The sequence below is a fragment of the Acidipila sp. EB88 genome (assembly GCF_003858395.1).
Taxonomy (GTDB): Bacteria; Acidobacteriota; Terriglobia; order Terriglobales; family Acidobacteriaceae; genus EB88.
Genome location: NZ_QWEV01000005.1, coordinates 2,939,519 through 3,400,891, shown reverse-complemented (window position 1 = coordinate 3,400,891; position 461,373 = coordinate 2,939,519). Strand labels below are relative to the sequence as shown.

The window sequence follows — 461,373 nt, the reverse complement described above, 5'->3', positions numbered from 1 at the left end:
CGTATCATCGCCTGCAACGCAGCTGGTGCGTTGAAGTCGTGACCGCCGAAGGCGTACACGCTGGCGAGGATACCGTCGGATGGGTCGCCGACCATGCAGCTGCTCTCATCGTTCCCCACAGGCCAGATAGGCAATCCGCCGCCTTCTTCAGCATCCGCGACAAGCGATTGCGCGATGTCGCTGCCGACCTTGGGGAAAAACATGGTGATGAGCTGTACCTGGCTTCGGTAGATATCCCACCCTGAGTAGTTCGCGTACTGCTGCCGCCCCTTGGCTACGTGAACCTTCTCGTCGAACCCCAGGTACTCGCCGTTGGTGTCGCTGAAGATAGTGGGGTGAAGCAGGGAGTGGTACATGGCAGTGTAGAAAACCTTGCGTTCATCCGCGCTGCCCCCGGAGACGACCGCGTGCGAAAGCGCGTCGGCCCAGGTGGAACGGGCTGCCTGCCTGACCTTCTCAAGGTCCCAGCCGGGGATCTCCTGCGCCAGGTTGGCTTCGGCATTGGCGGCACTCACAAAAGAGAGGCCGACCTTGAAGTGCACAATGGCGGTGGCCGGAGAGAAGGAAAGATAACCGCCGGCACGGGGTCCTTGCGCTGCTTTTGCAGCCTGGTCGTACCTACGCTCATCGAAGGTGCCTACGTGCGCAGGTGTCTCTTCGGCTCGCAGGGAGAAGTACATGCGGTAGTGATTCTGCAGGCCGCAAAAACCGCCGCTAGCCACCGACCCCGAAACATGCGTTCCGTCGATCTGGATGCTGGCGTCACTCACGTGCGTGAGATTGCGGCTGAGATCGAGCAGCAGTGTGTGCTCGTCGCCGCCAGCAGGGTAGCGCACCTCGCTGATACCCGAGTGAAGGCCAGCGGCCATGCTGATGTCGACTCCCGAGTCGAGCTTTACAGAGTAGTAGCCTGGTTGCGCGACCTCATCTTCATGGCGAAACCTTGCCTGGTACGGTAAGGGCAGTGCTGGAGGAGGCTGCGCGGGCAAGCCGAGCATCGGAAAGATGGGCACGTCACCGTACACGCCACAGCCCGGGCCGCTCAGGTGCATGAGGCTGAAACCCCTTGTCACTGGCTGCTCGTAGCGGTAGATCCCTTCGATCGGGTCGGGGCTCCAGTAGAGCATGCCGAACGGAAGCGTCGCGCCGGGTACGGTGTTGCCATTGTCCTTGAGCGCGCTGGTTTGCGTGCCGATGAAAGGATCCACTTGCGAGACCGGATCCATGGAAGTCTGGGCCAAGACCTGGCCAAGGGCGGAGGTGATCAAAAGAAGACTGGCGCAAAGGATTCGTGGCATGCGTGCTCCGCAGGTATAAGACCAAGGGACGCAATGACTTGTCTATTGCGACGGTGTCGATTCGAAAGAGCCAGGTAGAAGCGTCAGGGCTGTGACGACCCAGTGGCTGCGGCCGCTGTCCTCGAGGTTTGTCGTGGAGGAACTATTTGATCCCGCAGCGCTAGTACCGTGATTCCGGCCTCGAGACTACCGACCCCTGCCAGTAGATGGCCCGTCATGGATTTAGTCGAACTGACCGCCAAAGTCTTTGAAACCGTCCGAAGGTATCCATAATTGCCTGAGCTTCTGCGAAGTCTCCTAGCGGTGTTGAGGTGGCATGCGCATTGAGGTACTGAATACCTTCGGATCGAAGCTCAGCGCGCTTGATGGCAAGCTGCATAACGCGACCCACGCCTCTGCCGTCCTCCGGCGGGGCATTGGTATGGAATGCGTCAGAGTTTGCGGCATATCCGACCAGTTCGGCCAGAATCTTCGCACCCCGGCTTTGCGCATGTTCCAGCAACTCCAAGATCAATATTCCGGCACCTTCACCCACCACAAAACCGTCACGGCTCTTATCCCACGGACGTGAGGCTGTCTGAGGGCGGTCGTTTCGCGTCCAGAGCGCTCGCATAGCGGCGAAACCCGCAACGGAAAGCGGAGTAACTGCCGCTTCGCTGCCGCCGCAGATCATTGCATCAGCATCACCTCGGCGAATTACATGCCACGCTTCACCAATGGCATGTGCACCCGTTGTACAAGCGGTGGAGCACGTCAGGTTTGGTCCGCTGGCCCCATATTGAATCGAGATCTGTCCCGATGCCAGATTGACGATGGACGCATTGATGAAGAACGGCGACACACGTCCGGTCCCCTTGACAGCAGCTTCTCCTGTTCTCGCTCGATTACCTCAAAAGCACCAATCCCGCTACCGACATAAACGCCGACTCGTTCCGCATCCTCCTCAGCCATCTTCAGCCCAGAGTCAGTCATAGCAAACTGGGTCGCGGCGAGCGCGAACTGAATGAAACGGCCCATCTTCTTCACATCCTTGCGTTCGATGAAGACCTCAGGGTCGAAGTCTTTGACTTCACCAGCAAAGCGGCAAGGAAATGCGGAAGCATCAAAAAGCTGGATGGGAGCGATCCCGGATCGACCCTCACGCAGTGCCGTCCATGTCTGCTCTATTCCGATACCCACGGGGCTAACGAGCCCCACGCCTGTAACAACAACACGACCCTCGTTCCTCATCCCTTCAAACTTTTATAATGACTTGCCACCACACGATGGCGAACTTCTAGCTATTGATGACCCGTTGTAGCAGGTCGTCCTGCTACGGAGCAGGAGTTGAACTTCGCGTCTCCAAGTTCGCTTGCAGAGTGATGCTGTACAGCCTTCCACCTCGGTTGCGCCTTATCGAGTACACCCCGACCGGCCGGCCCGGACTCAAACGCCCATGAGCGCGCAGGTCATTCCCTGCACTCACCGGTGAGCAAACCTCTTTCTAAGGTGAGCTGGGTCCACAAAAGCATTTCAGTCAATTCCCTGAAAGTTATTGCACCGACTGTGGCCTCCCTTTAATCAGATGCACAAGAGACCACACGGTCGCTTATTGAAAGGGGTTTATGGCGACTACCACCGGCTTGATGCCTCACGAAGCGGTTCGGCAATCCGGCATCAACCCATGGGTTGTGGCACTCACCGTGACGATCGCAACCTTCATGGAGTTGCTCGACACCTCGATCGCAAACGTCTCCCTACCCTATATCGCGGGTGGCCTCGGCCGTTCATACGACGAAGTGACCTGGATCCTCACCACATATCTTGTTGCCAATGCAGTCGTTCTTCCCATGTCGGCGTGGCTTTCTCGAGTCTTTGGACGCAAGAACTACTACATGTCCTGCGTCGCTCTTTTCACGATTACGTCCTTCTTTTGTGGCATCGCGCCAAGCCTCAACATCATGCTGCTTGCGCGAGTTCTGCAAGGGATTGGCGGTGGCGGTCTGGCTCCAGTAGAGCAGGCTATCCTGGTTGATAGCTTTCCGCCGGCTAAGCGCGCTTCCGCCTTTGCTCTCTACACCATTGCTATTGTCACGGCGCCTGCGATCGGCCCTGTACTGGGTGGATGGATTACGGACAATTACAACTGGCGCTGGATCTTTTTCATCAATATCCCGGTCGGTCTCGTCTCCTTGTTTCTGACAAATCGCTTCGTGCATGACCCACCTTCGTTCGCAGCGGAACGAAGCACTGCGAGAAAAGAAGGGAAGCTGCAGATCGATGGTGTCGGTATCGCCTTGATAGCGCTAGGCTCAGCGGCACTCGAGATCCTGCTCGATCGCGGGCAGATCGACGACTGGTTCGGTTCGGCATTCATCCTTTGGATGTTTGTCATCGGCGTCAGCTGCATTACTGCCGCTATCTTCTGGGAGCTCCATCATCCTGATCCGGTGATCGATTTCAGAATGCTGAAGGTCCGCAACTTCGCCATTGCAAACGTCTTCTACTTCGTTTTCGGTGTTGGCCTCTTTGCTTCGACGACAATGATTCCGCAGATCCTGCAGACCCTCTATGGATATCGCGCCATCGATGCTGGGCTGGTACTTGGCCCGGGTGCTTTCGTCATCACGCTGCTCGCACCTGTGGGAGCCCAGCTCGTGCAGCGTGGCATCATTCATCCACGCATCCTGCTCTTCGGTGCCTTGATCGTCGTCGGCTTGTCATTTCTGCATTACAGCCGCTTTACCCTGCAGACAGACTACAGCCACTACGCATGGGCACGTGCTTTGCAGGGCCTTGGCTACGCCTTCTTCTTCGTTCCCCTGAGTGTAATCGCCTATTCGCAACTCAGCCCTGCACAGAACAACAAAGCGTCATCGCTCACGAACTTCTTTCGCAACTGGGGTGGCAGCTTTGGGATTGCGTTGATCACCACCGTCAGCGAACGCCGGCAGAGCTTTCATCAGGCGCGAGTCGGCAATAATCTGCCCGCATCCTCAGGGATGCTTCAGGACACCATCCAACAAACAGCGGCATACCTGCAGACGCATGGCTTTTCGCATACCGACGCATTGACAGCTGCCTATGCCCGAGTGAATCAACAACTCCACGACCAGACCTTGATGCTTGCGTTTATGGATTGCTTCGTTATTCTCGGAATGGTGACACTGGTCGCTGCGCCTCTTGTGCTGCTGACCAAGCAGTTCAAGGTCGGTGGAAAGGCACCAGCAAACCACTGAGCGGCCGGGTGGTTGGGATTACGGCTACTCTCCCTCAGAGACTGCATAACCGAAGGGAGGAGAGAACAAGCTCAAGCATGTTCTGAACCCGGCGCAAAGGCGCTCGCCCGCGCTCTAATCTGCTGAGGACGAGAGCCCCTTCCAGGCTCGCGACAATGAAGTCCGCGACTTCATCGGCCTGGACATCCGGCTTTAACTCGCCGCTACGTACGCCTGCCTCTACCACTTCGGCTAAGCTGCGGCGCCAATCCGCGAAGGCCCGCTTCGCCAGAAGTCGGAGCGCCGAGTTGCCATTGTCCGAGTCTACGGCAGCATTGAGCAGCGGGCATCCGCCGCGTACCGGCGAAGGGCGCTCGACGAAGTGACCGATGACATGACGCAACTTGCCAATGGCACTTGGAATGTCACTTAGTTCTGTGCTCCGCATAATGGAAGCTTGGCGCACGGAATACTTCAGGACCTCCACGGCGAGGGCTTCTTTCGAATCGAAGTGCCTGTATATGCCGCCCTTTTCAAGCCCAGTGGCTTCCATCACATCGGCCATAGAGCATCCGGCAAAGCCTCGTTCGTTGAAGAGGGGCGCAGCGATCTCCACGATGCGCTGACGTGTGTCCTCACCCTTGCTCATAGACTCCTCCTAAGAGCCAAAACTAGACGCATCTCGCGGCCGTTCATTATCATCAGATGCGAAAGGAACCATTCGGTCTCAGAGAGGTTCAAGGTGCTGTTCTGCTCAACGATCGCTCTGTCAACAGCTTTTAGTGCATCAAGGAAACACAAAGGAACTTGCTTTATTAACCGCCTAGAGATACCGACCGATTGTCTGCGGATTGGTCATGGCTTCTCATCTTTGCTGCCGATATGACGCTGAGTGTCGTACTGCTGACGTTGGGTTTGCTGCGCTGCAAGGTCAGGCACCTCAAGCTGGCGGCGAAGAGCATCTGGGATCAGGACTCGATTGTAAGGGTCTTGCGCTGTGGGTTTCCCATCAGGCGTGATGAATTGAGTGCCATATATTTGGGGCTGTTTAATGGATTGCAAGTAGCGGTCCAGCGTTGCGGATGCGATCCAGGTCGCATCGCTGTATCCTTTCCGAACCGCGACGATTGCCAAGGTGTGCGCTAGCAAGAAGTCGTCCGGGCCGGAACCGTGCTGAAAGATATGGGCAGCCCAGGTGAAGTCCTCTCCGGAATGGAGCGCACCATCCGTAAGAAGCTTCATGGTTTCAGTGCGTCGTATCGCGTCGGACTTGTTGACCGATGGCCAGTCGATATTCGGGTAGGACAGTCGAACTCGCTGGTCTTCATCGAAGATCTTCTTCATTGCCGGATTCGACGGGGCGTCATCGTCCGGGGAATACCTTTGGCCCGAATGCCAATCCTGCGATACAGTCGCATCCCCTTGCGGTCTCACGAATGTGAGCGGAGGCAGGGGAACACCTTCAATTCTTAACTGAACGTCATCTTTGTCCTTAGGAGTCAATCTGTAGATTGTTTTGTCGCTAGCGTCCTTCGGGTTCTGCGTTGTGAAGGACAGCACGTTCCCTTCCCAACGCGAAGCCACGATCCGATCCACCTCCGTCGGGCCTTGAACATCCGAGAACGAAACAGCATCCGCAGTGGTGAAGTGTGCCGGTCGTGACATGCTGCCCGTAATAGGTCCTGCTTGCCCGTTCGAAGGCTCCAAAACTAATACGAAGAGTGTGCGCCTCCCAAGCTGGAGCATCCACTGACCTGTGACGTCTTGCGGAACCTGCGCGGTAGAAGAGCCTTGCGGGGTGACAACCAGAACAGCCAGCACTATGAAGGAGAGAAAACGCGGAAGACGCCTCATGCTTACCCACAATACCGTTCAACATTGACTTTAGGGTAGGGAACGAGAAACGCCGCTGTGAGAAGTCGGGCCAGGGCGGCTGTGGTCCCTCCGCCTATCCACCGCGTAGAACACTTCTCGACAAGCGCGAACCGCCTTGGTTTCCTATGTTGTACAAAAGGAAACACTTACGTCTGACACCGTTGATTCTGTATCGTGGATCACCACCATCGTTATCGACATTTAAGACGCATTCGTCGGTTCCCGGCCCTAGGTTACTTCCCACGGTGCGACTTCGCGGTCCCGACGATAGCCAGCTGGAGGAGCCGACGAGTGTCTTAGATTGTTGGTGCGGTGTGAACCTGACCCGCGAAGCGGTCCTTCAGTCGCAGCAGGGGTTTCTCAAGCAACCTGTAGCTGAGCGTCGCGATGAGCAGAGTCGCCGCAAACGCGATCAGAATTGTTAGCGGATACGCATATTGAACTGAGATCCGATGCGCCCAGTCGGAGTACAGATCGTGCAGAAGGTCATGGTAGACGTAGAAGCCGTAGCTAACGATCCCCAGCGCACGGAGCGGCTTCCAGCTCAGAAGCGTTCCAAGCAGGCTGCCAGGATGAATACATTCGAGGATCATCGCAGCAGCGAAGACATCTATCAACGTGAACCCGAACACACCGATCCAACTTGAAGCCGAACCTTCCAGCGGTAGGGCAAGCACCTTCGTGGATACGAGGTAGAGCGCAACGAACAGTGCGCTTGAGACCGCCAGCAGTGGGCGGCGGAGCCGACGCAAAACAACTTCCTCTTGCCCTCTCAATAGAAGAGCGACGAGCCCACCAATAAGCAAGGCGTCAAGCCGAGTGGGGAGGCTCCGGTAGAACAGCTCCATTCCGAGAAGCTTGCGCGGGAGGGCTACGCTTAGAGCGCCTCTCACGATGGGGCTGAGGATGATCACTGCCATGCAGATCTTGATCAGCGTTTGCCGTCTACGTACCTGGTACACGACAAAGGGCCAGATCAAATAGAACTGTTCTTCAACACACAGCGACCAGAAGTGCCCGATGTATAGATGGAATGGATAACCGAACCAGGAACTGACCGGTGCACCAAAGGTCAGTTTGTCGAAACGGTACGGATCGCCGGGTTGATGAAGAAAGAAGAACCGAGCGTAGTTGCCAAGGTAAGCAGGCCAGAGCGCCCAGCGGATGTTCCATTGCCAATGAGCGAGCGGCGCCAGGAGGAGGACCACAGCCCAAACGAAGTAGTAGAGCGGAAAGATTCGGAGGGTACGCCGGATATAGAAATCTCGGTATCGACGGCTCTTCGCTTGGCTGTCATAGAGAATTCCCGTTATGAGGAAGCCGGACAGCACGAAGAAGATGTCGACCCCAGTCCATCCCCAACCGAAGATGAAAGCGTGACCAGCACCATAGTGCTGGAAGAACACCATGATCACTGCAAGTGCGCGCAGGCCATCTAGCGCCACATAATAGGCCGATTTCGGCACCCCGGGAGAGGTCACGGTCATGTTCACCCAAATATACGGGCCGCAGAGGGATCGTAGCTACCCGTAAACGCCGCTCACACCAGTCAGCGGGCAGCGATCTCGGAAATGGCGTCTGCGCGGCAACCTTCCGCCTGTGCGACCTACATTACCAATCGACGCTTGAACTATCGTGGCCCTTTTCGATAAGTGGTTCACCCTCAGAAGCGAACCATTCGTCGAAGGCGGAGATTGTCTGCGTCATCAGTTCGCCACCTCTCACCCGAACCTTTAACTCCGAATTCCGTATGGATTCCCTCAGATCGCTGCCCTCCGTGATCGCTAGAGCCACGTCCGAAGCGTCGAGCATGGCAAGGTTAACGCCGACACCTAGAGGCGGCATGAGGTGCGCAGCATCTCCGACCAGAGTGATTGAATCCTGTTGCGGCCATCCGAAGCCGAGAGGCAGGTGGTTGATGGATCGAGGTACAAACTTCCGACAGGCGGAGATCAGGCTACGTAAGGGAGCAGCCCAATCCTGAAAGGCCTCTTCCACCACCACATTTGCGCTGTCTCTCTCAAGTCGTCGCCGAAGTAAGTCTTTCGGCTGCTTCAGCGCAGCATAAACACAAATACGGCCCCTGCCGTTCTTCTGGGCGACAAGCACTTGTGAGGGCCCGAATGAAAACATGGATCCATTTCCCACTAATCCAGCTTGCTCAGGTGTAGGGTCTTCAATCCAGCCTTCCATGAAGGTAACCCCGGTGTAGATGGGCTCAGCCGCGGTCAGGTACTGTCGAACGACCGACCAAGCCCCGTCTGCTCCGATCACAACATCGGCGACATGGGACAGCCTATCGCGGAAGTACAACGTGAAAGAACCGTCTTCATTCTGTTCGACGCTTGTGAGCGCACTGTTCCATTCCATAAGCTCCTCGGGCAGTGCCCGCAGAAGCATACCTCGCAGAACCCCACGGTCGATTTCAGGTCGATCAGCACCGGAGTCGTCCCGTGGCACAGCTGGTAGTGTACTGCCCGTCTGCCAGTTGATGGATCGGGTCCCCTGATCCTCATGGCGAGCGATGCTTCGGAACTCATGAAGAAGTCCTGCACGCTCAAGAGCAACTTGACCTGAATCCGCATGCAGATCCAGAGTCCCTCCCTGAGATCGCGCATGTTCTGAGGCGTCGGCCTCAAAGACTCGGACGTTCCATCCGGCTTTATGCAGAATGACAGCGGCAGTCAGACCTCCAGGGCCCCCACCGATAATGGCGATATTTGGGCTAGGTTTCATCCTCGGTCTCCTGCGTTTCAAGATTGGTGATGAACCTCTGAAGCAAAGTCCGTAAGGTATTGGTTTCTATGCTGCTGAAGCCACGCAACGCGCGCTGGACGGTTCCCAGAACAATGGCTTTGCTCTCGGGGACACGCGCCTTTCCCTCATCGGAGAGGTCAACGATTACAGCTCGTCCATCGCGCGGGCTGGGAGAGCGCACGATAAACCCCGCCTTTTCCATTCGGCCCAAGAGTAGCGTCATTGTTGATTGATCGACATGGGCGATCTCCGCAAGTTCTTTTTGGGTGCGAGGCCCTAGATTTGCGATAGCGGCGAGTACCGGTATGTAGGCCACTCCAATCTGGAGCGGACGCAAGCCCTCCTCGTTTCTCTGCGCCAACAGGCGGAAAGCCAGATTGACCTGATATGCAACAGATGAGGACGGATCCCAGCGAATCTTCATACAGACATTGTATACTTGGCATATCAAGTATATCTATAAGCTTCCCACGAGGGCGTGGCCAGACCGGTGCCGAGAAACGTCCTCACCACTTAAGACTCGCTTTTGATATGCCGACTCATCGTTATTTACGAGACGTAGGACGGTGGGGCAATACGTCAAAATTCAATAACGATCTTCCCATCGGTGAGTCTCGAAACATAGTCTTCCCACCCTTGAGCTGCTTCCGAAAATGTATAGGCTCGGCCGATGTACGGTTTGATCTTGCCGGACTCTGCCATCTCCCGAAGGTAGATCAAACTGGAGGTCTGACTTTCCGTCCTCACGAGAACAGCGCGGACTCCACGTTGCAGCGCTTTTTCCTGCGATGGTGGATGTACGAGTGCTACGAGCGTGCCATTCGGTTTCAAGGTAGACATCGTTCTCGTTTCGAATTCGCCGCCGAGAGTATCGAGGGCAGCATCGACTCCCTGTGTCACCGATTCGAATGAAACAGCATCACCATCAATCACTGTGTCTGCGTTCAGACGGCGAACGCGGTCTACGCTCCGGCTACGGCAGACCGCAATTACATTTGCTCCGCGTGCTTTTGCCAGTTGAACGGCGGCACTTCCTACCGATCCCGCCGCACCGAGAACGAGTATGGTTTGTCCCGCCTGAATGGCTGCCGCATCCATCGCTAGGGCTGCAGTCTGTCCTGACACTGCGATTGCTGCTGCTTCGGCATGGGTGAGGTTCGCAGGCTTCTGTCCAATGGCATTTACCTCCACTGCGACGTACTCAGCATAGGCGCCCCCGAGTCCTCGGTAGCCGAAGACTTCATCGCCACTTTTGAAATCCCTTACGCCATCTCCAACCTCGACGACGAGCCCGGATATGGAAGCCCCGGCAATCCAAGGGAACTTAAGTTCTGGCGTGAACGCCCGCATCTGACCCATGGCACGTTTCACGTTGCCGGGGTCTACTGTGGAGGCGCAAAGGCGAATGAGAACCTCGCCAGCGCGGGGTTGTGGTTGATCCAGTTCTTCAAATTGAAAGCCGCCTGGGCCTCCGTAGCTATGCAAAGTGATTGCTCTCATGTCGGTTCCTTTTCGTAACTTCGTCTCATTATGTGCAGAGATCAGTTATTGTGGAAGACGGCAGTTTTTCCCGCCCAAGGCACATGAAGGTAACCGTCAAAACCGCTGAAGACCATCCTTGCCCTGTTCGAGGCATCCTGAGCCAGGTCGGAGATAAATGGTCTGTGCTGGTCATTTTGGAGCTTGCAAAACAGAGCCCTTCGAGATTCTCAGAGTTGAAGCGAGCTGTGCGCAGTATCAGCCAGCGCATGCTGACGGAAACGCTTCGTGACCTGGAGCGTAATGGAGCAGTGACACGGACTCTCTATCCCACGATTCCGCCGAAGGTGGAATATGCGCTGACGAGTCTGGGGGTTTCGCTCGTCAAGCCGATACGAGCGCTAGTGACTTGGGCAGAAGATCATCGAACAGAGATAACGGTCGCGCGAAACGCGTTCGATTCACGTCGGCCTTAATAGGCACCGAGCCGGTAAGTACCGTAAAAGGCCGTTCCGGAAAGTTGGCATAGCTGACGATAATGCGACTTGTCGGGACAAACGCGATTCGGCTTGAACAAATACCGCATTCATGACGTACTCCGTAGGAATGACTTCCGGAGGAGTAGTCCATGTCTTTCCGCCAACTGGCTTTGTTGTTTTGCTTGATCGCGGGTATCGGGCAGCATGCATTTGCCCAGGCTTATGAGGTAGATTTCCACGTGAAGCCCGGGCCGCACGCGGTTGGTTTGAGAATCGTAGAGCAATATGATCGTGAACGCAGCTTCGGCTCCACACGCGCAACGGCGGGATTTCGCCCACTGCAGACGCTGGTTTGGTACCCTGCGAAGCCCAGCAAACAGCCAGCGATGACGATGGGCGACTATCTTGAGCTGATGTCTACAGAGGTGAGCTTCGGCAGGCCTCAGAAGACACGCGATGGTGAGTTGCTCAAGACCTGGCTGCAGTCCTCCCTAAAACAGAGCCTCTCGGCCATACGTGATGCTCAGCCCGAAGGCGGTCGGCTTCCGGTAGTGATTTATGCTCCAAGTTTCAGCTCGACACCTTGGGAGAACGCTGACCTCTGTGAATACCTAGCGAGTTATGGCTACATCGTTCTTGCGAGCCCCGGTATGGGAAGGGATTCGAGTGAGTCCACTCCTGACTTGGCGGGAGTGAAAGCCCAAGCTCAGGATGTGGAATTTCTGGTGAACTATGCAGCCTCGTTGCCGGATACGGATATGACGAAGGTGGCTGCTTTAGGCTTCAGCTGGGGAGGGCTATCAAATCTCTTTGCGGCTTCGGCAGACCCTCGAATCAAAGCGCTAGTGTCTTTGGATGGTAGCGAACGCTACTTCCCAGGTTAGGTCGAAGACGCAGGTACTGTTCACCCGGATCAGATGCGTATTCCGTTCCTCTATTTTGAAGAGGGAGATCAATCCTTGGATGCTCAGGACAGGCTTGATCAACGGTTCCATTCCCAGGGACCGAACGTCCTCAACCGATGGGCTCATGGCGACTTAATCACGGTTCGCATGCTTGGACTTTTCCACCCAGAATTCTGCTCTATCGCTTATCGAAACTCAGAGCTATGGGAGCAGGAACTTTCCAATCTCCAGGTCGCAGACTATGACCGCGAAGATGGGGTTGAGGGGTATGCCTGGATGATGCGTTACACAAAAGCCTTTCTCGACTTCTATTTGAAGCAGGACTCTGAGGCCGGTGCTTTTCTGAAGAGACCGCCAGCCACAAATGGCGTTCCAAAGCACACCATGTCCATCAAGTTCAAGCAGGCCGTCCCCGTCGGAAGCACAGCTTCCTAAGAACAAGGGTCAGCAGGTACGTCCTCATAAAACGCCGTTTTGGGAAGCTGGAAGATTAACGAAACCACCACTAGGTCCGGCTGCCACTAGAGGTTTCGTCTTTGAAGAGCGGGACGAGCTTCTCCGCAGGCTTCTTCGAGCTAAAATCTAGCTGCTTTTGTTCGTGGCCTTCAGGATGCTGCTCACGCCATAGTTGCAGAAGGAGCGGCGGCACAACCGAAAGAACCGCCTTTGTGCGGTGGATTTTGGCGTGACAGCCAGGGCAAAGAGAAAGCATCAGGTTCATGACCGACTTGCCGGGTACCCGGTGGTGAACGATGATCGACCGCTTGTCGCGACCGGAGGCATCACACACGCGGCATCGGTAGCCGTCACGTTCTAAAACAGCTTCACGCAACCCACCAAAATACTCCTCATCCTGCCGCTTCAGCGTGTAGCAGGTTGAGCACAGGCCCAAGGCCAGGACCTTCGGATTCCCACACGGACAATGCATCACCCTTTGAACGAGGCGTGTCACTTCCCCGCCCTTTCAGCTTTTGCCTTTGCCCGTCCGATGTAGCGGTAAACCGTCGTCCGATCTAATTTGAACTCACGTGCCAGAGCGGCTTTGCTTTCTCCCTCGCCCAGGCGACGGGTCAGCTCAGCCGCCCGATCCGGTGTCAGCAGACGCTTGCGGCCTTTGTAGACCCCATCCCGCTTTGCAAGCTCGATTCCCTCTCGCTGGCGTTCCCGGCTCCACGCCACTTCGAACTCCGCGAACGAGCCCATCATATTAAGGAGCAGCGTTGCCATCGGCGAGTCGTCGCCGGTCAGCGTCAGGTTCTCTTTAATGAAGCGGACGCCGATCTTGCGCGAAGTCAGCTCCCCAACCGTCTTTCGGAGATCCACGAGATTGCGGCCGAGGCGATCCATCGAGTGACAAACAACTGTGTCGCCTTCCCGAACGAACTTCATCAGGGCTTCGAGTTGCGGGCGTTGAATGTTCTTGCCCGAGGCTTTATCCAGGAACACGCGATCCAGTGTCAGCCCTTCGAGCTGCCGACTCTCGTTCTGTTCGAAGCTGCTCACCCGCACGTACCCCACCGTCTGTCCCTTCGGCGGGTGATGTGTCGCAATAGGCTTTACTACCTTCGGCATTCCCTGTAGCATAAACCAGAAAATAACCCTATGCCACGGTATTTCCGTGGGGTCCTGCAACGTGGCGATACGGTATACCCAATTGCAATACCTCAGTCGATCCCTCTTCACTGTTCCCTTGGAACCATTACGCTACGGGGCTACGGCGCGTCGAATGTGGCGAGCAACAGGTATCATAAGAACTGAATACCACCAATGGTGGAGGACGACACGCGACAGCGATATCGCTGTCGCTGAGTGAGACAAATGTCTAAGCACCCCGCCGCAGGATTGGGACGAAAACGGCCATTGCTGAACGTTCCGATTGGTCATCTACATCTCGACCCCGACAATCCACGCCTCCCTGAAGAGGTCCAGGGAAAGCCTGAGGATGTTCTGCTTCAGCACCTCTTCAGCCATTTCGACCTCGATGAGATTGCAACTCCGATGGGCCAGAATGGCTACTTTGACGAGGAACCGTTGGTCGCGATCCCGCAAGGTGATCTAGCACGGTTAGCGCCTTCAGCAGGACAGCCCCCGAGCAAGGAATACATAGCCTTTATTCAACATCCGAATACCCGTTTCACTGTTGTTGAAGGAAACAGGAGACTGGCGACGGCGCGTATTCTGAGAGATCAGGTCACTAGGCAAAAACTGCGGATTCGTACCTGGCCAGAGATCAGCGCGAAAGTGCGTGAAGACCTCGACGAACTCCCGGTGATCATCTATCCCACTAGGAAAGAGGTCCTTCCCTATCTTGGTGTTCGCCACATCACTGGCAATAAGAAGTGGGATAGCTACGCCAAGGCTCGATATATATCGGCGATGCTCGACGAGGACTATACGATCGAGGACATCGAGCGCGAGGTGGGAGACCGGTCCCAAGGAGTTCTAAAGAACGCTATTTCTTATAAAGTTCTTGAGCAGGCGCGGCTCGAACTCGACCTCGACATATCTAGAGCTAAAGAAGATTTCTCGTACATGCTGTTGGCCATAGGCCAACGGAATGTGAAGCTGTTCCTCGGTTGGTCAAAGCCAACTCCCCGCTCAGACGATCGCAAGATTCTGCCTCTCAGCGAAGTTCCACTAGATCACCCGATCCCCGACACTCATTTATCAAACCTGCAGGATTTCCTTTCGTGGATTTATGGTGAGGGATCTAAGACCTTACCGGTTATTAAGGAATCTCGTGACATCACCAACTATCTCTCTCATGTAGTGGCCAGTCCCAGCGCAATTGCATACCTGAGGAAGACCCGTGACCTCCGTGAGGCTTATGAATTGACGGATGGCGAAGAGTCGATGATCCGGAGCCTTTTGGGTACTGCAAACACAAAGCTAGAAAAAGCTTTGGGTGTTGCGCATCGCCACAAGACAGCCGATGTGATCGCGGAAGCGGAGAAGTGCGCAGCAACGGCGTCCCAGGTCTACAAAACGGTGAAGGAGTGATCGATGCTGTCATTGGACGATGCAGATGACTCTTCTCGGGTGGCAGATTGGGTCGAATTAGAGCTAAGTCTCGGAGAGGCCTCTTTTTCACGATCGAGAGTGACCTCCATTGTCCGAGATTCAAGCGGGACTGAACCAGGCGAGGCCTTCGTATCGGATGTCTGGAGGCATCTTCGTGCGCGGCACCAGATGTATGTCTTGAAGTTCTTTGAATTTGAAGGTGATCTTGTCGCACGAAACGATCTCGTCACTGACGCTCGACTGGAGTATGAAGTTTGCCTGCTGTTTTCTCTATATGGGGCCTCAAATCAGACTGGCAGCAAGCCCAAGCTTTTCGAGCGAATGACCGCAGAGGCAATCAGCCAGCATATTGGCGGTCCTTTCTTTGTCTTTGGCTGGCCAGTTCTCGATGATGTTGAGACCGCGATTGCAGAACGCGTCAAACAAGTAGCTGATCTGTTGCGGGAACGGTTTGCTGAAGCTCCATCTGCTCGGTACAAGGACCGCGGTGTCGACATCATATGTTGGAAGCCGTTTGCGGAGCCTGATTTCGACGGCCGCCGCTCAGGACAACTAGTCGTCTTGTCTCAGTGTGCAGCCGGCCATGACTGGCGAAAGAAGACAAGGGAGTTGCCTATGAGTTCGTGGAGGCAATACATCCACTGGGCAAACGATCCAGTACCCGCGTTCGCAGTGCCGTGCGTGATCTTAGACGATCTATGGCACGACATCAATCGCGAGGTGGAAGGTCTAGTCTTTGATCGAGTCCGACTGATCAACCATTTATCGGTCGGGGTGCAGGAGGCTGAACTCCGTGAAGCTTTAGAGGAGTGGCGATCTGAACAGGCAGAGGAACACCGAGCCTAGAGAAACGGTTCCACCATGGAAGTTTGTAGACTTCAACCAAGAATCAATACCGTGCCGAGAACGCCGCGAGTTCTGGAGCCTCTTGTATTAAAACATTGAGTTCAGAAGTCAAGGCTTGTGTGAAATCACTCCTAAAGTGAATGTCACTTACTCCCATCGGTGACTCACCACGAATGGCAGGAACGTCAACTGCTTTAAAAAACCGCAAGCTATCGGTTGTCAACTGCACATCGAACTTGGCAGCTAAAGCAGTGTGCAGGGTGGCACCGAGGGTCGCCGCGAGTTGCTCCTGTAGCCTGAAGATCTGTTCCGGCTCGGAGGACAATCGTTCCTCCAAATCCTCGATTAAATCCCCCAGAGAAGTGCCGCTATTTACTTGTTCGACAAAAAGCGACGCAAAGATCCCAATGGTGTCAGCGGGAGGATTGGTCTGCTCAAAAGAGAGAACATGACTTCGGTGGTGACTGGATGTTGTTTTGACATCCAGCCGAAGCCTCTCCCCTACGAAGTCGAACCTGGCCTCCTCTGTCAATCTCCACAAACGGATCGCCGACAACGGATTGACGCTCTGCCAGATAATAAAGATCTCCCCGAAGAGACCATCTAGAGAGCGCTTGGGGGCCCTCAGCAGCTTCTGGAACAAAGAGGCAATGCGGTTGACCGATGCCCAGAGATCATCTGACGTCGGATTGTCACCTAGCAAGCTCACGAGCGTCGCGCAAATCGAGAAGAAGAATCGAATCGTTTCGTCGTCGGAGACGGGACATTGAATGATGCTAAGTCGCGTGGACGTGGGCTCTTGACCGGAAGTCTGTAATGAACAGCGCAAGCCGAAATAAGCCTCCACTGCTTGAAGCTTGATGGCAGGGAGATTGACCTTGTGGGCGCCGGCAACGAGCAACGCACCGCGGCCCCTGCCATCTTTTCCGACCATGAACGAAGTGAAACCCTCAACGGGCGCGACCGAGAAAGTGGCGATCGGCAGGCCCGGTTCATCAGGCGATTCTAACGCTTGAAACAGGGCAAGCAAGTTCATGCTAGCCCCCCGCCTGCACAAGCCAGCCCTTAGCAAGTCTTGCTGGTATCCAGGTCGCGAGAACCCGTACGTCCGATGCAACACGAAGTCTTATGCCATCGTTCTCTTGAAAGAGATCCAGTTGATGAATCTGTACGGTGACAATATCAGGAAAGCAGACGGACTGATCACCTCTGTAGATGCTGCCCCTCACAGCCGGAGGATTCACCGGGTACGCACCTTGATAGAGGTTTGTTACCTCCCCTTCTTCGTTCACGCCACGCGTTCTTCGCTCTCCGGGGCTCATGAGCACCACTCGGCAAAGCTCCTCAGGATTCTCCTCTAGTGCCTTATCGATTTGGAGGAGCATTCCAGTAAACTCCTGTGAGTCTATGGAGTTGACCACGCGATATAGAGTCAACAAATCCTCCAAGACCTGTTTCAGCGAAAATGCTGGACTCACTCTGTGCCTCTGTACAGCGGTCCTTCGTGGATCACCTTCCATATCGGAGAACGTTCCAAGCTTGCTAATGAACGCATCGACAATTTGGCGGTTCTCTTGAAGGACAGTTTCAACCGCGAGCACTACTTCAGGCGCAAACCATTTGTCGGCTAGTTCGCCACGCATGTATGGAAGGGCCAATACACTTTGACGACACGGCCTTAGATCACGATCGAGGATGAACGCGCGCTTCCATTGTCCAAGATCTCGTCCCTGTTCTTGGAACTTCTTCAACTGCTGCCGAATATCTTCCTCATGCTCAACATATGCGTCGAAGGCATCGATGGTGGCCTGCCCCAAGTAGACGCGGCAAAAACCTATGTACGATCGCTTATAGCCAAAAAAACGGGCTCGTTGCTGAACGGTATCTGCATTCCCTACCCCCTTACCTCGGGGCATATACGTGACCGTCAGACCTTCGACCGTGAAGCCCCGGTCCATGGCTTGGCCACCGACAAGGATCCAGCCGTAAGACTGCCCCCAATCAATCCGCGGGGTAGCTCCACCTGAGGCGTTTACCTGCTCATATTGAGTTTGCCGCATGGCTCGCTTAAGGTGCCCCTGAATGGTGTCGAAGCTTCCAAGTGCGTCCCCGGCTGTCGCCTTTAGATCGTCATAGACAGCTCTAAATTCCTCTATGAGTTCGCGTCGCTCAGGATCAGAGTCAGCTAAACCCAGTACCCTTTTCCAGCGTTCAAAGGCATTCTTCACCCAGATAAAGAACTCTTGATGCTGCACGGTCAATTGAGAAGGATGAACCAACATCGATCGATTTCCAGTTCCGCCATTCGTCTCTAGACCGGCCGCCACACCCAACAGGAAGATACGCAAAGCGTCGAGTAGGCTCTCAGGAGGACCGTTCAGCGGGTTATCCCTTGAAGGGATATCTTGAGGGGGTATCAATCTCACATAATGCTTCTCATCGTCGAAAAAGTCCTTTCCTCCAACGTAAGCCGCACCCGGATTTATGACTCGTACAAAAGTTGGCGAGAGGGCGTCGATTAAGCTGATCAAGAGCGGGGCCTGGGGCGTCGCGGTGTATTGCAGGTAGGTGTGGTTCGGCAGAGCGGCTTTGAGCTGCATCAATGACGCGTACGTTGAACTCTCCGATGCTTTCGAAACGTTCGTGTTCAGACTTGCCTGGTCCGCTTCGTCGTCGATAATCAGCGTTGGAACGCCATCGGTCCCAACCTTTCTCAAGAGTGTCGTAAGACTTGCAAGCCGCTGGTGGTGTTTCAAGACAGTAATCAGGACCGTCTTGCGGCTGAATGCCGGGATGTCTCCTTCCTTCCACTCTTCGAGAACGTTTCGAATCTTTTGCCTGTTAGCATCGCTGTCATCCGGGTTTGTGAGTTGAAGCCAGCGTCGAGATCTTGAGGCGTCATCCAAGCCGAGATCGCGCCGCAAGCGATCAGTAGATTGATTGAGCAACGGATTCGAGGTACCAGCAACAACGATCACAACCTGGTATGCATTGTCCCTAGCAAGAGCGGTTACGGCTTCAAATGACATCGTTTTGCCGCTCTGGACATACCCAATCACCAAGCCTGTTTCAGAACCAATGGGTTCTGTAGACGGCACTGCTTTGCGCAAAATTGCTATGCAATCACTCCGCACAGAGTCGCGGCTGTCAGCTGGAACTATCCGGTCGAAGAAGTCCATGGTTTCTGGGCCGATCACAACCGTAGAGCCATTTTCCGAGGGGTCTCCCAAAGTAACAAAGCTGTTGCTCGCCACGCCTTCTCCTTAAATTTCTGACAGCACTTCCGAGAGAATCTCGTTGAGATTCCGTCTCACAGTTCCTGCGCCTTTAACACCCGCCTCGCGCGCGGTGACCTCGGCTAAGGCTAAAGCGGCGCCCATACGCAGAAAGGCCTCCACGTCCTCGCTATCGCCCTGTGCGTAGCGCACCATGAAGGGATGAATGATTGACATCTGAATCTGCAACTCTCGTGGACCGCCTGGGCTTCGAACGCCGTTCCTGACAACGAGCCATTGGCTCTCGGCTGCGTCGTCACTGACCTCAACGACGATGCACCACTCCTCATCGCGAAACTTTAGGTTGAACTTGCGTTGTGCAAGCGGTTTAGCCACTTCGTCGATTACTGGACCCGTTTCGGTAGGTGGTTCGCCTGCCACCTGAGGAAGAACCGATTCGAGCCGCGATTCCATCGCGGCGGCGGTGTTGGTTACTGCATGCTGGGCGCTCCTGAGAAGTTGTTGCTTGGATTCGCGCACTCGATAATTTTCCGCCTGCTTGAGAAGCGGCAGTTCGTCACTATCCAGATGCTCTCTGAGTAAATCGAGGAACGGCTCTTCATTCTCGTCCCATCGGAAACCGTCCTTCGTGTGACTTACGTCAAACCCATGAAGGTTCAGTTCCCCAAAGAGCCTCTGATAGCGATAGCTGTTTGAATTTCCAAACACCTGGTGGGGTCGGTAGCCTTCGTCGCCGCTTCCCTCAATCACTCGATTACGACGAAACAACGCGAAACCGGCTTTCGCGACATTGGCGGTCGCCCTAAGCGCGGCAAATCCGTCCACACGCATGCCGTGGCCGAGATCAAATTGAATCTGTTTTCGCCAAAGAAGGGGCTCCCCATTCTTTTCCTTATAGGAAGGCGCTTGGAGAACTTTCGGCTCCTCGTATCGGAGCGTTTCTCCGTTAAAGCAAAGCTCCAACTCACCATTGCGTAAAAAGACTCTGTAGATGTCGGCCAGGTGTTCTTTGAGCTTTCCAACTGTTCGTCCAACGGGCATCTGGAAGACGTCGTCCAAAACTATTTCCGTATAGTGCCGCTCCGGACGTTCAGGTATTTGTTTGATCGTCAATTCGGAAATATCATCACGCACTATCGTAGCGATGTCGAACGCTACGGTCTTTGCTACGGATTCTCCGAGCGCTGAAGTCCTGACGCTCCATCGTGGTGCAAACCAACACGCAGCGCTCTTCATCCCCATTCCAAACTCAGAGAGGCCACTGCGATCGTCTGGTATGGCAGCCGGTCGGAAAGCTCGACTGTACGCTACGGCTGCAATACCTGCACCGTTGTCCCGTACACGAATTTGGGGGTGATTGGGATGAGGATCTAAATCGATTGAGACTTTGAGTCGAACACTGCTCCCGTCCACCTGCTCAATCGCTGTGCGGTTCGAGAGGAAGCTCTGAACAGAATTGTCGACGAATTCTCCAAGCGCATACCAAGGTTTGTAGTTGAGATATCGAAGGATTCCTAAGACGCTGACCCCGGGCCGTATGTCTACTTTGTCTTCGATCACAGCCCCCTATGCGTGAAGCACTGCCCTTTCAGAGGTCGCCTGCATCAATGCTCCAATCATCTGTTCAACAACGTGGGAATTCACTGCATTGCCGAGCGCCTTATAAGCGCGCCCCTGAGCACTAGGTAGGTGTTTCAAAGATCCTAGACTTTGCAGACGAGCACACTCGCGCGTGGTCATATAACGCTTCTCCCAACCGATCACAGGGACTTGAGTGGTCGTGAAAGCGACTAAAGAAGGCGCGCTCGTTGCCCTCTTGATCCGAACACCGGAAGCGCGAAACTGAATCACATGTTTCCAGAGGTTCCGTACCTCGCCCTTGCAATTCCACTCAAATTTTTGAAGGCTTGGAGAGTACTCGAGGATCTTTGGAAGCCATGGGTCTACCCACTTTTTGTTCGTGCGATAGAACTCACGATTCTGACGAATGAAGTCGACCTTCCATTTTGGAAACACTTGAACTTCTTCAAGTGCATAGGAGGGTAAAGCAGCCAAAATCGCCTCTTCGTTTAGGCCCGACAAGAGTTGGCCATGAGAGCCTTTGAACGACCTCAGCTTCCGCCATGAAGTAGAGAAAGGAGTAGTTTCCTCGAACGGATAGGTAGCTCCAAACTCCATTGTCCAAATTGGAAACGAGGGCAGTTCCCTGTCCTTAGGAGAGGCATCTAGGAACTGCTGCCAGACCTTCAGATTTTCTAAATGATGTAGGGGGACTGGACGCGCTTCCTTTGGAGCCGAATCCAAAATTGACTGTAACGACACCGGCACCGGCGCAGAAGGTCTCGGGGATTGAAAGGCGACGATGGGAGACCGCGAACCTACGATAAAGATTCGCTCACGAATCTGCGGCACTCCAAAGTGGTGTGGAGATAGATAAGCGTAATCAGTTGCATATCCAGCCGCCTCTAGTTCCTTGCGGAGGAATGTAAAGGTAGAGCCGTTCGCATGCTTGCCGAGGTTCGGTACGTTCTCCAAAATGAAGAACTGCGGCTTGCGGTACTTCAAGATCTTGATTACATAATCGAGGAGATCGCCCCACTTCGGGCATTCTCGTCCAGGCTGTGCACCTGCCTTTGAAAAGGGTTGGCATGGTGAACCCGCGCATAGTATGTCGTGTTGGGGAATGGACGAAAGCTTGACGTCGCGGATATCGCCCTTCGGTTGCACTCCGAAGTTCTTCTCATATAAATCCCGCAGTTCTGGGTCGAGTTCGCTCGCAAACACGCATTCGTGGCCTGCGTTGGCCATGGCTACATGAAAGCCCCCTAGCCCCGCGAATAAATCAATAAAGCGCATTATGCGGTCTCATATCCTGATGAAACGTGAAAACTTTCGCACCAAAAGATGTGCGTATCAGAGGATATCGCAGAGGACATCTATGCCGCAGCGGAAAGCCGTTCTTTGGCATAACGTTCAGCACTAGGCCAGTCGGGGGATACATAAAGGCTTGCCGTGTGGCTATCTGCCGTTTCATTCACGATGAAGAACGAACTCACGCGCGGAACTGCACGTGGATCTTCGAGGGCCTGATCGACAAGTTCGTCCCAAAGGAAGGCGCCTGCTTCATCGTTTACATCCTCGGAATCATTGAGCTTTGGCAGCCCTGCCGAGTCATAAGTTTCCTCTGGCCTGAGAGCAGCCCAAAGATGCTCCCGTGCTTCTTCGTTCATATTGTCGAACGCTTCGCGTGCGTACGCTTCATCGTAAGACTTCAGCACTTCGATTCGAGTCCCCGCGACCGTTTCTTCGAAGAAAATGTCCTGCTTCGGCATGATCTTTTCCCTCCGCCTACTTCTTCCCGAGCTCTTCGAGCACCATCTTCACTTGCGCCCATGTCGAAGATTTCTGCCATGAGGCGATCGGACAATCCGTCCCGTTGAAGTAGAACGCCATAGCGGCCTCAGCTGCTGGCTTCCAATTGGGGTTCTTCAACAAGCGTTCGATTCGAGGATCTTCCCGGAGCGTGCTTTCGGTCAGCTTCATGGACGAAAGCTAGCACAGAGGAAGAGAGAGAGCAAGAGAGAGAGAAAGCAAGAGAGAGAGAAAGCAAGAGAGAGGCTATCGCGCCAAGACTTTTGGAACTTCCTCCCATCGCGTAGTCCACCGAGGTGACCTATACTCCGCCCTAAGCTTCCAGAGGGCATCCTTAGGGCCAGCTCCAAGAATCCTGACGGTACCCCGTCCAAGTGTTGCGTTGAGCTTGTCCATGGTTCTCCAGACCCGTTCCCGACGCTCCCGGTCCAGTTCTCCCCACAGTGCCGGCTGCCGGACTGACTCCGGCAGCAGTTCTGTAATCATCACGCCACACTTCGCGTAGCGGAAGCCATCCCGCCAAAGCCGCTGGCCCAGGTGCACGGACAGGGCGACGACCTCCCCGGTGTCGTTTGTCGTTTCTGCAAAGCGAGCCGACGCCCCATTCGAGTAGAACGGATCGTTGTTGAAGGTGTTCGTGTGCATGAAGACGAAGATGTTCTCTGCCGCCACCTTGTAGCGGCGCATCTTCTCCGCCGCTCGCGTGGCGTAGCTTGCGATCGCTTCCCTCATCTGCTGCCAGGATGTCACCGGCGCCCCGAAGCTGCGTGTCACGGCGATTCCCTTCCTTGGGAGGCTTTCCTTCCTTCGGCCACTCGTAGAAAAACGAGGCGGGAATCAGGCAGCGCCGTTTCTTGAAAGGTTCACGCCACGTCGGAGCTTTGGTGATCGTTTCCGATCTCGCGTTGATCGTCGAGAGACCTTTGACGTCGTTCAGATCCTTTGTGAAGAACGGCACTAGGCCCCAGCGGGCCAGAGTCATTTCCCGCTCACCCGTCTCGCGACTCTGCCGAATGATGGGCTGATGAGTTGTCGGCGCGATGTTGTAGTCGGCATCAGGCATTGGCAGCTCAGCCGGTGAAGGCTTCGCGCGAAAGTGTTCCGCGATCTTCTGTTTGTCGCTGCGACGACCGTAACGTCCACACATCAGCTCCACCTTAGCTTCAAGGTACCTAGCGGTGGGTTTCCGTGTATACGGTCCAGCGTTTCAGAGTGTTAGCGTTTTAGTTGTCTAGCGCTTCAAAGCCCTGATCGATCAAGCCGGTTAATAGGAAGCATCTCTGATGCAGGTCGGGCGAGGTATTCGGGTTAGCTGCCCCGCTGGCCTCCGCCACTGGTGTGAGCAGGAGAACGCTCTGCAGGCTGCACATCGATGCGAGCGAACGCTTCCTCTGTATCGGGGTTCCAGAAAACATGCAGTGTACTAGGAGCTACGTCCACACTCTCTCCGGCGGCCCCAGTCTTCGCCACCCCATTCAAGGGTGTAAGCGAGGCATCCCTTCACCACGCGAAACTGTTCGCGGATCTCGGGATGCTAATGCCGCCCGGTCATTCCACCGTTCGGTCGAAGGTACAAGTCCAGCACGAGACGCTTCCCTGCCCTCTCGTCCGTCGCATTCGAATGCACGGACGAGGGCTTCAGCGCGGCGAAGAAGACGCTGAAAGGATTAACGGGATGGCCGGAAAGCAGGCCCTCCTGAAAGCTGAGTAGATGATAAGATTCCGCGCAATATGCGAACTCTCACCGTCAAGAGCATCGTTCTTGCGTCGATACTGCTCTCTCTCCTTCCGGTTTTCTTCTATGCGGCATGGTTTCACCCTTTGCCCGTAGGGCAGACGCCCACGGAATGGGGAGCTTTCGCCAGCTACGTGAGCGGGTTGGCATCGCCCCTGCTGTCCATCGTCAGTCTGGGTTTAGTTGCGCACATCGCCATTAACATCCAGCAAGCGACCCAATCGAAGCAGGAACATTACGAGAAGACGAAGCGCCTGTTCGAGATGCACCGCGAATGGACCGATCCCCTCTACGAGGCCCGGACCGACGCAAACATGTTGTTGCTGAAGTTCCCGTACGAGACCGCGGTAGGCATCGAGATGAGGCATCCGGAAGAGTCCAAATCGCTCTGGCGCGTCGTGGGCTTCTTCCAGGCGATGGAGTTTGCCGTCTCGAAGGAGCTCATTGATGAAAGAGAGGCCGTGGATCTGTTCGGTCAGATATTCATCTGGTGGCAGGTCGTCGGCATCAAGGGCGATTACCCGAGTGAGTGGGACAGTTTTATGCGCATCACGAGTTTCAGGAACCGCGTGAACGGGCTGATGGAGCCCACCACGCTCGCAAATTGGGTCAAGTATGCCGACGACGACCTGAAAGCAAGGCAAGCCGCCGGCGGCTCCAAGGGATAACTGATCAGAACGGTGCGATGCGGACGCTCACCCCTATGGTGCGGCCGTTCATGGTTGAAGATCTGCCGGAAGCGATCAAACTTCTTCTGCTGTAGCCGTAAAGTCAGAGCCGGTGGCTTCGTTGTGTCTTCCTTGAGCGTGCGGTGCATGCGCTCGTGACGACCATTCTGCTGTGGCCTGCCTGGCTGAATGCGCTCGTGCACGATACCCAGCTTCGTCCAGCTGATCGACAGTTTCGATAGGCCCAGAAGCCCATTTCCGGCGAACGGAGCACCGTTGTCAGTACGGATCCTGGCAGGCATTCCGTACTCATTCATAGCGGCTTCGCAGACCGCGGCAACCTGACTTAGGTCCATGCGCAAGACTGTCTGGCAGCGGATGAGATAGCGGCTGTAAGCGTCGGTGATGGTGAAAGGATCGCAGCGTGCGCCGTCGCCCGTACTGAAGTAGCCCTTGAAATCCATACACCACAGCTGGTTCGCTGCCGTGACCGTGGAGAAGGGTTCAGAGTACAGCGTGGTGCGCCGCTTCTTCTGCTTTGGGTTCGTGAGACCGGCCCTGCTGAGTATGTTGCCAAAGGTGCTGGCTGCTGGCCAGATGACTTTTGGCTGCAGCGTTTCCAATCTCGCCTTGAGCTTCCGGGCTCCCCAGCTCGGGTGCTTATTCCGCAGTGCCAGGATCGCGTTCTCAACAACTTCCGACGTCGCATGAGAGCACCCGTGCGGCTTACGACTTAGATCGAGTAGTCCTTCAGGCCCGACCTCCTTGTAGCGGTTGATCCATCGATACCCAGTCGGTCGAGAGACTCCAAACTCACGGCAAAGGTCCGACAGCGACATCTCCTCCTTTTGGTAACTCGACAGGAACTGCAGGCGCTGATCCACGATACGACTCTCTTTCCAAGGCATACCGCATCATCGTGCGCCGACCAAAGCTCAGGAACCATGAGGGTTCGCGCGTGCTGCACCACATGTCTTTGGTCTGTTTTGTAACGCAAGTGCTAAGTACGCTCAGAGGCTCCGCCTCTCGCGCGCGCAAGGGGCACCTTCATCTTCCGCGCTGCGCTTGTGCAGACCAGCCGGTGGCTGCCCTTCGGGGAAGGAATCCGCCCCTTGCACTTGCTACCTCCGCAGGCGTGGGCCTGGGCCAAGGCGTGTTTGAGAACAAACACAGCCAATCCACTCCAGAGCGAGTTCCCACCCATGCAGAAGCCAGCCAGCAAAAAGACCTCCGCCCCCAAGCTCAACATCTACGAGACCGTCACCGCCCGCATCCTCGCCTCTCTCAAGGCCGGCGTCGTTCCATGGTCCAAGCCTTGGCAGGGCAACAGCAAAGGCACAGCATTCCCGTCCAACTACCGCACCGGCGCACCCTACCGCGGCATCAACGTGCTTCTGCTTTGGGGCTCGCCATATGCCTCCAACTCCTGGCTGACCTTCAAGCAGGCGCAGGAGCTGGGAGGCACGGTGCGCAAAGGGGAGAAAGGCACGCCGATCGTCTTCTGGAAGAAGCTTGCGAAGCAAACGACGGAAGGCGCACCTGCGCCAGTGGCCCCCGGCAGCGAAGACGCAGAAGAACGCGACCGCTTCCTGTGCCGCACGTACACCGTGTTCAACGTCGAGCAATGCAACGGACTCGCCCTGGCAGAGCCCCACATCGATCGCCCCGTGATCGACACCGACGATCTGTGCGAAAGCATCGTCACGGGCTGGGAAGGCCGCCCAACCTTGCATCTGGACGATGAGCACGAAGGCCGCGCCTTCTACCGCCCGAGCACCGACGCGGTACACCTGCCAGCACGGAACCGCTTTGTGGACACGCCACACTACTACGCAACCCTGTTCCACGAGCTGATTCACAGCACCGGCCATGAAAGCCGTCTTGCCCGGACCTTTGGCGCGCACTTTGGGGACGATCAGTACAGCAAAGAAGAGCTGATCGCGGAGACTGGAGCCGCGTTCCTGGCGACGATCGCGGGCATCAGCAGCGAAGACACAGAACGGAACACTGCAGCCTACATCCAGAACTGGATCAAAGCTTTGGAAGGAGATAGCCGCCTGATGATTACGGCCGCTGCTGCCGCCCAGAAAGCGGTAGATTGCATCCTTGGAACGCGCTTCGAAGACGAGCAAAGCGAGCGCACCGGGGATATGGCCAAGGATGCAGAAGTTGCTGACTCCCTCGCGGAGGCACGCACGCAGGCAGCGTGATCAGCCATCGTCCGAAACAAAGCATGCATGCATGGCCAGGGCTTTGTCCTGGCCGTTTCTTTTGTGGTCCGCAAAGAGAGGATCACGCGCCAGCGGGCGCGCAGGGCCTGTCTCCTGCCCTGCACCGACCCTTCCCTTCCCTCTGTTCGCATGCCCCACATGCTGGGGCCGATCTGACGATTCGCTTTCTGAAAGGTCGGTACACGTCACACCGGCTCGGCCCAGCCTTGATGCCGAACTAGGCGGCAGCGCGTAACGTCTTCTTCGCAGCCTTCTTCTGAGCAGCCCAACGTTTGCGCTGTGCTTCTGCAATGCGCGCTCGCCCTTCCTCACTCATCGTGCTCTTCTTGCGTGCGGGCTGCGTGCTGGCCTTCTTCGCGACACCCTTGCTCTGGGTCGTTCCGCCTGTCTTCCGTGCTGTTGACGCAAGCGCCTTGCGGGCTTCTTTGAGAGCTGCTATCGCCTGGTCGATTGTAGAAAGTAGATTTGTCTTTGCCATAGGAGCTTAGAGTAACCCATGCCGAGCAGCCAGACGTGCATAGGCCTTAGGCACTCTGGGCCTTTAACAACCACGGAACGGAATTCTTGAAGGAGCGTACACACTCATGGCACGTGGCCGTGACATAGCAGAGGAACGCAGCGTCCTGCGAAGGTTGAAGGACCTCCCCGCAAGAGAAGCTGAAGCTGCAGTCAGGCGTGCCCTGGAGGACCGCTCAGCTTCCATCGTGGAACGGGCCGCGGAGGTGGCTGCGCACCATGACCTGAAGCAGTTGACCCCAGTTGTGGTCGAAGCGTTCGAGCGCCTTCTGGCAGCCGGCAAAGAAAGTGACCCACAGTGCGCCGGGAAGCTCGCCTTGGCACGAGCTTTGGCCGCATTCGAGTATCAGGATCCGGCACCTTTTCTGGCCGGCATACGGCATGTGCAGCTTGAGGGGTGGTACCCCTTGACCGATACAGCCGCGGGGCTGCGAGGTTGCTGCGCACTTGCACTCGTACAGACCGAGCTCAACGATTTCGAAGTACTGAAGCACATGGTTCAGCTTCTACAAGACCGCGAGCCGGTGGTGCGGACTGCTGCGGCACAAGCCATCGCTAAGGTCGGTACCGAGGCGAGCAGCCTGCTGCTGCGTCTTCGCGCGCAATCGGGCTCCCGTGAGCCTGAGGTGGTTGGCGCCTGCTATGAGGGCGTGCTGAAGATCGAGGGAACCTCCGCACTCGAGTGGGTTCAACAGTTCATGCAGGTCGAAGACGAGCTGGGGATGGAAGCCGCGATGGCGATTTCCGCAACACACACAGTCGAGGGGTTCCGCATGCTCAAAGAGCGCTACAAATTCCAGAAGCTTTCAGAATCCGAAGAGCACTCTGAATCACTCGAGGATCCATGGTTCAGGAAAGGACTGCTTTCGGCCATCGCGCTGACTCGTCGGCAGGAGGCGACCACGTGGCTCTTCGAGTTGGTCGAGCAGAGTCCGCGCGAAGCAGCGTTGGCGCAAGCCGCGCTATGCCTTTCAGCACCCTCAGCTGACACCCTCGCTCGACTTGAGCAGCTTGGTCGTCCCTGCTCGCGATGAGTAGACAGGAGGGCAAGTGAATCAGGCAGTGGAGCCGCTGGCAAGACATGGCGCCAGTGGTAAGCCGGCCTTCAGGCACACTCCACAAGCCGCGTGCATTCTCAGCAATCAGGAAACCCCTGACATCATCGCCCAGGGCAAAGGCTGCCATAGACCGTTCATGCGCGCTAACACTACCCAGGTCCAATTCCCACATAGGCCGCCGCAGTACATGCCGATTTGGGTCATGGCCAGAGTATGCGCCTTGTTGAAGTACACCGCTGTAAAACTGTGCATGCCCGCGGCGCCATCGAACTCCTGTGGCGTGGGCGGCGCTTGCATGACGGTGTCTCGGGGTGGCACGAAGCCTGAGACACGCTTTGTGTACCGCTCCTGACCTTTTTCATCAAGCAACCGGACCGGCAGCTTCAAGTGAAACTTCGATGCGTCGAGGCCGTATCGTTCATGACATCTTCTGTCAAAGTCGGCCAGGACTTCCGCGAATTCTGCCTGCTGTGCCTGAGGCGGCTGAATTGCCTCGTGAGGGTTCATCCCGCCGCTGGTCGCACAAGGAGTGTCAAGAGGCTGTGCCTTGGTTGTTTCCTCCAGCAGCCAAAATGATCGCGGAGCATCGCCCCACTCGATCTCACGGCCGGGTAAAAGTTCCGAGTAGATCTCGTAAGAGTCTGCTGCAAGGTCCGGAGGCATCGGTACCGGGTCTGAAGGCAGTGGAGCAGTGGTCTTCTGCTGGGCCGCGCCCGTCGCAAGTAGGAAGGCGAACGCGAAGCCGATGGCCCAACGAGTCAGAACTCCCAGAGCATCCCCAATCCGCATGCCGCGAATAATAGCAGGATGGGTGATCCTTGCTCTACGGTCGCTTGGAAGACCCCAAAGTCGGCTTCTCGGCAGCTTCAGTCCTGACACTTTCGATGATGCCGTCTTTGTGCATGACCAGTCGCGCAGCTTGAATCAAATGCAAGTGAACACTGGGGTAGTCGTGATGTAGAGCCCCTTGTTTAGCTTAGCATCTTGAGTTCTAGTGCAAGAGTCCTGGTGGGACAGAGCTTCGAAGACCGGTTCTGCCTCCGTCGACGGGCTTTACAGCAGTTGCAGCGACAGCGATCAGACGGTTTCTAGAAAAGCGAGAAGATGCTGGAAGTAGAATGCCTGATCATCCCACATGCAAAGATGGCTACCATTCTCACATATTATTGAACTGGCGTTCCCCATCAGGGTCGCCATTTTTTTCATGTCCTCCGGATCCATCTCATCATAGCGTGCCCCTATCGTGAGTGTTCTTACTTTGATCTCAGGAAGCCGATCCCATCGCTCCCAGTTTCTTAGGTTCCCTGTAACGAGAAACTCGCTCTTGCCTTGCATTTGGAGGTAGATCCTCTCGTTCGCATGCCGGAAGGCCCGCGTAACTGGTTCCGGCCACGGCTTGGTGCGACAGATCATTTGAGGATAAAGATCTTCAGTCATGATCTGCTGGTACTCGGGCGAGTCATAAGCACCCTTTGACTCTAGCATCCTCAGTCTTGCAAGTATGTCTGGTGCGAGTCTGAGCTTCCACTGCGCAGTACGCCTCAAGTATGCAGTAATTCCAGCGGTCATATTGGAGATGACGAGACCGCGCAGATGTCTTGGATGATTCAACGCGTATTCCATCGCAAGTATCCCGCCCCAGGAGTGGCCATAAAGCACAAGATCTTCCAGCCCTAAGCCTCGACGGACCTCTTCGACCTCTTCAAGATAGCGCGGAAGGGTCCACAATGAAGGATCGTCAGGTTGATCGGAATTGTTGCAACCTAGTTGGTCGTAGTAGTACATCTCGATGCCAGCCTGTGGAAGGAACGACTCCATGGCTTCTAAGTACTCGTGACTGAAGCCAGGTCCTCCATGCAGTAGCAATACCTTCACACTGCCACTGCCGATTCGTTTCGTCCACACTTTGTACTTTCCGTTCGCCACCGGCACCATGCGAATCCCAGCAGTAAGAATGTGCGGGGGATTAAGATTATCTTGCGAGCGTGTCTCGACCGTCGTTTGGGTAGTGTTGGATATAGCATCTGCGAAGTTGTTGGACGCCGCAGCAATCGATGCGACCCCTGCTCTCAGAAATCTACGACGATCCATCTTGCTCCTTTTACGTTCTAGTGCGGGGCACCCCCGACTATACGTGAGGTATCATTGCCGGCGGCGCAGATGGCGTGGCCGGAGTTATCACTTGCCTATTTGAAACGCGACGGCGCCGTTTGGTTACAAGCTTCGGCTGATTGCGCGGAATAGTGGCATAACTCTTGAGTAACCCGCTTTGAAAATCGATAAACGCGAGGCTGAGAGCAGTCCTCGGACATGAGGAAGCGAGAACTGCTTCTTGCATTCGCTAACGGGTCACTCAGCAGACGGGTTGGGACATAATGTTCAGAATGTCGGCTGTTCTATCGAGAAGGCCGATGATCGGTGTGTAGCTGCTCTGGACGAGGTGAAGCTCGTTGTTGAGGGTAGCGACGCCGATGATCTGCTCGCCTTCCGTCCCGATAAGCGTTGCCGGGCCCCACACAGCCGTAACGCGCAGTTGGTTTCGTTCTGCGGGAAAGGGGACAGCACCAAGGTTAGAAACCATCATGTGGGCGGCGATGACGGATTCGATGAAGCCGCCCACCTGCGCGGGCTCAGCAGGTGGAGCAGTTAGGTCTGCCACTGCCTTAAATACCTGCTCGACGACATGTGGGATCTTGGCTGGTTCCAGATCCCGAACAGCTTGCCGCGCGACGCTCCAGAACCCCTCGACTCCTTCAATCGGGTAGGTTCCGATGGGAAAGATGATCGAGAGCATGCATTCGTCATTGATTTGCAGCATGGGACGAAGGTTTACGGGGGACATAACGCGAGGCGGTGTACGTTTCCACTGTTCTGATAGTTCACTGCCGGCAAGCGTCAAAGCGGCGACAAGTGTCCCGTGCAGTGTTGTTCCTTCAGCGCGACTTCTTGCTCGAAGCGATTCTGTAAGAATGCCAGGGAGCTTCTTAGATTGGACGGAGATGCGATGGATCGCCGTATTCACGACACTTCTCGATGGCCATGATGGCAATGCCGAAGCAGCGGCTTCTCTTGGAATCTCCACAAGTGGCTTTAGCAGTTTTTCTTGGGATGGCAAAAGAGGCAATGGCTCAAGCTCGCCACCTGCTAGCGCCTTCAGCAGATCACCGAGAGCGTAGATTCCGGCGAGCCCGTCCGCGATGGAATGGTGGAACACCAGTACGACCGTAGTTGTCCCCTCCGGCTGACGAAGCAGTCGTGCGCGAACCAAGGGAGCATTCACGAATGAGAATGGTACTGCAAGTTCATCGGCGACATGCTGTTCCCAGTTGCGCTCATCGCGCCTATCAACGACATGTAGCGGGATCTTGGCACAGGCACCTTCTTCGAAGCGAACATCCCCGTTGTCGTCCCGAACTATACGCGTCCTCATCAAGGGATGCCTAGACTGTAACTGGTCAAGCGCGCTCCGCCACTGTTTGATAGTCGTTACACCCTGTATTTCTGCGGCAAGAACGAAATGCTTTGGAACCCACTGGTCTGCAAGGTAAAAGAAACGCTCGCCGGCGCCTAAGGGACGGCCGTTATGATGCTGCATGATGTCTCCTTCTGCCGCCAATGGTTGATCATTCCCCAGTGGCTTTGCATTAGAGACACTGCCGTGCGAAAAGTTACGCGCCAGCACTGTCGGGCGCTTAGACCATACGAAAGGCGAAGGATGAGGACGCACCTCAACCATGATTCAACCCTTCAACGGAAGAAACATCTCAACCTTTCGAAACGAGAAATGCTAACGGCAGCGACTTCGCGCCAGCTCGACATTTCACAAACACGAGGCGAGTGTAAGCTCATATCTATAAATGGTTTAGGTCCTACAATGACACTTCTGTACAGTGGACCTTTCTTGCCGTCGGCGGATCGTTATTGCGTTCCCACTGACGGTAGTTCGTTCCACCGTGTCGTCCACTGGTAGAACGAAACTCTATCTGGAACGTCCATGTAGCGTCCTTTGGGCCAGCGCTCAGGATGCAGTGTTTTCCAAACACGCTCCCTCCGTTCACGGTCTATGTCTCCCCACAGCGCTGGTCGCCGTATAGCCTAGTGCAGAAGCTTCGTGATCATCACTCCCGCCTTTGCGTAGCGGAAGCCAACTCGCCATAACCGCTCTCTTGAGCGAACAGCTAGGGCTACTATTTCTCAAGTGTCATTCGTTGTCTTGGCAGACCGTTCGAACGGGCGACGGCGCAGCCGTCATTCTTGGATAGAACGATGGGCACGCTGACGCGTGCAGATGCCGAAACCAAGCGTCCTTAAGGGTTCTGCCCGATCGCGCGGCGCAATTGGTCTCCCAAGCCTCTTCCGCGCTGCGCTTATGCAGTTGCACCGGGAATCTGACTAGTTGGCGAAACAGGGTACTTCAGCGGTGTAGATGCCTCGTTTAAGCATGGGGGTTCGGAGCAATTCGTGCTCTGCAAGTCACACCCAACCTGCACCATTGACGGCATTCGGCCGTCGCAGGTTTTGCGCGCCGGCAACGATCTGCCGTTTGTAAGTTGCAAAGAAAGATGGAGAGGATCGCCCTCCCCATCTTACCCGGTCGCTTGCCGTAGAACCACTACTCCTTCTCGAGCACCTGGGCGTCGAACTTGCCCTCGCTTACGAGGAAAACAGTGCAAGGCTCCTTGGATACACACTTCGTCCAGTGAGGTTCGCCGCCCTTCTGATACCAGTACGATCCAGGGCCGAGCTTCACAGCATCGGTCTCCCCCACCCGCGGGTTTTGAATCGTGCCCTTGATAACCACCGCATAGTAATCAAACGTGTGAGTGTGCTCGAGGCTTGACCAGTTAGCGGGGAAGTACAAGAACGTTCCGTGATGCCCGTTCTGCACATCTCCATACGCCGGTCCGATAAGGATCTCACCACCGTGTTGCACGATGCCCGTCTTAACGCGTGGAATTTTCTCATCGGGAATCTGTACCGAACTACCGGTGTTAACTCCATCATGCTTCGCGACGTCCTGCGCGTTGGCTTGATGGGAAAAACAGCAAAATCCAGCCAGGAATATGCTGCATAAAACAAAACGTTGCACCTGCATCGCCATGATCTCCTATCCGCAAACAACAATGAATTGCGTTTCCTGTTAGAGGATGGATTCATTATCGGTGCCTTATTCGTAGCGTCAATCAGGCACTTTGAAGGAACTAGCGCGTGACGTCTTGTTCACAAACAGCTCTTCCTCTAGCTTCTTGCGTCATAAGCCGCATTCGATACGAGGACAGCCGAATGATTCGCCTCTACCCACTGCTTCAAGATCAAAAGTGTTGGGATCAGGTTCTTCACCATCTCGGTTAGCTGGTACTCCACGGCGATGGGCTTCTCGCGAACAGTGTGTCGTAAAACCAATCCATCGCGCTCCAAGCGGCGAAGTGTTTGCGTCAGCATTTTCTGCGTGATCCCTTGAATGTCTCGCCGCAGTTGCCCAAAACGCACAGGTCGATCTTTCAAACGAATCAAAACCAGCATGGTCCATCGTTCGCCGAGGCGTTCCAGGAGGCCACGAGAGGGACAGCTGATTCCGAACACATCCGGTGGGGCGGGATTGTTCAGTTTGTTCGCACTGCTTGGAGCATCCGCCATACCATTCATCCTTTTGACTACAACACCCTTGGATGTGGCCACAGCGAGCTTGGATTCTCGTTGCTGGATGACGGGGGGACGTCTCCTACCTGGTTGCGCCGCGTGGTGTCCTTCACTACCCACCTCAGTAGGCCGTCTCCGCCCGCAACGCCCACCCACAAGTTCTGAGCGCGCACTCGCACACTTAAAGAAGCCAAACCTCGCTAATGGGCTCTGTTCCTAGCGCGCGCAAGAGCCACCTTTATCTTCCGCGTCCCTACGTCGCCTGTGCAGACCGCCCCTGCGGAGAAGCCCTTCGGTAAAGGAATCAGGCTCTTGCACTTGCAACCCTGGCTGGCGTGGGCCAGGGCCAAGGCGTGCCTGTGAGAACAGCCACAGCCAAGAACCTGTCAAACCGGAAACTCACCGATGAGCTACATCGCGACCTGTTCCCCTGTCAGTGCACTAGATCCCGACCCGTGAGGTGATCAATCGTACGGGGAGCATTCCAATCCTTAAAGATGCCAGGAACGAGAGTGAGGTACATGTGGTATTTGCCGCGAACTTCAACGATCTCAGGCGCCCAGAATGTTGAGTCTGGCTTTGCGTTTGGGATCTCAGCTATGCCTTTGTAAGTCCAGTGGGCCCCGTCGGAAGACATGGCGATCTCAATATGAGTTCCATGCAGCCACGAAACATCTGTAGGCGATGCAGGCGTTATGTCGGCCCGACGGTTCGTATAGAACAACCACCACTGCTTAGTGCCATGGTCTCCAGATGATGGTGGGATCCGCGGCTCAATCGTAAATAGGACCGCGGTAAAGGGGCTTGGGGCTTCAGAACCTCGAGCATGCACGCAGGCCGCACAAAGAATGAGAAATAGAAGAACTAGCTTGGCGGGACATTGAACTCCTCCCTATATTAAGAAACAGCCCCAGCAACAACGGCAGGAACGATCTCATCCGCGAGCCTTCATGTTGGCAGGTCATGCACATTCAAGGACATCCTTCACGGGAAACAAGTGTCCGATAATCTACCGTTCACGACAGAACGAGGCACCTCCTTGAAATACGAGTGTGAGTTCCCTCTCTGTGTTCCCAAGACCTCGAGCGCGTTAAAGTCCCGCATACCAGTCATATCCGAGTCGGGTCCAGTAGTCATCGGGCTTGTCACGGGTGTAAGCGATTAACCCAATGCGTTTAATTTGCTTGTATCCGTACTTCGTCGGCATATGAAGCCGCAGCGGAGCGCCATGGAGCTGTGTGAGCGGCGCACCCATCATCTCGGTGACGAGTAGCGTTTGCGGGTGGCGACAAACCTCCAGGTCATAACCAGTGTAGTAGTCGCCATCGGGCGTTTCCATGTAGACATAGCGCGTTCCTGGCACAGGGGGGTATAGCTCAAGGAAATCCATCATGCGGAAGCCTGCCCAATGCACAACCTGGCTCCATCCCTCAACACATTTAAACTGAGTCACGAGTTCGTGACGGGGCAGCTTCTGCAGATCTTGAAGTGTAAGCAGAAGCCCACTTGTGCCGGGGCCGAGCGTACTGCGACTCTCCCCTGCTTCTTCAAGACCCCGGCGTGGCCGGCGTTGCTCAGTTCGTCCTTCTCGAGCCATTGCTTGATCGAGAGCACCTGCAGGGGCCATCCTAGGCGCACTCGCGAGCTTGGGATCGATCTTTGTGTCACGTCCGGGATCCTCGTGCGCTTTCGCATCGCTGTAGAGGTATTCCCATCCGGTTACGTCGGCGCTATACGCAGGATCGCCAAGGCCGCGAGTGGAACCCACTACTTGTAGGCGGTAACTTTCGATGATCAAAGGCCTTTTGACTCCCGCAACCCCGTTCACCCGTAAGGCCTCTGCGCGGCTTAGAGGGTAGGTGGGTGCGAGAACTCGATCGCGAAGCAAGAACCTCGAGAGCGCGGCATTGCTATCAAAGGCTTCTCGAAGAGGTTCTGGCTGCATCTCGCTCTCGCGGGCATGCTGAGACCAATAGTAGAAGCCGTAACCGGCTCCCGCTGCGACGCCCGCGACCAGGAAGGAGCGTCGCGTACGTATTCGGGACTCCTCTGAGACTTGATCGTCCGAGGAATGGCTACGCCCTTCTGCTGAAAGTGGGTTCTCGGCCGTGGCATCTTCTGCCCGGCGGGCTAGTTTCTCTTTCGCTCGGCGAGACTCATCTGAATCTGTGTCTTGCAACTCTCCGAAGCCACCGGGAGACCTATTTTGGTTCTCCTCTGCCATCAGAGATCGACCGTCGCAGAGTCTTTCCTCTGCTTGTGAGACAGCAGAGTCTACTTTTCCACTTTCCGCGTCCGGAACGCTCTTCTCAGAAGAAGATGGCTGCTCGACGATTGGACGCTTCGGATCATAGTTCTCCAGTGTCATGCTCCGCCTCTCCGAATGGCTTCTATCGAGACGGCCTCAACTTCTTGCACTTCGTAGCCGCTTACCATAGAGCGAAAGTTGTTCCAGCCTGCAAGCGCCACCTGCGCGACATGGATGAAGAAAAAGACGAGAAACGACATGGTCAGCCAAAAATGTAGCCACCTCGCCATCTCATAGCCTCCCATCAAGCTGGTAAGCCAATGAAGTTGCGTCGGTTTGTAGATCGCCAGTCCTGTCAAAAGCATGCCTGCGCCCATTACGATGACCGATGAATATGCGATACGTTGAGCGCCGTTATACTTTGTCTGCTCCGGCAGACCTTTCCGCACGTGCAAGTCAACGAGTGTGACCTGAATAGCATCCTTTACGCTCTTACGTTCGGGGATCAGGAAGCGCCACTCTCCCGAGAACCATGTGTAGCCTATGTAGGCCGCGCCATTGAGCGCGAAGAGCCAGCCGAAGAAAAAATGGTCGCCGAGCCCTTTTGTCACGTGGTAGGGCACGTTCAGCCAGCGGTAAAGCCACTCTGGGAAGAACCGAAAGAGAGTGACATTACCAATACCGATACGATAGACCTGATGTGCATAATGGTAGGCATTGTCTGAATCATTCCAGTAAATCAGCAACCCGCTCCACATCATGAGAAACAGGACTGGGAAGTTGATCCAGTGCATCCAGCGAATAGCGAGCAGGTGCTTGCGCTCGAGACGGATGGTAGGCCTGGGGGCGGCCGCGGCGGACGGCTCCGCACGCAGTTCATTGGCATAATTTCGATCATTCAACATGGCCTTCCCTCTCCGCTTCCGCCGGGTAAGCACCCACAGCGCCATACATTCGACGCAGAATTCCCTGATGGGTTACAGGTTAATTTGCAAATCAAGCACGTTGTGCGAAGCGTTTTCCGCCGCGACATGCGTGTAACCTTCTCGCTAGTTTCGACTCCAATGCATACCCACAGAGCTGGAGTGACATAAAGCCGCTGATTGCCCTTGCCTGCTGTGGTGAGCCAGTAAAAGGAGAAGTGTGAACTTTACCATTCGATCTATCGCGACCATCGTTGCTGTTACGGGGGTTTTGGCTCCCATCGCGCTCGCCAAAGCTCCAGTAGCTTCACAGCCAGGTGGCGAGACCCTCTTTGTCATGTCAAATGCCGCCAACAAGAACGAAATCGTAGCCTACCATCAGGTGCTCGGCAGTTACATCGAAGTGAAGCGCTTTGCCACAGGTGGCCGAGGTAGTGGCGGCACAATCGATCCCCTTCAATCTCAAGGCTCTCTCGTTGTTACCCACGACGCCGGTTTTCTCTTGGCAGCCAACGCGGGAAGTGGAACCATCTCGGTATTCCGCGTGAACGAAGGCACGCTCACGCTAACCGATCAAGTTCCATCCGGTGGCAGCGAGCCGCTTTCGATAGCAGAGTTGTCGAACCAGGTTTACGTGCTAAATGGGGCCGGCGCGGGCAACGTCACTACCTTCCAATTGACCGCCGGTGGTCATTTAGAACCATCAGGCGGCGCGCCAAAATATTTGAGCGGCGCGGGTGCAGGTGGATCTTCGATCGCGATCAGTCCGGATGGTAAAGAGTTAGCCGTGACGGAGCGCAACACAAACAGTATCGACATCTTTCCCCTTCAAGGGGGTGTACTGCAGACGCTAGTCACTGTTCCCAGCAAGGATCCGGGCGTGTTCTCTGCAAGATTTACTCCTAACCGGCAGCTCGTTGTGTCCGAGACGGGACCCGCCAACACCACCGGCCAAGCTGCTATCTCCTCCTACGCTGTTTCCCCCAGTGGTTCGCTAGCCCCAATAACCCAGGGTCTTCCCACCTATGGAAGTGCAGACTGCTGGAATGCGATTACACCGAATGGTAAGTGGGTTTACGCCTCCAACGCTGCCTCTTCCACAATCTCTGGCTTTTCTCTTCAGCCTAACGGAGTGTTGTTGCCGATCGGGTCTACGATCGTAGGAAATAACCCTCCAGGCAGCGCAAACCTTGACATAACGACAAGCACAGATGGACGGTACCTGTTTTCTTTGAATGCTGGCACGGGAACAATAAGTGTTTTTGTGATCCAAGGTGACGGAACCTTGCAGCTTGCGGGCGAGCTTGATGGACTGCCTTCTTCAGCAGGCCTGAACGGGATCGCAGCTTTGTAAGCTGGGCTTCGCCGGAGCGTCAGTTTATTCTGTCCTCCGGCAACGCTAACGTCACCTGCGAGCGATCAACGCATGTTACAGCGCCTGAAGTGTAGATACGCTTCGACAGCCACCATCCCAGCTTCATTCCATCGAGTGCAGGCTGTAGGGCCTCGGCTTGGCGCTGTTTTCAAGTGAGAAGTAAAACACGCTAACGTGAAGCGGGACGGCTGCGTAACCTTCTTGCCCGCAACAAGAGCGTGCGCGTAGGAAAGCCCGAGAGCGCGTCCAGAAGAAGCCCACTTAGCAGCCAGGTAATTCGGTGAAGGTTTCCCAGCGTGTCACCAAAACCGACCGTTTCACTAGCGACATCGTTTCCACAACCAGTTGCACTCCCACATTTGCGACGGCAACCGTGCAGGCGCTTTGCTTCAGCGCAGAAAGCAGGCTTCAACCCACGATCACGGTATCGTTGTCCACCGACGCTCTAACTTTGGAGCCCGTTACAAGGTGATTAGGGGTTAATTCTCGCAGATGGCAGGGATCCCCTCACTTCCTAATAGACTTTGCTGGTCTCGATCTGCTTCTAAAGCGCGGACACTACTCGGTGAATGTTGCCAGTAGTTGAACGTGGAGTTTTATATTTGTAACCTTGCCGAGGTTTTAGTAGTCATACAGGCAGAGGGAAGCCGCAAAGGTCGGCCCAGATCTTAAAGTTCACGCGTCAGCACAGGAGTAGCTTGTCAGACCTTCACGCCAAAGATGAGCAAGCGTTGATCGTCGCCATATTGGCCGGGGACACCCGCCTCTTTCACGATCTGATTCGTCCACACGAGCGCCGGGTGTTCTTGGTGGCTATGTCATTGGTTAAGTCACAAGCAGAGGCTGAAGACGTCGCCCAAGAGGCGTTCCTGAAAGCCTTTCGCAATCTGGCGACGTTTCGCGCTGAAGCAACGTTTGCCACTTGGCTGACCGCAATTGCGTTGAATGAGGCGCGCTCTCGATTGCGTAGCCACGTAGGGGTGCGCGTCGATTCGCTTGATAGCCCAGAGGAGGAGGGAGGCGTCTCTCCGGCGCTTCTTCGTGATTGGAGGGAGATTCCATCCGAGGCACTGGAGCGCAAACAGATGAGAGATATTCTTCGTAAAGCAATTGAAGGACTTCCACGGAACTACCGAGACGTTTTTATGCTGCGTGATGTCGAGGGCTTAAATGGTGCAGAGGTAGCGCAAATGCTGGGACTGTCCGGTGCAAACGTGAAAGTAAGGCTCCATCGAGCTCGTCTTATGCTTCAGCGAGAGCTTGCACCTCAACTGAAGACACTTGGATTGCGGAAAAGAAGCTGGTGGCCATGGTCATAGACTGCAAACATGTCTGGAACTTCATATCTGACTATCTGGACGACGGTCTCTCTCCGGAGACTCGCGACCTGGTGCAGCGACACCTAGTTCAATGTGAGATTTGCGCTGCAATCCTCGATAGCACGAGAAACATCATTGTCCTGATGGCGGATGATCGAGTATTTGAACTTCCACTGGGGTTTAGCGAACGGCTGCATAATCGTCTACAAGCGGAAATGAGTACGCCTCCAAATGGCTAAGCGTTGTTTGTAAAAAGTCGAAGTGCAGGAGAGAACCATCTTGGCTACTGAGGACGGGTCGGATGCTTCTTGATGACGCAGTTCAGCGGTGGGACAAAAGATTTTGTGACCGACTGTGATTCTCACGCAGAAGCTTTCCGACTCGATCGCGGTATTCCCGAGGACTGACCACGTGAAGCTGCGTGAAAGCGCGCCGGAGCGCTTGCTCATCTCGAAAGCCCGTGAGGCTCGCAATCATCTTGAGAGGTACGCCTCCGGCTTCCAAATGGGTCCGGGCTGCTTCCACACGGAGTGATTGCACCCATCGTGCAGGCGTCATATGGAAGTGATTTGCAAATTGGCGGGCAAAAGTGCGGGGCGCCATTGCAGCAGCTCTTGCCAGGGTGCTGACATCAAGCCGTTGCGTGATACGTGCTTTCGCCCAAGACGGCAGGTCACGCATGCGTGTCCCTCCAACGTCGGCCTGTTGAGCAAGCATCGTGCTGCACTGAGTTTCTGTCCCCGGACGCCTCATGTAGACGATCAGATCTTTCGCTATGGAGATCGCTTGTGCGTGTCCCAGGTCCTCTTCAATCATGGAAAGCGCCATATCGATACCTGCCATGTGACCGGCAGTCGAATACAGATTTCCGTCCTTCACAAAGATAGTATCTTTATCCACCTTGACACTGGGATGCTTGCGTGCCAAAGCTTCGGCGTAACGCCAATGGGTTGTTATACGCTTTCCGTTTAGGACGCCCGCTGAAGCGAGCGCGAAGCTTGCTGAGCCCACGATCGCAATTCGGCGAGTCAGGGCGAGTCGACTTTCGACCCAGTCGACTGCTGAATGAGGCAATTCCATTACTGAAGTCCCGCCCAGTGCAATAAGGGTGTCGAAGGGACCGGTATGTTCGGAAATCGGCGTGCAGTTGATGAACACCGTGTCTTCGGCGCCTCGGATCGTTCGCTCCACGTTCGGCGACAAAATTGTCGTGACGTAGGCTGTACGACCATTCATCTTGGCAGACGAGAAAACAGAAGAGAGCGCCGTCAAATTGAGAAGATCAACCGGCGGGAGGACGAGGAATGCGACGAGGCGAGGTTGGACGAGAGTTCCATGCGGCACGCTGTATGTCCTCCGTGGAATTGAATCTATATAAATTCTTTCTCATGAAGGTTGCCCTTGAACACTCTGCATATTGGGGCCGATTGCCCCCTATTTTTGATAGGTTTAGGGGTTATGCCTGAATCATTGGGTACCGCAGATAAAATGAAGGGAGGCCACCGTAGGGTTTGCCGCTAGAATTCGGCCTACAGCCTAAGCAGTCCACGTTTCAGAGCGATTGTCACCGCGTGCGCACGGTCGTTCGCTTGAAGCTTTCCCGTCAAATTCTTCAGATGAAAGTTCACCGTCGCTTCGCCGATGCCGAGGCGGTCAGCAATGTGTTTTGTCCGTAGACCATGCTGGACGAGGCTGAGCACCTCAAGCTCCCGCGCGGTTAGATCTTCTTCTGCCACACTGTCGGCGAGAAGTGCTGCAACTTCTGGGGAGACATACTTCTTGCCTGCATGCACCTTTCGTATTGCTTCAAGAAGCTCTGACTGTGGCGTGCTTTTCAATACGTATCCAACGGCCCCTGCTTTCAACGCACGTTGTACATCGCTTTCGAACGTCGTCAACATCATGACCCTTGCCCAAGGAAACTCTTTGACAATCGCGGCAGCAGCAGCTACCCCGTCGTCTTCGCCCAGCCGAACGTCCATAAGCGTCACGTCGGGACGATGAACCCGGAACCCTGCGATGGCTTCATCCGAACTTCGTGCGTGAGCCACCACCGCTAAATCCGGCTCTGAGTTGACGATAAACCGTAATCCTTCCCAAAAGACCGGATGATCCTCGACGCACAGAATTCGTATTGGAGCAGACAGGTTCAAAATGGGGGACCCTGGCAGATTCTAAACGAATAACGACAGATATTGCCCCTTTTATGGCGATCGCGCACTGATCTGGCGTCCAAACCCCGAATTTTCAGAGGTAAATCGCCCCTATTTTTCAGGTTTTGTTCCGCAGCGCCAGAAAGGATGCTTTTGGTATGTACGAAAGTCACAATTAGGGAATGTAGATGGATACGAAAGTCGATCAGCCAGGAGAAGTTGTCATCGTTGACAGTGATGTTTCGACTCGTGAGTCTTTGATGGACACCCTGCACGCGGAGGGTTTCTTGGTGAGAGGATTTGGCTCAGCGGAAGAATTCCTCAAATTTGCTGATGAAAAGCGAGTGATCTGCGTCATTCTCGAGGCTTATCTGCCGGGTCTGGATGGCCTTCAGCTGCAACAACTAATCAAGGCTAAGTGGCCAGCGGTGTCAGTCATGTTCGTTGCCGAAGTCGCAAACATCCCAATGTCAGTCCGCGCGATGAAAGGCGGCGCCATAGAATTCCTTACTAAACCATGTCAGAAGGACTGCGTAGTCAGCGCACTGCACTCCGCGGCTGAGCGCTGCAAAAGAACGCGCTTGATCGAAGCTGAGTTATATTTGCTCCGTGATCGTTATGCTCGTCTGACCCCCAGAGAAAGGGTGATTTTTCCTCTCGTTGCGGCAGGGGTGGCAAACTGGAAGGTCGGGCTACAGCTTGGAATCAGTGAGATGACCGTAAAGGTGCATCGAGGCAACGTGATGCGGAAAATGAACGCGGAGTCACTGGCGGCGCTTATTTTGATGGGTTTCAAACTTCAGTTACCGATACGAACACGATCTGTGCCGCAGGCCGCTCAGAGTTCCACCCCAAGTCCGTCTTCGAACCGCTCATGTGCCGCATCCGTTTAAAGTTCTACGGCAAATGCATTTTCATGAAAGTCAGCTCCCGCTAGACTGAAAGCTGCCCGCAATGAACGCCAGCCTGCAAAACTCGTGGTTGACACAGATCAGAGGACTGACCAGGTTCGTTCTCGCTCTCCTACCATTACTGGCGTTTACAAAGCTCGCCGTTGCCGTCGACCCGCGAACCTCAATTGCACAATACGGTCGTACGACCTGGAGGCTTGAAGACGGTCTTCTCAATTCTGCGCCGCTCGCGCTGGCTCAGGGCAGCGACGGGTATATTTGGATCGGAACAGAAACCGGCTTGCTGCGTTTCGACGGCATCCACTTTCAACAATGGACACCGCCGGGCTGGGGAGCAATCGCGGGCCATCAGATCAACGCGCTTTATACGGCTCATGATGGCACGTTGTGGATCGGCACCCCAACAAATCTGGCCTCCTGGAAAAATGGAGTACTCAGCGTTGTCTCCTCCCCAAAACCCCTTTACGTAAACCAGATCGACGAGGACCGAAACCAGCAAATCTGGTTTACGGTATCTCGACGTCCTGATGCGTCTCTCTGCCGTGTGTCTGGAACGCAGGCAAAATGCTTTGGAAAGAGAGACGGAATTCCACTCATGGTCGGCCAGAGGCTCATCGCAAATCCGGATGGGACCTTCACCCTGGGATCGTCTGGCACACTAATCGTTTGGAGCCCATTGAAGGGGCTCGTCTCTTCGCACACTTTCGTCGGTTTGCCAGTGGGATCGGCAGGCCTCTCTTCCGTGGAGCGTCAGCACGATGGCTCGCTCATCGTCGGCTTTGACACGGCGGGTCCAACCTTAGGCTTGCAACGCTTAGTGGGAGACGAACAGACCTTGTTCTCTTTGCCAGCTTTGGACACTAGAGATCTAAAGGTCCAGACCCTCTACTCCGACTCCAAGGGTTCCTTCTGGATCGGCACACGTGGAGACGGGCTTTATAAGGTGTACAACGGGACTGTGTCCCACATGACCCGGAACCTGGGGCTTTCTGGGAACTCTGTTCGTGACATTCGTGAGGATCGAGAAGGTAATGTTTGGGTAGCGACCGATGGTGGCCTCGACTGCCTCCGCGACCACAAAGCAATCTCGTGGTCGACGGATCAAGGGCTTCCAGCGAGCTACGTACGATCGATTTTGGCCACCCGAAATGGCAATGTTCTTGTCGGCATAGACGATACCGTTAGTGTCCTTCGCGATGGAAAAGTCTCAGCGCTCGCGCTGCCCGCTGAAATGCCCAAGGGAAACATACAGGGAATGTTAGAGGATCAGGGCGGTCGCTACTGGATGGGTGTTGGTAGCGAATTGGTCATTCTCGATCACAACCGGCTCAAGGTGGTAAAACGTCCCAATGGCGACCCAACCGGGCAAGTGTTTAGCCTCGCGCTGGCGCAGGACGGCAGCGTTTGGGCAGTCGTTTACAACAGATCGCTACCTCGACAACTTCTTCACGTTCAGAATGACGAAGTGATCGATGCCATAGGAGACAACAGGATGTTTCTCCGAGTAGCCTCCGATCACAAGGAGGGGGCTTGGATCACTGGCTCAACCTCATTAGCGCACTATGTGAACGGCAAACTTGACTGGATCCCGTTCGATGGAACACCTGCGTACCAGGGCCCTGAGAAGTTTTCCGCCCAAGATGATCTTCTCGTTTCCGCCGACGGCACGGTATTTCGCAGCAGCTACTCGGGCATTTGGGTAGTGAAGAACCGCACAGTCCGGTTGCTGGCTTCGGCAGCCGGACTGCCATGCCAAGACGTCAGCGGTCTCGTCCTCTCTCAACGACAGTCTTTATGGATGCGAACTTCCTGTGGTCTAGTTGAGATCGACCTTGCCGCAATAAACCACTGGTGGGCGGACACCAATACGAGGATCGCTTTTCGTCTTATCGACACGTTTGATGGAGCAAGACTCTCTCGATCGCTCTTCTACCCTCAGATGACCCTCGCCTCGGACGGTCACCTTTGGATTGGCAGTGAGAGCGGCGTTGAGGTCGTTAATCCGGACCACTTGAACTACAACTCGCTGCCACCCCCTGTTCACATCGAAGCTCTGATCGCGAACCATCAGGAATTCCAACCAACGGCCAACCTCGTGATCGGTCCGCAAGTCAGCGATGTCGAGCTTCGCTACACCGCCTTAAGTCTCAGTGTTCCGCAGAAGGTAACTTTCAAGTACATGCTCGAAGGACAGCAGTCGAGTTGGCAGGATCCCGGGACGCGTCGCTCGGCATTCTATACTCACTTGAAGCCTGGTCAGTATCGGTTTCGGGTGATCGCCTCCAATAACGATGGGGTTTGGAACGAAATTGGCGACAGCTTGGCATTCGAGGTCAAGCCAGCCTGGTATCAAACAGGTTGGTTTAAGGCCGCCATTCTTGTTCTTACGATCCTCATAGCTTGGGTCGCCTATCGCCTTCGCGTCAACTACATTGCTGCTGCGATGAAAGCAAGGTTTGATGAACGCTTGAATGAGCGCACCCGTGTGGCGCGTGAACTTCACGATACCGTTTTGCAAACGGTCCAAAGCAGCAAGATGATTGCGGATCGAGCCCTCATGCCCGGAGCTGACGAGATCCGAATGCGCACAGCACTCGAACATCTCTCGTCATGGCTTGGCCGCGCAACCACGGAGGGACGGTCGGCTGTGTTTGCGCTAAGGGCATCCACCCTCGATTATGGCGAACTCGCAGACAGCCTCCACAAACAACTACAAGAAGCATGTGAAGGCCACACAATCTCTGCGGCTTTCACCGTGTTAGGCGATCCACGGCCACTTCATTCGGCTATCCGAGAAGAAATTCGCTCGATTGTTCGAGAGGCTATAACTAATACCTGCAGACACGCCGGCGCTACGGAAGTGGCGCTTGAGATTCGATACGGCACGACACTAGGCGTCGTAGTTCGCGACAACGGAAAGGGCATTTCCGCAAATATCGCGGAAAATGGAAGACGCGGTCACTTCGGTCTTCAGGGGATGAAAGAACGAGCGGCACGCATTGGAGGGAATGTCTCTATTTCTAGTCCGCGCAAGGGCGGGACAGAGATCAGCCTTGTCATTTCAGGAGATACTGCGTTCCGGCATGAGCCGGCCGGCCCCCTTGTGCGTGTGATGTCCTTCTTCGGATGGCACCCATCTCGTTGGCCATTGGGCAACTCCGCTGATGACTCTAGTGAAGTGGGCCGCGTCTGAGTTCTTTACTGCGCCCCTCGTCGCTCCTCCTTGGAGTACAGATCTTCGGGCTAACCGGCCCCTAACCGAGAGACCGTTTTCGGATGGTCACGCGCCAAAGAGCGCATACCGCCCATGCCTCGTTTGCGCAACCTTTCGGTGAGCATCGCCCGAGCACGCAACGTCCTTGACTTGGTAACGGCGACACTCACACCATTTCGTCGAGCAGTTTCGTCCATTGATAGATCTCCGTACACCCTGTCCATCAAAACATCGCGCATCGAAGAAGGAAGTCTCCCAATTCCTTCATACAGCCACTTTCGAGCTTCGTTGGAAATGTATTGCTGCTCGGGTCCGGGCGCAGGGTCCGACACCTCGCGTGGACATAAGTCCTCTTCATCCCAAGGGCCATCTAGCGATGAAAGCTTCGAACGTTTCGATTTACGTAGATGCAGCAGGCTTGTATTGATCGCTATGCGTGTCAACCAGGTCGAAAAGGCAGCTTGTGATTGGAATGTGTGGAGTTTGCAGAACACTTTGAGCGATACCTCTTGAACGATGTCGTCGGCATCATCCGCGTTATTCAGGATTGAGAAGGCAGTCCGCCGCACCATTCCGTGATAACGTGCCATGAGCTCTGCGAACGCGTCTGCCTTGCCTGCACGCGCTTCCATAACCAACTGGTCAATGTCCCGCTGCATAGGTGTTGCCTCCGTAGAAACAGCTCTTCATGCCATCAGCATGGACTGGTTCAGTGCTGGGTCCTGTCTCCAGAACCACCTCGAAGTCGAGGATCCAGCATTACGACAGCGCGGTAGGTTGAATCCGAGCAGTCGGCGTTCGAGAGACCGGGCCATGCCGGGCAAGTGGCTATCCTTCTCCTACTGCAGACGCGTAGCCTGCTCGTCGCTGCAAACGCAGGAGTACTCATCGACCTCCCTCCCCGCGCCGTTACGCGAAGTCTGGCGGATCGGCTCATCTACAACGGGCGGCATTCTCACGTCGCCTTCTCATGCCATCATTCCGCGAAATCAAACGAAGTGAAATTGGCTGATGGTATCGGCCACCACGACGTGACCAAGCAGAACCGAGGCAGTGTTCTGTTCTCCCGCACCATGGCGATGTAAGAACGAGCGCCTTAAGCACGGGGCTCTAGCACTCGCTCTGGACTTGTGAGTGTCATCTGCGCGGTAACGGCAGAGAGGGCTTACTGCTCTCCCCCGTTGAAGATCCCACGCCCACAGCACAATCAGCATCGGATAATAGAGTTGGCAAGCAGGCGGTAAATACAACTAGTACGAGTCTAACGGTGCACGGAACGTCCCGCTGAGGTGGTAGCGGAAGACGCAGAAGCGACTGAAAGAGGGAGGATGGTAATTAGATCACACGACTGGATTCAATCAAGTCCAAGTCCGAGTCAAGTACCAGGATCCCGTCGGCGCAACTAAGAACACGCGCATCAGGAGACGACCTTTGGGTCAAAATTCTCGATAAAGTGATCAATGCCGGTGTTGCGACAGGCTTCAACTCGCAGAACGTTTAACCAGTCTCGGCCTAGAGCACGGTAGGCGAGAGGGAGGCTTGAGGAACTGAGTCCTCAAGCACACCTGTCGAAAGCTGGTCCGCGGGCTCCGACGCCGCGTCGTGGCTACCATCCAACTCCCCGAAGCGTTCCCGGTATTGTTTGGGCGTCACTCCAATTTGCTGAACAAATGCTCGGCGCAATGCCTGTTCATCGCGGAACCCCGTAAGGCGCGCTATCTTCCCGATGGATAACGTCCGGTCTTCAAGATGTTGCATAGCAGCTTCCACACGAATCGACTGAATCCAGCGTGCCGGTGTCATGTCGAATTGGGCTTTGAACTGGCGCATGAACGTCCGCAAGCCCATGGCGGCAGCTTTCGCAAGCTGCGCTACATCGAGTTTCTGATGAAGATGAGCCTTGGCCCAAGCCGGAAGATCGCGCATTCTTTCATTGTCGATGTCCTCTTGTTGCGCGAGCAAACTACTGTATTGGGACTGGCCGCCTGGACGCCGCAAGAAAAGCACCAGAATGCGTGCGATCGACGCTGCCGTAGCGTGGCCCAAGTCCTCTTCGACCAACGCCAGAGAGAGATCTATACCTGCAGTCACGCCTGCCGTGGTGTAGAATTTTCCCTCTTTGATGAAGATTGGGTCACGGTCTACCTTCAAATGCTTGTAGCGCGATTGCAGAAGATCACACCACAACCAATGCGTAGCGACGCGACGACCATTCAGTAGGCCTGCACCCGCAAGGATAAATGCACCAGTGCATATGGATGTAATCCGCCGAATGTAAGGGGCACGCTCTCGAAGCCATTGATACACCTCGGGTGGCTGAGGAGCGACAGCGCCATCGCCTCCAATCGCGATGAGGGTATCGATCGGTCCAGCGTGCTCAGAGAATCTGGCAGCATTACCGATGGCCATTCCGCCTGCAGTTTCGACCGTTCCGGTCAACCCGGTTGAGAGGATCTTGATCGAGTAGTGGCGCTCTCCGCCGACCATGGCACGCTCAAAGACAGACGAAGGGCCTGTCAAATCGAGGATCTCGAATGGAGATGCAACGAGGAAAGCAACTACGGGATGTTGGCGCCCCGGCATGTCAAAAGTATCTCATAATTGGCAGATTGCGCACCGCATTGCATATTTCTGCCACCCGGCGAGTTTACAGATACGCTGAGCCCCTTGCTCACACAAGCGTGTTCGGGCAGGTTGATCGAGCCAACCAGAGTGCCCGCAACACAGCCGAGACGAATCGTAAGGTCACCCATTCGAGGCAATTGACGAAATTCAGCTCTGCGGGGGCATTCACTCCGAGCCGAGACTACCCCCATTGACATCCGACTGCTCTGCTCACTTAAGACGTTGTTCCGGCGAACTGCGCATTGCTCCACGAGGAAAATAGTCCCTCGTGAGCCTCCCAGCCGCAGCTGGTGGGCTCTGGTACACGCGTAGCTGTCGTACCAAGCAAGCGCACGTTCGATGTTCTCGAACTCTGCAAGGACGCCACCGAGTATCGGGCAGCCTTCAAGTTGAATGAGAGGCATGTAAGCGGAACGATATGTGATCCCGTAACCCTCTGCGGTGGCCGGAATCTTTCCCAATACGTTCCGAGTTTGTCTCGTGGGTTACTTTTTGGCCGACTTAAACAAATAAGCCGACATAGCTTCTCCCGGATACGATCACTCATAGGACAGAAACAAAGAGCAACGTCTCCCTTTGATAATGAGCCTCACGATGTAGCCTTGCTAGGATAATCCTCGATCCTACTAGGGAAGGACAGCACATTCCGGGCGGTGGCAGCTGCGGCCGCTACCCTCACCATCACCGCCCCGTAGCTCGCATCTTGCGAACGGTTCTTTTTGATCACCTACCATCGCATCGGGCTGTCGGTGCCGGAGAAGGGATCAAGCTTTCTAGAGACGGCGCGCGCGCAACGGAGAATAATGCAGCGCGAAGGTCTTGCCTTTCGACAAACACGCGTCGGCATGCTTCGCTTCGAGCATGTCTTTCAGACTTGGGGAATTATCGGTGGCTTCCCCCTAGACGGCGACTGAAGGTGCGGATGGTGTGGACGCACTGAATCGCTCCCTATACTCTTTTGGAGTCAACGATAGCTGTTGTAGGAAGGCGCGTCGCAACGATTGCTCATCGCGGAATCCGGTGATTTGTGCGATTTTTTTAAAAGGAAGCTCACCCGCCTCAATGTGTTGTCGGGCGGCTTCGACCCGCACGGATTGTACCCATCGGGCGGGAGTGGTACGGAAATAATGCTCGAATTGTCGGGCGAACGTTCGGGGCGTTAAAGCTACCACTTTGGCTAGTTCATGAACATCCAACTTCTTCTCCAGACGGGAAGTTACCCAGGACGGGAGCTCGCGCATGGGAGTTCCACTCACATCCGCCTGCTGTGCGAGCAAAGAACTGTACTGAGCCTGATTCCCAGGACGGCGTAGAAATAAGACCATCTCACGAGCTATACCCGCGGCGACAGAATGTCCGAGGTCTTCCTCGAGCACCGCCAATGCAAGATCGATTCCCGCACTGGTGCCGGCTGTTGTATAGACTTTCCCATCACGAATGAAGATGGGCTCCCGATCAACTCTCAAATGCTTGTGGCGCGCAACCAACTCGTCAACGTGTTGCCAATGCGTAGTCACGCGCTTTCCATCCAAGACCCCGGCTTCCGCCAAGAGAAAAGCTCCAGTGCAGACCGACGCGATGCGGTTGACATGGTTGAAGCGCCTTCTCAGCCACAGCAAGACCTCCGATTCGGGAGCGACCATTGACCCTTCGCCTCCTACCGCGATTAGGGTATCAATGGGGCCGCTATGATCAGCAAAGTAAGTGACGGGACTCAGCCGAAACCCCGACGTACTTTGTGCTTCAGAGGAACGCACGGTAGATAGAAGTTTGATCGTGTAATACTCCTTCCCGTCAAGCCTCGCCTTGGAGAACACCGACATTGGTCCGGTGAGATTTAGCATCTCGAACGGAGGAGCAACCAAGAATGCAATAACGCGAGTGCGGGTTGGCATGCTTCATCATACCTTGGCAAAGAATAAAGGTTTTGTGACACTTGCCAACTCCGAAGCGTCACTCAAGCCTGGCCGGATCTGCCCTTTTTTTGTCAATCCGACTCACGTACCGCTTCATCTAGAACTCAGCGATTGTCGATATTCGGTTGCCGTGACAGTGGTCTCGCTTGCTGTGACACGATGACGCTGCTGAGTCGAGGCCGCTCATTCCCATAGCGTAGCTATGGAGTGGTCTCAGCATAGTTCCATTCAGGAAACGCAAGACAAGTTCAACTAAGGTGAGAGGAGAAATATGGCCAATATCGCAGAAGTCAGAGATGCCACATTTGCAAGCGAGGTTTTGGCATCGCAAGAACCGGTGCTGGTTGATTTTTGGGCATCGTGGTGTGGTCCATGTCGCGCGGTAGCTCCGATTGTCGAGGAGATAGCCGCCACCTACCAGGGCAAACTGAAGGTAATGAAGATGAACGTGGATCAGAACAACCTAACGCCGGCTCAGTACGGGATCCGAGGAATCCCTGCTCTCCTTATTTTTAAGGAGGGCAAGTTGGCCGAACATATCGTTGGAAATGTGCCGAAAAGCACGATTGATCAAACGGTAAATCGGATTTTAGTCTAGCGCCAAAGCTAACGTCATAGCGGCAGCGAGCACTGCGTTATCCCGCTCGGCACTTCAGAGTGCCGAGCGGGATAACGCTAGGCGCGAACGGACGGCCTTTGCGCGGCCACATCTTCTAGAGCGCCTCCAACAAAGGCTGGTTGTTCATTACTATTCTCCCAAGTTTCTTAGGCGGCTGCTGATTCATTGCGGTCGCGTACCTAATCAGTGTCGAACGATTGAGGAGTTTCGCCAAACATCCATCGCGGTTCAGACTCGAAGTGAGATACATATGAATCAAACCCTTAGTTACAAGTGGACAGCCTCGCCGATCGGGAACTTAAAACTCGTGGCAAGCGACGAAGGACTGGTAGCAGTTTTATGGGAGCAGGAACGGCCCGGACGAGTCGTCTTGACCAACCTAAGAGAAACTCCGACCCAGCCGATCCTTCGTCAGGCGGAAAAAGAGCTTGAAGAATATTTCTCAGGTACCCGCGACGTGTTTACTGTCCCGCTAGATATGCGCGGTACTCCTTTCCAGAAGCAGGTGTGGAAGAGGCTGCTCGCAATTCCTTTTGGTGAAACGAGAACTTACGGACAGCTCGCCGAGCAACTCGGCAATACGAGAGCCACACGTGCGGTGGGAGCCGCAAATGGCCGGAACCCCATCGCTATCTTAGTTCCTTGCCACCGTGTCATTGGAGCTTCTGGAAAGTTGACTGGGTTTGCTGGTGGTCTAAGGGCCAAAGAGCGTCTCCTTCAGCTCGAAGGAATTTGGAACTCTCTTTTCTGCGACTCTGTGCGCACCTAATCTTGCTTAATGTTTGGCTTCGCAGGGCGTTATCACGAGTGCCTTTCATCTGGCGGGATCAGTTATGGTGCGGGTCCCCGTCACTGTAGCTGCCGAAACGCGGTCGGTATCAGCGCTATCTTGGCAACTAGTCAGATAGCGGTGGACATCTGAGATGACTACCGAACCTTCTCCAACCGCTGAAGCAATACGTTTCACAGAGTGCGCGCGGACGTCGCCTACAGCAAAGATGCCAGGCGAGCTAGTCGCATAGGGCGTAGGTTCGAAACCATGCTCCCCACCTGTTACTACGAACCCCTTGTCGTCCAGCTGAACGCTGCCAAATAACCAACCGGTATTCGGCTCGGCACCAATCATCACGAATACCGCTCCTATCTCGCACTCAGTAGATTCCCCGGTGACTCGATCCTTCCACGATACGTGACTGAGGGACGGCGCCCCTCCCAAGCGAACAATCTCGGAATTTGTATGCACCGAGATCTTCTTGGATTTGTCGATGCGAGAAATCAAGTACTGCGACATTGTACTTGCCAGAGAAGGCCCGCGAACGACGTGGTGAACATGCCTCGCGATGCCGGAAAGGAACAATGATGCCTGCCCGGCTGAATTGCCGCCTCCTACAACAATCACTTCGTGGTTTCGACAAAGAACCCCTTCCATCGAAGTAGCAGCGTAAAACAGACCGCGATTCTCATAATCGCGAAAGTTTTTTACGTTTAGGGTTCGATACTGAGCTCCAGTGGCAACGACGACGGCCCGGGCACAAAGGGCTTGTCCCCCGAGAAGGGTCAATCGGTGGATCCTGTTCTTTTTGCTGATCGTCACCACTGGACGAGAGATAGCGAAACGTACCCCGAACTTCAGCGCCTGCATTTGTGCTCGGATAGCCAATTGTTGACCTCCGATTCCGGTGGGAAATCCTAGATAATTCTCAATTTTCGAACTTGTCCCCGCCTGGCCACCGGGTGCGATCCCTTCGATGATCACTGTCGAAAGGCCCTCTGAAGCAGCGTAGACCGCAGACGCCAGACCTGCCGGCCCGGCGCCCACGACGATCACGTCAAATATCGCTTTAGAATCAGGAAGTTCAGTAATCCCTAGCTCATCGGCGAGGTCCGGGATCTCCGGTCTTTCCAGCACCTTTCCATTGGGAAGAGTAACGGTCGGATAACGCGTTTTAACGAGCTCTGGTCCAGTCTCTCCGACCTCGATAATCCGATGAGGATAGATATTTCGCAGGAAGAAACGCCTCAGCAAGATCATCTGCGAATCGTCGGAATGCCCAGTGACGATGGCTCCGCTAACGGCGGCCTCGACGATCTTAATTCGACGCCAAATGCAGGCCTGAACGATCAGGTTTGCTATATCGCCTTCAGCTCGCATAAGGTTCTGCAGATTTCCACGACGGATGCGGAGGAGTACGCTTGGCGCGACCGTCCGAGCCTCCACTACAGCCCCCTGAGAATTTAACAGGTTAAATTCTCCCCCGAAGTTGCCGCTCCTAATCTCGTTGTATACCTTAGTGCCGCCTGCAGCGTCGGGCATAGAGACATCAATACCGCCCTCAAGCACGACAAATAAGTCGATATTGCGATCTCCATGACTGTACAAGCAAACATCAGCGGGAACGACTTCTTCTTGCCCATAGGAGTGCAGCCTATCGATCATGTCGTCGGTAAGTTGTGGGTACGCTAGGTCGGGGCGCCACTGTGTGCCGAGCCAACTCAAGTACTCGGTACCCGGTACATCTTTAGGGTTGTTCCTAGCTTGTGTTCCATTCATGATGCCTTGCTCCATCCTCAGATCCGCTCCTGCTAAAGCGCTATCGATCATCCAGGTCTCTGCCGTCCGATAGAGTCATCCGTGACACGTTTGGACTCAGAAGAAGTGGGGCTGCGAAAGCACCCACGGTCGTCCCCTAATGGTCCCGCAGATGGTCGCCCCTTGCTGGTTGTAACGCTCAGAGTGTCGCAATTTGCCTCTTTTGTGTCCGCCTACTTGATGGGTAAAACACATCAAAAAGGACGCTTGTTATTGGAGGAAGAGATGGATAGGCGGCTCCTCGTGTTGGCTCTCGGGATGTTTGCTCTTGGCACGGATAGTTTTGTCGTTGCAGGCGTGTTGCCAGAAATCTCAAACACGTTCCATGTGAACATCGGGGTAGCAGGCCAACTGACTACCGCATACGCCATTACTTACGCCCTGATGGCACCCATTATTGCTGCAGCAGCTGCGCACGTCCCGCGGAGGCGAATGCTCCTGATTGCTCTGGCGCTTTTCAGTTTTGCCAACCTGTTTACCGCGAGCGCACCGACTTTCCCGATCGCCATCGCAAGTCGTATTCTCGCTGGGATCGGTGCTGCCATGTTTGCTCCCACAGCAACCGGAGCCGCTGCATCAATCGTTGTACCGGAACGTCGTGGGCAAGCGCTATCGATCGTTATCGCTGGATTGACATTTGCGACTGCTTTGGGAGCTCCGATCGGAGCAGTAATCGGGGGCTTAGGAGACTGGCGATGGACAATGGTATTCGTCTCAGCTCTGGCTGCAGTCTCGGCGCTAGGCGTGGGCCTACTCCTGGCGGAAGTGCCGATTCCACCTAAAATTTCTCTCAGGGCACGAATCGCACCCGTGGCAGATCCGCGCGTCGCCCTGACTCTCCTCTGCACTTGGCTTTATCAAAGCGGCCACTTTATGATCTATACCTACTTTACGGTCGTTTTTGATCGAGCAATAGATCACAATACGCTACTAACAGGAGCTCTCTTGGTTCTATGGGGCACGAGTGGTAGCCTCAGCAATCTCGTTGCAGGTCGTCTTTCTGACACCATGGGAAGCCGCAAATTAGTTCTCGGGATGTTGGTCCTTCTTGTGGCATTCCTGCTCACAGTGTCTTGGACGGGAGCTAACCTCTGGATGACCATTCCTGCGTTGGTGATTTATGGCGCAACGAGTTGGGGTCTCTTGGCGCCCCAACAACATCGATTGGTTGCTGTGGCCCCGCAGACCGCCCCTGTCGTACTTGGACTGAACACCTCATGTACCTACCTCGGTGTGACCACGGCAGGTATAGTTGGGGCGGTCGGGATTCGTTCTGTTGGAGCTCATAATCTAGGGTATTTAGGCGCGATCGGCGTACTTGTAGCCCTGATCTTCGCTGAATTAGCGACATGGAAGATCAATGCCTCCAACAACGTCCGCCGATCGGAGGACTTGGCGGCCGCCTGATCCACTTCCTGCTATTCACGCAATGATCACCGGCTCAGAAGTCTCGCTGCCAAATGTAGCGGGGCTTTCAACACGTAAGTTCCGACGTCTGACGTCTTCGTAACGGCGCGGAGGTCCTTGACCTCAATACCATCGCTTAGCGGTGGACCCAAACATGGTTCTTGCCAATCAAGATGAGAATCGACTTGCACTCGAGAGCTAAGATCACTTGCAGACGCAATGCACCAGCGTCGTTGCACGGTGCACAGCAAGTCGGGCGGCCGAGCTAGGTTTGCAGCTGACGGACTTTCTGCTCTCGCATCCTTGGGCGAAGCGCCTCCCAACGTCGTGGTATGCGATCTCGATAAGCCGATGACGAGTTGAGACGATTTCTGTGCGTCGTTAGGGGGAGATTACCCCACATCTTTATTGTGGCACGTAGCGCTTCTTGTTTCGTCGATCCGGTTCCCCAAGGTGTCGCCACAGATGCTTTTCATGCTGAAGGTCCTCGAAGCAAGGTCCGTCATCGCACTTTGCCCCGGCGGTTCAAGATGGTTTCCGGTGTGACCGAACCCCCTCGCCCTTCTGAATGGCTGCAGATCTTCACGACGTTCTTAGAGGCACAAGGGTTCCCGTGCCTGGGCCCTGTTGCGTGCGGAAGGTAGATCGGGCGACGCACAAAGATGCCGTTATCGTGCCCGATTCGTTCACATGAAAGCTGTATCGGAACTGTAGCTGTTCGGTGAAGCACATGTTCTGGTTCCTGTGACGCCATGGCTTGTCTCGTACACCCAGAGAACCGAATAAAATGCAGCTTTACTCGTCGAAGCATACCCTGTCCACTACGAGATTGATTGATCCGGCCTTCTTCATTGCTCTGGCGGTGTCCGGAAGAAAATTGTTGATCCGTGAGCTATGACCTCGCAGTGGGCCTGACCGATCTTATAAAGCGGGCACTGATGGCGAAGAATGAAGGCATAATGGCAGCATTCTGCGGTTCAACTCGCGGAGAATGATCTAAAGAAATCGATGGCGATCGATTTCTATTCATACCAACCAGCAAAAGATCCACGATTAAGACGACAACGCCTCCCCTTGAGAGGTCGAACGGCACATCTCTGCCGACCGGATACAGGCGGAAACAAAGAGCACGTGAATGGGGTCATGATCGGCGGCTCGAGGACGTAAACGGATGTTGACACCCAAGGCAGATGTGTTCATAGTTGACGACGACGTTTCGGTCCGCGAAGCCCTTGCGGCAGTTTTGCTTGACGAAGGGTTTGCCGTGGAAACCTTTGACTCGGCAGAAGAAGTATTGGCCGGTGTGCGCAGGCTTTGTCCCTATTCAGTTGTTTTGGATGTAAACCTGCCAGGCTTGAATGGGTTGGAGCTTCAGGGACTTCTTCACGTTGAGTGCCCATCCCTACCGATCATCTTTATCACCGGCATCGGAAACATCCCAATGTCCGTGAGGGCGATGAAAAATGGGGCTGCTGAGTTCCTTGCCAAACCTTTTTCAGACCGCGCGCTGCTCGAGGCTGTTCGGACAGCAGTCGAGACAGGTAAGCGAAGTCAAGTAGCAGTGGAAGACTTGAAGAGCTTGAGGCTGAGGTATTCGCACCTGACTCCGCGTGAACGCGCCGTATTTCTCTTGGTAGTAGCTGGGCTAGCCAACAAAAACGTTGGCTTCGAGCTAGGCATTAGCGAAATTACGGTGAAAGCGCACCGTGGCAGCGTAATGCGCAAACTACAAGCAGACTCATTAGCGGCTTTGATCCAGATGGCGATCAAACTCAGTGTTCTCCAAGATGGTCCAAGTTCAAGCGCGGTGTAAAGGGGTACTATCAAGCGGGCTTGTGGCAAAGGCGAAGCAATGGAACCGATTCATTATCCTTGAGGAGGCAGGATTGTCTAATGTGGAGATGAGGGTGAATGATGAGGAATCACCCGTAACCATGACCTCGACTTCCAGCGCGACTCGAAAGACAGAAGATCACGCACCTGCTTTAAGTTCGACCGCCGCTGATCTGCAATCCCAAAATGCCTTACTCAGAGCTGAGATCGACGATTTGGCCACACAGCTCCGTATGCGGCACGACGAGAAAGCGGCGGCGAGCGAAGAGGAGGTCAAGCGCATTGTCAATTCCATGCCGATGCTCGTATGGTCGGCACACCCAAATGGAATGGTCGATTTCTCGAGCGAGAAGTGGCTAGACTATACCGGCATGACCGCGGAAACCGCGCTAGGAGCCGGCTGGCTCGCCGCATTTCACCCGGATGATGTTGAGCTAAGCCTTAGACGCTGGCTGGGGCTGATGGCTTCGGGTGCCGTCGAATCGGCGGAGGTTGAGGTGCGAGTTCGGCGATATGATGGCCAATACCGGTGGTTCCTCGTAAGTGCATACGCTTTTAAGAATGGCTCGGGAGTGATTCAGAGGTGGTTTGGCTCTAATATCGATATCCATGATCGAAAGCTAGCCGAAGACGAAGTTCGGCGCAGCGAGATGTGCCTCTCATCAGCTCAACGTATTGGCAACGTCGGAAGTTTTTCATGGTCCGGCGGAGAAGACACCCTCAGATGCTCTGAAGAGTTCTATCGCATTCTCGGACTCGAAGTGGGAACATCAGTGACCTTCGGGCGAATCCTGGAGCGCGTGCATCCTGATGGGCGCTTTCAGGTGATGTCACTGAGGAACCAGAGGTTTGCCAAACCCCACGAGCACGAGAACCGACTAATCATGAAAGATGGTTCTGAGAAATGCGTCCTTGTGAAGATTAGCCGAAGAGAAAGCGTCGGAGGGGCTTTCGCATACCACGGCGCAATAGCTGACATCACCGAGAAACGAAAAAGCGAGGATGCTTTAGCCCAAGCGAGAGCAGATCTAGCCGCAGTCGCGCACGCGGCATCCATGGGGGAGATGGCGGCCTCCATAGCACACGAAGTGAGCCAGCCTCTCTTGGGAATCCTCACGAATGCGGAACTTGCGCTTCGAAAGCTAAGCAGCGAGAACCTTCGGATCGACGAAGCAAGCCAAGCGATCAGGCGCGTGATCCGTGACGCAAACAGAGCCTCCGATGTGATTCGCCGGTTGCGAGACCTCTACAGTCGCCGAGGGTCCGCACACGAAGTGGTCGATTTGAACGACGCGCTGCACGAGGTGCTTGACTTGTCGCGCTCTGAACTGAAACGCGAGAGGATCGCGGTGTCCCGAGAGCCGAGTTTGCGAGCGATCCAAGTTAAGGGTGACCGCATTCAGCTGCAACAAGTAATGCTCAACCTCTTGCGCAATGCAATCGAATCCTTGGCTAGCACGCCAGAAGCAAACCGCACGATTTTGATCCGGACCTATGAGACCGCAGGTCAGGTCACACTGTTGTTAGAAGACTCTGGTAAAGGGTTCACTCCTGAAGATTCACGGAAGCTTTTCGATTCATTCTTTTCGACGAAACCGGGTGGTATGGGCATCGGATTGTCGATTAGCAGGTCCATAATCGAGGCTCACCGAGGTGTCCTTTGGGCCCGCAACAACGATCTTGGCGGCGCGACCTTCGGCTTCGATCTCCGAGCAGCGACCCACACCTTAACTGCAGGCTCCGGGTCATAAGGAAGATGTCAGTTCCTCATATCGGCCATCATGTCGCCAGGGAGACACACTCGAAGAACATGTCGAGCGCGATAAAGCCTTGCTTTAACGGCTGACACTGACATGCCTAATTGACTTGCTATTTCCTCCATTGACAATTCGTCGTCCGCGCGGAGATGCAGAACCTGCTTAGAAATCGGGTCAAGAGACTCGGCTACATTTGCGATCTGGCGCAACTTCTCGTCTGCACAATAGAGATCTTCAGCGGACCAGCTCTTATCCGGAATCTCGTGAAGCTGCTCACTGCCGTCCCAATCGTTCTGTTTCTCAATCGATGCTTCACGCAGGTTGTTGCGCTTCCGGACCCTTACTAACGCCGCATTGATCGCAATTCTGCTGAGCCAAGTGTAAACGTGGCATCGTCTCTCGAACAGAGGCAGTGCTATGTAAGCGTTGCAGAGCGCATCTTGAAGCGCATCTTCAGCATCTTCATGGTGTCGGGTGATGGCGATAATCTGCTTGAATAGCCGTCGAGAGTAAATCTTCTCCAACTCTTCGAACACAAATGGACGGTCCGCCTGATCTAGTGGTTGTCGGACCCCGCTTGGCGACCGACCGTCAGGGGTTTGTTCTGGGAGATCATTGACACAGATCGCATCTTGCATGATTACCTCCTACAAACCGCGACGCGAAACTCCTTTCGAGCTCAGAGACCATGCCTCCTTTCATTTCGCTAAGCTGCTACGAAGGGTCGAGGCACCGGCTTGACTCGCTATGTGTTCGCCACGTCACGGCTACGTGTTGCTCAGGAGGATTACAACAAAGCTGAGACTTCAGCGATATTATCTGATGGTATGGGGTGTGGAGTCTTGGGAGTCCGACACGAGGCTAATGACGAGCTTCTCTTCCCCAGGTTGTGTTTAAGCATTTCGTCGCCCAGACATACCGAGGGCTAGCCCAATTGCTTCTAGAAGTTCTCTGTCATGAAATGGCTTCATTAGGCAAGCTACAGCTCCCTCCTCGATCACCGCCTGGCGGATCGCATCGTTCTGAGTTGCGGTTATGAATATGATCGGGGGCGTGAAGTTCACCCGTCGCAGCATGCGCTGCAGTTCCCAGCCGCTCATTCTTGGCATGGCCATGTCAAGGATGAGGCAGCTCGTACCCAGCACATCAGCCGAAGACAGATATTCTTCTGCCGAAGCGTAGGATCTCGATTGATAGCCGCATTCTTGAATGAGCTCCGGCAAAGATTCTCGTACCGACTGATCGTCATCGACGACAATGATCGTTGCTATCTGATCCATTAAGGTCCTTTCCGGGCTGCGCCGGACAGCTCATGTGAGCTACATATAACAGCCCAGTAGTCTTCTCTTGCAAAGGCGGTAGATGTAGCCGCTAACGCTTCGTCGCACATTTGGACCATCTTGGCTTTAGCTGCTAAACCGTTGGCCTCTAAACTTCTTTAGTCGGCTAGGCCCCAGTGGGAATCCGTTGGACTTTAGTGTCGACTGAACAATGGTTTCACCTGGTTACAGGTGATCGCGTGGTTCCAAGTGTTTCGAACGACATTCACCATCTTCTTTAGAGTCGCCGGCGTAGGGCGTAGTGTCTCCATAGTGCCACTGCTGCGTACCCGCGTAACGGTCGGAGCGCTGAAATCTCCAGATCCTTATTTCGCGTGAGCTCTTGCTTCAGGACATAGTCCGTCGAGGGAAACGCGTCATCGTCTCCAAAACCGCGGAGAGCTGCATATTCAGCTGTCCAGACACCAATGCCCCCGATGTTGCGGAGTGCTCGCTTCAAGCCGACGGTGTCAGCGTTCGCCTCTAAGACTAGCGTTCCTTGATCGATCGCCGCGGCTAAGACAGAGAGGGTGGAACGCCGTTTGGCTGAGGTACGAATCCCCGAAAGGTTCGAGTTGGCAATCTCCCTCGCTGAAGGAAAAAGATAGATTCGTTCGGCGGTTTTGGGATGGACGACGCGACGACCTGCCAAAGTCATCAGTTCTTCGATCAGAATCTTGCCGAAGTTGACAGACACCACTTGACCAAGGACGGCCGCAAAAACAGTCTCAAAACCGCTCCATGTACGCGCCAACCGGATACCGGGGTTACGTTTCCATATTACAGATAAAGGCCGGCTCCTTTGCATGTGAACATCCAGATAAGCAGGGCTGACGTCGAGATCGAACATTTGTCGTACACGAGCGATGATAGAGGCTAACTCTACTTCCGTGCCATTCCAGAGGGAGAGTCGGAGGCCATTGTCTTTCGCACTGTGATCGACACGGAACCACCCGAGGCCGTTGGCGGTCTCCAAGACACGTTCGTATCCGAGATCGTCGACTGCTTCGAGACCTGGAAGAGAGTGATGTCTAAAGAAGCTGAGACAGGACTCCCAATCGTAAGGGGGGTATACGGTAACAGTCTTGAGAATACGGCGGCCTGCGGGGTCATCGGCTTACTCAGCGATACGAGCTGGGGCGATGGGCGACCTCGTCTCGGGAGATCGAGCTAGTCTTTTCCGTTTTCCTCGCTGCGAAAACGCGGCAGGAAGTGCACTCGTAGGAGCAAATGGCCATTTTTTGTGACTGGGGGTGCGGAGTCTTACCGCATCCTTAAGATGCAGGTTTACTAACCAGCATATGCGACACCTCGAATAACGGCGAGCTGTCACTCATCGGAGTGGGCTTCCGGCGAGACGGATGCCTTAAACCTGTTTAAGGGGAGCTTACCTATTCAGTGTCAGGCATCCTAAGGCTACCGAAGCGATCACGGTACTCTTTCGGCGTGAGTTTGAGCTGTTGAATGAATGCGCGGCGCAGGGACTGCTCATCCTTGAATCCGGTGAGCCCCGCGATGATCTTCAGGGGCTGTTCTTTGGTTGCTAGAAGGCTACAAGCGGCTTCGATCCTGAGTGATTGAATCCACCGCGCTGGCGTTGTTCGAAAATGCACCTCGAATTGACGCGCGAAGGTGCGAGGTGTCATCGATACCGAGTTGGCTAAGGCGCTGACATCCAGCTTTTCCGTGAGATTCGCTTTCACCCAGGCTGGCAGATCTCTTAGGGGTGTTCCCCGGACATCCGCCTGTTGAGCAAGCAACCTGCTGTATTGGGTCTCCATGCTGGGACGGCGCAAATAGAGCACGAGTGTATGGGCGATAGTCGCCGCGGCATTGCCCCCTAAATCTTCTTCCACGATCTCGAGCGCGAGATCAATCCCCGCGGTAACCCCAGCTGTCGTATAAACGTTGCCATCCTTGATAAAGACCCTATCTCTGTCGACCTTCAGGTGAGGGTAAAGAGCCGCGAGCTTTGGAGCGTGGTGCCAGTGAGTAGTAACGACCTTGTCATCAAGCAGACCAGTGGGTGCAAGAAGAAATACGCCCACACACACACCGACCAGGCGCTGTACATGTGGCGCCCTCCTCCGTATCCAACGAAGAACCTCGGGTCTGGGCTCCGCAAATGCCGACTCACCGCCAAGGATCACCAGAGTGTCGATTGAGCCCGAGTATTCTGAGTACGGGATGCAATGGCTCAAGACGAGCCCGCCGCGCCCGTGAGCCTCGACTTTCGCATCGGCGCATAAGATTCTTGTTTGATACGCGGGTTTACCCTCGATCTTTGGATAGGAGAACACGGAGGCCATCGCCACCAGACTCAAGAGGTCTCCTGGAGAATCTATCAGAAAGACGATGGTGCGAAGGTGTTTGGGCATAGATAAGCGTGACCAGGGAACCTGCCATCCGCACAGGAATGCGATTCCAGGCTGCTGGAGCTCGACCGCTAAACGGGAGAGCTCGCGTGTAGTCGACCTTTCCGTTCGAGATTTCTCATAAACCGCAAGTACCCGCCAAGACTCGCCGAAATCACCCTGTAATAGACCCCTTGACCTTCTCTCCGTGATCCAATGAGACCGGCTTCAGAGAGAACTCTGAGATGATGCGACACGGTCGACGCCTGCACGGGGGTATCAACACCGACATCCCCGCATCTCATTTCGCCCGCATCGATGATGTGCCTGTAAATCACAAAGCGAGTGGGGTCACCCAGCGCTCTTGCGATTCGCAACGCACGTAGGTCGTCAATCGAATCCATCGCCGTCCCAGCAGACCTCACTCGGTGATTGATTCCTCACCTTCGTCTCTCGTTCCTTTGATAACCGAGACGCAAAGATAGTCACATGATTCCGGTTCGCTCGTCGGCTGACCGCTTTTCCTTCCGATACAAAGCTAGCGCCGCGTACATGAAGGCAAGTGAGAACCGCTTTGATCATGCAAGTCTCTGCAAAGGAACGTGTTAATCGGCATTTAGTGCATCGCAAAGGAACCCGCGGATCGTCGGCAGTTCGATCGAAGATGTTGTGGGACCCCTGTGCAATGGAGAAACCTGTCAGTTTTTGCGCTTTTTTTGGCATATCCAGCTGGTTCAGAACATTGTCAAAGGACGCATCGAGGGCGACTTGCAGTCGCTCCCTCGCTAAGGAGCCCTACAGATGCTTTTCACCCATCGCAATCCGGACATGACACTCGACCACAAGCGTACTGCGCTGGTGTTGGTCGACATGCAAAATGAATTCTTTGAAGAGAGGCCCGGTACTTACTACGAGTTGATCGCGGACGCGCTCAAGGAGCGTAGTGTGATCCAACATACCGAGCAACTGCTGAAGGCGGCGCGGGACCTGGGCTACTACATCCTTCACTCTCCACACTGGTATTACCCCACTGATTTTCAGTGGGTGGTTCCAGGCGGAGCAATTGCGCACTATCTTGGCGGAATCGGGTTCTGCGGACGCAAAGATCCAGTTGACCTCGAGGGCTTTGAAGGCTCCCGGGCCGACTACTACGAGCCTTTCAAAAAGTACCTGCTGGATGGGCACACCTGCAATACCTCACCCCATAAACACTTCGGTTGCGAAGCAAACGACATGATCAAGCAGCTCCGCATGCGCAAAGTGGAAAAGGTCATCATGGCCGGTCCGGCTGCGAACATCTGTCTCGAGTCACATATGCGAGACATTATCGAAGCCGGAATGGAAGTAGCGATGATTCGCGACGCGGTCGCGGCTCCAAAGAATGAAGAGGGCGACGGCTACCAGGCGGCAATGGTGAACTATCGCTTCATGGCCAACGCTCTGTGGACAACGCAAGAAGCCATTCACAAGATGAAAGAAGCGGCGACGGCTTAAGTTTGCCGCCTTATCCTCCCTCCTCCCGCAATAAGCAGGGATAGCGTGTAGCGCCGAGGGTCGCGTAACCTTCAGCGCTAGCGTCGTCGAAAGCAAGCCAAGTACAACCATGAAAGGTACAACCCATGTCGAAGACAATCCTCATCACGGGGGCATCTGGCGGATTCGGAGCCGATTCTGCAAAGACTTTAGCTAAAGCAGGACATCGCGTATTTGCAAGCATGCGAGATCTAAACGCGACGGCGGCGGCCACACTTGTCGCCGAATTCCAGTCGGTGGGAATTGAAACGCTCGAGCTTGACGTCACAAGAGAAACGAGCATTGATGCTGCCGTCAACGCCTTGCTTGCTGAGACTGGTGGTGAACTGGACGTCTTGATTAACAACGCTGGCGTGTTCTTTGCGGGCATATCTGAGACATTCTCGCCTGACCAGCTCAAGAACATGTTCGAGGTCAATGTCTTCGGTGTTCAACGTGTAATTCGGGCTGCGCTGCCGCACATGCGGAAGCGTCACAGCGGGCTCATCATCAACATAGGATCGATCCTAGGTAGACTCACAATTCCCTTTGTCGGCCTCTACGGGGCCTCAAAGCACGCACTTGAGGCGCTCACTGACAGCTACCGTTACGAACTATCCCAGCTCGGAATCGACGTCGTCTTAGTCCAGCCAGGACCGTTTGCAACGAATCTATATGCCGCTCCACAGCAGCCAGCAGATCCCGAGCGTGCAAGCGGATATGCAGACGTCGCGGCGCTTCCCGCAAAGATCGGGGAGGTCCTTGGCGGTTTTTTTCATAGCGGCAATGCGCCCGAGCCACACGAAGTGGCGAAGGAACTCGCGAAGCTAGTTGAGACTCCTGCTGGTAACCGACCCGCTCGGGTAACGGTAGGCGCTGCATTCGGGGCCGATACTGCAAATACTGCCCTTGAGCCCATCCAAGCAGCACTAGTTCACGGCTTCGGTTTCGATCAACTGGCGGCCCTAAAGTAATCGCAGGCGGCTTCTATCCTTCTAAAAGCTATGCCTTGTCATGTCATCGTCGGGTGGCAGCAAGATCGGGAGATCATTCAATGAGCACAGAACGCAAAGTTGTTGTCGTCACCGGTTCGTCCTCTGGGTTGGGCAAAGCCTTTGTCGAGGCCTACCTTGCGCGCGGTTGGCGCGCTGTTGGTAATGCACGGGAGATTGCTCCTTCCAACACTCCGGATTACATCACGATCCCCGGTGATATCGGAGACCCTGTTATAGCTCGAAGAGTGGTACAGACTGCGATCGATACATATGGCCGAGTCGACACCCTCATCAACAACGCTGGCATTTGGCGCCCCGGCAAGGTCGAGGAGATTTCGGAAGATCTCTTTCGTGAAGTGATGAGAACAAACCTTGATAGTGTCTTTTTCGCGACTCAGGTAGCCGTGCCTGCCATGAAGAAGCAGGGAGGTGGTCACATCGTGCAGATTTCAACCAGCCTTGTTGAGCACGCGCTGCAGACCGTTCCCGCGGTTCTTGCATCCCTATCTAAGGGTGCTTGCGTCGCTGCAACGCGTGGCCTGGCGATGGAACTTGCATCTAGCAATATCAGGGTCAATACCATCTCTCTCGGTATCGTTGAAACCCCATTGCACAAGAACTCTAACCCAGATGATCTACGTTGGTTCTCGCCGATGAACCGCAACGGCAAGATCGAGGACGTAGTGCGCGCCATGAACTACCTAGAGGATGCGAATTACGTGACAGGCGAAATTCACTATGTCGATGGTGGTCGCACCGCTGGGCATTGAATGCTGTATAGGCTTTCACTGTGACAACTCTTCTCTTCAAGATCGCTGCCCGCAGTCGTCATACGGGCAGCATTGTTGTCGAGAAAAGCGATGAAGACTTTACGACAAGCATTCGACTAACCGCCTAAGGTGACTCGCATCAGGTTGTGAGGCTCGTCGATGTCGCCGAAGTCGGTTCGCCTAATGCAAATAAGATCGTCATCGGAGTCGAAGCGGTCCTAATGGCGCCATCCGCTTTGTATATGGTCGCCGGGTGGCTACGCACATCGCTCTCGACTGGCGCCTGTATTAGGTATTCAAGCGTGGGCCGGGCATCCGCGATGGGTCAGGGTGTTCACCACCTGAAGGAAGGTGATCGGTCGCTCGTGCCCCGTTTTTCACTTCTTGGACAGAGCGCGTGGAAGTCGATCCCGCATGGTTGCGCCCCCTCCCTGATGCACACCTAAACCAACCCACTGCGGGCTCGATTGGAATGTAAGAGGAAGGAGGCTCACTTTGACTGCCAGGACATCATTACGCAACAACTGGCCTGAGTACCTTATCGAAGGATGTCTCATCGGGGCCTTTATGTTTTTGGTGTGTTTACTAATAGTTGTGCTGGAGTCTCCAACTTCCGTTCTGTTCAGGTCCATTCCAGACGATCGGACGCGCCTTGTGATCCTTGCCGCTGCTATCGGTGTCGTAGTGAGTGTAATAATCCAATCGCCTTGGGGAAAACGATCTGGGGCTCATCTGAATCCTGCAGTCACGATCGCGTTTTTGCGCTTGCGGCGCATTCAGCCGTGGAACGCTTTCTTTTACGTCCTATCGCACTTTGTCGGAGCATTTCTGGGAGTCATGGGCATCCTGCTCACAGTCGGGAGTTCGTTCAGGAATCCTCCGGTTCATTATGCGGTCACTGTCCCCGGACCGAGCGGAGACTTTATGGCATTTCTCGCCGAGACGCTTATCTCGGCGCTCCTCATGGCGCTTATCCTGTTCTTTATCCGGTCTTCTCGGCGGATTGCCTTTACAGGTGTGGCTGTCGGCGCCCTCATCGCGATCCTGATTACCGTTGAATCGCCAATTTCAGGAACGAGCATGAATCCTGCGCGAACACTAGCCACTGCGTTTGCAGGCCGCGTATGGCAACACCTATGGATCTATTTGTTCGGACCGCTCCTGGGGATGTTGATAGCCGCGGAGGTCCACCGCCACTTTTGGCCAGAAGCTCCAGCCCGAGATCCTCTCAGTTGCGCGAAGTTGCTGCACCCGGATACCGTCCGATGCATCCATTGCGGTCATCAGCCGCGCCGAGACTCGGAAGGCAGCAGCCCGACATAGAGAGTCACCATCAGGCTTTGCAACATGATCTGTACTCCATACAAGATCCCTACTCTTGGCAGAAATTGCCCTTTAAATGTCAAATCTTCTTGTTTAGATGAGCGTCCTAAGGATGTTCGTCGAGCTTCACATCCGCTCATCTGCTGATCGGGTATGGGACATAGTCAGCGGCTACGGTTGGCCACGGTGCGCGAGGTCGGCTGCAGAGCGTAGGTTCGATGCTGCGGTGGCCTGGCAGCGCATAACAATGAAGGATAGAGGCGCGGCATGGCTACATTTCGGCTGGTAGTGGAAACATTGGGTTTAATGATATTTTTCGGCTTCCTGACGGTGGCCTGCCTTCCCTCGGCGGCGATCCGGCAGCTTGTGAAGCAAATCACGCGTAAGCCCTAGCACACGGGCCTCTTGGATCGTCAGGAGAGCCGGTAGTGTGAGGTCCACAGATGCGGTGCACCCGACAACGTTTAGGAAGGGTCCGCCAAGGCGCTTGTTGCAGCTGACGCCGCGGCATGAGGAAACAGGTGTGGAGACAAGCATGGGTGTAGACAACGATGCGCGGTTCTCGACAAGTTGAAGAACAGCAAGCAGCATACTCACACGAAGGTGCACGCGTAAAAGGCTGACAATGTCGCCAAGCGGCATCGACATCCAAGCGACCACATTCTGTCATGGTGGCACGAACGGAATCGCGCTTGGAAGTGGCAGCCATAGCGAGCTGAGGACCAGGCGAGACATTTATCGCGCATTACAACTCTTGCAAGCGTTAGTGAAAAGGAGATTCAACGTGGCAGGCTTAACAACGAATATCGTCGGAGACGTTCAGGCTTCAAAAGCTGAAGCCTTCTCAAGGCTTCACGTGCCGGGAGATCCGGTCGTGCTATACAACGTCTGGGACGCAGGGAGCGCACAGACAGTTGCTAAAGCCGGAGCAAAGGCGATTGCAACGAGCAGTTGGGCTGTGGCTAAGGCCCACGGTTCCGAAGATGGTGAACGAATCCCTTATGAGGATGCGATCCGAAATCTCCGAGAAATTGCTGCAGCGGTCGACCTTCCGGTTTCATTCGACCTTGAAAGCGGCTATGGCGAAACACCTGAAGCTGTGAGCCGAAGCATTTCCTTGGCGATCGGCGCTGGTGCCATCGGCTGCAATATCGAAGACAGACTTCCCGGCACTGGCTCTATTCGAGACGCATTGCTTCAAGCTGCGCGAATTCGTAGCGCCCGCCGAGCTGCCTCTGAGAGTAAGGTCTCTTTCTTTATCAACGCCAGGACGGACCTCTTTTTCCAAGGGCCTTCGGTGCCTCACGATGAGGCTCTGTTAGCCAGACTAATTGAGCGGTCTCATGCATACGCTGAGGCTGGCGCCAGCGGCCTCTTCGTCCCAGGGCTTGCTGCGGTGGATCTCATTGCCGAACTAACAAAACAATCTTCCCTTCCCATAAACATCCTCACTGATTCACCAGAGACTGTGCGACTGCTCGCAGACATCGGTGTTGCACGCATCAGCTACGGCGCAGGGCCTTACATCGAATCCCTGCGAGCACTCGAACAAGCTGCGCGAGCCGCACTTAACTAGTGCCGGACGTAGGCAGGTGTCGCGGCGACCAGACATGCGACACCTGTTAAGCCCTTTGACTCGCGTTGGCGCTGAGAATTACGACCGCTTGAAGAATCTTCAGACTGTACCAAACGATACGCACACGGAACGTGCAGGGGAAGACATGGAACACACAATCACGCAGACGACCGGGAACACCGGTGAGCAAGAACCGGCCAAACATGGGCACAAGTCATATTTGGGAATTGGCGCCTTAGTCATGATCGTGATCGCTGCCGTCGTTGTTGGTTCACGGCTGTTTCACGGGGAAGCCGCCACTGCCGCTGCTCCGACACCTACAGTTGTCGTCGGTCAACCAGTCCACAAGCAGCTCCACGGCCGACTACAATTTCTTGGGCAGTTTTCCGCTGTCGATCAAGTCGAACTCCGCGCACAAGTTGGTGGCACTCTCACCTTTATAGGTTTCAAAGACGGAGACATCGTCCGTAAGGGTAGCCTGTTATTTACGATTGATCCCACGCCTTATCAAATCAGGCTTGATCAGGGAAATGCCCAAATCGCCAGTGCTAAGGCCCGTCTCGAACTTGCAGGTACTGAGTTGGACCGGGCCCAAACGCTCCAACAGACAGACGCAGGTACCATTGAGAACGTAGAACAACGCAAGGCGGAGCTACGTTCAGCGCAGGCTGCGCTGAACGAAGCTGAGGCTCTGGTTCGCGACGCCAAATTCGATCTAGACCGCACGCATGTCTTTGCACCGTTCTCGGGCCGCATGGGTACGCACCTTGTTTCGGTTGGAAATCTTGTATCCGGAAACCGGATCGGCGGCAGTTCTACTACTCTTTTGGCTACGATTGTCTCCACCAATCCTATCTATCTCAACTTTGATATGAGTGAAGGGGACTATCTCAGTTTCGGACGTGAGCGCGCAATCCACAAAGACGCACTCCGTAACAAGGTAGACATCGCTCTAAGTGACGAAAGCTCCTTCGCTCGCCAGGGAACGCTCAATTTCCTCGATAACACTCTCGATCGTTCCAGCGGCACGATTCATGCTCGTGCCACCGTTCCCAATGAGGACCTTCTTTTAACACCTGGCGAATTTGGAAGGGTTCGTCTCAACCTTCAGTCCTCGCGCGAAGTATTTCTAGTGCCCGATTCGGTTGTAACTGCGGACCAGACTGATCGAATGATCCTTGTGGTCGCTCCCGATGGGATCGTGAGGACCAAGAAAGTACAAACAGGCGCGTTGCGTTACGGGTTGCGGGTTGTATACAGCGGTCTTTCGGCTTCGGATCGAGTAATCATTGGCGGTCCCCCCGTTCGTCCTGATACCAAAGTGTCGACGAAGGATGGCTCTATCACCGTAGGTTCAGATGATGGGAGCAACTAAGAAAAGCCATGACACTTCCTCATTTTTTCATCGAGCATCCTCGTTTTGCGATTGTCTTGAACGTTTTTATCGTTCTGGCCGGCTTTGCCACCATGGTTTCGCTACCGATTGCGCAGTACCCCAACATCGTTCCACCTACCATCAGGGTAACCACACTCTATCCAGGGGCGTCCGCAGATGTAATCGCACGAACGGTGGCAACTCCCCTCGAGCAGGCCATCAACGGTGTGGAAGGTTCGGAGTACATCACTAGCCAGTCGACAGGCAATGGCCAGCTGACCTTGACGGTAATCTTCAAGATTGGTAGCGACGCTAACACAGACCTACTTCTTACTCAGACACGCGTACAGAACACGTTGTCTCGTCTCCCGCAGGAGGTTCAGCTTCAAGGCGTGCAAACCAAGAAAGCGATCGATGATCTCTTGCTGGGTGTTCACGTCTATTCGCCCGACGGCTCTCGATCTCCTGAGTACCTCTCGAACTACATGATTCACATACGAGACGAAATCGCTAGGCTGCCTGGAGTCTCTGATTTCCAGCTCTTTGGTGACCGTCAGTATGCAATGCGTATCTGGGTTGATCCCGACAAGGCCGCGGCTTACAACATCTCTGCCACCGAGATCCTTGCGGCGCTCAGAGCGCAGAATGCCCAGATTTCCGCTGGCGTGTTGAACCAGCCTCCGGTTGCAACAAGGGGCGCTTACCAGATCAATATCGAAGCTTTAGGAAGACTCACTACCCCTCAACAATTTGAAGATGTCATCGTCAAGAACGATCCGCAAGGACGGATCACGAGGATCCGGGACATCGGTCGCGCAGAACTCGGTGCTGCAGACTATAGTTCACTTGGATACGCAGATCGTCATCCGGGCGCGCCATTCTTTGTAGTCCCGACACCCGATGCAAACGTCGTTCAACTCGAGCATGCCATTTGGGCGAAAATGGCGGATGCCGCAAAGACCTTCCCTTCTGGCGTAGGTTATTTGCATATCTACGATCCTACTACCTTTGTGAGTCAGTCAATTCACGAGGTCATCGTTACCGTCTTCATCGCAATCTTGCTTGTAGTTTTCGTGGTGTACGTGTTCTTACAGAGTTGGCGGGCGACCCTCATTCCGGTTGTTGCCATTCCGGTATCTCTCATTGGCACCTTCACGATCCTGACCATCCTCGGCGGTTCCGTAAACAACCTATCATTGTTTGGACTTGTGCTGGCCGTTGGAATTGTTGTCGACGATGCCATCGTCGTAGTTGAAAACGTGGAACGCAACATGGCTCGTGGTCTGAGTCCATTAGAGGCTGCCCATGAGACCATGAACGAAGTGTCAACGGCTCTTGTTGCGATCGCGTTAACCCTATGTGCCGTGTTCGTGCCTGTAGCCTTTATCTCTGGGATACCAGGGCTCTTTTTTAAACAGTTCGCCATAACCATCGCAGGATCAACAATCATCTCCTGTTTCGTTTCGCTTACTCTCAGCCCGGCGTTGTGCGCTGTGCTTCTGAAGACACACCCAACTGGAACGGAACATGGCGAGCGGACCGGAGTATCTCGTATCACTCGCCCGATATTCTCGCGGTTCAATGCTGCTTTTGAGTGGCTGTCAAAGAGGTATGGCAATCTTACGAGCCGCTTTGTACGGGTGACAGGCGTAGTGTTTGTCGTTTATCTGGCTTTCATTGGGCTGACGGGGCTGCAGATGTCGAGGATGGCCACTGGTTTTATTCCGCAGCAGGATATTGGCTATCTGGCTATCGTGTGTCAGCTCCCGCCCGGATCAAGTTTGGCGCGGACTGACGAAGTCGTGCGCGAAGTGAATGACCTTACCCTCAACACTTATGGCAGCAAGCACACCTCCCCAGTGACCGGCCTGGACGTGACAACGAACACCATCGCTCCGAACGTAGGAACTGTTTTCACGTCTCTACCTTCTTTATATGGTGAGCATCTTGATGGTGTAAACGCAGCGTACATGGTGACCGCCCTTCGAAAGAAATTCGCCGGTTTCAAAGGTGCCAACATCTTGGTGGTGAACCCACCAGCCGTCAAGGGACTTGGCTCAGCCGGCGGCTTCAAGATGATGCTCGAAGATCGTGCGGAGCTTGGACCGCAGGCTTTGGCAGAGGCGACCAACAAACTCGTCAACGCAGCGAATCATGATCCCGCGTTTGCAGGCGTCTTCACTCTCTACAACGCTGGTTCCCCAAGCGTCTATGTCGATATTGATCGCGAGAAAGCGGAGAAACTCGGACTGTCAACATCTGATGTCTTTCCGACGCTCGAACTCTACATGGGCTCACAGTACGTAAACGACTTCAACTTTCTCGGTAGAACCTACCCGGTTTTTGTCGAGGGCGATCAGCAATTTCGACAGACAACGGACGAGATCGGTCGTTTAAAGGTACGCAACGCTAATGGTGACATGGTTCCAATCAGCACTGTCGCATCGTTCAAAGAGAAGACGACCCCCTATCGCGTGCCCCGCTATAACCTTTATCCCGCCTCGGAGGTGATGGGTGAACCCGCGGCGGGCGTCTCGTCGGGCGCTGCCCTGAAACGCATTGAAACGTTGGCAAACGAGAACCTACCACCAGGGATCTCTTTCGAGTGGACGGATCTTGCGTATCAGCAGGCAAAGAAGGGCATCCCAACTGTCGCGATCTTTGGTGCGTCAGCCCTGTTCGTCTTCCTTGTGCTCGCAGCTCAGTACGAGAGTTGGAAGATTCCCCTTGCAATCGTTTTGATCGTGCCGATGTGTCTCCTTGCGGCGACGACCGGACTCCATATCAGGGCGATGCCCATCGACATCCTCGCTCAGATCGGTTTTGTGGTCCTGCTTGGGCTCGCCGCCAAGAACGCAATTCTGATTGTCGAGTTTGCGAAACAGAGGCAAGATCACGATGGTGTGGGCGCGCAGGAAGCTGCAGTTCATTCTGCGCAGGTCCGACTGCGCCCCATCCTTATGACCTCGTTTGCGTTTATCGCCGGCGTATTTCCACTCGCCATCGCAGTGGGGGCAGGTTCTGAGATGCGACGGTCCTTAGGAACTACGGTGTTCTCCGGAATGTTAGGCGTGACCATGTTCGGCCTTCTTTTCACTCCTGCGTTCTATGCACTCGTCCGGAAAAAAGGGGGAAAAGCATGAATCGGTCTGGCTCTTTCGTTGCAACTACCATGCTGAGTGGCTTGGTACTCGCGTTATTTCTCCAAGGCTGTTCGGTGGGGCCGAAGTATAGAGCACCAAAGCCTCCAGGAGCGGAGATGGCGCCCTTCCACAACAGGCTGAACGATACAGATGCCAGAGAGACTTCATCGACGACATTAGACGAATGGTGGTCGGGCTTTAGTGATGCGAAGCTGGTAACGATTGTTCGACGGGCCCTTGCTCAAAACCTCGACCTCGCGGCATCACTTGAACGTGTCAACCAGGCGCGTGCAGCAGCCGGCGGCGCGGCTGCACGCCTCTACCCAACGGGGGAGTTCGATGCTTCCGCCACCATCGAACATCAGAGCTTGGATGGCAATCTCGGTACTATCTCTCGCAGCGTCCCCTCGTTTCGCCGAAACATTCGTGAGTACACCGTCGGTCCTGCCGCCAGTTGGGAACTCGACGTTGCAGGTGGTATACGGCATAACGCAGCCGAGGCGAGGGATGAAGTTCAGGTTGCAGAAGCTAACCGCATCGGCACCCGGATTATCGTCACGGCGGACGCGGCGGACGCGTATTTTCAGGTGCGTGGATATCAGGCCCAAATCGCGCTTACCAGAAGTCAGATCGACACTGATGAGCATTTGCTCAAACTGGTTCACAACCGCTATGACGCAGGTGCTGCCACCAAGCGAGAGATCGCGCAGGCACAAGCGCTTCTGCAACAAGCACACGCGACGCTTCCACCCTTACAACTCGCCCTTGAACGGCAGCTGAATCGTTTGGACGTCTTGATGGGAGCTCAACCTGGAACATATGCGCGTGAATTGGAGGATGTCACTCCGGTGCCTTTGATTCCACGGATGACGAACCAACAACCTGTAGATGTACTACGTCGCCGCCCCGACATCATAGCCGCCGAGCGAAAGCTGGCCGCGACGAACGAACGCATCGGCGTCGCCGTTGCCGAGTACTACCCAAAGGTTTCACTCGCGGGTGTTCTTGGCTTCGATAGCTTAAACTCCGGAAGCCTTTTCACCGCAGCTAGTTTTCAACCGGCCGCGACAGCCGGACTGCGGTGGCGACTCTTTGATTTTGGACGGGTCGGGGCGGAAGTAAAACAGGCGCGCGGCGCTAACGCTGAAGCCCTTCTTACGTATCGGCAAACGGTTCTGAAGGCTGCTGAAGACGTAGAGAACGCAATCGCAGGGCTTGCGGAGACCGAGGCTTTCGATACTGAGGTTCAAGCGGAAGTGCAATCCCTCACGCAAGCTCGCGATCTATCACAGCAGGCCTATCGCGCCGGGTCTATCACACTCACCGACGTTCTTGACGCGGATAGACAGTTGCTGGTTGCGCAAGACCAGCTTGTTGCCAACCGTGCGGATACAGCTAGAGCAGCTGTACTCGTCTTCCGTTCGTTTGGCGGAGGGTGGCAGGCCCCCAAATAACATAAATGAATGGGCGACTTGAATCTCCTTCTCTTGCACCCTGCTAATTACAGCGAGCGGTCCGCAGGCCAGCCTCCCTCACAATCGCTGAAATCTGAAAGGCAATGGGTATGCGAACAGCGCCGGAAGTGAACTCGGAAGTCGATCTCATCAGGGCCTTATTCGGAGGTAAATGGAGGTTCGATGTCGTCCGTAATCTTTGCGTCAGCCCTCAAAGGCTCAGTACCCTCGGCCGGTGTATGCCGAACGCACGTAAAAAGGTGCTCATTGATACCCTGCATGCCCTTGAGGATCTCGGATGGATCCGACGCTCCGACCTCAGCCCTAGAAATAGGTCGGTTGAATACTCGCTCTCTGGGCCATGGAAGGAAAGAATCGAGCTCGCAGTGAGAAGAATCACGAATGAAAGCGATACCAGCCACGGAACCATCGCTGATCAGAAGTTCTCTAAGCCAAGTACTTCCTTGATCGAGTGTCAATTTGGCGAGGGCGCCGTCGGCCACACGGCCATTCCTCCTTAACCATCGCTTCCAGAGCTGATGCCGACGCTCCATCGTGGGACTGGATTCCGATGCTCTGAACGATCGCTTTGAACCAGCTCATCCTGGCCGCGCGGATCACTCTGGACACCGACACCGGCGTATCTTCGTCGCTCGTTGCGAGTGTCCCTAAACAGCCGCTTGGGCGAAAGGTTACAGATGTCAGTTCCTTAACGGTAGCCATCAGGAGAGCTTCAGTACCGGCCCGTACACTCCTAGTGTTCTTGAGGTGATTCCAGAGCAAGTACTCGGAGACTTGCATATACCACTTTACTGCTTCTCTGTATCAGACTTCTTTACTCTCAAAAGCCGCATAAAGGCTAGTAACGCCTATCCCCATCTCTGAGCATAAGGCCGAGACCGAGATTGCGTGAAACCCCTTACGCCAAAATAAGAGCATTGCGCTTTGCCGCGCCTTGTCCCGATCGAATTCTCTTGGGCGTCCAGCAGGCATAATGACGTTCCCCTGCACTAGTGTAGCGCTCGTCGCATATTCCCTGAGTCTGAAAGCTAGGGAGTGTATCCCTTCTGTATCGCCGCTACAGATTAGTTGGCTGTAGAGGGTCACAGAACAAACCTTGCTGGCTGCAGCCAGCACCTACAGAAAGGAATGATCATGTCGAAAACTGTCCTCGTCACCGGAACTTCAAGCGGCTTTGGCAAAGATATAGCCCTCACCCTTGCGCACGCTGGCCACCGTGTCTTTGGGACCATGCGCGGGGTAAACAGCAAACATAGTGGTCCCGCAAAGGAACTCCAAGCTGCAGGCATAGAGGTCATTGAACTCGATGTCACGAAGGACGCAAGTGTCGACAATGCCATAGATTCCCTCTTCAGCAATACCGGTGGCAAGCTGGATGTCGTGATCAACAACGCCGGAGCGTTATTCAATGGGATTTCAGAAACAATTACCTCTGAACAAACCCTACAAATGTTTGATGTCAATGTCGTTGGCATTCAACGCGTACTGCGAGCGGTCCTTCCCAACCTTCGTAAGAACAAAGATGGGCTTGTGATAAATGTGGGCTCGATCCTCGGTCGTGTGACCATCCCGTTCATGGGCCTCTACGGCGCCTCAAAGTTCGCTGTCGAAGCGCTGACGGATAGCTACCGGTATGAGCTCTCACAGCTCGGTGTCGACGTCGTGCTTGTTCAGCCGGGTCCGTATCCCACGAATCTCTACTCCGAGGTCGCAGGTGATGATGCTACCCGCGCCAATGAGTATGGTCCAGTCGCCGAGATCCCTAAAGCATTTGGTGAATTCCTGAGCAATCTGTTCAGCAGCCACGGCGCCCCGGATCCACACGATGTTTCCACAGGTATATTGAGGCTGATCGAAACACCCGCAGGTCACCGTCCTGCTCGCCTCGTTGTGGGGCTTCCATTTGGAGCGGACGCCGCAAATGCGGCAATTGAACCCATTCAAAATCAGTTGATCGAAGGAGTACAGATGGAAGGCCTGAAGGTGCTGAAGACTGCGTAAACGTGAACCAGTGACCGCAGAAGAGGGTGATCGTCAGGTCACCTTCTTCTTCTGGTATTTGCGGCGCTTACCTGCGGTAGAGCGTACCCGCACTTCATCTTGGCAGAGCGGCAAATACTGCCACAATCAACTAGTTCGACACCTTTGGATAATGGCTGCGCAAAGTGGTTTTTGATGTAATGAGCTGTCTGCGGACGGAGGCTATCGATGATGACAACGGATCGGCTCACAATCACAAAAGCTACTCCTGCGTACTGGGCTGTCTCTATCACCAACCCACCAATTAACATCTATGATCCCGAGATGTTTGCGGAGCTCAATGCGCTATTAGACACGCTGGATGCTGACAAGAACGTCAAAGTGATCGTGTTCGAAAGCACGAACCCTGATTTCTTCGTCGCCCACTACGACTTCCTTCGGGCAGACGTGATGCCCAATCAACCAGGGGCCGCTGAGTTCAATGCATGGTCGAGAATGGTGGTTAGGTTTGCACAATCCCGTGTGATAAGTATTGCGAAGATTCGTGGACGTGCACGGGGACAAGGTTCGGAATTGGCACTCGCATGCGACATTCGCTTCGCCTCAAGAGAGAAGGCCATCCTCGGGCAGCCCGAGGTCGGTGTCGGATGCGTGCCTGGAGGCGGAGGTACGGAATGGCTTGCGCAGTTGTGCGGCCGGTCCAGAGCCCTCGAAATTCTCTGTGGAGCTGACGATTTCGATGCGGACACTGCCGAGCGCTATGGATGGATTAACCGCTCAGTTCCTGACGAGGAACTAGATGTCTTTGTGGATCGATTTGCGCGCCGTGTAGCGAGCTTCCTGAAACAGCCACTGGAGCTCGCCAAGAAACTTGTGAATGTAAAAACGGGATTCCCTACAGAGGCTCAACTCTGGAACTCGAACCACGCCTTTCTTGGAACCCAGGTGTGGCCCGAAACTCGGGAGAGATTTGATCGCCTCTTAGCGCTGGGCTTCATGCAGCCCGGTGACATGGAACTGAATATGGGCGAACGGATTGGGCGAGAAGAAGACTTCCGCTAGCTTGCCAAGCTATTCGATTACGATGACGGCGCTTCTAGCGCCGTCATTTTTCTCGTTTCGCTGAGGAGTTGGGAGATGACGTGAATCTGAGCGGGAAGGTTGTGCTCATCGCAGACTGTACTTCGAAGCTTGGCGAAGAGCTTGTGACACAATTATTGGATTCGAGAGCCTGCGTGCTTACTATAGGCAAATCTGACTACGACGAGAGCAAGCGAATTGGTCCTTGCGAGCGTCTGATAGAAACGGGCGTCGACGAACTCACCGTTCGTACCGTGCCGACAGTCGTTGCGTTCGTCGGGGAAGGCGTTGGCAAGCTTGACTCGATTGTCTTCAACAACTACATGGGGCCTACACCTGAAGCCCTTTCTTCTGTTAATGACGCATACTCGTCGTCAATCTTGGATACGCTAAGTTTTCTGCATCCCCTCATAAGGAACGGTGGATCTATCGTCTTCTGTGGCCCACTCGACGCCCACGTCGAAGTGAGGCCCGCTTTTCACACTAAGCTGGCCCTTGCCGTACTTGCAGCTGTAGCCGACCACTGGGCTGCAGTGTTGGGGCCACGCGGGATCCGCGTAAACGTTGTAACGCCCTACCAAGCCGACGATCAACGTCCCCGGGAGGGCTTTCCCCTCCGTGTTCCGCCGAGTCTCAACGAAGAAGATAGCAGTGAGCACGACCGGCTTACCTCTCAGGTAGTTGCTAGAACTGCCGAAAACGTCCTATTTATGGCGTCTGACACGAGCCGGCCTTGGAGCGCGACGCAACTTTTCTCGGATGGTGAACTGCGCGTGATCACGCGAAGGCCTCTTTGAACACCGATCTACCCCTCTTCCATCGGGCCGGAGCAGCCACGGGATTGATGGCATACGAATACAAGCCAAGCGAAACGCTTCGATCGGCGGCTTCTGCGGCGATCACTGAGGACACTTGACAGTCTCCCCGATGCGAATTAGGTTTCGCATCTCTCGTTTTGTGTTTTTATGTCTCCACATCGAGGCCATCCCTGCAAGCACGCCGCGGTCTCGCAATCACAAGGATGGCGCCCACATGATCTCTGGATCCTGGTACCTTAGCGGGTTAAAACACGCAACAATGCCATCACACATGGAAGCATTTGATGCATCATCGCAAGCGACCACAGAGTTATACGGTTTCGCATAGGTCTATGATCCTTCTTTTAGACTGAGGTTGGCATTGCCCGATGGTATGGGGCTATACCATCGAGGATTCGTGATCGCCAGCGTGCTGACACGAGTTCTTCAGTAGGGCAGCAGTGGCACTCACACTGTGCTTAGCCTTGTCACACAACTGCCAAAAGTTAGGCAGACAGTGCCAAGAGTGTTGGCTCATACCAATGGACAATATGCTTTGCCACTCTTTCTTGCTGTAATTGCGCCGGGCCACCCTTCGTTAACGATGCACGAAGGAGAGAGATCTTCCTACCTGACTGTCGTCTCATTCTGGCGGTGAGCGCTGCCTGGCCCAGAGTTGAAAGAGGAAAGGATCCAACAGCATGTCGGCTCTACTCGGGCGAGATAGCAGCCTGCCAACAGCGAATCCATGGCTAATCGCAACTGCTGTAATGCTCGCAACCTTTATGGAAATCCTTGATACGGCGATCGCTTCCGTCGCTTTACCGTACATCGCAGGATCTCTATCAGCCTCAAACGACGAAGCCACTTGGGTATTGACGAGCTATCTAGTCGCAAACGCTGTGATTCTGCCGGCAAGCAACTGGTTTGCGCGCCGCTTCGGGCGGAAACGCTTCCTTGTGACGTGCGTCGCAGTCTTTACGCTCGCCTCGTTCTTATGTGGTTCTGCTCCGACGTTAGCTTTTTTGCTGCTTGCTCGAATTACACAAGGTGCGTCTGGTGGAGCTTTGCAGCCTTTGTCTCAGGCCATTCTTCTTGAGAGCTTTCCGCCTGCGAAGCGTGGGCTCGCAATGGCGTTGTTCGGACTGGGAGTGGTAGTCGCACCGGTCGTTGGCCCCACTCTGGGTGGCTGGCTTACCGACACCTACAGTTGGCGCTACGCGTTCTATATAAACCTGCCAGTGGGGGCACTCGCACTCTTCATGATCGCGCGCTACGTACAAGACCCGCCGCATATCAAGAACGCGATCGCGGGCAGATTCGATGGGCTAGGGTTCGGTCTCCTTACCGTGTGGACCGGTTGCCTTCAAGTCGTTCTTGACAAGGGGCAAGAGGATGGTTGGTTTGGGGCGGTCTGGCTGCGGTGGGCATTGTTGGCATTGACCGTAGCTTTGATCTTGTTTATCGTTCACTGCTTGCATAACCGAAACGCTCTCGTCGATCTGCGGATACTCCAGAATCGGAACTTCGTCGTCGGGTCTCTGTTGATCTTCTCCTTCGGGATAGCACTTTATTCGCTTATCACGACTCTCCCTTTGTTCTTTCAGGAACTGCTCGGCTATACGGCGTTCGACGCTGGAGTAGCTGTTTTCCCACGAGGATTGGGTGCTATTATCGCACTTCCCATCATCACCTATCTGGGAGCGAGGCTTGATACACGTTACCTGTTGACCTTCGGCCTTCTGCTCTTTGGAACGTTAGCTCTTTACTTCGGAAACATTACACTGGACGTTGGCCCGACGACACTGCTGATCCCCATCATTGCGACAGGCTTTGCTTTCTCATTCTGCTTCGTACCCATCAACACTGCTTCGTACGGAACACTCCGTCCGGAGGAGATCGGCAACGCCAGTGGTCTCTACAACCTCATTCGGAACATTGGCGGATCTATTGGTATCTCTCTAGCCCAGACACTACTCATTCGGCGTAGTGCCCTCCATCAAAATGAAATTGTAAATTCTGTCCCCCAAACATCGGACCCGTTTCAGCAGAGGCTGATCGCGCTCGAACAGTATCTCGCGCTGCATGTCAGATCTGAAAACTCATCACAAGCAGCATTGGGACAGTTGTACCTGCAGTTAGGGCACCAAGCCCTTCTATGGTCATTTATCGATTTCTTCCGGTACCTAGCAATTCTTCTATTCGCTTGTATTGCGCTGGTTTGGTGTTTCCAAAAGGTCAAAGGTAATCCGCCTTCCGGAGCACATTGAATGTGCCGGCACTCCGTTAGGTGGATGGGACCACTTCTGGATGACCGCGGGCAATCAGAACAGAAAGCTCAGGATATATAGATGATCACCGAAATTAAGCCCGCTAGCAGTTTCATAGCTCTTCAGGCGGAACAGTTTGTTCGATCGGTTTCGAGCACGATGCTATTCAACCATGTGATGCGATGCTATTGGTTCTCAGAACTGTTCGCGCAGCGTGATGGGAGCGCGGTAGACCAAGAGTTGTTGTTTTTATCTGCAGCTCTGCATGACTTAGGCCTCACCGACTACGTGAGCGGATCAAATCGATTCGAAATCGAAGGCGCGAACGCCGCAAGACTGTTTCTGCTAGGCCGGGGCGTCGCGGATGACCGGGCGTGGCGCGTCTGGGATAATATCGCTCTCCACCAGTGGGACATCAATCTCTACCGCGATGACACCAGTCGACTGCTACAGAAAGGAATCTATTTCGACGTACGCGGAGATGCGGATTCAGGCCTAGATTCGAATGGCGTGCGAGAAATTCTCCGTCGATTTCCGCGCATGGGATTCAAAAACGGGTTCTATTCTCTTCTGGAGAAGGAGATCGCAACCAAGCAGCCCTACAAGCACTCATATGGCCTGTGCACCTGCTTGGCCCACCATCAATCATGGATAACGATGCCAGACCCGAAACGCGTCATTGACGGAGCCCCGTTCGCCGACTGAAACGGAAAATGACCGTGCATCCGAGCGTCAGTTGCGGGGCCGTTTGCAAGAGTTGGTCATAGTGCTTCACTGGCCCGTCAGGAGCTAGCCGAGGTCGCTTCATTCTTTGAACGCTGAGATATTAAATGGGACTTCTTACCTTGCCGTCGCGTGTGAACACGGCGATTTCGGAATCTGTAGACTTCTCCACGGGTGAAAGTCCCAGTGGCTTCTATCGCGTTTCATATACATGGAATCACGAGCATGGAAAGTAGGAGTATGATATGGCCATGAATTTCGCCAATATTTGTGGTCACTATATACACCTCGACGCCATCGCTTATTACGTCGCCCGTGAAGGTGGCGGTGTAAACATTCACTTCGCAGGCGGCATCAAAGAACTCCTTCTGCCAAACGCAAATGTCGGCGATGTATGCGCTGCGATCCAGAAGGCAAAACTCGAGCCGGATTGTGCTGCTGTTCAGAGTTTTCCCGATAGCGGGCGTTACTCGAAGCAATAGGTCCAGCGCGTAGTCTTCGTCGTTTACCTGCACGACGCCATCTACTTTGTGTCCGCTGCAGGCTGGCCAAGGAAGATCGCCTAGGCCGTTGCGCTACACTGGCAACTTCCTTGATGTGCAGTTTACCGAATTATTGGAAAAATGAACTGGATGATCAGAGTTGATTGGCGTGGCGGTCCGATCTCTAACAGAGACAAACCATGTCGAAGTAGGTTCCCTGCCTCGCATAATGCGTCCAACACGCAACTGGCCATCCAAATGCTCCTCCTTTTGAGCTAACCCTCAAACCGGGACTTAGCGGCTAGCGTTGAGGTGCCATGCAGATACGCAACCTTTAGTGGGCTTCTCTGCCGCCGGAGTTGGCCGAACAGACCACATGGCTCAAGGATTTAAACCCTCTAGAGATGCGTTTAGTACAGAGTCCCCGCATTTCTTATTGGGCTAAGTACATCTAGATGATGTAAGTTCGAGAGGCTTCGCCCGCAGTGTGGAGCATGACGCAGTCATTTGGGTGATAAATGCGTCTGTAAAGTCACGACTTTGGAATGCTCGGAGCGCGCGCGAAGACGGCGGAGTGCCCGGTTTTGGACGGCTGTATGAGGCTGCCCCTCGGCCACGAGGATGGGGTTAGCCACTACAAGTCTGCGCAACTGGGTCCGCGCATGGGTGAACGACGTGGAGTCGGAAGGACCAGGCTCAGTTGCGGCCCCCGCAGATTGCAGTCGGGAGTGTGAAGCCGGCCACTTCAGGGTTGAGGTACAACAAACATCCCTAAGTGCCTGAAGCTGCCCTATGCGAAGTGGTCCGCGCTGTTGATGGATGGCGGGCTATTCAGAAGTGACCCCTTCAGATCGGTACTGCTTCCGAGTGGCCAACCAAAGGCCTAGATCCAGTCGACGACTGCATGGGCCTGTTACTGGTTGCTCAATCGCCGGAGAAGAGCTGAGAATTGAAGTGGGCAGTGAGCTCGCGCTCTGCTTCAGCTCCGCGTCCCCGCGCCGTCATGCCCTCGGCCAGCTGACAGGTGGCTCCGTAGATCGCTGGCAGCTCATCGCCCCTTTTGGTGCTTTATGGGATACAGCACTCCAACAATTTGGCAATAGGCTATTGCCAAATTCTCTTGCGGCCAAAATCGCTCGGTCCAGACCGACGTTAGTCCGCATCGGCAGTCCCCGTTTTGTTTTCGGTCTCCGCTCGGAGCTTAAGCACTACCTCCTGTAGGTCCTCCACACTGGGTAGTTCCTCTCGTACGGGAGCAGGCAGTTCCCGTGTCAAACGGTACGTCGACACGCCAATCGGCTGAAGAAGGTTTTGCAGTGAGTACTCGACGATCGGTCCGCTACGGCTCTCACATAGCAGCAGTCCGATAGTTGGAGCATCACCTGCTGTTTTCAATGTTCCGTCGATCGCCGCGATGTAGAAGCTTAGCTTCCCGGCGTACTCTGGCTGAAACTCTCCACTCTTCAACTCGATCGCAAAATAGCAATGAAGCCGGACGTGGTAGAACAGCAGGTCCACATAGAAGGACCGGCCGTCTACCAGCAAAGGAACCTGGCTTCCGACAAATGCAAATCCGCGGCCGAGTTCAAGAAGCAGATCACGCAGGTGCGAAAGCAGCCCCTTTTCCAACTCTCGTTCGGCAAACGGCTTCGTGAGCGTCAGGAAGTCGAAGTTGTAGGGGTCACGCAGAAGCTGATTCGCCATGTCTGATCCAGGCGGCGGGAGGGTTCTCTGAAAGTTCGAGAGGGCCTTCCCTTCCCTTTCGTGAAGTTGGCCAGAGATCATATGCACCAGAATATTCTGGCTCCAACCATTTTCCAGGGCAGCGCGGAGGTACCACTCCCTCGTGGGCCGGTCCTTGACCCGGTCCAGAACGCGCAGATTGTGGCCCCAAGGCAATTTGGCAATAAGCTGTTGCAAGATTGTCGGCTCGGGCCAAGCCTCGGCAAACGTACGCATGTACCGGAGATTCCGCGGACTGAATCCTTCCACACCTGGAAACGCCGCCTGCAAATCCTTGGCTAGGCGCTCGGTGATCTTTGTTCCCCAGCCCTCATCCTCGAACCGTTGGCTCAGGTCCCGGCCGATCGACCAATAGAGCAGCACGAGCTCCTGATTCACTGCTAGAGCAGCCCGGACCTGCGCATTCTGAATCCGGGCCTTGAGCTGTTCCAGGAGCGCGGCATAGCCAAGTGGGAGAGAGGAGAGCTCTGACATAGTAGGTAGGTCCTGGAATTTGCAGCAGCGGCTGCAAAGCTGACGTTATCACGATTACGGATGACAAACGCTACTGTTGTCGTTTGCTACAACGTTCAATACAAACGACTTGGAGTACCAGGCTTGAAGCTGAATAGCTCCGCTGGCGATTGAAGAACGATCCGCGTGCGAGGAAGCCAGTCTCTTCCTGGAACTTCCGCTAAGCCGCAGCGAGAGGCTCTTTCCCGTCTTCGCTTCTGCCATCGGGTACGATCCAGGCGCCATGATCCCGATTGCTTAGTTGTGCCGCCCGGACGCACGAGAAAAACCTCATGGCTTTCCCATGTTTTGCGGAACATCAGAGGTCCCACGCTTTGCTTGGGCCGTTTGTTCATACCCGTTCGGATGCCGGCCTAGAGCCCCAGCTTTCCGGCCGCGGTCTGGCGCAGTTTCTTGCCTTCGCGGATGTAGCGCCGGACCATGGCGAGGGAGCGATGGCCGGTCTGTTGCATGATCTCGAGCTCGGTCGCGCCCTTGAGGTAAGCCTGGGTTGCGAAGCCGGCCCGCAGAGAGTGGCCGCCGTAGTGCTTCGCGGTCAACCCGGCCCGTTTGACCGAGCGCTGCACAATGACCCCGATCGAATCCTTATCAAGCGCTGCACCGACATTGCCGTGGCGGTCGACCCGGCGGAAGACCCGGCCTTCGGTGAGGTTGGCCCGCTCGAGCCAGCTCTTGAGCGCGCGGACCGGGCAGGTCTCCGGATGGAGGCCGAGTGGGATCTCCACTTCCCTGCCCTCGCCCTCCTGATCGGTCTTGGAGCGCTCGAGCCGGATCGTGATGCCGGTTTTGTGCCACTCGAGCTTCTCTATAGATAAGGTTGCCAGTTCGGACCGGCGGAGCCCGCCTGAAAACCCGACCAGTAGCAGCGCCCGGTCGCGCGCGGCAAGCAGTCCGCCCTCGAGATGGTCGAGGACCCGGATCAACTGGGTGACCGACAGTGGCTCTTTTGCTTTCTGCGAGGTCCCGAGCGTCCGGCGGATCCCGTGCAACGTGTCGGCGACCAGGCGATGCGAGAGGTTGGCTGGCGACGGGTAGTCGGCTTCCCCGTGGACGGCCGAGATCGCGGTCAATCGCCGGGTGATGGTGGCAGGTTTGTGGGTGGCTCCGAGCGCGGCCAGGTAGAGGGCGACCGTCGCGGGTTCGGCCGGCAGCGACTGGAGGCCGTGCTCCCCGCACCATGCCGTGAAGTGGCGCCAGTCCGCGGCATAGGCGCGGCGGGTGGCCGGGGATTTGGCGGCCCGCACATACTGGTTGGCCGCCTCGGCCGTGCGCCAGAGGGGATCGTCCGGAGCCAGCTGCGGGAGAGTTGGCTTCGTGCTGACGAGGGCGGACGGTGAAGCACGCTGCGGCGAGGGTCGATCCAGGTCCACTTCGTCCATCCGGCACTCCCTTGCGGTAGGCTCTTTTTGGCCTTCAGAGCGACGATAGCACGCTGACCCCTGAGAAGCATCTCTTATCGTGGGTCAGAGAGGAGCGTCCTTGCATTGCATTACTGGCAGGTCGGCCAACAATAGAGTACCCTCGGTGAGTGCTGTTTAGAGGTAGAAGACATGGCTAGGACCGTGTCCTAGCGGCATCGCGCCGGCGCGATCGCCGAGCGGGTGCGGCATTTTGTGACCGAAAGCTGGACCCGGCGCGATCTCGAGCGGTCTTCGCGGTCCAGCGCGTCACCGCGCAATCGGTCATGCGCGCGATTGGCGAGGTCCAGAACATCGGCGGCACCTACCTGGTCTCCCGCTCTGCCCTGCTCCGCTACCTGGAGGCAGTCGACTCTGCGGACGACCTCACGGCTGCCCACCGCGAACGGCTCCTGTTCGCCGAACCTGTGCCTCGGCCGCGGTCGCTCAAGGTTGACCTCCCCGAGGACCTACACGCAGTGATGCTCCGTGACCTGCCGCCTGAGATCCTCGTTGCAGGGCGTGACAGAAAGCCGTTGCGCAGAAGCAGAGCTCAGAGAGTTTTCCACTGGCCGCGGTCGAACCAAGATCCATGCTGGGTCTTTGCAGTACCTGCTATACACTCCGCCCGAAAGTGGACGCTGGCTAAGCTTCCCAGGGATTGCCAAACCGGAGGGCGCCGATCCCCGCACGACGCCATGCGGTATCTTCGTCCGAGCGTAAATGCCGTTCCCGTCACCTACGATTAATGAAGAGAACGCGTTAACGGGGCTTGGCAAGCAGCATGCCGCGCGTAGGCGCTATTAAGGCCGCCGCGCCAGGCGCGGCCGACGGAAGCCACGCAATCATTTCAGCTGTGACATTCATAGTGTTGTGCATGAGCAGCGGACCCGGCAAACTCCCTGTTCGGACGCGGACCGTCGCGAGCAGGAGCCCCATGCCTAGCGTGTAGGTAAGGGGCAGCACTGCGAAGTGGAACGAGCCGTGATCAAGGGTGACCCGTGTGCAAAGCCAAAGAGCAAAGAAGTGAGGGCGGCTGCCCAGATCCTTCCTGAGGTCTGGCCAAAACAGCAGAGCAAACATCCGCATTCCACCCCTCGAAACGCAAGCTCTTCATCCAGTCCGGGCAGTGTGGCTTGGTACAGCAACGTCTCCCACCCGGGGAACTTCCCCGCGCAGAAAGAACGCGACGTTAAGACGTCTATGCCTCAATGAGGTTCTGACGGTCCGGACGAGACAGCTGAGGTCAAGGGGACGCTCATGGCGTCAGACGAGTTCCCTTCGACCATGAAGATACTGTGGTTTACAGGGGTTCGAACCGAGGATTACACAAAGGTTCGGCTGCTAAACGTTACGGTTGCGTACACCGCCAACAACTCAACTGGAGCAGAGCTTCCTTACACGTTTGTGTGCCTCACCGACTACACCAGGACCATTCAGGAGCATCATCGGATGGGTCGATAGCGCTTGTTCGATGTGGATGTCCCGCTGCAAGACATCGTCAGCGTTGCAAGACAAACGGCATGCAGGTAGGCACATGAGAGCGCACCATACGCGGTGTAAGCGCGGTGCGCGTCCATCTAACTCATTCATTTTAAGCGGATTATAGCGATTGGCGTAACTTCACGCACACGTATGGCGGAGAGAGAGGGATTTGAACCCCCGATACCCGTAAAGGTATGGCTGATTTCGAGTCAGCTGCATTCGACCGGACTCTGCCATCTCTCCGCTAACACAGCAAAGCACTTGCTGCTTCCTCCCTACTGTACCAAAAAGCCCCTGCGTCTCAAAGTGCTCGACCCGCAGCCCTGCCATGCACCCGCTCGCAACGCCAGTCGTCTCTTGCCCGGCCATTCCTGTCAATTCTTGAAAGAGTGTCGCGTCAAGAACAGGCACATTTGGTTTCGGTTGTTACACTTACCGTATGGCCTTACCGGTAGGATGGAATCCCAAGCAGTACCAGAAACAACAGGAGTTTCTCACCCGTCTGCTGTCGGAGCGGCAGGCCTTTGAGGGCAAGGTGAAGGGTTCGCTTTCTGAACATGCCCGCCTTGAGCTGATGGGACTGGATAAGAAGATCCTGTGCATCCGCTCGCTCATCACCGACTACGAGGCCACACACAAGGAAGCAGTTCTCTGACACGGGCCCGCCCAGCCCTGCGTACAAGTCTCGCAGTAAGACCAGCATCCTCGCCATCTTCCTTACAGGTGGGCGATCGTGGCAGATTTGGCGATTGCCGGGTGGAGCAGTTCCGGCCGACCCGGCCACTCCTCCTTTGACAGGATTGAGTGCAGGTCCACGGCGAAGCTGGGATGACTGGACGTTCCACCGACCCGCACCGGAACCCCATTACGCAACACCGCACCCAGCAGCCCGGAGAGTGATCCCGACTTTCCACCCCCGAACAAGGCAGCAAGCCCACCCGCAAGCGGGTTGTTCGCCGGGGCGCCGCTTGTTTCAAGCTTCAACAGCAGATCATAATCAAGCGCTCCCCCGGCATGGACGGTGCCCTGCCCGGTGGCGGTGCCTACCCCTGCGATGTTCAGCGCAAGGTTGTCCGTGCGCAGCGAACCGTTAGCCGCATCGATCACAGCGGTGAGCGACTGGATTGCCGTGCCCTGCCGGGTCGCCGTGCCCAGCTTGCCTCCTGTGAACCGCGCCAATACCTGCAGCTGCGCGCCCAGATCAAAACCAGCAAGCTCCGTGTTTCGCAGCCCGATCGAGCCACGCACGTGCGGGCTCGCCGGGGCGCCGGTGATCGTCAGCTCGGTGGATAACGTACCGCCCCGCAACTGCGAGCCATGGGGCAGTTCAATGCCGAGCGATGGCAGAAACGCCTCCATCGGATCGATGGGCATGGACTGGCCATTTACGCGCAGATCAAGCTCAGTGTCATGTCCTGCAACGGCGTAGGTGCCGTCGATGTGTGCCGTGGCTGCTCCAATCGACACGTCCGCACGATCAATCCGGCCCATCCTTTTTGACCCATCCCTGCTATCGGCAGGGGGCGTCGCACGACTCTCCGCATCCTGGCTGATGGCAAAGCTCAATGTCACGGGCACTGCCGAAGGGGTTCCGTTTCTGGCAAGCCGCAGGGCTGCGATCCTGGCTGTGCCGCTGCAGCGCAGCATGCTTCCTGCCGTCTGCACGTGCACCTCAGCATTCGCCGTGCCTGCAAGGTTCGCACCAGCGCCGGCTCCCGTGGCCGCCAGGTCGAGTTGCTGCACTGCAACCTGCGCGTCCAGCGTGCCGTCGCTCATCGGTGAAGGTACAGCGTCAGGGCTCAGCTGTCCCGACGCAGCCGGCGGTTGGGCAAAATGCCCCCGAATGTTGACGTGGCCGCCGTGTGCCGTGTCGCCGGCGGCAGAAAAATCAGCGACGGCACCACGCGCGAGGTTGGCAATCACAGCCTGAACATGTGCAAACTCCGTGGCATGGCCATCTCGCCCGTTGAAGCGAAGGGAGCTATCCTGGAGCGTCGCCTTGTCGAGCGTCACACTTGAAAACGCAGTACGTGAGCTCGGAACCGGTGAAGTCGCACGAAGCGCATGCGCGGGAAGCGTGGCCACGCTGAGCTGAGCTCCTTGCGCTACAAGTTCGCTGAAACGAAGCTGGTTCCGGACAGACACGGCACGGAAGTGGAGCGCTGCCACGTCTCCGCCCACCCGCCAGGAGCCCTCGTTGAAGCCATCCAGCTCAGGCTTGAAATGCTGCACCTGCACGGCAATCGAAAACGGCGGAATCGCCTGACCGCCCCGGGAACCCGGTTGAACGGCACCCTGCACCTGCACACGCCCGCCGCCGGGAAGCTGCATGGTGGCGCTCAAGGGCGACGCGCCTTGACCATCCAGGTCATCGATCTTGACTGCAAGCCCACGGTACACCCGGCTCGTCGCCGAGGCTCCCGCCCCAGTCATCACGGTGACCTGTCCATCCCGCACTAGGCACTGACGGATCGCCAGGATCGCTCGACCCTCGGCCGTGTGGCCGGGAGTCTGAACACTGCCGGACCCAACCACGAAGCTGGCGTAGTTCCATCGGCCCTGGCCGTCGCGCACCAGCTGTACCTGCGGCGACTCGAGCACAAGCCCCTCCACCTTGACGATGCGCCGCAACAACAGGGGCAGTGACAGACGCAGTCGCAACTCTCTTGCCGTCAGGAAGGGACGCGCGCCCTGCGCTGGCTCATCAGCCACCGAGATGCCCTGAGCAGCGAGACTGCCCTGCCACAAAGAAACAGACAGTTTGTCGATCGAGACGTTGCGTCCGAGCGCATGGGTCAACCGCGCTTCCGCTTCGCGGCGCGCGCTTTCTGTGTTGAGAAACCACGGAATCACCGTCACGGCAACGACCAGCAGCACGGTCAGGGTACCGACAAAAACGGCTGTCACTCGCATCGGTTTGGTCACAGCTTCAAAGGCTCCTGCTCTGGCGATCTACGCGGCGCCGCGGCGGCCACCTGCGCGATGCACGCGGCGGCCCGGTCAGTCACGCATCGGGCGAACACCGCGACCCAGGGCTTCCAGGTCCCGCTCAGCATGGCATTGTCTAAGATACAGGTCCAGCTCCTGGCAGCGGCGACTCATGCCGGCGTCCATGGCCAAGGGGTACGGCCCATAGGCCCGCGGCAAGCGCCGCAGCATATCGGTTGCCGCCTGCTCGACCAAGTGGCGCACCGTCAACGCGCGCACACAGCCGCCAGCATAGTCGCCGGGCATCGCATCGATCTCCTCTCCTGCTCGCTGCAGAAAAGCGCTCAGCGCCCATGCATCGGCATGCATGGCTCCCAGGTGCGCGAGGGTGTGCGCATCTGCCCGACTGTTCCGCAGGGCATAGTCGAGCAGACCGGCCGCGCCGCCGGCCCAGCACGAGGCCGGCCCACACGCACCATGCCAGAAACCCGGCCGGTGAACGTACCAGCCATCATCCCCGAGGACAGCATCTGCCTCGACGCGTACACCGTGAAACTGCACGCGCGCTGTCTGGGTTTCGGCAAAGGCTCCGGTCTTCCAGTCCCCCGTGTTCCACTCCCATTGCCCAGCATTGCTGCGCAGGTCGACCTCTACCAGCAACGAAGCGGGCGAACCTACCGTGACCAGCGCGCGATCCACCAGACCTGCGCCGGTGCAAAAGAGCTTCTGGCCCGTCACGCTGTAGCCGTTTCCCGCACGCTCCAGTCGCAGAGCCATATCCGGCTTTTCCGACGCCCACACTCCGCAAATTGCTCCGGGGGCCGGCTCGCGTCCTGCTTCGGCCAGGATGGCAACCGCGTCCCAATGCGCTTCAGCAAGACGCGCCAGAGACAGGTTCTGGCGTCCCAGCTCCATCAGGCGCTGGTGGCGGAGGGGTGTCTGGCCGCCTGCGGGCAAAGGCAGTGGGTCAGAGAAGCTTGCTCGCAGGCTTTGGCACAACTCGTGCGCGGTCAAGCGATGGACCCGTTATGCGCAGCCAGCGCCTGGGCAAAACCATTCGGAGCTCGCCCGGTAAAGCGGCCGCTGGTGAGGATCCGGGTGCGGCTGGTGGACACGCGCGCACGGCCGGCAAGGGCAAGTCGTTCCCAGAGGTCTTTGTCCTCTGCAGTGGCCAGGCTTCGCCAGCCCCCGGTGGACAGGTAAGCATCGGCGCGCACACCAAGGTTCGCACCATGAATGTGCGGGTGCGAGCCATCTGCCTCGACAAGGTATGTCTCAAGAAAACGCTGCGGCACGCCCGCGTCGTGCTCCGCGAACGAATCCACGCCCACTGTTCCTGCGATTGCATCCATGTGCTCCCCTGCTATCAGCAACTGCCGTTGCAGCCATGTCTCGGGCACATCGCAGTCGGCGTCTGTGTTCGCCAGCCAACACCGATGAAGCGGCCCACTGTAGCGAGACAGGGCGACCCCCGCGGCAATTGCCCGTGCATGGCCAACCACGCCGCAGTCTGTACTGACCACCGCACCCGCGCTGCCAAGGATCTGCTGCGCTATTTGCAGCGTGGCATCGGTAGAGCTGTCAACGACCACAACCACGTCAAACGTTGTGCCGGGTGGAAGAGCTGCGGCCGACCTCAGTACCGAGCGAAGACAGCGAGGCAGCAGCGTCTCCTCGTTGCGTGCGGGAATCAGCACGCTTACATGCCAGGGCTGCAGGCTCATGCGCGCACCCACAGGTCCAGCCGGAACCCGGGACGACGTTCCGAATGCGCGAGGGCAATGCCGGGAACAGCAGCGATCACGTTTGCCAGCACTGCATGCACCGCGTCGCCACTCAGAATGTGGTCGGGAGAGTTGCCGAGCCAGTGCGAGGCGAGCAGTGTGCCACCAGGCTCGAGCCGTTCGAGCACTGTGCTTGCGAGTTCTCGCAAGTGATCTTCGTCGAAGTAGTACCCGATCTCACTCAGGATCAGCAGGTCGAAGGTGCCAGCGGGCAGAGAGTTAGCAACCGTGCCGCAGCGGATTGCTGCCGCCGGCAGATGCCTGCAGCGTTGCTGCGCCTGCGCCACGGCGGTCGGCGAAATATCCATCGCCTCCACCTGCTCACACATCTCTGCAAGACGCCGCGTCAGCATACCGATCGAACAGCCAGGCTCAAAAGCCCTGCGATGGCGCTTTTCGCCCAGGGCAGCCATGATCGCGTCGTAGCGCGCGGTTTCATACGCGCTCGAAGCGAACTGCCAGGGGTCCGGGTATGACGGTATTTCTGCTCGAAAAATTCCTGACTCGTGGGATCCATGACTCTTGTCCTAGGTTCTTCAGGCCATTACAAAAACTTCAAACGGACGCATCGCCGGCTGCAGCAGATACGAAGGAAGAATCGGCGGCTCTCCTGCGTGCGCCAGTTGCGACTGGTGGCAGTGAAGCGCCTTGAGTTTCAACGCAACAAGTTCCGGGGTAAGCGGAAAACGCACAAGCTTCTGTCCGGTCAGCGTTGCCGGTGTGCCGCGATGCCACGTCCAGAAAAGATAGGAGGTAAGCGTCGCACCCTTCTCTTGCACCACTGCAGCCGCGGCTGCGCCGCAAGCTTCGTGGTCGGGATGGAAATCACCGTGCCAGGGCGCGATCACATGGCTGCCAAAAGAAACCAGCGGGCGAAGTGCCTCGACGAGTAAGTGTTTCTGCTCCATAAGTCCGCTGTCCGTGAGTCGCAACCTGTGGATGTGGTCCGATGCCACGCCAAGGCAGTCGAGCGCCCGGCTCTGCTCCTGCTCCCGCACTGCTCCTAAACCGTCATTCTGCTGGTATGCATTCTCTCCATCTGTCACTGCGATGACCGTGACCGGTATCCCTGCACCCCGGCAGGCGGCGAGCAGCCCACCGGCGCCCAGCGTCTCGTCATCCGGATGGGGAGACACCAGGACGATCGGCATGTCTGGAACATGCCAGTCCTCCAGGTCTCTCAGGAAATCAGTCCAGGTATCTTCATGGCAGATCGGGATAATCAAGATTCGGCCTTCGTACTTCGTGACAGATATGCGCTTGGTAGGATGCCCCAATCCACAAAGGGCATGGTCCAACGCACGCCACGGGTAGAAGCAGGCTTCATCTCACAACAAACCGTGCAACACCACGGAGCTTTGTTCTCATGTGTGCCCGGGCAATCTCTCGCAACATGGCAACCAGCGGCAGCAGTGTGGGCAAAAAAACGCGCTCACCATACAACCTTGCACTACGGTTACCCAGGCAACCGCATTCCTTACCTTGAGTCGGCAGATATGTGCTCAACCGGGTAGACTTAATCAGGGTGTTTTACTTAGGAGTTCCCTCCTTCCCTGCTGTTCATCCAGCCGCAACGGCCTTCAGCAGTCATTCAGGACACTTCGCGCCAGCTGGCGCCCCATTTGCATGTTGCTGCCTGCGGCATGCTTCACACGATGGCAATCCCCTTCGCTGCGTGCCCGTGTAGCGGCTGTCCTTACCTGCTGTATTGAAGGATGTGCCTTATGCTCCACCCGGCATCGAACACCCTGCTGAAAGCCCTGTCAGACGACGCGAGAAATGAACTCAGCACCAGTCTTGTTCCTGTCGCGCTGCCACGAAGCATGGTGCTTTACGAAGCCAACCAGATCCCGCACTACGCTTACTTCCCGACCAGTGGCATGGCCTCGGTCGTTGCGAATACGCCAGCGGGGCAATGCGCAGAGGTCGGCCTGATCGGCCGAGAGGGTGTAACCGCCGCGCTGCACCTGCTGGGCTCTGCCCCGGTCGTGAGCCAGTGCTTCGTGCAGGTAGAGGGCTCGGCGCTCCGTGTCCCGTTCACAGCTCTGCGGAAAGCGTTTGATCACTCTGCTTCCGTGCGCGGTGCGGTGCTTGCGTTTGTGCAGGGGCAAAGTGTCGTGCTCGAGCAACTGGGAGCCTGCAACCTGTTCCACCCTGCGGATGCTCGCTTGGCCCGCTGGCTGTTGATGGTGCAGGACCGCGTCAGCACAGACATGGTCGACCTTACGCAGGAGTTTCTTTCGGTGATGCTTGGCTCAGGCCGGCCTACCGTGACCCTGGCCTGCGGAGCCCTGCAAAAAGCAGGAGCCATTGATTATCGCCGCGGCCACATCCAGATCCTGAGTCGGGAAAAGCTTCAGGAGTCGGCATGCGATTGCTATGGGGTAGCCGCAGCGAGCTTTCTCGCAGTCGGCCACTCGATCACGCGAGGCGGCAACATCCGCTACCAGGCCGAGGCTGCAGCGACTTGATGCTGCCCGGCAAACTCTGATGTCCAGTGGCGTGGCCTCGCAGTAGACTCCTTGCAACTATGTGCTGAAGATCCTGCCGCAAAGGAGCGCTGCGTGAACCGATCCGTCCGTCTGCTGCTCAGCCTTGCTTTCTCCGTTGCCTTGCTCCCCGCACTACACGCGCAACAAACGCAGCCTGCAGCAAGCGTCACAGCCGCCATTACAGCCGACCCGGTACGCGATGCCCAGCACCCGGCACAGCTCGTTGAGCTGACGGTGCCCAGCCACGGCGCGGCCATGAATGCAGTCTTTTACCTCGCGGCTGGCCGGGGGCCTCATCCAGTGGTGTTGCTGCTGCATGGCTTCCCGGGCAACGAGCAAAATCTCGATCTGGCCCAGGCTATGCGGCGAGCCGGCTGGAGCGTGCTCACCTTCCACTATCGTGGTGCCTGGGGCTCGCCCGGCGCGTTCTCGTTCACCCATGCGGACGAAGACACCTCAGCCGCCATCGCCTTCCTCCGTGACCCTGCCATCGCCGCAAAGTACGCGCTCGACCCCAGCAGGATCGTGGTCATCGGGCACAGCATGGGCGGCTTCCTGGCCCTGCATGCCGCGGCGAACCGCACGGGTGTCGCAGGCGTCGCTGCACTCAGCGCATGGAACATCGGCGCAGAAGCATCGCATCCGGCGACCGTTGCCAGCGACCGCTCCGGCATCGCCGGTATGCGCGCGGAGAGTGCGCCGCTGCAGGGCTGCACGCCCGAGGGCTTGTGGTCCGAGATCAAGGCCAACGCCGGGCACTGGAACTACATCGCCTACGCGCCGGCGTTGAAGCAGCTCCCGGTGCTCATGGTGGAGTCGGACGATGACAATGCACCAGCCAATCACGCACTCGCCGCTGCGCTGCGAGCGGCTGGCGATACGCGCGTGATGGAGAAGCACTTTGTGACAGATCACAGCTACAGCGATCGCCGCATCGCCCTGGAAACAACAGTATTGCAGTGGCTGGCAACGTTGGCACGTGCGACCACAAACTAGACAGGCAGGAAACGCGCTCGCACAATAGTCAACGCAGCCGCTGTAAGCGTTGCGCCATACAGCAGACGTGGGCCGCTCGAGCCGAGCCTTGCTGCCTAGACTCGTTCCGCCCCGGTTCCATCGACCACAGCCGGCGCGACGTAGTGGCGGACGTCAGCGCCTCGAATCCAAAACACCACATCCTCCGCGATGTTTGTCGCATGGTCGGCAACACGCTCCAGCGAGCGTGCAATCACCAGGGTGTTCAATGCCTGCAGGGTCTGGTGCGGCTGCTCACGCATCACGTTCAACAGCGAGAAGTAGGCGCTGCGATTCAGCTTGTCGACTGCATCGTCCAGTGCCAGGACTTTCTGCGCAGCTTCGGCGTCCCCTTCGATAAACGCCTGGATAGCCCGCCGGACCATGTCCGTGGCGAGCGACGCCATGCGCGGTATATCCACGGGCATATCTACGGGCGCAAAAGCCTGCAGCTCACGCACCCGCTCGATGATGTTGACGGCGGAGTCGCCGACCCGCTCAACATCGGAGTTGATCTTGATCACCGACAGGATGAAGCGAAGATCGATCGCCATGGGTTGTTCCATCGCGAGCAGGTCAAGCGCCATCTGGTCGATCTCGCGCTCATACCGGTTGATCTCTGCTTCGGAGGCATCGATCTGTGCGCAGAGCGAAAGGTCCCGCGTTCGGAACGCTTCCACTGCCCGCTCAATTGACTGCTCGGCCAGCCCGGCCATGACCAACAGCTTCTCTTTCAGATCACCCAAGCTTTGATGAAAACGAACCCGCATATCAGCCAAACCTGCCAGTGATGTAATCCTCGGTGCGTTTGTCACCGGGATTGGTAAAAATCTTGTGCGTTGCGTCGATTTCAACCAGTTTGCCGGAGAGAAAGAAACCCGTACGTTCCGCGACGCGTGCAGCCTGCTGCATATTATGCGTCACGATCACGATTGTGTACTGGCTCTTGAGCTCGAAGATAAGATCTTCGATTTTGGCTGTGGAAACAGGATCGAGCGCAGACGCAGGTTCGTCCATAAGGAGGACTTCCGGGTCCACCGCAAGGGCACGCGCGATGCACAGACGCTGCTGCTGACCGCCGGAAAGGCTCGCGCCTGACTTCTTGCGCAGGTCGTCCTTGACCTCGTCCCACAGTGCGGCGTGCCGCAAAGACTTCTCAACGATTTCGTCCAGCATGCGCCGGTTGCGGAAGCCGTTCAGCTTCAGCCCAGACGCTACGTTGTCATAGATCGACATCGTTGGAAACGGGTTAGGCCGCTGGAACACCATACCTACTCTGCGACGGATCTCCACCGGCGCTGCGTCCCTGTAGATATCCAGGTTGCCGATGCGCACGGTGCCTGCAACGCGACCTGCGGCCGCAGTCTCATGCATGCGGTTGAGGCAGCGCACAAAGGTCGACTTGCCGCAGCCAGAAGGCCCGATCAGCGCGGTCGCCTGGTTGGCGGGCACGTTCAGGTTGATCTTGAACAGAGTCTGGTGCGTGCCATACCACGCATCCAGCTCAGTGACCTCAATACCGACGCCCACTTAGTTTGCCCCTTTCAAAATGCCGCGCGAGGTCACAAAACGCACCAGCGCAACGGCAACCACAATCAGCACAATCAGCACGAGCGAGCCGGCCCACGCCAGCCGGTGCCAGTCATCATAGGGCGAAATCGCGTAGACATAGATCTGCAACGGGAGGGCCGCAATTGGCTGGGTCAGATTGCTGCTCCAGAAGTTGTTACCGAACGCGGTAAACAGCAGCGGCGCTGTTTCGCCCGCGACGCGCGCAAACGCGAGCATGCAGCCGGTGATCACACCTGGAGACGCCGTCTTGAGCGTGATCGACAGCACCGACCGCCAGTTCGGCACACCCAAGCCGAGCGCAGCTTCGCGCACCGAATTGGGCACCATCAGCAACATCTCCTCGGTGGTGCGAGTGATTGTGGGGATCATCATGATCCCGAGAGCAACTCCGCCCGAAAGCGCCGAGAAGTGCTTCTGCGGCAGCACGATCAACGAGTAGACCGAGATGCCCATCACGATCGACGGAACCCCGTTCAGCACGTCGGCAGTGAATCGCACCAGGTTCGCGAAACGGCCACCCCGTCCAAATTCCGCCAGAAAGATGCCGCTGGCAATGCCGACCGGCACACCGACCAGGCTGCCGATGCCGAGCAGGATGGCCGAGCCGTAAATCGCGTTGGCCATGCCGCCGCCCACTTCGCCCACAGGCTTGGGGATCTGTGTGAAGAACGCGAAATTGAGGGAGCTGGCGCCTTTGTAGATCAGGTACACAAAGATGGCCACCAGCGGCGCAACCACCAGCAGCGTGCTGATAATGGCCAGCGCCGTCGCCATGTGGTTCGCCACCGCGCGGCGCATCCGGTTGCCGTTGGACCCGGCATATGGGCTGATTGCAACTTGTTCTGCCATGGATTTTTCCTACACCGCCCGCGCTGGCGCGCCGCGGGTTACCGCCCATACCAGCACCCGCGCCAACGCATTGACCACGATGGTGACAAGGAACAGGGCAAGCCCGATTTCGATCAGCGCGCTCAGGTACAGGTCATCCGAGGCTTCGCTGAACTCGTTCGCAATAACCGACGCCATGCTGTAGCCAGGAGCAAACAGCGACTTCGCAATCTCGGGCCGGTTGCCGATCACCATCGTGACCGCCATGGTCTCGCCCAGCGCGCGGCCAAGGCCAAGGATGATCGAGCCGACGATCCCAATGCGCGCATTGCGCAGCACACCCATCCGGATCATCTCCCAGCGGGTTGCGCCAAGCGCCAGCACCGCTTCGCGCTGCATGTGCGGCACGGCGGACATGACCTCGCGCGTCAGAGACGAGATGATCGGCAGAATCATGATGGCCAGGATCACCCCGGCGGCCAGCATGCCGATGCCGTAGTTGGGGCCTGAGAAGAGAGTGGTCCAGCCAAGTGCCTTGGCCAGCACCGGGTTGACATGCTCGCGCAGCAGCGGAACCAGCACAAACACCGCCCAGAGCCCATACACCACGCTGGGGATGGCCGCCAGCAGCTCGGTAAGAAACGCCAGCGGCGAACGCAGCCAGCGCGGGCACATCTCGGTAAGGAAGATGGCAAGCCCCACGGCCAGCGGTACGGCGATCACGAGGGCAACCAGCGAGGACACCAGCGTGCCGTAGATAAAGGGCCACGCGCCGTAGTTGCCTGCGACCGGATCCCAACCGGAGTGAAAAAAGAAACCGACGCCGAACTTCTTCAGGCTGAGCTCGGAGCGCAGGACCAGTTCCGTGGCGATCAGTCCGACAATGGCGAAAATGCTGAGGGCGCAGGCGACCATGAGGCCGCGGAACCACCGGTCGGCAAAGGCGGAGCTGCCACGCCCGGCCAGGAACTCACGGATCGGCGAAGCCACCACGGGGTCCCGGTTTTCCGGCGCGGTCGCGGAATCGGGGGCCTGCACTGCAGTCTGGGACAAGGATTCAGAAAAGCTGGGTATGCGAGATTGCTGTGTTTTACTATCCACCAGCTTCCACCCTATCGAGCTTTGTTAAATGGCATGTTAAAGTTCGCCGCACCCCACCTGTACTCGCGGCGAACCATAAGCGCCTCATGGTGCAGACGGGGAATACAGACAAGGAGAGGGTAGCACTCCTGCCTGCCCCTCCCATCGCCGGCGATGGCCGAAAGCTCCCGGCAGAGTAACGCGCGGGCGGCGTTCGCGGGACCCCGAAGACCCCGGATGGCCGCCCGCGCCGCATGGGCACTACTTCATCTGCGCGACGGTGGTCCGCACCTTGGCGGCCACGGACGCTGGCAGCGGCGCGTAGTACAGCGACGACGCCTCGGACTCGCCATGCTCCAGCATCCACCCGAGGAAGTCCTTCAGGACCTTTTCCTTGGCAGGATCAAGACCCTGGGTCGGCACCAGCAGCCAGGTAAAGCTCGAGATCGGGTACACGTCCCCGCCCACCTGGTTGGTGATCGACACGCGGTAGTCCGCCGGCATCATCTTCACGGCAGCGGCCGAAGCTGCCACGCCCTCAATGCTGGCCTTGACGAACTTGCCCGACGCATTCTTCACGGCGCCGTAGGGAATCTTGTTCTGCAGGGCGTAAATCAACTCCACATAGCCGATGGAACCCGGCATCTGGCGCACCAGTCCGGCGATCGCCTCGTTGCCCTTGCCGCCCAGTCCCTTTGGCCACGACACAGCCGTGTTGGCGCCCGGCCCGGTCTTCCAGTCGTTGCTCACCTTGCTCAGGTAATCCGTAAAGATAAAGGTCGTACCGCTGCCATCGGAGCGGTGCGTCACGATGATCTCGGTGTTGGGAAGCTTCACGCCGGGATTGTCCTTCTCGATGCGCCCGTCGCTCCAGTTGGTGATCTTGCCCAGGTAGATATCCGCCAGGACCTCGGGCGAAAACTTAAGCTCCTGGTTGATGCCCGGGAGGTTGTAGATCGGAACCACGGCGCCCAAAACAGTGGGGATGTGCTGCACCTTGACCTTGGCGGAAGCCAGCTGCTCGTTGCTCATGGGCCCATCTGTGGCACCGAAGTCGACCGTGCCGGCCGTGACCTGGCGGATCCCACCACCGGAACCGATCGGCTGGTAGTTGATCTCGACGCCCGGGTGCTGTGCGCTGTACTCGCTGAACCACTTGGAATAAATAGGGTTCGGGAAGGTCGCGCCGGCGCCATTCAGCTTCTGCGCATACCCAGCAGAGGCTGTGCACACCAGGAGGGCAGCCGTAAGAATAGATTTCGCTTTCACAAGAGCCTCGCTTTCTACTTCGAGGATTATGGTGGTCGCCTGTTACAAGGGGTTTACATGCAAGCCCAAACTGCACAGGTGGTAACGCTTTTGCAGCTTTTTGGTACCTAAAGTGGTAGGGACGGTGAAACTTGCTGCCGCCTTGCGCCGTCATGACCTGTCGCCGCGGGAGCGGCTGCGAGAGGCAGTGTGAACAGGAACCTGGAACCCGAGCCAAGTTCGCTCTCTGCCCGAATGGTCCCATGGTGGGCGAGGATGATGTGTTTCACGATGGCAAGGCCAAGGCCTGTGCCGCCGGAGTCGCGCGAGCGAGCCTTGTCCACGCGGTAAAAGCGCTCAAAGATCCGTTCAAGATGCTCGGAGGCAATCCCCGGCCCGAAGTCCTGCACGGAAAACTCCACCGCATCCTCGACATTGCGCGCGCTTACACGCACCCGCTTGCCTGCCCGCCCATACTTCATCGCGTTTTCAATCAGGTTGCCGAACACCTGGTTCAACGCATCCAGGTCCGCGAGCACCAGGGTCGGAGGAGCCGCCAGTCGCTCGAGTTCCACGCCCGAATCAATTGCGATGCCGGCCAGCGCGTCCAGCGCGTCGTCGAGCAGTTCATCCGCCGCGATGGGCTGGGGGTGAATGCGATAGTCCCGGGCCTCCACGTTGGCCAGCGTCAACAGGTCGGCAGTCAGCCGGTTCATCCGCGTTGCGTTGCGCAGCACGATGCCGAGAAACTCACGTCCCTGCAACGACAAGCGCTCTTCGCTGTCCAGCACTGTGTCCACATACCCGGAGATGGAGGTCAGCGGGGTGCGCAGCTCATGCGACACGTTGGCGACGAAGTCCCGCCGCATGCGCTCGGTGCGTTCGATCTCGGTCACGTCGTACAACACCACCACCGCGCCGCCGCCGGGCATCGGCGCCGCACTCACCGCGAACGATCGGCTCGGCACAAATGACGTCGCCCGGCCGTAGCCGATCTCCTTGTCCTGCAGTGCGATCGCAACACATCGCAGAACATCCGGGTCGCGCACGCACTCCACCAGCGAGCGCCCCTCGCGCACTGCTGAAGGCGAGATCAACTTCATCTTGCTGTTCGACCAAGTAACCTGCGAGCTGGGCGAGATGCCGATCACCGCTTCCTGCATGCTGTCGAGAAGCACCGCCAGTTCGCGGCGCGAGCCGTCCAGCTCCTTGAAGCTCTCCTCAAGCCGGGCCGCGGTACTATCCAGTGCGTGCGCCACTTCCGAGATCTCGTCCAGCCGACCTTCTTCCACGCGCGCCGACAGCTCGCCGGACGCGATGCGGTTGGCGAAGCGAACGATGCGGGACAGCCTTTGCGCGACCCTGCGCGCCAGAAAGGCAGCCAGAAACGTAGCCAGGCCGAGAGCCAGCAGCGAGGCGATGGTGAAGTCGTGCCAGAGCAGGTGCAGGGTCGAGTCCACACCGGCAAGCGAAAAAGCGAAGTGCACGGTGTACTGACCAGCCGGAACGGACAGGTCGAGCAGGTCGCCGTCGATCGTGCTGCTCACCGGGCCGGCCACAGCAGGTTCGGTGCTGCGCAGGCTCAACGTTTCAGGGGGTGCCTGGGGAGTGATCTCGCCGGATGGTGAGGTGAACCCCTTTGTCGGCGCCTCAGGCTGTAGTCCATTGCCGTCGGCAGCAGACGCGGACGCCACCAGGTGACCGATCGAATCAAACACCGCGACGTTGGCACGGGCACCGAGAGCCTGGGCGCGCACAACGGTCGGCAGGTCGGCAGCGGGAGTCGCCGCGAGCTGCGCGGCCATCCGCGCACCCTTCGCGTTGTAGTACTCCGTGGAGCTCGCATACAGCGAGTGCTGCACGAAGTGGCTCAGCGAGAAGTCCAGGATCACGGTGCCGATGCAAAGAACCAGCATGAAGGAGAGCAGAAGCTTGGTGAATACGCGGCCGGTCACTGTGCCTGCCCTCCTTTGCCATTGCTGCCCCGGCAGCGTGGCAGCTGCCTTTGGCGGCCTTACTTGGTCGCGTGTGCGCGGTTACGCCGGCTTGGGCACTTCAAAGCGATATCCGGCGCCGCGAACGGTCTTGAGATAGCGCGGATTTTCAGGATCCACTTCGATCTTCTCGCGGATTCTGCGCACATACACGTCGACTGAGCGCGGCGTCACGAAGCGTGCATCGCCCCAAACGGCATCCAGCAGGTGATCCCTCGAAAACACGCGTCCAGGGTGCCTGGCCAGGTAGTCGAGAAGCCGGAACTCCGTTGCGGTTGTGGTGGTCATCTCGCCGCGCACACGCAACTGCATGGCGCCTGCATCGATGATCACGTCTTCAAACTGGATGGTCTGGGGGCCGGTTGGACGCTCGAAGCGCCGCAGCACTGCCTTGACGCGCGCCACCAGCTCGCGCGGCGCAAAGGGCTTGGTGACGTAGTCGTCGGCGCCGAGTTCCAGGCCAAGCACCCGGTCGTTCTCCGAAGCCTTGGCAGTCATGAAGATGATGGGAATGCTGGATAGCTGCGGGTTGGCGCGAAGCTTGCGACAGACGTCCAGGCCGTCCCCGCCTGGAACCATGATGTCCAGCAGGAACAACGCGGGGCTTTGCTTCTCAGCCTCCGAGAGGAGGTTCAGCGGCGTGGGGAAAAGGCGTGGGGTATACCCCGCTGCCTGAAGATGATGCTCGACCAATCTGGCGATATCCGTATCGTCTTCCAGAACAAACACAGTGGTGCTCAAGCGGGCCTGCCCTCCTCCGCGCTGCGCGCGGCTCGCCTTAGGCTACTCCCCGGGGCGGCAACGAAGCGAACATCGCATGAATTCCATGGCAAACCGGGCCAAGCATCGCGGAACAGGGGATCTGAGTCCAATAGCTGAAACGCTACAAGGGGATACATGAAACAGGAACAGGCAAAGCGCCGTTTGGGATCGCAAGGGCTCGTCGTGTCGGAGCAGGGACTCGGCTGCATGGGGATGTCCGCTTTCTACGGCGGGCGCGATGACGAGGAATCCGTGCGGACGCTGCAACGCGCCATCGAGCTCGGGATCACCTTTCTGGACACATCGGACATGTACGGTCCGCACACCAACGAGGAGTTGCTTGGCCGCGTCTTCCAAGGACGCCGCAGCGAGGTCACACTGGCAACCAAGTTCGGTATTCAACGAGACAAGGACGATCCGTCGAAGACGAGCGTGAACGGGCGTCCCGCGTATGTGAAGCAGGCCTGCGAGGCCAGCCTGAAGCGGCTCGGGACCGACCATATCGACCTGTACTACCAGCACCGCGTGGACCCGGATGTGCCGATCGAGGAGACGGTGGGCGCCATGGCTGAGCTGGTACAAGCCGGCAAGGTCAAGTACCTCGGGCTCTCCGAGGCAGCACCGGAGACTATCCGCCGCGCGCACAAAACGCATCCGATCAGCGCGCTGCAGACCGAGTACTCGCTGTGGTCGCGCGACCCAGAGGAGGAACTGCTGGAGCTGACGCGCTCTCTCGGTATCGGCTTCGTCGCCTACTCGCCGCTGGGCCGGGGCTTCCTGACCGGGCAGATCAAGAGCGAGAGCGACCTGGAGCCGGGCGACTGGCGACGCAGCAATCCGCGCTTCCAGGGTGAAAACTTCAGGAAAAACCTCGAACTCGTGGGCAAACTCGAAGAGCTCGCCCGGAGCAAGGGCGTGAAAGCGTCCCAGCTTGCGCTCGCCTGGACGCTGCAGCAGGGCGAGCACATTGTGCCCATCCCAGGCACCAAGCGTGTGCAGTATCTGGAGGAGAACGCGGACGCCTCCGCAATCACATTGTCAGCGAGTGAACTTCGTGAGATAGACGAAATAGCCCCGGCCAACGCTGCTGTGGGCAGTCGCTATACCGAGGCGATGATGCACGCATTAAACCGCTGACACTGCGGTTTGCATACCGGTGAGGCCGGGATCGCCACGCACACTGTTACGGCTAGTGCGCGTGGCGATCCTCAGGCAGCCGCATGCGGCAGCACGGTTTTGCCAGCGTCGTGCCGCGCTACCTTGGCGCCTCCGTTCATGAGTGGCCGCTCGACCAGCAGGTAGAAAACCAGCCCCACCCCGAACACAGCCACCGCCAAACTCGGCAGCCAGATACCCCAGATCAGCCAGCGGTTCTCAAGGTGCAGCCGGCTCAGCACGATGTCGGAAACCCCCTGCACCACAGCGATGTGCGTGAGGTAGATCGAGTAGCACATGGTGCCGATCAGCGCGATCCAAGGCAAGCCCAGAACTGCTCGGCTCACGTGCCCATACAGCGCACCCAGGTAGATCATGGACACGATCACCAGACCGGCCAACGGAGAGATGACATTGAGCCAGAAGCCCTGTGGGTGCGCATCGTTGCCGCAAAGCCAGAGCCCGAAGCCTGTAAATGCGACCAGTGCGACGACCATCACCGCGTCGTAGGCGGCGCCGGGTTTGATCCTGTTCAACAGGCAGCCAGGCTTGGAAAGGTCGGCCGTGGCGATGCCGGCCAGAAAGTAGGGTGCATAGGCAAGCAGCCCGATCCGGAAGCGGTGATCCATCGGACCATGCAGATGAAAGCTGGCTACCACGAGAATGGCCGCGGCGCTCACAGCGGCCAGCACAGCCATGCGGGCAGCCTGTCGCTTGAGGCGCAGGTAAGCCAGCATCAAGAACGGCACGATCAGGTAGAACTGGATCTCGATCTCGAGCGACCACATGGGCGGGTTCAGCCGCGACGGTGCGTTGAACCAGAGACTGTGGACATACACCGCCGACGCGGCAAAGCTATGCAGCAGCGGGATGTTCGAGGCAAATGAACCGCCTCCCTCCGGCACGTGATGCGTAAGCCCCAGCACCGCGAAGCAGCCGAGCAGGCTCAGGATGTACGGCGGGTAGATACGCATGAAGCGCTTGGTGTAGAAGTCGCGAAAGCTCCACTTGCTCTTGCGATACAGAAAAGACTGCGCGATGACGAGGCCGCTGATGAAGAAGAACAGGTCTACGCCAATTTCTCCATGCGGAAACCAGCGGTACAGCGTTCCTGAATCGATGCCCTGCTTCTGCAGCCTGTCCGCATAACGGCTGGCCCGCAGCGACGAGTGCCAGACGAACACAACGAAAATCGCCAGGAACCGCAACCCGTCGATCTGTGGGATATACGCCACGCGGCCAACGGGACGCCCCAGTTCGTGGGGCAAACGAGCCAGGGTATGGAACAGGCCCGAAGATTTCAAATCACTCACAGCACTCTCCTGCGGGAAACCTACCATGCACCGCGCCGCGCTCCAAGGGATTCAGCCCTGGAGAGCACCGGCTGCACGGTACCGTCGCGTGCACCGGCACAGGACCTGGGGTGACATCGCTAGATCGATTGCACCGGCACTTGCAGCAGGTCCGCCACCAGCCCAACCTCTTTCTGCACAAACGGCTCGCCAAAACGCACGCCACCCAACAGGCCATAGTGCCTCGCCTCGGCAAAGCAGCGCTCGCGAATCTCCTGCTCCGGCACGAAAAGACCAGAGCCTTCCGGCTGGTCGCCATACTGTGACTGATATGCCATCAGGGCCGCGTGACGCTGCTCGATATGCGGGGTAATGTCAACCACGAATGTGGGACGGACATCGGCATAGAGGCTGGCGTACAGGATTTTAAACGGACGGTGTGGAGCCTGCTCTTTCCCGTCCGCGCCATGCGTCACGACCTTGCGCAGACCGGACACAAAGCATGCTTCGTAGCCCAGCACCGAGCAGGTGCTGTGATCGGGATGACGCGCCGTCCAGTAAGGCAGGATCACCACGCGCGGTCGAAGGGTGCGCACCACAGCGGCCACCTTGAGCCTATTTGGGTACGTGTTTTCCACAGCACCGTCGGGCAGGTCGAGAGCTTCGCGATGCACCACCCCGAGCAACTCCGCCGCCTTCGCCGCCTCGGCAGCACGCTCCTGCGCAGAGCCACGGGTGCCGGCCTCGCCGGCGGTCAGGTCCAGGATGGCGGTTCGCTGCCCCAGTGCCCTGGCGCGCAGCAAGGTTCCACCGCAGGTCTGCTCCACATCATCACGATGGGCCGCGACGGCCAGGATGTCGCATGGTTCCACGTTGCTCTCCTTTATGCAGCAGCAGCACTCGCCCTCTGGCTATGCGCCCGCAAGGAAAAGGCGCGCCGTGTGGGCGCGCCTTATCTGTGTGCTGGTCTGGCTTAGTACCAGGTGTTGTCCGAGTCATCCGGAGCATCCATGTAGGCCACATCGACCACGGTGCCGGCTACCGTCACGTTGGTGTTGTCGAGCGCCGCTCCGGCCGTTGTGCCGTAGATGTACACCTGGCCACCCTCGGCCGTATACACCTTGTGCAGCCCCGTGACCGCGGCAATCCCTGTGCCATCGCCCTTGTACGACTCGATCGTGGTTACAGTGTTGGTATCAGTGTTCACCATGGTCATGCAGCCGTAGGAGTTGGTGCTCCCATTCTGGGCCATCCGGTAGCGCTCCCCGCCCTGGCAGCTCGATGAGCCGATCCAGAGGGTGTCGTCATCGGCCAGCACCATCCGGCTGTGCGTGCCATCCGAGATCGGAATGGGCGCACTCACCGAGTTGTTGGTGATGTTGACCACGGAAAGCATGCCGGTGAACAACTGGTCGGCAGGCACAAGTTGCTGCCCGGCCACGTAGAGCGTGTTGCCGTTGAAGAGCGCATCCGTCGCGCCGCCCGGGACCGGGATAAAGGTTGAGGTTTTAAGCGCGATCCCCGCAGGTCCGGTCGTGCCAGGGTTCAGCGCGGTGCCGGTCAGCGGAATCTGGGTGAGACCCGCAGTCTGGCCGCCACACTCCGGTCCGCAATCGATCACGTACGCGGAGGAGCCATCAGGCGAAAACACGGTGCGGATCGGGCGATCCACCGGTGCGGCCGAGGTGTCCACCGCGAATACGCAGTATTGCGGCAGGTTCTGGGGCTCGCAATCCTCGGCGCCATCATAGAACCGGCCGCCATTCTGCGAGGGTGGCAGTGCGGCAGCAGCCTGCTGCTGCGCGCTGGTCAGGTGGACCACGCTATATACCGTGTCGGAGTTCTGCACAAAGGCGAGCGCAATCGTACCAGCCGGGTTGACCGAGACGCGGTACACACCGGGCAGGTTCAGCAGGAACGTCGTGGGCGCCGTGCTGGCGTCGTACATCTCGATCTCGTGCAATTGTTGCTGCGCGGCCACGATGTACTGTCGGTTGCTGGAAGTAAACACAGAAGAGGCCACCACGTTGGTCGCAGGCGGTGCTAGCAGCGTCGTCGCTGTCTCGGTGGCATAGTTCACGGTAGACAGTGAACCGTCGGAGATGGAGAACACCACACCAACCTGCTCCGCAGGAAGGTTCTGCACCGTGATCGGGAGCGACGTGGCGGTGTAGCCGCTGATCGGGAACGACGCCACCGTGTTGTTGTAGTTGTGGCGCACGTCGTACAGGCCGTCCACCAGGAAGAGCTGACCACGACCGCTGATCTGGCAGGCTAGCAGGACCCTGTTCAGGATGCCGCTTGGCGGCAGGGCGCGACCTGCGAAGTAGTAGTTCTTCCCGCAGGCGGATAGGCCAAGCGAGACCAGCAGGAGGGCGGCGAGGACGGAGCAAAGACGCATGCAGCGCGACGCACGGCTGCTGTGAGGCTGAAGCAGGTTCAACAAACGCAAATGAAAACCCCAGTCCCTCCAAGCAAGACACCCGCGCTTGCGAGGGAAGCCCAAGTATAACAAAGCACCTGCCCTTGCTGGCACCGGCGCGGCCTGTGCCTTAGCATGAGGAATCACTGAGCAGACCATGTCGAATCGATTGCAACAACTTTTTGGGGACCGACCCGTGCTGTGCGATGGCGCCATGGGCACGATCCTGTATGACCGCGGCATCTTCATTAACCGCTGCTATGACGAGCTCAACCTTTCGGATCCAGACCTTGTGCGCTCCATTCACGAGGAGTACCTGCAGGCCGGCGCGGAGCTGATCGAGACTAATACCTTTGGCGCTTCGCGGTTTCGGCTGCAGCGCTTCGGCCTTGAAGACAAGGTCGAAGCCATCAACCAGGCCGGCGTCCGGCTGGCGCGCGATGCCGTGCGGCAGCTCAAGGAAAAGCAGGCCAATGACGCCTGGGTCGCCGGGTCTGTAGGCCCGCTTGGGATCAAGATGGAGCCGCTCGGCAAGATCTCCCGCGAGGAAGCGCGGGCCGCGTACGCGGAACAGATCCGGGCGCTTGCTTCCGGGGGGCCAGGCGTCGGCGTCGACCTGTTGATCGTGGAAACCGTGCTTTCGCTTGCGGAAGCCGAGCAAGCCCTGCTGGCGGCACGCGAAGCCGCACCGGATCTTCCGGTGGTGGTGATGGTCACAGTCGATGAAGAAAGCCTCTGCCTGGACGGTACACAGCCCGAGCTTGCGGCGGCCCGACTTGCCAACTGGGGCGCGGACGGCATCGGGGTGAACTGCTCCACCGGCCCCGCTGCTGTGCTGAGTGCGATCGAGAGCATGGCTGGCGGCACGCACCTGCCCTTGTTCGCGATGCCGAATGCAGGGGTTCCCCGGGCGATCGACGGGCGCAACATCTACCTGTGCTCGCCGGAGTATATGGCGAGCTTCGCGCGCAAGTTTCTCAAGGCGGGCGTGCAGTTTGTGGGCGGCTGCTGCGGCACCACTCCGGCGCATATCCGCGCGATGCGCGCCAATCTTCGAGCCCAGAGCGCGATGAAGGCAGGTGCCCGCGAGGTAGAAGCGACGGAAGCACGTGGCGGGCCCCGGGTCGAGGTGCTGCCCGACGATGCCGTCGAAACGGCGCCACTCGCACAGCGCTCCACCATCGGTCGGCTGATCGCCGAGCGCCAGTTTGTCACCCTGGTCGAGATCGTGCCGCCGCGCGGCATCGACACGCGCAAGGAGCTTGCCGGGGCGCGCCTGCTCGCCGAGCATGGCGTCGACGCGATCAACGTTCCGGACTCCCCCCGCGCGTCTGCCCGCATGAGCGCACAAAGCCTCTGCATCCAGATCCAGCAGAACGCCCCCAAAAACGCGCCCATCGAGACGGTGCTGCATTACACCTGCCGCGACCGCAACGTGCTTTCCATCCAGAGCGACCTGCTAGGCGCCTCGTCGATCGGGCTCAAGAACATTCTCTGCCTCACCGGCGACCCACCCAAGCTCGGCAACTATCCCGACGCAACGGCGGTGTTCGACGTGGACGCGATCGGCCTAGTCAACATCGTGCGGCGGCTGAACCATGGGCTGGACATTGGTGGCAACTCCATCGGCGAGTCGACCGGCTTCACGGTCGCGGTGGCAGCCAATCCGGGCGTGCCGGATATCGAGAACGAGATCCGCCGCTTTGCCTACAAGGTCGAGGCGGGGGCGGAGTACGCCATTACCCAGCCGGTGTTTGATCTGCGCCTGCTCGAAAGCTTCCTGCGCCGGGTCGAACAGTTCCGCATCCCGGTGATCGCGGGCATCTGGCCGCTGACCAGCCTGCGCAACGCCGAGTTCATGAAGAACGATCTGCGCGTTGCTGTCCCGGACGAGATCATGGTCCGCATGGGCGCGGCAGAAGGCCCGGAAGCCTCGCGCGACGAGGGCGTGCGGATTGCGCAGGAGATGCTTGCGACGGCCCGGCCCATGGTGCAAGGTGTTGCCGCCAGCGCTCCATTCGGCCGCTACAACACAGCGATCGAGACGCTTTCGAGCGTGCTGCCCAGCCGTAAATGAGTCCAGCCGCGTACCCTGAAGCATCTTGTACCTGAAGCACCAAACACAGCCTCAGGAGCGACACCATGACCAACCCTGTTTCACTCAAGCCGCCTTTTGACCCGCAGAGTGCCCCGCTGAAAGCGCGGGCGGCTGAAAATGCCTGGAACAGCCGCAACCCGGAGAAGGTGTCGCTGGCGTACACCGAGGATTCGCATTGGCGCAACCGCACGGAGTTCATCACGGGCCGCGCCGAGATCGTCGCCTTTCTCCGGCGCAAGTGGGAGAACGAGCACGAGTACCGGCTGATCAAGGAGCTATGGGGCTTTCGCGAGAACCGCATGGCTGTACGCTTCGCCTACGAGTGGCACGACATGGCCGGACAGTGGTTCCGCTCCTACGGCAACGAGTTGTGGGAGTTTGACGAGGCCGGGCTCATGCGCCGGCGGGTCGCTTCCATCAACGACCTGGCGATCCGGGATGAAGATCGCCTTTTCCACTGGGAACAGGGACCGCGTCCAGACGACCACCCCGGGCTCAGCGAGTTAGGCTTGTAATCACAACCATGGCTACCTTTGAAGAGAACGTGAAACAGCTTGAAACCATCGTGGGGCAACTGGAGCGGGGCGACCTGCCACTTGATGATTCGATCAAGCTGTTTGAAGAAGGCATGCGACTTTCGAGCGCCTGCAAGGAACAGCTGGAAGCAGCCGAGGGTAAGGTGCAGATCCTGATGAAGCAGCGGGATGGGTCGCTTAAGGCCGAGACGTTTCCGCCGCAGAAGTAGCGGCCGGCTAAACTCGACGGGAGCTGTCCCGGCGCTCAGCTAAGCGGCCGCGACGCGCTCCCGGACAAATGCGATCAACTCCGGCGACAGATACGTGGGCGCCTGGACCTTGAAAAGCGGCTTTCCCTTGATCAGCTTCGCCGAGACGCCCTTCCAGTGCGGCTCGAGTGGGCGCTCCACAGTGATCAGCGCATCGGCGCGATCCAGGAACAACCGGGCCGACTCCTTGAAGTCCGCCGTGGCGGCATCGAGCACGCTGAGGTACACGTCGGGCTTCATAAACTGCAGGATTGAATTGGACTCGAGGATGGCGTTGCCCGATACAGCCAGTTCCTTGCGGATGCGTGGCATCGCTGTGGCCAGCATGCCGATGCGCGTGCGTACCCAAAGCGAGCGCTGCGCGCCTGCACGCAGGTAGCGGCCGCTGTCAGTCGAGGCGTCGCCGTCCGGCCGCTCCGCCGTGACAGCGATGGTGTGCTCGTCGGTCTGGCAGTCGCAGGGCGCGCCGTCGGCGGTGCAAAAACCGTGGCCATACTGCGTGATCTTGAAGGCCGTCCAGTGGCACTCGGGCAGAGCCGCGATCAGGCCAGCCACCACCGAGGTCTTGCCGATATTGCGGGAGTGCCCGCCAATCACAACCACTGCCATACCTACTCCCCTGCTTCCCTGCCTGTGGGCTGCTTCGTACGAGTACGCCGCGTGAGCCGGGCGAGCGTCGCGAGCTCTTTCAGGTACTGCTGGATAGGCCGGGCAGGCGTTCCCCAGAACAGCATGCCCGGGCCATTCAGCTGCTTGTTGGAAGGGATGCCGCACTGGGCACCGAGGATGGCGCCTTCGCCGATCGTGACGTGATCGGCGATCCCGACCTGCCCAGCGACGACCGCCCCTTTGCCAAGGGTGCTGGAGCCCGATATGCCGGTTTGCGCGGCGATCACCACGTCCTCGCCTACCTCGACGTTGTGCCCCACGTGCACCAGGTTATCGAGCTTGACGCCTCGACGGATGCGGGTCTGCTCGAGCGCTCCACGGTCGATGGTGGTGTTGGCCCCGATCTCCACGTCATCCTCGATCAGCAGGGTGCCTTGCTGCGGAAACTGCTCGTAGGCGCCGGTTGCGCGGTCGCGCACGTAGCCAAAGCCGTCGGAACCCAGCACTGCGCCGGCATGCACCACCACCCGCCTGCCAAGCGTGACCCCGGGATAAAGCACCACGCGCGGGTAGACCACGCACCCCGCACCCAGATCGCACCCCCTCCCGATCACGGCACCGGCGCCGATCTGTACGCCAGGACCCAGCACCACGCCGTCTTCCACCACTGCGAAGGGTCCAATCGAGACGATGTCGCCGATCGTGGTCCCGGGCGCAACCGACGCCAGCGGGTGAATGTCCGGCTGCGAAAGTGCGGGCCGCAACACGCGGGCTGCCCGGGCGAAGGCGAGCTTGGGCTGGTCGGTGAGCAGGACGGGGCGGTTTTCAGGCACCGTTTCGGCCAAGGCGGCCGTCGTGAGGATGGCGCCGGCAGAGCTCAGGAGGGCTGACTGCAGGGTACGCGCATCCTCGGCGAATACCACAGTGGTCAGGTCGGCGCCGCCATGGCTTGCCACCCCGCGCACTGGCTGCTCACCTGCGCTGACCGGCCGCAGGGTGCAGCTAAGAGACCTGGCCAGTAAACGCAGCGGCATGTTCGGAGGCTGAGGGGTCACGTTGATCCTGTTGGCGGAGCGGAGCGGTCTCGGCTCCTGTGTACGGCTTTGTTCAATGCCTGCGGACAGTGGAAGCAGCCCGGGCACGCCTAGTATATGGGTGCTTCGCCCGCCGGGCGGGTCTTCCAGCGTCGGTGCACCCAGAGCCATTGCTCCGGGTAGGCACGAATCGCTGCTTCGATCGCGGCGGTGCAGCGGGCCGTGTTGCACAGTGCATCCGCCTCGGCGTTTCCGGTGTCGGCCATTTCAATCTCCGGGTAGAAGTGCAACACGTACTTGGACTCGTCCTCATGCCAGAGCAGAAAGCCTGGCAGTACGGCGGCCCCGGTCTTGAGCGCGATGCGCGCCAGGCCTGCCGGGGTACAGGCCAGGTGACCGAAGAACGGCACAAAGACCCCTTGCGGCGGCGTCATGTTGGTGTCCATCAGGATGCCGATTGACCGGCCGGCGCGCGTGGCTGCCAGCAGCCCACGGGCGAAATCATCCTTGTGCAGCACCGAGTTGCCGTGCATGCAGCGGACCCTGTTTACAAAGTGGTCGACGTAGGGGTTATCGAGTCGACGAATCACCATGCTCATGGGGTGGCCCATCAGCGAGTGAAAAAAGCTGGAAAGTTCCCAGGCGCCCAGATGGCCGGTCACGATCAGCACGCCCTTGCCGCGCGCCTCTGCTTGCGCAAAGTGCTCGAACCCCTCATACCGAATAAAGGCGCTGGCCTGCTCCGCAGAGTAGCTCGCCATCTGGCAGAACTCGGCCAGTTGCCAGCCGAGGCTGCGATACACCTTGCGCAGCACCCCCGCGCGCCAGGCAGCGCCGCATTCAGGGTAGGCAAGAACAAGATTCTGCTCGCCCGTGCGCCGCAGCCTTGGGAGCGTTCGCAGCGCGACCCCGCCCAGCACTGCACCACACGTGCGGGCCAGACGGCGCGGCAGAGCTCCCATGGCACCGATCAGGCACCGTACAAACCAGTATTCAAGCCGCTGCCGCAGTACGATCCCTCGCGCCCAGATGATTCTTTTCAAGTGTAACCGTGTTTCCAGCGATGCAAAAAGGGCCGGCCCGCGAGGGCCGGCCCCTGGGTGCAGGGTTTAACTAGGAACGGGCCTTGGCGGTATGGAAGTACTTTGCCACGGTCTTGACGAACGGCATGGCATCATCCGGCGGAAGCACGTTGCCCTTCAGGATCTGCTGGAAGGTGTGCGGCTGGCCATAGAACAGGGTCGTGTCATCCGTGTTCTCGAACACGGCGACACCGTTCAGATCGATGCCGGCGAACAGGCCCTTGGAACGCGACCAGGTGAGAAGCTCGGACTGCAGCTTCCAGTTGGTGGCGGCCTGGGTGTCACGGCCGACTGGGCCGGCGGCGGCAGCAGCGTCGCCGCCAATCTTGAACTTGCTCTTCAGCAGGTCCTGGAAGCCCTTGTCATTCACAGCGACGAGGACCAGGTCCGTGCCCGAACCACCGATCTGGAAGCCGAACGAGCCGCCAGTCATCTTGATGAACGCAGGCGCGCTCCAGCCGTGGCCGGTGCGGCAGCTCACAACACCCTGTCCGTACTCCGCGCCAAACACGAAGGCACCCTTGATGAGACCAGGGATCACGCCTACGCAGGTGGCCTGCGTCAGGATCGAATCCGGAATCGCCTTGTCAGGTACCGCCATGATTTCATTCAGCGTCGCGGTGGCGCTTACCAGCCGTTTGTCCAACGCCGCTTTGTCGCTGGCCATTGCCGGAAGGGTCATACCGACCATGCACAGCATTGCAAGGAACTTCTTCATTTGTTTTCTCCCCGTCCTGATGAATCGCACCAAATACCATGGCTGGCACGTATGTCACGATGGCCTACACCAAGTGCTTTCGACCCAATGAGATGCAGCCGGATCACAGGGAGTGGTACGAGACAGCATCTATTTCGATGGGGACGCGCGGAAAGCACAAGCAGGCAGACCGGAGTCGCAGCAAAAAAAAAGAGGGGCTGGTTTCCCAGCCCCGTTCCCCAGATCTGCGTTGTTACTGATTACTTTGTATGCCGGATCGCGGGCCGATGCAAGTTACTTATGTCACCATTCATGCTTTTTTAAATATGCATGCTGGTCACAGTTTCGGGAGGACGATTCCCTGCTGCGCCTGGTATTTGCCTTTTCGATCCGCGTAGGAAACCTCGCAGGGCTCGTCTGACTGGAAGAACAGGATCTGGCAAAGGCCTTCGTCGGCATAGACCTTGGCCGGCAGCGGCGTGGTATTTGAGATTTCCAGGGTGACGTAGCCTTCCCACTCCGGCTCGAAGGGGGTGACGTTGACGATGATGCCGCAGCGGGCATAGGTGGACTTGCCGACGCATATGGTGAGCACATCGCGCGGGATCTTGAAGTATTCGATGGAGCGCGCCAGGGCGAAGGAGTTGGGCGGGATGATCACAGACGGTGCGTGCACCGTCACAAACGAACGCTCGTCGAAGTGTTTCGGATCGATGATGGCCGAGTTGACGTTGGTGAAGATCTTGAACTCGTCGGCGACCCTCAGGTCGTAGCCATAGGAGGAGAGGCCGTAGGAGATCACGCCTTCCTTGACCTGTTTTTCGCTGAAAGGTGAAATCATGCCGTGCTCGGTGGCCTGTGCACGGATCCAACGATCGCTTTTGATGGACATGGAACTCCGGCCGCGGCATGGTCCGGCCGCTCTGCGCGAGCGGGGAGCGGATTTTCAACACGCCGACTGTTTGTTTCTACTGGATGGTTGGTATACCAGTTTGAATCTGCATCTTACGGGACAGGCATTGCATTCGCAACGACGGGGCACAACGCCTCGCAGATAGGCAAGCATGATCAAGCAGGACATCATCCAGCACGTGGTAGAGCGAACTGGCCTGCCGCGTTCCAAGTCGGAGGCGGCGGTCGACGCTATCTTCGAAAGGCTGAAGCAGGCTTTAGCTTCCGGTGACCGTATCGAACTTCGAGGGTTCGGGGTGTTTAACGTGCGTCCACGCAAGACCGGGATTGGGCGCAATCCGCGCACCGGGACCGAGGTGACGATTACCCCTGGGCGCGCTGTGCGGTTCAAGCCGGGGAAGGAACTGCAGTTGCTCGACTAGTCGGAGTCGGATGCCCCAGCGTCGGCCTCTGAGCGGCCACGTCTCAGAAGCGGCACATGGGGCACCCGGCTTGTTTGTAGTTTCGCTGCGATGGCCGGACCGCAGATCCTTCACTTCGCTCAGGATGACACTGTTTTCTATGTGCCGTTTTCCTGCCGGAGCTATTTTCCTGCCGGCGCTGATTTCCTGCCTACGGCATCTTCCTTCTTTGCCATGTTCCATGCGCTGTCACCGCTCGCGCGGCGGTCCTCTGCCTGTCCCACTCCCGGCAGGCTGAGGCTACATCAGGCTGATAGCATCGACGTCCACGATCAGGTTGCGGCGAGGGATGGCGGAGCGCTCGGCGAAGTCGAGCATGCCGCGCAGGGCGCGGTGCAGCGAGGCACGGTTTTCGGCCTTGACCACGAGGTGGAAGCGGTAGATGCGCTTGACCCGAGAGAGCGGCGCAGAAGCCGGCCCGAGCATGCGGATGCCGGGTAGAGGCGTGTCGCGGAACCACTGCCCCAGCTTCCCTGCCCAGTCGGCCGCCTCCTCGAGGCGGTCGCTTTGCAGCACCAGGTTGGCCAGTACTGCAAAGGGCGGGTAGTGCATATAGCGGCGGAGCTTGAGCTCCTGCGCGACAAAGCCCGCGTAGTCGTGGTGCGAGGCGGTGGCAATGGCGTAGTGCTCGGCGTGGTAGGTCTGCACGATGACCTTGCCGGGCAGGTTGCCGCGCCCGGCGCGGCCTGAGACCTGTGTCAGCAACTGGAAGACACGCTCGGCGGCGCGGAAGTCGGGCAGGCCCAACGCGTGGTCACAGCCGACAACGCCGACCAGCGTGACACCGTGGATGTCGTGGCCTTTGGCGATCATCTGCGTGCCGACCAGCAGGTTGATTTCACCGGAGTGAAGGCGCATGAGCAGGCGCTCCATGTCGAAGCGCCCGCGCACGGTGTCGCGGTCCATGCGGCCGATGCGCGCACCCGGGAAAAGCTCGAGCAGGCGCTCCTCGCCCTGCTGCGAGCCTGCGCCGAGATAGTAGAGGTGCTCGGACTCGCAGTGTGGGCAACGCGAGGGGACGCGGGTGCGGAAGCCGCAGTAGTGGCACTCGAGCCGGTCGCCAACGGTGGCGTGCTCGGACTCGCCGCCGCCGACCACGGCCTTGTGGAGGGTCAGCGCGATGGCGCAGTTGTCGCACTGTAGCTTTTCGCCGCAGGCACGGCACATGGCCACGTAGGAGTAGCCCCGGCGGTTGAGCAGGATGATGCACTGCTCGCCGCGATCGAGCGCAGCCTGGGTCTCCTCGATGAGCTTTCGGGCGAAGAGCTGCTCCTGCCCGGTCTCCTTGAACTCGTTGCGCATGTCCAGGAGCTCGACCTCGGGCAGGGGCCGATTGTTGACGCGCTCGGCCATGGTGAGCAGGGTGTAGCGGCCGCGCTGGGCGTTGTGCCAGCTCTCGAGGGATGGCGTTGCGGAGCCGAGGACCACGGTGGCGCCGAGCAGCTTGGCCCGCATTACGGCGACGTCGCGCGCGTGGTAGCGGGGCATTTCCTCCTGCTTGTAGGAGCCGTCGTGCTCTTCATCGACGATCAGCAGGCCAAGTCCGGCCACGGGCGCGAAGACGGCGGAGCGAGTGCCGACGATGATGCGGGCCTCGCCGCGACGGATGCGGTGCCACTGCTCGGCCCGCTCCTCGGCGGTGAGCGCGGAGTGGAGCAGGGCAACTTCGGTACCGAATGCGGCATGCATCTGCCCGGCCATGGCGGGGGTCAGGCCAATTTCGGGTACGAGCAAAAGGGCGCCCTTGCCGGCGGCGAGCGCACGCTGCATGGCCTGGAGGTAGACGGCGGTTTTGCCTGAGCCGGTAACGCCATGAAGTAACAGCGGCGCAAACTCGGAGCACTCCATGGCGGTGGTGATGGAGGCGAGAGCTTCGAGCTGGCCGGGATTGAGGCGGTGCTCATGAGCGGCGGTTGAGCCCTGCAGCATGCCGGAAACGTGAAAGGTGAGCGGCCGCTCTTCGATCGTGACGAGGCCGCGCTTGACCAGGGTAGCGAGGGTGGAAGTGGAAGGTTTGGCGAGCCCGGCCGGCTGGGCGGTCAAAGCTGGCGGCGCGTCTGCTTCGACGTCGAGGCCACCGCCCGAATCGGGAGCATGCACGGGGCCTGGATCGAGGACGCTGTCGGCAGCGTCGGCCGGTCGGCTGAGTAGCATGCGCAGCTCAGGCACGGGCAAAGCGCCGCCGGCCCCGGCAAGCTCTGCGAGGATGCGCTGCTGGTTGGGGTTGAGTTTGGGCAGGCGGGCGTCGGCCTGCAGCACGGCCCAGCGAACGGTGCGCTCGGCGCGTCTGCCCTCAGCCTCGGTTTCTCGGGCGAGCCACTTCTTACGGAGCATGCCGTCGAGCAGCTCGCGGGTTGCGCCGGTGGCGGAGCGCAGGGTCGCGAGCTTCGCGGGGTCGCCATTTTCGAGGTAGTTGAGCACGGAGTACTCAATGTCCTGCTCAGCGGGGGTGCGGCGGGAGCGGCGCGAGGAGCCCTGGGCGGCGCCGGCGAAGAGGACGGCACGGCCCGCGTCGGTGATGCGCAGAAGCACGCGGTGGCGCACCTCGGCGACGAGCGGGAGCATGGTGCGCAGGACCTCGCCGAGCGGCGACAGGTAGTAGCCAGCGATCCACTCGGCAAGTTGCATGAGGTCAGGGCCGATGGTGGCCTCGGCGTCGAGCACGGCCAGCACGGGCTTGGCGGCTACCGGCGGCGGGTCGTCGTGGAGGCGCACCACGATGCCAGCCATCTTCTCGTTGCGGAAGGGCACAAGCACGCGGGCGCCCACGACCGGAGCGGCGGCCTCGGCGGGCGCGGGGCAGCTGTAGGTCCAGAGGCGGTCGAGCGGGACGGGCAGGGCGACATCGCAGAACAAGGGCACTGGGGCGAGGGTATCAGGTTGGCGCGATGGAATTGGAGCGGGAGCGATGCTGGCGGGTGGCACGTGGTAAGGCACGGGTGGGCATGCAGCGCAGGCAGAGGCGATCTCCACGTCTCAGGGGCGAGACATGGGGCACCCGGCGTTTCCTCTTCCCGAGCGAAGGCAAGTGCGGTGAGGCAGAAACAGGCCGGGGTTCCATCACGCTTGGGAGCGTGGTGGAACCCCGCGGTTGGTGTGGATTGGCTTCTACTTGGCGAAGATGGCCGGGAAGTTCAGGGTGCCCCAGCCGGTGACCGGATCCCAGCCCGAGGTCACGGGCAGGGTGGAGTCCGTCCCGAAGGACAGGGCGAAGTAGGAGCCGCTATTGGGGCTGTGGTACAGGCCCGCAAAGAACGGCGAGGTGCTGGCCGAGTCGATCAGCGAGGCGGTGGAGTAGAAGGTGACTCCCTTGCTGTCGGCTACGCCGCCCTGCACCGAGTACGTGGTGGAGACGGGAAGCACGTCCTTGATATAGGACGTCTTCGCGTAGGCAGCGATGTAGGGAGCGGCCTGGCCAAGGGTTGCGCCGAGCTTCTGCTGGATCAACGCCCACTCGGCCGAAAATACCGGCGCGGCGAGGCTGGTGCCGCCGATGGACTCGTAGTACTGCACCCCATCGACCGTCTCGATGATCTCGACACCGGTGTAAGGATCGGCGATGGCCGACACGTCGGGCACCTGGCGACCAGTACCTCCGATAGCGGATTGGTAGGAAGGCAGCGCGAAGTACTGGCTGGTACCACCGCCGGCGCCGTACAGGAAGCCTTCGACGAGTGGTGGGTCATCGACCGTGGAGGTGGTGGAAAGGCGGGTGATATTGGTACCCCAGCCGGTCTCGACCAGCGAACCGTCGAGCGGCGAGGTGCCGGCGGAGGTGCCGCCGACGCCAGTGGCGTAGGGCGAGTTAGCGGGTGAGCTTACGTCAGCCACGCCTTCGTCGGCGATCAGATCGCCTTCATCGCCGGAGGAGAAGTGGACGCTGATGCCTTCAAACGCAGCGAGTTCGCAGATCTCGTCCCAGGTAGTGACGTCTTCTGTGTCTTCGAAGAGCTCGCCCTGGCCGTAGGAGTTGGAGACGATGTTGGCCAGCTTGTTCTCGATGACGTAGAGCAGGCTGGTTTGTAGGTCGGAGTCCATGGCGCTGGGCGCAGCAATCAGGCGGATGGCGGCGTCGGGAGCAATGGCGTGCGCCCATTCGACGTCAAGGGTGGTTTCGCCAGCCCAGCCGGCATCGGTGCCGGTAACGGCCACAGGGGTGAGGAGCTTGAAGTCAGGTGCGGGCAGGTTGTAGATGCTGTCAAAGGTCTTGAGGTCGGCGGCAATGGTGGGCGAACCATAGGCATCGATGATGGCGATGGTCTGGCCCTTGCCGGTGTAGCCCTGGCTGTAGGCGGCGTTGAGGCCGAAGAGGCTGGTGATGTCCTTGGGCGAGTAGCCGCAGGGTGCCACGGTGCCGGAGGCGGTGTTGGTGACAGGCGCGCCGTAGACAAAGCCGGTGTACTGCGCGGTGGGCAGGCTGCCGGAGTTGAAGGTCACATTGGTGGGGGCATAGAAGCACTGCGACGCGAAGTATGCTCCATCAGGGCTGGCGGTCTTGGGAGCCGCGGTTGCGGCAGACATCGCGACCTTGCCGACCTGGACACCGGTACTGGGATCGACCGGGTGCCGCATGAAGGAATGCATGGGCGCCCCGGTGGCGCCGGAGACCGAGCGCGTGAGGCCGACGGCAACGCCGGCGAGCGCGGGTGCGGTGGACACGGCCGCCATGGAGGTGCCGTTCTTCATGCGCAGGGTGTGCAGGGTGGTGTGGAAGGCTGCTTCGAAGTCAGAGGACTTGCCCTGGAAGTGCACCGCGAAGTTGTTGGTGTCGACCCCGGTAACGGTGAGGTTGTGCGCCGCGAGCTCCTGCTTAACCTTGGCGACGTCGGCTGCGGAAGGCGCGTACTGCTTGAGATCTTCGATGGCGGCGAACTTCTGATAGGTGGGCGCGCCGGGGGTGTACATAGCCTTGACGGCGGCGTCGAGGGCGGCCTTGTTGTGGAGCTGGAGCCAGACGGTGGCGGCAATGGGCGTGGCAGCAGCCTGCGGCTCAACCGAGACGGTGGCGCGGGTCACGGCCTTGGACATCTGCGCCGAAGCTGAGACGGCGAACAAGGCAGATGTGATGGAAGCGATAGCCAGGGAACGGAAACCAGAGCGTATGGGAGCGGCAAAAACTTGCATGCGGCACTTCTCCTCGAAGGGACCTTGGGTTGTTCTGAACAGACTGCACGGCCTGCGATGAGCGGGGCAGGATCGAAGGGAGCTTCACTGGGAAGGATGGAAGAATGCAGTGGCAGAAGGTCCACAACGCGGGATCGCGGCGTTCTGTCTCGCGACAGGTATAGCACAAACGGGGGAGAGAACAAGTAGATTTTGCCCTGTTTCCAGGAATGGGAAAGCCGGGCCGGGGCTAGCGGGAGGGGGTGGTGAGCTCCCGCATCGCGATCTGGAGATCGGCCCAGGCTTCTTTCTTCTGGCGCGGATCGCGCAGCAGGTAGGCCGGGTGGTACGTCACGATAAGGCGCGTGCCAAGGGCCGGATGCACGCGTCCGCGCAGAGCCGAGAGCGGGCTCTTGGCGCCGAGCAGGTAGGTGGCGGCGGTGGACCCGAGCGCGACGATGACGTCGGGGCGGATCACACCGATCTGCTCGAGCAGGAAGGGCGAGCAGGTATTCGCTTCCTCGGGCTCGGGCACGCGGTTGGCCGGGGGGCGACACTTGACGATGTTGGCGATGTAGACGTCTTCGCGGCGCAGGCCCATGGCGGTGATCATGTTGTTGAGCAACTGGCCGGCCTTGCCGATGAACGGGATGCCGGAGGCATCCTCGTCGGCGCCAGGGCCTTCACCCACAAAGAGCAGGCGGGCATTGGGGTCGCCGTCGCCGAAGACGATGGTGTTGCGACCGGCAAACGCGAGGGGGCAGCGGGTGCAATCGCCGATGATGTCGCGGATGTTCTGGAGGGCGGCAGGGCGGCCGGCAGACGGGATCTCGATGCCCGGGAAGACGGCTGGGAGCGGGTTGGGCAGGGCGCGTTTACGGGCGGCGATCTCGTGGTCCTCCGGGGACGGGTCTGGTTCGGGCGTGTGAGGGGTGGGCTGCGGGCGGGGCTCGTTGACTTCCCTGCCCTGGTTGCCGGGGGCTTCGTCGCGAGGGGCCGACGATGGTGTCGTTGCGGGCACCTGGTGCGGAGGTTCCGGCAGGACAGTGACGGCGGGAACGGAGTGGGACGTGGCTGTTGCTGCTGGCTCTGTATTTACAACTACGTGAGTGGCAGATGCGGAGGATGCGGAGGATGCGTATCCGGTCGCGTCGACGGGATGACGATAAAAGTCGTAGATGCCGAGGTCGCGGAGGAAGGCGACCTGGGCGCGGAGAGCGGCGGCGGCTTGTGGCGAGAGGATGCGCGGCATGTCAGCGGGTGTTGCTCGTTTGAGGAGCTTGGTTCTTCGTCGGCTCGGCGAGCGAACTCGTCGCCATGGCTGGGAAAGCTGCGGGAACCATACTGTGAGTTTAAGCCGCTTTGCAGGCGGCGTTGTTGGTGACCCTCGAACAGCAGCGTGGACCGCGGAGAGGCATAGGGTTTGTGGCTCGAGCGACGCGCAACCGGAGGGAGTTCTGGGCTGCGCGGATTCGTCTCTGCCTGCGCTTCAGTGATCAATCCGTGCCGCACGGGAAATATGGGTAGGGGAAGCACAGGGTGTTCGATTCCACGGTTGTGGATTGCGGCGGGTGGAAGGAGGGCTTCTCCTCAGCCCACGTCTCAGAAGCGAGACATGGGGCACCCGTAAGTTGCTGGGGTGAGTCCGCGGTCGCAAGGGTGGCGACGCTTTTACCTTCGCGGCGCGCATGTCGAGAAGTGAAAGCAGCCTTCCGAGACTCGCAAGGCTGAGGCTATGGTCGAGTAGGCAGGATCGAGGGAGTGTGGCTGCCGGTTTCGGCCATAAGACGCTGGGGGCGGCGGAGCTGCATGACCTCACCGAGGATGCGGTCGGCAAGGGCACGTTTGGACATCTCGGGGAGGTCGGCGGCGGTGGAGGCGGTGAGGAAGGTCGCCGCGTTTGAGTCGGAGTCGAAGCCGATACCTTCGCGGGAGACGTCGTTGAGCACGATGGCATCGACGCCCTTGCGCATGAGCTTGGCGCGCCCCGAGGCGAAAACGTCCTGCGTTTCGGCGGCAAAGCCGATCACGAGCATGCCAGGCTCGCGGCGCTGCACGATGGCGGCGAGGATGTCCTCGGTAGGCTCGAGCTCGAGGGTGAGCGGGCCGGAGCGGCGAAGCTTCTGTTCGGCAATGGCGCGCGGCTTGTAGTCGGCAACGGCGGCCGACATGATCACCATGGTGGTGCCGGGCAGGCGGGCAAATACGGCGTCGCGCATCTGGTCTGCCGTGATGACCGGCACGACCTCGCAACCTATGGGCGCTCGTAACGCAGTGGGCGCGGAAACGAGAATGACGCGTGCGCCGCGGCGGCGTGCGGCCTCGGCCAGAGAGTAGCCCATCTTGCCGGAGGAGCGATTACCGAGGAAGCGGACGGGGTCAACTGCCTCGCGGGTGCCGCCCGCAGTGATCAGCACCGTTTCGCCGGCGAGGTCTTCCGAGTGATGGAGCACACCAAGCACGGCTTCCACGATGGCGGAGGGCTCGGCGAGGCGGCCGGTGCCCTGCATGCCGCAGGCAAGCGCGCCGTTGTTGGGGGCGACGATGGTCGCGCCGCGGGCTTCAAGCAGAGCGATGTTTGCCTGCGTTGCCGGGTGCTCCCACATGCGGACGTTCATGGCCGGCGCGATGATGACGGGCGCCAGAGTGGCGAGATAGAGCGAGCCGAGGAAGTCGTCAACGCGGCCCTGCGCGAGGCGGGCCAGCGAGTCAGCGGAGGCGGGCGCGATCACCAGGGCCTCGGTGGACTGGGCCAGCGCAATGTGCTCCATGGCGGGCGTAGCGCCGGAGGCTTCGTCGAGGATTTGTTCATCCCAGAGGCCGGTGATGACGCGGTGGCCGGAAAGCGCGGCAAAGGTGAGGGGCTGCACGAAGCGTTGTGCGCCCTCGGTCATGACCACCTGCACGTCGAGCGCCTTGGTCTGCAGTGCGCGAAGCAGTTCCACTGCCTTGTATGCAGCGATGCCGCCGGTGACTGCCAGGGTGATCTTCATGCGAGGGGGCCTCCGCGATCAGGTTCACCTTATTGTAACGGGCAGGTGGCAGCGGAGTGCGCGTGGAAAAACGGGGTGAGACCCATTGAAGATGCCGCCTGGGCGTGGAGTGGCACGCATAGCGCGCGGACTCCCTTCGAAAGGTGAAGAAATCCGCCGCTTCCCTTTCGCGGGTGGTGGTAGCTCAACGATGATATTGGGGTTCAGCCAAGTCGCACCATTGCGACGCCGGGCGGACACAGGAGGAACAGGAACGATGGCGAACACAGAGAGCTTGCTTCGTGAAGCGTACGCGGCCTTTAACGGGCGGGACGTGGATGCGGCCCTAGCGTTGATGACAGAGGACGTGAGCTGGCCCAAGGCTTCGGAGGGCGGCAAGGTGGTGGGAAAAGCCGAGATTCGCGCGTACTGGACCCGGCAGTGGAGCGAGTTCGATCCGCGGGTTGAGCCTCTGGCGATTACGGAACAGGACGGCGGACGGTGGCAGGTCCGGGTGCACCAGGTGGTTCGGAGCCTGGGCGGTGAACTGCTGGCCGATGCCGAGGTCGCGCACGTATTCACGGTGCAGGATGGCAGGATCGCCGCAATGGACCTTGGAGACGAGACCGGTGCGGCAGATGCTCCGTCAGCAGCGTTTTCTCATCGGTCGTAAGCAGGGCTGAGAAAGCCGGGAAGCGTGCAGCCGCAGGCGCGGTTGGCGCCCGGTTGTGCCGGGTGTTCTAAGGGCCAAGTGTGGGGCGTGAGCCGGCGATGAGGATGTCGACGATACGGCGGGCGCTTGCCTCCCAGCCGGGTACCGCCGTGGTGTGGAAGACGCCGATAAAGGCACGGATGAAGTCGTCGGGGTCGACGTCTCGGCGCAGTGCGCCGGCTTCAACGGCGCGCTCGAACAGGGTGTGGAACACGAGCAGCGTGATGCTGCGGGCGCCCTCGATCAGGCGTGCAGAGCCACCCGGCACAGTGTCCATGGCCGCCAGGATCAGTTTCTTCCCAGCCACGTGGTCGATGAACAGCAGCATCCAGGCGCGCAGGGCATCGAGCGGGGCGCGGGTTGCGGCGAAGCGCTCGCCAGCGGCCGCCAATCTTTCGACCTCGTCCCGATAGACGGCTTCGACCAGGGCGTCACGGGTGGGAAAGTGCCGGTAAAGCGTGCCTGGGCCGAGCTTTGACTCGCGAGCGATGTCGTCGAGTGTGGCGTCGGCACCGTCCCGGGTGAACACGTGCCGGGCGACCTCGAGGATGCGTGCACGGTTGCGTTCAGCGTCGGCACGAGGCTTGCGGGCTGGCGGCGGCAACGGCATATGCCAGTTTCGCAGAATTTTGTGCAACCGGAGACTCTCTCCTGTTCTCCAATAAGCGGAGATTGCCTCCGTTTATGCGGAGGCTGGTCGATCACTTCCGGACTGGCGCGTGTGCGCGGCAAGCCGGCAAACAGCAGGAGGAGAGTCGATGCGAGTATTTGTAACCGGGGCGACAGGGTTTATCGGAACGGAACTGATCAAGGGCCTTCTGGCGGCTGGGCACCAGGTCCGTGGGCTGACGCGAAGCGAGCAGGGTGCCGAACAGCTGCGGGCGGCAGGCGCGGAGGCGCACCACGGAGACCTGACAAACCTGGACAGCCTGCGTACCGGAGCAACCGGGATGGACGCCGTGGTGAACCTTGCGTTTAACCATGACTGGTCGCGCTTTGCGCAAAGCGCCCAGGAGGAGATCGAGGCTATCGGCGTGCTTGGCGGGGCGCTCGAGCCTGGCAAGCTGCTGGTGGTGACCTCGGGGATTGGCATCACGGCAGCCGCTCCAGGCCAGGTGCGCGTGGAGACCGACCCTGCGATCGATCTGCCGTCAATTCCCCGCAAGCCGGAGCATGCGGCGCGCGCAGTGGCAGAGCGGGGCGTGCACGTAGGCATCGTGCGGCTGCCGCAGGTGCACGACACGTGGAAGCAGGGGCTGGTGACGTACCTTATCCAGATTGCCCGCAACAAGGGCGTTGCCGCGTATGTGGGAGACGGCGCGAATCGCTGGGCTGCCGCTCCGCTTGGAGCCGTGGCACGGCTGTACCAGCTTGCGGTGGAGAAGACAGGTGCAGGCGTCGCGACGTATCACGCGGTAGGCGAAGAAGGTGTGTCGCTGCGCGCGATTGCGGAGGCTACCGGCGCAGGGCTGAAGCTGCCGGTTGTGTCGATCGCGCCGGAGAAGGCCGGAGAACATTTCGGGCCGTTCGGGCACTTCGCGACACTGGACATGCCGGCATCCAGTGCGTGGACCCAGCAGGCGCTTGGGTGGGACCCGGCCGGACCGGGCCTGATCGAGGATCTGCGAAACATGCAGTACTGACAGGCAAGTCAGGCTGACGGCTCGCCCCGCGAACGAGGCAGGGGCGAGCACGTCTACCAGTGGAGAGTGCCGGGATCGCCTTTGAAGGGTCCGCGGAGATTGCTGGTGATCCAGCCGCCGTAGAAGTCGCCAGGCTGGGGAACGACGCGCTCGTCGTCGACCCAGCACTGGTCGACGCGGGAGGCGTAGAAGGCGAGGTGGCCGCGCAGGGCGGAGTAGGCGGCGGTGGGAGCCTCGTAGGACCAGGCCAGGTCTGGCGAAGCGTAGCCGGGGATGGTGAGTGACCAATAGGTCGCCAGGCCCTTGAATTCGCAGAAACTCTGCCGGGCACCGGAAGCGGTCAGCAACGACAGGTCGACTGCGGCACGGGGCAGGTAGTAAACGGGCGGGTGGCTGGTTTCAAGGATGCGCAGGGCGGGCTGGACGCTGGTCGCGGTATCAGCGATAGTATGCCCGGCGTGCAGAACGCGGATGCGTTGCGGCGTTGTTTCAAGGCGTGGGGGACGGGGGTAGTCCCATACGGACTCAATGGGTGGCTGGGCCATGGGGGTACCTCGCAATCAAGCTGCAGAGGAAAACCGCCTGCGCGGCTGGCGGCCACTTCATGGCGGTTTCTCGTTCAGAAGCTTTGAAGACATTATTCGCCACGAAGTGGGCGCCAGCCGCGCAGGCGCTTTTGCGTTGCCCTTTGCTAATTGACGTGCGCAGCAGCCTGGTGGTTGAACTTCTCGAAGAAGGCATCGTAGCCTTCGTTCTGGCCGTCGGAGAAGCGCAGCGGCTTGACGCGTTCGACCAGGATCTCGTGGGCGGCGGGCTGGGTCTTGAGCAGCTCGATCGTCTCGGAGATGTAGTCGTTGAGCGGCATGGCATTTGGGTCGGAGGCCTGGTGGGCCCCCATAAGCTCGGTCTGAACGTAGGGCGGCACGAGTTCGATGACCTGGATGGCGGTGTCTTTGAGCTGGTAGCGCAGCGACTGCGAGTAGGAGTGGATGGCGGCCTTGGTGGCGCAGTAGGTCGGCGTGGGCGCCATGGGAAGGAACGCGAGGCCGGAGGAGACGGTAAGGATGGCGGCTCGTGGCTGCTGCAGCAGGTGGGGCAGCAGTGCGGTATTGAGCCGGATAGGGCCGAGCAGGTTGGTGGTGATGATGGACTCGGCGGTGGCGAGATTGCCTGGGCCGGCGGTGAGCTTCTCGGGCTTCATGATGCCGGCGTTGTGGATCACGGCATTAAGGGTTGGGAACTTCCCGGTAAGCGCAGTGGCGAACTGCTGGATCGCCTCGGGGCTCTCGATGTCGAGGGTGAGGGACTGGATGCCGGGGTTTGCGGCGGTGACCTCGTCCAGAACATTTTGACGCCGGCCGGCAATGATGACCTGGTTGCCAAGGGCGTGGAAAGACTCAGCGAGCGCGCGGCCGATGCCGGAGCCGCCGCCGGTGATGAGAATGGTGTTGCCTGTGGTCTGCATGGAGCATGTCTCCTGGGTCTTGAGGTAATTGGATTCTCTACGCAGCCGATGGTTGCTGGACTGTGCCGCACGCGGTGGCTTTTAAGGGATGCGTTTCGGGCGGGTTGCTGGTCCGTGCGAAGCGTGGCTCTGTCTATGCGGCGGCTATTGACGACATCCTTTCTGACGCTCCGGAGACACGTTGTCACCCATGCTCCCTGCGCAAAGCTCCCTGTCTGCATGCAGCTTTGTGATACCCACCATGCGCACGAGGGCGAGCGCATTCGCCTGGCTTGCGACGCCAGGGCGAAGCCTGTAATCGAACTCAAGTGGTCGATCAGCATCCTGATTACCCATGTGTACGAGACCCGCATTGGTTTCCGGGTTTGCGGCGAGCTCGGTCAGGGACAGGTCATGCGTGGACAGAGCCCCGATAGCGCCGGCTGCCAGCAAAGCCTGGATGATGATTTCGGCTGCGGCTCTTCGGTCTTGAGAGTTTGTGCCGCTCACGATTTCATCTATGAGGAAGAGAACAGGCTTGCCATTCGACATTATTTCTACCGTGATCACTGCTTTGGCGAGCTGGTTGGCATTGCGCAAATCGGCATCCTGACCGTCTTAAGACCTGACCATTCATCAAGACTCGCAGAGCGGCCCATTTTGCGAACGCACGCATTGAGACACGATCACTATCGATGATGGGCATTCCCATCCGCCCTGCTTCCGAGATGCGCGCTATAACGAACAGGGTCGTGTTGTAGCCACAAGCCCAACCGATAATGATCGTGTGAGATCCCACACGGACGTTCAAAATTCTGGCTCTTTTCCGGTTGCCCTCGTGACCGGCTCCACTTCTGGCATTGGTGCTGCCATAGCCCGCCGGTTGTCCAACGAAGGGTACGCCATCGTGCTGCACTCGCGCAGTTCTGCAAAAGCAGGGCACGCACTGGCCACCCAGCTTGGAAACGCTATTTACCTTCAGGCCGATCTCGCCGAAGATACTGATCGGATCAGACTGGTAGGGGAGGCGGTTTCTCGTTGGGGCCGCCTTGATGTGCTTGTGAACAACGCAGGCATGAGTCGTGTGATTCCGCATACCAATCTCATGGCAGCTTCGCCCGATCTCTGGCGCGAGCTCTACGAAGTCAACGTGGTCGCCCCGTTTCGCCTTGTGGCGGAAGCTGAAGGTGCTCTGCGCGCCGCAGTCGGCCTCGGTCGAGCGGGATGTGTGGTCAATATCAGCTCCCACGCTGGCGTCCGTCCCAGGGGCGCGTCCATTCCTTACGCCGCGTCCAAAGCAGCGTTGAATCATGTCACCCGCCTACTGGCCCTATCGCTCGCTCCTGACATTCGGGTGAACGCGGTCGCCCCTGGACTGGTGAACACGCCGCTGACCGCCGATTGGACCGCTGCCCAGCAACTTTGGAGAGAGCGTTCACCCATGCGTCGACCAGCCAGTCCGAACGATATCGCGCAGATCGTCATGATGCTGATCGCTTCCGATTATCTAACGGGTGAAATCGTGGTCTCCGACGGAGGTCTGAGCCTGACATAGCGGCTTACAGGGAGCAATCCCTCGAACATCCCTGACTGGTAAGGACAGGCGATGTACTTATCAAGGCAGGCATTGAACGCCCGCAGAGATGAGTCCCGTCAATTGCACCTCTATCAACTGATCCCCTTCTTGGTTTTTTCCTCGAGTCCAGATCTCGGCAACTTGACCAGCCCAGTAAGTCCAATTGAGCCCAGGTTTTGGCAAGCCGGTTAGTAGTTATCGCCAGTGCTGACACCTCGGCTTAGAATGCGGAGACATGGCGCAAGAAGCCTTCGTTGCGGCAGTGTTTACAGGCCAGCCCAGGCTGCTCACTGATGCGCGTGGAACATGGACGTCGTCCATCTTTCGCGAACGCACGGACGAGCCGGTTGCGGTTTCTTTCAGCGGCCTTGCCGGTGACAAGGTGACACAGCCCTACCACGGCGGCGCGGGCGCGGCGCTCTGTGTGCACATGGCTGACCACTACCAGTTCTGGAATGCGCGCTTCCACATGGGCCTCAAAGCTGGCGCCGTTGGCGAAAACATCACGCTTGCGGGCATAACCGAGGACCAGGTGCATGTGGGAGATCACGTACGTCTTGGAACGGCACTCGTACAGGTAAGTGGCCCGCGCGTGCCGTGCGCCAACCTAGCTCGGCGAATCGGGCGGCCTGACTGGGTGAAACAGACTATCCGCGAGAACAGGACAGGGTTTTACCTGCGAGTGCTGCAGCCGGGCACTCTGCAGTGCGGCGACCAATGGTTGCTCGAGAAAAGACTCAACCGGAGTGGCTCCATCCCATCGATCAATCGGTGCATGTACCTGGATTTCGACCCCGACTTTGCCCGGAGCATGCTTGAGATGCCGGGGCTTGAAACCTGGTGGAAGCACCAGGCACGGCAGAAGCTTGAGGCCCGGGACACACATTGGACTGCCACGATGAAGGAGCAGGTTGACGAAGAACAGGATTGAACCCGCTCGTCGCATCGCAACGCCTTGTCAAGCCAGGGAAAGCCGGGTGAGGCAGTTTCAGCCTCGATGGGCTAGCCGGGTATCGGCCAGTTCAGTTGGGTGCGCCAGTGGGAGGGATCGGGGTCGTCGTTGGGATTGAGGCTGTAGACCTCCCAGAACTCGCTGCCGCCGCCGAGACTCTCCGCGTTGATCCATTGCTCGAACTTGCCCCAGGCGTGCGGAAGCCCGGAGTAGTCGCCGTGGTAGATGGTGCGGGCGACGCGCTGTGCGGGCCAGATGCCGGGGTACACGGCCTCATCCCCCGCGCCTGTGGGGACGATGGGCTGCGCCACGGGGAAGCACACCTCGAAATCGAAGTGGTCCACCGGACGGACCAGGTGGTGGGTGAACCAGGGACCGGAGGGTTGGAGCCCCTGCGCCTGCATGGCAGTACTCACCACGGTCAAAGCGGGACCCATGACTGCGGCGATGGCATGGAGCGGAACGATGCGCCGGGTGCATGCGTAGTGAAGGGGCTCGGTCTGGTGGAGCTGCGGTGTGTCGATCATGGTGCGTTCCCAACATGTGCGCGGGCCTGGCCAGCCGAGGGCCGGACCCTCAACTACCTTGGCGGCAAGGGGAGCGATATACCGGCTCCGCTCCTGCTCGATCGTGCCAGCCGCCCACCAAGTGCCCAAGGCGCCGGCCTGGGTAGCCGTCACGCGCACGAGCGGCACCCTGGATTATCCGCGCATCGTGACAATGCGCTACATGCCGCGCGGTCAGACGAAGCGCGGGATTTCGGGAGCGTCGAAGCCAGGCTTGATCACCGGGGTTTCGTGGCGGACATGGGCCACCAGACCGGCCTTGATTTCGTGCTGGGCGATCTTGGATGCCTTGGAGGACGGGGACAGCAGCAGGGGCGTGGAGCCGTTCTGCAACTGACGGGCGCGGCGCGCGGCCACGATGACGTAGCGGAAATTGCTGTCGAAATCCTGCTCAAGCTTCATGAACTGCCTCCGGGAGGTGCGGCTCTGCATGCTTTGATCTAACTGGCTTTTGTCTGGTCTGCTCCCCTACCGGATCGGCTTCGCCGTATCGAATGGTGTTGCGGTGGGCTCTGCCTGTTGCGGTGTTGCGATGCTGCGATCGGGCTGGATCCCGAATGCGGCAAGGACTGGAGCGAGTCGGGAACGAATGCCCTGCTGCCGGCAGCCTGCTGCAAGTGTTTCAAGCCGTGCCAGATCTGAATTTAGTTGCTGCTCGTGGTCGGAGTGGACGGCCGGGGTAGCGCGAACTCGTTCCACCGCCACAATAGCTGAAAGTTCGTCCACCGCGATATCTAAAACGTCATTGAGCAGCACATATCGATAACGATCGTAGTTGCCGATCTCGGAGCGGGCCTTGGCGAGGCGGCGGGCGATCACGGCGTCGTCAAGCAGCCCCTCGGCGCGGGAGCGGTTGCGAAGGCGGGCTTCCAGGATCTCCGGGGTGGGCGGCAGCACAAAGATGGTGACCGCTTCGGGCATGCGCATGCGCACCTGCTCGGCCCCCTGCACGTCGATGTCGAGCAGCAGGTCCTTGCCGTGGGCGGTGGCGTCGGTGAGCGATTTGCGGGCGGTGCCGTAGTAGTTGCCGAAGACGTCGGCGTACTCCATAAATGCGTCTTCGGCAATCATTCGCTCGAACTCGGCAACAGAGATGAAGTGGTATTCGCGGCCGCTCTCTTCAGAACCGCGGGGCGCGCGGGTGGTGTAGGAAACGGAGAACTCGAGGTCGGCGACAAGGGAACGGATCTGCGCGACCAGGGTGGATTTACCGGAGCCGGAGGGGGCCGAGATGATGTAGAGAATGCCTGCCACGTATGTCCTTGCTTTGATGGGATGGGTGGGGATGCGCGGATGGGTTGAGGGCGCCGGATTATTCGAGGTTCTGGACCTGCTCGCGGAGCTTTTCGATCTCGGCCTTCATAGCGAGACCGCACTCCGTGATCCGGGCCGAGCCACCGGTGACGCCGGCGGTTTTGGACAGAAGGGTATTGGCTTCGCGGTTCATCTCCTGCAGGAGAAAGTCGAGCTTCTTGCCGGCTTCGCCGCCGCCCTGGAGCAGCGCGCGGAAGTGGGCGACGTGGGTGCGCATGCGAGCGAGTTCTTCTTCCACATCGCCGCGTTCCGCCAGCAGCGCGGCCTCGGCAAGCACGCGGTCACGGTCAAAGGCGCGGCCGACCAGCGCATCGAGGCGTTCGGAGATGCGGTCGAAGTGCGCCTGCTGGACGGTGTTGCGGAGGCCGGCCACCTCGGTGACATGACCTTCGAGCCGGTCCAGCGCCTCGGACAGGATGGCGGCCAGTGCGGCGCCCTCGCGCAGGCGCATGGTGCGGAGTTGGGCGATGGCCTCGGCGAGCAGCGCAGGGACCTCACGGGCGAGCAGGGCGTCGAGCGTGGCCTGCTCCTCGGCGGCGGTCTCCTCCCTGGGGTCGGGCGCGGAAAGGAGCATGCCAGGCAGGCGCGCGGCCAGGTTGAGATCGGGCTCGGAGGTGAGCTGGAACAGGGCGGCGGCAGCGCGGAAGTTGGCGACGTAGGTGCCGAGCGCGTTGAGGTCGAAGTGCGTGGGAACAGCGCGGCGGTCGCCCTGCTCGCGCCGGGTGGTGCGATCGAGGGTGAGGGTGCACTCGATGTGCCCACGGGCAAGCTGCTGTTTGAGCTCGGCGCGGATGTGGGACTCGGCAGATTCTGCGCCGGTGGGCAGGCGGAGTTGGAGGTCGAGAAAGCGGTGGTTGATGCTCTTGAGCGTGAGTGTGAGTGCGGGGGCGTCGCCGTTGCGGGCCGAGACGCGAGCGTACCCGGTCATGGAAGCGATAGAGGTCGCGCTGGGTGCGGCGATGGGCGTGCGTGGCTGCAAAATATCTGCCGCCGTGGCAGTTTCCGGCACCGGTGCGGAAACTGGCTCGAGATGCATTTCGGGCGCGGCCCCGTGGATTGGCACGGCAGTGGTTTTCGAGTCCGGGTGGGCTGCTTCGGTTGCCTTCACGCGCGCGTCTCCTCGTTAGCGATGGAGCCAGCAGGGGCGCTGGCGAGAGGTGCCGCGAGGTCGCCGAACTGGAGCTCATGCAGGCGCTGGTAGGTGGCGGACTGGTGCATGAGTTCTTCGTGGGTGCCGATAGCGGTGAGCCGTCCCGCTTCCATGACGCCAATGCGGGTGGCGCGGCGCACGGTGGACAGGCGGTGGGCGATGACGATCACGGTGCGGCCGCTCATGAGGTTGCCGAGCGCGGGCTGCACCAGCGACTCGCTTTCGGCGTCGAGCGAGGAGGTGGCTTCGTCGAGGATAAGAATGGGGGCGTCCTTGAGCAGGGCGCGGGCGATCGCGATACGCTGGCGTTCACCGCCGGAAAGCCGGAAGCCTTTTTCGCCGATATGGGTGTTGTAGCCGTCGGGCAGGCGCTCGATGAAGTCATGCGCCAGGGCGCAGCGGGCAGCCTCCCGGACGCGGGCCATGGGTACGTCGGGCAGGCCGTAGGCGATGTTGTTGCGGATCGTGTCGTTGAACAGGATGGTCTCCTGCGTGACGGTGCCGATCTGCTCGCGCAGCGAGCGCAGGGCCACATCGCGAAGGTCGTGTCCGTCGATGAGGATCCGGCCGGAGGTGACGTCGAAGAAGCGCGGGATCAGGTTGGCCAGGGTGGACTTGCCGGCGCCGGACGGGCCCACAAGCGCGATGACCTCGCCCTCGTGGATGGTGAGATTGATGGAGGCGAGGGTGGCCGGGGCCCGGAGGCGGTCGACGTCGGGGCTGGCTTCATCGGATCGATCCAGGTCTGCAACGGCAGCAGGGGCTTCCACAGCAACATGATCGGCAGCGGGTGCCTGGTCGTACTGGAAACCGACATCTTCCAGCTGGATGGCGTGCCGGAAGCCTTTGAGCCGCAGCGCACCGGGCCGCTCGGGCAGCTCGTCCTGATCGTCCATGAAGCGGAAGATCTCGCTGGACGCGCCCAGGGCCTGCTGGAAGTTGTTGTAGTAAAGCGCGAACTTTCGAACCGGGTCGTAGAGCTTGAACAGCGCGACCAGAAAGGCGAAGAACTGGCCGGTAGTCATGCCGGTGTGCTGGATCTGGCCGCGGCCCACCAGCAGCAGCAGCGCGATGGCGACCGCGCCGATCGCGTCCATCAGCGGCGAAGACAGGGCCTGGGCGCGCACCGAACGCAGGTTGGCGCGGAACAGGCGGCGAGCAGCTTCACGAAACCGGCCGAGCTCCCACCGCTCCATGTTGAACGCTTTGACGATGCGGTTGCCGGTGATGGTTTCGTGCAGGATGTTCTGGATCTCGGCGAGCTTATCCTGGCCGCCGCGAGTGGTGGTACGGACGTTGCGGCCGATACGGCGGACCGAGAGGGCCACAACAGGAACGAAGATCAGCAGCAGCCAGGCGAGCTTGCCGCCCAGCATGATGACCACACACAAAGTGAAGATCAGGGTGAACAGTTGCTGCAGGAAGTCCGATAAGACCGAAGACATCGCGAACTGCACCCGCTCGATGTCGTTGATGAGCGTGGAGAGCAGCGTGCCGGTGCTGTGGCGCTGGAAGAAGGAGATGGACCGGCGGAGCATGCTTTCGTACAGGTCGTCGCGCAGGGCGGTGATCATGCCGAAACCGGCGTAGTTGACGAGGTACGTGCCGAAGTAGTCGCAGAGACTCTTGAGCAGGGTCGCGGCGACCAGGGTGAAGGCCACCACGTCCCACTCGTTATGGAGGAAGGGTGGGACCAGTGCATGGAGGTCGAGCTGGATGCGGGAGCCGAAGCGAGCGTTGAAGCCGCCGAGCAGCGGCAGTGCCTGCTGCTGCGCCTGGGTCGCGCCGGGGTGCAGCACGTTGTCAAAGATGGGCTTGATGAGCAGGAGGCGGAACGCTTCGAGCAGGCCGACCATGGCCATGAGCAGCACAGCAGCCAACGTGTGCGGAATGAAGTGCCGGAGGTAGCCGAGCAGGCGGAGAATGCGCTTCATCGGCCTGGCTCCGGGCGGCGGGCCTGTGCGGCTGCCCTGCCCTGCTGGGCGCGGCCGGGGGTGAAGCAGGTACGGTTCGCGGATGGGCGAAGGGACTTTGGCATGCCGGGACTAAACACCCAGTGTAGCGGGCCGGGCGACGCAGCTGCCCGGGATTTGAGGGTCACGGGCACGGCGGAAAGGCGGGGCGAGGCGGACGGGGAGTCGCGACGTGGACGACGCATGCTCAGCGAGGCATGTCGCGATGCGCGATCTTGACGCGGTAATCGTGGGCCGCGAGGCGGCGACTGACCTCTTCGGCGATCATGACGGAGCGATGCTGCCCGCCGGTGCAGCCAAAGGAGATGGTCAGGTAGCTCTTTCCCTCGTGCACGTAGTGCGGCAGCAGGAAGAGCAGCAGGTCGACCGTCTTGTCGAGGAACTCCCGGGTTTGCGGGAAGCCGCCAACATAGTCGATGACCTCGCGATCCTGCCCGGTGAGGGGGCGGAACTCTGGGATGAAGTGGGGATTGGGCAGGAAGCGTACGTCGAGGACGAGGTCGGCGCCAAGCGGGACGCCATTTTTATAACCGAAGCTGTTGACCGAGACCAGGAGGCTCTTGCCCGCGGCAACTCCGGCGTCTGGGCCAAAGCGGGTCTGCAGGTAGGCGCGCAGCTCATGCACGTTGAAGTTGGTGGTTTCAAGCACCACGTCAGCCACGTTGCGCACGGGATCGAGCAGTTCGCGCTCTGCGTCGAGCGACGATTCCACGCTTTCGTCAGCACCAAGCGGGTGTGGGCGACGGGTTTCCGAGTAGCGGCGCAGCAGTGCGGAGCGGGCGGCCTCGAGGTAGACGATGGTGACGGGCAGTGTCTTGCGCATGCGCAGCAGTGTTGCGGGCAGGTCTTCGAGCGCGCGGCCTTCGCGAATATCCACAACAATGGCAGCCTTGCGGAAGGCGGGGCTGTTGGCGATGAGCTCAGCAAACGGCGGTAATAGCTCGATCGGTAGGTTGTCGACGGAATAGTAGCCGAGATCCTCAAAGGCTTTGAGGGCAGAGCCCTTGCCTGATCCGGAAAGCCCGGTGAGAACCACAAGTTCGCGGATTGGGGTCGATTCGCTCACGATAGCTGCTTGGCGCCGCGACCCTCGATCAGGATCAAGGGAACGCGGCGCGTTGCAGCTAGTCTATGACACTTGTGGACACCGTGACCGGGAACGGCTCACCCGGGGTACCTGCTGGGCAGCCTGGTCAGGGCGTGACCAGCCGCTCTTGAAGCGCTTCGGCGTACTTCGACTGCGTGGGAGAGGCGTGAAGGGCGACCATCCTGTCGCCCCCACTGCCATCAGGACCTGCCAATCAGGGCAGTTCGACGAGCTCCAGCGTGCCATCGCGCTTGCAGTGCAGCACGCAGATGTGCCCGGCCTTGTCACGGAAAACGAAGAGCTCGCGATTGCGGGTTTCGAGTTCCTTGATAGCTTCCTCCAGGCTCATGGGGCTAAGGGCCACAGCCTCGATGGTGCGTGTGACGTGGGGCTCGGTTGCGAACTCCGCATGATTCCCATTGCCGTTGGCCGCATGGCCGGACTTTGTGGAGATGGGCTGCACAAGCGTGGGACCCACGCCGTCCGGCGCAAGGCCGAGCACAGCGTCAAGCGGTGAGTCGGCAGAGTTCAGCAGGCTGGTGCGCTTGGCGCGGCCGGGTCGCTCCAGCGACGTTTCGACGACGGACTTCTCATCCTTGGGGAGGCGGCGTTGCGTGTCTCGCTTTTCCTTGAAGCGGATGGCCTGGGCTTCGGCCTTGCCGAGGGCCTGCTGCAGCGTCTGGCGCAGGGCGGCTTCGGAGAGGACGCCGGACTCGCAGAGACCGACGAGATCAGTGGCGCGGGTCTTGATGGTAACTTCCGCGATCTGCCGGTGTTTTTCGGTGGTCAGCACGACGTGTGCGCTGCCCCCACTACCGAGCATTTTCTCCATGCGATCGAGGTAAGGCTCGGTGAGCGAGCGAATTTCTTCAGTGACGACTGCCTGTCTGCCTGTGTACTCAACGTCCATCGGTGCTCCTTCCCCAGCGAGCGCGGGTGCGGGGCGATGGTCAGCCGCGTACGCGCCGTTGGTGTGTACTTGGGATGCGCATATCCTCGCGATACTTTGCCACCGTCCGCCGAGTAACGTCGATCCCTTCTTTCTGCAGCAGCTGGGTGATGTGGTCGTCGGTGAGCGGCTTGCGCGGATCTTCGTCTTCGATCAGCTTTTTGACGCGGCGCTTGAGCAGCAGCAGCGGCGTGCCGGAGCCCTCGGGACCGTTAACACCCTCGGAAAAGAAGAAGCGCAGCTCGAAGACGCCTTGCGGGGTGTGGGCGTACTTGTTGGACACGGCGCGGGAGACGGTGGAAGGGTGCACGCCGATCTCCTCCGCGACGTCCTTGATCATCATGGGCTTAAGAGCCTGTACGCCATGCTCGAGAAACTCCTGCTGGCGGCGCACGATGACCTCGCAAGTGCGCAGGATGGTGTTCTTGCGCTGTTCGATGTTGCGCATGAGCTGCAGCGCGGAGCGGTAGCGCTCCTTGACGTAGTCCTTGACGTCCTTGCCGGCTTCGCCGTTGTGGAGCAGCTTGCGGTAGTCGCGGTTGAGGCGCAGGGTGGGCAGCGACTCGTCTTCCATGACGGCAATGAACACGTCGTCTCGCTTCACAAAGGAGACGTCAGGCTCGATGAGGCGGGCCTCGCTCTGCTGGAACCGCTGTCCGGGGTGTGGATCGAGGGTGCGGATGAACTCGAGCGCCCCGGCAATCTGCTGCGGGGTGGCCTGAGCTGCCTTGCCCAGCTCCCGCAGGTCGCGCTTGTGCAGCAGCGGCAGGCAGGTGTCCACGATGCGGTGGGCGACCGCGAAGGTGTTCATACGCTCCTGCACGCCGGCGGCACCACCTGCCTTTTTCCAGGAGGAATCCTGAAACACGCGCTCGCAGTGAGCAATCTGGAGCAGCAGGCAGTCGCGCAGGTCACTGGCGCCAACGCCGATGGGGTCAAGCGAACGGACGATCTGGAGGGCGCGGGCGAACAGGGCTTCGGCGTCGGGGACGCGGGGGGTGGCCGGGTCTTCTTCCCTGCCGTCGTTCAGGGCTGCGTTCAGGCTCGCGGCGCGGGCGTTGGCGGAGACAGCGGAGGCCACGGCGTCGAACGGGGCCGTGCGTTGGGAAGGGTCGAGCGCCCCGGTAACTGACGGCATACCCGCATGGCCGGGACGGGCGGGGGCCAATGCCGGCTGCAGGTTGGAGCAGAGCTCACGCAACCAGCCCGAGTGCAGATCGTCTTCGCTGGTGATGCAGCGGCCATCCTCATCCAGGTTGCCGAGGATGTAATCGACGGCGGCGCGCAGCAGAGGGTCGAGCGAAAGGGAGCCAACCTGCCATTCGAGATGGTCGATGAGCGAGCCTGGGGTCGAGAGGAAGTTCTCGATGGAGGGCTTTTCGGTCATCTCGAAGCTTTGCGGGGAGCGGAAGCCGGGGTCGAGGTAATCCTGAAAATAGGAGCCGAAGTCGATTTCTTCGAAGGGATCGACCGGGTCGGGGCGCTCGACGTCTTCGGTCGCCGTGACAGGGGCGACCTCGCGGTCGGCTTCGCGGCCTGCGACGTGATCGAGGAGGGGAACGGCTTCTTCGAGCTCCTCGAGGACCGGGTTTTCCACGATTTCGGTCTGGATCATGTCCTTGAGCTCAATCTTGTTGAGCGCCAGGACGCTGACCATCTGCATCAGCCCAGGGGTAAGAATCTGGCGCTGCGAGACACGCAGGTTGAGTTTTGGCTGGAGTGAAACCATGCCCTAGGGAAAGTCCTCAAACGGTACTTTGATTTTGCTTGCGGAGTAGTGGCCTGAGTTTAGCAATGCCGCGCCACCGCACCCAAGCCCCGCTACTCTTCCGTAATGGTGGCTGTTCCGGGACTCCATCCGCAAGGGGCTGCCTGCGTCTGAGACGCGGCAGCTCCGTATTTAGACCAGCAGAAAATTTTCTCCCAGGTAGACGCGGCGGACCTCGGGGTTGGAACCCAGTTCCTGCGGAGTGCCGGTGAAGAAGATACGGCCCTCGTTGATGATGTAGGCACGGTCGGTGACCGAGAGGGTTTCGCGCACGTTGTGATCAGTGATGAGCACGCCGATGCCGCTCTGTTTAAGGCCGAAGATGATCTCCTGCAGGTCGTCGACGGCAAGCGGATCGATGCCGGAGAAGGGCTCGTCGAGCAGGATAAAGGATGGCTTGATGCAGAGGCATCGGGCGATCTCGACCCGGCGACGCTCGCCGCCCGAGAGCGCGTAGCCCTGGGTTTTGCGGATGTGGCCGAGGTTGAGCTGCTCGATCAGAGTCTCGGTGCGGTGGCGACGCTCGGTGCCGGTGATGGACTGTGCCTCGAGCACGGCCAGGATGTTGTCTTCAACAGAGAGCTTGCGGAAGACGGATGGCTCCTGCGGGAGATAGGAGATGCCGTAGTTGCGGGCGCGCAGGTACATGGGGACGCGGGTGATGTCGGCGTCATCGGCGAGGATGCGTCCCGAATCAGGAACGACCAGGCCAACCATCATGTAGAAGGAGGTGGTCTTGCCAGCGCCGTTGGGGCCCAGCAGCCCGACGACCTCACCCTGGCTGACAGTGATGGAGACGCCCCGTACAACCTGACGATTCTTGTAACTCTTGCCGATGTTTTCGGTGGAAAGCGTTTGCATTTACTTCGGGGTCCGGGTGTCCGTCACGGTGCGACGGTTGTTTCCTTCCGCATCAGCATTGAGCACGTCCACACTATTATCGCCGCTACGGAAGAGCAGGGTTGCGCCGGTAACCGCACCTTTTTCGGAATCCGTGGCATGCGGCGGATCCTGCGGGGTGCCGGTGAGGACGTAATTGCCGTCGGCAGCGGTGTAGACCAGTCGCTGGCCCGTGCCCCGGCGGCCGGGCTGCTGGAGCATCGTGTGGCCCGTCGCGACGATGTGGTCGAGCTGCGAAGCCTGCCCTGCGGGCGCCTCGGCAAGGAAGACCTCGGCGTCGTCAGAGTGGAGGGTGCCGCTGGGCTGCTGCGCCACCACGTTGCCATGGAAGTCGCCGCGCCGCGTGGTGTCGGAATAGAAAAGGGTGTCGGCGGTGACGCGGGTGACCGCGGAGCCGGGGTTGCCCGGGGTAGTGCTGCCGGGTCTGCCAGCAAAGGCAGCGCGGACGACCGGGGCATGCGCAGCGGTGCTGCCAGTGGCGTTGTCGGCGGCATGGGCGTTGAGCGAGCCCTGCTGCTTGCCAAGCTCAAGCACCGGCGCCTCGACCGAGTTGGAGCCCTGCCACATGCGGGCCGGGGCGTGGTCCGACCCGTAGAACACGGCGGAGGATGAGGTACGCGTCATGCGGGCGGAGTCGCCAATGACGTGCACGACTCCGGAGCCGCCGAGCCCGGGAGCGGGGTGGTCGGCAGGGCCGGCACTCGCCATGTGCTGTGTCCCGGAACCGGAGCCAGGCGACGCCGGCTTTTGCGTGCCACGGACGGGCTGCTGAAGGTAGGTTGAGCGTACGTCGCCGTGGGCAGTGGCGTCGCCGGTATCGCGCTTGTAGTCGACCGTGGTGGCAGTCAGGGCCAAGGTGTCGTTGTGGACACGTGGCGGCGTTTTGCCGTCGCCGGTGAGGTGGAGGGTCTGCGAGGACGCGAGATAGGTGCTGGTGATGGCCTCAGCGTACAGCGGCTGCTGCGGGGTGCCATCGCTTTGTTTCGCGTCGCGCGCGGGCTGGGTACTCATGGTGACATGGCCCTGCTGCAGAGCGGTTTCGATTTGAGCGCTTTCGCGGGCGGCACTGTTGCCGGGCTTCCCGGCGGCCTTGCCGTACGTCTGGGGCGCGTCCACAAAGGTAGCGTGGAGAGTGTCTCCCTTGCTGGTATCAGTGGCGCCGGTGGGGTCGAAGTTGATGATCGTGGTGCCGCCAGAGCCGTCGAGTTCGTGGATCTCGTGGCCATCAGTGAGCTGGGTGACGAGTTGTTGACCCTGCAGCCGGGAGTGCCTGGCGGGCGCACCGTAGGGCAGGTCATGCAGGTCCACCGTGGCACCGCCCCTGGCGACGGCGGTGCGGGCGAGACTCTTGCCGTCTGGCCCGGGGGTGAAGTCGATATCGAGCAGGGTGGAGGTCATCTCGCGGGTCGCGGAGCCGCGCGGGTCTCCGCCGAGAGACTTCTCCTGCAGCACGAACGAAACGGCATTGTGGAAGTTGGCGTGCTTCAGGATGGCCTTGCCGTCGGGGCCGGTCATGAACTGCATGGTGCCTTCCACAGCATTGCCGTGCATGGACGAATCGGCGTTGCTGGAGAGGAAATTGACGCCGCCGCCGGCTCGGCCGACAAGCGGTTGGCTGTGCTCGTCGAAGTCCGCTGCAGCGGTGGTGGAGTAGAGCTCGGCGCCATCAGCGGTGACCATATGCACGTGGTTTTCCGCGTCAAGATGCTGAATGGAGCCGTCTGGCCGGAAATGCAGGATGGCTTGGTCGGCCGAATTGTGACCGCCCTGGTACTCGGAGCGCGCGTTGAGCAGGTAGGTGACGTGCGAGTCGCGCAGCATCTGCGCGTGCGAGGCGTAGACGACCGAGGGGCTGCCGTTCTGGTCCGCGTGCAGCTCCACTGCCTGGTCAAGCACCAGCACGCCTGTCTTGGCGTTGTAGTCGCCACCGACGGCCTTGCCGCTGGCGCGCGGCAGGATAAAGGACAGAGGCGCGGAGGTCTGCGCGTCGCCGCTCTTCTGGTCAAAGCGCAGGTCGCTCGTCTGCACGTGGATATTGTCGGGCGGGACCACCGCGGAGTCACTGGCAGCAGGCCGAGGGGAGCCGGGTGCCGCGTTCTGCGCGGGCGAGGCCATGTCGATCTCGACGGCGCCCTTGGCGGTGACGACGCCGCTGTTCTTGTCGTACAGAAACTCCTTGCCGGAGATGCGGTCCTGGCGGTGCGAGCCTTCCGGGCCATAAAGGGTAATGGAGACGTCGTGGAGCTCGGACTGTTCCTGCTTGAAGTTGGTGATGCTGGAGGCGTGCAGGGTGAAAAAGGTGTGGCCGCCCTTGGACTGCGAGTAGGTGAAGCCGTCTGCTGTTTGCGTGATGTTGGCACCGAGCTGGCCGGGCAGGTCGAAATGAAGGCCGTGCATCCTGAGCTTTTTGAGGCCCAGGAAACCGAGCAGCACGCAGGCGAGCGCAGCAAAGCAAGCGATGAGAATGGTGCGGATGGTCTGGTTGCGGGTGCCGTCGATTGTGATGCGGGCCATGCGCTTAGTTCACCTGCTGCAGGCGCGCGATCAGCTTCTCGGCCAAGCTCTCGCCGGACTCGGACCAGAGCAGACGCGTTGAGATGCCGCAGTTCTTTTCGATAGAGTGGACCAGGAGTACAAGCTGGGCGACATTTTCCCGAACATGGGCCGAGGCCTGTGCATCAAGGTCTACCTCTTCCTGGAGGAAAGGTGTGTCGATGCCGAAGCCAATACGAATCTGGCCGTTGGTTTCATAGGCCTGCTCGTCGAACTCCGGGCCGAGCCCTACCACTGAGAAACGGGCCGGCGCACGGCGCCAGACCGGATCGAGACCGCCCTGGAGCTGGGGCTGCCAGAGGAGCCACTCCGCTTCGAATTCGTAGGCGAAGTCGTCGTGCTGCGGCTCCATCGCAGCGGGCACGGCCACATGCGGCTGGGCCTGCTCCGTTTCGATGTCGCCGAGCCCCGGCTTGTCGATGTCGTAAATGCGGGTGTAGACGGGGGTTTCCGACCAGGCAAGCGGGTACACGGTGACGGCCCGGATCAGGGGAGTGTCGCCGGTCACCGAGCCAATGAGCGCGAACTGGCGCAGCACGCCGAGCAAGGCGGGCGCGAGGGCGGCAGAGCGGAAGTCGGGATACCAGAGGCTCAGAAAGAGTTGATCGGCCATGTGATTCGTAGATGCTACTGCGCAGAAATCGGCTCGAAGCTTCATTTAGACGACCCGCTGGCCCATAGGTAACATTTCCCGCTTGCATTCTGAAATAGTTCGGGGTAGATTTGATCAAGCTCGTTACTGAGTGGGTTCGTTCTGCACGGTTCTATGAAGTTGCCATGCGTTGCGCCTTGCTCCGATATCAGCGAAATTCGATCTACTAAGGAATACCAGTCACATGGAACAAGGCACAGTTAAGTGGTTTAACGACGCAAAGGGTTTCGGCTTCATCACCCGTGAGAGCAACAACGAAGATGTTTTCGTGCACTTCACCGCGATCTCCGCGAACGGCTTCCGTTCGTTGCAGGAAGGCCAGCGCGTTCAGTTCAACGTCGTGCGTGGTCCCAAGGGCTTCCAGGCCGAGAACGTTCAGGCCGTCTAGTCAAGGCCCCGCATCCGCGGGTAGATGTAAAAAGAGCGGCAGCCTCCGGGCTGCCGCTCTTTTGTTTGTGCCGAGGAGCCCGCGCGTCTGGGGCGGCTTGAGGCAGCTTCGGGTAGCCCGGCCCCTCCCTGCTGATCGTGAGACTTCGCGGGAGCCTTCTACGCAGCACAAGCAGACCGAGGCGTGCCATATCACCGGTGGACAGGTACAGCGCGTACTCCGAATGGACCTCATCCCTGGGCGGCGGCACTTTCACCTGACGTGCCGGTCGAAAATCTGAGAACACAGCCCATAGGGTCCATAGGCTACGGGAAATAGATTTCCTGGAAAGCAATGAAAAAGGATCGCGCTGGGCGACCCTTCATTCGCTGGAGCTGGTTCTGAGCTGTGTGCTACTCGGGCATGGCGGTCGTGTTTTCAGCTCCGCCTTCTTCCAGGGCCTGCGCCTGATCCTCGTTGCGGGCCTCCTGCAGGCGGCGCTCCATGGTGTGAAGGTTGGTGCGAGGGCCCGGAGGAGTGGATAGCGCAGGTGTGGGCTTGCGGTTTTCCGGGTGGAACTGCGAGGGGATGGAGCGTGCCGGGACAAACGAGATGGGGCGCGATTCGAAACCGCCCTTGATCAGGTTGCGCTGACGGAAGGGAGCGAGCATGTCCACCGGCTCGCTCTGCGGCTGCGCAGGCCGGGCCACACCATTGCCCTGCGGCACGAGCATGGGCGTGGGCGGCCTTGGTGGCAGGGTCGGCGACGGGTTAGAGGCGGCCGTCGGGCCGGTCAAAGTTGGGCCGGTAAGCATCGGTCCATTCAGGCTGGCGGCAGCCTGGAGCGGCTCAGGCAAGGCAGAACCGCTGGCCGAGGGACCTGCACCGGACTCGGTAAGGTGCGCGCCGGTGGGATCGAGCGCGTCCATGAGGCTGCCGGGCAGCGTGCCAAGTGAGCCTGGCAAGGCTTCGGCGGTGCTGCTGGAGGAGGTGGCTGCGAGCGCGCCCTGCTGGGTGCCCTGGAGCAGATCGCTTCCCTGCTGGCCACCTCCGCCATTGCCGGAATGATTGGAGCCATTACCCGACCCACCGGCATTGCGCGGCTTGGACGGGATCAGGATGGGCTGGCCATCGGGACCGACGATCTGCATCAGGAAGAGGTAGCGAACCGTGTCTTCCTGGAAGCGAGTCATCATCTGCTCAAACATGTCGAAAGACTCGCGCTTATAGGCGACGAGTGGGTCCTGCTGACCGTAGCCGCGCAGACCGATGCCTTCTTTCAGGTGGTCCATGTTCAGCAGGTGGTCTTTCCACAAGCCGTCGAGCACGGAGAGCATGATGACGCGCTCGTGGTAGCGCATGCCCTGAGAGCCAATGACTTCTTCCTTCGCGGCGTAGCGGTCCCTCAGGTTCTCGAAGATGGTTTCGCCGAGCTGGTTGCGCGAAAGCTCTTCGGGCCGGATGGACTCGGCGTCGAGGTCGAGGCCGAAGTTCTCCTTGAGCTTGGCGCGCAGCGTGGCAGTGTCCCACTGGTCCGGATGGACCTTTTCGGGGGCGGTCTCATCGAGGATGGCAGAGAGAATGTTGGGCACGTAGTCTTCGACGACGAGCTCGCGCTGGTCGAGGGCCTCGGCACCAGCAGCAGCGCCGCCGAGCAGGCCGTGGCGCAGGCCATAGACAGCTTCGCGCTGCTTGTTCATGACATCGTCGTACTCGAGCAGGTGCTTGCGAGACTCAAAGTTCTGCGCTTCCACGGCCTTCTGCGCGGCCTCGATGCGGCGGGAGATCATGCCGGACTCGATGGGTACGCCTTCTTCCATGCCCATGCGCTGCAGCAGGGTGGAGACCCATTCGCGCGCGAAGATGCGCATGAGGTCGTCTTCAAGCGAGAGATAGAAGCGCGAGGCGCCGGGATCGCCCTGACGGCCGGCGCGGCCACGCAGCTGGTTGTCAATGCGGCGGGACTCGTGGCGCTCGGTGCCCAGGATGTGGAGGCCGCCGGCTTCCTTGACGGCAGCCTGCTCGCGCTTGACGTCCTCGGTGTGGTGCTCGATGGCCTCGTGCCAGGCGGCCTCGGTGCACTCGAACTCCTGCCCCTGATAGTAGAAGCGGAACATGCCGTGGTCGGCGATGGCCTGGATAGCGCCCTCGGCAACGGCGACGGGTTTCGCTTTCTTGGTGCGCGCGAGCTGCTGCTTGGCGATGAACTCGGCGTTGCCGCCAAGCAGGATGTCGGTGCCGCGGCCAGCCATGTTGGTGGCAATGGTGACCATGCCGAGACGGCCGGCCTGGGCGACGATCTCGGCTTCGCGCTCATGGAACTTTGCATTGAGCACGACGTGCTCGACACCCTTATGCTGCAGGATCTGCGAGAGCAGCTCGGACTTCTCAATCGACGTGGTGCCGACGAGGCAGGGCTGGCCCTTCTTGTGGAGCTCAGCGATCTCATCCGCGACCGCGTTGTACTTTTCCTTGGCGGTGCGGAAGACGACGTCGGGATTCTCGATGCGCAGCATCTGCCGGTTGGTGGGGATGACGACGATTTCAAGCTTGTAGATCTTGTCGAACTCGACGGCCTCGGTCTCGGCGGTACCGGTCATGCCGGAGAGTTTTTTGTAGAGGCGGAAGTAGTTCTGGAAGGTGATGGTCGCAAGCGTCTGGTCTTCGCGACGGATGTTGACGCCTTCCTTGGCTTCGACGGCCTGGTGCAGCCCGTCGGACCAGCGGCGGCCGGGCATGAGGCGCCCCGTGAACTCGTCGACGATGATGACCTCGCCGTCCTTGACGACGTAGGCGACATCCCGGCGGTAGAGCGAGTGCGCCTTGATGGCGACTTCGACGTGGTGCTTGAGGTCCCAGTTTTCCGGGTCGGCGATGTTGCCGATCTCGAGCAGCCCCTCGATCTTTTCCCAGCCCTCGTCGGTGACGGTGATGGACTTATGCTTTTCATCCACAACATAGTCGCCGGTGAGGATCTTCTCTTCGCCCTTTTCGATCTCCTCGCCTTTTTCAAGCGCGGGGATGATGCGGTTGACGCGGGCGTACTTGTCGGTGGTCTGGTCGGTCGGGCCGGAGATGATCAGCGGGGTGCGGGCTTCGTCGATGAGGATGGAGTCGACTTCATCAACGATGGAGAAGTAGTTGCCGCGCTGCACGCACTCGGAGAGCTCGAACTTCATGTTGTCGCGCAGGTAGTCGAAGCCGAACTCGTTGTTGGTGCCGTAGGTGATATCGGATGCGTAGGCTTCGCGGCGCTGAGCGTCGTCAAGGTCATGGACGATGACGCCGACGGTCAGGCCGAGGAACTCGTAGATCTTGCCCATCCACTCGGCATCGCGCTTGGCGAGGTAGTCGTTGACGGTGATGACGTGGACGCCCTTGCCCGCGAGCGCATTGAGGTAGCAGGGTGCGGTGGCGACGAGCGTCTTGCCTTCACCGGTGCGCATTTCGGCGATCTTGCCCTGGTGCAGCACCATGCCGCCGATCATCTGCACGTCGAAGTGGCGCATGCCGACGATGCGCTTGCCGGCTTCGCGGACGACCGCAAAGGCCTCGGGCAGCAACTCGTCGAGGGCGCGCTTTTCCGCGGCTGCGATGGCGTCTTCCCCATCGTTCTCGACTGCCTTGACGGCGGCGGCAATGCGGGCTTTGAACTCGGTTGTTTTGGCGCGGAGTTCTTCGTCCGAGAGCGGCAGGAGCGAAGGCTCGAAGCCGGCGATTTCGTCCACGACGGGCAGCAGGCGCTTGACGGCGCGCTCGTTGCTGGTCCCGAAAATCTTGGTTAATGTGCCACCGATCAAAGCGAAAAATCCTCGCCTACGAGTGTAAATGGTTTGCCCGGCAGAGGAAGCCCGGGCGTGTGAGCGCTGCAGGTTTCGAGCGACTAGGGCGCGAGCTGCTCCAGGAAGAAGCGCGCCATGGTGGCGTAGGCTTCGCGAGATTCGGAGAGGCTGACATCGTTCCAGAAGGCATGGGGCAGGCCGTCGAACACCACGAGCTTGTTGGGAACCGAGTCGCGGTCCCAGGCGCGCTGCATGTCGGCGGTGCCCGAAAGCAGGACATCGCGGGAGCTGGTGACGAACAGGGTGGGCGCGACGCCGTGGAGGTCGGAGTAGTTGGGCGAGAGCACGGGGTCGTGGGGGTCGTGGGTGGTGGTGTATTCAGGGCTGATGGTCCGGCGGTCGGGGTTGGCGGCGGGGGCGTCGAGATGACCCGAGTAGCCCTCGAGGGTGAACAGCGAGGCCGAATCGCCGACGGCGGTAAGGTCGCCCATGCCGGAGAAGATGCCCAGAGCACCCGGCTGGGGCAGGTGCAACTGCTTGAGGCGCACCGCGACCTCGCCGGTAAGCAGGGCGCCTGCGGAGGTGCCGTAGATGGCGATGTGCGCAGGCTTGTAGCTCTTGAGCAGCGCCTGGTAGACGGCGATGGCGTCTTCAAGGGCGGCCGGGTACGGGTGCTCGGGGGCGAGGCGGTAGAGCACCGAGACGACGCGGGTGCGGGTGAGATTGGCAATGGGGACCGACTCGGTGTAGGAGCCGGAGTCGGAGTTGAAGCCGCCGCCGTGGAGGCAGATGAGGACGCGGTCGGGGCGGTCAGGTGTGCTGTTCGCCGGAACCGGCGCAGCGGCCGGGCCTTGCAGCGTTGAGTAGTGCCATGGGTCGCGGGATGAGGAGCCGGGTCCTGAGGCGGGACCGGGCGTGGTGTCGGGCAGCGGATCGATGATACGAACAGGAACGCCGCCTACCATCTGTCCCTCGGTGATCCTGACCGGGTAGATCGCAGCGGACTGCTTGCCTGCCCGGGTCTGCCAGGTGTCGGTGCCAGCGCGGCGCTCAGCCAGGGTCTGCGGCCTGGCGGCGTCGGAGACCTGTTTCGACCAGCGGGCGCGGGACTCGGTGCTGAGCGTGGCGGGTAACGGAGCGACGCGGGTGATGTGCGCGGTGCCGTCAGCGTCGATGACGCTGGTGTCGGCGGTGGGGCCGGTGGGTGGCGTACCGGCTGTCTGAGCGTGGGCGCCGGCGACGCAGCAAAGGGCGAGGGCGAGGAAACCGATGGATGGTGCGGACCGCTGCTTCTGCATGCGCAGATCACTTCCCTTGCTTCGAAAGATGGGATCACTGTAAAGGCAGAACAGAGCGGGCGGCAAAGGCGCAAGCCGCCTGCGCGGCTGGCGGCCACTTCGCGGCGGGTTTCTGCCTGCGGCGCTCACTGGCAAGCCAGGAAGATGATGGCGAGATATGCAGCCGCACCGCAGGTGCCGCAAGCCGCGCAGGCGGTTTTTTATGCCTAGCGGGCGCGAGGGTGCGTCTGGTCGTACACGGCGGCGACCTGAGTGTTGGTGAGCTGGGTGTAGCGCTGGGTAGTGGCCAGGCGCTCGTGGCCGAGCAGCTCCTGGATGGCGCGGAGGTCGGCACCCTGCTCGAGCAGGTGGGTGCCGAAGGCGTGGCGAAGGGTATGGGGGTGGGTCTCGGCAGGCAGGCCGGCGGCCACCGCAAGCGCCTTGAGGATACGACCAATGGAGCGGGTGGTGAGCCGCGGGATGCCGCGGGCTGTGCGGGCATGGCGCTGCACGGAGACTGGCAGCAGCAGGGGGCCGTGGCTTTGCTGGACTATGGATGGCAACGTCTGTGCGTCTGTGTTCTGCTGCGGCGTCTGCCGTGGAGAGGGGATGTCTGCGGGGGTTGAAGCGGCGGGGCGGGACTCGGGACGGGACTTCGGGCGAGTGGCGCGACGCGGTGCGCTTTCGATGGAAGCCTTCTCCAGGGCGGCGGCGCGGGTAGGCAGGTACAGCGTGAGAGCGAGGGCTGCGGAGCTGCCGAGCGGCACCAGTCGCTCCTTGCGGCCCTTGCCGCGGATGCGCAGCAGGGCGGCAGGGGCGTCGATGGAGGCGAGGTCCAGCGCGGCGAGCTCGGCATTGCGGAGGCCGCAGCCGTAGAGCAGCTCGAGGATCAGGGCGTCGCGGGAGGGCCACGCGGCGACCTCCGCGGCGGAGGCCTGGGCGGCGCTGTTGGCGAGACTGGCGACAGTGCTGGTTGCGGGGGCTCGGCCCGCGCCGGAAGTTGCGCCGGGGGCGGCGTCTTGGCTCTTCACGGAACGTGCGCTGGCTGCCCTGCTGCGGCTGCTTGCACTGGCATTCGCGCTGATTGCGCTGATCACATCCATGGCGTCGTTAAGCTCGCCTGCGGAAGGAACCCGCGGGAGTCGCCGGGGAAGCTTGGGGGTGCCGACGAGCGAGGCGGGGTTCTGCTCAAGTACGCCTTCGCGCGCGAGCCATTTGCACCAGGAGCGCAGGGCGGCCAGGGAGCGGGCGACGGAGGGTTTCGCGAGGCCGCGGTCGTAGAGCACCAGCAGGAAGTCCTGCACGTGTGCGTGGGTGATCAGGGAGGGTGTGGCGAGCCCAGCCGAGAGCGTGCTGTACCGGATGAAATCATGAAGCTCGCGGCGGTAAGCGCGCAGGGTGTGGGTGGAAGCAGCGCGCTGATGCTGGAGCTGGTGCAGGAACCCTGCAAAGGCGGCCTGCCAGGCTTCGGGAAACGCTGGCGGCGAGGCTGCTTCTTCGGCGGTCCTCGCGGGCGGCTGGGCGGGGGCGGCTGAGGTCATGGCTCTCCGGGCCCGGTTGCGAGGAGCCCGGTAAGAGCGACTACCTCCCCGCGACTGGTGTCGCTGGTGGCGGAGCCCCCAACGAGCGGTGTCGCAAGCGGTTGTCGGGCGGCATGGCGCTGTTCGCGGGGGTGGTGGGCGTGATGCACGGCCTGAAGGCGACCCAGGGCCACGTGCGTGTAGATCTGCGTGGTGGTGATGTCAGCGTGGCCGAGCACGGTTTGCACGGAGCGGAGATCGGCGCCGTGGTCGACCATGTGGGTAGCGCAGCTGTGGCGCAGCATGTGGGGGCTGGCTGCGGGGCCGACGCGGTCCTTCACAATCTGCCACACCAGCTGGCGGGTGACCGGCAGACCGCGAGCCGTGAGGAACAGCGCGTTCGATGGGTCGCCGGTGACTTGTTTCTGCAAAGCGGAGCCAAGCCGGGGCCTGTTGAGGACGTTCGGGGCGGCCGGCGAAACGAGTCCGGGACGGGCGGGCGCCTCTGCGCGGGGCCGGGCCCTGCTTTGCGCCCGGGATGACACTGCCTTTTTGCCGGAGTGCGCCTGCTCGCCCCCCGGCTGCGCGAGCACGCGCCGGCCGGCCTGGAGGTAGCGCTCCAGCATCTGGGTGGCCGGGACGCCAATTGGTACCACGCGTTCACGATCGCCCTTTCCGAGTACGCGCAGGCGGCTGCCCTCAAGATCGAGGCTGGCCACGGAGAGCGTGGCAATCTCGGAAGCACGCAGGCCGCCCGCGTAGAGGACCTCGAGCATGGCCGCGTCGCGCAGCGCGAGCGCCTCGGCCAGGTGGGCGTCCGCCGCGAGGGCGGTGGCAGCCGAGAGTGCCGCGCGCGCGGCACGGGGCGACACATGAGCCGGTGCCTCGCCCGGTACGCTGCTCCGTGCGCTGCCTGACGCGCTGTCTGGCGCTCGAAGCGGCGCCTCGTCCCGGCCTGCACTGTTTCGGCCCGCCTGCTTTCCGCCAGCGCCGCTACGGCCAGGGTTACGGCGGGTGGGCTGAACTGCCTGCCGAGCTACGTCCTGATCCATGTCCATGGCTTCAGCCAGATGGTGGGCGGAGTCGATGCGCGCGGAGGCGGCATCCATGGCAGCTGCGAGAGTCGGCTCGGCGATGGCCTTGGGCAGAACCAGCCAGGCGGCCGGCGAGGAGATGTGCAGGGTGGGGTCGGTGGTGATGCGGCCGGAGCGCAGCAGCCAGCGATAGAAACCGCGCAGCGAGGAAAGCTTGCGCGCGGCGGCGCGGCCCGAAATGCCGCGTGCACCCAGCTCCTCGAGAAAGCGGGCAATATCGTGGCGGGTGGCCGCGGCGAGGCTGCTCATGGCGTCTTCGCGGTCTGACCGGAGCATGGTGTGAAACTGCACGAGGTCGCCTTGATAGGCGTCGACAGAGAGCGGCTGCAGCCCACGCTCGACCCGGAGATAGGCAGCATAGCCGCGCAGGAGCGGGTCGGGCGGCGCGGTGGATGCTACAGGGGCCGAGGCCGGGATCTCCATACCGGTAGTATCGGCGCGGTCGGCGAGGATGGGCACCGCGATCTTGGCGTGGATACGGTGACACAAAAGGCACCCCGGAGCGACCCGGGGCGCGGTTTGCCGCAACGGGCCTTGGCTACACTGGAGAAAGATTGCCCGGGCACCGGCTGGTTGGAACGCAGAGCGCGATGCGAGCAGCGCAGGCGGCAGCAACTTGGTGGCGGGCATACGGGTTCAAGGAAAGTGGAGACGCAGATGGCGGTTTTGTACACCACGAGGGTGCGCGCCGAGGGCGGGCGCGAGGGTTCGGTGAGTTCGACCGATGCACTGCTGTCGTTGCGGCTGGCTGCGCCGAGGGCCCTGGGCGGCCGCGAAGACGCGACTAACCCGGAGCAGTTGTTCGGGGCCGGGTACGCGGCATGCTTTGAGAGTTCACTGCTGCACGTGGCGCAGGAGGCAGGCGCATACCTGCAGGGGACGGCTGTGGAGGCGATGGTCAGCATCCACGCGCGCGAGAACGGCGTTTACGGTTTATCGGTGGTGCTGACGGTGGAGGTTGGCGGCCTGTCGCAGAACGACGCCGAGCAGATGGTGATGCAGGCGGATGCGATCTGCCCGTACTCCAACGCGGTACGCGGCAACATCGATGTGCAACTGCACACGATCGTGAGGTAGGGCTATGGCAGCAGCAGGCAGCACATGGAGTACCGAAGAGTGGACCGCGGCGGTGCTTGCCGCAAAGCCGCGCGTCGCGGTGTTTGACTGCGACGGAACGCTGTGGGAGAAGGACTCGGGCTTCGAGTTTATGCGGTGGTCGCTGGAGCAGGGACTGGTGTCGCGGCATGCTTCGGAGTGGCTCTCGGCGCGCTACCGCGAGTACCGTGCGGGCACGGTGGACGAGGCCACGATCTGCGGCGAGATGGTGCAGGTGTACGCAGGGTTGCGGGAAGCCGAACTGCAACAGGCCGCGGCACAGTTCTTTGCGTCGGTGGTGGAGCCGACGATCTTTCCGGCGATGCAGCAGCTGGTCAGCGCGCTGCAGCAGGATGGGTGCGAGATCTGGGCAGTGTCGTCCACGGCGGACTGGGTGGTAGAGGCCGGGGTGGGAGAGCGGTTCAGCATCGGGGCGGAGCGGGTGCTCGCGGCCAGGGTCAAGGCAGTGGATGGCGTGGCGACGGGCACGCTGCTGGCTGTGCCCACGGACGAGGCCAAGGCCGTGGCGCTGCGCGCGGCCGGGATCGCGGAGCCGGATGCGGTGTTTGGCAACTCGGTGCATGACCTGGCGATGCTTGAAATGGCGCGCCGGGCCTACCCGGTGAATCCTTCCGAGGCGCTGCTCGCGGAAGCTGAACAACGCGGGTGGCCGGTGTTTCGCCCGGACCGGGCGCTGGCGGCGGCGCGCCGGTAAGGGAGCATCGACCATGCTGGTGGTTGGCGCTGTTTGTTGTTGCGGTTGCGGGCGGGCAGGCGGGACGAGCCTGTGCGAATTACGGGCTGGACTCAGCGGATCATCGATACGGGTCGGGCGCTTGGGTATCGCCGGGTCTGACATCGCACGCGTAGGCAAGAGCAACAAACGGCGGCCCCGGACAGGCGCGGGAACGTTCCGTTAAAAAGGGTGTGTGAACAAAGCTGACCTTCTCAGCGGATTATGAATCCAACCGAATTATGGATGTGGGACGGGCAGGAAGTACGGGCGCAAACGGCAATGTAGAGGATGAGCGGCAGCCTCCCTCGGCCGGCCAGGAAGCCTTTGCGGCGGGCCGGCCGTTTGCTGCGTCCGGGATCGAGCTGCACGCGGAGTCGAAGACCGAACCCAGCGGCGGGGGCAAGAGTGTGCGGTTCGTGGTGGCGGCGCTGATCCTGCGCGGCGACACGGTGCTGATCTGCCAGCGCCGGGCAGACCAGCCAATGGCGCACAAATGGGAGTTCCCGGGCGGAAAAATGGAGCCGGGCGAGACGGCGGAGCAGGCGCTGGTCCGCGAGCTGCACGAGGAGCTGGACATCCACGCGGAGATTGGAAGCCGCGTGATCCGACTGCGGCATACGTACCGGTCAGGCGGAGCGGTGGACCTGCAGTTCTTCGTGGTGCACCGGTTCCAGGGTGAGCTGCGCAACAACATCTTCCAGGCGATGCGGTGGTGCGAGCTGCGGAACCTGCCGGCCTATGACTTCCTGGCGGCGGACCGATCACTCATTCGTGACCTGGCGGCGGGAAAACTCCTGTGACGCCACGGGTGGTTTGACGTAGACTCGGCTGGACGAGCGCGGACGGGCGCAGCGCTGGCAGGAGAGTGCTTTTGTTCGGATCCAGGGAACACAGCGAGCGCGGCGAGCACAGGATCACGCTCACTCTGGCATCTTCGCTGGCCAGCGTGGACCAGGTGGAGCAGACTGCGGAGCACCTGGCCGCCGAGGCCGGCATCGACGAAGACGCGCGCTTCGGGATCACGATGGCGGTTCGCGAGGCAGCGGCCAACGCGGTGTTTCACGGAAACAAGGGCAACAGCGCGAAACACATCACAGCCAGTTTTGAGAACACAGGCACTTCGCTTATCTTCTGTATTGCGGATGAGGGCGAGGGTCTGGACCCCGATACACTGCCCGACCCCCTGGCGCCTGAAAACCTGATGCGAGGTTCGGGCAGAGGTATCTTTCTGATTCGGTCGTTCATGGATGAGGTGCACTTTCGGCGCCTCGAACCGGGAACGGAAATGACGTTGATCAAGCGTTTCACCCCAGAAGCGAACACAGGCACCAACACAGGAAACCAGGAGACGAAACGATGAGCATGACGCTGCAGACACGCCAGGTGGACGGCATTACCATTCTCGATCTGAGTGGCCGGATTGTTCTCGGCGAAGGATCGGTTCAGCTGCGCGACGCGATCAAGGAGCTGGTCAGCAAGGGACAGAAGCACATTCTGCTGAACCTTGGCGATGTGAACTACATCGACAGCTCTGGTCTGGGCGAACTGGTCAGTGCGTACACGACGGTGAAGAACGCGGGCGGCGAGCTGAAGCTGTTGAACCTGACCAAAAAAGTCCACGACCTCCTGCAGATCACCAAGCTGTACACCGTGTTTGACGTGAAGGATGACGAAGCCACCGCGGTTTCCGCGTTCTCGGCAAAGTAGTGTAGCTGCAGTAAAAAGAAGCGGCCATGTTCCCTGCCGGGAGCGTGGCCGCTTTTTTGCGCTCCGCGGGTCAGTCCTGGAGCAGCAGCGCGGCTACGATGCTGCAGCGCTCCTGCTCGAGCGGAACCGAGGCCACTGGCTGGCCGGCGCGACGGTACCAGTAGGCGGCGTTGGCTGCGTCGCCTTCGCTGCGATGCAGAAAGGCGTGGACCCAGGCGGCATTGCGGGCTTGTGGCCCGGTCTCGATCTCCTGGGCAATCTCGTGTGCCCTGTGCCAATCGCCGTGCGCTTCCCACCAGAGCGCCTCGACCAGGGGTGCAAGGCCGGCGGGTGGGGCTGGCTGCTGGAGCGAGTGGCTGAAGGCGGCGAGGTCCCTGATGGATTCCATGCTCTATGCGATGCGGTGGGGTTGTGACGGGATTGCAGTGCGGGCGGAATACGACCGATCACGTCGCACATTGCGCTATGATGCAGCAAGGAGTCTGCCACGTGTTTGCGCTCAACCTACTACCGGTTGGAACGGCTGCTGTGATCCAGGAGCTGGAGCTCCCGGAGCCCGTGGAGCACCACCTGATGCACATGGGGTTTTCACCCGAAGCACGAGTGGTTGCGGTGCGGCGCGCGCCGGCGGGCGACCCAACGGTGTACGCGATTGACGGCATGGAGATTGCGCTGCGGCGGGAAACGGCGCGCGGCATCCTGGTGAAGTCGCTCGAAGAGCACACCGGAGAGCAGAAGAGTGCGCTACCTGCCGAGGCGAACAGCCGCGCTGAACGCAAGGCAAGGCAACTCGCATGAGCTGTCACGCGACCGCACTGGTCGATCTCCCCACAGGACCCCGGGTTGTTGGACAGATCCGCACGGTAGCGCTGGTGGGGCCGCCAAACTCCGGCAAATCGACATTGTTTAACCGGCTGACGGGCATGCGGCAAAAGGTCGCGAACTACCCGGGCGTGACGGTGGAGCAGCACTACGGCAAGCTTTCGGGCATTCGCCGGCCCGACTTGACACTGATTGACCTTCCCGGAATCTACTCGCTGGACAGCTACTCCGAAGACGCACGCGTGGCGGTGGATGTGCTGCAGGGCACCATGGCGGGCTCGCCTCCCGTGGACGCGATCCTGCTGGTGCTCGATTCGCTGCACCTGCAGAGACAACTGATGCTGGCCGCGCCGATCCTGGCGTTGAAGCTGCCGACCCTGGTGCTGCTGAACATGAGCGACCTGATGGAGGTACGCGGCGGCGCGGTGGACACGCTTGCGCTGGCGCAGGAGCTGGGCGTTCCGGTGGCCAAGATCTCGGGTGCGCGTGGCGTTGGGTTGGAAGCAATTCCAAGATTTCTGAACCAGCGTGACGCACAGGTCGATCCGTTGGCGGGCGTGGCGGCGACCCAGCGGCTGGAGCTACCAGTGGTGGGCAATGCGCGCTCGTACCGGCAGTGGGCAACCGGCGTAAGCACCCGCACACGGTACAAGGCACCGCTGTCGCCGGAGTGGACACGCAAGCTGGATGGCGTGTTGCTGGGCCGCGTCACCGGTCCAATTATTTTTCTGCTGGTTGTGCTGGGCGTATTCCAGGTGGTCTTTTCGGTGGGGCTGCCGTTCAGCGACTGGTCACAGAACCTCCTGAACAATGCGGGGGACGGGCTGGGTCGGCACATCCACCCGGCCTGGCTCGATTCCCTGCTCATCGACGGCATCTGGAAAGGTGTGGCGTCGGTGTTGATTTTTCTGCCACAAATCCTGCTGCTGTTCCTGTTCATCGGCGTGCTGGAGGATACGGGCTACCTGGCACGGGCGGCGCTGATCGCGGACCGGGTCATGCGGCTGATCGGGCTGAATGGCAAGGCGTTTATCCCTCTGCTGTCCGCGTACGCCTGCGCGGTACCGGCGATCATGGCGACACGCACGATCGAGAACAAGCGGGACCGCTTCGCGACGATCCTGGTGGCGCCGTTCATGACCTGCTCGGCGCGATTACCGATCTACCTGCTGGTGATCGCGGCGTTTGTGCCGAACCGGCGGCTCCTGGGCTCGTTGCTTGGCCTGCAGGCTGCGGTGATGCTGGGGCTGTACGTGCTGGGCTTCCTGGCGGCGCTGTTTACGGCACGACTGCTGAAGTCATCAGTGCTGAAGGCTTCGCCGGCACCGTTCATCCTGGAGTTGCCCCAGTACCGGCTGCCCACGCTGCGCGGGCTGGGGATGCGCCTGGTGGATCGCGGCGGCGTGTTTTTGAAGCAGGCCGGCACGATCATCCTGGCGGTGACGATCGGGCTCTGGATGCTGAGCCATGTGCCGCTGCATGGTGGACACTTCCCGGAGCTGGCGAACTCGTTCGTGGGCAAGGTGGGCCGGTGGATCGAGCCGTTGATTCATCCCCTTGGTTTCAACTGGAAGATTGGCATCGGGCTCCTGTCGTCGGTGATTGCGCGGGAAGTGATCGTGGGCACGCTGGGCACGCTGTACGGCATGGATCCGCAGACGCAGGCGCTGGGACTGCAGCAGGCGCTGCACCACGACCTCACGCTGGGCGGTGCAATGGCGCTGGTAGTCTTCTTCGCATTCGCCATGCAGTGCACGTCGACACTGGCGGTAGTGAAGCGAGAAACCAACAGCTGGCGATGGCCGATTGTGCAGTTCGTATACATGAGTGTGCTGGCATACGTGGCCGCGTTTGTGACGAACCAGGTTGTTTCCCGGTTCTTTTAAGCGCCGAGCGAAACCGCCTCCGCGTCTGGCTGCCACTTCGTGGCTGGTCTTCTGTAAAGGCACAGGAGCTTTGGGCTTGATGTGGGGGTGGTAGACTCCCGTCACCTATGCCGAAGCTCGCGAGCTCCCTCCTGCTGTTCCCTGTTGGAATGATTTTCCTCTCTGCCGCGCACGCTGCATTGGGGGCAGACTGTGCTTCGCTGGCGAAGGCCGCGTTGCCCGGGACGACGATCCAATCCGCGGAAATGGTCACTGCCGGGACGCTGAAGACGCCGGATGGCGAGGATCTGACGGGGCTGCCGGCATTTTGCCGGGTGCGTGGGATGCTGCGGCCGAGCGAGGATTCAGCGATCCGCTTTGAAGTGTGGATGCCGGCCAACGATTGGAACCATCGCCTGCTGGGCACGGGCAACGGCGGATTCGCGGGCTCGATTTATTACGGGCAGATGGCGGGCGTGCTGAAGCGCGGATTCGCCACGGCCGGCACCGACACGGGGCATCAGGCCGAAGCGGAAGACGCGAGCTGGGCGTACCGGCACCCGGAGAAGGTCAAGGACTTCGGGTACCGCGGGCTGCACCTGACAACCGAGACGGCGAAGGCGATGGTGAACCGGTTCTACGGGCAGAGCGAGCAGAAGGCGTACTTTGACGGCTGCTCGGATGGCGGACGCGAGGCGCTGATGGAGGCGCAGCGGTATCCCGCAGATTATGACGGGATCCTGGCCGGCGCTCCGGCGAACGACTGGTCGCACATGCTGTCGGCGGGGCTGGACGTGAGCCGGACGGTGAACTCGGACCCGGCCGGGTATATCTCGTCGTTGAAGCTGCCGGCGATCACGCGGGCGGTGCTGGCGCACTGCGACGCGCAGGACGGGTTGAAGGATGGAATCCTGAACGACCCGCGCACGTGCGCGTTCAAGCCGGAGACGCTGTTGTGCACCGGAGAGGACTCGCTGGAGTGCCTGACGGCTCCGCAGGTGCGATCGCTCAAGAAACTGTATGCGGGCGGCTCGGACAGCAAGGGCAGGCTGTTGTTCCCCGGGCAGATGCCGGGGGATGAAGCGGGTGCGTGGAAGGACTGGATCACGGGTTCAGGCCCGGGCGTGAGCAATTATGTGCAGGGCTATTTCCGTTACATGGTCGAGAGCGACCCGAGCTGGAACGCGCTGACGGCAGACCTGGACACCGCGGCCGCAAAGGCCGAGACCGAGACAGCCGAGGCGCTGGACGCGACCAATCCTGACCTGGCAGCGTTTGTGAAGCGCGGGGGCAAGCTGATCCTTTACCACGGCTGGAACGACCCGGCGATTTCGCCGCTCAACACCATCCACTACTACGGGCAGGTACAGCAGGCGACGGCCGGGGTCGATGCGGCGGTGCGGCTGTACATGGCGCCGGGCATGACGCACTGCGTGGGCGGACCGGGTCCGAGCGCACTGGGGCAGTTGGGAATCCAGACAACCGGGAGTGAGCCGTGGGGGCTGTTTGCGGCGCTCGAGGGCTGGGTCGAAAGCGGCACCAGACCCGGAGCGGTGATCGCGACCAAGTACGGACCGGAGAAGAAGCCGGTTATGACGCGACCGGTTTGCCCGTTCCCGCAGGAAGCGCGATACCAGGGTTCGGGCGATCCTGACAGTGCGGGCAGCTTTGCGTGTGGAGCGGCGGAGGCGGGGCGCTAGTTTGCGCGGGCGCGCCCGCGCAGGGGGGGCGTTGGCTCACTCGATCCGCTGACCACGCAGTTGCAGGAGGAGTGCTTCCCTCCTGGCACGACCGGCTTCCGGAACCGAGCGCAGCGCTGGGCGTGCCCGGTGGTGTAAAGCGAGTCACCTCTTTTCATTTGCAACCTTTGCTGTAACGTTTTCTGTGGGCTGCGGTGCCCGTGGGGTACCCGTACAATAGACCCCAGTCCTTGGCACCGTTGCACGCGAACAATCAACGGCCGAGCCTACCTGGCGTAATAGACCACGGCACCTGGCCCCATTCCGAATGTTCTTCGGCCACGACGCTCTTCTGGATGGATCTTTCGGCGTCAGCATAAACTCCGCGCTGTACGCCCAGGTTCAGGACTTCGCGCGTGCCATGGTGTCTGGCAACTTCGCAGTTCAAGGTAAGATTCGGCCAGCCTGCTGGCATAGTTGGCCCACTTGGCGGCCGGCTTCTTATGGTGCTTGTTTTCCGTGCTCACTCCAGCGCGAAAAACAGGTGAAGTAAGCAGCAGGAATACTTCGCAATGCGAAGTATTCCTGCTGCTGCCAGCTCTTATGCCCTGCCGCGCGCAGAGCCGCTCGTTGCATCGATTTGCATCACGTACTCACCCCCACAGATGAAGGTTGACACTTCATTCACCTGCATAGGATTATGCTCCCGCATCCCGATGGACGCCGAGTCCGTCGAGAACTGTCAGCAGCCCCTGATCAAAGATCTCTGCTGCAGTCCATACAAACGAGCTGATGGCTCACTCGCAAACAAAGCGAGGGGTACATACGGCCACAACCCTGTTCAATCCCAGTGCGCAGGGAAACATCACCACCCTTCTTGAGAGAGGTCCGACATCATGTTCTTCAGCAGAAAGCGCGTCACTTTCAGTATTCCTGGTGCTGGGCTCGCAACTGCCAGCCTGTTTGTGCTGGGAGCAGCTACAGTTTCGTGTGTTCCCTCAACAGCGTGGGCACAGGTCGATCAAGGCAGCATCAGCGGCACCGTACGTGATCCAAGCGGCGCGGGCGTCCCGGGCGCCAAGATTACGGTCATCAATCCCGCCACCGGATTCACCATCACGCTTGCCACCGACAGCAGCGGCAACTACACGGTGAGCCCGCTTAAACTGGGCGGCTACAACGTCAAGGTCGAGGCGCAGGGCTTCGGTCCCACCACGCAGGAGAACGTTGTCGTCAACGTGGCATCCACTACCACGGCAGACCTGACGGTCGGCGTGGCCGGCAGCCAGCAGAATGTTGTGGTCACCTCGGCGCCCCCGGCGCTGCAGACAGAAGAGGCCTCGACGGGCCAGGTAGTCTCGGCGCAAACCATCAACAACACGCCGCTCAATGGCCGCAACTTCACCTTTATCGCGCAGCTTTCGGCAGGCGTCACGCCTTCCGAGCAGGGTTCGCGTGGCGCACAAAAGGGCGACTTTTCAGCGAACGGACAGCGTTCCGAGCAGAACAACTTCATCCTGGACGGCGTGGACAACAACGCCAGCCTGGTGGACTTCCTCAACGGCGCAAGCTTCGTGATCAAGCCGCCACCGGACGCCCTGCAGGAGTTCAAGGTGCAGACCGGGGACTACACGGCGGAGTTGGGCCACTCGGCCGGCGCGGTGCTCAACGTGGCCACCAAGAGCGGCACCAACCAGATCCACGGCGATCTGTGGGAGTACTTCCGCAACGACGTGCTGAACGACCGCGACTTCTTCCAGGCAGCCAAGCCCAAGTACCGGCAGAACCAGTTCGGCGCCACACTCGGCGGCCCCATCCTGAAGGACAAGCTGTTCTTCTTCGGCGACGCGGAAGCGAACCGCATCATCTTCGGGCAGACCCAGGTGTACACGGTACCGACACTTGCCGAGCGCACCGGCGACTTCTCGGACCTGCTCGATGCGGCCAACAACGGGCGCGGCCAGGCCATCACGCTGTACCAGCCCGGCGGCCCGACCCGCGCCACCCAGTCCGCCTCGAGCCCCATCCTTGCCAACAACTACCTGGCGTACAACGGCCGGCAGAACGTCATCAATCCCGCGGCGATCAACCCCGTCGCGCAGGCACTGCTGAACCAGGAACCCGCGCCCAACCGCGGGACGGCAGCCAACACCATCAACAACTACACCTTCCAGGGCAATGCCAGCGATAACACCACGCAGTACGATGGTCGCCTGGACTACAACCGCAGCGCGAAGGATCAGCTCTTCGCCCGTTACAGTTACAGCAACGAGCCGGTCACGCTCACGCCGCCCTTCGGCATCCTCGATGGCGGCGGCTTTGGCGGCTCGGGCAACACGGTTGTAGAAGGACGCAACTTCACCTTCTCGGAGACCCACGTTTTCAGTCCCTCGCTCGTGAACGAGTTCCGCGTGGGTTATAACTGGATCGCCGCGGCGTATATCCCTCCAAACGCGGGTACCAACCTCTCGGCTCAGTTTGGGCTGGGTGGAATCCCGTTTGAAGAGGGCAATGGCGGACTGCCCAACATCAACTTCGGCACGAGTGGCGTCTCCACAATCGGTTCCTCGCAGTACGAACCGACGCACGAATACGAGAATGTGATCCAGATCCTGGACAATGTATCCAAGCAGATCGGCAATCATTCCATCCGCTTCGGCGTGAACATCGAGCGCATCCGCGTGCAGACGCAGCAGCCGGTGGATCCCAAGGGAACGTTCAACTTCACCGCGAAATTCACCCAGGACCCGCTCAACACGAGCAACACGGGATACGGGGCAGCGGACTTCCTGCAGAACTACATGGATACCGCTTCGGTTGCCAACATCTTCACCGCGCACAACCAGCGGTTCTACGAGGGCTACTACTTCCAGGACAACTGGAAGGCCACGCCGAACCTGACCTTGAATCTTGGTTTGCGCTATGAGTACGTTGAGCCGATCAAGGATCTCAACGGAGCCCAAGCGAACTTTGTGCCGAACTATGCAAACGGCACGGGCGTTTACCTGATTCCGACCAAGTCGCAAGCCAACTTCCCACTGACGCCCGCGTTCCTGAATGGCATCGCGACCAACAATGTGAGCGTGCAGTACACCAACAACGAGTACCTGGTTACCCCGGCACACCTCAACTTCTCACCACGCATCGGCATCACGTACCAGGTGAATCCAAAGACGGTGCTGCGTTCCGGCTTCGGCATCTTCTTCGGCGGTCTTGAGAGCGTCGGGTACTCACCGAGCCTGTCGCAGAACTTCCCCTTCCAGTTCGACAGCAACTTCACCTCCGGCACCACGTGCGTGCCCGGCAACTGCGCCACCAACGGGCTGTCGCTGCAGACAGGCTTCGCCCAAGCGCTCAACGTAGGCCTAGCCAACTTTGTCACGCTGCCCTCACCCCACGGCTACCAGACCGACACCCAAACCCCGTACAGCGAGCAATTCAACCTCACCGTACAGCGTTCCCTGTCGGACACCACCACCGTAACGGCGGCTTATGTCGGAGCCCTGTCGCGCCACCTGCAGGTCAATCCCGACGTCAACATGCCTGCGGGCGCCGTACCGGCCGGGCAGAACGAGCAACAGTACCGCCCCTTCCCCACGGCTTTTGGCGGCGGCAGCGTGGTCATCGACAAGGGCACGTCCAACTACAACTCGGCGCAGGTCACGGTAGAGCGCCAGTTGCGTAACGGGCTTTCGTTCCTGACTGCCTATACCTGGTCGCATTCGCTCGATGACGCCCCGATCCTGCTGGGCGGCACCGGGGGCGGTGGCTATCGCAACTGGCGCGCTCTAGGCCTGGGCTTTGACTATGGCAACTCCCTGATCGATACGCGCCAGCGCCTCGTGCTGAACGGCCAGTATGAGCTGCCCTTCGGCCACGGCAAGAAGTACCTGAACAAGAGTGGCCTGCTGAACGAGGTTGCCGGCGGCTGGTCCACGGCGCTGGTATTCCGCGTCCAGACCGGGCAGCCGGTCAACATCTACGCCAACAACAACGCCGGCGGCACGGGAACAGCCGAGCCTTACCTGCTGTTTAATCCCTTCCACACGGGGGGCACGCCCACCTCGTCCAACGCGGTCTGCGCAACCGCTACCCACACGCTGGCCACCTGGTTTAACCCCTGCGCCTTCGCCAACCCGGCGCAGGCTACCTCCACCGGCGACCTTGCGTCCTACGGACCTCCTGGCCGCCTCACGGTTGCGGGCCCCGGCTACAATCGCACCGATCTCTCGATCTTCAAGAGCTTCGGGATCTTCCGCGAAACCAACGTGCAGTTCCGCACGGATGTCTTCAACCTGTGGAACACGCCTGCGTACGGCCAGCCCGGAAACACCACGGGTGGCGGCTTTGGGCAGATCGTGAGCGAGCGGTTTGGCTCCACCGGCGGGCAGTACTCGGCAACCGCCGGGGAAAGCCCGGATGCGCGCGTAATCCAGTTCGCACTCAAGTACGTGTTCTAGAACACAGCCGGGTGGTGAGGCGCCCTGCCTTCGCCACCCGGGTCTCACCTGGCCAGACCACCGTTGAAGCTACCTGGCTTCTTCCGGATCCACGATGCGGGCCTCCGCACGGAACAGGTGATACCGCGTGAAAACCACATCATTCAAATAGCTCTGCACTGGAATCACAGCGCCGAGCCCTATATCCACGGGGTACCGGGTCAAGGCCACGGTATGCAGCGGAACGATGTAGGCGCGGCTGCCCAGAATCACAGACCCGTATTCCACGGCAATGCCGACCGACGGCTCCGTGAACTTGAGCGGCTCAGTAACGAGCGAGATGCGCAGGATGCTGCCGGTGCGGGCGTCCACGGCGATCTCACCGTGATACCCGGGATAGCTCTGGCGCCTGAAGTCGCCATCCTGCACCGCGACCAGGTAGTGGGCTTTGCCACGAGGCACCTGGTAGCGAAAGACGGCGACGTCGGCATCGCCTGATCTCTGCCAGGAGTCCAGCAGGATGGAGCCCTGCGTGGCATCGCCGACAACCGTGGTGAGCAGCGGGCCGAATTCGCCGCTGGTGGTGTAGCCGGAGGAGCCGGGTGGGCTGGGCTCATCCGTGGGCACCTCTTCGCCATCCTGGTAGGCGACGGCGGCGTGGGACTGGCCCGTGAAGTTCTGCGGGAGCACGTCGAGTCCGAGGAAGCCACTGGCCGAGGCATTGAGGGCTGCGGCGCGGGCCTGCTTGGCAAGGGCGTCGAAGGGTGTCTGGTAGTGCAGGGTCCGGCGCACCGCGAGAAGGTTGGGAAGGTTGTGGCTGGCCTGGCTGGCGTAACTGAAGGCGGCGGCCAGCAGCTTTGCGCTGTCGGTAAAGCCGAACGGCGCGGCCGCGCGCTCGGACGCAGGCAGTGGTTGAAACGCGGATGCGTCGGCAAGAAGCATGAGCAGTTGCCGGGTGCGCGGACCGGGCGAGGACGTCTGCCAGGAGGCGAGGTGCCCGGGGGCGACACGCTCGGAGAGGGTGAGGTTGGCGAGCTGCGCGGAAAGCTTGTCATCAGAAAGTCGGTGGTCGGCCACAAGCCGCTGATCGAGCTGGGCGACAGTGACAGACTCGGCCGCCTGCGCGAGTGAGGGCAGGCACACACTACACAAAGCCAAGACCAGGTGTGAGCGCATGCCCGCGATTATAGGAGGAATTCTTGTTGGGCGGGGTCGGTTTAGATCGCTGGCGGCGATGCCGGGGCTGATCGGGTCGCGGCCTGGGCGGGGTGTGTTTGGTAACGGTTGCGGTTGCATACGTGCGCGGTTGCACTCGACCCTTGCTGTGATTCTAAGTACACAGTGTCGCTGCCGTATCGTGTGGGTGCTTTTGCCGCGCTATTCGCGGATGTGGAGTTACCGCTTTCCTGAGGCCAGGCCAGGCGGCAAGGGTGCTTCGAGCTGGATGGTTTCGCCCGTGATGGGATGGGGAAATTTCAAGAACTGGGCGTGCAGGTAATAGCCTCCGTCGCCCGGGAGGCCGGGAAGATGGGCAAGCGGCTGGCCGGTAGGGTCGTACAACGGATCGCCTACCAGCGGATGGCCGATGGATGCCAGATGGATCCTGATTTGATGCGGCCGTCCCGAACCGAGGCTTACCTTGAAGGTCGTGGTGCTTGTGTCGCGCGCGATCACTTTGGCTAAGGACCTGGAGGGCTTGCCACCCGGGCTTGCCGCCCATACGGAGCCGATACGAGGGTGCGGCACAAGGCCGATGGGCGTGAGGATCTCGTAGGCGTCCTGCTGTGCCGTGCCCTGCGCCAGCGCGCGGTAGGTTTTTTCAATGCTGGGGGTGTTCCAGTTCGCGGTCAGGTAGGCGGCCGCCTGCGAGGTCCGTGCGAAAAGCACGATGCCGGTGGTAGCTCGGCCCAGGCGATGGAGCGGGTTTGCGCCTGGGAACTGCGTTTGTACCAGCCGCAGGAGGGTGTTCTCCATGAAGCCGCCGCCGGGAAGCGTGGGCAGCCCGCTGGGTTTGCTGACGGCCAGCAGGTGGGCATCCTCGAACAGCACTTCGAACTGCCGAGGAGCGTCCGGTTCAATCCAGGGTGGGCGGTTCCAGACAAGAGACTGGCCAAGTGTGACCGACTCGCGTCCCGTGGCGATGACGCCGTCGAGGGTAACTTCGCGATTCTCGAGGTTGCGTTGCCAGGCCTGCTCGGTAGAGTGGGAATAAAGGCTCGCCAAGTGGGAGAGCAGGACCTGCCCATGGTTCTTGCTGCTGATGGTTGAGGTATAGGCATAGCCCTGGTTGAGCATGTGGTTCGAGTGTAAGCGATGCAGTTTGCGGCAGGAGTTTCGGGCAATTACCGGGTTCTCGGGTTCGATGGAGGTGTTGTTCAGTCTCTCTGCGCGGAGGGCGATGCGAACGCCGCACCGCGCTGTGAACGTGCGGGCAAGCCGGCCACGCGGGAGCGCTGCGTCCCGCGTGGCCGAAAATTGACGAGTTACAGAACCGGGTGAAGGCCACTCACAGGACTTGCCTGCTCCAGAAGCGAAGCGACGTGGAGAATGGTGGACTCAGCGTACCAACTCCCAACGATCTGCACGTTGATCGGCATGCCGTCCTTGCTGGTGCCGAAGCGCATGGACACCCCCGGAAGCCCCGTTACATTCAGGGGCACGGTCGCTGCCTGCATGCGCGTGGCGCTCACCGTCTGGCCGTTGATCACGAATTCGGCCTGGCCGTGCGGATAGGCCGGCAGCGGCAGCACCGGGGTGAGCAACGCGTCGTACTGCTGGAAGTACTCGGCATAGCCATCCTTCAAGCGTTCAGCCGCCTGCTCGGCCTCGACGTAGTCCTCGATCGACGTGTCAGGGAGTGAGAGCATGTATCTCGCCATTTTGTAGATCTCGTCGTCGCTCCGGCCGGCGATGGCCTCTTCAAAGGCTGGCTTCATCTCCATGACATGCAGGCGATTGAACACATCGAGGGCGAAGTCGCGCTCGAGCGCGGGGATGCGCACCGGCTCGACAACATGGCCCAGGCCCTTGAGTGCCTCGGCTGCCGCGGCAACTGTGTTGGCAACCTCGGAGTCGATGGGACCGAATCCCGGCTCGACCAGCCAACCGATGCGGAGCGGCCGTGCTGGTACGGCCGCTGCACGGACATCGAACGGGATCGCGCTGGAGGCGTAGCCATCCAGGCCATCCAGCCCAGCCAGTTGCGAGAAGGCGAGCGCAAGGTCGCGTATGCTGCGCGCCATGGGACCGACGTGCCAGAAACGGCGTGGTACCCGCGGCCAGATGCCGGTCATCGGCACGCGGCCGTGGGTCGCCTTGAGAGACACGATCCCGGTCTGCGCGGCTGGCCCGCGCACCGAGATAGCAAGGTCTGTACCAAGACCGAGGGGAGACATACCCGCGGCGATGGCCGCGGACTCACCGCCGCTGGAGCCCCCCGGGGTGCGGGCCAGGTTCCATGGGTTGTTGGTGCGGCCGGTGAGCAGGTTGTCGCTTTCGATCCAGTAGGAAAACTCGGGAAGGTTGGTCTTGCCCAGCAGGATTCCTCCCGCCTTCTTCATGCGGGCGACGCTGGTCGCGTCCGCGTCAGGCATGCGTCCTTTGAAGACAGGCGAACCACGCTGCGTCAGCACGTTCGCCGTGTCGATCGAATCCTTGACCGTGAACGGCACACCGTGCAGCGGGCCAAGCACATCGCCTCGCAGTACCGCTGCCTCGGCTGCCCTGGCAGAGGCGAGTGTGTGGTCGGCGAGTGTGACGATGGCATTGACCTGCGGGTTCACAGCCTCGATGCGGTCGAGGTGCGCCTGCATGACTTCGACTGGAGAAACCTCGCGGTTGCGGACCAGCTCCGCGAGACCGATTGCGTCGGTGTAGATCAATTCAGTGTTCATGATTTTCGCTGTCCCTACCTGCCATTAGGCAGGCTACATATGTAGGACGCTACCTGCCACATGGTAGATTCATAATTGTTGAAGATCTTGGACGTAGTTCATCCGCCCCCAGGAGGTTGCGAACGCCCCGTTGAGCCAGAATGCAAAAGAAGAAATTATGGTTGCGGCAAGAACGGTCGCGCAGGCTCACGGCTATGCGGGGCTGAACTTTCGCGACCTTGCGGAGATGGTCGGGATCAAAGCGGCCAGCATCTACTATCACTTCCCCAGCAAGGCCGTGCTGGCTGCGGCGGTAGCGCAACGCTACTGGCAGGACGCCGAGGCTTTTCTCGACGGGCTGTTGAAGAACACGCCGGATCCCGTGGATGCCCTTCGCCGCTACCCCGAGACGTTTCGCTGGGCGCTTGAAAACGGCAACCGCATGTGTCTCTGCAGTTTCATGGGCGCAGAGTCCGATGATCTCCCCGAGGCGGTTCGCAAGGAAGTGCAAATGTTCGCGGAGGTGAATGTCGCCTGGTTGAGCAAGGCCCTGCGCGCCGCTAAAGTGGTGAGCGCAAGAGAAAGCCCACGACGGGCGCGTGCCATTTATGCCGCGGTTACAGGAGCGCAACTGATGGCAAGGACGCGTGCGGACATCCATCTCTATGACGAACTGATCGACAACTACCGTGCGGCTGGTCTGCTTCCGAAGTAACCGTCCGGCCGATGCGCACTGCTTTGTGTGCTGCGTGGTGTCCCTGCAAGCCCAAGCAGCGCAACTACGAGGAAGCAGGGTTCGCAAAGCCGCGAAGCGGGAGTGAAACAGCAGCGAACGAAACCTCGCTTCACCTCATCGTCGGCCTAGTTGGGTGTGGGCCGGTCCAGCGCGTCGATGACCAGCACACGCGCGTTGCCGCGGGTCGCCGTGAGCCGAAGACCTGCCTGCTCGTGAAGCGCTGTGCGGAGATCGGGGAGTGCCGCAGCATTGTCCGATGCGGTCTGCATCGTGTTGCTCCAGTGGAGCGTGAAATCAAAGCGCTGCTCCCCGAGATGGGTGTCGTCGACCACCGGGCGCTCCAACAGGAAGCCCAGCGTTTTTGAGAAGTTTGCCATGGTGACGTTTGTCTCCTGGAGATTGCCATAGCCAGTCATGGTGTCATCCGGAAGATCGTCTTTCATTGGGATACTGGGCTTGATACGAAGACCTCCCTTGTCAACCGTGAGGGAGTAGACAGGCAGCTCGCGCGTCTCGTCATGCGCCTTGAGGTGAAAGCGTTCCGCAAGAATAGCGCGAGTCAACTGTTTCCACTGCGCCAACGTGGGAGTCGCGCCACCAGCGATCACGATATGGATGTCGAATCGGTCGGTCTGCGCCCACTTAGGAACGGCGATGACTTGATCGTTTTGCAGGTCGTACACGATGGTGAGCAGTCGTGCGACCGGCAGGTTTTCGATGAAGGCGCGGTGCCCATTATCCTCTGTGTGGAAGCCACTGTTGATGGCATCGGGCGCGGTCGGGTTGATCGTGGCAGCTTCAACCTCGGGCAGCGGCGCGGACGCCGGCGTTTGAGCGGAGGCTGCCATGCTTGAAGCTGCTAACAGGACCACAAGGGGCAAGCGTTTCATTTCTGTCGTCCAGGATGGGAGAAGTGTGTGAGTTGGCCCCAGCCGCATCAAGCGCCAGAGCTACGGCTGGCTCGCTCCCCTGCAACCGCTGCACCCGGCCTGCACAATCGTTTGATCCTGCACTGCCTTGAGGTAGTTGCCGAAGCCGACCACCAGTGTTGAGCCGATCAGCAGTGCCAGTCCGCAGGCCACGAGGCTCTTGGTGCGCAGGCTCGTGCCCACCCACTCCTTCAAAAAGATTCCCCAGAGCGTGGCAAAGATGATGATCGAGGCCATGTGCAATGTCCAGGAAGAAAAGTCGTACCTGCCCATCTTGGTCTGGCCAAGCGAGTAGAAGAAGAACTGCAGGTACCAGATCAACCCGGCAAGGCTCGCAAAGCCATAGTTCTGCAGCAGGACCTTGGGAGCGATGCGCTGGGCAAGCTCGCGTGGATCTACATTCATCAGGGTGTAACCCGTCAGCTGGGCAGCGCGCATGGGGTTGCGGCCGGGCTGGCCGGCAAACTGGGCGAACGATCGGTTTCGCAGGATCAGGATCACGGACCAGACCAGGTTCGTTGCAAAGCCACCCCAGAGCACAACCACGAGCACCGGCAGGTTCTGCCACAGGTCCATGCGGCCCTCGGCCACAAGGCGCTGTCTGGCAACGGCGGCAATGGGGGCGCCGGCCTGCAGGGCGAACGCGAAGAAAGCACTCATGATGCCTGCGAATACGGCGACGCTCAGCCCACGCACCAGCGAGAAATCCAGCTCCCCGCTCTCGAGCCGCTCCTCCGGCGAGACCTCGCGCTCCTTGACCCAGCCGGCTACCCCGTTGACTACCACGGCCAGCAGGCAGATGGCGATGCCTGCAAGGATGACCTGGCCGGAGCGCTCGTGAGCGATCACGCTGATCTGTCCCGAGTACACGGGCGGAATAAGCGTGCCGAACGCGGTGCAGAGACCGAGGGAGATGGAGTAGCCGAGCGCGATGCCCAGATAACGAACCGAGAGCCCGAACGTCAGGCCGCCCACACCCCACATGGCGCCGAACAACATCGCGTAGCGAATAGATGCGGGGGGAGAGGCACGCAGCACATCGAACAGGTGGGGAACGAAAATCGCGGCGATCACAAGGGGCGCTACGACCCAGGCAGCCACGCCCTGCACCAGCCAGTAGATCTCCCAGGACCAGCGCTTGATTCCCCTGAAGGGAATGAAGTTTGTTGCAGAAGCAAAGCCACCCATCCAGTGGTAAAGAATACCTATCAACGGATTCGGTCCCACAAACCCTCTGCGATCAGCGAAGTCATTTAACAGTGGTGATCACTGTACCGGAAGCATGCAGCGTCTGGGAACAAAGCCCCGGCGGACGGCGCTTCGAGAGGCGGCGTTGGTGTTTGCTTCGGCTGCATTGGTCTGCGGCTGCGGCCGGTGGAGCCGCGGGCAATGCGCCCAGGTGTGGTGTTGCAGGAGCGGACAAGAAAGTCGTAGCACCATCCGTGTACCATTGCACGTCTGAGGCATGGCACTCGAGACGAACCTGTTTCGCCGGGCCACGCCGCAGATAAGCCGGGAAGATATTCCCTATTGAAACGCTGTGCCACGGCACGCTCTTCGACTTGGAGGCATTCTGCAGGTTGCACTGTTCATCACCTGTTACAACGACACATTGTTTCCGGAATGTGGCAAGTCGGTGGTGCGTGTGCTGGAGCGGCTTGGACACACTGTGGAGTTCCCTGCCGGGCAGACGTGTTGTGGTCAGATGCACGCGAACACCGGCTACCGGGATGAGGCGCTGCCGCTGGTGGCGCGGTTTGTGGAGCAGTTCGCACACGCCGAAGCGGTGGTGATTCCTTCTTCAAGCTGCGTCACCACGATTCGCGAACAGTACCCGTCGATGGCGACGGAACTGGAAGAGAGGGGTGGGCATGCGGGGCTGAGCAGGGCGGTCCACGACCTGCTGCCACGGGTGTTCGAGTTCTCCGAGTTCCTGACTAAACGGCTGGGCCTGGCTGATGTCGGGGCATACTACCCGCATCGCGTGACGTACCACGCAAGCTGCCACGGCCTGCGGGCGCTTGGGCTTGGCGACGGGCCGGTCGACCTGCTGCGGGCCGTGGGCGGAATCGAGCTTGTGACGCTGCCCAACGTGGAGCGCTGCTGCGGATTCGGAGGCACCTTCGCCGTGAAGAATGCGGCGGTCTCGGGCGCGATGCTCGCCGAAAAAGTGCGCGATGTGCAGAACACGGGCGCCGAGATCTGCTGCGCATGCGACAACAGTTGCCTGATGCATATCGGGGGTGCGCTGCACCGGCAAAGCACCGGCATCCGCACCGTGCACCTTGCCGAGATCCTGGCAGCCGAGGAAGGCGACCCGGTATGAGCGGTGGCAGAATGCTGGACCCACGCACGGCAAGACCGTTCCCGATCGTGGCTGCCGAGGCGGTGCGCGATACACAGATGCGCGGGAACGTGCGTCATGCCACGGAGGTGATCCAGAACAAGCGCGCCAGGGTCGTGGCGGAGCGCGGCGACTGGCAGGCCTTGCGTGAAGCTGGGAAGCGCCTGCGCGAGCACGCGATCCGAAACATGGACGCGTACCTGCTCGAGTTTGAGCGCAACTGCACGCGGGCGGGCGGTACGGTGCACTGGGCCCGCGATGCTGCCGAGGCACAAGCGATCGTGGTGAAGCTGGCCAGCGAAGCCGTGGGTGCGTCTGCCGGGACACCAACCGCCGGCCGACCCGCGCCGGGTGAAGTCATCAAGATCAAATCGATGACGACCGAAGAAATCCACTTGAACGGCGCGCTCGAAGCTGCGGGCATTCGCCCGTACGAGACCGATCTGGCCGAACTGATCATCCAACTCGGACAGGACCAGCCATCGCACATCGTGGTGCCGGCGTTGCACAAGAACCGCCAGCAGATCCGCGAGATTTTTCGCCGCGAGATGCAGCTGCCGGAACTGGGTGAGACGCCGCAGGAGCTTGCCGAAGCAGCGCGGCAGTTTCTGCGGGAGAAGTTTCTGCGGGTTGAGACAGCCATCAGCGGCGCGAATTTCCTGATCGCCGAGACCGGTGGCGTGTGCGTGGTCGAGAGCGAAGGCAATGGACGCATGTGCCTGACGCTGCCCAAAACATTGATCACGATCGCCGGCATAGACAAGGTCGTGGCACGCTTTCGCGATCTCGAAGTGCTGGTGCAGACGCTGCCGCGCAGTGCCACCGGCGAGCGCATGAATCCTTACAACTCGATCTGGACCGGGGTGCGACCCGGCGATGGTCCGCAGAACTTTCACGTAGTGCTGCTCGACAATGGAAGAACCGACGTGCTGGCTGACGAGCCAGCACGCCAGACGCTTCACTGCATCCGATGCGGGGCATGCCAGAATGCGTGCCCGGTGTATCGCGAGACAGGTGGGCACGCGTACGGCAGCGTCTATGCCGGTCCCATTGGCGCCATTCTCACGCCGCAGTTGCTTGGTATGCAGCATGCGCAGAGCCTGCCTTACGCAAGCTCGCTGTGTGGCGCGTGCTACGAGGTTTGCCCGGTCAAGATCAACATCCCGGAAGTGCTGATTCATCTTCGCAGCCGGGTGGTGAAAGAGCAGGCTGCCAGCATCAGCGGCCGGTTGCACCCGGAGGCGCTGGCAATGCGCGCTGCGGCGAGTGTCTTTCGCAGCGAGCGGCGGTTTCGCGCGGCACAGCGCGCGGGGCGCATGGCCATGAAGACGATGGCACGCGATGATGGCGCGGGACAGCCGTGGATTCGTTCCCTGCCCGGCTACCTGGGTGGATGGACCAGCGTGCGCGATCTCAAGGCGATGCCGAAGCAGACGTTTCGTGAGTGGTGGGAACAGCGCCCGCATCGCACGGCGGACGGGCAGGATCGCAACAAGCCAGGCGTCCCGGATCATCCGACGGGTACGACGAAGCAGCCACCCGCAAGCGTGGAGTCAGCATGAACGCGGATGCCCGCAGCGTTGTGCTTGGTCGCATCCGCGCTGCCCTCAACGATCACCCGCAGGCGGACGCGGCACAGCTCAACGCTGAATGGCTGGCGCTGCCGCGGGACTATAACCAGCAAGGTCACCTGACTGAAGCAGAGAGGCTCGACCTCCTTGAGGATCGCCTGCACGACTATGGAGCCGAGGTAACGCGCGTCGCCGGGCACGAAGTAGCGGCGGCAATCGCCGCGGTGCTCGCGATGCGTGGCAACAGACCCACGCTCATGCCGCAGGGATTTCCTGCAGAGTGGACGCCTGAAAATGCTGCTTTGACGATGGACGACACATTCTCGACGCGCGAGCTGGATCGATTCCAAGGCGTGGTCACGGGAGCGACTGCAGCGATTGCGGAGACGGGCTCGCTGGTTCTGCAGGATGTGGCTGGGCAGGGCCGGCGCGCCGGCACGCTCATCCCCGACTTTCACCTTTGCGTGGTGCGCGCGGAGGACGTGGTAGAGAACGTGCCGCAGGCATTCGCCCGGCTGGCCGCAACGCCAACACTGCCTACCACCTTCGTCTCCGGCCCATCGGCCACCGCGGACATTGAGATGACCAGGATCAAGGGCGTGCATGGTCCGCGCTTTCTGCACGTGCTGCTTGTTGATGGATAGCCCTGAGCGATTTGGGCAATGAATCGTTACAGATGCTGTTTTCGTTCGTCGATGCTAAGTGGAAAGGGTGAGAAGAATGACCGCCAACAATGGAGCAAGCGCTGGTACCCGCGAGCAGGTGTGGGCGGCGCTGGATACGTTTCGCATCGAGATACCCTCCTGGGGTTTCGCGAACACCGGAACACGCTTCGGCAAGTTCATCCAGCTGGGAGCCGCGACCAGTATCGCGGACAAGTTTGCAGATGCCGGCGAGGTGCACCGTTTGACGGGTGCAAGCCCCACGGTCGCATTGCACGTGCTCTGGGATCTGCCAAACGGTGCCAGCGATGTGCAGTCGATCCGCGAATTGGAAGCTCGCCACGGGGTGCGTGCCGGCTCCATCAATCCAAACCTCTTCCAGTCGCAAGAGTATAAGTTCGGCTCGCTGGCGAACCCGAGCGCAGAGATCCGACGCAAGGCGACCGATCACCTGGTGGAGTCGGTGGAGATCAGCCGCGCACTCGGCTCACGCGATGTCTCCATCTGGGTGGCCGATGGCTCCAACTATCCAGGTTCGCAGTCGATGCGCAAGCGCATTGCGTGGATCGAAGAAGCGCTGCAGGCGGCGCACGAAGCTACCAACGCAGAGCAGCGCCTGCTGATCGAGTACAAACCGTTCGAGCCTGCTGCTTATCATATGGACATTGCAGACTGGGGCATGGCGTATCACTTTGCCCGCTCCGCAGGTCCGCGCGCAGCGGTGCTGGTCGACACGGGTCATCACTACCAGGGCACCAACATTGAACAGATCGTTGCATGGCTTCTGCATCTGAATGCGCTTGGCGGCTTCCACTTCAACGATCGCAAGTATGCCGACGATGACCTGACGCTCGGCTCGATCGATCCTTACCAGGTGTTTCGCATCTTTCACGAGATGTTGAGCGCGCCTCCCAAAGCGAGCCGCGACGTGGCCTACATGATCGACCAGAGCCACAACCTGAAGGGCAAGATGGAGGCCATGGTGCAGAGCATCCTCGCCGCGCAGGAGCTTTATGCGAAGGCAGTGCTGGTGGACAGGGCCATGCTGGATCGACTGCAGGATCAAGGACGCATCGTCGAGGCGGAGGAGTGTTTTCGCGCTGCTTTCTGGACGGATGTGCGCCCGCTTGTGCGGGAGTGGCGCGCGGCGAGAAACCTTCCCGCGGACCCGCTTCGAACGCTTGCGGAAAGCGGGTATGTGCAGCGGACGGAACAGCAGCGAGGCGCTGCGAACCAGCGCTCGGTTACCTCCTATGCCTAAGGGGAGAACACTTCTCCTCGCAGGCGCAGAAGTCCGCTTCAAGCCATATCGTTGCCGCCATGGAACGCTGGTGCAGGCAGAGGCTGCGTTGTCATGGCATCGCGATGCTGCCGCTTTCAGCTCCTCGTGATGCGTGGCGCAGCTTGCTACATACACACACAAGCACGCTTGCTCGATGAGCCGGGCGTGTGGAAGGATGAACCGGGATTGCCTGGAAAGGAACAAAACGCACCATGGCAGAGTTACAGAGCAAAGAGAAGTTGAGCTTTCTTGAAGACAGGTGGGACGAAGCCGTCGCATCCAAACTGGACGAGCCTGAGTTGCTGCGCTACCGGTCGAACCTCCTTGGGTCCGACCTGCGCATTACCAACTTCGGCGGTGGCAATACCAGTTCAAAACTTGAGCAGAAGGATCCGGTGGGCGGCAAACCGGTGACGGTGCTTTGGGTTAAGGGATCGGGTGGCGATATCGGATCCATCAAGCGTTCGGGTTTCGCGACGCTTTACCTCGATCGCCTGCTCTCGCTTGAAGCCCAGTACCAGGGCGTCGCGGAAGAAGATGCGATGGTGGCGCTGTACCCGCTGGTGACGTTCAACAACAATCCCACCGCAGCCTCGATCGACACGCCCCTGCATGGTTTTCTGCCCTTCCCGCATGTGGATCACCTGCACCCAGACTGGGGCATCGCGCTTGCCGCCTCGGCCAACGGCAAGCAGAAGATGGAAGAGTTCAACACGGAGTTCGGACACAAGCTCGCATGGCTGCCTTGGCAGCGGCCCGGCTTCGAGCTGGGCATGATGCTGCGCAGGATTGTGCAGGAGACCCCAGGCTGCGACGGCGTGGTGCTTGGCGGCCATGGACTGTTTACGTGGGGCGAGACCCAGCGCGAGTGCTACCTGAACACCATCACGATCATCGATCAGATCGGCCAGTTCATCAGCCGGCACGGGAAGCGCGACGCGCACAAAGCCTTTGGAGGTTCGCGCGCGGAGAGCCGCGCGGATCGCAGGCAGGTGGCAACTGACGTGATGCCCTCGCTGCGCGGCGCAGTCTCGCGCAAACAGCGCTGGATCGGCAGTTTCACAGACACACCGGCGGTGCTTGAGTTTGTAAACTCCGAACATGCCGAGCGGTTGGCGCACCTGGGCACCAGCTGCCCTGACCACTTCATTCGCACCAAGATCCGCCCCATGTTTTTGAAGTGGGACCCGAGCGGCGATGCGAAGGAAATTCCTGCACTGATCGAGATCGCACTCGAAACGTACCGTGCCCAGTATGCGGAGTACTACACGAAGCACGCGCTGCCGGATTCGCCGAAGCAGCGGGATGCAAGTCCCACGGTGGTGCTGCTTCCCGGCGTCGGTATGTTCACCTTCGGCAAGAACAAGACGGAAGCCCGCTTAACGGGTGAGTTCTATACCAACGCGATTGGTGTGATGGGTGGCGCGGGCGCGCTTGGCGGTGGGGTGCCATGCGCAGAGATTCCGCAGGCCGGCCCTGCCGCGAGCCCGGACCAGTTCACCGTGTATGAGAATTATGTCGCACTGCCGCCGAGCGAAGCGTTCCGCATCGAGTACTGGGCGCTGGAGGAAGCGAAGATCCGCCGGCAGCCTGCCGAGAAACAACTGAGCCGGCAGGTGGCGCTGATTGTGGGCGGTGGCTCGGGCATTGGCCGCGAAACAGCGTTGCTCGCAGCCGAGCGGGGCGCACATGTGATGGTCGCTGATCGTGATGTGGCCGGTGCACAAGCGGTGGCGGAAGAGTGCGCTGCCATCGTCGGCAAGGAAGCGGTGAGCTTTACCTCCATCGATATTCGCGACCGCGCCGCTATCCAGCAGGCGCTTGCGGCCACGATCCAGGCTTTCGGTGGCGTGGACATCGTGATCAACACCGCGGCAGTGTTCCCGTCTTCGCCAGACGGAATTATCTCCGACGAGCAGTGGGCGATGACGCTGGATATCAACGTCACCAGCAACTTCAAGCTGGCCGAGGAGACAGGCAGGCTGCTGAAGAAGCAGGCGCTGCCGGCGTCGATGGTGTTGACCAGCTCAGCGAACGCGGTTGTGGCCAAGCGTGGCAGCGAGGCATACGACGTGTCCAAGGCGGCATTGAGCCACCTGGTGCGCGAGCTTGCCGTGGGCATGGCTCCGCTGGTACGCGTCAACGGTATCAGCCCTGCAACGGTGGTGAAAGGCTCGACGATGTTTCCGCGCGATCGCGTGAAAGCGTCGTTGTCCAAATACAACATTCCATTTGCCGAGTCGGACGATGATGAGCAGCTGCGCGACGCACTGGCGATGTTCTATGCGCAGCGCACCCTGACGCACGTGCCCATTGATCCCAGGGATAACGCGGAGGCAATCCTGTTCCTCGCGGGACCCCTGGCGCGTGTCACCACGGGCCACATTATCCCCGTGGATGGTGGACTGATCGAGGCGCAGCTTCGGTGAGCGCACACGCCGCGAGCCAAGCAACCGCAGACCGGCGGGGATTGATCGCGGTTGACCTGGGAGCAGAGAGTTGCCGCGTCTCCCTGCTTCAATGGGTCGATGGAGAGCCGCACATGCGGCTCGTCCATCGCTTCGCGAACGGCCCTGTACCCGCGCTCGATGGCTCTTTACGCTGGCCTCTCGAGAGAATCCTTGAGGGTGTCGACGCTGGTGTGCGCATCGCGGCAGCGCTTGCGCCCGTAGGGATCCGTTCCATTGCGGTGGATGGCTGGGCGGTCGACTATGTGCGGCTCGAAGAAGACGGGCGATTGCCCGAGGATCCCTACTGCTACCGCGATCTGCGCAATGTCGCTGCGGCGACTGCACTGCATGCCCAGATTGCGCCGGGCCGGATTCGCGAGATTACGGGAACTGAACAGCAGCCGATCAACACGCTCTACCAGCTCTATGCAGACAGGCTGAGTGGCAGGGCCCCGGCGCGCTGGCTCAACCTGCCCGAGTACCTTCTGCATCGCTGGGGTGCCGAGCCGGTTGCGGAGTACACCAATGCTTCCCATACCCAGTTGATCGATCTATCAAGCCGGCGCTGGAGCGAGGAACTTTTCGACGCTGCTGGACTGGACGAAACCAAAGCAGCAAGGATCGTTCCGGCCGGCACGCTGCTGGGCAAACTTTCCGGCGCGCTGGCAAGCGTTCCGGAACTGAGCGATACCGACCTGGTCGCACCGGCCTGCCATGACACCGCCTCTGCCATTGCCGGGATCTCGGAGGCCGGTGAGGACTGGGCTTACATCAGTTGCGGCACCTGGTCGCTGGTCGGCGCAGTGATTGCTGCGCCATTGAATTCTGCCGCGGTGCGTGCGGACAACTTCACCAATCTAGGCGCGGTTGGTGGCCGGTGCTGCTTCCACAAAGGGATCAATGGCATGTGGGTGTTGAAGCAGTGCATGGACCACTGGGCGCAGGAAGGCGAACCCTGGGACATCGGTGCGCTGGTTGAAGCCGCGGCATGCGAGCACCCTCCCGAAGGCCTGCTGTCCATTGATGATCCGGAGTTGATGCGCATGGGCCGGATGCCCGAGCGCATCGCCGCGCAATGCATCGCGCACGGACTCCCGCTGTTATCGCAGCAAAGCAAGGACGCGCCGAAGATGGTCTCGCTCATCCTCCACAGTCTCGCGGCGCAATACGCACACGTGATCGAACGGGTCCGTATCCACACCGGGAAAAAGCTCGAGCGGGTAGTGATGGTGGGCGGTGGTGCGCAGAATGCTTTGCTGCGACAGTTAACATCTGAGACCACCCGGGCCGAGATCATTACTGGCCCGCAGGAAAGCTCCACGGTGGGCAACTTGGCGGTGCAGTGTGCACTCCGCGATGGAGCCACACCGGCAAGCCCGGATGAGTTTGCGCGCGCCGTCCGCTTCTGGGCGAGCCGCATCGCCCATGTTGAACCCCGCGCTGCTGCACATCGCATGTCTCACGCGTAATTGTCTTGCTCGCGGCACCGCGCGGCATCACCGGTGGAGAAGACGGCGCTTCCCTGCTGTCACGCTTACAACTGGCTGGGAGTCTTTGCGTGCCAGCGATACGCTGCTTTTGAGTTGCGGAAGAAGAACTTCTCCTGTGCGTCGCCGTGCTGCGTGGACACGTACTGTTTCACCAGTCCGAGCGTCGCGTCAAAGCTCGCGACATGATCGCTATTGGGCCAGTCGCTGCCGAACATCAGCTTGTCCGGCCCGAACGCACTCCACAGCCGATCCAGGCGCTTGCGGTACACAGCGGGGTCGAGCACGGGTTGTCCCTTGGCCTGCTCAGGAATTTCCGACAGCTTGGCGAACGTATGCGGGGCTTTTCCCAGCTGTGCGACGAGGTCTGCGGCTCGTCTTTGTTCCTGCGCGGTGCTGGGCTGCTCCAAATGGGGCAGGTGGTCGATCACGACGGTAAGGGTAGGTTCTTTCTCCACTACTTTGAGCAGGGCTGCAAGCAGCGGCAGGTCGGGGTTTGCGCTCTCAAGAACCAGCTTCGCCTCAGAAAGTTGCCGCATGGCTGTCCAGAACAGCGGCGAGTCGGTGTCTGCGCTGAGGCTCCGATTCCACAGGTTGCCGTGCCGTACACCGAGGAAGAGTGGGTTCATACGCAGACGATCAAGCTGCGCATCGAAGTCCGGCGCAGTGGGCACGATGTCGCCGATCATGCCGACCATGATTGGCGACGAGGCAACGACCCCGAGCAGCCAATCATTGTCGCTCACCAGTGGACTGGCCTCGATTGCGATGGCACCGACTACGCCCAAGGACTGCGCCATTGCCTCGTAGCGTGCCGGGAGCGTGGGCTCGTCGATCAGGTCCCCGGGGAGCGGCCAGGGGATCCCGCCGGGCCGTGTGGGATCGAAAAGGTGCACGTGGGTGTCAACGATGCGCCCGGAGTAGGTACCCGAAGTTGCCGCATGCAGGGGCCTGCTCGCGAGCGTGCCGAGTGCTGCACACGACGCGAACAAGCCTCGCTCTACAAAACGCCTGCGATTCAACATGCCTCCCTTCTCTTCCGCACGGTTGACGATCAGCTACCTGGTTTGTTGCAGTACGGTAACCGGCCCAAGAAGGCCGGACGGGAGCAGCGGCGAGTCGGCGTGGTAGGGCTTCACATCGGCGAACGTGTACTTCGTCGCAGCGTCCGGCTGTTGATCGCCGATCAGCCGGTTGACCCACAGGTTGGTCACCCTGATCTCGATCGTGTTGGCGCCGGGCTTGAGTGCGCCGGTTACATCCGCACGGAACGGCGCATGCCACAACACGCCGAGCGACTTCCCGTTAACGGTAACCTCGGCGAGGTTCTTCACATCGCCAAGGTCGAGCCAAAGAGTTGTGCCGGGCTTGAACCACGCAGGCGCGGCCTGAATAGTCCTGGTGTAATGCACGGTACCCGAGAAGTACTTGATGCCCTTGTCCGCATTGTCACTCCACGATGCAAGGCTGGGCAGTACCGCGCTGGCCGGAGCGCCTCGGCCTGCTTCAAACGCGATGTTCCATGGGCCATCCACGGACTGCAACGGTTTCTCCGTGCTGGGCGGCAGCGTACGCGCCATCGCGGTCGCGGGTTTGCGGAACACCACAAACGTAGTACCCCAGGGCTCGAGGTGCAGCGGAACCGAGGTATGCCCGTCGGCGATAGAGTAGCCCGCGGCGCGCATGGTTCCGGTCTCCGCATACCAAAGCTCCGGTTCCTTGCCGGTGACGCGGAAGTCCGCGCGGATGTCGACTGCTTGCGTGCTGCGGTTGTCGACGAAGTAGATGTCGCCATCCGCGATCCTGCGATGCACGAAGAACAGGGAGTGGTCGGGCGACGAAGCTGGCTGCGTGAAGTCAGGATCGATGTTGAGCTCTTTCAGCACGGCACCCGCGTCCTGCCCTGCATACACCTTGCCGCTGCCGACAGAGTGCACGCCGCTGCCATCCCCGAAGAGTTGATCCGAAAGACGGCTGAACTCCTGCGCATCGTCGGCGAGGCTGGGCGTCCCGACCGGCTTGGGTCCGGCTACAATCGCGCCGTGCTGCACGAGACCGTAGATCGCACGCAACACCGGGAGCGACATGTGGCGGCTGTACGGATCAAGCGCGAGCACTCGATAACTCATGCCGCTTTGTGCGGTTAGCTTTCCGTCCGCCGTGTGGAAGGCGTGGATGAGAGCGTCTGCATTGACATAGTCGAAGTTGTAGCCCGGGGGTGTATCCGGCGCGGAGGCGTGGAAGATCGCGGTGACGTTGGAATCCTCTCCGTAGAAGTAAAGGATGTCCGCGACCGCCTGTCCCTGCTGCAGCAGGTACGAGGTGCGGGCAAGATAGTCGATCCACACATGGGCATCTTCGGCCCAGGTTTCGTTGCGGTTGAACCACTGCCCGTACGGCCCCAGCGTAAGCCCGGGCTTCTTGTCGACGAATGGCTGGTGCGCCGACTCATGGATCACGAAACGATTGATGCCGTTGAGAAACTCCTGGTCAGCCGTGGGCTTGAGCGTCTCCGGCGACCATCCCCACGGAGCCTCGGCTGCCGTCATCGACTCCGCTGCTGCCAGGTTCTGTCCATAGATATGCGCGACCGACGCAGACTCGCGATCGTCGGCGTTGAAGCCATAGCGAATCTCGTTCACGCCGGGGGTCTGCGTCCACATGGCGCTCATCGGGATGTCGTCAAGTTTCTTGACCTCCATGCCATCCGCGATCAAGGCGCGACCGGCCTCGTGTGACTCGCCGTAGTGTCCCATGCCGCGCGCCTTGAGCGATGCTTCAACCTGTCCATAATGCTCGTCGGAGGTCAGGTCCGCGATGGTTTTGCGCAGGTCCCACAGGAACTGGTCGCTGGCTTCCGCACTCCCGACGATGCGCCCGGTAAGCACAGGCAGCCATGGATGGGGATCGTAGCCGCGCCGCCTGGTGAACTCGGCCACCATGTTGTCAGTCCAGTTCTGCGCGCCGGCTTCCCAGCTATCCGTAATGACATACCGGATGCCCTGGCGCCCCATCATCTCCGGCCCGACCGTTTCTTTGTAACTGTCCAGGTAGCGATCCATGTAGTTCTTCACGTAGGCCGCGTTGAGCTTGTCGACCTCGAGGCCAGTGGCCTCCTTCGTCGCGGGGTGGTTCGTGATGCCCAGCAGCGAGTAGCCCACGCGCAGCACGGTCCACTGTCCCGGTGGCGGGGTCCAGTCGAGCGTGCCATCGGGTCGCATTTTGCCGGTGAGATCGACAACAGCGTTTTTATCGATGACGTCGGACGCGATAGCCGGTGGTGTCGCAAACGCATACAGGTCACGCGTCGGCACAAATGCTGCCTTCTCTTCGAAGCGGTTCACCCGCGCATCAGGGTGCAGGGCAAATTCAGCAACCGCAACCGTTGTTGGGAGGCTCGTGATGGTGATCCCCGCTGCCTTCAGCTCCTGCTCGGAAGGCAGCTTGTCCGGCATGGCAGGTGTGGTGATGGTAAGGCGGAAGAAGCGCGCGGTCACCGGGGCGAAGGTAAGGGTGTGCTCCGCTGTGCCGCCCATGGGGATTGCAAGCACCAGGTGGAAGTTCTGGCCATCGTCGCTTGCCTCCAGCGCGCGATCACCGTCGGCGTGGATGTGCAGGAAATCGGTAAGCTGGTTGCGACTGCTTGCGATCACCACCGTGAGCGCGCGGATTGTTTGAGGCTGGGGATACGCGAACTGGATCCAGGTCTTCTCACCCAACCTGGCGGCCCTTGGGACCTGCAATGGCTTGACCAGATCTCCGTCCCCGAGCAGGCCGGCATCGCTGGGGCTGATGGCACCGCCGCTGCTGCTGATCACAGGCTTGATGGTTGCAGCCATTGTTTCCGTCGCAGGCACTTTGTAGGCGACCACCGCCGAGTCCGCGTAGAACTCCGGCATAGGCACATCCCCATCCGATCCATCCTCCGACGGGAGATTTTGAAACGCGCCGGTGTTTATGGGAGGGTGCGTGAGCTTTCCAGTGAAGGGCTTGCCTCCATCCACGTGCGTCTCGCTCCAGACGTACTTCTTCATGGCCTGCGAGGCGGGCACCCATGGCCCCCCTGTCTCACTCCAGCCTGGGGAGCCGGCAATCGCTTCTTCCATGCCGAATCCGTTGGCAAGGCTGGTCGCGTAGCGGAAGGCATCCTTCCACTCGGGCGTCATGTACGCGAGTCGTTTCTCAACCAGTTGGGGCGTAAACAGGGCGGCGTCGAAGTTCTGGAAGCCCGCGATGTGCGACCGGTGCATCCACTCCAGGTCGAGCTTGATGCCTTCCTTGGTGACGTTTCCATTCATCCAGTGCCACCAGACCCGCGGTTCGGCAGAGGCAGGCGGCGACTCGAAACCCTGCACGAGTGCGTCACCGCCCACTGCCAGCAACGGCTGCTGCGCGAGCGCGGGTACAGCAAGGCACGCCGCCAGCGACAGAGCGAGCGTCGGCCTCGCTGCCAGGCGCACCGCATGCCGCTTCCACCTGCTTCCCGGCTCAGCGTCGAGCGGTTTTGCGTGGGCGTGGAAGGTTGCGTCGCCCGCACTCTGTGCAGGTTGGTTCAAGCTGAAGGGATGCGTCACGCTTCTGTTCCTCCTGAAGACTCTTTACCCGGTTCGCTGGAACGGAAGATCAAGCTTCTGCTCCCGAAGCATCCTGCTGCGCACTGTGTTTCGAATCTTCAATCAAAGGGTGCTCACGACGCAACCGGGCAACGCCGGATGTAAAACGCTTCTCAGCGGATCCAACAACCCGTCGCGGTCGCAGGCAGACACGGCAAACTTGAGACGATCCGGTGCAGGCAAAGTGACAGATAGAGCGCGCCAAGTGTGGCTTGGTGGCAGGCTGCGCCGGAAGAGCGAACAGTCCGAATGGCTGTTCTTAATGGAGCGTTGCAAGAAATTTGTTCATCTCAGCGACGACCTCCGCCTGGTTGCTGAGAAACAGGTAGTGATCGGCGTTGGGGATGAGCACAACACGGGCGGTGGGCACGCCGCGGCGGAAGGCATCGGCCCAGGCCGTGCAGCGTACCTTGTCGTCGGCGACCAGGGCGGCCTTGCGATCCGGCTGGCCCGCCGGGAACCGGTCCCAGTTATGCGGGCAGGCGTAGAGGGCGAGCGTGGGAACCGGAATGCTGGTGTACTTTCTGCCGCCGAAGGTGATCGCCGCATCGATGGGCGAACGCGGTGGCAGAGGTGGCATGTTGGCGACCTCCCGGTTGTTCTGCCGGAGCACGGGTTGCAGCCGTGTGATGGCTGTTTCCAGTTCTCGCAGCTTCTGCTGTTCGTCGACACCGCCGGCTTCGATCTCGTCGATCCGCCTCCTGAGCTCGTGCAACTCGATCTCAATGCGCGGGTGCGCCGAGTCGTAGAAGGCGAAGCTGGTGGCGGCGTCGAGGTAAACAAGCCCGGCCACCTTGCGCGGAAAGCGGCTGCCGATGGAACTCAGTTCCTGTCCAGCGACCGAATGGCCCACCAGCACCGGGCGCTCGATATGAAGCTGCGCCATCACGGCCATGACGTCGTCGCCGAGATAGTCGGCTGCGTAGTTCCCGTTTGCCGGCGCCGGGTGGCTGGAGCGGCCAAAGCCTCGCCGGGTGATGCCGTACACGTGGTGCCGGCTGGCGAACCGGGGTGCGAAGTCATCGAAACGATGCGCTGTATCCCCACCCCCAGCCAGAAAGATGATCGGGCTGCCCGCTCCACCCCAGTCGAGAACCTCCAGCTGAACGCCTTGTTCTACGGTGACCGATTGGGCCTTGCGAGGTGGGGAGTCGGCCTGCGCGCCTGCGAACACTGCCAGCCAGGCGGCGCAGGCGGAGACCGTCAGCGCACGGCACAGCTTTCCACTTGGGGGCATGATACGACTCCTGGAAACACGCCGGACCACTATGCCACAGATCCGCCATGGCGGTTTGAAGCGGCCTTTCGGAGAAAACACCCGCGTGCCGCCCGTTCAGCCTCAGGCGGGTTGGCCGGTCCCACGCAGGGTCGATCGGTTGACAGTGATGGCGCAACCGAGGCCTTGTATGGATGGCAGCGAAGCAGGGCGGCCGAGCAGGGACGCCGGCACCGGTCGTGTTCGCGCGGCTCACCTATGCGGGGACGGGCATGGAGCGAGGCGCAGCCAGCAGCGGCCAGCACTGAGCCCAGCACACCCGGCGACGCCAGAGAGTCCCCGAGTCGCCGTTTCGCCCGCTATTTGCTGGACAAGTCTAGTAGCATAGCTTTATGGAGCGACGGCGGGGTGCCGGCAGCTTCAACCTTCTTTTGAAACGTTTCTAAATAGAGGCCGCGCTTGGGCGAACGGGTGAACAGAGCCCTGGGCACCCCGGCGTGTGCGCGCGAGAGTCGACCAAATGATTTCTGTAAGCAACGTAAGCATGCGCTACGGCGCCAAGGTTCTGTTTGAGGACGTGTCAATCACGTTTGTGTCGGGACGGCGCTATGGCCTGACGGGGCCGAACGGCGCGGGCAAATCGACGTTTATGAAGGTGTTGACCGGCGAGCTGGACGCGCAAAAGGGAAACGTGGTGCGCCCGCGCAAGTTCGGTGTGCTGCGCCAGGACCAGTACGCGTTTGACGCGTACCGCGTCATCGACACGGTGATCATGGGCAACAAGCCGCTCTGGGCAGCGCTGGAAGAGCGCGACCGGATTTACGAGAAGGCCGAGCTGACGGACGAAGACGGCATGCGCCTGGGCGAGCTCGAAGGCGTGGTGGGCGAGGAAGATGGCTACACCGCGGAGAGCGACGCGGCCGTGCTGCTGCAGGGCCTGGACATCGCGGACGAATTGCACGAGCGCAAGATGAGCGAGTTGCAGGGCGGCGAAAAGGTGCGCGTGCTGCTGGCGCAGGCGCTGTTCGGCAATCCGCAGGCGCTGCTGCTGGACGAGCCGACGAACTACCTGGATCTCGAGTCGATTCAATGGCTGCAGGAGTTCTTGCTGAAGTTTGAAGGCACGCTGATCACGATCTCGCATGACCGGCACTTTTTGAATGCCGTGTGCACCCATATCGCGGACATCGACTACCAGACCATCATCATCTACACCGGCGGCTACGACGAGATGGTCGAGGCCAAGACGCAGATCCGTTCGCGGCTGGAAAGCCAGAACGAGCAGCGTGAGAAGAAGGTCGCACAGCTGAACGAATTCATCGCGCGGTTCGCAGCGGGCACGCGGTCAAGCCAGGTGACGAGCCGCAAGAAGGAAGTGGAGCGGCTGCAGTCGAGCGAACTGGCGCGGTCCAACATTCAGCGTCCGTTCATCAAGTTCGAGCAGATCCGTCCGTCGGGCAAGCAGACGATCGAGGTCGAGGGCGTCAGCAAGAAGTATGGCAGCGACACGGCATTGAAGCCGTTTTCGGCGACGGTGATGCGCGGCGAAAAGGTGATCCTGATCGGGCGCAACGGCCAGGGCAAGACCACAATGCTCAAATCTTTGCTGGCGGGGATGTCGGATCTGGAACCTGACTTCACGACCGATGGCGGCGTGGTGAAGTGGGGCCATGAAGCGCAAGTAGGGTACTTTCCGCAGGACCATACCGGCGCGATCGACCACGATACGACCGTGTTCGAGTGGCTGTATCGCTGGGATACCAAGAAGACCAAGGAAGAGATTCGCGGGCTGCTGGGACAGATGCTGTTCTCCGGCGATGAAGGCCTGAAGAAGACCAGTGCGCTGTCGGGTGGCGAGGCGGCGCGGCTGCTGTTCTGCAAGCTGATGCTGCAGAAACCGAATGTGCTGATCCTGGACGAGCCGACGAACCACCTGGACCTGGAAGCGATCAACGCGATGAACACGGCGCTGCAGCGGTATGAGGGCACGGTGCTGCTGGTGACGCACGACCGCGATCTGATCGACGACGTGGGTACGCGCATCTGGCGGTTTGATGGCGGCGCGGTGGATGACCACAAGGGTCCGTACTCGGAGATCACAGAAGCGCAGAGTATCGCGGCGCGGTAGGCAGCTGCCTGTTTTAACGGAGACACATGGCACTTGTTGGAAGGCTTGAGCAACAGACTCTTGAGAGAGACGGCCACCACTCTGAAGTGGACTGCACATACTCCATCGTGCATGACTCGGATGGAAAGAAATGCCTTCAGATTGACACCTACGGATCAAAAACAAGGCAAATCCCTGGAAAGAAGAGTCAGTCGATCAGATTCACTCCTGAAGCATTACAGGAACTGAAAGCGATTCTTGAATCGCACTTTTAGACCTCCAGGTCACTAGCCGTGCCCATGGGAGAGCAGTTGTAAGCTCTCCCCTTCAACAGCGGAGACCTCTATTCCTCTCATATTGAATGCACAAAGCATCACCAAGCGCTTCGGCGCGCAGCCCCTGTTTCGCGATATCTCGCTGACCATCAATGACGGCGACCGGCTGGCGCTGATTGGCCCAAACGGGGCGGGCAAGTCGACGTTTCTGAAGATCCTGTCGGGCGAGATCGAGCCCGACTCGGGCGAGGTAAGCACGCGCAAGCGGGCGCGCATCACCTACATCGCACAGGAGTCGGCCTTCCCTGCCGGCGCGACGGTTCGCTCGGTGCTGGAAGCCGCGCTGGCGCGGGCCGGGGTGAGCGAGGGCGAGCGCGAGGGCCGGGTGCGCGAGGCGTTCGGGCGCGCGGGGTTCGGGTCACTGGACGATGAGGCGGCGGCGTTTTCGGGTGGATGGCGCAAGCGGTTGGCGATCGTGGAGGCCTCGGTGCAGCAGCCGGACATCCTCCTGCTCGATGAGCCGACCAACCACCTGGACCTTGCCGGGATCTCGTGGCTGGAAGAGATGCTGCGCACGGCGAGCTTCGCCAGCGTCGTGGTCTCGCACGATCGCTACTTCCTGGAAGGCATTGCGAACGAGACCGCAGAGTTGAGCAAGGCGTATCCGGACGGCATGCTCCGGTTCTCGGGCGCGTACAGCACGTTCCTGGAGAAGAAAGCGGAGTACCTGGACGCGGAAGGCCGGCGGCAGGAGGCCTTGGAGAACCGGGTCAAGATCGAGACGGAGTGGCTGCGGCGCGGTCCCAAGGCGCGCACAACCAAGAGCAAGGCACGCATCGACAATGCCAATGAGCTGATCGGCGAGCTGACGGGGATGCGGCAGCGGTCCGCGACCAGCTCCGCCGGGATCGACTTTTCGTCGAGCGATCGCAAGACCAAGCGGCTCGCGATCATCGACGGGATCACCTACGGCTTTGAAGGCAAGACGCTGTTCAACGACCTCAGCTTTGCCGTAACGGCAGGCATGCGCGTCGGCGTAGTCGGCCCGAATGGCTCGGGCAAAACAACGCTGCTGCGGCTGGTCAATGGCGAGCTCACGCCGCAATCCGGCAAGATCGAGCGCGCGAACGCATTGCGCGTGGTGTATTTCGAGCAGAACCGCGAGATCGAAGGCACGCAGACGCTGCGGCGTGCGCTGGCGCCAGACTCGGACTCAGTGGTCTACAACGGCAAGGTGCTGCACGTGGCGAGCTGGGCGGCGCGGTTCCTGTTTACGGGCGAGCAGCTGAACCAGCCGGTAGAGCGACTGTCGGGGGGCGAGCGGGCCCGGGTTCTGATTGCGCGACTGATGCTGGAGCCGGCGGACCTGCTGCTGCTGGACGAGCCGACCAACGACCTGGACATTCCAACGCTGGAGATCCTGGAAGAGGCGCTGCTGGAGTACCCGGGCGCCCTGATGCTGGTGACCCACGATCGCTACATGCTGGACCGCGTATCGAACGTGGTGCTGGGGCTGGATGGTGCGGGAAGCTTCGGATCATTTGCCGACTACGGGCAGTGGGAAGACTGGGAACGCGCAAACCGGTCGGGCAAGTCTGCTGCAGCGAACGGCGCCGCGGGTGCGGCTGGCAATGGCGCGGGTGCGGCGGCCGCTGGTGGCGGTGGCAGCAAGAAGAAAAAGCTCTCGTACATGGAACAGCGGGAGTGGGAAACGATCGAGGCGCGGATCGAGGAGGCAGAGGCGCTGGTGGCTGACAAGGAAGCGCGGCTGCATGACCCGGTGGTTGCGACCGATGCTGCAAAGCTGCATGCAGCAATGGAGGAAAGCGCCGCGGCGCAGGAAGCGGTCCACGCGTTGTACGAGCGCTGGGGCGAGTTGGGCGCGAAGCAGGCGTAAAGCATGCGGGCGCCCGGCGATGAGGCCTGCACTGCTGTTTGTTCGTCGCCTCGAGGTAGGCCGGCTACGTGCATTGATTGTGCAGCGCGCGACGGGCGTCGCGGTCCCTGGCGAGCATCGATCTGCCGGCGCGTTGCGCGGAGAAGTGGACTGGTGTTTCCCGTCGCTCCAGCCGGCTGAACTCTGTTACACTTTGAAAAGTCGCGGCGCCCACAAGCGTAGCGATCCAACCTGCGGCGCCATGGTGTAACTGGTTAACACGTCGCCCTCTCAAGGCGAAGAGTACGGGTTCGATCCCCGTTGGCGCTACCAGAAAAGACTCAAAGCTGACTCAAAGCCCGCCAGTCCTTCCAATCGCAAGACACCTCTAAAGACATCGATTGCACGCTCTGTCATTCAGCGTGCTTCAGCCATTCCCTGTCGCTGTTTGCGTCGCACTTACTCGTTGCGGCATGGAACAATGCGGCCGCAGCAACGTACCCTCCTCATCCGCGAACACTTTGCGCGAAACACTTTGAGGAGCGATGCGACACTGCCGATTTATTCCGCTGGCTTTTTTCCTGGTTCTGGTTGCGGCGACTGTGTTCGGGCAGCAAGTGGCAGCGCCGCCTCCACTTGCCGTTGAACACGTGACGGTGCTCCCCATGACTGCGGACGGGGCCGTGCTTGTCGACCAGACGGTGCTGATCCGGAATGGACGTATTGCAAGCATTGCGCCCTCCGCAGGAACCAGGATCGACGCTGCTGTCATGCGGGTGGACGGAACGGGAAAGTTCCTGATGCCGGGCCTCGCGGACGCGCATGTGCACCTGGAGAACGATCGCCTGCTGCGCCTGTTCCTGCAGAACCCGGCCATCGCGACCGGAACGATACACACCGAAGACGTGCTTCTGCCATACGTGGCGAACGGCGTGCTCCAGGTCATCGACCTGTCCGCAACCTCGGAAACCGTGGGACAGCGGGATGAGGTAGAAAGCGGCCGCGTTGTGGGTCCGCATATCGCCATGGCCGCGATGATCGATGGGCCCGATCCTGTCTGGCCAGTTGGCATCACCCGCGTCGCGGCCACGCCGAGTGATGGGCGACAGGCAGTGCGTGACGCGTCCGCCGAAGGGTACGAGGTCATCAAGGTGTACAGCAGGCTCGACCTCCCCACCTTCACCGCGATCGTGGACGAGGCGCGCAGGCTGCGCATGCCGGTCGTTGGGCACATCCCTCAACGCGGCAAGCACCTCACTGCGCAGTTCTTTCAACCGGGTTTCGGGATGGTGGCGCACGCCGAGGAGTTCGCGCAGCAAACGGCAGTTCCTGCAGAAGCCGATATTCCGCGCTATGTCGAGATGGCCAAAAGCAACGGTACCTGGCTGACGGGTACACTCTCGCTGGATGAGCGACTGCTGGAAGAAACGGCCCACCCGGAGACCTTGAAGACCCGGCCTGAGCTGCACTTCCTGACACCCCCGCTCTACGCGATGGTCACGGAGCAGAACCCGTATGTACAGCAGGCCAGTCCTCAGCGACTGGCGTACCTCCGTGCGATTGTGGAATTCAATCGCAAGCTGGTTCCGGCGTTTGCGGCGGCGCATATCCCGGTACTTGCCGGGACGGACACGCCGGTTCCGGGCATGGTCGCGGGCTTTGCCTTGCACGATGAACTGGAGGCGATGGCGCGATACGGGTTGAGCAACAGGCAGGTGCTGGAGGGAGCGACGCGGCTCCCCGCGGAGTGGCTGGGTGTTGCGGAAGACCGCGGTGTTGTCGCCGTTGGCAAGCGCGCCGACCTGTTGCTGCTCGATGCAAACCCGATGGAGAATGTGGCCAACACGCGCAGGATCGCGGCGGTGATCGTGGGAGGCCGCTTACGGAAGCGGCACGAACTCGATGAGCAGATGCGCGAGCTTGCGCAGCGATATCGACAATCACGACCCGGCACAGTGACTTCCCTGCATGATGGGACGCCGGGCCCCTAGCGCGACCGTCCTGCAGGATCGATAACAGCGGGCCAACCCCGGTTGCCGGGAGCGGCTTCTTATTACAGGAACGTGGAGATGCGCTATGAATGATGACAAGGTCAAAGGCGTTCTGCAGAAGATCGGCGGCCGGGTGGAAGAAGCTGCCGGGACGCTGGTTGGAGATCACAACCTGAAAGAGGCAGGCCAGGAGGACCAGATCAAGGGTTCAGCCCGGGAGGCCTGGGGCAACGTCAAGGACGCTGGCAATGCGCTGATCGACAAGGCCAAGGCGGCCAAGTACGATGCCGAGGCGAAGTCCGAGCGGGCCGAAGCGTTTGACCGTGAGCACGAGGTCAAGGTCATCGATCGCGGCTGATCGGCGTTGGCCGGCTGACATCCGGACCGTGCACAAGATCTGAAATTCGGACACAAACAGAAAGAGGGGAACGCATGCGCGTTCCCCTCTTTCCTGCCTCGAGCAAGGAGTGTTCCGGCTGCCGCCTACGCGAGCGCGCGGAGGGGTGGCAGTTCGGAGCGGTAGCGGAGCATCAGCCAGACCAGCTTGCGGGCGGCCCAGTAGCGGGGCACGTAGGCGCTCGGCGCGGAGATGCAGCGGAACAGCCAACCAAGGCCGGTCTTGTCAGCCCAGGTGGGGATAAATACCTGGTCGCCGGACAAAAAGGCAATGGCGGCGCCGATGCAGTGGATGGCCGGCAGGTAGTCGAGGTGGCGCTTCATGTAGAGGCCGAGCCGCTCCTGCGTGCCGCCACCCACGGTCACTACAACGTGCTTGTAGTGGTGCTCCCGCATCTTCTCGAGCAGTGCCGGGTCATCGATCTCGCCCTTGTAAAGGGGCGCCATGTAGATGTCCTGCTCGCGAATCTGGAAGCCATTGTTCTGGAGCCAGTCGAGGTTGGTCTTGGCACTCTTGGGGCTGGCCATGATCCACAATGTGCTGCCGGGTTCGCGGACCTCGGGATCCTGAAGCAATTCCTTGAGGTACTCGAGGCCAGAAACGCGCGGGACGCGGTCGCGGCTAATGAAGTTCCAGATCAGCACCATGAAGGCACTGTCAGTAATGGCGAGGTCAGCGTGCAGCAATGCCTCGCGGTAGGCCAGGTTCGTGGGAAGGTCTTTCAAGGCGGGTGCTGCCGGAACCACAAGCAGTCCCCCCTGCTTCATGCGCGCAACGGTCTCTAAGGCGGTGCCGCAAAAGAATTCAACCCCAAGTATGCGCTGGAATCGTATGTTCGGTTCCATGCCAACCTTTCATGCTGTGCAGTAGCGGCTGATCGCACCAGGCTGGCCACCGCAAGCCCGCGATGGTCAAGCCGATCTCCTGTTTTCCCCGGTTTCATGCGGATTGCACGCGTCTTTATCGCGGAATCTGGATGCATCGGTTGGTTGCAGGTAGACTCGATTGTACACATGGCTTGACAACAGTCGAGCGCACGCAGTACCGCGGTGTAGTAAAGGGAGCCAGTTTGGGAGCGGAGAAGTATGCAATGCCTTTTTTCAGCAAGGCAGCAGTGAAGCAGGGCAACAGCCGGGCGCACCTGCAGATGATGTGCATGGGAGCGGCGCTGTTGTGCGTGGGCACCATGCCCGCACGAGCCTTGGAAGAGCTGCCCAACGCCCCCGATGCCCGGGCGTTGCAGGATGCAGCCAACAAGCCGGCGCCGGGTACACCGGCAGCCCAGGGGAGCAATCCTCAGCAGGCGGCACAGCCAAAAGCACAACAGGGATCGGCGGGGGATACAAACTACGATCTCAAGGGTGCCGAGCACCAGCGCATCCTGGGGATCATTCCCGAGTTCCAAGCGGTGAACCACAGCGGCGCGTACGCACCACTGACCGTAAAGCAGAAGTTTGGCCTGTTCTGGAAGAGTTCGACCGATCCGTACATCTTCACCCTGGATGCGATCGTGGCCGGCATCGGGCAGGCGAAGGATAGCAACCCTGGCTATGGACAGGGCACGGAAGGCTACTTCAAACGATTCGGCGCGTCCTACGCGGACACATTTGACGGCAACTTCTGGGGCAATGCGGTACTGACCTCGGCGCTCCACGAAGACCCGCGCTACTTCCGCAAAGGGGAGGACTTCTCGCCAATGCACCGCGCGTTATACTCCGCATCGACTGCGGTGTGGGCTCGCCGAGACTCAGGCAACTGGGGCCCGAACTATGCCAATATCCTGGGTAATATCATCGCGGGTGGCATCTCCAATGCTTACTACCCCTCGTCGGACCGGGGTGTCGGGAAGACCTTTACAGGCGCGCTCACAGTGACAGCCGAGGGAACGATTGGCTCAGAGCTCGAAGAGTTCTGGCCGGACATTGCGGCTCACTTTCAGAAGAAGCATCGGGAAAAGCTGATGCGTCAACAGGCGGCAGCAGCCTCACAGGCAGCCGCACCGAAGCAGCCGTAGGAGCGTCCGGAGATGGCAGAACAGAACTTCAAGAACCACGCGCGCACGGATCCGATGTACCACTATGTGCTTGCGCCATTGTTCCTGGTGAACCTGGTGGTGGCAATGGTGCGATGCGTGCACCATCCTTCTGCGTGGCACGGCTGGGCTTTGGTGGTCGCGCTGGGGCTGCTGTTGCTGGTCGCAATGGTGCGTCAGTATTCACTGCGCGTCCAGGACCGGGTGATCCGGCTGGAAGAGCGTATCCGCATGGCAGCGCTGTTGCCGATGGAGTCGCGGGCGCTGCAGGGTGAGCTGACGCAGAAGCAGATCGTCGCGCTGCGCTTCGCCTCCGATGCCGAACTGTCGGACCTGGCGCATCGCGCCGTACGGGAACGGATGACACCCAAGGCAATCAAGCAGGCCGTGCAGAGCTGGCGGCCGGACTATCACCGGGTTTAACCGCGGGGCCGACCTGCTTTGTTCAAGTGATAGATGAAGGAATCAGGGTCGGCAACAGCGAGGTTCCCGCGGCGAGCTCGAGATTCTGGAAGCGTCAGCACGTGCATAATGAGGCTGCGTGCACTGGAATGGGCTCAGGGGCGAGCCCAATCCAGACGCGGCAGAGCACGGGACAAAGCAACAGGCGAGCCGAATGGCTCGCCTGTTGCTTGTTGCGAGAGCGTACTCCCCGGTTGACTCCGCGTTGCGGGCACTGCTAAATACCCAGGCGCTTCACCTCATCGTTGTAGTACTTACGGTAGAGGATGTTCCACTCCTGCGTACCTTCCATGATGATCTTGCGCTGGGAACTGATCTTTGCGCGGGCAGCCGCGTCGATCCGCATCTCGTCCGCAAGCAGAACCTGCAGGTAGTTGCGCGCTTCCTTGCGGATGGTGTCGCGGTCTTCCGCGAAGTCGACCTCATCAATGGACGCGAGAGTATCGGCGATCGCGTGGGCGAGCTTGTTGACCTTGTCGGGCGAGACTCTCACAGCACCGCCTTGTATTTGCGTACGAGCTGCTGCTTAACCTTTTTGAACATCTCGCCATACTCAGCGCCATTGCGGCGCATTTCTTCCTGGATGGCGTCGAGGATGACCCGCACTTCTTCGTTGATCTTGTCTTCGAGCAGGAGTTCATCCAGAATGGCGGCGGTAACCCGCTCCTCGGCCAGCTTGAAGTGGCCGGTGCTGATCATCTTGGCATCCACCAGGTGCTGCACGGTCTTGCGACCGAGATAGCCAACGTACTCGCGTGAAAAAATCATCTGTCTGGGGGCGAGTCTAGCACAGCGAGACCGGATGTTTGCCGCCGCGCGGCACGCGTCGCTCCCGGCGCCACAGCCGCGAACGAGCGAGTTGCAGCTTGCTCGCGTACGAGTCGCGCCCGAGTCGTATCCGAGTCACAGCCCAGGTGCGCTGGGACACCGCTTGTGCGAACGCTCGCGCGCGAGCAAAGAACCTGCGAAAATACAGGGGCTATGGCACAAGAAAACCTCGTTGCTTTGAAAGATGACATGGTCGCGTTTTTGACTGGCCATGAATTGTTGCAGTTCCCTGGACACGTGGGGGACGACGTTCCCTCCATTTTGTGGGAAGACCAGGGTCACCCGGACGGCTGGAAGCGGCTGGTGGAGACGGCCAAGACTGCCGGCGCCTCGTTTTTGACGATCAGTGATGTGGTGCTCGAGGAGGACGACCTGGAGATGCTGCTGGAGAAGCTGCGCGAGCAGAACTTTCCGGATGAAGAAGCACCCGAGTTCGAAGAGATTGAAGCACTGCGCGAGCAGGTCGGCAAGGTTGGATTTCTGCAACTGGGCTTTGTGCACCAGGGCGTGGCATTCTTGCATGAGACTGCCTGTGACTGGTACGAGCGGTACGAGGAACTGATCGACGCGATCGAGGAGTTCTCGATCGGCAACGTCGTCTTCGACGAGGACGACGAAGAGGAAGCATAAGGACCATGGCGACCTCCTCCTCGCCTGCTTCTCCCGAACAGATGGCTGGAGGTTTGCTGCCAGACCAGCACAGCCCCGAGCGAATGGGCCGCCCGGCCCGGCGCTGGGTTCTGCCTGTGCCCATGCCGGAGCAGGCCATTGTGCTGGCGCAGGAGCTGATAGTGCCGGTCGCGGTGGCGGAGTTGCTGCTGGCGCGAGGGATCAGCACTACCGCAGAAGCTGCCGCGTTTCTGCACCCCACCATTGAACAACTGCACGATCCCCTCTCGATGCTGGGGATGGCTACCGCAGTGACGCGGATCGCGGAGGCCGTGGCTAGGGCCGAGCCGATCCTGATCTACGGCGACTATGACGTGGATGGCACCACGGCCGTGGTGCTGCTCAAGACGGCGATCGAGCGGCTGGGCGGCACGGTGCGCTTCCACGTGCCACACCGGCTGCGCGAAGGCTACGGCATGCAGCGCGAAGTGCTGGAGCGCGCAGCGGCCGAGGGCGTGCGGCTCGTAGTGAGCGTGGATACAGGTATTCGCGCGTTTGCGGCGGCAGACGCCGCGGAAGCACTGGGCCTGGACCTGATCGTCACGGACCACCACCTGCCGGAGGCAGGCTCTGCCCTGCCCCACGCGCTGGCGGTGCTGAACCCGAACCAGCCCGGCTGCGGTTATGGATGCAAGGGGCTGTGTGGGGCCGGAGTTGCGTTCAAGCTTTCGCAGGCGCTGCTGGAGCATGCGGCCGTGGGCGACCCGGCAGCGCTGGTGCGTGTGCGAACCAAGGTGCTTCCCTCCTTTTTGAAAATGCTTGCGATTGCGACGGTGGCCGATGCGGTGCCGCTGCTCGGAGAGAATCGCGCGATTGTGGCGCTGGGGCTGCAAGGCCTGCGCGAGCCGGCAAGCCCGGGGTTGCGTGCGCTGATGGAAGTGGCGCAGCTGGACCCTGCGCGAAAGAAGCTTTCGGCGATGGATGTGGGCTTCCGGCTGGGGCCGCGGATCAACGCGGCGGGCCGGATGGATATCGCAGGGGATGTGGTGGAGCTGTTTACCACGCGTTTGCCTGCGCGTGCACAGGAGCTGGCGGCCAAGCTGGACCAGCTGAATACCGAGCGCCGCAACACCGAGGCGGAGGCGCTGGCGCAGGTCATGGAACGGCTGGCCGAGGCACGATTCAGCGAGGCGCGCTGCCTGGTGCTCGATGGCGACGGGTGGCATCGTGGGGTGATCGGCATCCTGGCATCGCGCGTGGTTGACACAACAGGCAAACCGGCGCTGGTGATTGCCCATGAAAACGGCGAAGCGTACGGATCGGGCCGATCGATCGACAGCTTTCACCTTCTGGAGGCACTGGAGAGTTGCGCGGAGCTGTTTACGCGATTCGGCGGGCATGCACATGCGGTGGGGTTCTCGCTACCGTCGGACCGCGTGCCGCTGCTGCGCGAACGCCTGGAGCGCTATGCGGCTGAGCGCTTGACCGAGGCGGACCTGATGGCGCCGGTGCACTGCGATGCGGAGCTGCCTCTGGATCATGTGACTCCTGCGCTGTGGAAGGCTGTGGGGCGGCTGGAGCCGTTCGGCATGGAGAATCGCGAACCTGCGTTTGTGGCGCGGGATGTGGGCGTGGCCGCGCCGCCGCGCTATATGAAGGAGAAGCACTGCAAGCTGTTCCTGGTGCAGGGCGCGGCGCAGTTCGCGGCGCTAGGCTGGAACTGGGGCGAGCGCGTGCGCGGCCTGGCGCTGGAAGTCGGCGAGCGCGTAGACCTGGTCTACCGACTGCGGGAGAATGAGCATCCGGAGTTTGGCGGGCTGGAGCTGGAGATTGTGGATCTTCGGCGCGGGGTAGCGGAAGCTTAGGTACGAGAGTGGGCCCTGGACCTGGTAAAGCATGCCGGGCCGTGCTACATCTACATCCCGCCGTTGATGGCGGGGAGCATGCGCGGGCCGTGGGGGAACCGGCGGAGGGCGAGCTGATGCTGTCTCGACAAGGAAATGTCCCGCGGATTTACCCGTGTTGGCGATGATTGCGGGGACCACTCCTACGAAGTAACAGTGCGGCTGGAACCGCGGGGCGGGGCGGAGCGCAGGGCGGGCTGCTGCTGTTTTACAACCAGCACCTGTTCTGCGGCCTGAGCTTCATGTGAAGAGCCTGCACAACTGGAAGCTGGGCCAGGAGCTGCTGTATAGAGGAAGCCTGGCGAGTAGCAGCACGGCGTTGTGCCAGTGCCGAAAATATGGCGACGTGGTGAGTTTCTTCTGGAGCAAGGACGGGCAGAGCTAGCTCAAAGCGAACTCATACGAGGTGGCAGGATACAACCACCACGTTGGGGATGGTTTATGGGCTGCGACCCGCTGCTTGCCGCGGATGAGGGCGCAGTGCTCATCAGAGAACTGCGATACAGTGCGCTGGCTGGCGCCTATTTGTGGCTGTCGCGATTGCGATCAGAAAAGTAATCGCATGATGTCTGCCGTGCGAGACGTCGGGCAGCCGCTCCCTGAGCTACCGAAGCACCAAGACAAGTACACGCCACGAAGTGGCCGCGAGCCGCGCAGGCTGTCTTGCCTTGCCTGCGGTGGCTCGCGTCGCTCTTCCCTACTTCCTGTGTGCTGGCTTGTCTCCGTCACCGGTGAGTGGCAGGAGGATGGTGTCAAGGCGGCCCGGGGTTGAGGGCACGCGCTCAAGGTGAGGGTACCGAAGGCCGCCGTGGTAGTCGAGGTGCAGCACCTTGTAGTAGCCGGTATTGACCACGATAAGCTCCATGGGCGTGCTGGTGGATTTCGCGTCGGTGATGGCTGCATTGAGGACTGCGGGGGAGAACTGCCGGCCATTGATGGCGATGATCTGCATGGTTGGACCGAGGCCGGACTGGAAGGCCGGAGAGTTCCAGAGCACGTCCGCGATGTGTCCGTCTGCGGAGGCCTTGAAACCGAGGGACCACCAGGCGGAGACGCCGCCGCCTACGTTTGAGAGTGCGTCAATGTAGGGGCCAGTCTGGTCAGAGTAGACGAGCTTGTAGCCAGCTGCCTCGATGCCGCCGAGCGGCGCGTGCGCGGAGAGCGAGGTAAGCCGCTCGGCAAGAAACGCCGCCCAGTCATAGGGGGTGACGGCGTTAAGGTTGGCGACGATATCGTCAAAGGTGTAGGGCACGACGCGTGGCGGGGTATTGCCGCCAAGGCCATGGAAGCGCGCACAGAAGTCGTTGAGCGATTTGCGATCATTCGTCTGTTTGCGGATCAGGGTGTCGATCTCGAGCCAGAGCAGTTCGCCCTCGGGGTAGTAGTCGACGGAGCGGCGCCAGTTATCCCACTGGCTGCTGGTGTCGTAGAGGATCTGCGCGGCGGTGGCGGTGTCCTGCAGGTCGCGCCAGGTGCGGCCGGGGCGCGCGTCGAGCGAGGCGGCGGAGTAGGCGAGCGCATCGCGGTACTGGGCTGCGGTCTCGATGCCGGAACGGGCGGCGAGCACATCGCCGAGGTACTGGGTGAGGCCTTCGTAGACCCAGAGCAGGTCGCCCCGCATGGGGTCCTGGTAGTTGCCGGTGGCAAGGCCGGCGGGGCGGCGGTACTTGCCATTCCAGGAGTGGGTGAACTCGTGCGGGAGCAGGTCGGCCTGGAGCAGGGCTTCATCGCCCGAGAGGAACGTGTCGGAGGGAACGCGGTCGTCGCTCGACTGGTGATGCTCGAGGCCGAAGTGGGCGACCTCGTCGGAGAGTGTGACAAGGAAGTGATAGCTGCCGTAGTGGCGCGACTGGTAGAGGGCGCCGGTTTCGCGCACCAGCTTGTCAAAGGCAGCCTGGGCCTGGGGGCGAAGCTGGAGCTCTTCAGGGCCGTCAGCGGCGAGGTCGAGGAAGTGCTTCGGGCTGAGCTCGGGGGCGAGCAGGATCTCGCGGAAGTAGCGGCCGGCGAGCAGGGGCGAGTCGATGAGCTGCTCCATAGAGACGGGAGCGAACTGCGGTTGGTTGTCGCTGCCGCCCGCGCGGGTGAGCGCGGTACCGTAGTGCCAGCCAGCGGGCAGGGTGACGGACGCGGCGACCTCGAGGTCGGCAGCGTTGCTGCCCTCGGGATAGAACAGCACTTCATTCCAGGAGAGCATGGCGAGGTTCGCGGTGGTGCTGGCACCCGCGGAGAACCCGGCAGCGGCTGAGGTAGCGAGGAAGTCGCACTTGACGTGCAGGCTGGTAACGCCCTGCGGCACGGCGAGGTGGAAAGCGAACATGTTTACACTGTCGCGCTGCCACGGAATGGATTTGCCGTCGGCCGAGATAAGCAGGCCGGCCAGGTTATCGATGGGGCCGGTGGGCGTGTGCTCGCCGGGGATCCACTTGGGATAGAGCAGGGTGAGTGGGCCGGGCTGCGCGGGTATGTCCATCTCGGCGTGGATCAGCTTGCGCGGGGCGTCGGTTTCGTCGACGTGGAGGCGGATGGACTGACCGGGCGCCTGCGCCATCGAAGGCGCATTCTGGGCTGAGATGGACAAGGCAGGGATCGAGGAGAGGAGCAACACAGGAGACAGGAGCGCGGAAGCCAGCTTCAAGGGAGGTGGTGCCTTTCCACGAGGGAGAGATGTGCCAGGAGTGCTCTGCAGGGCGACCGGCGTGGGATTAGTGTAGCGGAGCGCCTGATAGGATTCGGGAACGATGAAGCGCGGTTTCTTTCTGACGTTTGAAGGGCTGGATGGCTCGGGCAAGTCGACCCAGCTACGCAGGCTTGCGGCGCACCTGCGGAACAGCGGACGCCCCGTGCGCGAGATGCGGCAGCCGGGTGGTACGGGCTTTGGGGACAAGGTGCGCGCGCTGCTGCTGGCTGAAAAGGGACAAACCGCAATTGCGCCGAGAGCGGAGCTGGCAATGATGTTCGCGGACCGCGCACAGGCGATTGCGGAGGTGATTGAACCGGCGCTGGAAGCAGGCGAACTGTTGCTGTGTGACCGATGGACGGACTCGACCGAAGCGTACCAGGGCGGCGGCCGGGCGCTCGGTGCCGAGGTCGTGCACAGGCTACATGCCGAGGTTTGCGGGGGTTTGCAGCCGAACCTGACAGTGCTGCTGCTGCCGCCGCTCGAGGTTTCGCTGCAGCGCGCACGGCGGCGAAACGAGCGAGTGCAGGCGCAAACGGGCCGGGATGAAAGCCGCTTCGAAGCCGAGTCTGAGGCGTTTTTTCGTCGGAGCTACGCGCAGTACGAAGCCATTGCGGCGCGCGAGGCTGTGCGTGTGGTGGTAATGAAAGAGGACGAGCCGGTGGAGCTAATCCACGCGCGTATCGTAAGAGTTGTAGAGGACCGACTTGCCGGATGGACTCGGCCGGAGCTCCAGTGAATGCCCATGGCCACCCTCAGTTCTCCTCCCTCTGCTGAAACGACCGCACCGCCCCTGGTGGTGATCAAGCGAGGTAAGTACCGCTTTCCTCCGGGCTTGCGGCGCAACCTGCCCTTTTACATCTTCAGCCGGTTTTTTCGCGCAAGCAATCCGATCCTGCTGTTTGAGTATCTGCAGAAGACATATGGGCCCGTTTCGCACTACAAGCTGGGGCCCAGCCACATCGTATTTCTGAATGACCCCGAGCTGATTCGGGAGGTGCTGATCAACCAGGCGCCGGTGATGATCAAGGAGCGCACGCAGCGCAGGATGAAAATTCTGCTGGGCGAAGGCCTGATTACGAGTGATGGCGCGACGCACATGCGGCAGCGGCGGATTGCCGCGCCTGCGTTTCATCGCCAGCGCATTGCCGCGTATGGCGACATGATGACGGCGCGCGCGGCGACGATGCGCGAGGAGTGGCAGCCAGGCGTCGAGATTGATGCGGTGAGCGAAATGATGCGGCTCGCGCTGCAGGTGGTGGCGCGCACGATCTTCGACACGGATGTCACCGAGGACGTGCAGACGATCAACACCGAAGTGAACGCGATCATGGACCTGTATAACTTCCTAGTCGCACTGCCCAGGGCCGAGGCGTTGATGCACCTGCCCATTCCAGGGCTGATGCGTTTTAAACGCGCGCGCAAGCGGCTCGACGCAGTGGTGCACCGGATGATCGATCAGCGGCGACAATCAGGTACGGACCATGGTGATCTGCTGTCGATGCTGCTGGCCTCGCGCGATGAAGAGCAGGACCAGAGCCAGCTTACCGATGAGCAGGTGCGTGATGAAGTAACCACGATCTTTCTTGCAGGCTACGAGACGGTGGCAAATGCGCTCTCGTGGACGTGGCTGCTGCTGGCGCAGAACCCGGAAGCGGAAGCGAAGCTGCATGCGGAGCTGGACGAAGTGTTGCAGGGGCGCATGCCGACGCTGGCTGACCTGCCGCAGCTTCGCTATACGGAGATGGTGTTGTCGGAGTCGATGCGTTTGTACCCGCCTGCGTGGGCCATGGGCCGGCAGGCGACCGCGGATGTGGAGATTGGACCGTACCGGCTGCCGGCCGGGACGTATCTGTTCTTCAGCCAGTACATTATGCAGCGCACGCCGGAGTACTTCCCGGACCCGCTGCGGTTCGAGCCGGAACGCTTTACGCCGGAAGCGAAAGCAGCACGTCCGAAATTTACCTACTTCCCTTTCGGCGGCGGCAATCGCCAGTGCATCGGCGAGTCCTTCGCATGGATGGAGGCGATCCTGCTCACAGCAACGATCGCGCAGAAGTGGCAACTGCGGCTGGTGGAAGGACAGCGCGTTGAAGTGCAGCCCAAGATCACGCTGCGTTCGAAGTATCCGATTCGCATGATTCCGGAGTTGCGAGACTGAGCCTGACGCCCCAACCCAGCAGGCGGCGCACGATGCCCGGCGGGCGCGTGAAACCGAGACTGCTGCCACAGGGTGCAAACGGCCGCACGCTTTGCCGGTGGTGCTCGCTCGAAGTGCCGAGCAGGCGACGCACCTTCTGCTCGGACGACTGCGTGCACCAGTGGCGTCTGCGAAGCAGCCCCGCTTATCTGCGGGCGGCGGTGCTGGAGCGGGACAAGGGCATCTGCGCGCGGTGTACTGTGGACACTTTGGCGGCGTACCGATTGATCAAGCGGGCGCGCGGCACACGTCAGCAAGAGCTGCTGGCAACGTGGGGACTGCGCGGGTTGGAGCGCAAAAGCCTGTGGGACGCAGATCACGTGCTGCCTGTTGCCGAGGGTGGCGGCGAGTGCGACTTAAGCAATCTGCGCACACTATGCGTACACTGCCACCGGGTCGTGACGGCTGCGTTGAGGCTGCGTCTGGCGGAGGCGCGCGCTGCAGTTCGCAGGGTGTCCCGGTCCGTGGCGCAGGAGCCGAAGTGTGCGGAAGAAACAACGGGAGACGGGGTTTAAGCCGAGCCCCGTTGAGCATTTTGGGGAGCAGCCGGGTGCATGCGCTGCTAGCATAGTCGGAGTGCCCGGATGGCGAAATCGGCAGACGCAGCGGACTTAAAATCCGCGGACCGCAAGGTTGTGGGGGTTCAAGTCCCCCTCTGGGCACCACCGTAAAGATTGAACAAAATGCATGTGTGGCCTCCTAGAAATGGGAGGTCGTTTTCGTTTGGGGGTGGTCCCAGAGGCTGTTCATTTTTCGACCTTGTCGATAATCTGGCTGCTTCGCAATAAAGTCCGTTAAGGGACTGTACCCCACAGCCCCCGAGCAGCCCCCGGAGAATTGCATGGGTGTGTACGAGAAGGTCCAGGGTTCGGGCAAGTCTTACGCCGTGTACTACGTTGACGGCAAGCGCATCCGTGAGATGGTCGGGTCGAAGGTGGCAGCCGCGAAGGTATGCGGGATGCGCTTGGGTGAGCCGTACCGGTGCGAGTGGTCTTGGTCAACGAGGAGACCAAGATTATCCGACTCGGGGGCGAAATCACGAAGAACGGCAGACCACTGAACGTGTTTCTTAACGTCACAGCGTTCGATGCTGTCATGTCCGTGAAGCCCGAAGGGAAAAGCCGAAGGGTCGCGTCTTCCCCCGCGAAACGTAAAATCACTTCAACAACGCGAGCTGGTTCCAGCCCTGCCTCAAGGAGGCAGGCATCGAGAACTACGTGTGGCACTCGAACCGTCACACGTTCTGCTCATGGCTTGCGATGGCGGGAGCGACCGAGCTGCAAATCATGAACGCAGCGGGCCACCTAGGACCAGCCATGGCAGCACGGTACAGCCATCTGCGTCCAGAGAGCGTCCAGAATGTTGTTGCGTTGATCGAGCGCGCTCGGAGCTAATCCGTGCGATCCGTCCGGCACAAGCGGATCAGCTCGGCGTGGGGGATGCGGACATACCTGGAGCCGGAGCGGCGAACCCTGATCCGCTTCATGGCAATGTGATCGTCGAGCTGGCGGAGGCTCATGGCAAGAAGCTCAGCTGCTTCGGGGCGGGTGTACAGCATGCGGGCGGGAAGCTCGGGTAGAGCGGGGGCGGGAACCAATGATCTCTTCACCCGGGCTAATACCCACGCGCTCTGAAACACCCGGGATACGCTCCGCAAGAAAGTTTCCCACAGGCAGTTCCCCCCTTGGCCTATGATCATCCGGTTAAATCCGGTCTGGCACCTCGGCTTCCAAGAGAGCCAAGCAAGTCACGACCATCGCTTCGAAGCTGCGGGTACGTCTGTGAGGATGCAGCAACGCTAACGCGATCCAAAGAGCCGCATCGATGTCCGGCGACTCGCTGCTAGAACAGTAAGTCTGCACCCGAGAACATCCCCTCCCTGCCTTCCGTGTACTCCACCGGATTATGGATCGCGTCGTAGTTCTTGTCCCAGCGTGGTCCATTGTGCCGAGACCAGAGCTGCGCATAATCATCGAGATCGAGGGGACTGTTGCAAGCTTGGTAGTTCCGCCCGATCTCGATCTCACGCGCTTGCTGCTTGGCTGCCTCATACGGAGACAGCACCGGTGCTGGTGCTATGGACGCTGCGCGGAGACGATCCCGCTGCTGCTTTGCACGCTTGTCTACCTGCTCCTGCGCGCAATCCGCTGCGATGGCCGATGCCTCGGCGTCTGAGTCCGCGTCGCACCCTGCGTAGGCTTCGTCGTATGCCTGCCCCCATACTTCGAAGTTGTTCGGACCCCACCGCCTTGGTAGTACCCGTAGTAGGTGAGATCGCGACCATACTCGGAGTAACCCCGTTTCACAGCCCGGCCCCGAGCGGCGTCCTTGAGTTCCTCGTATGATGAGTGGCCCTGCTCCTCGTCCTCTTCCGGGGTCTCATCCTCTTCCTGCTCGGGTTCCTGATCCTCGTCCTCTTCCGGCTCCTGTTCCTCTTCGAGGATCGCTGCCCAATGGTGGGCGATCGCCTCCTCGGATTGCTGCTCAGTTGCTTCGGTCGGGGTCCCATCCAACGTGTAGAGTGTCTTCGACTCTTCAATTAGGGCAGGAAGCGCTGCGCTGAGGGCAGCCGCCCGATTAGCCGCCTTGTCCAGAATAAAGCGGACCTGCTTGTTGTCGGGGTGTTCCCAGAACATGCGCAAAGCCACGCACACCTCCCAGGGATGGTACTGGCTCACTCTGGCTGGGAGAGTCCCAAACTTCACTGCCTTATCCTCGGTGGACAGGACCATGGAGGCCAGTTCACACGGGGATACGGAGAGCAGCACGCACGGAACATTCTTGTTAGTGCTGCACCCATACACGACGATCGAGGGATCGATCTGGGAGATGTACTGGGCCACGGGGGCGTGCAGCCGGGTTGGCATGAAGGCATAGTAGCTGGCTTCCGCAAGAGCGGAGTGCATGGTCTTGATGCCGTGGACCCAGTACTCCTCGTCGTATACCGGGCACTCGATCGGAGCCGATACTTTGGGCTCGGCCTTAGGAGCTACGGGAGTGACCAGCGCTACCGTAGTGGCGGCAACCTCGACGGGTGTGGGTGCGACCGGAGCGGCTGGCTTGCTCTCCTTTATCTTGGTTGGCTTGGCCACCGGCTCTGATGCGGTGCGGTCGGCTGCTACCTTATCCTTGGCCCCGCGCTTCGGGGCGACCATCACCTCGATCGTCTCCGCTACCTCGAACTCCTCGAAGTCCAGAGCTTGCCGCTTGCGCTTCGCTTCGGCAGCCTCAGCCTTGAGGACCAGGCGTGCGAGTTGTCCCTGCGCCATGATGTGCCGATAGTTGACCACAAAGCGGTTGCTCTGCTTGCCCCGAAAGATGCGACGCACGAGCTTCTTGCTCTCCAGACCCCTGACGGCCAACCGGCAGGTGGCTTCGGACAGGCCGGTGTAGCGGGCGATGGTGGCGTAGCTGGGGTAGCAGCTGAACCCCTCGCTGGCGTTGGCTGAGTGAGCGAGTTCGAGCAGAACGGAACGCTCAGGCCCCACGCACAAGGAAGCCCGGGTGATGGACTCGTAGAGGAAGAAGAAGCCTGCGCCCTTCTTGCCTGCGTCCGGGAACAGGTTCTCGATGGTCTCTGGTGCTGCAGCTGTGGTTGCCGGTGCTGTGTTCTTGGACATTGCTGTGATCTCCCGTGGTCGAACTGAGGGCTAATACGCGTGCGCCCTCATACCAAGGGGTATGGAAGTCTACTTTTTGATGAACGGCTTATACCAAGGTAGAGGTGAAACACATACCCTGGTACCTATTTGGCTTATACCTTGGTATCGGTGATCCTCAGACCTTGGTATCGGTGGGAATGGTACCTAGGTGTCGGTGCGCGGGGTACCAGAATCATGGACCTTAATCATGCCACTCATGCTTGTAGCCTAGCCTTGTAACTCATTCATGCACTAGTGGTCCCGGCGCTACGCTAGGGACACGAGGCTGCGCTCGGGAGCAAGGTCAAAGGCCGAAGGCATGAGCAAATATGGTAAACCGGAGGCAAAGTACATAAGGGACGACATGACAAGGCAACGTCAAAGTCAAAACCGGGACTACGGATGCTTACGCATCCTCCCGGCCCCTTCCCTGTCCCCACGAAGTAAAGAGAGCCATCTTCCGGTTTGCTACCGCAGACCTCCGTCCCGGCCCCTTCATACGTTGCCCGGCTACGCCAGAGACACACCAGAGTTCACCTGTAGATTGAACCTCGCCGGGACCCTCCGTCCGGCTCACGCCGAACTCCAGCCACCTGTATGTATGCTCGCCAGTAAAACAGAGCAAACCCATTCAGATGGTTCCGCCGCTGGCCGCCGCGGTCCACTTCCTCCATTCGTCGAGCGAAGGCCAAGAAACCTCATCCTTTTGTTCCGCGCGGCCTCTCCCCTACGCTTGCTCCAAGATGGAGAACGATAGAAGGTGTGGGCACAAGCCGTCTCTCGGACGGAGGCTTAGTTGGTGAAGTGGCGACAGATTAGACGGCCCGCACTGCCCTTGCATTCCGGTCAAACTGTGCAGCAGATGTAAGCGCGATTTCAGGACTGCCGCACTGCTCATGTAGATGGTCGTGAGACTGCTCATCCGGGAGCCCCCTTGTGACCAATAACACCTTGAGATCCTCACGTCTCTGCTTCCAGTGCACCACTGAAAAGCTTGATGTCCTGCGAGCTCGACGCTGACGCGACCCGCATTGAAGATCAAGTATTGAGATCGATGTTGGAGCAGATGCACAACCTTGCCCGCAGTACCGCTGCGCAGCTCATGGTTCGCAGAGAGGCTCACTGATGCGGTAGCCGCGTTGCCCACCGCCATGTTTCTCGCTGCTCTGTCCTTGGTCGTGCTTGTCTACTATGCAGCAATCCCCTTGAAGCGCATTGAAGAGTATCTCTACTCGGATTAACAAGAGCTGCAGAGCTTCCTCACCAGAAGCGCCCGCCACTTCGACCATCGTGTCGTATCGCTGTCAGGAGTGAGAACAGGTAGATTGTTGCCTAGTTCCTGATGCTACGGGCAAATGGGTGAGGCTTGTCGCTTGCCTCTTTGAGGATCAGCAGCGCAATACTGCCATTCATTGAACGTCGGTATGTAGCTTACGATCTGCTGGCCAGAACAGCTATGCCCAGGCAGATCACAAGGGCAGAAGCTGCTCGGCGCCACGTGAAGCCTTCTCCCAGGAAAAGCCGTCCGATGACTATAGCCCAGAGCACACTTGTCTCTCGCAGGGCGGAAACGATCCCGACATCAACGTAGTGTGTTGCCCACAACACGAGCGTGTAGGCAGCAAGAGAAAAGGCGCCCGCGGCGGCAGCGCGCGTCAGGCCCGAACCCTTGACTGCGCTCACAGGCATGCGCAACACCCGGAGCATAACAGGCATCAGCAAGTAGCTGGCGAAAATCCACGCTGTGTAAGCGAGGGTGCTCTGAGAGCGCTCGATTCCCATGCCGTCCGTAACGGTGTACGCCGCGATAATCGCTCCCGTGGCTAAGGCCGATACGGTGGCACGTGAACCAGCCTTCGCTCTGCCGGTTGAGAGCACCACGATTCCAAAGGAGATCATTGCAACAGCGCAAATGGCCAGGTATCCAGGCCGCTGCCCCATGAAAAGGAAACCGCCTACGGTCACAAGCATCGGCGAGATGCCGCGGGCGATTGGATAGGCGATGCTGAAGTCGCTCATTCGGTAGTTCTGCAGCAGTAGTAGGTTGTAGGCAAGGTGCAAGATGGCCGAGATTGCAATGCACATCCAGGCTCTGCCAGCAGGCAGCGGAACGAAGGGGATGCATAAGCAGGCCAACAAGCCCATTGAACCGGACATGTTCGCCATGAACTGCGAGCGGTCGCTGCTGCCTTTCAGCTGGGCATTCCATGCGGCATGAAGGATGGCAGAAAGGAGAACCAAAGATATTGCGTATTTGTGCATGAATGAGCCTCGGGATCGAGGGATAAGGCAGACCTACGGCCCTACAACCATCCCCGCTGGCCTTCTATGCCTTGGGTGCGAGCCGCTCCGCGGCTGCTGTAGCGCTCTGTCCAGCGCGCTTGGCGTGGCGGACTCCTAGCCACCTCAGCTTGATCCATTCATCGTAGAAGGCTTCCGCTAGATGCACAACAGAAGCAGAGACAGCTCACGGGAACGCGTCCGTATCGACGCACTCGGACCCGCCTTCAAGATCCATAATCGGCAACAACCATGGTTGCAACACGCGGCCGTCGCGCAGCCGCTGCACCCGAGACACGCCTCTATGAAGTTTGTTGCAGTATCACATCCCCTTGGCTGGTACACCCTGCGATGCTTGCGCTGGGCGAGGTGAGCGCCGCAGGACGAGGCCTCCTGAGCAGGTAGGACTACTCGGAAGCTGACCGATACCCAATCCCGCTAATCAGGATGGGAATTAAAGTTCGACGCGGTAGATATGGCACGCGGCGCCTGTCTGCCTGTGCTCGCGGCCGTGGCAACGGCTGCGCACTTCACAATCATACTGATCTTTCCACACCTGCTGATGAAGACCCCCAAGCGAGGAGTTCCACGCGAATCCATCGTGACAATGCCCGAGGGAGAGTAAGGTACAAAGCTGGCCGCGGTCGTTCAGGCACACAGGGAACGAGTTCACGATAGGAGTGACCTCTGGAAAGGGCGCTGGCTGGTGGATGCTGATTGTTCTTGATAACCAGTGGGCTTGTCCAAAGGACGCGACCATGCTTGTGTACATGGCTCCTGGACGCCCTCCTGAAGCACCACGTCCCTTCGATGACTCGAGCGCCTGGAACCTGAGCGCTCGATCCTTCTTCGTTGAGAATTCGGGTCTAGCGGGATGCTTCGTGCCGTGATAGTCGAACCGAGGGCGTCGATCGTATACCTTAGGCTTGGGCACAGATCAGCCACCGAGAAGATCCATCGGTGATTAGGGCATCTCGGCTTCACAACATGGCACATGTAGTAGAGAGCATCGGGGTCGAGATATGGTTGACTCATGAACCAGAGACCACGCTTCGTCGCGCGCATCCATCGAGCTTCCAGCATCGCATGTCTCGCACTTGCCTCCGCCTTGTGTGTCAGAGCCCAGTCGTTGCAGCCACCGACGGTGGCGACCTTACAAGATCTGCGCGGGCTTGCAGCTGTTAGCGCCTTGTCCAATACGCCTGAGGGACGGAACACTCTGGTGGCAAACCTCCGCGTGACGGGCGGCATAGAAACAGGCAAGATTCGGCAGCCGACCCTTCTGCCTTTTTCCGGGCAGGAACAATTGGCCCTCAGCGATGCGTACGCACCAGGACACAACCTCGCCCAGCCATCGGATGGGCTGGGAACAAGCTTGGCCGCTGCTTACCTTTCTCATTTCCACGCTATAGATCGCGAGCACGCTACACCGCTGTCTCCTGCACTGGAGCGCCTGGTTCGATATGCGTTGGCCACGACCGGTGGCCACTCAAATGCAGCCAAGTTTTTCTTCGGCAATGGAACTCTAGACGGTAGAACGCCTGTCTCCGCCGAAGCTCGTGCCATTTACACGGACGTGCATGGGAGCCCCGACCCGTTTGGGAGGGCTTATAGCTTCCCTGCAGGTTCTGTGGGGGCTGATCCCAACGGGGACTCTCGCCCCTTTCAGACAGAGCCTGACTTCAAGCACTATGCCGGCATCGACTATCTTGGCACCCCCGCCACCAACGACGAGTATGACCATGGGAAGCTGATGGATCTTACGGGTAACCCGTCTTATCCAAGTGGACACACTACGAATGGATACACGGGCGCGCTGCTACTCGCGCTGCTCGTTCCCTCACGTTACCAGCAGATGATCACACGCGGCGCAGAGTACGGGAATGATCGCATTATCGTTGGCGCGCACTACGCTATGGATGTCCTTGGCGGTCGCACACTTGCCCTCCACGACATGGCTCACCTGCTGGCGAATGATCCAGCATACGTTCAACAGCAACCCAACGAGACTACAGCGGCCATCGGAGACTTCCAAGCTGCACTTGGGGCTGCACGCGTTGAACTGAATACATTGCTGCAAGCTAGCTGCGGTCAGAAAGTGGAGATCTGCGCGACCCGAGATACTGGCCGCTTCAGACACGCGCACGCCAATGAGCGCTTCTATGCCGCAACTCAGGACTACGGCCTGGGCATCGCCCATTCAGAGACTGCCGGCATCAAGGAAGACGTCGCTCAGATTGCACCGGAGGCGGGGTATCTATTAACGACGGCCTTCCCAAACCTCTCACTTCAGATGGCGGATCGCATCCTGACTGAGACCGAAGGACCAGGCGGAGGTTTCCTCGATGATGGTTCAAGTTTCGGCTTGTATTCTCGCATCGATCTCTACACTGCTGCTGGCGTTGCGGCGGCACTTGCACGCACGCAGTGACCCGGGCATGAAGACCTAACCGGGGAGAAGGGCCTTGAGGGTCTGGAGGGATCAGGGCATGAGACCTTCATTCGCTAGACAAATCCCCTTTTGGGCACGGCGCGAGAAGAGGGTGACTCTACAACAATGTGGCTTGCTGCCATCGGGCCCCTCAGGACCGTTCGTACGCACGCGAAGACAGTTGTTCGACGCAGCGCCTGACGCCGCCTCGCCAAGGTCACGCATCTTCGCCTCCTTGTATGCAGCCGCCACAGGATGATAACCGATGTTTCAAAACGTTCTTGACCGCAGCTAAAGCAGGGATCGAGGGCCGGCTGGTGGTACTTGGATTTTACAGGTACCAAGTCACAGGGAAAGTATCCCGAGCCACAGAAATCGCGATCCTTTCGATTTACCCTTTTGTTAACAGAGGTGCTTAGTTCTGATGAGCAGATGGCCGCCTCTGGTGTGGCGTCAACGAAAGAGGACAGCAGCATGGAAGAGCAGAACAGCAACGACGGTCTGAGCCGGCGTCGATTCCTGGAGCGTAGCTCCGCTTTGTTGGCCGCTGCAGCAAGCCTGCCGTTGGTGGCAGCCGCACAGCAGTCTGCGGACAAAAACGGCGACACGCATACCGGCGTGAACGAGCGCCAGCCCGGGCCTGACACCAAGGCACTGGACGCGATGGAGATGGACTCCGCATATCCGCCGATGACGGACTCGGGCGGTCAGCCTCCGTTCAAGTACCCGTTCTCGTTTGCGCACAAGCGCATTGAAGAAGGCGGGTGGACGCGCCAGGTCACGGTGCGCGATCTGCCGATCTCGAAGAAGATGGCCGGCGTAGAGATGCGCCTGGTCTCGGGCGGTATACGCGAGCTGCACTGGCACGTAGGTGCGGAATGGGCCTTTATGACGGCCGGCAGCGCACGCATCACCGCTGTGGACCAGCAGGGCCGCGCGTTTGTGGAAGACGTGAACGAGGGCGATCTGTGGATCTTCCCCGGCGGCATCCCGCACTCGATCCAGGGTCTCGGCCCCGATGGCTGCCAGTTCCTGCTGGCGTTCGACGATGGCAACTTCAACGAGTTCGAAACCTTCCTGCTCACCGACTGGCTGCACCACACGCCCAAGAGCGTGCTGGCGAAGAACTTCGCAACCACGGAAGAAACCTTCGCCAATGTGCCGAAGCGTGAACTCTTCATCTTCCAGCGCGACCTGCCCCGGCCGCTCGCTGAGGAAAAGAAGCAGGTCTATGCACAGACCGGGCCCGTGCCGAACAGTTTCGCGTTCTTCACCGGCAAGATGCAGCCCACCAAGGTCACGGCAGGCGGCAGCGTCAAGATCGTCGACCGCAAGAACTTCCCGGCCAGCAATATCGCGGCTGCCATCGTGACGCTCAAGCCCGGCGGCCTGCGTGAGCTGCACTGGCACCCCAACGAGGACGAGTGGCAGTACTACGTCAAGGGCACGGGCCGCATGACGGTGTTTGCCGCCGGTGGTCACGCACGCACCATGGACTTCCACGCGGGCGACGTCGGCTACATCGACAAGTCGGCTCCGCACTACATCGAGAACACCGGTGATACCGACCTGGTCTTCCTGGAGATCTTCCCGACGCCCGAGTACCAGGACATCTCGCTTGGCGAGTGGCTCGCGCACACGCCTTCGCGGCTGGTGAATGAGCACCTCGGCACAGGCGAAGAGTTCCTCGGCAAGATCAACAAGAAGGAAGCCGTGATCACGCCCGAGTAAGTGCTGCCGCAACACGCTGTGAAGAAAGGAGTCTGCCGCAGGCCGGCTCCTTTCACTTTTCCTGATTCCGAAAGGTTCCCCCATGCCCTCGATGTTGCGTTGTGCGACTGCCATGCTTGCCTTGCTTGCCGCCCTGCCGGCGCTTGCGCAGCGCGAGATGTACCCAAAGAAAGAAGGCGTGCCGCAGCCGCTGCAATGGCACACGCTGCCCAGCTGGATGTCGATCGACATGGAGCTGCGGGGCCGTCTCGAAGACCAGACCGCGTTGAACTACGTCAACGACAAAGAACGCATGTATGTGCTGACCCGCGCACGCGGCGGCCTCACGGTGCGGCCGCTTTCCTGGCTTACCGGCTACCTGCAGTTCCAGGACACGCATGCACTTGGCTTGCCCCTGCGCGACGTTGCGGCCAACCAGCGCGATGTGTTTGATCTGCGCCAGGGCTATCTCAACTTCCACTACAAGCCTTTGCAGTTCATCGCCGGGCGGCAGGAGTTGAAGTTCGGCGACGAGCGCGTGGTGGGTATCAGCGACTGGACCAACAACAGCCGCACCTGGGATGGCTTCAACCTGCGCGTCGGCGACAAGAACCGCGTCGACATCTTCAGCACCTCGGTCGTGACTGTGCACCCAACCAGCCTCGACACGCATGGTGCAGGGCTCACCTTCCACGGAGTGGAAGCAAACCTCACCACGGTGGTCCCCAAGACCACGATCGCCCCCTTCGTGCTGGTGCGTGCCGTGCCCCGTGTGACCAGCCAGCAGAAGATCGCCGGCACCGAGACCGAGGTGACCTTTGGCAGCTACTACGAGACCAAGCTGCCTTTCGGCTTTGACTCCTCCGGCACCGGCGACCTGCAGCGCGGCAGCTACAGCAACGACTCGATCCATGCCGGAGCCGCGATCATCCGCGGCGGCTACGCGATCGGTACCGTGCCGCTCAAGCCGCACATCGAGGGCGAGTACGACTACGCCACCGGCAATCCCCATACCAATGCCCAGCGCATCGGCACCTACGACCAGCAGTACCCTTCCAATCACAATGCCTTCGGCCTGGTTGACTTGTTCGGCTTTCAGAACATCAAGCAGGACCGGCTCAACTTTTCGCTCGCGCCCTCGACCAACTTCCTGCTGCTCTTCCAGGGCAGTTCGCTGCACGTGGCCTCCACGCGCGACGGCGTGTACAGCAGCAGCGCCGCCAGCGTTGTAACGGCACCCACCGCCGGCTTCGCGCACGACGGCATCGGCAGCGAGTTCGACGCCTCGGCGAAGTACATCTTCCATAAGTCGCTCGTCACCAACGTCGGCCTGGGTCACTTCTTCCCCGGCTACGTGATGACCAGCACCAGCCACCGCGCGCCGCTGACGCTTGCCTACTTCCAGCTGACTTACCGCTTCAAGGTCGACAAGGATGCGGCCGCCGCTAAGTAGGACTGAGGACACCGAACAAATACCCAGCTGGATGCTGTGCAAAGTATCAAGGGTGTCTTGTTACGAACGTCCAGTTCGCTCTTCGACAGTGCCGGCAGGGTCTGCTTTGCGGAGCATGTATCCCTCGCCTCGGCAAGTCACGATCAGCCTCGGATTTGAGGGGTTAAGCTCTATCTTTTCCCGAATTCGGCGCATGTAAACATCAACAACCCTCACTGTCTCCGCCTTCTTTTCTAGCGGCCTTAATTCTGAGAGGAGAGCGTGCCGACTCACTATACGGCCAGCATGCTTCATGAGGAACGCAAGCATGTCGAACTCAGTCGTAGTAACCTCAACAGGTCTGTCTTCGAGCCATACCCTTCTAGCGTCCAGATCAAGCAAGAGGGTGCCACACCTCAGGGTGGGCGTCACTTCAGTATTGAAGGCTCGCAATACAGCGCGGACACGAGCGACTACTTCCTTGGGACTGAATGGGGTGGTAAGGTAATCGTCCGCACCAGCATCCAGGGCGAGAATGCGTGCATGCGATGTGCTGCGAATTGAAAGCATGATCTTCCGAAGAGCCTGCAATGAAGGTTCGGAAATGAGCGCCCGCAGAAGCTCCATGCTGCCCGGCGTCTGAGTGGAATCGGATGGGGTCTTGCTCATGGAGTCATTAAGCAGAATGACCGCAGGGCGCTGCTCGATAGCAGAGCGTAAGACAGACGTGCTGCTTGAGAATGACCGGACAGTGAAGCCCGCCCGTGCCAAAGTGATGGCGAGAAGACGTGCAATCTCGTCGTCATCCTCGACAACATAGACCAGCGCGCCTGGTGAATTCACGATGTTAAGGCTCATCAGACACCTGTTTCCTCCCTGCATCTTAATTGCGAAAGTGGTCGCGGCTTCAAGGGCTCCGAGACCTTCCTGACGGATTAATCTTGCCTGCTAGCAAGTGCACCCTAGAACCGGGTTAGCGCCAAGTGTATGTGCTGGCAGTCAACTTGCGTGTGCTGGATCCTCCTGACGGCTAGCGTAGAACAGGTAGAATCCGGCGGGAACAAGAAAGATTGTTAGCAGGACAGACAACGAGAGGCCGCCAATCAGCGCCTGCGCGAGAGGAGCATACTGCTCACTACCTTCACCCATCTTCAATGCCATGGGTAGCAAGCCGATCAGTGTAGCAAGCGAGGTCATCAGGATCGGACGCAGCCGTACACGGCAAGAAGTGGTGATGGCCTCCTGCACAGAGTGCCCCTCGGCAAGCAGATGATGGGCGAATTCAACAATAAGAATGGAATTGGAAAGAGCGATGCCGGCGAGCATCACAACACCCATCAGCGACATGACATTGAGCGTGGTGCCCCAAAGCAGCAGCGCCACGAGCACGCCAGTGATACCTGGGGGTAGCGCGAGCATGATGATGAGTGGGTCCACAAAGGAGCGGAACTGCGCCACAAGGATGAGGTAAAGCAGCGCCACGGAGAGCGTCAACCCGATCGCAAAGCTTTGGAAAGATGCGAACATTGAATCGACACTGCCGGCCAGAGTGGTTGATACGCCATGCGGTGCCTGTGTATTCGCGATGATCTTCTGAATCTGGCGGGTGATGCGAGCAAGATCTTCACCGCCTGGCCGCACGTAGATGTCAACGTTGCGGCGAATCTGCATGTGGTCTACCTCAGTCGGCGCACGGAATGGAGTAATGTCCGCGACCATATCCAGGCGCGTAGGCTGCTTGAGCGAACCCGCATGCAGCGGGATAGCTTTCAGATCTTCGATGGTCTTGATCTGGTTGTCTGGATACTGCATGGCCAGGAAGTAGTTGTTCCCGGTCTTTGGGTCAATCCAGACGCTGGGCGCGATCATGGCATTTGAAGAGAGCGCTGTGATGAGGTTGGAGACGACCTCATTCTCCGAGAGCCCGAGTTCTTCAGCGCGCATACGGTTGACATTGACGCGAAGCGAAGGGTAATCGATGTCCTGCGGGATGTAGACGTCAGCGACGCCGGGTAGATTGCGCACTTGGGCGGAGATCTTCTGGGCCAGGTCGTAGTCGGCGGTCAGATTTGTTCCCGCAACGCGAATATCGATCGGTGCGGGCGCGCCCATGTTGAGCACGGCATCGACGAGGCTACCCGACGAGAAGAATGTCTGCAGCTCAGGCATTTCGCGAGCGACCCGTGTTTTGACGCGCGCGATATCGACGAATGAGCTGATGGCGTGTTCCGGCTTGAGCGCTACCTGCATAAATCCAGTGTGCATGGCAGAGTTGGGCGTAAACAGCGCAGAAAAGCTTGGATCGAGGCCGACGTTGGTGAGCGTCATGTCGAGGTCGGATCTGGGTACGGTGCTCCTGATGATGCTCTCCAGGCGTGTGGACTCAACAAGCGTATCGGCAAGCTTGGTTCCAGATGGAGCCTTGAAGTTAATCACGAACTGCCCTGCATCGGTCCGTGGAAAGAACGAGAGCCCAAGCAGCGGGAACAGGAACAAAGACGCGAGGAAGGCGACGCCCGTCCAAAGTAGCGTAGCCCGCGGGTGCCGGAGGACGCGTGCGACCGTACGATCATACGCATCCAGGAGAGAGTCAAAGCCGCGGTTGAATGCGGTGTTGAAGCGCTGTCCCCAGCTCGGAGACCTCACGACATGGGCACTTGCACCAACCTGCTCGTCAGCGTGGACCTGAGACCCATGCGGGTTCTTAATAAACATGGCGCAGAACAACGGCACCACCGTCATGGCGACAAAGTAAGACGCGAACAGTGAGATGACCACGGCCAGTGCAAGCGCCGAGAAGAGGAACTTGCTGACGCCGAATAGCAAGGTAACTGGGAAGAAAACAACAACTGTCGTAAGAGTTCCGGCAAGTACGGGCAGAGCCACTTCGCTCCCACCCTTTTCTGCGGCGACCAGTGGCGCTTCGCCGTGCTCCATGTGGCGGAAGATGTTCTCGAGAACAACGACGGAGTTATCAATTAGTCGAGAGAGTGCGAGCGCAAGGCCTCCGAGCACCATCGTGTTGACGGAGGAGCCCAGCATGTTAAGGACCAGGAACGTGGTGAGCACGGAAAGAGGAATGGAGAAAAAGACGGCCAGCGTTGCACGCATGCTACCCAGAAATACCAGGATCATGATGCAGGTGAGGAAGAGGCCGACACCACCCTCATGCAGAAGCGTCTCAATGGCCGTGCGCACAAAGCGTGACTGGTCAAATACCGCACGCGTGACGAGGCTTGCTGGTATGTCGAACAGCTTCTTGAGCGTAGCGCGGACCCCATCGACAATGGAGATGGTGTTCGCGCTACTGCCTCCTTTGAAGATCGGCAGATAAACGGCGTCCTTACCGTTCACGCGTACGACGTTGTAGAGACGCGTCTGCGAGTCTTTCGTGGTTGCAACGTCACCAACCCGGACCGGGTTGACACCCTCCATTTTGACTGGGACCTGGTCGATATCTTCCGGGCCCTTGAGCATGGAGTTGGTATAGATGTCGTAGTCGTAGCGGCCGATAGGCACGTCACCTGCCGGAAGCACCACGTTGGCCTTGTTGACGGCGCGGACCACATCCATGGGGCTGAGTTGATGGGCTTCGAGCTTGTATGGGTCGGCATACATCTGGATCTGCCGCCAGCTTCCACCGAAAGGCTGCGGAACCGATGCGCCCGGTACTGCGGCTAGCTGGTTGCGTACAAAGTTCTGCGCCACGTCTTTCAGCCTGGTCTCATCGAGCCCTTCGCCCTCAAGCGTAACGAGTGTGACCGGCAGGTTAGAAGCATCCTGCTTAAGTACGACCGGCGGATAAGTCCCCGGAGGCATGTCGTGCAGATCGGCCATCGCGAGCGTAGAGATCTGCGCGGCTGCTGCGTCCGGGTCGACACCGGGATGGAAGTACACTTTGATCAAAGAGACGCCGGAAAGCGAGCGTGATTCGATGTGGTCTATACCACTGGCGAGCGTGAACTGGCGCTCAAGGTGAAACGTGATGTTGGTTTCAATCTGCTGCGGCGGCATGCCGGCATAGAAAGTAGCGACGGCAACCACCGGGATATTGACCGGCGGAAACATGTCGATAGGCATGCGGCCGATGCTGACGATTCCAAGCAGCGAGAAAATCAGGCAGAGAACCAGAAGAAAGTACGGGTTCCGGATTGCGAATCCAGACATAGAGCGGGGCTCCTGAAGAAGATGCCGGGAAGAATGTGCCGGGCGTCACGGTAAAGGAGGAGCAGGGGCGTGCTTATTCGTAACCGGCGGTTTGTGCCTGAACTTTTTCGCCCGCAGTAAGGTTGCTGCGGCGACCCACGATGACCGGGTCGTCAGCATGAAGACCCGAAAGGATCTGCACGCGCGTTGCGGTCTGCACGCCGGTCGTCACGGAAACTGGCTGCACCTCGCCATCCCGAACAGTGAAGACGCTGGTAGCTGAAGAGCCCAGCCCATCGACGGCATCGACGGGAACACTGAGCGCATGCGCAGCCACTGCCATGTTGAGGCGCACCTCGGCATACATTCCGGGAATGAGCTCACCTTTTGGGTTTGGAACGTCGACCTCAGTCTGCATAGTGCGTGTAGCCAGGTTGACGGAATCAGCGTAGCGGATGATCTTGCCCGGGAACGTCTTGTTCAGCGTCGTAACGCGCACCTCGACGGCCTGTCCATCTCGGATCGTGGCGGCATTGCTCACCGGCACGGGAAAACGTAGCCGCAGCAAACTGTTCTGCGCGAGCTGGATAATGGGCATGGCCTGCGTTTGAGACGCAGTGCCGGCTTGGATCATCGAGCCCGTGTTCGCATAACGTTGCGTCACCACGCCACTGAAAGGAGCACGGATCGTGGCATAGGCGAGCATGGCCTCTGCGCGCTGCTTTTCAGAGCGAGCACCTTGCTGTGCCTGCTGGGCTGCCTCCAGACTAGATTGTGCGCTTGCGAGCTGTGCCTTGGCCTCAAGATCGCGCGACTCGGCCACATCCACTTCCTGCCTCGGGACGAGGCCAGGGTTTTTATCCAGAACAGACTGAATGCGCGTGTAGGAAAGATGTGCGATGTTCGCGCCAGCCTTGGCGCGCTCCAGCGCTCCCTGTGCTGTGGCAATACCCGCCTCCGCGGCAGCTAATCCCGCATTGGTATGCGCCAGTTCATCCTGCAACTCGGGCACATCCAGGGTGGCAAGAACTTCCCCGTCGCTGACATGGTCACCGATGTCGACGTGGATAGCCTTGACGTAGCCCGCCACCTTGGCCATGACATCCACTGTCTGGTAGGGCGTGAACTCAGCAGAAAGCGTGACTTCGTTGGATAGGCTCCCGCTCGAGGCGTGCACCACCGGCACGACCGGGGCGGCCGTGGTCGTGGCCGCCATGGCGGCGTCGCCCCCGGACTTGCAACCCGAGATGAATGCACCAAGCGGCAGAAGGGCCACGGTGAAGAAGAAAGAAGGCAGACCGGCCCTCGGCCATTGATGGGTGGTTGTAGAAAGTCGAATCAATTGAGTTGTCCTGTGGCGTAGTCGAGCAATGCGCGGCGGGAGAGATAGGTAAAGGTGGCGTCAGCCACGGAGATCTCTGCGGAAGTTTGATTGAGCTGTGCTTCGTTGAGCTCGACGATGCTGCCGAGGCCTGCGTCATAGCGTGCCTTGGCCAGCCGGAACGCTTCGCGGCTTTGCTCCACGAGGCGCCGGGTCACCGCGATGCTCTGAAATGCTTCCTGCGCCGCAATCCATGTGGTCTGAACCTGCTGAGACACTTCCAGTTGCTGCTCACGGGTATCCCGCTCACGTGCACTGGCATTCAAAGCCGCCTCGGCTTGCTGCGCGTGGAAAAGGCCACCGTTGAAGATTGGTACCCGCAGGTTGAAGCCAGCTGCCGCGTAGTTGCCCTGCAATGTGTGATCGTGGAACGGGATCTGACCGGCACTGCCCAGTGCATCCAGCGTGGGATAGTTAAGGCGAGTCTGGGCCTTCGAAAATTCCTTGGCCGCCATCTGCTCGGCGCGTGCGGCCTGCAGGTCAGCCCGTTGCGTATCTGCCTCTGCCAGGAGCATGGTCACAGTCGCAGGCAGGTCCGACGGAAGCGCCTCGGCGACAAGTGGAGCCGTCACAGCCTGCTGATTACCCATCGCCGTTCCCAGCCGGGCGCGCTGCTGCTCCACAAGAGAGCGTGCCTGGACGACGGCAAGTTCCGCCTGGCTCTCGAGTACGCCCGCAAAGTTCACATCGAGTGTGGAACGGAGTTGACTCGCCGCAAGTTCGGAGACCTGGTGGTAGATGAGGGCGCGGTTGCGCCGGGCTTCTTCCGCTGCGTGGAGCACGGCTTCCGCCCCGAGAACCTGGAAGTACGCGTCGCGCACGGACAGCCGGATGGCTGCCTGCGTAAGGATAGTTCGATCGTTCGCTGCCTGTGTTTCCGAGCGCTCAGAGCTGATGAGTGAGCTGGTACGGCCAAAATCGGTGACGAGCTGCACCAGGGTGCCACCATAAGCAAATCGGTCTGACAACGAGGACGTGGTAAGTGCCCCCGCGGCGGTTGAGGTACCGGTATCTGCGACGAGCGAGCCGGTAGCGTTCATGACGATCGTCGGCAGACGCGCTGCAGACTGTTCGCGTATGCGCTCGCGTTGGGCTCGTGCGCGAAACTGAGCCGCCTGCAGCATTGGCTGCTTGCGGAGAGCCATCGCTTCGGCCTGCGGGAGTGTCAGCGGTTCGCCGACAGGCGCGGGCGTCGCGGAGAGAGGACCAGTGTTCGCGGCACGTGGAGTCGCCGCTGTTCCGGTGATTGATGCGGCAAGAGTAGTGGAGATGGCAGCAGAAGGTGCAGGCGGTAGTGTTCGCGCCGTTTCCACACCGCCCTGTTCAGCGGACTGGGCGTGAGCCACGGCAGCTATTGCGGCTGTCACCGAAAGGGTCGTGACGAGAAGAGCGCGAGTGAGTATCAACGTCCGTCTACTCTCCCGTCGCGAAAAGTATGCTGGATGATTTCGACAGGGTGCATCTCTATCAAGCCATCGGTGACCAGCGTCTTGAGTTCAGGCAGGATTGCGCGGACGCGTTCTTCGACATCGATGAAAACGAGCAGGATCGGAAGATGCTCTCCGTTTACTGGCCCATCGCCTTGGCGGTGCAACTGTTGATGCGGACCGAATCCAGCAAAGGGCAGATAGGTAGTGAGACCCGCGATTGAGCGCTCCTGCAGGAGCGCTCGGACGGCTTCATGCAGGAAGTTGGTCTCTGCGCTTGAATCTTTATTCAGGTAGACACTTACCTTGTACGCACGACCGGGTGACAGCATGCGGGATTCCTCCGAATGTAGGGTGCGCAGGAAGCTCGATCCATGCGGTCGGAACGTGCGCTGGTTTTAGCGAGCGTCAGCCTGAAGCGTCGCCGCAGATTCCTCAAGGAGCGCCTGGGCGTTCGCATGAATCTCTACATTGCGTTTCGTGGAGTGGAGGACCACAGTCACGCCGCTTGCAGAAGGCTTGCTCTCGACCGACTCCTGGGGCATACCGTAAAGCCCGCAGGCGGATGCCGAGAAGATCCCCATGGCTTGTTCTGTGTCACTTGCATCGCAAGTCCCGCTGCCAAGTAGGTGCGCGTAAACGAAGCCATTATGGTGATAGCCGACAATGTCTCCGTCAGAGGAGGTCACTTCCTTGATCCAGGGCGTGTTCTGGTCTCCGCCCACCTGCGTGGTGGTGCCGGAGTGGTCAACATCCGATGGCAGCGGCCGATCGGCGTCCCAGCTGGACAGCGGATCTGCCATGGCACGCAGCGCCACGTGCAGGGGAATGGCAACCCCTCGATCGTCCACTGAGTCGAACTGGACCGCGAGCACGGCAGCTTTCTGCTTCGCATAGGGAGTGCTGTCCCAGACGAACGGAGTCGCTTCCACCACATGCCCGCTCACCTTGGCCCCCTTAGGGATGACTTCGCCCGAAGCAAGACGTACAGGTGCCGTTGTTTTTGCCTCCACAGACTTACCCACCTGCGCGTCCTTCGCGGAAACCGTGTGCGGGAAGATCACGGGAAGCGTGGTTTGCGCCGGCAGCGCGGACGGTGCAGTGAGGGCAGCGAGCAGAAGAAAACTGATCATGGAGGCGGCTCCGGACCCAAATATGGGCTGTCTGAACACGATCAGACCACCGAATCACCTCACATAATCCTTACATTTCCCTTACATTTTCGCGCTGGCCTTTCGCCACCATTACGAGATGAGCCATGATCGTCAGGAAGGTCGAGGGGCCAAAACCATTACTACTCGCCACATCCTGCTGGTAGATGACGAAGCCAGGCTGCTTGAGACCGTCGCGCGTGCGCTGCATCCGGAAGAGTTCAGTACGGCGATAGCCGGTTCAGCTGAGGAAGCCTTCTCGCTGCTGCAAGCGCGACCGCCTGACCTGATCGTCCTGGACATTGGCCTTCCGCAAAGTAGCGGATTGGACCTTCTTGCACGCTTGCGCTCGGCAGGTGTTGTGACACCCGTGCTGCTGCTCACTGCGCAGAACGAACCGGAGGATCGGGTTCGAGGCTTGGAGGCTGGCGCGGACGATTACCTCGGAAAGCCGTTTTCACTCCCCGAGCTCATCGCGCGGGTGCGCGCCCTTCTGCGACGGGCCGGCGGACACGCGCCGCCCCAGACTGAGATGACGGTCGGGGATCTGCGGCTCGATCCGGTGCAGCACGTGGCTACGCGGGGGGACATTCGCCTGGACCTCACATCAAGGGAGTTCGCGTTGTTGGTCTATCTTGCCGAGCAGAAGGGTGGCGTAGTGTCCCGCGAGATGCTTGCTAAGAACGTCTGGCATGAAACATCACGATTCACCCCGCTGAACAACGTCATCGATGTGCAGATCGCTCGATTGCGACAGAAGCTGGACGAGCCTTTCCCCACCCGGCTCCTCCATACAGTGCGCGGGCTTGGATTCAGACTCAAGGAGCAGGCATGAGGCTACGCGTTCGTACCCGACTCACTCTGCGGTACACCGGCGTGTTCGTGGCTGTGCTGGCCGTCTACGTGGCTGCCGTTTTTCTATTCCAGTATGCGCAGCTTAGAGAACAGATCTATCGCGCGGAGGTCCAGGAGACGGAGGCCGTGGAGGGATTGCTGTACTTCGGCAACGATGGACAGCTGCATCTCCACGATGAGTACTACTCGCACCCTCAATCCCGTCTTCTGGTGAACCGCCTCTTGGAAGTACACAATGCCAAGGGCGATCTGTTGCTTCGCAGCCAGTCTCTTTTCGGGCATGAACTGGGGCATCCGACGTATCCCCGCGAAGGCGTAGGTTGGTTCGAACGTCGGGATGCAGAGCTCAGCGACGGACGGAAAGTGCTGTTTGCCAGCCACCTCCACCCGCTGAACGGTCAGCCGATTCTGATCCGGCTCGGGTATGACCTGGGTCCGCTGCATGCGACGATGTTGCGGTTCTCCTACTTGCTGCTGCTCGCTCTCCCGCCAAGCGTGCTGCTTGCAGCCGGAGCCGGGTACCGCTTATCGCGAGCTGCCTTTGCGCCGCTGCAGGACATGGCCGCGCGTGCCGAGCAGATTACCGCAGAGAACCTCGGAGAGCGCCTTGCGATTCCGCCGCCTGGGGATGATGAACTGGGACGTATGGCCGGGGTAGTGAACCAATTGCTGGAGCGGCTCGACCAGTCCTTCCAGCGAATGCGACGGTTCACGGCAGATGTCGCGCACGAACTTCGCACGCCGCTCGCCTCGCTACGAGCTAGTGGCGAAGAAGCGCTGATGGTTGCTCCTGACGCCCAGCATGCGGATCTCTCTGCAGTGATCAGCACCATGCTCGAAGAATCCGAGCGACTGACGCAAACGATCAACGGGCTGCTGCTGCTCTCTCGCGCCGACAACGAATCGGCGCCTCTGGAACTGACAACGTTTGATCTACCGGAGCTGGTGCAGGAAGTCGCCCTGCTGCTGGATGTACTGCTGGAAGAACGCAGCCTGCGCGTGGATATCGAAGTGTTAAATGACGGGTCAAAGCTCGTCCGAGCCGATCGCATGCTTCTGCGCAGTGCATTGTTGAACGTATTGCATAATGCGGTGAAGTACTCGCCCGAGGGCACACGCATTCATGTGCAACATGCGCATGTCCACAAGCATGGACTGCCGATGCAGCAGGTGTGTATAGAAGATCAGGGTCCCGGGATCGCAGCTGGAGAACACACCCGCATCTTCGAACGCTTCTATCGTGGGACGATACAAGCCAGCGGGCCCAGCATCGGACTGGGGCTTGCAATCGCAAAGATGGCTGTAGAGCACAGCGGCGGCCACATCTTTGCAGACGAGACGCATGTTGGCGGACTCCGTTGCTGCCTGCTTCTACCTGTTGCTGGCGACAACGCGCCGTCGATGGAGCATCCCTAGACCGGGACGAGCCTCTTTGCAAGAGGCCAAACAGATGTCTCGTCGCAAAAAGGAACGCGGTGGGCGCACACTGCGCGCGCCCACCGCGTCGATACTGCATGCGAGTGGCTAGTTCGCGGTGTAGGTCCAGGTGAGGATGTTTGCCGTGACGCTCTCCCCTCCTGTACCAGCCGTAAACCCGGCATAGGCTGTGTTGCCGCCCACGATTGCCGGGATGCTCCCGCTCACAGTGCCGGACACACTTTTGCCCGTGACAGTGTCGGTAAGCGTGAGTTGCAGCGAGGCTCCGTCATACACCATGTGCATGCGGAAGACATCTCCACTGTGCAGATTCAAGCCAGTTGACGTGAGATCAATGCTGCCGATATTCGCTGGCGCAGAACCGTTGTTGTAGATGCCGAACGAGTCGTTGCCCTCTCCCGAGTTGTCGTAGAGATCAAACTTGAAGCCTACGCTTTTGGCGATGCTTCCTGTCTGGCCCACACATGCTCCATAGCCCAGTCCGCAACCGTTTGAACCAAGGGCCTGTGTCCCTACCCCCTGGAGCGTAAACGTCATGCCATCGGCCTGCGCATTTACCAGCTGGAAGGTGAAGTCATTGGTGAACCGCTGAACGTTCACTGGAGTGCCGAGCCATGCAGAAGCAGCTTCGTACGTGCCTCCATCTGTCAGTTGCAGCGCGTTGCCATTGATCTTCGCCGAACCATTAAGAACCATGGACGTGTTGCCTGCGAAGCCGTTCCCGGTGCCGGATGCCACAAGAACCTGATAGGACGCTGTGGCTACGGCACTGGGAGCCAGTGCTTGACCTACGGCAAGCGCCTGCACCGTGACGCTGCTGTTGATGGCGATGGGCGTGTTGTAAACAGGCGAACTGACCGTGGGCAGCGTGCCGTCGACCGTGTAGTGAATCACGGCTCCAGCCTGGCTATCCCCGATGGCGACTGTCTGGCCGGCCGGGTAGGATCCGGAAGCCAGCGAGAAGGTGGGTGCTGCTGTTGCGCCGGTTGAGCTTGTGATGCTGAAGGTGGTCGTTGCAGCACTCCCAGTGTGCACCGAGTCCCCACTATAAGTTGCCACCACTGGGTACGAGCCGACCGGCAACGTACCGGTCAATGCCGCAGTCACCGGCAGCGTCGCGACACCATTGGTGACCGTGGCTTGCCCGAGAGCGGAGCCGCCGTAGGAGAACGTTACAGTGCCTGAAGGCACGGCGGCCTGCGCCTGGTTCGTCACCTGCGCTTGCAGAACAAAGCTGCTTCCTTGCAGGTAGCTGGTAGCTGGCGCGGTAAGCACCGTGCTGGTTGCCACCAACGCAGCCGTTGCGGTCAGTGCCTCGGCGTTGGACTGCGACAGGCCGAACGACGAGTCACCGTTGTACACGGCAACAGCGCTGAAACTGCCAGGAGCCGTCGCCACACCCGTGATGGTGGCGTGCCCGCTTCCGTCCAGCTGGGCTGTTCCCAATACGCCGTTTGAAAGCAGCAAGGTCACAGCGCCGGTCGGGGTGCCACCTGTTCCCGTTACCTGCACGCTGTAGGTCAGCGTATCGCCAACATGCGCAGTCGTCGGTCCACTTACGATGGCCGCGGTGCTGGTCGCTTTGTGGTTGAACTGCGAATCAAGGTAGGCGATACGCGTGTTCAACCAGTTGGTGAGGTAAGCAACCTCTCCGGCGTAGGAACCAAGCGCCACCTTGTTCGGCCACACCGTTTCGCCCAGGATCGGCCAGCGGTTGAAGTTGTTCTGTCCCGACTGCGCCAGTGCACTCCCCTGCTGCTGGATCGAAGACAGCCACTGTGTAAACACGCCGTTGTTCTTCAGCGCGTTCCACTGCGTCGTCACGTCCGCTGCAAACCCTGGATCGGTGAACCACTGCTTGTACCAGAGGGCCTGGGTCTGCACCCATGGTACGGTGGGGTTCACGATCGCTTCATAGTTCACGTTGCCGGAGCTGATGTCGAAATCCCAGATCGGTCCCATGTACAGCAGAGGATTGTCCTGTGCCTTGTACAAGTAAACGCTTGAGTAGAAATCTCCGCCATCCACGTTACCCATCACATCGTTCACGATGTAGTAGTTCACGGCCGCGGCTTCGTCAAAATAGGCGCGCCATCCCAGCGTCGTACTGGTGAAGTTTGACCCGAACAGTGCGTTCTCCGCGGTGTCCACGTAGCTGGAGATGTAGCTGGTTTGCTGGCTCACCTCGGGGTCAGGGGTAAAGTCCGGATCGATCAGGCCGATCGGCAGCCCGTGCGGCGTGTGAAAGACGAAAGCCTCGTCCTGATGCTGATCAATCTCCATCAGGTACCCACCCGTGATGTCGTCGGTGGTGTCAGTCTCGCTCAGTTCCGTGATGTTGACCCGGTGGCTATCTACCTTCACGCTCTCGATCAGTTGATAGTTCCCCATGTACGCGCCATCAACATAAACTTCGACGAAGATGGAGTGGGGAGCCCACGGCAGCAGCTGTGTTCCACCGCTCGGCGTCGGCGACCCAGCAGCTGAGTTCAGGTATCCATTGCCGAGTGGAATGGCATTGGCAAGCGCGGAGGCAGACCAGTCGCGCAGCAGCGACTTGTCGTCATAGTTCGCCAGCAGCACGTAGGACTTGCTCTTGTCGCAGATCGCTTTACCAGAGCTCGTCACGTAGGGACAGCTCACCCCCAGCAGGCCCAGCAGATCAACGCTTGTGCCTAGCTTCATTGTGTAAGGCTTTTTCGGCATCTGCGCCGTAGTGTTGCCATGGATGTGGAATGTCGCGGTGTTGTCGGTGTCGCTGCTACCCGGCAGGTAGGTGGTGCTCCCGTCCGCGGACGTGATCGTGATGGTCGCGGCTGTATCTACATCCGTGCTCGTGATCCCCACATTGTTGGTGTTGATACGCAGGATCGGAATGTTGAGCTGGTTCTGCGCCGGAGCGAAGGAGGCATTCGACAGTGACACCGTGAGATTCAGTGTGCTGGTTGCCGTATAGGGACCAGCCACACCCGACACGGTGATCGCCGTGGTATGCGTATTCGCGTCCGCAGGGCCCTGCGCCGGGAAGGACGATGCATCGGCATTGAGCGCGGCGGTGAGAGTGATGCTGCCACTGGCTCCGGGCGCCAGTATGAGGGGCGGGTTACTGACGGTTACGCCTGTGGGCAGTCCCGACACGATGACCTGGATCGGAGACACACTGGTCCCGGAGGCTTGCACCTGAATCGTCTGTGAGGTGCCGGGATAAAGCGTGACCGAGGTAGTGCTGGAAGAAAGATTGAATGGGGCGGTCTGTGCATGGACAGTTACGCTGGACAGCGCAGAAAACAGGCATACGGCCAGGGGGAAGGGTTTTGCAGAAAGTGTCACAGTTGATCCTTGGGAAATTATAGGCATCGCTTCTGGCGCCTGCGTCGGTGGGCGACCCGCGAGAAGTCGCCCCATTGTGCAACAACAGAGACCTCAAGGGAAATGCTTTTATGAACGCACGTTGAATGTCCCGGGAGGCTACCAGAAGGTAAGGCAAGGCACGAAGACATCCGTAACCGTCAGTCATACACCCATGGGAAGAGAATGACAACACGTCCGGGATGCCGCGAGCCCGCAGCTGAGCATGGCTGCCACAATCCAAGCCTTGCAAACTCCGCCAGATGCCTAACCAGATAAAGAACGCAGAACGATTATCGTTGAGTGTGCTTCTGTGCCGTATGAGCGCTCAGCAGCCCTGCATTTTCCCCTGCTCGGCCGTGACTGTAGGCGGGCAGGTGGCTGCCGAACCTGGACGAACGATCCAGTGGTCTCATCGCCGACATCGGCCGACCAAGGCTTGAAGTTCGTGATCTGGAGTTCTCACCCCGCCGTTCATCAATCGGCAATTCTGTGTGACCGACATCGAGTGCGCGGGTCTTCTCATTTTTAAGGAACCGCGGCATGACCTCTGCTGCATTGCCGATCTGCGAAGAACCTACTGTGGCTCTGGTCGGACTTCATGCAGGAAGCCGGCGCCAGACTGGTTGTGCGGGATGAGGAAACTTCCTCACGTTGTGTTAAAACGCACGTCAAGGACTCGTTTCCGGCTAGTGATCTCAGACGAGCCCCTATCGGCGCATTCTTCTCAGACAGGTGGTGCATGGTTCAACGGTTCAGCTCTCTTTCGGCGGCAGCGTTCGTTTGTGCTGCAGCGGCGACCGCGACAGGCTGCGGAGGTGCTGGGAGCACTGCTCCTGCCCCGGTGCTTGTTGACAGCTTCACGGTCATGCCCGCACAAAGCAACCTCACAATTTATCCGGGCAGCGCCCAGACGCTCGCGGTGACCGTGCCGGGAACGGGGCCGACGCCCGTCACCATTGGGCTTTCCGGTCTGCCCAGCGGTATCACTGTCACCTCAGAGCCTGCAACCGTGCTGCCCGGAGCTTCGGCAGTGCTGACCCTCACGGCAGCCACCAATGCGGATGCCGAGGCTTTTCCCAGTACCGTGCTCCCGGGGCCCGGTAGTGCCACCACAAATGTGACCGTGAATGCGACGGCCGGCAGCGTCACTGCCACTGCAACAGTTGCCCTCGTAGTGTCTCTGTCGAATGCGGCATTCTCTCCAGCGGCGGGGCAGACGGACCTGCCAGTCCTTCGCATCGATACCGGCAATGTGCCTGTCACAAGCACGGAAACGGATGTGAGCGGAACCGTAACGATTACGTCTGCGGACGGAAGCACGAGCCTGCTGCCTGGAAGCGGTGATTCTGACAACACCGCCACGTTTCACGTGCATGGCAATACAACGTCGGTGATGCCCAAGCTTCCGTACACTATGAAGCTGGGGACGAGTGTGGATCTGCTGGGGCTTCTGGGTGTGCAGTGCCCATACGTCACGAGCTCCGGCAAAGCAATTTGCGACAAGAGCAAGAGCTACGTGCTGCTCGCCAACTACGACGATAAGTCGCTGCTTCGGGACTGGGCGGCGTCCTATCTCGCCAATGCGATTCCCTACGGCGATGGATCAAACGGGTACCTTGCCGAAGCTGCCGGCTCCCCCACGCCAAGCGGAACCTCCACCCTGATGCCGTGGGCGCCCCACTCGGCGTTCGTGGAGCTCTACCTGAACGGCCAGTACGAGGGGAACTATCAACTGATCGAAAAGGTAAACGTCGACTCGCACCGGGTAAATATCCCGGAGCTGACCGAGCAGGACACCACTGGAGATCTGACCGGTGGCTACCTAATGGAGATTGACGCGCACGAGGATGAAGCCTTCGTGTTCGTCACACCCCACAACCTGCCGATCGGACTGATCGATCCTGACTTCACGCCCGATCCAGAAGTGGCCGCGCAAACAGCATATATCAGCCAATATGTGGATACCGCAGAGAATGCGATGTTCAGCTCCAGCTACACCGACCCGACGCAGGGGTGGCGAGCCTACTTCGATGAGGCCGCACTTGTGAACTACTACATCGTGACGGACGTGATGGGCAACGTCGACGGTGGCGCTTTCTACTCCAGCGTTTATCTTTATAAGTCCGTTGACAACCCGCTCTTGTACATGGGCCCGGCGTGGGACTTTGATATTTCGGCCGGTAACGTGAACTATCAACCAATCGTTAATCCAACGGTGCCCTGGACGCAGACAGAGTCTCCCTGGTACCGCCAGCTCTTTACTGATCCGGGCTTCGTCGCAGACGTGCGCCAGCAATGGAACACCATGAAGAGCAACGGAATCCTCAGCGACTGGGTCACATCCATTGATCAGCAGGGCACCATGCTCACTCAGTCGGCGCAGAACAACTTCGCGCGTTGGCCGATGCTCGGCGAGACAGTGTGGCCGAATGCATCCGCCCAGACGACGTATGCTGATTCGGTAGCGGCATTGACCGATTGGATCAATCTGCGCATCGGCTACTTGGACTCGGAGCTGAATCAGCAGCCACAAAGCGCAATCAAGCTGACGGCTCAACCCGCTGAAGCCGCCAAGGGTGGGGCGATCACGTACAGCATCGCCGTCAGCAGCCACGCCGAGGTACCGACCGGCAAAGTGACTCTGTACCTTTCGGGCCACGCGGCAGGCACCGCTGAGCTGGACGCGGCAGGACAGGCGCGCATCACCGTCACTGCGCCGTCTTCCGGAAAGCTGCACCCGATGGTGGTTTACGGCGGGGACACGCATCACGCGATCGCGCAGCTTTTTGCGCGATGATCCATGTAGCTTGCCTCGGATGGTCTCCCGGGCCGGCTTGGTCCGGGACATAACCTCCTCGTTTGAAGCTCTTGCCAGCCTCGCAGAGGTCCCGGATGGTAGCCAGCGCCACCGTCCGAATGGAGGCTCATCCCGATTGCTCTGCCGTGGATGGAGCTGGAGCGAGGTCACATGGTAGCTTGCAACGTGGAACCAGGATGGGCACTTCACCTTGGACCGGCTTGGGAGTGCCCCGAGGTAGTTTTTGGCACGCGAATAGACGCGAAGACGAGGCAGCGACAGCATTAGCGGGTCGCCCACAACGTTTGTAGGGTGACCTGTCCTCTATGTGGAGTGCCGTAAGCACGAACTTAGCCGGCGAAGGAAAAACGAAGAAAAAGGGCGCTCCCAATAGACCAAGAATCCGTATTTTAGAAAACCCACCGTCGATATGGCGGCTGCAGCCCCCGGTTTGGGGCTGTTTTGGGGGCTGTTCACTTTGCAACTATGTGCATCTACGTGCATCTGTACGCAAGATGAGCAGCGAGCTTATAGTGTTCTTTTCACGGGTCTTGTCTAGCTTTATCCCCACTCTGCTTGATGCTCATACGTGCTTGGGAATCGGACTTAAAATCCGCGGACCGCAAGGTTGTGGGGGTTCAAGTCCCCCTCTGGGCACCAGCGTAAAGACTGAACAAAATGCATGTGTGGCCTCCTAGAAATGGGAGGTCATTGATGAACGAGGCGTGCTAAAGGACCCTCAAGTAGAGATGAAGCCACGGTATAGCGTGTGCGGGAACTCGGGTCCTCGCGGAAGAAGATGCTTGCCCTTTGTTGACGGGCCAAGCAAGCAGATCCAGCAGCTTCGCTCGCAACGTGGGAGCGACCAATGCGGCAAGTTTCCTGCCTCGAACACCTGAGTGGCTGGCCACCGCCGCCCTTCTTCCTCGCGCAGTCATCGCGCGTGCCTTCCATCACTTGTGAGTAATTTAACTATTGAGCATGTCTGCGGACCATGAGCAGAAAGCGCCATGCCATCATTGGCAGCACTTTCCGAGACGCGTCCGGTTTTAGCGCAGGTCTTGCATTCCTGCGTTTGCGGAGACGGCGGACCCATCAACGGGCTCCAGCCAGATCGCCACCCCCCAGCAAGACGCATATGCAACCGGAGTGAGTCCCTCGCAGTAACACGCTTCGTACTTTGCGCGAGCGCCTCGTAGTTTGCCGAAGTATCCTGCGGGTCGGCATAGATATGGGCGCTGTATGTACCCGGAGCCAGAAAGTCAAGTGGCAGCACCATGTCGTAAGGCTTGTCTCCGGCCATGCCGCCCACAAACCAGCTTCGTCCTTGCCGGCGCGCCATCACAATGTGCTCACCAACGGCGCCGTCCAACACCTTTGTTTCGTCCCATACGGTGGGCACCACTCTTAAGAACTCGAGTCCAGGTTGATCGGTTCCGTCGCTGCGACGGTAGTTCACCGGGTCGTCCGTTACACAGGTCAAGGGGCTCCAGTACACCACGAAGAGTGCCAGCTCCTGCGCGCGGCTGCCCATCACCTCGGTGGGCGTGGTTTGCTTCCACTCTGCAGGGCTGCGGTTCAAAAAACCGCCTGGCGTGTAATCCATGGGGCCGGCAAGCATGCGGGTAAATGGGATTGTGAGCTTATGCGTCGGCGTAACCCGCGTGCTGAACTTGTTGTATTCGTTACCGAGCACACCCTCCCGGGTCAGAAGATTCGGCCAGGTGACGCGGAGTCCTGTCGGCTCAAAAGCTCCGTGAAAATCGACCATCAGGTGGTGTTTCGCGGCGAGCGCCACAACATCCTCATACCAATTCACCATGGCCTGGTCATTGCTATCCATGAAGTCAATCTTGACGCCCGCGATACCCCACTGTTCATAAGTGGCAAATGCGCTGTCCAGGGTGCCGGCTTCCTTAGCGCGATTTACATCGCCTGAGTGAATCCAGATCCACTCGCGCACATGGTGTTCCGAAGCGAAGCGTAGCTGCGCGGGCATATCAATAGCAGTCGCAGGCTCGGTGATCTTCGCGTCCGGTTTGTCGTATGGCCCATACCACTGCCAGTCGATTAATTGATAAGGGAAGCCCATATACGAGGCGAAACGGATGAACTGCTGATTGGTCGCACTGTTCATCTGGACGTCGCCACTCCACCAGTGGTCCCAGGCCATCTTGCCCGGCTTGATCCAGGAGGTGTCTGCAATCTTTGAAGGCGGGTTAAGGTTCTCGATGAGGTTCGACTCGATCAGCGATCCCGGGGTCCTGCCCAGCATCAGCACACGCCACGGGCTCGCATGGGGCGCGTCTGCCCGCACCAGGCCATCTCCATCGAGACGGGGCGAAAGGTCTGCCGTCATGGTCGCGGAGCCGGCCGGCGTCAGATACATGCCCGCCCAGTCATGAAGGTCTGCTTCTGTCACCGCCGCATAGATGCCAGAACTTATCTGCGCCAGCATAGGCAAAATGACGTGTGCACCCGGAGGAAGACTGGAGAGCTGGCTGCGCGGGAACTCATGTTCAAAGGAGTTGTGATACTTTTCCGTAATGCCGGCCCACGCGGTCACATCGCTCGCGAAGTGGAATGAAGTCAGTTCTTTAGTGACGACAAAGTGATCCACTCCAGGCTGCTTCGGCAGCACATACCGGAAAGCGACACCATCCGGGTACGCCCGAACGATGAGGTCCATGCGGCGGTGTTGCCCGGCACTCTCCTCCAGTGCCAGTTGCAGCTCGCTGTACTGATCACGGATGTTGGCGCTCTTGCCCCAGACTGGTGTCCAGATACGATCAACGCTTCGCCGTTCTTCGTGCACCACTCTCCAGCCCTGCATGTCGGGCTGGCCTTTCAGCACGAGCCCAAGCTGCGAGTCCAGCAGCACCGCAGTGCCCAGCATCCTTACGGAGTAGCGTAAGGGATCTAGCTGCACCTGCACTTCAATGCTTTTGTCCGGGGAAAGCAGCGGAGCGACGGGCGACTGCGCACTCGCAACTGCCGCCACCAGGCTCAGCACCAAAGCGGCGGTGCCCGCAATCGAGCGACCGTGAAACATACTGCGCTGGAACAGCTCAAGCTGAGCGGCCCTTCTGCAAGCTTGCGTCCACGTGTTTCGGAACATGTTGCACCCCTGGCTCAAGCGAACAACGCGGCTTTCTGCTACCGCAAACCACGTCAGGGCCTTCCTGGTAAGCGCGGCGCACAAGATGCAAGACATTCGCTTCGCACACGTGGTAGGACTACCGGCGTTGATCCTACGCACTCTCGCACAGGAAGGTATCCATGGTCCACAGAAAGACTGCGTTCGCCGCAAAAGCATGCCTGGCTCTTCTGGCCGTTGCCACCGCCCTCGTTTCCGGCGTGGTCACTGGAGATCTCTTCGGCGCATCTGTGCCGGCTCTAGCACCCACTCCGCCGATGGGCTGGAACAGCTGGGACGCGTATGGCACAACGATCCGCGAGAGCGAGGTAAAGCAGAATGCCGATGTCATGGCTTCGAAGTTGAAACAGTTTGGCTGGCAGTACATCGTCGTCGATATCCAGTGGTACGAACCAAACGCGCAGGCACATGGGTACAGAGCCAATGCGAAACTTTCGCTGGATGCGAACGGTCGCACCGTTCCCGCGGTCAATCGGTTTCCTTCCGCAGCCAATGGCCAGGGCTTCAAGCCGCTGGCCGACTACGTGCACAGCAAGGGACTCAGCTTCGGCATACACATTCTTCGCGGGATTCCGCGGCAGGCGGTTGCAGCCAATGCGCCGATTGCTGGCACCGCGTTGCATGCAGGGGATGTTGCGGACAAGAGCAGCCTGTGCCGCTGGAACACCGACATGTACGGCGTGGACATGACCAAGCCGGGCGCGCAGGCGTACTACGATTCCATCGTGGCCCAGTACGCAAAGTGGGGCGTGGACTTTATTAAGGCAGACGACATGTCGTCGCCCTACCACCAGGCGGAGATAGAGGGATTACATAAGGCGATCGTCCACTCTGGGAGACCGATCGTGCTCAGCCTTTCACCCGGGCCGGCTCCGCTGGACAAAGTGGCGAGCCTTCGCGCCAATGCGCAGATGTGGCGTATTGAAGATGATTTATGGGACAACTGGGCCTCGGTGAAGAGCATGTACACGCGCATGGAAAGCTGGCTGCCCCTTGTGACCCCGGGGCACTGGCCCGACGCCGACATGTTGCCGTTGGGCCACATCGGTCTGCGCGCCGAGCGCGGCAATCCCCGGCTTTCCCTTCTTTCTCACGACGAGCAGCAAACACTCATGACTGCATGGGCGATGTTTCGGTCTCCCTTGATGTTTGGCGGTGACCTGCCGACGCTTGACCCTTTCACCACGACATTGTTGACCAACGCGGACATGCTGGCTGTGAATCAGCACAGCACTGGGAATCATGTCGCCCTGCAGCACGGCGACCTGCGCGTCTGGACAGCGACGAGTAAGGCGAAGGCTGAGCCAGGCAAGTACATCGCGGTCTTTAACCTGGGCGACCAGGCCATGAACAGCAAGATCACGCTGGCTCAACTTGGCATTGTGCACCGCAACGGCACAGTCAAAGACCTGTGGGCTGGTAAGACATTCGCGACTGCAGGCGAGCTCCCGGTGCATCTCGCGCCGCATGCTTCCGCACTGTACAGCCTGCGCCAGTGATCGCACGGCCTGTCAGGGGCGCAGTCGGGCGGGCAGGGCGCGGTACGACATCTGGTCCACGATCCTGCCGCCGTACGCCACGGTGATGATCGCGCCGCCTGCGACATCTTGAAGAGTGTCGACGTGTCCGTCGGGCCAGCGGATCTCGACACGGTCCGCCCTGGTCGCGGCGCCAAGGCCGAAGCGCAGCCGCATGTCGCCTTGCGAAATATAGCTGCCGCCGCTGCGCACCTCCTGAACCATGCTGTGCGTTTGCGAGGTGACCGTAACGCGCGCACCAATGGCAAGTGCATTGGGGTTTTTGCCGACAAGATGCAGCGTCAGTGCATGGTTCTTCGCCGGCATCTGGTTGCACAAGAGCGTAGGGGCATCTGCCAGGTTGTTGACGACAAGATCGACCTGACCGGTGTTGAAGAGGTCGCCAGACGCCACACCGCGGGACACTCGCTGCAGCAGGAGACTAGGGCCGGCGCGCAACGATACATCCTCGAACGTGCCGTCTCCCTTGTTGTGGTACAGGATCTTTCTCTGGTGATACGACGTATCGTGAAGCGCATCCACCTCCTCATAGATATGCCCATTGGCCATGAAAATATCGGGCCAGCCATCATTGTCGAAGTCAATAAACGTAGTGCCCCAACCGACAAAACTGGTATTCACGCCCAGGCCACTCGAGAAAGTCACATCGTCAAAGCTGCCATCGGCGCGGCCGCGGTACAGCGTACTGGTGTCCTGCTCGAAGTTGGTCTTGACGATGTCCAGGCGCAGGTCTCCGTTGACGTCGCCCGCATCTGCGCCCATTCCACTCTGCTCCCGCCCGTCTTCGTTAAAGGCTGTGCCTGAGAGTGTGCCGGCTTCGGTGAAGGTTCCATCGTGATTATTCATGTACAGGCGGGACGGGGTGGAGTCGTCCGCGACATAAATATCCGGCCAACCGTCATTGTTGAAGTCAGCGACCAGCGGAGTGAAGCCGTAATCGAGCGCACCGGATATGCCCGCCCTGACCGACACGTCCTGGAACGTGCCGTCGCCGCGATTGCGATAGAGCGTGCCTGTTGCACCCCGAAGGCCGCGCGGACCACACAGCACCGTCAGGCCGCGCCATGCGCAGTGATCCCCATGATCCGCATCGTGCGTTGTGGCCTCGCTGTACGCCACGTAGTGCGCCACAAACAAATCCAGATGGCCGTCGCGGTCATAATCCACAAAGGCTGAGCCGGTGCTGTACAGATCCGTGGCTGAAACAAGGCCGGCAGCAGCCGTAACGTCGGTAAAGGTCCCGTCATGCTGGTTGCGGTACAGCACGTTGCGCCCATAGTAGGTGACAAACAGATCAGGCCAGCCATCTCCGTCGAAGTCGCCTACCGAAACACCCTGCGCCCAGCCGTGACGCACCAGCCCTGCACGCTCGGTTACATCCGAGAACGTTCCATCATGATTATTGCGGTACAGGTGGTTCGTCGCTGCTGCGCCTGTATCCGGATCTGTCGGTCCAGTGCTCGTGAGAAAGATGTCAAGCCAGCCATCCCCATCAAAGTCAAACAAGGCAACACCTCCGCCTGTCATTTCGCGGATGTGGTGCTTACCCGGCGACCCGCCCAGAGTGCTGCGCGCGAAGAGGCCCGCTCGGTTTGCGACATCCACGTAGTTCGCCACCGCCGCGCCTGTGGGTGGCTCTACCTGGGGACGAGGATGACTGGCGGCCATCTGCCCATGCACCGGCGCAACAGCGCAATGCACCAGCAGGAGGAACAGCATCCGTTGGAGCGTCCCGGACATCACGGGCCACCCGCATCATCAGCAGGCAACGCGCCGCCTCCAAGCAGGGCCGCGGCGTGCACGGGGTCGGCGCTGTTCTTCTTCTGCTGCGCAAATTCAGCAGCGTGCTTCTGCTTCAATGCTGCCAGTTTCTCGCTCCAGGCAACAGCCTGCGCGTGATCGCCCGTTGCCTGGTACACGCGCGCCAACTGGTACACGGCAGCGTCCAAGTCAGGATCGATCGCAACCGCACGCTGCAGCTCCGGGAGTGCCTGCCGCGGCTGGTTCGCAGACGCATACAGCTTGCCCAGCAGCGCGTGCGCGGCGGCATCCTCGGGCGTGAGCGTCGTCACACGCTGCGCGAAGCGGATCGCCTGCGCGGTGTCGCTAGCCCGGCTGGATGCGAGGGCCGCATCGCGGGCGTACACAGCGCGCCGAGGCTCCAGCTCTGACGCCTCCTGGTAAGCCTCCGCAGCCTGGACGTACTGCCCCTGTTGTGTCTGGCAGAAACCCAGTACATTTTGCGCGATGGCGAGTCTTGGATCGAGCGATAACGCCGTTTGCAGTTGCGCGGTAGCCCCGCGCGGATCGTGTGTGGCGGCCATGGCAATGCCGATGAGTGTGTGGAACTGGGCCACCTCCTCGTTGCCGGCGCCAGCCGGAGTACTGTTTGAAAGCAGCGTCAGCGCAGCCTGCGCCTGGTCGGCTGCAAGCAGCGAGCGAGCCAGAAGCAGCGCTGTCTCGAAGTTCGGCTCACGATTGTAGGCGGCCATCAGGAGTGGGTTTGCCTCCGCGGCGCGTCCTGCTCCCAGAAGCGCCGCGCCCGCATCGCGCTGCAGCGCCGAAGGTGTCGACTCGGCGGAAAGCTCTGCGATCAATGACGCAACCTCGGCGTGCGTGTCAAGGTGAAGCAGGTCGGCAAGAAAGTGCACCGCAATGCCCGGGTCTTCAGGAGCGACCCGATGAGCCACCCGCAGGCGCTCGGCTGCTTCGGCATACGCGCCTTTTGCTTCAAGCAGTACAGCAAGGTTGTAGAGCGGCTGCAGCGCTTCAGGCTGAGCGTTGAGTACCATGCGCAGCTGCGCGATCGCAGCATCCTCCTGGTGCAGGCGGATCAAGGTAAGTGCGTAGTTGTAATGCGCCGACACGGATGCGGGATCCAGATGCAAAGCAGCCTTGAAGTCGAGAGCAGCTGCCGCGTACTGCTGTAGCTGGTTCTCGCAGACGCCGCGGCCAATGAGCGCGTATGCAGAATGGGGATTGCTTTTCAGGACGACATCGAATTGCTGCAGAGCCTGGTGCACCTCGCCGGCTCGCAGCAGTTGCATGGCTCCCTCCACCTGACCCGTTGCGTTTCCTGCCTGTGCACGCGCCATTGACGCTGCGAGCAGGAACAACCACCCCAGCGATGAGAGACACCACGGGTGCTGGCCGGACTTCCTCATTCCTTGGCCCTGCTGGTCGACGTTGCGGCGGCACGGGTGCTTCCCTCTGCAACGTGGAGAAACTGGTTGGCACGCACATGCTCCATCCGGTCGACAACGCCACTCGGCCAATGAATCTCAAGCAGGTCAATCACAGACTGGTCGCGTAGTCCGAAATGCAAGCGCAGGTCACTTTGCGAAAGGTAGCTGCCGCCACTGCGTACTTCGTCGATCTGCGAGAGCGTGCCAGCCACGCAGCGAACCCGTGCGCCAATCGCACTCCGATTGGAGGTGACCCCTCGAAGCTTGATGCTGATCCAATGGTGGGCGTTCTGCTGCTTGAACTGCAGAAGAGACGGGGCGCCGCCCTGGTTGTTGATCACCACTCCAACCGAACCGTCGTTGTTGAAGTCACCGAAGGCGCATCCGCGGCCCGTGCCTAGGCTTGTGAGCGCGTCGCCCGCCTGCGCAGTCACATCTTCAAACAAACCGGCGCCCAGGTTGCGGTACAGTACTCGAGGTTGCCGGTATGCGGTGTCGGCATGGATGCGGTCCAGCTCGGGATAGACATGCCCGTTGCAGTACAGGATGTCCAGAAGACCGTCGTTGTCCGGATCGAAGAAGCCGCATCCCCAACCCACGAAGTGTGTTTGGCGATTCACCCCGGCCTGCGCGGCCACGTCCGTAAACAAGGCTTTTCCGTCGTTGTGAAAAAGGTTCGGCGACTCGTCCGAGAAGTTCGTCTTGAGCAGGTCAAGCCAGCCGTCTCCGTCATAGTCGCCAACAGCAACGCCCATGCCCGCCTCTTCCCTGCCCTCACGGCTGTAGGCGACGCCGCGCAGCAGGCCCTCTTCGCGAAAGGTGCCATCCTGGTTGTTCATGAACAGCACGCTTGGTGTGGAGTCGCTTGCAATGTAAATGTCGGGCCAGCCATCGTTGTCGAAATCCGCGACCACGACACCCATGCCAAACGTGCCCTCCTTCGCGCCGATGCCTGACTGTCTGGACACGTCCGTGAATGTGCCGTCGCGGTTATTGCGATACAGCATGGTGCGTTCGCTTTTGAGTCCCCGGGGGCCGCACATCACGGGTAATCCACGGTAGGTGCAGTAAGGATTGCTTCCGGGATCTTTTGCGTCGCTCAGCGAGAAGTCGACATAGTGCGTCACAACCAGATCAAGCCAGCCATCCCGGTCATAGTCCACAAAGGCACAGCCGGTGCTCCAGCGTTGAGGCGAGCCCGCGACGTGCGCCTGCCGCCCTACCTCGGTAAAGGTGCCGTCTCCATTGTTGCGGTAGAGCAGGTTCTCACCCCAGTACGTCACATACAGATCGTCGAACCCATCGTTGTTGAAGTCCCCGACACACACCCCCTGCCCCCATCCGGTGTGTGCCAGCCTGGCTTGTTCCGTAACGTCGGTGAAGGTGCCATCCCGATTGTTGTGAAACAGCTTGTTGCCCGGTGCCGTGCCAACCGGGGGTGCATCGAGCGTCGCGCTGTTCAGGAGGAAGATGTCGAGCCAGCCATCCTGGTCATAATCAAAGAAAGCGACACCGGCACCCGTTGTTTCCACGATGTACTTTTTCGCCTTGTTCCCACCGGACACCTGCAGGAAGTCAAGCCCTGCTTGCTCCGCAATCTCGTGGATTGAGTAGCCTAGTGGTGCTGGGCCGGTTCCGGGCGCACCTTTTGTTGCGGGCTGCTGCCCGGCAAGCAATGCGCGAGGCTTCGCGAGCAGAAGAGTACTCGAGACAAAGGCCGCCTCTGCGATCGTCTTCAGAAAGCTGCGGCGACCCATGCGACCATGTACGCCATGGAACGTGGCGCGCTGGATCATGGACGGGCGACGTCTGCTGGCGCCGCATTGCTGCTGCCGGTCAACAGCGCGTGAAGGCGATCCTGAAACATGGTCGCGGTGTTTCTCTGCAGGCGCTCGAACTCAGCCATCTCCCTGGACGCTTCCGGTAGTTTTGCTTCGGCACGGTAGCAAAGCATCATCGCATAGTGGGCGCGCGCGTTTTCAGGGTGGTCCGTGATGATCTTCTGCAACTGTGCCTGCGCATCATCCACCTTGTGCTGAGCAAGCAGCGTCTCTGCCATGCCTGTTTGCGCCTCGACCAGGCCCGGCTCCAACCTTTGCGCAAGCGCGTACCCGGAGGCCGCTTCTGCGAGCCGCCCGTTGTGTCGGTCGATCTCCGCCATGGCGAGCGCCGCCACTGAGCTTTGCGGATTGTCGCCGAGCTCCGCGCGAAACTCGGTCATGGCTTTTTCGTCAGCGTCCGGCGCGCCTTCCTTCAATAAAAGCTGGCCGACCCGGTAGTGCAGCTGTGGTAGCTTCGGGTTTTCAATCAACGCCAGTCGGTACTCGCGAATGGCCTGGCCGATGTTTCCCTGCGCCTCATTCACCTCGCCAGCTAACTCGTGCACACGGTAGGACTCGGGATGCTTCGTCATCAAGGTGTTGGCCGCATCGCTCCACATGCGGGTATACAGCTCGGCCGACTCATACAAGACATCGGCGTCGTCAGGGTAGCGCTGCTGCAGGGTCGCGGCCGCCTGCAGCGCTGCACTCGCATCCTTGATTTGCAGCGAGCACTGCAGCAACGTCAGACCAGTAAGCCGCTGCAGCTTGCCCGCAGGCAGCGCTTGAAAATTACTTGAGAGGGCCGGAAGCGCCAGGTCGCATTCCCGCAACTGCGCCTCGCTGAGGCTCAGGAAAAGAGCCGCATGCGGGGCGGCGGGGTCGAGCTCCAACGCGTGGTGCAGCGCCGCGACCGCTTCAGCTGCCTGACCGGAGCCATAGAGCAGAACACCCAGCCCAGTCCATGCCTCACTGTCGCGAGGGTCCGCAGCAAGGATGGCGCGATACTCCCTCATGGCAGCGGGTGTGTCCTGCGCACGCATCGCCGCCTCCGCGCGCGACCTTGCGCTTGCCTGTGCAGAAAGTGAGGGGAGCGGTTGTTGGGCTCCAGCCGTGGCTATCAGCACGCTCGCAAGAGCAGAGGCACAGACCACAAGCCGCTTGACCTTGCGCTCGATGTGGGCGCCCGCGCATAACAACTGATCGTTGGCGCTGGTGCGCCCGGGGGGAGATTTCTTATACCAAGTCATGCAAACGCCTCGCACCATCCAGGCTACGGCCGGCCTGGAACAGGCAAGGCTGCTCATACACCTGGAGCAGCCCTGTTTTTCACGCACCAGTCTAGAACAAGTATTTAAGTGCGAACTGCGTGATTCGAGGATCGCGCGCGGAGAGTATCTGTCCGAACGTTCCATCCCCTACCGTGTTATCCGGATTTGCAAAGTTAGGGTGATTGAACAGATTAAAGAACTCACCACGGAACTGGATTCTCCCATACTCCCGCACCTTGAACTCTTTAAAGAGCGAGAAGTCTACGTTGACCAGGCTCGGCCCATACAGAAGATTACGGCCCGTCGCGCCGATGGTTCCCGCAGCCGCGTTCGTGAAGGCCGCGGTGTTGAAGTAGGACTGCACGCCACGGTGGGCCGGACTGAAGCTCTGCCCGGGAACTGGATCGGCGAAGTTTCTGCCAATGCCCTGCGCCGAAGTGTCCACGCTGGAGTTGATGGAATAGGGAGTTCCCGTTTGTACCGTGATGATGCCCTGATTCTGCCATCCATTAGCCACACCACCCACAAGGCCGTGAGCGCCTTTGAGGGAGGGCAACTGGTAGATGTAGGACGCGGCAAAGCGATTGCGCACGTCGTTGTCGGAGGGGCCGTAGTCGAGAGCGAAGTTGTCCCCATCCCGCGGTCCATTGCCACCTTCGGCGGTGTAGGAAAAGATGTCAAGGTACTTGGCGTAGACATACGAGGCCAGCACGCTGAAACCCTGGCTGAAGCGATGATTCAGTTCCACCTGCACAGAGTTGAAATTCGAGTAGGCAGTCGGCTCGAGCATCTCGGTCGCGCCGTAGCAGGGGCCAGTCGCTATGCTTCCAGCCGCAAGCGGGCATTGTGACAAGGAACTGAGGCGACGACGAGCAAGCAGCACGGCATTGCTGTTGTTGTACGTGATCGGATCCGGGATCTGGCCCGTGATCGGATCCGGAGGGGGGTTGCGCACAAAGCTCGACAGGGGTGCGTAGTTGTACTCGCGCGACATAAATAGATGTGTGCCCTTGTTTCCGATGTAAGACAGCGTCAAGGTGTAGGTGCGGGCTAGTTGTTGTTGCACGGAGAGGTTGAACTGCTGCGTGTAGCCTTCGTTGAAGTTGGGTGCGAAGACCGTCTCCGCCGCGTTCGTCGGCCATACAAAGGCGGCGCGCTGGGCTGCCGTGCGCGGAATCACAAACGGGAACGGATTCACAAGCCCATTGTTGGTGAAAACGTTGTTGCCGCTGAGGCTTGGAGCCAAGTTGGCGACGCCTGTCACGGTCGAGTTCGAGTCGAACGGTTGCGCGGTCGAAAAGCGATTCCACGCAATCAGGCGAGCCTGGTCGTAGAAGATGCCGTAACCGGCGCGGATCGACGTCTTTCCATTGCGGAATGGATCGACGTTGAAGCCGATGCGTGGCGCAAAGTTCTTGTACCGGTTGGGGATGCCTGCGCGTGGGCATCCTGCATCGCCGCCGCCCAGGTTGCTACCCACTGGCGATCCAGGAAAGGTCAGCCCATTCGGCGCGGTTGGATAGTAAGACGATCTGGACGTGAGCGACTCGTCAAAGCACAGCTGATCGTTCAGGTTATCGACCGGCGGTAGAAACGGCTCCCACCTGATCCCCGCATCCACCGTCACGGAGCGATTGACCTTCCAGTTATCCTGCGCGTACACGTCGACGGCGTTATGACGCAGGCGGCTGAAGACCTCCGTCTGCTGGTTGAAGTTGTTCGGGAGCCCGAGCATAAGGTCGACCAGGGCATTGCCGGAGTACTGTCCATTGAAGTTAAAGCTGGGATCCGTCTGGTAGTCCTCCACACGGTTGGAGGCCTCGCGGCGATAGTCCACACCATAGGTCATGGTGTGGTTGTCCTTGATGATGACGGCACTGTCACTGTACTGCCACGTTTGCCGGTTCTGCACAAATGCGCCATCACCGCTCGCGCTGATGGAACCATTGACGGAGGTGAAAAGGTCACTCAGCACCCCGGGAGCTGATCCTGTCGCCGGGCCTCCGTAGGCTTCCCAGCCCACAGACTCCGTGGGTCCGCGGTGGTGCGCAACACGGGTGAAGCCGAAGACCGCGTTGTTGATGAAGTTGGGATTGAAGGTATGGGTGTACGCCAGAGCCACGTTTTGATTCCGGAAGTACTTCAGGTGAGGGCGACCCGGCAGATTGCCGCCGCCGATGCCGTTTGATTCGTCCTGGTTGAAAAAGTAGCGACCGAAGGCCGTGTCGTGCGGGCCGAAGCTGCGGTCGATACGCCCCAGATACTGGTTCTCGTTAAGATCGTCCTCATTGTTGGCGACGGGGCTGATAAAGGTGTAGCCACCCGATGCGTTGTTCGGCAGCGGCACCAATGCCTTGATCAGGTTCAGTGCCGTGGGGTCGATACGGTTCGCGGGAATAAAATTGTTGGGGAACGGCAGCTGTGTCAACGGGTCGATCACCGGTCCGCCATTTGCCCCCACCAACCCACTTACGTTGGAGCCTCCACCATTGAGGTCGGGGCGTTGCGCCTGCGTCAGCACCTGCCCGATGGTCAGCGTCTCGTCCTTGCGCTGGCGCGTGCCCTGGTAATAGCCGAAGAAGAACATCTTGTCTTTCTGGATCGGGCCGCCCAGAAACCCGCCGAACTGGTTCAGTTTGAAGGATGGCTTATCCTGTCCCGGCGTGTCGAAGTAGTTGTGTGCATCAAGCACCGTGTTGCGGAAGAACTCAAACGCTCCTCCGTGGAAGTTATTGGTGCCCGCGCGGCTCACGGTATTGACCAGGCCGCCCGAACTGCGGCCGTATTGCGCGGTAAAGTTCGATGTCTGGATGTCGAACTCCTGCAACGCATCTGGAGCAGGAAAGACCGGTGCGGTCGACAGGTAGGCATCCGTCATATCGACGCCGTCCAGGAGGTAGTAGTTGGAACCAGGCCGGTTCCCGTTGACGACGATGCCCTCGTGCTGTCCCTGACCATGAGAGACGTTGTTGGTGTCATAGGTGACTCCGGGCATGATGTTTTGCAACTGCAGCGGGTCTCGTCCATTCAGCGGAAGGTCCACAATGCGCTGCTCATCCACCACATGGCTGACGGTCGCATCCACCAGGTTTACGCCTTGCGCCGTAGAGCTTACCTGCACAGTCTCCGCGATCGATCCAACCGTCAGCGATGCCCGGATCGAGACGCTCTGGTCTACTTCCAGGATGATTCCATGCTGCACATACCCCTCGAAACCTGCAGCCTCCACACGCACCGAATAGTTACCGGTCGCGGTAAACGGGAACGAAAAGTTGCCATCGGCGTCGGAGGTGTCCGTGCGCGCCTCGTTGGTCGCATCATTTGTCAGCGTGATCTTGGCTCCAGGAAGCGGAGCTCCGCCAGGGTCGACGACGGAGCCAAGAATCTTGCCCGTAGCGGCCCCACCGTAGGCTCGGTGAGGAACGAGCGACAAGCTGAGCAGCATGATGAACAGGAGAGCGAGCAGATGCAGGAAGCGTTGTGCCATACGTCCCCTCAAGTACCAGGCGTCTCGTTCTGCTGGAACGAGGTATCACTCCGCAGCCCTGAGAGGGCACACGAAGCATTGCGCGCGGAGGCGGGGGTGGCATCTCGCGCCTTTATTTCAAGGCTGCCCGCGAAGCTATGTCTCACCCCTGTTCCCTGTCAAGTGATTTGTGACGGTCATGCGTGTGTGAAAAAATGCGGAGTCTGCGACGCAGGAGTAAGGCACGCTCGTCGTCGGCGCGAACATTTTAAGTCTCGAAAAGTGGCCCCCCGGCTACTTTCGCTGTTACCGACAACACGGGCAGACGAGTTACCTGGCAGAAACAGGGCAGCACATACGCTGCCACGCGTTCCTCCGGAACCGTGCATGCAAGGGACTGAACCTTCCAGAACTACTCACCTTGTCGCGAGAGGAGTCAAGGCGCAGATCGCCCGCGCGCGCAAGAGGAACTGCGGAGAAGGTGGGTTGCGGTGCTGAGCATCGAGCTTCATTGCCTCGGCCGGACCTGGCCGGGAGGGGCTTCCCTCCTGCCGAGCCGCGCGGGGGGCCTCGTTTCTAGGCCACTCCACTGCCTGCGCTGCGCAAAGCGGCGGAGCGTGGGAGACAGCAAGGCTTCTTCATCACGATCAGCGCGGGACGTTGTGCGCGTTTGCCTGCTTGTCTGCGCCGGGTAGCACGACCTCCTCCGTGGATGTTGTGGTGGTGCCGAACTTTGGATTGAGGTAGTGATCGAGAAACGCCAGCTCCTTCTGCCAGGCGTCGAGACGATGCGCTGGCTGCGAAAAGCCATGCAGCTCGCCGGGATACGTGAAGTAGAAGTAGGTCTTGCCATGGGCGCGAAGTGCCTTGGCGAACTCAGCGGACTCGGCTGGCGGCACCTGGGGGTCGTCCTCGCCGTGCATCACCAGCAACGGCGTCTTGATCTTATCGATCGAGAGAAGCACGTTGGCGCGCTTGTAGCTGTCAGGCTTTTCCGAAGGCGTGCCGCCCATCTTCATCATCCAACGCACGGCCGAGGGGTAGTTGGTCCGATACACAAACAGTTCGCGATCAACCACGCCGTAGAGCTCGATGGCCGCAGCAAACAGGTCCGGGTAGCGCGTCACCGCGTACGCCACCATGGTGCCCCCGTGGCTGCCGCCGCCGATCGCGATGCGTGCAGGGTCGGCCAGGCCGCGTGAGACGAGATACTGTGCGCCGGCAGCTACATCGTCCACCTCGCCGCCATTGCTATCTCCAACGTTGAGGTTGCGGAACGCTTCACCATAGCCGGTGCTGCCGCGATAGTTCGGCTCCAGCACCACGTAACCCTGCTGCGCGAGAAACTGCGCCCACCCATCTGCGCGAAACACATCCTGCCCTTCGGGGCCGCCGTGGATCCACAGCACAGCAGGCGATCGAGCGCCAGGCTTTGCGGCACGCGCCGGATAGAGCAGCCCCGCGATCTCCCTTCCGTCTGCGCTCTTCCATGTCACCCGCTCCGGCATCTCGGCAGAAGTCGCGAAGGTCTGCAACGTGGTGTTGGTCAAAGCACGCGGCGCAGTTCCGGGGACGAGATCCTGCACATAGATGTCCGAGGTCTGCACCGGCGACTGGTGATTGAAGTAGAGCTGCTTGCCGTTCGGTGACCATCGCGGCTCTGTAGTGAAGCCGGCTACGCTGAACTTTGCTGCCGCTTGCGCTTCGCCGCCACGCGCAGGCACGAGCCAGAGATTTGTGGCTTCGGCTGTGCCCCGGTTCGACAGAAAGGCAATGCTCTTCCCGTCGGGCGAGAACATCGGCTCTTGATCGTCGAAGCTTCCTTCGGTGATCTGCTTCGGCTCGCCGCCCGTTGCAGGCAGCAGGTAGATGTGGTCCCACCCGGAGTTCTGCAGCACAGTCGCGAGTGTCTTGCCATCGGGCGACCAGGTTGCGCCCCGTATGGACCAGCCACCGCCGCGATCGACAGGCGCGGTATACAGGGTCTTCGCTGTGCCGAGCGACTGGCCGGAGTGGCCATCGAAGGGGAGCAGGTCCAGGCGTCCACTGAAGTAAGCTTTCTCGCGGGATACGTACACGATCTCCGAACCGCTCGGGGACCAGCGAGCCTCTCCTGCCTCCTGCCCCGCCGGAGTCAGGAAGCTGGTGGTATTTCCGTCAGCGCTGACAACGAGAAGACTGTTGACGCCTCTTCGACCGCTCTGAAACAGAATCCATCGGCTATCCGGCGACCATTGCGGCTCACGATCCGCGGCCTGCCGAGGATCGCCTGCGCCGGCAGGTGCGTTTGTCAGGCGCGTGGGTGCGCCGCCGCCCGTGCTAACGACCCAGATGCTGCCCTGGTTGGCGAAAGCGATTCTTGTGCCATCGCTGGACCACGCAAGATCCGTTTTGCCTCCCTGCATGCTGGTGAGCGTAACGGGCCAACCGCCCTCGGAGGGCATCAGCACAATTTGCCCTGCACGCGTGAAGGCGATCGTTTTCCCATCTGGAGACAACGCAAACTCCCCGGTGGGCTGTTCCGCGAGAAGATCCTGCAGGGTGAGCTGTGCGGAATGTGGGGTTTGCGCATGGCTGGCGAAGTACGGCAGAACGTAGAGCACTGCGAAAGCCAGGCTGCAATGAAGGGCTCGCTGCATCAGGGTGTCCTCATCGAGAAGGGTTGGCGGCGGATCAAAGCCATGCTTTAGAAGTGATAGCGCACGCTGATCTGTGCGGAACGTGGAAGCTGAACGTTTTGCAAGGCGCCAAAGGTTGTGGAGGAGGCGTTGTTGCCATTGACAAACTGCTGCGCCGCGCCCTGGTTCGTGATGTTGTAGATGTTGACGTCAGCTTCCACAGACTGCCGGTCGGTCAGTCGAAACTCACGGCCAGCCAAGGCGTTCCACTGCACAAGCCACGGGCACCAAATCTGCCCTTCGCCCCGATTTGCGTACTTGAAGCGGTACGCGGTCGCAAGCGGGTTGGACACAGTGCGGCCGCCGATGCTCCGTGTGGCAGGACCGAACTGCCCGGCATAGGGTGTTCCCAGAGCGGTGAGCGTTGTAATGACGGGACCTCCAGGCGTGCCGGACTGTGCTGTGAGCGTGCTCGACACGCGCAGGTTCCACGGGGCCTTGTAGGTTGCGCTGGAGCGGAATTGGTTACGCTGCCACATGCGATCGCGGGTGTCTCCCGTGTAGTCGTTCGTGACATAACCACGCACCGAACCGATGCCGGCATTGTCGGCGAACTTGGTGGGTTCGAGGATGGCGGATGGATCATACGGCTGCCAGGTGCCGGCGATGTGATCAGGCGAATAGGTGTAGGTGCCGAAGAGCTGCACGGCCCGAGTCTGCTTGCTGACGGTGATCTCGTATCCCTGGTACACGAAGTAGTTCCAGCGGTTGTTTGTGATGAAGTAGGTGTTGTTCAGTGCTGGATTCACCAGGCCACTCCACACGGTACCTGTGCCCGTGTTGGTGTAGACCTGGTTGGTGTCGTAGGCAGCCGGCCGGTCCTTGTAGTTGCGATCGATGTAGCTGACGTCCAGGGTGAGTGCGCCGGGGAGCTGGGCGCGATAGCCGAAGATCCACTCTTCCACAAACCCCTGGTGACGGTGGGGATCGAAGGTGCGCCCCGAAGCGCTTGCGCTTGTTCCGGGTGTCACGATGGTGCTGAGTACAGAGCCATCCGGGTTGTAGTAAGTGTTCGTGGTGGTCGGCGTGTTGGTTCCACCGATGGCATTTGCCCCGAGATAGCTGGCGTTTGTGATGTCAGTAATCTTTGTCCAGCTGGCACGAACGACATTGCGTTCGTTCTTCGTGAGCACATAGGTTGCGCCTACGCGCGGAGCCCAGTTCCACGAGTGCTGAATGGTCTGTTTTGCGATCTCGTCCCGGGACGAGATCCAGTCCGGACGCAACCCTGCTGTGACAGCTAGCCGTTGCAGAGGATGCCAGCGATCCTGGACGTACCAGGCGTAATCGTTTGCGCCAATGTAGCTGGTAAGCAGGCTGCTTTGACTTACGGACTCCGTGTTGAAGACGGTGTAGCCCTGAGCGGGATTCGCCGCGTTGTTCAGTACAGCGTTCTCCTGGATCAGTGAGCCGTTGTTGGCGTAAAACGTCGTGGTCTTGCTCAGCTCGTGCGGTTCGAGATAGTAGCCGGCCTCGAGCTCGTGCGTTCCAAGACCCTTTGGTATCGAGTACGCCAGGTCTCCAGTGATGGTTGGCTTGCTTGCAGGATTGGTCGTTACCGAGTTGAGATTGTTGAGCGTGGCGAGCGAGGCGCCTTGTCCGACCAGCGTTCCTCCGGAGAGAGTATCGGTGGTGTAGATATCGATCTCTGGCTTGCCGCCGACGCCATCGATGGCGCCAAGGCTGGTGTTGACACCCTTGTTGTTAAAGGAGATGAGAAAGCGGGTGCTGAGCCGCGAGGTCCACTGCGAAAGCAAACGCAGACCAACCGCGGAGCCGCCATCCTGACCATGCGCGATGTTGGTGGCGTACCACTGATAGTTGCCGTCCTGCTTGCGGCTGTCGAACTGAAACAGCCCCATGAGGCGGTGCTTGTCTGACAATTGCACCGAAGCATTGCCAAGAAACACAAAGCCGCGTGACTGGTTCGCAAACGTCTGGAATCCTGGAGCGATCTCGCGCAGGAACGCATCCTGCGTGCTGGTCTGGCTGATGCCATCATCCCGATGGATGTAACGGCCAGAGGCGAAGAACCAGGCGCGCTGCTTCACAATGGGGCCCCCAATCGCGAAATCTGGTTGCTCGGTCGCGGATGCGGCTGCATTTCCATTCGGCACATTGTTCCCGTTCAGCCCTGCTGGACCGGTGAGCCAGAGTACGGAGCCATGATAAAGATCGCTGCCGGAAGGGCTGGCGAGATTGATCACCATCCCCATGGCAGCCGGTGAGGAGGCATCATTGCCGCCCGTCTTGATCTGGATATCGCCGAGCGATTCATTCGCGATGCTGATGGTGTTGGAGGGCCAGTTCTGCTCGAAGCTGCCTACGTCCATGCCATCAAGCAGGGTGGCATGGTTCTCGTTCTCGGAGCCGCGCAGGAAGTATGTCTGTCCACCCTCGGCATCACTGGAAGCACTGATGATGCCGGGAGTGATTTGCAGCGAATCAGACCAGTCGTGCCGCCCGGTGATGGGAACATTGCGTAGCAGTTCTCCGCTGAGATTCACTGTCTGTTCGGCGTTCTGTGTGTCAATCAATGGAGGGTCGCCCGACACCTGCACTGCCTGCGCCTGCGATCCAATTACCAGCGGCACGTCCACTGTGACGTCGAGCCCGGCTCTCACGATCAAACCGACACGGACGAACTTCTCAAAGCCGCTGCCCACTGCTTCCAGGCTGTACTCAGTGCCTTGCGGCAGATCGTTCAGGCGGAAGTTGCCTTCCGTGTCGCTCATTGCAGTAAAGGTGCCACCTACCGTGGCGCTGCGCGCAATGATGCTTACGTTGGGGATGATTGCGCCGGAAGCGTCCGTTACCTTGCCATGGATCGTGCCGTTCGAGGTTTGAGCGTCCCCTGTGCTGCTATGCAATGTGGGGATGGCAGCGATCAGCAGCAGTGCTGAAAGTGCCTTCCCTTTCGCGCCGAAGTGCCTGGTTCGCTCGGGTGAGTAGGGATGTTTCGGGGTGCTGCGCACACGTACCTCCTGGAGTCCATGGGTCGGCCAGTGCGCATCTAGGCGCACCGCCGCTGAGAGCACAACTACGGAAGCTGTCTCGCCGTCTTACCTGATTTTGAATACGAGGGGTGGGGTCAACAGCGATGGTGCCGCAAGACGCTCATGCTTCTCATGGAGCCTCCTCCTGGTGCGAAGCTTTTGCCTTCTGCTTGCTCGACCCGGCAGACGCGCCGTCAAGCGATACCTGCCGGGACGCGGAGTAAAGCAGCGCGTTGAAGAAGAAGCGGTAGGTGACCTCAGACTGTGCGCGATACTGGGGGCGAAATCCGAACAGGATGACGCGGCCCTTGCCTATTGGCTCTTCCGCAAGGGCCGAGGTTCCCCTCAGATACTGGCCGCCCAGAATCCACCCGCTCAACAACGGCTTGTCGCTCGTGTAGGAGGCAACCGACACGGCATCTCCCGTGACCTTGAAACTGGGGCTTTGCTCAAAGAAGACCGGAACCCTGGGAGCAGAACCGAAGGCAAGCGGGTTCGACGTATCCACCGAAACCTCGAGGATAGAACCGGGAATGTAGAACTCCGTGTTCTTGACGCCTTCCAGCGCATCCGCTACCGGGCTGTCCTTTTTCGCGTAAACGTCGGACGCTTTATTGAGCGCAACGATTGTGCCGCCATCGGTCGCAAATGTCCTGAGACTTGCGAGACCAGCCTCGCCCAGACCGCCTCTGAATTCGGGTGGCGTCTGTGGACCATCGATGCCTTCCCCGCCGTACTCCTGCGCCCCCGAGGTGACAGCGCGCGGAGAACTGTCGGGCAGGATCACCACGTCGAAGCGTCTGCGTAGGTCGCCCCGGCGTACGTCGGCGTCCACGACCCTGGTGTACTGGATGTTGTTCTGGTCGAAGATCCAGCGCGTCCAGCCTTCATCCATGGAAGGCACCCAGCTCTGATACAGCGCGATGCGCGGAAGTCGCACTTCGAATGCGGGACCTTCCGGCGCTGCCGGAAGCGCGTGTATCTCGACCGGGAGGTTGCTGGCGATCGTGGCAAGCCGTGCGCTAATGCCACTCTGCTGCGGGATGTAGATCGTGTCGGCCTCGATCCCGGCGCCTGCTATCCGGTACGCACGCACACCCTGCTTCAGCAGGGCGAGCAGTGCGTACAGGCTACTGTTGCTTTTGTCCCGCATGGCGTAGCCCGCGGCGCGCTCGTCTGCCTGAAACGTGCCCTGTCCCGGCGTCGCATGCGTGACAGGCATTGCTGCCACGTTGAATGCATGCTCTACCGCAACAGCCTTGATCCCGAACAGAAGCGGCAGAGTTTGCGCTGTGACATCGTAGGGGCGCTGCAGAGGGCCGCCCGGGTATTCGGGGATGTTGGGATACTTCTGGACCTCGAGCACAGACTTGGCGAACGCTCCATAGGGCTGCGCCAGGCGCACCACGTAACTTCCGCGCTTGTATTGTCTGCCGTCTGCTTCGAAGTCATCGCTTGCCTGCTCGACCTCGTTGGCGCCGATCAGGAGGGTGTTGACCAGCCGGGCGGTGTTTGCCGAATCTGCCTGGTTGGCGGGGATGACATAGGCGTACGGACCCGACTTGGGGTGCACCGCGTGCTCGCCGATAGTGTAGAAATTTCGAAGGTAGCGCTCACGATAGGTGGCCGCATTGGCGGCAATCGAAAAGAACGCGTCCTGCTGGTAGGCCACGATGTCACCCAAAGTCCAGTGGCCGCCCTTCCACGGGTCGGGAAAGTTCCATGCCGCGACCTTGGCGTCGTAGCCGATTCCACGATCCAGCTTGTCGAAGGGTATGTCAATCGGCGACGCAATGTTGACGCTCGCGGACTCGGTCAGCACACGCAGGCCGTTGTGCAACGCGATGTAATCGCGAAGCGGCGACCAGAAGTCGTAGACGCCGTGCACCAGGACGCCCTGCTTACCGGTTTGCGCTATTTCGAGAGCCGTGTTGGTTCCGAGTGCATTCATTGAAGAAACCAGCAGCGGATCGACGTTCGGGTCGATCGGGTCAACCCAAGGGGGCAGATAGATACGCGGTCCGTTTGAACCCATCTGGTGCAGGTCGTACAGAATCTGTGGATGCCAAGGATTGATGATCTTTTCAACCGCCAAGCGCGTTTCTACCTGAGTGAACGAGCTCCAGTCGCGATTGTCATCGTGGCCTGTGTAGTGGGCCCACAAGGTCACGGGGCTCGTGCCCTCATAGGGTGTGCCGAGGTACTTCTTGTACCAGTCCACCACCAGTTGCTGCCCATCAGGGTTGAGCGAAGGAACCAGCACGATGATGACGTTGTTAAGAATGTTCTCGATTTCGGGCGTGTTTCCGGTCGAGAGGCGATACGCGAACTCGGTGGCACTTTGGGAGCTGGCGATCTCTGTGGAGTGCACGTTGCACGTCACGACCAGTACGGTCTTACCGCGTGCGATGAGGGCTTTTGCCTGCTCCTCGGTGGTCACCCGCGGATCTGCAAGTTGTGCCTGGATTTTCCGGTACTCGTCCAGGTGCGCGATGTTCTCCGCAGAGGAGATCGTCACCGCGATGAAGGGTCTTCCTTCTGTCGTCTTGCCGACTTCCTCATAACGGATGCGGTCAGACTGCGTGCCGAGAGTTTTGAAGTATGCAGTGAGCTGCGTCCAGTCAGCCAGCTTGCGATCGGTTCCGGGCTTGAAGCCGAAGGCTTGCTCAGGCGAAGTAACGGCTTGCTGGGCGGGAGCAGAGGCAGCAGCAATCGGCAGGATCAGCGTAAGAATGATGGTGAATAGCTTCATCGAGTCCTCAGCCAGACAGCACACGGAGGTGAGTGCCTGCGCTATATTGCCTTCAGTTGAAGGGACAACTCTGGTTTGCCTGGATTCAGAAGACATCGACTTCCATGCCTGCCGGGACTTTCCTGCGAAAGTGACAGTTGGAAGCTCCGCGTTGTTACCGGGACATTAACAACAACACAGGGAAGTGACGCGACAACAAGGCATCTGCTTTGGGAAAGCGGCCGTCATTGGGTACGAGCTCGTCACAATGTCTGGATCATACATGCAAGTTCCGCTCGCACCAACAGAATGGTGTGGCACGTTCCGCTCTAACGCTGATCCGCTCTGAATCCACTCCGGTGGAAAGTCGTTGTTGCCGTCTGGCGCAGCTGAGACGATGCGTGTAGCCGCGCTCGCCAAGACGGCAAGCCGCGCAACGTACACCGTGACCCGCGGCCGTTCAAGCAGTGATGTCTGTGAAGCCCAAGGCAAGATCCCCGAGGGACGCATTTCGCTCGTCATGCTGACAGGCACTTCGACAACGCGAGCTGCTTTCGCCCGTGCTCAAAGGGCTGTGCTCCCAATCCCACGCGGGAAGGCGACGCTCACACCTCTTCGCCACGGACGGAAGGCCAAGAGCTTCTCTACTTGTTTCCGGTTCGCTGGCCGCCCGGCTTGGCTTGAGCTAGACACTTGGCAGCACGTGCCAGGCTTGCCGCTTTGCTGAAGCCCCGATAACTGGAGATTGCGATTACGGCATCGATCAAGGGCCACATCCTTGTACCTCCCTCCAAGCGCGAAACAAGTGCGAGGGGCTGCTTTACGCATATGTCTCCGAGGACGCGGCGTATTGTGGCTTTCAAAAGCGCCCGCAATACTTTCCCCCCTGTCGGCCATCCCAGGAGAGCGGGATGCTTTCGAGACAGGTCAAAGTTGTGTTTGCCATACTTTACCTTGTGCCGATAGAGCTCGACTATGCCTATCGGGTTCCGATGATAGACGGTAGCAGCGTCTGTGTACCGGATCTGGAACCCGGCAGCGCCAAGCCGTATACCAAGGTCCGCGTCGTCAAACCCCAGCGTTCCGTCATACGCTCCAACGCTCTTTAAACAAGATGACCGGAACGCGGCGTTCGGCGTCGCAGCATAGCGAGGCGCATCTTCTCGCGAAGCATCGGGTTGTTGTACCCAGCTTTTCGCGTACCTCTCAACAGCCGTCTTGGTCGACATCGGCAAAATTCTTCCGCCAACCGCCGCCACATCCGCGGGAAGCGTTTGAAACAGCGTGACAAGCCGCTCAATCCAATCCGGCGCAACAACGCAGTCCGCATCCGTGCTCAGGATGAGGCTACCGATCGCCTCTTCGACCCCTGCGTTCCTCGCATGGCCGGATCCTCTTCGGGCACAGCAGATAAGTCGGGCCCACGGAAACGCAGTGAGCACGTACTGGCAGGTACCATCGCCCGATCTGTTATCCACCAGAAGCACTTCAAACAGGTGCTTTGGGTACGTTTGAACGTGCAGGCTCGTCAGACACGCACCGATCGTGCCATGTTGTTAAAGCATGGAATCACCACGGAGACGTACGGCTCTTTTTCATTCCACATGCACCTGCACCCGTTTTCCTATGCTCAACCTCGATCAGGTAAGCGGATCTTCAGCATCGCGAATACTTGAACCATCGAAGGGCATGATGGGAGCGGCACAAGAAGCACGATGCCCTTTCGCACCACGGAGATCGCCCCGCACCTCCCGTGCAGGATTCTCAAAGAACTCTGATCACCCTTACTGTGAAATGATGCGGTCACCTAGCGGGCCCGCCTGAAAGCAGACACATCGCTTGCACGAAGCATCATGCTGGGTATTTTCATTCCCAGCCGAAGTGGATAGCTGCCGATCACAAAGCTGAACCGACAGGCGGTCGCCAACAGCAGCGCGTATGCAGCACCTTGCAACCCGTATCTCGGAATCAGCCAGTACATCAACGGCACAGCCGTGAAGAGACCACAGCCCTCCAGAAGCGTCACCGTCCCAGGCAGACCCCTGGCCATGAAGGCCTGTGCGAGCACAGACGTCACGCCGTCAAGAATAGCCTCGCCCAGCAAGATCCGGAGGATCCCGGCGGCCCCGTCGTATTTGTTTCCGTACACCACGGCAAGCAATGCCCCGCCAAAGAAAAACAGGGGCGTTGCAATCAGCAGCAGCCCTGCCAATGTGGCCCGTACAGCTCTGCCCGTAAGCTCTGCTACCTCGGTCAGAGGCCGTCCCGCGGCGCTCGGCAGGAGGATCGTATTTACCGCGCTCGGCAGAACGTTCAACAAGCCGGCCACACTCTGGGATACGACATACATCCCCATGGCGTGCGCTGGAAGCATGCTGACGACGAGCAATCGATCTACCTGGTTTGCCACAGTTCCCAGCAGATCGGCGCCCCACGCCCGCAGCCCGTAGCTGAACAAGGGGCGCATCACCTCCATGCTGCCGGAACTCAGGCGGGGTCGAAAGTGGCGATAGACCCAGACACCATTCCACACGGTGATCGGGATGCCCGCCAGAAGATAGGTCAGCGCCGCCGAGGACACGGTGACCCCGTGGGCTATCCACCCTATACAGAGCACACAAACAATGGAGAGCGGCTGGGCGACGCGGAAGAAGTTATACCACCTGAAGGCGCCTGCGGACTGCACCATTGTGGCGAGCGTCACCCCCAGCAGCGACAACGGAGAGATCAGCATTGCCCATTGCGCGAAGCGGATGAGCCCGGGAGAGTAGCTATGAAGCGAGTGCGGAATGACAAGGAACCCGATGATCGAGGCCACGCTACCCATGAGTGCACTTACCAGGAGGGCCGCTGCAGCTACGCTGGATGCTTGTTCTGGATGCTTCCTGATCTGATACACGGAGGCAATGGGGATGCCGAGGGTGACTGAGTAGGCGAGGAACTGCGGCCACATGATGGTGGCCGCTAAAGCGCCTCTGCCGCTCGGACCGCCCGGCGCGGGGCTTCACCGCATCCGATGATCCGTGCTTCCTGGTATGCCACCGCTTGTGTGCTGGTGCAGAAAGCGGCCGTGACCTTTCCGCTGCAGTGCAGCGGCGCATCGCGAGCGGCTGTGCTTGCCCATATTGCGCGCGGGTCGCATCTCACCTGCGACGTCCGTACATGGACGCAAGCGAGGAGATCGCGATGAAACTGATTGGCGTTGAAGAACATTTCGTCACCCCGACAATTCGCGCTGCATGGGCCGCCTCTGCGATTGGACAAGAGGGTACTGGATCGTTTGACCAGGGAGACGTGGAAGCGCGGCTTGAGGATCTTGGCGCGCAGAGGCTGGCGCTGATGGACGAAGGCGGGGTCGACGTTCAGGTTCTCTCGGTCACGACGCCTGCCCTTCACAATCTGGAAGCCGATGAGAGCACGCGTCTGGCGCGGGAAACCAACGACCTGGTCGCCGCTGTAGTTGCCAAACACCCCACACGCTTTCAGGGTTTTGCAACGCTGCCGACAGCATCGCCGGCCGTGGCGGCAGCCGAGCTTGAGCGCGGAGTTACGCACCTCGGCCTGGTGGGCTCGATGCTATGCGGCCGCACCCGCGACAAGCACCTGGATCATCCGGACTTTTTACCGCTGTTTGAAACCGCCGCAAGGCTGCGGGTCCCGCTTACCATTCATCCCCAGATTCCGCAGCGCGCTGTCAAAGAGGCTCTTTACTCCGGCTTCAGCGAGCAGATCGACACAGCATTCGCCGCATTCGGGCTGGGGTGGCATTACGAAGCTGGCATCGAGTTTGTTCGTTTGATCCTCGCGGGTGTTTTTGATAAGTATCCCGGGTTGCAGATCATCTTGGGGCACTGGGGCGAAATCGTCCTGTTCTACCTGGAGCGACTGGGTTCCCTGGCACGCGTGGTAAAGCTGGACCGACCGGTAGCGGACTATTTCAAGCACAACCTGTACGTGACCCCGAGCGGTATGTGGAGTTCTGCTTACATGCAGCGCGCTCTCGAGATCGTCGGACCCGAACGCATCCTGTTCTCCACGGACTATCCATACCAGTACAGGCCTGGCAAACCGGGCAGAACCTTCGTCGAAGAATGCTCGCTCAGCCCGGAACAAAAAGAACTTTTCGCTCATGGGAACTGGGAGAAGCTGGTGGGTAAGGCAGGACAGAACGCTTGAATGGGGTTCCACAAGCGCGCAACTGCGGTCCAGTGGTCCCGACACTCCCCGCCCTTCACGACTGCTTTCGGGGTGGGCTCCCGAGAAGTTCAGGCAAGGGCTAAGGCGAGCATCCGCTCAGCGTCGGGCAGCCTGCTGCTATTCTCGATGGGCGGATCGTGCAGAATGAGCGTTCGAACAGGCACCGACGCATCTTTACTTTGCTGACCGCAACAGATTCAATCGGTTTCACCCAGAATGGAGCGACAATGCGCAAACGTACGCTAGCTTTTGGTTTTGCCCTGGCACTTGGTTCCATCACAACTCTCTTCGCAGCCCCGGCACCTGTCTATCAGTACAAATTGAAGACGATCGACGGCCAGCCCGCTACGCTCAGCCAGTACAAAGGAAAAGTACTGCTGCTGGTCAACGTTGCCAGCAGTTGCGGGTTTACGCCGCAGTACAAGGCGCTTGAAGCGGTGTACGAGAAGTACAAGGATCGTGGGCTGGTGATCGTCGGCATCCCGGCGAACAACTTCGCGAACCAGGAGTCCGGCAGCGACCAGGAAATCAAGACATTCTGCACCCGCAAATACCAGGTCACCTTCCCGATGATGTCCAAGGTGTCGGTGCTGGGTGCGGATAAGACGCCGCTCTACCAGTACCTGACCGACAAGTCTTCGGACCCTTCGTTTGCCGGCGACATCAAGTGGAACTTCACCAAGTTCCTGCTGAACCGCGAGGGGAAACCAGTAGCCCGTTTCGAACCTGCGACCACCCCTGACTCACCCCAAGTGATCGCAGCAATTGAAGCCGCACTCGGCAAGTAAGCTTCTGGCCCGCTGACTGACATGCAGAGCAGGTATTCCGGAGTCGGGGTGCCTGCGAGCTGCGGAGCGAGTCGCAGTTCTGGCAGAAACAGAGCTGCCAAGGTACACCCCTGCCGGCGTGCACTGGCTTCGGCTCAATCCGCAGCGCTGTTCCCCCTTCCGGATCTCTATTGGCCTGCCCTCCGGCGCTTCGTTAACACGGGCCTTGCTTTACTCCTTAAAAAGACTGCACATCGCATATCTCGCATGGAGCAAAACGCACGAGGACGTTTCCCGTATCACGACGGGGAGTGCTCCCGAAGCGCTTGCCGAGTGTGGGATTCTGTGCGTGGCTCCAGCCCGTGCACATAACCGGGACCTGTTTCTTGACATTGGTCCGACGCGCCCGCAGGCACGCAAGCACCTCCTTCGCTCCACCTGTTTGAGCTAAGCGACGCGGAGCAATCGGCCGCTGGCCCCCTTGACAAGCGCTCACGTGCTTCATTAACTTTGCTCCTCGTTGGCCTTGGTAACGTTTCCAAGCCGATCGATGGAGACGGAGAACTCCCCCGATGCTCGATCCATATCGCTGGTGAACGCTCCTCTCTGCCAGAGGGCTGGCTGTCGCTGGCCACGCCATCACTGTTGTGGAGGTCAATCGCATGTTTAAGCGTCTCTCGGTTCCCGTTCTTGCTTCGCAAGCCTTGCTGCCCTTCCTTTGTGCCGGAATAGCCGCAGCGCAAGCTGACCGTGCTTCCATCTCCGGGCACGTGGTGGATCCATCGGGTGCAGCGCTGCCTGGTGTTTCCGTCACAGCCCGCGAGAACGCCACGGGCGCCAACTTTACCGCGCAGACCAACACGGCAGGGGTATACAGCATCGGCCAGCTGCCGATCGGCGACTACACCGTGCACATGAGCCACGATGGATTCAGCGAGTCACAGTCCAACGTGCACCTGGTGGCTACCCAGGTGCAGGCGCTGGATGTCACGATGCAGGTTGGTTCCAAGGGAGAGGTGGTGTCGGTAACCGCGGCGCCACAATTGCTTGATTCAGAAACTTCCACGATTACGAATACTCTGGAAGAAGAAGCACTGCGCGACCTGCCGCTCAACGCCACCAACGGCCGCGATGCCGTGCAACTGCTGGTGCAAAGCACGCCAAGCGCGGCCAAGTCCGGCATTTCCGGCAACCAGGTGTACAGCACGCTCTATCTTGGTGGCGCCAACTCATGGACAAACACCGCATACGTCGACGGCGTGGAAGCCGATGCCGGCCCGCAAGGCGCAATTGCCACTCCTGGACTGGAGGCTATCGCCGAGACCCAGGTGATCACCGGCAACGCCAGCGCCGAGCTTGGCAACACCGGCGGCGGCGTGCTTCTGTTCGAACTCAAGTCCGGCACCAACAAGATTCACGGCAGTGCTTTTGAGTTTCTCCAGAACGAGGCGCTTAACGCAAACTCCTGGCAGAACGACTACTTCCTCGCCACCTGCGCACCGGGCGATGAGACGTGCATCCGCAACAACTCACGCCCGCGCGACCGCTTCAACGACTACGGCGGAAGCCTTGGCGGCCCCATCTGGAAGAACCGCACGTTTGTCTTCGGCGACTACGAATACTACAGCCAGACCAATGACGCACTGAACCCGAACGCGACAACCGTACCCACCGCACGCATGCTCTCCGGCGACTTTGGCGAACTGCTCACCGGGGGTACGCAGCAGGGCAACATCACGAACGCCACAACCGGTGCGGTCGCGATCAATCCCTGCACCGGACAGCCCTACCAGTATGGGCAGATCTTCGATCCGCTGACCCAGCAGGTCGTGAACGGCGTAACGTGCGCAACGCCATTCGCGAACAACGTCATCCCGGCCAGTCGCATCAGCAGCATGCAGTCGCAACAGATCGTGTCGCTCTACCAGCAGTATTACAAGCCCACCCTCACCACCCGTATCTACAACAACTTTCCGACCGTGGTCAGCAACACACCGAGCGAAACCAAGCGCTCCTACGACATCAAGGTCGACCACAACTTCTCTGCCGGCCATCACCTCAGCGCTTCGTTCGACTATGTAAAGTGGATCAGCATCACGGGCGGCGGCTTGGTGAGCACCATCACAAATCCCGGGCCGCTGAGCGCAGAATGGGGCAACAACACCCCGAACTTCATCGCACGCATCGTGGATAACTACACCATCACGCCCAACCTGCTCAACACCATCGGCTTCGGCTACTCCTCGACGCAGTACACGCAGGTGCCGGTCAACCAGGTGTCGAGCGCCGCCGTGTACGGCTTCAACTCCGACGGCGCGGCATTCCCCACCATCGGCTTCAACAGCACCAACGGTGTGGGCGAGCAGAACCTCGGCACCTCGGTGGACTCCTACCAGAACTACTACGGCTACCACTACCAGGACACGCTGGCCTGGCAGCGCGGCAATCACTCCTTGAAGTTCGGCGGCCAGGTCTTCCTGCAGGGACTCAACTCGAGCTACGGCGGCAACATTCAGAATTACAACTTCAGCAGCGAAACCGGCGGCCCTACCGACACCACCCTCACCCCCTTTGTGGGCAGCGCCTTCGCGAACCTGCTGCTCGGCAACGTGCAGTCGGCCTCGCAGAACATTCCCTACCCGACCTACCCGCGGCAGAAGTACATTGACGCTTTCGCGCAGGACGACTGGAAGGTCAACAAGCGCTTCACGCTCAACATGGGCCTGACGTGGATCTTTACCTTCGCCGGCCACCAGGCCGATGGACACTGGACCAACTTCGACCTGACCCAGCAGAACCCTAACTGGGGCAGCTACAAGGGAGCATGGGCCTTTGCAAAGGACTCAGGCTCGACCTTCCAGACTGATAACTCCCTGCACCAGTTCGCGCCACATCTCGGGGGCGCTTACCAGATCAACGACAAGCTGGTGGCGCGCGCGAACTATGGCCTCTACTACGTGCCACTCGGCGAGTTCAATGCGGGCTACGGCTACGGGTTCCCTTCGCAGCAGGCGGAGTTCTGGACCGGCACCAACATCGTGCCCAACAGCGTCCCGGGCTCAACCGCATTCAACTGGGGCGGCGGCTATCCCGGGCAGACCGTGACCTTGCCGCGCACCGCCTCGCAGACCAGCTTCGGGTACGATGACCCGCTCTCTATCAGTCCCAAGACCCTGCATCTCGGGCGCGCGCAGAACTTCTACGCCGGCATCCAGTACGAGCTTGCCAAGAACATCATCCTCGACACGCGTTACATGGGCAGCCGCGGGGCGGACCTGCACGACAATCCCGAGTCAGTCGGCATCAACTATCCCGACTTCAACACCTACAGCCGACTGCTCACCTCCGGCCATGTCAACGACACGGTGAGCAGCGCCGGGCAGGCTGCCGCTGCGGGCGTGCCCTACCCCTACGCGGGGTTCAGCGGGCCTGCATACGCAGCCATCGCGCCCATACCGCAGGCTGCGTCCTACAACAACACCGTCGTCCTGATCACCGACCAGCAGCTTGGTTCAAGCGCGTACAACGCGTTTGTCGCCGAGATCAAGGCGCGCAGCGCGCACAACCTCAATGCCGATATGAGTTACACCATCTCGCACCTGAGCGGCAGCAACCTGGCCCGACGTTCCGCCGCCGGCGGCAATGGTTTGTACGGATACCAGAGCGCTGCGGATATCCCGGCATCGCACGGGTACGTGCAGGGGACGGACCAGTTGCAGCTCGTCACCGGCTACATCACCTACCAGCTTCCCTTCGGCCACAACCAGACGTTCCTGGCGAACGGCAAGTTGCTCAACGAAGCGGTAGGTGGCTGGACGATCGGTTCGTTCCTGAGTTATGGCTCCGGCAGCCCCATGGGTACGGTGAACTCGCCGGTGCAGTACCCGTTCTTCTTTCAGAACCAGCGCGACAACTTTGCCCCGGGCGTCACGGCCGACAATATTAAGAACCACTTTCATGGCCACAACGTGGACCTTGGCAACACACTCGACCCCAAAAACCAGGACTTCAGCCCGAGTCTCTTTACCACGCCTGCGTTCGGCACCCTGGGCAACACGCCCTATAACTACGACCACTGGCGCTTCAACGGCGGCTCCGCGAACGAGAGTGTCTCGCTCAGCAAGGCCTTTGCTTTCGGTCCCGAGGATCGCTTCCGCGCGACCATCCGGGGTGAGTTCTACGACGTCTTCAATCGGCACTACGTGAACTCGCCAGACACCAACCCGAACGACACCACGTTCGGCCAGGTCACTGGCGTCTCCGGCACGGCGCGCACAGGCCAATTAGGCGCACGCGTGCAGTGGTAAGCGACCCACGCTGAACCGCGACAACGCACGTTGAAACGCACCCGCACGCAGGAGGGTTTGCCTTTGTCACATCGCTTCGGCCTCTTCGTCACTGCCGCAACAACCATGCTGGGACTTATCGCCTGCCACGCTTCGGCTCAATCCACAGGCAAGCGCCCCATCGATTACGCTAATCCGCTGGTCGGCACCGCTCCCCTCACAGACCAGAAGGTGATCGGCAACGCGCCTCCCGCGGGTGAGCAGCTTTACTCCGGCTTCACTTCTCCCGGGGCATCACTGCCGCATAGCTCCACTGACATCGGCCCGATCAACGCCAACCTGCCGCTCAACTACCAGGCCGGCGTGCCCGCGCCGTACTACTATCCCAATCCCACCATGGTCGGCTTCTCGAGCGGACAGGGCAACAGCCCGATCCTAATGCCTGTCGTCGGCGATTGGAACGTGCCGCCGCAACGCAGCGCCGCCTACTACGACAAGGCCCGCGAGCACGCCAGCCCCGGCTACTACTCGGTGTATCTCGACACTTTCAAAACCACGGTGGAGCTGACGGCGACTACCTGGACCGGGCTGTATCGCCTCACCTACCCGGCCAGTACGCAGGCACATCTTTTGCTCGACCTCGGATGGGCAGGCGGCACGGTCGAGGTCGTGGGCGATCACACGATTCGTGGTCACTCCACGCGCGGCCGCCATGGCGGTGGCACGTACTTCGTCGCCGAGTTCTCAAAACCTTTCACCTCGTTTGGCACCTTTGTGCAGCACCCGCCACGCGCCGGCGAGCGAGGCGAAGAAGGCTCCATCCTTGGCGGCAAAGAGGTCGACCCGGACCAGCCCACGATCTCCGGCCCATTTGCCGGCGCGTATCTCAACTTCGCCACAAACGCGGGTGAGCAGGTGCTCGTCAAGGTCGCGCACGGCACCAGCTACGAGCAGGCGGAGCAGCGGCTGCACGCTGAGAATCCCGGCTGGGACTTTGATCGCGTTCATCACGCGGCGCAGGACACGTGGGCCTCCAAACTGGACCAGGTCGAGGTGGAGGGCGGCTCGGAGAAGGAGCGCACGCTTTTCTACTCCTGCCTGCTGCACTCCTTCGCCAGCCCGCGGCTGGTTGCGAAAAAGGGGGAGCCACTCGCGCTGCGCGATGGCACCATCACGACCGCGACTTACGATCGCTACAACGAGGTACCCTTTTGGGATACGGGCCGCAACCAGATCGTGCTGCTCACCCTGCTTGAACCAAAGGTCAAAGAGGATATCCTGCGCTCGCAACTCGACATGGCTCGTGAGTCGGGCTACATGGGCACCTCGTTCCACGGCGACAATGCCGTCTTTATGTACCTGGGCGACTGGGAGCGCGGCCTGGACTTCGACTGGGCCAACACCTATGAGTTCCTACGCAAGAACGCGACCGACCCGAATGGCCCACGGCACTATCTCGCGGAGTACATGCGGCAAGGCTGGATCGCCGACATCATCCCGCCGGGTAACCCAAGCCCGCCCTATGCCGATGGCACAGCCGGTGCGGCCACCACACTTGAATACAGCTGGGACGACTACGCGATGGCGCAGTATGCAAAGCGCCTAGGCAGGCAGGCCGATGCGGACATGTTCCTGAAGCGCGCGGCGAATTACCGCAACGTGTTCGATCCCTCCGTGGGCTTCGTGCGCGGACGCACAGCAGACGGCAAATGGATCTCGCCGTTCGACCCTGGTGAGCCTTACTACAACTTCATGATGAAGGAAGCTTCCGGCTGGTCGACCCTGTGGCTTACGCCGTACGACGTACAGGGGCTTGCGAACGAACTCGGAGGCCGCGAGAACTTTGCCGCCAAGCTGGACCAGTTCTTCTCCACACCCTACGCGCCTAAAGGTGTGTGCCGTGACTGCACCGGCCTTATTGGCCAGTATGTGCAAGGCAACCAGCCGGATCAGCAGGCTGCCTACTACTATGACTGGGCAGGTCAGCCGTGGAAGACGCAGGCGCTCGTTCGCCGTATCCTCCACGAGATGTACGGCAGCGACCCGTCCGGCTATGCGTTCCCCGGTATGGATGACCAGGGCAGCACCTCGTCCTGGTACGTGATGAGCGCTATGGGTTTTTACACGGTGGACCCTTCGAGTCCCAACTACATTTTGGGCAGCCCGTTGTTCCGCCACGTCGCCCTGCACATGGGCAATGGCAAGACGTTTGAGATCATCGCGAACAACAACTCCGAAGCAAACATCTATATCCAGTCCGCAACCCTGAACGGCAAGCCGTGGAACAAGCCGTGGTTCGCACATGCCGATATTGCCAGCGGGGGCAAGCTTGTCCTGATGATGGGGCCAACTCCAAACAAACAATGGGGCACCGCGCCGGAGGACGCGCCGCCATCCATGTCGGCGCCCGTTATCAGCCAACGCTAGCCCCCCGCGTGGGACCGCACGTTGGACCGGTCGGCCAGCACGAACACAGCATGCAAGTCGTTGCATGCTGTGTTCGTAGTCGGCTACTTGGCGACTCGGGTCCCATGTACGAGGGCCCTAGCCCCCCATTCCTAATCTGCCGTTGGTGAAGCACCGCCCAAACGGTGCTGAAGCGCGCTCCACCAAGCGCCGTACTTCGTTCACGAGACAGCGCGAGCGAACCGCAGCCCCGTTCCTTGCGCCTTAGCCTCGACCGCGGCTTGGCCTCGTGAGCGCCGGTCAGTGTGTTTAGCAAGCCAACAAGGTTTAATGGCGCACGCTGTCTCGTTGCGGGGATAATGCTTTGCAGTGGAACAAGCGCTTATAGCGTAGAACAGGAATGCAAGGCGGACATGGCTTCTCAGACGCAGCACATCCGAACTATGCACGAATCAATCCGCCAACGCCCCGAGACGCAACGCAAAGCCCACGCCATCGCTCTGCTGCTCGTGCTGGTGTTCCTTGGCGAACTGGTATTCACAGTGCACCGTCAATCCCTGACCTGGGATGAGGGCGACCACATCTACGCAGGGTACGAGAGCTGGCGGGCCGGCGATTTTGGCATCAATCCCGAGCATCCGCCGTTGCTCAAAGAACTAGCGACTCTTCCTCTGCTGGCCATGCACCTTACAGCCCCGCAGCGGACCAGTCCCGTATTTTCTAAAAACGAAGCGTACTTTAATGGTCGCAGCCTGATCTATAACAACGGCGGTCTCGAAGCGGCGAACAGGATCATCTTTCGCGCTCGCATGATGGCGGCCATCTTTTCGATAGCGCTGGCCACCGTGGTTTACCTTGCGGCTCTAGAACTATTCGGCTCGACGGCGGCTTTGTTCAGTCTTGCCTTGGTGGTCTTCGAGCCCAATCTCATAGCCCACGGTGCGTACGTCACCACCGACATGGCCGTGACCTTTGGGATCTTCTCCACCGTGTACGCGCTGTATCGTTTTCGTGTGCGGCCCTCGCTTGCCAGGCTTGTCACAGTCGGAGCGGCCGCCGGCATTGCCCTGGCGCTCAAGCACTCGGCTGTGCTGCTGCTCCCAATTACCCTGGGGCTGCTGGTTGTTGATCTCATCCGCCCACGTGCCACCGAGCAAAGGATGCAGGTCCTACGAATCTATGCAGCAGCTGTTGCTGCGGCCGTTGTCATAGGGCTACCGATCCTGTGGGCTACCTACCGTTTCCGCTTCTCTGCACACCCCGATGGAGGCATGCAGCCTGGCCTGGGCGCGTACATGAGCACGCTGCACGGACTCGAACCCAGCGTGTACGCATTGCTTGCACGGTGGCATATTCTTCCCGAGTCGTATCTCTACGGGATGGTCGACATCCGGGTACAGTCTGTGGCCGGGCAATCGTTCCCGACCTTTCTCTTCGGACAGGTACATGCGCACGGTGTGCCGTACTACTTCCCTGCCGCCTTCGTGATCAAGTCCACGCTTGGCTTCATGCTTCTCCTGCTGGTTGCTGCCTATGCAGTGGTGTGCCGGCGGCTCGCAGGATGGCAGCGGCTAAGCTTCCTCGCCGTGCCGCCGCTGGTATATCTGTTGATCGCGATCAACACGGGTCTCAATATCGGCGCACGCCATATTCTGCCCATGTATCCGTTTCTGGCCGTGCTCATAGGAGGCGCAGCGGTGTCTCTCTGGCGGGTGCGGCGCGCGTGGATCTTTGTGACACTCCTGCTGCTCGGCTGGCATGTTGTATCCGCAACGAGAAGCGCGCCAAATTACCTGGCGTATTCCAATGAGCTGTTCGGCGGCCCGGCGAACACGCACAAGTACCTGACCGACTCCAACACCGACTGGGGGCAGCAACTGATCTCGGTCAGGAAGTACCTCGACCAGCACGATATTCATGACTGCTGGTTCGGGTACTTCGTGCAGCCATCCATTGACTACCACGCCTACGGAATTCCCTGCCGGCCACTGCCCACCGCTAACAGCATGTGGACTGACCAGCAGGTCGATGTGCCGGCCAGTATCTCGGGCACCGTGCTGGTGAGCGCCGCTACACTCACAGGTTACGAGTTCGGCTCCAGCATCCTGAGTCCATTTCAGCCCTTCATGAACGTACGACCGGTTGACACGATCGACGACGGCGTCTTTGTGTATCGCGGCACATTCAACACGTCGTTATCTTCTGCGTTTGGATACTTTACGCGTGCTACCAGGGCTCTTGCTGCCAACCAGCCTGAAGCTGCGCTGCACGCAGCCGAACAGGCCGTTGCAATCAACCCTGATCTCATGCAGGGGCAGGTCATCCTGGGAGACACGCTCGCTGCCCTACACCGCGACCGGGAAAGTGCGGTCGCATACAACAAGGCTCTTGTCATCGCGCAGCGCATGGAACCCAGTGCAAAAGCTGACTGGATCTCAACGCTGCACACGAAGCTGTCCGCACTTCACCTGTGAGCTAGGGCAGGCCTGCTCTGGCAGCAACCGGCGCAGCGCCTTATTAAAGGGCGCTTGTGCCTGGCGCTATTTTCCCTTTGCTGGCAAGAAGATGGCGCGGTCATGGCTGAGGAGCTTCACCTTTCCTCGGTGGTGCAAACGAGGCCCTGTGTAAGATGGCACTGCCATGATCAAGCCTCGTTTGTGCGCGCTGTATTTGGGGTTCTTGCCGTACTTGTCAGGGATGATTGCGGGAGGGCAGATTTCTGCCACCAGGGCCGAATGGATTGGACCGGCCGGGGCAAGTGAAACGACTCCTGCGCTGGGCGTGTACGAGTTCCGCAAAGTGCTGTCGCTGGCGGCGGTGCCCAAACAACTACGCGTGCAGGTGAGCGCGGACAACCGGTTCGAACTGTTCGTAAATGGAACCCGCGTCGGCGAAGGTCCTGCGCGCGGCGATCTGCAGCACTGGCGGTACGAAAGCTATGACCTTGCCCCGCTGCTGCACGCGGGCACAAACGTAGTCGCGGCCCGGGTGTGGAACTTCGGGGATCAATCGCCGGAGGCACAGCTCTCGTTGAAGACAGGGCTTGTGGTGTGGACGAAGGAGCCCGCTGCCCGCGCGCTCGATACCAACGCGAGCTGGCAGGTACGCGCGGAGACAGCGTGGCGCTTTGTGCCCACGGGCCCCCCAACCAACTCAAACACTGGCCCGGATGAGGTGGTGGATGGCGTGCGCTACGACTGGCACTGGGCTGAAGAGAAGGATGCTTCCGCAGGCTGGTCGGCCGCGCAGGTGATTGCACCGGCCGAGTTTGCGACCTCGGCTGCTCCAGCAACCAGGACATCAACGTGGAAGCTTCTGCAGGATGCGCTGCCGCCAATGGAGAACGCACCAGAAGGAGCAGGACAGGCAGTGCGTGGGAGCGGCGACGGATTCCCGGAGAAGGAGTGGACGGTCCCGCCGCATTCGAGGGTGCAGCTGCTGCTGGATCACAAAGTGCTGATGACGGCGTTTCCGGAGCTTGCGGTGCGTGGAGGAGCAGGATCCCGCGTGCGGTTGCGGTATGCCGAGGCACTCCTTGACGAGCATGGCCTGAAGGGCAACCGCAACGAGATTGCCGGAAAGCACATGAGCGAGCACGGGATCCAGGATGAGTTCTTTCCAGGCGGTGGACCCGAGGAGGAACGCTTCGCGCCTTTGTGGTGGCGGACCTGGCGCTTCCTGGAGGTAGACGTGGAGACCGGGGATCAACCTCTCCAAATGGAACGGCTTGCGGCGCGGCAGACCTGGTATCCACTGCATGCGGTGGCGTCGTTCCAGAGCAGCGATCCGGAACTGGGCAAGATCTGGGACGTGGGTTGGCGCACGCTGCGTGTGGATGCTCACGAGACCTACATGGATTGCCCGTACTATGAGCAAACGCAATACATCGGCGACAGTCGCATCGAGGCACTCGTGACGTATGCAGTGAGCGGCGACGACCGGCTTGGCCGGCAGGCGCTGCGCGCATTTGCCGATACAGTGCAGCCGAGTGGTCTGACGGAGAGCCGCGGCCCGGCACACGACCCACAGGTCATTCCGCCGTTCTCGCTGCTGTGGGTCGGGATGCTGCATGACTTCTGGATGTACCGGCCGGATGCCGCGGATGAAGTACGCGAACTGTTACCGATTGCACGCGGAGTGCTCAGCTACTTCGCGGAGAAGCAGCGCGCAGATGGATTGCTGGGAAAGCTCCCGCAGAAAGGCGACAGCCTGTGGAACTTTGTGGACTGGACGGAACCCTTCCCGGGAGGGACGCCGCCGCAGGATGCGGATGGAGGATCGGTGCCGCTTTCGCTGCAGTGGGCGGCTGCGCTTCGGGACGCGGCGGACCTCGAAGCAGCGCTGGGTGACCAGGCGAGGAGCGACGCGGACCGGGCAGGTGCGCAGACGATCATAGATGCGGTGCGGCGCGAAGCTTGGAACGCGAAGGCAGGGCTGCTCGCGGATACGCCAGGAGGTGCCACGTTCAGCGAGCATGCGAACATTCTGGGCGTGCTGCTTGACGCGGTGCCCGGCGGCCGTGAAAAGGCGGTAGTGCAGCGCGTACTGGACGGCGAAAAACAACAGGAGACTCCGTCGCTCGCCCCCGCAAGCTACTATTTCCGCTTCTACCTGGCGCGCGCGCTCAACCACGCAGGCATGGGCGCGCAGTACCTCGATACGCTAAGACCATGGCGCACGATGTTGCAGCTGGGCCTGACCACGTGGGCCGAGCAGCCAGAGCCGACGCGGTCCGACGCGCACGCCTGGTCGTCGCACCCTAACTATGACCTGCTCACAACCGTGGCGGGCATCCAGACAGATGCCCCGGGCTTTGCGAAGGTGCGGATCGCTCCACAGCCAGGAGATCTCGCATGGTTGAATGCCCGCATGCCACACCCCAAGGGGATGATCGAGGTGAAGTATCGGCGTGTGGGCAACAAGGCTAAGTTCACGGTGCAACTGCCGGAGGGGATAGACGGACGCTTCGTGTGGGGCGGCACGTCGAGGCCGTTGCATGGAGGAAAGCAGTCGCTGGAGGTTCCGCTGCCCTGATGCTTGGGCGGAGCAGGGGACGCAGTCGGCGAGTCCGCCCGCGGCGGGATTCGCTGTCAGGCAGGTCGCTGGAAACGCGCTTGCAAATTTGCCCAGACAGACAAGCGCGACGCCTTCGTGTCGTCCGCTTGGCCCTCGATCATCCAGAGTCACAAGCAAGAGCCCTCGCGCAGGCGACGCCCTTTGGCTCGTCCAGTCGAGATGCGCCAGGCGGACAAGCAAGGTCTATGCGTTTCCGGGTCTCTCCGGAATCGCCTGCAGCAACTCTGCCAGTTGCGTTTTTAAAGCAGCCTGCACCGTCGCGTGCTTCGCGTCACCGTACAGGTTTTGCGTCTCGCCGGGGTCCTGCTCCAAATCGTAAAGTTCGAACTCCTGCGGCGACTGCGTATACCAGTGGATTAGTTTGTGCCTATCCGTGCGCACGCCACGGTGTGGCGCCACGTTCTCGCTGCCAGGGAACTCGTAGTAGTCATAAAGCCAGGCATGGCGCCACTCGGGGCCACGCTTGTCGAGCATCTCGAGCATCGATCGACCCTGGTGCTGCTTCTGCGGAGGCAGGCCCGCAAGATCAAGCACGGTGGGCGCGATGTCAACATCCAGCACCATCTCCTTACGCACAGTGCCTGCAGGCACGCGGCGAGGATAGCGGATCTGCATCGGCACACGAATGGATGGCTCATGCATGAGGCGCTTATCGAAAAGTCGCCACTCACCGAGCAAATAGCCATGGTCGGAGCTGTGAACGATCATGGTGTCGTCGGTGAGTTTCTGCTCATCAAGGTGTTTCAGGACGCGGCCGACATTCTCGTCGATTGCAACCAGGCCTGCATAGTAGTCCTTGCAGAGCTCTTCGACAGAGCGCACCGCGTCACTTGTGTCCGTGGTGCCGATCTTGTTATCGGCGGCCCGGAACGGCGTCGGTTTGCCGGGGTAGCCCTTTAGGTCGTCGTCGAAGGTCGCGGGCTTGGGAATCGGCACGCCGTTGTAAAGATCAAGGTGGCGGCGCGCCCGGAAGTACGGTGCGTGCGGCGTCTGGTACCAGAGCAGCAGCGCAAACGGCTTTTCGCGCGGTTGCTGCAACCATGCGAGAGCGCGGTCAGTGACGAAGTCATCGCAGTAGCCCTCGTTCCAAACCTTGGGCGGATCAATCTTTCCATTGCGCCCCTCGGCCATCCTGGGCGTGTAGTAGTTGGTGACAGGCGCATTGACCCCGAGGTAGTAGTCCCAGTAGCGCTCCTGCAGCCCATTCCGCAGGTGCGTCTTGCCAACGATGGCCGTTTCGTAACCGGCTTCGCGCAGCTGGTCAGTGAACACTGAAAACTCTGTCGGTAAAGGGGTGTGTACGGTCTTGTTGTCGAGGGCACCGGTGGACCGCGACCACATGCCCGTCATTACGCTAGCGCGCGCAGGGGCGCACAGTGCGTTGGTGCAAAAGGCATTCTCGAAGCGAACGCCTTCTGCGCCGATGCGGTCCATGTGCGGGGTCTTGAGGAGAGGATGCCCGGCGATGCTTGTGCAATCCCAGCGCTGCCCCTCGGTCAGCAGGAACAACAGATTCGGACGTGGCTCCGGCGTGGTTGCTGCCTGTGCGATCGATGGCGACATGGCCACTCCCAATGCAGAGGCTGCGCCCATCTGCAGAAATTCTCGCCTGTCTATCTGCGTGTCCCTGTCGCTCACTTGTCACCTTTCGCTTGCGCCAACTATGCCTGTGCCTGCCCCTATTATCGAATGCTTCTTCCGCCGCGAGTGACTCACCGATCCCGGATCTGCAAATCACCAATCTGCAAGCACACGGCAAACTACCAGGAGGATCGCAACAGCCTACAGGGTAGCCAAGGAGTGCCTGCACGCTTCACGAGGGTGCGTGTCGCTCGATGAGTGCGGCTTCGCAATCCGTAGTCTTGCATGAGGCTCGCCGCAGGCTGAGACGGCTTCGGTGCCGGGCACGTTTCCATTCGGTATCCTGTACGCATGCCCGCCTCGATCTCACGCAAGTCTGTACACGCCTGCAGCCTCCTGATCACATCCTGTGGTTCCCTTCTGGCGCAGACGCCCATGTTTCACTCGCAAAAGTATGACGTGTATCCAGACCGCGTAGTAGAAGGTGCGTACACGGCGAGCGTGACCCCGGGCGGCGGGCTGCAGTCCAACTACCCGGTCTCCGAGAATGCTACCGGAGACCGCACGTGGTCGCCTGCAGCAGAACCCAACGCCTTCCCCCGGCTCACATCAGACATACCGCTGGGAGACGCGCTCTACAACCTGTCACTGAGTGAACTGCAGAAAGATAAAAGGTCCGACGGCGCGCTCAGTGCGGGAGCGCAGTGGCCCGGCGTCTGGACCAGGGACGTCAGCTACAGCATCTTTCTTTCGCTGGCGATCATCGATCCGGATGCGGCGAGAAAGAGCCTCCTGACCAAGGTTCGTCGCGACCGTATCGTGCAGGACACGGGCACTGGCGGCAGCTGGCCGGTTTCGAGCGATCGCGAATGCTGGGCGCTGGCTGCATGGGAGATCTATCTCGCGACGGGCGACCGCGGCTGGCTTGCCCAAAGTTACTCCATCATCCGCAACTCCATCGCGGATGATGAAGCGGTCGCGCTCGATCCCAATGACGGACTCATGCGAGGAGAAACATCATTCCTTGACTGGCGGGATCAAAACCATCCCCGCTGGATGCAGCCTGTCGATATCTACGAGTCCAAGAGCCTGAGCACAAACACGATCTTTTACGCCGTCTACCGCGTGCTCGCCGCGATGGCCAAAGAACAAAACCTCGCAGACACATCGTGGGAGCAGAAGGCAGACCATCTCGGCAAGGCTGTCAACGAGAACTTCTGGATGCCGAGCAAGGGCTTTTATGGCGAGTACCTGTATGGTCCCGCCTGGCAGACGCTGTCTCCTCGTTCCGACGCCCTTGGACAGGCGCTTACCATGCTCACCGGCCTTGCGCCGAAAACGCGGCAGGCATCCCTGCTGTCGTCCGTGCCGGTCATGGAGTATGGCATCCCCACCGTGTATCCACAGATTCCCGACATGCGCCCCTATCACAATCGCGCAGTGTGGCCCTTTGTGCAGGCATTGTGGAGCATGGCTGCGGCGGATCACCAGGACGAGGCTGCTGTCGCGCAGGGCCTTGCGTCTGTCTATCGTGCCAGCGCGCTGTTTCTCACCAATAAGGAGAACTTCGTTGTTGAGACGGGCAGCCCCGTCGGCACTGCGATCAACTCCGATCGTCAGCTCTGGAGTGTCGCGGGCAATCTCGCCATGACCTATCGCGTCCTCTTCGGCATGAGGCTTGAACCGCTTGGCCTACGCTTCGCCCCGGTAGTACCCGCAGGCTGGGGACAGCATCGATCGCTGAGCGGCTTCCACTACCGCGATGCTGTGCTCTCCATAGAGATCAAGGGACATGGCTCCCATGTAAAGAGCACGACACTTGACGGAAAGCCGGCTGAGCCGTTTCTTGCCGCAGACCTCAAAGGTGCGCACAGCCTCGTGATTGAGCTGGAGGAACAGGGCACTCGCATGCCACAACCACGGCAGGTGGAAGGTGCGATTGCACCAGCGACACCGACGCTGCAGTTATCGGATGGAACGCTTCGCTGGGCGCCGGTGGAAGGCGCTGAACATTATCAGGTCTACCAAAATGGGCGTCCGTGGCAGCGGGTCGCAGCCGGTTCTCTTAGTCTTCCTGTCGCCTCGGGCTCGAACGAGCCGGCCATAAAGACGCGCACCGACTACCAGGTCACCGCCGTCGGCAGCGATGGTTTTGCATCGTTTCTCAGCGCTCCGGTTCAACCGATTCCAAGCCGCAAGGTAAAACTCGGATCTTCGGAGTTGGGATATATCTCCACCGACCAGGGAGCGACACAAGATGTGCCTCTCAGCTTTGACGTGGATGATTCCGGCAAATACCTCGTCGCGTTTGAGTATGCCAACGGTAGCGACTCGATTGAAGACAACAGCCGGTGCGCCCTTCGCACGCTTTACATCGACGCCGCAAGAGTTGGGCCGATTGTAATGCCGCAGCGAGGCAAAGATGCATGGACAGACTTTGGGCGCTCCAGCGGACAACTCGTGCAACTGGGCCCGGGGCATCACACCGGCGTGCTGAGGTTTGAGCCGGAAGATCTGAACATGGATGGCAAGACCAACGCCGCACGGCTGCGAGCCATCCTCCTGGACCGGCTTCCTTAATAACGCGTCTTGAGCGGAGCGCACCAGCGCCAGCTGCTCGCACATGCGCGGTGCGCTTCCCTGAGAGGCGCACCGTCGATAGTCACCCTTAACAGCCTGGTGACACCCTTTCCATGCTCAGGCAAATGGCTCGCCCATATGCCGCACCGTTAGTTGTGTCAGACGCGCATTGATCGGCTGCCTGCATACGAACAGGATTGTTTCGGCCACGGCAGATGCGTCCATCATGCGCGAGGACTCCACCTGCTCGGTCGTTCTGCCTCGGCCAATGGCGAACTCTGTCTTCATGCCTCCGGGACAGAGTGCGGTGACCTTGACTCCATAACCTCTTAACTCCTCCGCCAGAGATTGCGCAAAACCAACCTGCGCGAATTTGGTCGCGGCATATACGGATTCGTTGGCTGCTCCCGCAAGTCCGGCGACCGACGAGACAAAGATCATCGTTCCGGATCGTTGTTGGATGAACTCCGGCGCGGTATGACGAGCGAACAGGAACGAGCTCCTGAGATTCGAGCGCAACAGTTCGTCATACTCGTCCGCGGTGGTATGGACCAGGCTCTTGTACAGACCAGCCCCTGCGTTATTGATGAGCACGTCGATGCGTCCAAACGCTGTCAGCGCCGCATTTACGGCGGCGACGGCCGTTGCTTCTTGCGCGGCATCCCCGGCCACAACAACTGCCTCGCCGCCCGCTTTGCGTATCTCCTGCTGCAGCGCAAGGAGGCGCTGCTCGCGCCGGGCCGTGAGCACCAGCCGCATCCCCACGGCTGCCAGCGCAAGGGCCGTGGCACGGCCCAGTCCTGCACTTGCGCCTGTGACAATAGCTACCTGCCCCTGAAGCTCACGGCTGTTGTGTTCCGAATGCATGGTGGTCCTCGTGAGTGGGAATGTAGCACGACAGCCGCGTGTGGCCTTCGATGCTTCCTTCACGCGGGGCTTGCACCAGCAAGGCAGTGGCGGCATGCTGCAGCGACGGATCAACTCTAGCGCGGACAGTGCGGCAGGTGGACAGGGATTCGTTACACATGAACCTGGGTAAGAGAGTTCCCACCCTGTCGCCCATGCACCCTTGCGGGTCGAGTCGCCCTGCTGGAAAGCTCGACAGTGACCGATGGGCCACCACAGCTAAGGTGCAGGCGCCTGCTGCCGGCGCACCGCGCGCGTGGCGTATACTGGGCTGCCAGTGGCGACCCGGCACAAAGTTGCGCAGGCTTTTCTGATCGCCTCGTTGTGTGCCGCAGCCTTGCAGGTGCAAGCGGCATGCACGGTTCCCGCAGACCTCGCCAGGCAGCTGCGCGCCACGCCCGATGCCAGAACCCATGCTGCACTTGGCACCTGGTATGCCGATCACCAGCAGTTTGGCTGCGCCGTTGATAGCTTCCGCAAGGTCACCACGCTTGAGCCGAACTCCGCCCACTACGAGTACCTGCTGGGCCTGAGCCTGTCTGCCGACGGGCAGTTCGCAGCGGCCGTTGAGCCGCTCAGGCTTTCGCTTCGCCTCGACCCTGACGCAACCCAGACGCACCTGCTGCTCGGCACTGCGCTCGACCACGGCAATGACCGCAATGCAGCGGAGTTAGAGTGGCGGCTGGCGCTTGCCAGGGAGCCAACGTCGGCGCTGGCGCTTGAAAGCCTGAGCCGCGACCTGCTCGCGGATCGGAACTACAGCGGCGTCATGGCGTTGCTCGGTCCCCCCGACGCCTCGGGCAGGCTGACAGACACTCTGGCTTTGGACCTGGCCGCGGCAATGAGCCACTCCGGACTGCCCGAGGACGCGGCGAGGCTGTTGCAAAAGAAGCTCGCGGCCAACCCTGCATCGCTCCAGCTGGCAGAGGCGCTCTCGGGCGTGCTGATGCTGGAGAGCCGTTTTCAGGACGCCGTCGCAGCCCTGTCCGCAGCAGCCAGCCAGCACCCGCAGGATGTGCAGGCACAGTTATTGCTCCTGCAGACCCTTGTACTTGCGCGCGACCCCGGTGCAGAGGCGCTGGGGCAAAAGCTGCTGCTCTCTGCGCCCGCACAGTGGGAGCTGCTCTACTTCATGGGGCTGCTGCACCAGCAGCAGGATGACTATGCCGCTGCGCGCGATTACTTGCGGCGTTCCATTGCGGCGAAGCCCGGGAACGCCGAAGCTCACTACCGGCTGGGCATGGTGTACGGATCTCTCAAGGACGAGAGTGCCGCGCGGCAGGAGCTTGAGCAATCAATCGCACTGGGGCTCGACACCCCGGAAGTTCACTTCGCGCTGGCGAAAGCCCTGCGCACAATGGGCGACATGCCGGCGGCGCAGCAGCAAATCACCCTCTATCAGGAGAAGCTGAAAGCACAGGCAGCCCGCGCGCAGGCTGCCGACAAGGCCCAACAGGGCGACCAGGCCGCGGCTGCCGGCAACCTGCAGCAGTGCATTGCGGACTACCGCGAAGCGCTGGCGCTCGACCCGCACGAACCCGTGCTGGCCTACAAGCTGGCCATGGCCCTCGACAAGGCAGGCGACCCGGCCGGAGAACGGGCAGCATTGCAACAGGCTGTTGCACTCGATGCGCACATGGCCGTGGCCCTTAACCAGCTCGGATACCTGGATGCCAGCGATGGGGATGCCGCGGATGCGGCGCGATACTTCGAGCTTGCGGTTGCGGCAGATCCCGGGTTCGGCAAGGCGTGGATGAATCTTGCGGCTTCGCTCTGCCTTCAGTCAAAATGGGCCGACGCGCGTGAAGCCCTCCACCACGTGACAGCGCTGGGCGGTAACGATGCCGGGGCACGGGCCCTGCTGCAGCAAATTGACGCCATGGAGCAGCCCGCCCGGCCTTGATGGCACCTTGGGCTCCCTGCTGCCGCACAGCGTGAGCTAAGCTTGGTGCTGCATACGCTGGTCGATGCCTGGCGAGCACAACTGCACGCATGCTTCCCTTTGCCCCCTGCCTATGACGATCCCAATCACTCGCCGCCGCCTGCTGAAGACTGCGTCCGCGGTGTGCGGGGACTCGCTGCTCCGTTCCCGCGCATTCGGCTTTGCGCCCGGACCGACGCTGCCGCCATTTTCGAAGTTTGTCGATGTGGCCCAGGCAGCAGGACTCACGCAATCGATCCCCTATGGCGACCCTGCCCAGGCCACGTACATCATCGAGGTGATGGGTGGCGGATGCGCTTTTTTCGACTATGACAACGACGGCTGGATGGATGTACTGATCGTTGGAGGGATAGGCGGGGACCGCCACGAAGCCACGGTAGCCGCGGGCGGCGGAACCAGGCTTTACCACAACAATCGCGACGGCACCTTCAAGGACATCACCACTGCAGCCGGGCTCAGCAGCACTGGCTGGGCAACGGGCGTATGCGTGGGCGACTACAACAATGACGGATTTGAGGATCTGTTCCTGACCGCGTACGGACAGAATCGCCTGCTACACAACAACGGCAACGGCACCTTCACGGATGTCACAGCCAGGGCCGGGCTGCTGAACGCACAGCCCCGATTTGCTACCGGCTGCACCTTTGTGGACTACGATCGCGACGGCTGGCTGGACCTGTTTGTGACCAACTATGCCGACGTCAGCTTTGCAACGCTGCCCCGCCCCAACCTGCAGATGCCTAACTGCAGCTTCGAAGGCGTGCCGGTCAACTGCGGCCCCAGCGGGCTGCCGTTTCCGACGCATTCCCTGTTTCGCAACAACCGCGATGGCACATTCTCTGACGTTTCCCGGCAATCCGGCATCGCAGCGATGCGTAGTTCGTACGGCCTCACGGCAGTCGCCTTTGACGTGGATGAGGACGGTTGGCCCGATATCTTCGTCGCGTGTGATTCCACCCCGAGCCTGTTGCTGATGAACAACCGAGACGGCACGTTCCGCGAAGAGGGCCTGACCCGGGGCGTTGCGCTCAGCGGCGAGGGACACGAGATGGCAGGCATGGGCATCGGGGTCGGCGACATCGATCTCGACGGGCACCTCGACCTCGTCAAGACCCATTTTCTCCACCAGGCGTCGGGGCTGTACCGCAATAGCGGCAAAGGTGAGTTTGAAGATGTCACAGTCGAGGCAGGACTCGGCGGCGAACAGCGTTTTATTACCTGGGGTGCCGGCATTGTGGACCTTGACAATGATGGCCTGCCGGATGTTTTCGAGGTGACGGGCACCGTCTATCCCGAGCTCGAGAGCCGCTACCCCACACGCTATCCGAGCCGCAGCCCGCGGTTGCTCTTCCGCAACCTTGGCGACAATCCAGGCGGGCGGCGCTTTCTCCAGATGGGCGCAGAGGCAGGCCCCGGTGTCTCTGCAGCCCACCAGAGCCGCGGCTGCGCGTTCGGCGACTTCGACAACGATGGTGACCTGGACATCCTCATCATGAATCAGAACGAGCCACCCTCGTTGTTGCGCAATGATGCGCCCGCTGAGAACAACTGGCTCAAGGTGCGGCTCGAAGGAACCAAGAGCAACCGCAGCGCGATCGGCACACGCATCGTAGCCCGGTATGGCACCCGACAGCAGGCGCAGACACTGCTCAGCCAGACCAGCTACCTCTCAGCCAACGACCCGCGGTTGCATTTCGGCCTCGGCGCAGAGAAGTCCGCTTCGCTCCAGATTCACTGGCCCTCCGGGGCCACGGAGACGATCGCCCATGTGGAGGCCAACCGCCTCGTGCTGATCCGCGAAGGGGCGGGCGTGGTCAAGAGCGAACACTGGTAAACCCGTCGTCGTCACGACCGTGCTCTCACCGGCTCAGAACAGCGATTTCGTGACACCTTTCCGCGGCTTTAACCGCTCACGCCTTGGAAGCCACAGGCGATCCTCCAGCATGCGGCATCAATCCAGTTTTTTGAGCGCGATCCGACTTAAGGCGGATTCGCATCGTTGATTTCTGCGCATAGAGTCTTCCCCGGACCCCCAAACACGGATGGCACTGTTTCCACGAGGGGTCTGTTCGGCCGCGATCGCTGCAGGAGTGGCGATCACGTTTTGATGGAGGAGACGCTACATGTTTCGCATGCTTCGCGGACACACGTTTTATCTTGCCTTGTCCCTGGCCGTTCCCGGTTCCATGGCTCCCCTTGCGTTTGCGCAATCGGTAGGAGCAAGCCTGACCGGGCAGGTGACCGACCCGTCGGGTGCCGCTATCCCGGGCGCCACTGTGACGGCAACCAACCTCGGCACAGGCCTCAAGGTCACAGCGACTTCCTCCGACCAGGGATCCTACCGGATCGCTCCCCTGCCGCCTGGAGCCTACTCGTTGTCGGTACAGGTATCCGGCTTTGAAACCTACCTGCAGCAGGGCATCACCATCAATGTCGACACGCCCGCTACCCAGAACGTCAGCCTGAAGACAGGCAATGTGCAGGAGACGGTGACGGTTACCGCGGATGCCGAACTGCTCAACACCACCAACGGCTCGCTCGGCCAGACCATCGACGCTACGGCCGTGACACAGCTGCCCCTGAATGGCCGCTCCCCTGCCTCCCTGGTGTTGCTGGCCCCCGGCATGACCCCCGGCGGAAACACCTACAGCCAGACTGGCTTCTCGTTTCCTTCCAGCTCCGAGCCATCGGTCTCGGCCAATGGCGGCACCCAGGGAAGCACCTACTTCCTGCTCGATGGCGTGCCCAACATGGACACCTACCTCGGCCTGCCCGCGCCTTTTCCGAATGCCGACGCGACACAGGAATTCCGCGTCATCACCAATAACTTCAACGCGGTGTATGGCTTCGCACCCGGCGCCGTGGTGACGATCCAGACCCGTTCCGGCACCAACGACATCCACGGCGGAGCGTTCGACTTTTACCGTGACCAGGTTTTCAACGCCAAGAACTACTTCTCGCACGGGGTAGACCCGCTGCACCAGAACCAGTTCGGCGGATTTGCCGGCGGCCCGATCCTGAAGAACCGGGCCTTCATCTTCGCCAACTACCAGGGCACGCGCAACGCCACCGCCTCGACCGAGTTGAACTCCTACGTGCCTACCGCGGCCATGCTTGGGGGCGATCTCAGCGGCATCTCCACGCCGCTCTGTACCAATGGCGCACCGTCGGCCACTTGCCCCTTCGGCACGTTGAACGGCAAGCCCAACCAGCTCCTGCCGGGCTACTCGCTGAACGCCACTGCCGTCGCGGTGGACAAGGCAACGCTGCCGGTCGGCCAGCAGGCAAATGGCCTGACCTACTACAACTCACCGGCGTTTATCAACCAGATCGACGAGGGCACGGCCAAGCTCGACCTGGACATCACGCCCAAGCAGCGGGTTTCCCTGCGCTCCTTCATCACCAGCTTTGTGCAGCCATCGGCCAACGTGGACGGCAACCTGCTGGCGCTCAACAACAACTACAACTACGACGTCGCGATCCAGGAACGGTATTACAACGAGACCCTGGGAGATGTCTGGACGCTCAACGATAAGATGGTGAACTCGCTCTCGGTCTTCTGGAGCGAGTACGACGCGGGCAACGGTTCGCAGGCGAACCAGGCAGACGGCACTCCGTTCTGCTGGTCGAAATACATCAACGTGACCGAGCTTCCAGGGCAATGCTACGTGGAAGGCTTCTCGGTAGGCGGCAACGGCTTCAACGTCGGATACTACGAGCCTTCTACTGAGGCTCGCAGCACCTACGGCATCTACGATCAGCTGACGATTGCCCTGGGCAAGCAGACCCTCACCTTCGGCACCAACGTGCAGCACCAGTACGCGCGGGAGCAGACCCAGTACCCGACCTCGCCTATCCTCAGCTTCGGCGGCCAGTACACCGGCTCCGGGCTTGCCGACTTCCTCGCCGGCGACCTGACCTCGATGACGCAGGGCGCTGGCGAAATCGCCAACGTTGCTGGATGGCAGCCCGGCTTCTTCGGGCAGGAAGAGTTCCGCGCCCAGCCGAACCTCACCCTTTCGGCGGGCCTGCGCTGGGACCCGAACCTGCCCCCCACCATCGCGGGTGGGCGTGCTTCGACTTTTATCCCCGGGCAGCAAAGTATCGTGTATCCCAATGCGCCACTGGGCGTCGTGTTTCCTGGCGACCCCAACGTGGGCGCTGGCCTGATGCGTACTACGTACGGCTACTGGGAGCCGCGTCTCGGCGTGGCATGGCAGCCCAAGAACATGCCGCACACCGCAATCCACGCAGGCTTCGGCCTGTTTACCTCGCCGATGATCTACTCGGACTACAACCACACGGCCGACAATGCTCCGTTTGCTCCCACCTTTGATCTGCAGGGTACGAACACCGCGCCCCTGAGCCTCGATAATCCGTGGGCTTCGTCACCGGGTACGGGCGGCGTCAGTCCCTTCCCGCCGTTTGCCGCAACCGGTCTCAAGCCGGCTTCTACTGCCCTCTTCCCCGTGGGCGTCAGCATCCCGGCTACCATCGATCCAGCCTTCAAGCTTGCGACGACGGCAAGCTGGAACCTGACGGTTGAGCAACAGTTCGGGCAGAACACCGTCGCGCGGGTCGCCTATGTCGGCACACAGACCTACCACGCACCGTTCATCATCGACCGCAACCCTGGCATCTATGTCCCGGCCACCGCTGCCACCCCGACAACACCAGCCGCCGCAGCGTCAGGCGCTCGCAGCACCTACCCGGCGCTGAGCGAGATCCTCGACATGGAAAGCCATGGCACGGCCAGCTACCACGCGTTGCAGGTCAGCGTGGAGCGCCGGCTGAACCATAACCTCCAGTTCCAGGGCAACTTCACCTATGCCAAGACAATGGACCTGGCATCGTCCGCCAACGTCAGCTTCGGAACCAACCAGCTGACCAACCCCTTCAACCTTGCTTACAACTACGGCGCTTCCAGCGAGAACGTGCCGCTGCGCGCTGTGGGCAACATCACCTACACCGTGCCGACTCCCCTGCGCATGAACCCCGCATTGCGCCAAGTGCTCGGTGGCTGGGAGATCAGCGTCATTACCACTGCGCAGTCCGGCTTCCCGTTCACCGTCGGCGGCGGCCTGGGCAACAACAACTCCTACTCGCAGCAGTATGAGGACCGGGCCGATGTTGTGCCGGGGGTACCCCGTGATGTGCGGCAGGGTGGCAAGGCCAACTGGCTGAGCCATTACTTCAACACAGCCGCATTCACCCAGAATGCGATCGGCACCTTCGGTTCAAGCGGCAAGAACATCATGCATGCCCCGTCCCTCGATTACAGCGATGCCGGTCTGTTCAAGAACTTCAAGTATCGCGAACGGTACGACCTACAGTTCCGCTGGGAGATGTTCAACGTCCTGAACCAGCCAAGCTTCGCGGCTCCTGACTCAGGCAATGGGGACAGCAACGAAGGCGCTATCACGGCGACGGGCGCGGAACCATCACGCGTTGGTCAGATGGCACTCAAGCTCACCTTCTAAATCGCGTAACGCTCACCGCATGCCCGGACCGCCTCTGGTCCGGGCATACCCTTTTTGCAGCTGCTTCTGAGTTGCACGCTGCCGCGCATGCAAGCTGTTGTGGCAACCCCCTACAATGCTCGCTCGTGAACCAAGAACAATGGCAGAGCAGAATGCGAGCAGTGATGAAGAGTATCTGCAGTTGGAGCTGTCACCTCCTGCTGCTGTTCCCCCTGGCCTTCCTGCTGCCAGTACCGGCAGCGCAGGCACTTCCCGATGCAAGCCTTCAGTACACCCGTCGCGTCTGGCACGTGCAGGACGGCCTGCCGGAGGAGACGGTTCAGGCCATCCAGCAGACGGACGACGGTTCCCTGTGGATCGGAACCACGGGCGGGCTTACCCGCTTCGATGGCAATCGATTTGTCTCATTCGGTCGTAGCAACACCCCGGCTTTTACCGACAACAGCGTCTTTTGCCTGCTTGCCGCGCATGACCGTACGTTGTGGGTCGGCACCGAGGGCGGTGGCCTGCTCCACTTTGAGAATGGCGTATTTCACCGCTACAGCGCGGCCGAGGGCCTGACCGACGGGTTCGTACGCAGCCTGGTGGAAGATGAGCGGGGTCAGTTGTGGATCGGCACCGACAATGGTCTGTTCCGCATGACACGGGGCGTGATCGAGCGGGTGGAAACCTCGCAGTTCACAACATCGCTGGCAGTGCACTCGATCTACCAGGATCGCGAGCACCGGATCTGGGTAGGCGGGCTGCGACTCCTGATGTTCGACGGCGCGAACGTGCGGCAGTTCAGGTTGCGCGGGGCGTACAGCCAGAATCGTGTCAAGACCATTCTGCAAACCAGTGACGGCACCATCTGGGTGGGTACCGTCGGAGGGGTGCAACGGCTTGGCACGCATGGCTTCACCTTGCTGGCGGGGATCTCGGCTACCGTGCGCAGCCTCCGGCAAACCGCCGACGGTACCCTCTGGATCGGCACGATCGGCCACGGGCTGTACACATACGCGGGCGGCAAATTACACAAGGCAAGCGGTGCGGGTCTGCTGCCCAGTAACACCGTGCTCAGCATGGTCGGAGACCACTCCGGGCAGACTTGGATCGGCACGCAGGATGGCCTGGTTCGACTGAGCAAAACGCCGGTCGGGGTGGTGCCCCTTCCCGGCGGGTTCGACCCGGACTTCGAGACGATCTCCTACGACGAACAGGGTCCAGGCAGTGGTGACAGGAACGGCACGGTTTGGGCTGTTTCTTCCCGCGTGTATGCCATTCGCCACGACCATGCACTGCCTTACACCTTCAAGGCCATCGCGGGCATCGCGGTGCGCAATGTCTACCGCGATCACCAGGGAACGTTGTGGATCGGCACCGATGGCAGCGGCGCATTTCACCTCGCGCAGGGCAAGGCTGTGCACTATTCCGCACCAGGTGGCTTGGCAAATAACTTCGTGCGCGGCTTTCTGGAAGCGCGTGACCATTCCATGTGGGTCGCCACTGACGAAGGGGTGAGCCGCATCGCGGGCGGCCGGGTACGCAACTTCGGCATGCGCGACGGCCTCGCCTATTTCAGTACCCGGTCGCTCCTGCAGGATCGCGAAGGTAACGTCTGGATCGGAACCGACCAGGGGCTCAGCACATGGAATGGTACGCGGCTGGTGACAAACGCCGCAACCCGCGCGCTGCGCGAGGAGAAGGTCTGGTCCATCCTGGAAGACGACGAAGGATCGCTCTGGTTCGGCACGCGCGATCATGGCATCTTTCGCTATCGCGATGGAGCACTGCTGCAGTTCACCACTGCGCAGGGGCTGGTCAGCAACAGCATCTACCAACTGCTCGAAGATCGCTTTCACCAGCTCTGGGTAAGCAGCCCCAACAGCATCTTCTCCATCCCGCTGGATGCGCTCAATGCGGGCACCCCGGGCAATGTGCAGCCGGTGACGATCTACAGCATGCCCTACGACGCAGATGATGCCCAGATGTATGGCGGCCGTCAGCCCTCCGGCTGCATCGGCGCAGACGGCAGCCTTTGGTTTCCCAGTGATCGTGGCGCAGTCCACATCGTGCCCGAGCCGGCACCGCGGCTCCAGGCACCCCGGTTGCTTGTGACCCGCGTGGCCGTGGATGGCAGTGAGGTAAAGCCCTCGGACCTCCACCTGCTGACCGCCGACGTTTCCCGGCTTGAGATTGCATTTGCACCGGGTTCCCTGCAATCGCAGGAAGAGACCCGCTTCCGCTACCGTCTCAAGCCGTTTGATCGCAACTGGACCTATGCCGGCTCTACGCGGAGCGCCACTTACACCAACCTGCCGGCTGGCCGCTATCACTTCGAGGTGGTGGCATTTCCTCTCGACAATCCCTCGTCCACCTCCGAGGCCGTGCTGGACTTTCGCAAGCAGCCGCATCTCTACCTCACCTGGTGGTTTCTCTCGCTTGTCGCGGCCCTGCTGAGCTTGTGCAGCCTGGCGTCGTATCGCTGGCGCATGCGCCTGCTGCAGCTTCGGTTCGGAGCCGTGCTCGAGGAGCGGAGCCGCCTGGCCCGCGAAATGCACGACACCGTGATCCAGGGCTGCACCAGTGTGTCGGCCCTGCTTGAGGCAGTCTCGAGCCTGGAGCGCGAAAACCACTCGCTGCGTGGAGAGCTGATCCAGTATGCGCGCACCCAGATGCGTTCCACCATCAACGAGGCGCGGGATGCAGTGTGGAACCTTCGCCACCGCGATCGACATGGGGATGAGCCGCAGCAGGATCTGTTCGAATCGACCTGCTTGATGGCCGAGCACTTTGCCCGCGACTTCAACACGCCTGTAGACTGCACCACGGACGGTGGCTCTTTCCCGTTGCCCTCCTCGATCGCCCATGAACTCCTGATGGTAATTCGGGAGGCGCTGCATAACGCCGTGCTGCATGGGATGCCGACCTCGATCGTGATCCACTTCGATTTCAGGGCGGAGGAGCTTGAAGTCAGGATCCGCGATGATGGCACCGGCTTCTGCCCGGGCGCTGCACCCAGCGACGGCCAGTCCCATTACGGCATTGCCGGCATGGAAGAGCGCATTGCGCGTTTGGATGGACACATCGAATGGATGAGTGTGATGAACCAGGGCACGACCGTGCGCTTTCGCCTCAAGCGGTCCTCCCTGTTTCCGCCCCGGGAGAAAGCAGAGCTATGAACGAGACCCGAGTGACCGCGCCGATTCGCGTGCTGATCGTAGACGACCATCCCATCATGCGCTTTGGCGTGGCTGCCATCATTTCGGCAGTGCCAGGCATGACAGTGGTGGCACAAGCCGGTACGGCTGCGGACGCGGTGGAGTTGTTTCGCGAGCACACACCCGATATCACGCTGATGGACCTGCGATTGCCCGACGGCAGCGGGGCAGCTGCGATTCGCTCGATCCGCTGCTTCGCGCCCCAGGCAAAGTTCATCGTGTTGACAACCTATGATGGGGATGAAGACATTCACCAGGCGCTCGAAGCCGGCGCACGCGGCTACCTCATCAAGGGCATGCCCCACGAGATGCTCACCAGCGCAATTCGCAAGGTGCATGCCGGCGGGCGCTTTGTGCCTGCGCCCGTGGCCCGCGCTCTCGCTTCACGGCCGCGCGACGGCGAGCTCAGCTTGCGCGAGCGCGAGGTGCTGTCGCTGCTGGTTCGCGGCAGAAGCAATCGCGACATCGCCACGGAACTCTCGATCAAGGAGGCCACGGTGAAGTCGCACGTGAGCGTGATCCTCATGCGCCTGAACGTGACGGATCGAACACAGGCGGTGATCACCGCACTGCAACGAGGCCTGGCGCACCTGTAAGCTGAACCGCCAAGCAAGCAACCAAGGCTTACCTCAAGGTCGCAGGTGCCGTTCGAGCTCGAGGTAAAAGTGGCCATCGGAGTCAACGGCCTCAGGCGGGCGATTGCGGAAGCGCTGGTGGCGGAAGACCACAGCATTCGCCCTACTCGATCGCTACTCGCGCAACATCGATGCGGAGATGCAGGTCACGGCGACGCAGCAAAGTCGCAGCGTGGGCTGTTGCGGCTCGCATTCACGCGAAAGAAGCGGTGTATCGGTAGCGTTCACGCATTCGGCCGTCACCGGGTGACGCTCACCTCGTACCACGTGGTGGCAGTGTCGCCCAGGTGCAGGCGCCAGTTCACCCCGTCTTTGGTCGCCGCAACAGCTGGCCCCTTTGGTCGACCTGCTCCGTCGAGCGGCTGCAGCATTACCGCGCCTGCAGGATCCAGCGAGCTCAGGCTCAGGTTCCCCGCGACCTGTTCGATCAGGGTTGGCGAGACGCCCCAGTCGGTAAGGTCGGTGCCGGCAATGTTCCACGTCTGCCCTGTGTTCTCTACCCGGCCGCCTGCCACCAGCAGCATGCGTGCCGACTGCGCAATGGGCTTCCCGTCGAGCGAACTGAGCAGCACCGTGCAGAAGCTGTTGCGGAGCTCGGTTGACAGATGCCGTACGGACTTGCCGTTTGCTGTCACGAATCCGATGAGCCCCTCCGTGCGCGGAGTATCAATCGTGACCAGTCCGGTTTCGCGCGGCGAGCTGTACCAGGCAAGCTGCTGCGTGTCAGAGACGATCGGGCTGGTGCTGGCGAAACTGGATGCATCCACAAACGGCCGCGTCGGCGCTCCATCGAGCGACTGGACCCTCACCTCGTGCTCGAGCGGAAGCGCCAGCGGAAAGCCCGGGGTAAAGTAAGGCCGCTCCGAGGCAGCCGGCAACAGCATGCTGTCGAAAACCTCCGCCCGCGTGTACGAGCGCTCGGCTACTGTACGGGCCGCGGCGACATCTCCGCGCAGAAACATCAACGCTCCTTGCGCCAGCTCCGGCATCTTGACCGGGTCGTGCGAGATGTCGAAGGGGTCGCCCACGACGGGTTTCCACGCGGGTTCGGCCTTCGGCTCGAAGGTGTACCACAAGATCGCGTCCCAGTCCTGCAGCAGCGCGTATGCGGCAAGGATGGGAATGCCTTCGCCACCGTAGTCGTTCGGAAACGGGTTATTTACCTCGCTTGCGGTGTACGGCTTGCCGGCGATTGCGGAGCGCGACAGCTCGACCACGGTGGAGTGCAACGGGTCATTCACCATGGGCGCTTTGCGCACGTACATCTCGGGGTGTTGCCAGTAATCATGGCCATCCATCACGTCCATGCCGGCGGTCGCCAGCAGTGTGGGATAGCCGCTGTTTGCATGGCTGTGATCTGCCGTCGCCATCACCAGCGACTTCGACCCCAGGGTTGATTTCACATACCGCTCCATATTCTCGAAGTACGTGCGCTGGAGCTCGTCGTAAAACTCTGCTTCCGCGTAGAAGCGAAGCGGCTGGGCAGTGGCCGCATCACCTTTGGAAGCAAGCAATGGCAGTGCACGCAGCGAGGCGGTATGCGCCGTTGCTCCCGGCTCGGCGTCTACCGCGGTCACCGAGCTCACAATCTGGCGGAGCTTATCGATCTGTTCAGGAGTGCGGTGTGTGGCAAGCCACTGGTTGTACATGCCCGTCAGCTCGACCAGGTAGAAGGGCGACGGCGCCCGGTAGCCGATGTTGAGTGCATTCTCGTTGTTGATCTCGATCACCGCCACCGCCGGATCCTCGGTGTAGGGGTGGCCGGTGTATGGGTTGCGGTGCGTCAGGAGCTCGCGCGCATACTCCTTCTGCAACTCGATCATGCGTGCATCGAACAGCGACGTGCCCTTGGCTCCTTCATGCAGCGCCGCCGCATCGTGCACGCCATCGGCGGTGTTGAACGGCCTGCCGACGAGAAGGTTGAAGTCGATGTAAATGCCGCGCTTTTCAAGCTCCGCGATGAAGTAGTCCTCACGGTCCAGCTGCCGGGGATCGAGCGCGCGTGTATCAGCCCGCGTGGTATCGAGCAGCCCACGTGGCTCCTTCAAATCGAGAAACTGGAAGCGCACGCAGTTCACCCCGAACCGGGCCAGCGTTGAAGCCCACAACGCGGCGTCCACCTTCTCGGGGATCTGTCGCGAACCTGCGCTCCAGTCCGTGATATTGACGCCCCAAAGACGCACGCGCTGCGCATCGCTCGTGGCCAGATGCCCATTCTTCACCACCAGAAACCCGTGCTTCCCTGCCGGCGCGTCCAGCAGGAAGGACACGTCCACGGGCGAGTGCGAGGCGAGACCCGCACGGTGGTCCATGGTAAACGGAACCATGCCAGCCGTGGTCTGCGCGCGAGTTCCCGCGCTGCCGGCACCCACAGCAAGCAACAGGGCAACAGTGGCGATTTGTTTTCGCATCCAGCGTGATCCTTTCCGGACTTGCATTCGACCAGGGAGTACAGACGGAAGCCGCTCCGAACGGGCCACAAGGCCTTGCGAACTCCACTCTTCGGACAGCAACACGGGCTGGCTAAGCGGAGCGCAGGGCCTGCTCTGCTTCTTTTCTTGCCCGCGTGAGTGAGGCCACCGGTTCTGTTGTGGGGTAGTACTCCATCGCGATGAACTTATCGTAGTGAGCTGCGGCCAGCGCCTTGTAAATCTGCGCGTAGGCGACCTCGCCGGTGCCTGGCTCGTGGCGTCCAGGCACGTCGGCAATGTGCACCAGGCCGACCATGTCGATGTTCTTCTGAAGCTTTTCGATCAGGTTTCCGAACGCTCTCTGCTCATGGTAGAAGTCGTACAACACCTTCACGTTGTCACGGCCCACCGCACGCGTTATCTCAAAACCGTCCGAAACCGTTTGCAGAAAAATTGTCGGGTTTTCCAGCGGATCAATGGGCTCGATGACGATTTGCACGTGATGCTTTGCAGCCATGTCCGCCGCCTCTTTCAGGGTATCGATAGCCACCTGCCGCTGCTTCGCAAGCTCCAGTTCCGCGACCCGCCTGCCGGACAACAGGATGATCTGCGGGCACTCCAGCTTTCGCGCGTCATCAATCTGCACCTGCAGCTGTTGCAGAAACGATGTCGATTCCTCGGGCACGGCGAAGCCTGCCTTGACGCCGCTCATGGCGTCTACGACCAGCCCGAGTCCGCGCATCCTAGTCATAATTCTCTGCGTCTCCTGGGGCGACCACTTCTGGAACTCGCCGGTCAGCTCGACCCCGTTGTAGCCTGCCTCGGCTACCATCTCTACGCAGCGATCGAACGACGCCTGCTTCGCAAGCGCCCACAGCATGAACGAGAAGCGTACCTGCTTTGACGAGGCAGCGGGCTGCGCCGTGGCCGGGCGTCCAAAGGTCTGGCTCACCGCGGTGGCAAGCGCTAATTGTGCAAAACAACGACGATTCATGCTGTACCTTTTCTTTCCCCGGAATTCCTATTGCAGTGCTTCACTTCAGGCGAACGGATGCAAAGCATGCAGGTAAGCGTAGTCCGCGGCGGCTGCCTCGATCGCCGGCATATCCGGGAAAGGTGGCTCCTGCTCGACGAAGTAGTGCTCAATATGGATGTTCACCGCGGCGGCGAGGATAGGCTTGTAGTCGATGTACCCGCGTCCCAGCTCGGTGCCTTGCGGGCGCAGTGCGCCGGCAAGCGAGGTGCTCGCTGCGCTGCCGCGGAGGAAGTCCTTGATATGCAGCATGCGAATCCGCTGCGGATACCGACGGAAGTACTCCTCGGGTCTGTGGCCTGCCGCAATCATCCAGCCGCAATCGATCTCGAAGCACACCAGGTGCTTGTCAGTCTCCGCGAGCAGAATGTCGTAGCCCATGGCTCCGCCATCAAGCGGGGCGAACTCCATGTTGTGATTGTGGTAGGCGTACTGCAGGCCTGCCTGCTTCGCCATCCCGCCGATTACGTTCAGGCGCGCCGCCATCTTCTTGTAATCATTCACCGTGGCGCGCGCTGCACCGGATGGAAGCAGGGCCGAGCAGACCACCGAGTGCGCGCCCACAACCTTCGCGTCGTCCAGCAGGGAGGCGAGAGCGCCGCTGTTGAGCTGCAGATGCACGCTGGGGCACACGAGCCCTGCATCGTCCAACTGCTGGCGGAACTGTTTCGCGCCAAGGCCCGCAAAGCCCGCGGTTTCCACTTCGCGGTAGCCGATCCTGCGGAGCTGTCGCAAAGTGCCGGGCACGTCCTTCTGCAGCTCCGCTCCCACGGTATACAGCTGGATTCCGGCCGGCTGTCTGGTAGTCCCGGCTCCGGCGGTGCGAGCGAGCAGCGCAGACGCGGCGGTCGCTCCTCCTTGCAGCAAAAAGCGGCGACGCGCAACATTCTGGATCTCCATGATTCCTGCCTCGGGTTCTTTACTAGGTTTCCAATTCTGGGGTGTTCTGCCGCGACACATGTCGTTGCGAAATCAATCGCACCCACTATAGGGGAACGGCACGACAACGTGAATCCTACGGAAGTCGGATCTGGAACACTGCGCGGGACCGTACCCGGCTATTTACCGGCAGTCCAACTTTGGTCTGATTCGCAACGAGCCTCCACAGGCATACCTTGGTGAACGCGAACAGGTGTAGCGGAAGCGTAAGGGGAGGCGCAATGGGTCGATGCGCGATGTGGAACCGCAGGCATGGCAAGCCTCGCGGTAAAGGTTTGGGATCTCGAAAGCTCGCAGCCAGGTACGTCCTTGTAATTGTGCTCGTATGGCTGCTGCCTGCGCTATGGACGCCGGCCGCGGGCGCGCAGACGTCGCCGCGCCGCCCCGCCATCACCGGCATCTCGCACCTGACGCTCTACGCCGATGACCTCGCTCGCTCAGAGCGCTTCTACACACAGCGACTCGGATGGGAGCAGGTACCGGCAGCGGGTGCTGGCTCCGGCGTTCGCTTCTACGCGAACCATCAGCAATACATCGAGCTGCTTTCGCCCCCGCAGCCAAATCTCTCAGACCGGCTGGCGGGCTTTGGCTTCGTCACAGCCGACGCCGATGGGTTGCGCCACTTCCTGGGAGCTCACGGCGTCGCCGTTCCCTCGCATGTCACCACGGAGCGGGACGGCAGCCGTACCTTTCTCGTGCACGACCCCGCGGGGAACCGGGTTGCCTTCACGCAGCTTGGCAGCCATCCCGTGCCTGCGCCTGCGGATCTTTCGCGGCGTCTCAGCACGCACATCATGCACCTCGGCTTCGTGGCCAGAGACCGCGCCGCGCTGGACGGCTTCTACAAAAACCTGCTTGGTTTTTCCTTGTACTGGCAGGGCTCTGCCAAGCCGGGCAAGGCTGACTGGGTGATGATGCAGGTTCCCGATGGCACGGACTGGATCGAGTACATGCTGTACCTACCGGCTGCACCCGGGCGCGCACAGCTTGCGAGCGCCAATCATTTCGCTCCGGGCGTGGACAGCATCGATGCCCTGCAGAAGCAGCTGCGAGCACAAGGCTGGAAGCCTTCCGCCGAGGAGAAGCCGCCACTGCTTGCGCTCGATGGTAAGTGGCAGCTCGACCTCTTTGACCCGGACGGTACCCGCGTGGAGTTCATGGAGTTCAAGCCGGTTGGCAAAGTCTGCTGCTCCCCGTTTACAGGCCGTACGCCGGGCGCGTATCCCCACTGGTAGCAGGGCCCCAGCACCAACAGCAAGGCCACCTGCGACCAGCCAACTTCGCTTCTTCCCTGTCGTCCACCGCAGGCTGCTCGCCGCTAACAACCCCTGGTGCACCCAGGGCACATGTTCGAAGGGAACCACCATGCTTTTCTCGCGTCGCGACTTTTTGGAACTGAGCACGCTTTCCGCTGCCGGACTTGCCCTGGACTCCTCGTTGCACCCTCTGCACGCGCTCGCGCAGTCGAGCGCCCATTCTGCGTCCGCATTTACGGCGACCTCTGCGGAATGGCCGCTGGCTCCTGCGTTTCGACAGGTGCGACCGCTCGACCAGGAGTGGCGTTTTACGCGCATTGATCACACCCCGGGCGAAAACAGCGCGGCCATGGCAACGAATGCGCCTGCTTCCGATGCAGCCTGGACAATGGTGAATGTGCCACACACAGTTCGGCTTGAGCCGTTCAACGCCAGCGGCATGCGCAATTTTCAAGGCACCTGCTGGTACGAGAAGCATCTCGAGATCCAGCCGCAGTGGCACGGCCGCACGCTGCACCTGGTCTTCCAGGGAGCCATGGGCGTCACCGACATCTGGCTCAATGACACCCACCTCACCACCCACTACGGCGGCTACCTGCCTTTTGTGGTCGACATCTCCGACCACCTGAACGCCACGGGCGCGAACCTGCTGCGGCTGCGCCTCGACAACACCGACAACCAGCAGGTTCCACCTGGCAAGCCGCAGGACCAGCTTGACTTTGTCTATTTCGGCGGGCTGTATCGCAGCGTGGAGCTTCGCGTTCTCCACCCGTTGCACATCAGCGACCCGGTCGTTGCAGACAAGCCGGCCGGCGGAGGCATCTTCGTCACCTTTCCGGCGGTCAGCAACGATGCCGCCACCGTGCAGGTCCAGTGCGAGGTCGCGAACACGTCGTCCTCGTTGCGCCGAGCCCGGGTCAGCCACGAGCTCCGCGCTCCGGACGGCAGCATCGTGGCCAGCTCCGAGGCTCCCGTCGAGGTCCCTGCATCCTCCTCGAAAACATTGACGCAAATGCTGCATGTACGCGCGCCGCTGCTCTGGCATCCTTACCACCCGCATCTGTACCGGTTGCACACCGTGATCCTTGAAGATGGCAAGCCGGCCGACGACCAGTACACCCGCATCGGTATCCGCCGCTTCCGCATCGACAAGGAGGAGGGACTTTTCATCAACGGCGAAAAGTTCTTTTCGCTCGGAGCGAATCGTCACCAGGACCATCCATATGTCGGCTACGCGCTGCCGGCCTCGGCGCATTACCGCGACGCCCTGAAGCTGCGCGACGCGGGCTTTACCTCCTACCGCTGCCACTATCCCCAGCATCCGGCCTTTATGGATGCATGCGACGAGCTTGGCATCCTGGCCATCATCTCCAACCCGGGCTGGCAGTTCATGGGAGACGAAGTGTTCCGCAAGCGCGTTTACCAAAATGCGCGGGAGATGGTCCGTCGCGACCGCAACCGCCCCTCTGTGCTGCTGTGGGAGGCGCAGATGAACGAGACCGACAATGATCTGGTCGCGGCTGAACTGTTCCGCATCATCCACGAGGAGTACCCGGTCGCAGACTGCTATACGGCAGGCGATCGCCTCACCCGCCCCGTCGCAGACTTCAACGGGTGGGACGTGGAGTACTCGCGCAACGACGGCAGCAAGCCGCTGTGGATACGCGAGTGGGGCGACCAGGTGGATAACTGGACCGATCAGCAGGGCAGCGTGCGGGTGCCGAGAGACTGGGGCGAAACGCCCATGCTGGTGCAGTCCTCCAGGCACCTGCAGGCGCTCAACGAGATCTACGCAGAACAGTCTGAGCCGCTCAAGCCGGGCACAGCGCGCGCAGCGGGCGCCGACCTGTGGGCGGGCATTGACTACTACCGGGGCTACCATCATCAGCCGTTCTACGGCTCCCCGCTCGACCTGTTCCGGCTGCCGAAGTTCGACTACTACCTGTTCCAGAGCCAGCGGCCTGTGGACCCCAAAACATCGCATGCCGGCAGCGGGCCGATGATCTTTGTGGCCAATTTCGCGTCCTTTCAATCGCCCACCAACGTCACGGTGTTCAGCAACTGCGAACAGGTGCGCCTCACGCAGAACGGCAAGGAAGTGGCCGTGCAGACACCGGACGCAGGCTACCACCTGCCGCATCCCCCGTTTACCTTCCGTCTCGAACAGTTCAGCGCCCTGCACTCGATGCTGTTTGCAAGCGGCGTGGCGCAGCCCGGCACCGCCATCGGCAACGTCAAGGCAGAAGGCCTGGTCGGCGGCAGGGTCGTAGCGGTGCACGAGATCAGCGCGCCCGGTGTGCCGACACAACTCAAGCTGGTGCTGGATGATTGTGGACGGCCTCTGGTCGCCGACGGGGCTGACTGGATCCGCGTCTACGCGCATATCTGCGATGCACGTGGGACCACCTATTCTTTCGGTGAGGACGCGGTGACCTTCCGGGTCAGCGGCGAAGGCGCAGTGATCGGCACCGCGGAGCTGGGGGCAAACCCGATGCGCGCCCAGGCGGGCATTGCGACGGCCCTGGTGCAGGCCACCAGCCGCCCCGGCACGATCACCGTGGAAGCAGAGGCATTCGGGCTTACCAGCGCTACGCTTCACTTCGCATCAGAGGCGGCTGCCATCGCGGCGACGCGCTGAACTAGGTTGAACACCATGCGGCCGCTCGGCGCGCGCTAGAGCGGCCGGGGCCGCCTGGCCCGAATGAGAGCGCTCATTGTCGACGCCGCAGGGGTCTCGAGGCTTTCCAGCCCTCCTATCACTGCCGCGGCATCACGGTCGTTGCGATTCTGGCTGGCTTTCCACTTGCCTTCGATGCGGGTGATGGCTAACTCCAACCCGACGATGCCGCGGCTTAAGTTCGCAATGAACTCAGGGGGTGCATCGGCCAGCTTCCACGGCACCCGCGCAACCACTTCATTCTGATCCGTGAGCGCGCGGAGGTGTTCCAGCAGCCACGCAGGCTCCTCGATGACGCGCAGCACCCCATAGGCATGCACAGCCACATAGTTCCACGTGGGCACTTCTTTCCCATGCGTCTGTTTGTCCGGGTACCACGATGCGGAGATGTAGTGCTGCGGGCCGGTGAAGATGGCAAGGGCTTCGCTCTGCGGCAGGTGATCTTTCCACTGCGCGTTGGCACGGGCTACGTGGCCGCGCAGCACTCCCAGGCCTGCCGCATCCTCGTGCAGCACGACCGGGATGTGCGAGGCGACCATGCCCTGCTGTGTCTCCGTGACCAGCGCACACAGAGGAAAGGCACGCATGAACTCCCGCAGGGTCGGGATGTCGTTTTCAGCATTGCAGTGCGGTGTATGCATAACGTTGCGTGTCACCCGGGAGACGCGTGTGGATCACCTCTCTTGATGATCGCGGACCGGGCAGGAAGTGGCAAGTCAGCCTTGTCTTGCAGGGCTGGGTCATCACGCGCGGGAGTCTTCCGAGGCGCGATTCAAGCTGCGCTGTGATAAACACTTCTTCAAGCTCCATCTTTTGCGCAGCGTGGATGCAGGAGACCAGCCGCGTTGCGCCAGGAGTTGTGCTGTGCTCACTCGAGAGCATGGCGGTCGCACTCTCCATGTGCGAGTGGAGCCGTTTGGATTGGAGTGAGCCATGCCAGGTGAGGAGTCGTCGATCAGCACGACGAAGCCACGACCGCCGCAGAACGGCAGCGCCGCGGTGGAGGACTCACGCGAAGCATTGATGCGGCAGGTGCTGGCGTCGCGCACCTTTGCCAAGTCGGCGCGGCTGTCGCAGTTCTTCGAGTACGTGTGCCGCAAAGCGATCGAAGGCCACAGCGACCAGATCAACGAGCAACAGATCGGCGTGCATGTGTTTGGGCGGTCGCCCGCCTACAGTGCAACCGACGACAGCATTGTGCGCACGCAGGCCCGGCTCCTGCGGCAGCGGCTCGAAGAGTACTTCGAGCATGAGTGCCCGGGCTGCCCGGTGGTGGTGCTGATTCCCAAGGGCGGGTATGTGCCGGTGTTTGAACCTCGGACCCATGGCCGCCCTGGGATGGTACTGGCGGTGGAACCGCTGGCGAGGGCCACGCCTTTGCCAGAAGCAATTGGCAGCCCGGACCTGCCGACCGCGCACAGCAACCCTGCGCCAGTGGTACCGGTGCAGCCAGCAGGGCAGGCGGCCGCCGGCGTGGTTGAAACAGTGCGGAGCCGGAGCCACGCGAACGTTCCACCCGCTGCAGCCCTGCTTTTGCCGTCAGCAGAGCCCCGCAAACGTGCACGGCAGCTTTGGACCGGGGGCGCCGGGGGCGCCGTGTGTGCGGTGTTGCTGCTGATGGCCGTGATCGTGGCGCAGCCGTTGCACCTGTGGCCGCAGCACCCCGCAACATTGTGGAGCAGCCTCTTCGCCACCGGCAGGCCTGTGGTGATCGTTCCGTCGGACGATGGTTTGGTATTGTCGGAGGAGCTGCGCCGGGCGCCGGTGACGCTGGACGAGTACCTCAGCGGAACCTACCTCCGTGGAGCGTCCGCGGTGAAAGCAGCCCCGGGCGGCACGGATGGCAACGCCGACCAGCTGGTAACCGCAGCATGGCTCGCCTCGCACCAGTACACCAGTACCGCCGACCTGGCCCTCGCGATGCGATTGAACCGTTTGCCCGAGGCCGAGGCCGCCCAGGTGGAGACGCGGTATGCGCGGAGGCTGCATCTGCAGGACCTGAAGAGCCGCAACGTGATCCTGATCGGCGGGATCGGGGCCAACCCGTGGGTGGGGCTTTTTTCACCCCTGCTGAACTTCGACGTGAACTATGACTGGAAGAGCCAGCAGGGCTACGTGATCAACAAGAACCCGCAGGCAGGCGAGCAGCAGCGCTACAGCGAGCGCAAGGACACCACCGGGGCGACCAGTTATGGAGTGCTGGCTTACCTCCCCGGGATCAGCGGCGAAGGCAGTGCCTTGCTGTTTGAAGGCTCGGGCATGGCCGGTACCGAGGCCGCCGCGGACTTCCCGTTTAGTGGCGAGGCTTTTGCCAGCTTCCTGCGCCGGATCGTCCCCTCCGGCGGCACCATCCCCTACTTCGAGGTACTGCTTGAGACCCGGAGCGTGGGCGGCGATGCACCCGGGCCCAAGATCGTGGCGTGGCGGCATATCCCCGGCTAGCTCGCCCTGCATGAGATAAGCTCTTTCGGTGCAACACATTTCACAGTTAAAACCTCTCTCCTCTTCCCCCGTTTCAGGCAGGAACGGTGAAATACCTTGCCGCGTCCGCCCGGTGCCGCAATACTCCGGGCAGCTTTCCAGAACGCGTCTGCCGGGGTTGAGCAGGGGTTCCGGCAAGCGAACCAGGAGGCAGCAGGCTTGAGGTGGACACGGCGACAGTTTGTGGGCACGACCTGCTCCGGGGCGGCAGTGACGGCGCTCGGGCTGATCGGTAGTTCTGCGCATGGGGCCGTGTCCGGTTCTGAAGCGATGACCGCGGCAACTAAATCGGTAGCAGGCCCCGCAAAGCACCCGGCTGTAGGCGCACCCATGACTCCAGTTGAGGCAGCGCGCGGGGTGCTCACGCGTCAGCTCGGCCAGCATGCCGCCTCGTTCCAGCTGGAACTGCTGCAGGGTCAGAACGACGAGCAGGTGTACGAGATCGAAGCTGCCGGCGGAGTGGTGCGCATCCAGGGCACCACCGCGGTGGCGATCTGCCGTGCGGCCTACGCTTACCTGCGTGCACAGTGCGGCGCGATGATCACGTGGAGTGGCCGGCACCTCGATCTGCCCGAAACCCTGCCACCTGCTCCGAGGGAGAGGGTCGCCTGCCCGTACCGCTACGTGCAGTACCTGAACCCGTGCACCTATGGCTACACCATGGCTTTCTGGGACTGGGCGCGCTGGGAGCGCGAACTCGACTGGATGGCCCTGCACGGCATCAACATGCCGCTGGCGATGGAGGGCCAGGAGTGGGTGTGGCAGAAGGTGTGGCTGAGCTTCGGGGTGTCGCAGGCAGAGATCGATGCCTTCTCGACCGGACCGGGCCACCTGCCGTGGCACCGCATGGGCAACATCAACAACTTCGCCGGGCCGCTGCCGCGGCACTGGATCGAGGAGCAGCGGGCGCTGCAGCGGCAGATCTTGGACCGGATGCGCGCTCTGGGCATGAAGCCCGTGGCGCCTGCATTTGCCGGGTTTGTGCCGCAGGGCTTTCTGCGGGTTAAGCCTGAGGCGGAAACGTTCACGCTGTTATGGCTGCCCAAGGAGTTCCTGGCAATCCCGCGGAACACGCGGACCTTTATCCTGCACCCCAGGCAGGAAGAGTTGTACCGCGAGATCGGCAAGCGATTTATCGAGGCGTACAAGGCCGAGTACGGAGAGGTGTCGTACTACCTGGCCGACACCTTCAACGAGCTCGCCGTACCGGTGAGCGAGGGCCGGCGGTACGAGGATCTAGAGCAGTTTGGCCGCACGGTCTTCGCCGGGATTGAAGCCGGCGACCCGCAGGGCACCTGGGTGATGCAGGGCTGGCTGTTTGTGTACGACGCAGCGTTCTGGGATTCGCGCTCTGTAGAGGCCCTGCTGAAAAGCGTGCCAAACGAGCGCATGCTGATCCTCGATTACTCGAACGACTTGGTGCCGGGGCTGGCGGACAAGTATGCGCCGGGGCCGTGGAAGCGCGATCACGCGTTCTTCGGCAAACAGTGGGTCAACGGGATGGCTCACACGTTCGGCGGCAACAACAACGTCAAGGGCAATCTTGCGCTGATGGCTGCCGAGCCGGCGGCAGTGCTTGCAAACCCTGACAAGGGAAACCTGGTGGGTTGGGGCATGTGCCCGGAGGGCATCGAGACCAACGAGGTGGTGTACGAGTTGATGACTGACGCCGGCTGGCTCGCGGGCTCGATCGATCTCAACACCTGGGTGCCACAGTACTGCCAGGCGCGGTACGGGGCCTGTCCGCCGGCGATGGCGCAGGCATGGGCGCTGCTGCTTGAAAGCGCGTACAGCGCGCACATATGGATGACCAAGCAGGCGTGGCAGGGCGAGCCGAGTTTTGAACCGGCAGCGGCATCGATCGATGCAGGACCGGTTTTTGCGAGGGCCACGGAGCTGTTCGTATCGTGCTCGGATGTGCTTGGCAAACAGGAGTTGTACCGCAATGACCTCATCGAGTTTGTGGTGCAGGCCGCAGGAGGGTATGTGGACGAGCAGCTGGCGCTTGCCGTGCAGTCAATCCGCAGCAAGGAGCTGAAGACGGCGCGTTCGCACGCGGACCACGCGCTCGCGATGCTGGGGAAGATGGATGCCCTGATGCACCTGCGCCCCGATCGCCGGCTGGAAACGTGGGTCGGGGCGGCACGCGCCAAGGCATCGACCGACGATGAAGCGGCGTTCTACGACGAGAACGCGCGGCAGCTGATTACGACGTGGGGCTGGCCAGGCTTATCGGACTATGCGTCGCGGGTGTGGTCTGGCCTGATCCGGGATTACTACGCGGCGCGCTGGGCCGCGTGGCTCGATGCCGAGATTCGGGGCACGGAGTTCTCGCTTGACATGTGGCAGCAGACCTGGCTCTCGAGGCCATATCGCGCGAGCACGCCGATGCCAGTGAACGACCTGTTCGGGACGGCGCGTGCCATGCTGAGCACTGCGGGAGGATCGCGATGAGCACAATAACGGTACCGGCGACCACTGGACAGAGACTGCTTTCGATCGACGTGCTGCGCGGCGTTACGGTTGGCTTCATGATCCTGGTCAACAACAACGGCAACAATGACCTGGCCTATCGCGCGCTGAACCACTCGCCGTGGAACGGCTTCACGCCGACGGACCTGGTGTTCCCAACATTTTTGTTCATCATGGGGATCTCGCTGGTGTTGTCTTCGGGGGCGCGGATCGAGCGCTCCGGGGGCCGCGACCGCACCGGCATCACGGTGTCGCACACGTTGCGCCGGTTCGCACTGCTCGTGTTTTTCGGGCTGGTGGTAAACGGCTTTCCGTACTTCCACCTCTCGACGCTGCGCGTGTACGGCGTGCTGCAGCGGATCGCCGTGTGCTACCTGCTGGCAAGCCTGCTGCTGGTGCTGACGCGTCGCGCCTCTGCATTTGTGGTAGTTACAGTAGCACTGCTCGTGGGCTACTGGGTGCTGCTGCGCTGGATGCCGGTGCCGGGGCATGGCCTGCCGGTACGCGACTTCCCTTTGCTGGATCGTGACATCAACCTGTGTGCCTGGATCGATCGACACGTGTTTCCGCATCGCCTTTTCGAAGGCACGCGCGACCCCGAAGGGTTGTTGAGTGACCTTCCATCGCTGGCCTCCACCTTGCTGGGCGTGCTCACGGGTTTGTGGCTGCGCGTAGCACGATCCCAGCAGGCCAAGGCGCTCGGCATGGCAGCCGTATCGATCGTGCTCTTGCTTGCCGGGCAGGCGTGGAACCTCTCCTTCCCGATCAACAAGAAGCTGTGGACCAGCTCGTACGCGCTGTATGCGGGCGGATGGAGCCTCCTGCTGCTGGCCATCACCTACTACCTGGTGGAGGTACGCGGTGTCGGCAAAAGCAACGAACGCAGTTCACTCTGGCCGGCGCTGGCGCTTGGCACCAACGCGATCACCGCATACGTACTGTCGGAACTGCTGTCGTCGGCAGTGTCGGTGTTCCACGTGAATGCGCAGCAATCGTTCCAGCAGTGGATCTACGGACGAGTATTCGAGCCGATAGTGAATCCTGCCTTCGGATCGATGGCGTACTCGATCGTGTTCGTGCTGGTGTGCTGGGTGCCCGTATGGGTGCTCTATCGCAGGAAGATTTTCCTGAAGCTGTAGCCGGGCCAAATGCGTCGTTGGGAGGAGTGAAGGTGATGGAGTTTGAACCATTCAAGATCAGCAGCGGAGAGAAGGGACCTGTAATTGTTTCGCGCACGCGCGCCCGTATCCTGACGTTCGCAGGCGCGGACCGCAGCCCCGAGGAAGAGGCTGTGCGCTCTTCGGGGTTCTGCTTCGCCGACACCGCGAGCACGCACGCTCCGCTTGCGAAACTGAAAGCCACTTACTGCTTTACCCCCGGTGGCAAAGCGGCCGTGCTGCCGCAACAGTGGGGCCGGCGCACGTTTCCTCCGAAGTAAGCAGCCACCTGCTGCGTTCTGTTCCCTGCGCTTCCCGCCCTGTTGTAAACGCGGCCCGGAGACACCGGCCGCGAGAAGGAGTTGCTGATGCATCGCACATCCCGCATTCACCGCATCGTCTCGTTCTCTGCGTGTGCCCTGGCCACAACCGTTGCAGCCTCGGCCCAGGTCACCAGCGCCCGACTGGGCGGCACGGTAGCTGACAGCAGTGGTGCCGTCATTGGCCATGCGCAGATCAAGGCGAACAACACCGCAACCAACCTGACCCAGATGGCCACCGCAAACGACAGCGGCGAATACCAGTTTGCGTCGCTGCCCCCCGGCCCTTACACGCTGACGATCACGGCGCCCGGCTTTGCACAGAAGGTGGAGAACGGCGTTGTGCTGACCGTCGGCCAGTCGGCCACGCTGCCGGTGGTGCTCGCCATCGGCGCCGACACGCAGAGTACGACAGTCAATGCGAGCGAAGCGATGATTAACTCCACCTCGGCGGAGATCAGCACGGTCATTGACGAGCACTCCGTGAAAGAGCTGCCCTTGAACGGTCGCGATCCGTCGAGCCTGGTGTTCCTGTCTGCGGGTGTCACAAACGAGCTGCAGTCGCAGGCCTCAACGCTGCCCACCAGCAACTCTTTTCCAACAGAGAGCGGCGCATCCGCAGGCGGCGGACGCCAGGGAAGCACGTGGTACCTGCTCGACGGCGTATCCAACATGGACACCTTCGCGCTACTGGCCGCACCATTTCCGAATGCCGATGCTACCCAGGAATTTCGCGTCATCACGAACAACTTCGATGCGCGGTATGGTTTTGCTCCGAGCGCGGTCGTTAGCATCCAGACCAAGAGCGGCACCAACGAGTTTCACGGCGGCCTCTTCGAGTTCATCCGCAACAATGATCTGAACGCCGGCAACTACTTCTCGGGCGCTGTCGACCAGTTGAAGCGCAACCAGTTCGGCGGCTATATCGGCGGACCGATCCTGCATGACAAGCTGTTCTTCTTCACGAACTACCAGGGCACGCGCAACACGTACAACTCATCGACCAACCCGACCTATACGCCTACAGCGGCGATGCTCGCGGGCGACTTCAGCGCGGTACCGGCGAGTAACCTTGATGGTCCGCTTGCTTCAACCGTCTTCAACCCCGGCACGCAGCAGGTAAACACCGCGAAGTTCAGCCCCGGAGCGGTTGCGCTGGCCGCTTCCCTGCCACTGGGCCAGGCTGCCGCCACGGGCCTCACCAACTTTGCCAGCCCTGGCGTCAAGGCGAGTTACGACGAGAACACGTCACGCATCGACTACAACATCAATGATTCGCAGCGCGTGTTCCTGCGCAGCTTTCTGTACAACTACAACCAGCCGGGCGCAACCACGCCGGGCAATATCCTGGCAGGCATCACCGGGCAAAACGGCACGTACCTGAACCTTGTTGCCGGGCATACATGGACGGCGTCGCCTTCCCTGCTGAACAGCGCCACGCTGTCGTGGGCACAATTGAACTATGCCACGGGCACGGTCGAGAAAGATGCCAGCGGAAACCCTGTCTGCCTGTCGCGCTACCTGGCTGTCAGCGATCCGGCGGGCTCCTGCTATATCTCGGGGCTGACGGCATTCTCCGGCAACGTACTATACGGCGGCGGGCTCGGCTTCAACGCCTTCAACGGCAGCCCGAATGATACGCATCGACGCTACTGGTGGTTTACCGATACGGTCACCAAGACCATCGGCAAGCACACAATCACGGCCGGGACCGACATCATGCATCGCTATGGTTCGGAGTTCTACGGCGGCTCCACCAATCCCAACGTGAACGTCAATGGTCAGTACACGGGCTTTCCGCTGCTCGACTTCCTGCTGGGCGATGTGGCGACCTTCAGCCAGGGTGCGGGTGAAAGCGGCAGCGAGAACGGCTGGATGTTCGGCGTGTATGGGCAGGACCAGTGGAAGGTGGCGCAGAACGTGACGGTCACCGCCGGCCTGCGCTGGGATCCGAACATCGCACTGACCATCAAGAATGGCCGTGCCGCGGCCTATCGTCCTGGCCAGCAGAGCACGCGGTACCCGGGTGCGCCGGTGGGGCTCGTGTTCCCGGGCGACGCCGGCGTGGGCGAAGGGCTGATGCCAACCACCTACGGATACTTCGAGCCGCGCATCGGCATCGCATGGCAACCGCGCGGCTCGACATCGATCCGCGCAGGCTTCGGCATGTTCACCACGCCATTGGAAGACGCTTTCTACAACAAGATGTGGGACGCTGCTCCGTTTGCGCCGTCGTACACGCTCAATGGTTTGTTCGACATCACCAAACCCGGCGACACCACCGCGAACCGGCCTCTTTCGCTCGATACTCCCTGGTCGACACTGGCTGCAACCGGTGGCAAGAGCCCGTTCCCGCCCTTCGCCAGCCCTTCAAACCTGCCTGCGGCAAACGTGTCGTTCGCGCAGTTTTCACCCGTAGCGATCCCCGGCACGTTTGCCAGCAACTTTCACCTGGGAATGACGCAAAGCTGGAACCTGTCACTCGAGCAGCAACTTACTCCGTCGCTGGCTGCTCATTTCGCGTATGTCGCCAGCGAGAGCTACCACCAGGCGACCACGGTGGAGCAGAACCCGGGCATCTTTGCCAATGGCGGCGTGCGCACGCTCACCACGTTCAGCTCAATCATCCAGGTGCAGGATGGAGCAACGGCTTCCTACGAATCGCTGCAGGCAGGGTTCGAGCAGCGCATGAAGCACGGCCTGCAGGTACAGTCGAACTTTACCTTCTCGCACACCACGGACGTGGGCGGGTCGGGCGATCCTTCGTTCGAGTCGAGCGTCAGCGATCCGTTCGACATCGGCCACGACAAGGGCGATTCGAGCCTGAATTATCCCATCGTGTGGGTCACGAACGGGATCTACCAGGCGCCCGAGCTGCGGCACCACGGTGCGTTGCTGCGCAACACGCTGGGCGGCTGGGAAGTGAGCGCGCTATACACACTACAGTCGGGTCCGCCGTTCACGATCAACGGCGGCAACGGCAACAACAACTCGGGCTTCCAGGTTGGGCAGGATCGCGCCGATCTCACGGGACGTCCGATCCTGGTGCGGCAAGGCAGCAAGCAGAACTGGCTGAACCAGTACTTCAGCACGGACTCTTTCACCCAGAACGCGCCGGGAACGCCAGGCAACTCGGAGAAGTTCATGCTGCAGGAAGCACCGATCAGCACGATGGATGCGGCGGTGATGAAGAACTGGGAGTATCGCGAGCGGTACCGGCTGCAGTTCCGCTGGGAGGCGTTCAACGCGCTGAATCACCCGAGCTTCGGCCAGCCGGATTCCAACCCGACCGACTCGAACTTCGGCCAGATCACCAACATCGGCGTGATCGCCCCACGCGTGATGCAGGGAGCGTTGAAGCTGACGTTCTAAGTGTCCGGCAAGAAGATAAGGGCAAGGCGGCATGTGGTCTACGCTTCAACGGCGTGGGCCCATGCTGTTTTTTGTTCCCTGCCCGCGCAGCATGCCTGACGAGTATCTGAGGCGGGAGGCGCCTTTTCCGCCGGCAAGGATGAAGGACGAAGGATGCACGGGTGTCGGCGCCTCACTCCCTTGCTTCCGGACGCAAAGCAAATCCTCTGGGGTGCCGACGGCGTTTGTCAATTCGACGTCTTATCCAGCATGGACTCACGCGAAGCTGCATCGCACGTCAGGATCGTCGTCAAACCCTACGCAAGCGCTCTGCCGCTTGGCTGCTTCTCGTTCGCGATCGGCAATGCGTTGTACAGCGCGTTCCTGCTGCATTGGCTCCCCGCGTCCGAACACAAGCTTCTGGCGGTCACGCTGCTCTCCTTTGTGGCGCCGCTTGAGTCGATTGCGTGCTGGATGGCGTTTCTCTCGCGCGACACCGGTGCTGCTACCGCCATGGGGATCTTTGCAGCTTCATGGGTGGCGCAGGGGGTGGTCTTGCTGGAGTTCGGCGCAGCGCCAAGCCCCACGATCGGCGTGCTGCTGATCAACCTTGCCGTGTGCCTTGCGATCATCCTGTTCATCACGTATCGAGGGAAGCCGCTGTTGGCGGTGGTGATCGCCTTTGCGCTGCTGCGCACCGGTGCGGCAGCAGCCGTGGAACTCGGTGCGAAAGGTCCGTTCCCGGCGATAGCAGCAGGGCTTGGTTTCTGTGTGTGCCTATCGGCTTTTTACGCCGGGTTGGCCCTGCTGGTGGAGGACGTGAAGGGCAAGATCATGCCATTCACGCTGCGCAGTGCGGATGCCGAGAACGCCATGGCCGGCAGCTTTGAAGACCAGATGAGCCACGTGGTGAACGAGGCAGGCGTGCGTCACCAGTTGTAAGCGGCGCGACGTATCCGTAGGGTGAGCAGAAAAAGTGCAGCGGCGCCAAGGCGCCGCTGCACTGCAAGTACCGCAAGTGATGGTGCTGGGGAAAACTAGTTGGAAAGATTCAGGTTGAGGCTGTTGGGAGCCGCGATCGAGATCGGTGTGCCGCTGGTGGCGAAGTAACCGTTCCCCTTGACAGTGATGCTGGCCGGATCGTTGAAGCCCGGGTTGGGGATCACGAGGCCGCCGGCAACCTGGTTGCCGAGGATTGCGTTGCCCTGGATCATGACCGGCGCTGGCGCGCTGTTGGGGCTTTCGTCAGGGATCACGGCCAGACCCCAGGCTCCGGGAGCGTTCACGATGTAGATCGTGTTGTTCAACACGTTGCCCGAGGTAGCCGAGATGACCGGGATGCTGCCGGAACCGCCGTAGTAGATTCCATTGCCAGAGATCGTGGCCGTGGTGTAGTTGCCGATGCGGAGCGCAGACGGGGGAGCAAAGCTGGCATCCTCAAGAAACAGGTTGGAGGTAATGGTGGCGTTGCTCTGCGAAGCGAAGGAGTCGAAGGAAGCATCCCGGTTCGCACCGGAGTTAAGCCCTGCCATTCCGTAGGCGATGCCCACCTCGGCCATTCCATCGTTGAACTGGTTGTTGCTGAGCACGTCGTCGGTGGTCTGGTCGCTGACAAAGGAAACGTTGTTGAGAGTGTTGCCCGTGAGCTTGAACTGCGAGCTGCCTTCGGTGGCGTAGATGCGTGCACTCATCATCGTGCTTTCGCCGCCGGCGGATGCGTAACCGGTGATCGTGTTATTGGCCAGCGTGACGTCGGTGAACTGGTCGTACTCTTCCGTCTCCGAGTAGGTCGCGTCGCCGCTGCCGATGCCCCACGAAGAGTTCTGTACGACCAGGCCGCGCTTGAAGCCGCCGCCGAATGCGCCGTGGTTCACCATCCCATTGACCGTGACGGAATCGACGAGCGTGTCATAGGCCATGCCCGTGTTGAAGATGGGATCGTTGGTGTTGATCTGCATATTGGTGAGGGACACGTGATGCGGCGTGACCGGCAGGGTGGTCATACCGAAGGAGCTCGTGCCATCGTTGTAGAACTTCTTCGAGGTCGGGTAGACCAGCGTTACAGTGGTGCCGTTTACGGCCGCGATCGTGTTGAGTTCCGAGAAGTGGCAGTCACCGCCCGCGGTGCCGTTCAAGTCCACACACGCTACGCCGGTGGTGCTGTACGAGCCAGAGTAAAGATAGATGTCCTGGCCGGCGTGGAGCGAAGCAGCAGCGCTGGCGCTGTTGAGCACGATCTGCGTGGCGCCCTTGGCAACCGGTGCCATCTTCATAACGTTCGCGGTGGTGGTGGGACGCGCGAACTCGCCGAGGCCCAGGAGATGTGCCGCGCTGCCGCGATCGGGCGGCGTGATCAAAACCGTACTGTTGCCTGCGCCCTGCAGCGTGATGTTGCCCGGCGAGCCATTGGGGATGTACAGGTAGCGATAGGGCGACGTGATCGGCTCACCATAGATGCTGGTGGAGAACGTCGGGTACTGCGAGCTGCCGTCCGCGATGAACTGGGGCTGCTGCACGTTGTAGCTGCCCGCCCCGATCTGCACGGTGCCGCCACCGGCTGCGACGGCAGCGTTGATTGCTGCCTGGATCGCCTGCGTGTCATCGTGCATCACTACTGCGTTCGACACGGCGGACGGCAGTGCGCTGCTCAGCGTGACGGAGTTGGCGCTGACCTTGACGACCGTCGCGAAGAAGTCTTCGTTCTTGGTCATGGTTGCATTGCCGGCAGGCAGCGTGGTGGGCCATCCGTTGCGCGAGGTGGGGCGCTCACCCGCGTCCTGCGCGACGCTGTAGAAAGGCTCCACTTCCATCAACTGGAAGGGGCCATTGTCCTGCGAAACGTACCAGAGGTAGGAGACCGAGTAGCCAGGGATGAACGACTGCGTGCCGACCCAATTAAACACACCACCGGCGGTGAGTGCGGGCTCGTTGCCGATGCAGGCCTGCGGGCTCGGCGTGCTGATACCACCGAACGGGTCCACGGCACTGACCACGTAGCAATACGTGTGATTGCCCGTGCCGTTGCCCTGCTTGAGCACCTGCGGCTGCGTGGAGAAGGGGTAGGCAAGAACCGGGCCGCCGGCGCCGACGATGTGCACGCCCTGACCCACCTTGAACGCGCCAGAGCTGGGCAGCACGCAACCGGTCAGCGTTGCCGAGCCTGCAGCGCCGGAGCAGGTGCCGGAAGCGCTCGTTGCGGAAGCGCCGAAGCTGGCCACGTTAAAGGTCGGCAGGGCGGCGGGGGTGGATGCCAGGGCGGCGGGCCCGGCGAGCAGGAGAGCGGTGTTGAAGAAAGCAATTTTTGGCAGGGATGCAAACATGTCAGTGTCCTTTTGGTGCACCGGAGGCCGGTAAATTTTTAGCGCGCGGTTTTCCCGTAGCGAAGCAGGGTCGCTTTGGACCGCACTTCACTTGCTTACTTAGCAAGTTCATTTCTCAGCAGCAGGTGTTGGTTTCAGCTTCTGGACCAGACACCGACATAAGTGCATTCTTATTACTTTGTGGTGCAGCATGAGTCATCTTCGACTTACTGTCTCGATGCCTTTGATACTGCTTCGGGCTCGACCGGTGTAGCTCGCCGCGCCCCACTCACAAGTGTGTTTATAGAGAGATGGAGAGGCTATATCCACGTGCCATCGGTAACAATCAGAGGCCGCAATGATGAACTGCAACTTGTGTGGGACCGGTTTTGCTGTTTGCGCACCCACCTAAGTGGTGCTTTCAACACCTAAGCATCATTACTCAAGATATGGCATGTTACTTACTCAACCCGCCGCCTGCGCCTGTGACGGCTTGCGCACCTACTAACACGAAGGGCGCAATAAAGACCCGCACACCGCGTACGCGGAGGTGCACTAACCAGCCTTATTACAGGTTTCCTCAATGTTTAAAGGGGTTTCGCGGTATACCACCTGCGAGGTACCGGTTCCATGCGAAGACCATGAGCCTCCAGGAGCTATCCGCACACTGCGAGCCACAACGACCCGGGAGGCACATCCGCACTCATTGTGAGCACGTGCTTACCTTGTGTGCGTACCGGGCGAGCCTGGCGTGCGCACAGGCACTACGCGGGCGCGCACGCTTTGCTCAGCCTGAGACCTAACATCCTTAGCCTAGGCGACACTTGCGAGAGAATTACTTGCGAGCCTTACAGGTCATTGCTAGTTACATTTCGATGAATCGCATCCACGGCAACACCAGCACCGCGCGTTGAAAGCACGCTGGGTTGCAGCGCGTCTCGTCGTTGAAGATACGCCAGCGCTGCGCATGCGCGCGCCGTGGAACGCAGTGCTTGATTGGGGACGCAGATCTCCCCTCGCGCCCTACCCCACCCTGAAAACCGGGACATCGCAAGGCTTGGGCGTGATGCCTTCTGATGAACCTTGGGAGCCGCGCACGACCAGGCAAATGCCATCAAGACGGTAGCATTTTGGCGGCGATACCGGTGCTGGGATGGACACTGCGGGAGCAGTGCACAGGGAGGATTGTTCCCGGGGAAACACAGGCTCGGCATCGCCGGCAGCCATCGCAAATCTGGATACGTAAGGCGTCAGTGACGTTGCCGCTGACGCCTTACGTAGTTGCTAGCGGATGGTCAGCTTCAGCCCGGCGCGCTCTGCGGCCACAATGACTGTGGCGATATCACCCGACGTGTCGATGGCAACTGGCTTGCCATTCACCTCGGCCTGCGTGCCTGCAGGCTTGAACCCAAACAGCTGGATGCGGTACTGCTGCCACCACGGCGTGAAAGCCCCCTGCTGCGGCGCGACCGTGAAGGCGATGCCGCCACCCGGGGTGCGCGCGCAGGTGAAGTGGATGCGTGCGTACTGATCATGGCGGAACGCAAAACTCTTGCCGTCATCGGCGTAGACGTCACCGGTGCACGGCGCGGCAGGATCGCTGGCCGGGTACACGCGCAGCGTGAGCGGGCCCTGCGGCCGCTCCTCGGTGCTTTGCACCAGGGGAGACATGGGCACGATGCTGCCGCCGCGCACAAACACAGGCAGCGTTGCAAGCTCCGGCGTGACCATCACGGGTTTTGCCTGCGTCAGCTTATCGCGCTGTTCCTTGTCGAGCGTCTGCTGCTGGCCTGCGCGCTCGTACTGCTCACCGGTCCAGTAGTTGTACCAGGTGCCCGGCGGCAGATGTACCTCGTAGGGCGCCACCTCTTCAGGCGACGGGTTGGGCGCGACAAGCAGACTGCTGCCAAAGAGAAATTCACTGCCAGCATCCGTGTCGAAGGCGCTTCCGTCGGCATTGGCAGCTGGAAACTCCAGAAAGAGCGGCCGCATGATGGGGAGCCCATCGCGCGAGGTTTCTTCGGCCGCCGTGTACAGGTAGGGCATAAGGCGGTAGCGCTCTTCGATGTAGCGCCGACGGATCTGCTCCTGCTCGGGTCCGTCCACCCAGACCTCGTGCGCACGCGTGCCCTTGGCGGCGTGGTCGCGGTCGATCGGCTGGAAGGCAGCGAGTTCGATCCACTTGGTCAGAAGGTCAGGCGGAGGTGAACCGGCAAAGCCGCCCACATCCGCACCCGTCAGCGAAAAGCCGCTCAGCCCAAGGTTGAGGATCTGCGGCACGGTCATGCGCAGGTGGTTCCAGGTCGAGCTGTTGTCACCAGTCCAGGTGGCGGCATATCGCTGCCCCCGGCGTAGCTGGCGCGCGTCAACACAAACGGGCGCGTATCCGGGTGCAGCTTCAGCAGCCCCTCGTAGGTACCGCGCGAATTCTCCATGCCATACACGTTGTGGATCTCGAGGTGCGTAGCCGTGCGCTTCTGGAAGCCCGGCTCATCGACGCGGTGCACCACGTTGTCGGGCATCGTCTTGGACGGAACGCCGAACACGGCCGGCTCGTTCATGTCGTTCCAGAAACCCGCCACGCCTTCGTCCGAGAACTCCTTGTAGAGCGTGCCCCACCAGGCGCGTGTCTGCTCCCGGGTAAAGTCAGGAAACACCGCAGGCCCCGGCCACACCTTGCCGACGTAGGTGGAACCGTCCGGGTTCTTCACGAACTGGTCCTGGGCAGTGCCCGTGTCATAGGGGGCATAGTGGCTGTTGGGCAGGTCCGCGATATGGAGGTCAGTAATGACTACCAGGTGGAACTGGTCGGCGGCGAGCGTGTGCACCATGTCGGCGAAGTTGGGGAACTTGTCGGCGTCGACGGTGAATGGTCGATTGTTCTTCTGGAAGTCGATATCCAGGTACAGCGCGTCGGAGGGAATTTTATCGGCACGCAGGCGCTGGGCGATCCCCATCAGCTGCGACTCGGGCTCATAGGTATAGCGCGACTGCTGAAAGCCGAGCGACCAGAGAGGCGGCAAAGGCGTCGGGCCGGTCAGCCATGCATAGCTGCTGACGACCTGCTTCGGGTCAGGTCCGTAGAGCAGGTAGTAGTCGATCGGGCCGTTCTCTGAGCCGAATGCGACCTGGTTCGGGTTGGCGCGCCCGAAGTCGAAGAATGAGCGCCAGGTGTTGTCGACGAGCACGCCCAGCGTGCGGCCGTGATTGAAGTCGATAAAAAACGGGATGCTCTTGTAAATCGGGTCCGTGGATTCCTGCCAGCCGAAATGGTCCGTGTTCCACATGGTGAAGGCTTCGCCGCTGCGATCCAGTGGTCCGGGCTTGTCGCCCAGGCCGAAGAAGCTTTCCTCCGGGACACGCTGCTTGTAGAGGCGGAAGCGGTCGCCACTCCACTCGGCCGGTTTGGCGTCCTGCTGGAGCACGTGTCCCTCAAGATCCGAGACGGTCAGAGCGAGGTCATTGCCGACGGCGACACGCAGGCGCCCGGTGTGGAAGCCCGCAGCTTCCGGCGTGGTACGGACTGCGCTGGTCCGGGCGGCAGGCAGCACCGCCCACGAGGCATCTTCCGGCTGGTTGGCGCCGCGCCACATCCGTACGCGGAGCACGTCGTCGCGCAGGGCGGAAACCTCAAGCGTGACGCCATGCGCCCTGGCAATGCAGCCGTGCGGCGTGGGCTGCACGGGTTGCTGTGCCAGTGCAGGAGAAAGAGAAATGGCCGCCATATAAAGAGCCGCGCCTGCGGAGTGAACTGCACCCTTGCACATGCACACAGAAAACAGGCTCGCCCTACCTAAACACAAGGCCGGGGCGGTTAATTCTGCATCTATTCTGCTTTGCCTGTTAAGTGATTTGTTTAGAAACACTTACAGGCAGCATTAACCTGTCTATCGAGCGTCCATATCAAGCGAGTAGAGGTTAGCGGTGGCGCGCCTGGCGCGTACGACGGGCAGATTGTCGGCGGTCAGACCACAGAAGAACGAGTCAATGACATCGCCAGAGTGGAAATTTGAAAGCGTGGCGACCTCGTCGACTTGCCCGTCCGGCAGGCTGATGCGGAGGATCGGCTGGTGAGCCTTCATGAAGCCCTGCGCGTAGATCGACCGGCTATCCGAGGACCAGACCGGGTCCGCAAAGGAGCCGGAAGCCAGCTGCCGCCACTGCTGGGTGGCAACGTCGAACAGCAGGAGCCGCTTTTGGTCGATCGAGAGAGCAGCGATAAAGCGGCCATCCGGCGACCAACGCGGGCTGAACAGCTCCTCCGAGCCGGGGAGGGTTCGCACCGCTGCCGTCTGGAGGTCCACGACCTCGAGGGTGCGCGCCCCGCTTTCCTTGCCCATCAGGTCCGGCACCCTGCCGAAGGCCAAGGATCTCCCGTCCGCTGACCAGGTGGGGTCGCCTGCGTTGCGCGCCTCATGCAGGACGCGCTTGAGCGCGCTGCCGTCAGCCTGCACCAGGTAAATCTGCCAGGCCTGCCCCTGTTCCCGACCCATAAACGCAAGGCGCGTGCCGTCTGGCGACCAGCGGACCAGGAACGCCTGCACCGCATCGGGCGTGAGTTGCAACTTTTCGGTTCCATCGGGCCGAGAGCGCCAAAGACGTCCGTCGAGATCTGTCCATGCAAGCCACTGCCCATTGCGCGAGTATTCGAGCCGGTTAGCATTGTTGATCAGGGCCGCGGCCGGGGCAAACTCCCGGGTACCGGGACGATACAGGTCTACCTCCGACTCGGTGTCTACGCCGGTGAAGAAGATGCGGTGCCCGGTCGAAGCCGCGAGCGGACTCTGGAACATCATGGGGCCATCGGTCAGGCGCTCGGGAGAGCCATCGGAGTTGCCGGAAAGCCGCCACAGGTCAGACTGCATACCGTGGCTCGCCTGGAAAACAAACGAGGAGCCGTCTGCCGTCCAGACGCCACAGCACACGTTTGCGCTTTCTTTCCAGTGCTGCAGGAGCGGGCTGGGCGCGCTGCTGCCTGCGGCAAGCTGCCAGAGTGAGCGCTCGTGGGTGATGGGATCAAAGATGGTGAAGCGCAGCAGCGTGCCGTCAGCCGACCAGCGCAGCCAGAAGGCACGGCCCGGTACCCTGGCGAGGAGTTTAGTGGTGCCACTTTGGCGCTGGTCCACCAGCAGCTGGTTGCCGGCAGCAAAAAGGATATCCGAGCCATTGGGCATCCAGGTCGCATCGTGTGCGAGAACATTGGGAACCCTCTGTGCCGAGCCACCCGCCACCGGCACGATCCAAAGCGGCTGCTCGGACTCGTTGGAAAGGTGGCTGCGCAGCAGCAGCCGCGAACCATCAGGAGAAATACCCCCGATTGAAGGACCTGCAATTTCCCCAGGAATCGTGAGCTGTTCCATGCGGCCGTCGATCGCCGAGGCCTCTACCAGGCTGGGTCGGCCGTCTTCGATGGCAGCAGCGAACAGGTGCACGCCATCGGTGACGCTGGCAGGGAAGCTCTCCATATCGGAAAGCGCGGGCAGAATACGGCCACTCTGCGTGATCTGGCGCAAGGCAGGGACATGCATTGTGCGGCCCTGCCGGCCCAGCAAAAAGCCACTGCCTGCCAGGACAAGGGCGGCAACCAGCCAGGCCCAAACAGGCCAGGTGTCGGGGGTGCGCGTTCGAACCGGTTCGGCCGAAGGCGCCGTGACCAGAGTTTCGGGGGTGGCAGGCGGTGCAAGCAGCAGGTCAGAAGTGGGGAAAACGTCGACAGCCTCAGGCGTGGCTGCCTCGAGCAGCTGCTCTTGCTCCGTGCCGGGCGCAAGCAGCGGGGCCTGCTGCACCGGGAAGGTTACGGGGGCGATGAAGCGGTACCCCCGGCGCGCCAGGGTCTCTACGAAACGTGGATTGTCGGCGGAGTCGCCCAGTGCCTCCCGCAGCTTGTTGATGGCTGTACCAAGAGAATGGTCGAAGTCAACCGTGGTGTCCTTGCTCCAGAGTCGCTGCTGTAGCTCTTCGCGCCCGATCACCTCGCCGGGCCGCTCCAGCAGGACGACCAGGAGGCGGAACGGCTGGCTCTGCAGCTTGATGCGGAAGCCTGCCTTGTAGAGCTCCCCGGAAGCCAGGTCGGCCTCAAACGTCCCAAACGCAACGCGAGCCTGTGTGCTGAACATGAAAAACACTCCTCAACGAACGCCGATCGGGCCGCCCGGCTCATCCACGGACCTTGCCTCAATCAGCTTCCTGCGGCGGCACAGCCTGGGCAGGCCGCGTGGTCAAAACTCCTCCAAGCTGATGACCGGTCAGGTCTTACCGGCTGGGACACTCTCCATATGCATTGGAAGCACTTCCATGATGGCGCGACGGGAGTGCAAGTGCAAGCATGCGCCCCATCTCCTGTTTTGATAATGCCGCTAAATTACTCACCAGTCGTAACTTACCAGTTGACTATCAGTTGATGTTCAATTGAGCAAGGAAAGGTAGCGAAGGACCGTGCAATCTTGTTCTGGTTCAAGAGCACCTGAGGGGTCGGGGACAGTAACGCCACCTCATGCAAGTGATTTTTGGAGGACCACCGTAATGACGAAACACATTCAACTCAGGCACTGGGCGAGTCTGGTACTGCTGGCAGCAGTAAGCGGCGTAAGCGCAGGTGTCGCAATGGCACAGACTGACACGGGTACCGTGACGGGCATGATCGAAGATGCTTCCGGGGCCGTGTTGCCGGGCAGCATCGTAAAGCTCACAAATACCGAGACGGGCGCCGTGGTCACGGTCACAGCGACCGCGGACGGCAATTTTAACTTCCCCGGCCAGCCACGCGGCAGCTACCGGATCGAAGCCAGCCATGACGGCTTCCAGACCACTGCGCAGAACTTCACTCTGCAGGTCTCCCAGACCCAGAGCGTGGAGCTGCACCTAGCCGCCGGAAGCGTAGCCACGGTTGTGGAAGTCACGGACGCGGCACCGCTGGTCGACACCTCGACCTCCGCGGTCGGCGAAGTCATCGCCGGACGCCAGGTCACCGAGCTGCCCCTGAACGGCCGCAACTTTACCCAGCTTGCACTGCTCACCCCCGGGGTCACGCGCGGCAACTATGGCAACGGAGCCTCCGGCGTGAACGGCGATGCCGAGACCTTCCGGAACAACGAATCGGGCGGCGGCTCGCTCTCGACCAATGGTCTCCGTCCCCAGGCAAACAACTTCATTCTGGACGGCATCGATAACAACGAGTCCCTGGTCAATACCCTGGACTTCTTCCCGAACATCGAAGGCACGGAAGAGTTCCGCGTGAACACGAGCACAGCTCCCGCCGAGTTCGGCCGGGCCGGCGGTTCGATCGTGCAGAGCTCGATCAAGTCCGGCACCAACAGTATCCATGGTTCGGCGTTCGAGTTTGGCCGTTCCAGCCTGTTCGATGCCAATCCCAACCATGGCTTCATCGGCGTGAATCCCACGGCGGCGCTGCCGTTCAAGCGCAACACCTTTGGTGGCTCGCTGGGTGGCCCGTTGCTCAAGGACAAGATCTTTGCCTTTGGCGACTACCAGGGTGTGCGCGAGAACCAGCCGTTGAATGCAGAAGCGGATACCGTGCCGACCGCGCGGATGCGCACCGGTGACTTCGGCCAGTTGCTGGGCACCGCGGGTGTGACCTCGCAGCCCAGCACGACCTTCTGCCCCAACCTCACGGCGGCCCAGTACGTGTCAGGCGCCGTGTACGACCCGCTGACCTGCGCACCCTTCCCGAACAACCAGATCCCGCTGGCCCGGTTGAACGCGGCCGCTGTGAACTATCTGAATGCTTACCCGCAGCCGAACACAACGGGCACCGTCAACGGTACGGAGAACAACTACGTCACCTCGCGTATTAACACGACAAAGAACAACACCATTGACGCGCGCGTGGATGCCAACCTCGACCAGGCAGATCGCCTGTTCGCCCGCTTCACCTACGACAACAGCAACTTCACCCGCACCTCGTCGTTGCCCAACCTGCCGGCCGGCTTCGCTTCCGGACAAAACTTCGTGCACGGCCGTGGCTACGCGATCGGTGAGACACACACGTTCTCACCCAACATCTTGAACGAGTTCCGCGCCGGCTACAACCGTTACACCTTCGCAAATGTGCCGGTATTCTCGGGGACCCCGATCGCATCGGACCTCGGCATCGTGAATGCCAATCGCAACGTCAACCTTGGCGGCGGCGCACTGATCGGCGGCAATGGCAACGAGATCGACTACACCGGCGACTATGGTACCTACAAGGTTCCGGAAAACACGTACGAGCTCAATGATGCGGTGACGATCGCGCGCGGCCGCCACAATATCAAGTTCGGCGGTTCCGGCATCCGCCGGGATGTGGCCTACTTCCGCCCGATCTCGGGCAAGGGCTACTTCAACTATGGCTCTGGTGACTCCACCGGCTACGTGCCCGCGGAAATGCTGGTGGGCTTCACGGATTACTACAGCATCGGCGCGCAGAGCGGCTTCTACGGCACCAAGAACTACGAAGTTGGCGCTTTCGTGCAGGACGACTGGAAGGTCACCCAGCGCCTGACCCTGAACCTGGGCTACCGGTACCAGATCATCACCTTCCCGACCGAGATGTACAACCGAGAGTCGGCGATCAACCCTGCCAACGGCACCATCGAGTTGGCCGGCGTGAATGGTGTTCCCAAGTCGATCATCAACAACAACTTCAACAATCACGGACCGCGTTTCGGCTTTGCCTATGACGCGCTGGGCACGGGCAAGACGGTGCTGCGCGGCGGGTACGGCCTCTACTACTTCCTGGATCGTGGCGGCATCGATAACCAGCTGGGTCAGCAGGTTCCGTACGGCGGCAGCGTCAACTACACCGCGGCACAGGGGTACCGCGTTACCTTCACGGGCCAGGCGCCCAAGGGACAGAGCAGCAATGCCAATGCGACGGCTGCCCTTCCCCTGCCTGGATTCCCCAACTTCGACGCAAACAATCCGCCGACCGGCGTCAACGGCTTTGCCGTGGAAAGCACGGAGAAGCTGCCAAGCGTTCAGCAGTACGACCTGCAGGTGCAGCAGCAACTCGGCGCCAAGACGGTCATCACGGTCGGCTACGTCGGCAACAAGGGGACGCACCTCTCCACTGGCTATATCCAGAACACCAACCCGCTCGGTACGCCGGCCGGTACGCCAAACCCGTTCCCGAACCTTGGTGAGGAGTATCTCAACAAGACCGACGGCGTGTCGCACTACAACAGCTTCCAGACCCAGCTGAACTACACGGCCGCAAAAGGCCTCGTATTCACAAGCTCCTATACCTGGTCGCACAACATCGACAATACGGATGGCTTCCTCGGGCTGTATGCGGGCAGCGATCTGTACACCTTCAATCACGCGCTGAACAAGGGCAATTCGACCCTGGACCAGCGGAACGTCTTTGTGGCGAGTGCGCTGTACGATCTGCCGTTCGGTCACGGACACGAGTTTGGCCAGCACTGGGGCCGTGGACTGGAGCTGGCCGCAGGTGGCTGGCAGCTGAACACGATCGTGAGTGCGCAGACCGGCTCACCTTTCACCGTGACGGGCACGCTCGGCAATGGCAGCACCTACGATCTGCGTGCGAACGAGACCGGTGGCTACCCCATCACCCACAGCGTGTTGAGCCAGCCCTACCTGGTAAAGGCGGATTTCAGCTCGCCAGCAGCAGGGACGGAAGGCAACACGGGCCGCAACCAGTTCTACGGTCCGGGTCTTGCTGAAGGCGATGTTTCGCTCTTTAAGACACTGCAGCTTACGGAGCGATTCGGCGCGGAGCTTCGCGCCGAGGTCTACAACGTGACGAACACGCCGCAGTTTACGAATCCCGACTCGACCGTGACGGACGGCACCTTCGGCCAGATCACCGGCACGCGGGAATACTCAGAACGGCAGATGCAGATGGCAGTCCGCTTCAAGTTCTAAACACTGCATCGTTGTTGATCACCCGGGGGCGTCGAATGGTCTTGTACCATGCGACGCCCTTCTTTTCGCGCTGCGCTTTTCTGCGCGCAGGCTCCAGGAGTTTTCGTATGCGTTCCTTGTTTTCTCTACGTCCGTCGGTATTTTCCTGTTCACGGCAAAGCGTGCTGGCCCTGTTTTTCGCGTCGATCGCTGCCCTGCCAGGGCTGGCAGCCACGCCCCAGGCGAGCACGCCCGATGCGCCGGTGATCGTGCGCATCGATCCCCCGCAGTGGTGGGTCAACATGCCGGCGGCGCTGCTGCTGGTCAATGGAGACCACCTGGAAGGCGCTACATTCACAGTGAGTGACCCATCGCTCGCTGTAAGGGCGACGCATGTTTCTGCCAACGGACACTGGGCCACACTGCAGCTGGCGGCGTCGCCTGCTGAAGCAGAGACCGTGCGCATTGAAGCAGCAACCGCCCACGGCAAGACAACGGCGACCTTCGCCTTCGACAAGAGGCGCGCGGCCAACGATGGTATGGCTGGGTTCTCCTCGAAAGACGTGATGTACCTGATCATGACGGACCGCTTCGCCGACGGAGATCCGGACAATGACGGAGCAAACCACCAGGAAGAGCGGGCAAACGCGCGCGGCTGGCATGGTGGCGATCTGCGCGGCGTGCGCGAACACCTCGACTATCTCCAGGGCCTCGGCATCACCACGGTGTGGATCACGCCGGTGTACCAGAACCATGGGCGGTCCAGCTATCACGGCTACGGGGCTACAGACCTGTACGCGGTGGACGAGCACTTCGGCAGCCTTGCCGACCTGCGCGCGCTCGCCGACGCCCTGCACAAGCGCCACATGAAGCTGGTGCTGGACACAGTGCCGAACCACATTGGTCCGGCGCACCCCTGGGTGGAAGACGAGCCGGAGCCGGACTGGTTCCACGGCACCAAGGCCGACCACCACAAAGCAGTGGGCGAGTTCGCACCGCTGGTCGATCCGCATGCGGCCTGGCGCGATCAGAGAGACATTCTTGAGGGCTGGTTCGCCAACACACTCCCCGACATGAACCAGGAGAACCCGGACGCTGCGAAGTACCTGACGCAGAACGCGATCTGGTGGGTGGAACAGACGGGCGCGGACGGATTGCGGATCGACACCTTTCCCTATGTCGGCAGGCCTTTCTGGCATGACTTCCACGCCAGCCTGCATGCGCTTTACCCCAACTTCACCTCGGTGGGCGAGGTGTTCAACAGCGATCCGGTGGTGACCTCGTCGTATGCCACTGGTGTTGCGCGTCACGACCTGAATGGCTCGGTGGATACCGGTCTGACAACTCCGTTCGACTTTCCGACGTACTTCGCCATGCGCGATGTGCTGCTGCACGGCAAGCCCATGACGCAGCTGGCCGGCGTGCTCGGGGAGGACTCGTTGTATCCGCACCCGGAGCAGCTTGTTCCCTTCTTCAGCAATCACGATGTGAAACGCTTTTTAAGCGAAGACGGGGCGACGCCGGACAAACTGAAGCTGGCGTTCGCGATCGTGTTGACCATGCGTGGCATGCCGGAACTCTACTCCGGTGATGAGATCGCGATGACCGGCGGGGATGATCCGGACAACAGGCATGACTTTCCCGGCGGGTTTGCGGGGGACGCGCAGAGCGCGTTTTCCCCGGCGACGCGCACCGCGCAGCAGGCGGACATGTACAACTGGGTGAAGCAACTGCTGGCGCTGCGTGCGCGATATCCGGAGCTGAACGCGGGCGATGAGCAGGTGCTGCATGCAGACCAGAGCGTGCTGCTCCAGGTGCGCGGGGCGCGCCTGGCACAGGGCTGCGAAGGCACAATGGGCCGCATGCTGGTCGCGGTGAACGATTCGGATGCGCCTCAGACTGTGTCGCTCGAAACCGCGAACACGGCACTCGCCGGTTGCAAGGCAGGTCCCCCGATTCTCGGTACGGGTTCGCTGCAGGCTGGCGCCAACGACGTGCAGCAAATCACGGTGCCTCCGGGCACTACGTTGATGCACTGGCAGTAAAAAGCCTTGTTCCACGCATGAAAGCCGAGGCCTGGGGATCCTGATTCCCGGGCCTCGATACGTTGCGCTCTGCCAATATTTCGCACAGGCGGCAGACGTGCCGGCACGCCGCAGCAGTTCGGAACGCGCTGCATAGGATGGGTGGGCGATCGATTTCTGCTTGCACTTTCCTCGCACCTATGGGAAGTTGGGACCACATCATTTCACTGAACATTCAATGTCATCGTGCTCACGACGGAGGCATTCGAGGCTCCGAACGCTTGCCTGCAGGAGCGTGTGCCTCGACCTTTTCGAGAGAACAGCGTAGCCACATTCAGCAGCTTGTTTCTCACTTCCCTGTTCACGCAACGGAAAGCAGAGTGACGCATGGCGCCTGGCAGATCCGGAGTAAGTCGTGGAGCGCTGGCTCCATTGCTTGCGGTGAGTGTTTGCGCGGCAGCGCCGCTGCTGGCACAGCAAACGCTCGGCACCATCGCCGGGCAAGCGGTTGATAGCGCCGGCGGCGCGCTTTCGAATACACAGGTAACAGCGACAGGTCTCCAGACCGGCCTGCGGCGCACTGCGCAGACAAGCAGCGACGGCACATACACGCTGGTCAATCTGCCGATCGGCACCTACACATTAACCTTTGTGCATGCGGGTTTCGACACGCAGCAGAACCCGTCGATCGTGGTGCAGGCAGAGCGCACCGCGACCGTCAATGCGCAACTACAGGTGGGGCAGGTCAGCACGTCGGTGCAGGTGCAGGCAACGCCCCTGCTGAACGCTTCGGACACCACCAACGGGTATGTGCTCGACAAGGCACAGATCGACGCAATCCCGCTGCCTACGGGCAGCTTCACAGGCCTGGCGATCCTGTCTCCCGGCGTAAATGCCGAGCTGCCGACCGGCACCGGCGCCAACGCGGGGCTGGGCAACCAGCCTATCTGGGCAAACGGGCAGCGTGACACCTCCAACAGCTTTCTCTTGAATGGCGTTGACGCGAGCAATCTCTTCAATGGCAAGAGCACCAGCTCGGTTGCTTCCGGCAGAGTGGTGAACAACACCGGTGTGGGTAACCCCACTGGCGGTGGTGTGGAACAAAGCAGTGCATCGGTGTACCTGGCGATTGGACAGGCGTTGCCGACACCCGCGCCTGAAACGCTGCAGGAGGTGCGCGTCAACGCTTCCATGTATGACGCGCAACAGGGATCCAACAGTGGCGCGCATATCGACCTCAGCACTTCGTCCGGAACAAACGACATCCATGGAAGCCTGTACGGCCACCGCGCAACCGACTGGTTGAATGCAGCGCCCTTCTTCTTCAAACAGGATGGAGATATCCCGGAAAACGAGAAGGTGCCGCAGTTGCATCGCTACATTGCGGGCGGCACCGTGGGCGGCCCGCTGCTGCACGACAGGCTGTTCGGCTTTCTTGGCTATCAGCATGTGCACGTCGCCGACCAGGAAATCGGCATCTCGCGCTTCACCGTGCCCGTGGGTCTCACCGACGATCGAAGCGCGCAGGGACTCGCCGATGTCGCGAACGAAAACTTCAACTTCAACTATGCCGGGGGCGCTGGCACGACGCCGGCGCCTATCACAGCCGCGCAGATCAGCCCTGTTGCCTTGTACCTGATGCAGGCCAAGACCGCGAGCGGTCAATATCTTGTTCCATCCTGGGGCGGTACCACGCCCACGTACAACACGCCGGACGACGTCTCGATCCCTGGCACTTCTTACTTCACGTCGGACCAGGCCGTGGCCAATCTCGATTGGAACGCCAATGCCCGCAACACGGTGTCGGCCAAATACTATTACCAGCACGACCCGACCGTAGCGCCGTATGCCTACTCCAATGTGTCGGGCTTTACGCAGCATCTCGACACCGGCAGCCAGGTGTTCTCCATCAACGACAATGTGCTGGTGCGCCCCAATCTCAGCGTAAACGGCGTGTTCGGCTTCCTGCGCGAAAAGGCGTACGGCGTCAACGATCAGCCGCTTACGCCACAGGACGCCGGCATCAACACGTTCGGCTCGACTTATTTTCCCGGAATCTCCATCGTCGACGACCTTGGCAACAGTTCGCCGAACAATCCAGGCGGCGTATACAACGCGTCCATGAACATCGGCCCCGGCGCTTTTACACAGTCCCCGTTCACAGGCCTGTTTCAAAACCGGTGGATGCCATCGGGCAACGCGATCCTGACGCTGGGTCGGCACACCATTACGGCCGGCACCAGCTACAGCTATACGCAACTGAACATACGCGATGAGCGCACCAACAAGGGATCCATCGCGACCACAGACTTCTCGAATTTTCTGCAGGGCAACATCGCCTACCAGAACGACGACTTTACAACGACATCTTTTCTGATAGGCAACGCGAACCGCTACTATCGTGCCAATCAGGTGGGCTCGTACGTACAGGACAAGTTCCAGGCACGACCCAACCTGAGCCTGACCGCAGGGCTGCGCTACGACTGGGATGGGGGTCTCACCGAGAAAAACGGAAATCTCTTTAACTTCGACCCGTCGCAGTACAGCTACAGTGAAACAAGCGGGCAGATCACCAGCAATGGCTTCATTGTCGCCGGCAACAACAAGCTGTTTCCCTCTGCGGGCGTGAGCAAGACGACGCTGACCGGCAGGCAGTGGGGCTTTGGACCGCGCTTCGGGGCTGCCTGGTCCCCTGCGCGTTTTCAGAACCGCATGGTAGTGCGGGCCGGCACTGGCTTTTACTACGATCGCGGAGAACTGTTCAGCTACCTGTCGCCCGGCTATGCCGCAGGCGAGGTAACCGGTGGACCCTTTGGTGTAGCGCAGACGCCGCCGTTTGTGAACGCGGTGCAGTGCCCCAACTCGCCAGCCGTGGTGGGCGGATGCGAGGGCACCATCTCCCTGTCTAACCCGTGGGGCACCGGGACCGTCGCCGGCAACACACCGAGCGGTAATCCTGCTGACATCACAAAATATCTGCCGAACGCGGCGGCCATCCTTGAAGGAACACCGCTGTTCTCGTTCGCGACGTACAACCGCGCGAACAAGCTTCCTTACACCATCAACTACACGCTGGATGTACAGTGGCAGCCACGCAATGACCTTGCCATCGAGATCGGCTACGTGGGCAACGTCGGCCGGCACGAGGTGGTACCTGTGCCTTCAAACCAGGCCGGGATTGCCAGCCCATCGCATCCGATCCATGGAGAGACCTACACCTACGGCTACGCGGTGCAGGCTCCGGATGCATGCAATGGCAGCTACTCGAACTGTGCGCCTGCTGCTCTGCCGAACGGACGACCCTACGAGTCGACCTATGAAGGCGGCAACATCGATCTGCGCGTGCCATACGTAGGCTACTCGGCCGAGTCGGAAACCTACCTAGCCGAGGGTGTGTCCGCCTACAACGCGCTCACGGCGCACCTTGAGAAGCGCCTGTCTCACCACGTGCAGGCCGGTGTCTCCTATACCTACTCGCACGCGCTTGACGAGCAGAGTGGGCTTGGGCTGTTCTACAACGGCAACAATCCGCTGGACCTGCGCGGGGGCTACGGCTCGTCCGACTTCGACCGCACGCATAACCTCACCTTCAACTACCTGTTCCAGGTGCCCTCGCTGGCTGCCGAGCATACAGCGTTCGGGCGACTCGTGGACGGATGGGCGTTACAGGGGATCACGGTGCTGCAGAGCGGCCAGCCCTACAGCGTGATCGACTATTCGGGCGCAGTGGGAAGCATCTACTACGGAACATCGGATGGGATCACCAACCCGATCGTGCCGCTGGCGCCCGGATGCAACCGGCACAATGCGCTCACAGGCCACTCCGGTGCATTTGGCGCACCGGCGCTGAATGCTTCGTGCTTCACCATCCCTCTGCTGAACCCGGGCGACCTGGGCGGCGCGGTGCCCACCGGGGATACGTTTGAAACCAACTTCACCAACGGGCAGCGCAATATCTTCCGACAGGCCGCGCAGAAGCGGGCGGACATGTCGCTGGTGAAGAGCATCCGGGTGTCCGAAGGCGTTTCGGCGCGCTACACATTTGACGTCTTCAACGTTACAAATACGAGTTCGTTTGATATCCCGAACGACAACGTGGCGCAGAACGAGGGGTACAACGACTTCCCGGTACTCGGTACGCCCTCCGCGCCCAGCGCGGCTACCTGCCAGGCAAGCCAGAATCCTACGACCGGCACCTTCTTCAACTGCCCAGCAGGGCTTGGCTACGTGACCCGAACCATCAGCAGCCCGCGGCAAATCCAGATGTCGCTGCATCTGCTCTTTTGAAGAATCGCGACGAAGGCTCATCGCATCCTGGCACGCGCACCTGGTTGCAGCGGCTCGAACGGCGCTTTGCTTTCATGGAACGCGACACAGACTGGCGCACCGAGATCGTTGCCGGATGCACGACATTCGCGGCAATGGCCTACATCATCTTTGTAAACCCGGCGCTGCTTGCAGAAACCGGCATGCCGATCGATGCCGTCACAATCGCTACCTGCGTGTGCGCCGCACTCGGATCAATCCTCATGGGCCTCGTGGCAAACCTTCCGCTGGCACTTGCTCCCGGCATGGGGCTCAACGCGTACTTCACCTACTCGGTGGTAAAGGGGATGGGTGTGCCCTGGCAGGTTGCGCTGGGCGCCGTGTTCCTGTCAGGCGTGGTCTTTCTCGGACTGACACTGGCAGGCATCCGTCAGTTGCTGGTCGCTGCGATCCCACGCGAGCTGCATGCCGCCGTCTCCGCGGGTATCGGGTTGTTCATAGCGTTTGTGGGCCTGCGCAATGCGGGCATTATCGTGTCGAACAAGGCGACCACTGTTGCTCTCGGCAATCTGCGTGCGCCTTCTGCCGCGCTGGCACTTTTCGGCATTTTGCTGATCACAACGCTGCAGGTGTTCCGGGTACGCGCGGCAATCCTGGCGGGGGTGTTAGGCACACTGCTCATTGGAGTGCTGCTCCACCAGGTTGCGTGGCACCCCCGGGAATTGCACACGGGAGCCCTGGGCCAAACTGCCCTGCAGCTGAACATCCGCGGCGCACTGCACCTGGGTGGCTTCGAGATTCTCTTCGTGTTCCTGTTCGTCGACCTCTTTGACAACATCGGCACGTTGCTCGCAGTGGCAGAACCAGCGGGGCTGGTGCAAGCGGATGGCACGATCCAACACCTGCGCAGAATCTTCCTGGTGGATGCAGTAAGTACAGTCGCGGGCGCATTGATTGGCACCAGCACGGTGACGAGTTACGTGGAGTCGGGCGCGGGGGTCGCGGCGGGCGGCAGGACTGGTGTCGCGGCAGTGACGACAGGGCTCCTGTTCCTGGTGTCGCTAGCGGTGGCGCCGCTCACCGGCCCACTCCCTGGCTTTGCTACCGCGCCGGCGCTGGTCATGGTAGGTGTGTTGATGATGGCAAGCGTGGTGCGCGTCGATTGGACCGAACCCCGGGTCGCGCTTCCTGCATTTCTCACGTTGCTCGCGATCCCACTGACCTACTCGATCGCAACCGGTGTGAGCCTGGGCCTGCTTGCTTTTGCAGTGCTCGAGCTCGTGACCGGTAGAGCGCGCCGCGACCACTCACTGCTGTATGCGCTGGCAGCGCTCTTGCTGATGCGGTTCCTGTATCTTTCCCATGCTTGACGGATGGGACGCCCTGTGCTGCACGGCCGCGCGCAGCGGAGAGGCACGCGTAGGAGCGACGCGACGGCCCCGCGGCCGGTTTTATCGCCTACATTTTGAATCGGGTGCTGCCGAGAGCGCGTCTCAAGTCGTACATATTTGCGCCGGTCTCGCCTCGAATTAGGAGGCGCCTGGTGCGTAAAGGGTTGGCAGATTTGCGGAGAAAAGGTATGAAGCAGATGGAGCAGGGCCAAACAGCGAAGACGAGAGGCATACGACTCGCGTCCACTGCCGGGATGCTGCTCGCAACGAGTGCGGTGATGGCGGGCTGTGGCGGCAAGGCCGTCGCGCCCACGGGTTCCATGCCCGCGATGCCCGTGAGTGTCTACGAAGTCAAGGCGACTGACGTGCCAGTTTCGGGCGAATGGGTTGGAACGCTCGATGGCTACGTCAACGCCCAGATCCAGCCGCAGGCAAGCGGCTACCTGCTGAAGCAGGACTACCGCGAAGGCACCGAGGTACAAAAGGGCCAGGTCCTGTTCGAGATCGACCGGCGCCCGTTTGAAGCTGCCCTGGCGCAAGCAGAGGGAAGCCTGGCCCAGGCCAAGGGCCAAGTCGTGCAGGCACAGGCGCAGTTGGGCCTCGCCGACATCAATGTGAAACGCGACACGCCGCTCGCACAGGCGAGAGCCATCGCGCAAAGCCAGCTGGACAACGACACCCAGCAAAGAGCGCAGTATGCCGCGACGGTGGAGTCTGCCCAAGCCTCGGTTGCAGCCGCGGATGCCGCAGTGGCCAATGCCAAGCTGAACCTCGGCTTTACCAGTGTGCGTTCGCTGATCAGCGGTGTGGCCGGCCAGGCCACGGTGCAGGTCGGCAACCTCGTCAACGGCCAGTCAGTACTCACCTCGGTGTCACAGCTCGACCCCATCAAGGTGTACTTCTCCATTGGCGACTCAGAGTATCTCGCGCTGACACAGCGCGTTCGCGAAGGCGGAGGCGACCTGTTGAAAAAGGCGGGCACCGTGCCGCTGACGCTCACGCTGGCGAATGGCGATGCCTATCCCCGTAAGGGACATATCCAGTTCGTTGACCGGCAGATGAACGCGCAGACCGGCGCGATCCGCATCGCGGCCGTCTTCCCGAACCCTGGCAATGTGCTGCGTCCCGGTCAATTCGGCAGGATCAAGGCAGACACGGAGATCCACCACAATGCCCTGCTCGTGCCGCAGGTAGCCATCCAGGAACTGCAGGGAACGCAGCAGGTGTTTGTGGCCGGCGCGGACGGCAAGGCACATCTGTCCAACCTCAAGCTGGGCCCGCAGATCGGTGCGTACTGGCTGGTAGAAAACGGGCTGAAGGCCGGCGACAAGGTCATCACGGACAATGTGCAGAAGCTTCGTGAAGGCTCGCCTGTGTCCCCGCATGCGGGGCCTGCCACTGCTCCGACAATGGGAACGAATAGCTCTGTGGGCGGTCTTTAATGTCAAAGTTTTTTATACGCCGCCCTATCGTTGCGATTGTGGTGGCGATCGCCACAGTCATTCTGGGCGTGATCTCGCTGTTCACTCTGCCGACGGCCCAGTACCCCGACATCGTTCCACCAGAGATCCTGGTGACGGCGACCTATGCCGGTGCTGACGCAAAGACAGTAACGCAGTCTGTCTCCACGCCGATCGAGCAGCAGATCAGCGGTGTCGACAACATGATCTACATGAGCTCTGTAAGCGCCAACAATGGCGTGGTGCAGATCTTTGTGGACTTCGACACCAAGTCCAACCCCAACATCGACCAGGTGCTGACGCAGTTACGCGTCGATCAGGCGCAGTCACAGCTGCCTGCACAGGTAAGCACCGCCGGCCTCACGGTACAGAAAGCGCTGACCTCACCGCTGATGCTTGTGGCGTTGACGTCGCCGGGCGGCAAGCTCAACCAGGACTTCCTCACCAACTACGGCATCATCAATCTCCAGGATCAACTGTCACGCGTCAAGGGTGTGTCGCGCGTGCAGATCTTCGGAGGCCAGTATGCGCTGCGTGTCTGGGTCGATCCGGACAAGCTGGCGAAGCTGGGCGTGACGGCGCCGGAAGTAATCGCCGCGATGCAGACACAGAACAACGTGAATCCTGCCGGGCAGATCGGCGCGGAGCCCATTCCCAAGGGGCAGCAGTTTACCTACACCGTACGTACGCAGGGCCGCCTCGTGACGCCGGAAGATTTCGGCAAGATCATCCTGCGGGCCAATGCGGATGGCTCGATCCTGCACCTGAGCGACGTAGCGAGGGTGGAGCTGGGTGACGCAGCATACGGCATCTCGGCACGTTACAACCAGGCGCCTTCGGGTGTGATGGCGATCTACCAGCTTCCGGGTTCGAACGCCGTGCAGACCGCACTGGCAGTTCGGGCGCGCATGAAGGAGCTAGCAACCAACTTCCCGTCCGGTATCAGCTATGAAGTTCCGCTGGATACGACCAAGGCTGTTACCGCTGGCATCCACGAGATCCTGTTCACGCTGCTCGAGGCGCTGGCACTGGTTGTGCTTGTGGTCTTTATCTTCCTGCAGGGCTGGCGCGCCACGCTGATCCCACTGGTGGCGGTACCGGTTTCGCTTATCGGCACATTCATCATCTTCCCGGCACTCGGCTTCTCGATCAACACGCTCTCGCTCTTCGGGCTGGTGCTGGCCATCGGCCTTGTCGTCGACGATGCCATCATCGTGGTCGAAGCCGTGGAACACCACATCGAAGAGGGCATGGAGCCACGCGCTGCCACAGAGCGCGCCATGGAGGAGGTGGGTGGACCCGTGGTAGCGATCGCGCTGATCCTGGCCGCGGTCTTCATCCCTACAGCATTCATCCCCGGCATCACCGGCCGGCTCTATCAACAGTTCGCGGTCACCATCGCCATCTCGGTGCTGATCTCCGCGTTCAATGCTCTTACCCTGTCCCCCGCCCTGGCTTCCCTGCTGCTCAAGCCGGTGGACAAGAATGCGCGTCCTGGTCTGCTGGGGCGGTTCTTCGCCGGGTTCAACAAGATATTCCGCCGCACCACGAATGGCTTCGTCAACACCTCGAGCGTGCTGATCCACAAGTCAGCATTCGCGATGCTGGGCATTGTGGTCATCGCCGTGATCGCGATCTTCCTTGGAAGCAGCCTGCCCAGTGGCTTCATCCCGACCGAGGACCAGGGCTACATGTTCCTGGCGCTGCAGCTTCCGGACGGTGCCTCGGCACAACGCACCGATGCGGCAGAACAGAAGATTACCGATGCCCTGCTGAAGACTCCCGGCATCGAGGGCGTGATCGCGGTCAACAACTTCTCCTTGTTGACGCAGGTGCAAAGCACCAATGCCGGCTTCTTCTTTGTTTCGCTGAAGCCGTGGGACACGCGCAAGACCAAGGATCAACAGATCGCCTATATCCAGGGCAAGCTGCAAAAGCAGCTTGGTTCGGATCCGGACGGCATTGCGTTTGCTTTCCCACCACCTTCCATCCCGGGCATCGGTACCTCCGGCGGCGTGACCATGATCCTTGAAGATCGGTCCGGCTCGGATGATCCCGATCTGCTGACCAAGAACGTGTTTGGGTTTCTTGCCGCCGCTTCCAAGCGGCCCGAGATCGGCGCTGCCGTGCCGTCGTACGAGCCTGCCGTACCGCAGCTCTACGCCAACGTCGATCGGGAGAAAGCCCTGCAACAACAGGTGCAACTCTCGGATGTCTACTCGACGATGTCGACGTTCATGGGCGGCTACCTTGTGAACTACTTCAACCGCTTCGGCCGCCAATGGCAGACCTACGTGGAAGCAGAAGGCACATCGCGCACCGACATCGCCAACATCAACCAGTTCTACGTGCGCAGCGCCAACGGCAGCCAGGTACCGCTCTCTTCCCTGGTCTCGGTCAAGAGGATCACCGGGCCTGAATTCATCTACCGATTCAACGAGTACAACGCGGCGCAGCTGAATATCACCGGCGCGCCCGGTTACAGCTCCGGACAGGTGCGGGCTGCGCTGGAGGAAACCTTCCGCCAGACCATGCCCAAGACTGCGGGCTTTGACTACTCCGGCATGTCGTACCAGGAGCAACAGGCGGCAGAAGGGATTCCGTCGTGGGCGGTCTTCGGACTCTCCCTGATGTTTGTCTTCCTGATCCTGGCGGCACTTTACGAAAGCTGGACACTTCCCTTCAGCGTCCTGCTCAGCACCCCTGTCGCCATCCTGGGCGGGTACCTGGCGCTGCATGCCAGGCTGCTCGAGAACGACATCTTCGCAACGATCGGGCTCGTCATGCTGATCGGGCTTTCCGCAAAGAATGCCATTCTGATCGTAGAGTTTGCCAAGGTGAACTATGACAACGGCCAGACCATTGCGGAGGCCGCGCTCGGCGCAGCTCGACTGCGCTTCCGGCCAATCGTCATGACCGCGCTTGCCTTTGTGTTCGGCTGCCTGCCCCTGTGGACTGCGACGGGAGCCGGTGGGGCATCTCGCCGTATTCTCGGCACGGTCGTTGTGGGCGGCATGTCGCTTTCCACTGTACTTGGCCTCATCTTTATTCCCTCTACCTTTGCAGTGGTGGAGTTCCTGTCCCACCGCTTCAGCAAGGGCGGCAAAGGCACGACGATGGATTCGAAGCATAATGGCGTGCCGCATAAAGCAGATACCGCGGTTGCGCACGCCGGCGCAGATGGAGGCCACGCATGAGTGGCTCTCCCCAGACGAACAGGATGTACGCAACGCAGATCGGAGCAAAGAACGTAAAGCGTTCCCTGCTCCGGCGACTCCCAGCAGTGATCGGCAGTCTCGCGCTGATTGCCGTCACCGGCTGCAACGTCGGCCCCAACTACAAGCGACCCACGTATCCCACGCCACCGGCATTTCATGGTGCGGACAATGCGGCGGTCGCAACAGACAGCAGCGCGTCGATCGGCGACCAGCAGTGGTCGCAGGTCTTCCACGACCCCGACCTGAAGCAACTCATCGCAAGAGCGCTGTCGAACAACTACGACATCCGCATCGCGGCAGAACGCGTGGCGGAGCAGCGGGCACAGGTGCAAATCACCCGTTCCCAGCAGTTCCCGCAGTTGACGGGCGGCGGCAGTGGCGTTGGGGCCAGCATCCCTTCCACTTCGGGTGTCAACATCGACAGCCCGCTCTCTTTCGGCAGCTTTGACCTGTCGGCAAGCTGGACTCCTGACTTCTGGGGCCTTTACCGACGGCAGACCGAGGCCGCGCGCGCTACGCTGCTTGCGCAGGTCTGGGCGCAGCGGGCTGTGCGCCTGAGTCTTGTGCAGCAGGTCGTCACGGACTATTTGCAGCTACGCGCCTATGACCAGCAACTGGTGGTCGCGAAGCAAACGCTGAAAGTACGGCAGGACTCTGTGCAGTTGACGGAGACGCTTGAGCGTGGAGGGTCGTCTCCACTGTCAGACGTCCGCCAGGCCGAGCAGCTTTTGTACACGGCGACCTCGCAGATTCCGCAACTGGAACAAGGCGTGCAGCAGGAAGAGAATGCCATCAACCTGCTGCTGGGGCAAAACCCCGGCGTACCTGTCCCGCGGGCAGGCGATCCGATCGCACCTCCACCGGAGAATTTGCCGGTCGGTCTTCCCTCGCAACTGCTTGAGCGCCGGCCGGATATCGAGCAGGCAGAGCAGACGCTGGTTGCGGCCAATGCGCAGATTGGCGTAGCACGAGCCCAGTTCTTTCCGCAGCTCACGTTGACGGCCTCGGCCGGGCTCGGCGGCAATGAGTGGTCAAATCTGTTCGACCCGGCAGGCAAGACGATCTACGGGATCGGCCAGCTTGCGCAGCCCATCTTTGAAGGCGGCAAGCTGACAGGCCAACTGCGCCAGGCCCAGGCGACCGAGCGGGCCATGCTGCTGACGTACCAGCAGACAATCGCTGGGGCGTTCCGCGATGTGTCCAACGCACTGGTTGCTTACAACAAGCAGCGCGCGTATCGCGAAGAGCAGGAAAAGCTTGTCGCGGCGGCAAAGGATGCAACGCGCCTGGCGCGCCTTCGCTACCAGGGTGGCGCGACCGGCTACCTGGAAGTGCTCACCACCGACTCCTCGCTCTTCGCCGCGCAGCTCAACCTGGTAAGTGCGCAGCAGGGCGAAGCGCTTACGCTGGTGCAGCTGTACACCACGCTCGGCGGCGGCTGGCAGTAAACGTCAGGGGTTATACGCCCAACAAAAAGCGCGGGCTCTCGGAGCTCGCGCTTTTTCGTGCATGCAATCGCGACTGCAAATTACCAGTGCATCGACACAAACGCATTGCGATAAAGAAACTGCGCGCCGATGATAAACAGCCAGACCCAGAGCGCAAATCGCAGGGGCCGCCTCGGAATATAGCGCGCCGAGATCGTCCCCACAACCACACCACCCAGCCCACCGATAATCAGGTGGCGCAGCAACGCCTGGCGAACGCCGCCGCCTTGCAGAAGATGCGCTCCGCTGCCGAAGAGCGACAGCAGAAATCCAAAGAGGATATCCGTACCGACAACCACCGAGGGCGCAAGGCTCGTCAGTGACAGCAACGCCGCGCTTCCAAGAGCACCCGCACCTGCGGAAGAAAACCCGACCTCGGCCCCGACCGGAAACATAAGCAGGGCGAGCCATCGAACACGATCGGGTGGATCCTGCACCGTGGAGACAGTGCGGAATGAGAACGCGATCTGGTACATCGCGGTCAGCACAAGAATGGCGCCGAGCAGGCCGTTCATGATCTTGGTAGAACCAGCAGTGGCAAGATGCGAAAGCACGAGCGATCCGAGAAGCACACCCGGCAGGCCGCCCAGAACCATGAAGCCCAGCACGCGCCAGTTCACCTGCCGCCGCGCAATCTGGGACGGCACAAGAACCAGCTTGACGGCGGCGGAAAACACCAGGCCCGTTGAGACTGCCATCGAGGTGGGCACGCCGAGGAAGAGGATCAGCAAAGGTGTGGTGATGGTGCCTGCTCCAACGCCCGTGAGGGCGATGAACATGGCGATGATGAAGCCGATCAGGTATTCCATTGGTGCGTTTGTCTCTTCTCTCGGACGTTCTTTTCAGCGGCGCTGTTTACCGGGGCGCGGCCTGGATGTGAATGCCGCACTCGACCTTTTTGCCTGCCCACCGCCCAGACCTGGGATCATTGGGATCGGTCGGCAGGGTGGTACATGGCTCGCACCCGATCGAGGTGTAACCCTTGTCGTACAGCGACAGCAGCGGGATGCCGTAGTGCTGACACGCCTGCCACACGTCGCGCGTCGTCCAGTCAGCGAACGGACTGAGCTTGCGCACGGTGACGCCACTCGGCAGCGTGAAGTCGGCTGCTTCTTCAAGAGCCGTGCGGCTGCGCGCCTGCTCGCGTCGCAGCCCGGTGAGCCACATCTTGTAGTTCGCCACGGCTGCGAACAGTGGCTGCACCTTGCGGAGCGCGCAGCAGCGGTCAGGCGCATCCTGGTGGAGCATGCCGTACTCGGCTTCCTGCTGCGCGGTGGTTGCTGCCGGTACAAGGTTGTGCAGATCCAGGTTCCAGGCAGCCGCAATCTCGTCGCGGTACGCGTACGTTTCTGCGAAGTGGTAGCCCGTATCCAGAAACAGCACCGGGATCTCAGGGCGCAGCTCACGCGCGAGATACAACAGCAGCACATCTTCAGCCTGAAAGCTGCAGGTGAGACAGGCGTCGCTAATCGCGGGCACACTGCTGAACTCGCGCGCGAGCAGCGCCCGCACATGCGCCAGCTGCGCAACCAGCTCAGGACGAAGCGGCAACGGCACTGCCTCGGAGGCGACGTGTTCGCTCATGGTAGACGTATTCATGAAAGCTCCTCCTGGGCAAGAATGTTCGCCTGGGTAAGCAGCGCCAGGGCCTGCGCAAGCGCGCGTTGAGGATCCGGTGCGAGTGTCTGCGACAGTGCGGTCTCGCCGCGCTGCACGTGCAGCTGTATGCGCGCTTCTGCCTGCACGTCTCCAACAGCCTGCTCGCGTACCGTGAGAGCAAGCGCCCCGGCAGCGGCCACCTCCGACAACGCGCTGCGAACGATAAACGCCCCTCGTTCAAAAAGTGTGCGCTCCACGAGATTAGCGATGCTGTTTGCCACTGCTTTAGTAGCAAAGGTTCCACTCGCAGTGATGGTGAGGAGGGCGCCCACGTGACCCCAGCGTTGGCTGCGCTCCTCCAGTGTGACGGCTCCGTCGTTTGTCTCCGCACCACTCAGATCAGTAGGCGCCTGCGTGGTCGACTCCGCAGGGCTCCCGGCGCCTGGCTCATCCGCAATCCTGCGTACCATGCCGGCTGCGACGGTTGCATTGCTTTGCGCATCGATCAGGATGAAACTGCCCATGTGGCGATTCGCCGCATAGGAATCAAGACTGATCGGCAGCAGGGTTTCGATCGCGACCATGCCAATGCTGTTGATCGCGAGCGAACGTGCCACGGGCGCACTCTCGGCGACTGCAGCACTGTCCGGGTTCTCCAGATCGACGGTGCGAAGCAGCGAGCGGACATAGGCCTGCACCGTTCTGCTGGTCTGCTTCAACAGGTAACGTCGCGACACGTCGAGCGGCGCCTGGTCCATCCACACGAGCGACGCCTCGAAGTGCGTGGTGGTGTGAGGTGCCTGTTCCGGCGCAACGAGCAGGTCGCCACGGCTGATATCGATTTCGTCTTCAAGCGTCAGAGTCACGGAAAGCGGCGCGGTTGCCTCTACAAGGTCACCACCATACGTAACGATGCGTGCAATGCGGCTTGACTGGCCGGATGGCAGCGCCCGCACCTTGTCGCCGGGACGCACCGTACCGGCCGAGATCTGCCCGGCAAAGCCGCGGAAATCCAGGTTCGGGCGGGTGATCCGCTGCACCGCGAAGCGGAACGGTGCGTCCGCATCACTGTGCGACGAAGACGGCAGCGACTCCAGCAACGCGAGCAAGGTAGGACCGTCATACCAGGGCATGGCCTGCGATTCGGACACGACGTTGTCACCAGCCAGCGCGCTGACAGGAATAAAGTGCAGCCTGGCGGTAAGCTCCTCGCCGATGTCGAGGCTCGTGAAGAAGAGCCGGAACTGCTCGCAGATCTCGCGAAAGACCTCCTCACTCCAGTCCACGAGGTCCATCTTGTTCACTGCGACGATGACGTTGCGCACGCCGAGTAGAGCCGTAATGTACGCATGACGACGGGACTGGCGCAGAACGCCCTTGCGCGCATCGACCAGCACGATGGCCACGTCGGCCGTGCTCGCGCCGGTCGCCATGTTGCGCGTGTACTGCTCGTGGCCGGGCGTGTCGGCGATGATGAACTTGCGGTGAGGCGTGGCGAAATAACGGTAGGCCACGTCGATGGTGATGCCCTGCTCACGCTCAGCGCGCAGTCCATCCGTCAACAGGGCGAGATCGAGCACGCCGGGGGCCGTGGTGCCCTTGCCTTCAATCGAGCGGACCTGGTCGTCGTAAACACTCTGCGTGTCATAGAGCAGGCGACCGATCAGTGTGGATTTCCCGTCATCCACCGAGCCCGCCGTGGAGAAACGCAGGAGATCTTTCCCGCGCTCCTCAGCAAGGTACGCCTCGACGCTGAACGTAGACGGCGCGGCATCGGGGTACACGTGTTCGGGCGCAGGCGTATGGCCCAGAAGCGGGCTGTCTTCCACCACCGAGGGATCCCACGTCTGCGGGTCATGACGCGGCGCGCCATTGGGGGCTGTGGCGGTGTCGTTGCCTGCGGAGTGGATCGTGATCAGTTCAGAACGGTCGGACATTCTAGAAGTAGCCCTCCCGCTTCTTCAATTCCATGGAGCCATCCTGGTCATGATCGATCACGCGGTTCGCACGCTCGGAGGAGCGGAAGCCGAGAATCTCTTCAATGATCTTCGGGATGGTATCGGCCTCGGAGCGGATCGCGCCGGTGCATGGGCTGCACCCGAGCGACCGCAGACGCGACTTCACCAGCACCGGCTCCTCGCCGGGAAACGCCACAAAGTCCTGCTCGGTCGGCAGCAGGGCGTCGCCTCGCAGGTACATCGGGCGCGGGCGCGCAAAGTAAAGATCGACGACCGGGATGTCCTCTTCGTAGATGTACTGCCATACATCCATCTCGGTCCAGTTCGACAGCGGAAACACGCGGATAGATTCGCCCGGATGGATGCGCGCGTTGTAGAGGTTCCAGAGCTCGGGCCGCTGGTTCTTCGGGTCCCACTGCCCTGCCTTGTCGCGGAACGAGTAGATGCGTTCTTTGGCACGCGACTTTTCTTCGTCGCGCCGCGCGCCTCCAAAGGCCGCGGTAAAACCGTAGTGGTTCAGGCCGTCGAGCAGCGCCTGCGTCTTGAGCAGTCCACAGCAGCGCTTGGTATCAAGCGCGATGGGGTTCGTCCCGGCGGCAAGCGCGGCTTCGTTGCGCCACACCAGCAGCTCCGCGCCTACGGAGCGTGCCATCGCATCCCGGAACTCGATCATCTCCCGGAACTTATAACCGGTGTCGATGTGCAGCAGCGGAAATGGGATGGGACCCGGGTAGAAGGCTTTCTGCGCAAGCCGCAGCATGACAGACGAATCCTTGCCGATCGAATAAAGCATGACCGGCTTCTCAAACTCTGCCGCAACCTCGCGCAGGATGTGGATGCTCTCCGCCTCGAGCAAAGCAAGGTGGCTGAGGCGCGCGGACGAGGGTGCAGGCGGCGAAGAAGGTACCTCTGTAGCAAGTTCTGGCATGATGAAGCAAAACTCCGAAACGTCTTCGAGACTCAATCCAAGGCTACCGGATTGCTGCTTGTTGCGGTGGCCGCCTCGCTGCCATCAGCTTCTCTAGACGCCCCAAAGTGGACCGTCGATTCATAAATGGAGCGGCGGCCGGAGGCGTTGCCAGGGCTAAAACAGCAGCTTCAGCCCGAACTGGATCTGCCGGGAGGGCGATGCCGCGGTAACAACCCCGGCCGTGGGGCTGTTGACCACCGCGGCGGTCTGGCTGGCCGCCGGGCCCTGCGTGGGTCCCGAGCTGAACACCACCTCGTTGGGTGTCTGCAGGTTGGTGTGGTTCAACAGGTTGAAGAACTCGGAGCGGAACTGCAGCCGCACCCGTTCGCTGAAGGCAAAGTTCTTCAGCAGCGAAAGGTCCCAATCCGCATAGCCCGGGCTGGTCAGCGTGTCGCGACCAAGATTGCCCACGGTGCCGTAGGCCGGAGCCAGAAATGCATCGGGGTTGAAGAAGTGCGCTGCCCGCGCTGCCGTACCGCCGGTGCTGTAGAGCGCGCCATGGAAAGCAGGATTGCGGTTGGGGCGGACCGGGTTGCGTGTATCGCCCGAGCCGGTGGGGTTGTAGCCGAGCTGCGGCGAGAAGGGGAAGCCGGTCTGCAGGTTGGCGATTGTGGCCAGCGTCCAGCCGGAAACGATGCGATCCGTGGTTCGACCCGGCTTCCCGTGCCACTGTCTACCCTTGCCGAAGGGCAGGTCATAGCTGCCGTTTACAGCGAATAGGTGACGAACATCCATTGCCGCCGGCCCGTAGTCGAGAGCCGCGTTGTTGGGGTACGAGACGAAGGCAGGTGTGTTCGCCGAGACCGACGTGTTCCATGCCGAGCCGTTATCGAGATTCTTGGAGAATGTGTAGGTTGCGCGAAGCTGCAGCCCCTTGTGGAAGCTGTGGCGCAGGTCCAGCTCAAGCGCGTTGTAGTTCGCAGATCCGCCTGACACCCAGGAAGTGGTGTTGGCGACTGCCGGGTTGGCCTTGACGATGCTGGGGTAGTAAATGGTGCCGGTGGCAACGCCGACCGGGCAGGTGACGCCCGCGGAGCAGGTAATGGAGGCCGGTTCATTCTGATCTTCAGAGAGGATCTGGTGGTACGAGTGCGAGCCCACATAGCCGATCGTGAACGAGGTGGAGGGAGCAAACTGCTGCTCGATGCGCAGCGTCCAGGCAAGCACCGTCGGAGTCGCAAGGTCAGGCTGCACGTTGGAGGGCGACTGCAGGCCTGCCGCGCCGCCGGTCGGCGCGCTCACCGGCACACCGCTGTAGCTCAGCGTGGTGTTGTACGGGGCGGACTGGTCCAGCCGGTAATCGAGGTTGTCGAGTAGCGAGTGGTGCAGCCCGAACGATGCCCGCACTGCTGTCTTGCCATTGCCGAACGCATTGTACGCAAGCCCGAGACGCGGCTCCGGCAGGAACTTTGCGCGATTTGTGGTGAGCGCGGCCATGCCCACCGTCGGGCTCGTGTTGATAACTCCATTGGTAAAACCGTAGATGCCGGCGCGCCCCTGTGCTTCGTTGAAGCCGTTGGTGGATTCGGTACGTACGCCCGCCGTCAGTTCAAGGCGCGGCGTGGCTTTCCAGGTGTCCTGCACGTACCCGGCGCCAAATAGCGCGCGCCATGCCAGCTCGGTGGGCTGGGGAACCACTGTAAACGTCTTGACCGTGCCCGCGAGGAAGGTCGCCAGCGAAGCAAAGCTTGCCTGCCCGTACTGGTTCTGCGCCAGCGCATCGTTGGACTGCAGCCGTTGGATCCACGCACCGGCTTCGATCTGGTGGCGGCCCACGGAGTAGAAAATGTGGTCGTCGGCGGTGAACAGGTTGCGCACTGTTTTGTTGTTGGAGCCGACGTTGGCTCCCGCGCCGGTGACCTGCGAAGAACCGTTCGAGGCAGTGCTGCCGGCGATCACGATCGCGCCCGTCGGCTTGCCGTCCACAAAGCTTGGGGTTTCAGCCTGCACCGCTGCGGGCACGGAGCCGTCAAAGAAAAAGCCGGCGCGCGAGTAGCCGAACCGAACAGTGTTGAGCAGGCGCGGTGAAAACACGTGCTGCTCCTGCACACTGGCCACCTGCTCGCGCAGTGTTTCGTCGATGAGCGAAAGCGGGTTCTGCGTGGGGGTATTCGCGGAAGAGTCGTCCACGGTATACACGCCGAACAACAGGTCGTTCGCGGAGAGGTTCGCGTCGAAGCGAACGGTGCCGAACTCTTCGCGGATGTGCTGCGTAGGCGAGGAGAAAGCCTCGGCAATGCCCGTCTGCAGCCCCGTGCTGCCTAGCAGTTCGGGGCCATTCTGCACCGGCCAGAGGTTGAGCAGCGCAGCAACGTTCTTGCCGAACGTTACCGGCTTTTCCACCCCGGCAGAATTGGGCAGCAGGCCCTGCCGCGCGTTGTTGTCAGGCACCAGCGTCACGTCGGTGATGCCGAGGTTCTGCCGGTAGCCTTCGTAGTTGCCGAACAGAAAGAACTTGTCATGCTTGAGGGGGCCACCGAGCGAGCCGCCAAAGTCGTTCCGCTGGAACTCCGGAATCTTTGCCTGATCGAAGTAGTTCCTGGCATCCAGCGCAGAGTTGCGCAGGAACTCGTATGCCGAACCGTGCAGAGTATTTGTGCCTGACTCAGTCACGATTGAGATCTGGCCGCCCTCCCGCTTGCCGTAGGTGGCGCCATAGGTGTCATACACCACGTTGAACTCACGCACTGCGTCGACGCCGAGCAACTGCCCGCTGGTGCCGCCGGGGGTCAGGTTGATCAGGGACGCTCCGGTGTACTCGATGCCATTCAGCAGAAAAAGATTGTCCTGCGGGCGTCGCCCTGACACGGAGAACATGTTGCCGACCGAAGAGTTGGACGTACCGACCGAGCCGGAACGCTGCGCCGTGTAGTTGACGCTGCCCGGGTTGAGCGTCAGCAGTTGGTCATAGCTGCGGCCGTTCAGCGGCAACTGCTTGACCTGGCGCTCATCCACGAGGCCGTCCGTCTGCTGGGTCGAGAGGTTCAGAATGGACGCGGTGGCAGCGACCGTGACCTGCGCACTTACCTGGTTCACACTCAGCACGAGTGGCAGATGCAGGGCTTGCCCGACCGCAAGCGCGATGCCGTTCTGCTGCATCGGGGCGAAACCCTGCTGCTGCACCGTTACCGTGTAGGTGCCAACCGGGATCGATGGCGCGGAGAAATCGCCCGATCCGTTGGTGGTGAGCACGCGCTGCGTGCCGGTGTTTTCGTTGTGCACCGTGACGGACGCTCCGGCAAGCAGCGCGCCGCTTGCGTCCGTGACCGTGCCGCCGATAGTGCCGCCCACTACCTGCGCGTGCATCGCCGGGTGAAGCAGCAGTGCGGCGACTGCAAGCGTGGAAGGGGCAGCCAATCGGCGCATTCGCGAACGGACGCTCAGCGCAGGGGCAAAGGTAACGGGAGCGGAATGCATGGACTCTCCAGCAGAAAGGTGGGACGGGATGGAAGGTCAAACGAGCCTTGGTTGCAACAGCGCCTTACCGGTGCGCGCAACAACAACAGCCGCAGCGCGAGGCCGCGCTGTTCGACATCCAGGTGCGAAGAGTTGCTAGGGTCATACGGTTCTCTCTTGATCGCCGGGGTGCTGCGGAAAGTCGGCGAAGCCGAAAGGGGAGAAGCAAGCGCCGGTGGAGGACCGGTTCAGCGCGAGGCTGCGGCAGGCACGGGGCGGCGACAACAACAACCGCGGTTCGTGTTTACGAGGTACCCTGCCATGATCGGTAGCCTACCATGCAGAGGGCCGGGCAGCAAACCCGCTCCCGGTCCTGCTTGAAGCCTTTGAACGCACTGCCCGGGCGAACCAGGCACCGTCAGTAGCGCCAGCTGGTGAGGTCCGCCCCGGCAGGCGCCGTCTTTTCGATGCGCTCCACGATCTTCGGCAGGTACATCTGGTTGTAGTGCAGGCGTGAGTACCAGTTAGGCTTGTCGGGGTCGCCGTTCCAGCAGTGCTCGGCACGAGGGCCGTAGCGCACATCGCCGTTATAGGCAACACCATGTCCCGGCGTGCCGGTCTCCTTCAGAAAATCTTCCATGAGGTACACCGCATTGTTCAGGAAGTACGTGTCATCGGAGCCCACGTACAGGTGGAGCTTGCCCTGCAGTTTCGGGCCCAGGGTGGCCCAGTCGCGCGCAAGGATGGCGTCGAGGTCATAGTGGTCGTGCCAGTACGCGGCTGTCTGGTGATCGATCGCGCCGGTGGCCTTGTCGAAGATCGGCTGCGGGTACCCGTCCGGGCCGACCGGTGAGTACACCGCCTGCCAGATATCGAGTTGCTCACCGGAACGCCCGCGATCGCCAAGCGCAGCCTCATACGCTACGTTGTCGCGGACGGTGATCAGCGTATGTCCCAGGTAGTCACGCATTGCGGGCTGATCCACCTGCTTGTTCGCGCCCTGGCGGTAGAACATGTTGTCCTGCCCATACAGGTCGATGGTCATGTAGGCATGAAAGTCGACTGGATCCGGGCACGCCACGAACGCGCCGTTGTAGTGGTCGGGATAGAACATCTGCACGGCAAGCGACTCCCAGCCGCCCGTCGAGCCGCCATACACAAAGCGTGACCAGCCCTGGCCCAGCCCGCGGAACTGCTGCTCGATGGCCGGCACAAGCTCGGTCTCGATCGCGTCGCCATACGGGCCCAGGTTGGCAGAGTTTACGGCGTAGGAGTCGTCATAAAAGGGGTTCGCATGCTGCAGCTTCACAATCAGCACGCGGGGTGTGCCGGGCGCGATCCATGCCTGGTAGTTCTTGTAAGCCTCCTGCTGCTCGATCCGGTTGTAGCCGGCGAGATGGAATCGTTCCGAGTAGTCGGGCTTGAGGCCGGGGTCAGGCGGTGTCTCGCGGAAGTCACTGAATCCGGACACAAAATGATCGTGAAAGATGATCAGCGGGTAGTGCGCCTGCGGGTGCGTGTCGAAGCCCTCCGGCACCAACACCACCGCGGAAAGAAACACGGGCCGCCCCCAGAACTTCGTGAGTAGCTGCGACTGCACGCGAATGTGGCGGATGTACCGGGTATCCGGTTCGGGCGCGATCGGCCCGATTTTCTGGTCGAGCGATACGGAAAGCTGCGTGCTGCCGGGGCCGACATGGATCTTCTGTGGCCGCGAATAGAGGTTGCCCGGTGCGAGGTTCCAGTGCTGGCCTTCGCCGCGATCCGGCGCGAGCTTGATGGTCTTGCCATCCGCGCGGTGGAACGTCTCGTAGACATTGAGCACGGCCTGCACGGTGTAGTCGCCGGCGGGCACGTCCCGCAGGTGGGCACGCGGGTAGCCTGCGGCATTGTCTCCAATCACGATCGGCTCACCCGGCCGCCACCCGTCTACCGTTACCCCGAAGACCATCTGCGAGGCAGGCGTGTCGTTGATCTGCATGCGCGGCTCATCGGATGAATCGTTGGAAAGCAGCAGCAACAGGCGCCCGTCGAGCGGACTGGAAGATTGCGTCGCGGGAAAACTGACCTGGATGGTCTGCGCCAGGGCGACGGCGCCGAGACGCACCAGAGCGAAAAGTACAAGCAGCAGGCGCAGAGACCAGCAAAGGCGGGGCATGCTCGGCAGTATAGGGGCAGAGCTGTCGCACCGCGACTGCTTTCGCAAACGCGCCCGGCATCGCGCTAGATACGGTGCGCCGCACGCAGCGCGGCAATCTCCGCGTCCGTAAACACCCGCGACCGGATATGGAATCGCACACCCTCCGAACCCTCGAGCGAGAACATGCCGCCCCGGCCCGGCACCACGTCGAGCGTAAGCTCCGTGTGCTTCCAGTACTCGAACTGCGAGCGGCTCATATAGAAAGGTGTGCCATCCGGCTCGCCGAGCAACACGTCCTGGTCCCCCGTCAGGAACTCTCCGCGCGGGTAGCACATGGGCGAACTCCCGTCGCAGCAGCCGCCAGACTGGTGAAACATGAGCTCTCCATGTCGGGCGGAGAGCCGGCGCATCAGTTCGACGGCTGCCGGGGTGCAAAGCACCTGTTCCGGGTAGTTGTTGGTTTCAGCAGTCACGGTCTAGAAGAATCCCATGGCGTTCTGGCTGTAGCTCACCAGCTGGTTCTTGGTCTGCTGGTAGTGGTCGAGCATCATCTTGTGGTTCTCGCGCCCAATGCCCGACTGCTTGTACCCGCCGAAAGCCGCGTGCGCCGGATACAGGTGGTAACAGTTGGTCCAGACGCGTCCCGCCTCGATGCCGCGACCCATGCGGTAGGCGCGGTTACCATCGCGTGTCCATACACCCGCACCCAGGCCGTAGAGGGTGTCATTGGCAAGCGCGAGCGCTTCTTCTTCATCGTGGAAGGTCGTGACCGAAACCACGGGTCCGAAGATCTCCTCCTGGAACACGCGCATCTTGTTGTGGCCTTTCAGGATCGTAGGCTCGACGTAGTAGCCGCCTGCGAGGTCACCATCCATGGCCGCGCGCTTGCCACCGGTGAGCACTTCAGCGCCCTCCTGCTTGCCAATGTCGATGTACGACAGGATCTTCTCAAGCTGCTCGCTCGAGGCCTGCGCACCGATCATTGTGGTCTTGTCGAGTGGGTTCGCCTGCCGGATGGCCTTGACGCGTTGAATCGCCCGCTCCATGAACTGGTCATACACGCTCTCCTGCACCAGCGCACGCGACGGGCAGGTGCACACCTCGCCCTGGTTCAGCGCGAACATCGCAAAGCCCTCGAGGGATTTGTCGAAGAACGCGTCATCGGCCTGTGCCACATCAGAGAAGAAGATATTGGGCGACTTGCCGCCGAGCTCGAGCGTCACCGGGATGATGTTCTGCGAGGCGTACTGCATGATCAGCCGACCGGTTGTGGTTTCGCCGGTAAACGCGATCTTCTGAATGCGCGGGCTCGAAGCCAGCGGCTTGCCCGCCTCGAGACCGAAGCCGTTCACCACGTTGAGCACGCCGGCCGGCAGGATGTCCTCGATCAACTCCATCAGCACCAGGATTGAAAGCGGCGTCTGCTCGGCGGGCTTCAGCACCACCGCGTTGCCCGCAGCCAGCGCGGGAGCCAGCTTCCAGGCTGCCATCAGCAAGGGGAAATTCCAGGGGATGATGAGGCCGATCACGCCGAGCGGCTCATGGTAGTGGTACGCCACGGTGTTCTCGTCGATCTCGGAGATGCCGCCCTCCTGTGCGCGGATCACGCCCGCGAAGTACCGAAAGTGATCGATCGCTAGCGGCAGGTCAGCGAGCGTGGTCTCGCGCAGAGGCTTGCCGTTGTCCCAGGTCTCAACCGTGGCCAGCAGCTCAAGGTTTTCCTCCATGCGCTGCGCGATGCGCTCCAGTGCGCGTCCGCGCTCGGCCACCGAGGTCTTGCCCCAGGCCTTCTTCGCCGCGTGCGCCGCATCCAGCGCCAGGTTTACGTCCGCCGCGTTGGAGCGCGCGATCGAGCAAAGGCGCTGCCCGGTCACCGGGGTGACATTGTCAAAGTATTCGCCGGAAGAGGGTGCGACCCACTTGCCGCCGATGTAGTTCTGGTATTGGTCGCGGATGGTCACGGGGAAGCCGTAGGTTCCGGGCCGCAGCGCTGTCATAGTTGCCATACGAGTGCTCCTTTGTGCGGGATTCCGACCGGACAACGCCGCGGAACCCTGTCGGCCGCGATTCTAAGCCGATGACGGCTCATTTGTCCGCTACGGCCGCAAGCGTTTTCGCCCTCCTGTGGCGTAGCCGCGTTCGCGGGGCATGGTTCAATAGAGAAGAGAAGGAACCAGCCAGAATGCCCCTGAACTGTGGAATTGTCGGTCTGCCGAACGTCGGCAAAAGCACCATCTTCAACGCCCTCACCTCGGCCAAGGCCCAGGCTGCAAACTACCCGTTTTGCACCATCGATCCGAACACCGGCGTCGTGACTGTGCCCGATACACGACTCGCCAGGATTTCGGACCTGATCAAGCCCAAGAGCCTTGTGCCGACCACGATGGAGTTCATCGACATCGCGGGCCTGGTCGAAGGCGCGTCCAAGGGGGAAGGGCTGGGCAACCAGTTCCTGGGTCACATTCGCGCCACCGATGCCGTGTGCCACGTGGTGCGCTGCTTTGACGACCCGGAGGTGATCCATGTGGCAGGCGGCGTGAACCCGCTGCACGACATCGACATCATCAGCACCGAGCTGCTGCTGGCCGACCTCGACACCGTGGAGAAGCGGTTCGCCAAGGTGGAGCGCTCCGCCAAGAACACCACCGACAGCCGCATCAAGACCGAGTTCGCCATGCTGCAAAAGCTGCTGGCGGTGCTCAATGCCGGCAAGCCGGCCCGCGCGGCCGACCTGGCCGAGGACGAAAAGCTGATTGCGCGCGAACTCTTCCTGATCACGGCCAAGCCACAGTTGTACGTGGCGAACGTCGATGAAGCAGGGCTCGCGACCGGCAACGCCTATACCGAAGCCGTGGAGCAGAGGGCCAGGGAAGAAGGCAGCCAGGTGGTGCGCATCTGCGGCGCGCTTGAGAGCGAGATCGCGCAGCTGGAACCGGAGGAGCGCAAGGAGTTTCTTGCCGACCTCGGACTGGAAGAGCCAGGGCTCGACCGACTGATTCACTCCGCTTACCGGCTACTCGACCTGATCACGTACTTCACCGCCGGCGTGCAGGAAGTACGCGCCTGGACGATCCGCCGCGGCACCAAGGCGCCCGGCGCGGCCGGCGTCATCCACTCGGATTTCGAGAAGGGCTTCATCAAGGCGGACTGCTACTTCTGCGAAGACCTGTTTACGCTGGGCAGCGAGCAGGCCGTGAAGGAAAAGGGACTGCTGCGTTCGGAAGGTAAAGAGTACGTCGTGAAAGATGGCGACATTCTTTTCTTCAAGTTCAATGTCTAGCCTCTGTTGGCGGAGGGGAGCGCGCCGCCCTCTACGGCGCGCTGCCACTCGCCTGCTGCTTACGCTGGGCCTCGGCTGCGTGACCCTGGCGTGGGCTGCACCGGCTGCCCGCGCCTACTCCGTACTGACCCACGAAGAGCTGATCGATCTGGCCTGGGAGGGCTCGATAGCGCCGCTGCTGCGCAGCCGCTACCCGGGCCTCTCGGCTGCCGAACTCGAGAACGCACGCGCCTACGCCTATGGCGGCTGCGTCATCCAGGACATCGGCTACTACCCCTTCGGCGATCCATTCTTCTCCGACCTGACGCACTACGTGCGCTCGGGCGACTTCGTAGTGAACCTGTTTCGCGACGCCCACAACGCGAACGAACTGGCGTTCGCGATCGGGGCTCTATCGCACTATATCGGCGATACCGTGGGCCACGCCCAGGCCACCAACCTCGCGGTGCCGGTCGAGTTTCCCGGGCTCGCGCGGCGTTACGGGCCCAGCGTGAATTACGCCGAAGCGCCTCACGCTCACGTGCAGACCGAGTTCGCCTTCGACATCAACGAGATTGCGCACCATCGGTTCGCGCCCCTGCACTACCTGCGCCATGTGGGTCTCCACGTGCCAGTGCGGCAGCTTGAGAGTGCGTTTTACGAAACCTACGGGCTCCACGAGGGATTGTCGAGCTCGCACTCGCGGCGTATCAACGTGCGCGGCTACCGGTTCGCCGTCCACTCCTTTCTGCCGCGCATTGCCTACGCGGTCACGGTGCTGCACCGCAGCCACATGCCTGCCGACACCAGCGACCCAGTGTTTCAAAGGTTTGCAGCGGCCACAGCACAGGTCGCTGCCGTCAATAACTGGGGCCAGTATCGCAAGACGGCCGGCATCGGCACCTACGCGCTGGCCGGCGTGCTTTTCGTTCTGCCCAAGGTAGGGCCGCTCAAGCTGGTCGCAATTAAGGGTCCCAGTCCCGCCACGGAGCGGGACTATGTCGGAAGCGTGATGGCATCGTCGGATGCGCTCAACGCCGGGCTTTCGCGCTTTGGCGCACCGCACCAGACGCTGCCCAATCGTGACCTGGACACTGGCGCGAAGGTAAAGCCGGGCGGCTACCCGCTGACGGACTCCACCTACGCCTCGCTGCTCCACCGGATCACTGCCGAGCCGACCATTGCTGTGCCTGCCGGCCTCAAGGCCGATGTGGAGCAATACTACGCCGACCCGGCCAGCCCAATTACGACCAAGCAGCACCCGGAGCAGTGGGCCCGCGTGCAGGCCGATCTGCACACACTCGCCACCATGCCGGTGCGGGATGAGCCGCTCGCCGCAGAGACCGAGTGATGGGCCGCGCAGCAAACGACGGACGCGGCCCCCACGGTCATCGAGCATGATCGAGAGCGTGCAGGACCAGGTGCGGACACGCGCGATAGCACATGGCTTTGCCATCGCCGGCATCGCCCCGCTGCCTCGCCTCGGCTCCGCCGATGCGTCGACCCGGGAGGACTACTTCCGCGACTGGATCGCGCAGGGCCACGCCGGGGAGATGGAGTACCTGAAGCGACAGGACGCCCTGGGCCGCTACCTTCGCAGCGCGGTCGAGGTTGCCGTGCCCTGGGCGCGATCGATCGTGGTCTGCGCCGCGCCCTATGGCGGTGGTCCCGAGCATCCACTTTCGACCGACCCGGCGCCTGCAGGCACGGGCTGGATCGGTCGCTATGCGTGGTCCGGGCGGCAGGCCGCAGACGGACAGCTAGCGCCTTCGGATTACCACAAGGTCCTGCTGCGCAGGCTCAAAGCACTCGAAGCAGACCTGAAGGAATCGCTTGGCAGCCTAGACGATGCAGGCGCGGAGGGCTTCCAATCGTGGGCCTACGTCGACACGGGCCCCATGATCGAGCGGGCTTTCAGCGCAATGGCAGGGGTGGGCTGGACGGGCAAGAACGTCTGCACGCTCAACCAGGAGCTGGGTTCGTTCTTCTTCCTGGGAGTGATCCTGCTCAGCACGGAACTCGCGCCGGAGCAGCGTGCCGAGCTGCCGGCGGATCGGTGCGGCTCGTGTACGCGCTGCCTTGACGCCTGCCCGACCGACGCGCTGGTCGCGCCGCACCAGATGAACGCCAGCCGCTGCATCGCATATCTGACGATCGAGAAACGCGGCTCGATCGACCCCGCACTGCGGGCAGGCATGGGGCGCCAGATCTTTGGCTGCGATATCTGCCAGGACGTGTGCCCGTGGAACCACCGGGCACGCCGGGGTGCACAGCCGCTGACCCTGGTGAAGGACACAGAGCTGGTGCCACGCGCACTGCTGATCAATCCTTCCCTCGCGGCGATGGCAGCGCTCTCCGAACCTGAGTGGGAGAAGCTCTTCTTCGGCTCGCCCGTCAAGCGGGCGCGGTACAGCGGCTTTCGCCGCAACGTGGCAATCGCCATGGGCAACAGCGGCGACCCCGCGTTGTTGCCGCAGCTGGAGCTCTTGGCAGCCCAGGAGCAGGACGAAACGCTGCGCGAAACTGCACTCTGGGCCATAGATCGGCTTCACACGTTGCAAGGCGAGCCCAGCTCCGGCCGCCGTCTCAGCCTTCCGCACGACCATACCGCAAAGTGACCAAAGTGAAACACAAGCTCCGAAATGACCCGCGTTGCCAGCATCCAGCCGGCAGAGGCCGCATCCTACGCAGTTGATACGCCGCACCAGCCCTCGCCTGTATTCGCACCCGCTCGAAATTGTCTGCTCGTCACCGCCTGAAATCATGTTTCCTTCGAAAGGGCTTCTCCCTTGATCGCTCGCTTCCTCCTGCAACACGCAACCGCAGCCTCGGCTACCCGTCGCAGCACCGCGCTCTCCGCCGCCTCCCTTGCCGTGCTGCTCGCGCTCGCAGGGTGCCACACGCACACCGCCGGAAGCGGCACCACCAGCTCCACCGCAAGTGCACCGGCAACCGACCACGCGAAGAACGACGCAATGGAGCAGGCGCTGCATGCGGATGTGGCAGCAGCACAGCTTGCCTCGCTGCACTGGCCAAACTTCTCTGACTACAAAACACTGGTCCAGAGCTTCTATGACCAGCGCGGATGGGACCCGGCATGGGTGGACGACCACAAGCCGACCAAGCAGGCCCTGGCGCTCACCAGGCTGTTCGCCATGAGCGCGAGCAAGGGATTGAACCCGGATGACTACGACGCCTCCCTCTGGCAGGATCGCCTCGCAAAGCTGGCAGGGGCAAGCGACCAGCAGGTCGCCGACTTCGATACGGCGATGACAGTCAGCGCGATGCGCTACGTATCCGATCTCCACATTGGCCGCGTGAACCCGCAGCACTTTTCGTTCGGGGTGAGCGTGCAGACCAAGAAGTACGATCTGCCGAACTTCATGGTGCAGCAGGTGGTTGCCGCCGGCGACATGGATGACGCCATGAAGGGCGTGGAGCCTGACTCAGACGGCTACCGGGACACGGTCAAGGCTTTGAACCACTACCAGGACCTGGCCAAGCAGGTCGGTGACGCAGCGCCTCTCCCGGTGCCAACGAAGCCACTGACCCCCGGCGCCCCTTACGCCGGCGCGGATGCCCTGAGCAAGCAGCTTGCCATGCTGGGTGACATGGACGGTGGAAGCACCGCACCTGCAAACAGTGCCAGCGGCGGCTACACCCAGGCCATCTCCGAAGGTGTGAAGAGCTTCCAGTCGCGCAACAATCTGGCTCCCGATGGCCGACTCACACCCCAGACGGTAGCCGCCCTGAACGTTCCTCTTACCGTCCGGGTGCACCAGCTCCAAGACACGCTTGAGCGTCTGCGCTGGCTCGCGCCGGAGTACCTGAACGCGCCCATTGCCGTGAACATTCCGGAGTTTGTGCTGCGCGCTTACGGCGACGATCACAAGGAAGAGTTCCACATGAAGGTCGTCGTGGGCCAGGCGATCCAGGACGACCACAAGACGCCTGTGCTGGTGCAGGAGATGAAGTACGTGGTGCTGCGCCCGTACTGGAACGTCACGCCGACGATCGTGAAGAAGGAGATCGTTCCCCATGTGAACGCCAACAAAGGCTACCTCGAGGCGAAGAACTTCGAGGTGGTGGATCGCACGGGCAAGCTGGTCGAGAACTGGAGCGCGAGCGGCCTTGAGCATGGCGAGTACATGGTGCGGGAAAAGCCCGGCCCGAAGAACTCACTGGGCCTCGTGAAATTCATGTTCCCGAACAAGCTCAACATCTACCTGCATTCCACCCCGGCAACCCAGCTGTTTGACCAGTCCAAGCGGGACTTTTCGCATGGTTGCGTGCGCCTGCAGGAACCGGAAAAGCTTGCGGACTGGGTGCTGCGGGATAAGTCGGACTGGGATCCCGACAAGATCCACGACGCGATGGAGAACGGGGAGGACAACAAGATCGTGTCCCTGTCCCACCCAATCCCGGTGCTGATCTTTTACGAGACCGCGCGCGTTGGCGACGACGGTAAGGTGTACTTCTTCAACGACATCTACGGCTATGACAAGGACATGGAAGATGTACTGGCAAAGGGCGATCCCTTCCCCACCGCGCCGGAGCCGAAGAAGGTGACGGGCGACACCGCCTGAGCGCTGCCTCGGTATGAGGCGCGAACCAACAAAGAGGCCGGTGCATGCGCACCGGCCTCTTTGTATCTCGCGCTGCAAGCTGCTTACATCAGGGTCCACTTGCGTACCGGGCCCACATCCACATGCACAAACTGCGAGTGCGGATAGTAGCCGACGCCGCCGTCGCCCAGCGAAAGGGCAGCCAGATCGAGCGTCCGCGTCGGCACACCGGGTACGCGGATATCGATGGCCTTGGACAGCATGTGCTGCGAGTGCTCCGCGACACCCTTGGTATGCGTACGCAGGTAGTTGTTGCTCCAGGGCGAGCGGTAGCCACAGACGATGTCGATCACGCCATTGGGGCGGTGCAGCTTGTCCATGACCGCATGCAGCACGTCGAACTCATGCGGGTCGTAGTTGGCAGTTTCCCCGGTTCGATGGTCACGCAGGAAGTGGTTCAACATGGCGAGCGCCGAAGGCACGTACTGGTTGCCAACGCGGTAGGTTACGTCCAGCGACTCACCCGTGTGCAGGTGATGCATGTGCAGGTGGTACTGCTGCTGTGGAGAAGGTGCCGTGCCGAGCGGGGAGGGCATCATCTCAGCTGAAAGCCCCGGTGCCGCCACCGGAGCAGCGGCGATAGCCGTGCCTGCGGATAGCGTCCCTCCAACCAGCAAGGCAGCGAGCGTAAGGACTTTAGGCATTGCAAATGGCATAGCGAAGAGCCTCCTCATATCAACTTGTTGTGGCGAATGCGGCAAAGGTGTGTGCTGCAGCGGCTCAGCAGGATTCATGAGCGTGCGTTATTCCTCTAGTTTATCCCTGTTTGCGGAATGCGTCGCATGAATCGACGAAACCAGACGCGATTTGAGATGCCGAAAGATACTTGACACGCTTCATAGCTTGGAGGCGGATCTTTTCCAGAGGGATGTTGGTCCAGGATGAATAAGCAGTACCTTTGGTGGCTTCCCTGGTCCGCTGCCGGTGTTCGTCATTTGCACGCCGCTGCGAGTGGTGGAATCATGAGAGGGATAACCCAAAGCTTTTGCACGCGGGGACGGTGAAAGTCCTCGCCTTGTTCTGAAAGGAAGCTTCATGGAGCAGATTGTGTCGGATGCACTGGTTTTCTTTGGTGCCACGGGTGATCTTGCGTATAAGCAGATCTTCCCGTCCCTTCAGAGGCTTGCCAAGCGTGGCAAGCTGAAAGGGCCAGTGGTCGGGGTTGCCAAGGCCGGCTGGACGCTGGACGACTTGAAAAATCGCTGCCGCGACAGCATCGCCAAGCATGGCGGCATCGATCCCGAAGGTTTGGAAAAGCTGCTGAACTGCCTGCGCTATGTGGATGGCGACTACAACGATCCAGCCACCTTTAGCCAGGTTCGCCATGAGCTCGGGGGCGCCAAGCACCCGCTGCATTACCTTGCCATCCCGCCTTCCCTGTTCGTGCGCGTGGTGCAGCAGCTGAAGCAGTCCGGCAATGCAGATGGCGCCAGGATTGTGGTGGAAAAGCCCTTTGGGCACAGCGTCGAGACAGCAGCGGCTTTGAACCACGCCATCCACGAAGTGTTTCCGGAAGAAGCCATCTTCCGCATCGACCACTATCTGGGCAAGAACCCCGTCCAGAACCTGATCTTCTTCCGCTTCGCCAACTCCTTTCTTGAGCCCATCTGGAACCGCCAGTACGTCGAGAGCGTGCAGATCACCATGGCGGAGAGCTTCGATATCCAGGGGCGTGGCAGCTTCTACGACAGTGTCGGCGCGATCCGCGACGTCGTGCAGAACCACATGATGCAGCTGGTCAGCAACATTGCCATGGAACCCCCGCCATGCCCTGACGTGGAAACTCTGCGTGACGAGCGCGTCAAGGTCCTTAAGAGCATCAAGCCGATCACCGCCGACGATGTGGTGCTGGGTCAATTCGATGGCTACCTCGACGAACCGGGCGTGCGTCCGAACTCGGGCATCGAAACGTACGCAGCGATGCGGTTGAACATCAACTCCTGGCGCTGGCGCGATGTGCCGTTCTTTATCCGGACGGGCAAGTCGCTCAACAAGACCGCCACGGAGATCATCGCCAAGCTGCGGCAGACGCCTGCTGTGTTCTCCGACAAGCTGACCCCGCAAAACTACGTGCGTTTTCGCCTGAGCCCGGAACCCGTGGTGGCGATCGGCGGCTCCGTCAAGGAAGCCGGCGATGCCCTGCGTGGCTGCATGGTCGAGCTGAAAGCCTCGCAGCAGTGCGGCACCAGCGACCTGCTGCCATATGAGGAGCTGCTGGAAGATGCCATGCGCGGCAACCCGGTATGGTTTGCGCGTGAGGATTACGTGGAGGAGAGCTGGCGGTTGCTCGATCCCCTGCTCAAGGACCTGCCCAAGGTGCACACCTATAAAAAGGGCTCGTGGGGCCCTGAAGCAGCGAACGAACTGGTGCGCGACGTTGGCGGCTGGTTGAACCCGGTCTAAGGCCCGATACACGAGAAAGCCCCGTCATCCGGCGGGGCTTTCTCGTGTACGCTCTTGCCTTAAATCTGCGTGGATGTTCTAGGCGCCGCTCACGCGCCACGCCGAGAGCACGGCCGGGTACCGGTCGCGCCCGCGATCGGGATCGATCCAGAGGGTGAGCCCGGACACCTGGTGCAGGTCAAACGTATACTCTTCCACCTGTTGCGTGGAGCCTCCAGGGCTGAAGTTCCACCCCTGCCGAAGCAGTTCGCGCCTGGTTCCATCCGCGAAGCTCGCCGTGATCGCCCATTCCTGTGAGCGCTCGTGCCCGGCGTCCTCGACCTGCAGGAGGACGCGCCGCACGGACTGCGGCGCGTCAAAACGCAGGGTGATGGTCGCCGCGCCCGTGCTGGCGGCTTGCCAGTACCCTGCGGCGCCAGGCACCAGGGCATTTTCCACCGGGTAGCCGGCTGCCTCGGAGCTGACTTCGGCCGTGGCGAGTGTCTCAAGCGGGAGCCAGTTCTCCTGGGCATTCCCGGGGGACTCTGCAGTTGCGTCGTGCCCGGTGACCTGTTTTCTCATTCGATCTCCTCTTGCTCCGTCCAGTCTTCAGGCGGAAATCTGGCGCGGCAGTAGGCCTGCCTGTGCCACCTTGCTGCACGCGCCAAGCACAAAACGCTGTGCTTCTGTTCTGCTATAACAGGGTGACTCGCAGGCGGGTTCGCGTGGTGCACGCAGTGCGAACCCTCACATGAGACCTTACTCTAGTCTTTCAAGAGACAATTGAGCAGACTCAACCACGGTACGAGCAACCAGGCAGCATCCTGGTCGAATGGAGTTATGGCGAAAAACACTTTGCAACAAGCGCAGCCGATTCCCGCAAAACCCGAGCACGGCACCAGCGTGACCACCGCTTTCTACCAGATCCGCGAGCTGATTGTGCATGGCCGGCTTTCGCCGGGAACTTGGGTGGTGGAAGGCGACCTGGCGGAACGCCTCAACATCAGCCGGACACCGGTACGAGCTGCCCTGCACTGGCTGCAGCGCGACGGCTACGTACACGAGCACCGCACCGCGAACAAGTGCCGGATCGTGGTGGCGCCCCTGACCAAGGAAGACGCCGGGGAGCTTTACAGCATCATTGGCCACACGGAAGGGCTGGCGGGCCGCATGGTGGCGGTCGAGCCGAAAGGAGTGCGCCAGGCGCTTGCTTCCAAGCTGACGGCCGTCAACAAGAAGCTTGCGGGCGTAACGCAGAACTCCACCGGCAAAGGCTCCATTTTTGACCTCGACCGGGAGTTCCACTGCCTGATTGTGGAAGCCGGCGCCGGCCCGCGCCTGTTGTCGCTGCACCAGTCCGTAGAGCCGCAGGCGGAACGCTACTGGCGGCTCTATGCATCCTCCATCATGCATGACCTGCAGTTGTCCATCGCGGAGCATGATTCGATCATTGAGGCACTCGTCGCCGGGGATGCGGACGCACTCGAGAAAGCGCTGCAACTGAACTGGACCCGCGGCTGGGAGCGACTGAGCAAGGTCATTGATGTATTTGGTGAGCGCGGCAGCTGGTGAACTGACCGCTACGACACGACGCACAGCGGGACCCGAGCGGCTGTACCTGAGCAGGTACAGTGTTGACATGCACACTGGCACCGATTCGCAGCCGCATGCGATCCAAGAGATCAATGGCAGCGCCCTCTACCGCAAGATTTCCCTGCGGCTGATCCCGTACATGTTTCTTCTTTATATCCTGGCTTACCTGGATCGCGTGAACGTCGGCTACGCCGCGATCCAGATGAAAGCGGATCTGCACCTCAGCGACACGGTATATGGCACAGGCGCGGGTGTGTTTTTTCTGGGATCTGCCTTGTTCGACATCCCCAGCAACCTGATCCTTGCGCGTGTCGGTCCCCGCAAGTGGATGGCGCGCATCATGATCACGTGGGGCATCGTTGCGGCCTGTATGTCGCTGGTGCATTCCCCCACGTCGTTCTATGCGCTGCGCTTCATGCTCGGCCTCAGCGAGGCAGGCTTCTTTCCGGGGATGATTCTCTATCTCACCTACTGGTTTCCTTCGCGCCAGCGTGCCAAGGCCGTTGCCCGCTTCATGACCGCCACGGCAATCGCAGGCGTGGTGGGCGGTCCAATCTCGAGCACCCTGCTTGGCTTGACCGGGGTCGGTGGCCTTCGCGGCTGGCAGTGGCTCTTCATCGCGGAAGGGATTCCAACGATGCTGTTCGGCATCTCGGTCCTGTTCCTGTTGAACGACCATCCTTCCGAAGCCAAGTGGTTGTCGCCACCGGAGCGGGAATGGCTTGAGAACGAGGTACAGCAGGATCGCAAGCAGCTCGGCTCGAACAAGCACCACAACTTCATGGACGCCTTGAAGCTGCCTGCCCTGTACCTGCTGGCGATCGTGTTTTTCGGCGACCAGGTCTGCGTGTATGTGATCAACCTCTGGCTTCCGCTTTTCCTGAACAGCATGCGTGGCGTGAGCCACCTGAGCGGCGCCGCGATGGATCGCTGGGCGGTGCTGCCCTACCTCGTCACCGCACTTGCCATGGTGGTCGTCGGCTGGAGTTCTGATCGCTCCAACGATCGCCGCTTCCATGTGGCGCTGTGCCTCCTGTGCTCCGCGTTCGGGTTCGCCATGGCCACGCGGGCGCACTCGCTGGCAGAGGTCCTGGTTGCGTTTTCCCTTGCGACGATCGGGGTGTTCAGCCTGCAGGGGCCTTTCTGGACCTGGCTCACCAGCATGCTCGAAGGCACCGCCGCAGCCGGAGGCATCGCCATCATCACCTGCCTTGGAGGCTTTGGGGCTTTCCTGGGCCAGGTCACGGTGGGCCATCTCAGCGATCGCTCGCACAACTACACCAGCGGCTTGTTCACCGTAGCGGGCGTGGCGCTGGTCGCAGCAGCCGCGGCAATCTGTCTTCGCAACGGCTCAGGCACGAGCCAGGCAGGCCCTACAGCCAAAACGCTTTGACGGTAGCGCCCGGAGCCAAGCAGAATGGGGTGCCATGCATTCTGCTTCCGGGTCACGCGTCTTCTCCCCTCCAGCCCGTTCCACCAACATCAGGATTCGCCTTGCCGCCATGCTGTTTGGGGAGTACTTCATCTGGGGCGCGTGGTATGTCACGGTCGGTACCTGGTTGGGCTCCACGCTTCATTTTTCCGGTACCGAGATCGCGCTGGTAGCTGGTTCCACGGCGATCGGTGCGCTGGTGGCGCCGCTGATTGCCGGCAGCCTGGCAGACCGCCTGTTTGCCACGGAAAGATTGCTCGCAGTGTTGCACTTGTTAGGCGCCGTGCTCCTGTGGTTCGCCTCCGCCGCGCACGGCTTTATGCCGGTGTATGCCCTGGTGCTGCTGTATGCCTGTTGCTACATGCCGACCCTCGCGCTGACCAACACGCTGGCCTTTCGGCAGATGCGTGACCCCGGCGTGGAGTTCGCCCCGCTCCGTGTCTTCGGCACCGTTGGCTGGATCGTGGCAGGACTGCTGGTAGGCAGGCTGGCGCTGGAAGCGACGGCGGCTCCTTTGCGCATCGCTGCCGGCGCCTCGATTGTCATGGCCGTGTACTGCCTGACGCTGCCCCACACCCCGCCACTCGGCACCGGCGAAGCGGGCCTGCGCCGGATGTTTGCGCCCGAGGTGCTCGCATTGTTCCGCGACCGCTCGTTCGTGGTGTTCACCGCGGCCTCCCTGCTGATCTGCATTCCCCTGCAGTTTTATTACGCGTTCACCAACCTCTTCCTGCATGAAGCAGGCGTGCACAATGCCGCCGGCAAAATGACAGGCGGGCAGTTTTCCGAGCTTGGCTGCATGCTGCTCATCCCCTGGTTCTTTCGCCGATTCGGCGTCAAGGGCATGCTGCTGAGCGGTATGGCAGCGTGGGCACTTCGATACGTGCTGTTTGCGTTTGGAAACAACGGCAGCGGGATGAGCCTGTTGTGGATCGGCATCCTGCTGCACGGCATCTGCTATGACTTTTTCTTTGTGACCGGGCAGATTTACATCGACCGCAAGGCGCCGCTCGTGGTGCGCACAGCAGCCCAGGGCCTGATGACGCAGATTACCTACGGAGCCGGAATGCTGATCGGCTCGTACCTGTCGGGAGCCGTAGTCGATCACTATGCAATGTCGGGCGGCGTGCATGCGTGGCGCAGCATCTGGCTGGTCGCCGCAGGCTGCTCGGCGACGGTGCTGGCGCTGTTCTGGGCAACCTTCCATGATCGCGCCACCGAAACAGGCGTGGCCACCACGATTGCAGAGGCCTCTGCCGACGCACCCGCAACGCTTGCGTGAGCGGCGTCGCCGGGCGGTGCGAGCAGCGCGCCGCTACTGCCCGTCCTGCTTGAAGATCAGGAAGTAATCCTGGCCATCCGCCTTGGTGAAATCGTAGCGGCCGACGCGGTGAAAACCGGCTGCGCGCATCTCCTTCACAACAATGTCCTCGTTGAGGCCGTGGTCGCTGCCGTCGCCATTGCGGTCAATGATGCCGATGCGCGCGCCGGGCCGCAGCGCAGGCTTGAGATGCTGCAGCAGCAACTCCGTGTGCGCGATCTCGTGATAGACCTTGAGCATCACGACCACGTCCACGCTTTTCGGGGGCAGCATCGGGTCGTCTGCTGCGCCAAGCACAGCCGTGATGTTCGGGAGCTTTTCGCGGGAAGCCCTGTCGGTGATCGCGTGAATGGCTACCGGGTTGATGTCTTCAGCAAAGACAGTGCCGCCGGGCGCGACACGCGCTGCAGCACGTACCGTGAGCCACCCGGAACCCGCGCCGATGTCGGCAATGGACGTACCGGGATGCATGCCAAGCAGGTCAAAGACATGTTGGATCTGTAGCTTCTGGTCGCGGTCCTTGTACTCAAAGATAGACAGATCGCCGGAGTAAGGGGTGCTGGTCGCGTGCCCCGGGGGCTCTGCACTTTGTGCGTGCAGCCTGGCTGCGCAAGCACCTGCTGTGAGCGCAGCGAACAGCAACAAGGTCGAGGTTGCGACAGTTTGGCGGCGTCTGTGGAAACGTGCAAGCATGCCTGACATGTCTCCAGAATGCGCCATCCGGGTCTATGCTGTCTAAGCATTGAGCGCGGGCGCATTCGACGAGATGGCAAGGCAGGCTGGTGTGTCAGAGTTGCCGCGCCAGCACCAGGGTGATGTCATCTGGCTGCTCTGCCGTACCAATCCAACTGTGCAGCGCCCGCATGGTCTGGCTGGAGATCGTGCCCAGTGGCTGATTCTGGTGCTGCCGAATGATGGCCAGCAGGCGATCCTCGCCGAACTCACCGAACTCGTTTTCCGGCTCAGTGACTCCATCGGAGTAAGCCACGAGCAGGTCTCCTGGGTCGAGCGTGATGGTGGCTTCTTCGTAACTCATGCCGTCAAGCAGCCCAACCACAGAGCCGCCGCAGTCCAGCCGTTTCACCGAACCATCGGCGCAGAGCACCAGCGGTGGCAGCTGCCCCCCATTCGAGTACACCAGCCTTCGCGTGCTGCTGTCATACACCGCAACGAAAAGCGTCGCGTACTTCTCCGGCTGGGTGCTCGAGTACAGATGCCGGTTCAGCAGGGCCAGCAGTTTGCCCGGCGACGCAAAGGTAGATGCGGAGTCAGAGGCGGCTTGCGGGTCGGGGACCGCGTCCTCGCACGGCTGCAGCGTGTCGTCCAGGGTTTCGCCGGCGAAGCGGTACGCACGCACCGCCGAATGCAGCGAGGCCATCAGAAGCGCGGCCGAGATTCCCTTGCCGCTGATGTCGCCCAGTGCAAGGCACAACACACCTTCTTCGCCCACGATGAAGTCGTAGTAGTCCCCACTGACACTGCGTGCGGGTTTGCACACGCCATGCACCTCAAAACCGTGCAACGCGATGGGCGCATGCGGAAACAGGTTGTTCTGTACCTCCTGCGCAATCGCAAGTTCGCTTTGGATGCGCTCTTTTTCACGCTGTTGGCCAAGCAGGTGTTCGATAGAGCCGGCCATAGTGTTGAACGAGGTAGAAAGCGCGGCAAGCTGGTCACGGCGTTCCACGTGGATGCGGTGCGCAAGATTGCCGCGATCGATCTGCATCGTGGCGCCGTAGAGTCCAGCGATGGAACTGGTGATGGAGCGACTCAGGCGCACAGCCATCAGAAAAGCCAGCATCTCCATCAGCAGGAAGAAGAGCGCGATGCCAATCAGTGCATCGCGCACAATCACGCCGAGCCGCACAGAGCTGGCGAAGAGTCGCTGATAGAGCAGAGTGGGCCGCGAGATGACGCCGATCAGCGCTGGAACCTGCGCGCCATCGCGCCAGTTCACAAAGTGCGTGGGAGCGGTGAAAAAGACGCGGGTGTCAAAAAAGCGTGATGCCGGCACCAGCGTGCCGCCCTGCAGGCTGTTGAAGCTCATTTCTGACTTTGCATGTGCCGCCGGCCGCTGCGCGGAACGCGACGGCTCCGGCTCGTCTATCTGCGTATTGAAGCTAGGCGAAACCTTCACGGTTCCCAAGCCGGTCGCCACGTCGTTCAGCGTCGACTGATCGACCGGCAGGCTTGCCACGACTATGACGTCATTTCCGTCCGCCTCCATTTCTGTCACGGTGCGGAGAAAAAGCCGATCGTCATCCTTGACCACGCCTTTGAACCCTGCATGCAGCCATGCAGGCAGGGCGCTGTGTCCGAGTGGTGCATTAAACCAGGCCTGCTGTTGCTTCTGCTGCCGCAGGTTAGCGCCCGCCTCCTCGGTGCGCAGCAGCAAGGGATGGCCGTTGCACCAGGCGCTCAGGGCGAAGCCCTTCTGCTCGGCGACGGAAAGTGAGGATTCTTCAAACAGCGGAATGGTAATGGCATGTGCCTGCGGATTCTGCTTGAGAGTATGCGTGATCGGTACCGCAAAGGCATCGCCTGTGTTTCTGACCCGTACCAGGCTCTGGTCAAGCGCGACGATGGCCAGGCTGGTCGCAAACTGGCCGGAGAACAAGTAGGCGGCTATGGCGGCCAGCGTTCCGAACATCACCACCGGGGCGAGGCCCATCAGCAGGCACGTCACAATCAACCGGTTTCGCACGGTCCACAGGAGTCGATGTACCAGCCAGCGATAGCCAAGGATGGCGAACAGGATCACGAGCAGCACAAGGGAAAGCTGCTCCAGACCGGAGCAGAAGCCGCCGAACGCACCGGGCAACAGGCTGCCCGCGAACAGGATGGCTGCCAAAAGCAACAGCCAGAAGCTACCTCGCTCTACCCGGCCTACGAGTCGCGGACGGTGCAGTCGCTCAAACAGAGCGCTCTCGAATCGCCCCAGCCGATTCCACATCGTGAACATCCCTCACTGCCTGCAAGGCTGCAAGCACCCAGTCAGCGGTGAGTGTACAGCAGGGGTGGGCTCGCCCATGCCGCAAAGTCCTGCGCCTCCTGCTGCCGAGCACATTTGCAGGATGCAGCGGCTCCCGGCGCACGCCGCCGCCGCGCGGGACATCTCGCCGGTGCACATGCGGCACAGCAAACCAGTGTGCTCTGAAGCGAAAGTTGCGGGATCGCAGCCAGGTCGGACCTTGGACGATGCGCTTTGCTTTTCACAGGACCCCCAGGAAGGCGATCGTGCATCGGTTCTGGATTTCTGCGGATTGTGCACTGACCCATCCTGTTCCTTGTCGCGCAACATCGAAACGTACGCAGCATGCCATCAATGCTCGCCTCTGCGTCGAGCCAACAGCAGCGGTTTCCAACACGTCCTATTCAGTGCAACTAATATCGCTTCCCCGAGGTTTCACATGGGCTTGATTACACCGAACGATTACGACAATTTGCGAGCGCTCTACACCGGACAGCTTCGCTATCTGCTATCGACCGAGAACCAGACTGTTGCGGGGCTTGAGAGCATGATCAAGCATGCGCAGGACGAGCAATTGAAGCAGGCGTTTCAGTCCCACAAGCAGGAGACCCAAGTGCAGGCAGAACGGCTTGAGCGCCTGATTGCAGACCTCAATGGCGATGCGGATGACCTGAAGGATCCAATCATTACGGCCCTGATCGGGTCGGGCGTTAATATTACGCGGGAATCAAGCGAGGGCCCGGTACGTGACGCTGGCCTGCTTGCAACCGCCCAGAAGATCGAGCATTACGAGATCGCATCGTATGGTGCGGCCACGGCATGGGCCACAACGCTCGGCCTGACTGAGCATGCGGCAGCCCTCCAGAAGACCCTGGAAGAAGAGAAGCACTCCAACGAGTTGCTGAACAAGATTGCGCAGCGGACGAATTCCGAAGCTGTAGTTGCCTAGCAGAATCAAGGGCGTCGCCATCAAAGCGACGCCCTCCTTTACGGAGATTGTTTCCTGATGGTGCATCAGGAATGCTTCCACTCCTACTGTCAACTTCTCGCAGGAAGGCAAGACTCCGCTGCCTGGCGTGATCGCTCCCCCTGAGAATCCTGACAGCCTAAAGGCCGCTCGACTTGCGATCTCTTCAACGCTGTTGATTCGATACTCAACCTGGTCATCTTCGGGTGGGTGAGCCGAAAGTGCCCCTTCAGCAGCTTCCAAACGCTCCATGAAGCTGTGCCGCGAAGACATGGGTTACATGTTCGAATCCCGACCACGTGCAAGGTGTGCACGGGCGCTCTTACTCGTAACAGCTGCGCCACTTATCGACCCGCACGGCATAGATAACGCTCTAGGCTTTTGTTACCAGCGCGTCGCCAAGGCGGCATTGCGTGTCAGGCTGCCAGTCTCCGCTGTACAGTAACGTGCATCGTGTAAGCACCGCGGCGAGGCTTCTCTGTATCACGTATTCAGGCTTGCGCAGCATCTTTATCAGCACTATTCCAAGGCAGAACTCAGCAGGGACATGCTCGACTGAGTTCCGCTTTGTGTAATTCGTATTCATTTTGTTAGATCAAGGTGGCTTGTTGCATGAAACCTTGCATCCAACACCCGAGGCTGTGTACCGTCAAGAAGCCAGAGAGACTTAGAAAGAGTATGGAAGGTCGCACAAAGATTCGTCCCACAATTCTTTGCTTTTCCCATCTACGCTGGAACTTCGTATATCAACGTCCGCAACATCTTCTGAGTCGAGCAGCTGCTCACGCCGACATTTTTTACGTAGAAGAACCCATCCTGGTGGATGAAGGCGAAGCCTCGTTGCGCCGCGAATGCCCCGCCGACGGTGTGGAGGTGATCACGCCCCTCCTGCCATCGAGCTACAGTGCAGCACAACAGATGGACGCGCAGAGAGCGCTGCTGGATGCCTGGCTGAGCAGCCGCTCAACAGAGCACCTCATCCTCTGGTACTACACGCCGATGGCGCTGCTTTTCACCGACCATCTGCAAGCCCGCGTTCGGGTGTATGACTGCATGGACCAGCTCGCCGCGTTTCAAGGGGCTCCTCCACAACTGCTTGAGCAGGAGGAACGACTTTTCAAGGCTGCGGATGTGGTGTTCACGGGTGGCAGGAGCCTGTTCGATGAGAAGCGCAACCGCCATCGCAACGTACACCTGTTCCCCAGCAGTGTGGACGTTCCACATTTTGCAGCGGCCCGCTCCGACCTTGCGGATGCCGTGGATCAACAGGAGATCCCTCATCCTCGCATCGGGTTCTTCGGTGTGCTCGATGAAAGGCTTGATTGCGAGTTGCTGCAAAGCATCGCCGCTTGCAACAGCGCGTGGCATTTCGTTCTGATCGGGCCGGTTGTCAAAATACGACACGACTCTTTGCCACAGGCGTCCAACATTCACTACCTCGGCCAGAAATCATACAAAGAGTTACCCACGTATCTGGCACACTGGGACGTCGCCATGTTGCCCTTCGCGCAGAATGCCTCGACGCGTTTTATCAGCCCCACCAAAACGCCCGAGTATCTTGCAGCGGGAAAGCCCGTCATCTCCACCCCGATCCGCGATGTGGTGGAGCCATACGGAAGACTGGGGCTATCGCACATCGCGGGCACGGCAGAAGAGTTCTGCACCGCGATCCAGCATGCACTCGACCGGCCACGCGAAGGCTGGCTGTCAGACGTGGATGATTTCCTAAGCCACACTTCATGGGATCGCACGTTCGCCGAGATGTGGAATGAAGTCTCGAACATAGCAGCAAAGAACAACTAAGAAATTACAACAGGAGGCTGGCCGATGTTTGACTTCGCAATAGTAGGGGCGGGATTTGCCGGGAGCGTTCTCGCTGAGCGGCTTGCTACACAGCTGGATGCTCGCGTTCTTATCCTTGAGAAGCGTCCGCATATCGCTGGCAATGCTTACGACTACTACAACGAGGATGGCCTCCTGGTTCACAAGTACGGACCCCATATCTTCCATACCAACGCAGCAAAGGTGTTCGACTATCTCTCCAGGTTCACCGCGTGGCGGCCCTACGAGCACCGCGTGCAGGCAAGTGTCGACGGAAAGCTTGTGCCGATGCCTATCAACGTAGACACGCTGAACCAGCTCTACGGCATGAACCTCACGTGCAATGACGTCGAGGCATTTCTTGCGTCGGTCGCCGAGCCACGCGGGGCAATCGTGACCTCGGAAGATGTCGTGGTCAGCCGCGTGGGCCGGGAACTTTACACCAAGTTCTTTCGCAACTACACGAGAAAGCAATGGGGCCTCGACCCGTCCGAGTTGGACGCCTCAGTCACAGCACGTGTGCCGATCCGCAGCAATCGGGATGATCGTTACTTCACAGATCAGTATCAGTCAATGCCCCTGCACGGCTACACGCGCATGTTTGAGCGCATGCTGGATCACCCAAACATCCACGTAATGCTCAACACTAACTACTCCGACATCCAGGAAGAGATCTCATTCCGAACCCTCATCTTCACCGGCCCTATCGACGAGTATTTTGATTATTGTTACGGCCGTCTTCCCTACCGGTCATTGCGCTTCGAACACCAGACACACGACTGCAAAACCTTTCAGCCGGCGGCCGTCGTGAACTATCCGAATGAGCATGCCTACACCCGGGTTACGGAGTTCAAGTACCTCACCGGCCAGGAACACAATAAAACCAGCATCGTGTATGAATACCCGACCAGCGAAGGGGATCCGTACTATCCAGTGCCTCAACCACAAAATGCGCACATGTACGCGCAGTACAAAGCACTCGCCGAGGCACTCCCAAACGTGCACTTCGCCGGAAGGCTGGCGACCTACAAGTACTACAACATGGACCAGGTCGTCGCGCAGGCACTCGCGTTGTTTGCCAAGATTCAGGATCGGTTTGACGAGGTAGGGTCCTTCGCGATGTCGCGCAATGTGACCTCGGTTGGGACCGAATCAGCGATCGCGGAGAGCGATCTGCCGTCGCCTCCGGGCGCGGGCAGAGCGGCCTAGCGGGGTGCCGAGCGCGCTGGCAGGTACACCGACCCTCAAGCCCCTGGAAGTATGGGGCGGTGCAGAGTACACGTTGAACCGGGTCGGCGATCATTACTTTGATCAAGCGGCGTTGTCCGGGCATCGCGGGCGCGAGCAGGACCTCGCATTGTTTGCAGAGCTCGGTATCCGTTCCCTTCGTTGCGGTGTGCTCTGGGATCGATACGAAAGCGAGGCGAGTCTGCAGGAGATGGACGGGTATCTCGACTGCGTACGCGCACTCGGCATGCGCCCGATCGCCGGCCTGCTTCATCATGGCAGCGGGCCGCCGGGCACCAGCTTTCTTGATCCCGAGTTTCCGGAGAAGCTTGCCAGCTACGCCGGAAAAGTGGCCGCCCGCTATCCATGGATGTCGGCATACACGCCGGTCAACGAACCGAATACCACTGCTCGGTTCTCTTGCCTATACGGCTTGTGGTATCCGCATCTGCAGTCTACATCCGGCTACCTGCGAGCGCTGATCTGCCAGACCAAGGCTGTCGTGCTGAGCATGCAGGCCATCCGTGCGGTACGATCGGACGCGGAATTGATCCAGACAGAAGATTTGGGCCGTATATGGTCGACGGCGCCGCTTGCCAGCACTGCCGAGTTGATGAACCAGCGGCGGTGGCTCCCGTTCGACCTGCTCTGCGGTACGGTCGATACCCTGCACCCGTTGTTCTCTTACCTGCGGGTCAATGGCATCAGCGAGCACGAGATTCTCTGGTTCCGCGATCACCCGTGCCCTCCGCAGGTCGCAGGCATCAACTACTACGTCACCAGTGACCGCTTCCTGGACCACCGGTTGGAGATGTATCCAGATCACTGCAGATCGGCCGAAGGCAACTTTGCCGATGTGGAAGCGGTGCGGGCACGCGCCGAAGGTATCCAGGGGTATGAGGCCATCCTGATGGAAGCGGCCAGCCGTTACAACGTTCCGGTTGCGATCACGGAAGTGCATCTCGGCGACCGGGTGGAAGAACAGATTCGCTGGTCGCAGGGAGCATGGCAGGCAGCGCAGCAGGTAAGGAAGGCCGGCGTCGCGTGCGAAGCCATCACTTTCTGGGCCCTGCTCGGGTCCTACTACTGGGATGCGCTGGTCACGAGGGCGAATGGTCACTACGAGGCGGGCGCCTTCGACATACGTAGCGGTTCGCCTCAACCGAGTGCACTGGCCGAGTTCATTCGCCAGTGCGCGTCCGGAGAACTGCCGCCACGCAGCGGCAGCCAATCGCAACCAGGATGGTGGCATATGCCGGGACGGCTCCAGTATGACGCTGAGGCCGAGGCTGTTGCGTAGCGCTCCACTCGTTCAGTAGTCCTGCTGCATAAGGTGATCACGCCACCGCATGTCCAGTGCCGGATCGTGGTCAGGCTTCATCCCACTGGTAGCCTGAGCAACAGCCTCGAGTGGAAGCTTGGGCGTGCGGTCTGCATACAGAAGCCCGTTGACCTCCTGGTATGTATCGGTGAGTTGCGTGTAGCAGAAGCCCGCAAGGGCCGGCAGGCTTCGCACACATTCCAGCAGGGCCTGGTAGCGATCCAGCAGCTGCTGGTGCGTCCGTGAACGTGAGTATCCCCAACTCTCATCCGGCTCTCCACCGAAGGCGATGCCTCCGAATTCCGTCAGCACAATGGGCTGCTTGCATGCAGAGGTTTCGCCACCCAGGGTAAGGATGCGACCACCAGGCCGCTCGCGCTGCAGCAGCCTCGACTCCACGTCGTTGATCCCGTAGCGAAGGCCGATGCGTTCCGGATTGTCATCGTAGTCGTGGATCCCGATGATGTCAGTCGCTACGTTCTCCCATCCATCATTGCCGATAACAGGTCGGCTGGGATCGAGCGCCTTGGTCATGTGGTAAAGCGATTGCACGTAGTGCCGCTGAGCCGGGCTCTCTGGCAGATTGGGAACGCCCCAGCTCTCGTTAAACGGAACCCACGCCACAATGCAAGGATGACTTCGATCGCGCTCGATGACCGCGAGCCATTCTCGCGTAAGCCGATGGATTGATTTGTTCGTATACCGGTAAGCGCTGGGCATCTCCTCCCAGACCAGCAGTCCCATGCGATCGGCCCAGTAGAGGAAGCGGGCACTCTCGATTTTCTGGTGCTTGCGGACGCCGTTGAATCCCATCTGCTTCACCAGTTCGATATCCCTGCGGAGGGCTTCATCATCCGGAGCAGTGAGGCCGGTATCTATCCAGTAGCCTTGGTCCAGCACAAGTCGCAGCAGCAATGGTCGCCCGTTCAGGATGAAGCGATCTCCCTGGATCGCGACCGAGCGCAGTGAAGCATAGCTATGAACGGCATCCAACAAGCGACCACGCGCGTCGCGCAGTTCCACTTCCGCGTCCAGCAGTGTAGGTGAGGCTGGCGACCAAAGCAGTGTATTGCGGAAGTCATCGATGCCTGGATCGGAAAGAGCGATGCGCCGATGCACTTCACCGGCGACCACCACGTAGCTATCTTCGGCGACCAGTTCCCCGGCGAGGGTGAGGCGTACCGACAGCCGCAACGGGCAAAGAGGAGCGCCCGAGTCGTCCGACTCGTCAGCCTTTTCTGCTGCTCCATCTTCGAAGATCATCGATTCCAGGCAGATCTCCCAGCGTTCCAGATTGGAAGACCACTGCAATGTGCCGATACGCGTAGAGCTTACCGTCTCAAGCCACACGGTTTGCCATATGCCCGTGGTGCGCGGGTACCAGATCGAGTGTGGCTCCTCGCGCCAGTCCTGCTTCCCGCGAGGCTTCGCCAAGTCTGCGGGGTCATCTTCCGCGCATACCACTACTTCCTGCAAGGGTTGATCCAACAACGCATGCGTGATGTCCGCCAGAAAGGGAGTGTATCCCCCCTCGTGAGTACAGACTGCCTGTCCGTTCACCCATACGGTCGCTCGCCAATCCACTGCCTCGAAGTGCAACAGCACCCGTTCGTGGCTGCTCACTGGCTTTTGCTCCCAGCTGCGGCGATACCACACGGCCTTGTAGAAACCGGTGTCGGCTATGCCGCTTGCCTCGGTCTCGGGGCTGAATGGCACCTGTATCTTGCGATCCCAGTGAGCATGCGCTGGCAGGGCAATGGCTGCGGCGCGACCATCATAGAAATCCCACTCTCCGTTCAGTGACTGCCAGCTGTCTCGCTGCATTAAGGGGCGAGGATGGGGACCGCTACTGTGATGGTCAACTGCAGGTACCTGGAGGCGACTGTCCATGAAGCTCCTTGGGGGAACAGAATTGCATGTTGCTGTAGCTGCGCTGTACTTACAATGCGCAGAGAACTTATCTTGCTGTAGTTCAGCCATTGCTTGCTGGCTGAAAGCACACAACAAGCCGCTTCCGCTTGAGAGCGCCTTCCGCACTTCGACGCGCGTACCTTGGCAGAGCTCATCCCGCAGTGTATTTCGTGAAGTGCTCATCCTTACAGCGGATCAGCCTCAGCGCTGAAAAGAATGCCTACTGCGACACCGTGGTTGCGTCTACCCCGCCTTGCCCGTGAGGTCCTGCCCAAGCCACTTGGGATTCTGTGCCGTTCCATCAAAGTGACTGGAGGTCTTGAAGAGCTCGTACTTGCCCTCGGCAGCCGCCATCTCGGTGCGTGCAAGCAGCGCTGCCATGGCATCCTGCGTCATTGGCTTGAACGTGCGCGCCGCTTCTGCCGCCTGCTCCAGGATCGCCATACTGTCGATGCCGGTGATGAGGACGGAGACAGGCTGCGTCAATCCATAGTGCAGCGCTTCGATCGGCTGTACGGTCTTGCTATCAAGGATGAAGTGGTCACCAAAGGTCTTCATGGCGAGCACGCCAATGCCCTGCTCGATGGCTACCGGCATCACCTGGCGGGTAAACGAGCGGAAGTGCGCGTCCATCACGTTGATCGGCATCTGCACTGTGTCGAAGTGGAAGTTGTTCTTCTTCGCCACCTCAAGCATGCGCAGATGCACCGCGGGATCCTTGTGCCCGGTGAAGCCGATGTAGCGGATCTTTCCAGCCTCGCGCGCAGCCACTGCCGCTTCGATCGCACCGCCCTTGGCAAAGATCCGGTCAGGATCCTCCATGCGAATGACCTCGTGAAACTGCACAAGGTCGATCATGTCCGTCTGCAGGCGTCCGAGCGATTGCTCCAGTTGCTTGTTGTACTCCTCCCGGGTCCGGCCATCGATCTTGGTCATCAGGAAGACCTTCTCGCGGAAGCCGTTCCTGAGAGCCTGTCCCACGCGCACCTCGGAGATGCCGTCGTTGTAGTCCCAGCAGTTGTCGAAGAAACTGATGCCGCGTTCGATCCCCGCGTGCACGAGACGGATGCTTTCTGCGGGATCGTCCTGCTTGCCGAGGTGGTACCCGCCCATCCCGATGGCAGAAACGAGTTCGCCGGTGGTTCCAAGCTGGCGATAGATCATGTCCGCGGAGTGTGCGCGCCTCGAGGGGTCACTGCCCTTGGGAATCGCCTGTGCAGTCGCGGGTAGATGCGTAACGGCCACTCCGGTCGCCGCAACAGATTTCAAGAAGTCCCTGCGTTCCATACTCACCTTTTCCAAAGGAGATATCGAGTTATCTAGCAGCTCAATGAGATGCCTTGCGAAAGAACCGGGATCGCGCATGCTGGCTGTTCCGTTCGAAGCAAAGGCTACCCACATACGATCGGCTCCGCGACTACTCGGGTCGCAGGTATGCCGCGAGGGCAGCCTGCTGCACCTGCTTCAGCGCAACCCGGTGCTGCAGGGCGGCTGCACGACAGTCTTCAAACTCAGGCGCTACGTTGAGCTCGCGCTCTCCAAGGGAACCAACCTTGATGCGGACTGGACCATACGGCGTCTCTACCGAAACATGCTTGCGCTCGAGACAGGACCGTCGATCCTCGCGCATGCGCACTCCGAGGGTGCTTGTTTCCCGCAGCAGCAGGTGTTCAAGGGCGTGACGGTCGGCCGGATTGCAAAGGATGGTCAGCAACGTACCGGGGCGCCCCTTCTTCATCACCACTGGTGTGAGCATGACGTCGAGCGCGCCCTGGGCAAGCGCCTGCTCGGCGACATAGGCGAGCACCTGCGGCGAAAGATCATCGAGCGCAGTTTCAAGCACGGCGACCGTTGCAGAGGTGTGCGCGTGGCCGTGGTTTGCCACATGCGGCGAAGCGTGGGGATCTGTGGGCCTTTTGGAGTGGGACTCTCCGTTTCCGTGAAGACTTTCGAGAGTTCCAGCGGCTTTCCCCTTAGCTGGCTCTCGTGTTATCTCGCTGCCATCTTCTGTTGCCTCACCGACAAAAAGACGAAGCACGTTCGGAAAACCCTTGGGGTTGCGTGTTCCGGCTCCATAGCCGATACCCGAGACACGCATCGCCGGTTGTGCGCCGAAGGTGGCCTGCAGCGCGCGCAACAACGTGGCCCCGGTCGGCGTGACCAGTTCCTTTTCCACGTGCGCGGCATATGTGGGAATGCTTCGCAAAAGATCGGCGGTCGCGGGAGCAGGCACCGGGAAGGTCCCATGCGCGCACTGCACCATCCCGCTGCCGACATTGACCGGGGAACAATACCAGGCGTCCACCTGCAGGTGGTGGAGCCCTGCACAGACTGCGACGATGTCGACGATCGCGTCGGTGGCACCAACCTCGTGGAAGTGGATCTGCTCCACGTCGACGTTGTGAATTCTTGCCTCGGAGTGCCCTAATGTCTCAAACGCGTTGATGGCCAGGCTCTTCACCTTCTCATCCAAAGCAGCGGCCTGAATCAAGCTCCGTATAGCGGTCAGCGACCGGCCATGCACATGCGGATGCTCGTTCTGGCTTCCGGGCTCATGCGGATGTTCATGTTTGTGGGCGTGCGGATGCTTGTGCGTATGTGCATCTGCATGCGAATGCTCATGCGGGTGTTCATGCCCGGGAGCAACTGCATGCTCGTCAGCTTCATGAAGACGCCTGCCGTGGTCCAACACATGGGCCTTGGTGCACGCAATGCCACTTCGATCGACGCGCTCGAATTTCACGCTGGCACCCAAGTCAAGCGCAGCAACTGCATCGTGGAACACCTGCGCCGGCACCCCGGCATCCAGCAGTGCTGCGAGGAACATGTCACCGGCAATGCCGGCAAAGCAATCAAGATACGCAATGCGCATGAACAGCCTTCACCTGGAGCGACGATGGTTTACGTGCAGTGACGATAAATGCGGTTTGAGGCGATCCGTTCCCGCGTGAACTGCTCGCTTGCAACAACACAAGAGCTCCTACCTTGCTGCGAGCAGCGCGGCAACAGGAAGCACGGCATTCATGGACCCTGAGCGGTACCCCTGCAGATCGAGCGTGACATAGGTGAAACCAAGCCCGCGCAGGGCTGCGGTGACGGCGTCAAATGTCGTCAACGTCAATGCACGCTCAAGGTCCTCGCGGGCAATCTCGATCCGTGCCAACTCGCCGTGGTGACGCACCCTGACCCTGGGGAAGCCCATCGCGTGGAGAGCTGCTTCTGCCTTTTCGACCTGCAGCAGATTCTCCGCGGTAACGGGCCGACCATACTCGATCCGCGAGGCCAGGCACGCACTCGCCGGCTTGTCCGCGAGCGCAAGCCCCGCTGCTCGCGCGAGCCTGCGAATCTCTTCCTTGCGCAGCTCCGCAGTTACCAGGGGAGCCACCGCATGGTGCAGCTTCGCTGCCTGTTGCCCCGGTCGGAACTCGCCCCCGTCATCCACGTTCATGCCGTAGGCAAGATACCGAAAGCCAAGCGCTGCGCGCTGTGCTTCCATCCGGGTGAACAGTTCGTCCTTGCAGTGAAAGCAGCGTTGGGCATCGTTGCGGATGTAGTCGGGCCGCTGTAGTTCAGCTGTGCGAAGAATCTCAGTCGGGATCGCATGCAGCGTAGTGAACGCCAGCGCATCAGCCAGTTCTTTCCTGGGGAGCGATTCCGAGTCCGCAATGACCGCCAGCATACGGTCACCCAGCGCCTGGTGCGCAGCATATGCCAGAAACGCAGAGTCTGTGCCACCGGAGTACGCAACCAGCACCGACTCAAGCGAACACAGGGTTTCATGGAGCAGAGCGCGCTTTCGCTGGAGTTCCATGCCCCTGATTGTAGGCCACATTCGGGATGAGACGGCAACAACGGTAGCGGCATGCATTGGCCGGGCTAACGTTGCGCTATCGCGCTAATGCCGGCAGTTTGTCGCTCACCCCGAACAGGAAAATGAGACCGACAACCAGGCTGTACGCGGCCGTGAGCGAAGAAATAGCGCACTGCACGCAGGGCCGGTGGCGACTGCCTGCGAATACCCCCGATGCGCTCGCGCACATTAGGGTATTCATTGCGAGCAGCCCCGCAATAAAGGCCAGGAGTCCTACAAACCCGCGACTGGTTCCCCCAAGACGCGCAGCCAGCAGAAACAGCATGAGCTGCGAAGGGGTTTCCGCACCCAATCCGTGAATGATGCCGACGCCAAACACGGAGGATCGATCGTAACGAAATGCGAACGGTTCGGGGCGCTCCAGGGATGGCCGGAAACGGCGGCGGGCTCGCCACTGCAGGTAGCGCGCCCCGGAGAGCACGAGGGCGATCCGGCTTTGCGATACGTGGTGGTGCGCTCCTCCAGGTGTACTGGAACCAAGCGCCGGCAGTCGCCGCAGCGTAGTGAACAGCACGTATGCGGCAAGCACGATCAAGGTTGCGCCCACCAGTCGCTCCCCCAGAGCGTCAAGGTGTGCCGGCAATGGTATGTGCAGGAGGATCACCGCCGCTCCCAGCAACGCCACGGTAAAGGCGTGGCCGAGTGCATACAGCAGGCCAAGCCCCATGCCCTGCCGCCACCCGCGTTGCACACTCGTGATGTCCGTAATTGCGGCGAGGTGGTCATAGTCAAACCCGTGCCGAAACCCCAGCAACATGCAGGACACAAGCGCCAGTTCAAGAGCGGAGGACATGCTCGCTAGGGTATGTGGGCCGAGCGCACGATGCAAACGATCTCACACCGGCGCGCCGGCCGGCCTTGTGGAACGATCAAATGCCCGCAAAATCGCCTACCCTACTGCCCATTCCGAAGGGCGCCCCGGCCAAGCAGCAGGTACAGGACCAGGGAAAGCGAAACGCATGCGGCCATTGACAGCGTCGCCGCAACGGCGGCGTTGACCCGAGGCAGTGCGCACACCAGCGCAAGCAAGCTGCTCCCCGCTGAACCAACCAGCATCTGCAGGGAACGCATAGCGCCGGAACCTGATCCGGCCAGCTCCGGCAAGGTCTCCAGCGCTTCCAATGTCAGCGCCGGCGAGGTCAACCCGAAGCAGAACAGCACCACCGCGATGCACGGCAGCAGCGCCACAGGCCGGTGGAACCCAGCCACCTGCAGTGCTGCTGCTACGAAGCAGCCCAGGGTCATCAGCACAAGGCCAGAACGCAGCAGGCGCGTCGTAGGGTAGGCGCGGCGGTTTAGGGTGGTGCTGGCGAGCGACCCGGTAATGGTCCCAGTCACCGTCAATGCAAACAGCCAGGTATACAGGCTCCGGCTGACGTGCATTTGCTGCATCAGGATCAAGGGCGAAGCGGAGATGAAAGAGAAGATGCACGCGAAGTTTAGGGCGTATACAAGGGCATGCGCGATAAAACCCCGGTCTGAAAAGATGCGGAGGTAGTTGCGCGCCAGGTGCGCGGGGTGCAGCCCCTGCCGATACTCCGCCGGCAACGACTCGCCGAACCCTAGGGCCACAGTGAGCATCACCGCCACGGCAAATACACCCTGCGACAGAAAGATCCACCGCCAGTTGCCGAGCAGCATCACCCAGCTACCCAGGATGGGCGCAACCAGGGGCATGATGCCATTGATCGTAGTGACCTGGGCCAGCTGCTCACGCGCCTCCGCCCCGGTGAAAAGATCGCGCACAATGGCCAGCGGGAGCGCCACCGCCACACCAGAGGCACACCCCTGCAGCACGCGAAAAACCAGCAGCCAACCAAAGGCCGAGGCGCCCGCGCAGCCCAGGGAGCAGAGCGCAAAACACGCCAGGCTCGCGAGCAACACCGCGCGCCGTCCAAAGCGGTCGGCGAGCGGGCCGCCGGCGAGCGGTGTCACCGCGTACCCCGCCAGAAAGAGGCTGAGAGTGAGGCCGCCATGCCCGGCCGGCACACCGAACTCATGCTCCAGGGAAGGCACCGCCGGTAGGCTCATGTCGATCGAGAGCGAGGTGAGGGCTGTGATCGACGCCAGGAACAGGGGGAACCAGCGAGAACCACGCTTCATCACGACTCCTGCTTTTGAAAGATCGGAGAGGCTGTGCAACGGTCACAGGCAAGCGCGGGCTGGTTGGCCGCGAGCACGGGCCGGCGATGCGGCCGGCTCGACAGCTCAGGCAACAGCCTTGCGGTGGGGCCTGTCGGTGAGCACAGCGCCCCTGGACCCAGGCGCGCCCTGCTACCTGGCTCGCTCATCCTTGTCCACGACTCCGCCCTTCATCACAAATGCCACGTGCTCCAGAGCTTCCACATGCTCCAGCGGGTCCGACGCAACGGCGATGATGTCGGCGTAGTGCCCCGGGGTCAACTCGCCCACGTCCGCCGAGCGGCCCAGCAGTTCCGCGGCGTGCACGGTCGCGGCCTGCACCGCCTCGGCCGGGGTCATGCCGTACTGCACCATATAGTGGAACTGCTTCGCATTGTCTCCATGCGGGTAGACGCCGGCGTCGGTGCCGAAAGCCATCTTGACGCCTGCCTTCCAGGCGCGCCGAAAGGTGTCGCGCTGCGCCTGTCCAACGCTGCGCTCCTTCACAATCTGCTCCTGCGGCAACCCTACCTTGGGGGCCTCGTTCAGGATGTAGTCGTCGTCGTAGATATCCATGACGAAGAACGTTCCGTGCTCTTTGGCGAGGCGGATATCTTCGTCATCCGCAAGCGAGGCGTGCTCGACCGAGTCGATGCCGGCCTCGATCGCCCACTTGATGCTCAGGGCACCATGCGCATGCGCCGCAATCTTGCGGCCAGCCTGGTGCGCCGTGTCGGCTGCCATCGTCAGTTCAGCCAGGGTGTACTGCGGCGCGCCGGGCTGGTCGCCCTTGCTGAGCACCCCGCCGCTGGCCATGATCTTGATCACATCCACCCCGTACTTCACCTGTGCGCGCACGGTCTGCTGCACCTGGTCCACCCCATCGGCAATCTGGAAGTTGCGATCGGCCGGGTAAAGCATGGGTCGCACCTCCGGCGAGAAGTCGTTCAGATCGCCGTGGCCGCCCGTGATCGAAATGCCAGGGCCCGAAGCCACGATGCGCGGTCCGGGAATGAAGCCGCTCCGGATGCTGTCCCGCAGGTCAACCGCTGCGAACGGCGGGGAGCTCACATCGCGCACCGTGGTAAACCCTGCATCGAGGGTCCGCTTTGCGTTCACCACGCCATTGATGGCATCGGTGAACGGCGTTTCCTTGAAATACTTGATCTCCTCGTACTGGTCCGCGCGGTGCATCAGGTGGACGTGGCAGTCGATCAGGCCTGGGAAGACGTAGCTTCCGCGCAGGTCTACCGTGCGCGCCCCTGCCGGGATGGCAAAGCCGGCCGGCTCCACGCTCTGGATGCGTTCGCCCGCAATCACCAGCACCGCGCCGTCTGTGTACGTGCCTGTTTTGCTGTCGAACATCTTGCCCGTGCGGATGTACGCGTTGGGCGGTGCCGCAGGTTGCATGGCTTTGGGAGAGACAGACTGGGCAAGGCATGCGGCGGGCAGGTTCCCCACGAACAGGGCGGCGAGTGCAAGGGTCAGTAGGCGCATGGCGCATCCTCTCATGGGGACGTGCGCACACAAAGCTCACAGGCACCAGGCTATGCGGATGGAGTTGTGACGGTCGCCACAGCCTTCGGGGGAAACACCAGCAGGGTCACACCCAGAGCGACCACGATACCCAGCCCCACTTCCAGAAAGCGCGAGATGGCTGCCTGTCCGGGCCCCGCATCCAGGTGCACCAGCACCACGATCGTGAGCGCCACTGCGGCGAGCCGCCCCGCCTTGTCGAACTGCAGCGCACTGCAGATGAAGATACAAACGCCTACAGCGAGGCCGTAAAACCACAGGTGGCCATGCCAATGGTAAAAGGTGATCCACCCAAGCAGCGCGCCGACCGCGGTGCCGATCAAGCGGTCGCGGCAGGATGTGAACGTCACGGCGTTGTCGGCACCCATGACCACGATGGCCGAGATAGCCGCCCAGTAGCTGTGCCCCAGCCCGAGGATGTCGCCCAGCCATAGACAGAGTGTTGCGGCAAGTCCTGCCTTGAAAGCGCCGATGGCCTGCTGGCTGAAGTTCTTCCTGCGCAGCCACGCGGCGAACTGTTTGCCTGCCAGTCTCATGGATCGAGCGCCCTCCTGCCCTGCAACCTGTTCTCGATCAGATGCAGACAGGTTGACGTACTGGCAGCAGCATCGCCCAGCGGGACACATCTGGCTGTCTTCACCGGAGGGCGGCCAGTCTGCTTGCCGGCAACACCTAATATAACTATCTAGTAACCCCTGGATTCCATTTGTTTGCCTAAATTGCAACCAACACCAGTGCTCTTCGTGCGCTCACGGAGCGCGGGCTGCACCGTTGTTGTATTGCAAACAAATTGTGCTTTGGTAACCTTCCCAATCGATTTATCAGCATGCTAACTTTGCCGCGTATTTCTTTGGAGGTATTTCCGAAGCCGTAATCCTACCTTCCCCACCCCTCCCCACAGGGCTTGCCGTATCCCGCAGCCGCTCTCGCTGAAGGAGCGTACGGGCAAGTCTCCCGATCAGGCACGATGCACCGCCCAAGGATGCCGCAGCCATTCGCTCTCGCCTTCGGTCGGCTGACACCACAGCCACTTGTTTCACAGCATCACCACTCCTAGGAGGCCGCTCCATGGCTTATGTACAGCCAAGTTCATTGCATTCACGAAGCAGACGCTCGCGCCAGGCGAGACGTACTGCCATGCTTTCCGCATCCCTGCTGCTGGCTCCCTGCGCCTTGTTTGGGCAGGGCACCACGGCAACCCTGAACGGCACCGTTACCGACGCCTCTGGCGCGGTCATTCCAAATGCGGATGTCACTCTCATCAATCAGGCCTCCGGTGACAAGCGCCTCGGCAAGAGCAACGGCGCAGGCGATTTCTCCTTTTCTGCGGTTCCCGTAGGCGACTACGAAGTAGACGTAAAGTCTGCCGGCTTCCAGCAACTCAAACAGGGCGGCATCCACCTCGATCCAGGCGACCAGCGCTCCTTGCGCGAGCTCAAGCTGGCTGCCGGCTCCGACGCGACCCAGGTCAACGTCCAGGAAGCGACCCAGTCCATCACGCTCGACTCCGGCGAGCAGAGCTCGCTGATCTCGGCGCAGGACATTGCGCACCTTTCGGTTGAAGGCCGCGACGTTACCGAACTCCTGAAGATCCTTCCCGGCTTCGCCATCACCGGACAGAGCGGCAACGGCCAGCTCAATGGCTCCTATGACCCCTCGCAGGTCAGCGTGACCGGCTCCCTCGGCAGCTACGCCGGGGCAGGCAACAATATCAATGGCACCTCGCTCCTGTCGGATGGCACGGACATCACCGATCCCGGCAACTTCGGCTCGGCGATCCAGAACATCAATTACGAGCAGGTTGCCGAGGTCAAGGTGCAGACGGCCAGCTTCACGGCGGATGAGGCACGTGGACCGATTGTCATCAACGCTGTCGGTAAGTCCGGCGGGGACCACTTCCACGGATCGCTCTACACCTATGGCCGTACCAACCAGATTGACTCAGCCGACTGGCTTGCGAACTACACCGGCACGGCCAAACCACCAGATCGTCAGGTGTACCCCGGCTTCACCCTGGGCGGCCCGATCTACGTTCCACATGTGGACTTCAACAAGAACAAGCGCCTGACCTTCTTTGTGGGTGCAGAAGACTACGCACAGCGCAGCGCCTATGCTTATGGCAGCGCTGGCAGTGCGATCCTGAGTGCACTGGTACCCACCGCTGCCATGCGGACGGGCGACTTTAGCCAGGGTCAGATCATGCAGTACCTTGGCAACGAGTACACCAACTCTGCCTACGCCAACCTGCAAGCGGTTCCAGTCACCGGCAAAGCAGGTGGCCCACTCGCGGGCGGCAACATTGCAAGCCAGTTGGATCCCACAACCACGGCACTCGTAAATACTCTGCCGCTGCCAAACATCACGAGCAACAACGGCTACAACTACACGACCACGAACCTGATCGACAACAACCTTTGGCAGGCTCGCGGGCGCGTCGATTACGCGATCAACGACAAGAACAAACTCTTCGCGGTGTACAGCAAAGAGGCCGGCAAGAACGGCGTTCCACAGGTTGAGTACTACTCCCCCCGTGGCAATCTCGGCGGCGTAAACGTACCCGGCGGCGGCTTGCTCAGCACCATCAACTCTGAGATCGGCTCGCTCAACTACACCTCCATCATTTCGCCGACCACAACAAACGAACTCTATGTTGCAGGCTCGTGGCTGATTCAGAACTTTGTGCCGAAGAACTTCGGCGCAACCACTCTGAATGGCGCTTACAACTACGGCGGCCTGTTCAACAATGGTTCCAAGGTCATTCCTGAGTTCCAGGACTATGGCAACGATGGCCTGCCCCTATCGCTTCTGCCAGATGCTACCTATGGCGGCATCTACGCCAAGAAATGGGTGCGGACCGGCGGTGACAACCTGACACGGACCATTGGCAAGCACACCTTCCGCATCGGCGTCTTCGGGCAGCTCGACACCAACCACGAAGTCACCCCATTCGTGAACACCAACGGCGCTATCCAGCTCTACTACTTCCCGGAAACCATTGCTGATCCGGTTGCAGGCACCGTTCACTATACCGGCGCGGTGGGCAGCGGCAACGGCGGAAACTACCTGGCCAACTTCATGGAAGGTGGCGTGGAGTCGTATAACCAGACCAACATCCAGGCAATCGCCAATCTGTACTTCTGGAACATCGACGGATATGCGCAGGATCATTGGCGCATCACGCCGCACCTCACTGTCGACTACGGTGTGCGCTTTGATCACCTCGGCCCCTGGAACGATGCGCATGGTCAAGGTATTCCCGTGTGGAATGCTGCGGCTTATGCGTCGAGGAGCAATCCCCTGCTTCCGGGTATCGAGTGGCACGCCGTCGATCCAAGTGTGCCGCTCAGCGGTGTGCCATCCAAGTGGGCATACACGGAGCCACGTGTCGGCTTTGCGTGGGATGCCATCGGCAATGGCCAGACCGTGGTCCGCGGCGGGTTCGGCATCTACCGCGCACATGACTCCTACAATGACGTAACGCAGGGTATCTCGACGGTTCTTGGTCAGCGCACCGCGACGGCCAATAACCTTCTGCTTTCCTCCGTTGCTTCGCAGGCCGCGACTGCCACCAATGCAAGCGGGTTTGTGCCGAGCACCAGCGCAAGCGCCTTGTTGGCCGGTGATGACCAGGTACCGCAGGTCTTTACGTATAACGTGGCCGTCGATCAGAAGACGATCTTCAACTCCTTCTTCGAGATCGCCTATATTGGCAACCGGCAGGAGCACCTGTTCAACAATGGCTCGAGCAATACGGTCGAGCTGAACAACATCAATGCCCTGCCCATCGGTGCATTGTTCCGTCCTAACCCGGTTACGGGTGTCACACTCCCACTGCTTCCAGGAACCGGCACGCTGAACAGCACCAACACCGCCAACAGTGTCACCAACCTGAGCTCCAACGAGATCGACCAGTATAGGCCATATCCGCTTTACCACACGCTGAGTGTGTCGCAGCACAACGCCTATGCGAACTACAACTCGCTGCAGACACAGTGGAACAAGCAGCAGGGCAAGCTGAGCTATGGCGTTAACTACACCTTCTCCAAGGTGCTGGGCGTCGAGGGCGGCGGTCCGTCGGGCGAAGGCAATGGTTTGCCGGTCGATCCGTTCAACTACCGTGACAGCTACGGTCCGTTGAGCTTCGATCGCACCCACATCTTCAACGCGACGTACTCGTATGACTTCGGCAAGCTCGTCAAGAGCAAGCTGATTGGCATCGCTGCAAACGGCTGGCTGCTCACGGGCATTACCAACATCCAGAGTGGCGGCGATGCTGCCGCGCAGGTCAACCCGGACTTTGGTTTGACTGGGAACCTGGCGGTGACGAACCAAACCGGACAGCCGGCAACCCTGGGAGTGAACGCTACCAACTTCCTGGGAACACCAGACGTCCTGCTGCAGCCCAACCTCACCTGCGACCCTGGCATTCACACCCAGTCGAAGCAGTACATCAACAGTGCCTGCTTCTCGCTGCCGCAAATTGGTCAGCAGGGCGTAACACGGATGCCCTACATCCACATGCCAGCCTTTACGGACACGGACCTCACTGCGGCCAAGGACTTTGCTGTGCGTGAAGGATCGGACATCCAGTTCCGGTTTGCCGCGTTCAACTTTATCAATCATGCCAACACCACGTTTGCCACCTCCGTGCAGCCGAATGCGTTGATCCTGAACTACAACAACGGATCCTCCTCGGCAGCAAATGCGGTGCCGGTGGCCTCAGCCATCGCCAACGCGCCGCAGGTTAACACCTTCGGTTCGGCTCCACTGCGAACTGGTCGACGGATCGTGGAAATGTCACTGAAGTACAGCTTCTAGTGCCTGGTCGAGGCGATGTCCGCGCGTACCCCGCGCGGACATTCTTCGACAAGCGAGCAAGACTGGAACCGCTTCGCTTGTCTGCTACGCACAGAGTGATTCTTAGGAGATTTGAGCGTGCCTAAAATGCTATTTACCTCGCTTCTCGCTCCGCACACCAAGGTGTCCGGCGACGAACTCGCAACAGAAGAAGGCATCCTGAACCTCGGCAGGACCCTGCAGGCCCTGAACCGCCGTCGCTTTCTTTCCACCCTCGCAGCGGTAAGCGGCATGGCCGCGGCCGGTGCCCTCACCACCTCCACCGCGCAGGCGCAGACCACCACGCCGGCCATCACGGACGTGCTGAACTTCGCCCTGAATTTCGAATACCTGGAAGCCGAGTTCTACTCGTACGGCGGCTACGGCACGTCCCTTGCGCAGTCCGTTGCCAACGGCACTGTGACGGCGAACGCGCCTACCGTGGCAGCCAGCCACGTACTTGCACCGCCTGCGGTTACGCTTGCCGGCAACCAGCTTGCGGTAGCGCAGGCCCTGTTCATGGACGAAGCGCACCACATCACGTTACTGCAGCAGACGATCACCAGCCTCGGCGGCACCTACATCACCGAGCCCACAATCGACTTCAGTGCAAGCGGCACCATGCCGGCTGTGACCACCAACGTCGCGTTCTTTGCTGCGGCCCGCCAGTTTACGGCACTGGGCAACAGCGCCTACGCAGGCGCGGCAGCGGATCTTATCTCCAACACCAGCGTGCTCATGGCGGCTGGCCAGATCCTGGGAGCGGAAGCACAGCACCTGGGCGTAGTCAACTATCTCTGCGCAACCCTTGGCATCCTGCCTGTTTCGGCTGGCGGCCCTGACAAGCAGATCGACGCGCAGGACGTGCCGCCGAATGGTACGGCCGCACTGTTCACGATCACACCTACCAATGCGACAGTGCCCGCCGTGGGCATTTCGCGCACCCCGCAGCAGGTGCTCGGCGTTGCCTACGGAGTGTCGACCCCAGCCACGACCACGCCCCCCGCGGGTACGACCAAGGGCGGCTTCTTCCCTGCCGGTGTGCTCGGCAACATCGTTTCCACCTAGAGCGCAGCTTTGGCAACCCTGCGCTTCTGCTACGGCAGAGCCGCCGCACTCTTCTTTTGGCCATTTACGGAGAAATCCTATGTCGAAGTTTCGCAATAGCTCGCTGCTCCAACCAGGCGAGAACGTCACAGATGATGCACTGCTCACAGAAATGAACATCCTTGCTTCGGAACGCAGGATCAACCAGATCAGCCGCCGCAACTTCCTCGCGACCACCAGCTTGGCTGCCGGCGCCGCTGGAACGCTTGCCCTGACCGGCTGCTCCACCGGCAGCAACACCGGGCTTCTCACCCCACCCACGACCACGACGGCGCCCACCGTTTCCGACATCCTAAACTTCGCCTTGAACCTTGAGTACCTCGAGGCGACGTTCTACCTGACGCTTACCACCGGCACCGGCCTTCCCGCGGCGCTGCAGGGCACGAGCCCAGGCGCTGTGACCGGTAGCCTCGCGCAGGTCACGTTCGTGGACCCCGGCGTGCAGGACCTGGCAAACCAGCTAGCTGCTGACGAACTGGCCCACGTGACGTTTCTGCGTGCGACCATGCAGTCACTCAGCCTGACTCCGGTCGACATGCCGGCGCTCAATCTTGCCGCGCTGGGTGCCATCACCACCGACGCCCAGTTCCTGGCGATTGCGCGCCAACTGGAAGCGACAGGTGTCAGCGCCTACGAGGGAGCGATCGGTGGCCTGGTCTCCAACGTTGCTGCCCTGAACTATGCGGCAGTGATCCACGACACAGAGGGCCAGCACGAAGGCGCTCTGCGCCAGTACTGCATTGCGAACGGCGTCACGTCGGGCGCGATCGACTCGGCCGACGTTCCTCCTACGGCGACCACGATCTTCAACACCAACGGCACGACCGGCCTCAACACGGCGCGCTCGACGTCCCAGGTGCTGATGATCGCCTACGCCAACACGGCTGCCGGCATCACCTCGGGCGGTTTCTACCCGAACGGCGTCAACGGCAACATCAAGAGCACCTAAACCGTCGCAGGCTCCACAGCAAAAAGGCCACCCTATTGGGTGGCCTTTTCGCATGCACGGATGACAAATGCCGGAGCATCCGTCGAGGCACTTCGAAGCTAAGCAGTGCTTTACTCTGTTTTCAAGATTTGGCTCCTCAGGTAGGACTCGAACCTACAACCCTTCGGTTAACAGCCGAATGCTCTGCCATTGAGCTACTGAGGAGTATTGGGAAGGGCGCCGGATGTTTCCGCGTTACGCCGCTGAAGTCTTTTTACCAAAGGCGGTGCCCCTGAGTCAAAGAGGCGGCCGCCTGGCCTCAATCCAGCAGCCATCCTCGCTGCGCCAGGATGGCCTCAGCCGCCCTGCGTCCCGAGGCAAGCGCGCCCTGCAACGAGGGCGTTTCCTGAGCGTCCGAGCAGGTGTACACATTGTCGGTCACGCGGGTCGCGCTGGCCTCCCACTGCGAGGTGCGCGCGAGAGGCAGCGCCATGTCGATGGGATACGCCCCCACGAAGCGCCACGTCTGTACAACAGCCTCTCCGAACCAGCGTTCGGCATGCTCTCGAACTTTGCCTTCCAGCACTTGCATCTCGGCGTCATTTGCGGGCGAGTAACCGACGACGCTGACAGCGATCAGTTCTTGCCCGCGCGGGGCATACCGGCGCGACACCTGGCTCATGACGACGAGGTTGTTGATCGGGCCGCCATCCGGGCCTTCGCCGTTCAAGGCAAGGATAGGCCCCTTGATCGGCGATGTAGCCGCCGCGTAATAGAAGGTGGTGGTGCAGTTCCAGTTGCGCTGCTCACGGCCCTGGGCGCGGGTGTGCGGCAGCAGGTCGGCCAGCAATGGCCGCAGGGCATGCTCGGCCACGGCAAACACCATCTGCTTGGCCTCGATCTCGTCACCGTGGGCAGTCGTGACCAGGAAGCGCTGCTGGCGCTTCACTACCTTGACCACCTCGGTATTCAGTTCCAGCGTGCCGGGTTCCAGCTTGCCTGCAAGCTGGCGCGAGATGCCTTCCATGCCTTCGGCGGGCACGGCCGTTGCGCCGCCTGCGAACATGCGGAACAGGAACTCGAAGTAGCGTGACGAGGTCTGCAGTTCGCTTTCCAGGAAGACTCCGCCAAAGAACGGGGCGAAGAACCGGTCGATCATCTTCGCGGAAAAGCCGAAGCGCCGCAGAAACTGGTGTGTGGACTGGTCCGGGCGCTGGAACAGGGCGTCAGGCTCACCGCGGCTCACGCGGGCACGCAGCAGGGCTATCCGCCACTTGTCCCCGAAGGTCACCACGTCGTCGAACAGAAACTTGGCCGCGTTGATGGGCTCACGCCATGGGTCTGAGAAACGGTGGAACCGGCCCTCGTACCAGACCATTGCACCGGGAGTGAACTTGCGCAGCTTCAGTGCCCGGTAGTTCAGCGCGGCGCGCGTCTCGGGGTAAGCCGTGAGCAGCACCTGGAAGCCGCGATCCAGATGAAAGCCGTCCACCACATCGGTGCGAACGCGACCACCCGGCGCATCGGCTGCTTCCAGAATCAAGGTGTCAAAACCGGCTCGCTGCAGCAGCTCTGCGCAACGCATACCCGCCAGCCCCGCACCCACGATGACGATGTCCTTCTCCACTTCGCCCTTCCCCAGCGTTATGCCCGCAAGCCTTCTTATGGCTGCAAAGCTGCTTACGGTTTCCCGGATCGCCCGATGTGCTGTGTAGGATGCTGTGCTTGCCGCTTCAGCAATGACTTGCGTACAGAAGCAAGCGCATCCCGATGCTAACTCGTTGGCGGTGTGTACTGCGCCCGCGCCAGCATCTGCACGCAGGCCTCGGCCTGTTCCCGCAAAGCCTTTCGCTCGACTGCGTCTTTCCTGCGCAGCGTGGTGTAGGGCATGCTCATGCGGGGATTGCGGCTCAGCAGGGCTTCATGCTTCTCAAGAAAGCTCCAGTACAGCGCAGTATAGGGACAGGCGTTCTCCCGAGGGCAATCTTCGGATTGTACTGGCAGCGGCCGCAGTAGTCGCTCATGCGATTGATGTAGGCTGCCCCGCTCACGTAGGGCTTAGTCGCGGTGATGCCCCCGTCGCCGAAGGTCGACATTCCGAGCACGTTGGGCTCGACCACCCAGTCGTATGCGTCCACGTAGCCGATCCAGAACCAGTCACACAGCTCGCGTGGCGAGTATCCGCACAGCGTCGCGAAGTTGCTCAGCACCATGAGCCGAGTGATGTGGTGCGACCAGCCCTCGTCGATCACCTGGCGCACCACGGTATCGAGGCAGTTGAGCCCCGAAGGCACACCCCAGTACGCTGCGGGAAGCGGCAATGCTGCGCCGAGTGCGGAGGGTCGGGCGCCCGTGTCGTCCTGCGGAGCAAGCGATGCCGCTGTCGCGCCTCGCGGTGGCGCCTCGGCATGCTGCGTGATGCCCTGCACCAGCACTGTGGCGGCTTCCCCGCTCACCGCAGTGCGTGGCGGTTCCTGCTCCACGTCGATGTTGCGATATCCGTCGGTGACCCGGTGGATGTGGCGCATGAACTCACGCCAGCCCAGGATCTGCCGCACAAAGCCTTCCGCACTGGCAAGCGGGATCAAGCCCTTGGCTGCCGCATCCAGAACATCTCCCACGACCCCGGCCGGCAGCAGGCGGCTGATGTTCAGAAAGGCGGACATGCGGCTATGAAACATGTCCGGTTCCGGCGTATACATCGCGTCTTCAAACGGTCCAAAGACCGGCAGAAGGTGCTCCACGGTCCAGGCCCACGCGGCATCAATGTCCGGCTTGCGCATCGGCAACTGCCAGTTCCCCACGTTGCCGAAGTGATCCGGAAAGGCACGTTCCACCTGCTCGATCGCTTCCAGCGTAATGTCATCCGGCGCATATGTCGGACGAATGGGCACACGCGGCGTTCCACGGTACGACTTGCGGTTTTCCGTGTCGAAGGAAAACTGTCCGCCCAGGGGCTGACCGCCGCGCATCAACGTGTTGGTCTTCTCGCGCATGAAGCGATAGAAGCGGTCCATCACGTAGTGCCTGCTCACGGGCCCGGGCGCAGGCTTTCCGTAAACACGCTCAAAGTCTGCTGCGGTAGACAGCCACGTCGTGTCAGGCACCTGGTTGATCCGGATGCCGCGCTGCGCTGCCTCCGCAACATCGGCCCGCATCTCCCGCTCGGCCGGCTCCATCATTTCAAGGCGCTCGAAGCCGTACTGTTGCTGCGCCTGTTGCAGACCATCAGCAAAGATTCCGGGCGTGAACAGGTAGGCGACCTTGACGCCACGCGCTGCCTGCTCCAGGGCGAACTGCCGCTGGCTTGCGAGGATCAGTACGAGCTTTCGCTTATGGTATGGACGCCGGTGCGCCTTGGCCAGCGCCTCCATCATCACAATGCCGGCGTCGCCTGGTGTGGTCTCTGCCAGCGGCCCGGTGCCATCGCACAGGCGGTCATAGGGCACATAGATCCAGCGCCGGTGCCGGACATCTCCCGCACCCGGTGCCGCGTCGCGTATCAGTTCCTGGAACTCTGGCATCGGAAATCACAACCTTGGTGAAGAGCTGGAGTACGCCGCTGCCTTGCGCACAGCGACTCTCCGAGACTACCGGTTTGGCGCGCTCCAACCGGGGGAGGACTGCATGGCTTTCCAGCACACAAAAGCAGCGGGGCTAAAACAGGAGAACTGCCACCCGGTACGTGGTGAATGCCTGGTTGCGAGCATTCAGAGGCGGGCATGCACCCACCGCCGCCCGCGTGTACTGGCCGCTGCCCACTGCATCGGTGAGTGGATTGGGCCAGTGTTCGAGGTCCGCACCCTCCCACCGCAACACCAGCCGTGCGTGCGCCCCGGCGATACCCTCGTTCTCTCGGCATGCCGCGCGCGCAGCCTGCTTCCCTGCACTCTCGACCGGCTCGATCGCCAGGCCAGCCCGGGCCAGCTGCGCTTCCACCGTCTGTTCGGCTGCTACAGGCGCAAGGTCCGGAGCCGCCTGAGCGAAGTCCTCCACCGCGTAGACATAGCCGCCCCGTTCCACGACCCCTACGCCAATCGCGGTCATTGCCGGGTCAAGAATGTTGGCACGGTGCGGAACAGAGTGCATCCACTGCCGCTCGATTGAGCGCGGGTCAGGACCATAAGCAATATTTTCGGCGATCGCTCTGAAATGCGCGCCGGCAGCGCCGGCCCGGGTCGCTACGTCCGGCTCTCCGGGGTACTGATGCGAGAGCGTCTGCGAGGAAGCCATGCTCGTGGCATGCGCGGAGGCTGCGGCGGCGAGCTCGGCATTCCAAAGCAGAGGCGACAAGCCCTGCACTACACGGTCCTGGTTGGTTGCGTCGAAGATCGTCTGCTGTGCCGGGCTGAGTGTTGCGGGCACACCAGCCTGCTGCGCCGTAGCTATGCTGGCAGCCAGCACGAGTGCGGCTACCGACCAAGGCAGCGCTCTACCTGCCGGCACTCTTCGCGGATGGGCCGGGGTGCGCCCCCTGCTCAGGCACGGATGCAGGCGACGTGGCTTGCTCCGGGTCCGCCGCCTTGTCTTCCAGGCGGTAGATCACCTCGCCCGAGCGGGTGTAGTGGAGACGCTGTCTTGCTTCCATCTCGATCGCATCCGGGTCACTCGCGAGATGGTCCACGTGGTTCTTGAGCTTGCTGTTTTCCTGCTGCAGCTTCTCGATCTCGGCGCGCAGCACGCGGTCTTCACTCCGCTTCTGCGCGTAAGCCGTGATGCCGTTCTGCCCGAAAAACGCGTGCCAGCCGCATACAACGGCCAGCACGATGGCACAGGTGGTGGCGACACGGCGGCGAACCCGGTATGCGGCACCAGCTACCTGCGCTACCGGATTGTTTCGCTGTATCGCCATCCTGCCTCTTATTCCATGACCCAGGCTTTCGCTGCTTCGCTGAGCCGGGCGCTGTCTTCCTGCTTGCGGACCTCGGTGTACACACGCACAACCGGCTCGGTGCCGGAAAGTCGGTAGCAGACCCAGGATCCATCATCGAGAACGAGCTTCAATCCGTCGATGCGCACAATGCTCGACACCTTGCGGCCGCCCAGCTCTGTCGGATCGCCCTTAACCTTCTCAGTGAACTTGGTCTTCACCTCGGGCGTCAAGCGGAAGTTCTCGCGATTGGGGTAGAAGGAACCTACTTTGTTAAACAGTTCCTTTAACTGGGTACCAAGGTCCTTGCCGCGGCGCGCCACCATTTCGGTTACGAGCAGGCCGGCGAGTACGCCGTCCTTCTCAGGCACGTGCCCGCGGATCGTCAGTCCCGCGCTTTCTTCCCCGCCGATGACGATCTTGTCCGCGTTGATCAGCTCGCCGATGTACTTGAAACCGACCGGGGTTTCATACAGGGGAACGCCGTGCTTCTCCGCGAGGGCATTGATCAGGTTGGTGGTCGCGACAGACTTCGCCACGCCGTTGTTCCAGCCACGGGTTTCCATCAGGTAATCGAACAGCAGCGCGATGATGTAGTTGGGCTGTATATAGGTGCCGTCTGCGTCGACGATGCCGAAGCGATCTGCATCCCCATCCGTGGCGATGCCGATGCCCGCGCCCGTCTCCTTCATTTTGGCGCGGCACTCGTCCAGCAGTTCGCCGTCGGGCTCCGGGGCGTGCCCGCCAAACAGCACATCGCGGTAGTCGTGCACCGTCTCGACCGGAACACCGTGCTCGCGAAGAATATGGCAGCTGTAGCCGCGAGCCGCACCCCAGAACGGGTCAAATACTACCTTGAGCCCGGACTTCTGAATCACGCTGAAATCCACCAGCTCGCCGATGCGCTTGAGGTAGTCCGGCTTCACGTCGACCTGGTCGTACTTGCCTTCGGGAGCGGCCGGCACGGCGCTCTCCCCGAGCGCTTCGATCGCGGCTTCGATCTGCCTGGTCGTCTCAGGCAGCGCGGGCGCGCCATCGGCGGTGGAGAACTTGATGCCGTTGTACTCCGGCGGATTGTGCGAGGCCGTGAAGTTGATGGCGCCGGCGACCTTTTGCTGCCGCACCGCGTAGGAGATGGCAGGGGTAGGTGCGGCATCGGGAATGATGCGAGGCGTTACACCATTGGCAGCAAGCACGCTGGCAGCTTCCGCCACAAAGGTTTCGCCAAGGAAACGCGGGTCGCGCCCGACCAGGATAGTGTGCTGCGTCCCGGGCTGGCTGGCGACGAACTTGGCGATGCCGGTAACGGCGCGCCGAATATTGGCAATCGTAAACTCCTCGGCTACGATTGCTCGCCAGCCGGAGGTTCCAAACTTGATGGGTGTGGCCATTGAACGTCACTTTCCTCGCAGCGGGTATAGGGCAGGTCTCGGCGAGACTACCATGCTGATCAGGCCGCTGGTCGACTCCTATGATGCGCCTCGGAAACGATTGGGGCCACCGCGGGCATGAAAGTTCACCACCACAGTCAGGCGGCAAATGGCGTTTGGTATTCTGAACACTCCTCAGCCTATGCATGTTTTGATCCTGCTACTTGTTGTCTCGCTTCTGGTGCTGCTCGGTGCAGGTTGGGCGATGGTTCGGGCAGTCCGGCGGCATGAACAGCACGGCCGGTCCGTGGCTGGAAGCAGCCTCAACCTCAATGCGCGCCGCGAAACAGGCGACGATGCACAGCGCGATACGCACGAAATGTAGCACCTGGCGGGAAGACCTATAGTCCGGACCTGGGCAGCGCGAGTGAAGACAATGCCTGCCATCGGCCCGAATCCCGCAGGCGTCCTGAAGCTTCACGATATTGTTGTGTTTTGAAGGAGCTGTTTTCAATTATGAACAAGCCTGCAACGCTCCCCGCCTACGCTCATCCCACTGCCCGCTCCACGGGCACAAGCCTGCTTGCGCCTGCAACCATGGCTGGCCGCGTCGGCGCAGCCCTGCTGGGTTCCCTCTTTGTGGCCGTCTGCGCGCAGATCGCCGTGCCCCTGCCATGGACGCCCGTACCCATGACGATGCAGCCATTCGCGGTGCTGCTGGTTGCCCTGCTGCTCGGGCCTGGACTGGGCTTCGCTGCCATGGCTGCCTACCTGCTTGAAGGCGCTGCGGGGCTGCCGGTGTTCGTGCCCGGGTTTGGCGGGCTGATGCCCCTGGGAGCAAGCGCCGGGTACCTGTTGTCGTACCCCTTTGTGGCAATGCTGGTGGGCGCCCTTGCCAGGCATCGTGTCGGCTTTCTGGCTGCTGCCGGAGCCGCTGCTGCCGGAGACTGCCTGATCCTGCTGTCCGGCGCCTGCTGGCTCTCCCTCTTCACGCACGGCTCCCTGCTCACCGCGGCACGCCTCGGCATCCTGCCCTTCGTGGGCGGAGACGCGATCAAGGTTGCGCTGGCCGCAGCCGCTGCCACCGGCGCTGCGGAGCTGGTCAAGGCCCGTCGGATTTCACGACGTCCATAGCAACGCCTGCCGGAACCAGGCCAAGCGCGTATTCTTAGGCAGGAGCCACGCGCAGCGAGCCTGCGCCCTGCAGGCTCGAATGGGTCGCGCACTAGGCGCGACTGTTATCAAGACGATGCAAGCGCACACCGCCTTGCCTCGCAAGGAAAGGACCACCATCCAGTGAGCGCCACCCCAGCCATGCCCCGCGTTGATACCCCACAAGGCATCCGCGAAATCTCCATCGCGCACAGCCCCGACTCCGACGATGCCTTCATGTTCTACGGTCTCGCCACCAACAAGGTGCGGGTGCCGGGCTACAAGTTCACCCACGTGCTTTGTGACATCGAGACGCTGAACCACCGTGCCATGCACGAGGCCTTCTTCGATGTCACGGCGATCTCGTTCCACGCCTACCCCTACCTGCAGGACAAGTACGCGTTGATGGCCTGCGGCGGCTCGGTCGGTGAGAACTACGGTCCGATGATTGTCGCCCCACAGCGGCACACCCTGGACGAGATCAAGAAGCTCAAGATCGCGGTGCCTGGCACGCTTACCACTGCTTACCTCACGCTGAAGCTGTTTGCGCCGGATATCGAGACGGAGGTCGTTCCGTTCGACCAGATCATTCCGCAGGTGCTCGCCGGCAAGTACCAGGCAGGACTCATCATCCACGAGGGGCAGCTCACGTACGGCAACAATGGCCTGCACAAGATCATCGACCTGGGGGTGTGGTGGCGCGAGCAGACAGGCATGCCGTTGCCACTCGGCGGCAATGCGATTAAGCGGTCGCTTGGCGAAGAAGCGATGCGCATCACCACCAAAGCTTTGCGTGATTCCATCCAGCACGGGCTGGATCATCGCGAGTCGGCGCTGGCTTATGCCATGCAGTTCGCGCGCGATCTCGATCCGAGCCTCGCTGACAAGTTCGTCGGGATGTACGTGAATGAGCGCACGCTCGACTACGGCAAGGACGGACGTCTCGCCATCCAGAAGCTGCTCGAAATGGGGCATGAACGCGGCATTATTCCGCAGGTCGCCAAGCTCGACTTCATCGACTAGGCTCGTCAGTCCGCGCCTGGCAATCCAGCGACAAAGAGACAGGGCTCCGCCAGGCGGAGCCCTTTTCCCATGCTGCGAGCCGCGTCGCGTAGCGTCACACGCGCGAGGGTGGCATGCACTCCTGCTCACGAATTGAGCGCTCCCCTCGAAAAACGTGGTTCTGCCCGGGCCTTGTCGCATAATAGAGTGCACATGTCTGCGGCCTCCCCTTTGCCTTTTGTTCCGGAAACACCTGCTCAGCCGGCAGTTGCCGTACAACGTGGGCGCAGTGTGTGGCGGAGCCTTAAGCGGCAGCCGCTCGCCGTGATCGGCCTGTTCCTTGTGGCTCTGTTCTGTGTGCTTGCCCTGTTCGCGCCCTGGATAGCCCCGCATGCACCGGCCGCGCTCGATCTCGATCACCGGCTTGCGGCACCCAGTGCGGCGCACTGGTTCGGCACCGACGAACTCGGCCGCGACACCTGCTCGCGCATTGTGTACGGTGCACGCATATCACTCATCGTGGCGGTTTCGGTGGTGGCCTGTTCCCTGTCGCTGGGACTGCTGCTGGGTGGCCTGGCCGGTTTCTACGGCGGACTGCTGGACACGGTGCTAAATATCTTCGTGATGAATGCCTTCCTGTCGCTGCCCGGCATCCTGCTGGCCATTGCGTTCGTGGCTTTTCTCGGGCCCGGCCTGCCCAACCTGATCCTCGCTCTCTCGGTCGGTGGATGGGTGGGCTACGCGCGGCTGGTGCGGGCGCAGGTGCTGGCCGTGCGCGAAAGCGAGTTCGTCGAAGCGGCGCGTGCGCTGGGTGCCAGCGACCTGCGTCTTTTCTGGCGCCACATCCTGCCGAATATCCTGCAGCCGCTCATTGTGCAGTCGGCCATCGGCATGGCAGGCGCGGTGCTTGCCGAAGCAACGCTCAGCTTTCTCGGGCTTGGCGTTCCGCCGCCCGCGGCAAGCTGGGGCAGCATGCTCAACGATGCTCGCTCACACCTGTTTGACTCGCCCCACCTCGTACTCTTTCCCGCACTCGCCGTGATGCTTTGTGTGCTGAGCTTCAACTTTCTGGGAGATGCCTTGCGCGACTTTCTGGACCCACGTACGCGCATAGAGATCGGCCTCTAAATGGCGCGTCACTTGCCAGCGCATGCACACGTAGTTCCCTGCTTAGGCGAAGCAAGTCGTTCAACACTCAGGAAAGGTGTGCAGTGAACATCGGCGTGCTGTCGGACACCCATGGACTGCTGCGACCGGAAGTGCGTGCCGCTTTCGCCGGGGTAGATCACATTCTGCATGCGGGCGACGTCGGGGACCCGGCGATTCTCGAGGCGTTGCGCACGCTCGCGCCGGTCACCGCCATCCGCGGCAATATCGACAAGACAGGACCCTGCGCCGCGCTGCCTGCGGAGGAGTACATTCCCCTTGCCGGCCTGAACCTCTACATGCTCCACGACGTGCAGACCCTGTCGATTGCACCGGCCGCGGCAGGGATCGCAGCGGTGATCTTCGGGCACACCCACAAGCCACTGATCGAGGAGCGAAAGGGCGTGCTGTTCTTCAATCCGGGCGCATCGGGCCAGCGCCGATTTCGGCTGCCCATCTCTGTCGGCTTTCTGCGCATCGAGCATGGCCGCATCACACCCGAACTGCTCACGCTCTCCGCACCCTCTGACCCGGCCTGAGACGGATACAAGATCGGACGCTTGCAGGAGCGCGCGTCAACCCCTGATCCGTGGATTCACCAGCAGGTACAACACATCGGTGAGCAGGTTGACCAGCACATACGTGAGACCAACGGCCAGCAGGCAGCCCTGCACCAGTGCATAGTCCCGGTTGGAGATCGCGGACACGGTGAGCCGGCCGATGCCCGGCCAGGAGAAAATCATTTCTGTCACGATTGCGCCGGCCAGCAGCGCTCCGAACTGCAGCCCCAGCAAGGTGATAATCGGGATCATGGCATTGCGCAGCGCGTGGCCATACACCACGTTGCGCTCAGGCAGTCCCTTGGCGCGGGCTGTGCGGATGTAGTCCTGACCCAGCTCTTCAAGCATGGCGGTGCGCACCATGCGCGTCAGGATCGCGGCCAGCGCAGCACCCATCGTGACTGCGGGAAGCACCAGGTACGCGGGACCGGCCGCGCCGGAAACTGGCAGCCATCCGAGCCGGATGGACACAAACAGAATCAGGATTGGCCCCAACGCAAACGCAGGAAAGGACAAGCCGAAGAGGCTCACCACGCCCAGTACCTGGTCCTGCCAGCGATTGCGATGCAATGCCGCCGTAATGCCTGCAGGCAAAGCCAGGGCGAGACCGAACACCAGCGCGGCGATGGTCAGCACAAAGGTGTAGGGGTAGCGCAACAGCAACTGATGGGTGACGGTATCGTTGAGCCGAATGGAGTGGCCAAGATCGCCGTGCAGGACGCCTCGCCAGTACTCGATGTACTGAGTAGCAAGTGGCTGGTCGAGTCCATACTGGTGACGCAACGCCGCGATGTCACCCGCGCGGGCACCCTCGCCCAGCATGGCCTGGATCGGATCACCGGGCACGAGATGGATCAACAGGAACACCAGCGAAACAACAAGCCATACCACCGGAATGGTGTACAGAAGGCGCCACACCAGCGCACGAAGAGCGCGCTTCATGCCTGGCTCCAAGTGGAGGCGTGAGCCTGCCGAACAATGGCTGAAGACAGCAGCAACAGCCGCGACTGGAATCGTCCCGCTGCTACTGCGAGGGTAGGACGATGCATCCGCGGCGTGGCTGATGCGCAATGCAGGTTCAGCGCTCCGCAAGGCTGAAAAATCGACAGGGCAGGCATGTGCCCTTCATCTTTACACGGCGGCTGCTGCGTCAGGAGCGAGCGCCTGTTTCCCGTGGATTGCCGGCCTTCGCCTCCGCCGGGGCATTTTCGACGCGCACCTTGCTGATGCGGCGGCCCTGCATCTCCACCACGGTGAGCCGGTGGCCATCGAAGTCCACTCGCTCGCCCTGCACAGGGATATGCCCGAGACGGCTCAATACGAATCCGGCCAGGGTCTCGATGCCTCCATCCCGCGGCAGACTCCAGCGCATCTGTGTCTGCAGGTCGCGCAGGCTCACACTGCCTTCGAGCAGAAGGGTTTCGCTGGCGGCGGGAAGCAATGGAACCGCGCCCGCAGTGTCGTCAAACTCGTCATCGAGTTCGCCGATCAACTGCTCGATGGCGTCCTCTACCGTGACCAGCCCGACAGTCGACCCGAACTCATCCACCACGATCGCAAGGTGACGGCGCCGTTGTTGCAGTTCCACCAGCAGGTCAAACACCGGCTTGGTTTCCGGGACCACCAGCACGTCGCGCATGATGGATCGCACCTGCAGCCGGGCAAGCGGCGCGGCTACTCCCTGTGGAGCCCGCGGTGCGACGGCAAGGAAATGCATCAGGCGGGCCACGTCTTTCGCATACACCACGCCGATGATGGCCTCGGGCCCACGCAGCGGGTCGAACACCGGCAGACGCGAGTGCATCTCCTCGACGATGCGCGCGCTTGCCTCTTCCACGGGCATCGCGGCAGAGAGCGCCACGATACGCTGGCGCGGCGTCATGATCTCGCGTGTGGGAATCTCTCCGCCCTCGACCGCGCGGTGGATCAGCGCCTCCTGAAAAGCCGGCAGCGTGCCACCCTCGCGTGCCGCGGTGGCGATCAACTTCAGCTCGTCCGGCGAGTGCACGGCTCCATGGTGCGAGGCAGTCATGCGGAAAAGGCGCAACACCACTGCGGCCGAGCGGTTCAGCAGAAGCACTGCCGGCCTCGTCAGGCTCATGAACGCGAGCATGGGCGCAGCAACGGCGATGGCGAGCTGCTCACCCCGCCGCAGCGCGAACGACTTCGGCACCAGCTCACCCAGCAGCACATGGAAGTAGGTAATCGACACAAACGCCAGGAACGCGCTGAGCAGGTGTGCGTAGAGCGAGGCATGCGCCATGCGCAGGAACAGCGGGTTCAGCGCAGCGGCCACGGTGGGCTCGCCAATCCAGCCGAGAGCAAGTGAGCACAGCGTCACGCCAAGCTGCACGGCAGGGAGGAAGTCGTCGAGTCGGCCCTGCAGGTGTTTGGCGGTGCTCGCTCCCGGTACGCCTTCGGCGATCAGCTCTTCCAGGCGGCTGCGCCGCAGCGAGACCAAGGCGAACTCCGCGGCGACAAAAAAGCCATTGGCCAGGATCAAGGCGGCGATTGCCGCCAGGCGAAATAGGAGCAAGCCCAGCATTGTGCTGAGTGTACGTGATCGCCTCCCTGCCGCCGCCGCTCTCTCCTCCTGCTTCACTGCTTCTGCTGTGCAGCTTGTTCCTGCAGCGAATCCGGCAGCCGGAGCTTTCTACTCCTGCCAGGGAACTTCCAGAGCACCCGGGGCGTACCCTATCGCAGAGCGCAGGCCGGCCATGAGCCGATCCATGCGCGGGAGGCACTCCTTGATGAAGCTGGCATGCTCTTCCATCCTGCTTGCGGGCACACTTTCGCTCCTCACGCCATCCGCCTTCGCTGCCGATGGCACGTTTGAACGCACGCTCAAGGTCAATGGCCCGGTGCTGCTCGGCATCGACACGGATTCCGGCAACATCCACGTGTCACCCGGTGCAACGGACTCGGTCCATATCGTGGCGCATGTGCACAGCGGCGGCGGCTGGTTTGGCGGTGCAAGTGAGGACCGCATCAAGCAGATCGTGGCGAATCCGCCGATCAACCAGGCGGGCAACATCATCAGCTTGGGGCACAATTTCCATGCCAACAACATCAGCATCGACTACGAGGTCACGACACCTCGCGGCACTGACCTGCGCGCCAACAGCGGCTCGGGCGATGTGCGCGTCGCAGATAACGGCGGCCCCGTGCAGCTCAAGACCGGCTCCGGCAACGTGGAGGCGACCGGCCTGAGCGACCATGTGCAGCTTGAAACCGGCTCGGGCGACGTCAAGGCGACGATGCTTTCCGCACGCGATGTCAAGGCGACCACCGGCTCCGGCAATATCCACCTGGCCAACGTGCAATGCGGACTGTGGGCTCACACCGGCTCCGGCAACCTTGACGTGTCGGGCAAGCCGCTCGCGGCCTGGAAGCTCGAGACGGGCTCCGGCGATATCACGGCGGACACGGGTGGTGCGCCTCTTTCGCTCAATGCCACGACTGGGTCCGGGGATATCGCCTACGCTGGTGGCAACTTCAAGCAGAACGGCACGGGCAAGGACCACGTAATTGGCGACGCCGGCGGCGGCGGTCCCATGGTGCGCGCGATCACAGGCTCCGGCAATATTCACCTGAAATAAACCCCGATGGCGACGGCCGTCCTACGGGTCGGGGTGGGACGGAGGCGGGCGACTAAAATGAGGGGATGGTACGAACACTTCGATCCATCCCCTGCGCCCGGCTTCGTCTTCTCGTGTTCGACCTGGATGGCACCTTAATCGACTCCCGCAAGGACCTGGTGGAGTCCGTCAATGCTGCTCTGTCGCAGTTCGGCCTCGCCCCGCAGGACGAGGACCGGATCGCCTCCTACATCGGCGATGGCGCCGGCATGCTGGTGAAGCGGGCACTCGAGGCGGATGGCGCGGACCTCGCGCTCGCGCCTGCCGCGCTGGATGCCTTCCTCGCGCATTATCGTGAACACAAGCTCGACCACACCACCGTGTACCCCGGCGTGCTCGCGCAGCTTTCTGCCCTGCAGGCCGGCCTGCCTGTACAGATGGCCGTGCTGACAAATAAGCCGGTGCGCCCCTCGCAGGAGATCTGCGAAGCGCTGCAGCTTGCGCCTTTCTTTTTCTCCATCTACGGCGGCAACAGCTTCGCCACCAAGAAGCCCGGCCCGGAAGGGCTGCTGAAGCTCATGGCGGAAGCAGGCGCGACGCCCGAAGAGACAGTGATGATCGGCGATTCCGAGGTGGACATCCGCACGGCGAAGGCTGCGGGCACCTGGAGCCTTGGCTGCCGGTTCGGCCTGTCACCACACACTATCGCAGACATGGAGCAGCAGCAGCTCGTGGACGTCGTGGTGGACCATGCCAGCGAGTGGACCGAGGCACTGGGTGTGACAACAGCAACAGCGGAGAGATCGCGTGGACTTTGAGCTTGTAAGTGACTACCAGCCTCGCGGCGACCAGGGCCGCGCCATTGGTGAACTGGTCGACGGGATCCGCGCCGGCGACCAGCACCAGGTGCTGCTTGGCGTAACCGGCTCCGGCAAGACCTTCACCATGGCAAAGGTGATCGAAACACTCGATCGCCCTGCCCTGATCCTCGCGCACAACAAGACCCTGGCAGCGCAGCTCTTTCACGAGTTCAAGCAGTTCTTCCCGAACAACGCAGTGGAGTACTTCGTTTCCTATTACGACTACTACCAGCCTGAGGCCTACATCCCGGCGGGCGACCTGTTCATCGAGAAGGAAGCGACGATCAACGAGGAGCTCGATAAGCTGCGCCTCGCCGCAACGCGGTCCCTCTTTGAGCGCCGCGACGTAATCATCGTCTCGTCTGTCTCGTGTATCTATGGCCTCGGTTCGCCCGAGGCTTACTACGGCATGCTGCTGTTCCTTGAGCAGGGACAGAAGATCCGCCGCGATGACATCACCAGGAAGCTGGTCGAGATCCTGTATGACCGCACCGACGGCGACTTTCGTCGCGGAACGTTTCGCGTTCGCGGCGATGTCATCGAAGTATTTCCAACGTACGACGAAAGCGCCTATCGCATCGAGCTTTTCGGCGACGAGGTGGATTCGCTCAGCCAGATTGATCCACTCTTCGGCACCGTAAAGCAGAAGTATGCGCGGCTGCCGATCTACCCGAAGAGCCACTACGTGGTGCAGCCGGAGCGCAAGAAGACGGCGGTTGAGTCGATTCTCACCGAGCTGGAGTGGTGGGAAAAAGAGCTCGAACAGCAGGGGCGCATGGTGGAAGCACAACGCATCCATCAACGCACCCGCTTTGATCTCGAGATGATTAAGTCGATGGGCTTCTGCCACGGCATCGAGAACTATTCGCGTCACTTCTCCGGGCGCCTGCCGGGTGAGCCGCCGCCAACTCTTTTCGATTACTTTCCGAAAGACTTCCTGATGTTTATCGATGAGTCGCATGTCACGGTGCCGCAGTTACACGGCATGTGGCATGGCGATCGTTCGCGCAAACAGAATCTTGTCGACTACGGTTTTCGTCTTCCATCCGCGCGGGACAACCGGCCGCTGAAGTTCGAAGAGTTTCAGAACCGCGTGCACCAGATCGTGTACGTGTCCGCAACGCCAGGGCCGTACGAGCTTGCCAAGGCTGAAGGCGTTGTTGTGGAGCAGGTAATCCGGCCCACGGGTTTGATTGATCCCGAGGTGGAGATTCGTCCGATTCGCGGGCAGATCGATGACCTGCTCGCAGAGATTCGCCTGCGTGTGGAGCGCGACGAGCGTGTGCTCGTCACCACGCTGACCAAGCGCATGGCCGAGGATCTTTCCGGCTACTACACCGAGGTAGGCGTTCGTTGCCGCTACATGCACTCCGAGATCGAAACGCTGGAGCGAGTGAAGCTGCTGCGCGACCTACGCAAAGGTGAATACGACGTGCTGGTCGGCATCAACCTCCTACGCGAAGGGCTCGATTTGCCCGAGGTTTCGCTTGTGGCCATCCTCGATGCGGACAAGGAAGGCTTTCTGCGTTCGCAGGGCTCGCTGATCCAGACGATCGGCCGGGCTGCTCGTCACGTGGAGGGTCGCGCTATCCTGTACGCCGACAAGATGACTGATTCGATGAGCAAGGCTCTCGATGAAACCACGCGCCGGCGAGAGGTACAGCGTGCCTACAACGTGGAACACGGCATCACGCCGACCTCGGTCATTCGACCGACCGATATGTCCCTGGCACAGGTACTCAAGGCAGACTACGCCGATCTCACGGAAGAGTCCGCCGAGATGCCGGAGTTCGCAACCCAGCAGGAGCTCGACGTGCATATCTCCAAGCTCGAGAGCGATATGCGCGAAGCTGCCAAGAAGTTCGAGTTTGAGAAGGCTGCGAGGTTGCGCGACACAATCGCCGGGCTGCGCACCAAGGAGTTCCTGTTCCTGTAAGACCATTCACTGTGCGTAGCAAACAGAAGAGGCGGCCCGCAAGGGCCGCCTCTTCTGTTTGCAGCAACTCTCCCTTAGAACTGGAAACGCGCGGTGAGCTGGATCTGCCGTGGGGAAGCATCGCCGCCGAGGAACGAGCCGAAGATGCTTGTGGGCGAGCTGACCGTGCTCTGCGTGGTGCCGAATGCAGAGCCCTGCGCCACGTCGTTCAAAGGCTGATCGAAGTTGGCATGGTTGAAGAGGTTTACGAACTGTGCGCCCAACTGCAGCTTCGCGCTCTCATACCGCTGGATCGAAAAGCTCTTGTACACGCTCATGTCCGTATCGAAGTAGTTCGGTCCAACGAAGCTGTTGCGACGCTGGCCCAGGAACGACTGTCCGAAGGTGAACTGCGAGCCCGGCGTCACCACCGTGGTTCCGTCGGCTGCCGTGGTGTACGAAGGTGCTGCGCCGAAGCAGGGTGTGTCCACGGATGCCTTGGCATCGCAGGACTTGTTGAGCGTGCGACCGGTTGGGGTAGCAAGCACAGTGCCGTAGTAGCTGTCCGACGAGAGATCGCCGGTGGTCTGGCTGTCGGTGATGGAGTAGGGCGAGCCGCTGTGCGCGAACACCGTACCCGAGATCAACCAGCCATCGGAAAGCACCCGTGGTCCGTAGAACTTCGGCACCGTGAAGACGTAGGCAAGCGTGAAGTTGTTGCGGATGTCGTAATCCGAGCTTCCGTACTGGGCACGAAGATTCGTGGGGTCGATCGGCGCGGAGATCGAGACATTCGTCAGATCCGTAAACGGCAGGAAGCCACCGTTGGAGATCTCATCCATGGAGTGCTGCCAGCTGTAGTTCGCCTGCACAGTCAGGTACTTCGACGTGTGCTGCAGCGAAACCGCCAGCGTGTTGTCGTTCGAGTCTGCCTGATTGCGCACCTCGGTGACCTGCGAGAACGATCCATCGGGCACGGTGTTGCGCAGGGTGCTGTTGAATCCGCTGGCTGCCGTGAACGAATCCGGCGTGAAGAAGGAGTTCGCGCTGGGATCCACAACAGCCTCATGGATACCGTGGTTCCCTACATAGTTGAACGTCAGCGTTGTGTTGCGAGCGATCAACTGCTGCACTGCGAGGTTGTACTCGTAGTAGGTCGGATAGTGGATGTTCGGATGCGTCGTGGTGAAGGAAGGCGCTGAGAAGCCTGCAACGTAAGTCGGGGAACCGGGAGTGGTCAGGCTCGAGTACGAAGCGCCGGCCGCGTAGTTGTTCAGGAAAGCCTGGTTGGAGGCTGCGGCGGTCGCGGTTGCACTACCAGCCACCCCGGGAGCCAGCCCGGCACCATTGATGGTGAAGGTGTTGATGTTGGGCGCATTCTCAAACAGGTTTTCTGCAACCGTGCCAGGGAACACATCAGCGAAGACGCCGAAGCCACCACGCACCACGGTGTTGCCATGCATGCTTGCTGGCGCATAGTTGAACCCGACGCGCGGCTGGTAGGAAACCTGGTCATAGCTCGGGAACAGCGTGTGTAGACCGCTTGCGATCTTGGCGTTGTAAGCCTGTGTCGTATCCCCGTCCAGGGAGGCCACGCCGTTCTGCAGGTTCGCAAAGCAGTTTGTCTGGCACACGGGGTTGGAGTTGTGCTCCACACGGAGCGATGCGGTCAGAGTAAGCGCAGGGGTCGCTTTCCACTCATCCTGCACGTAACCCGCGAGGCCGTAGAGAGCGATCGGCTCGGTCTGACGCTGCGGGAAGTTCTGCTGGAACACAGTGGCGTTACCCGCGGCAAAATCCTGCAGAGATTCGTCCGAGATGCTTGGGGCCACGTACTGCTGTGGACCGTAGTCCGTCACATCGTTGCGTTTGTAACTCACGCCAAACTTCACGGTGTGGTTACGAATTACCTTGGTGACATCGTCGATGAACTGGTACTGCGAGACCTTGCGTCCCTGCGGGAAGTCATACACGTCATGGCCCACAGGAGAGAAGTAGCCGCTGGCAAAGGCGACGGCTTCCGGAAGAAGCGCAAGTGCGGCGGCCCGGTTCGGCTCGTTAAAGGTGGCGCTGTACCAGCTGCCGGCCGCGATGAACTGGTTGGTCAGGTTCGGGCTGAAAGCATGGGTCTCATTGAGCTGACCTTCGTACTGGGGCTGCACACTGGTCGCGTTGAAAGCCGAGTTGATCGGATCCGTCAGCGTTGCCTGCACACCATGATCCGTACGGAAGTGGATGAACATGTGATCTTTTTCGCCGAACTGCTGGTCAAAGCGCGCCGAGATCAGGTACTCGTTGGTCTGGTTGCTCACGTTGCTGCGGAACGAGTTGCGATTCGCATCGCCGTTGTACTCGGTCGCGCGCTCGATACCCGGGGCGGTGTTGTACAGGTTGAACATCTGCTGATAGAAGGGGATGCTGGTCGTTGGAATCGACGCCAGCACAGCCGCCTGGTACGCAGCGCTCGGCACAAACACGGTCTGGCTGGTTGGAATCACCAGGCGCAGTCCTTCGGTGTTAACGAAGAAGAAGCTCTTGTCCTTCACGATGGGTCCACCGATGTCAGCCGCCCACTGGTTGGCGTTGTCAAAAGGACGCGGCGTTCCGTCGTGATTGTTGAGCCAGTCGTTGGCATTCATCGTGGAACCGTTCCAGTAGTACTTCAAGTCCCCGTGGAACTTGTTCGAGCCGGAGCGGGTCACGTAGTTGACGTTGGCGCCGCCCAGGCCACCGTACTGTCCCTGGTACCCGTTGCTGGTTACGGTCGCCTGCTCAATATCATTCGAACCCAGCAGGATGTTGGTCGCGCCCGAGTTGTTGATGTTGAGGAATGGATCGTTCTCGTTGGCACCATCGACCGTGAAGAGGTTGGACGTGGCGGGCAGGCCGAAGCTCGAGAAGTTGCCGTAGCCGCCGCCGTTGTTCATCACGGAGCCGGGCGCAACCTGCGCGATGTAGGTGAGATCGCCGCCCGGGTTGGGCACATTCTGGATCTGCTGCATGGAGAAGGAAGTCGACACTTCTGCCTGTTCGGTCTGCATCAGACCGCCCGATGCATTGACCTGCACGTTGGTAGCAGCCGCGCCGACGCCGAGCGTCACATTCGCTGTGGCCAGCTGCCCGACGGAAACCTGGGCGGTCGTTGTGGTCGCTGAGAAGCCCTCAGCCTCAACCGCGACGCTGTAGGCGCCAGGCTGCAGCAAGGATGCACGGAAGTTGCCGCTTGCGTTCGTCCGCAGCTTCTGGGTGCTCCCAGTGGCGGTGTTCTTGATCGTCACCTGTGCATTCGGCACAATCGCGCCGGAGTTATCGGTCACTACGCCCGAAATATCACCCGAGATCGTGCTTTGAGCATGAAGCATCGTTGCAAACGGGGAAGAAAACGGCGCTATCCCGGTCAGAACCAGGGAAGCAAGAAGCGCAGAAGCATACTGTGTCAGCTTGGGGGAGGTTCGTTGCATACTTGCACTTAAGCAATCACCTCGCCAAATAGACCTCTCCGGCGTTACTCAGTAGTTATTGCTTGCATCTAGTTCTATTTACACAACTTATACGGAACTGGCCGACGCACAGCCCCTCTTGATTTTACTTATGCTCCCGATTTTCACATCATCATGCGCTTGATATATGAGAATACATATGGCGACGGGGAAAGTTTAGGCTTGTAACGAAGGAGTTCCTCTTGGCGACCCTGTTGCGCGTGCTGATTTCCCTGTTGATCGTTCTCTGGCTTGGTGCGGTCATGTTTTTTCCCGCGGTTGCGGGCATCGCCTTCCACGTGCTGCCCGATCCACGTACCGCGGGCATCTTTGTGAGGACTGCGCTGTCGACGCTGCATAGCGAAGGGCTTGTCGCAGGCACGGTGCTGCTTGCTCTTCTGCTGGCTGCGGCCGCGGTGCGGGCGTATGGACGGACCCTGATCGGCCCAATTCTGTGCACGGTAGCGATGCTGGCGCTCACTGCCTTTTCCCAGCACGGCATCATGCCGCGCATGGAGGCGGACCGCCTCGCCGTGGGTGGCGACATCGACAAGGCCCCACCGGCCGAGCCTCATCGGCTCGAGTTTAACCGGCTGCACTCTGTCAGTGAAGAGCTCGAAGAAGGAGTGCTCGTCGCAGGCGTGGCGATGGTGGTCCTGCTGGCGAGGCCGCCCCGCTCGCGGCAAAGCTGACCCGGCGCGCGAGCGGACCGGGTCAGCTTGCGGGCACACCCTGGGGCCGCAGTTCTCCCATGCCACCGGCGGTCCAGTCATAAGTGACGTGGGTGAGCGCCTCCGAAGCGCTCCAAAGCTGTTGCCCGCTTGTTGCGTCCGCCGCCTGCGGAGCCACGTCCGCGAGCGCAGGACTACCCTTGAACTCCTGGAAACCATCCGGACCGTAGTAGGCGCCGGGCTCTATCTCCACAGCTGTTGCTGCGTAAAGCTGCGGCAGGGCACCCTCCGCATCGCTTTGTCCCAGGAGCCCGAACAGGATCGGGATTGCGATTTTGGCCGGGCCCGACACGTCGCGATTGATGGCCGTCTTGGAAAGCCCCGGGTGGGCCGCGAGGCTCACCAGGCGCGTCCCGTGCGCATCGCTCTGCCGCTGCAGTTCCCGGGCATACACCAGCATGGCGAGCTTTGTCTGCGAGTAGCTTTTCCACGGGGTGTAGCCAGCTTCCAGTTGCAGATCCTCGAAGTGGAGCTTGCCGCGCTTGTGCGCATTGCTGGACAAACTCACAACCCGGGGCGCCGCAGCGTTCAGCAACAGCGGCAGCAGGAGACCGGTGAGGGCGTAGTGTCCCAGGTAGTTGGTGGCCAGCTGCAACTCGAAACCGTCCGGGCTGGTTTCTCGCTTCGGCAGCGCCATGATGCCGGCATTGTTCACCAGGATGTCGAGTGCGCCGCCCGCCTCCAGTGCCATGGCCGCGAAGGATCGCACCGAGGCCAGCGATGAGAGATCCAGGTGTGCCACAAACACCTGCGCACCGGAGACTTCAGCGCGAATGCGCTCCGCCGCAGCATTGCCCCGGTCGATTGACCGGCAGGCAAGCACCACCTGCGCACCTGCCCGCGCAAGTTCACGCGCGGTTTGAAAGCCCAGCCCGATATTGGCGCCCGTCACGATTGCCCGCCGGCCCTGCAGGTTCGGTATATCCGCTGCCGTCCACTCTCCACTGGTCGTTGCTGCCATTTACAGCCTTCCTTTCGCCTGCGCCTGCTGCCATACCTTGTAAAGTCCCCAGGCCGCGATGGTGCAGGCATCCTTGATGCGGCCGGAGAGCAGCATGTGCTCAAACTCGGCGACAGAGACGGTGTGCAGCGACAGGTCATGCTCTTCGGGATCGAAGTCAGTTTCGCCCTGCGTGAGATCGGTCGCAAGAAAAGCATGCTGCTGCTGGTTGCAGAAGCCGTAGGCAATCCACATGGGGCCGAGGTAGTCGAGCGAGCCTGCGCGCAGCCCGGTCTCCTCGCGCAGCTCCCCGGCAGCCAGCTCGCGGATGTCCACATCCGGCGCTTCCCAGCCTCCCTGAGGAAACTCGAGGCAGACCTCCTGCACGGTGTAGCGGTACTGCTGCACCAGGTACAGCGTGTCCCCGGCGAGCGGAATGATCACGGCGCAGGGGTCTTTCTCCACCACGCCGTATATGCCGCGCTTACCGTTGGACCGCTCAATGTCGTCCTCGCGCACACGCATCCACGCGTTGCGGTACACTTCGCGACTCGCAAGTGTCTTGATGCTCATGGCTTGAGTGTACCTTTGCTGCTCGAAACACCGCGGCTAACTCGGATCTCGCGCAACTCAAACCGTCACAGTCGCCTGCTCGCTCCGGCAGGACCGCTCACTCCACCGGCAGCTTTGCCCGGTAGCCGTCGCGAGCGATCACGTCGTACTTCAGCGGCTTGTTCTTCTCGTCCTGCATTCGCAGTGGATTGCCCTCGTTGTCCACCAACTCCACCTGGATCCTCCGATATGAGCCGTCCTGCTTTGTGTTCGTCGGCCGGTAGCTCAAGGCGTACTGGTTCCGGATGGAGTTATTGATCTCGTGGAAGATGTCTGGCATCTCGCCTTCAAAGCGTGGAAAGAACGCCTGTCCGCCGGTCATACGGGCAAAGGTCGAAAGCTGGTTGTCGGCCTGCAGGTAGCCGATCTCGCGTGCGCCACCCATGCCGCGGCCTTCCGCCATGATCCGGGCGAACTGCCCGGTGCCGATGGCGTAAATCGTCACATTCGGCGTGGCCTTGATCTTGGCCAGTGTCTTGTCCAATGTGAGCTTCGAGAACGTATCCACGCCCGAGGAAACAAGGATGACGTACTTGCGCCCTTCCACGCGGCTCAGCCGGTCCAGCGTTTCGTACACGGCGTCAAATAGATTCGTCTCGCGCCATGTCGGGATCATCAGTGAGCTAAGCGCCTGCTCCACCAGGCGCTTGTCCTGCGTGAAGTCCGTCAGGACCTCGGTGTGCATGTCGTAGGTCACAACGGCGATGTAATCATCCGGCTTCAACTGCTGCGCAAAGGCGTAGGCCGCGTTGCGCATGTCGTAGATGAAGTGGTAGTTGGTCGCGGCGAACTCGGTGAGCAACACGGCGGTGATCGGCGCTTCAATCCGGCTGAAGTGCGTCACCTGCTGCAGCTTGCCATCCTCGTATACGCGAAAGTTGGCCTCCTGCAGGTTGGGTACGAACTGGTGCGTCTTCTCGAGGATGACGCCCACATCCACGTTGACGACCGGCACGTCCACGCGCAGCGAATAGTTCGATAGCTGTGGCGGATTCTTCACCACCGGTTCCGGGGGCGGCGGTGGTGGAGGCGCTTCCACCTTCTTCCTGGGGATTGCGATGGCGCCATTGTCGCCGGCCGGTCCGCCCTGCTCAGGGGTGGTCTGGTCCGGGGTCTGCTGGGAGGGCGTGGTCTGCGGGCTGGTCGGCGTCGTCTGGGTTGGCTGCTGCGCACACACGAGCGGCGACGGCGCAAGCGCGGTTGCGAGCAGGAGGCTTGCAAACAAGGCAGGTTTCTTCGGAACGATCAAGGCGAGGCTCCACTCCGCGGTTTCCATCTGCGCACCTCGCGACAGAGGGAGCCGTGGTCCGATGGCAATGTTGTCTATTCTCCCGCCCGGCATCCCATTGCTGCAAGCGGAGCAGCCAGCTACTCTGGACGGGTGTTTACTCCGCGCAAGCCATGGCTGCTCACTGCTCCTCTTCTGCTCGGAACCATCGCAGCCCTGGCCCAGTCGCCAGCCCCCGTCGGATCGCCCGCCGCAGCCACACCGCCTCCCTCAAGCGCCGGCATCTATCCGCTGGCCAGCGTACACGCGGGTCAGCACGGTACGGCGTACACCGTTTTCGAGGGCACGGTCCCGGTGCCGTTCGGGGTAGACATCCTGGGCGTGTTGCACAATGCACAGGGCCCGGGGGAAGACCTGATCCTGGCACGGCTGACCGGGGCGAAAGCCGAGTACACCGGGGTAGTGGCCGGCATGAGCGGCAGCCCGGTCTACATCGATGGCAAGCTGGTGGGCGCAGTGGCCTTCCGTATTGGCGAGTTCGCCAAGGAGCCGATTGCGGGCATCACGCCGATCGAGCAAATGCTGCCGGTTCGCGACCTCGACGCTGCCAACTCGCAGACGACCACCGGCAACGCCGCTGCAGGGGCCGAGCCCGGTTCGAGCGCAGCGGACGCCCCAGACTCTGGCCGGAACAACGTCGCCAGCGAATCGGACGCGACGGAGCACTCTGACCAGCAGTCCAGCGCTCCAGACGCATCCCAGATCCATCCCATTGAAACGCCGCTGGTGTTTACTGGCTTTTCCGCCGAGGCGGTGGACCTCTGGCGGCAGCACGCATCCGGGCTCGGCATGCAGCCGGTTGCGGGGCTTGGCGGTGGCTCCGGGGCGTCCCCAGTGGATGCTCCACCACTGGAGCCAGGCTCAGCCGTAAGCGCTCTGCTGGTTTCGGGCGACATGGAGATCGCGGCAACCTGCACCGTGACCTACCTGGATGCCGCACACCTGCTCGCCTGCGGACACCCCCTGACGCAGTTCGGTGCGGTGAGCCTGCCCATGACCAGTGCAGAAGTCATCACAACGCTGGCTTCGCCGGCAGGGTCGTTCAAAATCGTCAACACCGGGCAGATCGTAGGCGCGTTCACGCAGGATCGCCAGACCGCGATCGGCGGACTGCTGGGAGCCACGGCCCGCATGATCCCGGTCACCATCGCGCTGGCGGACGCGCAGGGTGGGAAGCGCACGCTGCGCGTGCGCGTGCTTGACCAGGCGCAGGTCACGCCGACGGCGATCCTGGTATCGCTCTTCCAGGCGCTGCAGCAGACCCCCGGCTACGCAGAAGAAGCAAGCTACCACGTGCACGCCACCGTTCGACTTGCGGGCTACCAGCCAGTCGAGATCGACACCCTCGCTGCCCCCGGCGGCCTTGGGCCTGCCGCGCTGGTTGCGGCGCTCACGGTAGGCACGCGGTTCAACGCGCTGTACAGCAGCAGCGCTCGCCACACGCCGGTCTCCAGCGTCGACATCTCGGTCGAAACACTCGGCGGCCGACGCTCCACCGCGCTGAGCCGCGCAATGCTGGAGCAGGCTTCAGGGCAGGCGACGAACCACGCACCCAACACAGCCCACGCCGGCGATCGCCTCGCGGTTGCGGCCACCCTGGCGCCGTATCGCAGCAATGCGCAGACGGTACGCATCCCCTTTACGCTTCCCGCTTCTCTATCGGCTGGCGACGTGCGGGTGCTGGTATCGGATGGTCCCACGCTTGATCGCCTTATGGCCGCAGGACGCACCGCGGGCGCCACTCCGCTGGCCAGCACCGTTGCGCAGTTGAACGCAATGCACGCTGACAACCGGCTCTATGTAACGCTGCTCCGGCCCGATGCGGAGGCCAGCATCGATGGACAGGTCCTGTCCTCGGTGCCGCCGTCCGTGCTCAACCTGGTGGGTCCTTCGCATGAGCGGGAACGTGGTGCCCTGCACAGCGAATCGCTCGAGCCACTGGGAAGTGTGTCGGTCGAAGCCAGCTTCACGGGCGAGCAAATTCTCACGATCCGCGTAGAATAGGCTTCGCTCTACCGAAATCCAACCGTTGCCAGTGAGAGTCAGGAACCATGATTCAGGGTTTTGCCGTCCATGCCGCAGGCGCCGAGCTACACACATTCAAGTACGATCCGGGCGCCCTGCGACCCTCCGATGTGGAGATCACGATCTCGCATTGCGGGGTCTGCCATAGCGATGTCAGCCTGATCGACAATGAGTGGGGCTTCAGCAAATATCCATTCATCCCTGGTCACGAGGTCGTCGGTACCGTCGCTGCCGTGGGCGAAAACGTTAAGCATCTCAAGGCAGGCGACCAGGTCGGCGTGGGCTGGCAGGCCGATAGCTGCGGCTACTGCGAATGGTGCCGCCGCGGAGAAGAAAACCTGTGCGCGCAGGCGACCCCCACATGTGTAGGCCGCCACGGCGGCTTTGCCGAGCGCATTCGCGTGGATGCCCGCTTCGCCATCCTGATCCCTGAAGGCATGGACGCTGCCGCGACCGCACCCCTGCTGTGTGGCGGCATCACCGTCTATTCCCCGATGCGCCTGCACAACGTCAACGCCTCGTCGCGTGTCGGAATCATCGGCATCGGCGGCCTGGGCCACATGGCGCTCCAGTTCGCGCGTGCCTGCGGAGCCGACGTGACGGCTTTTTCCTCCTCCGCCGACAAGGAAAAGGAAGCACTCGATCTGGGAGCGCATCACTTCGTCAACACGCGCGAAACCAAGTCGCTCAAGGCTCTCGGCAGCAAGTTCGACTTCATCCTTTCCACCATTAATGTGGACCAGGACTGGAGCGCGTACGTCACAGCCTTGCGACCACACGGTTCACTTGTCTTCGTCGGCATCCCGCCGAAGCCCGCGACCTTCCCGGTGTTTCCGCTGATCTCCGGCGTCAAGAGCATCTCCGGCTGCAACATCGGCTCCCCCATGCAGATCGCCGAGATGCTGGACGTGGCTTCCCGGCACAACATCCGCGCGGTGGTCGAGAATTTTGCCATGCGCGATGCCAATGCCGCGGTGGAGCGCGCGCGTAAGAGCGCCGTGCGTTACCGGGCCGTGCTCGCCAACTAGCGGTCTGCCTCTCCCACTCTGGCCAGAGCGCTTGTGCGGAGTGGAAGCGCATCCAGCGTCACCCGGGCACCGCCGCACCGGCTGGTAGACTCCTGAGGTGACGATGCGCCTCCGCTCTCTCCCTGCCCTGCTTTCCGCCGCCGCACTGTCCACTGCCCTGCTCCCCGTGACACTGCTGGCGCAGGGCACCCACCAGTGGACCGAAAGCAGCGCCTCGGACTGGGAAAAGGGCTCCCCGCGAGGACTCGCCATCGGCGATGACGGCACGCTGTCACCCGGCTTCGACATCGACACGGTCGCGCAGCTGGAAGCGGCGGATGTGTGGGCCGCGGCAAACGACAGCCATGGCAACGCGTATGTGGCCACGGGCTCACCCGCGCAGGTGGTGAGGATCGCACCCGACGGCAAGAAAACCGTGCTGTTCACGACCAAGGATGTGAGCGTGCAGTCGCTCTCACTCGGCCCCGATGGAGCCCTCTACGTCGCGACGCTGCCATCGGCCAAGGTGTTTCGCCTCGACCTTGCCCCTGCCAGCGCGGCCAGGCCTCTCGACGAGAGCACGGCGACCGTAGTGTTCGACGCGGCTACGACCGAGGCAAGGCCCAAGTACATCTGGTCCATGCAGTGGGACGCCACCGGCCGGCTCTACCTGGCTACCGGCGCGCCCGCTGTGATCTATCGCATCACCGGCCCGGCGCTGCACGGCACTGCCGGCACGAGGCCCGAGGTGTTTTTCACCAGCGACGAGCCACACCTGCGCTCCATGCTCTTTGTGCCGGGCGGCGACCTACTGGCAGGCTCGGATGGAACGGGGCTGGTCTACCGAATTCAGCCGGACGGCAAAGGCACCGTGCTGTTCGAAGCGCAGAAGCGTGAGATCACGGCGCTGGCGCTGGGTCCGCAGGCGCAACTGTATGTAGCAGCCGTTGGCGAAAAAGGTCGCCTCGCGGGCTTGCCGCCCTTGCCTGCCGGCGGGGGCGCCGCGCCCAGCGCCAGCATCACCGTCACGGTGGTGCAGCCCGGTTCGACCCAGTCAGTGAACAACAACACGACCGTGCCGGACGGGTCGGAGTTGTACCTGATCCCGCATGACTCGGCGCAGGCGCCACGCAGGCTCTGGGCTGCGCACGATGACGTTATTTACGGCTTGCGTCCCACGCCCGACGGGCTGCTGGTCGCCACCGGGAATCGCGGCAGGGTCTACCGGCTGCAGGATAACGGCACCTTCCAGGATGTGGCACACGCCGGCGCGGGCGAGGTGATTGGCTTTGTGGACGCGCCGGATCACTCGGTCTACCTGCCTGCCGCCAACAATGGCAAGCTGCTCCGCATGCACCTGACAGCCGCGCCCAGCCCATTCCTGCTGAGCGACGTCTTTGATGCCACGATGCCATCGATGTGGGGACGCGCGGAGATCACAGCGCAGGGCGGCCCGGAGACGTATACGTTCGAGACGCGCACCGGCAACATCGATAACCCCGCGCGTGGCTGGACGGAGTGGCAGCCGTTTCACCCGGCGGACGCCACGCTCGGGCAGCCCACCGGCCGCTTTGCGCAATGGCGGCTGACGCTCAAGCCAGGCGCCCGCATTCAGCAGGTCGTGCTGAACTATCTGCCTGCTAATGCCTCGCCGGAGATCGACGAGATCCTGGTCGCGCCGGGTACACGCGTGAATGCCGCGGCCATGCAGCCCGGTTTTCCGCCGCAGACCACCCTGACTTTCGCCTCGCAGGGCGGCAATGCGGTAAATCTCGACAACAACAGCGTGGCCACCCCACTCAGCGCCTTCAAGGACAAGAGCTCCATCACTGTGCGCTGGGCCGCGCATGATGACAACGGAGACGACCTCCGCTTTTCGGTCTACTACCAGGGCGCCGAGGACACCACCTGGCACCTGCTCAAGGACAAGCTCACCGACCGCTACCTCAGCTTCGACGCCGCACTGCTGCCGGATGGCCCCTATCGCCTGCGCGTGGTCGCCACCGATGCTCCCTCCCACCCGGCCGGCGCTTCGCTCGAGGCCGAGCGCGTCAGCGAGCTTTTCCTGGTAGATACAGCCACGCCGCAGGTGACCGCGCTGGCAGCACAGCGGGCGGGTGCAATGCTGCACGTGACTGCCGCGGCAACAGACGGACGGGTTCCCATCGCCCGTGCCGAGTACTCGCTCGACGCCGGCGCCTGGCAGTACATTGAGCCGGTGGGGCGGGTCTCGGATGCTCCGCGTGAGCAGTACGACTTCCTCATCCCGCTGCCAGCCGCAGGCGCCAGCGGTCCGCACTCACTTACACTTCGGGCCTTCGACAGGAATGACAATGTCGGCTCGGCCAAGGTGACGGCGCCATGATCCGCCTCGGTGATCGCGCCGGCGCCGGCCTACGCGAGGCCCTGCGTGCGCTTTGAACTGTTCATCGCGTTTCGCTACCTGCGCGCCAGGCGACGGCAGGCAGTCATCGGCGTGGTCACAGCCATCTCGGTGGCGGGCGTTGCGGTGGGTGTCGCGTCGCTGATCATCGCGCTTGCGATTACCACCGGGATGCGCCGCGATCTGCAGGATCGTTTACTCTCCTCGACCGCACACGTCTCGCTCATGCGGGTACAGAATGACGGCATCCGCGACTGGCGTCCGCTCACAGCCCGGCTGCGCACGCTGCCGCATGTCACCGCCGACGCGCCCGCGTTGTACGAGCCGGTCCTGGTTTCGCGCGGCGCTCACTCCGGCGGAGCATTGCTCAAGGGCATCCTTCCGGCAGAGGAGCAGCAGGTCAGCGACATGCTGCGGCAGATGACCGCCGGCAGCGCTCTCGCACTCTCCACGCCTGCAGCACCGCTCGAAGCGGGCACGGCCGAGCCGACGCCGCCCATCGTGCTGGGCTACGATCTGGCCGACTCGCTGGACGCACACGTAGGCGACACGGTGGTCGTCACCAGCCCGCAGGGTGAGCTCACGCCATACGGACTGGTGCCCAAGTACCAGCGGTTCCAGATCGCCGGCGTATTCCACTCCGGGTTCTACCAGTACGACTCGGGCTTTGGTTTTGTTCGTCTCGCCGACGCGCAGGCGCTGTTCGGCGAGCCGGATCTTGTGTCAATCGTCTCGTTCAAGGTCGATGACCTCTACCATGCCGACCGTATCGGCAGAGAGATCGAGCAGGCTGCCGGTCCGGGCTTCGAAACCACCAACTGGATGGAGCAGAACCGTGAACTGTTTCGCGCGCTCAAGCTCGAGCAGCTCGTTTCTTTTATCATCATCGGCCTGATCGTGGGCGTGGCTGCGCTCAACATCCTGATTGCCCTCACCATGATGGTGATGGAAAAGACCCGGGATATTGCGGTGCTGCTTTCGATGGGCGTCGCTCCGGTGCAGATACGGCGCATCTTCCTGCTGCAAGGCGTGCTGATCAGCGTTATTGGGACCGCTATTGGACTGGTGGGCGGCTATGGTGCGGCCTGGGTCTGTGGACACTACCACCTCATCCATCTTTCCGCTGACGTGTACTCGATCGACACCCTTCCCTTTGCACCCCGTTTCGTGGACGGGCTGCTGGTCAGCGCGGTCTCGATCGTGGTGGCTTTGCTGGCGACGCTTTACCCATCCGGGGCGGCCGCGCGCGTTCTGCCGGCGGAGGCACTGCGCTATGAATAAGCAGGCAGGTGGTTCGCAGGCGGGGCTGCGACCTTCAGAGAGTGAACGTCATCTACTACTCAGAGTAGAAAATCTGAGCAAGACCTACTCACTGGAAGGTTCATCGAAGGGCCGGAGTCTGAGGCTTTTCGAGAACCTCGCATTCGGCGTAGCAGCAGGCCAGATGGTCGCGATCGTGGGCCAGTCAGGTGTCGGTAAAAGCACCCTGCTCCATCTGCTCGGTGCGCTGGACCGTCCGACTTCGGGACAGATCTGGTGCGATGGGCTGGAGTTGGGTGGATTGTCCAGCATCCAGGCGGCACGGTTTCGCAACCAGGATGTCGGCTATGTCTGGCAGTTTCACTACCTGCTGCCGGAGTTTACCGCGCTGGAGAACGTGGCCATGCCCCTGATGGCGCGCGGTATGAAAGCCAACGCGGCAGCAGCGAAAGCCGCGGTGTGGATGAAGAGAGTCGGACTTGCGGATCGGCGAAACCACCGGTCCGGCGAGTTATCCGGGGAGAACAACAAAGGGTGTCTCTGGCCCGGGCCCTGATCACAGAACCCAAGCTGTTGCTGGCCGATGAACCTACCGGAGACCTGGACGGCGCAACAGCAGACAACATCTTCCAGCTGCTGAAGCAGCTACACCAGGAGGCCGCGCTTACCTCCGTTTTGGTGACGCATAATATGGCGCTGGCCGAGCGGTGCGATCGTGTGTTACGGCTTAGCAATGACGGCATGAACGAGCAAGCCAAAGCCGCGACCGCGCCGTATGTAGAGTAGAGGTACGCAAAACTGGCAGAGCGATCTGCTTTGGCCGTAACCCGCCCCTGTTGCCGGTCTTCAGCGATGGCCGCAGAGGCAAGGAAGTAAGGGGGAACATGTTCGAACGGTATACAGAAAAAGCTCGTCGCGTCATTTTCTTCGCGCGGTATGAGGCCAGCCAGTTTGGCTCGCCCTATATCGAGACCGAGCACCTGTTGCTTGGGCTCTTGCGAGAAGACAAGGCTCTGACCAACAAGTTTCTACGCTCGCATGCATCCGTCGAATCGATCCGCAAGCAGATCGAAGGGCACACCACAATTCGCGAAAAGGTATCCACCTCGGTCGACCTGCCCCTGTCGAACGAGTGCAAGCGTGTGCTGGCCTACGCGGCGGAAGAAGCCGAGCGCCTGTCCCACAAGCACATCGGTACCGAGCACCTGTTGCTCGGGCTGCTGCGCGAAGAAAAGTGCTTTGCCGCCGAGATCCTGCACGAGCGCGGGCTGAAGCTGCTGGCGATTCGTGAGGAGCTGTCACGCGCGACGCAGGAGAAGGCGCCTTCCGGCACGACACAAGGCCGATCCCGCGAGGGCTCCGGCAGCGCGAACCGTGAGTCGAGCCTGCTGGCCGAGTTCTCGCGCGACCTGACCCAGGTCGCCATGGACAACCAGCTGGATCCGCTCGTGGGGCGCGATGGCGAGCTTGAGCGCGTTATCCAGATCCTGTGCCGCCGCACCAAGAACAATCCCGTCCTGATCGGTGAGCCGGGCGTAGGCAAAACCGCGATCGTTGAAGGTCTGGCTCAGCGCATTTCCGACGGAGAAGTGCCAAGCTTCCTTGCCGACAAGCGCGTGCTTGCGCTCGACCTGTCGCTGATCGTCGCTGGCACCAAGTACCGCGGCCAGTTTGAAGAGCGGCTCAAGACCATCATGAAAGAACTGATGGAGAACCAGAACTGCATCATCTTCATCGATGAGCTGCATACCCTGGTGGGAGCCGGCTCGGCCGAGGGTTCCCTCGACGCCGCCAACATCCTCAAGCCGGCTCTTTCGCGCGGCGAGATCCAGTGCATTGGCGCAACCACGCCCGCTGAGTTCCGCAAGTCGATCGAGAAGGATCGTTCGCTTGAGCGGCGTTTCCAGGCCGTCAAGGTGCCACCGCCGAACGAGGAAGATGCCATCAAGATCATCATGGGCATCAAGGATCGCTACGAGAAGTTCCATGCGGTCTCGTACACCGACGACTCGATCCAGTTCGCGGTTTCGCATTCGAACCGCTACATCCCGGACCGCTTCCTGCCGGATAAGGCGATCGACCTCATCGACGAGGCCGGAGCCCGCGTCAAGCTGCGCCAAACCTCGCTGCCCGAGGAGATCACCGAGGTCCAGAAGCGGATCAAGTTCATCGTGCACCGCATGGAAAACGCCATCGCGAACCACGAGTTCGAGAAGGCGCGTTTCTACTCGGACGAGGAGCGGAAAGAGCGCGAGAATCTGCGTGCCCTGCGCGACAAGTACCACCTCGATGATTCCACGGCCGGCATCGTAGGCCGGGAGGACATTGAGGACGTCGTCAGCCGCTGGACTGGTGTGCCGGTGTTCTCGATCAAGGAAGAGGAGACGCAGAAGCTGCTTCGCGTGGAGGGCGAGCTGCACAAGCGCGTCATCTCGCAGGAGAAGGCGATCTCTGCCTTGTCACGCGCGATTCGTCGCTCACGTGCCGGCCTCAAGTCTCCGAATCGCCCGATCGGCTCGTTCCTGTTCCTGGGACCGACCGGCGTTGGCAAGACGGAGATGGCGCGGACACTCGCGCAGTTCCTGTTTGGTTCGGAGAAATCGCTGATCCGCTTCGACATGTCGGAGTTCATGGAGAAGCACTCGGTCTCGAAGCTGATTGGTTCGCCTCCGGGTTACGTAGGCTATGAGGAAGGCGGCCAGCTGACGGAACGCGTCAAGCGTTCGCCCTACTCGGTCGTGCTGCTTGACGAAATCGAGAAGGCGCACCCGGATGTGTTCAACATCCTGCTGCAGGTCTTTGAAGACGGACACCTGACAGACGGCCTCGGCAACACGGTCGACTTCAAGAACGTGATCCTGATCATGACCTCCAACATCGGCGCACGGCACTTGCAGCGCAAGCAGGGCCTCGGGTTCCAGTCGGAACGCGAAGACCTGGTGATGGACAAGGTCGAAGAACTGGTGAAGCAGGAGGTCAAGCGGACCTTCAATCCCGAATTCCTGAACCGCGTGGACGAGATCATCCTGTTCCACTCGCTGACGGATGCGGACCTGATCCAGATCCTGGAACTGCTGGTGCAGTCCTTGAACGCAAACCTGGTGCAGAAGGCGATCACGATTTCCGTGACCGATGATGCCAAGAAGTGGATTCTCGAGAAGACGCTGGTCGATCGCTCGTACGGGGCTCGTCCCCTGCGCCGCGCTCTGCAGCGCTACGTCGAAGATCCACTCTCGGAAGCACTCATCGCCGGCCACATCAACGAGCGGCCTGCCTTCCTCGAGGTCTACCTCGAGAACAACCAGCTGTACTACCGGCCGGTTGCGCAGGAAGCCGAAGAAGGTGCCCTGCCGCTCGAAGGTGTCCTGCTGTACAGCGCCTGATAGTACATGCAACCGACCAACAGAAAGCCCCGTCCTTTCGGACGGGGCTTTCTGTTGGTGCCTGCAGAACAGCTGAAGAACTCGATTAAGAGATCGCGCTCTTGGCCTTGCCTACCACTGTCTGCACATTGCCGGACAGTGACTCCGAGGCGTCCGCGGCTGCTTCCTTGGCACTCTTGTACACCTTGGCAGCTTTGCCGCCAAGCTCGTCTGCCTGATCCTTCAGGTACTCGCCCGCGTCGTCAAGCTGATCCTTGAGGTAGTCCCCGGCGTTGTCCAGCTTGCGCTTTAGCTGCTTGCGTGTCTTCTTGCCATCCTGCGGGGCGTAAATCAACGAAACCGTGGCGCCTGCGGCGACGCCGACCGAAAAGACCAGCCAGAACTTGAGCGTATTCATGAAAACTCCCTTTGGGGTGGTTGGCCCACACGCTTGCTTAAGAAGCAAAGCTCAACCCCAGGGTTGCTGAGGGAGCTCACATTCGTGCTGAGTCTAAGGGATTTGCAGTGAATTGGAGCGGGAGACCGGGATCGAACCGGCGACATTCAGCTTGGGAAGCTGACGTTCTGCCACTGAACTACTCCCGCACATTCACAGCGGTCTTGCAGGCGTCGACCAGGACTGAACCGTACAAGCTTCAATCCAGTGGGTGCTGTGCACAGACTTTCGCTACGCAAGGCACCTTCAATCTGGGCTACGATCTACATCCCTGGCGCCAAGGATGCAGCGAAGATCAACTGCAAGCTTCAACTCGAAAAGTATACCAAGGTCAGCAGGAAATGGCGCTTCACCCTCAAGTCATTCGGCAGGCGGAACGTCGTTGAAGCCCGTCTGGGATTAGCAACCGAGCGTTATGAAGGTATCGGAAATGCTGTGCACGCTGATGTGCCGGGAGAACGGAGAGCACGCCGCACGATTGTGGCGATCGGAGCAATGTCCTTTTGTATGCGCCACCTGAACGAAAAGCCTGAAGCCCGCGTTGCAAACCATCCTGCAAGCGACAGGCCCGGCCGTAAGTGAAGAATGGATCGAGACCCGAGTAGCTGCTTCAGCCACGCTCAGAACCTATAGTTGGCCGAGAACTGCAGCCGCCGCTCCTGCGACCGGATCTGCTCCTGACTGGCAATCTGGCCGAAGGTGGTATCGGTGATGCTCGTGTCAGGATTTCCGTAGCTGACGATGTTCAATGCGTTGAAGGCATCGAAGCGGAAGCCCACGGAATGCTCATGGTAGATTCGAAAGTCTTTGAAAGCGGACATATCCACATTCAGATAACCGGGCCCGCGCACGCTCCCGTTTCTTGAGTCCCCGAACACGTTGTTGGCGGCCGCGCCGAAGGCGCACACGCCATTGTCAACGCCGGCCGTGAGACACGGGATCGCCGACGCATCTGTGCCGAACCAATGATTGATGTTGCGGTTTTGGATTTTCAACCGTCGGTACTGGTTGACCCGGGCAGCCCCGAAGCTGTTGGAGTTGTTGGATGACCCAGTGACCTCCGCCCCGTTGACCTGGCCGGTGGTGACCGTCTCCGGAAACCCTGAATAGGAGACGCCTGCGAAACCGACCTTCCAGCCGCCGACTGCCGCATCCAGCAGGTGTCCGGCGCCCATCAGGTAGGTCTTGCCGGTGCCGATGGGGAGAGCGTACACGCCAGTGAAGGAGACGTTGTGCTTGACGTCATATCCGGCGGGACCGTAATCGGCACTGCTGTCGTAGTAGTTCTGGAAGGCGCCGCTGTATCCGTTTACGTTCAGGCCATAGTTACCCAGGCTGTTCGTCATGGCCTTGCCATAAGTGTAATTAAGAGTGAACTCCAGGCCCTGGGTTGCACGCTGGCGCAGCACGGCCTGAAGCGCGTTGTAGTTCATCATCGCGCGTGATTCGGTAATCAGAAGGGAGTTCGAGCCAACGCCGAGTGCGCCGGCAGATCCGTTGATGCCGATGTAAGAGTTGTTGTAGTAAGGAGCCGAAGTGGGATCGCCATTGACCCTGTACTGGTTCAGGTTGCCGTAGTCCTCGATGTGCTGGCCCTGCTCGCCGATAAAGCCCACCTGCATCGAGGTACTACGCGTCAGCGCATACTCGGTCGTCAGGCTCCACTCCTGGATGTAAGCAGGCTGGATGTCCTGGGGGTAGACGTCGTAGGTTCCGGAGCCGGAAGTGGTGCCGCCGATAAAGCCCTGCTCGGCGGTGCGCGCCGTCGTTGCGGCGCCTACTTTCGGAGAGTTGACAGAGACGTTGACCGCGGAAAGGAAGGGCGTGACCGAGGTGAGCCGCTGGTTAGAGGAGTTGCCTTCGTAAAAGCTGGTGGCGCCATAGCCGCCACGCACAACAAAGCGACTGCTCGGCTGGTAAGCGAAGCCGAGCCGGGGCATGATCTGGCGGTAGTTGGGTTTGTAACAGCCGCGAGTCGGGCACAGTCCGGAGCCGGCTGGCGCTCCCGCCGGCACATGCCCGGCATATTGCACCTGCCCGCTGGCAACATCGATGTTGCCCTGGCGATCGTTCGACTCAATCCAGGGTTGATCGAACTCGTAACGAACGCCGATGTTCAGCGTCAGGTTAGGGCGGATGCGGAAGTCGTCATTGATGTACCCGGCGGCGCGCCACTGCCGCTGCCCCACGTTGCTGCTGGTGAGCGTCGCCTCTGCAGACTGGACGCGGTCGAGAACAAAGTCAGCGGCCCCGTAACCGCCGCTGCCTGCGCCGTCGCTGGTAAAGGCACCGGTGTAATTCAGGTTGCCAAGATAGCCGCTGTTATTGCTGGTGGGGTAGTTCTGCTGATAACGAAGTGCCTGCACACCCATGCTGAGGTAGTGCAGTCCACGCTGCCAGGTCAGGTTGTCGATATAGCTGTAGGTATTATCGATGATCGTGCCATTGTTGAGCGCCTGGTTGCCAATGCTGGTCGGTCCACCGCTGACTACCTGCGCGGTGAAGCCGTTGTAGGCCTGCCCCGTAAAACCCACGCCAACGATGGAGTTGCCGGAGGTGCCGAAGACGCCTGTGGAATCCGTAGGCAGGCCCACGTTCCAGTCAGTTCGGGTGAAGCCCACGCGTGCCGAGTTGACCAGCGTGGGTGAGAAGATGTGCACCCAGTTGCCACCCATGATCTTGGTGGGATAGAGGTTCGTGCCGGGAAAGGTGATGCCCAGCACTGCCACCGATCCATCGTAGGCGGTAGACATGGAGTAGAAGGCAGTCAGCTTGTCCTTGCCATTGGGGTCATACTCCACCTTGATATCGCCCTGGTTGTTGGCCTTGAAGCTGCGGACGCTGCCCTGGTAATTGTTGGCGAGCAGTCCATCGGTCGGCGCAACGTTGGGCAGCGGATACACGTCTGGGTGGGCGAAGAGGTACCTGGCAACCGGATTATTGATGGGCACCCCGGTATTTCGAACGAATGGCGCGAAGTTGTTCTGCGCGTCGTAAAGCTGGATCCCGCTTGGATCCTGGTTCTTGTCGCAGAGGCCGTTCGCATCGAACGCTGAGCAGAGCGCAGAGAAATCTCCATTGCGCATGGCTGCCGAAAGAACGCTTGCCGTCGCGGTTCCGCCCGTGTGATAGCGCGAACCGAGATAGTCGACGAAGAAGAAGAGCTTGTCGCGCAGGATCGGGCCGCCAAAGGTGCCGCCGAACTGCGACTGGGAGAAGGGATTGATCGCGATGCCCTGGTTGTTGTTGGCCCAGGAGTTAGCGTTCAGCCGGTAGTCCTGCACATATCCGTAAGCCGAGCCGTGGAACCGGTTGGTCCCGCTCTTCAGAACGCTGACGATGCCGCCGCCGTTTACATTGCCGTAGTCCGCGGGCGAGTTCGCCGTCAGAACCTTGATCTCCTGCAGCGCTTCGGGCGCGGGACTGTAGGAGATCACATTGTTAAAGGTCTCGTTCATGTCGATGCCATCGAGCGTGTAGTTGTTCGACTGGGCACGGTTTCCATTGATGTTGGGCGTGTCGGTGTACGAGGTGCTTCGCTCGATGACCGTGGTCCCCGATGTGCCCGCAGTGTTGACCGCACCAGGCAGATACAAGGTAAGTGCCGAAAAGTCCAGGCCGTTCAAGGGAACGTTCGCGATGGCGTTCGCTGTGAAGGTCGTGCCCAGGGTGGCGTCATTCGTGTTCAGGATGGGCGGCGCCGCTTCGGAAACATCCACCGTAGTCGACGATCCTGCGACGGCCAGCTTCAAGTTGAACGTTGCGGTCTGGAGCACTTCAAGATCGAACGCGGGAACCGACCTCTGGCCAAACCCGGTTGCTTCGGTCGTAAGGGTGTAGCGGCCAATCGGAAGAAACTCGATGCGGTAGAAACCGCTACCATTGCTGGTGGTGACCGTGTCCACGCCGGTTGCGACGTTATGCGCGGTGATGTGAGCGCCGGGAAGGATCGCGCCGGAGGAGTCGGTGATCGTACCAGTGATGGCTCCGGTGACCGTCTGTGACTGCACGGTATGGACGCAAGCCAGAGCTGAAATCGCAACGCCTGAAAGCCCTTGGAACAGGATTCTCTTCATTTCGTCTTTCCCCAGCTCGTCAGGTCGGTATGTCTACATTCATTGCAAAAGCAGGCGATTTTCCTGTGAAACCGAGGCGACAGGCCGCACAGGTGCGGACACACAGGCTCACAGCCCTAAGCCGCGCCATGAGGGGTGATTGCCTTGAGAAGCAAAATAGCATGGAAAAGAATCAAACCTAAGCACATACGTGCTCAGTGCAGCCGTTTTCCAGCACGCGTGCAAGCCCCGTTCATAGAGCCGATCCCCGTGACGAAACCTCCACTTCGATCAAGTGTCGCGTTGGTGTTGCTCCCTGCGGAGCTATGGTTCGTGCACTTTTGGCCTGGACCACATACGCAGGTAGCGCGTTGGTGCGTCATGGGCTTTGCGATGTTCGTCCTGTATTTGCTTGTATCTGCCCACTGGATCAACCGCTCTCGTCGAGCTGCCGGGCAAGGAACTCGCCTGCAGTAGGGCATCGTTTCGCGCGTTGCCCCTGACCTGCTCCGGCGTTGGTTAGGTATCTGCACGGTGATCGTCGCCGAGATCGCACCTGCAGGCAAGGATCTGGCCGGTGCCGGCTAGCGTGCGCGTACCAGGAGTAGTTGTGCGCTGAATGGGGCACCGTGCAGGCTTGAGGTCTTCAGCAGTGCTTCAAAGTAGCCGAGGTGCGGGGTGCGCAGGCGTTGCTTCACTTCGTTGAGCCCATCCTCCGACGTCACAAACTGCGCGGCGGCCGCCGTCGCATCCGACTCGGTTCCAGCCAGAAGCAGAACCTTGCCAGCCCGCCCCAGGTTAGGAAGAAACGCAACCACGCTGTACCCCGTGATGTGGTTCTCTCCAATCACCGGGCAGTACGTGGCAGCCTCGCCGGCAGCAGGATGGCGGTTGCCGATGCAGAGCGACCGGTGGTCCTCCCGATCGTCAAGGCTGAAGTTAAGCTGCTCATCGAAGAGCGCGGTCCATGGATTTGCCTGTCTGCCACCAATCAGGATCACATTGGCATGATCAATCGCTTCCGCCTCGAAAAAACGCGCCGAGGTCACGTGCAGCGATGGCGCGACCGGCGTCAGGGTCAGGAGCTGCTGCGCGGCCTGGAAATCTCCAAGCATGACCACGCTATGCGCGTAGATCGTGTCCAGGTCGCTCTGCCGGTCCATGCTCAGGTTGTCGCCATGCGCACGCCCTGGGAAGTTCCGGTGGATGTAGTCCCACAGGGAGAGTGGCCGGTTGGTGATCTCCTCGCTCAGCGTCACCGAGGCATCCGGAAGAACCACATCCGTCTCGGCCGCGGACCTCGTAAAGCTGGTCCAGAAGTCCACGAGCACCGGCCTGCGATCCCACGCATCATCGGGGGCCGACAACCTGCGGTTCTGCCACCACTGCAGGCAGCACACCACTACCAGTGCAGCGGTCAAGGCGATCCAGATCCATGGCATGCTCCGCTTTTCCGGCGGCGCAACGGGCAGCACCCCCTGCATTGCAGAACCCGGATCAGGCGGAGCGGCCGGAAGTTCCGCTGCTTCCACCGCCGGGAGCTCCCTCCAGAAGAAGACCGGTGTGTAGCCTCCCCGCGGAATGGAAAACAGGAGAGATTCGTGCGCACCCTCGGTTTCGAAGTAGCGGTCAATACGCCTGCGGAGCTCCGTCGCATTGACCCGGACTATATTGTCCTGGCTGCGGTCGTAGTCGCGCGACCGCCCGAACACGTTCACGCCAATGGCGTGTTCGTGAATGTCCGAGGTATGCGGCTCGAGCGAACCGTAGCCGACGTACTGGAGAAAGTCCCGCAGCCGCGCAGAGCGGGCAAATTGCACGCTGCCTGCAACACGGTCAATCAGTGCCCGGCGCTGCGCGACGGACGCGTCAGAGAGAGCCTCATCTTCGGCCTTCATCATGGAGGACACGGCAGGTACCCGAGTGGAGGAAGTGTAGCATTGCCAGCGGCTGACTCGCAGACGCCGAACCTGGCGTGACCCTGCTGCCGACGCGAAGACCCAGCCCTGGCAATCGCCCTCAGCCAGGGCGATCTCTGAAGGCCTGGCAATGTTTTTGCATGGCGGTTGTTATCCGGTGCCATTCCGGGAAACAAGTTCCCTGCTGCGTGTAAGCCGTTTAGGGTCAATGGCTTTACGCCCTCTTAACAGTTAAGAGCACCTGTCGGTTTCCGGTAAATTCACTTGCTCCGTCTCCTCCCGCTCCCGCAGCATGGCCTCCGTTTGCCGCAGCACTTTCTTTTTGCGGCGTTCCTTTTTGGAGGCTGGCCTTGGTTGAAAAGATCCATCCTGTTCTGGTCTCGTTGGTCTGCGCGATGGCGATTCCATTTGCCGCGACCGCCGCCTATGCGCAAAGCTACCTGGGCTCGATCCAGGGCACCGTCACCGATGCAAGCGGCGCTGTCATTCCCGGCGTCGTCGTGGTTGCAGAAGAGACAACAACCCACTTCAAGACGGCTGGCAAGTCGAACGGCTCAGGCGCTTATACGTTCGCCTCGCTCAATCCCGGCAGCTATACCGTAACCATCACCGCACCCGGCTTTCACACGGCCACCCGCACCGGCATCGTGCTCACCGCCGGCGAGTTGCAGCAGGCCGACTTCAAGCTCGAACCCGGCACGCAGACCGAAACAATCAACGTGCAGTCCGAATCAAATACCCTGCTCGATACGGCGTCGCCCAACATCGCCACAACCCTCAGCCAGAAAGAGGTGACCAACCTTCCGAACAATGGCCGCAACCCCTTCGTGCTCGCCACCCTCACTGCGGGTGTGCCCACCACCGAGTACACGCAGGCCAAGGCCAGCCAGTTCACCAACCCCTTCAGCGGCGTCGCCATCCAGATCGAGAGCCAGGGCAACTCAGGTCACAACCGTCTCACCCTGGACGGCATTCCGGATGACCCGGCCGAACGTCTCTCCGGCGCGTCCTACACCGGTTTCGTCCCCTCGCCTGAGGCCGTGCAGGAGGTCAAGGTACAAACCTCGATCTTCGACGCCGAGGTAGGCCATGGCAATGGCACCGTGACCAACACCATCATCCGTGGCGGCGGCAACCAGTTCCACGGCGCGCTCTATTACGCCTTTCAGAACACCTACCTCAACGCCAATACTTACGAGAAAGTACCGGAACAGAACGCGGCGAACCCTGCCATTCGCACGCCGCGCAACAACGACCAGCTCAGCCAGACTGGCCTGGTAGTCGATGGTCCCGTGCGCATTCCCCACGTCTACGATGGCCGGGACAAGACCTTCTTCATGTTCGCGTTCGAGCGCTACGCCTCGCACACCGCCATCAACTACAGCGCCCGGGTGCCCACCGCCGCCGAGCGGGCCGGCGACTTCTCGGCCCTGTGTACAGGCGGCTTCGACGCCACCGGACTCTGCCAGTCCGGCGTCCAGCTCTACCAGCCTAATTCGCCAGTTGACGCCAACGGCAACCGCACCGCCTTCTATGCAGGCAACAACATCGCCTCAGCCATCAACCCGTCGGGCGCAGCCATGGCCAACTATTTTCCGCTGCCCAACGTGCCCGGCTCGAACGCGCTTTCCACGCCCAACTACATTTCCAACCAGACGTCCTACCCCAGCACCTACCCCTCGTTCATCGGCCGCGTGGACCAGGCCATCGGCTCCAGGAACAAGCTTTCGGCCATCCTCTTCCGCTCAGGCCTTACCCAGACCTATCCGCTGCAGGGCTTTCCCAAGGAGGTCGGCCCCACCGGTTACGGTTACACGGTCTACCGCAATAACCGCGGCGGCAGCATCGACGATGTGCACCAGTTCTCCGATTCTCTCGTCCTCGACTCCCGCCTGGGCATCCTGTGGCACCCTTTCGGCCTGGTCTACCCCGACAGTGAGAACTACGATTTGTCGCAGTTGCAGATTGCGTCGCCCGGTCTTCCGTACACAAGCTTTCCTGGTGTCACCTTTAACTCGGATAACTACGCGGGCCTCGCTGGCGGCTCGGGCGGCCAGGTAAGCACCAACATGACGGGCGATCTCGCAGAAATCCTCACCAAGACCCTGGGTCGCCACACCTTCCGCTTCGGCTTCGACGGCAACCTGATTCGCTACAACGTACAGAATCCTGAAAGCGGTCTTGGAGCCTACGAGTTCGACCGCCGCTTCACCCAGAAAAACTCGGTCACCGTCAACGTAGGCGCAGACGCAGGCTCGGGCGATCCATTCGCCTCGTTCCTGCTCGGCTATGACTCCTCAATGTCCTACAACATCGAAGCTGCCTACGCGCTGCAGCAGATCTACGTCGCGCCATACGCGCAGGATGACTGGCGTGTGACCGACAAGCTTACCCTCAATCTCGGCGCACGCTGGGACTACGAGTCGCCATTTACCGAGCGCTACAACAAGCAGGTAACCGGCTTCTGCTCGACCTGCTCCAATCCCCTGCAGGCTTCGGTCCCGGGCCTCGCGCTCAATGGCGGCCTGCAGTTCACCAGCCCCTCCGACCGTTATCCTTATTCGTCAGACTGGAACAACATCCAGCCCAGGGTCGGGTTCGCCTACGCGGTGTCGCCCCGCACGGTGGTGCGCGCCGGCTTTGGCACCATCTATCTCAATACGCTTGAGTCCCCGATCGGCACCGGCTTCAGCCAGACCACCGGCTACAACAACTACGTGACCAGTGCGCCGATCAATACCGTCAGCAATCCCTTCCCGTCGGGCGTTCAACTACCCACCGGCAGCTCACTTGGTCTCGCTACCGCGCTTGGCCAGAACATCAGCTTTGTGGACCAGCATCATGTTCAGCCTAAGAGCGCCCAGTGGTCCGCCAGCGTCCAGCAACGGCTACCTGGCGACTTCGTCCTGCAGGTCGCCTACGTTGGTACCCGCGCAACACGGATCGAGGTCAACCACAACATCAACGTCCTGCCGCAGCAGTACTACGACCTCGGCGCGTCTGAGGTCACCTATCTCAATGCCCAGGTCGCCAACCCGCTCGCCGGGGTCTTCACCGGCACCACCAACCTCAACAACGCCCAGATCCAACGCAACCTGTTGCTGCTGCCCTACCCCGAGTTCGGTACCGTCACTGAGGATTACTCCTCGATCGGCAGCGCACCCTACAACGCGCTGCAGATCCAGGTACAGCGCTCCATGAAGAACCACTTCACACTGCAGGGCAACTTCACCTGGTCCAAGGCAATGGATCACCTGCAGTACCTGAATCCGTTCGACACCAGGCTTGCTTCGGTCGAAGACAGCAGCCCCTCGCTCGTCGGCAACATCTTCGCCACTCTTGAGCTGCCGCGGTTCAGCAGCAGCAACCTGCTCGAGCGCATGGTGCTCGGCGGCTGGGACTTCAACACCGTGGCACGCTTTGAGAATGGCCCGCTCATCGCCGCGCCAGCCAACGTTGCCATCATCGGCAACCCCCAGCAGGCAAATCCCACGTATGGGCGGTACCTCAACACCTGCTACGAAAACACCGCAGGGGAGATGGTCGCATCGACCGCAAGCGCACCTGCCTGTGACAGCCTCTCGCCAGTGCCTGCCTATCGCGAGCGCCTCGCCTACACCACCCAGTACAACAGCCTTGAACTCGCCGCCAGGATCCGCGTGTTTCCCGTAGTCGACGCCTCGCTCTTTAAACAGTTCCAGATCAAAGAGGGCGCCACCTTCGAGCTTCGTGGTGAGTTCTTCAACGCCCTCAACACCCCCGACTTCGGCGGACCCGGCACCACCCTTGGCAGCTCCACGTGGGGCGTTGTGACCAAGACGCAGGCCAACGATCCGCGCATCGGTCAACTCACCGCGCGCGTCAACTTTTAACCCCTGGCGTAGCGCGCTGTATCGTTAGCTCCATGAAAGGCTCGGCATGCAGCTTCGTCTGGCGGTGAGTGCGATTGTGCTGCTCGGCTCATCACTGCCCAGCTACGCACAAACCGGCGCAGTGGGTCCACGGCATGCCTCGGTGGAACAGCTCCGGCAAGGCTGGCGGAACCCGCCCCCGGAGGCCCGGCTTCGGTGCTACTGGTGGTGGCTGAATGGCCATACCGACAAGCCCACCATCACGCACGATCTCGAGGAAATGAAAGCCAAGGGTTTCGGCGGGGCGCTGCTGGTCGACGCAGGCGGAGCGACGCAGGGCGGCAACCATCCCGTGCCGGCCGGCCCGCAGTTCGGCTCGCCCGCGTGGACCGCTCTTTACCTGCACGCTCTTAAAGAAGCCGACCGCCTCGGGCTGGAAATCACCCTGAACATTCAAAGCGGCTGGAACCTGGGCGGCCCCGACGTGACCCCGCAGGATGCCTCGAAACTGCTCACCTTCAACCACCTGGATCTCAACGTCGAAGATGGCCACGCACAGGATCTGCGGCTGCCCCAGCCGCCAACCGTCAACGCCTTCTACCGCGATGTCGCGGTGCTGGCCTACCCGCTACACCATGGCACGGCCCTGGCATGGCCCTCCGGACCCTCGCGGGCACACGCGGCAGGGCAGACATCCTTGGCAACGCCCCAGGCTGCCTACCCGCCGGGCACGCGTGCGCGCGCCGCAGCGGTCGAGGACGGCATGAGCATGGAGAATGCCGACGCCCTGCTCGACAGTGGCGATGGCACCGTCTTCAAGACCGACCCCGCCTATGCCGATGCCCTGCCCAATGAAGTGCGCATCCTGCCCATGCAGCCCGACGGCTCGGTACACGTGGCGCTCCCTCCGGGCACATGGGAGCTCCTGCGCGTCGGCTACACCGACTCGGGCGCCATGGTTTCTACCTCCAGCGACACCTGGAAGGGACTCGCCATTGACTACATGAGCTCCCAGGCCTTCAACAATTACTGGGACCGCCATGTGCAGCCACTCCTGGTCGCGGCTAAACTTCATCGCAGTCTCAAGTACCTCGCGACGGATAGCTGGGAACTCGGCGGCACCAACTGGACCGACAACTTCCGCGAGGAGTTTCGCCGGCGCCGCGGCTACGACCCCGTGCCGTACCTTCCCGTCATCGCCGGACGTATCCTGGGCAGCCCTGCGGACTCGTCGAAGTTTCTCGCGGACCTGCGCCGCACCGTAGCCGACCTGGTGGTGCAGAACCACTATGACCTGTTCGCCGCACGCGCCGCTGCGTACGGCCTGGGCGTACAGTCCGAGAGTGGTGGGCCACACGTGGCCCCCCTCGATGCCCTGGAGACCTTCCGCCGCTCCGCCGTTCCGCAAACCGAGTTCTGGTCTCAGAACGATCACCGCCCCGCCGACAGCGAGCGATTTTTCGTGAAAGAAGCTGCGAGCGCAGCCGACATCTACGGCCAGCCCTACGCTGCTGCCGAAGGCGAAACGTCCATCGGGCCGCAATGGTCCGAGTCGCTTGCCTCCGACCTGAAACCCGCTTTCGACATGGCGATCACCGAAGGCATGAACCGCCTCGTCTGGCACGAGTTCACCTCCAGCCCCGCCTCTGCCGGCATCCCCGGGCAGGAGTACTTCGCAGGCACGCACCTCAATCCCAACAGCACCTGGTGGAACGCCGGCGTGCCGTTCTTCCAGTACCTTAACCGCGTCCAGTACGTCATGCAGCAGGGCCACGCCGTACGCGACATCCTGTACTTCTATGGCGGGCAGGCGCCCAACTTCGTCCGGCTTAAAGCTGACGACCCGGCCCACGTGCTGCCTACCTATGACTACGACGTCACCAACGAAGACGCTTTGCTTCATTCCATCCACATGGAAGGCTCCGATCTCGTAGGACCAAGCGGCGTGCACTGGAAAATGCTGGTCCTGCCCGGCGCGGGCCAGCTCTCCGCACCCGTGCTTGCCCTGGTTGCTCGCTATCTCAAAGCAGGAGGCGCCGTGGTTGCGCTGTCGCCAGGCGTCGCAACCGGGGTGGTTCTACCCGCCGGCAAAACGCTCTACGCGAATCCACGGGCCGCGCTGCAGCAAAGCAACATCGCACCCGACGTGGAGCTTGCCTCGGGCAATGTGCGCCTGGCCCCGGCAAGCAGTGACGCGATCGACTGGGTGCATCGCGAGGTCGGCGGTAGAAACTTCTACTATGTGCGCAGCGCCTACGCAACGGAACGCCGGTTTTCCCTCTCGCTTCGTGCGAAGGGCCCGGCGGAGCTGTGGGACCCAGTCACCGGCAGCATCTACCGAGGCGAGGCTTCTCCCGCAGCCGACCGCACCCGGGTCGACCTCGTGCTGCCGCCCTTCGGCTCGGTGTTCGTCGTCTTCCCCGGCAAAAGCACGGCACCGTCCGCGCCTGCGAAAGTCCGGGAAGAGCCGGCGCAAGGCACATGGCAGCTGCAGGTGCCCGGCAGCGCGGCAGTGCCGCTCCCAACCCTGCAGCCTTGGAACGAACTCAGCGGATCCCGCTACTTCTCGGGCACTGCTGCCTACTCAACGACCCTGCGCATGCCTCGCCTCGCCGCGGATGAGACTGCCTGCCTGCACTTCACGCGGGTCGACGTGATCGCAACCCTCACCCTCGCAAGCCGCTCGGCCGACACGGCTAACGGTCATGATCCTGCACAGGGATCTCCTGCCGTCTGGGCTTATCCTTACCAGTTCTGCCTTGGCCCTCAGCCAGGCGGCACTCTTCACGCCACGCTCCAGGTCACAAACCTCTGGCACAATCGCCTGGTTGGCGACACGCTGCAGCCCGCCAAGCGCACTACCCAGACCAACATCGTCCTGAAACCGGCTGACCTCACACTGCTTCCCTCGGGACTTACGGGACCCGTTCAGTGGTGGATCTACCGCAAGTAGCAAGACGCATTGCCTCGGAAACTCAACACCTCGCAGACAACAGCGCGCATGCCTGCGCAAGCCCGGAGAGCTCGCCCCCGAGGGTCCTCGCGATCTTCCAGTCCGGCGATCATACCAGCGCGCCGGCGATCTGGGTCGGCGAGTTATAAGTGGGTTGGTCAGTCGTTAGAAGCGTCCGGAGAAAACATTGATTTAGGAGTTTGGCGCTTCGGGAATCCAACAGCCTTGCCACCGTAATTTCCGAAGACGGATAAGTCGAGCGCAGCAACGACGCGCATGCTGTTGGAAGCTGGGAAGGTTCCTGCCCGGCGAAGCAGCCTGCGCCTGTTTGCAGCCTGATCCCAAGGCTAAGCCAACACATCCTTATACCCCTTCATGAACAACTCGATCGATCGCTTCACGGCTGCCTGTTCTGTTGATTTCCTGCGCGAACGCACCCCGGCGGCTTCCTGCCTGAGCAACTTGCCCGTGACCAGGCTAAAAAAGTCCTCCGCCATGGCCTCGGCCACTTGGGGATCCCTGTGCTCGCTCTGGAGATGCGCCGCAAGGTAGGCCGCGAGGTGCCGGATGCCCCGCTTGGGGCCCCGCGCATAGTAAGCCGCACCCACGTGTGGAAACCTGCGCGATTCCTCGCACACCATTCGGTACAGAAGCAGGTGATCTTTGGAACTGACAAGCTCGTAGAGCCCGGAGCCATAGCGGAACAGCGCTTCCTCGAGGGGCAGGTCTTCTTTCAAAAGCAGGTCTGTTGTAAGAAAGATCCTCGTCATCTCTTCAGCAAGCACAGCCTCAAACAGCTGTTCCTTGGAGGCATAGCGCACATACATCGTGGCTTTCGACACCCCCGCCTGGCGGGCGACGGCGTCGGTGCTGACGTTTGCGTAGCCATCTTTGAGAAAAAGCTCTCGCGCAGCTGCGACGATCTGTTCTGTCTTTCGGGTACCCCTGTCCATCATTTGTTCACCCGCGTGCTTTCTGGAGGTCCGTGGTGTGGCTGCTGCCTTGCCTGCATCGCTGGATAGCGCCGAGTTAGTGCTTGCTGGGCTGTAGCCACTTATTTCGAGTAACAGTTACTACATAGTCATTTACTAAACTGAACTGTACCGTACTATCTGAATACGGCGCATCGCAAAAAGCTGCCCACCGCGATCTTACGCGCTACCTCGGCATCTGCTCCCCGCTCCCGCTCCATCATCACCGGGTGACCGCTCGACTTTCATATCCGAGCGGCACCTACTCCAACGTGTTATTGAGGCCTGAATGAAAGCACTTCGTACATCTGCGTTTTTCGCGCTCTGCGCGACCACCGTTTTTAGCTCAGGATTTGCAAACGCTAGCCGCCAGCCCAAGCGTCACTCCCGGCCTGAGCAAACAGTGGTTTCCCAGCCCAACCTGCGCAATGTCACCGTCGATGCTTCCAACCGCATCGGGACCCTCCGCTCCCTGCAGGGCTTTGACGGTTCGACCAAGCCCATCTTTCCGGGTTACGCAGACCTGCACAAGCAGTTCGATGAAGTAGGCGTTGACTTTGTGCGCATGCACGACTTCTTTGGCGTGGGAGAGATCGACTCGGATTACGAGAGCGGTGGCGGCGACCTGTACAACGCTCAATGCCTTGGGCACAACGACGATACCGAAGCGCAGGCCGCCGTGGTTGTGCAGGCCTTTGCCGCAGCACGCGTGATCTTCCCCGACCCCAGTGCTGACCCGAACAAGGCTTCGTCGTACAACTTTGCCGCGACGGACGCGTATGTGAAGGACATCGTCAGCGCAAATCGCAAGATCCTCTTCCGCTTCGGACGCAGCCAGGGAGTCGGCGGGCTGATCCCGGCCGATTTCGCCAAGTACGCTGCGATTGCACAGCACATCGCCATGCATTATGAGCTTGGCTGGGACAATGGCATGATCGGCGCCGTCGGCTACTACGAAGTCTGGAACGAGCCGGATCTTGGTGCAACCCAATGGACCGGAACTGCTGCCCAGTATTACAACTTCTATACCCAGATCGCACGCGCCGTGAAGACCGCCGTGCCTCAGGCCGAAATCGGTGGCCCCGTTGCCGACTTTCCTGATGCTCCGGCCGGCGACTTTGTCACCGGGTTTATCAAGTACATCGCTGCCAATCGCGTGCCGCTCGACTTCTTTGCCTGGCACTACTATGCCGAGTCCTACGATCCGTATGACTACTACCGCATCGGCACCTCGATCCGTTCGCTGCTCGACCAGAACGGCCTGAAAAGCACGCAGCAGTTTGTGACCGAATGGAACAATGATCCGTCCTCCTCGACGGACACAGCCCTGACGCAGACGACCTTCCAGGCAGCCTTTGTGGCAAGCTCCATGGCCTACATGCAGGATGCGTCGATCGACCGCGCGTTCTACTACCGTGGCGACTCACTTTACCTCGGCATGTTCTCAGGCGGAGGCGCCTACACGCCCACGGCACGTGCATTCCAGGCGCTAGGACAGTTGAACCTAACGCCGATACGCCTGGAAGCTACAGGTGGCGACACGCTGGGCTACACGGTTCTTGCCGGACGTTCCGCCGATGCCAGGGAAGTGCAGGTGCTGATCAGCAACTACCAGTACGATGGCAACTACCAGACCGAGACGCATCCAACCCCGGTTGAGGACGGTCTCTCGCTTACGGTACCTGCGGATTCGGACGCGGCGCGTACCTTCTTCGGGGGCAAGTCTCCGGACACGGTGACCAACACCAACCAGCCTGAAGATAGCTCCGGCACCGTCATTCCGGATGGACTGACACCGCAGACCTTCGACTACATGGACAACCAGGGCTACAACCTGACCATCAAGAACCTGCCCTGGGGTAATGGTGCCTACACCGTCAGCCGCTATCGGATCGATGCCAGCCACAGCCTGTCCTTGATTGATACCGTGGCAGGCAAGGGTGGCTCGGCGACCGTGTCGGCACAGCTGCCGCCCCCTTCCGTGGAGTTGATCGTCCTGCGCAGGAAGTAAGCAGCGCATCGCAGTACAGCGGATGGCAGCCCTGCTGGTGCCGTCCGGGCGACGCAGGCACCCGGAGACTGGCTTCTTCCAGCTGATGATGCGGGTGAAAGAAAACCTTTCGCCCGCGATCAGCGTCTTCCTAGGGGCCTAGTCTATGGCAGAGGGAAGTTTATGAAATTGCGCGCCGCAGTAATGGTTGTTCTGGGTGTGGTTCTTCTGGCAGGCGCTGCAATGCCTGCCGGTGCAGCAGTCCATCATCACCGTGTCCATCACCACAAACGCTAAAAACGATGTAGCGGCAAAAGCCCGGCTTATGCCGGGCTTTTGCTTTTTACAAGACCAACCATTTCCAGACGAGCGAGTCGATGACGAGCCGGGCCTTGCGCGCCCGCTCACCCCTGCCGGATAGCGGATAGGTCTCGCGACAAGACCTGATGATCCTCGGCTACGTACTGCGAAGACCAGATGTGCAATTTCATCGTGTCAACGCGCGAAGGGATGGCACCCTGTTCTTCTTTCCTTCGAGTCGATGCATGCGGGCGACACGCAGAAACGAACAGAAGCCGGGATGCTGGGCAGGTAGCCACCCAGTCGGGGTCGCGGCTATAGATCGCTGACAAGCTCCGACAGGTTCATGGCAAAGCCCAAAGCAAACACTTCCAGGGTGGCAAGTGACACGCCCTTGGCTCCTCGTTCGACATCACTGATGTAACTGCGATCGATGCCGAAAGCATCCGCCATCTGCGACTGGGTGAGGCTTCTCTCTTTTCTTAGCATCCGCAGCCTCCGGCCGAACCGCATGCCTACGTCATCGTTCGCGCGGGAGTTTGCTCCCTGACTTGTTACGTTGCCCTGATCGTTTCCTTTCACAAGTACAGCAGTTGCGGCCGATGCTTTCTTCAATGTCCCTGCACTCTCTGCCTCTTGGGCTCGCATTCTCTCTCGGGAAAGTGACATTACCGCAGCCTGCGCCGCGGTCCTGCTTAAACCAGAATGTCTAAAACTTACATCCGAAGTTGCCATTCTCTGCCTCCTGCGATGTTTGCGGTCGCCGGTCTCCCGGAAGCACTTACAACATTGCTCCCCTGCAACAACCATGTCTCGGACGTGAGACATTTCTGTCGCTTATACCGAATCGGACACAGACATTTGTAGCTAAACTTTGTTCTTTTTATTGGTAACCAGAAGCCAAGCTTACTTGCGTTCCAGACAAGTAACTGTTGTCTATCCCCTTGTTGGCTTCGGGCTGCAATGCTGCTGTTACTAGAGGACATTCCTGCCGCTATGAGACCCCTTCCATCGCGCTCGGATCCGTTCGCGTCTGGTTTTCAGCCACCGGATTGACTTAAGCAAATGTATGTCGCCTCGGGCCGGAATGACGGCGAAAGCCTACGTTCTTTCTTACGCCATTGTGTAAATACTGACAGTGAGTTCAAAGAGCAGCTAACTTCCCTCGCTTCGGTGTCCGTACCAACATGAGCGATATCTGCAAAACTTTGTTTCTTCGAAAGGCAGTGGTATGCGCACTTTTGCTCGCGCTGGTTTCGCAAGTTCCTGGCTCCAGGTTCTAGTACGCAGACGTGCCTTAGCGGCTGCACTTTTTGGCGGTTCCATGCTCGTGGTCCTGCTCACCGCGCTGGTACTCCCCAGCCGGTACACCTCGCACCTCAAGCTGCTGGTCAAGAACGAGCGAGAGAGTCCTTTGCTGAGCATCGGCGACCAGACGCAGGCTCCGCGGGCGTCCAGCGAAGTCAGTGATGCGCGGATCAGCACCGAAATGGAGCTGCTCACAAGCGGCGAGTTGCTGCGCAGGGTCGTGACGCAGACGCGGCTCGACACTCTCAGCAAGTACAGCCACTACCCGCCCGATGAGCGCCAGGAAGCAGCCACGCGCGACCTGCGCAAGGCGCTCACTGTCGCCCCCGCGCACCGATCGAATGTCATAGAAGTGACGTATGTGGCGCCTGACCCGAACCGCGCTGCGCAGGTGCTCTCGACACTGAACCAGCTCTACCAGCAGTCGCAACAAACCCTGCATGGCACGCCTGGTTCGTACGACTTTTTCAAGGCTCTCCAGCGGAGCACGGAGTCGGCACTGAATACTGCCGAGAGCCAGATGGCGGAGTTCCGCAGCACTCATCACCTTGTGGCCCTGCCGGAGCAGAAGAAGAGCCTGCTGGAACATATCGCCCTGTTGCAACAGAGCGTGGCGATCAGCCAGGCCGAAGCGGACAAGGAGAACCACGAGACACAGAGCTACTCGCAGGACGCAAGCTCGCTGCCGCCGACAGTGGAGACTGCCCGCCGCTCCATCCCCAACCAGTCCTCCACACAGGCGCTTGCCTCGACCCTGGTGGGGCTGCAGAACCGTCGCGAAGAAGCCGCTACACGCTACCAGCCGGGGGACCGCATCCTTACCGACCTGGATGCGCAGATCCGTGTGACGCAGGCAGCGATTGCGAAGGCGGAAAGCACCCCCGCGCTCGAAGTCTCAAACGGGCAGAACCCGGCGTTGATAGCTTCGCAGACCGAACTGGTGCGTTCGCGCGCAGGTTTCGCGGGCGTGACGGCGCAGACTGCGAGGCTTACGGCTGAACTGAAAGGCAGCCAGCAGGCGCTCACCGCTCTGGATGCTTCGTCCAGCGGCTATGACGAGCTCAATCGCCGTGTGGAATCGCTCTCTTCCCTGCTTGTGCTCTACCAGCACAAGACAGATGAAGCCTATGTCGGACAGATGCTGGATCAGGGCCACTTCTCTGACATTGCAGTGGTGGAAGCCCCGGTCGTTGAGCATCTGGCGACCTTTCCAAAGCGGGGTCTCATCCTGCTGCTGGGACTTGTGTGGTCGCTTGCGCTCTCCCTGAGCATAGTCGCCATGCTGGAGCACTCGGAACCACGCATCCTGACACAGCTTGATCTGGAACTGGCACTCGGCATACCCATTCTGCTGGCGCTGCCGCGCACGCTCCAGGCCTCCGCGATGAACGACGAGTCGCGCGGACTTTACCTTGCCATGCAACGCAACGCACCCCTTGCCGACCTGGAGCTTCTATGAGTGTGCAAGTCATTCCCGAGCCGGCGTTTGCCGAGTCCGCCTCCTACGAGGCATCCGCCAGGCCGCGGGCACGCAACCGCTTCAGCGAGTTAGTGCGCGAGCTCTTCAGCACGCATGCGCTGCTTCCCACGCGCATCCTGCTCACTGCGGCTGAGCGCGGGGCTGGTGTCTCGTTCCTGTGCAGTCACCTGGCTGCGGAAGTCGCTCACCAGGGTGGCCGCGTGCTGCTCGTGGACGCTCGCGCGCTGCTCTCAATTGCAGCCCTCACGCCTGGCGCTGCCTTGTCCCTTTGCCGCCGCGCGGCGCAGCCGGGTCTCGTCACACTTGGCATGCAGGAGGTAGAGCAGGAGAAAGCATGGGATGACGAAACAACACCGGCAGGTCTCCCGGCATTGTTGCGCGCGTTTGAAGGCGAGTACGGCCACCTCCTGATCGATGCGCCGGCACTCTCCGTCCACCAGGACGCTCTTCGCCTTGCCTCGCTTGTGTCGGGCACGGTGCTGGTGGCAAGGCGGCAACAAAGTCGCGAAACCGATCTGAAGCGCGCCCAGGCGCTGCTGAAACTGCATGGCGGACGCCTGTCTGGAGCTATCTTCAATGCCTACTAACTTGCCGCTCACCCCTGCGGGGATTCGGTCCAGAACACATCGCGCAGGTCGCCTGCTGCGAGTCTCCTTCCTCTCTGCGACCGCCTTGTGCAGCTATCTGCCCTGCGTGCAAGCCCACGCGCAGGCCATCGCGCAACGCCATCCCGAGTACATCCTGCAAAGCGGCGATGAACTCGACATTCGCTTCCGCTACACCCCCGAGTTCGACCAGTTGGTCAAGGTGCGTCCCGATCAGCGCGTAACGCTGCTCAACCTCGGCACTCTTTCCGCGGCCGACCTCACGGTGAGTGAGTTCCAGCAGAAGGTCGTCGATCTCGCAACCACGCGCCTGGTCAAGCCCGAGGTCACCATCCTGCTCAAGACCTTCGACCAGCCACACGTGCTTGTGGAGGGTGAAGTGGCGACGCCGGGTCGCGTCGATCTGCGGGGCGATCTTTCGGTACTCGACGCGATCGCGGTCGCAGGCGGCTTCAAGAGTTCCGGCGCGAAGAACCAGGTACTGCTGCTGCGACGCACCGGCGACGGCAACCAGTTCCAGACCACGCGGCTCGATCTTGCCAAGCTCATCAAGGAGCAGAAGCTTGAGGAGGTAGGCCCGGTGCGTCCGGGCGACGTGATCTACGTGACGCAAAACAATCTCAGCAAGGTCGAGCGGCTCGCCCACCTCGGGCAGTTCGGCGCTATCTACTCGCCGGTCCGCTAACCATGGCCACGCCCGTTCGCATCGCCGCCATCGCACCTCCTGCTGCCGAGCAACCCGTCGGGTTGCGGGCCCGCCAGCGCGTGCGGCGCGTCACCATCAACGGCTTCACGTCGATCTTCGCCAAGCTGATCGTGCTGGCGACCACCATCATCTCCGTGCCGCTCACCTATCACTACCTCGGGGCCGAGCGTTACGGGCTCTGGATGACGGTGACTTCGCTGATCCTGTTTCTCGGCTTCGCCGACTTCGGTGTCGGCAATGGCCTGACCGCGGCCATCTCGGCGGCCGATGGCCGCGATGATCACGCCGAGGCGCAGCGGCAAGTCACGTGCGGCTTCCTGCTGCTCACCGGTGTCTGCTGCTGCCTTCTGCTTGCCGGCGCATGCGCCTACCACTTCATCCCGTGGGCGTCGCTGTACGGCACGCGCGGCGCGCTGGCATGCAGCGAGGCCGGTCCGGTCTCGGCGATCCTGATTGTGTGCACCGCGCTTTCCATGCCGGTCGGCACAGTGCTGCGCGTACAGCTTGGTTATCAGCAGGGCTTTGTGGCGGACCTTTGGAATGCCGCAGGCAATCTGCTCGCGCTCGGCGGCATCCTGCTCGCGACGCACTTACGCGGCGGACTGCCGGCTCTGGTGTGTGCGGTCGCAGGCGCACCGTTGCTGGCCACAACCTGCAACTGCGCCTGGCAGTTCTTCCGTGTGCGGCCCTGGCTGCGCCCGCGACTGGCACTGTTTGATCTCCACTCGGCACTCCGGCTGGCGTCTGTCGGGGGCCTGTTCTTTCTGCAGCAGTGCTTCGGTCTTATCTACTACGTCAGCGACAATGTGGTGATCTCACGCACACTGGGCGCTCGCGAGGTGGCACAGTATGCCGTGCTGCAGCGAATCTTCTCGATGGGCCTGGTCGCGCAGTACTTCATGCTGCCGCTGTGGCCAGCCATCGGCGAGGCACTCACGCGACATGATTACGCGTGGGCGCGCCAGATTGCGCGTCGCGCCATACTTTTCAGCCTTGGGCTTGGCCTCGCCTGCGGCAGTATCCTGCTGCTGATCAGCCGCACCTTGATGCTTCACTGGTCTGGCATCGATCTTGGCAGCGTCGACATGCTGCGCCTCGGCTTTGCGGTGTGGGTGGTGCTTGTCGGCTACATCGCTGCCATGAATGCCCTGCTGAATCAGCCGCGCACCATGCGACGCCACCTTGTGCTTTTTGGCAGCGCAGCCATCCTCAGCCTCGTGTTCAAGATCGTTGCAGCGCGCCATGGGTCGCTCGCGGGCGTGGTCTGGGCGACTGATCTCACCTTCGGGATTCTCTACGCAGCACCGGCAGCCTTGCTCGTGCTGCGTTCGCTCACCATCCAAGAGACCGAAGCGCGACCCAGGCAGTCAGTGGCTGTGGGGAGGTATGCATGAGCACGCATGCACCCACCGCCACGATGCCAGATCGCCGGCTGATCATTGCACTCTCGATGATCCCCACGATGGACTGCTTCACCAACCAACTCAACAACGCACTGGATCTTCGGTTCGGTCCAGTCAGTTTCCTGCAGCTGCTGCGCGGCCCGCTCCTCCTTGTGTTTCTTTTTCTGATCGCAAGACACCTGAAGCGTCAGGTCGGCACACGCACAGCGGTCCCCTTCGCAGCTCTTGGTGCTGTGGCACTGGTGGCCATTGCCACCAGCAAGGAGATACTGCTGACCGGCACGCTCTCACTGGAAAGCGTCGCGTCCTACGGCCAGCTGGTCTACTGGCTCGTGCTGTGGACACTGGTGTCCCTGCTGATCCGCAGCCGCGCCCAGGCCGAGCTCCTGCTGAAGGGGGTCGCCGCCGGAGGGGTACTCACCGCGTTGTCCGTTTTCGCCGGGCTGGTCGCTGGCGCAGGCAACTATTACTCGAGCGATGCGGTAGATGCTTCGGCCGGCTGGTTCGACACGGCGAAGATGATCACCGGCATCCTGGTCGTGAGCGGCATCGTGATCCTCTACCTGGGTCGCGCACGGCGCAGCTGGCTGCATCCGCTTGCGGCCATGCTTTGTTTCGCAGCCTGTGTGCTTACCTATGCGCGTGCCGGCATGGCGGCGCTCGGTGCCGCGCTGCTGTGGCTCACTTTCTGGCGATTCTTCCTTGCCCCTGCAGGCACTGGTCGCTGGCTCACGCGCCTTCTCGCGCTCATGCTCGGTGCGCTCCTGCTTGTACCCGCCGTTGTGGACACGCACCAACTGCTTGCGCGCTGGAGCGATCTTGGGGACTCGGACAAGGCAGGCTCCGGGCGCGCCACTTTCTGGAAGCTTGCCGTGAATGCTTACGAAGACGACGACCTGGCGGGGCAGGCACTCGGCAATGGCTACCACGCCATGTCCACCATGCTGTTCCACGAGTATGGCGACGACATCAAGCACACCCACAATGACCTGTTCGACATGCTGCTCGTGGGCGGCCTCGTCGGGGCAATGTGGCTGCTCACACTGGTTGGCAGCTTTGTGCGACAGAGCCTGCTTGCCCCTGTGCGCACGGCAACTGCGGCCGCCAGCATCGCGATCCTGCTCGCCTATCTCTGCCACGGGCAGCTTACGGGTCAGATCTGGGGCACCGACGCGATGACCTGCTACACCTTTGCGCTGCTTGGCATCACGCGGCCTGCCGAGCGGCGCCAGGCGCGCCGTGCGGCAGGAGGGGCGCTGACAGCAAGGGCTACCCCAGCCATGGAGACGCACCCTGGAGAACCCGATGAACAATTCGCTTGATCGTCGCACCGGCACCATTCTCACGACCGCGGTCGACGTGACCTCACACGAGTCCACCAGCCGCTACATCCTTTCGCTCGTGCAGCGTGAAGAGCCTGCCTTCGTCTGCTTTGCCACCGCGCACCAGCTCGTCGTCGCTACGCGTCGCGAGGATATTCGCAAGGCCTATGAGACGGCGGCGCTCGTTAACCCGGACGGCATGCCGCTCGCCTGGTGCCTGCGCGTCCTGGGCTTTCATGAAGCACAGTGTGTCAGCGGCCCCATGCAGACGCCGGTGCTGCTCCGCATCGCCGCGGCGCAGGGCCTGCGGGTGGGGTTCTATGGCGGCACCCAGCAGACATTGCAGAAGCTGGAGGCGGCGCTTGCGTCGCAGTACCCCGACCTCGAGATCGCCTACCTCTACTCGCCACCCTTTCGCGAACTCACCGAGGACGAGCGTTCCGCGGTTCACGCGTCCATCAATGCCGCCAATGTGCAGCTTCTCTTTGTCGGGCTGGGCTCCGTCAAGCAGGAGCTTTGGATGCTTCGCAATGCGCCGGACCTGCGATGTGTGTGTCTCGGCGTCGGTGCTGTTTTCGAGTTTCTGTCGGGAGAAAAGAAGCTGCCGTCGGCCACCATGCAAGGGCTCGGTCTGGCCTGGTTGGCTCGCCTCTGCCAGGAGCCTCGACGGCTGGCACGTAGAAATTTGTACTCCCCCGTATTCGCAGCCATGTTCTTTACCCAAGTAGCACTGTCGGCGCTGCGCCATGGCGCAGCCCTGTTCAGCCGCGGCTCTTTGGACGTGGGTAGAGACGCAAAATGACACGCAGTTTTCAACAGCATCTGGAAGACCTGCCATGAATGCTTCTCTCGTGCTCGCCTTGTTGATCCTCCTCGCGCTCTTCTCCTATCTGGCGATTGAGCATTACCTGTCCTTTGCCATTCGCAAGCAGATCATCGACATCCCCAATCACCGGTCGTCGCATACCCTGCCGGTGCCTCGCGGTGGAGGCGTGGCATTCTCCGCTGCCTTCATCGCCGGCATTGTGGTGCTGGCCGCTGCGCATGTGCTCTCGCCGCTCGAAGCGATTGCAACATTGTCCGGGCTGGCAATTGCACTGGTTGGCTACTGGGACGATCTTGGCGGCGTTCCTATTCGTGTGCGCCTCGCGATGCAGCTTGTGGTTGTCACCACCGCCGTGCTGTGCGTCTTCTCGCTTGGCTCCCGCACACACACGCCCGCGCTGGAGGCCGGCTCCATGCTGCTCCTCGGACTGGCCGTGCTGGCATTGACCTGGCTGCTCAACCTCACAAACTTCATGGACGGGATCGACGGCATCGTCACCATTCAGATCGTGAGCGTGGGTGCACTGTGCGCTGGACTCATCGTTCTGCGCCACGGCTTCACTCCCTGCGCTTTGCTGTTCGTCATGCTTGTCGCTGCGGTCGCTCCCTTTCTGCTGTTTAACTGGTCACCTGCGCGTTTGTTCATGGGCGATGCAGGCAGCTGCTTTCTTGGCTTCACCATGGGGGTGCTCGTACTGATTGCTGCCCGGCATCAACAGCTCTCGCTGGCTGCGCCCATCATCCTCTTTGGAGTGTTTCTCAGCGACGCCACCCTGACCCTGCTGACGCGCATGCTGCGCGGCGAGCGCTGGTATCTCGCACATCGCACTCACGCCTTTCAGATCCTTGCCCTGCGCTTTGGTCACCGCAGGGTTTCAGGATCGATCGGCCTGGTCAACCTGGTCTGGCTTGCGCCACTCGCACTGCTGGCCGAGGTAGACAGTGTGCACGCGCTGCTCTATGCCGCCCTGGCGTTTTTGCCCCTGCTCGCGGTGGCACACCTGCTGGGTGCCGGCGGTACAGAGCCTGTGCTGCTGCGCGCCAGCGCAACGCTGCCAGTGCGAGGTGCGCGCTCCGGCTTTGGCATCCGCTCACGCCGCGTATACTCCGGCCTGCAACTCGCGCTGATCGCCGTACTTGCCTTTGGTTGCAGCTTGCTGGCCATGCTGCTGCACTACGACGGCCAACTGCCTGTGAATACACACTTCCCATTGGTGTCCATACTTGGGACGTGGGCTGCGGTCCAGTGCGGCGTGCTTGCGCTGATGCGCATCCATCGTATGCATTGGCGGTTTGTTTCAATTGACGAGGTGCCCACGCTTGCCGTCGCAGGCTTTGTCTCCTCGCTGACAGGTGCTCTTGCCGCCTCGCTGCTTGCGCATCACGACGCGGTCTCGATCGCTCGTCCGATTTACTTTCTCGATGCCGTACTCTCCGTGCTCGTGTTCAGTGGTTACCACCTGTTGACCAACCAGCTGATCGGTCGCGCGCTGCGATTCCTGCGCGGTCCGGCCCGGCAGAACGTACTGATCGGCAGCGCGGATGCTTCCGGCATCAGCATTCTTTCGGAGCTCCGGCTCAACTACCCCAACCTCCACGCCATTGGATTCATTGATGATCGCGCAGAGATCCAAGGCTTCACGGTGTGCGGCCTGCGCGTCCTGAAACCCACCCGTGAGCTCGCACGCCTGATCAAGAAGCATTCCGTGCAGCACATCTTTGTGCGCGCTGGCAGCGCCTCCGCGACCTTGCAACCCATGGTTGAGCAGCTCTGCCGCGACGCAAACATCCCGTTGAGTGTGCTCTCGTCCTTCCGTCCAATCGCTCCGCACCCTGCGCGCGCGTACCCCGGCAACTTCTTCGACGACCTGATCGACACGAGCGCCGTTCGCTTCGAAACCACAAGCGCCCGAGGCTGACATGCAAAACACTCTGCACCCTGATGAGCCACTGCTTGGCCGACGAGCAAGCAGCGATGTGCCAACGGTTCTTGTGATCGCTCCAGGTCACGGCGGTCGCGGCGGCATCGACTCGGTGGTGCGCATGCACCAGACTACCGAGACGTGGCGGCGCATGCGCTGCCGGCTCTTTCCTACCTACGACGATCGCAACGCAGTCCGCAAGGTACGTGCCGCGATCAATGCCTATCTACGCGCGCCTCGCGCCCTTAGCAGCGCGACTCTCGTGCACTTGCATCTCGCCGGCGAGATCAGCCTCCTGCGCAAGCTTCCCTTGATCCTGATGGCGAAGCTCATGCGCAAGCCGCTGATCCTGCACGTACACGCGGGTAGCGAGGAATCTCTCTTTCAGAAGACCCCAGCGTGGGCATGGAAGTGCGCGTTCAACGCTGCGGATCGCGTCATTGCGCTCTCCCCGGCCTGGGCTGCTATTCTGCGCCGCCACCTCCCGCGCACGGAGATCGTGGTGATTCCCAACCCGGTGCGGATTGCGCCCGAGCCACCCCCGCAGGGCGCGGAACACTGCCGCGTACTGTTTGCCGGCAAACTCGAGGCCCGCAAAGGCTTTCTGACCCTGCTCGACGCAGCGGCCGTCGTACTGGCCGAGCATCCATCCGTCGAGTTCTGGTTCGCTGGCCATGGTGCACTCCCGGAAGCACGAGCGCATGCTGCGAAGCTCGGCATTGCAAGCCAGGTCCATCTGCTTGGATGGGTGGACCATACTCACCTTGCAGAGCTCTACGCGCAGGCCAGCATCTTTTGCCTCCCCAGCCATAACGAGGGAGTGCCGATGGCGCTGCTCGAGGCCATGAGCCACAGCCTTCCCGTCATCACTACGCCTGTTGGCGGCATCCCCGATGTAGTTACCAGCGAATACAACGGCTTGTTAGTACCGCCAGGCGATGCTGAGGCGCTTGCCACCGCGCTCATTCGCTTGCTGCGGAGCCCTGTTTTCGCGTACTCTCTCGCTGAAAACGGCCGCCGCACTGTAGAGGCACAGTGCAGCATCGCGGAGACTGACCACGCACTTGGAGCCCTTTACGCCTCACTGGATGTCCGCCGTCAGACCGCGACCGCCGCCGGCGGCCAGCGCGTTTCACTGGAGATCGAAGATGCGTCTTGAGACACCGCTGCCGCGCTTGTTCATGCGGATCCCCCCTCGCCTGGCGCGTCGCTGCGCCTTCAGTGTCGCTCTCGTTGGCACCCTGCTGCTTTCGGCATGCTTTGGGTTCCGAGCCAACATCGTGTTTGCCCAGCTAAGCTGCGAAGAAGCCGCTGTGGCGCATCCGAGTGCGAGCGGCGCCTCGTCCCTGCAGATACTGGGACTCGTCAGCCCTGCTACGGTCTCTGGCGGGGTCACGCTTTCGATTGCCGGCGCCCCTGCAGGAGCCACTACGTACCTGTGCTTGGATGGAGCGGCGTTCGAGCGGGCAGGCAGCGAGGTGCAGCACCTGTCGTCGCGGGTCGTCGCGCCAGGCGCGCACCAGTTACAGGCTGTCTCTTACGTGGGAGGCTCGCTATCTGCCAGTTCCAGCATGATCGACCTTATCGTCGTACCCACCGCGGACGCTGACTTCAGCGCGGCACTGACCGCGCCTTTGCAATCGAGCTCACAGCCGAAGGAGCTCTCCACAATCCTTTCTCAAACCGCCACGCCCGGCGATGGGCTGACGCCGGCTGAGTCCGCGACCCGGCAGCAGGTTGCCGCGATGTATCTCAACTTCGGGTATGACGTCGCCGCTGATCCGTTGAACGATATCTCGACGCTCCTGCCTTCGCTCATCCCTGGGCAATGGGGGCCCACCCTAGCATCCGCCGGCGCTCCCTTTAGCATGCAGTTTTCCGGCGACGCACCGTACTACCATAAGATTCCCGCAGCGTGGCCACGGGTGCCGTTGCCGCGCGGCTATATCCAGTCGATCCAGGTCAACACGAACCAGGGAGGGGATGGCATTGGCTTCGGCATAGCGCCGGCACAGGCTGACTCGCTGCCCGCTGTGATCACCAGCGACTGGCCCGGCCAGCCCGGCACTTACCGAACCATCCCATTCCGCATTCCCGGGAACTGGGCATCGTACCTGCCTTCGCTCCCCGCCGGGGATGAACACGTCGTCTTTGTCGATCCACAGCTGCGCTCCTTTGTAAGCGCTTACAAAACAACCGTCGACCCCGCAACCAAATTTCCAGACGCCCTCTACGCCGGCGATCCCGCCTCGCTCGACTCCCTTGGGGACTACGGAGGCTCCGTTGCTGCGCGCGTTGCAGAGCTCCCACTGCTGACGATGCCTGGCGAATCCACGTCCGATAGCGGCCCCATCCTGCATGCTATCGGCGGCTCTATCAGCCGACCCTGGGCGGGACGCGTCTATCCGGCAACTGCTCGGGACTACGGCATCCTCACCAGCGTGAAGCCGTGCACAGGCTCAGGGGTCATGAACACGGGACTCGTTCCTTACGGCGGCGTCATTCAGCTCGACCCAGCCCTGGATCTATCGAGCCTCGGGCTCAGCCGCCCCGCCCTGCGCATCCTCACCGCGATGCAGACCTACGGCTACTACGTCATGGACTACGGATGCACTGACCTCGATATCTATACCGCGACGCCTGAAAGTGAATTACTCCCCTACGGCGGGCTCTACGGAAATGCCAACGGCAGCGGCATACAGAACGAGATCACCACGGTCCTTGCCAACAACATCCTCTATGTCGTTCCTCCGGTAACGAAACGGCCCTAGACCGTTCCTGATCAGCTTTCCGGTGATCGCTCCACATATTCATTTTGCTGCGCCAAGTCGATCTTGCTGCGCTGCCCTGCCGCAGCCACATCCTTTCTGAGGTCCTCGCGATGCGTTCTGCCTTCACTCTTATCCAAGCTCTTGGTCTCCTGGCAGCGACACCTGCCCTAGCCACCACATACTACGTCAGCCCGAGCGGCAACGACAGCGCGCCCGGCACCACGCAGTCCACTCCCTGGAAGACCGTTGCGCACGTCAATGCGCACTCCTTCCAGTCCGGCGACACCATTGCTTTTCTCGCCGGTGGCACCTGGCGGGAGCAACTGTTGCCCAAAGTAAACAACCTCACGTTCACCAGCTATGGTTCTGGTGCACGCCCCATCATCAGTGGCGCCAACGTGTACACCACTGGCTGGGCAGCAGGCGGGAGTACCAATGTATGGAAGGTGCTTGTGGGCAGCTATGCTCCGGAGCAGGTGTGGTTCAACACCGTTCTCGGACGGCAGGTAGCCACGCAGAGTGCGGTACTCGCACCTACGCAGTGGTACTTCGATGGCACCTATCTTTTTGTCTATTCCACCGGCAATCCCGGCACAGCATATAAGGCCCCCGGCATTGAAGCAGCGCAGCGCGACTCCGCCGTCATGATCGCCAGCGTCTCCGGCACCACGCTGAGCGGGCTGGCCTTCGTCAATCCCAACTACACCGCCATCGACATCGAGTCCTCTGCCTCCGGCACGCAGACCATCACCAACGTGCTCTTCCAGGGCGCGCAGTACGAGGGGCTGCGCGCGGAGGGTGGGACCCAGGTTGTCAGCAGCAGCAAGGGTCTTTACAACGAAACCGGCATTGGCATAGGCGGCGGCAGCGGCATGGTGGTGTCCAATTCCATCCTCAGCGGGAACTACGACGGAGCGTTCGAGGTATACGGCACCACGGCAGCCAGCACAATCACAGGCTCCACCATCACCGGGAATTCCACGGGAAATGCCCAGGAGGCGGTGATTCGCAACTACAGCTCGTACCCACTCACTGTCTCGCACTCGATCCTCCTGCCCAATCCTGAAGCTTCGCTCGTCAGCACGTACATTGACGTGACCGACGACGGCACCAATGTGAACACCAGCCCTGCCTTCACGCAGCGAGCAGCTCCCCTCATCATCGTTCCCTTCATCGACGACTACATCAACCTGGGCGTCGCGCAATCCGTCGCGACCCTTGCCCAGCAGTACGGATGCAAGCTCAGCTATGCTCTCAACACGAAGCTGGTGACCCCGACGGATTGGCAGACAATCATCGGCATGCAGAAGGCGGGCACCGAGATCGTTGCGCATACTCGCAGCCACGGCGACCTGGCCAATCCCATGGTTGTCACCATCCAGTACACGGGCACCGCCAGCACGGCAACCATGAACGTCAACCAGCCTGTGGGACGCCTCCAGACATTTCTTAATGGTTCGACCACGCCTGATCTCGACGTCGACATATCCAACACATACAACGGCATGATCGATGTCTGCTCGGTGGTCCAGCAAAACACGCACTACTCATGCGTTCCCTTGCTGAATCAGAACTACTTCACCCCTGCTGAGCTTGCCGCTGTCACGGGAGTCAACATTCTGCAGCCATATGTTGCGGCAGCAACCAGCGATTACCTGACCTACGAGGTAGAAGGATCGCTTGCCGATATCGAGGCGAACATGCCGGGATACACCCCGACTTCCTTCGCGACACCCTTCAGTTCGTCCAGCGAAACAGTGGAAAACCACGTACGCGATGCGGGCTTTGCAGCAAACCGCAACAGCATCCTGGATGCGAACGAAAATCCAAATGGCAGCTGGCTGCTATCCAACCTGGACATCTACGACCTGGCTTCTATCTGGATTCCGTCCGGCTTCGACGCCACCAAGCCAACCTCCTCGGCGGCCGCGATCGTGGAGGGAATGGGCGCGGTCGGCGGCGTGATGGGGATCTACTCACACGGCGTCGATGAGTTCAGCCTCGCCTCCTGGCAAACACTCTTTCAAAATCTGCAGTCGTTCGGTGCTACCTGCATGACGATGTCCCAGGCCACACAATACATAGAAAGCCACGGCACCCTGGTGCCTGATGGCACCAAGAAGAACTGGATCGAGGCTGTACCGTTCAACCCCAACTATGCCAATACCGCACAGTCGCCCACACAGGGGGCGCACGGCGTGCTTTAGGCCCGATTTGCCTAAGTAGTTCGCCACGGGGCGGCGCGCGTACGCCTTGTCACGAGCCAGTGCTGCAGTGACCAGGCTCACCCAGGTCTGCTAGCCCGCAGTATGGCTCGGCGGTCACAGGTCCCACTTTGCTTTGCTGTCAATGCTTGCGCCCGTGGCTTCTCGCTCTTAGCACGGGGAAGCGCGTGGCATGCCAGGCGATTCTCGCAAATCGCCTGTCTTACTTTGCCCCACCATCCAGGTCGATTCGTTCGCGCACGATCGCGAGGTGGTCGCCCCTGTCGCTGACTTCAAAGATCTTTCCACGCGCGTTGCGGAACGGATGATGCAACACCAGCATGAGGCGACCGTCGAAGGTATGAAACAGCATGCCATGGCCGCTGTCTCCTCGGACCAATGGCTCGAGTTGCTCCCACGGTCCCTGGATCTCTCCTGACCGTGACCGGGCGACCGTTTCTACATAGCTGCTGCCGGCGTCGGTCACGTCATGCGCATGTTCGTAGCTCGACCACAGCATGAGCAGGTGGTTGTCCTTCGTTCGGAAGAGTTCAGGACCATCCGTGATGTAGACCGAGCTGCGCGCGCTTGGAACGATCTCTGCATTCAACCATGGAGCGTCAGAACCCTTGAAGAGATGGATCGGCGGCCCGGAAGCTCCACTCAGATCAGGCGTAAGGGGAACTGCCTCCATCGTTCCATCGCCCTTCTGCAGCCACTCGTGCGCATACACCATCCACGGTTTTTGGGTATGGTCGATGTAGAGCGTTCCATCCAGCGTCATGAAGTCGGCCGGCGGCACGGGTCCGTCCTGCTTGAGCGGAAGAAACGGTCCGGCAGGGCTTTGTGCCACCGCGATGATGGTGCCGCGCATGTACGTCGCATGGCCGACTGGCGCCGCCTGCGGGATCGGGTTCGCCTCGTTGTGCAGGGTGGTGAAGAGATACCAGCGCCCATGATACGCATGAACCTCGGGAGCCCACGCGCCATCGTGCGCCCAGAAGGTATCAGGTGGTGTAAAGACAACCACAGGCTTTGACCAGTGCTGCAGGTCTTTGCTTTCGTACGCCATCGTGCCGCGTCGCTTCTCGCCTGTAAGTGCGGGAACATTCGAGGTGTAGAGAAAGTACGTTTTCGATGCCTGGTCAGCAAGAATGAACGGGTCGTGGAGCGGCATCACGGGAAACGTCAGGGAATACTCCTGCGCCTTCGCATCAATGCTCATAAACAGGATTACAGCGAACAGGAACCATTTGGTCATAGGCAAACACTGTAGCGCGTTAAAGCAGCCTGCGCCTAGCGGCGGTGCCGGCTTTCTCAACAGTGCCAGCCCATCAGCAACGAACGATTCCCTAAGGACTTACAACCCCCTGCGCATTACAGAAAATCAGCGAGGTCGTACAGGGGCCGTATCTCGATCTCGCTCGGCCCGGTCATGGGATTCGGACAACGTTTTACCCACGCAACGGCTTCATCCATGTCCCTGACTTCCCAAAGCCAGTACCCGGCAACCAGCTCGCGGGTCACATCGAAAGGCCCATCAATGACTGCCCGCTCTGCACCATCGAAGGCGATGCGCTTCCCCTGCGATGTCGGCTTGAGGCCGTCAGCTGCGCGCAGTATGCCGGCGGCTTGCAGCTCCTCGTTGTAAGCGCCCATTGCCTCGAGCAGCGCTGCGGAAGGCAGAGTTCCGCGTTCGCTCTCCTCAGTCGCTTTCACCAGCACCATCACACGCATCGTTTGCCTCCTTGCCTGACGCACTTGGAGTCCTTCTCGAGGAATCACCCCGGCTTCATTCCGGAACATCGCAGTCAACGAAGCTCGCAGCCGCGACCGAACTCATGCCAAACCATAAGCGCTCGGCGCTCTCGCTCGGCTGCAGGTGCTGCCTGCGCAGCCCTGGAGATCATGCATCCCGCCGAACCGTACGGAGAACAGAACTGCTGCGCGGCTATGCACAGCGGCATTACAACTCAAGCGTAGGAAAACTATGCCTGAGGCGAGCAAGGCGAGCGCCGAGGGTTCAGCCTTAGCCCAGCACTTCCTCCCGCATGTAGCTATTCACGAACTTCCCCTGTGGATCGTACTGCTTTCTCATCTGCTTGAACTCGCTCATCTTCGGGTAGACACCGTCGATCTGCGCGGCACGGAGCGTGTTGACCTTGGCCCAGTGCGGGCGTGGAGAAAACGGCTTCAGCTTTGCTTCAATCTGCGGCAGCAGCAGCGTGACCGCATCCCACTCTGGTTTCCAGGTGAAGTGGATCGCAAGCGAGCGCCTCTGGTATGCCATGCTGAGCCATAAGTCGTCTGCAGCAATCGAGCGCAGTTCCGTGACAAAAAGGTGCGGAGTGATCTGGTCGCGCAAACTTTCCACGGCCAGTACGGCCTGGTAAGCGGATTCAAATGGAACGAAGTATTCAGTCTGGATCTCGCGGCCAGTGGAGGGGGTGAACTCCATCTTAAAGTGCGGCAGCCGTTCATACCACTTGCCCACCATGTTCAGCTGCTCTGTTGTTTTTGCCGGGTCCTGTCCCAGCACAGGGTGCAGCTTCTGCGTTGCCAATGTAGCGCCATAGAAGTTTGCAGGCGGCGGCGCACTGCCATCCTGATCGACCCGGCGCTTGATCCAGACCTGCCAGGCCTGGTGGTGCTGCCAGTTCGTAAACAAGGACGTGCTGTAGCCCGTGTTCATGATCGCTTCGAAGTTGTGCTCCAGCTGCGCGAAATCCAGGTCCCGGTACACGATCTGTGTCATGTTGTAAGTGGGCTCGATAGCAAGTGTGACGTGTGTGACAATACCGAACGATCCAAGCCCGACCACCGCACCCTGGAACGCATCGCCGTCGCGATCGCTGCGCAAGGTGTGCACTTTGCCGTCTGCCGCGACGAACTCAAGGCCTCGTACCGAGGTCGCCAGGTTGCCGTTGCGCAGCCCGGAACCGTGCGTTCCTGTTGCGATGGACCCGCCGACTGAGATATGTGGCAGGGAGGCCATGTTGGCGAGCGCGAACCCGGCCTTGTCCAACGCCTTCGCGAGGTCGCCATACTTCATCCCGCTGCCCACCGTAACCGTCTTTGCCACCGGGTCGATCTGAAAATCTGTAAGTCCGAGAGTACTGATCTGCGCAGAGGTCGAGTCGGCGATGCCGTTGAAGCTATGCCGGGTGCCGAGGGCGCGCACGCTGGACACACTTTTCACAGCCTGGCACACCTCATCCACCGACCGAGGCTGCAGCACGCGATCGGTATGGTAATGAAACGTGCCTGCCCAATTATCGCGTGGCACGGTCACTTCCGCACCGGCTCGCTGGCGATGCAAGGCAGCCACCGCCGACAAGGCAAGACTCCCCTTCAAAAACTGTCGCTTGTTCATTGATTCCAGTCCTTCCTGCGCTTGTGGAGCGAGAGCCATGCTCCCCGTCATTTCACACGCTGGCGCTTACACAAGGGAACAAAAATCTCGACCAAAAAGGCGAACAGGTGTTGTGCCTCTGCAAGGGCGCCCATTGGGCCGACAATTGGCGTATCTTGGCTACTCGATGCTCACACCGACCGCCTGACACCTGACATCATGCCTGACACTCGCCTCGCTCTTGCCTTCTTCGTGCTGTGCACGCTTGCCTCCGCGCAGCAGCCTGACCCTCCCACGCGCGACGCTCACAGCCCCGGCTATGTGCATACCAGCACCCTCGGCGACACCAGCGTCCCACCGCCAGACAGGGATGGCAACTTCCTGCTCGGGCCCACACACCCCGCGTCGCTTGACACGCTGGCGCATGCAGCCACGCCTCGCGGCCAGGTTATTGTGTTTACACTTTCCTCCGCAGATAGCCATGCCTATCCCGGCATCGCGCGAACGCCAGGTACCTTCGGCACTCCCGATCCACATGATCCTGCCCGCCTCATTGTCACTACCAGCCACCCGGCTCCCTACGCCCGCACCATCACGGTCTATGTCCCGGCAGGGTATGATCCGGGCTCCGCATCGCCATTCATCATCGACGAGGACGGGCCCGATCCGATGCTATTCGCCACCCTGGACAATCTCATCGCGGCGCATCGTGTTCCGTCCATGATCGCGATCTCCATCGCGAATGGCGGCGGAGACGCCCAGGGCTCGGAGCGCGGGCTTGAGTACGACACGATGTCCGGTCGATACGCCGAGTTCGTGGAACATGAGATTCTCCCCGAAGTGGAGGCCCGCTGCCATGTTCGCCTCACCCGCGACCCCGATCTTCGCGCTACCATGGGCGGATCTTCAGGCGGAGCGGCCGCCCTCATCATGGCCTGGTACCATCCTGAGCTTTACCACCGCGTGCTTGCTTACTCCGGCACCTGGATCAACCAGCAGTGGCCATCAAGCTCCGCGACTCCGCATGGTGCGTGGGAGTTTCCCGAGCACCTCGTCGCCGATGTCCCCCGCAAGCCCTTGCGCCTGTGGCTCGAGGTTGGGGACCGCGACCTTCTCAACCCGAATGTCATGCGCGACGGCATGCATGACTGGGTACTGGCGAACGAGAAGATGGCGTCGGCCCTCGCCCGCAAGCACTACCACTACCAGTTTGTGTTCGCGCAAAACGCCGCACATGTGGACCGCGCCGTGAAGCAACAAACACTGCCGGAAGCACTTGAGTACGTGTGGCGAGGCAGTGTCGTCTCACCACACTAGGAGCATGCGCGCAGCGATGCAGCGGCTGTGCCCATCAACGCTGAGCCAGCTACGCGACGGGACACATAGTCAGCAGGGCCAAGAAAAGCCCGCCCTTCTGCAGGGCGGGCTCTCAGCCGCAGGGCCTATACCGAACCCTGCGCACAGCAATCCCGGGAACTGTTAACGAGCGTTGTGGGTATACGTCACCTTGAGCGACAGGATTTCGTACGGGTGAATGGAGACGGTGGCCACGTCGCCCGTGACCGGCACACTTGCTCCGTCCTTGTTCTCCATCAGGTTGGTGATGGTTGCGCTGGATGCGCCAGGCGGCAACTTGACCTTGACTGCTTCCTCTTTGCCAGCTGACTCATACATGCGTAGCACCAGGGCATCAGAATCTTCCGCCTTCTTCATGGCGGTCAGCACGACGTGGTCCGAATCAACAGCCGCATAGCTATGCATCGCCGGCAGCGCACCCGCGTGGGCCTCCACCTGCATCGCCTGCATGGGGTAGTTGAACTCGTACCCATGCTCGACTGTGCCGGCCTTCTTCCAATCCGCGGCGTGCGGGTACAGCGCGTAGGTAAAGTGCTGAGCGCCCTGGTCGGCTTCCGCGTCCGGGCTTGTGGGCGAACGCAACAGCGAGAGGCGCAACACGTTTCCTACGGCGTCATAGCCGTACTTGGAGTTGTTCAGGAGGCTGAAGCCATGTTGCGCGTCGCCTTCATCGGCCCAGCGCAGTGCCGGCACCTCGAACCTGCCTTTCTCAAAGCTGTTGTTGCGCGTGGTGGGGCGTTCGATCGAGCCATAAGGAATCTCGTAGGTGGCATTCTTGCTGGTCGCCGCCAACGGGAACGCGGCCTTCAGAAGGATGTGGCGCTCACGCCAGTCCACATCGGTCGTGACCACCACGTGATCGCTACCCGCAGACAATGCAACATCCTGCGTGAATGTCGAGCTCTGCCACTTGCGCTGGATCCGGATGACCGAACGCAGCGGGGTGTTCTCGACCAGCTTTACCGACTCCACCGTATTGAGCTTGGTCGGCGGCACGTCGAGCGTGCCCGGATCGATGTTCCACGCGTCATAGTCCTTGGGCGTGTCCTTGAAGGCCTGCAATTCGTTCCCACAGCCGCCTGCTGCCAGCGTTTCAAAGCTGGTGCCCTTGTCATACAGGCTGGTAATGCACCCCGTAGCTGGATCAACCTTGACCCGCAGCATGCCGTTCTCAAGCGTCAGACCGTCCGCCTTCACGTCGCTCGTGAAACTCTTCTTGCCCGGCACCACGTGCAGCACGGCATAGCCAAGCGAAGGCACCTTCTCGGCACGCACCAGCAGCTTGAAGCTGCTCGTTCCGGCGTTGCTCGAGATGATCTCCGACGGCAGCACCTTGCCTTCCGCATCAATCACCGACACATCGTTCGTTGTCTCGGGCAGTTGCACGTCTACCGTGACCAGCCCCGAGCGCTCCCAGGCCAGCGGATTCCACACAAGCACCGGCACACCCTGCTTGCCGCTCGTGTTGATCGAGGCAGCAAGCTGCTTCAGCGAGCCATCGCTGATCTCGCTGGTCTCGCGCCGCACCGTGTCGAACTCCTTCTGCGCATCGCGGTAGATCACGGCAATGCCTGAGCCCGCCGCGAGGTCGTGGAAGTCGTTGAACGTGATGTTCTTCCAGGCGTCAGTGAACGTATCCGCCGGGTATGGAGTGCCGCCCAGCCACGCGAGCGAGGCAAGCTTCTCGGCATCCAGCGTTTCGATCTCGCTGTTCCGCATACCGAGCTTGTGCTTGGCCTGCGTGGTGTACACGCCGCGGTGGTACTCGAGATACAACTCGTCGTTCCAGGTCGGGATACTCACCTGGTCTGCCGCCGTTGCGGGGTACGTGTAACCGTCACCCATGGAGGCGTAGTTCCAGGTCTTGGAGGCATCCGCAATCTTGGGCCGCACTTCCTTGAAGTAAGAGTCGGCAGTGCCGAACTGCACGTTCGGTGTCACCTTGCCGGGTTTTGCCCACTCCATTCCCTCGTCCAGCATCGCGCGAGTGGGGCCGCCGCCATGGTCGCCCACACCGTACAGGTCCATCACGCTCGGCAGACCGGGCGCCTGCTTCCGCGCCGTGGCGAGGTCAGTAGACAGACGGATCGGTTCTATCGACTGGTTGCCATAGCCATGCGGGAAGTACGTCAACACCTTGCTGCCATCCGGTGATTGCCACCAGAAAAGCTTGAAGGGCAACTGGTTGGTGTCGTTCCACTCCATCTTCTGGGTGACAAATGTGTCGATACCCGACTTCAGGTAAATCTGCGGCAGCTGCCAGTTATAGCCGAACGAGTCGGGGTTCCAGCCGATGTGCACATCGACGCCGTACTCTTTCTGATAGAAGCGCTTGCCGATCAGGATCGAACGCACCAGCGACTCTCCATCCGGCAGGTTGAGGTCCGGCTCAACCCACATCCCGCCGACGATCTCCCAGCGACCAGCCTGGATGTCCTGCTTGATCTGGTCGTTCAACTCGGGATACTTGTTCGCCATCCACTCGTTGTACTGCGCCGCAGACTGCGTGTAGGTGTACTTCGGGTACTCGTTGAGCAGCTGGGCCGCGGTGCCGAACGTGCGCCGCACCACGTCCACGGTCTCGGTCGCAGGCCACAGCCACGCTGCGTCGATGTGCGAGTTCCCCGTCTCGTGAAATGAAACCTGCTGCAGCATCGGCCGCAGTACTTCAAGCTGTGTTTGTGCGGCGTGAAGCGAGGTGTCGAACTGTTGCCGGGCAGTGGCGCCGGGCATGTCCAGGGCCTTGAGGTTGATCGCAGCCAACGCCTTCTCCACCGTTGCTTTATCGGCATTCACATCCTTCGACAGGGACGGAATCAGCGCCATGGCGGAGAGTGCTTCCGCTCGCACTTCGGATGGGTTGGGCCGGTCCGCAGGGTAGTCCACATGCAGCATCGCGCCGCGGAAAGTCTTCGGACCCGCGGTCTGCAGCAGCTTCACTGCAATAAGTATCCGCTCGCCGGGCTTGGCGCTCTCTGTCAACACAATCGGTTCCAGGTCGGCGCCGAGGGCTACGCGTCGTCCATTGAAGTACACGATCTCCGGAACGTCTCCATGCGCTGACGCACGAAAGCGAAACGTGATGCGTGTGCCCGTCGCGTCGTACCCATGGAATGCTTTTGGAATCTCGATGGTGCGCCGGTACCAGACTGCTTCCTTGGGCGCTTCACTCTTGGGCTGCACTGTCTGCCAGCTTGCGTCGTCCAACGTGATTGACTCGCCGTGCGGGATGTCCCCCACGTGATAGCGCCAGTCGGACGCCTCGAACTTGTCCAGCATGTCAAGCCGGTCCACGACCGTGCGGGCTGCCGGCGGGAGCGCATCGATCAGGGCCTGCTCCGCTTCATGGTGCTCCTGGGCATGCGCCGTAAGGGACGGCACTGCCACCCCCGAGATACAAAGAGCTGCCATGGCCAGGCGGTGTGTGTACTGCCTGCGAAATCGATGGTGTGGCTTCATGCTGAATTCCTTTCGTGCTGGGTACGCTTGCGCATTCGTTGAATAGGACAGGGTGATTGGCAACCTGCCCGCAAACACCACAGTGGGAGCAGCGGAGACTCCGCTGCTCCCACTGTAGTTGTTTGCTGTGTTTAGAACTGGTAGCGCAGGCTGAACTGCAGCTGCCGGTCCGAAGCATAGGAGTTGCCCTTCTGTGTCACCTGGCCGAAGTTGCCATCGGTCGGGTTGGAGTCAGGCCCATCCCAGTTAGGGTGGTTGGTGAAGTTGAAGGCCTCGGCGCGGAACGTGACCTGGTGGTTCTCGTGATTTGGAATCACGCTGAAAGCCTTGACCAGTGCGATGTTCCAGCTTTGGAAGCCCGGGTTGTAGATCTGGTTGCGGCTTTCGGCACCGGCAAAGGTCCCCGGAGCCGGTGCGGCAAAGGTGCTTGGGTCAAAGTAATTGCCACCACCTGCCGCGCCGGTGAACTGCTTGTTCAGCACAGGCTGCCGCGTGAGGTTCCAGAGCTGCGTACCAGAGCCCTGCCCGACACCGGCATAGTCATTGCCTGTGCCAACACTGAACGGTTCGCCGGTCTGCGCCTGGGTCGTTCCGGATACCTGCCAGTTGCCAAGCGCACCCTTCATGAGCCGGTTGCCACCCTGCCCCGCGTAGGGAATGTTCCACACGTAATTCACGACAAGAATGTGACGAATATCAAAGTCGCTCGGACCGTAGTTGATCCGCTCGTTGTAAACGTTGGGCAGAACATAGCCCTGGTTCGAGCCGTAGTCCATGCTCTTCGAGAAGGTATAGGCCACGCCAAACGACACGCCCTTGGACAAACGACGACGCAGGTTCAGCTGCAGGCCGTTGTACATGGAGCTGCCCGCATTCGTGTCCTGCAGAATGCTGGCAAAGCCCTTGTACGGGCGGAGGGCATCTGCCTGTCCAATGGCGGCGCCGCTTTGCAGCGAGCCTGGCTGAAGCTGGTTCACGTTATCGAGCTGGGTTAGGTGGATGCCCTTACGTCCGACGTACGCAGCGGTAAAGGTTCCGAAGCTCGGGATCTCCTGCTCGACCGCCACGTTCCAGCTCCAGGCGTTCGGGTTCGGGAAGTTCTTGGCCTGCGAGGACAACGCAAGCGGATACTGCCCGGCTGCCGTGCCACCCGGGTCATCCACGCTGCCACCGGTAATGCTGGTGGTCGGCTGGAACGGCGCATTGCCGCCAAGCTGCACCGAATCGCTGATGCCAATGCGCTGCACGAAGCGACCACCACCGGCGCGGATCACCGTGCCCGGCTGCACCTGGTAGGTGAAGCCAAGACGCGGCTGGAAGTCGGTAAAGATCGTGTTCGAATAGCCTCGCGGCGTGTTATGGAACAGGTTGCCGTACGTGCTCAAGATATTGGCAGGTACATGCCCCTGCGCCGAGCTCGGGAAGCCGCTGCCGGGGATCGTGACGCCGTTGTATGGATCACCCCCGGTGATCGTATCGGTCGTGGGGTTCACGGTCACAGCGTTCGACGGATTGTAGAAAGTCGGATCGAACACCGACTGGTTCCGCCAGAGCGCGTAGAACGGCTCCATGACGCTGTAGCGTAAGCCGTACTCGATCACTGTCTTGGAGTTCGCGCGCCACTGGTCCTGGGCAAAGCCGGCGAAGAAGTTGTTGCGGAAGAGCGTGTAGGATTTTTGCCCGATCTCACCGTAGCTGTCGAACAGGCCCAGTGCCGCGTTGCCCACCGCTGCTCCTGAAGAAGCCAGGTTGGCGCGTGTATCGGTGAAAACGAACTGGCCATTCTGGTTGTTGGTGGCTCCTGGCGTGGTGCTGCTCACGTCGATCTGGTCGAAGTTGTTCTCACCGGTGCGCTCCCAGAGGCCGCCAAACGTAAGCGTGTGTGTGCCAATCACCTTGGTGAGATTGTCGGCAAGGTTGGTGATCACGCCGCCCGAGTGCGAGGGGTAGGGCCCGCCATCAAGAATGGTGAAGTTCTGGATGTTGATCGTCGGAATCTTGTCCTGGATCAGCTTGTCGGCCGCGGGAAAGACATACGGGAAGTTGATCCCGTAGTTGGTACGGTTATAGAGGCCACTGGAAGTATCCGTCGTGATCGTGACGTGATCAGCCGACACGGAGAAGGTCGCGTCGTTGACCATGGACGGGCTGATCGTCCAGGTGTAGTGCAGCACACCCACCTGGTTGGGCCAGTCCCAAGCCTGCGGCGTGCGGTTGAAGTTACCCGCGAATGGAACCAGCTGGTCGTAGTGCTGGCTCAGAACACTGAATCGTATGTGGTGCGCTTCGGCAGGCACATAGTCGATCACCAGCGTGTCCTTGCGCTGGTTCTGTGGATACGGTGCGGACGCGATCCAGTTGTTGGTGCCACTGAGGCCGGTCGGCGTCGGGAATGCATTGAGCAGTCCGATGCCGTTTGGACTGAGTTGGGCCGCCGGGATCACGTTGCCCGCGTACGGCTGCCCGGTCACCGGGTTCTTCAGCTGCACAGGCGCGCCGTAGAAGATGTTGCCCGGCGCAAGCAGTTCGCTGAAATCGCCGGTCCGCATCAGCGCGGTGGGCACGCGGCCCTGCTGCGTCGCGTTTTGCCGGTAGCGCAGGAACTCTTCGCCGGCCAGGAAGAACAGCTTGGTCTTCAGCTTGTTGAAGTGCCCCGGGATGTACACCGGGCCATTCAGGTTCCAGCCGAACTGGTTGAAGCGGAACGGCGCGGGATGATCGGCAATCGTTGGATCCGTCGACTGGTTGCGCAGCCAGGTGTTGGCGTCGAAGAAGGAGTTGCGCAGGTAATCGTAAGCCGAGCCATGGTAGGTGCTGGTTCCGCTCTTTGGAACGAGTTGCACCAGGCCGCCGGAGGTTTCACCGAACTCCGCGGGATAGCTGGTGGTCAGGATCTGCACCTGCGAGATGGTGTCCACATCCGAGACGCCGATCTGAGTGCCGTTGCCACGGGTACGCACCATCGGCGAGCCGTCCAGCGTGATCAGCGATTCATTGGAGCGGGCGCCGTTGATCACCGGGCCACTGAAATCCGGAGCGAAGTTGAACGACGACATGGGCGAGTTGCGCGCGACACCCGGTTCCAGCTGCGAGAGGTAGATCGGGTTGCGGCCGTTCAGCTGGATGGACTTGACCTGGTCGGAGGTGACCAGCTGCCCGACCGATGACGACTCGGTCTGCAGGGTGTTGGCGTTGGCCTGCACGGTCACCGATGTGCTGGCGTTGCCTGTCTTGAGCGAAGCGTCGTAGCGGGAGCCAATGTTTGGATCGAGGTGCGTGCCCTGCTGCACGGTGGACTCAAAGCCGTTCGCCGTGACCGTTACGGTGTAAAGCCCGATCGCCAGGTTCGGGAAGGTATATGCCCCGGCCCCATTGGTGGTGATGGTGTGCTCTTCGTTGGTCGCTTCATTCTTGACAGTCACCTTGGCGTTGGTGATGACCGCACCACTCGCATCCGTGACCGTACCTGATAGCGACGAAGAGCTGGATTGCGCACCAGCCCCTGATGTCGAAACAAGCAACATGGACAGGAGCGGCAGAGCGATGGCTGCCGGTCGCATTCTGAAGAGAAAAATAGCGGAGATCGGCAGCGTCTTTGCGCCCCTGGTCCCAGTGCCTGCCTGTGCCTTACGAGCTGCCGTGGCCATCGTGCCTCCAAAAAGAAAACTTCATACGTCGCCGTTTGCTGGAAACGTTTCCAACGGCGGCCATCGTATGAGGACTTTTCCATGACTGTCAAGACAGAATGTGTTTTTATCAAGAAAGCGAGGAAGCAAGATGTCCGTGAGAAGCAGACACGAGTGCAGCGGATGTGTGCCGACAGCTCCGGCTCAGCGTCGTGGCAGCAGGCAAACATGCCCCGTCTAAAATCCGGCGGCGTGCCCACCCTCGCGGACGTTGCCCGGGCATCCGGCGTCGGCATCGCCACCGTTTCGCGGGTCGTCAACGGCGGCGTCAACGTCAGCCCGGAGACCCTCAAAAAGGTGCAGCGCGCCGTACGGCGGCTCGGCTACCTCCCCAACCATGCGGCGCGCATCCTCAAAGGAGGGCGCACCAAGACCATCGGCCTGCTGATCCCCAGCATCGCCGATTCCTTCTTCTCCAGCTGTGCCGGCACGGCCGGCGAGGTGGCCCAGGCGCACGACTCCCTGCTGCTTTTTGCGGAGTCCAACAATGACCCGGCTCTTGAGCTGAGCAATCTGGCCGTGCTGATGCAACACCGCCCGGATGGCCTGCTGCTGGTGCCATCGAGCGCTAGCAACCGGGCTTTGCGGCTTTTTGTGCAGCAGAGCCCGGTTCCGATCGTCACCCTCGACCGACCGTTTCCGGGTTGCGCTGCCGTGCTCACCAACAGCTTCGAGGCAGCCCGCGAGGCGACCCTGCACCTGGTCGGGCACGGTCGCAAACGGATCCTGTGCCTGGCCGCCGAACCGAGCCTCTACACCATTCGCGAACGCCTCCGTGGCTACTCCGACGCCATGCTTGCTGCCGGGCTTCCCTCGCTGATTGACACGTCCCTCGCCATCGGCGCCCACAATGCCGAAACGCTGATCCAGGGCCACCTCGGGTCCAGGACTCCGCCGGACGCCATCTTCACCCTCAAAAACAGCGCCACCACCGCCGCCTATCAGGCTCTGCAGCGGCTCAAGCTCAACATACCGCGAGAAATTGCCCTGATCGGTTTCGATGATTTCGAGCTTGCCGGCATGCTGCGCCCCGCGCTCACCGTGGTGCAACAGCCCATTGAAGACGTGGGCCGTCGGGCCGCCGAACTGCTGTTTGCGCAACTGGGCAGCGACGATGGATCCACCCCGCCGGCCAGCCTGCGGCGCACGCGTCTGGTGCTGCCGAACCGCCTCCTGTTGCGCAGTTCCTGCGGCTGCCGCCACTCAGCACGCGGTCCCGAAGAGTAGGCGCGCCAGGCCGTCAGCCGCGTGTGTCTATCCGGAGAGACGAGCGACGAAGCGCGCACCCGCGCGACATGACGCTCAGGCACCGTACCCGTGCAGGAAGCATTCCACGGCTTCCTGCACGCGCTGCGCGATCTCGTCCGAGGACGGCTTTTCGCCCATGCGCATGACGCGCATCATCATTTCAGCGGCGCACAGGTCAAAGAACTGGCGGGCCGCTGTCTGCGGGTTCATGGCGCGCAGCTTGCCCCGGGCCACCTGCTCCGCGAGGTACGCCGCCAGCGCACCATGCACGCGTGCCGGCCCCTGATCATGGAAGATTGCGCGCAGTTCGGGAAATCTCTCGCGCTCCATCGCAAGGATGCGCAGCAGGCCCATTGCCTCCGCCGCGAGGATGCGTCCCAGCACGAATTTGCCAAAGGCCGTCAATGCCTCGACCGGGGCTTCATACGACACCAGCAACGCGCTCATCTCGACAGCAAACTCATGGGCGCGCCGCAGGATCACGGCCCGGAACAGGTCGCTTTTGGTCGGAAAGTAGCGGTAGAACGTCTCCTTGGAAGCATGGGCAGCTCGAGCGATCTCGACCATGCTCGTCGCATCGAAACCCTTCTCCATAAACAGCTGGGTAGCCGCGTCCACAAGGCGGTTGGTCAGCCTTTCGGTGCGCGCACTCGGTTGGACAGGCTCAGCATGGGGAGCGGCAGACGCCGGATCGGGCATAGAAGTTGATGGATTCCACGAAACTTGGAGAAACATCCTGAGTCTACCAGCTCGACGAACCGAACGGTTCGGTTCGTGGCATAATAAGCCAGCCTGACCCAAAGAGAGCATGCAATGAGCGAGAGCGATGAGCAGCAAGCAACACCAGGTCTTGTAGGCAGTGCAGGCCCTCGACGTCGTAAATACACATGGGTTCGCTGGGCTCTGCCGCTGTTGCTTCTGGTCATCATCGTCGCGGCCGTGGTCAATGGCATTCGCAAGAGCAAGGCCGATTCGGCCAACCAGATTCCAACACCTGAAGTCGCCACCGTGCGCACCGCGGTCGCGCATACCGGGCCGATCGGCTATTACGTCGAAGCCATCGGCACGGTTACGCCGCTTGCGACAGTTAACCTGTACAGCCAGGTCACTGGCCGTGTCATGCAGGTGCATTATGTGGAAGGACAGATGGTGCGCCGCGGCGACCCGCTTCTCGATGTGGATCCCCGCCCGTACGAGGCGCAGCTCAAGGAGGCACAGGGCGCTTTGCAGCGCGACCGCGGCACTCTGGCCCAGGCCGAGATGGACCTGGCCCGCTACAAGGATGCCTCTGACCAGCAGGCCATCTCGCGCCAGACATACGAAGACCAGGTCCAGATTGTGGAGCAGGACCGCGGCACGGTGCAGAATGACGTCGGCGCGGTCGAGTACGCGCAGGTACAGCTCAGTTACTGTCACCTCACGTCTCCGATTTCGGGCCGGGTCGGTCTTCGCCTGGTCGACCCCGGCAACGTGATCTTCTCGGGCAGCACCAATCCCCTTGTTGTGGTCACGCAGCTTCAACCGATCACCGTCGTCTTCAACGTTGCGGAAGACGACCTTGGCCAGGTACGCCGCGAAATCACGCATCGCAGCAGTCTTGCCGTCGACGCGTTCGATCGCGCCCTGCAGACAAAACTCGCCACCGGCCGCCTTCTCTCCCTTGACAACCAGATTGACACCACCACCGGCACAGTCCGGTTTCGCGGCCAGTTCGACAACAAGGACCTGCTGCTCTATCCGAACCAGTTTGTGAATGCGCGCCTGCTCGTCAAGACGCTTCCGGACGCCGTGCTTGTACCCACCGCGGCCGTGCAGAGAGATGGCACGCAGGCATTTGTCTACGTGGTCACTGGAAACAAGGTCAAGCTGCGCAACATCACCGAGTTGACGAGCGAAAACCAGGTGGCTGCCGTAACCGGGATCATGCCAGGCGAGGTTGTCCCGACCACGGGCTTTGACAAGTTGCAGGACGGCGCCACGATCCGGCAGCAGCAGCAAACGCCCGAAGCCCAGCATGCCGAGAGCAGCCTGTGAATCCATCCAGGATCTTTATCCTCAGGCCTATCGCCACCATCCTGCTGATGGTCGCGATCCTGCTCGTGGGCATCGTGGCGTACACAACGCTGCCGATCTCCGCGTTGCCCGAGGCTGACTATCCTACGATCCAGGTCCTGACGTTCTATCCGGGTGCCAGCCCGCAGGTCATGAGCTCTGCCGTCACCGCCCCGCTCGAGCGGCAGTTCGGCCAGGTCGCCGGGCTCGCGCAGATGACTTCCACCAGTTCAGATGGAAGCTCCGTCATCGTGCTGCAGTTCTCGCTTGACCTCAACATCGACGTCGCGGAGCAGGAAGTGCAGGCAGCCATCAACGCCGCGCAGGGATACCTGCCCACAGACCTTCCCGTTCCGCCCGTGTACAGCAAGTCCAACCCCGCAGATGCCCCGGTACTGACGCTCGCGCTCACCTCCAGGACGATGCCGCTTTCCCGGGTGGAAGATCTGGTGGACTCGCGGCTGGCGCCCAAAATCTCGCAGCTAAGCGGCGTCGGGCTGGTCACCATCAGCGGTGGCCAGAAACCTGCCGTACGCATCCAGGCTAATCCGGTTGCCCTTGCCTCCTACGGCGTCAACCTGGAAGACCTGCGAACCGCGCTGACCAGCACCACGGTAAACACCGCAAAAGGCAGCTTTGACGGCCCCGCGCAGAACTACCAGATCAACGCCAACGATCAGCTGCTCTCAAGCGACGGGTACAAGAACGTGGTCGTGGCCTACAAGAACGGCGCCCCCGTCATGCTCACCGATGTGGCCCGGATCACCGACGGGATCGAGAACACGAAACTCGCGGCATGGATGAACCAGACACCCGCAGTCATCGTCAACATCCAGCGGCAACCCGGCGCCAACACCATCGCGGTGGTGGAGGAGGTACAGAAACTGCTGCCGAAGTTGCGGGCCGGTCTGCCTGCTTCGATCCAGTTGCAGATCCTCACCGACCGCAGCAACACCATTCGAGCGTCGATCGCCGACGTCGAATTCGAGCTGCTGCTCACCATCGCACTCGTGGTGCTGGTGATCTTTGTTTTTCTACGCAGCCTCACCGCGACCCTTATTCCAGCGGTCGCTGTGCCGCTCTCGTTGATTGGCAGCTTTACCGTGATGCACCTTCTCGGGTACAGCCTCAACAACCTGACCCTGATGGCCTTTACGATCTCCACGGGCTTCGTAGTCGACGATGCAATCGTCATGATCGAAAACATCTCGCGCTACCTGGAGGAGGGTTTATCGCCAGTGGACGCCGCGCTGAAAGGCGCTGCGCAGATTGGCTTCACGATCATCTCTCTGACGGTTTCGCTGATCGCGGTACTGATCCCCC

The 461,373-nt window shown here is 60.7% G+C and carries 327 protein-coding genes, 5 tRNA genes and 8 pseudogenes (2 of these 340 only partly in view); 161 read left to right on the top strand and 179 right to left on the bottom strand.

The window, feature by feature from the left end; all coding sequences use genetic code 11:
* The 3 genes and pseudogenes from D1Y84_RS14405 to D1Y84_RS18520 all read right to left on the bottom strand — a co-directional run.
* Nucleotides 1–1,298: the 5' portion of a GH92 family glycosyl hydrolase gene (locus D1Y84_RS14405; protein ID WP_124849310.1), read on the bottom strand. It extends 925 nt beyond the left edge of the window; only the first 1,298 of its 2,223 coding nucleotides appear in the window; it begins with the start codon at nucleotides 1,296–1,298; its stop codon lies beyond the left edge, outside the window.
* An 83-nt stretch (nucleotides 1,299–1,381) separates the two neighbouring features.
* A pseudogene (locus D1Y84_RS18525) lies at nucleotides 1,382–2,139 on the bottom strand (beta-ketoacyl synthase N-terminal-like domain-containing protein).
* On the bottom strand, nucleotides 2,052–2,477 hold the full coding sequence (locus D1Y84_RS18520) for a beta-ketoacyl synthase N-terminal-like domain-containing protein (protein ID WP_233581430.1): 426 nt from the start codon (nucleotides 2,475–2,477) through the stop codon (nucleotides 2,052–2,054). Before D1Y84_RS18520 ends, D1Y84_RS18525 begins: the two are co-directional and overlap by 88 nt.
* A gap of 425 nt (nucleotides 2,478–2,902) precedes the next feature.
* Between D1Y84_RS18520 and D1Y84_RS14395 the strand changes: the two genes are divergently transcribed.
* A complete protein-coding gene (locus tag D1Y84_RS14395) occupies nucleotides 2,903–4,516 on the top strand; it encodes a DHA2 family efflux MFS transporter permease subunit (protein ID WP_124849309.1) in 1,614 nt (537 codons plus the stop codon).
* A 34-nt stretch (nucleotides 4,517–4,550) separates the two neighbouring features.
* On the opposite strand, the gene D1Y84_RS14390 is transcribed toward D1Y84_RS14395, so the two are convergent.
* The 6 genes from D1Y84_RS14390 to D1Y84_RS14365 all read right to left on the bottom strand — a co-directional run bounded on the left by D1Y84_RS14390 (nucleotide 4,551) and on the right by D1Y84_RS14365 (nucleotide 10,627).
* A complete protein-coding gene (locus D1Y84_RS14390; RefSeq protein WP_124849308.1) occupies nucleotides 4,551–5,144 on the bottom strand; it encodes a TetR/AcrR family transcriptional regulator in 594 nt (197 codons plus the stop codon).
* Between the two features lie 206 nt (nucleotides 5,145–5,350).
* Complete coding sequence (locus D1Y84_RS14385) at nucleotides 5,351–6,349, bottom strand: hypothetical protein (RefSeq protein ID WP_124849307.1); 999 nt, start codon at nucleotides 6,347–6,349, stop codon at nucleotides 5,351–5,353.
* 317 nt (nucleotides 6,350–6,666) lie between these two features.
* Nucleotides 6,667–7,857 (bottom strand): acyltransferase, encoded by a 1,191-nt coding sequence (locus D1Y84_RS14380; RefSeq protein WP_124849306.1) that lies wholly within the window; start codon nucleotides 7,855–7,857, stop codon nucleotides 6,667–6,669.
* 124 nt (nucleotides 7,858–7,981) lie between these two features.
* Nucleotides 7,982–9,106: an NAD(P)/FAD-dependent oxidoreductase gene (locus D1Y84_RS14375; protein ID WP_124849305.1), complete on the bottom strand. Its 1,125-nt coding sequence runs from the start codon at nucleotides 9,104–9,106 to the stop codon at nucleotides 7,982–7,984.
* Nucleotides 9,096–9,551 (bottom strand): MarR family winged helix-turn-helix transcriptional regulator, encoded by a 456-nt coding sequence (locus D1Y84_RS14370; protein ID WP_124849304.1) that lies wholly within the window; start codon nucleotides 9,549–9,551, stop codon nucleotides 9,096–9,098. The genes D1Y84_RS14375 and D1Y84_RS14370 overlap by 11 nt, the downstream gene beginning before the upstream one ends.
* Before the next feature lie 155 nt (nucleotides 9,552–9,706).
* Nucleotides 9,707–10,627, bottom strand: a complete 921-nt coding sequence (locus D1Y84_RS14365; RefSeq protein WP_124849303.1) for an NADP-dependent oxidoreductase — start codon at nucleotides 10,625–10,627, stop codon at nucleotides 9,707–9,709.
* Between the two features lie 83 nt (nucleotides 10,628–10,710).
* Between D1Y84_RS14365 and D1Y84_RS19005 the strand changes: the two genes are divergently transcribed.
* From D1Y84_RS19005 to D1Y84_RS14350, 3 genes are all read left to right on the top strand, one after another.
* The gene (locus D1Y84_RS19005) at nucleotides 10,711–11,082 is read left to right on the top strand and encodes a helix-turn-helix domain-containing protein (protein ID WP_124850167.1); all 372 of its coding nucleotides are present in this window, start codon (nucleotides 10,711–10,713) and stop codon (nucleotides 11,080–11,082) included.
* 152 nt (nucleotides 11,083–11,234) lie between these two features.
* Complete coding sequence (locus D1Y84_RS14355) at nucleotides 11,235–11,969, top strand: dienelactone hydrolase family protein (protein ID WP_124849302.1); 735 nt, start codon at nucleotides 11,235–11,237, stop codon at nucleotides 11,967–11,969.
* Between the two features lie 33 nt (nucleotides 11,970–12,002).
* On the top strand, nucleotides 12,003–12,425 hold the full coding sequence (locus D1Y84_RS14350) for a hypothetical protein (protein ID WP_124849301.1): 423 nt from the start codon (nucleotides 12,003–12,005) through the stop codon (nucleotides 12,423–12,425).
* A gap of 70 nt (nucleotides 12,426–12,495) precedes the next feature.
* Here D1Y84_RS14350 and D1Y84_RS14345 read toward each other — a convergent pair whose 3' ends face one another.
* Both D1Y84_RS14345 and D1Y84_RS14340 read right to left on the bottom strand, forming a co-directional pair.
* Nucleotides 12,496–12,882 (bottom strand): HNH endonuclease signature motif containing protein, encoded by a 387-nt coding sequence (locus D1Y84_RS14345; protein WP_124849300.1) that lies wholly within the window; start codon nucleotides 12,880–12,882, stop codon nucleotides 12,496–12,498.
* 56 nt (nucleotides 12,883–12,938) lie between these two features.
* Nucleotides 12,939–13,562: a recombinase family protein gene (locus tag D1Y84_RS14340; protein ID WP_233581429.1), complete on the bottom strand. Its 624-nt coding sequence runs from the start codon at nucleotides 13,560–13,562 to the stop codon at nucleotides 12,939–12,941.
* A gap of 246 nt (nucleotides 13,563–13,808) precedes the next feature.
* Between D1Y84_RS14340 and D1Y84_RS14335 the strand changes: the two genes are divergently transcribed.
* The gene (locus D1Y84_RS14335) at nucleotides 13,809–14,990 is read left to right on the top strand and encodes a hypothetical protein (protein WP_124849298.1); all 1,182 of its coding nucleotides are present in this window, start codon (nucleotides 13,809–13,811) and stop codon (nucleotides 14,988–14,990) included.
* 198 nt (nucleotides 14,991–15,188) lie between these two features.
* Nucleotides 15,189–15,857 (top strand): hypothetical protein, encoded by a 669-nt coding sequence (locus D1Y84_RS14330; RefSeq protein ID WP_158615497.1) that lies wholly within the window; start codon nucleotides 15,189–15,191, stop codon nucleotides 15,855–15,857.
* 43 nt (nucleotides 15,858–15,900) lie between these two features.
* Here D1Y84_RS14330 and D1Y84_RS14325 read toward each other — a convergent pair whose 3' ends face one another.
* The 8 genes and pseudogenes from D1Y84_RS14325 to D1Y84_RS14290 form a co-directional block, all read right to left on the bottom strand.
* A complete protein-coding gene (locus tag D1Y84_RS14325; protein WP_124849296.1) occupies nucleotides 15,901–16,893 on the bottom strand; it encodes a PD-(D/E)XK motif protein in 993 nt (330 codons plus the stop codon).
* 1 nt (nucleotide 16,894) lies between these two features.
* A complete protein-coding gene (locus tag D1Y84_RS14320; RefSeq protein ID WP_124849295.1) occupies nucleotides 16,895–19,111 on the bottom strand; it encodes a Z1 domain-containing protein in 2,217 nt (738 codons plus the stop codon).
* A gap of 9 nt (nucleotides 19,112–19,120) precedes the next feature.
* Nucleotides 19,121–20,653 (bottom strand): ATP-binding protein, encoded by a 1,533-nt coding sequence (locus D1Y84_RS14315; protein ID WP_124849294.1) that lies wholly within the window; start codon nucleotides 20,651–20,653, stop codon nucleotides 19,121–19,123.
* A 6-nt stretch (nucleotides 20,654–20,659) separates the two neighbouring features.
* Complete coding sequence (locus tag D1Y84_RS14310; RefSeq protein WP_124849293.1) at nucleotides 20,660–21,949, bottom strand: DNA cytosine methyltransferase; 1,290 nt, start codon at nucleotides 21,947–21,949, stop codon at nucleotides 20,660–20,662.
* An 80-nt stretch (nucleotides 21,950–22,029) separates the two neighbouring features.
* Nucleotides 22,030–22,425: a hypothetical protein gene (locus D1Y84_RS14305; protein ID WP_124849292.1), complete on the bottom strand. Its 396-nt coding sequence runs from the start codon at nucleotides 22,423–22,425 to the stop codon at nucleotides 22,030–22,032.
* A gap of 16 nt (nucleotides 22,426–22,441) precedes the next feature.
* Entirely contained in the window at nucleotides 22,442–22,636 is a 195-nt protein-coding gene (locus D1Y84_RS14300) for a hypothetical protein (RefSeq protein ID WP_124849291.1), read from the bottom strand.
* 75 nt (nucleotides 22,637–22,711) lie between these two features.
* Nucleotides 22,712–23,245 (bottom strand): DUF4113 domain-containing protein, encoded by a 534-nt coding sequence (locus D1Y84_RS17980; protein WP_255424384.1) that lies wholly within the window; start codon nucleotides 23,243–23,245, stop codon nucleotides 22,712–22,714.
* Between the two features lie 28 nt (nucleotides 23,246–23,273).
* Nucleotides 23,274–23,612 (bottom strand): annotated as a pseudogene (locus D1Y84_RS14290) (SOS response-associated peptidase); the annotation flags it as partial.
* A gap of 584 nt (nucleotides 23,613–24,196) precedes the next feature.
* Here D1Y84_RS14290 and D1Y84_RS14285 point away from each other — a divergent pair.
* A complete protein-coding gene (locus D1Y84_RS14285) occupies nucleotides 24,197–24,868 on the top strand; it encodes a hypothetical protein (protein ID WP_124849290.1) in 672 nt (223 codons plus the stop codon).
* A gap of 47 nt (nucleotides 24,869–24,915) precedes the next feature.
* Here D1Y84_RS14285 and D1Y84_RS14280 read toward each other — a convergent pair.
* Nucleotides 24,916–25,776: pseudogene (locus tag D1Y84_RS14280) on the bottom strand (helix-turn-helix domain-containing protein); the annotation flags it as partial.
* A 249-nt stretch (nucleotides 25,777–26,025) separates the two neighbouring features.
* On the opposite strand from D1Y84_RS14280, the gene D1Y84_RS14275 reads away from it, so the two are divergent.
* Together D1Y84_RS14275 and D1Y84_RS14265 are read left to right on the top strand one after the other, a co-directional pair.
* Complete coding sequence (locus tag D1Y84_RS14275) at nucleotides 26,026–27,078, top strand: ArdC family protein (RefSeq protein ID WP_124849289.1); 1,053 nt, start codon at nucleotides 26,026–26,028, stop codon at nucleotides 27,076–27,078.
* A gap of 605 nt (nucleotides 27,079–27,683) precedes the next feature.
* Complete coding sequence (locus D1Y84_RS14265) at nucleotides 27,684–28,649, top strand: hypothetical protein (RefSeq protein WP_124849287.1); 966 nt, start codon at nucleotides 27,684–27,686, stop codon at nucleotides 28,647–28,649.
* 108 nt (nucleotides 28,650–28,757) lie between these two features.
* On the opposite strand, the gene D1Y84_RS14260 is transcribed toward D1Y84_RS14265, so the two are convergent.
* The 7 genes from D1Y84_RS14260 to D1Y84_RS14230 all read right to left on the bottom strand — a co-directional run bounded on the left by D1Y84_RS14260 (nucleotide 28,758) and on the right by D1Y84_RS14230 (nucleotide 37,466).
* Complete coding sequence (locus D1Y84_RS14260) at nucleotides 28,758–29,462, bottom strand: hypothetical protein (RefSeq protein WP_124849286.1); 705 nt, start codon at nucleotides 29,460–29,462, stop codon at nucleotides 28,758–28,760.
* A gap of 288 nt (nucleotides 29,463–29,750) precedes the next feature.
* Nucleotides 29,751–30,764, bottom strand: a complete 1,014-nt coding sequence (locus D1Y84_RS14255; RefSeq protein WP_124849285.1) for a proline iminopeptidase-family hydrolase — start codon at nucleotides 30,762–30,764, stop codon at nucleotides 29,751–29,753.
* 262 nt (nucleotides 30,765–31,026) lie between these two features.
* Nucleotides 31,027–32,268 (bottom strand): condensation domain-containing protein, encoded by a 1,242-nt coding sequence (locus tag D1Y84_RS14250; RefSeq protein WP_158615495.1) that lies wholly within the window; start codon nucleotides 32,266–32,268, stop codon nucleotides 31,027–31,029.
* A gap of 1,017 nt (nucleotides 32,269–33,285) precedes the next feature.
* Entirely contained in the window at nucleotides 33,286–33,774 is a 489-nt protein-coding gene (locus tag D1Y84_RS14245; RefSeq protein WP_124849283.1) for a DUF4437 domain-containing protein, read from the bottom strand.
* Between the two features lie 137 nt (nucleotides 33,775–33,911).
* Nucleotides 33,912–34,310, bottom strand: a complete 399-nt coding sequence (locus D1Y84_RS14240; RefSeq protein ID WP_124849282.1) for a helix-turn-helix domain-containing protein — start codon at nucleotides 34,308–34,310, stop codon at nucleotides 33,912–33,914.
* A 1,093-nt stretch (nucleotides 34,311–35,403) separates the two neighbouring features.
* On the bottom strand, nucleotides 35,404–36,681 hold the full coding sequence (locus D1Y84_RS14235) for a molybdopterin-dependent oxidoreductase (RefSeq protein WP_233581428.1): 1,278 nt from the start codon (nucleotides 36,679–36,681) through the stop codon (nucleotides 35,404–35,406).
* Nucleotides 36,678–37,466, bottom strand: a complete 789-nt coding sequence (locus tag D1Y84_RS14230; RefSeq protein ID WP_124849281.1) for a cytochrome b/b6 domain-containing protein — start codon at nucleotides 37,464–37,466, stop codon at nucleotides 36,678–36,680. Before D1Y84_RS14230 ends, D1Y84_RS14235 begins: the two co-directional genes overlap by 4 nt.
* A gap of 238 nt (nucleotides 37,467–37,704) precedes the next feature.
* Here D1Y84_RS14230 and D1Y84_RS14225 point away from each other — a divergent pair, with 238 nt between their 5' ends.
* The 3 genes from D1Y84_RS14225 to D1Y84_RS14215 all read left to right on the top strand — a co-directional run bounded on the left by D1Y84_RS14225 (nucleotide 37,705) and on the right by D1Y84_RS14215 (nucleotide 40,417).
* Nucleotides 37,705–38,838, top strand: coding sequence for a beta-propeller fold lactonase family protein (locus tag D1Y84_RS14225; protein WP_199726416.1), 1,134 nt, complete (start codon nucleotides 37,705–37,707; stop codon nucleotides 38,836–38,838).
* A gap of 719 nt (nucleotides 38,839–39,557) precedes the next feature.
* A complete protein-coding gene (locus tag D1Y84_RS14220; RefSeq protein WP_124849280.1) occupies nucleotides 39,558–40,178 on the top strand; it encodes a sigma-70 family RNA polymerase sigma factor in 621 nt (206 codons plus the stop codon).
* Complete coding sequence (locus D1Y84_RS14215) at nucleotides 40,169–40,417, top strand: anti-sigma factor (RefSeq protein WP_124849279.1); 249 nt, start codon at nucleotides 40,169–40,171, stop codon at nucleotides 40,415–40,417. The genes D1Y84_RS14220 and D1Y84_RS14215 overlap by 10 nt, the downstream gene beginning before the upstream one ends.
* 82 nt (nucleotides 40,418–40,499) lie before the next feature.
* On the opposite strand, the gene D1Y84_RS14210 is transcribed toward D1Y84_RS14215, so the two are convergent.
* On the bottom strand, nucleotides 40,500–41,522 hold the full coding sequence (locus D1Y84_RS14210) for a GlxA family transcriptional regulator (RefSeq protein WP_124849278.1): 1,023 nt from the start codon (nucleotides 41,520–41,522) through the stop codon (nucleotides 40,500–40,502).
* 185 nt (nucleotides 41,523–41,707) lie between these two features.
* Nucleotides 41,708–42,331, bottom strand: a complete 624-nt coding sequence (locus D1Y84_RS14205) for a response regulator transcription factor (protein ID WP_124849277.1) — start codon at nucleotides 42,329–42,331, stop codon at nucleotides 41,708–41,710.
* Nucleotides 42,332–42,519: 188 nt separating this feature from the next.
* Between D1Y84_RS14205 and D1Y84_RS14200 the strand changes: the two genes are divergently transcribed.
* Nucleotides 42,520–43,224: a response regulator transcription factor gene (locus tag D1Y84_RS14200; RefSeq protein WP_124849276.1), complete on the top strand. Its 705-nt coding sequence runs from the start codon at nucleotides 42,520–42,522 to the stop codon at nucleotides 43,222–43,224.
* 61 nt (nucleotides 43,225–43,285) lie between these two features.
* Nucleotides 43,286–46,435: a sensor histidine kinase gene (locus D1Y84_RS14195; protein ID WP_124849275.1), complete on the top strand. Its 3,150-nt coding sequence runs from the start codon at nucleotides 43,286–43,288 to the stop codon at nucleotides 46,433–46,435.
* A 50-nt stretch (nucleotides 46,436–46,485) separates the two neighbouring features.
* On the opposite strand, the gene D1Y84_RS14190 is transcribed toward D1Y84_RS14195, so the two are convergent.
* The 4 genes from D1Y84_RS14190 to D1Y84_RS14175 all read right to left on the bottom strand — a co-directional run bounded on the left by D1Y84_RS14190 (nucleotide 46,486) and on the right by D1Y84_RS14175 (nucleotide 50,976).
* Complete coding sequence (locus tag D1Y84_RS14190) at nucleotides 46,486–47,115, bottom strand: RNA polymerase sigma factor (protein ID WP_124849274.1); 630 nt, start codon at nucleotides 47,113–47,115, stop codon at nucleotides 46,486–46,488.
* Between the two features lie 853 nt (nucleotides 47,116–47,968).
* Nucleotides 47,969–49,039: a GlxA family transcriptional regulator gene (locus tag D1Y84_RS14185; RefSeq protein ID WP_124849273.1), complete on the bottom strand. Its 1,071-nt coding sequence runs from the start codon at nucleotides 49,037–49,039 to the stop codon at nucleotides 47,969–47,971.
* Nucleotides 49,015–49,485, bottom strand: coding sequence for a DUF1330 domain-containing protein (locus tag D1Y84_RS19000; RefSeq protein WP_370245812.1), 471 nt, complete (start codon nucleotides 49,483–49,485; stop codon nucleotides 49,015–49,017). Before D1Y84_RS19000 ends, D1Y84_RS14185 begins: the two co-directional genes overlap by 25 nt.
* Nucleotides 49,486–49,980: 495 nt before the next feature.
* Nucleotides 49,981–50,976: a GlxA family transcriptional regulator gene (locus D1Y84_RS14175; RefSeq protein WP_124849271.1), complete on the bottom strand. Its 996-nt coding sequence runs from the start codon at nucleotides 50,974–50,976 to the stop codon at nucleotides 49,981–49,983.
* Nucleotides 50,977–51,268: 292 nt separating this feature from the next.
* On the opposite strand from D1Y84_RS14175, the gene trxA reads away from it, so the two are divergent.
* Together trxA and D1Y84_RS14165 are read left to right on the top strand one after the other, a co-directional pair.
* Nucleotides 51,269–51,595, top strand: coding sequence for a thioredoxin (gene trxA / locus D1Y84_RS14170; RefSeq protein ID WP_124849270.1), 327 nt, complete (start codon nucleotides 51,269–51,271; stop codon nucleotides 51,593–51,595).
* A 271-nt stretch (nucleotides 51,596–51,866) separates the two neighbouring features.
* The gene (locus D1Y84_RS14165; RefSeq protein WP_124849269.1) at nucleotides 51,867–52,385 is read left to right on the top strand and encodes a methylated-DNA--[protein]-cysteine S-methyltransferase; all 519 of its coding nucleotides are present in this window, start codon (nucleotides 51,867–51,869) and stop codon (nucleotides 52,383–52,385) included.
* Nucleotides 52,386–52,430: 45 nt separating this feature from the next.
* Here the strand turns inward: D1Y84_RS14165 and D1Y84_RS14160 are convergent, their stop codons facing one another.
* Nucleotides 52,431–54,182, bottom strand: coding sequence for a cyclic nucleotide-binding domain-containing thioredoxin-disulfide reductase (locus D1Y84_RS14160; RefSeq protein ID WP_233581427.1), 1,752 nt, complete (start codon nucleotides 54,180–54,182; stop codon nucleotides 52,431–52,433).
* 147 nt (nucleotides 54,183–54,329) lie between these two features.
* Between D1Y84_RS14160 and D1Y84_RS14155 the strand changes: the two genes are divergently transcribed.
* The 3 genes from D1Y84_RS14155 to D1Y84_RS14145 all read left to right on the top strand — a co-directional run bounded on the left by D1Y84_RS14155 (nucleotide 54,330) and on the right by D1Y84_RS14145 (nucleotide 59,197).
* Nucleotides 54,330–55,613: an MFS transporter gene (locus D1Y84_RS14155; RefSeq protein ID WP_199726415.1), complete on the top strand. Its 1,284-nt coding sequence runs from the start codon at nucleotides 54,330–54,332 to the stop codon at nucleotides 55,611–55,613.
* Between the two features lie 1,171 nt (nucleotides 55,614–56,784).
* On the top strand, nucleotides 56,785–57,426 hold the full coding sequence (locus tag D1Y84_RS14150; RefSeq protein ID WP_124849268.1) for a response regulator transcription factor: 642 nt from the start codon (nucleotides 56,785–56,787) through the stop codon (nucleotides 57,424–57,426).
* A gap of 22 nt (nucleotides 57,427–57,448) precedes the next feature.
* Nucleotides 57,449–59,197 carry a PAS domain-containing protein gene (locus tag D1Y84_RS14145; RefSeq protein ID WP_158615494.1) on the top strand — a complete coding sequence of 583 codons (1,749 nt, stop codon included), beginning with the start codon at nucleotides 57,449–57,451 and terminating at the stop codon, nucleotides 59,195–59,197.
* A gap of 8 nt (nucleotides 59,198–59,205) precedes the next feature.
* On the opposite strand, the gene D1Y84_RS14140 is transcribed toward D1Y84_RS14145, so the two are convergent.
* From D1Y84_RS14140 to D1Y84_RS18995, 5 genes are all read right to left on the bottom strand, one after another.
* Nucleotides 59,206–59,841, bottom strand: a complete 636-nt coding sequence (locus D1Y84_RS14140) for an RNA polymerase sigma factor (protein WP_124849266.1) — start codon at nucleotides 59,839–59,841, stop codon at nucleotides 59,206–59,208.
* A 255-nt stretch (nucleotides 59,842–60,096) separates the two neighbouring features.
* Entirely contained in the window at nucleotides 60,097–60,483 is a 387-nt protein-coding gene (locus D1Y84_RS14135) for a response regulator transcription factor (RefSeq protein ID WP_124849265.1), read from the bottom strand.
* A gap of 277 nt (nucleotides 60,484–60,760) precedes the next feature.
* Nucleotides 60,761–61,615, bottom strand: coding sequence for a DNA-3-methyladenine glycosylase (locus D1Y84_RS14130; RefSeq protein ID WP_124849264.1), 855 nt, complete (start codon nucleotides 61,613–61,615; stop codon nucleotides 60,761–60,763).
* Nucleotides 61,616–61,913: 298 nt separating this feature from the next.
* Complete coding sequence (locus D1Y84_RS14125) at nucleotides 61,914–62,837, bottom strand: GlxA family transcriptional regulator (RefSeq protein WP_233581583.1); 924 nt, start codon at nucleotides 62,835–62,837, stop codon at nucleotides 61,914–61,916.
* A 131-nt stretch (nucleotides 62,838–62,968) separates the two neighbouring features.
* The gene (locus D1Y84_RS18995) at nucleotides 62,969–63,280 is read right to left on the bottom strand and encodes a metalloregulator ArsR/SmtB family transcription factor (RefSeq protein WP_124849262.1); all 312 of its coding nucleotides are present in this window, start codon (nucleotides 63,278–63,280) and stop codon (nucleotides 62,969–62,971) included.
* A gap of 397 nt (nucleotides 63,281–63,677) precedes the next feature.
* Here D1Y84_RS18995 and D1Y84_RS14115 point away from each other — a divergent pair, with 397 nt between their 5' ends.
* The 9 genes from D1Y84_RS14115 to D1Y84_RS18985 all read left to right on the top strand — a co-directional run bounded on the left by D1Y84_RS14115 (nucleotide 63,678) and on the right by D1Y84_RS18985 (nucleotide 75,545).
* Nucleotides 63,678–64,370, top strand: coding sequence for an isochorismatase family protein (locus D1Y84_RS14115; protein WP_124849261.1), 693 nt, complete (start codon nucleotides 63,678–63,680; stop codon nucleotides 64,368–64,370).
* 125 nt (nucleotides 64,371–64,495) lie between these two features.
* Nucleotides 64,496–65,362, top strand: a complete 867-nt coding sequence (locus tag D1Y84_RS14110; RefSeq protein ID WP_124849260.1) for an SDR family oxidoreductase — start codon at nucleotides 64,496–64,498, stop codon at nucleotides 65,360–65,362.
* A gap of 80 nt (nucleotides 65,363–65,442) precedes the next feature.
* Nucleotides 65,443–66,153, top strand: a complete 711-nt coding sequence (locus D1Y84_RS14105; RefSeq protein WP_124849259.1) for an SDR family NAD(P)-dependent oxidoreductase — start codon at nucleotides 65,443–65,445, stop codon at nucleotides 66,151–66,153.
* 567 nt (nucleotides 66,154–66,720) lie between these two features.
* On the top strand, nucleotides 66,721–67,476 hold the full coding sequence (locus D1Y84_RS18990; protein ID WP_370245811.1) for an MIP/aquaporin family protein: 756 nt from the start codon (nucleotides 66,721–66,723) through the stop codon (nucleotides 67,474–67,476).
* 625 nt (nucleotides 67,477–68,101) lie between these two features.
* Nucleotides 68,102–69,052, top strand: coding sequence for an isocitrate lyase/phosphoenolpyruvate mutase family protein (locus D1Y84_RS14095; RefSeq protein WP_124849257.1), 951 nt, complete (start codon nucleotides 68,102–68,104; stop codon nucleotides 69,050–69,052).
* A 145-nt stretch (nucleotides 69,053–69,197) separates the two neighbouring features.
* Entirely contained in the window at nucleotides 69,198–70,427 is a 1,230-nt protein-coding gene (locus D1Y84_RS14090; protein WP_158615492.1) for an efflux RND transporter periplasmic adaptor subunit, read from the top strand.
* Nucleotides 70,428–70,435: 8 nt separating this feature from the next.
* Complete coding sequence (locus tag D1Y84_RS14085) at nucleotides 70,436–73,570, top strand: efflux RND transporter permease subunit (protein ID WP_124849255.1); 3,135 nt, start codon at nucleotides 70,436–70,438, stop codon at nucleotides 73,568–73,570.
* Complete coding sequence (locus D1Y84_RS14080) at nucleotides 73,567–75,024, top strand: efflux transporter outer membrane subunit (RefSeq protein ID WP_124849254.1); 1,458 nt, start codon at nucleotides 73,567–73,569, stop codon at nucleotides 75,022–75,024. Before D1Y84_RS14085 ends, D1Y84_RS14080 begins: the two co-directional genes overlap by 4 nt.
* Nucleotides 75,025–75,128: 104 nt before the next feature.
* Entirely contained in the window at nucleotides 75,129–75,545 is a 417-nt protein-coding gene (locus tag D1Y84_RS18985; protein ID WP_124849253.1) for a helix-turn-helix domain-containing protein, read from the top strand.
* Between the two features lie 304 nt (nucleotides 75,546–75,849).
* Here D1Y84_RS18985 and D1Y84_RS18980 read toward each other — a convergent pair whose 3' ends face one another.
* Entirely contained in the window at nucleotides 75,850–75,963 is a 114-nt protein-coding gene (locus tag D1Y84_RS18980) for a TetR/AcrR family transcriptional regulator (RefSeq protein WP_370245810.1), read from the bottom strand.
* Nucleotides 75,964–76,179: 216 nt separating this feature from the next.
* On the opposite strand from D1Y84_RS18980, the gene D1Y84_RS14065 reads away from it, so the two are divergent.
* The 6 genes from D1Y84_RS14065 (at nucleotide 76,180) to D1Y84_RS14040 (ending at nucleotide 82,377) form a co-directional block, all read left to right on the top strand.
* A complete protein-coding gene (locus tag D1Y84_RS14065) occupies nucleotides 76,180–77,046 on the top strand; it encodes an SDR family oxidoreductase (protein ID WP_124849251.1) in 867 nt (288 codons plus the stop codon).
* Between the two features lie 207 nt (nucleotides 77,047–77,253).
* Entirely contained in the window at nucleotides 77,254–78,087 is an 834-nt protein-coding gene (locus tag D1Y84_RS14060) for an enoyl-CoA hydratase/isomerase family protein (protein WP_124849250.1), read from the top strand.
* Nucleotides 78,088–78,167: 80 nt separating this feature from the next.
* Complete coding sequence (locus D1Y84_RS14055) at nucleotides 78,168–78,902, top strand: SDR family oxidoreductase (protein WP_124849249.1); 735 nt, start codon at nucleotides 78,168–78,170, stop codon at nucleotides 78,900–78,902.
* A 701-nt stretch (nucleotides 78,903–79,603) separates the two neighbouring features.
* Complete coding sequence (locus D1Y84_RS14050) at nucleotides 79,604–81,172, top strand: DHA2 family efflux MFS transporter permease subunit (protein ID WP_124849248.1); 1,569 nt, start codon at nucleotides 79,604–79,606, stop codon at nucleotides 81,170–81,172.
* A gap of 81 nt (nucleotides 81,173–81,253) precedes the next feature.
* The gene (locus D1Y84_RS14045; protein WP_124849247.1) at nucleotides 81,254–81,877 is read left to right on the top strand and encodes a metal-dependent phosphohydrolase; all 624 of its coding nucleotides are present in this window, start codon (nucleotides 81,254–81,256) and stop codon (nucleotides 81,875–81,877) included.
* Between the two features lie 263 nt (nucleotides 81,878–82,140).
* On the top strand, nucleotides 82,141–82,377 hold the full coding sequence (locus D1Y84_RS14040) for a hypothetical protein (protein ID WP_124849246.1): 237 nt from the start codon (nucleotides 82,141–82,143) through the stop codon (nucleotides 82,375–82,377).
* A gap of 1,152 nt (nucleotides 82,378–83,529) precedes the next feature.
* Here D1Y84_RS14040 and D1Y84_RS14035 read toward each other — a convergent pair.
* From D1Y84_RS14035 to D1Y84_RS14020, 5 genes and pseudogenes are all read right to left on the bottom strand, one after another.
* Nucleotides 83,530–84,594: a YhcG family protein gene (locus D1Y84_RS14035; RefSeq protein ID WP_124849245.1), complete on the bottom strand. Its 1,065-nt coding sequence runs from the start codon at nucleotides 84,592–84,594 to the stop codon at nucleotides 83,530–83,532.
* 392 nt (nucleotides 84,595–84,986) lie between these two features.
* On the bottom strand, nucleotides 84,987–86,012 hold the full coding sequence (locus tag D1Y84_RS14030) for a site-specific integrase (RefSeq protein WP_124849244.1): 1,026 nt from the start codon (nucleotides 86,010–86,012) through the stop codon (nucleotides 84,987–84,989).
* Between the two features lie 780 nt (nucleotides 86,013–86,792).
* Nucleotides 86,793–87,113, bottom strand: a complete 321-nt coding sequence (locus D1Y84_RS18975; protein WP_370245774.1) for a type II CAAX prenyl endopeptidase Rce1 family protein — start codon at nucleotides 87,111–87,113, stop codon at nucleotides 86,793–86,795.
* Nucleotides 87,059–87,178: pseudogene (locus D1Y84_RS18970) on the bottom strand (hypothetical protein); the annotation flags it as partial. The pseudogene D1Y84_RS18970 and the gene D1Y84_RS18975, both read right to left, overlap by 55 nt.
* Before the next feature lie 488 nt (nucleotides 87,179–87,666).
* Nucleotides 87,667–87,758 (bottom strand) — tRNA-Ser (locus D1Y84_RS14020).
* Between the two features lie 196 nt (nucleotides 87,759–87,954).
* On the opposite strand from D1Y84_RS14020, the gene D1Y84_RS14015 reads away from it, so the two are divergent.
* Nucleotides 87,955–88,170: a hypothetical protein gene (locus D1Y84_RS14015; RefSeq protein WP_124849243.1), complete on the top strand. Its 216-nt coding sequence runs from the start codon at nucleotides 87,955–87,957 to the stop codon at nucleotides 88,168–88,170.
* 62 nt (nucleotides 88,171–88,232) lie between these two features.
* On the opposite strand, the gene D1Y84_RS14010 is transcribed toward D1Y84_RS14015, so the two are convergent.
* The 5 genes from D1Y84_RS14010 to D1Y84_RS13990 all read right to left on the bottom strand — a co-directional run bounded on the left by D1Y84_RS14010 (nucleotide 88,233) and on the right by D1Y84_RS13990 (nucleotide 93,453).
* Nucleotides 88,233–90,440, bottom strand: coding sequence for an AsmA family protein (locus D1Y84_RS14010; protein WP_124849242.1), 2,208 nt, complete (start codon nucleotides 90,438–90,440; stop codon nucleotides 88,233–88,235).
* A gap of 75 nt (nucleotides 90,441–90,515) precedes the next feature.
* Nucleotides 90,516–91,358, bottom strand: coding sequence for an acyl-CoA dehydrogenase family protein (locus tag D1Y84_RS14005; RefSeq protein ID WP_233581425.1), 843 nt, complete (start codon nucleotides 91,356–91,358; stop codon nucleotides 90,516–90,518).
* Between the two features lie 95 nt (nucleotides 91,359–91,453).
* Nucleotides 91,454–92,167 carry a glycosyltransferase family 2 protein gene (locus D1Y84_RS14000; RefSeq protein ID WP_124849240.1) on the bottom strand — a complete coding sequence of 238 codons (714 nt, stop codon included), beginning with the start codon at nucleotides 92,165–92,167 and terminating at the stop codon, nucleotides 91,454–91,456.
* Nucleotides 92,164–92,640 (bottom strand): bifunctional 2-polyprenyl-6-hydroxyphenol methylase/3-demethylubiquinol 3-O-methyltransferase UbiG, encoded by a 477-nt coding sequence (locus D1Y84_RS13995; protein ID WP_233581424.1) that lies wholly within the window; start codon nucleotides 92,638–92,640, stop codon nucleotides 92,164–92,166. The genes D1Y84_RS14000 and D1Y84_RS13995 overlap by 4 nt, the downstream gene beginning before the upstream one ends.
* A 123-nt stretch (nucleotides 92,641–92,763) precedes the next feature.
* The gene (locus D1Y84_RS13990; RefSeq protein WP_124849238.1) at nucleotides 92,764–93,453 is read right to left on the bottom strand and encodes a PIG-L deacetylase family protein; all 690 of its coding nucleotides are present in this window, start codon (nucleotides 93,451–93,453) and stop codon (nucleotides 92,764–92,766) included.
* Nucleotides 93,454–93,951: 498 nt separating this feature from the next.
* On the opposite strand from D1Y84_RS13990, the gene D1Y84_RS13985 reads away from it, so the two are divergent.
* A complete protein-coding gene (locus D1Y84_RS13985) occupies nucleotides 93,952–94,698 on the top strand; it encodes a Crp/Fnr family transcriptional regulator (protein ID WP_124849237.1) in 747 nt (248 codons plus the stop codon).
* A 93-nt stretch (nucleotides 94,699–94,791) separates the two neighbouring features.
* Complete coding sequence (locus D1Y84_RS13980) at nucleotides 94,792–95,715, top strand: alpha/beta hydrolase (protein WP_124849236.1); 924 nt, start codon at nucleotides 94,792–94,794, stop codon at nucleotides 95,713–95,715.
* 95 nt (nucleotides 95,716–95,810) lie between these two features.
* Here D1Y84_RS13980 and phoU read toward each other — a convergent pair whose 3' ends face one another.
* From phoU to D1Y84_RS13945, 7 genes are all read right to left on the bottom strand, one after another.
* On the bottom strand, nucleotides 95,811–96,503 hold the full coding sequence (phoU, locus tag D1Y84_RS13975) for a phosphate signaling complex protein PhoU (RefSeq protein WP_124849235.1): 693 nt from the start codon (nucleotides 96,501–96,503) through the stop codon (nucleotides 95,811–95,813).
* 1 nt (nucleotide 96,504) lies between these two features.
* The gene (gene pstB, locus D1Y84_RS13970; RefSeq protein WP_124849234.1) at nucleotides 96,505–97,263 is read right to left on the bottom strand and encodes a phosphate ABC transporter ATP-binding protein PstB; all 759 of its coding nucleotides are present in this window, start codon (nucleotides 97,261–97,263) and stop codon (nucleotides 96,505–96,507) included.
* A complete protein-coding gene (gene pstA, locus D1Y84_RS13965; RefSeq protein ID WP_199726413.1) occupies nucleotides 97,264–98,154 on the bottom strand; it encodes a phosphate ABC transporter permease PstA in 891 nt (296 codons plus the stop codon). It lies immediately after the preceding gene.
* 9 nt (nucleotides 98,155–98,163) lie between these two features.
* Nucleotides 98,164–99,186 carry a phosphate ABC transporter permease subunit PstC gene (gene pstC, locus D1Y84_RS13960; RefSeq protein ID WP_124849233.1) on the bottom strand — a complete coding sequence of 341 codons (1,023 nt, stop codon included), beginning with the start codon at nucleotides 99,184–99,186 and terminating at the stop codon, nucleotides 98,164–98,166.
* A gap of 288 nt (nucleotides 99,187–99,474) precedes the next feature.
* The gene (pstS, locus tag D1Y84_RS13955) at nucleotides 99,475–100,482 is read right to left on the bottom strand and encodes a phosphate ABC transporter substrate-binding protein PstS (protein ID WP_124849232.1); all 1,008 of its coding nucleotides are present in this window, start codon (nucleotides 100,480–100,482) and stop codon (nucleotides 99,475–99,477) included.
* 107 nt (nucleotides 100,483–100,589) lie between these two features.
* Nucleotides 100,590–102,416: a HAMP domain-containing sensor histidine kinase gene (locus D1Y84_RS13950; protein ID WP_233581423.1), complete on the bottom strand. Its 1,827-nt coding sequence runs from the start codon at nucleotides 102,414–102,416 to the stop codon at nucleotides 100,590–100,592.
* An 81-nt stretch (nucleotides 102,417–102,497) separates the two neighbouring features.
* The gene (locus tag D1Y84_RS13945) at nucleotides 102,498–103,196 is read right to left on the bottom strand and encodes a winged helix-turn-helix domain-containing protein (RefSeq protein WP_124849231.1); all 699 of its coding nucleotides are present in this window, start codon (nucleotides 103,194–103,196) and stop codon (nucleotides 102,498–102,500) included.
* A 156-nt stretch (nucleotides 103,197–103,352) separates the two neighbouring features.
* Here D1Y84_RS13945 and D1Y84_RS13940 point away from each other — a divergent pair, with 156 nt between their 5' ends.
* Nucleotides 103,353–104,354, top strand: a complete 1,002-nt coding sequence (locus tag D1Y84_RS13940) for an aldo/keto reductase (RefSeq protein WP_124849230.1) — start codon at nucleotides 103,353–103,355, stop codon at nucleotides 104,352–104,354.
* A gap of 71 nt (nucleotides 104,355–104,425) precedes the next feature.
* Here the strand turns inward: D1Y84_RS13940 and D1Y84_RS13935 are convergent, their stop codons facing one another.
* From D1Y84_RS13935 to D1Y84_RS13925, 3 genes are all read right to left on the bottom strand, one after another.
* Nucleotides 104,426–105,685: an acyltransferase gene (locus D1Y84_RS13935; RefSeq protein WP_158615489.1), complete on the bottom strand. Its 1,260-nt coding sequence runs from the start codon at nucleotides 105,683–105,685 to the stop codon at nucleotides 104,426–104,428.
* Between the two features lie 119 nt (nucleotides 105,686–105,804).
* Nucleotides 105,805–106,536 (bottom strand): bacillithiol biosynthesis deacetylase BshB1, encoded by a 732-nt coding sequence (gene bshB1, locus D1Y84_RS13930; protein WP_124849228.1) that lies wholly within the window; start codon nucleotides 106,534–106,536, stop codon nucleotides 105,805–105,807.
* A 101-nt stretch (nucleotides 106,537–106,637) separates the two neighbouring features.
* Nucleotides 106,638–108,065 carry a hypothetical protein gene (locus D1Y84_RS13925; RefSeq protein ID WP_124849227.1) on the bottom strand — a complete coding sequence of 476 codons (1,428 nt, stop codon included), beginning with the start codon at nucleotides 108,063–108,065 and terminating at the stop codon, nucleotides 106,638–106,640.
* A 178-nt stretch (nucleotides 108,066–108,243) separates the two neighbouring features.
* Here D1Y84_RS13925 and D1Y84_RS13920 point away from each other — a divergent pair, with 178 nt between their 5' ends.
* The 3 genes from D1Y84_RS13920 to xseB all read left to right on the top strand — a co-directional run bounded on the left by D1Y84_RS13920 (nucleotide 108,244) and on the right by xseB (nucleotide 110,929).
* Nucleotides 108,244–110,163: a bifunctional homocysteine S-methyltransferase/methylenetetrahydrofolate reductase gene (locus D1Y84_RS13920; protein ID WP_124849226.1), complete on the top strand. Its 1,920-nt coding sequence runs from the start codon at nucleotides 108,244–108,246 to the stop codon at nucleotides 110,161–110,163.
* 65 nt (nucleotides 110,164–110,228) lie between these two features.
* On the top strand, nucleotides 110,229–110,699 hold the full coding sequence (locus D1Y84_RS13915) for a nuclear transport factor 2 family protein (protein WP_124849225.1): 471 nt from the start codon (nucleotides 110,229–110,231) through the stop codon (nucleotides 110,697–110,699).
* Between the two features lie 8 nt (nucleotides 110,700–110,707).
* Nucleotides 110,708–110,929 (top strand): exodeoxyribonuclease VII small subunit, encoded by a 222-nt coding sequence (gene xseB / locus D1Y84_RS13910; protein ID WP_124849224.1) that lies wholly within the window; start codon nucleotides 110,708–110,710, stop codon nucleotides 110,927–110,929.
* Between the two features lie 39 nt (nucleotides 110,930–110,968).
* On the opposite strand, the gene D1Y84_RS13905 is transcribed toward xseB, so the two are convergent.
* The 5 genes from D1Y84_RS13905 to dcd all read right to left on the bottom strand — a co-directional run bounded on the left by D1Y84_RS13905 (nucleotide 110,969) and on the right by dcd (nucleotide 115,282).
* Entirely contained in the window at nucleotides 110,969–111,577 is a 609-nt protein-coding gene (locus D1Y84_RS13905) for a hypothetical protein (protein ID WP_124849223.1), read from the bottom strand.
* Between the two features lie 2 nt (nucleotides 111,578–111,579).
* Nucleotides 111,580–112,632 carry a UDP-3-O-(3-hydroxymyristoyl)glucosamine N-acyltransferase gene (gene lpxD / locus D1Y84_RS13900; RefSeq protein ID WP_233581422.1) on the bottom strand — a complete coding sequence of 351 codons (1,053 nt, stop codon included), beginning with the start codon at nucleotides 112,630–112,632 and terminating at the stop codon, nucleotides 111,580–111,582.
* Between the two features lie 89 nt (nucleotides 112,633–112,721).
* Nucleotides 112,722–113,654 (bottom strand): lysophospholipid acyltransferase family protein, encoded by a 933-nt coding sequence (locus D1Y84_RS13895; protein WP_255424353.1) that lies wholly within the window; start codon nucleotides 113,652–113,654, stop codon nucleotides 112,722–112,724.
* Nucleotides 113,655–113,724: 70 nt separating this feature from the next.
* Nucleotides 113,725–114,411, bottom strand: a complete 687-nt coding sequence (locus D1Y84_RS13890; RefSeq protein WP_124849222.1) for a lipid-binding SYLF domain-containing protein — start codon at nucleotides 114,409–114,411, stop codon at nucleotides 113,725–113,727.
* Between the two features lie 316 nt (nucleotides 114,412–114,727).
* Nucleotides 114,728–115,282 carry a dCTP deaminase gene (dcd, locus tag D1Y84_RS13885; protein ID WP_124849221.1) on the bottom strand — a complete coding sequence of 185 codons (555 nt, stop codon included), beginning with the start codon at nucleotides 115,280–115,282 and terminating at the stop codon, nucleotides 114,728–114,730.
* Nucleotides 115,283–115,454: 172 nt separating this feature from the next.
* On the opposite strand from dcd, the gene D1Y84_RS13880 reads away from it, so the two are divergent.
* Nucleotides 115,455–115,724, top strand: coding sequence for an HU family DNA-binding protein (locus D1Y84_RS13880; RefSeq protein WP_124849220.1), 270 nt, complete (start codon nucleotides 115,455–115,457; stop codon nucleotides 115,722–115,724).
* Nucleotides 115,725–116,003: 279 nt separating this feature from the next.
* Here D1Y84_RS13880 and priA read toward each other — a convergent pair whose 3' ends face one another.
* The 4 genes from priA to coaBC all read right to left on the bottom strand — a co-directional run bounded on the left by priA (nucleotide 116,004) and on the right by coaBC (nucleotide 123,859).
* Entirely contained in the window at nucleotides 116,004–118,625 is a 2,622-nt protein-coding gene (priA, locus tag D1Y84_RS13875; protein WP_158615488.1) for a primosomal protein N', read from the bottom strand.
* A 246-nt stretch (nucleotides 118,626–118,871) separates the two neighbouring features.
* Complete coding sequence (locus D1Y84_RS13870) at nucleotides 118,872–120,887, bottom strand: protease pro-enzyme activation domain-containing protein (protein WP_124849219.1); 2,016 nt, start codon at nucleotides 120,885–120,887, stop codon at nucleotides 118,872–118,874.
* A 229-nt stretch (nucleotides 120,888–121,116) separates the two neighbouring features.
* Nucleotides 121,117–122,118 carry a uracil-DNA glycosylase family protein gene (locus D1Y84_RS13865; protein ID WP_124849218.1) on the bottom strand — a complete coding sequence of 334 codons (1,002 nt, stop codon included), beginning with the start codon at nucleotides 122,116–122,118 and terminating at the stop codon, nucleotides 121,117–121,119.
* Nucleotides 122,119–122,599: 481 nt separating this feature from the next.
* The gene (gene coaBC / locus D1Y84_RS13860; protein WP_124849217.1) at nucleotides 122,600–123,859 is read right to left on the bottom strand and encodes a bifunctional phosphopantothenoylcysteine decarboxylase/phosphopantothenate--cysteine ligase CoaBC; all 1,260 of its coding nucleotides are present in this window, start codon (nucleotides 123,857–123,859) and stop codon (nucleotides 122,600–122,602) included.
* Nucleotides 123,860–124,115: 256 nt separating this feature from the next.
* On the opposite strand from coaBC, the gene D1Y84_RS13855 reads away from it, so the two are divergent.
* Nucleotides 124,116–124,511 carry a nuclear transport factor 2 family protein gene (locus tag D1Y84_RS13855; RefSeq protein ID WP_124849216.1) on the top strand — a complete coding sequence of 132 codons (396 nt, stop codon included), beginning with the start codon at nucleotides 124,116–124,118 and terminating at the stop codon, nucleotides 124,509–124,511.
* Between the two features lie 67 nt (nucleotides 124,512–124,578).
* On the opposite strand, the gene D1Y84_RS13850 is transcribed toward D1Y84_RS13855, so the two are convergent.
* Nucleotides 124,579–125,187 (bottom strand): TetR/AcrR family transcriptional regulator, encoded by a 609-nt coding sequence (locus D1Y84_RS13850; protein WP_233581421.1) that lies wholly within the window; start codon nucleotides 125,185–125,187, stop codon nucleotides 124,579–124,581.
* Between the two features lie 121 nt (nucleotides 125,188–125,308).
* Here D1Y84_RS13850 and D1Y84_RS13845 point away from each other — a divergent pair, with 121 nt between their 5' ends.
* Complete coding sequence (locus tag D1Y84_RS13845) at nucleotides 125,309–126,193, top strand: SDR family oxidoreductase (RefSeq protein ID WP_124849215.1); 885 nt, start codon at nucleotides 125,309–125,311, stop codon at nucleotides 126,191–126,193.
* Between the two features lie 53 nt (nucleotides 126,194–126,246).
* Here D1Y84_RS13845 and D1Y84_RS13840 read toward each other — a convergent pair whose 3' ends face one another.
* The 3 genes from D1Y84_RS13840 to D1Y84_RS13830 all read right to left on the bottom strand — a co-directional run bounded on the left by D1Y84_RS13840 (nucleotide 126,247) and on the right by D1Y84_RS13830 (nucleotide 128,237).
* A complete protein-coding gene (locus tag D1Y84_RS13840; protein WP_124849214.1) occupies nucleotides 126,247–126,738 on the bottom strand; it encodes a DUF427 domain-containing protein in 492 nt (163 codons plus the stop codon).
* A gap of 146 nt (nucleotides 126,739–126,884) precedes the next feature.
* Nucleotides 126,885–127,658: an SDR family oxidoreductase gene (locus D1Y84_RS13835; RefSeq protein ID WP_124849213.1), complete on the bottom strand. Its 774-nt coding sequence runs from the start codon at nucleotides 127,656–127,658 to the stop codon at nucleotides 126,885–126,887.
* A gap of 144 nt (nucleotides 127,659–127,802) precedes the next feature.
* The gene (locus tag D1Y84_RS13830; RefSeq protein ID WP_124849212.1) at nucleotides 127,803–128,237 is read right to left on the bottom strand and encodes a hypothetical protein; all 435 of its coding nucleotides are present in this window, start codon (nucleotides 128,235–128,237) and stop codon (nucleotides 127,803–127,805) included.
* Nucleotides 128,238–128,475: 238 nt separating this feature from the next.
* On the opposite strand from D1Y84_RS13830, the gene D1Y84_RS13825 reads away from it, so the two are divergent.
* Nucleotides 128,476–129,192 carry an SDR family NAD(P)-dependent oxidoreductase gene (locus tag D1Y84_RS13825; protein ID WP_233581420.1) on the top strand — a complete coding sequence of 239 codons (717 nt, stop codon included), beginning with the start codon at nucleotides 128,476–128,478 and terminating at the stop codon, nucleotides 129,190–129,192.
* A gap of 256 nt (nucleotides 129,193–129,448) precedes the next feature.
* Nucleotides 129,449–130,144, top strand: a complete 696-nt coding sequence (locus D1Y84_RS13820) for an MOSC domain-containing protein (protein WP_124849210.1) — start codon at nucleotides 129,449–129,451, stop codon at nucleotides 130,142–130,144.
* A gap of 71 nt (nucleotides 130,145–130,215) precedes the next feature.
* On the opposite strand, the gene D1Y84_RS13815 is transcribed toward D1Y84_RS13820, so the two are convergent.
* From D1Y84_RS13815 to D1Y84_RS13765, 11 genes are all read right to left on the bottom strand, one after another.
* Nucleotides 130,216–130,860, bottom strand: coding sequence for a GyrI-like domain-containing protein (locus D1Y84_RS13815; protein ID WP_124849209.1), 645 nt, complete (start codon nucleotides 130,858–130,860; stop codon nucleotides 130,216–130,218).
* 45 nt (nucleotides 130,861–130,905) lie between these two features.
* On the bottom strand, nucleotides 130,906–131,133 hold the full coding sequence (rpoZ, locus tag D1Y84_RS13810; RefSeq protein WP_124849208.1) for a DNA-directed RNA polymerase subunit omega: 228 nt from the start codon (nucleotides 131,131–131,133) through the stop codon (nucleotides 130,906–130,908).
* Nucleotides 131,134–131,199: 66 nt separating this feature from the next.
* The gene (gene gmk, locus D1Y84_RS13805; RefSeq protein ID WP_124849207.1) at nucleotides 131,200–131,985 is read right to left on the bottom strand and encodes a guanylate kinase; all 786 of its coding nucleotides are present in this window, start codon (nucleotides 131,983–131,985) and stop codon (nucleotides 131,200–131,202) included.
* A gap of 58 nt (nucleotides 131,986–132,043) precedes the next feature.
* Nucleotides 132,044–133,153 carry a YicC/YloC family endoribonuclease gene (locus tag D1Y84_RS13800; RefSeq protein WP_233581419.1) on the bottom strand — a complete coding sequence of 370 codons (1,110 nt, stop codon included), beginning with the start codon at nucleotides 133,151–133,153 and terminating at the stop codon, nucleotides 132,044–132,046.
* Nucleotides 133,150–135,129: an ABC transporter ATP-binding protein gene (locus D1Y84_RS13795; protein ID WP_124849206.1), complete on the bottom strand. Its 1,980-nt coding sequence runs from the start codon at nucleotides 135,127–135,129 to the stop codon at nucleotides 133,150–133,152. Before D1Y84_RS13795 ends, D1Y84_RS13800 begins: the two co-directional genes overlap by 4 nt.
* Nucleotides 135,130–135,355: 226 nt before the next feature.
* On the bottom strand, nucleotides 135,356–136,234 hold the full coding sequence (gene rapZ / locus D1Y84_RS13790) for an RNase adapter RapZ (RefSeq protein WP_370245773.1): 879 nt from the start codon (nucleotides 136,232–136,234) through the stop codon (nucleotides 135,356–135,358).
* Between the two features lie 235 nt (nucleotides 136,235–136,469).
* Nucleotides 136,470–137,165: an HPF/RaiA family ribosome-associated protein gene (locus tag D1Y84_RS13785; protein ID WP_124849204.1), complete on the bottom strand. Its 696-nt coding sequence runs from the start codon at nucleotides 137,163–137,165 to the stop codon at nucleotides 136,470–136,472.
* A gap of 40 nt (nucleotides 137,166–137,205) precedes the next feature.
* On the bottom strand, nucleotides 137,206–138,933 hold the full coding sequence (gene rpoN, locus D1Y84_RS13780) for an RNA polymerase factor sigma-54 (RefSeq protein ID WP_124849203.1): 1,728 nt from the start codon (nucleotides 138,931–138,933) through the stop codon (nucleotides 137,206–137,208).
* A 171-nt stretch (nucleotides 138,934–139,104) separates the two neighbouring features.
* Nucleotides 139,105–139,833, bottom strand: coding sequence for an LPS export ABC transporter ATP-binding protein (lptB, locus tag D1Y84_RS13775; RefSeq protein ID WP_124849202.1), 729 nt, complete (start codon nucleotides 139,831–139,833; stop codon nucleotides 139,105–139,107).
* A complete protein-coding gene (locus D1Y84_RS13770) occupies nucleotides 139,834–142,386 on the bottom strand; it encodes an LptA/OstA family protein (RefSeq protein WP_124849201.1) in 2,553 nt (850 codons plus the stop codon). It lies immediately after the preceding gene.
* A 4-nt stretch (nucleotides 142,387–142,390) separates the two neighbouring features.
* Complete coding sequence (locus D1Y84_RS13765; protein WP_124849200.1) at nucleotides 142,391–143,038, bottom strand: hypothetical protein; 648 nt, start codon at nucleotides 143,036–143,038, stop codon at nucleotides 142,391–142,393.
* 223 nt (nucleotides 143,039–143,261) lie between these two features.
* Here D1Y84_RS13765 and D1Y84_RS13760 point away from each other — a divergent pair, with 223 nt between their 5' ends.
* The gene (locus D1Y84_RS13760) at nucleotides 143,262–143,465 is read left to right on the top strand and encodes a cold-shock protein (RefSeq protein ID WP_124849199.1); all 204 of its coding nucleotides are present in this window, start codon (nucleotides 143,262–143,264) and stop codon (nucleotides 143,463–143,465) included.
* Nucleotides 143,466–143,857: 392 nt separating this feature from the next.
* Here D1Y84_RS13760 and secA read toward each other — a convergent pair whose 3' ends face one another.
* The 4 genes from secA to D1Y84_RS18960 form a co-directional block, all read right to left on the bottom strand.
* Nucleotides 143,858–147,244 (bottom strand): preprotein translocase subunit SecA, encoded by a 3,387-nt coding sequence (gene secA / locus D1Y84_RS13755; RefSeq protein ID WP_124849198.1) that lies wholly within the window; start codon nucleotides 147,242–147,244, stop codon nucleotides 143,858–143,860.
* Between the two features lie 83 nt (nucleotides 147,245–147,327).
* Nucleotides 147,328–148,524 carry an alpha/beta hydrolase gene (locus tag D1Y84_RS13750; protein ID WP_233581418.1) on the bottom strand — a complete coding sequence of 399 codons (1,197 nt, stop codon included), beginning with the start codon at nucleotides 148,522–148,524 and terminating at the stop codon, nucleotides 147,328–147,330.
* A gap of 206 nt (nucleotides 148,525–148,730) precedes the next feature.
* Entirely contained in the window at nucleotides 148,731–150,044 is a 1,314-nt protein-coding gene (locus tag D1Y84_RS18965; RefSeq protein WP_124849197.1) for a tyrosine-type recombinase/integrase, read from the bottom strand.
* Complete coding sequence (locus D1Y84_RS18960; RefSeq protein WP_158615487.1) at nucleotides 150,041–151,606, bottom strand: tyrosine-type recombinase/integrase; 1,566 nt, start codon at nucleotides 151,604–151,606, stop codon at nucleotides 150,041–150,043. The genes D1Y84_RS18965 and D1Y84_RS18960 overlap by 4 nt, the downstream gene beginning before the upstream one ends.
* A gap of 168 nt (nucleotides 151,607–151,774) precedes the next feature.
* On the opposite strand from D1Y84_RS18960, the gene D1Y84_RS13735 reads away from it, so the two are divergent.
* The 5 genes from D1Y84_RS13735 (at nucleotide 151,775) to D1Y84_RS13715 (ending at nucleotide 154,655) form a co-directional block, all read left to right on the top strand.
* Nucleotides 151,775–152,194, top strand: a complete 420-nt coding sequence (locus D1Y84_RS13735; RefSeq protein WP_124849195.1) for an organic hydroperoxide resistance protein — start codon at nucleotides 151,775–151,777, stop codon at nucleotides 152,192–152,194.
* A 4-nt stretch (nucleotides 152,195–152,198) separates the two neighbouring features.
* On the top strand, nucleotides 152,199–152,927 hold the full coding sequence (locus D1Y84_RS13730; protein ID WP_124849194.1) for an HAD family phosphatase: 729 nt from the start codon (nucleotides 152,199–152,201) through the stop codon (nucleotides 152,925–152,927).
* A 260-nt stretch (nucleotides 152,928–153,187) separates the two neighbouring features.
* Nucleotides 153,188–153,748, top strand: a complete 561-nt coding sequence (locus tag D1Y84_RS13725) for a (deoxy)nucleoside triphosphate pyrophosphohydrolase (protein WP_124849193.1) — start codon at nucleotides 153,188–153,190, stop codon at nucleotides 153,746–153,748.
* Nucleotides 153,749–153,819: 71 nt separating this feature from the next.
* Entirely contained in the window at nucleotides 153,820–154,308 is a 489-nt protein-coding gene (locus D1Y84_RS13720) for an ATP-binding protein (protein WP_124849192.1), read from the top strand.
* On the top strand, nucleotides 154,305–154,655 hold the full coding sequence (locus D1Y84_RS13715) for an STAS domain-containing protein (RefSeq protein WP_124849191.1): 351 nt from the start codon (nucleotides 154,305–154,307) through the stop codon (nucleotides 154,653–154,655). Before D1Y84_RS13720 ends, D1Y84_RS13715 begins: the two co-directional genes overlap by 4 nt.
* Before the next feature lie 70 nt (nucleotides 154,656–154,725).
* Here D1Y84_RS13715 and D1Y84_RS13710 read toward each other — a convergent pair whose 3' ends face one another.
* Nucleotides 154,726–155,043: a hypothetical protein gene (locus D1Y84_RS13710; RefSeq protein WP_124849190.1), complete on the bottom strand. Its 318-nt coding sequence runs from the start codon at nucleotides 155,041–155,043 to the stop codon at nucleotides 154,726–154,728.
* 101 nt (nucleotides 155,044–155,144) lie between these two features.
* On the opposite strand from D1Y84_RS13710, the gene D1Y84_RS13705 reads away from it, so the two are divergent.
* From D1Y84_RS13705 to D1Y84_RS18720, 4 genes are all read left to right on the top strand, one after another.
* The gene (locus D1Y84_RS13705; RefSeq protein ID WP_233581417.1) at nucleotides 155,145–155,453 is read left to right on the top strand and encodes a FeoA family protein; all 309 of its coding nucleotides are present in this window, start codon (nucleotides 155,145–155,147) and stop codon (nucleotides 155,451–155,453) included.
* Nucleotides 155,450–157,363, top strand: coding sequence for a ferrous iron transporter B (locus D1Y84_RS13700; protein ID WP_124849188.1), 1,914 nt, complete (start codon nucleotides 155,450–155,452; stop codon nucleotides 157,361–157,363). The genes D1Y84_RS13705 and D1Y84_RS13700 overlap by 4 nt, the downstream gene beginning before the upstream one ends.
* A 149-nt stretch (nucleotides 157,364–157,512) precedes the next feature.
* Complete coding sequence (locus D1Y84_RS13695) at nucleotides 157,513–159,042, top strand: tannase/feruloyl esterase family alpha/beta hydrolase (protein ID WP_233581416.1); 1,530 nt, start codon at nucleotides 157,513–157,515, stop codon at nucleotides 159,040–159,042.
* Between the two features lie 875 nt (nucleotides 159,043–159,917).
* On the top strand, nucleotides 159,918–163,481 hold the full coding sequence (locus D1Y84_RS18720) for a TonB-dependent receptor (RefSeq protein ID WP_124849186.1): 3,564 nt from the start codon (nucleotides 159,918–159,920) through the stop codon (nucleotides 163,479–163,481).
* A gap of 69 nt (nucleotides 163,482–163,550) precedes the next feature.
* Here the strand turns inward: D1Y84_RS18720 and D1Y84_RS13685 are convergent, their stop codons facing one another.
* The 3 genes from D1Y84_RS13685 to D1Y84_RS13675 form a co-directional block, all read right to left on the bottom strand.
* Nucleotides 163,551–164,603, bottom strand: coding sequence for a hypothetical protein (locus D1Y84_RS13685; protein ID WP_124849185.1), 1,053 nt, complete (start codon nucleotides 164,601–164,603; stop codon nucleotides 163,551–163,553).
* A gap of 252 nt (nucleotides 164,604–164,855) precedes the next feature.
* Nucleotides 164,856–165,755, bottom strand: a complete 900-nt coding sequence (locus tag D1Y84_RS13680) for an RluA family pseudouridine synthase (RefSeq protein ID WP_124849184.1) — start codon at nucleotides 165,753–165,755, stop codon at nucleotides 164,856–164,858.
* Between the two features lie 188 nt (nucleotides 165,756–165,943).
* The gene (locus tag D1Y84_RS13675) at nucleotides 165,944–167,353 is read right to left on the bottom strand and encodes an amidase (RefSeq protein WP_124849183.1); all 1,410 of its coding nucleotides are present in this window, start codon (nucleotides 167,351–167,353) and stop codon (nucleotides 165,944–165,946) included.
* A gap of 157 nt (nucleotides 167,354–167,510) precedes the next feature.
* Between D1Y84_RS13675 and D1Y84_RS13670 the strand changes: the two genes are divergently transcribed.
* Nucleotides 167,511–168,047: a TetR/AcrR family transcriptional regulator gene (locus tag D1Y84_RS13670; protein WP_124849182.1), complete on the top strand. Its 537-nt coding sequence runs from the start codon at nucleotides 167,511–167,513 to the stop codon at nucleotides 168,045–168,047.
* 146 nt (nucleotides 168,048–168,193) lie between these two features.
* Here the strand turns inward: D1Y84_RS13670 and D1Y84_RS13665 are convergent, their stop codons facing one another.
* Nucleotides 168,194–168,916, bottom strand: a complete 723-nt coding sequence (locus D1Y84_RS13665) for a TIGR03435 family protein (RefSeq protein ID WP_158615486.1) — start codon at nucleotides 168,914–168,916, stop codon at nucleotides 168,194–168,196.
* A 102-nt stretch (nucleotides 168,917–169,018) separates the two neighbouring features.
* Complete coding sequence (locus tag D1Y84_RS13660) at nucleotides 169,019–170,224, bottom strand: L-rhamnose/proton symporter RhaT (RefSeq protein ID WP_124849180.1); 1,206 nt, start codon at nucleotides 170,222–170,224, stop codon at nucleotides 169,019–169,021.
* 346 nt (nucleotides 170,225–170,570) lie between these two features.
* Here D1Y84_RS13660 and D1Y84_RS13655 point away from each other — a divergent pair, with 346 nt between their 5' ends.
* The 6 genes from D1Y84_RS13655 (at nucleotide 170,571) to D1Y84_RS13630 (ending at nucleotide 178,775) form a co-directional block, all read left to right on the top strand.
* Nucleotides 170,571–171,323, top strand: coding sequence for a (Fe-S)-binding protein (locus D1Y84_RS13655; protein ID WP_124850153.1), 753 nt, complete (start codon nucleotides 170,571–170,573; stop codon nucleotides 171,321–171,323).
* Nucleotides 171,320–172,903 (top strand): LutB/LldF family L-lactate oxidation iron-sulfur protein, encoded by a 1,584-nt coding sequence (locus D1Y84_RS13650; RefSeq protein ID WP_233581415.1) that lies wholly within the window; start codon nucleotides 171,320–171,322, stop codon nucleotides 172,901–172,903. The genes D1Y84_RS13655 and D1Y84_RS13650 overlap by 4 nt, the downstream gene beginning before the upstream one ends.
* Entirely contained in the window at nucleotides 172,900–173,556 is a 657-nt protein-coding gene (locus D1Y84_RS13645) for an LUD domain-containing protein (RefSeq protein WP_124849179.1), read from the top strand. Before D1Y84_RS13650 ends, D1Y84_RS13645 begins: the two co-directional genes overlap by 4 nt.
* A gap of 76 nt (nucleotides 173,557–173,632) precedes the next feature.
* Complete coding sequence (locus tag D1Y84_RS13640) at nucleotides 173,633–174,835, top strand: TIM barrel protein (protein WP_124849178.1); 1,203 nt, start codon at nucleotides 173,633–173,635, stop codon at nucleotides 174,833–174,835.
* Between the two features lie 233 nt (nucleotides 174,836–175,068).
* Nucleotides 175,069–177,285, top strand: coding sequence for a bifunctional rhamnulose-1-phosphate aldolase/short-chain dehydrogenase (locus D1Y84_RS13635; protein WP_124849177.1), 2,217 nt, complete (start codon nucleotides 175,069–175,071; stop codon nucleotides 177,283–177,285).
* The gene (locus D1Y84_RS13630; protein WP_124849176.1) at nucleotides 177,282–178,775 is read left to right on the top strand and encodes a rhamnulokinase family protein; all 1,494 of its coding nucleotides are present in this window, start codon (nucleotides 177,282–177,284) and stop codon (nucleotides 178,773–178,775) included. The genes D1Y84_RS13635 and D1Y84_RS13630 overlap by 4 nt, the downstream gene beginning before the upstream one ends.
* 65 nt (nucleotides 178,776–178,840) lie before the next feature.
* Here the strand turns inward: D1Y84_RS13630 and D1Y84_RS13625 are convergent, their stop codons facing one another.
* The 3 genes from D1Y84_RS13625 to D1Y84_RS13615 all read right to left on the bottom strand — a co-directional run bounded on the left by D1Y84_RS13625 (nucleotide 178,841) and on the right by D1Y84_RS13615 (nucleotide 184,643).
* Nucleotides 178,841–179,818, bottom strand: a complete 978-nt coding sequence (locus tag D1Y84_RS13625) for an amidohydrolase (protein ID WP_124849175.1) — start codon at nucleotides 179,816–179,818, stop codon at nucleotides 178,841–178,843.
* A gap of 33 nt (nucleotides 179,819–179,851) precedes the next feature.
* Nucleotides 179,852–183,349, bottom strand: a complete 3,498-nt coding sequence (locus D1Y84_RS13620; protein ID WP_233581414.1) for a glycosyl hydrolase — start codon at nucleotides 183,347–183,349, stop codon at nucleotides 179,852–179,854.
* 316 nt (nucleotides 183,350–183,665) lie between these two features.
* Nucleotides 183,666–184,643, bottom strand: a complete 978-nt coding sequence (locus D1Y84_RS13615) for an alpha/beta fold hydrolase (RefSeq protein ID WP_124849174.1) — start codon at nucleotides 184,641–184,643, stop codon at nucleotides 183,666–183,668.
* Nucleotides 184,644–185,142: 499 nt separating this feature from the next.
* On the opposite strand from D1Y84_RS13615, the gene D1Y84_RS13610 reads away from it, so the two are divergent.
* The 5 genes from D1Y84_RS13610 (at nucleotide 185,143) to D1Y84_RS13585 (ending at nucleotide 191,229) form a co-directional block, all read left to right on the top strand.
* Nucleotides 185,143–186,750, top strand: a complete 1,608-nt coding sequence (locus D1Y84_RS13610) for an ABC-F family ATP-binding cassette domain-containing protein (protein WP_124849173.1) — start codon at nucleotides 185,143–185,145, stop codon at nucleotides 186,748–186,750.
* Nucleotides 186,751–187,086: 336 nt separating this feature from the next.
* Complete coding sequence (locus D1Y84_RS13600; RefSeq protein WP_370245772.1) at nucleotides 187,087–188,901, top strand: ABC-F family ATP-binding cassette domain-containing protein; 1,815 nt, start codon at nucleotides 187,087–187,089, stop codon at nucleotides 188,899–188,901.
* 235 nt (nucleotides 188,902–189,136) lie between these two features.
* Nucleotides 189,137–189,213 (top strand) — tRNA-Glu (locus D1Y84_RS13595).
* A 212-nt stretch (nucleotides 189,214–189,425) separates the two neighbouring features.
* On the top strand, nucleotides 189,426–190,871 hold the full coding sequence (locus D1Y84_RS13590) for an amidohydrolase family protein (RefSeq protein ID WP_124849170.1): 1,446 nt from the start codon (nucleotides 189,426–189,428) through the stop codon (nucleotides 190,869–190,871).
* 85 nt (nucleotides 190,872–190,956) lie between these two features.
* Nucleotides 190,957–191,229 (top strand): CsbD family protein, encoded by a 273-nt coding sequence (locus D1Y84_RS13585; RefSeq protein WP_124849169.1) that lies wholly within the window; start codon nucleotides 190,957–190,959, stop codon nucleotides 191,227–191,229.
* A 125-nt stretch (nucleotides 191,230–191,354) separates the two neighbouring features.
* On the opposite strand, the gene D1Y84_RS13580 is transcribed toward D1Y84_RS13585, so the two are convergent.
* Nucleotides 191,355–192,035 carry a WecB/TagA/CpsF family glycosyltransferase gene (locus tag D1Y84_RS13580; RefSeq protein ID WP_233581413.1) on the bottom strand — a complete coding sequence of 227 codons (681 nt, stop codon included), beginning with the start codon at nucleotides 192,033–192,035 and terminating at the stop codon, nucleotides 191,355–191,357.
* Between the two features lie 323 nt (nucleotides 192,036–192,358).
* On the opposite strand from D1Y84_RS13580, the gene D1Y84_RS13575 reads away from it, so the two are divergent.
* The gene (locus D1Y84_RS13575; RefSeq protein ID WP_124849167.1) at nucleotides 192,359–193,282 is read left to right on the top strand and encodes a hypothetical protein; all 924 of its coding nucleotides are present in this window, start codon (nucleotides 192,359–192,361) and stop codon (nucleotides 193,280–193,282) included.
* Between the two features lie 12 nt (nucleotides 193,283–193,294).
* Nucleotides 193,295–193,723 carry a DUF6526 family protein gene (locus tag D1Y84_RS13570; RefSeq protein WP_124849166.1) on the top strand — a complete coding sequence of 143 codons (429 nt, stop codon included), beginning with the start codon at nucleotides 193,295–193,297 and terminating at the stop codon, nucleotides 193,721–193,723.
* Between the two features lie 256 nt (nucleotides 193,724–193,979).
* Here D1Y84_RS13570 and D1Y84_RS18685 read toward each other — a convergent pair whose 3' ends face one another.
* Both D1Y84_RS18685 and D1Y84_RS18680 read right to left on the bottom strand, forming a co-directional pair.
* On the bottom strand, nucleotides 193,980–194,255 hold the full coding sequence (locus D1Y84_RS18685; RefSeq protein WP_124849165.1) for a DUF507 family protein: 276 nt from the start codon (nucleotides 194,253–194,255) through the stop codon (nucleotides 193,980–193,982).
* Nucleotides 194,252–194,530, bottom strand: a complete 279-nt coding sequence (locus D1Y84_RS18680) for a DUF507 family protein (protein ID WP_124849164.1) — start codon at nucleotides 194,528–194,530, stop codon at nucleotides 194,252–194,254. The genes D1Y84_RS18685 and D1Y84_RS18680 overlap by 4 nt, the downstream gene beginning before the upstream one ends.
* A gap of 213 nt (nucleotides 194,531–194,743) precedes the next feature.
* Here D1Y84_RS18680 and D1Y84_RS13555 point away from each other — a divergent pair, with 213 nt between their 5' ends.
* Together D1Y84_RS13555 and recJ are read left to right on the top strand one after the other, a co-directional pair.
* A complete protein-coding gene (locus D1Y84_RS13555) occupies nucleotides 194,744–195,220 on the top strand; it encodes a hypothetical protein (protein WP_124849163.1) in 477 nt (158 codons plus the stop codon).
* 5 nt (nucleotides 195,221–195,225) lie between these two features.
* On the top strand, nucleotides 195,226–197,064 hold the full coding sequence (gene recJ, locus D1Y84_RS13550) for a single-stranded-DNA-specific exonuclease RecJ (RefSeq protein WP_233581412.1): 1,839 nt from the start codon (nucleotides 195,226–195,228) through the stop codon (nucleotides 197,062–197,064).
* A gap of 736 nt (nucleotides 197,065–197,800) precedes the next feature.
* On the opposite strand, the gene D1Y84_RS13545 is transcribed toward recJ, so the two are convergent.
* Nucleotides 197,801–199,738: a M61 family metallopeptidase gene (locus D1Y84_RS13545; RefSeq protein WP_233581411.1), complete on the bottom strand. Its 1,938-nt coding sequence runs from the start codon at nucleotides 199,736–199,738 to the stop codon at nucleotides 197,801–197,803.
* Nucleotides 199,739–199,841: 103 nt separating this feature from the next.
* Between D1Y84_RS13545 and tmk the strand changes: the two genes are divergently transcribed.
* From tmk to D1Y84_RS18955, 5 genes and pseudogenes are all read left to right on the top strand, one after another.
* On the top strand, nucleotides 199,842–200,519 hold the full coding sequence (gene tmk / locus D1Y84_RS13540; protein ID WP_124849162.1) for a dTMP kinase: 678 nt from the start codon (nucleotides 199,842–199,844) through the stop codon (nucleotides 200,517–200,519).
* A complete protein-coding gene (locus tag D1Y84_RS13535; protein WP_370245771.1) occupies nucleotides 200,520–201,941 on the top strand; it encodes a cytochrome P450 in 1,422 nt (473 codons plus the stop codon). It abuts the gene before it with no gap.
* A 32-nt stretch (nucleotides 201,942–201,973) separates the two neighbouring features.
* Nucleotides 201,974–202,495: an HNH endonuclease gene (locus D1Y84_RS13530; protein WP_124849160.1), complete on the top strand. Its 522-nt coding sequence runs from the start codon at nucleotides 201,974–201,976 to the stop codon at nucleotides 202,493–202,495.
* A gap of 63 nt (nucleotides 202,496–202,558) precedes the next feature.
* A tRNA-Leu gene (locus D1Y84_RS13525) sits at nucleotides 202,559–202,645 on the top strand.
* A gap of 522 nt (nucleotides 202,646–203,167) precedes the next feature.
* Nucleotides 203,168–203,374, top strand: a pseudogene (locus D1Y84_RS18955) (tyrosine-type recombinase/integrase); the annotation flags it as partial.
* On the opposite strand, the gene D1Y84_RS13515 reads toward D1Y84_RS18955, so the two are convergent.
* From D1Y84_RS13515 to D1Y84_RS13500, 4 genes are all read right to left on the bottom strand, one after another.
* Nucleotides 203,371–203,577 (bottom strand): hypothetical protein, encoded by a 207-nt coding sequence (locus D1Y84_RS13515; RefSeq protein WP_124849159.1) that lies wholly within the window; start codon nucleotides 203,575–203,577, stop codon nucleotides 203,371–203,373. The pseudogene D1Y84_RS18955 and the gene D1Y84_RS13515 sit on opposite strands and share 4 nt — an antisense overlap.
* A 245-nt stretch (nucleotides 203,578–203,822) precedes the next feature.
* The gene (locus D1Y84_RS13510) at nucleotides 203,823–204,044 is read right to left on the bottom strand and encodes a hypothetical protein (protein WP_124849158.1); all 222 of its coding nucleotides are present in this window, start codon (nucleotides 204,042–204,044) and stop codon (nucleotides 203,823–203,825) included.
* 59 nt (nucleotides 204,045–204,103) lie between these two features.
* Complete coding sequence (locus tag D1Y84_RS13505; protein WP_124849157.1) at nucleotides 204,104–205,600, bottom strand: helix-turn-helix domain-containing protein; 1,497 nt, start codon at nucleotides 205,598–205,600, stop codon at nucleotides 204,104–204,106.
* Between the two features lie 1,452 nt (nucleotides 205,601–207,052).
* Nucleotides 207,053–207,883 carry a DMT family transporter gene (locus D1Y84_RS13500; protein WP_124849156.1) on the bottom strand — a complete coding sequence of 277 codons (831 nt, stop codon included), beginning with the start codon at nucleotides 207,881–207,883 and terminating at the stop codon, nucleotides 207,053–207,055.
* A gap of 1,051 nt (nucleotides 207,884–208,934) precedes the next feature.
* Between D1Y84_RS13500 and D1Y84_RS13495 the strand changes: the two genes are divergently transcribed.
* From D1Y84_RS13495 to D1Y84_RS13485, 3 genes are all read left to right on the top strand, one after another.
* A complete protein-coding gene (locus tag D1Y84_RS13495) occupies nucleotides 208,935–210,332 on the top strand; it encodes a phosphatase PAP2 family protein (RefSeq protein ID WP_124849155.1) in 1,398 nt (465 codons plus the stop codon).
* Nucleotides 210,333–210,806: 474 nt separating this feature from the next.
* Entirely contained in the window at nucleotides 210,807–212,063 is a 1,257-nt protein-coding gene (locus D1Y84_RS13490) for a cupin domain-containing protein (protein ID WP_124847869.1), read from the top strand.
* 82 nt (nucleotides 212,064–212,145) lie between these two features.
* Nucleotides 212,146–213,495 (top strand): alginate export family protein, encoded by a 1,350-nt coding sequence (locus tag D1Y84_RS13485; protein ID WP_233581410.1) that lies wholly within the window; start codon nucleotides 212,146–212,148, stop codon nucleotides 213,493–213,495.
* Nucleotides 213,496–213,555: 60 nt separating this feature from the next.
* Here the strand turns inward: D1Y84_RS13485 and D1Y84_RS13480 are convergent, their stop codons facing one another.
* From D1Y84_RS13480 to D1Y84_RS13455, 6 genes are all read right to left on the bottom strand, one after another.
* Nucleotides 213,556–214,332, bottom strand: coding sequence for a response regulator transcription factor (locus D1Y84_RS13480; protein WP_158615484.1), 777 nt, complete (start codon nucleotides 214,330–214,332; stop codon nucleotides 213,556–213,558).
* Between the two features lie 141 nt (nucleotides 214,333–214,473).
* Nucleotides 214,474–217,641 carry an efflux RND transporter permease subunit gene (locus D1Y84_RS13475; RefSeq protein WP_124849153.1) on the bottom strand — a complete coding sequence of 1,056 codons (3,168 nt, stop codon included), beginning with the start codon at nucleotides 217,639–217,641 and terminating at the stop codon, nucleotides 214,474–214,476.
* Between the two features lie 73 nt (nucleotides 217,642–217,714).
* The gene (locus tag D1Y84_RS13470) at nucleotides 217,715–218,962 is read right to left on the bottom strand and encodes an efflux RND transporter periplasmic adaptor subunit (RefSeq protein ID WP_233581409.1); all 1,248 of its coding nucleotides are present in this window, start codon (nucleotides 218,960–218,962) and stop codon (nucleotides 217,715–217,717) included.
* The gene (locus tag D1Y84_RS13465) at nucleotides 218,959–220,407 is read right to left on the bottom strand and encodes a TolC family protein (protein ID WP_233581408.1); all 1,449 of its coding nucleotides are present in this window, start codon (nucleotides 220,405–220,407) and stop codon (nucleotides 218,959–218,961) included. Before D1Y84_RS13465 ends, D1Y84_RS13470 begins: the two co-directional genes overlap by 4 nt.
* Nucleotides 220,404–220,760: a DUF190 domain-containing protein gene (locus D1Y84_RS13460; protein ID WP_124849152.1), complete on the bottom strand. Its 357-nt coding sequence runs from the start codon at nucleotides 220,758–220,760 to the stop codon at nucleotides 220,404–220,406. Before D1Y84_RS13460 ends, D1Y84_RS13465 begins: the two co-directional genes overlap by 4 nt.
* A 66-nt stretch (nucleotides 220,761–220,826) precedes the next feature.
* Nucleotides 220,827–221,561, bottom strand: a complete 735-nt coding sequence (locus tag D1Y84_RS13455) for a hypothetical protein (protein ID WP_124849151.1) — start codon at nucleotides 221,559–221,561, stop codon at nucleotides 220,827–220,829.
* A gap of 118 nt (nucleotides 221,562–221,679) precedes the next feature.
* Here D1Y84_RS13455 and D1Y84_RS13450 point away from each other — a divergent pair, with 118 nt between their 5' ends.
* Together D1Y84_RS13450 and D1Y84_RS13445 are read left to right on the top strand one after the other, a co-directional pair.
* Nucleotides 221,680–222,414, top strand: a complete 735-nt coding sequence (locus D1Y84_RS13450) for a response regulator transcription factor (RefSeq protein ID WP_124849150.1) — start codon at nucleotides 221,680–221,682, stop codon at nucleotides 222,412–222,414.
* Nucleotides 222,411–223,850 (top strand): ATP-binding protein, encoded by a 1,440-nt coding sequence (locus tag D1Y84_RS13445; RefSeq protein WP_124849149.1) that lies wholly within the window; start codon nucleotides 222,411–222,413, stop codon nucleotides 223,848–223,850. The genes D1Y84_RS13450 and D1Y84_RS13445 overlap by 4 nt, the downstream gene beginning before the upstream one ends.
* Before the next feature lie 108 nt (nucleotides 223,851–223,958).
* Here D1Y84_RS13445 and D1Y84_RS13440 read toward each other — a convergent pair whose 3' ends face one another.
* On the bottom strand, nucleotides 223,959–227,201 hold the full coding sequence (locus tag D1Y84_RS13440; protein WP_158615483.1) for a CotH kinase family protein: 3,243 nt from the start codon (nucleotides 227,199–227,201) through the stop codon (nucleotides 223,959–223,961).
* A gap of 886 nt (nucleotides 227,202–228,087) precedes the next feature.
* Between D1Y84_RS13440 and D1Y84_RS13435 the strand changes: the two genes are divergently transcribed.
* Nucleotides 228,088–230,019, top strand: a complete 1,932-nt coding sequence (locus tag D1Y84_RS13435; protein WP_158615482.1) for a CotH kinase family protein — start codon at nucleotides 228,088–228,090, stop codon at nucleotides 230,017–230,019.
* A 934-nt stretch (nucleotides 230,020–230,953) separates the two neighbouring features.
* Here D1Y84_RS13435 and D1Y84_RS13430 read toward each other — a convergent pair.
* Nucleotides 230,954–233,071 carry a glycoside hydrolase family 97 protein gene (locus tag D1Y84_RS13430; RefSeq protein ID WP_158615481.1) on the bottom strand — a complete coding sequence of 706 codons (2,118 nt, stop codon included), beginning with the start codon at nucleotides 233,069–233,071 and terminating at the stop codon, nucleotides 230,954–230,956.
* Nucleotides 233,072–233,298: 227 nt separating this feature from the next.
* Here D1Y84_RS13430 and D1Y84_RS13425 point away from each other — a divergent pair, with 227 nt between their 5' ends.
* Entirely contained in the window at nucleotides 233,299–234,675 is a 1,377-nt protein-coding gene (locus D1Y84_RS13425; RefSeq protein ID WP_124849145.1) for a glycoside hydrolase family 27 protein, read from the top strand.
* A gap of 12 nt (nucleotides 234,676–234,687) precedes the next feature.
* Here the strand turns inward: D1Y84_RS13425 and D1Y84_RS13420 are convergent, their stop codons facing one another.
* From D1Y84_RS13420 to D1Y84_RS13375, 11 genes and pseudogenes are all read right to left on the bottom strand, one after another.
* Nucleotides 234,688–236,454 carry a CRTAC1 family protein gene (locus tag D1Y84_RS13420; protein WP_124849144.1) on the bottom strand — a complete coding sequence of 589 codons (1,767 nt, stop codon included), beginning with the start codon at nucleotides 236,452–236,454 and terminating at the stop codon, nucleotides 234,688–234,690.
* The gene (locus D1Y84_RS13415; RefSeq protein WP_158615480.1) at nucleotides 236,454–237,761 is read right to left on the bottom strand and encodes a tetratricopeptide repeat protein; all 1,308 of its coding nucleotides are present in this window, start codon (nucleotides 237,759–237,761) and stop codon (nucleotides 236,454–236,456) included. Before D1Y84_RS13415 ends, D1Y84_RS13420 begins: the two co-directional genes overlap by 1 nt.
* 113 nt (nucleotides 237,762–237,874) lie before the next feature.
* Nucleotides 237,875–239,695 carry a CRTAC1 family protein gene (locus tag D1Y84_RS13410; protein ID WP_199726411.1) on the bottom strand — a complete coding sequence of 607 codons (1,821 nt, stop codon included), beginning with the start codon at nucleotides 239,693–239,695 and terminating at the stop codon, nucleotides 237,875–237,877.
* Nucleotides 239,692–240,969, bottom strand: a complete 1,278-nt coding sequence (locus D1Y84_RS13405; protein ID WP_255424352.1) for a tetratricopeptide repeat protein — start codon at nucleotides 240,967–240,969, stop codon at nucleotides 239,692–239,694. Before D1Y84_RS13405 ends, D1Y84_RS13410 begins: the two co-directional genes overlap by 4 nt.
* Before the next feature lie 91 nt (nucleotides 240,970–241,060).
* Nucleotides 241,061–244,477 carry a TonB-dependent receptor gene (locus D1Y84_RS13400; protein WP_124849141.1) on the bottom strand — a complete coding sequence of 1,139 codons (3,417 nt, stop codon included), beginning with the start codon at nucleotides 244,475–244,477 and terminating at the stop codon, nucleotides 241,061–241,063.
* 626 nt (nucleotides 244,478–245,103) lie between these two features.
* Entirely contained in the window at nucleotides 245,104–247,095 is a 1,992-nt protein-coding gene (locus tag D1Y84_RS13395; RefSeq protein ID WP_124849140.1) for a S9 family peptidase, read from the bottom strand.
* A 47-nt stretch (nucleotides 247,096–247,142) separates the two neighbouring features.
* Nucleotides 247,143–250,109 carry a TonB-dependent receptor gene (locus D1Y84_RS13390; RefSeq protein WP_158615478.1) on the bottom strand — a complete coding sequence of 989 codons (2,967 nt, stop codon included), beginning with the start codon at nucleotides 250,107–250,109 and terminating at the stop codon, nucleotides 247,143–247,145.
* Between the two features lie 151 nt (nucleotides 250,110–250,260).
* Nucleotides 250,261–252,882 carry a M14 metallopeptidase family protein gene (locus D1Y84_RS13385; protein ID WP_124849138.1) on the bottom strand — a complete coding sequence of 874 codons (2,622 nt, stop codon included), beginning with the start codon at nucleotides 252,880–252,882 and terminating at the stop codon, nucleotides 250,261–250,263.
* Between the two features lie 623 nt (nucleotides 252,883–253,505).
* The gene (locus D1Y84_RS18950) at nucleotides 253,506–254,348 is read right to left on the bottom strand and encodes a glycosyltransferase family 2 protein (protein ID WP_370245770.1); all 843 of its coding nucleotides are present in this window, start codon (nucleotides 254,346–254,348) and stop codon (nucleotides 253,506–253,508) included.
* Between the two features lie 320 nt (nucleotides 254,349–254,668).
* Nucleotides 254,669–255,010, bottom strand: a complete 342-nt coding sequence (locus D1Y84_RS18675) for a polysaccharide biosynthesis C-terminal domain-containing protein (RefSeq protein ID WP_255424383.1) — start codon at nucleotides 255,008–255,010, stop codon at nucleotides 254,669–254,671.
* Nucleotides 254,996–255,829, bottom strand: a pseudogene (locus tag D1Y84_RS13375) (oligosaccharide flippase family protein); the annotation flags it as partial. The pseudogene D1Y84_RS13375 and the gene D1Y84_RS18675, both read right to left, overlap by 15 nt.
* 218 nt (nucleotides 255,830–256,047) lie before the next feature.
* On the opposite strand from D1Y84_RS13375, the gene D1Y84_RS13370 reads away from it, so the two are divergent.
* From D1Y84_RS13370 to D1Y84_RS13345, 6 genes are all read left to right on the top strand, one after another.
* The gene (locus D1Y84_RS13370) at nucleotides 256,048–257,037 is read left to right on the top strand and encodes an amidohydrolase family protein (RefSeq protein ID WP_124849136.1); all 990 of its coding nucleotides are present in this window, start codon (nucleotides 256,048–256,050) and stop codon (nucleotides 257,035–257,037) included.
* 248 nt (nucleotides 257,038–257,285) lie between these two features.
* Nucleotides 257,286–257,846, top strand: coding sequence for a glutathione peroxidase (locus D1Y84_RS13365; RefSeq protein WP_124849135.1), 561 nt, complete (start codon nucleotides 257,286–257,288; stop codon nucleotides 257,844–257,846).
* Nucleotides 257,847–258,487: 641 nt separating this feature from the next.
* Nucleotides 258,488–262,132, top strand: a complete 3,645-nt coding sequence (locus D1Y84_RS13360) for a TonB-dependent receptor (protein ID WP_124849134.1) — start codon at nucleotides 258,488–258,490, stop codon at nucleotides 262,130–262,132.
* Nucleotides 262,133–262,195: 63 nt separating this feature from the next.
* The gene (locus D1Y84_RS13355; RefSeq protein ID WP_233581406.1) at nucleotides 262,196–264,538 is read left to right on the top strand and encodes a GH92 family glycosyl hydrolase; all 2,343 of its coding nucleotides are present in this window, start codon (nucleotides 262,196–262,198) and stop codon (nucleotides 264,536–264,538) included.
* Nucleotides 264,539–264,930: 392 nt separating this feature from the next.
* Complete coding sequence (locus tag D1Y84_RS13350) at nucleotides 264,931–266,991, top strand: glycosyltransferase family 39 protein (protein ID WP_158615477.1); 2,061 nt, start codon at nucleotides 264,931–264,933, stop codon at nucleotides 266,989–266,991.
* A 166-nt stretch (nucleotides 266,992–267,157) separates the two neighbouring features.
* Nucleotides 267,158–269,551, top strand: coding sequence for an alpha-L-rhamnosidase C-terminal domain-containing protein (locus tag D1Y84_RS13345; RefSeq protein WP_124849132.1), 2,394 nt, complete (start codon nucleotides 267,158–267,160; stop codon nucleotides 269,549–269,551).
* Nucleotides 269,552–269,776: 225 nt separating this feature from the next.
* On the opposite strand, the gene D1Y84_RS13340 is transcribed toward D1Y84_RS13345, so the two are convergent.
* Nucleotides 269,777–271,156 (bottom strand): sulfatase, encoded by a 1,380-nt coding sequence (locus tag D1Y84_RS13340; protein WP_233581405.1) that lies wholly within the window; start codon nucleotides 271,154–271,156, stop codon nucleotides 269,777–269,779.
* 453 nt (nucleotides 271,157–271,609) lie between these two features.
* Between D1Y84_RS13340 and D1Y84_RS13335 the strand changes: the two genes are divergently transcribed.
* A complete protein-coding gene (locus D1Y84_RS13335; protein ID WP_124849131.1) occupies nucleotides 271,610–273,754 on the top strand; it encodes a glycogen debranching protein in 2,145 nt (714 codons plus the stop codon).
* Nucleotides 273,755–273,871: 117 nt separating this feature from the next.
* On the opposite strand, the gene D1Y84_RS13330 is transcribed toward D1Y84_RS13335, so the two are convergent.
* Nucleotides 273,872–274,621 (bottom strand): SDR family oxidoreductase, encoded by a 750-nt coding sequence (locus D1Y84_RS13330; protein WP_124849130.1) that lies wholly within the window; start codon nucleotides 274,619–274,621, stop codon nucleotides 273,872–273,874.
* Nucleotides 274,622–274,916: 295 nt separating this feature from the next.
* Between D1Y84_RS13330 and D1Y84_RS13325 the strand changes: the two genes are divergently transcribed.
* The 5 genes from D1Y84_RS13325 to D1Y84_RS13305 all read left to right on the top strand — a co-directional run bounded on the left by D1Y84_RS13325 (nucleotide 274,917) and on the right by D1Y84_RS13305 (nucleotide 285,878).
* A complete protein-coding gene (locus tag D1Y84_RS13325; protein WP_124849129.1) occupies nucleotides 274,917–276,563 on the top strand; it encodes a tetratricopeptide repeat protein in 1,647 nt (548 codons plus the stop codon).
* A gap of 112 nt (nucleotides 276,564–276,675) precedes the next feature.
* Nucleotides 276,676–278,436, top strand: coding sequence for a CRTAC1 family protein (locus D1Y84_RS13320; protein ID WP_158615476.1), 1,761 nt, complete (start codon nucleotides 276,676–276,678; stop codon nucleotides 278,434–278,436).
* A gap of 289 nt (nucleotides 278,437–278,725) precedes the next feature.
* Nucleotides 278,726–282,082, top strand: a complete 3,357-nt coding sequence (locus D1Y84_RS13315) for a carboxypeptidase-like regulatory domain-containing protein (protein WP_124849127.1) — start codon at nucleotides 278,726–278,728, stop codon at nucleotides 282,080–282,082.
* Between the two features lie 164 nt (nucleotides 282,083–282,246).
* Nucleotides 282,247–285,243, top strand: a complete 2,997-nt coding sequence (locus tag D1Y84_RS13310; protein ID WP_158615475.1) for a sensor histidine kinase — start codon at nucleotides 282,247–282,249, stop codon at nucleotides 285,241–285,243.
* Nucleotides 285,240–285,878 carry a response regulator transcription factor gene (locus tag D1Y84_RS13305; protein WP_124849125.1) on the top strand — a complete coding sequence of 213 codons (639 nt, stop codon included), beginning with the start codon at nucleotides 285,240–285,242 and terminating at the stop codon, nucleotides 285,876–285,878. The genes D1Y84_RS13310 and D1Y84_RS13305 overlap by 4 nt, the downstream gene beginning before the upstream one ends.
* Nucleotides 285,879–286,156: 278 nt before the next feature.
* On the opposite strand, the gene D1Y84_RS13300 is transcribed toward D1Y84_RS13305, so the two are convergent.
* The 3 genes from D1Y84_RS13300 to D1Y84_RS13290 form a co-directional block, all read right to left on the bottom strand.
* A complete protein-coding gene (locus tag D1Y84_RS13300) occupies nucleotides 286,157–288,328 on the bottom strand; it encodes a hypothetical protein (protein ID WP_124849124.1) in 2,172 nt (723 codons plus the stop codon).
* 112 nt (nucleotides 288,329–288,440) lie between these two features.
* Nucleotides 288,441–289,322, bottom strand: a complete 882-nt coding sequence (locus D1Y84_RS13295; protein ID WP_124849123.1) for a TIM barrel protein — start codon at nucleotides 289,320–289,322, stop codon at nucleotides 288,441–288,443.
* Between the two features lie 45 nt (nucleotides 289,323–289,367).
* Nucleotides 289,368–290,261, bottom strand: a complete 894-nt coding sequence (locus tag D1Y84_RS13290; RefSeq protein ID WP_124849122.1) for a sugar phosphate isomerase/epimerase — start codon at nucleotides 290,259–290,261, stop codon at nucleotides 289,368–289,370.
* 356 nt (nucleotides 290,262–290,617) lie between these two features.
* On the opposite strand from D1Y84_RS13290, the gene D1Y84_RS13285 reads away from it, so the two are divergent.
* Together D1Y84_RS13285 and D1Y84_RS13280 are read left to right on the top strand one after the other, a co-directional pair.
* A complete protein-coding gene (locus tag D1Y84_RS13285; protein WP_158615474.1) occupies nucleotides 290,618–291,535 on the top strand; it encodes a VOC family protein in 918 nt (305 codons plus the stop codon).
* 130 nt (nucleotides 291,536–291,665) lie between these two features.
* Complete coding sequence (locus D1Y84_RS13280) at nucleotides 291,666–294,194, top strand: glycoside hydrolase family 2 TIM barrel-domain containing protein (RefSeq protein WP_158615473.1); 2,529 nt, start codon at nucleotides 291,666–291,668, stop codon at nucleotides 294,192–294,194.
* Between the two features lie 35 nt (nucleotides 294,195–294,229).
* Here D1Y84_RS13280 and D1Y84_RS13275 read toward each other — a convergent pair whose 3' ends face one another.
* Nucleotides 294,230–294,874 carry an FMN-binding negative transcriptional regulator gene (locus D1Y84_RS13275; RefSeq protein WP_124849119.1) on the bottom strand — a complete coding sequence of 215 codons (645 nt, stop codon included), beginning with the start codon at nucleotides 294,872–294,874 and terminating at the stop codon, nucleotides 294,230–294,232.
* A 292-nt stretch (nucleotides 294,875–295,166) separates the two neighbouring features.
* Here D1Y84_RS13275 and D1Y84_RS18200 point away from each other — a divergent pair, with 292 nt between their 5' ends.
* From D1Y84_RS18200 to D1Y84_RS13245, 6 genes are all read left to right on the top strand, one after another.
* Complete coding sequence (locus D1Y84_RS18200) at nucleotides 295,167–296,675, top strand: hypothetical protein (RefSeq protein ID WP_199726410.1); 1,509 nt, start codon at nucleotides 295,167–295,169, stop codon at nucleotides 296,673–296,675.
* Between the two features lie 369 nt (nucleotides 296,676–297,044).
* Nucleotides 297,045–299,168 (top strand): alpha-N-acetylglucosaminidase, encoded by a 2,124-nt coding sequence (locus tag D1Y84_RS13265; RefSeq protein ID WP_233581404.1) that lies wholly within the window; start codon nucleotides 297,045–297,047, stop codon nucleotides 299,166–299,168.
* Nucleotides 299,165–300,325, top strand: coding sequence for an acyltransferase family protein (locus tag D1Y84_RS13260; protein WP_124849118.1), 1,161 nt, complete (start codon nucleotides 299,165–299,167; stop codon nucleotides 300,323–300,325). Before D1Y84_RS13265 ends, D1Y84_RS13260 begins: the two co-directional genes overlap by 4 nt.
* A gap of 35 nt (nucleotides 300,326–300,360) precedes the next feature.
* The gene (locus D1Y84_RS13255; RefSeq protein WP_124849117.1) at nucleotides 300,361–300,624 is read left to right on the top strand and encodes a hypothetical protein; all 264 of its coding nucleotides are present in this window, start codon (nucleotides 300,361–300,363) and stop codon (nucleotides 300,622–300,624) included.
* A gap of 87 nt (nucleotides 300,625–300,711) precedes the next feature.
* Nucleotides 300,712–304,035: a TonB-dependent receptor gene (locus tag D1Y84_RS13250; RefSeq protein ID WP_124849116.1), complete on the top strand. Its 3,324-nt coding sequence runs from the start codon at nucleotides 300,712–300,714 to the stop codon at nucleotides 304,033–304,035.
* Between the two features lie 249 nt (nucleotides 304,036–304,284).
* Nucleotides 304,285–304,956, top strand: a complete 672-nt coding sequence (locus D1Y84_RS13245) for a GPR1/FUN34/YaaH family transporter (RefSeq protein WP_158615472.1) — start codon at nucleotides 304,285–304,287, stop codon at nucleotides 304,954–304,956.
* Between the two features lie 95 nt (nucleotides 304,957–305,051).
* Here the strand turns inward: D1Y84_RS13245 and D1Y84_RS13240 are convergent, their stop codons facing one another.
* The 4 genes and pseudogenes from D1Y84_RS13240 to D1Y84_RS13230 all read right to left on the bottom strand — a co-directional run bounded on the left by D1Y84_RS13240 (nucleotide 305,052) and on the right by D1Y84_RS13230 (nucleotide 313,429).
* The gene (locus D1Y84_RS13240) at nucleotides 305,052–307,334 is read right to left on the bottom strand and encodes a hypothetical protein (RefSeq protein ID WP_124849114.1); all 2,283 of its coding nucleotides are present in this window, start codon (nucleotides 307,332–307,334) and stop codon (nucleotides 305,052–305,054) included.
* Between the two features lie 1,263 nt (nucleotides 307,335–308,597).
* Nucleotides 308,598–308,984: a DUF5110 domain-containing protein gene (locus D1Y84_RS18475; protein WP_233581580.1), complete on the bottom strand. Its 387-nt coding sequence runs from the start codon at nucleotides 308,982–308,984 to the stop codon at nucleotides 308,598–308,600.
* Between the two features lie 63 nt (nucleotides 308,985–309,047).
* A pseudogene (locus D1Y84_RS13235) lies at nucleotides 309,048–310,906 on the bottom strand (TIM-barrel domain-containing protein); the annotation flags it as partial.
* A 294-nt stretch (nucleotides 310,907–311,200) separates the two neighbouring features.
* Nucleotides 311,201–313,429: a winged helix-turn-helix domain-containing protein gene (locus tag D1Y84_RS13230; RefSeq protein WP_124849113.1), complete on the bottom strand. Its 2,229-nt coding sequence runs from the start codon at nucleotides 313,427–313,429 to the stop codon at nucleotides 311,201–311,203.
* A gap of 487 nt (nucleotides 313,430–313,916) precedes the next feature.
* On the opposite strand from D1Y84_RS13230, the gene D1Y84_RS13225 reads away from it, so the two are divergent.
* The 7 genes from D1Y84_RS13225 to D1Y84_RS13195 all read left to right on the top strand — a co-directional run bounded on the left by D1Y84_RS13225 (nucleotide 313,917) and on the right by D1Y84_RS13195 (nucleotide 330,984).
* Nucleotides 313,917–317,198, top strand: coding sequence for a carboxypeptidase regulatory-like domain-containing protein (locus D1Y84_RS13225; RefSeq protein ID WP_233581403.1), 3,282 nt, complete (start codon nucleotides 313,917–313,919; stop codon nucleotides 317,196–317,198).
* 107 nt (nucleotides 317,199–317,305) lie between these two features.
* A complete protein-coding gene (locus tag D1Y84_RS13220) occupies nucleotides 317,306–319,222 on the top strand; it encodes an alpha-amylase family glycosyl hydrolase (protein WP_233581402.1) in 1,917 nt (638 codons plus the stop codon).
* A gap of 366 nt (nucleotides 319,223–319,588) precedes the next feature.
* Nucleotides 319,589–323,488 carry a carboxypeptidase regulatory-like domain-containing protein gene (locus tag D1Y84_RS13215; protein WP_124849111.1) on the top strand — a complete coding sequence of 1,300 codons (3,900 nt, stop codon included), beginning with the start codon at nucleotides 319,589–319,591 and terminating at the stop codon, nucleotides 323,486–323,488.
* A 74-nt stretch (nucleotides 323,489–323,562) separates the two neighbouring features.
* The gene (locus tag D1Y84_RS13210; RefSeq protein ID WP_124849110.1) at nucleotides 323,563–324,837 is read left to right on the top strand and encodes an NCS2 family permease; all 1,275 of its coding nucleotides are present in this window, start codon (nucleotides 323,563–323,565) and stop codon (nucleotides 324,835–324,837) included.
* 209 nt (nucleotides 324,838–325,046) lie between these two features.
* Nucleotides 325,047–326,300 (top strand): efflux RND transporter periplasmic adaptor subunit, encoded by a 1,254-nt coding sequence (locus D1Y84_RS13205; protein WP_370245768.1) that lies wholly within the window; start codon nucleotides 325,047–325,049, stop codon nucleotides 326,298–326,300.
* A complete protein-coding gene (locus tag D1Y84_RS13200) occupies nucleotides 326,300–329,515 on the top strand; it encodes an efflux RND transporter permease subunit (protein WP_124849109.1) in 3,216 nt (1,071 codons plus the stop codon). The genes D1Y84_RS13205 and D1Y84_RS13200 overlap by 1 nt, the downstream gene beginning before the upstream one ends.
* A complete protein-coding gene (locus D1Y84_RS13195) occupies nucleotides 329,512–330,984 on the top strand; it encodes an efflux transporter outer membrane subunit (RefSeq protein ID WP_233581401.1) in 1,473 nt (490 codons plus the stop codon). Before D1Y84_RS13200 ends, D1Y84_RS13195 begins: the two co-directional genes overlap by 4 nt.
* Nucleotides 330,985–331,064: 80 nt before the next feature.
* On the opposite strand, the gene D1Y84_RS13190 is transcribed toward D1Y84_RS13195, so the two are convergent.
* The 8 genes from D1Y84_RS13190 to adh form a co-directional block, all read right to left on the bottom strand.
* Complete coding sequence (locus D1Y84_RS13190) at nucleotides 331,065–331,832, bottom strand: sulfite exporter TauE/SafE family protein (protein ID WP_124849108.1); 768 nt, start codon at nucleotides 331,830–331,832, stop codon at nucleotides 331,065–331,067.
* Nucleotides 331,833–331,878: 46 nt separating this feature from the next.
* Nucleotides 331,879–332,622 (bottom strand): phosphoadenylyl-sulfate reductase, encoded by a 744-nt coding sequence (locus D1Y84_RS13185; protein WP_233581400.1) that lies wholly within the window; start codon nucleotides 332,620–332,622, stop codon nucleotides 331,879–331,881.
* Nucleotides 332,619–334,559 carry a sulfate adenylyltransferase subunit CysN gene (gene cysN, locus D1Y84_RS13180; protein ID WP_124849107.1) on the bottom strand — a complete coding sequence of 647 codons (1,941 nt, stop codon included), beginning with the start codon at nucleotides 334,557–334,559 and terminating at the stop codon, nucleotides 332,619–332,621. The genes D1Y84_RS13185 and cysN overlap by 4 nt, the downstream gene beginning before the upstream one ends.
* A 1-nt stretch (nucleotide 334,560) precedes the next feature.
* A complete protein-coding gene (cysD, locus tag D1Y84_RS13175) occupies nucleotides 334,561–335,508 on the bottom strand; it encodes a sulfate adenylyltransferase subunit CysD (RefSeq protein ID WP_124849106.1) in 948 nt (315 codons plus the stop codon).
* A 156-nt stretch (nucleotides 335,509–335,664) separates the two neighbouring features.
* The gene (locus D1Y84_RS13170; protein ID WP_233581399.1) at nucleotides 335,665–338,967 is read right to left on the bottom strand and encodes a TonB-dependent receptor; all 3,303 of its coding nucleotides are present in this window, start codon (nucleotides 338,965–338,967) and stop codon (nucleotides 335,665–335,667) included.
* A 397-nt stretch (nucleotides 338,968–339,364) separates the two neighbouring features.
* A complete protein-coding gene (locus D1Y84_RS13165) occupies nucleotides 339,365–341,104 on the bottom strand; it encodes an alpha/beta hydrolase-fold protein (protein WP_233581398.1) in 1,740 nt (579 codons plus the stop codon).
* Between the two features lie 65 nt (nucleotides 341,105–341,169).
* Complete coding sequence (locus D1Y84_RS13160; RefSeq protein WP_233581397.1) at nucleotides 341,170–341,559, bottom strand: DUF779 domain-containing protein; 390 nt, start codon at nucleotides 341,557–341,559, stop codon at nucleotides 341,170–341,172.
* 3 nt (nucleotides 341,560–341,562) lie between these two features.
* Nucleotides 341,563–343,092: an aldehyde dehydrogenase gene (gene adh, locus D1Y84_RS13155; protein ID WP_199726409.1), complete on the bottom strand. Its 1,530-nt coding sequence runs from the start codon at nucleotides 343,090–343,092 to the stop codon at nucleotides 341,563–341,565.
* Between the two features lie 176 nt (nucleotides 343,093–343,268).
* Between adh and ychF the strand changes: the two genes are divergently transcribed.
* The 4 genes from ychF (at nucleotide 343,269) to D1Y84_RS13135 (ending at nucleotide 348,931) form a co-directional block, all read left to right on the top strand.
* Complete coding sequence (gene ychF, locus D1Y84_RS13150) at nucleotides 343,269–344,366, top strand: redox-regulated ATPase YchF (RefSeq protein WP_124849105.1); 1,098 nt, start codon at nucleotides 343,269–343,271, stop codon at nucleotides 344,364–344,366.
* Nucleotides 344,359–345,696, top strand: a complete 1,338-nt coding sequence (locus D1Y84_RS13145; protein WP_158615471.1) for a zinc dependent phospholipase C family protein — start codon at nucleotides 344,359–344,361, stop codon at nucleotides 345,694–345,696. Before ychF ends, D1Y84_RS13145 begins: the two co-directional genes overlap by 8 nt.
* A 46-nt stretch (nucleotides 345,697–345,742) precedes the next feature.
* The gene (gene queG, locus D1Y84_RS13140) at nucleotides 345,743–346,963 is read left to right on the top strand and encodes a tRNA epoxyqueuosine(34) reductase QueG (protein ID WP_124849103.1); all 1,221 of its coding nucleotides are present in this window, start codon (nucleotides 345,743–345,745) and stop codon (nucleotides 346,961–346,963) included.
* A 171-nt stretch (nucleotides 346,964–347,134) separates the two neighbouring features.
* A complete protein-coding gene (locus tag D1Y84_RS13135; protein ID WP_124849102.1) occupies nucleotides 347,135–348,931 on the top strand; it encodes a murein L,D-transpeptidase in 1,797 nt (598 codons plus the stop codon).
* Nucleotides 348,932–349,014: 83 nt separating this feature from the next.
* Here D1Y84_RS13135 and D1Y84_RS13130 read toward each other — a convergent pair whose 3' ends face one another.
* Nucleotides 349,015–349,614 (bottom strand): DUF882 domain-containing protein, encoded by a 600-nt coding sequence (locus tag D1Y84_RS13130; RefSeq protein WP_124850131.1) that lies wholly within the window; start codon nucleotides 349,612–349,614, stop codon nucleotides 349,015–349,017.
* 391 nt (nucleotides 349,615–350,005) lie between these two features.
* On the opposite strand from D1Y84_RS13130, the gene zwf reads away from it, so the two are divergent.
* Nucleotides 350,006–351,373 carry a glucose-6-phosphate dehydrogenase gene (gene zwf / locus D1Y84_RS13125; protein ID WP_124849101.1) on the top strand — a complete coding sequence of 456 codons (1,368 nt, stop codon included), beginning with the start codon at nucleotides 350,006–350,008 and terminating at the stop codon, nucleotides 351,371–351,373.
* A 78-nt stretch (nucleotides 351,374–351,451) separates the two neighbouring features.
* Here zwf and D1Y84_RS13120 read toward each other — a convergent pair whose 3' ends face one another.
* Entirely contained in the window at nucleotides 351,452–351,934 is a 483-nt protein-coding gene (locus tag D1Y84_RS13120; RefSeq protein ID WP_124849100.1) for a hypothetical protein, read from the bottom strand.
* Nucleotides 351,935–352,192: 258 nt separating this feature from the next.
* Here D1Y84_RS13120 and D1Y84_RS13115 point away from each other — a divergent pair, with 258 nt between their 5' ends.
* From D1Y84_RS13115 to D1Y84_RS13105, 3 genes are all read left to right on the top strand, one after another.
* Nucleotides 352,193–352,924 carry a GntR family transcriptional regulator gene (locus D1Y84_RS13115; RefSeq protein WP_124849099.1) on the top strand — a complete coding sequence of 244 codons (732 nt, stop codon included), beginning with the start codon at nucleotides 352,193–352,195 and terminating at the stop codon, nucleotides 352,922–352,924.
* A gap of 67 nt (nucleotides 352,925–352,991) precedes the next feature.
* Complete coding sequence (locus D1Y84_RS13110) at nucleotides 352,992–354,338, top strand: MFS transporter (RefSeq protein WP_124849098.1); 1,347 nt, start codon at nucleotides 352,992–352,994, stop codon at nucleotides 354,336–354,338.
* Nucleotides 354,339–354,372: 34 nt separating this feature from the next.
* Nucleotides 354,373–355,659 (top strand): nucleoside permease, encoded by a 1,287-nt coding sequence (locus tag D1Y84_RS13105; RefSeq protein ID WP_124849097.1) that lies wholly within the window; start codon nucleotides 354,373–354,375, stop codon nucleotides 355,657–355,659.
* A gap of 33 nt (nucleotides 355,660–355,692) precedes the next feature.
* On the opposite strand, the gene D1Y84_RS13100 is transcribed toward D1Y84_RS13105, so the two are convergent.
* Together D1Y84_RS13100 and D1Y84_RS13095 are read right to left on the bottom strand one after the other, a co-directional pair.
* On the bottom strand, nucleotides 355,693–356,391 hold the full coding sequence (locus D1Y84_RS13100; RefSeq protein WP_233581396.1) for a class I SAM-dependent methyltransferase: 699 nt from the start codon (nucleotides 356,389–356,391) through the stop codon (nucleotides 355,693–355,695).
* 94 nt (nucleotides 356,392–356,485) lie between these two features.
* The gene (locus D1Y84_RS13095; RefSeq protein WP_158615470.1) at nucleotides 356,486–358,549 is read right to left on the bottom strand and encodes a PP2C family protein-serine/threonine phosphatase; all 2,064 of its coding nucleotides are present in this window, start codon (nucleotides 358,547–358,549) and stop codon (nucleotides 356,486–356,488) included.
* A gap of 559 nt (nucleotides 358,550–359,108) precedes the next feature.
* On the opposite strand from D1Y84_RS13095, the gene D1Y84_RS17975 reads away from it, so the two are divergent.
* From D1Y84_RS17975 to D1Y84_RS13080, 4 genes are all read left to right on the top strand, one after another.
* On the top strand, nucleotides 359,109–359,618 hold the full coding sequence (locus D1Y84_RS17975; RefSeq protein ID WP_158615469.1) for a ferritin-like domain-containing protein: 510 nt from the start codon (nucleotides 359,109–359,111) through the stop codon (nucleotides 359,616–359,618).
* Between the two features lie 618 nt (nucleotides 359,619–360,236).
* The gene (locus D1Y84_RS18195; protein ID WP_233581395.1) at nucleotides 360,237–361,439 is read left to right on the top strand and encodes a glycosyltransferase family 1 protein; all 1,203 of its coding nucleotides are present in this window, start codon (nucleotides 360,237–360,239) and stop codon (nucleotides 361,437–361,439) included.
* Nucleotides 361,440–361,463: 24 nt separating this feature from the next.
* A complete protein-coding gene (gene glf, locus D1Y84_RS18190; RefSeq protein ID WP_199726408.1) occupies nucleotides 361,464–362,666 on the top strand; it encodes a UDP-galactopyranose mutase in 1,203 nt (400 codons plus the stop codon).
* Nucleotides 362,667–362,670: 4 nt separating this feature from the next.
* Nucleotides 362,671–363,984: a glycoside hydrolase gene (locus D1Y84_RS13080; RefSeq protein ID WP_124849093.1), complete on the top strand. Its 1,314-nt coding sequence runs from the start codon at nucleotides 362,671–362,673 to the stop codon at nucleotides 363,982–363,984.
* A 12-nt stretch (nucleotides 363,985–363,996) separates the two neighbouring features.
* Here the strand turns inward: D1Y84_RS13080 and D1Y84_RS13075 are convergent, their stop codons facing one another.
* The 8 genes from D1Y84_RS13075 to D1Y84_RS13040 form a co-directional block, all read right to left on the bottom strand.
* Nucleotides 363,997–365,895, bottom strand: coding sequence for a glycoside hydrolase family 2 protein (locus tag D1Y84_RS13075; protein ID WP_124849092.1), 1,899 nt, complete (start codon nucleotides 365,893–365,895; stop codon nucleotides 363,997–363,999).
* 264 nt (nucleotides 365,896–366,159) lie between these two features.
* Nucleotides 366,160–367,185, bottom strand: coding sequence for an aldo/keto reductase (locus D1Y84_RS13070; protein ID WP_233581394.1), 1,026 nt, complete (start codon nucleotides 367,183–367,185; stop codon nucleotides 366,160–366,162).
* Nucleotides 367,186–367,333: 148 nt separating this feature from the next.
* Nucleotides 367,334–368,743 carry a nickel pincer cofactor biosynthesis protein LarC gene (larC, locus tag D1Y84_RS13065; RefSeq protein ID WP_233581579.1) on the bottom strand — a complete coding sequence of 470 codons (1,410 nt, stop codon included), beginning with the start codon at nucleotides 368,741–368,743 and terminating at the stop codon, nucleotides 367,334–367,336.
* 153 nt (nucleotides 368,744–368,896) lie between these two features.
* Entirely contained in the window at nucleotides 368,897–369,727 is an 831-nt protein-coding gene (larE, locus tag D1Y84_RS13060) for an ATP-dependent sacrificial sulfur transferase LarE (RefSeq protein WP_233581393.1), read from the bottom strand.
* A gap of 76 nt (nucleotides 369,728–369,803) precedes the next feature.
* Nucleotides 369,804–370,544: a hypothetical protein gene (locus D1Y84_RS13055; protein ID WP_124849088.1), complete on the bottom strand. Its 741-nt coding sequence runs from the start codon at nucleotides 370,542–370,544 to the stop codon at nucleotides 369,804–369,806.
* Between the two features lie 137 nt (nucleotides 370,545–370,681).
* On the bottom strand, nucleotides 370,682–371,890 hold the full coding sequence (locus D1Y84_RS13050) for a multidrug effflux MFS transporter (protein ID WP_124849087.1): 1,209 nt from the start codon (nucleotides 371,888–371,890) through the stop codon (nucleotides 370,682–370,684).
* A gap of 171 nt (nucleotides 371,891–372,061) precedes the next feature.
* Complete coding sequence (locus D1Y84_RS13045) at nucleotides 372,062–373,405, bottom strand: amidohydrolase family protein (RefSeq protein WP_124849086.1); 1,344 nt, start codon at nucleotides 373,403–373,405, stop codon at nucleotides 372,062–372,064.
* Between the two features lie 50 nt (nucleotides 373,406–373,455).
* On the bottom strand, nucleotides 373,456–373,980 hold the full coding sequence (locus D1Y84_RS13040) for an aromatic acid exporter family protein (protein ID WP_158615468.1): 525 nt from the start codon (nucleotides 373,978–373,980) through the stop codon (nucleotides 373,456–373,458).
* 601 nt (nucleotides 373,981–374,581) lie between these two features.
* On the opposite strand from D1Y84_RS13040, the gene D1Y84_RS13035 reads away from it, so the two are divergent.
* The 3 genes from D1Y84_RS13035 to D1Y84_RS13025 all read left to right on the top strand — a co-directional run bounded on the left by D1Y84_RS13035 (nucleotide 374,582) and on the right by D1Y84_RS13025 (nucleotide 380,336).
* Nucleotides 374,582–378,262, top strand: coding sequence for a carboxypeptidase-like regulatory domain-containing protein (locus D1Y84_RS13035; RefSeq protein WP_158615467.1), 3,681 nt, complete (start codon nucleotides 374,582–374,584; stop codon nucleotides 378,260–378,262).
* 126 nt (nucleotides 378,263–378,388) lie between these two features.
* The gene (locus tag D1Y84_RS13030; protein ID WP_124850130.1) at nucleotides 378,389–379,348 is read left to right on the top strand and encodes a ferritin-like domain-containing protein; all 960 of its coding nucleotides are present in this window, start codon (nucleotides 378,389–378,391) and stop codon (nucleotides 379,346–379,348) included.
* 79 nt (nucleotides 379,349–379,427) lie between these two features.
* Entirely contained in the window at nucleotides 379,428–380,336 is a 909-nt protein-coding gene (locus D1Y84_RS13025; RefSeq protein ID WP_124849083.1) for a ferritin-like domain-containing protein, read from the top strand.
* A gap of 129 nt (nucleotides 380,337–380,465) precedes the next feature.
* Here D1Y84_RS13025 and D1Y84_RS13020 read toward each other — a convergent pair.
* From D1Y84_RS13020 to D1Y84_RS12995, 7 genes are all read right to left on the bottom strand, one after another.
* Nucleotides 380,466–380,540: transfer RNA gene (locus tag D1Y84_RS13020), tRNA-Asn, on the bottom strand.
* Nucleotides 380,541–380,634: 94 nt separating this feature from the next.
* Nucleotides 380,635–381,942: an NAD(P)/FAD-dependent oxidoreductase gene (locus tag D1Y84_RS13015; protein WP_199726407.1), complete on the bottom strand. Its 1,308-nt coding sequence runs from the start codon at nucleotides 381,940–381,942 to the stop codon at nucleotides 380,635–380,637.
* Between the two features lie 146 nt (nucleotides 381,943–382,088).
* The gene (locus D1Y84_RS18670) at nucleotides 382,089–382,211 is read right to left on the bottom strand and encodes a hypothetical protein (RefSeq protein ID WP_255424351.1); all 123 of its coding nucleotides are present in this window, start codon (nucleotides 382,209–382,211) and stop codon (nucleotides 382,089–382,091) included.
* Between the two features lie 14 nt (nucleotides 382,212–382,225).
* The gene (locus D1Y84_RS13010) at nucleotides 382,226–383,839 is read right to left on the bottom strand and encodes a cryptochrome/photolyase family protein (protein ID WP_233581392.1); all 1,614 of its coding nucleotides are present in this window, start codon (nucleotides 383,837–383,839) and stop codon (nucleotides 382,226–382,228) included.
* Between the two features lie 133 nt (nucleotides 383,840–383,972).
* The gene (locus tag D1Y84_RS13005) at nucleotides 383,973–384,680 is read right to left on the bottom strand and encodes a CAP domain-containing protein (RefSeq protein WP_158615466.1); all 708 of its coding nucleotides are present in this window, start codon (nucleotides 384,678–384,680) and stop codon (nucleotides 383,973–383,975) included.
* A 67-nt stretch (nucleotides 384,681–384,747) separates the two neighbouring features.
* Nucleotides 384,748–385,167 (bottom strand): septum formation initiator family protein, encoded by a 420-nt coding sequence (locus D1Y84_RS13000; protein WP_124849081.1) that lies wholly within the window; start codon nucleotides 385,165–385,167, stop codon nucleotides 384,748–384,750.
* Nucleotides 385,168–385,175: 8 nt separating this feature from the next.
* The gene (locus tag D1Y84_RS12995) at nucleotides 385,176–386,576 is read right to left on the bottom strand and encodes a phosphoglucomutase/phosphomannomutase family protein (protein ID WP_124849080.1); all 1,401 of its coding nucleotides are present in this window, start codon (nucleotides 386,574–386,576) and stop codon (nucleotides 385,176–385,178) included.
* A 148-nt stretch (nucleotides 386,577–386,724) separates the two neighbouring features.
* Between D1Y84_RS12995 and D1Y84_RS12990 the strand changes: the two genes are divergently transcribed.
* The 5 genes from D1Y84_RS12990 (at nucleotide 386,725) to D1Y84_RS12970 (ending at nucleotide 390,394) form a co-directional block, all read left to right on the top strand.
* On the top strand, nucleotides 386,725–386,940 hold the full coding sequence (locus D1Y84_RS12990; protein ID WP_124849079.1) for a hypothetical protein: 216 nt from the start codon (nucleotides 386,725–386,727) through the stop codon (nucleotides 386,938–386,940).
* Nucleotides 386,941–387,071: 131 nt separating this feature from the next.
* Complete coding sequence (locus tag D1Y84_RS12985) at nucleotides 387,072–387,689, top strand: biotin transporter BioY (protein WP_124849078.1); 618 nt, start codon at nucleotides 387,072–387,074, stop codon at nucleotides 387,687–387,689.
* A gap of 180 nt (nucleotides 387,690–387,869) precedes the next feature.
* Entirely contained in the window at nucleotides 387,870–388,730 is an 861-nt protein-coding gene (locus D1Y84_RS12980) for a menaquinone biosynthesis family protein (RefSeq protein WP_124850128.1), read from the top strand.
* Nucleotides 388,731–389,000: 270 nt separating this feature from the next.
* On the top strand, nucleotides 389,001–389,837 hold the full coding sequence (locus D1Y84_RS12975) for an ABC transporter permease (RefSeq protein ID WP_233581391.1): 837 nt from the start codon (nucleotides 389,001–389,003) through the stop codon (nucleotides 389,835–389,837).
* Nucleotides 389,838–389,920: 83 nt separating this feature from the next.
* Nucleotides 389,921–390,394, top strand: coding sequence for a metallophosphoesterase family protein (locus tag D1Y84_RS12970; RefSeq protein ID WP_124849076.1), 474 nt, complete (start codon nucleotides 389,921–389,923; stop codon nucleotides 390,392–390,394).
* A 36-nt stretch (nucleotides 390,395–390,430) separates the two neighbouring features.
* Here D1Y84_RS12970 and D1Y84_RS12965 read toward each other — a convergent pair whose 3' ends face one another.
* Nucleotides 390,431–391,357, bottom strand: coding sequence for an ABC transporter permease (locus D1Y84_RS12965; protein WP_124849075.1), 927 nt, complete (start codon nucleotides 391,355–391,357; stop codon nucleotides 390,431–390,433).
* Between the two features lie 208 nt (nucleotides 391,358–391,565).
* Nucleotides 391,566–392,960, bottom strand: a complete 1,395-nt coding sequence (locus D1Y84_RS12960; protein WP_124849074.1) for a hemolysin family protein — start codon at nucleotides 392,958–392,960, stop codon at nucleotides 391,566–391,568.
* Nucleotides 392,961–393,165: 205 nt separating this feature from the next.
* On the opposite strand from D1Y84_RS12960, the gene D1Y84_RS12955 reads away from it, so the two are divergent.
* The 3 genes from D1Y84_RS12955 (at nucleotide 393,166) to uvrB (ending at nucleotide 396,789) form a co-directional block, all read left to right on the top strand.
* Nucleotides 393,166–394,014 (top strand): DUF4097 family beta strand repeat-containing protein, encoded by an 849-nt coding sequence (locus D1Y84_RS12955; protein WP_233581578.1) that lies wholly within the window; start codon nucleotides 393,166–393,168, stop codon nucleotides 394,012–394,014.
* Nucleotides 394,015–394,079: 65 nt separating this feature from the next.
* Nucleotides 394,080–394,811 (top strand): HAD-IA family hydrolase, encoded by a 732-nt coding sequence (locus tag D1Y84_RS12950; protein WP_124849072.1) that lies wholly within the window; start codon nucleotides 394,080–394,082, stop codon nucleotides 394,809–394,811.
* Complete coding sequence (gene uvrB / locus D1Y84_RS12945; protein ID WP_124849071.1) at nucleotides 394,801–396,789, top strand: excinuclease ABC subunit UvrB; 1,989 nt, start codon at nucleotides 394,801–394,803, stop codon at nucleotides 396,787–396,789. Before D1Y84_RS12950 ends, uvrB begins: the two co-directional genes overlap by 11 nt.
* 74 nt (nucleotides 396,790–396,863) lie before the next feature.
* Here uvrB and D1Y84_RS12940 read toward each other — a convergent pair whose 3' ends face one another.
* The gene (locus D1Y84_RS12940; RefSeq protein WP_124849070.1) at nucleotides 396,864–400,229 is read right to left on the bottom strand and encodes a carboxypeptidase-like regulatory domain-containing protein; all 3,366 of its coding nucleotides are present in this window, start codon (nucleotides 400,227–400,229) and stop codon (nucleotides 396,864–396,866) included.
* Between the two features lie 221 nt (nucleotides 400,230–400,450).
* On the opposite strand from D1Y84_RS12940, the gene D1Y84_RS12935 reads away from it, so the two are divergent.
* Nucleotides 400,451–400,939, top strand: coding sequence for a hypothetical protein (locus D1Y84_RS12935; RefSeq protein WP_124849069.1), 489 nt, complete (start codon nucleotides 400,451–400,453; stop codon nucleotides 400,937–400,939).
* A 22-nt stretch (nucleotides 400,940–400,961) separates the two neighbouring features.
* Here the strand turns inward: D1Y84_RS12935 and D1Y84_RS12930 are convergent, their stop codons facing one another.
* From D1Y84_RS12930 to D1Y84_RS12920, 3 genes are all read right to left on the bottom strand, one after another.
* The gene (locus tag D1Y84_RS12930; protein ID WP_124849068.1) at nucleotides 400,962–401,939 is read right to left on the bottom strand and encodes an oxidoreductase; all 978 of its coding nucleotides are present in this window, start codon (nucleotides 401,937–401,939) and stop codon (nucleotides 400,962–400,964) included.
* Nucleotides 401,940–402,491 (bottom strand): NUDIX hydrolase, encoded by a 552-nt coding sequence (locus D1Y84_RS12925; RefSeq protein WP_124849067.1) that lies wholly within the window; start codon nucleotides 402,489–402,491, stop codon nucleotides 401,940–401,942.
* Nucleotides 402,492–402,588: 97 nt separating this feature from the next.
* The gene (locus D1Y84_RS12920) at nucleotides 402,589–403,806 is read right to left on the bottom strand and encodes a VWA domain-containing protein (RefSeq protein ID WP_124849066.1); all 1,218 of its coding nucleotides are present in this window, start codon (nucleotides 403,804–403,806) and stop codon (nucleotides 402,589–402,591) included.
* A 105-nt stretch (nucleotides 403,807–403,911) separates the two neighbouring features.
* Between D1Y84_RS12920 and D1Y84_RS12915 the strand changes: the two genes are divergently transcribed.
* The 7 genes and pseudogenes from D1Y84_RS12915 (at nucleotide 403,912) to D1Y84_RS12885 (ending at nucleotide 413,876) form a co-directional block, all read left to right on the top strand.
* On the top strand, nucleotides 403,912–405,822 hold the full coding sequence (locus tag D1Y84_RS12915) for a SpoIVB peptidase S55 domain-containing protein (RefSeq protein WP_124849065.1): 1,911 nt from the start codon (nucleotides 403,912–403,914) through the stop codon (nucleotides 405,820–405,822).
* A 47-nt stretch (nucleotides 405,823–405,869) separates the two neighbouring features.
* Nucleotides 405,870–406,871 (top strand): NAD(P)-dependent alcohol dehydrogenase, encoded by a 1,002-nt coding sequence (locus tag D1Y84_RS12910; protein WP_124849064.1) that lies wholly within the window; start codon nucleotides 405,870–405,872, stop codon nucleotides 406,869–406,871.
* A gap of 103 nt (nucleotides 406,872–406,974) precedes the next feature.
* The gene (locus D1Y84_RS12905; RefSeq protein WP_233581390.1) at nucleotides 406,975–409,215 is read left to right on the top strand and encodes a fibronectin type III domain-containing protein; all 2,241 of its coding nucleotides are present in this window, start codon (nucleotides 406,975–406,977) and stop codon (nucleotides 409,213–409,215) included.
* Between the two features lie 45 nt (nucleotides 409,216–409,260).
* Entirely contained in the window at nucleotides 409,261–410,514 is a 1,254-nt protein-coding gene (locus D1Y84_RS12900; RefSeq protein ID WP_124849063.1) for an FtsX-like permease family protein, read from the top strand.
* Nucleotides 410,507–411,027 (top strand): annotated as a pseudogene (locus tag D1Y84_RS18945) (ABC transporter ATP-binding protein); the annotation flags it as partial. The gene D1Y84_RS12900 and the pseudogene D1Y84_RS18945, both read left to right, overlap by 8 nt.
* 39 nt (nucleotides 411,028–411,066) lie before the next feature.
* The gene (locus D1Y84_RS18940) at nucleotides 411,067–411,279 is read left to right on the top strand and encodes a hypothetical protein (RefSeq protein WP_370245816.1); all 213 of its coding nucleotides are present in this window, start codon (nucleotides 411,067–411,069) and stop codon (nucleotides 411,277–411,279) included.
* A 98-nt stretch (nucleotides 411,280–411,377) separates the two neighbouring features.
* The gene (locus D1Y84_RS12885) at nucleotides 411,378–413,876 is read left to right on the top strand and encodes an ATP-dependent Clp protease ATP-binding subunit (protein ID WP_124849060.1); all 2,499 of its coding nucleotides are present in this window, start codon (nucleotides 411,378–411,380) and stop codon (nucleotides 413,874–413,876) included.
* Nucleotides 413,877–413,961: 85 nt separating this feature from the next.
* Here D1Y84_RS12885 and D1Y84_RS12880 read toward each other — a convergent pair whose 3' ends face one another.
* Nucleotides 413,962–414,273 carry a YtxH domain-containing protein gene (locus D1Y84_RS12880; protein ID WP_124849059.1) on the bottom strand — a complete coding sequence of 104 codons (312 nt, stop codon included), beginning with the start codon at nucleotides 414,271–414,273 and terminating at the stop codon, nucleotides 413,962–413,964.
* Between the two features lie 113 nt (nucleotides 414,274–414,386).
* Nucleotides 414,387–414,461, bottom strand: a tRNA-Gly gene (locus tag D1Y84_RS12875).
* A gap of 67 nt (nucleotides 414,462–414,528) precedes the next feature.
* Between D1Y84_RS12875 and D1Y84_RS12870 the strand changes: the two genes are divergently transcribed.
* Nucleotides 414,529–414,894, top strand: coding sequence for a hypothetical protein (locus tag D1Y84_RS12870; protein WP_124849058.1), 366 nt, complete (start codon nucleotides 414,529–414,531; stop codon nucleotides 414,892–414,894).
* 38 nt (nucleotides 414,895–414,932) lie between these two features.
* Here D1Y84_RS12870 and D1Y84_RS12865 read toward each other — a convergent pair whose 3' ends face one another.
* Nucleotides 414,933–418,388, bottom strand: a complete 3,456-nt coding sequence (locus D1Y84_RS12865; RefSeq protein ID WP_124849057.1) for a carboxypeptidase regulatory-like domain-containing protein — start codon at nucleotides 418,386–418,388, stop codon at nucleotides 414,933–414,935.
* 563 nt (nucleotides 418,389–418,951) lie between these two features.
* Entirely contained in the window at nucleotides 418,952–420,268 is a 1,317-nt protein-coding gene (locus D1Y84_RS12860; RefSeq protein WP_233581389.1) for a hypothetical protein, read from the bottom strand.
* Nucleotides 420,269–420,636: 368 nt separating this feature from the next.
* Between D1Y84_RS12860 and D1Y84_RS12855 the strand changes: the two genes are divergently transcribed.
* Nucleotides 420,637–424,158: a carboxypeptidase regulatory-like domain-containing protein gene (locus D1Y84_RS12855; RefSeq protein WP_233581388.1), complete on the top strand. Its 3,522-nt coding sequence runs from the start codon at nucleotides 420,637–420,639 to the stop codon at nucleotides 424,156–424,158.
* A 46-nt stretch (nucleotides 424,159–424,204) separates the two neighbouring features.
* The gene (locus D1Y84_RS12850) at nucleotides 424,205–427,090 is read left to right on the top strand and encodes a glycosyl hydrolase (RefSeq protein WP_124849056.1); all 2,886 of its coding nucleotides are present in this window, start codon (nucleotides 424,205–424,207) and stop codon (nucleotides 427,088–427,090) included.
* A gap of 347 nt (nucleotides 427,091–427,437) precedes the next feature.
* On the opposite strand, the gene D1Y84_RS12845 is transcribed toward D1Y84_RS12850, so the two are convergent.
* Entirely contained in the window at nucleotides 427,438–428,046 is a 609-nt protein-coding gene (locus D1Y84_RS12845; RefSeq protein WP_124849055.1) for a TetR/AcrR family transcriptional regulator, read from the bottom strand.
* Between the two features lie 418 nt (nucleotides 428,047–428,464).
* On the opposite strand from D1Y84_RS12845, the gene D1Y84_RS12840 reads away from it, so the two are divergent.
* Nucleotides 428,465–430,072: a hypothetical protein gene (locus D1Y84_RS12840; RefSeq protein ID WP_158615464.1), complete on the top strand. Its 1,608-nt coding sequence runs from the start codon at nucleotides 428,465–428,467 to the stop codon at nucleotides 430,070–430,072.
* Nucleotides 430,073–430,268: 196 nt separating this feature from the next.
* Nucleotides 430,269–430,472, top strand: coding sequence for a hypothetical protein (locus D1Y84_RS12835; protein WP_124849053.1), 204 nt, complete (start codon nucleotides 430,269–430,271; stop codon nucleotides 430,470–430,472).
* 194 nt (nucleotides 430,473–430,666) lie between these two features.
* Here D1Y84_RS12835 and D1Y84_RS18185 read toward each other — a convergent pair whose 3' ends face one another.
* Nucleotides 430,667–431,086 carry a helix-turn-helix domain-containing protein gene (locus tag D1Y84_RS18185; RefSeq protein WP_199726406.1) on the bottom strand — a complete coding sequence of 140 codons (420 nt, stop codon included), beginning with the start codon at nucleotides 431,084–431,086 and terminating at the stop codon, nucleotides 430,667–430,669.
* Between the two features lie 589 nt (nucleotides 431,087–431,675).
* Between D1Y84_RS18185 and D1Y84_RS12825 the strand changes: the two genes are divergently transcribed.
* The 10 genes from D1Y84_RS12825 to D1Y84_RS12780 all read left to right on the top strand — a co-directional run bounded on the left by D1Y84_RS12825 (nucleotide 431,676) and on the right by D1Y84_RS12780 (nucleotide 444,900).
* Nucleotides 431,676–433,118 carry a hypothetical protein gene (locus D1Y84_RS12825; RefSeq protein ID WP_158615463.1) on the top strand — a complete coding sequence of 481 codons (1,443 nt, stop codon included), beginning with the start codon at nucleotides 431,676–431,678 and terminating at the stop codon, nucleotides 433,116–433,118.
* Nucleotides 433,115–433,726 carry a tyrosine-protein kinase family protein gene (locus D1Y84_RS12820; RefSeq protein WP_124849051.1) on the top strand — a complete coding sequence of 204 codons (612 nt, stop codon included), beginning with the start codon at nucleotides 433,115–433,117 and terminating at the stop codon, nucleotides 433,724–433,726. Before D1Y84_RS12825 ends, D1Y84_RS12820 begins: the two co-directional genes overlap by 4 nt.
* Nucleotides 433,716–434,429, top strand: a complete 714-nt coding sequence (locus D1Y84_RS12815; RefSeq protein ID WP_158615462.1) for a polysaccharide biosynthesis/export family protein — start codon at nucleotides 433,716–433,718, stop codon at nucleotides 434,427–434,429. Before D1Y84_RS12820 ends, D1Y84_RS12815 begins: the two co-directional genes overlap by 11 nt.
* Before the next feature lie 2 nt (nucleotides 434,430–434,431).
* Nucleotides 434,432–435,844 (top strand): lipopolysaccharide biosynthesis protein, encoded by a 1,413-nt coding sequence (locus D1Y84_RS12810; protein WP_124849049.1) that lies wholly within the window; start codon nucleotides 434,432–434,434, stop codon nucleotides 435,842–435,844.
* Nucleotides 435,841–437,175 (top strand): O-antigen ligase, encoded by a 1,335-nt coding sequence (locus D1Y84_RS12805; RefSeq protein ID WP_124849048.1) that lies wholly within the window; start codon nucleotides 435,841–435,843, stop codon nucleotides 437,173–437,175. The genes D1Y84_RS12810 and D1Y84_RS12805 overlap by 4 nt, the downstream gene beginning before the upstream one ends.
* A complete protein-coding gene (locus D1Y84_RS12800; protein ID WP_124849047.1) occupies nucleotides 437,159–437,977 on the top strand; it encodes a WecB/TagA/CpsF family glycosyltransferase in 819 nt (272 codons plus the stop codon). The genes D1Y84_RS12805 and D1Y84_RS12800 overlap by 17 nt, the downstream gene beginning before the upstream one ends.
* A 34-nt stretch (nucleotides 437,978–438,011) precedes the next feature.
* Nucleotides 438,012–439,919: a hypothetical protein gene (locus D1Y84_RS12795; protein ID WP_158615461.1), complete on the top strand. Its 1,908-nt coding sequence runs from the start codon at nucleotides 438,012–438,014 to the stop codon at nucleotides 439,917–439,919.
* Between the two features lie 58 nt (nucleotides 439,920–439,977).
* Nucleotides 439,978–441,081, top strand: a complete 1,104-nt coding sequence (locus D1Y84_RS12790) for a glycosyltransferase family 4 protein (RefSeq protein ID WP_158615460.1) — start codon at nucleotides 439,978–439,980, stop codon at nucleotides 441,079–441,081.
* Nucleotides 441,071–442,693, top strand: coding sequence for a hypothetical protein (locus D1Y84_RS12785; protein WP_124849044.1), 1,623 nt, complete (start codon nucleotides 441,071–441,073; stop codon nucleotides 442,691–442,693). Before D1Y84_RS12790 ends, D1Y84_RS12785 begins: the two co-directional genes overlap by 11 nt.
* Before the next feature lie 110 nt (nucleotides 442,694–442,803).
* Nucleotides 442,804–444,900, top strand: coding sequence for a right-handed parallel beta-helix repeat-containing protein (locus D1Y84_RS12780; protein WP_124849043.1), 2,097 nt, complete (start codon nucleotides 442,804–442,806; stop codon nucleotides 444,898–444,900).
* A 220-nt stretch (nucleotides 444,901–445,120) separates the two neighbouring features.
* Here the strand turns inward: D1Y84_RS12780 and D1Y84_RS12775 are convergent, their stop codons facing one another.
* From D1Y84_RS12775 to D1Y84_RS12765, 3 genes are all read right to left on the bottom strand, one after another.
* On the bottom strand, nucleotides 445,121–446,158 hold the full coding sequence (locus tag D1Y84_RS12775) for a glycoside hydrolase family 43 protein (protein WP_124849042.1): 1,038 nt from the start codon (nucleotides 446,156–446,158) through the stop codon (nucleotides 445,121–445,123).
* Nucleotides 446,159–446,274: 116 nt separating this feature from the next.
* Nucleotides 446,275–446,625 carry a YciI family protein gene (locus D1Y84_RS12770; RefSeq protein WP_233581577.1) on the bottom strand — a complete coding sequence of 117 codons (351 nt, stop codon included), beginning with the start codon at nucleotides 446,623–446,625 and terminating at the stop codon, nucleotides 446,275–446,277.
* Between the two features lie 301 nt (nucleotides 446,626–446,926).
* On the bottom strand, nucleotides 446,927–448,270 hold the full coding sequence (locus D1Y84_RS12765) for an FAD-binding protein (protein WP_124849040.1): 1,344 nt from the start codon (nucleotides 448,268–448,270) through the stop codon (nucleotides 446,927–446,929).
* A 198-nt stretch (nucleotides 448,271–448,468) separates the two neighbouring features.
* On the opposite strand from D1Y84_RS12765, the gene D1Y84_RS12760 reads away from it, so the two are divergent.
* The gene (locus D1Y84_RS12760) at nucleotides 448,469–449,566 is read left to right on the top strand and encodes an esterase family protein (protein ID WP_124849039.1); all 1,098 of its coding nucleotides are present in this window, start codon (nucleotides 448,469–448,471) and stop codon (nucleotides 449,564–449,566) included.
* A gap of 162 nt (nucleotides 449,567–449,728) precedes the next feature.
* On the opposite strand, the gene D1Y84_RS12755 is transcribed toward D1Y84_RS12760, so the two are convergent.
* Together D1Y84_RS12755 and D1Y84_RS12750 are read right to left on the bottom strand one after the other, a co-directional pair.
* Nucleotides 449,729–453,064 carry a glycoside hydrolase family 38 C-terminal domain-containing protein gene (locus tag D1Y84_RS12755; protein WP_233581387.1) on the bottom strand — a complete coding sequence of 1,112 codons (3,336 nt, stop codon included), beginning with the start codon at nucleotides 453,062–453,064 and terminating at the stop codon, nucleotides 449,729–449,731.
* Nucleotides 453,065–453,195: 131 nt separating this feature from the next.
* Complete coding sequence (locus tag D1Y84_RS12750; protein ID WP_233581386.1) at nucleotides 453,196–456,711, bottom strand: carboxypeptidase regulatory-like domain-containing protein; 3,516 nt, start codon at nucleotides 456,709–456,711, stop codon at nucleotides 453,196–453,198.
* A gap of 207 nt (nucleotides 456,712–456,918) precedes the next feature.
* Here D1Y84_RS12750 and D1Y84_RS12745 point away from each other — a divergent pair, with 207 nt between their 5' ends.
* Nucleotides 456,919–457,977 (top strand): LacI family DNA-binding transcriptional regulator, encoded by a 1,059-nt coding sequence (locus D1Y84_RS12745; RefSeq protein WP_158615459.1) that lies wholly within the window; start codon nucleotides 456,919–456,921, stop codon nucleotides 457,975–457,977.
* A gap of 75 nt (nucleotides 457,978–458,052) precedes the next feature.
* Here the strand turns inward: D1Y84_RS12745 and D1Y84_RS12740 are convergent, their stop codons facing one another.
* Entirely contained in the window at nucleotides 458,053–458,697 is a 645-nt protein-coding gene (locus D1Y84_RS12740) for a TetR/AcrR family transcriptional regulator (protein ID WP_158615458.1), read from the bottom strand.
* Between the two features lie 114 nt (nucleotides 458,698–458,811).
* Here D1Y84_RS12740 and D1Y84_RS12735 point away from each other — a divergent pair, with 114 nt between their 5' ends.
* Together D1Y84_RS12735 and D1Y84_RS12730 are read left to right on the top strand one after the other, a co-directional pair.
* Nucleotides 458,812–460,032 carry an efflux RND transporter periplasmic adaptor subunit gene (locus D1Y84_RS12735; RefSeq protein WP_124849036.1) on the top strand — a complete coding sequence of 407 codons (1,221 nt, stop codon included), beginning with the start codon at nucleotides 458,812–458,814 and terminating at the stop codon, nucleotides 460,030–460,032.
* Nucleotides 460,029–461,373: the start of an efflux RND transporter permease subunit gene (locus D1Y84_RS12730; protein WP_124849035.1), read on the top strand. It continues 2,054 nt past the right edge of the window; 1,345 of the gene's 3,399 nt are visible here — the first part of the coding sequence; its start codon is at nucleotides 460,029–460,031; the stop codon falls past the right edge of the window. Before D1Y84_RS12735 ends, D1Y84_RS12730 begins: the two co-directional genes overlap by 4 nt.

Coding starts and splice junctions, on each gene's coding strand:
- D1Y84_RS13995 (WP_233581424.1), bottom strand. CDS start 92,640: ATGGCTGCCCTGGGCGAAAAGCGCCATCGCAGGGCTTTTGAGCCTGGC.
- lptB (WP_124849202.1), bottom strand. CDS start 139,833: ATGCAAACGCTTTCCACCGAAAACATCGGCAAGAGTTACAAGAATCGT.
- D1Y84_RS13405 (WP_255424352.1), bottom strand. CDS start 240,969: ATGACTTGGTATAAGAAATCTCCCCCCGGGCGCACCAGCGCCAACGAT.
- D1Y84_RS13210 (WP_124849110.1), top strand. CDS start 323,563: ATGGAACGCGACACAGACTGGCGCACCGAGATCGTTGCCGGATGCACG.
- D1Y84_RS12785 (WP_124849044.1), top strand. CDS start 441,071: ATGCGTCTTGAGACACCGCTGCCGCGCTTGTTCATGCGGATCCCCCCT.
- D1Y84_RS14080 (WP_124849254.1), top strand. CDS start 73,567: ATGAATCGGTCTGGCTCTTTCGTTGCAACTACCATGCTGAGTGGCTTG.
- D1Y84_RS12805 (WP_124849048.1), top strand. CDS start 435,841: ATGAGCACGCATGCACCCACCGCCACGATGCCAGATCGCCGGCTGATC.
- cysN (WP_124849107.1), bottom strand. CDS start 334,559: ATGTCCGACCGTTCTGAACTGATCACGATCCACTCCGCAGGCAACGAC.
- D1Y84_RS13245 (WP_158615472.1), top strand. CDS start 304,285: ATGGACTCACGCGAAGCTGCATCGCACGTCAGGATCGTCGTCAAACCC.
- D1Y84_RS13615 (WP_124849174.1), bottom strand. CDS start 184,643: ATGCCCCCAAGTGGAAAGCTGTGCCGTGCGCTGACGGTCTCCGCCTGC.
- D1Y84_RS14285 (WP_124849290.1), top strand. CDS start 24,197: ATGCGAACTCTCACCGTCAAGAGCATCGTTCTTGCGTCGATACTGCTC.
- D1Y84_RS13100 (WP_233581396.1), bottom strand. CDS start 356,391: ATGCTTGCACGTTTCCACAGACGCCGCCAAACTGTCGCAACCTCGACC.
- D1Y84_RS18185 (WP_199726406.1), bottom strand. CDS start 431,086: ATGGCAACTTCGGATGTAAGTTTTAGACATTCTGGTTTAAGCAGGACC.
- D1Y84_RS13220 (WP_233581402.1), top strand. CDS start 317,306: ATGCGTTCCTTGTTTTCTCTACGTCCGTCGGTATTTTCCTGTTCACGG.
- D1Y84_RS13590 (WP_124849170.1), top strand. CDS start 189,426: ATGCGACACTGCCGATTTATTCCGCTGGCTTTTTTCCTGGTTCTGGTT.
- D1Y84_RS13940 (WP_124849230.1), top strand. CDS start 103,353: ATGAAACAGGAACAGGCAAAGCGCCGTTTGGGATCGCAAGGGCTCGTC.
- D1Y84_RS13495 (WP_124849155.1), top strand. CDS start 208,935: ATGAACCAGAGACCACGCTTCGTCGCGCGCATCCATCGAGCTTCCAGC.
- D1Y84_RS13870 (WP_124849219.1), bottom strand. CDS start 120,887: ATGCAAGTTTTTGCCGCTCCCATACGCTCTGGTTTCCGTTCCCTGGCT.
- D1Y84_RS12765 (WP_124849040.1), bottom strand. CDS start 448,270: ATGAACAAGCGACAGTTTTTGAAGGGGAGTCTTGCCTTGTCGGCGGTG.
- D1Y84_RS14040 (WP_124849246.1), top strand. CDS start 82,141: ATGGCCATGAATTTCGCCAATATTTGTGGTCACTATATACACCTCGAC.
- D1Y84_RS13795 (WP_124849206.1), bottom strand. CDS start 135,129: ATGAAGCGCATTCTCCGCCTGCTCGGCTACCTCCGGCACTTCATTCCG.
- D1Y84_RS14105 (WP_124849259.1), top strand. CDS start 65,443: ATGAGCACAGAACGCAAAGTTGTTGTCGTCACCGGTTCGTCCTCTGGG.
- recJ (WP_233581412.1), top strand. CDS start 195,226: ATGGCGACCTCCTCCTCGCCTGCTTCTCCCGAACAGATGGCTGGAGGT.
- D1Y84_RS13430 (WP_158615481.1), bottom strand. CDS start 233,071: ATGTTTCACGGTCGCTCGATTGCGGGCACCGCCGCTTTGGTGCTGAGC.
- D1Y84_RS13730 (WP_124849194.1), top strand. CDS start 152,199: ATGGCAGCAGCAGGCAGCACATGGAGTACCGAAGAGTGGACCGCGGCG.
- D1Y84_RS14045 (WP_124849247.1), top strand. CDS start 81,254: ATGATCACCGAAATTAAGCCCGCTAGCAGTTTCATAGCTCTTCAGGCG.
- D1Y84_RS13075 (WP_124849092.1), bottom strand. CDS start 365,895: ATGGACAGTCGCCTCCAGGTACCTGCAGTTGACCATCACAGTAGCGGT.
- D1Y84_RS13650 (WP_233581415.1), top strand. CDS start 171,320: ATGAGCGGTGGCAGAATGCTGGACCCACGCACGGCAAGACCGTTCCCG.
- D1Y84_RS12755 (WP_233581387.1), bottom strand. CDS start 453,064: ATGAAGCCACACCATCGATTTCGCAGGCAGTACACACACCGCCTGGCC.
- D1Y84_RS13435 (WP_158615482.1), top strand. CDS start 228,088: ATGCCCGCACAAAGCAACCTCACAATTTATCCGGGCAGCGCCCAGACG.
- D1Y84_RS13425 (WP_124849145.1), top strand. CDS start 233,299: ATGGTCCACAGAAAGACTGCGTTCGCCGCAAAAGCATGCCTGGCTCTT.
- D1Y84_RS13395 (WP_124849140.1), bottom strand. CDS start 247,095: ATGCAGCGAGCCCTTCATTGCAGCCTGGCTTTCGCAGTGCTCTACGTT.
- D1Y84_RS13715 (WP_124849191.1), top strand. CDS start 154,305: ATGAGCATGACGCTGCAGACACGCCAGGTGGACGGCATTACCATTCTC.
- D1Y84_RS12825 (WP_158615463.1), top strand. CDS start 431,676: ATGCTCGTGGTCCTGCTCACCGCGCTGGTACTCCCCAGCCGGTACACC.
- D1Y84_RS13640 (WP_124849178.1), top strand. CDS start 173,633: ATGACCGCCAACAATGGAGCAAGCGCTGGTACCCGCGAGCAGGTGTGG.
- D1Y84_RS13760 (WP_124849199.1), top strand. CDS start 143,262: ATGGAACAAGGCACAGTTAAGTGGTTTAACGACGCAAAGGGTTTCGGC.
- D1Y84_RS14375 (WP_124849305.1), bottom strand. CDS start 9,106: ATGAAACCTAGCCCAAATATCGCCATTATCGGTGGGGGCCCTGGAGGT.
- D1Y84_RS14310 (WP_124849293.1), bottom strand. CDS start 21,949: ATGCGCTTTATTGATTTATTCGCGGGGCTAGGGGGCTTTCATGTAGCC.
- D1Y84_RS12845 (WP_124849055.1), bottom strand. CDS start 428,046: ATGATGGACAGGGGTACCCGAAAGACAGAACAGATCGTCGCAGCTGCG.
- D1Y84_RS14365 (WP_124849303.1), bottom strand. CDS start 10,627: ATGAGAGCAATCACTTTGCATAGCTACGGAGGCCCAGGCGGCTTTCAA.
- D1Y84_RS12930 (WP_124849068.1), bottom strand. CDS start 401,939: ATGGCAGCAACGACCAGTGGAGAGTGGACGGCAGCGGATATACCGAAC.
- coaBC (WP_124849217.1), bottom strand. CDS start 123,859: ATGAAGATCACCCTGGCAGTCACCGGCGGCATCGCTGCATACAAGGCA.
- D1Y84_RS12960 (WP_124849074.1), bottom strand. CDS start 392,960: ATGCTGGGCTTGCTCCTATTTCGCCTGGCGGCAATCGCCGCCTTGATC.
- D1Y84_RS12780 (WP_124849043.1), top strand. CDS start 442,804: ATGCGTTCTGCCTTCACTCTTATCCAAGCTCTTGGTCTCCTGGCAGCG.
- D1Y84_RS14230 (WP_124849281.1), bottom strand. CDS start 37,466: ATGTTGAATGATCGAAATTATGCCAATGAACTGCGTGCGGAGCCGTCC.
- D1Y84_RS13765 (WP_124849200.1), bottom strand. CDS start 143,038: ATGGCCGATCAACTCTTTCTGAGCCTCTGGTATCCCGACTTCCGCTCT.
- D1Y84_RS13985 (WP_124849237.1), top strand. CDS start 93,952: ATGCTCCACCCGGCATCGAACACCCTGCTGAAAGCCCTGTCAGACGAC.
- D1Y84_RS13230 (WP_124849113.1), bottom strand. CDS start 313,429: ATGTTCAGCACACAGGCTCGCGTTGCGTTTGGGACGTTTGAGGCCGAC.
- D1Y84_RS13500 (WP_124849156.1), bottom strand. CDS start 207,883: ATGCACAAATACGCAATATCTTTGGTTCTCCTTTCTGCCATCCTTCAT.
- D1Y84_RS13290 (WP_124849122.1), bottom strand. CDS start 290,261: ATGGAGATCCAGAATGTTGCGCGTCGCCGCTTTTTGCTGCAAGGAGGA.
- D1Y84_RS13925 (WP_124849227.1), bottom strand. CDS start 108,065: ATGCGTCTTTGCTCCGTCCTCGCCGCCCTCCTGCTGGTCTCGCTTGGC.
- D1Y84_RS12810 (WP_124849049.1), top strand. CDS start 434,432: ATGGCCACGCCCGTTCGCATCGCCGCCATCGCACCTCCTGCTGCCGAG.
- D1Y84_RS12850 (WP_124849056.1), top strand. CDS start 424,205: ATGCAGCTTCGTCTGGCGGTGAGTGCGATTGTGCTGCTCGGCTCATCA.
- D1Y84_RS14265 (WP_124849287.1), top strand. CDS start 27,684: ATGGCACGTGGCCGTGACATAGCAGAGGAACGCAGCGTCCTGCGAAGG.
- D1Y84_RS13040 (WP_158615468.1), bottom strand. CDS start 373,980: ATGAGACTGGCAGGCAAACAGTTCGCCGCGTGGCTGCGCAGGAAGAAC.
- D1Y84_RS12925 (WP_124849067.1), bottom strand. CDS start 402,491: ATGAGCATCAAGACACTTGCGAGTCGCGAAGTGTACCGCAACGCGTGG.
- D1Y84_RS13635 (WP_124849177.1), top strand. CDS start 175,069: ATGGCAGAGTTACAGAGCAAAGAGAAGTTGAGCTTTCTTGAAGACAGG.
- D1Y84_RS14215 (WP_124849279.1), top strand. CDS start 40,169: ATGGTCATAGACTGCAAACATGTCTGGAACTTCATATCTGACTATCTG.
- D1Y84_RS14190 (WP_124849274.1), bottom strand. CDS start 47,115: ATGCAGCGGGACATTGACCAGTTGGTTATGGAAGCGCGTGCAGGCAAG.
- D1Y84_RS12920 (WP_124849066.1), bottom strand. CDS start 403,806: ATGGAAACCGCGGAGTGGAGCCTCGCCTTGATCGTTCCGAAGAAACCT.
- D1Y84_RS13110 (WP_124849098.1), top strand. CDS start 352,992: ATGCACACTGGCACCGATTCGCAGCCGCATGCGATCCAAGAGATCAAT.
- D1Y84_RS14200 (WP_124849276.1), top strand. CDS start 42,520: ATGGATACGAAAGTCGATCAGCCAGGAGAAGTTGTCATCGTTGACAGT.
- D1Y84_RS13845 (WP_124849215.1), top strand. CDS start 125,309: ATGCGAGTATTTGTAACCGGGGCGACAGGGTTTATCGGAACGGAACTG.
- D1Y84_RS12770 (WP_233581577.1), bottom strand. CDS start 446,625: ATGGTGCTGGTGAAAGCGACTGAGGAGAGCGAACGCGGAACTCTGCCT.
- D1Y84_RS13315 (WP_124849127.1), top strand. CDS start 278,726: ATGTTTCGCATGCTTCGCGGACACACGTTTTATCTTGCCTTGTCCCTG.
- D1Y84_RS13835 (WP_124849213.1), bottom strand. CDS start 127,658: ATGCAGACCACAGGCAACACCATTCTCATCACCGGCGGCGGCTCCGGC.
- D1Y84_RS13275 (WP_124849119.1), bottom strand. CDS start 294,874: ATGCATACACCGCACTGCAATGCTGAAAACGACATCCCGACCCTGCGG.
- D1Y84_RS13010 (WP_233581392.1), bottom strand. CDS start 383,839: ATGCCAGAGTTCCAGGAACTGATACGCGACGCGGCACCGGGTGCGGGA.
- trxA (WP_124849270.1), top strand. CDS start 51,269: ATGGCCAATATCGCAGAAGTCAGAGATGCCACATTTGCAAGCGAGGTT.
- D1Y84_RS14335 (WP_124849298.1), top strand. CDS start 13,809: ATGTCTAAGCACCCCGCCGCAGGATTGGGACGAAAACGGCCATTGCTG.
- D1Y84_RS13025 (WP_124849083.1), top strand. CDS start 379,428: ATGTCGAAGTTTCGCAATAGCTCGCTGCTCCAACCAGGCGAGAACGTC.
- D1Y84_RS14060 (WP_124849250.1), top strand. CDS start 77,254: ATGATGACAACGGATCGGCTCACAATCACAAAAGCTACTCCTGCGTAC.
- D1Y84_RS14390 (WP_124849308.1), bottom strand. CDS start 5,144: ATGAGCAAGGGTGAGGACACACGTCAGCGCATCGTGGAGATCGCTGCG.
- D1Y84_RS13030 (WP_124850130.1), top strand. CDS start 378,389: ATGCTATTTACCTCGCTTCTCGCTCCGCACACCAAGGTGTCCGGCGAC.
- D1Y84_RS19005 (WP_124850167.1), top strand. CDS start 10,711: ATGAAGGTAACCGTCAAAACCGCTGAAGACCATCCTTGCCCTGTTCGA.
- D1Y84_RS12740 (WP_158615458.1), bottom strand. CDS start 458,697: ATGCCCGATCCGGCGTCTGCCGCTCCCCATGCTGAGCCTGTCCAACCG.
- D1Y84_RS14050 (WP_124849248.1), top strand. CDS start 79,604: ATGTCGGCTCTACTCGGGCGAGATAGCAGCCTGCCAACAGCGAATCCA.
- D1Y84_RS14380 (WP_124849306.1), bottom strand. CDS start 7,857: ATGACCGTGACCTCTCCCGGGGTGCCGAAATCGGCCTATTATGTGGCG.
- xseB (WP_124849224.1), top strand. CDS start 110,708: ATGGCTACCTTTGAAGAGAACGTGAAACAGCTTGAAACCATCGTGGGG.
- D1Y84_RS13750 (WP_233581418.1), bottom strand. CDS start 148,524: ATGCAGAAGCAGCGGTCCGCACCATCCATCGGTTTCCTCGCCCTCGCC.
- D1Y84_RS14065 (WP_124849251.1), top strand. CDS start 76,180: ATGTCGAAAACTGTCCTCGTCACCGGAACTTCAAGCGGCTTTGGCAAA.
- D1Y84_RS12955 (WP_233581578.1), top strand. CDS start 393,166: ATGAAGCTGGCATGCTCTTCCATCCTGCTTGCGGGCACACTTTCGCTC.
- D1Y84_RS13400 (WP_124849141.1), bottom strand. CDS start 244,477: ATGGCACAACGCTTCCTGCATCTGCTCGCTCTCCTGTTCATCATGCTG.
- D1Y84_RS13310 (WP_158615475.1), top strand. CDS start 282,247: ATGAAGAGTATCTGCAGTTGGAGCTGTCACCTCCTGCTGCTGTTCCCC.
- D1Y84_RS13215 (WP_124849111.1), top strand. CDS start 319,589: ATGGCGCCTGGCAGATCCGGAGTAAGTCGTGGAGCGCTGGCTCCATTG.
- D1Y84_RS18670 (WP_255424351.1), bottom strand. CDS start 382,211: ATGAGCATGCCCTACACCACGCTGCGCAGGAAAGACGCAGTCGAGCGA.
- D1Y84_RS13000 (WP_124849081.1), bottom strand. CDS start 385,167: ATGGCGATACAGCGAAACAATCCGGTAGCGCAGGTAGCTGGTGCCGCA.
- D1Y84_RS13530 (WP_124849160.1), top strand. CDS start 201,974: ATGCCCGGCGGGCGCGTGAAACCGAGACTGCTGCCACAGGGTGCAAAC.
- D1Y84_RS14305 (WP_124849292.1), bottom strand. CDS start 22,425: ATGCCGAAGCAGGACATTTTCTTCGAAGAAACGGTCGCGGGGACTCGA.
- queG (WP_124849103.1), top strand. CDS start 345,743: ATGATCGAGAGCGTGCAGGACCAGGTGCGGACACGCGCGATAGCACAT.
- D1Y84_RS13665 (WP_158615486.1), bottom strand. CDS start 168,916: ATGGCAGCCTCCGCTCAAACGCCGGCGTCCGCGCCGCTGCCCGAGGTT.
- D1Y84_RS13585 (WP_124849169.1), top strand. CDS start 190,957: ATGAATGATGACAAGGTCAAAGGCGTTCTGCAGAAGATCGGCGGCCGG.
- D1Y84_RS14260 (WP_124849286.1), bottom strand. CDS start 29,462: ATGCGGATTGGGGATGCTCTGGGAGTTCTGACTCGTTGGGCCATCGGC.
- D1Y84_RS13865 (WP_124849218.1), bottom strand. CDS start 122,118: ATGCCGCGCATCCTCTCGCCACAAGCCGCCGCCGCTCTCCGCGCCCAG.
- D1Y84_RS13130 (WP_124850131.1), bottom strand. CDS start 349,614: ATGCCTAAAGTCCTTACGCTCGCTGCCTTGCTGGTTGGAGGGACGCTA.
- D1Y84_RS14240 (WP_124849282.1), bottom strand. CDS start 34,310: ATGGCGGATGCTCCAAGCAGTGCGAACAAACTGAACAATCCCGCCCCA.
- D1Y84_RS13145 (WP_158615471.1), top strand. CDS start 344,359: ATGTCTAGCCTCTGTTGGCGGAGGGGAGCGCGCCGCCCTCTACGGCGC.
- D1Y84_RS13485 (WP_233581410.1), top strand. CDS start 212,146: ATGCCCTCGATGTTGCGTTGTGCGACTGCCATGCTTGCCTTGCTTGCC.
- D1Y84_RS14135 (WP_124849265.1), bottom strand. CDS start 60,483: ATGGATCAGATAGCAACGATCATTGTCGTCGATGACGATCAGTCGGTA.
- D1Y84_RS13915 (WP_124849225.1), top strand. CDS start 110,229: ATGACCAACCCTGTTTCACTCAAGCCGCCTTTTGACCCGCAGAGTGCC.
- cysD (WP_124849106.1), bottom strand. CDS start 335,508: ATGCCAGAACTTGCTACAGAGGTACCTTCTTCGCCGCCTGCACCCTCG.
- D1Y84_RS13890 (WP_124849222.1), bottom strand. CDS start 114,411: ATGAAGAAGTTCCTTGCAATGCTGTGCATGGTCGGTATGACCCTTCCG.
- D1Y84_RS12820 (WP_124849051.1), top strand. CDS start 433,115: ATGAGTGTGCAAGTCATTCCCGAGCCGGCGTTTGCCGAGTCCGCCTCC.
- D1Y84_RS13535 (WP_370245771.1), top strand. CDS start 200,520: ATGCCCATGGCCACCCTCAGTTCTCCTCCCTCTGCTGAAACGACCGCA.
- D1Y84_RS12985 (WP_124849078.1), top strand. CDS start 387,072: ATGAACAAGCCTGCAACGCTCCCCGCCTACGCTCATCCCACTGCCCGC.
- D1Y84_RS14185 (WP_124849273.1), bottom strand. CDS start 49,039: ATGCCGGGGCGCCAACATCCCGTAGTTGCTTTCCTCGTTGCATCTCCA.
- D1Y84_RS14385 (WP_124849307.1), bottom strand. CDS start 6,349: ATGAGGCGTCTTCCGCGTTTTCTCTCCTTCATAGTGCTGGCTGTTCTG.
- D1Y84_RS12940 (WP_124849070.1), bottom strand. CDS start 400,229: ATGCAACGAACCTCCCCCAAGCTGACACAGTATGCTTCTGCGCTTCTT.
- D1Y84_RS13200 (WP_124849109.1), top strand. CDS start 326,300: ATGTCAAAGTTTTTTATACGCCGCCCTATCGTTGCGATTGTGGTGGCG.
- D1Y84_RS18985 (WP_124849253.1), top strand. CDS start 75,129: ATGGGTATGCGAACAGCGCCGGAAGTGAACTCGGAAGTCGATCTCATC.
- D1Y84_RS13045 (WP_124849086.1), bottom strand. CDS start 373,405: ATGCGCCTACTGACCCTTGCACTCGCCGCCCTGTTCGTGGGGAACCTG.
- phoU (WP_124849235.1), bottom strand. CDS start 96,503: ATGCGGGTTCGTTTTCATCAAAGCTTGGGTGATCTGAAAGAGAAGCTG.
- larE (WP_233581393.1), bottom strand. CDS start 369,727: ATGGAACTCCAGCGAAAGCGCGCTCTGCTCCATGAAACCCTGTGTTCG.
- D1Y84_RS14005 (WP_233581425.1), bottom strand. CDS start 91,358: ATGGAGCTGGGACGCCAGAACCTGTCTCTGGCGCGTCTTGCTGAAGCG.
- D1Y84_RS13610 (WP_124849173.1), top strand. CDS start 185,143: ATGATTTCTGTAAGCAACGTAAGCATGCGCTACGGCGCCAAGGTTCTG.
- D1Y84_RS14035 (WP_124849245.1), bottom strand. CDS start 84,594: ATGTCAGAGCTCTCCTCTCTCCCACTTGGCTATGCCGCGCTCCTGGAA.
- D1Y84_RS14245 (WP_124849283.1), bottom strand. CDS start 33,774: ATGGCGATGCAGGTGCAACGTTTTGTTTTATGCAGCATATTCCTGGCT.
- D1Y84_RS13735 (WP_124849195.1), top strand. CDS start 151,775: ATGGCGGTTTTGTACACCACGAGGGTGCGCGCCGAGGGCGGGCGCGAG.
- D1Y84_RS13205 (WP_370245768.1), top strand. CDS start 325,047: ATGAAGCAGATGGAGCAGGGCCAAACAGCGAAGACGAGAGGCATACGA.
- D1Y84_RS13625 (WP_124849175.1), bottom strand. CDS start 179,818: ATGTTGAATCGCAGGCGTTTTGTAGAGCGAGGCTTGTTCGCGTCGTGT.
- D1Y84_RS18975 (WP_370245774.1), bottom strand. CDS start 87,113: ATGTTTGCTCTGCTGTTTTGGCCAGACCTCAGGAAGGATCTGGGCAGC.
- adh (WP_199726409.1), bottom strand. CDS start 343,092: ATGGCAACTATGACAGCGCTGCGGCCCGGAACCTACGGCTTCCCCGTG.
- D1Y84_RS14115 (WP_124849261.1), top strand. CDS start 63,678: ATGCTTTTCACCCATCGCAATCCGGACATGACACTCGACCACAAGCGT.
- D1Y84_RS13820 (WP_124849210.1), top strand. CDS start 129,449: ATGGCGCAAGAAGCCTTCGTTGCGGCAGTGTTTACAGGCCAGCCCAGG.
- D1Y84_RS13225 (WP_233581403.1), top strand. CDS start 313,917: ATGGCACAGACTGACACGGGTACCGTGACGGGCATGATCGAAGATGCT.
- D1Y84_RS13195 (WP_233581401.1), top strand. CDS start 329,512: ATGAGTGGCTCTCCCCAGACGAACAGGATGTACGCAACGCAGATCGGA.
- D1Y84_RS14030 (WP_124849244.1), bottom strand. CDS start 86,012: ATGGACGAAGTGGACCTGGATCGACCCTCGCCGCAGCGTGCTTCACCG.
- zwf (WP_124849101.1), top strand. CDS start 350,006: ATGGAGCAGATTGTGTCGGATGCACTGGTTTTCTTTGGTGCCACGGGT.
- D1Y84_RS13555 (WP_124849163.1), top strand. CDS start 194,744: ATGGCACAAGAAAACCTCGTTGCTTTGAAAGATGACATGGTCGCGTTT.
- D1Y84_RS12775 (WP_124849042.1), bottom strand. CDS start 446,158: ATGACCAAATGGTTCCTGTTCGCTGTAATCCTGTTTATGAGCATTGAT.
- larC (WP_233581579.1), bottom strand. CDS start 368,743: ATGTTCCTCGCAGCACTGCTGGATGCCGGGGTGCCGGCGCAGGTGTTC.
- D1Y84_RS13240 (WP_124849114.1), bottom strand. CDS start 307,334: ATGTTTGCATCCCTGCCAAAAATTGCTTTCTTCAACACCGCTCTCCTG.
- D1Y84_RS13855 (WP_124849216.1), top strand. CDS start 124,116: ATGGCGAACACAGAGAGCTTGCTTCGTGAAGCGTACGCGGCCTTTAAC.
- tmk (WP_124849162.1), top strand. CDS start 199,842: ATGAAGCGCGGTTTCTTTCTGACGTTTGAAGGGCTGGATGGCTCGGGC.
- D1Y84_RS14355 (WP_124849302.1), top strand. CDS start 11,235: ATGTCTTTCCGCCAACTGGCTTTGTTGTTTTGCTTGATCGCGGGTATC.
- D1Y84_RS12905 (WP_233581390.1), top strand. CDS start 406,975: ATGCGCCTCCGCTCTCTCCCTGCCCTGCTTTCCGCCGCCGCACTGTCC.
- D1Y84_RS13490 (WP_124847869.1), top strand. CDS start 210,807: ATGGAAGAGCAGAACAGCAACGACGGTCTGAGCCGGCGTCGATTCCTG.
- D1Y84_RS13645 (WP_124849179.1), top strand. CDS start 172,900: ATGAACGCGGATGCCCGCAGCGTTGTGCTTGGTCGCATCCGCGCTGCC.
- D1Y84_RS14255 (WP_124849285.1), bottom strand. CDS start 30,764: ATGGATCGTCGTAGATTTCTGAGAGCAGGGGTCGCATCGATTGCTGCG.
- D1Y84_RS12995 (WP_124849080.1), bottom strand. CDS start 386,576: ATGGCCACACCCATCAAGTTTGGAACCTCCGGCTGGCGAGCAATCGTA.
- D1Y84_RS13345 (WP_124849132.1), top strand. CDS start 267,158: ATGATCAAGCCTCGTTTGTGCGCGCTGTATTTGGGGTTCTTGCCGTAC.
- D1Y84_RS13475 (WP_124849153.1), bottom strand. CDS start 217,641: ATGTCTGGATTCGCAATCCGGAACCCGTACTTTCTTCTGGTTCTCTGC.
- D1Y84_RS14340 (WP_233581429.1), bottom strand. CDS start 13,562: ATGCCGAAGGTAGTAAAGCCTATTGCGACACATCACCCGCCGAAGGGA.
- D1Y84_RS13445 (WP_124849149.1), top strand. CDS start 222,411: ATGAGGCTACGCGTTCGTACCCGACTCACTCTGCGGTACACCGGCGTG.
- D1Y84_RS14165 (WP_124849269.1), top strand. CDS start 51,867: ATGAATCAAACCCTTAGTTACAAGTGGACAGCCTCGCCGATCGGGAAC.
- D1Y84_RS14150 (WP_124849268.1), top strand. CDS start 56,785: ATGTTGACACCCAAGGCAGATGTGTTCATAGTTGACGACGACGTTTCG.
- D1Y84_RS12760 (WP_124849039.1), top strand. CDS start 448,469: ATGCCTGACACTCGCCTCGCTCTTGCCTTCTTCGTGCTGTGCACGCTT.
- D1Y84_RS13770 (WP_124849201.1), bottom strand. CDS start 142,386: ATGGCCCGCATCACAATCGACGGCACCCGCAACCAGACCATCCGCACC.
- D1Y84_RS13575 (WP_124849167.1), top strand. CDS start 192,359: ATGCCTTTTTTCAGCAAGGCAGCAGTGAAGCAGGGCAACAGCCGGGCG.
- D1Y84_RS12745 (WP_158615459.1), top strand. CDS start 456,919: ATGCCCCGTCTAAAATCCGGCGGCGTGCCCACCCTCGCGGACGTTGCC.
- D1Y84_RS13675 (WP_124849183.1), bottom strand. CDS start 167,353: ATGAACACTGAATTGATCTACACCGACGCAATCGGTCTCGCGGAGCTG.
- D1Y84_RS13260 (WP_124849118.1), top strand. CDS start 299,165: ATGAGCACAATAACGGTACCGGCGACCACTGGACAGAGACTGCTTTCG.
- D1Y84_RS13460 (WP_124849152.1), bottom strand. CDS start 220,760: ATGCTGTCACCCGGTCGTGCGTACAAGGTAAGTGTCTACCTGAATAAA.
- D1Y84_RS13185 (WP_233581400.1), bottom strand. CDS start 332,622: ATGAATACGTCTACCATGAGCGAACACGTCGCCTCCGAGGCAGTGCCG.
- D1Y84_RS12800 (WP_124849047.1), top strand. CDS start 437,159: ATGAACAATTCGCTTGATCGTCGCACCGGCACCATTCTCACGACCGCG.
- D1Y84_RS13170 (WP_233581399.1), bottom strand. CDS start 338,967: ATGCATTCCGCTCCCGTTACCTTTGCCCCTGCGCTGAGCGTCCGTTCG.
- D1Y84_RS13370 (WP_124849136.1), top strand. CDS start 256,048: ATGAAACTGATTGGCGTTGAAGAACATTTCGTCACCCCGACAATTCGC.
- D1Y84_RS13695 (WP_233581416.1), top strand. CDS start 157,513: ATGATTTTCCTCTCTGCCGCGCACGCTGCATTGGGGGCAGACTGTGCT.
- D1Y84_RS13710 (WP_124849190.1), bottom strand. CDS start 155,043: ATGGAATCCATCAGGGACCTCGCCGCCTTCAGCCACTCGCTCCAGCAG.
- D1Y84_RS13295 (WP_124849123.1), bottom strand. CDS start 289,322: ATGAATCGTCGTTGTTTTGCACAATTAGCGCTTGCCACCGCGGTGAGC.
- D1Y84_RS18680 (WP_124849164.1), bottom strand. CDS start 194,530: ATGATTTTTTCACGCGAGTACGTTGGCTATCTCGGTCGCAAGACCGTG.
- D1Y84_RS13700 (WP_124849188.1), top strand. CDS start 155,450: ATGAGCTGTCACGCGACCGCACTGGTCGATCTCCCCACAGGACCCCGG.
- D1Y84_RS13115 (WP_124849099.1), top strand. CDS start 352,193: ATGGCGAAAAACACTTTGCAACAAGCGCAGCCGATTCCCGCAAAACCC.
- D1Y84_RS13505 (WP_124849157.1), bottom strand. CDS start 205,600: ATGTCCAAGAACACAGCACCGGCAACCACAGCTGCAGCACCAGAGACC.
- D1Y84_RS19000 (WP_370245812.1), bottom strand. CDS start 49,485: ATGCCTCTCATTCAACTTGAAGGCTGCCCGATACTCGGTGGCGTCCTT.
- D1Y84_RS13350 (WP_158615477.1), top strand. CDS start 264,931: ATGGCTTCTCAGACGCAGCACATCCGAACTATGCACGAATCAATCCGC.
- D1Y84_RS14095 (WP_124849257.1), top strand. CDS start 68,102: ATGTCGCCAAGCGGCATCGACATCCAAGCGACCACATTCTGTCATGGT.
- D1Y84_RS13300 (WP_124849124.1), bottom strand. CDS start 288,328: ATGCGAAAACAAATCGCCACTGTTGCCCTGTTGCTTGCTGTGGGTGCC.
- D1Y84_RS14235 (WP_233581428.1), bottom strand. CDS start 36,681: ATGACACTGGAGAACTATGATCCGAAGCGTCCAATCGTCGAGCAGCCA.
- D1Y84_RS18720 (WP_124849186.1), top strand. CDS start 159,918: ATGTTCTTCAGCAGAAAGCGCGTCACTTTCAGTATTCCTGGTGCTGGG.
- D1Y84_RS14325 (WP_124849296.1), bottom strand. CDS start 16,893: ATGAACTTGCTTGCCCTGTTTCAAGCGTTAGAATCGCCTGATGAACCG.
- D1Y84_RS13920 (WP_124849226.1), top strand. CDS start 108,244: ATGTCGAATCGATTGCAACAACTTTTTGGGGACCGACCCGTGCTGTGC.
- D1Y84_RS13410 (WP_199726411.1), bottom strand. CDS start 239,695: ATGATCCAGCGCGCCACGTTCCATGGCGTACATGGTCGCATGGGTCGC.
- D1Y84_RS13280 (WP_158615473.1), top strand. CDS start 291,666: ATGCTTTTCTCGCGTCGCGACTTTTTGGAACTGAGCACGCTTTCCGCT.
- D1Y84_RS13455 (WP_124849151.1), bottom strand. CDS start 221,561: ATGATCAGTTTTCTTCTGCTCGCTGCCCTCACTGCACCGTCCGCGCTG.
- D1Y84_RS12965 (WP_124849075.1), bottom strand. CDS start 391,357: ATGAAGCGCGCTCTTCGTGCGCTGGTGTGGCGCCTTCTGTACACCATT.
- D1Y84_RS13420 (WP_124849144.1), bottom strand. CDS start 236,454: ATGTCCGGGACGCTCCAACGGATGCTGTTCCTCCTGCTGGTGCATTGC.
- D1Y84_RS14015 (WP_124849243.1), top strand. CDS start 87,955: ATGGCCTTACCGGTAGGATGGAATCCCAAGCAGTACCAGAAACAACAG.
- pstA (WP_199726413.1), bottom strand. CDS start 98,154: ATGGCAGAACAAGTTGCAATCAGCCCATATGCCGGGTCCAACGGCAAC.
- D1Y84_RS14350 (WP_124849301.1), top strand. CDS start 12,003: ATGCGTATTCCGTTCCTCTATTTTGAAGAGGGAGATCAATCCTTGGAT.
- D1Y84_RS13055 (WP_124849088.1), bottom strand. CDS start 370,544: ATGTTGCTGGGGTTTCGGCACGGGTTTGACTATGACCACCTCGCCGCA.
- D1Y84_RS13840 (WP_124849214.1), bottom strand. CDS start 126,738: ATGGCCCAGCCACCCATTGAGTCCGTATGGGACTACCCCCGTCCCCCA.
- D1Y84_RS18995 (WP_124849262.1), bottom strand. CDS start 63,280: ATGGATTCGATTGACGACCTACGTGCGTTGCGAATCGCAAGAGCGCTG.
- D1Y84_RS13570 (WP_124849166.1), top strand. CDS start 193,295: ATGGCAGAACAGAACTTCAAGAACCACGCGCGCACGGATCCGATGTAC.
- D1Y84_RS13365 (WP_124849135.1), top strand. CDS start 257,286: ATGCGCAAACGTACGCTAGCTTTTGGTTTTGCCCTGGCACTTGGTTCC.
- D1Y84_RS12880 (WP_124849059.1), bottom strand. CDS start 414,273: ATGAATACGCTCAAGTTCTGGCTGGTCTTTTCGGTCGGCGTCGCCGCA.
- D1Y84_RS13165 (WP_233581398.1), bottom strand. CDS start 341,104: ATGCCCCGCCTTTGCTGGTCTCTGCGCCTGCTGCTTGTACTTTTCGCT.
- D1Y84_RS18965 (WP_124849197.1), bottom strand. CDS start 150,044: ATGACCTCAGCCGCCCCCGCCCAGCCGCCCGCGAGGACCGCCGAAGAA.
- D1Y84_RS14110 (WP_124849260.1), top strand. CDS start 64,496: ATGTCGAAGACAATCCTCATCACGGGGGCATCTGGCGGATTCGGAGCC.
- ychF (WP_124849105.1), top strand. CDS start 343,269: ATGCCCCTGAACTGTGGAATTGTCGGTCTGCCGAACGTCGGCAAAAGC.
- D1Y84_RS12885 (WP_124849060.1), top strand. CDS start 411,378: ATGTTCGAACGGTATACAGAAAAAGCTCGTCGCGTCATTTTCTTCGCG.
- D1Y84_RS13670 (WP_124849182.1), top strand. CDS start 167,511: ATGGTTGCGGCAAGAACGGTCGCGCAGGCTCACGGCTATGCGGGGCTG.
- D1Y84_RS14160 (WP_233581427.1), bottom strand. CDS start 54,182: ATGGAGCAAGGCATCATGAATGGAACACAAGCTAGGAACAACCCTAAA.
- D1Y84_RS12990 (WP_124849079.1), top strand. CDS start 386,725: ATGGCGTTTGGTATTCTGAACACTCCTCAGCCTATGCATGTTTTGATC.
- D1Y84_RS13105 (WP_124849097.1), top strand. CDS start 354,373: ATGCATTCTGCTTCCGGGTCACGCGTCTTCTCCCCTCCAGCCCGTTCC.
- D1Y84_RS13480 (WP_158615484.1), bottom strand. CDS start 214,332: ATGAGCCTTAACATCGTGAATTCACCAGGCGCGCTGGTCTATGTTGTC.
- D1Y84_RS13050 (WP_124849087.1), bottom strand. CDS start 371,890: ATGAAGCGTGGTTCTCGCTGGTTCCCCCTGTTCCTGGCGTCGATCACA.
- glf (WP_199726408.1), top strand. CDS start 361,464: ATGTTTGACTTCGCAATAGTAGGGGCGGGATTTGCCGGGAGCGTTCTC.
- D1Y84_RS12950 (WP_124849072.1), top strand. CDS start 394,080: ATGGTACGAACACTTCGATCCATCCCCTGCGCCCGGCTTCGTCTTCTC.
- rpoN (WP_124849203.1), bottom strand. CDS start 138,933: ATGGTTTCACTCCAGCCAAAACTCAACCTGCGTGTCTCGCAGCGCCAG.
- D1Y84_RS14300 (WP_124849291.1), bottom strand. CDS start 22,636: ATGAAGCTGACCGAAAGCACGCTCCGGGAAGATCCTCGAATCGAACGC.
- D1Y84_RS13580 (WP_233581413.1), bottom strand. CDS start 192,035: ATGAAGCAGGGGGGACTGCTTGTGGTTCCGGCAGCACCCGCCTTGAAA.
- D1Y84_RS13785 (WP_124849204.1), bottom strand. CDS start 137,165: ATGGACGTTGAGTACACAGGCAGACAGGCAGTCGTCACTGAAGAAATT.
- D1Y84_RS13255 (WP_124849117.1), top strand. CDS start 300,361: ATGGAGTTTGAACCATTCAAGATCAGCAGCGGAGAGAAGGGACCTGTA.
- D1Y84_RS14395 (WP_124849309.1), top strand. CDS start 2,903: ATGGCGACTACCACCGGCTTGATGCCTCACGAAGCGGTTCGGCAATCC.
- D1Y84_RS18200 (WP_199726410.1), top strand. CDS start 295,167: ATGCCAGGTGAGGAGTCGTCGATCAGCACGACGAAGCCACGACCGCCG.
- D1Y84_RS13250 (WP_124849116.1), top strand. CDS start 300,712: ATGCATCGCACATCCCGCATTCACCGCATCGTCTCGTTCTCTGCGTGT.
- D1Y84_RS13330 (WP_124849130.1), bottom strand. CDS start 274,621: ATGCATTCGGAACACAACAGCCGTGAGCTTCAGGGGCAGGTAGCTATT.
- D1Y84_RS13385 (WP_124849138.1), bottom strand. CDS start 252,882: ATGAAGCTATTCACCATCATTCTTACGCTGATCCTGCCGATTGCTGCT.
- D1Y84_RS12750 (WP_233581386.1), bottom strand. CDS start 456,711: ATGGCCACGGCAGCTCGTAAGGCACAGGCAGGCACTGGGACCAGGGGC.
- D1Y84_RS14000 (WP_124849240.1), bottom strand. CDS start 92,167: ATGAGCCTGCAGCCCTGGCATGTAAGCGTGCTGATTCCCGCACGCAAC.
- D1Y84_RS13905 (WP_124849223.1), bottom strand. CDS start 111,577: ATGGCAGTGGTTGTGATTGGCGGGCACTCCCGCAATATCGGCAAGACC.
- D1Y84_RS12860 (WP_233581389.1), bottom strand. CDS start 420,268: ATGATGAAGGCCGAAGATGAGGCTCTCTCTGACGCGTCCGTCGCGCAG.
- D1Y84_RS14140 (WP_124849266.1), bottom strand. CDS start 59,841: ATGCAAGATGCGATCTGTGTCAATGATCTCCCAGAACAAACCCCTGAC.
- D1Y84_RS13120 (WP_124849100.1), bottom strand. CDS start 351,934: ATGAGAAAACAGGTCACCGGGCACGACGCAACTGCAGAGTCCCCCGGG.
- D1Y84_RS13035 (WP_158615467.1), top strand. CDS start 374,582: ATGCTTTCCGCATCCCTGCTGCTGGCTCCCTGCGCCTTGTTTGGGCAG.
- D1Y84_RS18980 (WP_370245810.1), bottom strand. CDS start 75,963: ATGCTCTTATTTTGGCGTAAGGGGTTTCACGCAATCTCGGTCTCGGCC.
- D1Y84_RS17975 (WP_158615469.1), top strand. CDS start 359,109: ATGGGCTTGATTACACCGAACGATTACGACAATTTGCGAGCGCTCTAC.
- D1Y84_RS13320 (WP_158615476.1), top strand. CDS start 276,676: ATGACGATCCCAATCACTCGCCGCCGCCTGCTGAAGACTGCGTCCGCG.
- D1Y84_RS12795 (WP_158615461.1), top strand. CDS start 438,012: ATGAATGCTTCTCTCGTGCTCGCCTTGTTGATCCTCCTCGCGCTCTTC.
- D1Y84_RS14085 (WP_124849255.1), top strand. CDS start 70,436: ATGACACTTCCTCATTTTTTCATCGAGCATCCTCGTTTTGCGATTGTC.
- D1Y84_RS18990 (WP_370245811.1), top strand. CDS start 66,721: ATGTTTTTGGTGTGTTTACTAATAGTTGTGCTGGAGTCTCCAACTTCC.
- D1Y84_RS13450 (WP_124849150.1), top strand. CDS start 221,680: ATGAGCCATGATCGTCAGGAAGGTCGAGGGGCCAAAACCATTACTACT.
- rpoZ (WP_124849208.1), bottom strand. CDS start 131,133: ATGAAGCTTGAGCAGGATTTCGACAGCAATTTCCGCTACGTCATCGTG.
- D1Y84_RS13340 (WP_233581405.1), bottom strand. CDS start 271,156: ATGTCGCCATCGATCGCACAGGCAGCAACCACGCCGGAGCCACGTCCG.
- D1Y84_RS13190 (WP_124849108.1), bottom strand. CDS start 331,832: ATGGAATACCTGATCGGCTTCATCATCGCCATGTTCATCGCCCTCACG.
- D1Y84_RS13265 (WP_233581404.1), top strand. CDS start 297,045: ATGACTCCAGTTGAGGCAGCGCGCGGGGTGCTCACGCGTCAGCTCGGC.
- D1Y84_RS13880 (WP_124849220.1), top strand. CDS start 115,455: ATGATCAAGCAGGACATCATCCAGCACGTGGTAGAGCGAACTGGCCTG.
- D1Y84_RS12980 (WP_124850128.1), top strand. CDS start 387,870: ATGCCCCGCGTTGATACCCCACAAGGCATCCGCGAAATCTCCATCGCG.
- dcd (WP_124849221.1), bottom strand. CDS start 115,282: ATGTCCATCAAAAGCGATCGTTGGATCCGTGCACAGGCCACCGAGCAC.
- D1Y84_RS13415 (WP_158615480.1), bottom strand. CDS start 237,761: ATGCAACTGCTGCGAGCCGGCGAGGTGCACCAGGCTCTGCAGCAATTC.
- D1Y84_RS14175 (WP_124849271.1), bottom strand. CDS start 50,976: ATGCCAACCCGCACTCGCGTTATTGCATTCTTGGTTGCTCCTCCGTTC.
- D1Y84_RS13305 (WP_124849125.1), top strand. CDS start 285,240: ATGAACGAGACCCGAGTGACCGCGCCGATTCGCGTGCTGATCGTAGAC.
- D1Y84_RS14250 (WP_158615495.1), bottom strand. CDS start 32,268: ATGCAGCATCATAACGGCCGTCCCTTAGGCGCCGGCGAGCGTTTCTTT.
- D1Y84_RS14195 (WP_124849275.1), top strand. CDS start 43,286: ATGAACGCCAGCCTGCAAAACTCGTGGTTGACACAGATCAGAGGACTG.
- D1Y84_RS18475 (WP_233581580.1), bottom strand. CDS start 308,984: ATGTCTCCCCTGGTGCAAAGCACCGAGGAGCGGCCGCAGGGCCCGCTC.
- D1Y84_RS13680 (WP_124849184.1), bottom strand. CDS start 165,755: ATGCTCAACCAGGGCTATGCCTATACCTCAACCATCAGCAGCAAGAAC.
- D1Y84_RS12910 (WP_124849064.1), top strand. CDS start 405,870: ATGATTCAGGGTTTTGCCGTCCATGCCGCAGGCGCCGAGCTACACACA.
- D1Y84_RS12735 (WP_124849036.1), top strand. CDS start 458,812: ATGAGCGAGAGCGATGAGCAGCAAGCAACACCAGGTCTTGTAGGCAGT.
- D1Y84_RS13335 (WP_124849131.1), top strand. CDS start 271,610: ATGTTTCACTCGCAAAAGTATGACGTGTATCCAGACCGCGTAGTAGAA.
- D1Y84_RS13360 (WP_124849134.1), top strand. CDS start 258,488: ATGTTTAAGCGTCTCTCGGTTCCCGTTCTTGCTTCGCAAGCCTTGCTG.
- D1Y84_RS13725 (WP_124849193.1), top strand. CDS start 153,188: ATGGATGTGGGACGGGCAGGAAGTACGGGCGCAAACGGCAATGTAGAG.
- D1Y84_RS12865 (WP_124849057.1), bottom strand. CDS start 418,388: ATGAAGAGAATCCTGTTCCAAGGGCTTTCAGGCGTTGCGATTTCAGCT.
- D1Y84_RS12815 (WP_158615462.1), top strand. CDS start 433,716: ATGCCTACTAACTTGCCGCTCACCCCTGCGGGGATTCGGTCCAGAACA.
- D1Y84_RS14090 (WP_158615492.1), top strand. CDS start 69,198: ATGGAACACACAATCACGCAGACGACCGGGAACACCGGTGAGCAAGAA.
- D1Y84_RS14370 (WP_124849304.1), bottom strand. CDS start 9,551: ATGAAGATTCGCTGGGATCCGTCCTCATCTGTTGCATATCAGGTCAAT.